The organism is Taylorella asinigenitalis MCE3, assembly GCF_000226625.1.
Lineage (GTDB): Bacteria > Pseudomonadota > Gammaproteobacteria > Burkholderiales > Burkholderiaceae_B > Taylorella > Taylorella asinigenitalis.
Map to the genome: position 1 here is coordinate 1,038,088 of NC_016043.1, position 461,373 is coordinate 1,499,460.

The following is a 461,373-nucleotide window of genomic DNA, read 5'->3' on the forward strand; positions in this document are numbered from 1 at the left end:
GGATGAGAATCACGACGGAAACCACGAAGTAGCATATGTACTTGTTCGTGAACTAAATTGTGGTGAAGGATACGATATTCGAAGTCATCTTTTTGAGCCTGATTAGGAAGTTCACCTTTAAGAAGCAAATAGCACACTTCTAAATAGTCACATTTGACAGCAAGTTCTTTTATCGGATAGCCTCTGTAATACAACTCCCCTTTCCCGCCATCAATGTATGTAATCTCAGATTCGCATGAAGCAGTCGAGACAAAACCAGGGTCATAAGTAAACATGCCTGTCTGAGCATATAGTTTGCGGATATCTATAACACTTGGACCAACCGAACCATCATAAATAGGTAGTTCAATGCTATCTTGACCATCAATACTCAATACGGCCTTTTTATCTGATGTTTTCATTTTATACTCCTCAGTATTTTGTGTAATATACCCCATTAAGATTGCATAAGTTTAACAAGCCTTTGGATTTCGAGGCTATCATAGGGGCTTTCAAGAACTTCAGTCCCTAACAAAACTTGCAAAAGGGTATTATCGTCTAGTTCAAAAAGAGTCATTAAATTTCGGGCATCGTCCTGAGTTAATGAACTCTCATATTGATCTAAAAATTTTGTGATTATCAGATCATTTTCTAGTAGTCCGCGACGCGACCTCCATCTAAGAAGATCGCGTTCACTATCGGATAACGTACCCATACTAAACAGTACGTCTCACAAGCATTTCTTTAATTTTGCTGATAGCTTTTGAGGGGTTTAACCCCTTAGGACAGACATCCACACAGTTCATAATTGTGTGGCAACGGAATAGTCGATATGGATCCTCTAAATTATCAAGGCGCTCTGACGTCGCCTGATCACGACTATCTGCAAGAAAGCGATAAGCTTGAAGCAGACCAGCAGGACCTACGAACTTATCAGGATTCCACCAAAATGATGGACATGATGTAGAACAACAAGCACAAAGAATACACTCATATAAACCATCTAATTCCTCACGTGCTTCTGGAGATTGCAAACGCTCTTTTTCAGGAGGATGATCCTCGTTGATTAAATATGGTTTTACTGAGTGATACTGATTAAAGAACGAAGTCATATCTACAATCAAATCACGAATTACAGGTAACCCTGGCAGAGGTCTTAAAACTATAGGCTCTTTTAAATCTCTAAGATTAGTAATACATGCAAGCCCGTTTTTACCGTTAATATTCATCGCATCTGAACCACATACACCCTCGCGACATGAGCGACGAATTGATAAGCTATCATCCACATCATTTTTGATGCGTACTAATGCATCAAGAAGCATCTTATCGTTTGGGCCAAGCTCTACATCAAGCTTTTGCATGTAAGGACGTTCGTCCTTATCTGGGTCATAGCGGTAAATTTCAAATTTAACAATGCGTTTAGTCATGATATCCAACTTAGAATGTACGAGGTTTAGGAGGGAATGAATCAACTGTCAATGGTTTCATATGCACAGGTTTATATTCAAGAGAATCTGTCTCAGAATACCAAAGTGTATGCTTCAACCAATTAATATCATCACGCTCTGGGAAGTCATTAAGAGCATGAGCTCCACGACTCTCGTCACGATTAGCTGCTGATTTAATAGTAGCTTTTGCAACTTCAATCATATTTTCGATTTCAAGAGCTTCTTGTCGTGCCATATTGAAGACTTTCGATTTATCTTTAAAATGAATTTGCTTAACTTGTTCTGCACATTCAGCAATTTCACGAACACCTTCGTTAAGTAGCTCCTTAGTACGGAATACACCACAGTGACTTTGCATAGTAGTGCGAATTTTATTTCCTACATCTTGGACTTTTAGGCCTGTAGAGCGGTTTTCAAGTGCGTTATAACGATCCATAGATTTTGTAACGCTCTCTTTATGAAGGTCCACATGAGCCTTCTGTTCATGCAATTTGTCGGCAATGATATGGTTTCCAGCTGCACGCCCAAACACAACTAAATCTAGAAGTGAATTTGTGCCTAAGCGATTTGCACCGTGGACGGAAACCGCAGAACATTCACCAATTGCATATAAACCGTTAACGATTTTTTCCTCTCCGTTTTTCCATTCAACTACTTGGCCATGATAATTTGCAGGAATACCACCCATTTGATAGTGAATAGTAGGAACAACAGGAATTGGTTCTTTAATTGGATCCACATTTGCGAATCGAATAGCAATCTCACGAATAGATGGAAGACGTTTTTTAATGACATCTTCACCTAAATGGTCTAGTTTAAGAGCGACGTGTGTTCCATCACCTACACCGCGGCCTTCTTTAATCTCTTGGTCCATAGAACGAGATACAAAATCGCGTGGCGCTAAATCTTTTAGAGTCGGAGCGTATCGTTCCATAAAACGCTCTCCGTCTTTATTTAAGAGAATGCCGCCCTCTCCGCGAACCCCTTCAGTAATAAGTACGCCCGCACCAGCAACGCCCGTAGGGTGAAACTGCCAAAATTCCATATCTTGGAGGGCAATGCCCGCGCGTGCAGCCATACCAAGCCCATCACCTGTATTAATAAATGCATTCGTAGATGCAGCCCAAATACGACCGGCTCCTCCTGTAGCTAAAACTGTACGTTTAGCTTCTAAAACGTATATATCCCCTGTCTCCATCTCTAAAGCTGTGACACCTAAGACATCTCCGTCATCATTGCGAATAAGATCAAGGGCCATCCATTCAACAAAAAAGTGAGTACGTGAGGCTACATTTCGTTGATATAAAGTATGAAGCAAGGCATGACCTGTACGGTCAGCTGCAGCACAGGCTCTTTGAACAGGTTTTTCACCAAAATTAGCTGTATGACCGCCAAATGGGCGTTGATAAATAGTACCGTCTGGGTTGCGATCAAAAGGCATTCCATAATGCTCTAATTCATAAACGGCTTCGGGAGCCTGACGACACATAAATTCAATAGCATCCTGATCTCCGAGCCAATCAGAACCCTTTACAGTATCGTACATATGCCAATACCAATTATCCTCAGACATATTTCCTAAAGAAGCACCAATACCACCTTGAGCTGCAACTGTATGAGAACGAGTTGGAAATACTTTTGAGAGCACAGCGACATTAAGACCTGCTTGAGCAAGTTGTAAGGAACAACGCATGCCTGAACCGCCTGCCCCTACTACCACAACATCAAATTTGCGACGAGGTAAAGAAGAAAGAACAGTAGACATTAAAGACTCCAAACGACAAATGAGAAATAAATAGACATGGCAATAAGCCAAAATATCGTAAATATAAATAGAATTAGACGAAGCTTCCAGCAATCGATATAGTCCATCCAAACATCACGAATTCCAATCCATGCGTGCCATGAAAGTGTGAAAAACACTAAAGTTACACAGATTTGACCAGCAGGGATACTCAAAACAGTAAAAGTGAAAAGGTGCAACCAATTCTCATAAGTTACTGGTGTAAATAACAATGTGAGGAGAAAGAAAACAGAATAAATTGCTAAAAGAGTAGCAGTTAAACGTTGAACAATAAATCCAATTGTTCCGTAATGAGCTCCTACTGCACGACGATTAGTACCAAATTGATCAGGCATTACAGAACTCCAAATAATTTAATTGCAAAAATAACAGTTAAAGCCAAACTCACAATAAACACAATTTTTGCACTTTTATTAGCTGAAACCTTATCCATACCAATATGTAAGTCAAGAATAAGGAAACGAATACCAGCACAAAGGTGGTGCATAAATCCCCATAATGCCACAATACAGACAACTCTAATTAAAAAACCTGAGAAACCTGTAGCCAAGCTATTAAACATAACAGGCCCAGCTAGACTGTTACGGAATAAATGAATAAGAATAGGAAGGCTTAGAAAAATTAAAACACCACTAACGCGGTGCAAAATCGATAAAATCGCAGGAAGCGGAAGCTTATAAGCCCTAGTAATTTTATCGAATTCAATGTTTCTAAACTCTCGGCGAGGCTTTTGAGTGACATCAGACATGAATTGATACCTATGATTAAATATAAAACTTGTAAGATTATAATATTTTTAATCAAACTTTTGAGATTGATTGCGGATTTTAGGGGATTAGGTAAGCTTGAGGAATTTGTTGGCTTATATTTCTATTGCTTTTTGATATTTCAAAAATAGGCGATTCTTATTCCTTTAATTAAAAAGGATTACAATTTCAAAGTTATTCTATAAAAATTGGAGTTATTAATGTCAAAACCTGCTATTCGTGTAGCCGTTACAGGTGCGGCTGGTCAAATTGGATATTCATTATTATTTAGAATTGCTGCTGGTGAAATGTTGGGTAAAGACCAACCCCTTATTCTTCAGCTTTTAGAAATTCCAGATGAGAAAGCTCAAAACGCACTTAAAGGCGTAATGATGGAACTCGACGATTGTGCCTTCCCATTACTTAAAGAAGTAACTGCACACAGTGATCCTAAGACAGCGTTTAAAGACGTGGACATTGCCATCCTAGTAGGGTCTCGTCCGAGAGGGCCTGGTATGGAGCGCAAAGATTTACTTCAAGCTAATGCACAAATTTTCACTTTACAAGGGGCAGCATTAAATGAAGTAGCTAGCCGTGACGTTAAGGTTTTAGTGGTAGGAAACCCAGCAAATACAAATGCGTATATTGCCATGAAATCAGCTCCCGATTTACCTGCGAAAAACTTCACATCTATGGTACGTTTGGACCATAATCGCGCATTGACACAAATGGCACGCAAAGCTGGTGTGGACATTGAAGATATTGATAAATTTGTGGTATGGGGTAATCACTCATCGACCATGTATCCTGATATTCGCTTTGCTGAAGCGGGTGGTGTTAAATTAAAAGAGAAAATCGGCGACGATAATTGGGTAGAAAATGATTTTATCCCGACAGTAGCTAAACGTGGTGCCGCTATCATAGCAGCTCGCGGTCTTTCATCTGCAGCTTCTGCGGCTAATGCAGCGATTAACCATATTCACGATTGGGTGTTAGGCACAAACGGAAAATGGGTTACTATGGGCGTTCCTTCTGATGGATTTTATGGTATTCCTGAGGGTATTGTGTATGGCTTCCCAGTTACGACTGAAGGCGGTGAATACAAAATTGTACAAGGCTTAGAGATTGATGAAGCTTCACGTGCACGCATGGATGCTACATTAGCCGAGCTTGAAGAAGAACGAGCAGGCGTGGCTGATTTGATTAAATAAATTATAGGATTTGGGTTTATTAATGCTCTAAGAGCATTAGGATATAATCGATTTTAAGCCCTGCATTAGTGGGGCTTTCTTGTTTTTATGAAACTTGAAAATTTAGTCACAGAGATAGATAAAAAGAAAGTGGATCTAGATGCAATGCGACCACTTGATGAAATCGAGCTTGAGCGTTTACATCGTGACTTTACGATTGAATATACTTATAACTCCAATGCTATCGAGGGAAACACGCTTACACTTCGTGAAACTGCATTGGTTCTTGAAGGGCTAACAATAGATTCAAAACCTCTGAAAGATCATTTGGAAGCTGTAGATCACCGTGAAGCTTTTGATTTTGTGTGTGAATTAGTAAAAGAAGGCTTTGAACTTGATGAAGGGATAATTAAAAAAGTCCATTCACTTGTGCTTGCACATAAGCGACAATTTAGTGGTATATATCGTAAACTTCCTGTGCGTATTTTGGGGTCAGAGTATGAGCCGCCCCAAGCATATTTGATTGAAACTAAGATGCAAGAATTACTTTTGGATTATAAGAAATCACAAGAGCATATCTTAAAAAAATTAGCAAAATTTCATGTTGATTTTGAATGCATCCATCCCTTTATCGATGGGAATGGGCGGACCGGACGCCTAATTGTAAATTTAGAATTGATGAAATCTGGATTCCCACCTATTGATATTAAATTTACAGATAGAGTGAAATACTATGATGCTTTTGAAAAGTTCCATACAAGCGGATCTTACGATTGCATGGAGCTTTTATTTGCACAATATTTAAATGAGAGGCTCGATTATTTCTTATCCCTAAGATCTTAGTATCTATTTAACATTACCCACGCAAATGTATTTGATCTCTAGATAGTCTTCGATACCATATTTTGAGCCTTCGCGTCCTAGACCTGACTGTTTTACTCCGCCAAACGGAGCCGCAGCGTTAGAAATCAATCCTGTGTTAACCCCAACAATGCCATACTCAAGTTTTTCAGATACCCGAATAGTTTGATTTAAATTTTCCGTATAGATGTAGGATGCAAGGCCGTAAATGGTGTCATTTGCTAGTTTTAAAGCTTCCTCTTCCGTTTCAAACTTAAATACGGGGGCAATGGGCCCGAATATCTCATCTGTAGAAAATCGCATTTCAGGGGTGGCGTTTTTGACTACAGTCGGCTCGAAAAATAATTCATTGTAAGAGCCACCTGTGGTCACCTGCGCACCCTTCTCTACCGCATCCTGCAAAAGCTCTTTGGAATGATCGACAGCATCTTGATTGATCATAGGACCGATGATGGAGTCTTCGGCGAGACCATTGCCAACTTTAAGATTTGCAACGGCATCAGCCAATTTATCGCAGAATTCATCATAAATTTTAGACTGCACATAGATGCGATTTGCACATACGCATGTCTGCCCTGCATTTCGGAATTTAGCGGCAACGGCACCTTCAACAGCAGCATCAACGTCAGCTTCGTTGAACACGATAAAAGGAGCATTTCCGCCCAATTCGAGGGAAATTTTCTTAATGGTCGAAGCGGATTGCTGCATCAATAAACGCCCTACTTCAGTAGAGCCCGTGAAGCTGAATTTGCGAACGATAGGGCTTTCAGTGAGCACCTTACCGATCTCGCTGGATTTTCCTGTGATCACATTGAACACGCCAGGCGGGATGCCGGCCTCGAGAGCGAGCGATGCCATAGCCAATGCAGAAAATGGAGTTTGAGATGCAGGACGTGAAACAAATGTACACCCTGCAGCAAGAGCTGGAGCCACTTTGCGGGCAATCATAGCATTCGGAAAATTCCAAGGAGTAATCGCAGCACACACACCAACAGGCTGCTTTATGACCACAATGCGTTTATCGCCGCTTGGAGCAGGAATAGTGTCACCATAGACACGCTTAGCCTCTTCCGCAAACCATTCGATGTATGCGGCCCCATACAAAATCTCGCCCTCAGCTTCTTTTAGCGGCTTGCCCTGCTCGATAGTGAGCAAACGTGCGAGATCCTCTTTATGTTCAATAATTAGGTCGTACCATTTACGTAGCAAATCTGAGCGTTCGTTCGCAGACATAGCAGACCATTGTGGCAATGCCCTCTGAGCCGCCTCCACAGCTTGTTCCGCCTCTTTTGCTCCCATTTTCGGAACTGTGCCAACTGTTTCACCTGTGGCTGGATTAGAGACTTCAATGGTTTCGCCGCTATAGGAGTCCATCCATTGATCGCCGATAAGTGCTTGCTGTTTGAATATTAATGGATTGAATTTCATGCTACCCTCTAAAATTTGAACCTTGATGTGCCGCCTCGTATATTTTACTAATATCGTGTGACACTCCCGCTCTCTTCGCAACGTACTTAGATGATGGCATTTTATTTACTAGCTTTTTGATCGCCCTGTATTGTGAGAATTTTCCGATAATTCGCTTCTAATTCTTCAAGCGTTTCTGTACCCGTGCGAATATCGAAATATTTCCCATCGTGTTCAATCAGTAATGTAGGATACGAACTTACACCCAACTCCCGAGCTTGATTAAAATCATTTTCAGGAATCGAAGTATCATTCCAATTTGCACGAATTTTTTCAATTATTTCTGTGGCAATGCCATAGTTCTCAAAAATCGCTTCATATGCATCAAAATCGCCTAAAGACCTGCCCTCGAGATACATAAGTTTTTGAATATCCCATCCTAATTCAACCCATTTTTCTGATGGGACCACTTCTCGCAATATACTAAACACTAGTCCTGGTTGATTAGAATTCAGAATGGTCGACCCTTCATCTAGCATTGAATTGTACGCATCGGAAAATGCCACACCATAAATCTGAGATACTTGAGCATTCGAATTTTTTATATAGTTATACTCGCTAATAGGCTTTATGCGGTCCCCCGTAACCAGACCCCCCGAAACCATCTTCAATTCAAGCTCAGGATGATTTCGCACAAATTTGGTAAGAACAGATTCAAACCCATAACACCAACCACAAATCGCATCCCACACATAAATTAACTTCATATTATCTCCCTATAACTATCTCTTATACTATAAGGGTTTAGTGGCTTATTTCAAGTTTTGGATGGCAATGGAAATTAAAAACGATTTAGATGCAGGATTAATCTTTGCAGATGTTGACAGCCTGCGTGCATTTATTAAATATACATTGGATGGCAATGTCATGGATATCCTCTCAACTCAGGTCCCCTCAGAGATCGGCGGACGGGGTGTAGCTGCTGAATTGACTAAATTTGCTTTGAATTTAGCTAGAAAAAATAATTGGGAAGTTCGACCTACTTGTGGGTATACAAAAGCTTATTTGAAGAGGTATGGGCGTTAGCTTGTTAGGGCGTGGCCAGGTATAGATTTTTTACTTTAATAATTAGCAAACGTAAACCAATAATAACGTAAAGGGTATAAATTTTACTGATTCAAATCTATAAACCATTTCTTGGCTTGGTCTCCAAGATATGGGCCATAAGCTACCAAATTATCAGCTTCTTCTAAACTGCATTGTTCCGAGTGACCTAAAATATTAATTTTTTCAGCTCGATTACCTATTTTTCTACTAAACAAAAAAAGGTTGCTTTCTTGTTCGCTTAATTTGAAATCAGATTCATGACCTATGATTCGCCATTCACCATCATCATGAAATTTTTTCTTATCCAATGCAGTATAGACATCGAGAATGAAATGTCTTCCAGCAATGGAGCTATTTAAAATCTCATCAACTGTTAAGTCATTTGGTTCAGTGTGAATTATGTTAAACGGTCTGAATACAAAACCTGCACCAGTTTTGGCAATTAGTTGGCCATACGAATATTTTGAACCGTCAGAATCTAATTCATAACAAATAATATCCCCAACTTTTATATTTCTTAGTGCTGTGCTTTTTTTTAATGACCATTCCCAAAGTTTAATATTTCTCATAAATACTCCAAACGTTTACTGGATTTGTTTCTTCAAATTAGAGTTTAGTTAGCCCATTGCTCGTTTTAAGGACATATTATGAGTTCAAAATATTGCAAAAATTCGCATTATGTTGGCAATGCTCGTTGTCATTGCCAAAGGAAATTAAACTCGTTTTTGTTTAAATAGTCTAAAAAATATATTAAGTATTAGGAAGAGATTTTTCTACTTCGAAACTTAACTTACCCAATTCAAAATCTAGAAAATGTTGAGATTCAAGCTCCTCAAGTTTGAAAGTAATTTTCTCAAAGTCGCTTAATGTTTTGACTGATAATGCCCAAAAAGTTGTGGACATCTTTTCTATCTCACAACCGCATTTTTCCATAATTCTGTAAATTACATCTATATCGACTGTCTTATTTAGATATACAACTCTAATAGTTGAATTATCGGAATGCTTAACAATGCTATAGAAATAATACACACCATCTTTAATTGTGTAGGAAACTATATCACCCAAGGATACTTCTTTAGTGTAAAAGGGTATGTTATCTATACGTAACAGACTATTGTCTAATTTTTTCCACCCATAAGCTCTCTTGTGCCCCAGGTGGATATCCATCTTCTACATCTAATTCAAAGAATAGGTTTTCGCTCATTTGAATTAGTAGAAATAGTACTCTTTCCTAACTTAAAAATTTTAATTAATAGTCAAGGTTTTGATGTTAGTGGGGGTCGATTTTAAACTGCCAAACATGTCATCTTTTGAGATTCAAGTAGTAATCATCGTAAGATTCCACGAATAAATCTTTAACTCTTTCGTGGTAAATTAAAACCTCTGAGAAAATTTCATCTTCAAAATCAGGTATTAATGTAAGATTGTGATTTGGAAAAACGTAAATTTCATCATCAACTAAAGGATTTTCGCTCTCAAGAAATTTAGTTAGATTATCAAAATTTATTTCCTGACCGTCGAGAATAAAACTTTTTAACGTCCCTAGCAGAAAGGGTGGCAATGTACTCCTCTCCTTCAAAATCCTCTAACTCATAAAGCACACCAGATGATTTTGCAGTATTTTTATAAAATTTGGATTTTGAGGTCCCCAAACATAAACCATTCAAACATCCATTTTTAATTTCTAAATTCATAATTTAAAAATTCCATAATTCACATTTTTTCTAATTTGCCTATTTTATGATGAAGTAGATAAATTTATCCCTTAAAAATAGAGAGATAGTCAGGGACACCGTTTATAACTTACTTATAAAATCACCGAATATCGGGATTTCTTTGCTCTTTTGAGATCTTTTATCGAATAGTCTTGAATTTGTAATTTTTAATCTCACATCTCTTCCCACAATCTAACTAGAATTACAACTTCGAAATTTGCTATTCAAAAAGCGATGGGGCTATTATAGAATGCCGATTTTGTTTGAAGGGGTAATTTTAAATTGCCGGGGACAATTGCCTAATGCATCAAGCTCAAACTGATTCTCTGATAATGGGTTTTTCGCTAAGGTGAGTCGCCCATTTAAGTCATAGTCATACTCACGAACTTCATCTGCACTAGAAGTCTTAGTCATACGACCCATAATGTCGTACTGGAAGTTTAAAGTTTGATCTACAAACGTAACACTATCTAAACGCCCTGTTAACTTATTGACCTGATAGCGCTTCTCTTTACCGTCAAACCCTCTTTCATAAACTAGCCTACTAAGCGGATCGTACTCAAAGAGGTATTTGTCATTGTTTTCATTAATATGCTTAGATAGCCTACCAAGCACATCGTACCTATAGCCAACTTCATGATTAAGGGCATCAACTCGTGTTTCAATTCGACCTACAGGGTTATTTTTATAACGTGTCTCACGAACAAGACCGTCAATGAACTTAAGTAGACGCCCTTCAGCATCATGCTCTAGATATACGGGGTGGATAAATTGTCCTCGAAACTAGCCTCAAAGTTTAATTTTGTAAAATTAATTCTTAGTCAATTTTTGCTCTGCTACCCGTAAAGCCTCTTTCAAAATTATAATGTCTCCTTTAGGTACCTTCCAGGGGGATTTCATTTTGGGATGCTCTAGACATCTATCTAAAGAATCAATGATAAGTTTTAATCGTTGATTATAGTCTCCATTGAGAAAAGAGTGATAATCAATTTTGAAACGAAACTCTAAATCTTGCTTTTTTATGCTTCGTCTAGTTATCTCAGGTAACTCCATAGATTCCATTACTGGTCCTTCCAACATAGCAATATATGCCCAGCACCAATCTTTATATTCATCCGAAAATTTTTTTTCTTCTAAGTAGAAATTTACATTTTTTTCAATTTCATTCGCAATCTTTATAAACTCTGACCCTACAGTATGCTCTGCTTCAGCAGATATCCATAATCTCATTTCATTAACTCCTAAAAACCATATCAAACTACCAATCAGATTTATTAAGTGGTGGACGGAATCCACCATGACAATTCTTGTAATTAAGAATTTCTTTATGTTGCCATTGATGCATATCCTTTTTAGACCCAGATGTGATTATTTCCATCCAAGCATTTTCATTCTCTAAGAAGGATTTAGAATATCGCTTCTTCGGATTTGTTGTTTCCCCAAATTTTAAAATCTCATCTGTATCTATATCTTTCAAAACATACCCATAAGTCTTTTTACTACATTGATGGCTATTTCCATGTTTAGAATTGGCTTTACTTTTAGGTTTAGGTCCAGGTTTTTTAGCAAATTTGCCATACTTGTTGAAGTATAGTTTTCTAGCAACTCCACCTACAACTACTTGTATAATTTTCCCATATACAAGCCCCCACGGATCAAACCACTCCACAGGGTTAGGTGCATACTGATAGAGGTTTATGCCACCCAATAAACCTATCGGGTCTTGAGATATAAATCTACCAATCTCTGTGTCATAGTAGCGGAAGGTATTGTAGTGAAGCTCACTTTCTGCATCAAAGTACTGACCTTGGAATCTATGATTGTTTATTACACCATCATCAGATACAGGAGCTGAGATTATCGTATCACCCCATGCCTTTGCTTGTGCTTCCCACACCACTTCTTGTTCTGAATTCATCAGAATCTGTGGAGTGCCTATCTGATCATTCACATAGTGATAGACGGCTGGACTACTACTGCCTGCCCCTCCAGAGCTTCCATAACCAAGCCCCACGGTAGCAGAATTCGTATACTGCACAAGTGGTACAAACTCTCCATCCTCATACAAGTACTGAACTTCCGAGCTTAGCTTTCTTGTCTCTGAGCCTGATTCTTTTCTAATCTGAGCCTGAACTGCTAACTGCTCTCCAATCCTTTCCTCAGACGCAATAGTTAAACCATCCCAGTCATAAAGCGTCTGCTCTAATACCTCTTTAGTCCTTACATCTACTACTCTCTTACCTATCCTTCTGCCAAACACATCATAGCGGTACTGAGTATCAAGCTTACTTCCTGCTGCTAGACCCAAACCTCTAAATGTTGTAGATTTCATTTGATTGAATCCATCCCAATCAAATGTCTGTATTCCCTTAGCACTCTCTTTTTTGATTAAATTACCTCTTTGGTCATAATCAAAGTGTGAGCCCGAGATGTGCCTTAGCAGATTGCCCATCACTTTAGATACATTTTTTGGCAATGTATTTTCAGTTTGATGTTGATATGTGCTTAAAGCAGTATGCTCTTTACTTAAGATATTGTGTGCTGGGTCAAAGCTAAAGGTCTCCTCTCCTAATGGTCCCTTAGCATTGATTAGTCTTCCTATCGGGTCATAACGGTAGCTAAGCTCACCTTTGCGACTATCTTTAATGTTGATTAACTGATTTGCTCCATCATATTGATAGTCTCGATTGAGTATGCTTTTCTTGACGTATTTGCCACTTTGAGTGTGTTGATTAGCTAGACGACCTGCTACATCATATGCTGTGGTCTGAAGCATATCCTGAGCCCAATGGCGTTTTACTTCACGGTGATTGTCATCTCGTTCATAGTCAACGATTCGCTCTTTATCAAGCAACATTCCATGAAGATGACCTGAACCATATCTTAAATAATCAACCTCTTTTCCATCTGGCCTTACTGTTTTGATAAGGTTAGATAGCTCATCGTATTCAAACCTCCATAGCTTGGTTACATGATGATCAAAGATGTCATACGAGTGGATCTCCCTTAACACATTACCTAATGCATCAAGCTCAAACTGATTCTCTGATAATGGGTTTTTCGCTAAGGTGAGTCGCCCATTTAAGTCATAGTCATACTCACGAACTTCATCTGCACTAGATGTCTTAGTCATACGACCCATAATGTCGTACTGGAAGTTTAAGGTCTGATCTACAAACGTAACACTATCTAAACGCCCTGTTAACTTATTGACCTGATAACGCTTCTCTTTACCGTCAAACCCTCTTTCATAAACCAGCCTACTAAGCGGATCGTACTCAAAGAGGTATTTGTCATTGTTTTCATTAATAAGCTTAGATAGCCTACCAAGCACATCGTATCTATAGCCTACTTCATGATTAAGGGCATCAACTCGTGTTTCAATTCGACCTGCAGGGTTATATTTATATCGTGTCTCACGATCAAGCCCGTCTATAAATTTGAGTAGACGACCTTCAGCATCATGCTCTAAATATACGGGGTTAATTTATGTTAAATTTACTTTGGCAAAGTTAAAGAACTGGGCTCAACACCCTTAGTACGAAATTGAAATATAAAATTTATAAACTTACCAAAATATGTCAACACCACAGCCATATTCTTTTCTGATGCAGTCAATCACTTCATTATAGGTATATCTTCTTTTATTTTTTACAGTAAGCTCAATAAGTTTAAATTTAACATCAAATTGTTCGTTATAACCAGTGGGTATAACAGGCTCCTTAGCCATATTAGTACTAAATAAATCGTTTTCAATCACTGGAACATCTAAACCTAACTTTTTTCGAACCTTAATGAGATTTATTAATTCCATTGGTACTAAACCGCTGTCCAAAAATTCTTCGTATCCCCTTTTTTCGCTCTGTTGCAACCCTATGCCATTTAAATGATAATCACACAATTCATTCCAATAATTGTTATTTAATTTTGACAAATCGTTCCAATTATCAATGATATTCTGATAAATACCGTAGCCAGAGCCATATTTAAGAACAAATTCTTTAGCAGGATTTTCTCCAATCCATTTTTCAATGAGAAAATGTACCAACTGAGTGCTTGGATAAACACTTTGCAACTTGAATTCCTTATTCGATAAATTACTTTCATTTGTTAAATATGATAAAGAAATATCAATTAATTTATAGATTAAATCCTTTCTTTCAACATAAAGGGAATATTCGAACGCCCCTTTAAGGTGATCAAGCCACACATCATTACTATGACCATAAGCCCAAAACACTGCGGTTCTTTCAAAAAATTTCCAGCAATCTTCATTACCTTGAAATAATAAATTTTTTGCTTTGGCATGAGTACAATCAGGAAGTCCCGACAAAGTTACCCACACAACATTAGAATAATTTTTTAGATTTTCATCTCTGGCGAAAAAATTATATTCATCAATAAAAAAAGAGTCACTATCCTCTGTACATATTGATTTATTATATTTATAAAGTTTAACTGCCTTTTCTATCTTTTTTTTCATCCCTTGCATTGTATTCTTATTGAACGTTCATCTATGTTTATTTGAACTAAAATGTTTCTCAATTTATTCTTTGCTTGTGCATCTCTAATATTTCTTAGAAGATTTTTCTGATAGTTTGGCATATTACCCCATCTACCATTTGTATTGCCCATCATTTTTCTTATATTGTTATTTGTCCAAGTGGACATATTGCTTTTACTTCGCCAATAACTTTGACTTGTTTTAACTTCAATAATATTTATGAATCCATCTGGCGTCATAGTAACAAGATCAAAACCATGTCCTGATGCATTTTGTATAGATCCTAATATCTTGTGTCCTTGCTTATTTAAGAATTTAGATGCTATTTTTTCTCCCCAGGGACCAATTGCACTCCACCCTAACGGGTCAACCCACTCTATAGGGTTAAGTACATACTGATAGAGGTTCAATCCACCCAACAATCCTATTGGATCTAGTGAAATGAACCTACCAATCTCAGGGTCATAGTAGCGGAAGGTATTATAGTGCAGTTCACTTTCTGCATCAAAGTACTGACCTTGGAATCTATGATTGTTTATTACACCATCATCAGATACAGGAGCTGAGATTATCGTATCACCCCATGCCTTTGCTTGTGCTTCCCACACCACTTCTTGTTCTGAATTCATCAGAATCTGTGGAGTGCCTATCTGATCATTCACATAGTGATAGACGGCTGGACTACTACTGCCTGCCCCTCCAGAGCTTCCATAACCAAGCCCCACGGTAGCAGAATTCGTATACTGCACAAGTGGTACAAACTCTCCATCCTCATACAAGTACTGAACTTCCGAGCTTAGCTTTCTTGTCTCTGAGCCTGATTCTTTTCTAATCTGAGCCTGAACTGCTAACTGCTCTCCAATCCTTTCCTCAGACGCAATAGTTAAACCATCCCAGTCATAAAGCGTCTGCTCTAATACCTCTTTAGTCCTTACATCTACTACTCTCTTACCTATCCTTCTGCCAAACACATCATAGCGGTACTGAGTATCAAGCTTACTTCCTGCTGCTAGACCCAAACCTCTAAATGTTGTAGATTTCATTTGATTGAATCCATCCCAATCAAATGTCTGTATTCCCTTAGCACTCTCTTTTTTGATTAAATTACCTCTTTGGTCATAATCAAAGTGTGAGCCCGAGATGTGCCTTAGCAGATTGCCCATCACTTTAGATACATTTTTTGGCAATGTATTTTCAGTTTGATGTTGATATGTGCTTAAAGCAGTATGCTCTTTACTTAAGATATTGTGTGCTGGGTCAAAGCTAAAGGTCTCCTCTCCTAATGGTCCCTTAGCATTGATTAGTCTTCCTATCGGGTCATAACGGTAGCTAAGCTCACCTTTGCGACTATCTTTAATGTTGATTAACTGATTTGCTCCATCATATTGATAGTCTCGATTGAGTATGCTTTTCTTGACGTATTTGCCACTTTGAGTGTGTTGATTAGCTAGACGACCTGCTACATCATATGCTGTGGTCTGAAGCATATCCTGAGCCCAATGGCGTTTTACTTCACGGTGATTGTCATCTCGTTCATAGTCAACGATTCGCTCTTTATCAAGCAACATTCCATGAAGATGACCTGATCCATATCTTAAATAATCAACCTCTTTTCCATCTGGCCTTACTGTTTTGATAAGGTTAGATAGCTCATCGTATTCAAATCTCCATAGCTTGGTAACATGATGATCAAAGATGTCATATGAGTGGATCTCCCTTAATACATTACCTAATGCATCAAGCTCAAACTGATTCTCTGATGTTGGGTTTTTCGCTAAGGTGAGTCGCCCATTTAAGTCATAGTCATACTCACGAACTTCATCTGCACTAGAAGTCTTAGTCATACGACCCATAATGTCGTACTGGAAGTTAAGGGTTTGATCTACAAACGTAACACTATCTAAACGCCCTGTTAACTTATTGACCTGATAACGCTTCTCTTTACCGTCAAACCCTCTTTCATAAACCAACCTACTAAGCGGATCGTACTCAAAGAAGTATTTGTCATTGTTTTCATTAATAAGCTTAGATAGCCTACCAAGCACATCGTATCTATAGCCTACTTCATGATTAAGGGCATCAACTCGTGTTTCAATTCGACCTGCAGGGTTATATTTATATCGTGTCTCACGATCAAGACCGTCAATGAACTTAAGTAGACGCCCTTCAGCATCATGCTCTAAGTATACTGGGTTGGTTCCACTTCTTTCTACTTTGCAGATATTGCTGTAATAGTCATAGAAATATTCTTCTGTCGTCCCGCAAGGCTCAGTCATTTTAACTAAACGACCTAAAAGATCATAGTCCCATTTAGTGGTTTTACCTGAGCAATCCCTAAAAGATGCCACCTCTCCAGTTGGATGGTATGTGATGTGTTTATTACCACCTTTAGCATCTTGTATACGAATCACTTGACCTTTAGTGTTGTACTGATACTTAGTGACATGACCCAAAGGATCTATCTCAGACTCTACCAATTTCAAATTGTTATATGTTCTATGCCACTCGTAACCCATTGGATCAATCAGTGTTATCAGATTATTATCTGAGTCATAGTCATATCTAATGCTAGTATTGTTTGGTTGTATAACTTCTACTAAGTTATCAAAAGAGTCGTAGACAAATTTACTTGTAGTCCCATCTTGATATGTAACCTGAGTGATATTGTTATATTTATCACGTTGATTGATTCGCTTAGTTCCATCGCAGTAATGAATCTGCATTAAATAATTGTCTTCATTAAAGAGATATTTTGTAGTTTGACCTAAAGCATCCGTCACATAAGTGGATAATTCTTTACGATCGTATCTTATATACAATGCCTCAGAACCATCATCTAAACTTTCATGGACACATCGACCTTGAGCACCATCAATCTCCCAAGCCAAGTTGACACCACGAGCAGTCTTATCTTCGTATCTGGTAATTAAGTGATTGGATTGATATTTGTATTTATTTGAAAGTGCAAACCTATCTGTAGCCGTTATTAAGTTACCATCGGCATCATAGGAATATTTAGCAAGTACAACTTCAACTTTGTTGCCTGTCTCTAAATCAGTTTCGTAGTAGTAAACCTCATCAAATCTATTCTGATCGTCGTATCTAAAATATATGTTATATAAATCATTTTCTAAATTAGATAAACGTGACTCATCATCATAATCAAGCTTCAGTAAGTTGTTCTGAGCATCAGTACATAGGTGCAATCTAAAAACTGAGCCTATTTTCTTAAATATTAATTTGTTGTCGTTTTTGTACCTGATTTGCAAAGTATCAGGATCAACTTGCGACCAGAATATTTCTTCATTCCTGTCATAGATTTCTTTATTTAAAGGTATTTGTTGTGGACAACGCACCAACCTTCCTTCAAAATTAACAAATACAGGAGTCTCTTTATGCAAATATATAAATTGCATATATGGCGTCATCCATCTTGGTCCTAATGGACTTAATACAGACTGCTGATCAAATGCATAGTTGTTTGATCGATACATCCTAGTCCAAGATATTTTCTTTATTCCTGGTAATGCAAAGTCAGTATGATAAAAACGCTCTTCACCTAATGAAAAGTCAATTGAATGCGGTGATGCAGCTTGAGCCACTGCTCCAGAAACAGCTTCCATACCAATATCAGTTATGCCATCTACAGCCATCCCTAAAATTGGAGCCAATGGATTCTTACTGGACGATAAACCTTTACATTCTTTACAATCTGCACCAGGTTTGTCAGAATCCTTATCTTTATTATTACCTTTCTTATTATCTCCACCACCATCTTTTTTATCGGATTTGCCTTTACCTGAACCACCCTTACCAGATCCACCGCCACTTCCAGCCCCAGAGAACCAAACTTTAAGACCTCTATTAAATCTCAATCCAACTAAATCAGTCGCTGCACTTCCATCTTTATTTTCTTTACCTATGAGTTGACCACTAACACCCGAAGCCCCAACACTAAAATATTGTTTGCTATTACTTTGAACAACTCCACTTAGATATAGAATATTAAGACCTAAATTCTGTGCCCCAACTGAACCTTTAACTCCCGTTACACTGATACTAGTTGGAACATTATTTACATGGTTAATTTTATTTTTTGCTGATATAAGTTCAAATTCAAATACTAGAGGTGCCTTATTCGTTATTGATGCTTCAGTCTGCATGGTATAACCTAAAAGTGCACTAACATCTACATTTGCTCCTGAGTCTATTTTCGTAGATGAACTCTTAGCTTCAATACCTAATTTTGGTGTCTTCCAAGATAGAGTTCCAGTGTTTAACTTTGACTTAGTATTTATATTAAATATTTCATCCACACCAACACTTTGAACCACATCTCCATTTACTTCTTCCTCATCTGAAGTTTCAGAATTTAAGTGATAACCAAGCATATTATGAGTAGCTACACCTGATACTGTACTAGTAAACGTACCCTTAATGGTTTCATCAACTCCGTCCAAATAGTCTTCTTTTAAATTACCTCCTATCTTCTCTGTTAGTTGAGTTTTAATCAGTCTCTCATGATCGCTCTCATACTTTCCTTCTTTACCACTTTTTAGGGTTATGTCTGAAGTACTATGTGTAGTATGAGAACGGAAACTTGATATTGAAGAAGTTACATTGCCATCAATTGTTTGTGTTTGCTTATCCTTAACGTGAGTATTCATATCACGTTCAGCTACAAAAGATAATAGTTCTTTGCCTGGACTATCCTCAAACATCATGCGGTTTGCATTGCTTGCATCACCATTTTTACTTCTTGTAAAAAATCCACTTTGAGTAGCATCATCTGGAAGGTTAACAGGAGGCATATTTTCATTGTTATAAACACGTCCAATTACCACAGGACGATCAGGCTGACCGTCTACAAAATCAACAACTACCTCTTCACCTACACGTGGAATTTGAACACCACCAAAACCAGATCCAGCCCATGGACTTGATACACGTACCCAGCAAGAACTATTCTCATCTTTCTTACCGTCCCTATCCCAGTGAAACTGTACTTTGATTCGACCATATTTATCTGTCCAAATCTCTTCGCCTGCAGGGCCTGTAACAACTGCCGTTTGAGGACCGCCCATCTTAGGTTCTTTATGAACCCTAGGTGCTCGATATTGGACATCGGCTGGGATAAGGAGAGCTGATGTCTCCAGGTTGAAGTTAACGTCATCTCCTGAAACGTAAGATTGAACTGATATGTCATACTCAGTCTTAACTACAAGATATTCCCCATCATCACCTGCGTATGGTGCTTGTTTTAGTTCTACCTTATATCCAGAGGAAATGTCTCTTAGCCGTGTGCGAGCCTCTGCATAGTCCTGAAGAGCTTGCAAAGATTCCAAATGCACTTTTGCATAATGCTCGGACTCATCAGCTGAAATATAACCACCAAATGGCTCGTAAATATCTAATTCTCTTCCTGGAGAATACTTACTACCTATGTTGCTTTCTCCAGATAAATCACCTCGAGGATTTTCAAAGTTATAGTCTTGTGTTGAATAAGAACTTGATGTGATTTGACCACCAGTTTGCCAATCAAACACATGTTGATCGTGAGCATAAGCCATTTTATCTTCATGATAAAAATAAGCTACTCCGTTTACAGGAAGTTTTGGATGAGTATCTTTAGAGTCCGTAAGTACTAAATAATGTTTTTTATCATCATGTCGGAACCAATAATAAATCCCCTCATGCTCTAATAGACGACTTATAAAAGAAAAATCTGTCTCGTTATACTGAACGCAGTAATTCCACTTCCTATAGTTTTCAAATAACTTATTCTCAATATTTACATCGTATTCTTCAAGAACCTTTTTGACCACATCCACCGCAGTCATCTCTTGGAATATGCGACTGTTGTTAGTCTGTGTGCTATACCATAAATGCGGAACTACTGTGAACTCGTAAATAAAGTATTTTCGTGAATCTTCAATTTTCTCACTTACCTTACGCACTGAGTTAATCATACCGTTTATGTACCTTACGGACTTCTCAGCATCTATTTCTATACTTACGTCTGTGCCTGGAAGTTGTGTTTGATCAATTGGCTTATCTTCAGCAACTGCCTGAACATGGTACTCAAATAAATTCGAAAGTTCGTCTTTACCCTTAAGAGATAAAAATCTTAGGCTATCGCCTAATACAGTTTTTAAATTAACGATACGATTCATGATAGTGGCCCTTTAGTATCGGATACTTGTGATGTATTTTGAGAATTGGTTCTAAATTGTTCTGACCATAGTTCAGCCTCAAATAAAGCCGCATCCTTTTCAATGGCTCCAGGAGCTGTCTTAAGATCAGATTGTTCTGTTAATGCTCGATGAAATCGTGTCTCACTAAGCTTCGCTTCATCGAAAGTTGATTCATTTAAATTAGAGTAAGAAAAATCCGTGTAATAGAGATTGCAATTGTTGAAACTGCACTTAATTGCACTGGCTTTTTTCCAATGCGTTAGCGATAAATCAGAATGGTCAAAATGTGATTTTTCAAAGTTAGCTTGAGCGAATACAGCTTGTTTTAAGTCTGCATTTTGAATCGAAAAGTTATGCCCATGAGCTTCAACAAATACTGAGAAAGGAGCTATACACTCATTCATAAGCACATTATTTAATTTACTACCCTTGAAAGAACATTGAGTTAGGTTAGCTTTAATAAATGAAGAATTAGTTAAATCACTATCTGTAAATGAGCACAATTTCAAATCAAAATTGTCAAAATTTGCACCTATGAGTTTTGATTTAGACCAGACTATATGATTGAGTTTGCAATTCTTTATCTTTATGGATCGACAATCCAAATCGTAAAAAATTGCTTTATACATTTGACAATTTTTAAAACTTACTTCCGACAAGTCTACATCTGCAAACAATGTTTCACTTAGGTCAGAATTTAAAAATGACACATAACTAAGTTTGCACTTTAGAATGGCACCCTTAGAAAAATATGAATTATGTACAGACAAACTTATTAACTTAGAGTTTGTCCACTTGACACTACAAAAATACGAATCCCTAATGAAGCAACTATCAACAATAGAATCATTAATAAATGCATCCAATACGTAACAATCCTCAAATGAACATCCAGTTAAATCACAAACATTAAAAGTGGTTTGACTTAATCGTACATCTATAAATTTCGTGTTTGAAAAATTAATATTATCAAACACTACCCCTGACAAGTCCCAATGCTTAAATACTCGATTGCTTAAATCCAATCCTTTTAAGGGCACACCATTATCTATCCACTCTTTAAGAAGTTTGTCATTAGGATGCATCAGACTCCCTCCCTTCAGTTGGCTCTAACTGTATAAACTCCATATAATTCTCATGTTCTATGCAGTCGTCCATAATAGTGGTGTGGCCCATTTCACATCTAAAAAAGTTAACGTGTGTAAAGTTGACTTCAGAGAATATGGAGTGAGTGAAAGTCCCTGACATCAAACTTGAATTTGTAAAATCAACTTTAGAAAATTTCGAGTGTCTAAAGAAAGAATCAGGCACTTCTATACCTGTCATATCAATATCCACAAAACTGGAATGAGAAAGCTCAGAGTTCTCAATTATTGCATTAGTAAAAAAGCAAGATCTAAAATTCTGTTTTCGTAAAGAACTATTTTTTATATAACAATCAGAAAAATCTATTTTATTTAGGGGATTCTCACTGATTACAGATAGGGCCTCAATCCACGAAGATTTAAAAGATGAATTTGCTATATCGGTAAGAGTGAAAGCAAAACGATAAAAATAATTTTTAAAAAAATTACAATTTTCTATATTGCATTCAGTATATGCACATCTTTGCCATTCACAATCGAGATATTCACAGTCTTTATAACTGCTTTGAATCGAAGAGAACCCATCGTGAACACAATCCTTGAACTTACAATTCAAAAAGGTTGATTGATGAACTAGCATCTCTTTGAAGGAACAAGATTCCAGATTACATTTGGTAAATGAGTATTCAAAGATAACTAATTTTTCAAACCTACAATTTTTAAAATAGGCCCCCTCAAATTTAGATTGATTAAAATTTGAAGTTAGAAATTCACAATCTTCGAATACAACGTTGTTAAGTTTGGCAAAAGAAAAAGCTGCCTCATTTAGTTTGCATTTAATAAATCTACACCCAGTTAAATTAGTGCCTTTAAAAATAGCAAACGAAAAATCAATATTCTTAAACTCAAGTCTTGATAAATCTGCTTCAGTTAGATGAATTGCCTCAACCGACTCGCCATTAGCAATCAAATCTATTAAACCATCTCTGGTTACCTTTCTAGCCAGTGAATTTACTAAAAATTCTCCTTGATCATATTGGGCAGTTAGGGACCACATTTTTTTCTTTAAATTATCAATACTTTGGTCACTATTCTCTTCAGAATACATCTCTTTTAATTTAGCTAGCTTTGTACTCTCGAGTTTTGGATTTTTTTTAATATTTTTTAAATCGTTAGTAGCAAAGTCATATAGTTCATTTGCCCTAGTTAGTTCATCAAATTCTTTATCCACACCTTTAGACAAAACATATCTTTTTCTTGCGGCTTTTACATTGTTAAAGTGTTTTCTTAGTTGTTCAACTCTTTCGTCTTGCCATTTTTGTTTTTCATTCAAGAACTTTAAATCTGATCTTGGTTGAGGACCAACTTCTTCAGGCAAATAATATGAACCGTCTAAACCAATTTCATTTATGTGTTCTCGAGTAATTTTTTTAATATAGTCTTGAAACTTTAGAAGCTTTTCAGTTAACTCTCCCACTTCCGCTGGTTCAGAATCAAAACCGATATGTTTTACATTTTCTGGTAACAAATCTTCATCCGAGAAAGCCTTAAGAGCAGATGTATAGTGATCCTCTCTCAAAGATATAAATTGCATGTAATGTTCAAGTGATTTAGGAGAATTTACCCATTCAAGAGATGCTAAAACGTGGACAATTTCTGTACCATCATCAAACCAACTAGGAAGGGATTCCTGAAAAATCAAAATATATTTTTCTAAATGTGGGACTAGCCAAAGAGTTTTAAGTTTAAGGGATACATCGGTAATCTCAACCTCATGCTCAGGTGTTTTCTGTAGTTTTACTAAACAACGTCCAGACCAGGCAGGAACTATACCTTTCCAAACTTCCTTTTCGGGATGCATATTGACAACAGAAAAGTTAGTATTATTTGGAAAGCAATCTAGATTTTTAAAAATTTGATCGTCTTGGGCCGCATTAAACATGGTTGGATCCATGTCAGGAAAGAAACCTGGGAAATCTCTTTTCTTCCACTCTTCACTATATGTGCCAACCTTACCGAATCTAACAGGCCAAACCATAGATTGGGGGCCAAAGTTGTAACTCTTATGTTCATCCCTTAGTTCGACAATTAACTGATTAGGATTTTCAAGATTAGGAAGTTTGATGGGTTCTTTAAAGTTTTCATCATTTTTTTTAATATACCCCTTACCCATAGGATTGTTCTCAAAGCCTTCTCCTCCATAGCTATTAGCCCAGGTTAAAGGTATTTCCTTGAACTCCTTAGGATTGGTAATATTTTTATCTATATATTCTCTATCACCGAAAACTCTAAGTTGTCGAACTAAATCGTTAACTCTAACAGTTAAATCAACCTTAGTTTTGTCATTAGAAAAATTTGTATATGCCTTACCAGAGACCAAAAACTCAGGGTTAACTTTAGGAATACCATATTCAATAATTCCACCTGAGTCCAACTCAGTATTAGCTAATTCCCATAATTTCTGTTCTGACTCAATTACTGGAACAAGCTCAGAAGCATCAACTAAAACTATGATGCTAAGACCTATCCTAGATTGGCCTCGCCACCTATAGGGTCTAACTTGAAGACTGAGAGGAAAGGGTTTGGATATTTTCATTTTAAATAATAACTTTTAAAGCCCTATGCTCTTTCTCTTTATATTCGTCAAAGTCAATACCGATTAAGTTTCCTGCTATTTCCTCTTTATCGTTAGTCTTTACAACACCTTTGAGGTTAAGACCTGCAGCACTTGCTTTAAGTAGTTGTTGGCTCATATCCTTAATAACAAAATTAAACTTGAAATCAGTGAAATCGTTATAGTAGAGGACCATCTTGTCTTCAAAACCAGTAACTTTAATTTTTAAGGAATCACCATTTTGTTTATGTTCACACGTAGAATCTAAAGTGTTCTGTACACTAATATGAGCCATCATTGCACCAGCTTCAGATTTAGTGTTTTGATTGATACCTAAAAATGGACCTATAGAACTGAATTTATAATCCCCAACGGTCATATCAACATTTTGTGCGGTTTGCTGCATATTTGAACCGTTAACAGTTACTGAGGTTTCTCCACCCACAGTTACATCCTCATCTATTTCATAACTATTAATACGACTTAAAGAAACAGTATCATTTCTTAAACCAGTTATATTTTGTTTTAATCCAGTTTTATACCCATGGATAGCAGGTTCTCCAGATACAGTAAAAGATTCTGTACCAATAGTTTTTTCTTTATTAGGACCTGTATAAGCTCTTTTTTGACGTTTATGTACAGTGTCTTTACTATCTCCAGAAACTTCTACTTTATGACCCTTATCGTGTTGATAAGTCGCTTTTCCAGTAACTTTTTTATTAACTAAACCACCATAACTCCATGTGTGAGCACCCACGATATTAGTTGCTGATGCACCACCGACATTGTGATTACTATCGTTTTTAACTTTAATATTCATTGCCTTTTGAGCAACCATCTTAAGAAGCTCTTGACCTAATGCATCTTCAAACAATAAGGAATTTGCTTGATCTGAAGTTCCGTCTTTTGTGCGTGTATGAAAACCACTTACTGTTGCATTGGCTGGTAATTCAACAGGCGGCATATTGTCTGCGTTATAAAGACGACCAACAATAACAGGTCTGTCAGGATGACCTCCTAAGAAATCAACTATTACCTCTTCATTTACACGCGGGATTTGCATACCTCCAAATCCACCACCTGCCCATGGACTTGATACACGAACCCAGCATGAACTATCACCATCTTCAATTAATGCTGAATCCCAATGGAATTTAACTTTAACTCTTCCATATTCATCGGTATGAATTGATTCCCCCTCAGGACCCATTACTACAGCTGTTTGAGGCCCATATGTGAAAGGAACTGGCGTAAGTTTGGGGTGGCGATACTGGGTCGATGCAGGAATCATTAAAACCTTAGATATTGCATAAGTTTTCTGACTTTCATTTGTAGCATAAGAAGCTTCAGAAAATTCGTAATCAATGTTCGTGATTAGGTACTTCTGGTTTTGTGATTTATTTGGATGTTTTTTTAAAGATATGGTGCTACCCACTGAAAGCATAGGGCTATTTGCTGTACCAAAATACTTTTTGCACTGAGATTCAAAAATTTCAACATTTATATCAGCGTATCTCTCACCTTCAGAAGTTTCTGTGTAATCCCCAATTGAATGATAAAACTCGAGATCAACTCCATGATTATTTTTAATAGATGAATCTTTCTCTACATACAAACTAGCATCGGGCTTATTTAGGTTGTAATCAACAGAACTAAATTTAGTAGGTGTGATGCTTATTTTAGGTTGCCATTCATAAAAATGTTCTTCAGTATGATCTAAACCAAGACCATGATCATAAAAGCTTAAGCTATCAAATGCATCTACTGGCTTATGAGAGTTTTTATTATCGGTGATAATTAGTTTATGCTTTCCATCACCATGTTCAAACCAATAGTACATGCCCTCATGTTCCATAAGTCTTGAAACAAATTCATAATCAGTCTCATCATATTGAACACAATATCCCCATTCTCGATAGCTTTCTTCAGTTTTAATTTCTATCTCAAATGGATAGTCTTCAAGTGTTTCTTTAATTACTTGAGGAATATTTTTCTTTTGAAAAATTTTGTAATGGTTAGTTTTTGTAGCAAGCCATAACCAAGGTCTAATAATAGCCTCGAAAATAAAATATCTTTCAGTAGTAGTTTCTTGACCTACACGTTTTGCTTGAGTAACCAAACCACTGAGGTATCTATTTTTATTTCCATTATTAACAATTATTGTTAATTCTTTACCTATAAGAGTTCGTGCATCGAAGTTTTTATCTTTGGAAACAAACTCTAATTTGAATTCATAAATAGATGATAAGGCTTCATTGCCACTCATTGATCTAAATAACAAGCTTTCTGAATCAAATGGACCGCTAATTTTGTATGTTCTACTCATATTTCTCTCCAGTTAAGCGGCCAAGATAGTGATATTCGGACAACTAGGTACCACCGTGAATCCTACAGTGTTAATGTTATTTTGAGGTCCACCACATCCCATTCGATTAGCAGGTGTACCAAAAACAAGTGTCGTATATGAATTCATCAAAACTCTTCTACTAGTAGCAGAAACTGTTTGAGAAATTAACCCCATTGCAACCCCTGGCAAATCACCAACCGTCACTGGTATCTGAGTAGCCATGTTGTGTGCGAAGACACTGTTAAACAGCACATTTATGGCTACAGGAATCGCAGCCATAGGAAAAGCCAAATCTGGGTATGGAATTGGTATTAGTGCCGGCGGAGTCTTACAAACATCAGGGAATGCAAAATCAAGTCCAACCATTTGATTAGTAGCAAACATAAAATTTCCTTAAACTATGGGTTTTTAAAAACCACACCTATAATTACATTTTTGACTATATTGCCGCTTGATTTATTGAAAGCTTTTTTAAGTTTTATTCCAGTAATATCGCCCTTAAGTTGTGAGTTTTCACATTGGTTAACTAAGCCTGCGATTTTTATACCTGATATACCTATTTTGTTTACTTGAGCAGCTTCGCTTAAACCTGTCACGGACAATCCTAAATTTATATCATTTGTACTTTGAACAGCTGCTGTATGCTTTAAAAGAGCAATATCAATTTTTTGAGAATAATCTTCATTTACACATTTAGAAGAGTGAGTAATAGCCAAACTCTTAACAGTTATATTCGAACCAGCTTTAGTTTCATGACTAGTCTTAGATGAAAAGGTAGTATCACCTTTTACATCTATAGCTGCTAATCCACCACTATGTATTTCAATTGGTCCACCACTTACAGATTTACTATAAACAGAACCCACTGTATAAGTTTCGCCACCTGAAACAGTTCTCTTAACAGTGCTTTTTGCACTGTGAGTGTAGTTAGTGTTCACAGTACGAATTCTGCCAGATCCATATGTGTATGAAGCTAAACCACCTACAACACTCTGAACAAACCCACGTCCCATATTTATCGTAGCGTTAGACCCGATTGAGTGAGAGCGTGGCCCCTCAACGATTTCATCAGATGTCCCGATAATAGTTCTCACCTGATTTGCTTCGTTGGTTTCAGTGGATGCATCTTTAAAAATGTTATCGTCGTAACCGCCCACAGATAAATCAGTTGTACCGCCGTGAGTACCCTGCTGTTCACCCGCTACACTGATATCTTCGTTGTTTTTAACCAATGTGTCCATGTCTTTCTGTGCTTGGAAACTTAGCTTCTCATCGCCTGGTTTATCTTCCATCAACATCTGATTGAAAGTAGACGAATCACCATATTTTGAACGAGTGACAGTACCGCTTTGCGTTGCATTTGCGGGGAATTCCAATGCTGGCATATTATTCGCATTGTACACACGGCCGATAACCATTGGTCTATCGATATGTGCCCCTACAAATCCCACAATAACTTCATCTCCGATACGTGGAATTTGAACGCCGCCAAATCCACCGCCTGCCCATGGGCTTGATACGCGAAGCCAGCACGAACTATTGTCATCTGACTTGCCCTCGCGGTCCCAGTGAAATTGAACTTTGATGCGCCCATATTTATCGGTATAAATTTCTTCGCCTTGAACACCGACAACTCTTGCTGTCATTGGTCCCTGAGCTTTAGGAATAGGTGTAATTTTCGGAGCCCTAAATTGAATCTCTTTTGGCAATGCATGTAGTTTTACGTGTATGTGGTGGAGTTCGGGAGCATTGCCACCAGAAGAAGCATACTGATTTTCATGCAGGGTAAACTCGGTACCTAAAATAATATAGGGATTCTTAGCATCCTGCACTCGGTCCACGGAAAAAGTAGAACCGCAACTCACTAGTGGATAATTCGTCTCAGCCTCTACAGTACGAGCTTTCCACGCTTCACTTTCAGCTGCAACCTTCACATATTTTTCGCCATGCTCAAGCTCAATGTAGCCTGGCAATGGATCGTAAATCTCCATCTTACGGCCGCTATTTTTATTAATTGAATGCGAAACATCTAGTTTTGCAGTCGATTTCTCGAAATCGTAATCGACCATGGAGTGCTCATTGCTATAAAGAGAATCAACATTCCCCCAAGCCGTAATGACAGGTCCATGTGATGGCAATGCCTGATCATCCGCGTGAAAAGTCAATTTAGAGACACCTGAGATATCTTTGTGGGCTGCACTGCTATCAGCAAAAATTAACTTATGCTCATCTTCACTATGATCAAAGTAATAATAAATTCCTTCGTACTCACATAGACGGCTTATAAAAGCGAAATCACTCTCTCCATACTGCACGCAATATGGCCATGTTCTATAGTTGTCCATAGTCTTGAATTCATGCTTGAATGGATATTTTTCCAGCACTTCCTCAATAATTTCGGGCACGGAAATCTTCTGGAAAATGCGATTGTTTTGAGTTTGCGTTGCCAGCCACAACCAAGGACGCAGTTGAAAGCGATAAACATGCTCACGCTTAGTAGTATCTAGGGGCTGTAGATACTGGGCACAAGTTACTAACCCATGAAAATATCTCTTGCCTTGAGTTATTTCAACAGTGATATCGATTATAGTTCCGAGAATTTTCTCTAAATCAAGATCACCTTTCTCCGAAACAAGATCTACAGTGTAATCAAACAATTCGGATAGCTTTTCAGTACCCGTTAGGGATTTAAACTTTAATTCGTCACCGAAAACGGTGTTAGCTACTAAATGACGTTCTGACATAATATAGGCCGATATAAAAAAGAGTCAGGTGAAAACGGTTTTGTTGTATATTCTTTCTCGACAACAAAAACACATGTCCGTAAAAATACTTACGCAGAAATTATAAGATGAAAATTTTAAGATTTTATTACAATCAAATTTATTTCAAATAAAATCAAGCATTTACCTGAAACAAAAAAACAATATGTAACAGATTTACCAGTAAAACAGTTGTTTGAATGAGCCTCGGGAGATAATAAATAAGCCCCTCTTGTGGAGGATTTAATTGAATGTCAGGAGGGTTGGTTAGGGGTTGCTATCCCATATGTATTTGCTCGCTATCAACCTTAACGAGTTCGCCTGCAGTGACCATAGTGTATTTGGAATGTACTCGTGCACTGTCTTCAGCTTGATAGTCTATAGTTCCTGCACGAGTTTGATCTATTTGCTCTGTTATACGTACAGTATTTCTACTCATTTGAGCCAGTCTATCAGTAATAATTTCATAAACTTTACCGACAAATCTAAAAATACTTATTGTTGATCTAAGCTCGCGACCAACATAATCCGCAGAATCAACAACAACCTCAGCTGAATTTGATTTCATCTGTAAATGGTCTGATTTTAGATCCACTTTTTTGCTTGCACGGAATGAAAGCTCCTCGGCCTGAACCGTCAAATTCCCAGGAATTTTTACTTTAGAGTTCGAAGATTCCATTTGTTTAATGATGGCAATGATATAGAGTTCATCACTATTTGGTCCGCTCACCAGTACTTGATCGCCCACAGACGGCTCAAGCAAACAACTAGCTGCCTTTTGACAAGGGAGGACACTTCCATCCAAAGAAATAGAGTAGGTTTGATTTTCTTCAGAATAATTAATGACCTCGCAAATAGAATGAATAGCCTCATTTTTAGAAACATGGGCTTTCTGAACACTCATTAATTTCTCTAAATCACTAACTACTTTAGTAAGTTGAGTTTGAACATCTGTGTTTAGTGTATCTTCTTGTTTCATTCGGTATGGTACAGGAATTTAATTGGAAATAAGTAGAGATTATAGTGGTATTAAATTACAGAAAAAATTCGATTGCAATATATTGAATAAATGTTAATTATCCATAAAACTTAAATTACCAGTAAGCCTATATTCTTTCAATTCTCTGTGGCCAATTCTTAAAATCTTAATAACTGCATTAATATCTAAATTAAAGTGATTTGAAAACCCAGTTAGTAAAATATTAAAAAACTTAGCTTTATTGATTCTCTCAAGGTCCTCAACTCCATTAACTCTGTCCTCTAAAAGTACTTTAATCGAATTTAATTCAATTCGCTGCTCTGGCCTAAAATGAAAATTATTTAATGCATATTTAATCATCTTAACCAATTTTTCATTTTCATTAAAATCATTAAATCCTTTTGTAAATATAGCACCAGAAAGATAATAAAGAATCAAGGCATCTGAATCACTCTCATCCCATTCAAAATAATCATTCTTCCATAGCTTTCCAGCAATCTTTAATACTTCCAAATCTCTTTCCCTAAGTGCATCCAAAAGAATATCAACGGTCAAATACTCCTTAGCTGATTTGTAGTCGTAGACCTTTGAACTGTAGCGTCTACTATTTTCATTAAAATTAACTTCTGAACTAACTGGTTTAGAATAAGATGTAGTAATTGGACCATCAAGATTTCTATCCAAATTTACCGTATCATTAGAATTAATACCATGGATCGATTGGAAATCATCATCTCTAGATGAAAACGCAGGAAGAGAATAATCAAATTGCGAATCTTCTTTTTTTAAATCATCAGAATGTGAGCAATTTAAATTGAAATTTTCTAAGGAAATAGTTTTCTTATAAAGATTAAGGCTTTTTACTAATTCAATAATTTCTATAATTTTTTCGTAGTCATCTTTATCAAATACAGCATATTCAATTTCGCCATCTTCATTTTTAATTAAATTTATACCCATATTTAACCTTAAGTATGATTTTTAGACTATTAACCCAAAAAAGGGCAGAAAAAAATCTGCCCTCATACACTAAACATAATTAAGACTTACTCTCAAGCTGAGCCTCTAACTGCTCTACTCTTTCACGAAGTTTATCAACCATGGCACGTTGAACATCAAATTCATCACGCGTAACTAAATCCATTTTACTGAAGGTCTGAGCCATAAAAGCTTTAACGTTTTTCTCAATATCAGCTGCAGGACTGTTTCTAATCAATTCTTGAATCTTTGATTGTATTTCATCAAAAAAATTCGTATTTTTCATATCTCTCTCCAATCTAAATTTAGAGCCGCCCGAGGGCGACCCAAGTTAAGCATTAAATGTGAATTGATCCGATTCCTCATCAAAATCCACTTTCACGGTATCTTTAGCGGTAAATTCGCCCTGCAAAATACGCTTAGATAAAGGATTTTCAATTAGCTGCTGTATCGCACGTTTTAGCGGACGAGCCCCAAACACTGGATCAAAGCCTGCTTCAGCAATTTTAGCAATTGCTTCATCCGAAATCTCAAGTTTCATTTCAAACTGCCCCAATCTCTGAGCTAATCGCTTAATTTGTATTTTGGCAATGTTTGCGATTTGATCTTGCTCAAGACCGTGGAACACCACTATTTCATCAATACGATTTAAAAACTCAGGTCTAAACGAATTTTTCAATTCATCCCAAACCACGTCCTTAATTTTCTCATATGGCTCTCCACTCATTTTCTGAATATGTTGAGAACCTATATTTGAAGTCATCACAATGACGGTATTTCTGAAGTCAACTGTGCGACCCTGCCCATCAGTCAAACGGCCATCATCCAAAACCTGAAGCAAAATATTGAACACATCAGGATGAGCTTTTTCGATTTCGTCCAGCAAAATTACACTATACGGCTTACGTCGTATGGCTTCAGTTAAATAACCACCCTCTTCATATCCAATATACCCTGGAGGTGCACCTATTAAGCGAGCCACAGTATGCTTCTCCATAAATTCGCTCATATCAATACGAACCATGTGATCATCGGAATCAAACAAGAAATTCGCCAAAGCCTTAGTCAGCTCAGTCTTACCTACACCTGTAGGACCTAAAAATAGGAATGATCCGTAAGGTTTACTTGGATCAGATAGACCAGCACGAGAACGCCTAATAGCATCAGACACTAAGCGAACAGCCTCATCCTGACCAACTACACGCTCGTGCAAACGATCTTCCATGGTCAATAATTTCGCCCTTTCACCTTGCATCATTTTCGCTACAGGAATACCTGTCGCACGTGATACAACTTCGGCAATTTCTTCAGTACCAACCTCTGTCCGAAGAAGCTGATTCTTCACTTCCCCTTTTTCTGCAGATTTTAAACGCAGCTCAAGGTCTGGCAATTTTCCATACTGCAACTCCGATAGCTTCTCATATTCGCCCTGACGCTGGTATTCAGCCATCTGAGCCTTAACCTTATCGATATCCTCACGAATGGACTGTACACCATGAACAGAAGATTTTTCAGCTTTCCAGATTTGCTCATAGTCATCGTATTCGCGTTGAAGCTTAGCTAGTTCCTCCTCGATTAACTGCAACCGACGTTTAGAAGCCTCGTCGTCCTCGCGGCGAACAGCCTCTCGCTCAATCTTAAGTTGAATAATGCGGCGGTCCAAACGATCCATCACTTCTGGCTTAGAATCAATCTCCATACGGATGCGTGCAGCCGCCTCATCAATCAAGTCAATAGCCTTATCGGGCAAAAATCTATCTGTTATATAACGATTACTTAATTCTGCCGCCGCAACTATAGCTGGGTCCGTAATTTCTACCCCATGATGAATTTCATATCTCTCCTTAAGTCAGCGTAAGATGGCAATGGTTGCCTCTACATCAGGCTCATCAATAAGCACCTTCTGAAATCGACGCTCCAAAGCCGCATCTTTTTCTATATATTTGCGATATTCATCTAAAGTGGTCGCCCCTATACAATGCAACTCTCCTCGTGACAATGCTGGTTTAAGCATATTTCCCGCATCGATGGCACCTTCTGCTCCACCAGCTCCGACCATAGTATGTATTTCATCGATAAATACAATATTATTTCCCTCATCTTGAGCGAGCTCTTTTAAAACTGCTTTTAAACGTTCCTCAAATTCACCCCTAAACTTAGCCCCAGCTAATAAGGAAGCCATATCTAAAGAAAGTACACGTTTACCACGTAAAGACTCAGGAACCTCATCATTCACGATTCTTTGAGCAAGCCCTTCAACAATTGCTGTTTTACCAACACCTGGCTCACCGATTAGAACAGGATTATTTTTACTACGACGTTGCAAAATTTGAATTGCCCGTCGAATTTCATCATCACGTCCAATTACTGGGTCTAACTTGCCCATACGAGCACGCTCAGTTAGGTCAGTAGTGTATTTTTTCAATGCCTGTCTTTGAGATTCTCCTTCTTGATCAGAGACAGTGCTATCCCCCCGTATCGCCTCAATAGCAGCCAGCAAAGCCTTTTTCTCTAAACCACAATCTTTTAAGATCGTACCAAGCTCACCCTTGTCCTCTGCCAATGCCACCAAGAACAACTCACTTGCGATAAAATTATCCCCTCTCTTAGATGACTCTTTATCGGTTTTCAAAAGAAGTTGATTTAAAGCACGACTAATTTGAATTTCGTCCGCACCCTCTACCTTTGGCAAATTATTCAATGCAAGGTTTAACTTAGTTTGCAACTGGTTTACGCGCACACCCGCCTGAGCAAGCAAGCTGGCAATGCCCGAGCCTTCATCAGCCAACATCGCAGAGAGCACATGATGACCCTCAATATACTGATTATCGTTACGAGAAGCTAGACTCTGAGCATCCGCAATTGATTGCTGAAACTTAGTAGTAAATTTTTCAAAACGCATAATAGCCTCATAAATTTTTCTATGATATGTATATATGGGAAATTATTTATATATCAAGAGTCTAAAATAACTATTTTGCCCATTTCATGACAACATGCGATTCTTCGGGGAACATACCCCCACTTACGGTTATTGATACTTGCGTAATTATGCATTACTTTACGTTGGCAATGTTCCTGCGACTGTATTCTCACGGTCATTGCCAACCAATTTGGAGTGAAGAAATCGGACGTGAATGGCGACGAAACGCAGCCTCAATTTGGAAAAAACCACAAGAATTTATTGATTCTGAATGGGATCGCTTTAATACTCTTTGCCCAGAGGCGAATTTAGGGGAAGTCGATAGCACCGAACAGATCTATTCCAAGGCATTAAGTTCGATAGATAAAAAAGATAGGCACGTCGCATTAGCCGCAATAATTGCACAAAAGCGATTTGGTTTAAATAACAGCGTTTTAATTACTTGGAATATGAGAGATTTTCATAGAACTTCACTTAAGCAAAGCCGAGTAATTTTAAACACCCCTGATGAATTGCTGACAGCCTACTATGATAAATATCCAGAATTAATCACAGAACTAGTCAAGAACGGAATTGATGAACGCAACTCTTTGGACCTACCTAAATTAACACGTGACCAGTTACTGAAGCGAGAGGGGTTAAACAGACTAAATCGAAGATTAAATTCCAATCTAAACAATTGATTTACGGTTTGTTCTTCTGATCCTTATCATTTTTAGGCTTGTTATGAGGAACTTCCTTCTGAGAATTTAAATTTGGCTTTTGCACATTTGAATTAGTCGGTTCAACTACCCTAACATACACTTCATCTTCGCTAATCATATTCATCTCTTGACGAGCAATATCCTCTAGTGCTTCTGTGCCTGAAGATAAATCTTCAATCTCGGCCTGCATAGCATTATTTCTAGCTGTCATAGCTGCAGTTTTATCCTTTTCTTCCTGCAGTTGCGTCTTTAATTCTTCTACTTTTTTATACCCTTTTTCTCCCATATATAAGGGGTACTGGATGGCAATGCATGCAAATATCAGTAAAAGAATTAATCGACGCATAAAATCTAAAGTCGCATATTAAAAGAGATTGTAAAAAGCCCCACGACCTGGATACTCAGCCACTTCAGATAGTTCCTCTTCGATGCGAAGCAACTGATTATATTTAGCCATACGATCAGAACGAGAAAGAGAACCTGTCTTTATTTGCATAGAATTTGTAGCCACAGCAATATCAGCAATTGTTGAATCTTCAGTCTCACCTGATCTATGAGATATAACAGCCGTATAACCCGCTTGTTTAGCCATTTCAATTGCAGCAAAAGTCTCTGTCAATGTGCCTATTTGATTTATCTTGATTAGGATCGAATTAGCAATGCCTTTTTGAATTCCTTCTTTAAGGATTTTGGTATTGGTGACAAACAAATCATCGCCTACAAGTTGAACACGATCACCTAGACGATCGGTAAGCATTTTCCAACCATCCCAATCGTTTTCAGCCATTCCATCTTCGATAGAAATAATTGGGTACTTATCGCACCATTGTTCTAGGATATCTACAAATTGCTCAGAATTTAAAGCAGTACCACCATTAGCGGAAAGTTTATAAACACCATCAGAGTAGAATTCAGAACTAGCACAATCCAATGCCAATGCAATATCTTCTCCTGCTTCATATCCAGCTTTTTTGATAGCCTCTAAGATAAGTTCAATAGCTTCTTCATGTGAGCTAAGGTCTGGTGCAAAGCCACCCTCATCACCTACAGCCGTAGACATACCAGAATCATTAATGATTTTCTTTAATGCGTGAAAAACCTCTGCTCCCATGCGAAGAGCCTCTTTGAATGATGCAGCTTTCACAGGCATAATCATAAATTCTTGAATATCTAAGGAATTGTTTGCGTGTGCACCCCCATTAATCACATTCATCATAGGCACGGGCATCTGCTTAGGACCGAAACCACCAAAATAACGATAAAGAGATTGCCCAGATTCTTCAGCAGCAGCACGTGCAACAGCCATACTTACAGCAAGCATAGCATTAGCCCCTATATTGCTTTTGTTTTCCGTACCATCCAAATCAAGAAGAGTGCGATCGATAAATGTTTGTTCCTGAGCGTCTAAACCCATAAGGGCTTCAGAAATTTCTCCATTGATATTTTCTACAGCCTTAAGAACACCTTTTCCTAAATAACGACTTTTATCCCCATCACGAAGTTCAATCGCCTCTCTTGAACCAGTCGATGCCCCTGATGGAACAGATGCTCGACCCATGGCACCTGACTCTAACAACACATCACATTCAACAGTTGGGTTTCCGCGTGAATCAAGGATCTCACGACCGATAATATCTACAATAGCACTCATTAAAAATCCTAGTAAAAAATTTAGATTATTTTAACAATATCAAACTTCAAAAGGCCCAAACGACTTAACTGTATTGTCTATAGCTTTGATACGTACTAAAAATTCTTTCAATCTATTCAGTGGCAATGCTGACGGCCCATCGCATTTGGCCTTATCTGGATCTGGATGAGCTTCTAAGAAAAGACCTGCAATACCTGTACTCATCCCTGCCATAGCCAAGTCAAGAACCTGTTCGCGTCTACCTCCTGAAGCGGAAGAACCAGGTTCACGTTTTTGAAGAGCATGCGTAACATCAAAAAACAGTGGTCTTCCTGATGTAAGTTTTTTCATAACTCCAAAACCAAGCATATCTACCACTAAGTTATCATAACCAAAGTTAGATCCACGTTCACAAATTATTAGATTGTCATTTCCTGATTCTTGAAATTTTTGAATAATATTTGGTACTTGCTCTGGGCTAAGAAATTGTGGTTTCTTGATATTAATTATTTTGCCAGTTTTAGCCATAGCCACAACTAAATCCGTTTGACGGGCAAGAAAAGCTGGTAACTGCAAAATATCAACATACTTAGCAACTTCTTTTGCTTGATAAGGCTCATGTATATCCGTAACGATAGGAACACCAAATTCGGTTTTTAATTTTTCAAAAATTTGTAAACCTTCATCTAAGCCAGGACCGCGATAACTATGAATTGAAGATCGGTTTGCCTTATCGAATGATGCTTTGAAAATGTATGGAATCTCAAGCTCTTGAGTAACCTCTAGAAAATGGGCACACGTAAACATTGCCAAATCGAGGGATTCAAGAACATTAAGTCCACCCATAAGAACAAATGGACTATCATTAGAAATTTTAAAATCGTTTAGTTGTATAGAGTAAGACATCACTTCTCAGAACTTGATTGATGCTTTAGTGCTGCTTGCAAAAAACTATTAAATAGCGGATGACCATTACGAGGCGTAGATGTAAATTCAGGGTGAAACTGCACACCCAAAAACCACGGATGACCGGGAATCTCCATAATTTCAGGTAAATTATCTTTAGGTGTAATAGCACTTATTACTAAGCCTGCAGACTCCAACTTCTCTATGTAATTCGTATTAACTTCATAACGATGACGATGACGCTCATTCACGATATCACCATAGATACTATGAGCTAATGTCCCTGGTTTTACAGGAACTTCCTGTGCCCCTTTACGCATAGTGCCACCAAGATTTGATTCCTGCGATCGCTGCTCTACTGAGCCATCTTTATTTGTCCACTCAGTAATTAAAGCCACTATAGGTTGAGGAGTATTAGGATCTAGTTCCGTACTTCCAGCTCCCTCAAGACCCGCAACATTACGTGCATATTCTATAGTAGCTAACTGCATCCCAAGACATATTCCAAGATATGGAACATTATTTTCTCGGGCAAACTTAATAGCGGCAATTTTTCCTTCAGTCCCTCTTTTACCAAAACCGCCTGGTACCAATATTGCATCTAAATCTTCTAAGATGCTAACGCCTGAATTCTCAATATCTTCAGAGTCAATATACTCGATAGCAACTTTAGTTTTATTTTTAATCCCTGCGTGGTTTAAGGCTTCGATTAGAGATTTGTATGATTCAGTAAGATCAACATATTTTCCAACCATTCCAATTCGTACTGTATGCTCAGGGTTTTGCAAATCATGCACTATTTTGTCCCAAACAGACAAATCAGCTGGAGCAGCGTCTATATCAAGAGCCTCACAAATAATATTATCTAGACCTTGGTCATGTAACATCTTAGGAATTTTATATATAGAGTCAGAATCCCAGACTGAAATTACTGCCTCTTGAGGCACATTGGAAAAAAGAGAAATTTTAGCCCGCTCATCTTCAGGTATAGGCCTATCAGCACGACATAATAAAGCATTTGGATAAATCCCAATTTCGCGTAATTTTTGTACGGAGTGTTGGGTAGGCTTGGTTTTAAGTTCGCCCGCAGATGCAATATAGGGAACAAGTGTCAAATGAATGAAAGCAGCACCTTTTCTGCCAAGACGGAGAGTCATTTGACGAACTGCTTCTAAGAATGGCAATGATTCAATATCACCTACAGTTCCACCTATTTCTACGATGGCAATGTCTGCACACCCATCATAAGCACATTTTGCACCACGCTCTATAAAATCCTGAATTTCATTTGTGATATGAGGAATAACCTGAACAGTTTTCCCAAGATAGTCTCCTCTACGTTCCTTGCGAAGAACAGACTCATAAATTTGACCTGTAGTAAAGTTATTCGATTTATGCATTTTTGCAGATATAAATCTTTCGTAATGACCTAAATCCAAATCCGTCTCAGCCCCATCTTCAGTTACAAACACCTCTCCGTGTTGAAGGGGACTCATGGTACCTGGGTCTACGTTTATGTACGGATCAAGTTTAAGCATCGTAACTTTAAGTCCCCTAGACTCAAGAATAGCAGCCAATGAAGCTGCAGCAATACCCTTTCCTAGGGATGATACAACACCACCCGTAACAAAAACATATTTAGTCATAGCTTTACCTTATGGGAAATAAAAATTATATCAATTTTCTTGTTTAGTAATTTGACCGTTTATTTCAAATTAATGTTAGCTAAATAGTTTAGTGATAATTTAAAAATCAATTAGATCTTTTTTGGCGTTTCAAATTAAATACTCATACTTTTATTATCTTTCTGGAATTATCATTAGAGTTCAAAAACGAATCTAGATGGATGGATAGATTGAAGTGGCTTAAATAATATGGGACTCCTTTTAAAAATTTTGCTATCACTCCCACTCCTTCTTAGGACAGATGGATTAAGTAATGTTTTTTCTCAAATAGTACATACTCAATGCAATTCAATCCCCTACTCAGGGGCAAACAGCAGTTGCTACTACTTTTACAACGAATTACTTGAAAATATATATACAGAAAAAATATCAACTTTTACAAATGACCCTAACTATGAATCTATAAAATTCTATAAAAACAACTTGGATATAGTTTGCAAATATAATGCTAATAACTATGCTAAAGATGGCTACGATGCAAACTGGTATGCATATGAAAACTGTTCTTTCACTAATAATTTGATTCTTTTAAAAAATATATTTATAAATTACAAAAAGGATCCCGATTCTACATTCAGCCCTAATTGCAATTCGTATAAAAATAAAGAAGATATTGCCAAAATACAATATTTGATAAATGCAGAAAAACTTCAAATTGCTGAGGATATAGGTTTTCTTAGGGATGAAGATAACAATGATGTTTATATTGATCAAGAATGGTATGAAACTTACAAATTAAGTCTTCAATATCTAGAAGATATTAAAAAGGATTTGAATAAATTCTATAAATTAGGATGTTTCAATTCCAATATTGAAACACTGATTAATATATTGAGGTATGCCTACAATGATAGTTTAGGGTTATTTTTACTGAACAACGATAAATTTGAAGATCTAGACGAAATAACCTCTCAGCTTTACTTCCCTTGTGACTCAAACTGTAAAAAATTTGATCCTGATATTTGGGTTAAGAATATGAATAATCCCAATATTTCCAAAAGTTGGGTCCAGTACAGCGAGCAATATTGCACCCTTCTAACTGATACATTAGATGGATTTGATGCTCAGGATAAATTAAAAAGTTGTACTTATTCAAAACTCTATCGTTTAAATAATTTTGATGATTATTTAAATCAATTTAAAACTGATGAAACTCTAATTTACACAATAAATAATTTACAGCCATTCATAAATTTAGATATCAGCTACTTTAAAAAGAAAGAAGAGGATTGGACTAATCCATTAAAAAATGCTGTCATAGAGTTTTCCGAACATTACTGCTTAAATAATTCAACTTGCGTAAATAAATTACTTAATATTTTTCTTGAAGACCTATTTGAAATACGCGTGCTTTATAGAAAACTCATTTTCAAAGAAATTGGTTTGAATGAAATCAAATACTAGTCCATTTATAAGAAGCTTGTAGATTTATAATTATGGTTTCTCGATTAGGTACGATTGCCATAGTTGACACCATGCGAAAAATAGCCGTTTCTCAATTGCCTTCAATAACATCCTTACGATGTTTTGAAACCGCCGCCCGACATTTAAGTTTTACGAGTGCCGCTAAGGAATTATTCATGACGCAAAGTGCTGTCGGAAAGCAGGTTGCATTGCTAGAAAGAGTTCTCGATTGTGAACTTTTTATAAGACATAAGCAACGCATTGAATTGACACCTATTGGTGAAAAATTTCTCTACGATACTCAAGATATTTTAAGAAAGATTGAGGATGCTGTTCTGAACGTACTCTCTCACGGGAATGCAGTTGCTACACTCAATATCATTGCCAACCCTACATTTTGTGCACGGTGGCTTGTAGTGCTATTAAAAGGTTTCGGGAAGGCTCATCCAAATATCCACCTAGAATTCCATGACCATTTAGGTGAATTAGATTCAAACATGATCAACGATATGGACTTGGGATTCTTGCATGGTGCAGGCGACTGGCCTGGCATGACCAGTATTAAACTTTTTGACTGTATGTTCGTACCTGTTTGTGCACCAGAAATAGAGACTACTGAGCTTAGTCAACCAGGTTGCTCTGATGGTGTGACTCTTATACAAACACGACTTAGTCCTCGTGCATGGAATGAATATTTCATATCCGCTAATGTCAAATGGGAAGGCTTATTTACTGGCCCACGATTCGATTCTTTTTATGATGCAATTCATGCTGCAATTTGTGGCTGTGGTGTAGCCCTAGTACCAGATGTATTAGTGCGTGAAGAGCTTTATAACGGTGACCTTAAACTAGCTTGGAACCATAAGCTCGATAAAAACTGGGCTTATTATATGGTTCACCCGTCAAATAAGACGGGTGTTCCTCATGTAAAAATTCTAATGGATTGGATATTAAATCGAGTTCAAAAAGATTAAGATACTATTTTTAATATTTGTCCTGCATGGTATAGTGCAATGCCTGCATCATACAATCCAGACCGCATGCCTCTCATTGAAATTTCACTCTCTTCCATTGTTTTAAATGGCAATGGTATCGCTTCTCGCCTATCTGTATCTAGATACTCAGCAAAACATTTACCCATCATAGTTCCAGTAGTAATGCCCCTACCGTTATAGGCTGTAGCAGTTACAATTCCTGGTGCGGGTTCAAATACTCTCATAATATGATCTTGTGTAAAACCAAAACGACCCGACCATCGATACTGCCACTTAGCTTTAGGTGCTAGTTCAGGATAATATTTTTTTAATACCGAATTTGCCCATGAGACGTAAAGCGATTCTTTTCCTTCATGAAAACCTACTGTCCCGAGCAAAACTCGATCATCTTTATCCCGTCGGAATGTTGAAAGGGCTAATCGAGTGTCCCATGAACCTGTGCGGTATGGCATAACTTTATCGGCCTCTGGATCTCCAGACATTGGTTCAGTTGCGATTTGATAATACCCAACAAAATAAATTGATTTAAGAATATCTGTCCACTCTCCCTCTGTATATGCGTTTGTTCCTATAATCACTTTATCCGCAGTCACAGAGTTAGTTTCTGTTTGAACCTGCCAAGCACCATCAGATTTAACAATAGATTTTACGGGAGTATGCTCATATATACGCACACCTAAGTTTTTCGCTGCCTTAGCTAAACCTGTTACATATGCGTAAGGATTAATTGTGCCAGCTCTTCGATCTAGAAGGGCTTTTTTAATGGCTTTAGTTCCGCAATACTCAAGACATTTTGAACCTGTTAAAACTTCACAATCAACTCCACGGCTTGAAAATTGTCGATATCGATTATCTACATCCGCCTCTCCCTCAGCATTATGCCCCATGTGAAGATTTCCAGCACGCACATCTTGAGCATCTATTCCAAGACGATCGATAGTTTTCCAAACTAGAGCTGGTGCGGCTCCCAAAGCTTCTGTAAGAATTTCGCCTTGAGTTTCTCCCAAATATTTATTTAAATCCTCTGGTGTAGCCCAAGTGCCTGCATTCACGTATCCTACGTTTCTTCCAGAACCACCGCTTCCAATAATCTTAGATTCAAGCAATACGACAGAATAACCCTTTTCAGCTAGATGAATTGCTGAAGATAAACCAGTATAACCACCACCTATCACACAGACTTGTGCCGACTCATCCGCAGTTAAAACTGGAAAGCTCTCGACAAGAGACGCATCAACTATCTCAGGCCATAAATTTTTATCTAAAACCATAATTAACCTAAATTACAAACCTTCCCATTTAGCAGGTTCACGGTGACGTGCCAAATCCTTATCTCTAACTTTAGGGAAGTAAATGCCCGTTAAAGCCCAAATGAATCCTATGATAGGACACAACCAGCAGAAGAATGCGTATGGTGCATACGCAAGAGTAGCGATTCCTAAGGTGCCAGCCACAAAACTTCCGCCCATATTCCACGGGATTAAAGGAGACAGCAAAGTACCACAGTCCTCGATTTGACGCGTAAGATTAGTTTTCTTATAGCCAAGCTCTTCAAACTTGTCTTTATACAAACGAGCTGGCAATACTAATGTAGTGAACACATCTCCGATTAAAGTTCCTGTACCAATAATAGTCGTATATGATGCCGCTGATAATGACACTCTATTAGTAATCCATTTTTCGATTTTCTTAAGAATCGCATTAAGACTACCGTAGTATTCAATACCACCGATAAACGACAATGCAAGAATCGTAAGCAATGTCACCCAAGCCATAGACATAACTCCACCCTTAGAAAGTAAGTTGTCTACTATCTCCATGCCTGTTGTACTTTTTACTCCATTTTGCAAAAGAGTAAATAGCTCTTGTAAGCTAACATCTTGAACAAAGATGGCAATAATACTGCCACTCGCCACCCCCAAAAATCCTGCAAATACGGCTGGTAATTTAGTGACAGCTGCCACAATAACCACTACTGCAGGAATTAAAGTTATAAGACCTAAATCATAATTTTTATCGAGAGTGGCTTGCATTTCCGTTATTAGAGACATATTTGCCCCAGAAGTATCATAAGTACTTCCAAGCCAAGCATATAGCCCTAATGAAATTAACAAACTTGGTATAGTTGTTGGAAATAAATTAGTAATGTGATCCCATAAATCAACTCCTGTAGCTGCAGGTGTAAGATTAGTCGTTTCTGAAAGAGGTGACATCTTATCTCCAAAAAATGCACCAGAAACAATTGCTCCACCAGTTACTTCAGGAGGTATATTAAGACCTGTACCAATACCCATCATAGCTAAACCAATGGTTCCCGTTGTACTCCATGATGAGCCAGTCGCCAAAGATATTGCCACACAAATTAATGTCAAAGAAACAAGAAAATTGGATGGAGTGAAAAATTCAAATCCATAGTAAAGTATGGTCGGTACGGTACCAGCAGCAATCCACACCGCAATAATCATCCCGATTATTAATAAGATCATGATTGCGGGCAAGCCCACGCGAACCACTTTTAGAAAGTGGTTCTCCATATCAATCCACTTACCCTTACGAACATAGATTAATAGCCCTGTAATAGCTAAACCAAATGCTAGTGGTATATGTGGGGTAAAATCCTTGAACACGAAAAACTGAATCATTAGTAATATCGTGGTCAATACGAGCGGAAGAATATCGATTAAAAAATTTCCGCTGCTAGGGAGGATCTCACTTTCTGGATCCGAGGCTTGAATTGGATTGTTTAAACTGCTCAATGCTTTCTCCTACGAGTTAGGTTGAGGGATTAAAACAGAAAATTAACCGAAGTTAATTCCCTGAGCTAAAGGTAATTCACGAGAATAATTAATGGTGTTGGTTTGTCTGCGCATATAAGCTTTCCACGCATCAGAACCAGATTCACGTCCACCACCAGTTTCCTTCTCGCCGCCAAAAGCACCGCCAATTTCAGCACCACTTGTACCGATATTTACGTTTGCAATGCCGCAGTCACTACCTGTGGCAGAAATGAAAGCCTCAGCTTCTCGAATATCATTAGAGAAAATGCATGAGGAGAGTCCTTGAGGCACACTATTTTGAAGTTCCACAGCATCTTCATATTCGCTATAAGGAATCACATATAGAATAGGTGCAAATGTTTCTGTTTTAACTACTTCGTTCTGCTCATTCATTTCAACAATAGCTGGCTCAACATAGTATGCATCTGGATATTTGTCTTCTAGGACGCGCTTACCACCAAAAACTTGACCACCAGACTCAGAGGCTTTTTTCAATATGTTTTGCATTTGATTGAAAATTTGCTCATCGATAAGAGGACCTACTAAGTTTCCTTCAAGCGGGTTTCCAATTGAGACAGATGAATAAACCTTTTTAAGTTTTTCAACTACTTCATCTCTAATACTTTCATGTACGATTAACCGACGCAAAGTAGTACATCTTTGACCTGCAGTTCCAACAGCAGAAAATAAAATTGCACGAATTGCTAAATCGAGATCCGCACTAGGAGTAAGAATCATCGCATTATTTCCGCCTAGCTCAAGAATGCTTCGTCCAAATCTTTCAGCAACTTTTGGTCCAACAATCTGACCCATACGAGTAGAACCTGTGGCACTAATAACAGGAATGCGTGGATCAGTTACTAACATATCACCTACTTTTGCATCTCCTATTACGACCTGAGAAAGATTTTCTGGAGCATCATCGCCGAACTCTTTTAAAGCTTTCTCAAACAATGCCTGACAAGCAAGAGCAGTAAGTGGAGTTTTTTCTGAAGGTTTCCAAATAATAGAGTCGCCGCATATCAAGGCAAGTGCTGCATTCCAGGACCATACAGCAACTGGAAAATTAAATGCAGAAATTATTCCAACAATACCTATAGGATGCCAAGTCTCACGCATATGATGCATGTTTCTCTCAGAGCTTATAGTTAAGCCATAAAGTTGACGAGATAGACCGACTGCAAAATCGCAAATATCAATCATCTCTTGAACTTCTCCCAATCCTTCTTGAGTGATTTTTCCAGCCTCAAGGGAAACTAATTTACCTAAATCTTCCTTATATTCACGAAGAACATTCCCCAATATACGCACCAATTCGCCTCGTCGAGGTGCAGGCACTTTTCTCCACTCTTTGAATGCTTGTTGAGATTTTTCGATAATACCATCGACCTCTTCAGGCGTGTTTATAACTACATTTCCGATATTTTTACCGTCAATAGGTGATCTTACGGCTAGTGAACCGCCCTGAAATTTACTCTCAGAAACGCCAAATTTCTTCATTAATTCGTTAATCATAGATGCCCCAATTTACAAAAGTACTCATAAATACTATTTTTATATTGTTTTTCGGTCAAACGAAAAATAGTCTAAACATAACTACTTTTTTTCTTAATTAGGGATAATCCTCAATAAATTTTTAATCTTATTCTTTTATAAAAAAGACTCAAAAGCAAAGGAGAGATATATGCAAATTTACGATGAAGACCAGACAGAAGAAGCATTGCCATATAAATATTTGATAGAGAAAATAGAAGATTTTTTTAAGACAGATGTTACTGTCCCACTTCGACATATTCATGAAATCATGGATGCACAAAAGACTCTAGGCTCATTTATTTTGATGCCTGCATGGATTGGGGGGCGCTGGATCGGACTTAAGACCGTAAGTGTTTTCCCTAGTAATAAAGAATTGGGTATGCCAGCCTTGCATTCAACTTATATGCTTTTTGATGGAGCAAATGGTAAACCGCACACCATTTTGGATGGCAATGTAATCACATCCAGGCGCACAGCTGCCGTCTCTGCACTTGCATGTAAATATCTCAGTCGCGAGAATTCTAAAAATCTTTTGCTTATCGGCTCTGGTCAGGTTGCTAGTCTTGTTCCAGAGGCCATAAAAGCCGTAAGACCTTTAGAAAAAGTAATGGTATGGAGCCCGACTCGCGAGAATGCGGAAAGATTGGCTTCTGATTTGCAAGACCTAGGATTCGATTCATTCTACGTTGATGATCTCAAAGAGGCATGTTCATATGCAGACATAATTAGCTGTGCGACATTATCTACAGAGCCCATCATAAAAGGGGCATGGTTAAAAGCAGGAACTCATTTAGACTTAATTGGCTCTTATACGCCTGATATGCGTGAGACGGATGATGCATGTTTTTCAGGCACATCTGTATTTATCGATACCGAAGAGGCATTAATGAAATCAGGTGATCTTCTAAATCCTATTGCTAGTGGAATTTTTAGCAAAGATCGTGTCAAAGCTACTATTTTTGATTTATGTAATGGCAAGCACTCAGGACGAGAATCCGATGATGAAATAACTGTTTTTAAAGCAGTTGGCAATGCTCTCGAAGACCTCGCCGCTGCTTGTTTAATTGTGGAGAGTGACTAGGATTTTCCCTAGTAAAAAATTTTTTATGTAAACGTAAACATTGCCACCCCATAGAGAAAATTTTTATGCATTCCAAAAAGTAACAACTAGATTATTTATTTTCGTTTGTAGTTTGTAGTGGGATGTTTTAGATTTCTAGGAGGTGGATTTTTAGGAAACCGTAAGTGAATATTCTATCTTGGTACTTTAATAAATCCTTTATGTTCAAAATGACCGCAGGCTTTGTGATAGGCATTGTACTGGGGTTTTTGTTGGGAGAAGATAGCAGTTTTCTCGCTCCACTTGGAAAACTTTTTCTTAATCTTCTTAAGATGATTGTGATTCCACTTGTAGTGCTATCGCTGATGGTCGCTGTAAATCACTCTAGTCCAAAAGAACTTGGGCGCATCGGAGCGAAGATATTTCCACTTTATTTATTGACAACTGCTGTAGCCATATTCGTGGGTATTGCGGTGGCTTATGTTACTAACCCAGGGGCGGGGTTGACATTGCCAGCGGATGCGGTTGTGAAGCCTCCGGATAATCCTAATTTTATCGACACGATTATCAATATGGTGCCTAGCAATATTTATATGGCATTTTCCGAAGGTGATATTTTAGCTGTCGTGTTTGTTGCGATTGTACTAGGCTTAGCAATTCTATTTATGCGACATTCAGATGATCCTAAGCAACGTGAGATGGGCGATTTGGTGTTTCGGATAACTGAAGCAGGAAATGAAGTGATTTCTAAAATCCTCTCGGGTATTTTGCAATATGCACCAATAGGTATTATAGGAATTACCGCGAATACAATAGGCTCTCAGGGGATGGATACCGTTGTAGCTTTAGGCATGTTTATATTGACGGCCTATATTGGTGTAGCTTCTATGGTTCTGCTTGTTTACCCTCTTATTTTGAAAGTATTCGGCGTTAATGTATTTGATTTCTACAGCAGGATAAAAGATGCGGTGTTCACTTCATTTGCTACAAGCTCGAGCTTGAGCACATTGCCAATTACTTTAAAAGCAGCCGAAAAAGCGGGTATTGGAGAGCGAGTTGCTAAGCTTACGCTCCCCATAGGTGCTACCGTAAATATGGACGGGACGGCTCTTAGATTTGGTATGGCCGTCATATTTGCCGCTGAGATTATGGGTATGTCCATATCTTTCGGAGATTTAGTGACCATAGTGGTTATAGGTACTATGGCAGCGATTGGGACTGCTGGTGTGCCTGGAGCCGGTCTAATTGGCATGTCTATAGTGTTTACGCAAGCAGGCTTGCCGCTTGAGATTGTTGCCCTTACTGCTGGGATTAATGCACTTGTAGATATGGTTTTCACATGCGGAAATGTGACCGGAGATCTCGTTGCTGCAAAAATAGTTGACCAGTCTGAGCGTAAAGCCGCTCTGAAAGCGGGTATTTACTATGACCACGGATATGATTAATTAAGAGGTATATATGAGCAGAAAAGGTATTAGTAAAGCTTTAGGGCTAATCCACCCCGTCACTCTTTCTCATGGAAAGAATGCGAAGGTATGGGACGTTGAGGGCAAAGAATATATTGATTTTGTAGGTGGAATTGGTGTGCTTAATTTTGGGCATTGCCACCCAAAAATTGTAGCTGCGATTCAAGAGCAGGCATCTAAACTTACGCATTATGCTTTCAATGCGGCTGAACATGAGCCATATAAAAAATTTGTAGAAGCTTTGACTGATTTTGTACCTATCAAAGGTGAACTCTCTGCGATGCTCACAAATTGTGGGGCTGAATCTACGGAAAATGCTTTGAAAATTGCACGCATTAAAACTGGGCGAAATGCAGTGATTGCTTTTGATGGTGGCTTTCACGGACGTACTCTTGCAACTGTAAATTTAAACGGTAAAGTTGCTCCTTATAAGCAAAAACTAGGACCGTTGCCAGGGCCTGTATACCATATTCCTTATCCTAGTAAGGACTCAGGGATCAGTAAGGACGAATCTGTTGCGGCCCTTAAACGGCTAATTGAAATTGAAGTAGACGTAAATGATATATGTGCCGTTATTGTGGAGCCCGTTATAGGTGAAGGTGGCTTTCAATGTTTGGATATGGAATTTGCAAAATACTTACGTGAATTTTGCACTGAACATGGAATAGTTTTGATTTTCGATGAGATTCAATCTGGCTTTGGGCGTACAGGAAAGCCGTTTGCATTTATGCATTTTGAAGTCGAACCAGATTTATTACTTTTAGCAAAAAGCATAGCTGGAGGATTGCCTTTAGGGGCTGTTGTGGGACGATCTGAATTTGTAGACTCTCCTCATGTTGGTAGTTTGGGAGGAACTTATTCGGGCAACCCAATCGCATGTTCTGCTGCCCTTCAAGTTTTGGAAATTATTCAAAGTGAAGAATTTAAAAATTCTACAAAGAATTACATTGATACATTAGAAACTAAGTTTAGTGAATGGAAATCATCAAATACTAATCCTTGGATATCTAAACTTACTGGTATTGGTGCCATGAGAGGGATTGAATTATCGCATCCAGAATATGGACCAGGTACTTCTTTGTTAGCCGAAATTCTTAAATTAGGACGTGAGCGTGGTCTTTTACTTATGCCTAGCGGAAAAGCAAAAAATATTATTCGTTTGCTTACTCCATTAACTATTGAACCTGAAGTTCTCAATGAAGGTCTTGAACTTCTTACACAAATTTTTGCTGATACAGCAAACTTTAAACCTTAACTTAAAAAAGGAAGTCTCGTATGTCTCAATTTGTATGTAAAGATGAAATCCGTTTGAAATTCTCACAAGCTATGTCTGATATGTACCAGACAGAGGTGCCACTTTTCGGAGATCTACTAAAACTAGTAAACGACGTAAATGGAAAAGTTTTAGAGGAAGATCCTGAATTGAAGCAAAAACTTCAAGAAACAGGAGAGCTAGAGCGTCTTGAGCAAACACGTCACGGAGCTATCCGTATCGGTAAAAAAGAAGAGCTACATACCATGCGACGTATTTTTGCTGTTATGGGAATGTACCCAGTTGCCTACTATGATTTAGCTCCAGCTGGTATTCCAGTACACTCTACTGCTTTCAGACCGATTGACCCTGAATCCTTGATTAAGTGTCCATTCCGTGTTTTCTGTTCTCTACTTCGTCTTGAATTAATCGAAGATGCTGATTTACGTAAACAAGCTGAAGAAATTCTAGCTAAACGTAATATATTCTCTCCAAGAGCAATAGAATTGGTAGAGAAGTTTGAGAAGGATGGTGGTCTTGAGCAAGCAGACGCAGATGAGTTTGTTAAAGAGGTTTTAGAGACTTTCCGCTGGCAGTCTGAAGCTGCAGTTTCTAAAGAAACCTATGATGCACTTCATAATCAACACAGACTAATAGCTGATATTGTTGCTTTCAAAGTTCCACATATCAATCACTTAACTCCACGTGCTCTTGATATTGACGCAGTTCAAAGGGGCATGTTCGAAAGGGGTATTCCAGCAAAAGATATCATCGAAGGTCCTCCACGTCGCAAATGCTTAATTCTTCTTCGTCAAACAAGCTTTAAAGCACTAAATGAAGATGTGCAATTTGTATATGGCGAAGAGCGTGTACCTGGAAGCCATACTGCACGATTTGGTGAAATTGAAAAACGCGGTGTAGCACTAACTCCAAAAGGTCGTAAATTATACGATGAGCTGCTCGCAAAAGTTTTAGATGAAACAGCTAATGTTGATATGTCTAAAGATGCTGAATCCTACTACGCAGTTCTTAAGAAATATTTTGATGAAATTCCTGATTGCTATGACCAGTTACATGAGCAGGGGCTTGCGTATTTCAGATACAAACTTGCTGATGATGCTACTTTAGATAAAGAAGTTACTGAGAATAACGCATCTGAGTTAGTTGCATCTGGAGTTCTAAAGCTAGAGCCAATCACATACGAAGATTTCCTTCCTGTTTCGGCAGCTGGTATCTTTAGATCAAATCTCGGTGGAGCTGAGAAACGTGAGTATGATGAAGCTTCAAACCGAGCATTGTTTGAACAGAATCTTGGTGAAAGCGTTTTAGATCCTTTTGAAATCTATAGCAAAATTCAAAAGGATTCAATCGATGCTTTGAATAAAAAAGCATAGTTAGTATTAAGTCAATTTGAATTCAATCTGGTGTCTAGACACCATACATTTGTAAAGCCCGAAAACGTTTGTTTTTGGGCTTTATCTTATTTATGTCATAGATATTCTATACACTTCAATTGAGTATGGGAGGGGCTATGGAAAATAAATTTAAAATTAACCAATCAGTTGGTATAAAGGGTGTAAACAACCCAAAAGATGTAAAAGAAATACAGTTACTGCTGCAACAAAATGGCTACTGCAACATTGGAATTGATGGGAAGGTAGGAAACAAAACAATTCAAGCAATAAAGGATTTTCAAGCAAAGAATAATATTAATACATCTGGCCTAATAGAACCAAACCAAACGATTTTAAATGAAACATCTCCTGAACCTAGATATATGCCAAAACAATACAACGACTCCCCTATTCCAGTAAAAAGCGGTCAATTTACTTTTGATCAGGAAGGAATTGACAGAAGAACAAGTGTGTTATTTTCAAGAGTTATTCACCAACCTACTATAGGATCAGGAGTAACAATAGGAAGGGGTTATGATATGAAGTATAGAACTCCTTGTGAAATTAGAAAGGATTTAGAAAGAGCAGGAATACCTTCTGAGCAGGCTAAACTAATTTCAAAAGCTGCACTAATGTCAGGAATTGAAGCAAAATTATTTGTAAAAAATAACAAACACAAAATCGGAGAAATATCTAATTTGCAACAAACAAATTTATTTAATTTAATCTACCCTTTATATATAAAAGAAACAAAAAGAATTTTCCTAAATAATATTCGAAACCTTTCTTTAGTTAAAGCAACCACTAACAATCTAAATAATACTAAATCCAATATACATGAAGAAATCTGGGATTTATTAGATGAAAATATAAAAGTTGTATTAATAGATATGAGGTATCAAGGAGTTCTTTACAGTAACTTTATGCGTGAATTTGTTAATTCAGATGAACGAAAAAAATATTTATATAGTTATTTAGAAAGACAATATATGGGGTCACACGAAAATAGATGGCTTAATAGGATGAATTTTTTAAAATAATATGAACTTTCTTTTTTCCGTATTGATCTCTTTAGTTATTTTTGGCTCTAACTCAGATTTAAGTATAGATATTTTATTTTCATCTATACACAACAAATGTAACATTCCATCCTGGTCTGGAGGATATGGTAATTGCATAAGAAATAATACGGTTTTCATTAACAAACTCTCAAATAAGTATATTGAAAATTTGTCAAATGAGCTAATTCGAAGAAACCTTCTTGCTTATAACAATTCTATTAACACTTTATGTAGGTATCATGCAAATTCAATAGCAATTCATGACTATCCAAGTAATGCTGATGCTTATGGGTCTTGCTTTATCAATAATAAAAAGGATTTTTATAAAACTCTCGTTAAGAAAGACCTCAATTCTTTAATAGATAAAAATTGTAATTCAGAAAAAAACAATATAGCTCTGTCCAAAATAAACTTTTTGATTATTAAAGCCAAGTACAAATTAAACTATTTAATTAGAAATGAAGACGAGCCTGTAGATTTGTATGATAATCAAATGTATAGATCTTATGAGTTAAATTTAGATGAACTAAAAAAAATGGAAAAGCAAATTGAAAATTTTTCTCAGGACGGATGCTTTGAATCGAACATAGATTCGATTTTAAAAGTTTTCAAAAATAATTATTCTGAAGTTTCTTATTATTTTATTCCAATCAATATTTACAGAAAATTAGACAATATAGCAGACCAAGCTCTATTAACGTGCGATTCTAATTGCCAACGTTTTGATTTTAATAAGTGGATTAAAAAATCCAAGACAAAGGACCTCTCAAAAGCATGGTTTAAATACAGCGAGCAATTTTGTACATTGCTAACCAGCACTCTTAATGAGCCTGATATTGTAGATTACAAAAAAAGTTGTCTTTATATTAAGGCTTATCAGCTAGAAAATTTCGATTATCAGTTATCAAAATTTCAAACTAATACTTTAGATTATTATTCCATCACCGATCTTGAATCACATATAGATATGGATACCAGCTATTTAATGAAAACTAAGAAGGATTGGACAAAACCTTTACATAAAGCCTTCAAACACTTCTCTAATATGTATTGCCATAATAAGGCAAGTATTTGTAAAAGCTTTTTTGAAATGATTTATCTTAAAGACTTAATTGAGATTCATGCACATCAAAGAAAAATCTTATTTCGTAAATTGGAGGTTAACCCTTTATTTTCCTTAGAAAAAACTACTAAATTTTCCTCAGTACAAATCCAAAATTAATTATTTAAGATAAGATGTACATCATTCTTAACTTTACTTTTTTGGTCTTAACGAGGTTCCTTAGCTGGGATACTACATCTCTCTTTCTTCAGAATTTAGCTTATCTTCAATGTAATATTACTTACGACAAAATTGATTGCTATCATACACATAATCGATTTTTAGAAAATTATTTATACAAAATTACAAATTCCAGAAACTCTATAGGTAAAAATATTCCCATAAAGGATATTCAAAATACTATATCTCAATTTTGTGGGTACTCATCAAGCAAAATATCTTTTATTGGATATGTATCAAATATTGAGTACAACGAAATATGCATATACAAAGAAACTTTAAATCTTGTTAACGATATTCATAAAATAAGTTCTAAAAAAATAGTCCCGAACAAGATATCAATTCAAAAAGAAAACCTTCGTAAAGTTGAATATCTACTTAAAGATTTCTCTATTGAAGATAACTTATTACTAAGCAGATTTGAAATTGAAAAAAATCCACTTGATTTAGATTATCGAGAAACTTTACGCTACTCATTAAGAACAGCCAAAAAAATTAGAGGCAATTTAACTATTTTTTTATCTAACCCCTATTTATTGAGAACCTCTACATCTTTTGTCAATGAACTTATTAAATTACATTCTGGAATACCCATTGAGTTCTTGTTGGGGTATGAAGATATATATCAAACTAAAGTAAAGCTAAACTTACAAAAGTGTGATTCAAACTGTGAACATTTTGATAAAAAAACATTGATTGAAAATTTAAAACCCCAAGAATCCTCAAATGCATGGCTTCAATACAGCGAACATTTTTGTTCATTACTTACAGCATCACCTAGTGACAAAGTAAACAGTGATTATGTGAAAAGTTGCCTATATACAAAACTTAACCAATTCGATAAATTCGAATCAGAATTAAAAGTCCACAATAATTATGAAGAGTACGATTACGCTATAAACAATCTTCATTTAATTATTAACAACGATACTAACTATCTAATGAAAGAAAATAGAGATTGGACAAAACCTTTGAATATTGCTTTCAAAGAATTCTCAAGTAAGTATTGCCAAAACAACGATAGAAACTGCATGAATATAATTCAGTTTATACACCTTAAAGACTTAATTGAGATTCACGCATATCAAAGCAAACTTATTTTTAAAGATTTGGGGATTGAACCCATAGAATCTGGATTAGATTAAGTTGTGCAAAATCCTCTGTCAACGAAAATTTAAAATTGACCCCTACATTCCTTAATTTAGGGTACTAATCCATTTTTATTTAATCTCGCTTGATATTTACCAAGTAACACTACTTCGTTCATTAAATGACCTATGAATTCATAAACTGGTGTAGCCATAAAATTTTATTTAAATCAAATCTCGGTGGAGCTGAGAAACGTGAGTATGATGAAGCTTCAAACCGAGCATTGTTTGAGCAGAATCTTGGTGAAAGCGTTTTAGATCCGTTTGAAATCTATAGCAAAATTCAAAAGGATTCAATCGATGCTTTGAATAAAAAAGCATAGTTAGTATTAGGTCAATTTGAATTTAATCTGGTGTCTAGACACCATACATTTGTAAAGCTCGAAAACGTTTGTTTTTGGGCTTTATCTTATTTATGTCATAGATATTCTATACACTTCAATTGAGTATGGGAGGGGCTGTGGACAATAAATTTAAAATTAACCAATCACTAACCAAATTATTGCAAATAACATATCAACTGAACCTAAATATCAGCCAAAACAATACAACGACTCCCCTATTCCAGTAAAAAGCGGACAATTTACTTTTGATCAGAAAGGAATTGACAGAAGAACAAGTGTGTTATTTTCATGAGTTATTCACCAACCTACTTTGGAATCTGGAGTAACAATTGGAAGGGGTTATGATATGAAGTATCAAGGAGTTCTTTGCAGTAACTTTATGCGTGAATTTGTTAATTCAGATGAAAGAAAAAAAAATCTATATAGTTATTTAAAAAGACAATATATGGGGTCACACGAAAATAGATGGCTTAATAGGATGAATTTTTTAAAATAATATGAACTTTCTTTTTTCAATCCTAATTTCCATATTTACTTTAAGCTCAAATCCTAACCTATCAATAGATATTTTATTTACATCTATTCACAACCTGTGCACAAACTCATATTGGTCTGGCAAATATGCGGAATGCATTTATAGAAATACCAACTTCATTAACAAACTCTCAAATAAGTATATTGAAAATTTGTCAAATGCGCTAATTCGAAGAAACCTTCTTGCTTATAACAATTCTATTAACACTTTATGTAGGTATCATGCAAATTCACATGCAATATTTGATTACCCAAGAAATGATGATGCCTATGCATATTGTTTCATTAATCTTTACAAAGGTTATCTTAAAACTGTAGTTAATATTGAGCAAAATTCGTTTTACGATAAAAATTGCAAAACAGATAAAAACAAATTGGCTCTACATAAAATTCGGTATCTAATTAAAAAGGCGAAAATTCTTTTATTTATCTTAAACAAAGATTCAAATGAAGCAGTAGATTTGTATGATAAACAAATGTATAGAACTTATGATTTATCTTTAGAACATCTTAAAAATTTAGAAAAACAGCTCGATGAATTTAATAATAATGGGTGTTTTAATTCAAATATCAGTTCAATTTTAAAAATTTTAGTTGATAATTTTTCTGAATATTCATTTTTATACATTCCCAGTAGCTTTTACAAAAAATTTAAATTTATGGCCGAGCAAGCCCTTTTGCATTGCGATTCTAATTGCAAACGTTTTGATTTTAATAAGTGGATTAAAAACTCCAAGACACAGGAACTCTCAAAAGCATGGTTTAAATACAGCGAGGAATTTTGTTCATTACTCACCAGCACTCTTAAGGAGCCTGATATTGTAGATTACAAAAAAAGTTGTCTTTATACTAAGGCTTATCAACTAGAAAATTTCGACTTTCTGTTATCCAAATTTCAAACAAATAATTTAGATTATTATTCCATCACCGATCTTGAATCACATATAGATATGGATACCAGCTACTTAATGAAAACTATGAAGGATTGGACAAAACCTTTAATCAATTCATTCGAACACTTCTCTACTATGTATTGCCATAATAAGGCAAGTGTTTGTAAAAGCTTCTTAGAAATGATTTATTTAAAAGACTTAATTGAGATTCACGCATATCAAAGTAAACTTATTTATAAAAACTTGGGGATTGAACCCATAGAATCTGGATTAGATTAAGTTGTGCAAAATCCTCCATTATTTTTAATATTTACAGTTAAAATAAATTAGAACTTAACTTAAGGAGAAGATATGTTTCCAGAATACCGCGACTTAATTAGTAAACTTAAAAATGAGGATGCACACTTCACTCGCTTATTCGACTTACACAATGAGCTAGATCATCAAGTTGAAGCACTTGAAGCTAATCCTATAACTCAAGGTCGTGAAGAGATTGACATACTTAAGAAAAAGAAACTTCAACTTAAAGACCAAATCTACGAATATCTTCGTAACGTTGCTCAAAAAGACTAATCTACAATTACTTACATATTACAAAGGCCTTCTTGCGATCAGGAAGGCTTTATTTTTTTAATTATCTATATATCAAATATTTCTTATTATCGTAATCAATTGGAATCGTAAAACATAGAGTATCCCCTTTCAACATAGATTCAGGTGGTTTCGGTAGTGGAGATGCTTTCCTAAAAAGCTTGCTAGCTGCTTGATTTAATGCCACATCTTTTAAAAATAATGAGAATCATTATACTTTAGAGTAACTATTGCTGATGGGATGCAGAAGTATTGCCACCTAAACAATAGATATTTTTAAATAAATAGAGGAAATATGAGTAATACTACAGATAAAGAAGCACACAAAATCAATAAATTAGAAACTTTCTTAATTGATTTAATCGATGGACAAAAAAGCGTAATCATCTCAAGTTTTGATGAAGGTTGCATCTCATCATACGCACCATTTATAAGACATGGAGACGAAATCTATGCGATATTGTCAAGCGTTGCTCCGCATTATCATTCAATCAAGAAAAACAAAAATCTCGTAAGCATTTTATTTATAGTTGATGAGCAAAAAGCTCATACTATATTTGCAAGAGTACGTGCCAGTTATAAAGTTGAAGTTAGCAATGCAGATGAATTGCGTGAGGACATTTTTAAAGAACTTAAAGAAAAATATGAAGATGATGCGGTTATAGAAATCATCGAAGAGCTTGCCGATTTTCACATACTAAAATTTAAGCTTAAAAAAGGGAGATTCGTTAGAGGGTTCGGTGCGGCCTATGAGACGGATGGATTAAAGGTAGTGGGTCCGTCAAAACCAGTAAATTTACACGGAACATCTGAAACTTAAAACATAAAGCTTAAAACCAAAAACCCTCCATATACATGGAGGGTTAAATTTTGGCTGCCCAAACTGGGTTCGAACCAGTGACCTGCGGATTAACAGTCCGTCGCTCTACCGACTGAGCTATTGGGCATCATTAAGGAGAACAATATGAATACTAAGGATGGCTGCCCAAACTGGGTTCGAACCAGTGACCTGCGGATTAACAGTCCGTCGCTCTACCGACTGAGCTATTGGGCATCAAAATTAGTAAAGAAGTGATTTTAACTAAAATAAACACCCATTACAAGCAAACGAGCAGTGATTTTAATCAAATTGTATTATTTATACACCCCTATACAATCAATCATTATACAGCTTCACGAGCTGCTTTACGTCTCTCATGCTCTTGCAAATGACGTTTACGCAGACGAATATTTTTAGGCGTAACCTCAACTAATTCATCATCATCAATAAACTCAACCGCATATTCCAAAGTTAATTTAATAGGCGGCACTAGTCGTACTGCTTCATCAGTACCAGAGGCACGAATATTAGTCAGTTGTTTTCCCTTGATTGGATTGACAACGAGATCATTGTCACGGCTATGAATACCAATAATCATACCCTCATACAAAGCTTCACCAGGAGAGACAAACATACGGCCCCTATCTTGCAATTTCCACAATGCGTAAGCCACAGCATCCCCGTTATCCTGACTAATCAATACACCATTGCGACGCTCACCGATAGAGCCTTCACGCACAGGAGCATAATCATCAAAAATATGGCTCATTAATCCGGTACCGCGGGTCATCGATAAGAAATCCCCCGTAAATCCAATCAACCCGCGTGCAGGAATACGATATTCCAATCGAGTACGTCCACGTCCATCTGACTCCATATTAAGAAGCTCACCTTTGCGACGGCCTAACTCCTCCATAACGCCCCCTTGATGCTCATCTTCAAGGTCAATGGTCAATAACTCCATAGGCTCATGTTTTACGCCGTCAATCTCCTTAAACACCACTCGAGGACGAGATACCGCAAGCTCATACCCCTCGCGACGCATATTTTCAAGCAAGATCGTAAGATGCAACTCTCCGCGACCATTTACCTCGAACACAGTGTCATCGTCCGTATCGTTTACACGCAAAGCCACATTCGACTTTAATTCTAGATTAAGGCGATCACGCAATTGACGTGAAGTGACAAATTTCCCCTCACGACCAGCAAGCGGAGAAGTATTTACCATAAAATTCATAGTAAGAGTAGGCTCATCTATTTTTAACATTGGCAATGCTTCCGGTGCACTCACATCACACAATGTGCACCCAATTCCTATCTCCTCGATACCGTTGATAAGCACGATATCCCCTGCTTCTGCAGAATCCACTTTCTCGCGCTCAAGACCTTTAAACTTAAGCACTTCATTAATGCGGCCGTTAAAAGATTCTCCGTCTTCTCCAAATTTAACAACCACGTTTTGTCCTGGCTTAACGCGACCGCGATTAATACGGCCAATCCCTATCTTGCCTACATAGCTGTTGTAATCTAAAGAGATAATTTGCATTTGGAATGGGCCATCAACATTATCGTTACGTTGTGGAACGTATTTAAGAATTGTCTCAAATAAAGGACGCATATCCCCGCTTCTTACATCCTCAGTTAATCCTGCATAACCATTAAGTCCCGAAGCATATACCACTGGGAAGTCTAGCTGCTCTTCAGTAGCACCTAATTTATCGAACAAATCAAAAGTCGTATTAAGCACATAATCAGGACGTGCACCAGGTCGGTCGATTTTATTTACAACCACGATAGGCTTAAGTCCCTGTGCCAATGCCTTTTTCGTAACAAATCTCGTCTGTGGCATCGGACCTTCAACCGAATCAACCAAAAGAAGTACACCATCAACCATTGAAAGCACACGCTCTACCTCACCACCAAAGTCCGCATGTCCTGGAGTGTCGATAATATTAATATGCGTGTCTTCATATTGCACAGCACAGTTTTTAGAGAGAATGGTAATGCCGCGCTCTTTCTCAATATCGTTTGAGTCCATCACCCTTTCTGCGACTTGTTGATTTTCGCGGAAAGTACCTGATTGTCTGAGTAATTGGTCCACAAGCGTAGTTTTACCGTGGTCCACGTGAGCGATAATTGCAATATTTCGAAGAGCTCTGCTCATAATTGTCCTTAAAATAAATTAATTAGTTTTAATACCAACCTCTGCGGGCAAATCGTCTAATGCAATTAATGCCCCCACAGGATGCTCAAGTTCCTGAAAATCAGCCAGTTTAATAGAATTCGCTATTTCAAAAGGCCCAACTGCTGTACGTCTTAAAGCACTCAAATGTGCATAACACCCCAAATCACGACCTATATCTTGTGCAAGGGTTCTTATATAAGTACCTTTACTAGCCTTCACATGCAAAATTAGAGTAGGATACTCGTATTTGATTAACTCAATATTAAATATCGTAACTTTCCGTGCTGCACGTTCGAGTTCAATTCCTTCGCGTGCATATTTGTACAATGGCTTCCCGTCTTTTTTGAGAGCCGAGTACATAGGTGGAATTTGCTCAATTTCTCCCATGTACTTTAGAAGTACGTCTTTTATATTTTCCAGTGTCGGTTTAATATCACAATTTTTTTGGGTGGCAATGCCCGTGCAATCTCCACTATCAGTCTCTACTCCTAGTGATAATGTTGCAAGGTAGGATTTATCTGCATCAAGCATAGTCGCACACAACTTCGTACCTCTTCCAAAGCAGCAAATCAATAGTCCCGTAGCAAATGGATCAAGAGTACCAGTATGACCCCCCTTTTTTGCATCTAAATGTCTGCGTGCTCGTTGAAGTGCGAAATTGCTCGATAACCCCTCGGGCTTATCAAGCAACAGAACGCCATCTATATCCTGACCTTTTCTGCGAGCCATGAGTGTAAACTTTTACTAGAGACCTCGAATTTTAGGAGGCTCAAACTCGTCGCCAATTGCGTATAATTCATCGTCCGAAGCTGCATTATTTGCTTTATCTATAAGCTTGCTCATCTCCATTACGTGCGAAAGCTGGTCATCGTGGAAAAATCGCAAAGTAGGCACAGTATGAATATGAAGCATTTTGTAGAGCAAGGAATGCAGATACCCAGCTTTATCATTTAAAGTATCTTGAGCATCCAATGGCTCAGCTCCAAGAACAGAAAAATACACTTTTGCATGAGCATAATCAGCCGACAAGTCAACGCGAGTCAAGGTTATTAGACCATGACGCGTACCCAATTCGCGTTGAATTAAGCTTGCAAGATCTTTTTGTATCTGGTCGGCAATGCGTATGTTTCTGCTCGGTCCAGTTTTAGTTTTATGTCTATTCACTTTTATTATAAGGTCCTTGCAATTTCACGAATTTCAAACACTTCAAGCTGATCACCAACAACGATATCGTTATTGTTTTTCAATGAAATACCGCAGTCGAAACCAGACTTAACTTCTTTTACATCGTCTTTAAAGCGTTTTAAAGATTCAAGATATCCCGTCCAAATAACAACATTATTTCTTAATTGACGAACTTGTGATTCGCGACGAACAAGACCCTCAGTAACCATACAACCAGCAACTTTACCGACTTTAGAAATTGTATAAACTTCACGAATTTCAACAAGACCGATAATCTCCTCTTTCTTATCTGGAGTAAGCATGCCAGAAAGAGCGCTTTTAACTTCATCAACCGCATCATAAATAATATTGTAGTAACGAATGTCAATGCCGTTGTTTTCGGCTAATTTTTTAGCCCCTTGATCTGCACGTACATTAAAGCCAATTATCACAGCCCCAGAAGCAGTTGCTAAGTTAACATCTGATTCAGAGATACCACCTACTGCAGCATGAACAACTTGAACACGAACTTCATCACCTGAGAGTTTCAAGAGTGACTGTACGAGAGCCTCTTGCGACCCCTGTACATCAGTTTTAATAATAAGTGACAATGTCTTCACGCCCTCATTATTTTGGAACATATTTTCAAGGTTTTGAGCTTGCTGACGTGCAAGTTTCACATCACGGAATTTACCCTGACGGAATAATGCAATCTCACGTGCTTTGCGTTCATCAAGAAGAACAAGCACATCATCACCTGCATCTGGAACCTCAGATAAGCCTTGGATTTCTACAGGATATGATGGACCGGCTTCATCAATTGTTCTATTGTTTTCGTCAAGCATTGCACGAACACGGCCAAAACTTGCACCCGCTAAGATTGCATCACCGCGATGTAAAGTACCGCTTTGAACCAATATCGTAGCAACTGGGCCTTTACCTTTATCCAATCGAGCTTCGATCACAATACCTTTTGCTGGAGAATCAACAGGAGCTTTTAATTCCAATATCTCAGCTTGGAGGAGAACGTTTTCTAATAGGTCCTCAATTCCTTCACCAGTTTTAGCCGAGACATGAACAAATGGAACATCACCACCATATTCTTCTGGAATAACTTCCTCAGCCACTAATTCTTGCTTAACTCGCTCAGGGTTCGCTTCTGGCTTATCGATTTTATTGATGGCAACAACCATAGGCACACCCGCTGCTTTTGCATGGCTTATAGCCTCTTTAGTTTGAGGCATAACCCCATCATCAGCTGCAACAACGATAATAACAATGTCGGTAGCCTGAGCACCACGTGCACGCATTGCAGTAAACGCCTCATGCCCTGGTGTATCTAAAAACGTAACCACATCACCTGATTTAGTTTTCACTCGATAAGCACCGATATGTTGAGTAATACCGCCAGCCTCACCAGATGCCACTCGAGTGCGACGAATATAGTCAAGCAAAGAAGTTTTACCGTGGTCCACATGACCCATTACAGTAACAACAGGTGCTCGAGTAGACATTTCGTAGTCGCGAGATTCATTTTCCGCATCCAAAAATGCCTCAGGGTCATCAAGCTTAGCTTGAATTGCAGTATGACCTAATTCCTCAACTACAATCATCGCCGTTTCTTGATCAAGCACCTGATTAATAGTAACCATCTGACCAAGCAACATAAGTTTTTTAATAACTTCAGCCGCTTTTACGGACATTTTGTGAGCCAAATCCGCTACTGTAATCGTCTCAGGCACATGAATTTCTCTAGCGATGAACTCCTGCACTTGTGGCTGTTTTACTTCGACATTTTTATTTTTCTGCCTCGAACGGCCACCGCCCGCTCTCCATGTATCTTCGCCAGAATCTGTATAGTTTCGCTTATCGTGTCTGTCGGTAGAACTTGGTTTTTTGCTAGGTCTTATGCCATCGCCCCAGTTCTTATCGGATTTATCGCCCCCCTTAGATGACTTAGATTTGCCACCCTTTTTCTTAGTTTCAGATTCATCATCTGAATCACTTTGCACTTGAGGCTTCGCTTGAACAGGAGTCGCACTAGGAGCACTTGTAGGAGGAGGTGCCGCTTTTTTAGCCGGTTTTGGATTGCGCATATAGTTAGTCAATGCTGCTGCTTCACTCTCGGCTTTCTTACGGGCATCCTCCCTCATTTTTTCCGCTTCCGCATCTGCCTCTGCGTTCGCTTTTGCTTCCTTATCCTTGGTAGCATCGTGAGACTTTTTAGGCTCAGCTTCACTCGCTTTTAAATCCTTAGTTGTAGCTGCTTTTTTAGGTTCAGGCTTAGGCTCATCTTTTTGTGGCAATGCGTGTGCTTTTGTCTCAACTTTTTCTGGTTCACCTTTAGGAGTTTCTTCAGATTTAACTGTAGGTTCAGCAGGTTCTTTAACCGTAGATGTCTCTACTTTCTTCTCTTTAGTCTCTGAAACCTTCTGTGCATTCTGCTCAAGCTTTTTATTAAGCTGTGCCGCTTCTTTTTGTGCAATTTCTTCTCTGCTTACTTTAGTATCTTTCTCTACTTTAGGCTCAACCTTAGGTTTTGAAGCAGTTTGAGCTGGTTTTTTTGGCTCAGCAGGCTTCGTAGCAACAGATTTAACAGCTTCTTGTTTTTTGGGTTCATTCAGAACAACCGTACGTCTTTTTCTCGTAGTGACTGAGACTGTAGAACCGTCAGCTTGCTTGATCTTTGAGTGCTCGTTGCGCTTTAAGGTCAATTTTTTCTTTGTGCTGTTTTCAGTTGTTTTAACTGTATCTTGGGTCATTCAAATACCTATAAAATTTATTCAAACCAATGTGCGCGTGCTTTCAAAATAATTTCCGAAGCCGACTTTTCATCAATATCTAATATCTCCAAAAGCTCATCCGTAGCCAGTTCCGCTAGGTCATCTCTATTGTTTATGCCATTTAAAACAAGTTTTGAAACCATATCTGCGTTTAAGCCCTCAATATCCATCAGACCTTCTGAAGATGCAACTCTTTCATCTCTTTCAGCAGCTGCAATCGATAAACTGTGACGAGCCCTATTTCTAAGTTCATGTACAAGATCTTCATCAAAGCCTTCAATTTCAAGTAACTCTTGTTCAGGTACATAAGCCACTTCTTCTAGACCCGTAAAGCCCTCTTGAATAAGGATTGAGGCAATCTCTTCATCGATATCTAGCTTCTCGGTAAACAGATTCATAATTCCTTTATCTTCTTCCTCTTGACGAGCCTGACTTTGCTCAGGAGTCATGATATTAATCTGCCATCCAGTTAACTCCGAAGCCAATCTTACATTTTGTCCGCGAGTACCAATAGCCTTAGCTAAATTATCCTCATCAACGACAACGTCCATCGTATGCTTTTCTTCATCAACGATAATCGAAGAAACATGAGCTGGTGACAATGCCGATATAACAAATTCAGCCGGCTCATCTGACCATAAAACAATATCAATTTGTTCTCCGTTTAATTCATGTCTTACAGCACCGACTCTTGATCCACGCATCCCAACGCATGTACCAATAGGATCAATACGCTTATCATATGCTTGAACAGCAATTTTCGCCCTTAAACCAGGGTCTCTAGCTGCCGCTTTGATTTCGAGTAAACCTTGTTCTATTTCAGGAACTTCGTACTCAAAAAGTTCTCTTAAAAATTCTGGGTCAATGCGAGATAGTTGAATAATTTGACCCTTCGTTTCTTTATCAATTTTCTGAACATAGGCCCTAACACGATCTCCAATACGGAAATTTTCTTTAGGAATCATCTCAGCTTTAGGAAGACGCGCCTCAAGCTTACCTATTTCAACAATTACATCACCCTTGTCTATTCGCTTAACAATTCCTGAAACAATAGTTTCGTTCTGGGCTACAAATTCATCTATAAGCTGTTTACGCTCAGAGTCACGGATTTTTTGTAGAATCACCTGTTTAGCAATTTGAGCTCCTATACGACCAAACTCTTGCGGCTCCAAAGGTTCCTCAATAAACTCTCCAACTTTAATATCTGGGTAGTCTTCAACCGCATCCGAGAAAATTTCTTGACGCTCAGGCTCTTGAATGCCATGCTCATCAGGTACCACTTCCCAACGACGAACCCCGACGTACTGACCAGTATCGCGATCAATCCTAACAACAACATCAGCCCCTTCCTTAAATTGCTTCTTCATAGCCGAGGCCAGAGCACCCTCAATAGCAGCAAAAATTTCTTCTACTGGAAGGTTCTTCTCGTGTGCAATTGCGTCTATAAAATGGATAGTTTCGCGACTCATTATTTTTTACCTTTGAAATTTAAAATTGGGTCTAATTTGGCTCTATCGATATCAGAGTAATTAAATTCAATAACCTTTTCCGCACCCTCTTGTGCAGGCTCAGTATTTTTATTTTTTTTAGATTTAGATGTTTTCTTTTCTTGATCTAATACCAATCGAAAGGGATTTTTTGAATCCTCAGTCAATTCGAGCATCCCTTTGAATATTTTTTTGTTGGCAATGGCATCGTGAAACTTCACCTCAACCCTTTGTCCACTAAATCTATAAAAATCATCCTCTTTTTTAAGTGGTCTATCGGTACCAGGAGATCCCACTTCTAGTCGAGCATAATCAATATCTTCTACTTCATAAAGGCGTGACAGGAGACGGGATACTTCCTCACAATCATCAATCGTGATACCCCTATCAATATCTATCGTAACTCTAAGCAAATTATGTGCTGCTCGTTCAATATCAACTAATTCGTAACCAAGCCCTTCAATAGGACCTAGGCTTATTTCAAATAAATCTTTCATAATTGAATAAAAAAAATGGGCTTTGAATTAGCCCATTTCTTTAAATATTGCTACTATCATAAGACTAAATTAAGTCTCAACTAATGAAATATTTTAACAATAATTGTCTGATTTAACAAGAAAATTAATGTTTTGATGAATAGCCATTACTTGACCTAGAACTGCGACTTCTTTTCTGACTAGGTGTAGCCCTACCAGTCAAGCCCCTTTGCGGTCCACCTGCACTTTTTCTGACCTGATGAATAGAAAAATTATGACTTGGATCCATTGATTTCTCAAACCCTGGTGGCAATGCATTGTTATGTGAAACAGGACCTCTTCTTCCTTTTTTCTCATAAGAATCAGGTTTTTTATTTAAACCCAAACACTCCATTAAGCCTAATACTTGTAGTGGCTCTAATTCTTCCCAACGCCCGCGTTTCAAATTTCTTGGAAGATGAACATCCCCAAATCGCGATCTGATTAGTCGACTTACAGTAAGGCCAAGAAATTCAAACATTCGGCGCACTTCACGATTTCTTCCTTCATTTATAGTGACGCGATACCATTTATTACTGCCCTCTCCACCAATAAAATCAATGGCTCCAAATTTGGCTAAACCATCTTCAAGTTGAATCCCATCTTGCAAAATTTTTATTTGCTCATCACTTATTTCGCCTAATATCCTAACGGCATACTCACGCTCATTCCCGTATCGAGGGTGCATAAGTCGATTAGCCAAATCACCTGAAGTCGTAAATATCAGTAATCCCTCAGTATTAATGTCCAATCTACCCACTGATACCCATTTTGCTGTTTTCATTTTAGGTAGACGTGCAAATACCGTAGACCTATTTTGAGGGTCATCTTGAGTGACTATTTCACCAGCTGGCTTATGGTAGAGAATAACTCTGGGCATTCGATTTGCCTTAGGTTTATTGATAAGTCTTCCATTAACCTTGACGATATCTTCATCCGAAATTCTTTGTCCAATATGAGCTGGTACACCATTTACGGATACGCGTCCTTGAATGATGAGTTCTTCCATATCTCTTCTTGAGCCCACCCCAGCATCAGCCAAAACTTTGTGCAACTTAGGTCGTGAGGAATTTTCTGCTACTTTAGCTAGCTTATTGATTTTTTTATCGAATTTTCTATGTCCCTCAGTCAAGAACTCAAAGACATTCTGATCTTCAAAATCATTACTATCCACATTATTGGTCTCTATTGAATTGCTATCCTCGCAACCAAGCTTTGGATTATGTTTAGATTTTGATCTAGTATTTGTTGTTTGTCTTCTGCGAAAGGGGCTGCGAAGCTTACGAGCACGCGATTCAGTAGAAGATGAAGTTTCTGCGTTTTGTGTCATAAAAAAAGGAATCTAATTAGATTCATGTAAATTCAATTGTGAATTATTAGTTTGGCTAGATGATGAGTCAATTAAATTTTCTAGACCCTCTTCGCCTAAAGAATCTATAGGAGGTAATTCAGTAAGAGACTTTAAACCTAAATCATCTAAAAATTGTTTAGTAGTACCTAAAAGTGAAGGTCTTCCTGGACCATCGCGATACCCGACCACGTCAATCCAACCACGCTCTTCCAAAGTTTTAATTATGTTAGAGGAGACTGTCACACCCCTTATATCCTCAATATCACCCCTAGTAACGGGCTGACGCCAAGCAATAATAGAGAGTGTTTCTAATACTGCCCTAGAGTATTTAGGAGGTTTTTCTGGATTGAGTCTCTCAAGGTACTTTTGCATCTCAGGTCTAGATTGAAATCTCCAACCTGACGATAACTCAACTAATTCTAACCCACTATCAGCCCACTTATCCTTAAGGCTTAAAAGATGTTGCTCAATATCCACATTACTAACTTCATCAGAGCTTAAAAATAAGTTCCGCAAATCACTAATTTTTAAAGGAGTGTTAGAACAAAGCAAACAAGCCTCTAAGATTTTAGAGATGGTATCGCTATGCATTAGTCTGAATCATATATGGGCTAAAAAATTAAGTACTAAGTGTATTTTAAAAAAATACATAATGTCAAAATATTAAATTATTTTTACAGAAAGTATTGAGTTAGTATTTTTTTTAAATTATAATCATCCTTTCTTGACGCGGGGTGGAGCAGCCTGGTAGCTCGTCGGGCTCATAACCCGAAGGTCGTAGGTTCAAATCCTGCCCCCGCAACCATTTTTCTTCTTTTAGAGTTTTATCTCTACCTCCCCAAATATATTATTCATAACTTCTCTCATATCTTTTTCAATTTCACACGTAAAAGCAAGTCTATTGCCATCTTTAGGATCATTAAATTCTAATTTGTATGCATGCAACATTTGCCTTAAGTTTGAGAAATTTTTAAGGTCTGGGCCGCCATAAAGAGAATCCCCTAATAGAGGATGATTAATAGATGAAAGATGTACTCTAATTTGATGTGTACGCCCTGTTTCGAGTTTGCACAATAATAGACTTAAGTTTTTTCCATCAAATTCCGCATGAGATAAAGTTGTGAAATGAGTGCGTGCCTCCTTAGGGGCTATAGGATTGCTTTGCTTAGTTGAAGCCATCTTTATTGGATTTCGTGGATCGCGACCAATATCGTCTGTAATTGAACCCGAATCTGAAGTGCAACCAGATACTATCGCAATATAACTTCGACCCATTGTTCTACTTTGAAGTTGTTTAACAAAATCAAGTTGGGCGGCTTCAGTCCGAGCTACAACCAAGATTCCAGATGTATCTTTATCAAGTCTATGAACTATGCCAGCTCGAGGTACATAACTTAATTCAGGAAATTTAAAAAGAAGACCATTCAATAATGTTCCTGACCAATTACCAGCTCCAGGATGAGTAACTAAGCCAGCAGGTTTTCCAATGACTATCCATTCTTGAGATTCTTCTAAAACTTGAAAATCAATTTGTTCTGGCTGAAAAGCTTTTGTGTGCTCATCTGGTTGAATACACACTTCAATTTCGTCTAATGGCCCAACAATCTGCCGAACTTTTGATTCATTGGGAGATTTACCATTAACGCTTACATGGCCACATTCAATCCAATCTTGAACTCTACTCCTAGAATAATCAGGCAATAATTTAGCGAGAATTTTGTCTAAACGATCAGCTTTTGTGCCAATTTCAAGAATAAATTTTTTTGTTTCAAGGGGTTCGTCTAACATATATTTGATCGAATATTAATTTATTGATTATATTTGTAGGTCTAGATAATGTTATTATTAAGCGATCTATTTTTAAGATTTGTGTAACTTAATTAAATGAAAAGAACTCTAAGAAACATTTTAATTCTATCCCTTACTACTATCATATCTGCATGCGGTATTTTTGGTCGCGAAATAGATGAAACTGCAGGTATCCCCGCAGATAAACTATACGACACTGCTCGTGAGCATGTTCGTGGTCGAAATTGGGATAGTGCAAGAAAATATTTAAATGCCATTGAAAACAGACATCCTTATAGTTCATATGCTCAACAAGCTATGATTGATCAAGCTTATGTTAACTGGAAGGATGAACAGCCAGAGAGAGCTATTGCAGTTATAGATAGATTCTTGCAAATATATCCAAGCCATCCTGGCACAGAGTATATGCTTTATTTGAAAGGGCTGATTACATTTACTCCTCCATCACATTTTTTAACTAGTTTTGCAGGTCAAAAGCCTAGTGAGCGTGATCCTCGTGGACTAAGACAATCTTATACTGCCTTTAAAGTGTTGGTAGATAATTATCCAAATAGCCGTTATGCGGCTGATGCTCGTCAAAGATTAGTGTGGTTAGTTACTACATTAGCTGAACATGAAACTAATGTAGCTAGATATTATTACGAGAAGAAAGCTTACGTTGCAGCTGTAAATCGTGCACAAGTTGTTCTTACAGAGTTCTCAGGTGTACCTTCAGCAGAACTTGCTTTATATATTCTTATGAAATCCTATGAAGCCCTAGGTTCTGAAGATCAAGCTGCTGACGCAAAAAGCGTTTTAGTTAAGAACTTTCCTAATAGTCGTTATTTGACTCATGGATTTAAAGGTGAAGGTGGGTTTATGAAATACCTATCACCTAGTAAATGGTTTAACTAAAACTTTCTATAAATTTAAGGGCCTCTTCGAGGTCCTTAATTCTTTTAAAATCTGGAAGAGAATTAAGTATTCTTTTTCCATATCCTTTTGTAATCAGCCTTTTATCCGCTATCACAACTAGACCACGATCCGTCTCTGTGCGTATTAAGCGGCCTACACCCTGTTTTAAATCTATGGCAGCTTGTGGAACCATATGATGCATAAATGAGCTTATTCCTTGATTTTCAAGATTTTCAATTCGTGCACTAACTAATGGGTCAGATGGAGAATCAAAAGGTAGCTTTTCTACAATTAAAAGTTGTAATTGCTCACCAGGAAAATCAACACCCTTCCAAAATGTAGATGTAGCAACTAAGATGGGAGAAGGAGTATTTAGAAATTTTCTAACTAAGCTAGATGTACTTTCTTGATATTGTTTAAGAATGGTTCTTTCTGGAAGTATATTTCTTAATTTTGCAGCAATAAATTCAACAGAATTTATACTTGTACACAAAATAAGTACACCACCTTTAACCTTACGTATTAATGGAAGTACGAAATTTACAAATTCATCTAGAAAAATTTCATCTTTAGGTTCAGGAAGATTGAGTGGAATTAATAAACCTGCATTTTCTTGATAGTTAAAGGGTGATGGTTCTATAAGTGAGTCATGCTTACCTAAACCCAATTGCTTAGAAATATAATCAAAATTTCCATCAACTGAAAGTGTGGCTGAGGTTAGGATCCAAGATAAATTTTTAGGCTTAATCTTTCCAAAAAAATCGACCAATAATGGTAGAGCATGTAATGTCACCCCAAATTTAGATATGGAGGCCCATTTTACATATTGTTGAATATTTTCTTTGGCTTGATCGACTGAATCATCTTTAGTAATTTCATCATGAATACAAATTCCTAATGTATTTTTAAGAGCTAAAATCTCCTCTGATATGCTTTTTAAAACTTCGTATTGGAGACTTAGGTCTTTAAGTAAACCACCCATAGTTTGAAGTAAATTATAAATTCCCTCCAAAACGGTAAAAGATAATGGCGAAACCTTTTTGAACTCCTCCATTTTTAATTTAGATGCATATTTTCTATTCGAATATTCCGATACCGATAAGCGAAGAGCTTTATATAGACTATCGTACTCATTAATTAAATTAGTAATATCAGAAAATTTGTGTCTCTCTGAACTTTTGATTTTTTGAAATTCAGGATTTCGAATATTTTGTAGTTCACCGAACAAGGATTCCACTGCTACATTAGAAAACCTATAACCCATATGATTAGTAATATCCTCTGGCAATGAGTGTGCTTCATCGAAAATAATATTCATATCTTTAGGGAGCACACCAATCTCATACTTTATTTTGCTATCCATATCAGATAATGTGAGGGCATGATTTACTACAACGATATCTGAAATAACAGCTCGTTCGCGTGCACGATAAACAAAGCATTCATCTCTATATAAACACTTCTCCTTAAGACAATTTTGTGTAGTAGACGTAACTTTAAGCCAGATAGTTGAATTTTCAGGAACATGAGGACATTCCGCAATATCGCCAGACTTAGTTTTCGATGCAAAAAATTTAATATGTTTTAAATAACTCGCATATTCTGCAGGGGCATCCTCCTCTATACCAGCATGCTCAAACAATTCACCTCTTTCGCTTAAGAAATTTCTATATCTATATAAGCATAGGTAATTGCTTCTACCTTTCAAAATACAGCTATTTATCTCCTCTCCAAGAGCTTCTTCAATCGCAGGTATATCCTTATAATAAATTTGCTCCTGAAGCGTTTTTGTCCCAGTTGAAATTATTGATTTATGATGCGATAGGATTATGGGCACAAGATACGCCCATGTCTTTCCTGTACCAGTACCAGATTCCGCAAGTAATGTACCCTTGTTTTTTAAGGCTTTATCTATGCTCTCTGATAGCTTGACTTGAGCATCGCGAACTTTGAAACCTTTTAATTTTTGTGGCAATACTTTTGTAAATATCTCTTTAATTCGCGACATAAATGATAATGATGGGCAAAAAATATATTTTAATTTAAGAACAAACTAGAAGATCCTTAAATCTAGTAGTGAAGCATGGACTTAAATAATTTCGCTGCATATGCCATCTTGTAGATAATAGTGAATTACTTAGTCTAAGGGTGCCTTTTCCGAATCTTTGATTTGTATCATCTAGGGTCTTCATAAGAGAGCTTCTCCTATCGAAGTTCTCTAAGTGTGCCGCAGTATCCCATAATGATAATTGATGACTAGTAGGTGCAGGAGTTATCTCACCTAAAGTTATGCCCGCTTTCTTGTAATTAAAACCCCTTCTATAAACTGATTTTAATAACTCTTGTGCTCTTGCATTTAATGTTAAGGTATCGTGCGTAGCTTCCACCAAACGCACCATCTTATAGCCCCCGTACTGTTTATCTTGCTCTCGATAACGATTTGTCTTAATAAAAACCGATATTTCTTTTGCGAAGCTATTTTGCTTTCTTAATTTACGGGCACCTTCAGCAATATGTTCAGATATGGCCGATTGCAACGGTTCAAGCTCGGTTATAAGTTCCCCAAAACTTCTACTACATACAATTTGTTTTCTATCTTGTAGTTCTTCCAAATCTGCACATGGTGTACCCTGTAATTCTAATTGTGTGCGCTCCATAACGACAGAAAAATGCTTACGTAGGAGCCTAGAGTCTGCATTAACTAAATCATAGACGGTATGGATACCCATAGTTTTAAGTTGCTTTGAAATGCGTCGTCCAATACCCCAAATTTCAGATACCTCCATAGACCTAAATGCCCTCTCTTTTAATGAGTCGGACCAATCAGTCCATACCACTACACCACCAAAAGCATCGGGGTATTTTTTAGCTAAGTGATTACAAAATTTAGCTAAAGTTTTTGTGGGGGCAATGCCTACGCAAGTCGGAATACCAACCCATCTAAAAACTCTGTCTTTTATCGTGTGTCCTATTTCTTTAAAAGATGAATATTTAACATCACAAGTATCTATAAAGGCAAAACACTCATCTATTGAATACACTTCAATATCGGGAACTACCGATGCGATTGTGTTCATCATGCGAGATGAAATATCTGCGTATAACTCGTAGTTGCTTGAAAAGGCATAAACTTCTTTTCTATCAACCAGGTCTCTAATCTGAAAAAAAGGCATGCCCATAGGAATGCCCAATGCTTTAGCTTCTCGAGTTCGCGCTACAACACAGCCATCCTGATTTGATAACACTACAACTGGTGATTCTCTTAAGTCAGGTCGGAAAATTCGCTCACAGGAGCAATAAAAACTATTTCCGTCTATCAAAGCAAACATAATTAACTGCGAAAATCCTTAATTACATGCATAATCACACCTACTATTCTTAATTGCTCCTGATCCTTAAACTTAATAGGCGTGTAAATACCACTGCGATTTTCTGGTCTTAGTTCCACAGATCCATCTGGAAGTATGCAAAGCCTTTTGATTGTGTACTCATTTCCGATATCAGCCATAACAATATCCATATGCTTAGCTGTCACAGATCTATCGATAATTAAAATATCATCCTTTGCGATACCAATATCAATCATAGAATCCCCACCACTTCTTACAGCGATAGTGGCCATAGGATTCTGAACTAAGTAGGTATTAAAATCCAAATAATCGGCCACATATGATTCTGCTGGCGATGGAAATCCGGCGGGTATTCTCTCAAGAGCTAGGGGGATAGATAATTCTAAAGCCGAACTCTCATCCCAAGAATCTGGAAATTGCTGCAGTTTCAAATTTTCAATTAAAGTATCAATTGTAGGTATCAAGCTTGCAGGAACTCTTTTAACGACCATAGCTTCACCAAGTACAGATTTGCGACCTGCTCCCTTACGAGAGCCGCCCCTAGAGCCTGTATCATGAACGAGTTTTAGTTTTGATTCCGACATATTCAAGATAATTTTTTTTGATTTCGTTACGAAATCATAATTTATATTTTCTTGACTGTCAATTGATAGTAAATACTTGAAAATTAAAGAATTGTTAACTTAGCGATAGCTAGTGACAATGTCTTTGTACCTTCTTTAAAAAACTGAATTTGAGCCTGTGCATTAGAACCTTCGCCAAAAAGCTTAAGAATTACACCCTCACCAAATCTAGGGTGACTTACGCTCATACCAATTCTATAGGGCGAATCGGATTTATAAGTTTTAATCGACTCTTTTCTAGAACCATACTCTTCAAACCCATCCATAGAGTATCTTGAATCAGCATATGATTTTGGTTTGCGTGAAATCCATTTAACGTGTTCGTCAGGAATTTCGTTAATAAACTCAGATTTCGTGGTCATAGTAGTCTGACCATATATTTGACGCATTTCAGTGAATAGTAAATATAAACGTTTGCGAGCACGAGTCATTGCTACATACATAAGGCGACGCTCTTCCTCGAGACCATTTAGTTCAGACAAACTATTCGCATGTGGAAATAGCCCCTGCTCCAATCCTGCAATAAATACAGCATCAAATTCAAGACCCTTGGAAGAATGCACTGTCATCAGCTGTACTGCATCAAGGCCGCGTTTAGATTGATTATCTCCCGCCTCTAAACTAGCTAAACTTAGAAACAATGCCAAAGGAGACATATTTTCCATATCCGCCCCCTCAATCAATTCAACTGACTTCAAGTAGGCGATATTTTCTTCATTACAAAAGACTTTAGCGGCATCAATAAGTTCAGATAAGTTCTCCAAACGTTCCTCACCATCGCGCTCACTTGAGTAGAACTCCGCAATACCCGACTCTTGAATAACTGCCTCAACCAACTCTGGCAATGTACTCTCTTTTGCAATTTCTTGTAGTTTCTTAATTAAATCTAAAAATCCATTTATTTTTTTAGCCGCTTCACCGTTAAGCCCACCAGCAGCCAATGCAAGACTACAACCAACCGCTTGTGCGACATCAGTTAATTTTTCAATAGTCCTATTTCCAATGCCACGAGCTGGAAAATTTACTACTCTTGAAAATGCATTATCGCTATCTAGATTATGAATTAATTGCAAATACGCAATTACGTGTTTTATCTCTTGTCGCTCATAAAAACGAAGGCCACCATAAACAATATATGGAACTCCCGCTCTAGCAAAGCTATGTTCAATGGCACGAGATTGTGCATTACTTCTGTATAGTATGGCTATTTGTGAATGGTCATACCCTTCTCTGAGTAGTGACTTAGTTTCATCTAAAATCCAAGAAGCCTCTTCATTTTGATCCATTAGACAATTGATTCGAATTAAATCACCGTCACCTTTATCTGACCAAAGATTTTTTCCAAGTCTATCTTTATTTTCTGAAATAAGTTTATTTGCGGCACTCAAAATATGATTATATGAACGATAATTTTGCTCAAGGCGTATCAAGTTTTCTTTCGCATACTGTTGCTCGAAATGCCGCATATTTCCTACATTTGCACCGCGGAAAGAGTAAATCGATTGATCATCATCTCCAACAGCAAAAATAGAAGATTCTTTTCCAGCTAACAAGCCAAGCCACTGATACTGAAGTTTATTGGTGTCCTGAAATTCATCGATTAATATATGCTTAAATCTTAAGTTGTAATGCTCTCTTATATTCTGATTATTTTTTAGCAACTCCACTGTTCGCAAAAGCAGCTCAGCAAAATCGACCACCCCTTCTTTATTACATTGATTCTCGTATGTTGTATATGCCTTAAGGACATCTTTTTCGAAATCATCAAATGCTTGAGCTTCACTAGCTCTAATACCAGCTTCCTTCAGATTATTAATAAAGTATTGAACTTCGCGAATAGGATAAACTTTCTCATCATCCATATTCAAACTTTTAAGAATTCTTTTAATCATGGATTTTTGATCGCCCATATCCATAATTTGGAATGCAGATGGCAAGCCCGCTTCCCTATGGTGCGTTCTTAATATTCGATGACTAATTCCATGAAAAGTACCAACCCACAACGTTCTTGGGCTTACAGGAAAATAATGACCAATCCTCTCAATCATCTCTTTAGCTGCTTTATTAGTAAAAGTTACAGCTAAAATTCTCTCAGGGGTGGCAATGCCTTGTTTTACAAGCCATGCAATTCTAGTAGTCAAAACTTTCGTTTTACCACTACCTGCTCCAGCTAATACTAAAAGATGTTGGGCATCACTGGTAACTGCAGATAATTGCTCTTTATTTAATGACTCTAAAACCGATTGCATTCCTACTCCACACGCTCTAATACGGCAGCGAAAAACCCATCCGTGCCATGCACATCTGGTCTAAGTATAAGCATATCCTTATGCGAATCAAGACCAGTGATTCTATCTCCTAAAACCTTTTCTGGATTTATTAATTTGAATTCAGGATTATTTGATAAAAACTTTTCAATTTGTTGTTGATTCTCTTGTGGCAATATACTGCATGTTGAGTAAATCAATCTTCCGCCTTTTTTAACGCATCTTGATGCTGCTTTTAATATTTTTTCTTGAAGTTCTATAAGCTCCTGTAAGTCTTTTGGAGTTTGTCTCCATTTAAGATCTGGATTTCTCCTAAGAGTACCTAATCCAGTACATGGGGCATCAACTAATACTTTATCCACCTTTCCAAAAAGTCGTTTTACACGCTCATCATTTTCTGACTTTATAGGTATGCAAGTTACGTTACTTAAACCACTTCGAGCGAGCCGAGGTTTAGCTTTTGCTAAGCGATTACTTGCCGTATCTAAGGCATACAATCTCCCATGAGAATGCATCAATGCCCCTAATAGCAAAGTTTTTCCGCCAGCACCAGCACAGAAGTCTACAACCCAATCACTTCTTTTTGGACTAACTAACTGGCAAAGTATCTGACTTCCCTCATCTTGCACTTCTATTAGACCGCTCTTGAATATATCCCATGTATTAAGAGATGGATTTGTTTTTATCCTTATACCCCAAGGCGAATATTTAGTTAATGAATAATCAATCTCATCGAGAAGTTCATCTCGTTTTATTATCTCAAGAATCTCCTCTCTACTAGCTTTCAAAGGATTTGCTCTTATATCTAATGGTGCTTTTTGATTAAGACTGTCGAGAAGATCTTCATAGTTTGGAAGTTGAGATACTTTATTAAACAACCACTCTGGAACACTATATTTCACTAAATCATTAAGAGAGGATTCATCAATATTTAGTACTCTATCAAACCACTGCTCCTGATCTTCCTTAAGCATGCTTTTTATTTCATCTGCACTATAAATTGAATTTAAACCCAGCAAGGCTAATCTTTGGTTCTCAGGCCCTACACCGCTTTGAGCATAGTTTCTATATTTTCTAAGATTACGTAATACATCGAATACAGCAGAGGCCACAATGCCACGATCTTTATGACCTAGTTTTTTATTATTTTTAAACCAGTTCGATAAAACAGAGTCTGCTGGATACTTGAATTTAAGAATTTCTTCAAGAACTTCAGCAATTTGAAAAACTCTTAGATAAGATAATTTTAGTTTCATATTTCTTCAGAATAAAACGTGGTTTTTATAGACTTTTTGTACTTCACTTCACCATCTTCATTAATCACATAGCCATCAGCTAAATACCCAACCACTGAAGGGTATATTACATGTTCAACCTTTAAAACTCTTGCAGCCAATGAATCCGCATCATCTTCAGGCTTAACGGGCACTACACCTTGAGCAATAATTGGACCATCATCTAAAAGTGAAGTTACAAAATGAACAGTACAACCATGAACTTTTACTCCTGCCTCGATAGCCCTCTCATGAGTATGCAGTCCAGGAAAACTTGGAAGAAGTGATGGATGTATATTAATGACCTTGCCCTCTAATGGTCTAACAAAAGAAGCATTTAACACTCTCATATAGCCCGCCAATAACACAAAATCTGGGTTAAATGATTTAACAATATCTAGGAGCTTTAGATCAAACTCTTCCCTATCGTATCCCTTATCCTGTGGCAATGGCACGTGCTCTACACGTACACCATTTTCCCTAGCCCAAGCGAGCCCTTCAGATTTAGCATTATGTGAGATAACAGCACAAATTTCTATATTTTTATTAATTTTTGCGTGATTCACTATCGCTTTCATATTTGAACCGCGACCAGAGATTAAAATAACAAAACGCATGAATGCTTAATCCTTAAATATAAAACATAAAATTTTAATCGCTCAGAAGTGTCTAATTCCATCAATTCCAAACATATTTTCAGAAATCTTAATGCCACATCTAATACAGCCCTCACAATCGGGAATTTTGATGGTGTACATTTTGGTCATCAAGCTATATTAAAACAAGTAACACAAGTTGCAAAAGATAGGTGTCTTATTCCCAGTGTTCTTACTTTCGAACCACATCCAAGAGAATACTTTGGAGTTATCGGTAATAGGCCCGAGCTAATACCTACTCGAATACAAAGTTTGAGAGATAAAGTTATATCTTTACTCAGTTGCGGGATAGAAAAAGTTTTTATACAAAGGTTTAATAAGATAACAGCTTCTATGGCACCTGAAGCTTTTATTGAAGAAATTTTAGTTAAAGGATTAAAAACTAAATATTTATACGTTGGAGAAGATTTTCGTTTTGGCTATAAAAGACAAGGCGACTTTAAGATGCTTAAGTCTTATAGCGAAAAATTTGGATTTGAAATCGAATTTATAGAAGACATTTTAGATAAAAATGAGGTTCGATATTCAAGCTCAGAATTAAGACAAGCACTTGCTTACGGGAACGTGGGCATTGCCAAAGAGATTATGGGGCGGCCCTATCAAGTCACAGCACGCGTTATACATGGCCGTAAACTTGGAACCGACATAGGTGTTCCTACTATGAATATGAGAGTGCCTCAGCGGTTTGCACTCAGATCAGGGATTTATGTGGTTGAAGTGAGAGGATTGAGTGCGGGGGCATTGCCAGCTGTGGCTAATTTAGGCATTCGCCCAACTGTAGATAGTTCGGGTGATGTATTACTAGAAGTTCACATTCTAGATAGAAACATTTTTTCTTACGGTAAAATTATTAACGTTTCATTCCTAGAATTTATCAGGGACGAGGAAAAATTCTCGTCCGTTGAAGCCATGGCCATTGCCATCCACCAAGATATAGAAAAAACAAAAAATTATTTTAAAAAATATGGAATATAAAGATACTTTACAACTACCAAAAACTGACTTCCCTATGCGCGGCAATCTCTCAAAAAGGGAGCCGCAATGGATTAAAGATTGGATGGATAATGGTGTCTATCTTGCTATCAGAAAAGCTAGTGCAGGCAGACCTAAATTTATTCTAAATGATGGACCTCCGTACGCTAATGGAGATATTCATATAGGGCATGCAGCAAACAAAATCCTTAAAGATATTATTCTGAAAAGCAAGTCTATGGCGGGTTTTGATGCACCATATATTCCAGGATGGGATTGTCATGGTATGCCTATTGAGATTCAAATCGAGAAAAAATTCGGAAAAAACCTTCCTACGGCTGAGGTGCAATCAAAAGCACGTGAGTATGCTGCAGAGCAGGTTCAAAGACAGATGGAGGGATTTCAAAGGCTTGGGGTTTTGGGTGATTGGGAAAATCCTTATCTAACCATGAATTATATTAATGAAGCAAACGAGATTCGTGCACTTGCTCGCATTATAGAAAATGGCTACGTATTTAGAGGCTTAAAACCCGTTAATTGGTGTTTTGATTGTCAGTCGGCATTGGCAGAGGCTGAGGTTGAGTATCAGGATAGAACAGACCCGACTATAGATGTTGCTTTTCCGTTTGCAGAAAAAGAAAAATTGGCGTCTGCGTTTGGGGTTGATTCAGTTGAAGATGGTGCGGTAGTGATATGGACTACTACTCCTTGGACAATCCCTTCAAATCAGGCTCTCAACGTAGGTCCTGAAACTGAATATGCCTTAGTGAAATTATCTAATGTTCGCGAAGGGACTGGGTCTTTACTGCTTTTAGCTAAGGAGAGAGTCGAAGCGTGTTTAGAGAATTGGGGGTTGGAAGGCGAGATTATTGCCACATGTAAGGGGGAAAAACTGGATGGTATTGCCTTTCATCATCCACTATATAAGGCAGACTCTCAGTATGACAGACTGTCCCCTATCTATGTGGCTGACTATGTAACTACAGACACAGGTACTGGTATTGTTCACTCTGCCCCTGCTTATGGTGTGGATGACTTTATTTCATGCAAATCACGTGGCTTAACTGATGAACAGATTATTAGTCCAGTTATGGCTGATGGTGTCTATTCATCGAAGCTTGCATTGTTTGGCGGATTAAGCATATGGGATGCGAATCCAAAAATTGTAGACACCTTGCGTGAACAAGGGGTTTTACTTAAAACATTGAAACTTCAACATAGCTATATGCATTGTTGGCGTCATAAAACTCCTGTTATCTACCGTGCTACAAGTCAGTGGTTTGCAGGTATGGATATTAAGCCTAAAGATGGATCTGCAACTTTACGAGAAAAAGCATTAAGAGCTGTCGAGGAAACCAATTTTTATCCTTCTTGGGGTCGAGCACGTTTACATGCCATGATTGCAAATAGGCCAGATTGGACGCTTTCACGTCAAAGACAGTGGGGTGTTCCTATGGCCTTTTTGGTACACAAGGAAACAGGAGAGCTTCACCCGCGAACTGTTGAGTTGCTTAACAAAGTTGCAGACTTAGTAGAAAAAGAAGGTATTGAGAAATGGCAGTCGGTGGAGGTAGCGGATTTATTGCCACCAGAAGAGGCTAAAGATTATATTAAAAATTCAGATACTTTAGATGTGTGGTTTGATTCTGGATCTACACATATCACAGTAAACGGCGGTAAGGATAATGATTTTAATGGCTCACACAAAGATGTGCTTTCATGGCCTGCGGATCTCTATCTTGAAGGCTCTGATCAGCATCGTGGGTGGTTTCATTCATCGCTTCTAACCTCTTCTATGATTTATGGTCGTGCACCATATAAATCTCTTCTCACTCATGGATTTGTTGTGGATGGACAGGGACGCAAGATGTCTAAATCTTTGGGAAATGTTATTGCTCCAAGACAAGTTGCAGATTCTTTAGGTGCTGAAATCATAAGGCTATGGACGGCATCTAATGACTATTCAGGTGAACTTACAATTTCCGATCAAATATTAAAGCGCGTTGTTGAAAGCTATCGTCGTATAAGAAATACGATTTGTTTCCTCTTAGGTAATTTACATGATTTTGATGCATCAAGGGATTTAATTTCTGTAGATGAAATGATGGAAGTTGACCAATATGCCGTTGCAGTTGCATCTAGATTAAAAGCTCAAATTTCTGCTTTGTATGAAAGATTTGAGTTTCACCCTGCAGTCGCTCGATTGCAAACTTATTGTTCTGAAGACTTGGGTTCTTTCTATTTAGATATTCTCAAAGACCGCTTGTATACATGTGCAGCTGAAAGTTTTGCTCGTCGTTCTGCTCAATCTGCTCTTTACCATATTACTATGAATATGATTAAGTTGATGGCACCAATACTATCATTTACAGCAGAAGAAGCGTGGAGTGAGATGTGCAAAACTTTCTTAAAAAACACAGACTCTAAGAGCGACTTAACTATATTCACTGAGATATTTGAGGTTCTTCCTGAAGTTACAGGTGCGGAAAAACTTTTAGAGAAATGGTCAAAAATTCTTGATATCAGGGATCTCTTAAATAAAGAACTCGAAAATAAGCGTGAGGCTGGTGAAATTGGCTCTTCATTACAAGCTGAGGTAGTAATTAAGGCTCCAAATGCAGAATATGAGTTACTTGCTTCATTAAAAGAAGATTTACGTTTTGTGTTTATGGTTTCTTATGTGACCCTAGAAAAATCAGAAAACGAAACTCTGGCCTTTGAAATAAAAACTTCAGAACATGAAAAATGCGAGCGTTGCTGGCATTATAGAGAAGATGTGGGTTCAAATTCCGAGCACCCAACTATATGTTCTAGATGCGTGAGCAATTTGTTTGAAGGTGGCGAATCAAGAAACTATGCCTGATACTTCAAAGCACAATATTTCTGAGCAAGCAAGAAAACTTAAGTTTTTATATGTTTTCTTAGTACTAGTTTTAATCATAGTTGACCAAATTACAAAATTCTATTTTGAGTCAACTTATGAGCTTGGGCAAAGAACGAATGTATTGCCATTTTTTGATTTTATTTTGGCACACAATAACGGAGCTGCTTTTAGTATGTTTTCCAATGCTAGTGGCTGGCAAAAATATATGTTTTTAGCTTTGGCCTTCGGAATTAGTGCCTGGCTTATTTATACTATTCGCAAAAATGTTCTCGATAAATTTGGATGCATTGCGATGAGCCTGATTATTGCAGGGGCCTTGGGAAATGCTATCGACAGAATTGTTTATGGATATGTGGTAGATTTCTTACTGTTTTACTGGGAGAGTTGGAATTTTTACTACCCCGCTTTTAATGTAGCGGATTCATGTATTACAGTTGGGGTAATCTTATTATTAATAAACGAGTTTTTTCTACATAAGAAATCACGAGAGTTAAATGAAGCTAGCAAATAAAAAGATTCTATTAGGTATGACTGGTGGCATTGCCTGTTATAAGGTAGCAGACCTATGTCGTAAGCTTAAGGCTCAAGGAGCGGATATTACTGTTGTTATGACAGAAGCGGCTCAAAGCTTTATTACGCCTACAACTATGCAAGCTTTAAGCGGAAACCCTGTGCATACCGAAATTCTTGACTCTAGCATGGCCGATTCAATGTCTCATATACACTTAAGTCGAGAGTGTGACTTAGTTTTGATTGCTCCATGCACCGCTAATTTTATGGCGAAGCTAGCTCACGGGATAGCAGATGATTTACTTAGCTCTTTGTGTTTGGCTAGTAACAAGGACATTGCCATAGTACCAAGCATGAATTCTTTTATGTGGGTGAACCCTGCTACTCAAAAAAATCACTTTGAAGTGCTCTCTAATGGCATTCATGTTTGGGGCCCAGATAGCGGCTCTCAAGCATGTGGTGAAACTGGTGTTGGGCGCATGATAGAGCCTGTAGATATATTGGACGAGGTAGTTGCATACTTTAAGCCTGATATCTTAGATGGAATGAAAATCTTGATTACATCGGGACCTACTCACGAAGAAATAGATCCTGTGCGATATATAGGGAATCGCTCATCTGGACAAACTGGATACGAGCTTGCAAAATCTGCTAGAGATTTTGGGGCTGAAGTTAAATTGATATCTGGACCTACGTGCCTAAGAGCACCTTATGGCATTGAGTTTGAAGAAGTGACTACCGCAAAAGAGATGCATACAAAAGTTATGCAAGTGGCTTCAGAATACGATATTTTCATTAGTGTGGCAGCGGTTGCGGACTGGTATTTGCCTAATCCAGCAAAACAAAAAATAAAAAAAGAAGTAGGTGTAGATACTTGGAGTCCAAACTGGGAATTTCACAAAAATCCAGATATTTTGGCTGAAGTTGCAGCACTTGAAGATGGCCCATGGTGTGTAGGTTTCGCTGCTGAGACGGAAAACCTCGAGCAATATGCAAAAGAAAAACTTGAGTCCAAAGGTGTTCCGCTATTGGTTGGTAATCTAGCCCAAAACGTGATGGGCAAAGAAACGACTACCCTACTATTATTCGATTCTAATGGCGTAGAAAAATTTGACACTCTTCCAAAAACAAAAGCGGCGGATGAGTTAATCATTGCCATCCATAAAAGATTTAGCAAAGATGCATGATTTCTTAATAGCGGCTCAGGAGTATATTTCTGCTCATAGAGAGTGGGCGGGATTTATCATTTTCCTATCTTGCATAGGAGAATCATTGCTTGTAATTGGACTTTTAATTCCAGCTACTGCTTTAATGCTGTTTACAGGTGGACTTATTGGTCTAGATATATTAAACCCTATTGAAATAGGATTATGGGGTATGGCTGGGGCCATTGTCGGCGATGCAATATCGTTTTATATTGGCCGATGGCTAGGATGGGATATAACGAAAAAGCCTCGACTTGCCAGATATAGGCCTATGTTTGTAAAAGCAAAATTATTATTTAGAAAATACGGGACAATGTCGGTATTTTTAGGTCGCTTTATGGGACCAATTCGCTCAACAATTCCTGCTATAGCTGGAGTGATGGGCTTATCGCAAAGTAAATTTCAAATAGCAAATATTTTATCTGCTATTGTGTGGGTCCCTGTGATGCTAGCACCTGGGTATTTCTCGGCTAAGGCTTCAAAACAAATTGTGGAAACAAGCGGTAGCAATATCGGGACATATCTTACTTATTTTTCTGTGTTTTTAGGTGTGGTCTTATTTCTTTTTTTAATATGGCCATCAAAAAAAGAGGCGAAATCTAAATCAAAAATCATTTATTCAAATCATAAAACTGAGGAGATCGAGGATGACATTAAAAAAGGTTGATATAGTAGTTTTGGATTCAAAAATTAAGAATCAGCTACCTAAATATGCGACTGCTGGCTCAGCTGGACTTGATTTAAGAGCTTGTATTGATGATCCTCTTACTATTGAACCAGGACAAACACATTTGATTCCCACAGGCATTGCCATCCATATAGCAGATCCAGATTATGCTGCTATGATTTTACCTAGATCAGGATTGGGCCATAAACATGGAATTGTTCTTGGAAATTTGGTTGGGCTTATCGACTCAGATTATCAAGGGCAGCTTATGGTTTCGATTTGGAATCGTGGAACTGAGACTTTCACATTAAATCCTCTAGATCGTATGGCACAATTAGTGATCGTTCCTGTACAACAGGTTGAATTTAATGTTGTTGATTCTTTTGAAGTTTCAGATAGGGCCAGTGGCGGATTTGGTAGCACTGGAGCTGCATAGAATAATGTAGTGTAGCTCAGTTATTGAGCTTTGGATCACGAATTGCAGCTTATCTGAGTATGATTTTGTCAAGAAAAATAAAACCTCATTTTCCGCTAAATGCGTACTCATGAGGTTTTTTAAATTTTCTAGTTGTAATTATGTAATTATCTTGGAGCGTAAACGAATTTACCTTCCTTAATTGTGCCCATTACAGCAGCTCTTGAGTCGAATCCTTGATGATCTTTTGGAGTAATATTCAAAACACCATTTGGGACTGTAAGCTCCTTAGTGTTTTGAATTTCATCCCTTAGTTTAGTTCTAAATTCAACGGAGCCAGGCTTTACTCCAGCCTCTAAAGCCCTTTTTATAGCTGAATCTAATACTAAATAAGCCCCATAAGCGTCACCCGCAAATTGCGTGGTAGTAAATTCACCATGTTTTTCCTCAAACTTTTTCGTAAATTCAAGGGCAACATCTTTAACTTCATTACTATCTGGCAATGTTCTAGCTACAACTCCAGGCCCTGTTGGGAAAAGAGTATTCTCCACTACTTTTCCTCCTATTTGAAGAAATTCTAAAGTGCCTATACCATGAGTTTGGTAAATTTGGCCTTTATATCCCCTCTCATAAAGAGCTCTTTGTGGCAATATTGCCGGAGTCCCTGCACCTGCAATTAAAATCGCCTCTGGATTTGATGCTATCAATTTTAGAACTTGAGCAGTCACCGATGTATCTGTTCTTTGGAACGCCTCTCTAGCAACTATCTCAATTTTTCCTTCGGCTCTTTTAGCAAACTCCTTATACCAATTTTCGCCATAGGCATCAGCATACCCAATAAATGCGATCTTCTTATAGCCTCTGTCAATCATATCTTTGACTAAAACATCAGCCATTAGACTATCGTTTTGTGGCATTTTAAACGCCCATTGCTTATTTGTATCGCTTTGAGGTTCGACAATCGTAGAATTAGCCGCAAGTGCAATCATAGGAGTTTTAGTTTCGGCAAGAGTCTCAAGGTAAGCGACTGCAGTAGCCGTTAAATTAGGTCCTACAATTACATCTACTTTATCTTCATAAATAAGCTTACGAACATTTTTTACTGAGCGACTAACATCCGATCCATCATCCAAGATAAGCCATCGAAGCGGCTCCCCAGCAATTGTCTTAGGCCACAAGTTGATGGCATTTTGTGATTGAATACCGATAGCCGCAGCTGGACCGGTACTAGACAAAACTACACCAACTGTAACCTCTGCAGACACTGTCAGAGGAGCTAGCATCACGGATGCGATGCCTATTTGCTTCAATAAAGACTTCATCCTTTCTCCTAAAAGGTTATTAAAAAATAAGATCCTCATCTTTATGAGAATCGCTTGAAAAAACAAATTTAAGTTTATCGAATTCATCTAAATCCACTGACACAGACCCACCCTCTGACAATGCTCCAAATAGGAGTTCATCAGCTATAGGTTTGCGAATATGTTCTTCGATAAATCTATACATCGGCCGAGCTCCCATAAATTTGTCGTAGCCCTCTTTTGCGACGTATTTTCTAACTTTATCAGAAAAAATAATAAATACGTTCTTTTCTTTCAGTTGATGCGAAAGTTCAAGGAAAAATTTATCCACCACCCTAAGAATAATTTCCTCACTCAGATGTTCAAATGGCACAATAGCATCTAGTCGATTTACGAATTCTGGTGTAAAAAATTTCTTAACTTCGGGTATTACATCTTTTGAATTTGGAGAATTAGTAAATCCCATTTGTGAAGTTAGTTTGTCCGCTCCTAAATTGCTGGTCATAACAATGATGCAATGCTTGAAATTTAATCGACGTCCTATACTATCTGTGGCAATGCCATTGTCCATTATCTGTAAAAGTAAATTAAAGATTGATGGATGTGATTTCTCAATTTCATCCAACAATAAAATGGAATAAGGATTTTTTAATATCTCTTTTGAGAGTAATCCCTGATCTTTATATCCAACATAGCCAGCTGTAGTACCAAGCAATTTAGTAATGCCCATCTCAGTGTTGTATTCCGACATATCAAATCTGATCAAATGAACGGTAAGTAGTTCTGATAGTTGTTTAACTAGCTCTGTTTTACCAACTCCAGTTGGACCAACAAATAAAAAACTCCCTATAGGACCATTCCTTTTGCCTAATCCAGATCGATTTAATTTAATAGCATCAACTACTTTGCTTATCGCTTGATTTTGTCCAAAAATTACGCAAGTAAGATCTTTATAAAGTGTTTTTAATTTATGCTTATCAGAAGTAGATAATTGAACCTCAGGGACTTTAACTAGGATAGACACCATCTTCTCTATATCACTGATTTCAACAAGTGATGCCTCAGGTTTATTAATTCTTACATAAGAACCAGCTAAATCCATTAGATCGAATGCTTTATCAGGGAAATGTTTGTCCGTAATGTACCTTTCTGCCAGTGTAACGCAAGCCTTAAGGGCCTCTTCTGTATATCTAAGCTTGAAAAAATCTGAATATTTATTCTGAGATCTTCTTAATATTTCCAGAGTTATTTCTGGATCGGGTTCATCAATATTAATCGTCTGGAACCGACGTTTTAGTGCAGGGTCTTTAGCTATAGAGTTTTCGTATTCTTCATGCGTAGTAGAGCCTATACAACGAATTTCACCAGCACTTAAGGCTGGCTTCATCATGTTTGCAGCATCGAGATTTTCATTATTAACAGAATTACCAGCTCCAACTATGGTATGTATTTCGTCTATAAATATTATGGAATTAGGAACTTGCTTGATTTCTTCAATAAGTCCTTTTAAGCGCATCTCGAATTCTCCCCTTAGTTTAGAACCCGCCAGCATGCCACCAATATCCACATTAAATACTGTCGATTCTTTTAGAAAATCTGGAACCTCACCTTTGAATATTCTATAGCCCAAACCTTCGACAATAGCAGTTTTTCCCACCCCAGCTTCACCAACCAATAGGGGGTTTCCTTTTTTTAGTCGTCCAAGACAATGAATAAGTTTTTCAATCTCTGTGTCCCGTCCGTAGGCGTCTGCGATTAATCCTTTCTCTGCAAGTTCATTAAGATTCACAGCAAATTTAGGGATTAATTCAAATTCTTCTTTGTCCTTATCTTTATAGTAGGAAATATCATCTAAATAAAGTCTGTCTTTTTTTGAAATCTTATTGGATTTAGATTTAGATTTTGATTTTGATGACTCCTCAGAAGGACGGGATGTATCCTCTTCTTTCGAATCATCTTGCAAGGGAATCCCTTTCAATAAATCCTCATACATATTTAAAGGCTCTAAAAAATCTGATACCTCTTTTGATTTAATTAAAACCTCAAAATAATGCAGATAAATTTCTTCATCTGTATCATCTCTAATTAACTTCTCTAATCTAGGAGAATTAAAGATGGCAATAATAACCTCGAGCTCCTTAGAAGGTGAAATTTCTTCATCTTTTTGACGTTGATATTCACCATCTTGCTTCAATCTTTCATGGATTTTATCGACAAGTCTATCTGACCCAAAACCTATTGCGTCGACAAACAACTTAATTATGTCTTTTCTGACAAGAGCTAATAACATATGCAATGTATTTACTTCAGGTGATTTAAGGACCATAGCCTCTGCGAATGTTTCTGAAAGTAACTTGTTTAACAAATTGTTTCCCATAATTGTCTTCTCTAATGAGCTTATTAGTAAAAGTGCTGATTGAACAAATTCTTAATTAATTCATAATAATCAGAATTTATAAACTTGTATGTAGGTATAGTATGTCTGAAAATTCAACCTCTAGTAATAGAGTTATCGGTACCGTAAAATGGTTCAATGATACAAAAGGTTTTGGATTTGTAACTCCTGAAGGCAGTAACGAAGATTTATTTATCCATTTTTCATCTATACAAATGGATGGATTTAAAACCTTAAAAGAAAATCAAAAGATTTCTTTTGAAATTACTGAAGGCCCTAAAGGCAAACAAGCTATCAATATTCAACCAGTTGTTTAATTATATATGACTCGCAAATTTCTAACATACTTCCTCTTCCTATCGATATTTGCGAGTCATTCCCCTATTATTCACTCTGAAGAAACCTCTAGAACCAATCAAGAAAAAATTTCTTCAGATAAAAAAATACTTAAAATTAATGATTCTGAACTTACTGTTGAAATAGCAGATAATCCAGGCTCTAGAGAGTTTGGTCTCATGCTTCGTAAAGAACTCGAAGAAAATTCTGGAATGCTATTTATTTTTGAAGAATCGCAAAAGCTTTGCTTTTGGATGAAAAATACACTGATTCCTCTAAGTATCGCTTATATGGATGAAGATTATAAAATAATTGATTTGCTTGACATGAAACCATTGGATTTAACTCCAATTTGTTCAAGCAAACCAGCAAAATACGCACTAGAGGTTAATAAAGGGTGGTTTGAAAAACAAGGGATTAAGACACAAGATAAAGCAGTCATTGAGAACTAATTTATCTTGTGTTATAAAACTATCTTTCATATTTTGATTTCTCGATAAATTCGATACCCTTTATAGAACTAGTTCTAAGAGCCTCGACAACCGCATCAATTGATTTTGTTCTTGGAAAAGTTTTTCTAAACACAATACCAACTTCACGATTTGTGGTTGTCTCTTGCAGTTTTACAAACTTAATATTCACCACATGACGGCCTTCTTGCACTGCACTATTTGGTATTAGGGTAATTCCAAGCCCAGCAGAGACCATGTGCAATATCGTGTGTAGAGAGGACCCTTCAAAGGATCTTAGGGCTCTTTCTTTGGGATTAGAATAATTAGCTTCTGGAAGTGATTTAATTATTTGGTCGCGCAAACAATGTCCAGCCCCTAGTAAAAGCATAGTCTCTCTTTGAACATCTTGTATAGAGATGCTTTCTTTTGAAGCCCACGGATGATTAGTATTTACAGCTAAGACAAAATCTTCTTTGTAAAGAGGCAAATATTCAAATTGAGATTCCTCAATAGGCTGAGTTATAGCCATAATTGCACAGTCAATTTCATTTGTTTTTAATTTATCAAATAAGTCTGTCGTAAAGTGCTCATGCAAAATAAGTGGCATTTGAGGTGCTATGGTACGAAGATTTCCGACTAACTTCGGAATAATGTATGGAGCCACTGTATAAATAATGCCTAATCTAAGTGGCCCAGTCAGTGGGTCCTGGCCTCTTCTAGCCGTATCATAAATATCCTCTGTGGCTTCGATTACTCTTTGAGCCTGATCGACAATTCTTTGACCAATAGGAGTTGTGGTAACCTCTCCACTTCCGCGCTCAAAAATAACAACATTGAGTTCGTTCTCAAGTTTTTTTATAGCAACTGATAGAGTCGGTTGGCTTACATTCATCGACTCCGCCGCTCGAGCATAATGCTTGGCCTTATATACGGCCAAAACATACTTTAATTCCATCAATTTCATAGAGGTTCTCCTATTAAGTTCTTAGAAGTTCGTCTCTGCCGAACGTCCATCTTTCTATATGCGCTTTAATTAAATCTGGATAATTTTTAATAAATTTTTTTGCTTCTTCTCTGGCAATGCTTAAGGTTTTATAATCAATCTCAATATGTGCGAACTTTAGCATTGCTATACCTGATTGCTTTTGACCCAAAATCTCTCCCGGCCCTCGAATTCGCAAATCTCTTTTTGCTATTTCAAAACCGTCGGTAGTCTCAAACATAGCACGAATTCTCTCTTTCCCTACGGCCGTCAATGGTTCCTGATACATCAAAATGCAAATCGAGGAGTTACAACCTCTTCCAACACGACCCCGAAGTTGATGCAATTGTGCTAAGCCGAATCTTTCTGCATGTTCGATAACCATAATTGAGGCATTAGGCACATCGACCCCAACTTCAATAACTGTAGTAGCCACAAGTATTTGGAGTTCATTTTTTTTAAACTTCTCCATAATCTCATTTTTTTCTTGTGGCTTAAGTTTTCCATGAACCAGCCCAGCTTTTAAATCTGGCAATAAACCCTTAATCCAATCATATGTGTCTACTGCTGTTTGAAGTTGCAAAGCTTCACTCTCTTCTACTAAAGGACAAACCCAGTAAGCTTGATGACCTTTCTTACATTGAGAAATTAAGAATGAGAGAATTTCTTCTCTTCTCTCGATTTTCACTAATTTAGTCACAATTGGTGTTCTGCCAGGAGGTAATTCATCTATAGTAGACACATCAATATCAGCAAGATAAGACATCGCTAATGTTCGTGGAATAGGAGTAGCACTCATACTTAGTTGATGAGGAACTAATTCACCCGATTCACCTTTTTTATTAAGCGTCAGTCTCTGCATCACACCAAATCTATGTTGCTCATCTACAATCAACAATCCAAGATTTGCAAAATCAACAGTATCCTGAATTAAAGCTTGCGTACCCACAACTAATTTTGCACTTGAATTAGTTATAGACTCATAGACCTCTTTTTTCTCCTTAGCCTTTAAACTACCATATAGCTTTGTAACGCTTATTCCTAAGGGCTCAAACCATTTACTTAGTTTTATGTAATGTTGTTCTGCAAGAATTTCAGTGGGAGCCATTATCGCAACTTGATAACCATTTGATATCACAAGAGAAGCTGCCAATGCTGCCACAATAGTTTTACCGCTTCCAACATCCCCCTGTAAAAGTCGATTCATAGGCTTAGATTTTTTTAAATCTTCCTTGATTTCTTCCAAAACTCTAATCTGTGCACTGGTTAGTTTTAAAGAAAATTCACGTAAAACCCCCTCATACAGAGACGTATCATCTAAAACAAGAGCAATAGCCTTTAGTTGTTCTCTTTTCTCACGTGCAATTTGAAGAGTTAATTGCTGAGCTAAAAGTTCATCAAAAACCAGTCGTAGCCAAGCTGGATGCGTTTTATTTTCTAAGGCCAGAGCATCTTGGATTTTTGGATTATGCAAAGTAAAAATAGTCTCTTTAAATGATGGAAGAGAATATTTAGTAAGGATTTCCTGTGGCAATGTATCCTTAAGCCCATCTACGGAATCCATATGCAAAATCACGTCTCTAATTTTTCTGCGTAAAACGTCTTGTGTTAGGCCCGCTGAACTAGGATAAATTGGAGTAAGTGTCTGTGGCAATGGATCCGTGACTTTTCCAATTTTTGGATGGGTAATCGTAAAACCCCACCTATCATTGCCCTTCACAGGTCCTCTAACTCTAACTTTAGGAGAAGTCTCCAAAAATTTAACTTGGTTAGGATAAAAATTAAGCCATCTTAGTTTTAGAAGTCCAGTTCCATCATCTAGAACAGCATTTAGGGACTTTCTAGGAGCATAAGTAACTTCCACATTATGTATTTGACCTTCAAACTGCATCATCGCATCAGTTTGCGCTTGAGAAACTTTATAAATCTTGGTTTCATCTTCATATCTCAAAGGAATATGCAAAGCAAAATCAATAGGTCTTAATAGACCTAGAGATTTAATCTTTTCATCTATGAGTGATTTTGAAGGTCTAACCATAGATTAAAAAACTGCTATAGCCTCTATCTCGATCTGTGCATTCTTAGGTAGGGATTTAATTTCTACTGTAGAGCGTGCTGGAAATGGTTCCTTAAAATAAGTTTTCATAATTTCGTTAACCTCTGAAAACTTAGATAAATCTGTAAGGAAAATAGTAAGTTTCACCACATTTTCAAATCCGCAGCCAGCTTCTTGAAGTACAGCTTTTATATTTTGAAACACTTGTTGAGCCTGCTCAGATGTATCAACTGATACAAGTTCATTGCTTTTAGGGTCTAAACCAATTTGTCCAGACAAGTATAGTGTTTTACCAGAATTCACTAGGACTCCTTGGGAATATGGACCTAATGCTTCTGGGGCATTCGATGATTTGATAGTTAACTTTTCCATGTATAACCTCTTTGGCAATTAGATAATTTTATATGAATGGTGCATTAATTTAATATTTTTAAACAATAAATTGACATATCTCATAAAACTAATTATTATTGCGATTGAAAATGATTCTTATTTACAAAAAAGGTATATTAAATATGAATATTAAGAATTTTCTTAAACCGTTAGTATTAGCTGTTTTACTAGGTGCTTCTGCTGCTCAAGCTAATGAAGTAGTAAATGTATACACAACCCGTGAACCAGGTCTTTTAAAACCGATTCTTGAAGCGTTCGAAAAAGATACAGGCATTAAAGCCGAAACTGTTTTCGTAAAAGACGGTTTGGCTGAACGCGTAGAGAGTGAAGGCGATAAATCTCCAGCTGACTTATTAATGGTTGTGGATATTTCACAACTAACAAATATAGTTGATCGCGGTCTAACTCAAGCAGTTGATTCAAAAGTGCTTACAGATATTATTCCAGCACAATATCGTGACCCTAACAACCATTGGTTTGCCCTATCTTTAAGATATCGTGTTCTTTATGTAAGCAAAGATATGCCTCTAGAGACCTTTAACTATGAAGATTTAGCTGATCCTAAATACAAAGGTCGTGTATGCATACGCTCTGGTAAACACCCATATAATGCAACACTATTTGGAGCTATGATTGCTCATAACGGTGTAGAAGCAACAGAGGAATTCTTAAAAGGCGTTAAAAACAATCTGGCACGTAAAGCTACCGGCGGTGACCGTAATGTTGCACGCGATATTCTAGGCGGAATTTGCGATTTAGGATTTGCTAATTCTTACTATGTAGGGAAAATGCATGCTGACCCTAAACAAAAAGAATGGGCTGAAGCTATTAAAGTTATTAAACCTACATTTAAGAAAACAGGCGGTACACACGCAAATATTTCAGGTGCAGCTGTAGCAAAATATGCACCAAACAAAGAAAATGCAGTCAAATTGCTTGAATACTTAGTAGGACCTAATGCTCAAGAAATGTATGCAAAAGTAAACTTTGAGCATCCAATTCGAGCTGGTGTAGCACCTGACCCTATTATTGCCGCATTTGGAGAATTTAAAGCGGATTCATTGCCACTAATAGAGGTACCTAAACACCGAAAAACAGCTACTGAAATAGTTGAAAAAATTGGTTTTGATAACTAATTAGGAATATGACTCCAATAACAGAGGGATGAATCTATCATCCCTTTGTTTTTTGTATACTTACGAAATGCCGAAGTTAAAAAGAAATAATTATCATTTAAAGTGGACATGGGTTGCATATGGTATAACCGCAGTGGTTTTATTGCCTATTGTCACACTACTACTGATTGCGCTGTTCGGCGACTTTAATAATTGGTCTCATTTATTGCGGTATTCATTGCCAAATACAGCTTTTAATACTGTAGCTCTTTTAATAGGAGTAGCAATTTTTGTAGGGGCTGTAGGGACGGGAGCTGCATGGCTTACGACTGCATTCGCATTTCCAACAAGAGGTGTATTAGTGTGGGCTATGTTATTGCCACTATCAGTACCGTCTTATATTATGGCATTTGCATACTTAGATTTAACTCATGCACTTGGTCCAATTCAAAGCACTATAAGAGAAATTTTAGGATATGCCTCTCCAAGAGAATTTAGGCTCCCAGATGTGCGTGATATGGGCATATTCGGAGCTGTTATTGTCTTAGGTCTGTCGCTTTATTCATATGTTTACCTAAGCGTAAGAGTAATGTTTATGAGCCAATCAGCAAATTTGATTGAAGCTGCTCGAACACTAGGATGTACACCATCCAAAGCATTCATTCGTGTCATGATTCCAATGGCACGACCAGCCATCGCTGTCGGAATAAGCTTGGCATTGCTTGAAACTCTGAATGATATTGGTGCATCGGAGTTTTTAGGAATTCAGACCATGACTGTATCAATTTATACGGAGTGGACTACTAAACACAATATGCAATCGGCTGCTCAAATTGCTATGCTTATGCTCGCTGTAGTAACCGTTTTATTGTATTTAGAGAGAATTAGTAGAAATCGTGAACGTTATTCAAACACTCAAAAATTAAAGCCGATTGAGCCTGTAAGACTGAAAGGAATGCGTGCAACCTTAGCCATAATATTTGGGTGGTTGCCTATATTCGTAGGATTTTTCTTTCCTGCATCCTATTTAATTTACGAATCATATATACGGATTGATAATTATGGTCATGTGTCCTCTGATCTGTTTGATGCAACATTTAATACTTTTATGTTAGCAACAATCGCTACAGTTATTACTGTTTTGCTAGGCTTGATAATTGCATGGGTGGTCAGAAATCCAAGATATAAATTTGGGAAAATTTTAGTTAGATTAGCAACCATTGGTTATGCTGTACCTGCTTCAGTTATTTCAATAGGCCTCATATACCCCTTAGGACATATTGATAACTATATAAGTTCAGTTATGGAATTTTTGCTTAACGCCCCACCTCAACTATATATAACAGGTAGTATTGCTGGCCTTGTGATTATTTATGTCATTCGCTTTTTATCTGTTAGTACTGGGGCATTGGAAGCAGGGCTTTCTAGAATTCCGCTCTCACTTGATGATGCTGCTAAATCCCTAGGAGTTAAACAAGGTAAAACCTTTATGAAAATTCATTTACCGCTCCTTAAACCAGCTTTAGGGGCTGCTGCATTACTAGTTTTTGTAGATTCTATGAAAGAACTATCAGCCACACTTCTGCTTAGACCTTTGAGTTTTGAAACTCTCTCAACATGGCTTTACGCAGAAGCTGCACGTGAAACTTATGAAGAAGGTGCAATTGCAGCTCTATTAATTGTTTTAGTAGGCATAATGCCTGTTATTTTTTTAGCACGCACTCAATTGAGGCATGCCATTAATCATCATGAAAAATCTCAATAACCCACAAATACTTCTTGAAGTACGCAATTTAAAACTTGGTTATGAAGTGGACAATAAATTTAAGACTATTGTTTCCGATTTAAACTTCGATCTAAAAGAAGGCGAAATTGCATGTTTACTTGGCCCTTCAGGTGGAGGGAAAACCACCGTTTTACGCTCCATCGCAGGCTTTGAGCCAGTTTACGAGGGTTCAATAAACGTTGGTGGAAAATGTTTTTCTCGCAAAGGTGAGATGGTCCCTCCTGAAAGACGTCAAATTGGAATGATGTTTCAGGATTATGCATTATTTCCACATCTAGATATAAAGAAAAATGTCTCTTTTGGTTTATACAAACTACCAAAAAGCGAATCCAAAGAAATTACTAAAGATATGCTAAATTTGGTTGGTCTTTCTGAGTATAAAGATAATTATCCTCATGAACTTAGTGGTGGACAGCAGCAAAGAGTTGCATTGGCACGTGCACTAGCTCCAAATCCAAAACTATTACTACTTGATGAACCATTTTCAAATCTTGATGTGGATACGCGTGAAAAGTTAGCCTTAGATGTTAGGAAAATTCTTAAGGATCAAGGAATGAGTGCAATTTTAGTCACCCATAATCAGGTAGAAGCTTTTGCATTTGCAGATAAGATTGGCATTATTAATGATGGAAAACTTGTGCAATGGGGAACACCAGAATCTTTTCTTCAAAGCACAGATGAAAAAATTAAAAGCTATATACGCAAAGATGTAGCTCAGGCCTACGACAGATAACCAAAAGCCCCAAATTTTTGGGGCTTTAACAAATTCATAAGTAAGTATACGAATTTTAAATTTTGAGTGATTGTTTATATTCAAAAATAATTTTTGTTATTTTTGTTATGAACAATTTTATAGACACCAATTTTATTGAGAAAGTTCGATTAAAAAGTATTGAATTACTTATAGAAGAAAAAAAGACTAATTCTACACCCTCTCCAATTGATGTAGAAAGAGTTGTTCTTAGGGCTATAAGGGCTGCTCTAGTCGAGTTAAAAACAGAATGTGAAATATATTATGAAGAAGGTAGCCATTCATTTCCAGACATAATTTGTGAATTTGAAGACCACTCACTGGGTATAGAAATTAAAAGTTCAATTAGACCCTTATCAGCTGATAAAAGATGGGTTACTTTGGGAAACAGTATATTAGGTTCCACGAGCAAGTTAGTAGATGACTTGTATTTACTATATATAAAATCAAATAAATTAGGAATTGATGCAAAAGTCAAAAGATTTGAAGATGTAGTTTCTAACATAGTTGTAACGCATAGTCCACGATTTAAAATTGATATGGACTTAGCACCAGAAAAATCATTCTTTGTGCAAAGTGGAATTAGTTATAGTTTTTTGCGCAGTTCAAATAATCCAATTGAAGAAATTACCAGGTATTTTAGAGATAGAGGAGAAACTGGTTGGTGGATATCTGAAAGTACTCCAGCTTTAATAAGAAATTGGAGTGAAATATCCCCATGTGAAAAAAGATCTATTATGGCCAAAGGGTTTGTTTTATTTCCTGAATTATTGAATAAAAATGATCACAAAAAATACAAAAATTTATCTGAATGGTTGGTAGCAAAATATAGCATTGTTGATTCCAATTTAAGAGATAGTTTTACTGCGGGAGGTAAGTCAACAATACGACTTAATGATGAATTAAGCTACTATTTACCACAAATTTACAAACAGTTTTTGAAGGTATATGACCTTTTTTTAAATACCATTAAAACCATAAATATAGAAGAATTAATCTCAATTTGGCAGGACTATGATATATATAATGATTCGTATCAAAATAGAATTAATTACTGGATGAATAAAGTGAAATCCTATATAAAAGATACACCTATTAACAATCCAGAATTAGAATTCCTTTACAATTTATTCTTCAAAGTAGATAGGCCATAAATCTTCAAGTCTTTTAGCAATGTGAAAACCCAACAAAGGTGGGACAGCATTACCTATAAGTTTATAAGCCTTAGACCCCGAAACTCCATTAATGCCTTTTTTTATAAACGCATAATTATCAGGAAAACTTTGAATTCTCGCACATTCACGGATGGTTAATCTTCTTTCAATCATGCCTTTATTGAGTTCATTGATATATTTACCACCGTTTAATTCAGACAATCTTCTAAATTCGATGTTTCCATGATGTTCTGATCTGATCGTAGGTGAAATCCCATCAAGGTTTATTTCTATTTGACCTTGTAGTTTTCTTCCTAAATACTTAGCCTTAGAATAAATTTTTTGATCTTCATCTTCTGTTTTATCAGGTTCAAGCAAACCATGAAGAACTTCAGAAACTTTGACATAAGGCTTAAGAATTGGATCTAACTGTTTTGAATGAGTAACTTGTGGGTAGGGATCTAAATCCATATTTTTTTCTAAATCCTCAAGTTTCGACAATATGCCATTTGCTAAAGATTTTTTATGAACACCTATAAAAATTACTCTTTCTCTACTTTGAGAAACACCATAATCTGCAGCCATTAAAACTCTTGAAGGAAATACTAAATAACCGCCATCTGATATGTTCCTAAAATCAGATTCAATTATTTTTTTTGCATCTCCAAGGCTAACCAATCCTTTAACATTTTCCGCAACAAATATCTTTGGCTTAGTAATGCGAATTACTTCTCTCATCCATATATATAAATTTCCTCGATTTTCTATACAAGGAGCATCAATAACAATACTTTGATTTGAGTGACTCTTTTTTGAATTAAAACCCAATCGTTTTCCAGATACAGAAAAGTCCTGACATGGAAAACCACCTGTTACAACGTCAATAGAGTCTGGGAAATTAATTAGTTCAGCATTGTGTGATTTAACAAGTTCAACAATACTAGCTACTTTAAATATAGAAGAGTCTCGGCGAAAATAGTTATCCCAAACTATTTTCGCATCTGGTTTGATGTCATTTGCGAAGACTGTCTCAAACCTAGTTCTAGGTAAAAGTATATGAGTCTTATCTAAATCTTTAATTTTCCAATGTGGGTTAACTAATTTGTTATATTGAGATTTTAGAATTGGAAATCCACCTTCAAATCCTAAATCTAATCCACCACAACCTGAAAAAAGAGAAAGTACTTTTAAATTTTTATTTTCAGTACTTCCCTTTAAAAAATCTTTAGTTTTAGAAGACTCATCTTTCATCAAATGAACTATAAAGAGTAATAAAGATCAAATTCAACAGGATGAGTAGTCATTCTGAGTCTATTGATTTCTTGCTCTTTTAAACCTATATAGGCATCAATCATCTCATTACTAAAGACACCGCCTTTAGTTAAGAATTCTCGATCAGCATCTAGTGCCTCAATAGCTTGTTCTAATGAAGCCGCCACTGTAGGTACTAATTTATCTTCTTCAGGTGGCAAATCATATAAATTCTTATCTGCTGGATCGCCTGGATGAATTTTGTTTTGAATACCATCAAGCCCAGCCATCAGAAGTGCAGCAAAAGCTAAATAAGGATTTGCTAATGGATCTGGGAATCTTGCTTCTATGCGACGCCCTTTTGGACTGCTTGAGTAAGGAATACGAATTGAAGCAGATCGGTTACGAGCTGAGTAAGCAAGTTTAACTGGAGCTTCAAAATGAGGTACAAGGCGTTTATAAGAATTTGTACCTGGATTAGTAATAGCATTTAAAGCACGTGCATGCTTAATAATGCCGCCAATATAATAAAGTGCAGTCTCTGATAAGCCACTATATCCATTTCCGTGGAAGAGATTTTCACCATTTTTCCAAATGGATTGATGAACATGCATACCGGAGCCATTATCCCCAACAATTGGTTTAGGCATAAATGTTGCTGTTTTACCGTATAGGTGTGCAACATTTTTTACCGTGTATTTAAGGATTTGATTCCAGTCAGCTCTTTGGACAAGAGTACTAAATTTAGTACCAATCTCTAATTGCCCTGAATTTCCAACTTCATGGTGATGAATTTCGACTGGCACGCCCTGCTCTTCAAGGACAGTACACATCTCTGAGCGAAGATCGCTAAAAGAATCGATAGGTGAAACAGGTACATAACCACCCTTAATTCGAGGTCTATGTCCTGGGTTTTTTCCCTCCATATCAAGAGCACTAGAACTGGCCGCTTCTTCAGAAGAAATCTTAACGTAACGGTTATACATATCATCATGCCAAGACACACCATCAAAAACAAAGAATTCAGGCTCAGGCCCAAAATAAGCTTGATCTCCAATGCCCGAAGATTGCAAATAATGCTCTGCACGTCTTGCAATCGAACGCGGATCGCGGTCATATCCTTGAAGATTTGTAGGGTCCACTACATCGCAAGTCATAACTAAAGTTGGGATTTCTCTAAATGGGTCGATCCTAGCTGACGTAGAGTCGGGCATAAGCAACATATCTGAAGCTTCAATCCCCTTCCATCCGGCAATCGATGAACCGTCAAATGGCTGACCAGATTCAAAACGATCTTCGTCTAGTTGATGTGATGGGATAGTGATATGGTGTTCCTGACCTAGAGTATCGGTAAACCTTAGATCAACAAATTTCACTTCCCTTTCGCTAATAAGATTTAGGATATCTTCTATAGAAAACATACACTTCTCCGTGAATAATCTCATATTGTTTCATTTTTTTTAAAGCAATTCAATTAAATTAAAAAAATTTCTTGTAGATTGTTTAAATAATTCCACCCCAATTCCGTGGCCCGTAATTCTGTTGGCAATTCACTCATAAGCCCCTTCTTTACAGCCTCTTCTAAAAGTGGCAATAACACCGCAATCGACACCCCACATCTTTCCTCAAAATAATGCGTAGGTACACCCTCCCGTAAGCGCAGAGCATTAAGCATAAATTCAAACGGAAGTTCATGCACACCCACAGAGCGTGACTCAATAATCTGAGCCCCCTTTTCCCCCTTCTCGCCCTTCTCGCCAGACAATACTTTCTCCATCCATCGCATCGGATGACGCTCACGCACCTCACGAACAATCCTATCGTGGAAACTTAATTTGCTATGAGCACCTGGACCAATACCCAAATAATCGCCAAATTCCCAATAGTTGCGATTATGGGAGCATTGCCACCCGTGTTTTGCGTAGGCTGATACCTCGTATCGCTTGAATCCATGGGCATCTGCAATATCAACCAATGCTTCTTCCATATTAATAATGTCATCGTCAGAGGGCATTCTGGGCGGCGGAAATTTTGCAAAAACAGTATTCGGCTCAAGAGTAAGTTGATACATTGATAAGTGCGTCGAATCAAGCTTTAGAGCCATCTGCAAGTCAGAGATACTATTCTCTACGCTCTGATTTGGCAATGCATACATCAAATCCAAATTAAAATTCTCAAAATGCTTATGTGCAATCTCGGCCGCACGTACAGCATCATCAGAATCGTGAATGCGACCAAGTGCCTTGAGATGCTCATTATTAAAGCTTTGCACGCCGATTGAGAGTCGATTTACCCCTGAAGAACGATACGAAGCAAACTTCTCGGACTCAAATGTAGCAGGATTCGCTTCCATCGTAATTTCAATATCGCTCGAAATATTAAGTAAATTTCGAAGTATTTGAAGAATGCGATCAATAGCGGCTACTGAGAGCAAGCTAGGAGTGCCACCCCCTATAAAAACGGAAATTATCGAGCGTCCCCAAATATGCGGAAGATTGTAGATAAGGTCCTCTTCAAGAGCTCTCAGAAATGCCTCTTCTGGGATACCTTCAGAGGGCCTTTCATGCGAATTAAAGTCGCAATATGGGCATTTGTGCACACACCAAGGGATATGAATATAAATCGATAATGGTGGCAATGTCCCCGTAAACCTCACATTAGATGATATTGTTTTCATGTAAAAGTTTAAATAGGTATTGCAGGGCTAATCCTCTATGACTAATGCGATTTTTTTGGGATAGTTCTAATTCTGCTGCTGTTTTTTGCAAAGAAGGCACATAAAAATATGGATCATAGCCAAAGCCTCCATTTCCGCGGGGTTCGAGAAGAACTTCTCCGTGCCATCGTGCAGAGGCAACTATGGGACTTGGGTCATTATTAGAATTTAGCCATACGATATAGCATACATAGTAGGCTGAACGATCATGTTTATCTTTTAGATTTTGCACTAGGAGCCTGTTGTTTGCTTCGTCTTGTTCTAGGCCCTCAATCGGAGGACTATATCTTGCTGATTTAACACCAGGGGCACCACCTAAAGAAGGAACCACGATTCCAGAGTCATCTGCGATTGATGGTAGACCAGTTTCTCGAGCAGCATGTCGTGCTTTTTGAAGTGCATTTTCAAGAAAAGTATCAAATGGTTCACTAGAGGGACCTACCCCTAAATCACCCTGTGATACGACTTCAAAACCCTGTAAAAGTTCTGCGAATTCTAGAAGTTTCCCTTTATTATTTGAGGCTAAAACTACTTTCATACTATGTCTTAATTGTGAATTCTTTAAGGCCTAAACAATCTAATTGAGCTTTTATCAATTGCTCGCACCCAAGTTCTGCAAGGTCTAATAGTTCATTAAATTTAGATCGCGAAAAGGTTTCACCTTCCGCCGTACCCTGAATTTCAACAAAAGTTTTATTCGAGGTCATGACCACATTTATATCAGACTCGCAGTTTGAATCTTCTGAATAATCTAAATCCAAATATGCTTTATCCCCAACAACACCAACCGAAGTGGCAACGATTTGTTGATGGATAGGGTTATAGCTGATTATGCCTTGTTCTACACAGTTTTGAATGGCATCATAAAGGGCAACCCATGCACCCGTTATACTCGCACATCTAGTTCCACCATCAGCTTGAATAACATCACAATCAAGATGTATGCTTATTTCTCCTAATGCTTTTAGGTCTATACATGCTCTTAAGCTTCGGCCTATTAGTCTTTGAATTTCTTGTGTGCGACCTGATTGTTTACCTTTTGCGGCTTCACGATCAGTTCTCTCCTGAGTAGCTCTAGGTAGCATTCCATATTCTGCGGTCACCCACCCTGTGCCTTTACCTTTAAGGAATGGAGGCACTTTCTGAAGAACACTTGCGTTACATAGAACATGAGTATTTCCCACTTTAATAAGAACTGAACCTTCCGCATACGGTGTGTAATTTCGAGTTATAGATATTTCGCGAATTTGGTTAAAAGCCCTGCCATTAGACCTATTGTTCAATGAATCTGACATATGCGTCCTATAGGATTGATTTAGTAAAATTAATTTTAACTAATATCTGGGATTAAAAATGATTTACAGTATGACTGGATTTGCTAGTAACGCAAGCGAAAATTCGACTTTTACTGTCGAAATGAAAAGCGTGAATAATAAATATCTAGACGTGAATTTAAAACTTCCCGAATCTATAAGACATTTAGAACTACAGATTCGCAAGAAAATAAGCAAAAGTTTATTACGCGGGAAAATCGACCTGCAGATAACTAGAAATAATAGTGTAAAAGATAGTAAAGCGGTTGTAAGCGAGGGCATTGCCACCCAAATAAATGATGCATATTTTCATATCAAGAATTTTATACCAAAGTTAGAGGCACCGAGCTTTAAAGAAGTTATTGAATTAAGTCAGACTTTTAAAAGCAAGGAAAGTGAAGAGCTAGAGGACGCAACCATTCTGAACCAAATAGATGAGATTTTGAGCCAATTTCTGCAGTCGCGTGCTCGTGAGGGGCAGCGGCTTGCAAACGTGATGCTTGAATATGTAGAAGAAATCGAAAAAATTCATGAGCAAATTAGGGCGAAGCTTCCTGAACTAACAAAAGAGATAAACGAAAAACTGACTGTTAAGATCCAAAATATTATGGAGGAGTTGAATCCTAAGGGACTCGAGGGGCTATCGAAGGAAGAGATAAATAGCCGCATTGCCCTTGAAGTCGCAACTATGCTTGTTAAGGGCAATATCAATGAAGAGCTCGATAGGATTACATCTCATAGCAAAGAAATTCGCTCTATACTCTCTGAAGATTCAGCTTTGAGGGCAAATCAAAGCAAGGGAAAGCGGCTTGATTTTATATATCAAGAGATGAATCGAGAAATAAATACTATAGGCTCCAAATCAAGCGACACTTCAATTACAAATCATGTGATTGATCTTAAAGTTCTTGTGGACCAATTAAGAGAGCAGTCCTTGAATCTTGAGTGATAAATGCGTGTTTAAGGCACGGGGCTTGGGGCTCTGGGCTTGGAGATTCGGCTTGCCCTCATGGTGCGGGGCACACTCTTTTCATCAATATGAATTAGGCCCATCTAAACCATAAGCAGTTTCTTTTAAGGCGTTTTCAAACTTAGTGATCTCTTTTACAAACGCAAGTCTTACAGTACCGATAGGACCTGCCCTTTGCTTACCGATAATAATCTCTGCGAATCCTTTTTCAAGGCTATCGGGATTGTATACCTCATCTCTATAAATAAACAATATAGTATCCGCATCCTGCTCAATAGCTCCAGATTCACGCAAATCTGACATGATGGGTCGCTTGTCAGCTCTATGTTCAAGACTACGATTAAGCTGTGACAATGCAATAATCGGACATTCAAGCTCACGTGCAAGTTGCTTAAGCGAGCGGCTAATTTCAGAAATTTCAGCCACCCGATTATCAGAGCGTTTGTTTGTACCAGACATAAGCTGCAGATAATCGACCATTATTAAACCTAAAGATCCTTCTCTAGCCTTAAGTCGACGAGCACGTGCACGTATATCGAGTGGATTAAGCACAGGAGATTCATCAATATAAATTTTTGCATCCCTCAATTTCTTGGCTGCTTCAGTAATATTAGGCCAATCACTATTACCTAAATTTCCTGTTCGTATTTTTATATGATCTATCCTAGCTAATGACCCAAGCATGCGTTGAACAAGTTGAGAAGCATCCATCTCCATACTAAAAACCGCAACTGGTTTTTTTTCATTTATGGCAATGCTCTCGACTATATTCATCGCTAATGAGGTTTTGCCCATAGCAGGTCTACCCGCTACTATTATTAATTGTCCAGGATGCAGTCCAGTAGTCATTCTGTCGAGATCCGTAAACCCTGTTTTAAGACCAGTGATAACAGATTTATCCTTGCGAGTGCTAAGGATTTCAACCTCGTCCAACACTGAGGCCATTACTTCATTAAGCTGTTTAAAATCAGATGTTTTATTACTAACATGCTGAGCAATATCTAATATTTTTGCTTCAGCATCAACCAATATAGTATTCGCATCTTTGCCTTGCGGATGATATGACTCATCAATAGTAGATTCTGAAGCTGAAATTAAATTCCTAAGTATTGATTTCTCTCTAACAATATCGGCGTATCTAACAGCATTTTGTGCAGATGGTGTATTAAAAGCAAGTTTTTGTAGATATTCAAATCCGCCAACCTGTTCATCTTTATCGGAGTTTTTTAATGCATTAAATACAGTGATAGAGTCTACTGGTCTATCAATAGAATGTAATTTTCTTATATGCTCCCAAATTATTCGGTGGTTACTGAAATAAAAATCATCATCCGTAATAATGGAAGACACTAAATCAAAAGCATCTTGATTAATAAGTAATGAGCCAATCAAAGATTGCTCTGCCTCTTCTGATTGGGGTGGGAGTTTTAAAGCTGTATCCTCAGTAATACTATCAGACTCTATTACAGGAGGACCACTGTACTCGGAATGCATAAATTGATGGGGGTAAAAAGTTTTATTTTATAGAAAAAAATCCCAAAGACTATAAACGCTTTGGGATTATTTGGTTGAAAAGTTTTATGTAAATTAAACCATCTCACCAATAACGTTTACGACAATAACCGCATCTACGTCAGCGTGTAAGTGTAAAGACACTTCATATTCACCCACGGCTTTAAGCGAACCTTGAGGTAGACGAACTTGCTGTTTAGTAACAGCAAAACCAGCTTCAGAAAGTGCAGAAGCGATATCCATAGAAGTAACTGATCCGAATAAACGTCCATCAACGCCAGCTTTTTGAGGCATTTCTAAACGATAGCCGTTTAATTTTTCGCCTAATGATTGTGCTTGAGCAAGACGTTCAGCTTGTTGTTTTTCAAGTTCAGCACGACGAGTTTCGAATTCAGCAATAGCCTCTTTTGTAGCTCTTCGAGCTTTATGTTGAGGGATTAAATAGTTACGTGCATAACCATCACGAACCTTAACTACCTCGCCTAAATCACCTAATTTACCGATTTTTTCTAAAAGAATAACTTGCATTTGAGGACTCCTTATTGGTGATTATCGGTGTATGGAAGCAAAGCTAAAAAACGAGCACGTTTGATAGCTGTGTCAAGTTGACGTTGGTAATTTGCTTTTGTACCAGTAAGACGTGCAGGAATAATTTTTCCTGTCTCTGTAATGAAATCTTTAAGTGTGTCGATATCTTTATAATCAATTTCATCAACGCCTGCAGCTGTGAAGCGGCAGAATTTACGGCGTTTAAATAAAGGGTTCTGCTGAGTAAATTTGCTGCGTTTTTCTTTACCTTTTTTCATGAAAGCCATGATATTTCCTTTCTCTTAAGAATGTAGTCCTAACTACATCCAATTAAATTTTCTTAAATGACTGAATCAGTAATCGAAGTTTGCTTGAATTTTTTCTAGTCTCACTCAAAAATCCAGTTACTTCCAATTTAGTTCCTATAGTAATTTTTGAAATCTCTTCAGCTAATGAATTACTAGCTTGAGCCATGATTTTGAAATTCAACTTTCTTTTACTATGCTTTAAATCTAATTCAGAACTGTGTTCTAAAATCAAATCTAAAATCGGAACTTGGGCTGGAGAATATCTAATCTCTGAAGCCTCAACAATCACTCCATCGAGGCGAACAATATTCAAGCGATTTCCCCAAACTACTCTTTTGTATCCTCTTCAGAATTAGAAACAGAATCAGAATTCGCATCCGAATCTGAATCTTCTACTGATTCCTGGTTATCTGAATCAGATTCTTCAGAAACATTACTTGGTTTAGGATTATTTCTCTCTTCAGCTGAAGCAGCTTTACGAGATTCTTCACGTTCAGTAGACTTCATCATAATAGATGGCTCAGTCACTGCAGCTTTTTGCTTAATAACAAGATGACGAAGGATCGCATCGTTATAACGGAAATTATTTTCTAGTTCATCAAGAGTTTCTTGATTACACTCTATATTTAAGCACACATAGTGAGCTTTAACTAATTTTTGAATTGGGTAAGCCAAAATACGACGACCCCAATCCTCTGAACGATGCACCTGTCCGCCATTAGACTTAATTAGTGTGGTGTAACGCTCAGTCATAGCTGGCACCTGTTCGCTTTGATCAGGGTGCACTATATATACGACTTCATAGTGACGCATAAAATTTATAACTCCTTTTTTGGATTAAAGCCCGTATAAATCATATGTACCCTACATAAATTTATATCGAGCAAAAGAAAAGCGTATATTTTAGTATAAATTATCGTTTTAAATCAATAGCTTTTTAAAATTTTGTAGCTTTTATAAATCGCCCGCATTTATAGACATTTGAGCGAAAGCAGAGTGGTTATGAATAGATTCGAAATTTTCAACTTGTATATCAAATCTTCCATTTCCCTGCATAGATTTTAGAGCTCGAGCCACATCTCGTATTAAATCTTCCACAAACTTAGGATTATCGTAAGAGTGCTCAGTAACGAATTTCTCGTCCGATCTCTTAAGCAATCCCCAAAGTGGGCTTGATGACTGCCCCTCTACAATAGCAATAACACTCTCCCACTTTTCGCATAAATCTCCGTACAAAGTTACCGTTATATGCGATCTTTGATTATGAGCCCCGTAATCAGAAATCTCCTTAGAACATGGACATAGGCTCATGACAGGGATTAAAATTTCAACAGATAAACCATATGAGTTTTTGGATTTTTCATAAGACACCCCCCACTTAACCGCATATTCCATCAAGCTTACAACCTTAGATATAGGTGCCTCTTTTTGCACAAAAAAAGTAAATTGCGTTTCAATAAATCCCCTATCAGCCTCAAGCAAATCCGTCATTTCGCTGCATAGAGTTTTAAATTCAGAAAGCGTAAACGTATGGTCCTTATACGTTTGTAGAAGATTTACAAACCTTGACATATGAGTGCCCTTTTTATTTTCTGGCAATGTCACCGCTAAAGACCATTCTCCTATAGTAGAGATACTCCCTTCTTGGCTCAATAATTTAAAGGGATATTTAATACGTCGTATACCTACTTTTTGTATAACTAAATTGCGTTCATCATCCCGATTTTGAACATCAGGAATAGCATTTTGCTCATCAACTATCATGAAATTTTTGATTCAAATTCTTTTATAGATTTTAGAATACCAGCTGCGTCAAGACCCGCCTCAATCATTAATTGCTTTTGATCGCCGTGATCTATAAAACGATCGGGAAGTCCTAGCTGAAGAAGTGGGATTTTACATGCTTTTGACGTAAGATACTCATTCACAGCACTTCCAGCCCCGCCTGATACAACACCCTCCTCGACAGTAACAAATGCCTTATGATTTGCAAGAAGATTATCGATTAAATCTGTATCTAGTGGTTTAACAAATCGCATATCAACCACGGTGTAAGTGTCGTTTACTTTAAGTGCCTCATGCACTAGCGGGCCAAAACATAAAACCGCTACTTCACTACCCTCTCTTTTAACTACACCTTTTCCAATACTAACTGTATCTAATGATTTTGCGACTTCACTGCCAATACCAGTTCCTCGTGGGTATCTAATGGCTGCTGGACCTTTATGCATATAGCAGCTTGATAAAAGCAAACGACATTCAGCCTCATCAGATGGAGTGGCAATGACTAAGTTAGGCAAACAACGCATAAATGCTATATCAAAAACTCCCGCATGAGTTGCTCCATCCGCACCCACTATCCCTGCTCTATCAACAGCAAATGTGACATCCAAATTTTGCAATACCACGTCGTGAATTAATTGGTCGTATGCTCTTTGAAGAAAAGTAGAATAAATAGCTACTACCGGCTTATATCCTAAACACGCTAATCCACCAGCAAATGTCACCGCATGCTGTTCTGCAATACCTACATCAAAATAACGCTCTGGGAAAAATTGCTCAAATTTTACGAGCCCACTACCTTCTCTCATAGCAGGTGTGATGGCTATAAGTTTAGAGTCAGCAGCTGCTTGATCACATACCCAATCGCTAAAAATATCAGAAAAATTTATAGCTTTTTTTGAGGGTTTTAAAATACCGATGGTCCTATCAAATTTACCTGGGCCATGATAGAGTATGGGGTCATTTTCAGCTAATTTATATCCGTAACCTTTTTTAGTTACCACATGTAAAAATTGAAGTCCGCCTAGTTCTTTTAGATTTCTTAGTGTGGGTAATAAAGCCCCTAAATCATGTCCATCAATAGGACCAGAGTAATTAAATCCAAATTCCTCAAACCATGTTGCAGGGCTAATTATTCCCTTAGCGTGACCCTTGAGTTTTCTAGCCAAATCTAGAACAGGACTAGGGAGACGCTCCAACATTGCTTTGCCGAAATCGTGAGCATCACGAGCTAAAGAACCAGATAATAGACGCGTTAAGTATTTGTTTAATGCTCCAACTGGCGGCGAAATAGACATATCGTTATCGTTTAAGATAACAATTAGATTAATACCCTCAACGGAAGAAGAATTATTCAGAGCCTCGAAGGCCATGCCCGCACTCATAGCCCCATCTCCTATCACTGCAATATGTTGACGCTCCTCATTATCTAAGTGGGAGGCTATAGCCATGCCCAAGGCTGCAGATATCGAAGTTGAAGAGTGGGCTGTTCCAAAAGCATCATATTCTGATTCATCACGTTTTGGAAATCCAGAGAGACCTTTTGCTTGTCGTAAGGTTGACATGCGATCTCGACGTCCAGTGAGAATCTTATGCGTATAGGCTTGATGTCCAACATCCCAAATCAATTTATCGTCTGGAGTATTAAAAATATAGTGTAAAGCAACAGTAAGTTCAACAGTACCAAGGTTAGAAGATAGATGACCACCAGTTTTAGAAACAGACTCTAAGATAAAATCCCGCAATTCAGAACACAACTCTGGCAATTGTTCTACGTCAAGTTTCCGTAGATCTTCCGGATAATTTATAGATTTTAGAATCGAGTCTGATGTGGTCATCTTCTTAGAAATTTCTCAAAATAATGTAGTGGGCTAAATCTTTAAGCCTGTCTGAATTTGGAATACTAGCGAGAGCCTCGATTGCTTTTTCATAAAGTTCAGTTGCATATTCTCTGGCTTTCGATAAACCCAAAATCGTTACATAAGTAGGTTTATTGTTCTGCTCGTCCTTTCCAGCAGTTTTTCCTAGTGTATCACTGTCTTGCGTTACATCTAAAATATCATCCACTACTTGGTAGGCAATGCCTATGTGCTCAGCATATTTATTTAGACTCTCACTGAAACCGTGTTTATCCCTAAATAGTGCAATAACCATAGTTAAACATGACTTAATAAGGGCACCAGTTTTTCTACTATGCATATCTTTCAAATCTTCTATTTTAAGAAGATTAGAAACATTTAATATATCTATAACTTGGCCTCCCACCATGCCCGAAGCACCTGTGGCATTAAGAAGCTCTAAAGAACAATTAACCTTTATTTCAGCTTCTATAGAAGAACTTAGAAGATGCTCATGAGCTAGTGGCTGTAGTGCATCAGCAGCCAACAATGCCATAGCTTCACCGTATTTAATATGACATGTTGGTCTACCGCGTCTTAGATCATCATCATCCATACAAGGCAAATCATCATGTACCAAGGAGTAAGCATGAATTAGTTCTATTGCACTAACTATATGCGATAAATAATCGCTTTCAGTCTCATCAATATCCTTTAGGTAAATTTCGGAAGTAGCATACACCAAAGCAGCTCTGAGTCTTTTTCCTGGTCCTAATGAAGCATACTTCATAACCTCTAAAAGTTCTGAAGGTACATCAGAGAGAGATGCAAATAATTTTTCTAGATTAGAATTTGAAATTTTAACGACTGATTCGAGCCATTCATCAAAATTCTTAATATCTTGAAGCTTGTTCATTCAATTGGAAAAGTGTTTTGTCCCAAAGGTTTTTTAGTGCCGTCCTCTTGCATCACGGTAATTTGAGCTTGAGCAGCATCGAGTTTAGATTTGCAAAAATTAGCAAGATCTAAACCTCTTTTATATTTATTCATCGAATCTTCTAAAGACAGTTTGTTGTTTTGCATATCAGAAACAATACTCTCAAGTTCACTGATAGCGTCTTCAAAATTGCTAGGAGTTTCAAATTCATTATTTGTCATAGCTGCCTCCAAGAAGTAAACGTATATTTTAATATAAAATACTATTTCATTTGGTCCACTCAACATGACCCTTGGTGATGAGTGGTTTTTAGTTTATTTAAATCGGGGGGAACCGAAATGTCCGTGAAGGAAACAAACTTTTCATCTGGCGAAACAACACTACCAGTAGCCGCTTACTTCGATGAAAATCACTTTGCTCTAGAAATGGAGCGAATCTTTAAAAATTCTTCAATATATGTTACTCATGAGAAAACAGTACCTGAATTAGGGGACTGGTATACATTGCCACAAGATAAAGCTGGGCGTGTTCTTGTACATAATGAAAGTGGCCCTCAACTACTTTCAAATGTTTGCAGACATCGTCAAGCATTAATGCTTGGAGGACGTGCGGGTAATGTTAGTGACCCTAACTTATCTCGTGGAAATCTTTCGGAAACGGGAGGAAATATTGTGTGCCCGCTTCATAGATGGACTTACGACTCTAAGGGCGAACAGATTGCTGCACCACATTTTCCAGAGAATCCCTGTAAGAACTTAACTCCTTTTAATCTTTCAAATTGTCATGGTCTTTTATTTGAAGGTGCACGGGATGCAGCCTCTGATATGAAGGCTTTATTTGAAACTGCGGAATTTGATTTCTCTGAATATGTGTTCGATAAGGCCATTGTCCATGAATGTAATTACAACTGGAAAACTTTTATTGAAGTTTATCTAGAAGACTACCATGTTGAGCCTTTTCACACAGGATTAGGAAAGTTTGTAAGCTGTTCGGATTTGAAGTGGGATTTTTCGGATTGGTATAGTTCTCAAAGAGTTGGAGTTCATCAGGCTCTAGCGAATCCTGGTAGCCCAACATATCTAAAGTGGCATGATGCACTTTTAAATTATCGTCAAGGTGAAACTCCTAATTTTGGTGCTGTATGGGTAACCTATTTCCCTACACATATGATTGAGCTTTACCCTCATGTTTTAGTTCTCTCTACCCTTTATCCACAAGGTCCTCAGAAAACTTTAAATGTTGTTGAATTCTATTATCCAGAAGAAATAGTAGCTTTTGAAAGAGAGTTTATTGAAGCACAGCAAGCTGCTTATATGGAAACGGCTATAGAAGACGATGAAATTGCTGAAAGAATGGATCAAGGACGTCTTTCTTTGATGAACAGAGGTGTGGATGAATACGGTCCATATCAATCACCATTTGAGGATGGTATGGAACATTTCCATGCTTGGTATCGAAAAATGATGAAATAAACATTTAAGGGCACCAATCACTGAGTGCCCTTTTTTTGCTTATAAAAAAAATTATCTCTCAATAATTTTTAGCTTGATAGGCTTAAGACCAAAACGCTCCAGTGCCTCATTAGACGGCAATAATCCTCCATCCACATATGCACTGCCTTCACCAATCATGGTCAATGTCATATGAGATAATGGAGCTAAATCTCCAGATGCACCTACAGAGCCCTTTTCAGTAATGTCAGGGATAATATCATTATTAATCAATGCCAAAAGACAATCTATAACCTCTCGACGTACACCCGATACACCTTGAGCAAGACTAGCTACTTTCATAACCATAATAAGCCGAACAACATCTTCAGGTAATGAAGGGCCAGTGCCAACCGAATGCGATAGAATCAGATTTCTTTGCAAAGTCTCTATATCAGTATCTTCAATTTTAATATTTGCTCTTAGAAACCTTTTTCAATTTGTATATACAATCAAAAATTTAACATAATTATTTAGTTGTTTAAAATCATTGCTCTTGGGTGAAACCCCAATCTTAGTTAATATTTTCAATGATAGAATTTAATCGTTTTAAATACGGAGTAACATTTTGACGCAAGATACATTGCCTGAATACAAAAAAATTAAAAACTATATAGTGGAACAAATTCATACTGGTGTTTGGCTAATGGATCAATTAATACCAAGCGAACATGAGTTAGCTCAATTGTTTAATGTATCGCGTATGACAGTTAATCGAGCCGTTACTGAACTTACGGCCGAAGGTGTATTAACGCGAAGACGTGGAGCTGGCACATATGTTACTCAGAAAAAATTTAGTAATGTTTTCGTTACTTTAAGAAATATTAGGGCTGACATTGAGGCTACTGGACGTTTTTATTCGGCGATATTGGTCCGCAAAGGTCGAATAGAGCATAAAAAGCTTCCTGAGGAAGCCATACATGTTTTTTTCGAATGTCAAAATTTATTTTGTATAGAGATGCTTCATATGGCTGATGGCATTCCAGTTCAATACGAAAGGCGTTTTGTCGACTTAAATTTAATTCCTTCATTTGAAGTGCAAGATTTCTTAACTATAAGTCCTAGTCAATATTTAATTAAGAATTCACCATTAGAAAATGGTCACTACAAAATAAATGCTTATCGTTGTCCTAGAGATATTGCTTTGCAACTCAAAATGAACGAGTCCGATCCAGCTTTAGTTCTCACCAGATATACGTACTCAAATGAAATGCCACTCACATATGTTGAGATGTGGCATAACGGAGATAAATTCTGTTTCGATGGTGATTTAAATTAATCTGATTTAGTAACCACAGGATTTTCTGGATACGATATCCACTCGCTCCAAGAACCTGCATACAAGCCACTTCCAGTTAATCCCGCCTCTTCCATGGCAAACAAATTTAAGCAGGCTGTAATACCCGAACCACATTGATGAACAATTTTTGATGGGTCTGGATTTATTTTTTTAAATAAATCCGCTAATTCACCCTTTTCTTTTAAAACGCCTAAGTCTTCTAGATTCAATTCCACAGAATGATTTAATGCACCAGGAATATGTCCAGCCACGGGATCCATAGGTTCATATTCACCCTTATATCTTCCCTTTACACGGGCATCAAGTAGATCAAATTTTTTGTCCGTAAGATTATTTTGTACCTCCTGCATAGTTACAAGACGAACTAGGGAGTCTCTAGGAGACCATTCCTCAACAGGTTTATAAGATTCAATATTTTGCGAAGTAGGATATCCCAATTCCACCCACGCATCATAACCGCCTGATAAAATCTTAACATTGCTCATGCCAAGCCATCTGAGCATCCACCACATATGTGTAGCGAACATTAATACACCATTATCGTAGGCTATAACTTCATCATCAAAAGCAATTCCATTTCTGGCTAAAAATTTTGCGAATTGATTCCTATCTGGCAATGGATGCCTACCCGAATGCTTTGTTTTAGGACCGCATAAATCAATTTCATGGTCAAAAAATATCGCTCCAGGAATATGGGATTTATCGTATACTTTACGTCCCCAAGAATGGTCATTTAAATCATGTCTAACGTCTAAAATCTTAACTGAATCTAACTTATCTTTTAGCTTTTCTGGGGATATCAAGTATGTCATTAGTGCTTCCTGTCGTGCATTCGTTGAGGATGAGGAGGATGATGGTGATGATGGTAATGTCTAACAATATACTTCCACCTAACTCTTAAAGCACGTGCTTGATCTATAACAACTACTAGCACGCCTGCGACAATAACAAGCAACATACCAACCCATGACAACAAGTCTGGTATGGTATTCCAAATAATAATTCCTAAGATAGCCGAGAATATAATTGTTGAGTATTGGAGAACAGCTGAAACTATTGGCGAACCAGCACCAAAGGCTTGAGTTAAGGCTAATTGACCCCCAAGACCAGACACCCCAACCAAAAGCAAAATCATCCAAGATCTAATATCTAAGGTTGCAAATTCATTATAGTCAACTGCAATTAAGCCAGTTAAACTCATCATAATGGAAAAATAAAATACGGTTCTCCAAACAGGTTCACCTGTCGCACCTAAAGACCTAACTTGCAACATAGCAAATGCTGCCAAAATCCCACTTCCCAAACCAAAAGCAGCTCCGAGATACTGATCATGGCCAATACTAGGCCTTAGTATTAATAAAATACCAAAAAAACCAACGACTAAAGAGCCTAATTTTCCCCAATTAGCATGTTTGTGCCAAGTAATTAAAACAAGATAGAGGCCTAAAAATAAAGATGAGGAATAGTTCAAACTGGTGCTAGTAGCAAGTGGCAATAAATTCAATGCATTGAAATTAAGCCACATCGACGTAGTTCCGAGTACATTCCTTTTTATATGTAAGCCAAGGTATTTAGTTTTAAGAGATTTGTGGGTAAGTATCACCCACACAAAAATGATAATAAATGAAGGCATTCCTCTGAACACAACAATCATAGGAGTACTCATACCAAAATCATAAGAGATTTTGATCGTTGCCCCCATAATAGCAAACATTATGCTCGCAAGTAACATCCAGAAAGACTGCATATTCTTGTAAATAATAAAAAAAATTCTATTTAGTATAATTTAATAGATTTTATTTCATCAAGACATTTCCACCCTCTACAGGATTTTTTAATGAAAAGCTTCCTTTTATTGGCTATTACTAACTTAGCTGTAGTAGCCCTACTAATGATTATGTTTTTTCTATTGTCACCATTTCTTGAACAATATGGAATCACATCAAACGAAACTGTTACATTAGGCATTTTTTCTCTAATCTTCGGTTTTACTGGTTCTTTCATTTCACTTCTTTTAAGTAAAACTGTTGCTAAAACCACTATGGGTTTACAGATGATTGACCCTAATGCTCCACGCAACGATGCAGAAAGATGGATCTTAAATACTACTTACAAATTAGCTGACGCAGCTAATGTAAAACGCCCTGAAGTTGGAATTTTCCAAGGTGCACCAAATGCATTTGCAACTGGTCCTAGCAAAAATAACTCATTGGTAGCCGTGTCTACAGGTCTTTTGCAAAGCATGAATAAAGATGAAGTTGAAGCAGTTATTGGCCACGAAATGTCTCATATTAAAAATGGGGATATGGTCACTATGACTCTTCTTCAAGGTGTATTAAACACATTTGTTATTTTCTTATCTCGTTTAATTGGCAGAGCAGTTGCTAGAGATAATCGCGGAGGTGGTTTTATGTACTTCGGCGTTTATTTTGTATTGCAGACCTTTCTCGGAGGCATTGCCACTTTAATTATCTGTTGGTACTCTCGTCGAAGAGAATTCAGGGCTGATAGTGGTTCTGCTGACTTACTTCAAAATAATCAGTCTATGATTGATGCTTTAAGTGTTTTAGGTGGCTTAAAAGATTCAGCAAAATTACCTAGTGGATTTGCTGCTTTCGGAATCTGTTTTGGGGGCGTATTATCTACACACCCTCCTATCGAAAAACGTATAGCTAGTCTTCAAAATTGGAGGGCGAATCCTAAAAACTTCGAAAGACCTCAGGTTACTCAAACTCAAGTTTCACAATCCAAAAATAAACCACAAAATAAAGACTTTGATAGGTCAGGATTTTTTAAATAAATAAAGGCCCACTCAATGGGCCTTTTTCAATTTACGTAAGGTGAAGGAAATTAATGTGCTTCATCCCAATTATCCCCTACACTTACTTCCGCTATTAACGGCACACTCAAATCGGCTACATCCTGCATTAATTGCGGTAATTTCTCTTTAATTAAATCGATTTCTGTTTCATGAGTTTCAATAATCAACTCATCGTGCACTTGCAAAATCAATCTTGATTTTAGATTTTCAGATTTAAGCCAATCATGTACAGCCACCATAGCCATTTTGATAATATCGGCCGCACTGCCTTGAACAGGTGCATTTATTGCTACTCTTTCTATAGCCGATCTTTGAGCACCTTTAGAGTTCTCAATGCCATGCAGATAGATACGTCTTCCATAGATCGTCTCTACAAATCCATCATTTAACGCTTTAAGTTTTATATTATCCATAAAGTGCTTTACGTTAGGGTAACGGTCGAAATAAGTCATGATATAGTTTTGAGCCGTCATGCGATCAATTCCGAGATTATTACTTAAAGCAAAAGCACCCATGCCATAAATCAATCCAAAATTAATAGCCTTAGCCGCTCTCCTTTGACTGTCCTGAACTTCCTCAATAGGTACACCAAAAACTTCAGATGCAGTAGATCTGTGAATATCCAAGCCTTTTTTAAATGCCTTTTTCATCCCGTCATCATCTGAGATATGAGCCATAAGTCGCAACTCTACTTGCGAATAATCTGCAGATACGAGTTTAAAACCATCTAGTGCGATAAAAGCCTGTCGCACCATACGTCCATCATCATTTCTAACAGGAATATTTTGTAAATTCGGGTCAAAAGAGGATAACCTTCCAGAAATCACAGTTGTTTGCGAGAACACAGTATGCACGCGGTTTGTCTTTTTTGATACCATAGTCGGCAACTTGTCCGTATATGTCGATTTAAGCTTAGACAAACTGCGATAATCAAGCAAATGTACAGCAATAGGGTGGTCCAGTGCTAGCTTTTGAAGCGTATCTTCATCGGTCGATCCAATATCTCTTTTTGTTTTACGTTGTGCTTCAAGTTTTAATTTATTAAATAAAATTTCACTTAACTGCTTTGGAGAATTAATATTAAATTCTTCACCAGCCAATTCATATATTTTTCCTTCCAGTTTCTTAAGACGTTCAGAAATACCTTCAGACTGATTAAGCAATTTTTTAGAGTCAATTCGTACACCAGCTCTTTCCATATCAAATAAAACTGGCAATACTTTCATCTCCAAATCATATATAAATTGCAAACCCTCTGATATATCTAATAGAGGTTTAATCACACTTAGCAAGTGAAAAGTAAAATCCGCATCCTCACATGCATACTGAGTCGCTTTATCCAACGGCACATAGTCAAAAGTTATGGCCTTAGCCCCTTTTCCACAAATATCCTCATAGCTATACCCCTTTCTGCTCAGATATTTCTCTGCCAAAGCCTCCAAACCTACTTTCTGATTTGTATCGATTACATAAGCCAATACCATAGTATCGTGCTTAATACCACGCAGCGATATACCTTCGTTTGCGAACACATGCATATCATATTTTGCATTTTGAAGAATCTTATTTTGCTTTTCTGACTCAAGCCACGGCCTCAAAGCATCTAAAACTTCAGCTTTATCAAGCTGCTTTATGCCAAGCTCATTTTGATGTGCCACGGGTATATACCAAGCCTTGCCGATCTCTGTTGATAGACTGATACCAACAAGCCTAGCTTGCATTTGATCTAGACTATTTGTCTCCGTATCAAGTGCAACTAAATCCGCCTTCTGAATATTTTCAATACACTCAGCTAATGCCTCTTTAGTATCTACTAACTTATAGTTTGTTTCTATATTTTCTATGGTGGCAATGCCCTCGCCTTCTACACCCATTTCATTTTCTTCATTAGAGAGCTCATCTATCCGCTCTAAGTCTTTTAAAAAAGTTTTAAAACCATATTGCGTATATATCTCTTTAAGAACAGCATAATCTTTATCTTTAGGTAGCAAATCATCCATCGATGAAACCCACTGACTAATATCGCAATCATTTTTGATGGTTACTAATTTTCTAGTCAATTCAAATTGCGGACTAGCTTCTTTTAAATTTTGAGCAACCTTACCTTTAAGTGAGTCAATATTTTGTAGAAGATTCTCTAATGTGCCATATTCTTGTAGCCATTTGCTTGCAGTTTTAGGGCCCACCTTATCTACGCCTGGAATATTATCAGAGCTATCACCCATAAGCATTAAATAATCAATTATTTGCTCAGGATAGACACCATACTTTTCCAAAACTCCGTTTCTATCTAGGATTTCCTCTTTTCCAGTAATAATTTCAACATTACTATTTACGAGTTGAGCGATATCCTTATCTCCAGTAGCGATTACTGTTTTAATCTGATTTTTTGTGGCGTAGTCCGCTAAGGTGGCAATGATATCGTCGGCCTCCACCCCCGATTGCATTATAATATTGCATCCTAGAGCATCTATAGCTTGATGAACTGACTCAATTTGATCTCTTAAGTCATCTGGCATAGCAGGTCGATGAGCTTTATATTCTTTATATAAGTCGTGCCTAAATGTTTTACCTGGTGCATCAAAAACGCATGCTATAAAATCAGGTTTAGTTATTATTTGCGTACGTTTCATCATATTAATTAAGCCAAAAATTGCTCCTGAAGGCTCACCATCAGGGCTACGCAAGTTTGGCATCGCGAAATGAGCTCTATACAAAAAACTAGAACCATCTACTAATAACAAGGTTTTCTTCATGGTCGAATTAAGATCTAAAACTATACAAGGTCAAATTACAGAGATTGCTGGTGAACTTCATGATGCAGCATCTCATCTAAAAAATGTAACTCAAGCACTAAGTATCTTTGGTAGTGCTCGCATAAAACAAGATGATCCACTTTATGCACTAACAACTGATATTAGCAGAAAGTTAGCTTCTGCTGGTTTTACTATTATCTCAGGTGGTGGACCTGGGATAATGGAAGCCGCTAACAGAGGTGCACATGAAGTTAATGGTCATAGTATCGGATTAAATATTAAATTACCGCATGAAACGACCAATAATCCATATCAATCTCAAAGCATTTATTTTAAATATTTTGTCTCTAGAAAAACCACTTTTTTTATGAATAGCTGGGCATACATTATTATGCCAGGCGGATTCGGCACTATGGATGAATTATTTGAAGCCTTAACTTTAGTGCAGACAGGCAAAGCAAATAAAGCACCCATTATTTTAGTTGGAAGTGAATTCTGGTCAGGATTATTAGATTTCATTAAAAATGGACAGCTTGCAAATGGTTATATTTCACCCAAAGATTTAGATCTAATTTCCGTTACGGATGATGCAGATGAAGTGCTTAAGATAGTTACTGAATATTATGCTAAAAACCATCAGAATCCACACTGTTTAGGACTCTGTTAATATGCCAGAACTTCCAGAAGTAGAAGTCACAAAACAAGATATGAACGATATGATTTTGGGAAGCGAGAATAGCCCAAAATCGAAGACAATTGCGTATGCATTGCCATATACAAAAGAGTTTTACTCTGCAAAAACAAATCCAAAAAATAACAAAAGAGATTTTATTGCTCAAATATTAGACTACGAAAACAGACGCAAGCTTTTATCTGATGCTCAGATTTTATCAATTGAAAGAATCGCCAAATTTATAATTATTAGCACAAATATTGGTTTGCATATTATTGTCCATCTAGGCATGTCAGCGACAATTTACCCAATCATTGCCACAGAAAACGATAAGGAACTGATTGCTTCGGGCAGAGGACTTGATTTTCTCTCATTGTTAAATACTTCTACAGACAGAGTATTTGCGAAACATCATCACACTGGATTTTTGCTCGAAGATGGTCGCATATTCTTATTTCACGATGTACGAAGATTTGGAGAATGGGCTATATTAAATGATCAAGAATTAGCAGACTTCAAGAATAGTTTTATATCCTCTTGGGATCCGCACTTATCTGACTTTGACCCCAAATCTCTTATAAATTTTATTCAGAATCATCCAATTCAATCGACAAAAAAATGGGTAAATTCGAAAATGAATTTACTAGCTTTTATAGGAAAGTCGGGAGCTATCAAGGGATGCGGAGCGATTTATTCTCGAGAGGTTATATATGAATCTGGCATCGAACCTAGCACACCAATTTGTTTATTAAAAAACAAAGATTGGACAAAGATTGCTAATGCTATGCGTGATGTACTTAGTGAATCAATTATGGACGGTGGGACTGCATTTAATACGAAAGAGAGTGATAAAGCAGATCTCGTGAGAGCTAGAGGTGATTTTGTAAGACCTAGCGGTGTCCTAAGCCGATATCAAGAGAAGCTTAAATCTTATAAAAAGAAACACTAAGCTTTAGGTTCTACAAATGGTTTTTTAGGATTGAAGATTTTAAATTTAGGTTTTTTCGCCTCTGATGGTCTACATCTAAGGTGTACATATTTTCCTCGACGGCCAGTATCTATAACAGTTCCACTATATTTTTTAGAACAAATATTCTTAAATTCTTCAATTTTCTTAGGACATCCATCACCTGAGGTGCAATTGTAGGTGAAGTGAACATCAGTCTCTTCATATATGGCACCAGAACATGCTGATAGCCCTATAATGGCAAAAGACAGAATCAAGAAATGCAAATTTCTCATAATGCGTTTAACTTCTCTAAATCAATATATGCATCCTTTTCTAAAAAAGGCTCGATATATTGCTTAACTTTCGATATATCAGTGGATTTTACTCTTTGAATAACCTCGATAAAGTTGTTTGGATGCATGGAGAAATTTCTTAATCCCAAACCAAGCAAAAGGCTAGTAAAAATTGAGTCTCCTGCCATCTCACCGCACATATGAACAGGTTTTTTAAATTTATCAGATGCATCGATAATCATTTTGATAAGTTTAACTACTGCAGGATGTGAAGGCTCAAATAAACTAGCCACAGAATCATTAATCCTATCAACTGCTAATGCATATTGAATTAAATCATTTGTACCAATAGACACAAAATCAAGCTCTTTAAGAAAAGGTGCAATAGCTATAGCCATGGCAGGAATTTCAACCATGGCACCAAGTTCAATCTTAGTTGAATTGGAGCGATTATCAAATTGAATAGAATCCTGACATTTCTCAAGCAAGGCCTTAACTTGCACAACTTGATCTACATGCGAAATCATAGGTAATAAGATACGCAAGCGACCGTGCCTAGAAGCTCTCACTAAAGCATTTAGTTGAGTAATAAAGATTTCAGAATTCAACAAACAATAACGAATAGCTCTCAAGCCAAGAGCAGGATTTACTTCTGTATTGGTGGCGTTCTTAAAGAGCTTATCATTTCCGATATCAAGAGTGCGGATAGTAACTGGCAATGGATACATAGTCTCTAGAACATGCTTATACGCCTCAAACTGCTCATCCTCAGTCGGTAGCTCATCCCTATTCATAAATAAGAATTCTGTTCTAAAGAGCCCTACTCCACGAGCTCCAGACTTGCTAGCAAACTCCACTTCAGAAGGATGCTTGATATTAGCCTCTAAATTTACAGCAACACCATCTTTAGTAAGTGGCACTTTCGGCACTGAAGCCATCAATTTATTTTGAGCTAAATTTTGTTCAGACTGCTTTTTCTTATATTGACTTAATATTTTGTGAGATGGATTTACTATGACTAGACCTTGATCTCCATCCACAATAAGCAAATCCATTGGATTTACAAGCTCTCTGACATTTTTCATCCCAACTACTGCAGGTAATCTCATACTTCTTGCGACAATGGAAGAATGAGATGTAGGTCCACCTAAATCCGATATAAAGGCTCCAAATTTTTGATCTCCAAGATCAAGCAAATCAGCTGGACTTATATCCGTAGCCACAAGAATAAAGCTGTCAGATTTATTAGAAATTTTAGGTAGATAACGTGCACTATTTCCAGATAGATGCGAAACAACTCTTTCAATCACTTGTTGAATATCGGATAGACGCTCTTTTAAATACGTATCTTCAATGGCTTCAAATTGTTTTTCTATTTTTTTGCCGTAACTAACTAGTGCCCACTGTGCATTGTATAAATTAGATTTAATTATTTCCTTAGTTTCCGAGCAAACAGAAGTGTCAGAAGCCAATAAACTATGTACTTCAAGAAGTGGTCCGATTTCTTTTGGTGCATCTGGTGGCAATGCATCCTTTAATGCACGCAATTCTTTAGATACCGCTTTTAGTGAATTTTCAAGGCGAATGCACTCGCTACTTATCTCTGACTCTGTAATATGTGAGAAATTTGATTCATTAAATTCAGAGCCTAAGAGCAAGGCTTTACCGATGGCAATGCCCTTGGATACTCCTTTACCGTAAAGTGCAATAACGGCAGTACTTCGCATATTTTATTTATCTCACTCTTCTTCGCCAAACTTAGAGTCAAACAACTCCTTTATAGCTTCTAAAGCCTCTTCTGAATCGTCACCATTTGCATTTAATATAACGGTTGAACCTTTTCCAGCTGCTAGCAACATAACGCCCATAATACTTTTTGCGTTAACTTTTTGATTGCCTTTAGATATGGATATTTCGCTTTTAAATTTAGATGCAAGCTGAGTTAATTTTGATGCGGCTCTTGCGTGCAATCCGAGTTTGTTAGATATAACTACTTCAACTTGTGTCATAACATAAACCTCAACTCTCAGCTTTATCGTTCACTTCCGAGTCAAGTTTCATACACTTTCTTCCCGAAAGAATTATCTTTTGTTTCAGCTCCTCAAATGGCAAAGAATGACTTCGTAATGCAGTCAACAAAATGCCCATATTAATGCCAGAAATCAAGTCTGATTGAACACCTTTTTTTTGTAATTTCTCTAAGACACTTTTAGAAATATTGTATGGAGTAGCACCTATTAAATCAGTAAGTACTAACACACTTTGCTTCTCTTCAATTGTGCCTAAGATTTCATCAAAAATTTGATTCGCTATCCTTTCAGGCTCTACATCTGCAACAATGTCATACCCAAGAAATTTTGTATTATTCTCTCCAATATGTTCTATAACCTCTAAATAGGCTTTATGCATAGGACTATGAACACAAAGAACAACGAATGTATCTGGTGAATTTGATATCATTTATTTAGCTTTTTTATTAGGGGCCACGACCATAACCATCTGTCTACCCTCAAATTTAGGCATTGATTCAACGGTAATTAAATCGCCTAAATCCTCTCTAACTCGCTCCAAAACCTTCATACCAAGGTCCTGATGTGTCATCTCACGACCCCTAAATCTTAAAGTAACTTTAGCTTTATCGCCGTCTTCAATAAATCTTTTGAGACTTCTAAGTTTTACTTGATAATCACCTTCGTCTGTTCCAGGTCTGAATTTAATTTCCTTAACCTGTACAATCTTTTGTTTTGATTTTGCTTCCTGAAGACGCTTTTGCTCTTGATATTTGAATTTTCCGTAGTCCATTAGTCGACAAACAGGAACTTCAGCGTTAGGTGCAATTTCAACTAGGTCAGTATCTTCTTCTTCGGCTTTAGCTAAAGCAGCTTTCAGTGGGACAATACCTAATTGCTCCCCATCTAAACCTATGAGACGCACTTCTTTGGCGTTAATTTCGCCATTAATGTTGTGGGTTTTTCCAGTAGCTATGTTAGAACTCCTATTAAATTAAACAGATGGTACGACAACATCTAATTTGTTATCGATTTCATTTTGAAGACGAGCTATAAACTCATCAACGGTTAAAACGCCTAAATCCACATTTCCTCTGGCTCTAACCGCAACACTTGATGTGCTACGCTCTTTTTCTCCAACCACAAGAATATAAGGAATTTTTTGCATAGAGTTTTCACGGATTTTTTTAGTTATTTTTTCGTTGCGTAAATCCACCTTAACTCTAAATTTTTCGTTTAATTTTGACTGAACATCGAGTGCATAATCATTAAATGCCTCAGAAATTGGGCATACCACTACTTGTTCAGGAGATAACCATGGAGGCATAGCACCTGCATGGTTTTCTATAAGCATACCGATAAATCTTTCAAGAGAGCCTAAAATAGCTCTATGTAACATCACAGGAGTTTTACGGGTATCATCCGCATCCACATACTCAGCACCCAAACGTGCAGGCATTGAGAAATCCACTTGAATAGTTCCACACTGCCAATGACGACCAATAGCATCTTTAAGTGTGTACTCAATCTTAGGTCCATAAAACGCACCCTCACCTGGAGAAATCTCAAATTCGCATCCAGAGCTGCGTAAACTTTCCATAAGAGCCTCTTCGGCTTTATCCCATATTTCGTCCGCACCGATTCTTTTTTCTGGTCTAGTTGCAATCTTATAAAGAACCTTATCGAATCCGAATTGTTTATAGACCTTTTGAAGAAGTGCCGTAAATGCAGAACACTCTTCCAAAAGCTGATCCTCCGTACAGAAAATATGGCCATCATCCTGAGTAAAGCCACGAACACGCATCATGCCATGTAATGAGCCTGAAGGTTCATTTCGGTGACACTGACCAAATTCACCATATCTTATTGGAAGTTCTCTATATGAGTGCAAAGTTGAATTAAAAATCTGAACATGACCAGGACAATTCATTGGTTTTAAGCCATACTCACGGTTTTCAGACTGAGTAGTAAACATGTTTTCTTTATAGTTATCCCAGTGTCCAGTTTTCTTCCATAAACTGAGATCAAGAATTTGAGGAGCCTTAATTTCTTGGTAACCATTTTCTATGTAAACCTTACGCATGAACTGCTCGACTTGCTGCCAAATGGTCCAGCCTTTTGGATGCCAAAAGATAAGCCCTGGTGCTTCATCTTGAAAATGGAATAAATCAAGTTCTTTACCTAATTTTCTATGGTCCCTTTTATCTGCTTCTTCAAGCATATTCAGATAATGAGCTTGATCCTCTTTAGAACTCCAAGCTGTACCATAAATTCTTTGAAGCATCTCATTATTAGAATCTCCCCTCCAATAAGCACCCGCAACTTTCATCAACTTAAATACCTTAAGCTTTCCTGTCGACGGTACATGAGGACCACGACATAAGTCAATGAATGAGCCTTGCTTGTAAAGACTAATAGTTTCACCTTGAGGAATAGAAGAAATAATCTCTGCTTTGTAGAGTTCACCCTCTTTTTTGAAAAACTCAACTGCATCATCCCTATCCCATTCTTCACGCACGACCGCGATGTCTTGCTTAGCAAGTTCATTCATGCGTTTTTCAATCTTTTCAAGATCATCAGGTGTAAATGGTCTCTTATAGGAGAAGTCATAATAAAAGCCATTATTTATAACTGGACCAATTGTTACTTGAGCATCTGGAAATAATTCTTTAACCGCATGAGCAAGTAAGTGAGCTGTTGAGTGACGAATAATATCTAAGCCAATATCATCTTTAGGTGTGATAATAGACAAGGAAACATCACGGTCAATAAGATAACTTGTATCTACCGTTGATTCAATACCTTCATTTGATCTCACAGTTGCTGCGATTGCAGCTTTAGCTAAACTAGGTGCAATTGAATGTGCAATCTGAGCTACGGTTTGTGGACTTTCGTAACTTCTAGAAGAACCGTCAGGAAGGGTTACTTGTATCATCTATAAAAATAAACCTAAAATAAAAAAGACGCATAAAAATGCATCATTAGTAAAGTTTCAATATAACTCTAAATTTTAGCACTAAATATAATACCTATATGAAAAAGAATATATCTTGGATTTATTTACTAATTTCAGCTGTAATTATCGTGTTCATTGCCACAGTATTAATTAGAGTACTAACGGCACCGAACACAGGTCCAAAAATAAAAAAAGAAGAGCCAAGTATTCCCGTCGTTAAAGCAACCCCTAAATCTGAAATTAAGTCTGATATTTCAAACATGCTTAACTTACCAAATACTACAGATAATCCTACGGCTACAGGCTCTATTACAGCTCAAACCCATGATACCCCTGATACTCCTGAAACCCAGCAGGTTGACACGAGTTCGGAGGCATCCTTCGATAATTTGCAATCTGATACAGCCGCTGAACAGATGGGAAATCCATCTGAAGAGGTAAACTCAGAGGACTATATTGGAGAACCAACAAATACTGTCTTTCCAGAACCTTTGGATGAAGCTGATTCCACATCAAATGATGAAAGCCCAAGGAATTCATTTCCGGAGCCTATCAATGAAGATCCCACTCAGCCTCAGCCAAGTGGGGAATTTCCAACACCTATTAATTAATAGATTGTGAAGCTGAACCAGAAGAAGTTTCGTTTTTAAGCGCTTCAGCCTTTAGTTTTGAGATTTGTTCTTCGGAAAGTGGCTTAGGTAGTCTTTCTAGAGCATGCTCTAGAACCTCATTTATCCACTTAACAGGAATAATCTCAAGACCATTTTTAACGTTATCTGGAATCTCAGCCAAGTCCTTCACGTTCTCTTGAGGAATTAAAACTTTTTTAATTCCCCCGCGAAGTGCGGCTAAAAGTTTCTCTTTCAAACCACCAATGGCAAGGACTTCTCCTCTTAGTGTAATCTCACCTGTCATAGCTACATCAGCTCTAACAGGAATACCTGAATAAGCAGACACAAGGGCAGTAGTCACAGCAATACCTGCCGATGGACCATCTTTAGGAGTAGCTCCATCTGGAACGTGAATATGCATATCTTTTTTCTCAAAAAGATTATCGAAAAAACCTAATTGGTATGCCCACGATCTAATCACAGTACGTGCCACACTCATAGATTCTTTCATCACATCACCTAACGAGCCTGTATGCTGAATTTGTCCTTTACCTTGAACAACAGCAACCTCAATAGATAGTAGATCTCCTCCGACCTCTGTCCAAGCCAGACCTGTAACTTGTCCAATACGGTTTTCTTTTTCGGCAAGGCCAAAAGTAAACTTACGTACTCCCAAATACTTATCAAGATTTTCGCTATCGACTACAGTCAATGTAGTTGCTACTTTCTTGGATGTCTCTTCTTCTTTTTGAACTACAGCCTTCACGACTTTACGACTAATTTTTCCTAATTCTCTCTCTAAAGAGCGTACACCTGCCTCGCGTGTATAGTATCTAACTATATCTATAATCGCCGAGTCATCGATTCTAAGCTCACCCTTTTTAATTCCATTATTTTTCATAAGTTTTGGAATTAAATGGTCTTTGGCAATGTGCAGTTTTTCGTCCTCTGTATACCCCGACAACCTAATTACTTCCATACGATCAAGTAATGGAGCAGGTATATTCATCGTGTTACTAGTAGCAACAAACAATACATCCGATAGGTCATAATCCACTTCAAGATAATGATCTTGGAAAGTGTTGTTTTGTTCAGGATCTAAAACTTCAAGCAATGCTGCAGCAGGGTCTCCGCGATAATCTTGACCGATTTTATCGATTTCATCGAGTAAAAATAGCGGATTTTTTACTCCAACCTTAGTCATATTTTGAATAATTTTTCCTGGCATAGCCCCGATATATGTACGTCTATGACCACGAATTTCTGATTCATCATGCATGCCACCTAAGGCCATACGCACATACTTACGGTTCGTAGCTCTTGCAATAGATTGACCAAGAGAAGTTTTACCCACTCCTGGGGGCCCAACCAAACATAGAATAGGCGCTTTAAGTTTATTACCGCGTTTTTGAACAGCCAGATACTCTACAATGCGCTCTTTAACTTTTTCAAGTCCGTAATAATCCGCATCTAAAGTTTCTTGTGCAAATGAAAGCTTAGTATTTACTTTAGATTTTTTCTTCCACGGCACAGCAACTACGGCATCAATATAACTTCTAATAACCGCAGCTTCAGCAGACATAGGGGCCATTTGTTTGAGTTTTTTAAGCTCCGATAGCACCTTCTCTTCTGTCTCTGGAGGCATGCCAGCATCTTTTATTTTTTTCTCTAAAGCCTCAAGATCCGCACCGTCTTCACCTTCCCCAAGTTCTTTTTGAATAGCCTTAATTTGCTCATTCAAGTAGTAATCGCGTTGACTTTTTTCCATCTGTTTTTTTACGCGATCTTGAATCTTTTTCTCTAATGAGATGATATCCATCTCGTACTCAAGATAGAAAAGCAGACTATTTAATCTATCGACTAAATCTTCTTTTTCTAAGAGACTTTGTTTCTTACTTTGGTTAATATGAAGTTGAGCACAAATGGTGTCTGCAAAACGAACTGGGTCTTCAATGCGTAGAATAGATTGAACAACATCAGGTTGAAGTCGTTTATTTATTTTTGCGAATTCCTCAAATTTTGTACCTACAGTACGCACAAGTGGTGAAACCTGATCTTCATCCGATATAGTAGTCTCAACGATACTACCAGTAGCCATGAAGTGATTCCCATCATCCTCGATAGAATCGATTAGAACTCTCTCAACACCCTCCACTAAAACTTTTATAGTTCCGTCAGGCAATTTAATTAATTGAAGAATATTAGCCACCACACCAAATTTGTTAATTTGGTCAAACTTAGGCTCGTCTACTTCAGGAGAGATCTGAACAGTAAGAATAACTTGATGTACATCTTTTTCGGCCATAGCCTTCTCGAGGGTGGCAATAGATCTTGCTCTACCCACGAATAAAGGCACAACCATATGAGGAAAAACTACGATATCACGTAGTGGCAATAATGGTAGATTTACCTGTTTTTTATCTAATGACATATACTTCCTCTAAATAAAGGGAGAGTCATCATTTGATAATTTCTGGCTCTCCACCTGAAACTGCTTCTTTGTTAAGGATAACCTTTTTTATATCCTTACGAGAAGGCATCTCATACATAATAGGCATAAGTACCGATTCAATTATGGATCTCAGTCCCCTAGCCCCAGTTTTACGCTTAATCGCTTTTTCTGCAATGATTTTTAATGCTTCATCTGTAACTTCAAGTTCAACATCTTCCATCGCAAATAAAGTCTGATACTGCTTAACTAAAGCGTTTTTAGGAACTGTAAGAATCTGTACTAGAGTCTCTACATCCAATTCCTGCAATGTAGTCACAACTGGTAGGCGACCAACAAGTTCAGGAATCAATCCAAATTTAATAATATCCTCGGGTTCGACCTGAGCAAATAATTCTCCCACACCTTTCTCGGTTTTATGAGAGACCGATGCATTAAAACCGATTCCTGATTTCTCAGTGCGATTTTGAATGATCTTCTCTAGTCCATCAAAAGCACCACCCACTATAAATAATATATTTGTAGTGTCAACTTGAATGAAATCCTGCCCTGGATGCTTACGACCCCCTTGCGGTGGTACAGCTGCAACCGTTCCTTCAATGAGTTTAAGCAAAGCTTGCTGTACACCCTCACCCGATACATCTCGAGTAATTGAAGGATTTTCAGACTTCCGAGCGATTTTATCTATCTCATCGATGTATATAATGGCTTGCTGTGCTTTTTCAATATCAAAATCACAGTTTTGTAACAGTTTCTGAATGATATGTTCTACATCTTCACCTACATATCCTGCCTCAGTCAATGTAGTCGCATCTGCCATCGCAAATGGTACATCTAATTGTCTTGCAATCGTTTGTGCAAGCAAAGTTTTCCCAGATCCCGTAGGTCCAATTAGCAAAATATTACTTTTACTTAATTCAACATCATCCGCTTTTGTGCCTGCATGCCTGATACGTTTATAGTGGTTATAAACTGCGACGGCCAATTGTTTTTTTGGAATTTCCTGCCCAATAACATAATTATCTAAAAAATCCTTAATTTCCGTAGGAGTTGGAAGCTTAACTGGTTCAGCATCCCCCTCAGCAGATTTTGATTGTTCATTGATTAGATTTGTACAATCACTTACGCACACATCACAGATAAATAAGCCAGATGGCCCAGCAATAAGCTGGTTAACCTCTTCTTTTTTTCGGGAGCAAAAAGAACAGCGTTGAGTTTTAGTAGATTTTGAAGTCATATATTATTTGGCAATGTCACTGCGTTTAGTAAATACTGTGTCAATAAGACCAAACTCTAGAGCCTCCTCTGGGCTCATGTAGTAATCTCGTTCAGTATGCTTACGAATGATTTCGATATCTTTATCGCAGTGTTTAGAAAGAATGCGGTTTAAACGTTCACGAAGATCAAGTATCTCTCTAGCCTGAATTTCAATATCCGTAGCTTGCCCTTTTGCCCCGCCTAATGGCTGGTGAATCATAATACGCGAATTAGGCAAACTATATCTCTTACCATCTGCACCTGCAGTCAGCAAAAGAGCACCCATACTTGCAGCAAGACCAGTACACATAGTAGACACATCAGGATTTACAAATTGCATAGTGTCATATATGGCAAGACCAGCATACACCCCACCACCAGGGGAATTAATATATAGGGAGATATCTTTTTCTGGGTTTTCCGACTCCAAAAAAAGCAATTGAGCAACGACAAGATTAGCTGTCTGCTCATTTACTTCACCGACCATGAAAATGATACGCTCTTTAAGAAGACGAGAATATATATCATATGCTCTCTCCCCTCTACCAGATTGCTCAATTACATGCGGAATATAGCCTAAACCATGAGGACGAACAGAATCGCCCCCATAAAATGACGTATAAAAATCGATGAATTTTGAGTTGTAATCAAAAGAACTCATTATTTCTGACCCATAAGTTCTTTGAAAGGAATCGACTCTTCTTTAACTTGTCCTTTAGATAGGAAATAATCCACAACATTATCTTCTAGAACAGAGTTCTCAATATTTGAACGAGCCTCGCGATTAGTTAAACAATAAGCAACGAATTCCTGAGGTTTTTCATAGTTTTTAGAAATCTCCTCGATTTTTGCCTTAACTTGTTCTTGAGTAGGCTGAATATCCTCGTTCTCTACGATATGAGCAACAATCAGACCAAGTTTTACACGTCTTTCAGATTCTTCTCTAAAATTTTCACCATCAATTGGCAATGTATCTGCATTAGGAGTTTTAGTTTGGGCTAATTGTTGACGTATTGTGGCAATGCGATCCTCAATCTCCATATCAACTAATGCTTTAGGCACTTCCATCTCAACTTTTGAAACTAATTCATCCCAAACAGATGTTTTTGTGCGAGCTAATGTGCGCGCATTAGTTTCACGTTCTAGATTAGACTTAATTTCTTCTTTAAGTTTTTCTACATTTCCGTCGGTCTGACCAAGGGATTTCGCAAATTCCTCATTAACCTCAGGAAGTACAGGCTCAGCAACTTCTTTCATAGTAAGAGTGAATTCTGCTGTCTTTCCTGCAACTTCTTTTCCGTGATAATCTTCTGGAAATGCTAGTGGAAATGTCTTCTCTTCCCCTGCCTTTAAGCCTTTTGCTGCTTCTTCAAATTCAGGAAGCATAGCACCAACACCTAAAACAAACGGAAAATCATCAGCTTTTCCGCCTTCAAATTCAGTGCCATCAATTCTTCCTACAAAATCGACTGTCACACGGTCTTGATCTTGAGACTCACGGTCAACTTTTGAGAATTTTGTACGTTGCTTGCGTAAAATTTCAATAGTATCGTTGATTTCAGAATCACCTAATTCAGTTTTAAACTTAGTGAAATTCATAGAGCTAATATCACCTAAGTTAACTTCAGGATATATCTCAAATTTAGCTAAAAATACTAAGTCCTCTTCTGAAGTTTCACCCTCTTTAGGTACAACTTCAGGCTTACCTGCAATACGTAAATCGTGCTCACGAACTGCTTTATCTAACTCTTTAGTAACTTCTTTATTTAAAGCATCATACCGAACACTAGGGCCATGGCTTTGTTCTATCATTTTAATAGGTGCTTTACCTGGTCTAAAGCCCTGAATTTTGGCTGTTTTAGCGATTTTTTTAAGTTCTGCTTGAGAAGCATCTTCCACAGCTTTTTGGCTAACACGAATTTCAATTTGACGTTTTAAGCCATCAAGTTTTTCAACTTTTGATTCATTATTGGTAGTCATGAATATACCCTAGATAAGTTATAAATTTTTTTGTTAACTTGTTATTTTACTTAAGATGGGAAATATTTAAAGTCGAAATAAAAAATTCACTAAATTCAATTGAAATTAATTCCGCCACCAACACTAGCACCAACACCGCTATTATTCGCTTTAACACTACCGCCTATTGAGCATGCACTAATAGATACACTTGTTAAGGCAATTAAAAGACTTGTAATAATAATTCTAATCATATGATTCTCCTAAAAAATTTATTATTCTATGTAAAAATATAGCTTAATTTAGCTTACTTATCTACTAACTTTGTGAGGTGTCTATGAATAATGATATCAATCAGTTTAACGATGAAGATAATTCTGAGCTTCAACTGAAGCAAGAATCAATTTTCTCAAACGGCATGTTTGTGCTTGTTTTAATTGCCTTTGGAATTATCGGGCTTCTTATTTCCTGGTCTGTTAGCTTTACAACTTTATTTTTTGGTATGTTAGGTACTGTGGTATCTGTTGGAACTTGTAGCTTCAGTAATAGCGATTTAGCTTTTTCCAAATCAAAATTACCTAGATTTAGAGATGAAAATTATGTTTACTTGGCTGCTAGAGCAGTTATAGGTGCAGTATCGGGTACAGCAATTGTTCTAATGACTATTCAACATGTACAAGTACACTGGTCACATTTAGCTGTAGTTTCTCTTTTTGGTGCATTTGCAGTTGATCAAATAGTCTTTAAGAGGATTTTCTCCAAATAATAAATGGAAAAAAACGATAAGGCCGCTAAATGGTCTAATTTTTTAGCAAATCGATTAGCCTCGAAAAGTACAGTTTTAGAGCATCTCCAAAAGGACCTTACCATTGATTATGGAAGGTCTTTACTTTCTTTTGTATTAAAAGAAGAAGGTTTGGATTTTAGTGAGGATATCGCAAATTTGGATCCCACTATTATTAAATCGGCTCTTAGAAGAGTTAGGGAAAGAATACTCCTAACGACAATAGTCGAGGACATTGCCAAAGAAATAAATACATCACAAGTAGTTCAAATGATGAGCTTGCTTGCAGACACAAGCATAAAAATAGCTTATCAAACTATTAATTCAAAACTTGCTGCTACATATGGATATCCAACCGATCCAGAGACAGGATTAGAATTGGCACCGATAATTATTGGGATGGGCAAGCTTGGTGGCTATGAGCTTAATGTATCATCCGATATAGACCTAGTTGTTTTGTATTCTGTTCAAGGAAATACAAACGGTCGCAAACCTATATCAAATCACGAGTTTTATCACAAACTTACTCAAAGAATAATGCATATTCTGTCAGATAGGGATGCGGATGGGTTTGTTTTTAGGACCGACTTAAGACTTAGACCAGACGGCGATGGGAGTCCATTGGCATGGAGTCTGGGGGCGTTTGAACATTATCTAATTACTCAGGGACGTGAGTGGGAGCGCTATGCATATCTTAAAGCACGTGCAATAAATTTAGATGATTCGGAACCGTCAAACATAGATGACTATGACTATTTTGAAGACCTTAGGACTTCATTTGTCTATAGAAAATATTTCGATTTTGATACGCTTAATTCGCTAAGAGATTTGCGGGAGCAAATTAAGGAAGATTGGGATAGAAAAACTGAATCTAAAATAAATGCCGCTTTTAATATCAAATTGGGTGATGGGGGTATTCGAGAAATTGAATTTATCACACAACTGATTCAGCTTATGAAAGGTGGAAGGCTCCCAAGTCTACAAGAGCGTGGAACGGTAAATGCTTTGAAGGCGATAAGTATTGCTGGTCTTATGGACTCAGAAGATGCTTCTCGTTTGATTGAAATATATTATTTTCATAGAAGACTGGAGCATATGTTGCAATACCGCGAAGATCAGCAAACTCATGATTTACCTGATGATCAAGAAATGCGTCGAAATTTAGCTGAAGCACTAGGTTATGAATTAGAAAAGTTTGAGGAGCTTTTAAAAGAAAATTGCGACTTTGTTTCTCAGAAATTTGAGGAAGTCTTCAATTTAGTCGGTTTGCAAAGCGATTCTTCACGAAATAATGCAGAGCTTGAGGTATCTAATGATTCTGAAGAATTGCAGATGCTTAAAAAAATCTGGGGAGAATTTAAAAACAAAAACAAAATAAAGCAGCTCAGTACTAGCAATATCAAACGTCTTGATGAATTGTTTGTTCACCTTACTAATAGTAGCCTTAAATCCAAAGATTATGTGAAAACTTTCAATCTTTTATGTGAGCTAATCGAGACCATTGCCCAAAGAAGCACATATATAACGTTGCTTCTTGAATATCCTGATGTAATAGATAGAGTAGCTAGAATTATGAGTACAAGTAGATTAGCAGCTCAAGTTCTTTTGACGCACCCTATTTTGCTAGATAGTCTACTTGATTGGAATGCATTAATGGAGCCGTTAGACTTTGATGCATTGAAAGAAAATTTAGATCGGGAAATGGCTGCAAGCGTAGATGCAAAAGGATATGCTGACATTGAGCGTCAAATGAATTTAGTTAGAGATGCGTTTAACATTGCCAACTTTCAACTTCTTGCTCAAGATTTAGAGGGTGCTTTTACAGTTGAAAAACTTGCAGATCACCTATCGTTATTAGCGGATATTTTGCTTGAGACCTGCTTAAAATGGTGCTGGGCGAATCTTCGCAAAGAAAATTGGCCCGAGAATCCAGAATTTGCGATTATTGGGTACGGTAAATTAGGTGGCAAAGAACTCGGATACTTCTCTGATTTAGATTTAGTTTTCATATTTGATAGCGAAGATCCAAATGCCTCTGAGATGTATAGTAAGTTAGGCCGACGTCTTATAAATTGGCTTACAGCGATGACTTCCTCAGGTCGTCTATACGAGGTCGATATGCGACTTAGGCCAGATGGCGATTCGGGTTTGCTGACTGTCACTATGGATAGTTTTAGAAAATATCAACTTGAAGATGCATGGGTATGGGAACATCAGGCTCTTAGCCGAGCTCGCTTTGTTGCTGGATCTCCTGCAATTGGCGAAGAATTTGAAAATCTGCGTCTAGAAATCTTAAGACGTAAACGTGATCAAATGGACACCAAGGGCGAGATACATAAAATGAAGGAGCGCATCTCTAAATCTCATCCTCCACCCAAATCTGGTCTTTTTAATATCAAGCATGGTAATGGTGGCATGATTGATATCGAATTTATCACTCAATATTTAGTTCTAAGTTATTCTCATAAACACGATATATTGACTAAAAACTTAGGTAATATAAATCTATTGCAGATTGCATCTGATTTAGAACTTATACCTTCTGAACTTGCCGCAAAATGTGCAAGCGCATATAGAACTTATCGTAAAATACAACATGAGTATAGGCTTCAAGAAAAATCGGTCGTGGAAGTGGATCCAAGTACATTAAATTCAGAGATTGAAGCCGTTAAACAATTAACTGATTTAGTATTAAATTAATCATCAATGAATACCGAAAAACCTTTTGTCACTCCTATTGAGAGACCCAAACTTTCATTGCCACAGGGAAAGAAAAAACTTTTGATGCACTCCTGTTGTGCTCCGTGTTCTGGTGAGATCATGGAAGCACTACTGGCTTCCGAAATAGATTATTCAATATATTTCTATAACCCTAATATCCACCCTCGTAAAGAATATGATATTCGTAAGAACGAAAATATTCGATTTGCTGAAAAGCATGGAATTGAATTTTTCGATGACGACTATGATCCAGAAAATTGGTATGCACGTACTAAAGGTATGGAGTGGGAGCCTGAGCGTGGCCCTCGTTGTACAGTATGCTTTGATATGCGATTTGAGAGAAGTGCAAAATTTGCCCACGACCATGGATTTGATTGTTTAACAAGTAGCCTAGGAATATCGCGATGGAAGGATATGAATCAAATCAACGGCTGCGGTCACAGAGCTGTCGAACCCTACCCTGATCTTGTGTATTGGGATTTCAATTGGCGTAAAGGTGGAGGCTCCGCTCGCATGGTTGAAATTAGCAAGCGAGAAGGCTTTTATCAGCAAGAATATTGTGGATGCAGTCATTCATTGAGAGATGCAAATCGATACCGTCTAAGTCAAGGACGCCCTAGGATTGAATTAGGTGTTAAATTTTACGGGAGGGATGAACATTGAAATTGATTAAAAACGTTTTTATTAGTGCCAGTTTATGTTTTGGTGTAGCTGCTAGTAGCTTTGCACAGGAAAATCAAAATGTGACTGTTAAATATAACTCCAATAAACTTATTTCAGCTTACATTACATACATTGTTGATGGCTCAAATTATAAGGTTTCAACAGCTATAAATATACCTTTATATAAAATGCGTTTTTCAACAGAAGGTAGTATCAAAAACGGAATTTTTGAACTTGAAACTTATAAAGATGTTAGAAACGGAAAGGTATATGCTGATGCGGTCGTGAAAAACGGTCAATTAACATACGGTAAAGCTAAAGAAACTAAAAATTCAGTGACTTTAGAATTACCAACATTCGATTTATTTTCCATTGCTTTTCAGCTCTCATATTTTGGAAAATTACCTGATAGTTTCCAATATACAAACGGTAAAAAAATCTATAAGATGGATCCATTAGTAATGAATGAGTCGTCTAAAATGGTTGACATAGACGGTGTTCAAGCCAAAGAAATCACATATAGTTTCCATGGAAACGATAAAAAGCAAATTGTAGTTAAAAAAATAGAAGGCCAAAAATATCCTAGCTATCTCTCATATGATAAAGATGGAGATAGATATAATTTTAAATTTGATAGAATTGTTCAAAATTGATGTCTTTTAGGGCAGAAAGTTTTGATTATTTTTTTAAAAATTTGTAAAATAATCCTGCGGTTAAAAATTGGTGACGTACTGCCTTAACGTACGGTTAAATTCATTGGTGACGTACTGCCTTAACGTACGGTTAAATTCTTTGGTGACGTACTGCCTTAACGTACGGTTAAAAAATTTTAACTGTAAGGGCAATCTTTTGGTTGCCCTTTTTATTGGGTAGATTTACTTCTTTTACTCTAAGCGATTTCATTTTAGTGATTCTTTTCTATTTAACAAATATCTAAATTATTTTTCCTAAGCTTCTCTAAAAACTATTCTCCCCAAAATTACAATATTTGGACGAAAAAAATTTAAATCTTTTGATTGTAGATGAATTCAAAAATTAAAATTATTAAAACGATGAGAAGTATTGTTTTAATAGCTATAACGAAAATTTAAAAAATCCAATAAAAGATAGGGGAAGAAGATAGAGTGATGTGCATTAAGGGTACACATTAGGTAGTAAATGTTTTGGTAGTCTTAGTTAAGATTTATAATCTTTAACCCATTTTCTAAATTCTTCTAATTTAAAATTATCGGGCATTTTTACAAATTCCCCTTCAACCCTATCTTTCATTTCTTCAAGATCATAGTTTCACCCATCGTTATCATGTTTTGAGTTTGTAGGATATATTGTTTTGTTTTTTTCTAGAAATGTTAATCTTTCAGTCATTCTTTTTTCTAAACTTTCAGTGAAATTTTTGAAATCTACAAATCCACTAATAGACAGATTGTGTTTATTGAATTCATATTCTAATAGATTGTTTAATTCCTCTTCACCGCTGTAGTATAGTTTGGGAACAATAACTCTTAATAAAGATTCAGAGAAATTCTCTGGGTACTTTTTGAAAAGAAAGTTTAAATCATATAGATCTCTAACTTTATCTCTACCAGTAAAAGCAGCGGTTTTCATGTGTATTAGTTCATCTATACCATAGACATTAACATTTCCATGTTTTTGGTACAAGTTAGGTAAATCTCTTAGTCTTTGAGTATTTCTTGCACTAACTTCAATTTTGAGAGGGTATGCACCTTCTTTGGATACAGCTCCATAATCTATCATTAATTTAAAAGCCGTCTCTGTGTTTGTTTTAAGTGTTACTTTCCAGTCTTTAAAATCTCGGTGATTTTTTAATTTATTCAAAAAGTTCATATTAGAAGTTTTACAATCTAAGTCAACATCTTCAGAGTATCTATCTAAGCCATAGTATAGATATAGAGCGGTTCCGCCTTTTAATACAAATTTATCACCTAAAAGAGGTAAGATTTCTTTGATAAGTTTTATTCTGTCATTTTGAGAATCAAGCATGGTTTTTTCCTCAAAATAAAGTTTTGTTAATTCATATCTCATGAATTGTTCAACATTTTTTGTTTTATTTATTATTTTCAAATAGTCATAAATCTCTTTGGCGTCTTTTTCATCAAGAAAATCGTATACACAATTTTTTAGCCCATAGCATTGATCTAAATACACAAGATCAGCAATTGCTCTAGCGAAAGAGGCAACATAGTATCGATTTTTTAGAAAGGGTATGTACCTAAGTTTAATCCCCTTAGTACCTAATGGCATACATTTATCTAAGGTATATAACTTAAAAGGCTTATCTTTTTGAAAATAATTTAGTGGATGCCAATCTGCTGTTAAACCCTTTTCATTTGTGATATTTAGGGCTTCCCATCCAGATATATATTGAAAAGTCTCTTTATTTTCCGAATTTAAAATGTTTTGCTCTACTTTCAGATATACACATATATAAATTGTAACAATCAATTAATGAGTTCACTTCTCATTATTATGATTGTATCCAATAATTTTCTCTAAGATCATATAAATCTTCACTAAGAATTTTTTCTTATATTACTATACCTTCATCTCATTTGTTACCATATTTAAGCTATGCTGTAAGGGTTATTAAGGGGGATTGAGAGGTAACAAAGGGAAACAATAAAATCATTTAAGCCATTGATTTTACTAGCAAATTTTCTTTCTAAAAGGTAATAAGAAGTTGTATAGGGAAGTATAGTGAAAAGAGGAAATGGGGTGGCTGATGGGGCTCGAACCCACGACACCTGGAATCACAATCCAGTGCTCTACCAACTGAACTACAGCCACCATAAAGCTTGAAAAATAAGATTTTAATGCTAATTAGGCAACAAAATCAATACTAACGATATGTTTTAGGCTAAAAATATAGTTTTGTTGTAAAAAAAATAATATAATAATCTTCTTTTATATCCCCGTAGCTCAACTGGATAGAGCACTCGCCTTCTAAGCGAGGGGTTGTGAGTTCGAGCCTCGCCGGGGGTGCCAGCTTGATTCTTTTTCACCTCATACAAATCAAAAAAATTTCTTTTATTCCATAACAAAATTATTACAGCCCATAATTAATTAGTTAAACTAGTGCATTAATTAAGTTAGACTTTTGTTTATGATAGATACTTCCAAATATCCTGTTTTTAAAGGCAGTCTTGTCGCTATGGTTACTCCGATGACTCCTTCGGGTGACATAGACAGGGATGCGTTTAAAAATCTTATTGACTGGCATGTCGAGGAAGGTTCAGATGCTTTGATTATTGTTGGTACTTCTGGAGAATCTCCAACCATCGATTTTAATGAGCATGTTGAGTTAGTTAGTCTTGCTGTAGATTACTCTGCGGGTCGTATACCCATAATTGCTGGGACAGGCGGTAACTCTACCAAAGAAGCTATTTTTCTCGCTAATCATGCTCATAAAGCTGGTGCATCTGCAGGCCTGTCAGTTGTTCCATACTACAACAAACCTACACAAGAAGGTTTGTTTCAGCACTACAAAGCAATCTCTGAAAACTCAGAACTTCCAATAATTTTATACAACGTACCAGGTAGAACTGTTATCGACATGAAAAATGATACGGTTCTTAGATTATCTGAGCTACAAAATATTATTGGACTTAAAGATGCTACTGGAGATATCTCACGGATAACTGAATTAGTTTCAAATAAACCAGAACATTTCCAAATCTATTCTGGGGATGATTTAACAGCTGCGGCTTTGATTCTATTAGGGGCTCAGGCAAATATTACAGTAACTGGAAACGTTGCACCTAAATTAATGCATGAATTATGCTTTGCTGCACTAGAGGGAAATATTTTAAAAGTTAGAGAAATCAACTCTAAGCTTGATGAACTAAATCATCTTCTTTTTAAAGAACCCAACCCTATTCCTGTTAAATATGCAGTTCATAAAATCGGGAAATCACAACTAGGCTATCGCCTTCCACTAACAAAAATTACTGATGGTCTAGCAGGAAAAATTGACCAATCATTAAAAAACTTAAATTTAATTTGAAGCAGGTTACATATGAATTTTAAAAATAAACATCTCATTTGCTCGGCTTTAGTTGCATCAGCTGTTATGGTTGGATGTAGTTCCACAGATGACATACTGCCTGAAAAAGAAGTTGATTATAAAAGTGCAGTTAGAGGGGATCCGTTGGCATTGCCACCTGATTTATCATCTGCAGCTATAACTCCCCAATATTCAACTAGAGATGGGCAGGCCTCAGCAATTAAATTTAATGAAGCATTAGCTAAGGAACAAGCAAACAAACGCAGCGGAAATGTAGTTCTCCCTCAACACGATAATATGCGTATCCTATCTAAGGGCACTACTCGTTGGTTGCAAGTGGATGCAGACCCTAACGAAGTTTATCCACTATTACTTTCTTTCTGGGGTGATTTAGGTTTTACTATTGATCAGGACCGTCCTGAAGTTGGTATTATTCGTACTGATTGGGCTGAGGACAGGGCCAAAATCCCTGATACTTTACTTAGAAGAACTTTGGGTTCTTTAATCGATAACGTTTACGATAGCGGCGAACGCGAACGCTTCACAACTAGAATTGAACGCATCAACGGCAGATCTGAAATTTTTATCTCAAATGAAAGAATGGAAGAGACTGCAATGGATCGAAATCAAGACACATTCAAATGGTTGCCAGCACCAGAGGATGAAAGTCTAAATGCACTAATGCTTGCTAGACTTATGAAGCACTTAGGAGCTAGCGATAATTTAGCTAAAACTGCTTATGATGGTATTGATTTCAAAAAATCTAAAAAACAACGTGAAGATGAACGCATTAAAAGAGCTAGAGAAAGAGAGCGTGAATACAAAGAGCAGTTAAAAACAGAGAAAGCTGCTGCAAAAGCTGCTAAAGCATCTGAAACCAATATCGTTACTGCCATGCCATCGGAAGCTCCTGTAGTAACTGGTAAACCTAAAGCTCAAATGCCTACTAAGTCAGAAAAAGTTGTTCAAATGGCCAACTCATCTAGACGAGTATCATTTGAGCCAGGCGACATTTCTCTTGAAATACCTAATAAAGGAACCAGTTTTGAAACTGTTCAACAAGCTTTAAACAAAGCTGGTTTTAATGTACAAAGCTCTAACAGAGCTAATAACTCTTTTGTAATTCTGTATCTTGATACTGATACGGGAGAAAAAAGGGAGGGATCAAATCCCATCAGTAGATTGTGGGGCGATAGAGGTAACCTAACCCCTCTTCCTTACACTGTGATGATTAACGATGAATCGACAAAAAGTGTAATAAGGGTTCTAAATCCTAAAGGTGAACCTGATCAAACTAATACAGCGAAACGTATTTTGACGGTAATTAACGATAATCTTTAATCCTAGCCTTGATTTAAGACTCCTCTGACAAAGAGGAGTCTTTTTTTTCTTATATAATCTATTGATACAAATTGTAAAAATGGGGTTTGGTATATGAGTGCATTACTTAGAAGCGGAGAGCTTAAAAATTATACGGCCTTGGGGCAGGATGGACAGCCTGTTTATACTGTGGCCTCTCAATTTCGTAATGCCGTCAAATTCAAATGTGGAGAAAAATATGCTGATTTTTTAGCAGTTCCACAAAGAAATGAAATTGGAAATGTTATCGATTGGTATGTACCATTTGAAAGCACCAGAGCGGATGGAACACATCAAATTATCCCATGGACTTCTGCTACAGAAGAAGAGCGTCAAACCGCTCTTGCTGAATTAGAAAGTTTCAAATTAAAGATGGAGCAATTGGGAAAAGATTTTGCTACATCTACAAGTAGTGATCAACAAATCTTCTCAAGACTTCTATATCTCCCAAATGGAGAAATGAAAGACCAACTCACTGCGATAAGATTTCCGAATAATGAACATATTTATCTTGTAGACGGAAAACCTGTTATTACTTTTTGGGGCTTTATAGATAAAAATAGAGCCCCTTATTCCGACCCATTTATACAACTTCATTCGAATTTTAAACCGGCTGAAAAACCGCCTACCGTGGCGGTCCCAGCGGCATTGCCACCTAAAAAGAGCGGATGGTTATGGTGGCTACTACTTTTACTATTACTTTTATTATTAGCAGGGGCTACATACTGGTTTTATTTCAAAGACCACGGCAAGAAAAATATAAGTGGTATCAATGTCCCTGATAAGATAGGAACTGTTGAAGCTCCTTTAAACAAAAATGTTCCAGCTAACAAAATCACAGGACAGGAAACGAAACCTACTCCAGATCACGCCCCTGCTCCCACTCCAGCTCCTGAGAAAGATCCCGTAAGTGAAAAAGAAACTAACAAAATTACTGGGATAGCGGAAACAAAAGAAGTTGTAGAGGAATGCAAAGACCCAATTACATACTACAAAGTTTCTGAAACTGTTTTAATGGATAAAGACGGTAAGTTTTTAACTATTAAACCAAGAGAGTGTGACATATTACTTCCATTTAAGGAAAATAATTATTATGTATCACGAAATGGTAAATGGTACATAGCAAATAGTGATACTGTAGTAACTGACACAGAGATTCTTAAGACTCTTGAAGGTGTAAATCTTCTTGATGGCACTGTTGTCGGGAAAGACGGTGTTGTTGTCGGGGAAGACGGCATAGCCGTAGGATCTGAAGGTGTTGTTGAAGGTGGTGTTGACGGCACTGGCACAGGCACTGGTACTGCTGAAGGCCTTGGATTAGGCGAAGGCGAAAAAGGTAAGGATAAGGGACCTGAAGGTGAAGGTGAGGCTAAGCCAGAGGATAATAATCCTGTTACTCCAATACCTGATCCAACTTTATCTGGGCAAGAAACTAACAAAGCTCCAGGCGAGGAAAACAAAAATGGTCCAGAAGGCAAGCCTGAAGCGGAAAACAATCAAGTTGATCCTGTTAAACCCCTCGACCCTAATTTGAACACTCAAAATAACAATACTGTTGTTCCACCAGTAGATCCAGTTGGTATGAATAACACCACAAATAACACTAACAATGCAACAGGGTCTACAGGTGATCCTAATGTTGCACAAAATCCTAACACTAAACCGTTGGCATTGACAGAGCAAAATATTAAATCAGGCGATATGAAATTCCTTAAAGGTAATTGGTCTTCAAATTCAGGCTTGCAGGATAATGCAACTGGACGCCCATTACGCCTTGCGTACAATTTCGACGACAAAGGAAATGGCACGGTTAAACTTAATCGCGGGGATGGAGTTTCATGTGAGACAGGTGTCACTTCAAGCACTGTTAACGGTAAGCTGGAGATTAATGCTATAGGTAACGCAAAATGTACCGACGGAAGCTCATACGAACTACCTAAAGTAACTTGCGATGCAGGTTCAAGCGGAAATGCTGATTGTAAGGGTTCCTATGGTGAAGGTAAGGCCTTCCCTATTCAAATAAAAACTAATTAACCAAATTCGAGGATATTATGCTGGCTGACATACACCCATTTGGAAAAGAAATTCCACTTATTATGAATAGTGGAATTCAGTTCATAGATTTTGGTTTAACCATAGATTGGAAAGACAAAAAGTGGAAAGAAAAGAATACAGGTTATTTTCTAGCCTCTTCTAATAATGACCCAATCCGTCGATTAGTTTTGGATAGAAGCGGTTCCGGATATTCAGACCCTGCCCTTCCAGGAAAAATCATTACTAATCCAGTTGATTTTAGTGTTGAGGAGTCTCTTAAATTATTCAATGGAATTTGGTTACCTATACCAATTCTGAGAAGTATGCCTCCTAACCGATTCGATAACGGTCCATTTAACTGGGCTAGGGCTAGAATCGTTGAACTTGCTCAACCTGATGAGGATGGTCATACACATCGAGTAATACTTGCCATTGATACAAAAATTTTTACTCATAGCTCAGACACCGCATATCTAGGGCCTATGGAAGATGATATTCGTGCAGGTTCTGTCTTCACATATGCATACCAATCAAATCATATTTCATGGTTCTTAGATCTAAAATGGGTGAAAGATTGGCTTGCTGAATTGTTTAGAGAACTTGCTCCAGAACCAGATAGGCTAAAAATTTATGAAGATGATATTGAGGAAGAGCTTAAAAATCATAGTCATGAAGCTCATTATCTGAACCTTTTAGCATTAATAGGTGAAGAACTCAATATTCCGAATTTCAAAATCATTGCCCACAATCGCAGTGATGTAAACCAAGGTATTGCCGTAGATCTTATCTTAGATGTAGGGAACTCTAGAAGCTGTGGAATTCTTGTTGAAGACCATGCACAAGAACAAGATAGCCTTAAAAAACGCTATGAATTATCAATTCGAGATTTATCGATGCCAGAGTTTGCTTATTCTGAACCTTTCGAGAGTAGAGTCGAATTTGCACAGGCCTTTTTCGGCAAAGAACACTATTCTGTTCAAAGTGGACGCAGAGATGCATTCCAATGGCCTAGTATTGTTCGTGTAGGTAAAGAGGCTAGTCGATTAGCTAGCCGTCGTAAAGGAAATGAAGGATCTACTGGATTATCAAGTCCAAAAAGATATTTATGGGATTTAACTCCATATGAACAAGCATGGAGATTTAACTCATCATATGTGGAGTCCGATAACGAACCATTTGCAACAGCCGCACCACTTTCAGGTTATATAAATGGTCAAGGTGAAGCTCTTTATGAGCTCTCAGACGATATTGATGAAGAGTTTGAACGTAAGATGCCAGTATTCCAACCACACTATTCTCGTGGTTCATTAATGACATTCTTATTATCCGAAGTCTTACTTCATGCTTTGATGCAAATAAACAGCCCAGCTCAAAGAGCGAAACTTGAGCATGCAAAATCTCCACGTTTCCTAAGGTCAATAATATTGACTGTTCCACCTGCGATGCCATCGCCAGAAATTAATAATTTCAAAAACTGTATGCATCAGGCTATAGGTTTAACTTGGAAAATGATGGGATGGGATAAGACGGATGACCCTGTGGATTTTGCATATAGATTTGATGAAAAATATTGGCCAACATTGCCAGAGGTAATTGTGCAATGGGATGAGGCGACTGCAAGTCAAGTTGTCTACTTATTTAATGAAACTCAAATCAATTATGGCGGGCGTGCAGAAAAATTTATAAGCGATATGGTGCGTCCCGATAAAACTTCAAATAAAAATGCTGTCACCATAGCAACTGTGGATATTGGTGGTGGTACTACAGATTTAGTGATTACTGACTTCACTTTAGACTATGGCAATGAGGAAGAAGACGGCCTACCTCAATCTTATGGTACCAATGTATTTATAAAACCTATCCAGAGATTTAGAGATGGGTTTAAGGTTGCTGGCGATGATATATTACTTGATATTATTCGGGATGTCGTGGTTGAATCTCTTAAGAAATACCTAATTTCAGAGGGTATAAAAAATTATGATTCATTGCTATCGGATCTTATTGGTGCTGGTGCAGATAGCGTTCAAATCAGGCTTTTGAGACAGCAACTAACTTTACAAATATTCCGTCCGATAGGACTTAAAGTTCTTCAAGCTTATGAACAATACGACCCATTAGAGCGTAAAAATAAATTGATGGGGGCTACATTTGGAAGTGTTCTTGAAGGATTTGAACCCCCTACTCAAAAAGTTCTTGATTTCGTAAATATACCTATCTCAAGAGAGTTGGGTAAAGATTTCAATATTCTTGATATTCCGTTGCAAGTTAATTTGCTTCAAATCCATAATAATTTCTTGCAAGGTCATTATGATATCTGCAAAACATTCCAGTCTTTATGTGAGATTATTTATTTCTACCAATGCGATGTATTGTTGTTAACTGGTAGACCTTCATTGCTGCCAGGTGTACAAGCATACTTTAAGAATCAGTTGCCATTGCCATCTAATAGAATTCTTCCATTACATGGTTATAAGACAGGTAATTGGTATCCGTTCCACAAACAAGGCAGAATCGATGACCCTAAAACAACTGCTACAGTTGGAGCTATGCTTTGCTTTTTGAGCAAAAATTCGAGAATTCCAAGTTTTTACTTTAGGTCGATGGCTCTGAAACCTTATTCAACTATTAAGAATCTTGGCCTTATCGATAATAACAATACTATTTCAAAAGAAAACGTTTACTACTCCGATATCAATCTCGATAAAGAGGATTATGAATTGCCAGACCAATCATTCCCAATTCGCGGTAAAACGCGTATTGGCTTTAGGCAGTTAAATACGGAACGTTGGGCAGCCTCCCCTCTTTATACGATAACTATCGAGAGCAATGAGTTACGTAATCAGATTGCAGAAGGACAAACTGTAAATGTGACTTTAAAACTAGATAAGAAAAATCGTCACAATAAACAAGTAGAAAATTTTGTAATTGATCAGGCATTTTTATCAAGTGGTCGTAAGACAAATGGATTAAAAATGACTTTGAATACGCTTTTAGATTCTGGTCTTAATGACTCGCAATATTGGTTGGACAGTGGGAGCCTTATAAATGAGTAAACTTTCTGAATCATGGGATAGTGTTTATGATGGGGCTAAAAAGGCCATCGATTGGGTTCAGGCTGCACGCAATGAAAGCCCACGCGTTGCCAGTGAGGCAAATAGTTTAATTGAAAGCTTAAGAAGACTTCGTGTTATGGCACGAAAACTTGGATACTCATCGGAGCATCCGGTTTCTGTGGGCCTTTTTGGATTGTCACAAGCTGGTAAATCATATTTGATTTCTTCTTTAGCTGCTGATGATCAAGGAAAGTTAACCACAACCTTCGATGGCCAAAAACTGGATTTTATGGATCATATTAATCCTACTGGTGGCGGTAAAGAGGCTACTGGGTTGGCTACAAGATTTACTAAGAGAGCTGATGTAGGAATTAAAGGTTATCCTATTGAACTAAGAATGTTTTCTGAAATTGAAATCGTAAAAATTCTTGTAAATGGCTTTTTTAACGATTTTGATGCCGATAAGCTTTTGTATCAACCAGATCAACAAATGATCAATAAGCTTGTAAAAGAGCTTACTCCTAAAGTTCAATCTGACTATGTTGCTGGTGTAGCCGAAGAAGATATTGTTGATTTACAGGACTACTGTAATAACAATTTTGCTCGTTCAGTTACTGTTTATAAGGCTAATTATTGGTCTAAGGCTGCTCAACTTGCTCCTCACCTAAGTATCGAAGATAGAGCAAAATTATTTTCAATTCTTTGGTATGGAGAAAAATTCCCTGAGCTAACTGAAACTTATATCTTGTTTGCGAAAATACTCTCTAGTTTGGGGCATCCTGAATTTGTTTATGCACCATTAGATGTTCTTGTACAAGAAACTGAAGACGGTAATTTAACTAAAGCTTCTAGTATTATGAACGTTAATATGGTTGAACGTTTAGGTAAACCTGAAGATAACTATAAAGTCGATGTTATACCAGTTAGCTGGAAGGGTGAACTTGGTCAACCAGTAAATATATCTTTAGCTCAGTTAGCCATTCTAACTACAGAATTAATTTTCCCTCTTGAAAATGAGCCTCGATGCGATGTTGTAAATAAGGTTGATTTACTAGATTTCCCTGGTTATCGCGGACGTATGAAAATAGTTACTTTTGACCAAGGAGATAATACCGTAGGTCAAGTTATTCTTCGCGGTAAAGTGGCATATCTATTTGAAAGTTATACAGATAGTCAGGAGATGAATATCTTGATTATGTGTACTCCAAGTGATGCTCAATTAGAGATTAATGATGTAGGGCCAGTTCTTGAAAATTGGATTGATAAAACCCAAGGTGAAACAGCTGAAATTCGTGGAAAAAGGCTTCCTTCCTTGCTCTGGGCTTTTACAAAATTCGATAAAAGAACAGAAGTTAGCATTAATACATCTGAAGAAAATCTAAAACAATCTTGGGGTGTAGATGGTTTGCTTAAACAAACTATATTAGAACGTTTTGGTCATTACAATTGGGTTAAGAATTGGTCTAGAGGAAAACCATTCGATAACGTATTTCTAGTAAGAAAACCTGGTTATTCAGGTGGATTTATTGAAACATCCGAAGGTCGAGATGTGAAATATATGGATTCTCAAATGCCTAAGATGGATATATTGAGATCGACATTCATTCAAAACCCAGATATTCAGAAATATGTCGCTAATCCAGAAGAAAAATGGGACGCCATGCTTAAGCTTAACGATGGCGGTATGGAGTATTTGAGTGAATATCTCGATAAAGTTTCTGACCCATCGTTGAAATTTAACCGTTTAACTGAGCAACTTAATCGCGAAATCGAAAATGTAGTTCGTCGTTTCGGTGCTTGGTATGAGGGCGAAGGCGACCGTGCTGTTGAAGATAAAAAACGGATAGCCAACGATATCTATGCTTTACTAAGACAGCAAGCTGGTATCTTAGGAGAATTCTTAGATAATTTAACACTCCCGCAGGAGACTATTCGTTCGCTTTATTTTGCGGTTGACTATCAAGATGTTGAAGATGGAGAGGATAAATCTTCGGGAAATACTGATTTCTCATTTGACGGTATGGAAGGTTTTAATCTATTTGATGATGCCCCTACTCCAGCTGCAAATACTGAAACTAAAAAATCAAATATCGCTTTATTTTCTCAGTCCGTATTCGATGGATGGGTTGAACATTTGCGTGGCTTAACATCTGATGAGAGTTTTTTGCGATATTTCAATCTATCGGTTCAAAACAAAAATATTATCGATAATTTCATAAGTGAATTAATTACTGCGGCCGTTCGGTTGCAGTTGCTTGAGAAGCTTAGTGATAAATTCCGTGAAACCGAGAGAGCAGGTCATAAACGCGAACAACTTGCTTCAAGACAAGTGACCAATGCTTACACTCATATTGCGGACTTTATTTCGTGGTTGGGATTCGGGGACATTGCCATCGCAGATAGGCCTTTGAGTAAGATAAGGCCTGGCAAATCCTTGTTTGAGCCGCCTGTATTCAAGACCACGCCAAATAACGATAAGATTCCGCTATTGTCTGAAACGCCTGAAAAATTTACTTTGATTTATTTGATGGACTGGTTTACAGCTCTAGCAGAAATTACCGTTGGCAATGCTGGACATAGGGCCGAACGTGAGATTTCGGCAGCATTAAATACTCTCCTTGGCCAGATTTTGAATCAATTTGAAGATGCTCGTATTGAAGACGCTGAAATCTAATATCAAAGAGGAATGAAGTGACATTTATAGTTTCACTAAAAGAAAACAGACCTGGGTTTGCTGATTTTGAAATTAAGAGATGGTCAGGGTCAACTGACTCACCACTTGAATTTACTATTAAACGCAATCAGGATGAAAGATATCTTGCAGGGCACGAAGAATGGAAAGTAGAGCCTGTATGGCATGCACTTGGATATTCTGAATTTAACGGCAATTTAGTAGGTACATTTGAACCTTGGGTTACGGACAGCCTTGTTCATACTGGCGGTCAGACTATGTTCATGATGTCACTTAGGGAATCTAGTGGCTCTTTTAGGGATGACGGTGTTGTTAGGATGGCTAGTAACATACTTGCATCTTCAGCAGCGGGTAATTTAAACAGAACTCAACTGAATAACCCCACACCACAATCTCCTTCAGCACAAGCACACACCCCTTATATTGAACCTGTGCCTGAACCTGAGCCAGTGATAGAGACATTTACAGATCCTGAACCTGTATCTGAGCCTATTGAAATTCCTGCGACTGATATGGAGGCGGGGGCATTGCCACCTGTAATGGAGCCCGTTATAGACCCTCAAAATGCGTCCAATATTGGGGGTGCGAACTTTCCTACTATAGAGGATGATTCATCAAAAAGAAGAACTAGTCCAATTGTTTGGATTATTTTAATGATATTGCTTATCGCTGCTATTGGAGCGGCTGTGTGGTGGTTTGTATTTAGGGAGGATCCAAAATCAGCTCCCACACCTAAGCCTAATCCTGTGCCCACACAAAATAATAATCAACCACCTGCACCTAAACCTACTCCTAAGCCCGAACCAAAACCAGAACCGAAGCCAACCCCTGCTCCTGCTCCAGCAGCTGCTCCTGCGGAATCGGCATGTACAGTTAAGAGCGGTTCAGATGTGATGGCATTTATTCAATCATGTCTCAAAACAAACCCAGACACGGATCAAATTTTAAAAATTATCAATGAAGCAAAAGCCGCAAAAGAATGTGATTTAGCACGAAGACTTTACGCAAACAAAGCTCAGAGTGGAAATAGTGTCATTGCATTTGCATATGCAAAAGAATATGACCCTAAAACAGCTGCTAGTGACGGATGCTTTAAGGAAGATAAGGGTACGGCTATTTATTGGTATGAGACTGGGCTCTCTGATGATCCTAATAATGCGGAGGCTAAAGCCCGTTTGCAGGAGTTACAAAAATGAAGAAATTTCTAAGCACTTTTTCACTTTCACTACTTTCTATTGCCTCTGTCTATGCGGCTGAGCCATTACTTCAAGACGGTAAAAAGACTTTATATCAAAGGGTGCTATCGACGCCAGAGTGTTCATTGACACAAACAATTGGGCAAAAAGGGAAAGCTGTACCTGCCTTTTCTCGATATTATATTTATGAGAGAAAGACCGAAAATAATACGGAATGGCTCAATGTAGGTGCCGATCCATATGGAAAAACTTTAGGGTGGCTTGATGCATCTTGCACAATTCCTTGGAATATGCAGATGACTTTGACATTTACAAATCCTGCAAATCGCGACAGACTTTTATTTTTTAAATCCAAGGAGGATTTAGATGCAGTGATGTCCTCTGATAAACCTGCAGAGGAATACGAAAAAATCAAGCAATCTCTCAATTCTGAAGGCAAGTCAGACAAGATAGTTTCTATTGAGCCTGCTGAGCCTGTAGATTTTCAAAAGAACTTCTATTTACTACCTATTCTGCAGGGTGAGGAAGTTATGAATAATGAGGGTTTCTATCAACGTGTGTTAGAAGTCGCATCTGTAAGCAAAAAGCCTGAAAAAGCAAATGAGCCCGAGCCAAAACCTGAGCCTAAGAGTGAACCTTCTAAATTAACGGAATTCAAAGCGGCTGTGGTGTTTGTAATCGACTCCACAATTTCGATGGACCCTTATATTAATAAAACTCGTGATGCCGTAAAACAGCTTTATACGCAGATTGAAAAAGAAGATTTACTTGATCAGGTGAAATTTGGTTTAGTAGCCTTTAGATCTAGTACGGAGGCGGTTCCAGGCCTTGAATACACTTCAAAAATGTATGTAAATCCTAATGAAGTGAAAGATGGAAAAGACTTTATGGATAAGGTTGCTAGCCTAAAACAAGCACAAGTTTCAAGTAAGGAATTTAGTGAGGATTCGTTTGCAGGTATTAATCAAGCACTAAGCGACATTAATTGGAATGATTTCGGTGCTCGTTATATAGTGCTTATTACTGATGCTGGTGCTATCGATGGCAATAATCCCCTATCCTCCACTGGACTTGGAGCTGAACAGTTACGTCAAGAAGCTCAGCACAAGGGCGTTGCCATCTATACTCTTCATCTAAAAACTCAAGCGGGTACTAAAAATCACCAAGAAGCGGAGTCGCAATATAGTGCATTGACATTTAATGACTATTTAAATAAATCTCTTTACTATCCAGTTAATGCAGGAGATGTTAATGAGTTTTCCACCAAGATTTCTCTTCTATCCAAAGCACTTACTGAACAAGTTAAAAAAGCTTATACAGGTGAGATGTCTGCAGGAAGTTCACTTGCGACTGAGACCAAAAAAGAAGAGCCTAAAGATAAGGAAAATGCGGCCATGCTTGAGGATTCCGAACTTCTCGGAAAAGCTATGCGTCTTGCATATTTAGGTCGTACAAATAATCAGAAAGCGCCGTCATTTTTCAAAGCATGGATAAGCGACAGAGACTTTGCCAAACCAGATATCCCTACTGCTGAAGTTCGCGTGCTCTTAAGTAAGGAGCAATTAAGTGACCTTAGTGAAGTAGTTAAGAAAATTTCGGATGCGGCTACTAGTGGGCTTATTGCACCTGACGATATGTTTAAGCAACTAAAATCTGTGGCTGCAGCTATGGGACAGGATCCTGAAAAAATTAAGGACAACAAATCTACTAAGATTGCAGACCTTGGTTTACTTGGAGAGTACTTGGATGGACTTCCATATAAAAGCCAAATCTCAAATATCGATGAAGAGACTTGGAAGAATATGGGAAGTCTTCAACAAGAAAAATTTATTATGGATCTTCAGAAAAAACTAAGACTATACGAAAAATATAATGCAGACTCGAGCCGCTGGATTCCACTAAATCCTGAGAGCGATCCAAAAGACTATGTGTATCCAGTGGTTCTAGATGCACTTCCATAAGTCATGCTTGAAATCAGCGAGCTACTTATAACTAGAGGTGAGGGATCTCAAGCATTTGAAATTGAGCTCCCTCATTTTGTAGCTAACTATGGAGAGGCCGTCGCATTGTGTGGCCAAAGCGGATGCGGTAAAAGTAGTATCTTAGAAGTTATTGGGCTTATTCTAAAACCAGATTCTTTAAAAACGTATAGTCTAGGAAGCGAGGATATTGCCACCCCGATACTAAATGCACAGCATACAAAACTAGCGAAATTAAGGGCACGGAATTTTGGATTTATGCTTCAGACAGGCGGTCTATTGCCCTATTTAACAAGCCTTGAAAATATTGCTTTATCTTGCAAAATAATCGGCGAAGAACTTGATGAGCCCTGGCTTTCCCCTATTATCGATAGGCTTGGGGCCAGTCATTTGCTATCAAAATATCCAAGTCAACTCTCCATAGGTGAAAGGCAAAGAGTATCGTTTCTAAGGTCAATAGCTCATAAGCCTCAAGTGCTATTAGCAGACGAACCTACAGCTGCACTAGACCCACACAAAGCGGATGAATTGTTCGATATTATTCTTGAGTCTGTGGCTGAACTTGAGATGTGTGCCATTATCGTAACGCATGATTGGAGTCATGTTGTGAAGCATGCATTGCCAAGCTATACGGCCGAGGTATATGAAAGTAGGTCTGTATTTTCTAAGGTTCAATTATGAGAATAGGCCTACTTTTAAACTTAGTTTTTAAGGATTTAAAACACGATTGGAAAGTATCATTCTTTGTAATATCTGCTCTGGTGGCTGTTATTGCTCCCCTACTTTTATTATTTAGTTTGAAATTTGGAATTGTAAATCAGCTTCAGTCGCAACTTTTAAACGACCCAAACAATCTTGAAATCAAGATTCATGGTGTAAAAAGCAATGTCTCAATAAATAAGAAATGGCTTGAAGAAAAACAAAATGATAAGCGCATTGGTTTTGTTATTCCCATGACGCGTTCACTGAATATGCAGGCTAACTTAAGAAAAGACAACAAACACTTTTATAACGATGTAGAGCTTATTCCAACAAAAGCCAACGACCCTCTTATTCCTAAAGAGATTCAATTAAGTACAGACACTGATTTGATTATAAACGAGATCATTGCCCAAAAACTTGATGCGAAAGTTGGTGATATTGTGGGCCTTTATTTTGGGCGAACCCTAGAGGGGCGAAACCAGATGGCCAATATCAAAATGAAAATTGTAGGGATTATTAAAGAGAGTTATTTAACAAGACCAGCGGCTTTTGTGGCATTGCCACTGTTAGAGGCTATAGAGGATTATCGAGACGGATTTAAGCTAAATAAATATATAGAAAAACCAAGCGACGGTTCGGAGCGCACCAAACCACGCGATCGATATGCGAAAGCAAGAATCTACGCAAAATCTTTGGACGATGTGGCTCCATTGGCCGCTGAACTGCGCAAAGAAGGCATTGATAGCCGCACTCAAGCTGACTCCATTGAAAGCGTGAAATCAATTGACCGAGTGCTCAATACTGTGTTTCTTATTATCGCACTCACTACAATCGTAGGCACGATTCTATCATTGTTCGGTTCATTTCTTGCAAACATAGAAAGAAAACGAAAGGATATCTCCCTATTAAGTCTCTATGGCTTTAATAGGCTCGGAATAAGATTTTTCATAGTACTTCAGGCCTTAATCTTAGCTACAACTGCATATATTTGTTCATATTTGTTATATATTGTAAGTAGTAACATTATGAATAGGGTACTAGGTCAAAACCTAGACGAGAGCACATTTGTGAGCCTGCTGCTACCTGAACATATTCTTACTGGGTATGGAGCGACGGTTGCTATATCCGTATTAGTGGCTCTAATTGGTGCTCAGCGAGCAGTTAAGATTCAACCATCGGAGAGTTTACGTGAAGCTTAATTTCCAAACGGTATTTGTTATATCAAGTTTTATTTTTGGCATGCAGTCTAATGCCACGGCTGCTTGGGATGCGAAATTCTTCGATCCAAAACCGAGCGATGACACTGTGTTTCTTCCTATGCCGTGCGATGGTTCGATGGCTTTTAGAATCGTGCATACAGATACAAAGAAACCGCTTGAGGACAAGCCCATTATTTTAGGTGATGATTCTTCTGAGCAAGGTTTTTCGGAACACGCAACGCCAAACTATATTTCTGGAAGCTTTCCAGATAAGGGCGGCGATCGCTATTTTTTAATGGGCAAATATGAAGTTTCACAGCTTCAGTACGATTCTATTATGAAAGGAATTGACGGCGAATGTCCTAAAGCAAATATGAAAGGTCGCCTTCCAGCTACTAATATTTCATGGTTTGAGGCCGTTCATTTCACAAAAAGATACTCTGAGTGGTTGCTAGCTAATCATCCCGATAAACTTCCGAAAGATGATGGAACTTCGGGCTTTGTACGCCTGCCTACTAACACTGAGTGGGAGTATGCGGCTCGTGGTGCAAATAATGTGAGCGAGTCGGAATTTCGCGAAAAAGTATACCCGCATCAAGAGTCTTTGCAGAAAACGGTTTGGTTTGCTGGGAGCTCATCTTCGAACGGGAAGTTGCAGTTAGGTGGTCTTCTTGAACCTAATCCTGTTGGTTTACATGATATCCTTGGCAATGCTTCCGAGTATGTTCTCGATTCTTTTCGAATGAACAAACTCGATCGCTATCACGGTCAAAGTGGTGGTATCACAATTAGAGGCGGAAGTTTTCTTACTCCTCAAGAGCAAATCTCTAGTGCCTTCCGTGTGGAAGCCCCTTATTACAATTCCTCTGGCACTGCCTATTCATCTAAAGAAGTAGGATTTAGGGTGGCTGTTGTAACCCCTATTGTTACTTCTAATAAACGTGTTCAAGAACTAAATAATGAGTGGCAAAAATTAGGAAAAGAGTCTAAAAACGGTGATAGCAAAATCGTCGATAATCTTACTGATATCACAAAAGCTCTTAACGATGAGAAACAAAAAGCTGAGCTTAAAAAATTAGAAGATGCATTAAGGGCCTCTAATCAAGCTAAAGACGAACAAAGAAATTCTGCGGTTCAATCCAATATTCAGCTAGGTGCCTTTCTTTGTGCAAACTCCTCAGATTTACAATCAGCTTATGATGAGAAAAAGGCAAGATATGAAACTCTTTGTCAGCCAGGTGATACCACTTTTGAGCAGGAATGCCCTGACCTTAAGGTGATTGCTGAAGAAGGGCTTAGAGCAAGAGATTTTGTAGTTCGATATTATGCGGACAACTTGGTAGCGACCGCAACAAACTACCCTTACGATTTAATTGAAAGTCAGATAGAACCCGTTATCTCCAAAATGCAAAAAAGACGTAGATCGAATCTCAATGAATATGTAAATGTTTATTGGAAACATCTTTCAACTTTTTACAAAGATGGCAAAGTTAAACGTGATGAATGGCTTAAAAATTGCACAGATATCAAATCTCAATAGGAAATTTGCTATTATTAATGTGTAACAAAAGGGGTGCTTATGAATAAGTTTCAAAAAATCGGTATATCTGTATTCTTTTCAACCGCCTTAATGGCTTGCCAAACTACTGGCACTGATCAATACGGAAAGAAAAAGGCTGATCCATTTAGCCAATCTGGTCAAATGGCTTGTGCTGTAGGTGGTATTATCGGTGGTGTAATCGGTTTACTGATTAACTCTTCTCACGACAATGACCCTGCACTCGGTTTAGCTGTAGGAGCATCATTAGGTTGTGGTGCAGGTGTTGGGGGTAACTATTTACTTGAACGTGAAAGAGTAAGCTATAGAAATCAAGAAGATGCCCTAGCTGCTGAAACTAGACGCTTAAAGCAAATCAATCAAATTTCAACGGAAATCGTTAGTCAAACACAAGCTACGATTAATAGTGATAGACGTAAAATTGATAAATTAAATCGTGATATTGCGGCTAAGAGGGCTTCTAGTGCACGTATAAGACAGGAAAAACGTGAATTAGACGCTAATATCCAAGAGATGGAATCTCTAGTTAAAACTTTAGAGAACGAAAGAACTGCATCTGTTCAGAACATTAGGCAAGCTAGAGCCGCTAAGTTAAATACTGCACAAGCTGATGCTCAAAGAAGAATTCTCGACGGCAAAATTGCTAAGCAAAAAAAACTCATTGCCATAGCTAGACGAAACCGTTCAGCTATTAAGGCTTAAGGATATCATATGAAGTTATATATCACTGCACCTATACTTTGTGCGGTTTTGGCTGCATGCCAGTCAAGCCCTCAAACTTGTGACCCAAATGTAGAAATGAACTTTTTCGATAAGCTTGGATGTTCTACAAGTGGCAGCTACGACAAACGTATTGAGCAGAAAGAAGCAAATCTTAATGCTGAACAGTATCGAAACAAACAGCTCAATTACAAAAAGTCTCAACTTGAGAGTAAACGTAAGGCCACTAGAGCACAGAGAAATGCTAAACAAAGAGAATCTAATCGCCTAAGTACATCCAACAAAAAGATGCAGGAAGATCTAAATAATAAAAAACGTGCACAATCTGCATTTAGAAATAGTAGAAGTGAAGATGGTACGGAAAGCATTGCCACACCTTCAGAGGACAATTCTTTAAAGGCAAAACGTTTGCAATTAGAAAAGCTAAGAAGATCAAATAAATTATAAATACTGAGGGATTAAATGCAGAGATTAACAAGAACCCCGTACAGTGAACATAACCAGGGCTCTATTGATTTATTTCTTAAATTTCAATCCCTTTATTCATTATTTAGAAGTTCATTGCCACCGAGCACCTTTACTATTCTTGCAGAACCAGTAGTAAAGGGGGACATGGTCGAATGGTATACGACGCTTGAGGGGCAAGCCTATGAGGTTCCAGAAAAGGATTTATCGCCTGAGATAGCAGCAAAGATCTCAAACAAGCTTACAGCTATCCGAGACTATCTTACTCACCTTAAATCCCAGGGGGAAATTTCACCTGAGGACTATGCATCTATAAATAGCCTGCTTGCCACAGCTCAATCAAGTAGCAAGAAAATCTATGTCATTAATAATGAACCTGTCCTTGTGGGATGGGTTGATGCGACACCAGTAGCGGCGGCACCGCCATTGGCACCTGTAGCGAGTAAACGTAGGAGCTTTGCGTGGCTTTGGTGGCTATTAATTTTACTTTTATTGATTGGTCTTGGATGGTGGCTTTGGGATAGATATATCCGCGGCACCGATAGGTTAAATCAATGGTTTGGAGATTGGTTTAACTGGGGATCCAAAACAGCCGTAGTTAAGAAAAATGACCCACCGCCTGCACCAAAAATTATTGACAATCGCCCTGCACCAGTTATAAAAATTAATATTCCAGATATTAATGTTCCTGAGCCTCCGAGGCCTAAGCCACCCCCTCCTCCACCACCAGAGCCAGCAATAGAGCCTATAGAACCTGCATTTGAACTTGACGATCCTTTGGCTGTAAAACCGCCACCGAGACCGCCTGAACCTGAACCTGAGCCTAAGCCAGAACCCAAACCTGAACCGAAACCAGAGCCTAAGCCCGCACCAAAACCTAAGGTTGTAAAAAAAGAGGAACCCGTTAAGAAAGTTGTCCAAAAACCTAAGGGGCCAGTATGTAGTAAGGAGCTTACACCACAAGAGCGTCCTCAGATGGTTATAGTGTTTGACAATTCCATGTCTATGCTTCAATCAATGGATGGTTCTATGGCTAATTTAGAGGCTCAATTACTCAACTCTATGCTTTCTGGCTTTGGAGCTCCAAGTAGCTTGATGAAACCTACAGGACCAACTAGAATTGAAACCGCAAAAAAAGCGGCAAATTCAATTATCAATAAAATCGACCCGTATATCGACATAGGATTTATTTCACTTGATAGATGCCCTTCAGCTACGAACCATGGAWTTTTTCCACCTTCTAGGAGATCACAACTTAAAAGCACCATTAATCGCATGAATACAAATAATAGTAGTGGTACTGTACTAGCAAACGGCATTCAAAAAGCGGCAAATATGGTGGATGGGGTTAATCGTGAAGCATTTATTTTGGTTCTAAGTGATGGTGCGAGTACGTGTGGACCAAATATTTGTAGTGTCGCTTCGAGCACAAAAAACAAAAAGCCTAAGCTTAAAATTAATGTTGTAGATATCGGAAGTACTGGAGCAGCGAATTGCTTAGCTACAATAACAGGCGGAAAAGTATTTAAAGCTATTAATGCTTCTCAGCTTACAAAAATGGTGAATGCCGCTGCCGCTCCGATGAAAGTAAGAGAAGTTTGTAAATAAAATTTTTTATAGGAAAAATATATGCCAAATTTAATTGAACAAACATTAAATGATTTAAAAAAATCAAGCCCAGCTCAGCCTGAGTTTTATCAAGCTGTAGAAGAAGTTGTAGAGTCGCTTGAACCCTTATTCCAAAAAGAAAAAAAATATCAAGAGCACAATATTTTGCAACGTATCGTTGAGCCAGAGCGTCAAATATTCTTTCGCGTATGCTGGGTAGACGATAAAGGCCAAGTTCAAGTAAATAAAGGCTTCCGTGTTCAATTTAATTCTGCTATTGGTCCATATAAAGGCGGGCTTCGTTTCCATCCAAGCGTAAACGCAGGTATTATTAAATTCTTAGGTTTTGAGCAAATCTTCAAAAATGCATTGACAGGCTTACCTATCGGTGGTGCAAAAGGTGGTTCGAACTTCGACCCTAAAGGTAAATCAGATAACGAAATTATGCGTTTCTGCCAATCATTTATGACTGAGCTATATCGTCATATTGGCGACACTATTGATATTCCTGCAGGTGATATTGGCGTCGGTGCTCGTGAGATTGGATATTTATATGGTCAGTATAAACGTCTAACTGGTTCTTATGAGGGTGTACTTACTGGTAAATCCTTGAATTGGGGCGGTTCTCTAGCACGCCCAGAAGCTACTGGATTTGGTTGCGTATATTTCGCTCAAAATATGCTTAAAGCTAAAGGCGATTCATTAGAAGGTAAAGTTGCTTTAGTTTCTGGTGCTGGAAATGTAGCAATGTTCACCATCAAAAAACTTATCGAGCTTGGTGCAAAACCAGTTACTTGCAGTGATTCACGCGGATTTATTTATCATGAAGCTGGTATTAATTTTGATACTTTAGCTGAGATTAAATCTAACGCAAATAACTCTCTAGAAGAGTATGCAAAACGCCATTCTGATGCTAAATATACTCCTCGCTCGTCTTATCCAGAAGGATATAACCCTCTTTGGAATACTAAGGCTGATATAGCTTTCCCATGTGCTACTCAAAATGAGATCAATGAAGAAGATGCAAAACATCTAATTAACAATGGAGTAAAACTAGTTTCTGAAGGTGCAAATATGCCATCTACTGCAGAGGCAGCTAAAGCATTCTTAGAAGCTAAATTGCTTTATGGTCCAGCTAAAGCGGCTAATGCAGGAGGTGTTGCTGTAAGCCAATTAGAGATGGCACAAAATGCTAGTATGAGTGTATGGACATTTGAAGAAGTCGATAATCGTCTTAAAAACATTATGTCTCATATCTTTACTCTTGCATCTCAAACTGCAGAGGAATTTGGTCAACCTGATAACCTAATTTTGGGAGCTAATATTGCTGGGTTTAGAAAAGTTGCGGATTCTATGATCCAACAAGGTGCCCTATAAACTGCACACCAATCCAACATACAATAGCGATCTAAGATAATTTAAATCGCATAAATTTTAGGCTCACTTTAGTGGGCCTTTTTTACGCCCGAAATTACAATTTGTTACCCCGCAAAAGCCACGAAAATCACATTGCATTAACAATATTATGAAATCATTTTCTAAACTAATTTTTGGATATGATTATGTATTTTCATAAATATTTGCTAGTTACATTATCCTTGCTAGGATTCTCAAATATAGTAGCTGCTCAGACTCAGGAAATAGAAGATATTGATGTAGAGGAGAGCATTGCCACCTTTCATTCATCGCCCTTACAAGCCAAAAAGCCATCGGACTCAATAGTAGAGAAAGAAGTCCTTAAAATGAGATCTGCCACTTTGGGCAATGCTCTTTCAAATCAGCCTGGCATTCACTCAAACGCATACGGAGGCGGTGCGAGCAGGCCCGTAATACGTGCTCAAGAAGGTGTGCGCATCAAGATCCTGAATAATAATATGGAAGTAATCGATGCATCAGCCATCTCTCCTGATCACGTAGTTGCTGCAGATACGCTTTTATCATCCCAAGTTGAAATTCTCCGTGGTACCCCCACCTTGCTCTACGCATCTGCATCGCCAGCTGGTGTGATCAATGTTATAGATAATAGTGTTCCGACTTCAATTCCTGCAAAAGGCTATGAAGGTGAGGCCATAGTTCGATATAACACCAATAATAATGAAAAAGTTGGCACCATAGGGGCGACATTTGCCATTGGAAAATTTCTCGCTCTTCGCTTAGAGGGTCTTAAAAGAAATGCGGGCAACTACAAAGTCCCATCCATGAAAATTAATGGAGCTGATACGACCACCATGCCCGATTCGTACAATAAATCGCAAGTCGCATCGCTTGGTCTTTCCTTTGTCTCAGATAAAGCCATGCTAGGCGTGGCATATCGGGATCGTCGCGATAAATATGGTATTCCAGGCCACAATCATGAATTTGATACATGTGCTGAGCACTTTATGACATGGGAAAAATATTGGCTTGGACCCTATCCTCATCTTATGGAAGATGAAGATATAATCGGCTTTCCGCACTTTGATAGGTGTCGGCGAGCACATTATCACGATGGTGTCTTGCATGAGCCTGGTAAGCCTGTGAATTTTGAAAATTATTCATCTGGTCCGTGGATCGATATGCATACGAAAAAATGGGATGTGCGAGGCGAGCTGAAGAATCCGTTCGCTGGAATTGAGAAAATCAATCTTTCCTATACATACTCAGATTATTTTCATGATGAAAAAGACCCTGGGGTTCAAAATGAGCAGACTAAGAATTTCGATGAGCTTATAAATTATGGCCATCCGACGGCGAACTTCAGTCACAAGGGGCACAATTTGCGTCTTGAATTCCATCACAAGCCTGTCGATGGGTTAAAAGGCGTATTTGGCATGCAATATCAGACTCTCGATAGCATCGCTCAAATCCCCTATCTGCCCACCGATCAGGTGAATGCATGGCTTTCAGGCGTGGATTTGAGTGAAGCCGATCCACGGCATTTATTGCCACCTCATAAACTAAAACAGATTAGTTTTTTTGGTCTGGAGCAGCTCCGCGTTGGCAATGTTCTCTTATCCGCCGGCTTTCGTTATGAGCGACAACATATCGATATAAATTACGATTTCGATATTTTAGAGAGACATAGAAAAGCGTTTGGCATAACTAAGCCGATAGCATTTGAACATAAGGACCCTGACTACTCTGCATATGATGAACATGCAATATCAATGTCTCTAGGGATGATATGGGATATAAACGATTATTTATCTCTGTCTGGCACGATTTCACACAATGAACGGCTTCCTTCGCCTATGGAGCTATATTTTCACGGCAAACATCTTGCCACCCACTCATTTGAACATGGAAATAAAAATCTAAAACCCGAAGCTTCAAACAATTTTGAATTAGGTCTTAGTTTTTATTCTGAACACTGGGAGGCGAATCTAAGTGCATACGTGAATAATTTCGAAAACTATATATTTAACGAAGACATTGCCAGAGATGAGACTTTATATATGCGGCGGTTTGCTCAATCGAAAGCTAGAATTTATGGGCTTGAGGGAAGCATTACGTTTCGCTTTAACGAAAATCACAAATTCACTGTTATGGGCGATGTTGTAAACGGTAAATTGAGTGGATTTTCGGATTTTAAAGGGGCGAAAATATATGGTCCTGAATACGAGTGCTATGACGAAGAGTGGGAGGAATGGACCTCTTGCTGGGATGTGATTGGCATAAATAAAATTGAGCGACCTGATAGAACACCGCCTCGTTTGCCGCCTGCTAGGTTGGGCTTGCGATGGGAGAGCAAGTTTAATAATGGCTGGGCATTCTCGATCGATTATTTGCATGTGTTCGATCAGGACAAAATTAGTGTATCGACTTTAGCGGATAGGTCGCATAGGGATGATATCGATACGCCTGAGGATGAGAGCTTAGTTAAATATGAGGTGCGTGAATTGCCGACTAAGGGATATGGCTTGCTTGGAGTGGGAGTTCAGTATGAGAAGAAATTCAAAGATATGACTTTCACGATGGATTTGCGAGGCGATAATCTTTTAAATCATAAAGTTCGGATACATAACTCTGCATTGCCATATGTCTCACAGATGGGAAGGAATTTTTCTTTAAACCTGGGACTGCGATTTTAGATAATGTGAAAAAAAGGGTGCCCCCCAAAAGACACCCTTTTCATTGATAGATTAGTGGAATTGGAAGCCTACAGCCGCTGCTACGCCAACACTTTTACCTGAGTTACCTGAAGCACTAGCTTTAATAATAACTCTTTGATTTGGTGTTAGGTACGAGAAGCCCACTGCATAACCATACTCGCCTGAATAAGTAGCACCGCCTATAGAAACTAGTCCTTTTCCTGGAATAGTTGATTGTGGCAATGTCCCCGCCGCTAACGCCTGAGCTACTCCAGCTTTTGTAGCTTTTGAGTTTTTAGCGATTGCGTTTTCGAGTTGTTTATCCTTCTCTTTTAGTTCTGTAATAGAATTTGAAATACTAGTATTAGACTGTTGGATTTGAGAGATTGTTTGCTCGATTTTAGTATCTCTTTTTTGAAGCTCTTTGATTAAATTATCTTGAGAGCCATCTTTTTCTTTCAATTTAGCGATTTCTTCGTCGTGAACTTTATCTTTTTCGTGCAAGGGTGTTAAATCAACTTCTGGGGGGTTGAGGAGGATTAGGGGGGTTGTGGGGGGTTGTGGGGGTTGTGGGGGTTGTGGGTCTGAACCTCCAGTAGCACTAACTAATTTTTTTYCTAAGGCTTTAAGTTGTGCGACATTAACAGCGTCTGTATCACTCGAACCCGCAGCTACGTGGGTGATTTGACGGGTTGCATTTTCATTTCCCACAGAGATTTCACCAAGGTTACCTTTGAAGGTATCTCGTACCTTACTTTCTGATACATCCAAATATTTTTCATTACCTAAATAAATATCTTCTGGGGCTGTAAGGACAACACTATTTGGATTTGTGGCTGTGCCAGTAATTCCGTATGTTCTTTTTGTTTCAGATCCAGTACCTAATGCTACAGATTTAAAGGTTTCAGATTTAGCTGAAGCACCAATTGCAACACCACCGTATGCGGCTTCAAGAACTTTACTGGTATATCCGACTGCCGTTCCCTTTGTAGAATTAGTTTCGTTAAGACTTCCAATCGATACGGAATATATACCATTTGCTGTGTTATCATAGCCAACAGCTGACGAATACTTTCCATAAGCAAAGTTATCATAACCTATTGCTGAAGCCCCCTCAAACTGAGCATTATTTTTATAACCAACTGCTGTAGTGTATTTTTCAACCGTATTATTTCGGAAACCTAAAGCAGTAGATTTCTCGCCATCTATAAAATTACTATAACCCAGTGCTGTACCAAATTTTGCTGTACCATCTGCTGTATTACTGTATCCAATAGCTATTGCATTTGTAGCACCTTTGTTTATTGTATTTGAATACCCCATAGCCGTAGATTTTTCCGCAAAAGCCTTGTTAAAAGCACCAAAGGCATTTGATAGCACAGCTTCAGCCTTATTATTAAATCCTACAGCAGAAGAACTTTCAGCTAACGCTTTATTTAAATAGCCAAAAGAGGATGAACCTTTCCCTTCAGCAGTATTTTCAACGCCTATAGCTGCAGAGTTTTCGCCATTAGTTACATTACTTTTCCCAACCGAGGCCGAAAATTTTCCATGAGCGCTGTTATTAAAACCTAAAGCAGAAGACATAAATCCAGTTGTACTATTTTGAGCCCCCAACGCAACTGAATAATCTCCATTACTGAAATTTAAATAACCTAGAGCTATAGAATTATATGCATTCGCATAAGAAGTCAATCCTATAGCTACAGATCTAAATTCCTTGGCTTTAGCATCCTGACCTATAGCAACTGAATTTTCTCCATCAGCTTTACTGTCCTTACCTATGGAAACGGCATTATCGCCCTCAGCAGTACTTCCTGGGCCATGTTCATAAGATCCAGTACCCCCCCCCGCAGCACTGCCTGCAAGCGTAATCAAAGCAGATGCGATAGCTAGGCTTATCGCATTAAATTTAATATTTTTCATAGCACTTAAAAATTGAATTGATTGAAAATTTGAAATTACAAAATTTTACAATTTATTAGATATATATACAATTCATTGAGGCAATTATTTTTTTAAACATAAAAAAGGGTGTCCCAAAAGACACCCTTTTTCTTCAAAATATGCTAGAAATAACTACTCTAAATCAGATTGATCGTTTTGCTGAACTACAGAATCCTTCCCTTCACTCTCTTCCGAATTAGATTCTTTTGCATTTGGGTCAACCAATCCTGGAATTCCACCAATAGCTTTAGCCGATAAACGAATACGTCCACGATCATCAGATTCAATGACCTTAACGTTAACCTTCTGTCCAATCGAAAGCACATCGTTAATATCCTTAATGCGGAAATTCGCAATTTCAGAGATATGCAATAGCCCGTCTTTTCCAGGCAAGATTTGAAGAACACCGCCAAAATCAAGCATCTTGATTACAGTACCCTCGTACACTTTCCCGATTTCTACCTCAGCTGTAAGCTCCTCGATACGTCTTTGAGCTTCTTGTGCCGCTTCCAAATCTGCGCTGGCAATGGTTATGTGTCCATCATCTGTAATTTCAATTTGGCATCCAGTTTCTTCTGTTAATGAACGAATAGTAGCCCCACCTTTACCGATAACGTCACGAACTTTTTCTGGATTAATAGTCATACTAATCATGCGAGGTGCAAAAGATGAGAGTTCCTCACGAGAACCTGAAATTGCTTCCCTCATTTTTCCAAGAATATGCATACGACCTTCACGTGCTTGAGCTAAGGCAACTTGCATAATCTCTTTGTTGATACCTTGGATTTTGATATCCATTTGTAAAGCTGTAATACCCTTTTCGGTACCCGCAACTTTAAAATCCATATCACCTAGATGATCCTCATCACCTAAAATATCAGTTAGAACTGCAAATTTATTTCCCTCTTTGATTAGACCCATCGCAACACCTGCAACATGGTCTTCTACTGGGACTCCTGCATCCATCATAGCCAATGAACCGCCGCACACAGAAGCCATAGAAGATGAGCCGTTTGATTCAGTAATTTCAGAAACTAAACGAATGGTATATTGGAAATCATCTTGATTTGGCAATGTAGCTACCAATGCCCTTTTCGCTAATCGGCCATGTCCAATTTCTCTACGTTTAGGACTACCGAAACGACCGACTTCACCTGTTGCAAATGGAGGCATATTATAGTGAAGCATAAAGTGTTCGCGAACTTCGCCCATAACAGAATCAACGATTTGTTCATCTTGTTTTGTGCCTAATGTAGCTACAACTAATGCTTGTGTTTCACCTCTAGTAAATAATGCACTACCATGAGTGCGTGGCAATACACCTAATCTTATAGATATAGGTCGTACACTACGTGTATCACGACCATCAATACGAGGTTCACCATTTAAGATTTGACCACGAACAATTGAAGCTTCTAAATCAAACAGTATATTATCGATTTCGACTTCATCTGGAGCATCAGTCTTAGCTTCCTCAGCCTTTTTAGCTAAAGATTCTTTAACTTGAGCAGAAACTTCTTTTAATTTATTTGAACGTAGTTGTTTTTCTCGAATTGAATAAGCCTCTTTTAAAGAAGCTTCCGCTTGTTCACGTACAGCAGAAATAAGTTCTTCATTTTTAGGAGCGGCAACCCAATCCCATTCAGGTTTACCAGCTTGTTTAACTAATTCATGAATAGCGTTGATAGCCAATTGAAGTTGTTCGTGCCCAAACACCACACCGCCGAGCATAACATCTTCTGATAGTTGTTTAGCCTCAGATTCAACCATAAGAACGGCTTGTTCAGTACCAGCAACTACTAAGTCCATTTGAGAATCTTTAATTTGAGATTCAGTTGGATTTAAAACATATTGACCATCGATATAACCTACGCGAGCTGCCCCTAGAGGTCCATTAAAAGGAACACCCGAAACAGCTAAAGCAGCAGAACTACCAATCATAGAGGCAATGTCTGGGTCAATCTCAGGATCAACAGATAAAACATGAACAATGACTTGAACCTCGTTATAAAATCCCTCTGGGAATAACGGTCTTAAAGGTCGATCGATAAGACGGGAAGTAAGAGTTTCTTTTTCTGTAGGTTTGCCCTCACGTTTGAAATAGCCTCCTGGAATACGACCAGCAGCATAGGCTTTTTCTACATAATCAACTGTAAGAGGGAAAAAATCCTGACCAGCTTTTGCTTCTTTAGCTGCAACTACAGTGGCTAAAACTACTGTACCACCCATAGTAACAACAACTGCACCTGAGGCTTGGCGAGCGATTTCGCCTGTTTCGATAGTGACATCATGGTCACCGTACTTGAAAGAAGTACTGAATTTATTAAACATAAATTTTCCTAAAAAATGCTCTCATCACGTTAATGCACCAAGACACTGTACATTTTGAAAGCGAACTAAAAATCTTCGTAATTTATTATTATATAGCACAAAAAAACCGCTCAACTGAGAGCGGTCTTTCAAAGCAAAAGCTTTATTACTTACGAATACCTAATTCTTTGATAAGTTCAGAATACGTAGATGGCTTGCGATTTTTTAAATAATCAAGAAGTTTACGACGACGGCTGACCATGCGAAGAAGACCACGACGAGAGTGGTGATCTTTAACGTGTTCTTTAAAGTGAGTATTTAACTCATTAATACGGGCTGTCAAAAGTGCAATTTGAACTTCTGGAGATCCAGTATCACCCTCAGTGCGTGAAAATTTTGAAATGATTTCTTTAGTATTAATATCTTGAACTGACATATAATTTCCTTATAATTACAAGCGCTTAGGCAAGAAATTATTTATAAAAATTTATCCTAAGCGTGAGATTAATTATGCTTTTTTAAGCGTTTACAAAATTAATCGATTATTTTACTATAAACATATAAGAAAACATAATTTTCTGGTGTTATTATGAACCTTAAACTTATTTCTAGCTTAATTGCAACAGTTGCATTGACTGCATGCACAACGTTTAGGGATATCCCACCAAACAGCAATATTACCGAAGTAAATAAAGTCTTAGGTAATCCTCAGCACTCTTGCCCTATCAGTTCCGATGGTTCTCAATATTATCTGTGGGGAAGTGCTTCAGCAGGTGATGTTGTAGGTGCACAAGTTAATGCAAGTGGTACAGTTGGACCATTCACTGAGGTACACACTGAGAAATCTTTTGCTAGATTAGATACTGGTACTTGGACTCAACAAGATGTTTTATGTTCTTTTGGACATCCCTATGAAATTGAAAGATTGGGGTTCGGCGAAAAGAGAGCTCTTATTTGGACCTATCGTTACGAGAAGGATGGCACTTGGCCAGCATTAATGCATGTATATTTTGGGGGAGATGAAACCAAAGTAACTCACAGACACTCAGGCCCTGATCCTATGTATGAACCCGATTGGGGTTGGCCATATCCATTTTGGGGATTTGGCGTCGGATTCGGATTTAGCTTCTAATAAAAAAGCGACCTATTTGGTCGCTTTCTTTTTAACTTAATTCACCTGATTTTCTTTTATCTAAGAAATCCTTAGTTTCTTTAACTACTACACCAGATAGAATAATTAAACCAATTAAGTTCGGTATAGCCATTAAGCCATTAAATGTGTCAGCTAAATTCCAAACTAAATCCAAACTTAAGACCGTACCCATCATTACAGTAGCTACATAAACAAGGCGATAAATATTTAAAGCACGCTCACCAAAAAGATAGGTTGCACATTTTTCACCGTAGTAACACCAACCCAATATTGTAGAGTACGCAAAGAAAACAAGACCGAATGTAACTAAAGCACCGCCAAGGCCAGGAAGCATAGCTTCGAAAGTTGATGTTGTTAAAGCAGCCCCAGTTTCTCCCCCAATAAACATATCACCCATAACCAATACAATACCAGTAATACTACATACTACTATCGTATCTAGGAATGTGCCTGTCATAGAAATCAATGCTTGACGTCCAGGATGGTCAGTTTTAGCTGCAGCAGCGGCAATAGGTGCAGAACCCATACCAGCTTCATTAGAAAATACACCGCGAGCAACACCATATCGAATTACTGCATATACCGCACCACCAGCTACAGCCTCTCCTGTAAACGCATCGGAGATAATGCTTTTTATAGCTGGTACAAGTAAATCTACATTGCTAAAAATAATAAACAATCCGCCTAAAACATATACCACAGCCATAATAGGCACGATAATAGAAGCCGCACGAGAGATAGACTTAATACCACCTAAAACCACAATTGCAGTGAGAACAGTAAGCACTACACCAGTAATCCAAGGATCAATATTTAAACTAGCCTGCACAGAAGCAGCTACAGAATTTGATTGCACAGAACTACCAATACCAAAAGAAGCCACTATCGCGAAAAATGCAAATAAAACAGCTAACCATTTCATTTTGCACCCTCTTTCAAGATAATACATAGGACCGCCGCTCATCTCGCCCTTTTCATTTACGATGCGGTACTTAACGGCCAAAATCGCCTCCGCATACTTAGTAGCAAGTCCGAATATCGCAGTCACCCACATCCAAAAAATAGCCCCAGGGCCGCCAAGCACAACTGCAGTAGCCACACCCGCAATATTACCAGTCCCGATAGTTGCGGATAATGCAGTCATAAGAGCACCAAAATGAGAAACATCTCCCTCATGCCCATCGCTTTCCTCCCTTGAAGTGAAGGCTTGTTTTAATGCAAATGGGAGAAGTCTGAATTGTAGAAAAGCCAGGCGAATCGTATAAAGAATACCTGTCCCTACCAAAAGTGTGAGCATAATAGGTCCCCACACAAACCCGCTTACTGTATTAATAAGCTGATTGAATTGTTCCATATGGACTCCAAAAAAACAATTACTAATTAATACCAAAAAATCTAGGGCTTGTAACTAATACAAAACCCTAATATTCAAATAAAAAACCCGACCAAATCAGGTCGGGTGTTATTTTATATTTGTGGCAATGCTTTCGCATCCCTCAATTTAATTTTTACTTTGATCAACCAATTTATTTTTCGCAATCCAAGGCATCATCGCACGAAGTTGAGCACCAACCTTCTCGATTTGGTGTTCAGAGTTGATTCTACGACGAGAGGATAAAGTAGGAGCTCCCGCAGCATTTTCAAGGATAAAATTCTTCGCATAGTCGCCTGACTGAATATCTTTGAGGCACTCACGCATTGCCACCTTGCTTTGTTCTGTAATAACTTTAGGACCAGTAACGTATTCACCATACTCAGCATTATTCGAAATTGAGTAATTCATATTTGCGATACCGCCTTCATAAATCAAATCGACGATAAGTTTTAATTCGTGAAGACATTCAAAATACGCCATCTCAGGGGCATAGCCAGCTTCAACCAAAGTCTCAAACCCAGCTTTAATAAGCTCTACTGCACCGCCGCAAAGAACAGCTTGCTCACCAAATAGGTCAGTTTCAGTTTCCTCTTTGAACGTAGTCTCAATAATGCCTACACGGCCACTACCTATAGCAGAAGCATAAGAGAGGGCAAGGTCGCGTGCTTTTCCTGACTCATCTTGATATACGGCGATAAGAGCTGGTACGCCCCCACCTTGCGTATATGTGCCACGAACTGTGTGTCCTGGAGCTTTAGGAGCAATCATTATTACGTCAATATCTTTCCGTGGAACAACTTGACCATAGTGAATATTGAATCCGTGAGCAAATGCTAATGTCGCACCCTCACGTAAATTTTCATGAATTTGTTTTTTATATACGTCGGCAATGCTCTCGTCTGGCAATAAAACCATAACTAAATCAGCAGATTTAACGGCATCAGCAACCTCAGCTACCTTAAGACCTGCATTCTCGGCCTTTTTCCAAGAAGCACCATTTTTACGCACACCAACAACAACATTTACTCCTGAATCGTGCAGATTCAATGCATGTGCGTGGCCTTGTGAACCATATCCAATTATGGCAACTTGTTTACCCTTAATTAAACTTAAGTCGCTATCTTTATCGTAAAAAACTTTCATATTTTCTCCTATTTATAATTTCAAAATTCGTTCTGCTCGTCCAACACCAGTAATGCCCGTTCTTACGGTTTCAAGTATGGCCGAATGATCCAGTGCTTTTAGAAAAGCATTATTTTTTTCTTGAGTTCCAGAGAGCTCAACGGTGTAAGATTTATCTGTCACGTCAACAATATGACCACGGAAAATCTGTGACAAACGCATAACTTCATCGCGCTCTTTCCCTACCGCACGCACCTTAACCAACATAAGCTCGCGTTCTACATATTCCGCATCTGTAAGGTCCACCACCTTTATTACATCAACTATGCGATGCAAATGCTTAGTTATCTGCTCAATTACATCTGCTGACCCCGTTGTAGTTATCGTAAGGCGCGAAACCGAATTATCTTCAGTCGGTGCTACAGTCAAAGTCTCAATGTTATAACCACGAGCTGAAAATAAGCCGACTACACGAGAGAGAGCACCAGGGGCATTTTCAAGCAAAATGGAAAGTATATGTTTCATTATGCCTCTCCTTTAATGCCTAATACTTCACGTGCATGTGTTGGATTTAAGAGCATCTCAGTAAGCCCTTTCCCTGCTTGAACCATAGGCCAAACATTCTCATCTCTATCGGTTATGAAATTTAAGAACACAAGCCTATCCTTGTATTTTCCAAAAGCCTCACGCATAGCAGGTTCCACATCAGCCTTAGTCTCAATTTGCATACCGACATGCCCATACGCCTCTACCAATTTCACAAAATCTGGCAATGATTCCATATACGATTGCGAGTATCGTTTCGAATACTCAAGCTCCTGCCACTGACGTACCATACCAAGATAGCGATTATTTAAGCATAGAATCTTCGGATTAAAACCATATTGCTTACAAGTAGCCAATTCCTGAATATTCATCTGAATTGAACCCTCTCCCGTGATGCATGCAACAGTCGCATCAGGCTTCGCTTTCAAAACACCCATCGCATATGGAAGACCAACACCCATGGTTCCCAAACCACCCGAATTTATCCAATGTCTCGGTTGATTAAAACGATAATGCTGAGCCGTCCACATCTGATGCTGTCCCACATCCGAAGTAATATACGCATCTCCGCCCGTCATTTTGCATAAAGTTTCAAGTACGTATTGTGGCTTTATAAGTTGCGATTCACGGTCATATGAGAGTGAGTCTTTAGAACGCCACTCCTCGATTTGCTTCCACCATTGCTCGTTATGAGTGCGATATTTTTCACTAAATCGTCCATCGCTAGCAAGCAATGCATTAAGCTCCAACAGCACCTCACGCACATCTCCAACAATAGGGACATCCGCTTTTACGCGCTTAGAAATTGAAGATGGATCTACATCGATATGAATTATTTTTCGTGGCAATGAATTGTAATTCCGGACATTTCCTATAATACGGTCATCCAAACGAGTGCCTACAGCAATTAGTAAATCACAATAATGCAAAGCCATATTCGCCTCATATGTGCCGTGCATTCCAGGCATTCCAAGATAATTTTTATTATCCGCACGCACTGCTCCAAGACCCATTAGTGTCAATGAACATGATGCATTTGTTAATTCCACAAGTTCCTTAAGCTCAGCCGAAGCATTAGATAGTATCGCCCCACCACCCGCTAAAATTATGGGTCTTTGGGCACTTGCAATTATCTGAGCCGCCTTCTTAATTTGGCCCGCATGCCCTTTCACTACTGGGTTATATGAACGAATCTTAACTTCACCCTCAGGTGGAGAAAATTTGCACGGTGTCATCGATACATCTTTTGGTATATCGATAAGCACTGGACCTGGCCTTCCTGTGCGAGCAATATGAAATGCTTTGCGCACAACATCCGCCAAATCTCGCACATCATTTACAAGAAAATTATGTTTAACACATGGTCGCGTAATACCTATAGCATCACACTCTTGAAATGCATCCTGACCAATAAATTTTGTGCCCACCTGCCCACTAATAACAACAAGTGGAATAGAATCCATATGTGCTGTGGCAATGCCCGTGACTGCATTCGTTAGTCCTGGACCGCTAGTAACAACACATACACCAACTTGATCAGTTACACGTGCATATGCGTCGGCCGCATGTACAGCTGCCTGTTCATGTCTTACTAATATATGTTCAAAGTGTTTTTGTTTTTGGATGGCGTCGTAGATATAGAGAACTGCACCACCAGGATATCCGAATACGTGCTTCACGCCTTGTTCTGCAAGGCACTCAACCAATATTTCTGCTCCGATAAGTTCCATAAGAAAATCCTTTCATTACTTGCTTTGCGGGCCAACTTACACCTCGTTGAATTAACGCAATCTTCATAGTGCTTAGGTACTCACAGAGCCCCTCCACAAATGAACATCTCGTATTCATCGAAGCATCGACCTACTCCGCAATGCGAAATACGCTGCTAAAGTACGAAATAGATAAGTACCCTAACAGCTTTTGACCGTTAGGTTACTGTCATAAGTTAATAAGTCTAATTGATGGCGATAAATTAATCAAGGTCAAACCGACCTTCTAAAATAAAAATTGCCCTCATCTGAGGCATCCGCATCAAATGCATACCCCTCAATATCAAAGCCCTGCATGCCTTCAGGCTTCACAATCTTATTATCGATAATAAATCGCGTCATAAGTCCGCGTGCCTTTTTCGCATTAAAGCTAATTATTTTGTACATATCACCACGAAGTTCTTGGAAGATACACTTCACGATACGAATCCCAGCCGCCTCTAAAGCTTTTGCATCCAAAGCTTTGAAATACTCATCTGATGCAAGATTTACAAGCACATTGGACCCAGACTCATGCACTAAATCGCACACTTGCTTAGTAAGTGACTCTTTCCAGAACTTGTATAAGTCAGACCCTGCAGCGTTTTTAAGTTTCGTACCCATCTCTAATCGATGTGGTTGAATTAAATCAAGCGGTCGCAATACACCATATAAGCCACTTAAAATGGCCACCCTTGTTTGAGCCCATTTTAATTTCCCTTGTGTCAATGCCCTCGCATCCAACCCTTCATACACATCACCGTTATAAGCCAATATCGCTTGTCTGGAATTCTCCAAAGTATGTTTTTTAGTCCATGTCTGATTGCGTTCAAAATTTAATTCCGCTAAAGCCTCACTAATGCCCATAAGCTTCATCAATTCTTTTTCCGAACACTTCTTCAAAATATCCATTAATTCTTTGGACTTCGCAAGATTCATAGGCTCAGTGAACGATTCCGTCTTAAGCGGCGAATCAAAATCAAGACTTTTCGCTGGTGACAATACAACTAACATAATTTTTCGCAGCCCATAAACGCACGCAACACTTCAGGAATTTCAATCTCGCCTTTCTCAGTTTGATAATTTTCCATAACCGCCACAAGAGCACGACCCACAGCAACTCCTGAGCCATTTAATGTATGAACAAATTCATTTTTGCCTGCTGAGTTTTTAAATCTCGCTTGAAGACGACGTGCTTGAAACGCCTCACAATTAGATACCGATGAAATCTCGCGGAAAGTATTTTGTGAAGGAATCCATACCTCTAAGTCATAAGTTTTTGCTGAGCTAAATCCCATATCTCCAGTACACAACTGCACAACTCTATATGGCAATGCCAACGCTTGCAATATCTTCTCTGCATGCCCAAGCATCTCTTCTAAAGCCTCATAAGATTTTTCTGGATGTGCAATTTGCACCATCTCAACTTTATCAAATTGATGCTGACGGATAATTCCTCTTGTATCACGACCACCGCTCCCAGCTTCAGACCTAAAGCATGGACTGTGAGCCGTCAATCGCATAGGCAAATCCGCTTCCGCAACAATCGAATTTTTTACTGTGCCAGTGAGTGTAATTTCACTTGTTGATATTAAATATAAATCTTCTTTCTGTTCAGCCACCTCTGAATCAGAATCCATGCCCTCACCACCTTTAGTGACCCAGAACATATCCTCCTTAAACTTAGGCAATTGACCAGTACCAAAAAGTGTAGAACTATTGACGATATACGGCGTATAGCATTCCGTATAGCCATGCTCAGCAGTATGCGTATTTAACATATATTGAGCTAGAGCTCTATGAAGACGTGCGATACCACCTTTCATAAAAGAAAAACGTGATCCCGTAAGCTTTATCGCACAATCAAAATCAAGTCCCAATGGCTCGCCCAAAGTTACGTGATCCTTAGGCTCAAAACCCAATGGCTCCACACCTACAGAAGAATCCACATAACCGCTACCAGGTAACCATCGCTTAAGCTCAACATTTTGCGATTCATCCGCCCCATCAGGCACAGACGCATGTGGCAGATTTGGAATCCCATGCAACATAGATTCAAGCGACTCTTTGATCCCACTTAATTTCGCTTCCAAAGCCTTTAATTTTTCAGGAATCTCCGCTGCTTGTTTCATTAAATCCGAAGCATCCTCGCCCTTAGATTTCGCCTGCCCTATTTGCTTAGCAATACCATTACGCGAGGCTTGCAATTGCTCAGTTTCAACCTGAACAGCCTTACGCTCCTCTTCCAATTGTTGAAAACGAGCCTCATCAAAACTCACACCTCTGCGTGCAAGCTGAGCCTTCACAAAATCCAAATCTTTGCGTAGTAATGCAATATCTAACATAATCTAAAACGTACGGATGAAAAATGACTATTTTAGTCTTTTTTTGTGGCAATGTTCCCGTGCTTCTCCACCCACTCACGGTCAAGCTCTCTTAGTTTTTCTAATTTTTGAGCAATCTGCGACTCAAGTCCCCGCATAACAGGTCGATACCAATTTTGCGTACGCATACCCTCTGGAAAATAATTCTCTCCTGCCGCATAGCCCTCAGGCTCATCATGTGCATATCTGTATGCAGAACCATAATTCATGTTTTTCATAAGCTTCGTAGGTGCATTGCGTAAATGTAATGGCACCGAACGACTCGTATCCTTAGCGACAAAAGCTTTCGCTTCATTAAAGGCTTTATATCCCGCATTAGATTTAGGGGCCACTGCAAGATAAATCACAGCCTGAGCCAATGCCAACTCGCCCTCAGGACTGCCAAGTCGTTCGAATGTAGCTGCCGCATCATTTGCAATTTGCATGGCACGCGGATCCGCAAGCCCAATGTCCTCCCAAGCCATACGCACAATGCGACGCGACAAATAGCTTACATCAACTCCACCATCAAGCATACGACAAAACCAATATAACGAGGCGTTCGGATCAGAGCCTCGCACAGATTTATGTAAGGCACTAATTTGATCATAAAAAACTTCGCCCCCCTTATCGAATCGCCTAGCATTTTGCGTTAAATACTTCTCAATATGCTCTTTTGTGGCAATGCTCACGCCCTCAACATCCGCCGCTTCAAACACGATCTCTAAATTATTTAAAAATCTACGTGCATCCCCATCAGACCACTGAATTAAAAGTTCCAGTGCCTCATCCTCAAGATTAAATGTCGCATTTTGCTCATTCAATAGTTTTAATGCCCTGGCATATAGTTGCTTTAAATCTTCAGATGTCAATGGCTCTAAGACATACACTCGTGCCCGTGAGAGCAAAGCCGAATTTACTTCAAATGAAGGATTCTCAGTGGTCGCACCTATAAATGTAAATAGCCCACTTTCAACATACGGTAAAAATGCATCTTGTTGTGATTTATTGAATCGATGAACTTCATCCACAAATAAAATGGTCTTTTGACCTAGATTTTGTGCTGCTTGAGCCGATGCAACCGCATCACGTATATCTTTAACGCCACCCAATACTGCAGAAATCGCTATAAAGTTTGCATCAAAACCATTAGCCATCAACCGAGCAAGAGTAGTTTTTCCGACCCCAGGAGGTCCCCAAAAAATCATAGAGTGGAGACGTCCAGATTTGAAAGCTGTGTATAGAGGTTTACCAACATCTAGCAGATGCCGTTGCCCTACAACCTCATCAAGGGTTTTCGGACGCAACCTTTCTGCTAGTGGCGAATTCATAGCTTAACTCGATCTACGTTTTTAGGTATGTTTTGAAGTTTAAAAGCTGAAGAACCTTTTGGATTCCCCTCTTTAAGAGAAGTGAATTTAATCGAGGTCATTTTATCGAATGAGTCGAGTATAAGAATTTCTACTGGTTTAGAGTCCACTAAATGTATATCAAGGTACTTCATACCTGAATCAGATTGTTTGGGTGTAGCACGCAACCAGCCTTCTTTTTCGGGTAGATTTGTAAGTTTAAAACTCTCTTCGATTTTAGAATTACCAAATAGAATCGAGGCAGGAGATGTACCGATGGCCTGCTTAACGTTACGTTCAGTAACTTGCAATAAATCTGGATCGTACTGATAAAGTTTTTTTCCATCAGACACTATTTGTTGTTCGAGCGGCTCTTTTACAATCCATAAGAATTTACCTGGGCGCTCGAAGATAAATTCACCCTTTTGCAAATCAGATGTTTTTAAAGTTTGCCCTTCTGCAGCACCCCATCCCATAACAACCTGAGCTTGTTCAAAAGTTCCAGAAGCCGACTGAACATTACTTATAAAATTTTTAAGCTGTGATCTAGGTGAAACTGAGATAGAGGTAAACACCAACTCCTCTCCTTGAGTTTGAGCAAATGAAGTTCCCATGTTTAATGTGAACCCAACCACACAAATCAATCCACTCAATAATTTACGCATATCATTCCTCCCCGTTAGGACCAGGTACAAGGACAGTTCGATTATTATTCGATTGCATAGGAGATACGATACCGCTTGATTCCATTTGTTCTAGTAAACGTGCGGCACGGTTGTACCCAATGCGAAGCTGTCTTTGAACAAAAGAGATTGATGCTTTCCTTGAGCTAATAACAATCTCTACAGCCCTATCATAGAGTTCATCCTTTTCACCGTCAATGCCATCAAAGCCCCCACCATTAAATCCGTCAGAGCTTGAAACACCTTCTATGATACCGTCTACATAATCAGGTTCACCTTGTTGTTTGAGAAAATCTACAACACGTGCAACCTCATCATCTGCAACAAACGCCCCATGAACACGAAGTGGAAGTCCAGAACCAGGTGGCAAATAAAGCATATCGCCTTGCCCTAAAAGTGACTCCGCCCCCATCTGATCGAGAATAGTGCGTGAATCAACTTTTGAAGACACTTGAAATGATATACGAGTTGGAATATTTGCTTTAATCAAACCCGTAATTACATCTACACTAGGTCTTTGAGTAGCTAATATTAAATGAATTCCCGCTGCACGAGCCTTTTGAGCAAGCCTTGCGATTAATTCCTCAATTTTCTTACCTGATTGCATCATTAAATCGGCAAGCTCATCAACGATAACCACAATCATTGGAAGAACCTCAAGCGGCTCTGGATCCTCTGGTGTCAATGTAAATGGATTCGTAAGCGGCTCGCCCTTAGCTTCAGCCTCTCGCACTTTATTGTTATACCCAGCTAAATTGCGAGTGCCTACTTTACTCATAAGCTTATAACGTCGCTCCATCTCAGACACACACCAATTAAGAGCATTTGCTGCATGAGACATATTTGTAATGACTGGAGCCAACAAATGCTGAATGCCTTCATACACACTCATCTCTAGCATCTTCGGATCAATCAAAATAAGCTTAACTTCGTCTGGTTTCGCTTTATAGAGAATCGATAAAATCATCGCATTAATGCCTACTGATTTACCCGAACCCGTAGTACCCGCAACAAGCAAGTGAGGCATCTTTGCAAGGTCCGCAACAATAGGGTTTCCTGCAATATCCTTACCTAATACAACAGTTAAGAGAGACGGACTTTTATGATAGACCTCAGACCCTATAATCTCGCAGATATTTACGTACTGCCTGCGTGGATTGGGTAACTCAATCCCCATCAAATTTTTACCTAATATAGTTTCGACCACACGAATACGCACAAGGCTTAAAGATCTAGCTAAGTCCTTAGACAGGTTTACAATTTGTGTGCCGCGAACACCAGTTGCAGGTTCGATTTCATATCTTGTGATTACAGGACCAGGCTGAGCGGCCACGACCTTAACATCTACACCGAAATCTTTTAATTTTTTCTCGATAAGCCGTGAAGTAAATTCAATAGTCTCATCTGTAACTGTCTCGACTTCTGCCGATGGAGGGTTAAGCAAATCAATAGATGGCAAATCCACTGATGATGAACCGTTTAAGAATAACCCCTGTTGAGAAACAGCTTTTTTCACTAAAATTTTTTGAGGTTTAATCGTAGGCTCATTAGGTGGCAATGCCCCCGCATTCATCCCACCCTTACTTAATTTCGGCTCTATACGAACTTCATCATCTATATCAGAGTCTGATTCGTTTTTAGTACTTAGAATGCTATCGATTGGGTCTGATTTAGTACTTGCGACTTCAGGCTCAGTTTCATCCTCAAACTCAGCTGTTGAGCGTCGGTTCGCAATTGCAGCCTCACCTGCTTTACGATCCGCATTTGCCTCACTGACTTCGGAAAAATACCCAAAAAGCCCTAAAAGACCTGCACCTACCCACTCAAAAATATCAAACCAAGAAAATTTTAAAGCTAAGGATATACCAATCAAAAACACAAATATCATAAAAATATTTGTTGGTATCACGCCTATAAAACTTTGCATTGCTGAGGCCAAACTTATGCCAATTACGCCCCCTGCTCCGCCAGGTAAATTAGAAGAAATATCATGAAACTGCGAGGCTTCAATAATCATGGCCGATATCATGACCATGGCAAAACCAATCCAAATCTCCCACTCCACACGTGGCAATACAAAATCTGGATCTAAAACTAATTTCTGATATGTACGACGGGTAAGGCTTAAACCACGCACCAGTAAAATCAATACGATGAACCACGATGAATAGCCCATCAAATACAAAATTCCTTGAGAAATATAGGCTCCAAAGTAGCCTAAATAATTATGAACATAATCGTTTGAACTAACTGTACTTAACCAACCAGGGTCAGCAGGTGACCATGAAAAAAGCATAAGTCCAAGTCCAAGACTTATGATCATAAAAATTAAACCCTTGATTTCGTTAAGCAACGACCCGAAGCGACTTTGAGGCTTTGGAGCCGGTGGAGATTTCTTAGAGAGTGCCATAATCTAATTTATAATAGTTTGCAAAATATTATAACTAATACAAAATTTATGGAGCACTTAAGAATGTCCGATTTCGTACATGAAAAAGTGGTTGTTTTAGGCTCAGGACCAGCTGGATATACGGCTGCACTATATGCCTCAAGAGCAAATTTAAAGCCCTTACTAATAACTGGACTTCAACAAGGAGGACAACTAACTACTACGACCGAAGTAGATAATTGGCCAGGAGAAGTAGAGGGCATTCAAGGACCAGAACTTATGGACAAAATGCTCAAACATGTTCAAAGGTTCGATACAAAAGTTTTATTTGATTCAGTTATCTCCTGTGATTTATCTGCACGCCCTTTTAAATTAAAAACAGATGGAGCAAGAGAGATAAGTTGCGATTCACTAATCATTGCCACAGGGGCGTCAGCTCGTTATTTAGGTCTAGAGAGCGAACAAGAATTTATGGGACGTGGCGTCTCAGCTTGTGCTACATGCGATGGATTTTTTTATCGCGGAAAAGATGTAGTCGTTGTAGGCGGCGGGAACTCGGCAGTAGAAGAGGCACTATATCTCTCTAATATTTGTAAAACCGTACATCTTATTCACCGACGCGATAAATTTAAAGCCGAACCTATTTTGATTGATAAATTAATGGCGAAAACTGGTGAAGAAGGAAATATAAAACTTCACTTACATAGCACTCTTAAAGAAGTAAAAGGAGATGCCCTTGGAGTTACTGGCGTGGAGTTGGAATCTACACTTGACTCTAGTAAAAAAGAGCTGGAGGTGAGTGGCGTGTTCATTGCCATAGGGCATACTCCAAATACAAAAATATTTGAGGGGCAGCTGGAGCTGAAAAACGGATATATCATGACACGCAAAGGTAACAAAATTTTCTCCACCATGACATCAGTGGAGGGTGTGTTTGCGGCTGGAGATGTGCAGGATGATATCTATAAGCAAGCGATAACTAGTGCAGGAACGGGATGTATGGCAGCTCTCGATGCACAGGCATGGTTGGAACAAAATGCCCTCTAATAAAAAACAAAGGCTTGGGCTTAAGGATTTAAAGGATTTTAAGGCCTTAAAATCTGCTCAAAGCGAGAACGAGAAAGTACAATCGCCTGACCCCAAGCCTATGTCCTCTACGAAAGAGCGATCGCAAACTACGAGCACCAAAAAAACAAACAAAGAGGGGCGAAGCGAAATATCCATGCAAGTGTCCCCTGAAAATGTTAAGTTTCAAGTTAATATTTCGCCAGAGGACAAGCTGCTATTTATTAAATCAATTAAAGGCGTCGTCAAACTAGAAAACGCAAATCGCCACGAAAGAAAACCTCAAGAAATAAAGCTCACAGAAGTATTCAAAAACAAACGACTTCAAGCAGAAGGACGGATTGAGAAACCTAAGAAATCCCTTAAAGATACAAAACCTCAGAAACAACGCAAGGACATTGCCAAAGTAGTGGACAATTACGGACATGATTTTTATCTTGCACCATCCATAGGACATGATGTAATCAAGAAATTAAAGCAAGGGCATTGGGCTATTGAATCGACCTTGGATTTACATGGATTCACGGAAGATGAGGCATACGAGCGGTTTGAGCGATTTATGAGTTCATGTAATATCCATAAGGTGCGTTGTTGCATGGTAATACACGGAAAAGGTTTAGGGTCAAAGGATGGTGTACCTGTATTAAAATCAGCAGTTATGTCTTGGTGTCGGGATAGACCAAGTGTTGTGGCTTTTGTGCCTGCTCCAGATAGTATTGGCGGCGATGGAGCACTCTTAATTCTAAATAAAATAACATGATAAATTTTCACTTCAATGCGGTTACAGGGCTTTTGATTGCTCTAGTTTTACTTGGGTATTTTGGGCATAACGTAGCGATTGCGATATCTGCACTCGTGCTGTTGATTGTGCAACAAACGGGGTTGGCGGCGGCATTGCCATGGATAAATAAAAATGGCATTAATCTAGGGATTATCATTTTAACAATAGGCGTATTGAGTCCATTAGTTTCAGGAAAAGTGGTACTTCCATCATTGAAAGAATTCTTGGATTGGAAAATCATCTCCGCCATTGCGGTAGGCGTTTTAGTCGCATGGTTTGGGGGTCGCGGGGTAACATTAATGAAGTTTCACCCTACCTTAATTACTGGACTAATCATAGGAACACTAATAGGTGTCGCTTTCTTTAGAGGCGTGCCAGTCGGGCCTCTTATCGCAGCAGGTATGCTTTCTCTTTTCGTATCAAGCTCTGAATAATTATGTCTTTATTTAACCCTACGGTCACTCAGGTTCGTGAATTTTTTGTTGGCACTTTTGGGCGCTACGAACGAAACGAGCCGCTTGATGCTATGGGCAAATTAGCGATTAAGTGGATTCTTATGCATCCCGAATATTTTGCGATTCTGCGCGACCCTAATGCAACGCATGCGGAATTTACGGTTGCGGCTGGGCAGACTAATCCTTTTCTTCATCTATCTATGCATTTATCGATTGAAGAGCAGCTATCCATCGATAGTCCTCGCGGTATTCGTGCAGTATTCGATAAGCTTGCCGCAAAAAAAGGCGAACATGAGGCCCACCACGTTATGATGGAGAGTTTGGGGCAGATTATTTGGGAGTCGCAACGTGCGGGCCGCCCCCCTGATCAAGAGCGATATTTGGAGCTTCTGACTTTGCGTTCTGAATAGCTACTGAGTGCCCAATATCGATGCACCGATATAACAAATCAAAATCAGCCAGCAAAGCATAATAGTCGCAATTATATAAGGCTTAAATCCAGCTTTTTTGAACATATCCTTCTGTATAGATAGCCCTAGGGCGAACATCGCAACGGTGAGTAGAAAATCGTCTATCAGAGCGATTGTTGGAGTAATAGTTTGCCTAATGTTTAGTGGCAATAACGATGCAACTATCACTACTACCAAAAACCAAATTGCGAATACTGGAATAGACTTGCGAATAGATGAAGCCCCTTCAGGAGAGCCAAAATACGCAGAATTCAATCCAAGCATAAGCAGGAATGGAACAAGCATAAGTACACGCAGCATTTTAATAATAACGGTGATTGAGCTTGCTTCCCCGCCTACAGAAAATCCAGCTGCAACTGCATGTGCTACCTCGTGCAAACTGCCGCCCATAAAAAATCCCATCTGGGCCTTTGTAAAACCTAATATGCCTGATTCGTAGACCAAAGGGTAAACAAACATACATGTGGTACCGAATACGACCACAGTAGCTACAGCAATACCAACTTTCTGACTACTTCCTTTAACAATACTTTCAGTGGCAAGAACAGCTGCAGCCCCACAGATAGCACTTCCTGAGCTAATGAGCGAAGCAGATTGCCTATCCAGACCCATTGCTCGCGAAGCGAAGAAGCCAACAAAAAAAGTACTAAATACGATAATAAATGCGTAGGCAATGCCTTCGTATCCCACAAGCATTATTTGATCAAGCGTTATCCTAAAACCATACAAAATGATTCCTAGACGAAGAGCCTCTCTAGTACACTTTGCGTAAACGCCGCTTAAAACAACGAGCTTAAGAATGCGGGGAACGATATTACCGACTAAGGCTCCAAGCAAAACTGCAATAATAAGAGGACTTAAATGTAAGGAGTTAAGCGGTGGTACATGGGACAGAATCATTGCAACTAAAGCCATACCTAAAACTATTAATGCCGCCCTGATTTTCAAATCCCTAGTCACTTCAAAACCCTCATATTTATAACTAAAAATTATAAGTATATAACTAATAAGAATATAAGTGGCGATGTTAAAATAATTTATTTATTTTCTCTCGACTCTCAAATGAAAAAAATTCATAAATATTTTGGCTTATTGTGCATGCAATTCTTATGTGTCTCGTCAGTTACAGCTCAAGAAAACACCACAAATTTGCAGTCCGATTTTCTTGCAAAATTGTATGTCGCTGTTCTTGAAAGCGGCGGCAAAGCTAAATCTACGGATGTTGTTTATGGAGCGGCCTCAAGTCGATTAAAAGATTCTTTGTTGAAACTTGAGAAATCAACACGCAACGGTAATTCTTGCGGTGTAAAAGAAAATATTATGTGGAATGCGGATAAGCCTGATTTCAATCAATCCATCACATTTAGTGAAATCACAAAAAATATTTTGCTCGCTAAAATCGGAGAGTCTGAGGTTGTGATTTGGGATGTGAATTGCTTAAGTTCTGGAGCATGCGAAATTAATGATGTGTATTTAGATGGTGACTCTTTGAATAAGAGCGTAAGCAAGAACTGCAAATAATTTTTTGCATATGATTAAGCCCACCTGTGACGGTGGGCTTTTTTGTATTTTGGGCTTATCGCAAGGGTCCAAAGGACCCTTACTACTACCAGCTATACTTAAGACCAATCTGACCTTTGATTCCAGAGCGATCTTTGCTGCCTACATTAGTCTGTACTCTTATATCACCATATAGGTTCAAAGACTTACTCATAGATGCTTGTCCTCCTAAGCCAATCTCTAAGAATGTGCGGTTGAATTTCTCTTCCACATTATCCTTACCGATTTTCACTTTCGGATTTGATGCTAAATCTGTGATTAAGTTAGCTGTCATATACACCGAGCTGCCTACTGCAGATGCTTTAGGGGCTAAGTCATATCCCATCCTTACACCAACTCTGCCTCTTAGGGCATTTGCATCCACTCCCTTGACTTCACGAGCTTTGTCTTTAAAGTCATCTAGGCTTAGATGTTGGTAGGCAAGCTGTGCTTGTGGCTCGATAAATCCACCTGCAGTACCAAGTGCAAACTTATGTCCAATCTCTGCCGATAGCAACGCACTCCAGCCACTTTGATCAGCCTTAATACCATTGCGTGCATTGTATTTGTTTTTAAGCTTACTCACTTGTCCTACTAAATCAAAGTACGAACCATTAGGGTTATAGCTTGTATGATAAACACCTAGGCTTAGGGCATCTGTTGTGATACCACCTGCTAACTTATCATCCACCACTATACCGTTTACTTTTCTCTCTTTATCATACGTATCCACATCTGTGTTTGTGTAGCCAAACATCACTCCTGTCTCGCTTCTTGCATTTAGACCTCTATACTTAGTCGCAAGGTCAAAGCCAAACTGCCATGAGGTAGATGTAGACTTAGAGGAGAACTGCTTAGAGCCTGTTAAATCAAGATCAGTGCCTCTGATTCGACCCCAAACCTTACCGCCTGCGTTTGTAGATTGAGATTGAGCTCCAATCCTCTCATTTAAGGTCCCAAGGTCTGCAAACCCTGTACTTAAATTAATGGTAGGCCCTTGCAAATATCCTGGAACTGATTGTGAGAACGTACCTTTAAGTTTTCACTTATAGTTATTACCCACTTTAACAAGCTGTATCTGTTCTGCTCCCTCAGTCTCTGCTGAACCTGTAAACACATTACCCTCATGATCTTGGTCTACGGTTACTAAAACTTCAGAGTATTTATCGTCCTCATAAGGAATAACATCACCGCGTACTACGCCGTTATTACCTACTTCTACTTTAGTAGAGCCAGAGGCTTTACCTTTTACATGAAGAGCATCAGTTACCAATTCATTTGGATTATTCCAGATGGTGTTCACTTTTAGCTTAGACCCCTCTTCTCCAACATAGTCTCCTTCAACTCTTAGAGTTGAACCTACATTATCTAGATTGTCTTTTTCACCACCAAGGAATATCGTTCCACCTGCTTTATTAGTGAAATTACCTCCCACCATATAATCAGATTTAGAACCAGGTCCTTGTGCTTGATCAGCTGCAAGTCCTTTGTCTTCAGCTCCTACGATAAATGAGCCATTGTTTTCGATATCACCTGCTATAGAGCCGACACCCGCAAAAGTAGAACCTGTACCTATAGCAAGTTTCTTAACCTTAAGGTCAATTGGAGTATCATTTGTGCCTGCAATTAGTGTACTGCCATCGGCTCCAACCAAGTCTCCACCAAAGTTTGGTAATGTCTCTGGTGTTAACTCTAAGCGACCATCAAAATTAAGAGTACCATTACCTTTAACTTTTGCATCGATTGTGCCATTAGCTGTTAAATTTAAAGTACCTGAGTTATTTGTATCAACTGTTGTTGAGCCAAGGTTTTTCTTCTCTTTAGCTGTAACGTCTGCACCATCTTCAATATCAAGCTCTGAAGTGGCTGTTAAACCAGAGTTATCGCCTGAGAGTTCTACAGTTTTATCAGCTTTAACTGATACCAAACCATCTCCAGAGAGATCATTATCGATATTACCGTCTGTATTGATTACAAAATTACCGTTTTGAGCAACTGCCACTGGACCATGGCCTGCACCATCTTCATGACCTATCTCATAGATGCCATGCTCACTGACAGTGATTTTGCTATTTAATTCATCTTGAGCACCTTCAGATTTAAGATGAGATTTCATAGCCTCCGTGCCTACGACTTCAAGCTCACTACCATCAAGCCCTTTAAGAGTGCCTTCTTTGGCAGTGCTTAGACCATCTGCACAATCACCATGAACCACAAGTTTGCCTGTTTTAAGGTCTACAGTAGAGTCTTTCTCAGCGTTTAAGCACCCAATATGAACTGGTTTAGTTGCATCTAATCCTTCTTTGATTTCAAACACAGCATCAGAATCAACATTTAAATTAGCTGTGTGTTTATCAGCAGAACCTAGAGCATTTTCTGAGCCTGCGATAAGTGTGCCACCTAAAACATTAGTATCGCCTGTAAACTCATTAGCAGAGTTTGCAATCTCTACTTTGTGAGTGTTAGGGTCATCATTGCCAGTGCCGATATCTAAACCGCCTTCTCCTGTAAGCTTAGCTGAAAGTGTATTTGCACCTTCAGCTGTATTTGCAGGGTCTGCTACCAAAGAGAGTTGTTGATCTTTTAGAAGTTTAAGTGATTTAAGAATATAGGAAGCATAAAGTCCTTTCTCAGTATCACCAACTCGCTCTTTTTGCAGGTGCGATGCAAGGTCGTATTCACCTTCAGCTACAGCTTCATTGTGTTGAACGATATTAAGTTTAGCTGGATTAGAGATGTTATTGCCGTCTTTATCGGTAAATACAACCTCTACATTTGACTCTTCTCCTTCTACTGTACCTGTTGCTTCGATTAGAAGTACTTTATTCTCTGCATCATCCTGAGTAAGAAGTGCTTTCTCATTTTCTGCTAGAGGATCAGATACAAACTCATCAGCGATTACTGATACCTTAGATTTATCACCTGCAGCTCTAAGAACAGGATCAACAACCGCTTGAACATTTAAGTTCTCAACTTTAAGCGAAGCTGGAACATTCTCTTTATATGCAATGATTGCGTTATTTAATTTAACTTCGCCACCATTTAGCGTTAATGAGCCAATCTCAACAGGTGCAGCTGGATCACCGAATTTAGGTACATCTGCTACCGCCCCTTTATTAAGAACTAAAGTAGCTCCAGAGTGAGTAGCCTTAACGTTTTGAGGATTAAGTTCAACTTTCGCGTTATTTATCTCATAAGAGCCATTAAACTCATCATACTTGCCGTTAAATGCAACTGACTGATTGTTTGCATCTACTGCGTATGTACCGTCTCCTTTAACCTTATCGGTTAATGAGACCTCAGCTGATGCTTCTGAGTTATCTCTGAGAAGCTTAGTACCTTCAGCTAAATTCCAGTTTCCTGTGAACTCATCTACTTTAGAGTCTTTAGTTAAAGAGATGTAAGAGGCATTTGTTAATGCAACTTCACCTTCTCCAGAGATTGTAGGTGTAGAGAGTATTTCAGGTTTACCTGATTCACCCTTAATGCCTTTAAGTTCAACTGTACCTTCAGCTACAGCCTCACCTGTACCAAATTGAGATAGTTTTGTGGCAATTAATTTAGTACCTTCAAGTACATTCCAAATTCCATCGAACTCAGTACTATCTTTAGTGAGTTCAACTTGTGCACCTTCAGAAGTCTCAACGCTACCAGAGCCTTTAATAGCAACCTTAAGCTTGCCAGCATCACCAGTCATGGTGCTTAGTTCAAGCTTACCAGTGTCGTTAGTATTAACTACTCCAGTACCAAGTGCATTTTGATTCTTAGCTTTTGCAATCGAATTATCTTTGATATCAACAGTGCCAGTGAGAGCAGAATTATCAGCCGCTAATTCAACATCTCCACCATCTACTACAAGAGATCCATCTCCGCTTACAACATTATCAAATACACCGCTTAATGCTTTAAGCGTAGCATTTCCTGATCCTGAGACGGTCACTTTACCATTGCCAATTGAATCAAGATTTTCAAGTACAAGCGATGTGTTATCTTGAGCTTCAACAGTGCCTGAGAATGCACTATTTGCTTTCTTGATAACTAGGCTAGAAGCGTGTTCTGCAGTATTAAGAACAATTTTCGATTTAGCAGAGCCGCTCAAAGCCCCTTCGCCTGCTATGCTACTAGAGGCTTCAGAAGCATTCGAGTGGTGTAGATTCAAAGTGCCATCGTTAAGCGTAACTTTAGAGCCTTCCTTCGCATCAAGTGCATCTGAGTGAGCCACCTTATTCGAATCGGTCGCAACTTCAGTACCATTCTCTAAAATGATTTTGCTTGTATGCGATTCTGCAGTACCAGTCGCATTATCTGAAGCGAGAGTAAGTTTGCCAGACTCTACATGCGTTGCACCTTTATAAGCATTTGTTATCTAACTGTGTAAGCTCTTGAATCTTGAGCAGAAGTTGAAGAAGTTATATTTGATTCTGAAACTAGTTTAGTATTTTCTTTAACTCCTACCTCATCTCCAGCCACTGAAGTTAACATGCCATCTACAACAGCTGCTTTAGCTCTAAGCCCAGATAAATTTAAGGTTGTTTCTCTACTAAGTAAGCCAGTTGCACCACCCGCAACTTTAAGTGCAATAGAGTCTTCACCAGTAGCATTTATTGTGGCATTACCTGTAATAACGTTAGATGATTTTTTAGATGCTTGATCCTTATCTGTAATCAATAATGCAACTGATCCATTACCTTTAGCCTCTAAAGTAGGTGGGGCTTTACCCTCTTCAGCAGTTCCGTTGTAAGAAGAACCTCCGTCTATACGGAACAAAGTGGAATTATTACCAACCGCTACTAAAGACGCAGAGCTATTATTTACAATGCTAGCTTGTGGACCATGTATAAAATATGAAACTTGTCTAGATCCATCCCCAACAATATTAACAGTCGCATGTTCACCTAAAATCACTTTTCCATTATTTCTAGCATGAATAGCAATTGTGTCATCACCATGTAACTCAACTTTACCGTCAATTTTTAGCGTTCCACCCTCTGCCCAAACACCATAATTAGGTAAGCCGCCATCCTGAGCAGAATTCACAATTATTTTTGAAGATTCAGTGTTTAAAAACTCGTTATCATACGAATGATTTTTAGAAGGTCTAAATGTTTTGACACCAATGTTATTAGAACCATTAACAATAATATTTGCTGTATTCTTGAGATAGTTCCCTGTATATCCCATAAAACTAATACCCATATTGTGCCTACCATTAGGGACATGACCATTAATTTCTATATTTTTACTGTTCAAAACCCTAATATTACTACCCTCTAGGAAGATACCAGTAGCTCCATCAGTTTTAGAATAAATTTTTATCTCACCATTATTTTCGAATGAATATTCGTCTTGATTTTTAATATCGTCGATTGATCCATCGCCATAGATAGTGACACCGCGATAAATTAAGTTTTGAGGATTGGTATGTACTCCAGCTTCATTAAAACCTATATGTATTTTGCCAGTATTTATATGTTTACCATTAGCATTAACAAACATTCCATGTAGAGGCGAAGAGCCGGTCCTTAGAACTGGTTTTGATAAGTCTAAGATACCTAGAAATATTTCACCTTCATTAGTAGTAGTACTTTGCGACTGTCCATAAATGCCTCTTGAGAGAGGAGTTAGTACGAAAAGTTTTCCTTTATTTATTGCTTTACCTGAGACTAATGCCATCATAAGCATTTGTCCAGATTGAGAGTCTATGATTTGAGTAGGCTCACTTAGTTGACCACCATAGATTTTTCCACTAGTATCATTAATTATGGTTCCACCAGATTTAGAGGTCATGCCCTGTGAAATATAAATAGTACCTCTGGTAAAAAATAATGTTCCTTTATTAATAGCTTTACTTCCATCTCCTAGGGCAGTCATAGCACCAAAAAATCCTTTGTCGAAATCAAGTCCGACAGGGACAGGGGCCTCATTCATTTCAGAATTACGTAGTATTGAACCCTCTTTCAATATGACTGTGCCACCATTGGATGCATGAAGTAATGATCTCTCACCCATTGGTATACTATATTCGTTATTTATTGGAGATAAAGCATCCTCATTTAATTCAACTATAATCTTTTTGGTCGTAAGAGCTTGATTAAATAATATGTTGTAGGCACCCTCTGATTTAATAGTATGGTCTTTAATTTTTTCAATGAGATAATCATTGTATTCTCTCAATGAATTTTGATCAGTTACATTGAATTCTTTTAAAGTTAAATTCCCATATTTAGGTGTAAATTTGCCCTTAAATTTTCTATAAGAAAATTTTCTATATTTTTCGTATATTGCAGAACCAGATGAAGGTTGATATGAATACCAGGAATCACCAAGTAAAAGCGTTAAAGGTTTGGTCAATTCTAATGATAAAACACTATCAACTCCATCAGCGACTAACAAATGAGAATCTTTAATCCCCATATTTAATCTTTCATCTGCGTTACCTCCGCTAATTTGAAGTTCAACCTTCCCTCCATCTTTAGCTGTAGCTATTCTTGATTTGACATAAAAAGGTTTATCAGCTGATTTATTTGGTAAAGAAATTGTATTTCTATAGTCGCCACTATTATTTGAGTTTCTTATTATAAGATTAGATGAATTATAAACTTTATAAGGTTTATCTTTATTTGTTTTTTCGTCAATCCCAACAACTGTAGTAGTAATTAAAGGAACTATAGTTATTGAGTCATCTAACCAAGAACCATCTTCCTGAATTAAATATTTTTTTAATTCCTCGTAAGACAAAGGATCTCCGTATCCTTCTCTTACTAAATCTGGATTTTGAGCTCTATAAAGCTCTTTCTCCTCGGAGCTTAAAGTTTTAATTATATTTTTGAAGACATCTAACCTATCCTTAGCACCAAAGCTTAAATTATCAACTATCGGATTACCGTTACTTTTATTTTCTATAATTCCAGTTAAACTACCACTTGCATTAATGGTTTCCCCTGCCCCCGCAACAATCGGTCCTTCGCCCGCATTATCACCCCAAGGTCCATTAGGATCAGTAGGAGCACCAGAGACTGTAGGATCAAATCTCAAAGTTGTCAAATCCACAGTAGTTGTCTGTGCAAGCACACCCATTGCCATTCCACTGAGGGCTAAAGAAGCAATTAATTTTTTTGTGCTAACATTCTTACAGTAACCTCGGGCAAATTCATTTACTGCAACCCATGAACCAAGTGTTTTGTTATATACAACCTTGAAAATTTTGTTCATAAAACCCTCAATTAGAAATTATTATTAAAAATAAAACTCTGCAATTTTAGGAAATTAAAATTACAAATATTGAAACATTGTAAGATTTTTTAATAGGTTCTATATAGAACTTATCTATGTGTAACAAAAATAAACCCACCGTTTCGGTGGGTCATAATGAAAATTCTAACTTATAGACTACTAAAAAAATCTTTTACTTTGTTTGTCCAATGCTTATTTTGAGGTGAATTTTTTCCCGAATTCTTCTCAATTGTCGCATCAAACTGACGTAGCAAATCTTTCTGCTCATCGCTTAAATTAACAGGCGTTTCGATATGAACATGACAGTAAAGATCACCAGGCACAGAAGAGCGTACACCTTGAATACCCTTACCTTTTAAGCGGAATACCTTACCTGATTGCGTACCTTCAGCAACAGTAATATTCGCTTTGCCCTGAAGAGTGGGCACTTCAAGAACGCCACCTAGAGCCGCTGTCACAAATGGCAATGGCACTTCGCAATGCAAATCATCCCCATCCCTCTCAAAAATTGGATGTTTCTTTATAGAAATCTCTACATACAAATCGCCTGATGGACCACCATTAATTCCAGGTTCACCATGACCATTTAAGCGAATACGCATACCATGATCGATACCTCGTGGTACATCCACAGATAGCGTTTTTTGTTTACGCACATGACCTGCACCACCGCATTTATCGCAAGGATCTTTAATAACTGTACCAGTACCTCCGCAAGCATGACATGTTTGTTGGAAACGCAATGGTCCTTGTCGAACTACGGTGGCACCTGTACCGTTACATGTAGGACAAGTAGTAGGTTTTGCACCATTTTTTCCGCCAGTTCCGAGACATGAACCACAAGTGTCGTAACCGTTAAATCGAATCTCTTTTGTATATCCAGAAGCAGCTTGCTCTAGGGTAATCTCTAAGCGATACCGTAAATCATTTCCGCGGAAAGACTGAGGCTGAGCACGGCCACCACCTCGAGAAGCACCACCAAAAATATCTCCGAATATGTCACCGAATATATCTCCAAAATCTGCACCAGCACCAAAGCCGCCACCGCCGCCCATACCATTAGGGTCGACTCCTGCATGGCCAAACGTATCATACGCTTGACGTTTTTTAGAGTCAGAAAGAGTCTCGTAAGCCTCTTTCACTTCTTTGAATCTTTCTTCAGCTTGTTTGTCATCGGGATTGCGATCTGGGTGATATTTCATAGCTAAGCGACGATAAGCTTTTTTTATCTCATCGTCGCTCGCACCCTTTGCAACTCCTAGAACTTCATAAAAGTCACGTTTAGCCATTGGGTATTACTTGCTTTCTGAATCCTCAGATTTAACTTCTGTAAAATCAGCGTCAACTACATTATCGTCTTGAGGAGCTGAATCCGCCTCAGCCGCACCAGCTGCACCTGCTGCTTGAGCTGCCGCTTGTTGAGCTTGCATATCTGCGTACATCTTCTCGCCTAATTTTTGAGATGATGTGAGAAGAGCTTGAGTTTTAGATTCAATTTCCTCTTTGTTATCGCCTTTAATAGCTTCTTCAAGATCTTTGATAGCTGACTCGATAGCTTCTTTTTCTGAAGCCTCAAGTTTATCGCCGTATTCAGTTAAAGATTTGCGAGTTGCATGAACTAAGCCATCAGCTTCATTACGCACTTTAACTAACTCCGCAATTTTCTTATCTGCTTCTTCATTATCTTGAGCATCTTTAACCATGCGTTCAATTTCTGCATCAGTCAAACCAGAGTTCGCAGTGATAGTGATTTTGTTTTCTTTTCCAGTGCCTTTATCTGTAGCTGACACATTCAAGATACCATTTGCGTCGATATCTAGAGTAACCTCAATCTGAGGAATACCGCGAGGAGCAGGTGGGATTCCTTCAAGATTAAATTCACCTAAAGCTTTGTTGTACTGAGCAATCTCACGTTCACCCTGGAACACTTTAATAGTTACTGCAGGTTGATTATCCTCCGCAGTTGAGAACACTTGAGTATGACGTGTAGGGATAGTGGTATTTTTCTGGATAAGCTTAGTCATCACACCACCCAATGTTTCAATACCTAAAGAAAGCGGAGTCACATCAAGAAGCAATACATCCTTACGATCTCCTGAAAGTACAGAACCTTGGATACCAGCACCTACCGCAACAGCTTCGTCTGGATTCACGTCTTTACGAGGAGCTTTACCGAAGAACTCTTGCACCTTCTCTTGAACTTTAGGCATGCGAGTCATACCGCCTACCAAAATTACATCGTCGATATCGCTAACTTTAATGCCCGCATCTTTAACCGCAATACGGCATGGCTCGATTGTACGTTCGATAAGATCTTCAACTAATGCCTCTAATTTCGCACGAGACAATTTCACATTCAAGTGTTTTGGACCTGAAGCATCCGCAGTAATATACGGAAGATTAATCTCAGTTTGAGTAGTAGATGAAAGTTCGATTTTCGCTTTCTCTGCAGCCTCTTTTAAACGTTGTAGAGCAAGCACATCTTTAGATAAATCTACGCCCTGATCTTTCTTAAATTCGCTAACAATATAGTCGATGATTCGTTGATCGAAGTCTTCACCGCCCAAGAAAGTATCACCGTTTGTAGATAGCACTTCAAACTGATTTGCTCCATCCACATCTGCAATTTCGATTATTGAAATATCGAATGTACCACCACCTAAGTCAAAAACTGCAATCTTACGGTCGCGAGATTCTTGCTTATCAAGACCGAAAGCAAGAGCTGCAGCTGTTGGCTCATTGATAATACGTAGTACATTTAAGCCAGCAATTTTACCTGCGTCTTTAGTAGCTTGGCGCTGACTGTCGTTGAAATATGCAGGCACAGTAATCACTGCATCTTTAACTTCCTCGCCCAAATAGTCTTCAGCAGTTTTTTTGATTTTGCGTAGGATGTCCGCTGATACTTGTTGTGGAGCTAATTTCTTACCGTTAGCTTCAACCCATGCATCGCCGTTTTCTGCTTCGACGATTTTATAAGGCATAAGATTAATATCTTTTTGAACTTCCTCATCCTTAAAACGACGTCCAATCAATCGCTTAACAGCAAAAATTGTGTTTTGAGGATTAGTTACAGCCTGACGCTTAGCAGGAGCACCCACAAGAATTTCTCCGTCTGCCGCATAGGCTACGATAGATGGAGTTGTACGTGCACCCTCAGAGTTTTCGATGACTTTAATTTGGCCGCCGTCCATAACTGAAACGCAGCTGTTAGTAGTTCCTAAGTCAATACCAATAATTTTAGACATATTGAAATCCTTTAAATAAATTCTTTATGATTTGTATGTATGGGTTGCATAAAAAATTTCAAGAAAAAATAGAAAATTTTCTTCCCTTAGGTGGCAATGGCCCCGCACCCCATCAATCTTTCCCTTTAACCTAACCAGCCGATACTATCACTAACGCAGGACGAACCACACGATCTGCTAATTTATACCCTTTTTGTAATACCTGAACGATACAGTCTTTCTCTACATCAGAGTCAGGGACAGATGAAATTGCTTGATGAAAATTAGGGTCAAACTTAGCTGAAGCTTCAGGAGCAATTTCTGTAAGATTATTTCTCTCTAAAGCTTGAGTTAATTGCTTATAAGTAAGATCCATGCCCTCTTTTAGACTTTCTAGACTTTGTTCTTCCGCACTTAAAGCAGCCTCTAGCGAATCTCTTACTGGCAATAACTCCGCCGCAAACCCCTCCAGTGCATATTTGCGAGCCTTAATAATCTCTTCATTTGAACGACGTCTAATATTTTCTACTTCAGCCATAGCACGCAAACTTTGATCTTGCATCTGCATAACTTGCTCTTGAAGCTCAGAAATCAATTTTTGTGGGTCTTCACTCTCAACAAAACCGTTATCCTGTTCTAATCCCTCTAATCCCTCATCCTCGATTTGATCCTGAATATCCTCTGAAGACTCATTATTTATTTCTTCATTAAGCTCAGAGTTATTCAAATCATTATCAGTATTTTGCATAAATACTCCAAAAAAATCCCTAGTTACTCAATGTATCTAGGGATGGTTTTGATTATTTCAAGTAATTCTTCAAAGAGTATTTTGGATTTTCCTATAGGCCGCCGCAAAACTAATATTTGTAAGCATAACGGATTCAGAGAAATTGCGTGCATCCTCAGGCACCGTATCTAATTTGTTTAGGTCAGTCGCTTTTCGAACAACAGTCGCAGATGGCAAATAAAATCTCTCAGGAATATCGTGGCTGTCGACCACACAGTTATGACGCAATACAGATTCATCCCCCACTACCGAGTTATAAACCACAGTATTAAAGCCCACAAACACACGGTTTCCAATAACACATGGCCCATGAATAATAGATCTGTGGGCAATGCTTGAGTGCTCTCCAATCACAACTGGTGCCCCATCCTTAGAATGAATTACTACCCCATCCTGAATATTAGAATAAGCACCGATTGTAATAGGCTCGATATCCCCATTTGCGTCTACCTCATCAGCACGAATAACGGCATATGGACCGATAAACACATTCGGCCCAACAATAACCCTACCACAGACAATAGCCGTCGGATCAACAAAAGCCGTCTCAGATACTTCAGGAAAATCTCCTCTAGGATTAAGTCTTAACATTTTGACTCCAATTACTAATATGGTCATTGATAATATTTGCTAGCCCCTGAGCCCAAAATTCATCACCATTAAGACATGGGATATAGCTAAATTTCTCGCCCCCATTTTCTGAAAATATTTCTCGCAATTCGCGGTCGATTTCATCTATTGTCTCTATGCAATCAGCCGCAAACCCAGGAGCAATAATATGCACATTTTTTACTTCCTGAGCTGGGTAAGAGCGTATAACCGATTCAGTAGCAGGCTCAATCCACTTTGCCCGACCAAATTTCGATTGAAATGCCAAATCTACTTGAGGCCCTCCCTGTGGCAATGCCCCCTTTATCAGCTCCACCGTCCGCACACATTGCTCATAATAAGGATCTCCCGCATCGATCATAGTTTGTGGCAGTCCATGAAAGCTGCATAGCAATCTGTCTGGCTTTCCATGCTCATCCCAATGCCTTAAGATCGACTTGACAATAGCCCCAATATACTCCTCTCTTTCGTAATAGCTTTTTATAAAGCGTATCTCGGGAAGGTTCCTAATTTTATTTAAAGCTCTAGATACTGCATCGTAAACAGACCCAGTAGTTGATCCCGAATACTGCGGATACAAAGGCACGAATAAAATTCTTTCAATTCCCTCATTACCGAACTTTTTGATTTCATCATTAATGGAGGGCGATCCGTATGTCATAGCCACCCCAACGGAAATGTTGCTTGATAAGAATTTTTTAATATTTTCCGCTAAATCCTGCGTATGATACAAAAGCGGAGCACCCCTCTCCTCAGACCAAATACTTTCATATTTAGGTACTAATTTTGGAGCTCTTAGTGGCAATATAAACGCATTCAATATCACTTTCCAAATAACTGGATTCACCTCTATTACGCGTCTATCAGATAAGAATTCTTTTAAATAGGCCCTGATTGCGGATGTTGTTGGTTTCTCTGGTGTACCTAAATTTATAAGAAGAACGCCTATGCGATTATTATGAGAATCTAATGAAGAATGCATATTAACCATTCAATGTATTTGATAATAATTTAGCCGTGATATCAACTATGGGTATAACCTTATCGTACGCCATGCGACTTGGACCTATCACGCCTAAAGACCCTATGATTTTACCATTTGATTTATAGGATGATGCGACTATAGATAAGTCCTGAAGTGGCATGTATGGCGACTCTCCGCCAATATAAATCTGCACTCCTTGAGAATGCGATACCAAATCCAGTATATGTGCAAGTTCCGATTTTTGCTCAAAAAGCGAAAATGTCTTCTTGAGTTTTGAGAGATCACTGACCAAATCTTCAGAATCGAGAAGTTTTCCCTGACCTGCGATTTTTATTTGACCACCCGAAGATGTCAATCCAGAATCTATAGCCGATTGCATTAGGGATGATATATCAAGTTTTAAGTCTTTCAGCTGATTTGTGATTTCGCTTCTAACTTGTGAAAGAGGCATGCCTGAATAATGTGTATTTAAAAATAAAGCCGCTTCATGCAATGATGAATCCGTAATTTCAGGGTTCACATTTAGTATCTTATTGAACACTTCACCTTCAGGTGACACTAAAATCATCAGAACCGTTCTGTCCGAGAGTCGCACAAATTCGATATGCCTAAAGTGCAATTCTCTATTTGGAATTACAACTACACCTGCAAAATGTGTAAGTTTTGAAAGAATGCCTGCCGCCGTTTCAATTAAATCTGGAACTGAATTTGCATTTGAAGTACTTAAAGCTTCTTCTATGATTGCATGGCTCTCACAAAAACTCGGTTTAGAAGTAAGCAAATTATTTACAAAATATGAATACCCTTTTGGTGTGGGTACCCGACCAGCAGATGTATGGGGGCTATGAATAAGGCCTAGACGTTCTAGATCCGACATAACGTTGCGTATAGTTGCTGATGACAAACTGAAATGAGTGGCCAAAAGCTTAGACCCAACAGGTTGACCCTTTTGAATATATTCTTGAATTAGTTTAGTAAGTAATTCTGAAGATCTGTCATCCATCTCAAACCCATTATGCCCTAGGATAAAAAAATCCTAGTACCAATTTTATACACTGCTTAATATATAATTCATTTAATCATATTTTGCTTATATAAGGTTGATCTATGCATTTTTCAACCATTGCTTTGGTTGGGCGTTATCAAGATTCAGGCATGGACGTGCCTTTGCGTGAATTGGCTAATCAGCTAATTGATGCGGGAATTGAAGTTATTATCGAAAAAGACACAGCTAAATATACTCGATTAAATGAGTATCACATTGGCTCTATGGACCAGATTGGTGCACTTGCAGATATGGCTATTGTTTTAGGGGGTGATGGCACAATGTTGGGAGCCGCTCGCTCACTTGCACCTTATCACGTGCCATTACTTGGCATAAATCATGGTCGTTTAGGATTTATAACAGATGTTCCAGTACATAAATCAAAAGCTGCAGTGCAGTCTGTTATTGAAGGAAAATTTACAGTTGAAAAAAGAGCCTTACTTGAAGGCTCGATAATTCGTGGGTCTGAGGAAATTCATGCAGGTATCGCACTAAATGACGTAGTATTAAATCGTGCTGGCATCGCAGGGATGATAGAGGTGTCCGTTGATTTCGATGGGGTTCATATGTATAGGCAGAGGGCCGACGGCATAATCATTTCCACCCCTACAGGATCTACTGCATATGCTCTATCTGCGGATGGACCAATTATGCACCCTAAAACAGATGCGTTTTTAGTCGTGCCCATTGCACCGCAGACACTATCGCATAGGCCTATTGTGCTCCCTACTAGTGGAGCGATAACTCTAACCGTATGCGATGCGAGCCATTCAGGGTTTGGAGCAAACGTGCACTTTGATATGCAAAGCTGGAATAATCTTCAAGTTAACGACAAAATCATGGTACGAAAATCCAAGAATCCAGCTCAGTTTATCCATCCAGTGGGATATAGCTATTTCTCAACTCTACGCAAAAAACTGCACTGGAATATCATGCCAGAAGGCCATGAGGAAGGCGAATGCTAGTTTCTCTGCATATTCGTGATTTTGTGATTGTAGAACGTGCAGATATTTCTTTTGAGGAAGGATTTACTGTATTCACGGGTGAAACTGGAGCTGGAAAATCTATTTTGATTGATGCTTTACTTCTAACACTAGGGCAAAGAGCGAGCTCATCTGTTGTACGCAGTGGCTGTGCAAAGGCTGATATAACCTCAGTTTTTACTGTTAGCGATAATGTAGGGCATTGGCTTAAAGAGCACGATTACGGGACAGACGAGTTAATTTTGCGACGCATTATTGATTCAAATTCAAATAGCAAAGCCTTTATAAATGGGGTGCCGTGTACATTGGCACTAATGAAGGAGATTGCTGAATTAGTGATTGATATTCATGGCCAGCACGCACATCAACTTTTATTACGCTCACAATCTCAACGCGATTTACTTGATGCACAGGGAGGTCATTTCTCATTAGTACGGGAAGTAGCTGATGCATGGAATAAATGGCAATCAGCAAAAAAACTACTAGATGAAGCAAAATCAAAAGCCGATAGTATTGATAGAGAAATTGCACAGGTTCAGTGGGAGCTTAGTGAGCTTCAAGAATTGCAGCCTGTTGAGGGCGAATGGGTTCTTATAAATGAAGAGCATACTAGGCTTTCAAATGCGAGTGAACTGATTGAAGGCGTTGCTCAAATCATTAATCTGCTTGATTCGGAAAACGATGGTGCTGTATGTGCCTATGGTTCTGGAGTTGGTGTTGGTGTAGTCGATGGCTTAGAACAAAGCGTCTCAATCTTAAATGATTTAGTTGAGAGCGATAAATCCTTGCGTGATATATTAGATTCATTGGAATCCGCAAGAATCGCTGCAGATGAGGCTCACAGTGAATTACGTCGTTACCTCAATAATGTTGAAAATGATCCCGCACAACTCGATTCAGTTGAAGCACGTCTTCGCAAATACTACGATTTATCGAAAAAATTTCGCTTTCAACCAGAGGATGCACTTGAGCATAAACAGCGGTTAGAAGCACGATTGGCTGATCTTGAAGTGTCTGTTGATATTGATGGGCTTGAGACTCAAGTTCAGGATTGCGAGAGTAACTATATGTCCATTGCCAGTAAACTAAGCGAAGCAAGAAAAGCCACTGCAGCGACTCTTGGGGCAGAAGTTAGTAAGGCTATGCAAACACTAGCGATGGAGGGAGGACGATTTGAGATAGCGACGGAAGCATTGCCACAAGCGAATGCTCATGGATTGGAATCTGTTCAATTTTTAGTCGCAGGTCATGCGGGGACCGAAGTTATGCCATTATCGAAAGTCGCATCTGGAGGGGAATTAGCACGAATATCGCTTGCAATTTCGGTTATTGCCAGCCGTGCGCAACAAGTGCCTACTCTTATATTTGATGAAGTTGACTCTGGGATTGGGGGCGGCGTTGCAGAAATAGTAGGCAAACTTTTGCGTAAACTTTCAGGCGACCATCAGGTTTTGTGCGTCACACATTTGCCTCAGGTAGCGGCATGTGCTCATCATCATTTTGAGGTCAATAAAGAGAGCCGAGAAAGCGGAACCATCTCAACGATACGCGAATTGGATGAAACGCAAAGAGTGGACGAAATCGCTCGTATGCTTGGAGGCGTGAAAATCACGGCGACTACTAAAGCACATGCGAAGGAGCTCATAGAGACAAGTTCTGAAGAGTGAGGGATTTAGATCTATGAGTGGGATTTGCTTAGGAGAATAAGCTCTAAGCAAGGGCCTAAGCCTTGGACCTGAGATTGGAACAAAGCAAGGGCTTATAAATCAGAAGCGATAACGTCCTGCATATCGAATAAGCCAGTGTCCTTGCTCTCAAGAAATAGAGCCGCCTTAAACGCCCCTTCAGCATAATGCTCACGGCTCGAAGACTTATGCGTGATTTCAATAACCTCGCCTTCACCGCAAAACATAACCTTATGTTCACCGACAATAGAGCCGCCTCGTACCACAGAAAAGCCAATATGCCCATCCTTACGAGCCCCAACCTGACCGTGGCGCGTCCAATCGGCCACATCCGCAAGATTCACGTCCAATGTGTCAGCTATAGCCTCACCCATCATAATAGCCGTGCCTGAAGGAGAATCGACCTTATGCTTATGATGAGCTTCGAAAATCTCTATATCATAATTTTTTAATAGCTTAGCCGCTTCTTGCAAAAGCTTAACCGTCACATTAACGCCGAAACTCATGTTCGAAGCCATCACAATAGCGATTTTCTGAGCCGCTTGCTCGATTCGATGCTTCTGCTCAGCAGTAAAACCCGTGGTGCCAATGACCATTTTCGTACCCAGCTCTTCGCACAAAGGCAGGTAATGCATAGAAGCTTCGGGTCTAGTAAAGTCAATAAGACAATCAGCCGCACGAAGGCCTTCGAGCAACTGCTCATCCGTCATACCTTGATCAAGAAGAGAGACAATTTCAAGTCTCGCAATTTGAGTGGCTGCCTCTTGAAGCATGCGCCCCATACGGCCAGAGGCCCCTGAGATAGAAATCTTCATAAATTAGTTGGCTGGAACTTCAGGTGCGGCTTCAGGCTTAACACCACCAGTTTGTTGAATTTTAAAAGTCGCAGGCTGCGATTGTGGCAATGGATCCGCCTTCCAATCCACCAATCTATCGTTACTGTCAAACCAAAGGCTTAAATCCCGTTTAATCATAGACCCAAATCCTGATTTAAATGTGTAACGATAATCCCAGCGATTAGCCCTAAAGATATCTTTTGAAACAGGATTTCCTAATGCGAAGACCACTTGTTCTTTGGTCATTCCTTTTTGAAGTAAATCTAACTGCTCCTGAGTTACCCAGTTACCTTGTTGAATTGGAGCCTTGTACGGAAATCCCCATCGACCACCACTACATCCAGCAACAAATGACACTAGCAGAATTGAAAATGCGATCTTAGGTAAATTCGATTTTTTCATAGTTATTGTAAGAAGATTTCGTAAACATTAATTATAAAGTGTTTTATCGAAAACGGTTATAATGAAACCCAATAATATATTTGGGGATTTGCATGAGCGACTATCAAGAATTGCAAAATAAAGGCCTGAAAGCCACTTACCCTAGACTTAAAATTCTTGACCTTTTTAGAAATTCAGAAACGCGTCACTTAACTGCGGAAGATGTATTTCGACTACTTTCTGCGGAAAATGTGGATATCGGTTTAGCAACCATATATCGTGTTTTGACACAGTTCGAACATGCTGGTTTGCTTATGCGTAACCAGTTTGATAGCACAAAATCTGTGTTCGAACTAAACGATAACGAGCATCACGATCACATGGTATGCGTCTCTTGCGGAAGAGTCGAAGAATTTGTAGATGAAACTATGGAAGCGGCTCAGAATAAAGTTGCGGACCACTATGGTTTTGAACTACTAGATCACACCATGACTATTTACGGTGTTTGCCCGAATTGCCGAACTAAATAATTCTCGGCTCTGGTTCGATTTTAATTCCAAATTTTTTATAAATATCCGCACTTATGGCATCTGATAATTCCAAAATATCGGATGCCGTAGCCCCACCTTTATTTACCAAAACTAGTGCATGATTCTCGTGAACTGCAGCAGGCGTTCCTAGGCTTTTCCCCTTCCAACCCGCAGCTTCAATAAGCCATGCGACAGCCACCTTGTATGTATTCTCATTAATAGGATAGGCTTTAATTTCAGGAAAATCCTTAATTATCGCTTCAAATTTTTCGCGGTCCACATAAGGATTGAGAAAGAAACTACCAGCATTGCCACAGAAAGCAGGGTCAGGAAGTTTCTGAGTACGTATATCAATCACAGCATTCATAATCGCCCGTGCATCAGACGTTTCACTTATACCTACATACTTCAGCAAATCCGCATAATTTATATCTGGTCTCCACTCCTTCGGGATGGCAATGCCCACGTGACTTATCATCGGCTTATATCCATGAGCCTTAAAGTAACTCTCCCTATAAGAGAACTGGCACTCATCCTTAGAAAAAATTTTGTGAACTCCAGTCTCTAAATCGACAGTTTCAACAGATTCAATAAATGCAGACACATCTTTTCCATAAGCACCTATATTCTGAACTGGGGCCGCTCCAACTGTACCTGGAATAAGTGCGAGATTTTCAAGACCAGGCATATCATGAGCGATTGTATACAAGACAAGTTTGTGCCATAACTCACCTGCTCCTATACGTAAACGATAATGTTCATCTGTGTGCTCTAGGTGTTCAATTCCAGATAGATGATTGATTATTACAAGCCCATTTATTTGCTCTCTTAAAATGACATTACTACCACTTCCTATTATGTAATAAGGCAAGTTGAGTTCTTTAATAGTATTAATGAGTGAAGGAATTTGTTCCTCTGATTCTAAGTAGCCGCCGTAGGCCGCTTTTGATTGAAGTTTAAAAGTATTGTGAGTGGTTAAATCAAAGTTTTTTTGTGGTAAAAACGTCATATTATTTTAATAAAGGGAATTTGTCTTGACGTGAAAGAAAGTAATCATTATAATTTATTTCTTTTGTAGACGGTAGAGATACTGCTTTACAAACTACTTCTAAATGCAAAGCTCTTTGCGTTTATGATGCGGGAATAGCTCAGTTGGTAGAGCGCAACCTTGCCAAGGTTGAGGTCGCGAGTTCGAGACTCGTTTCCCGCTCCATTTAAACTTTTCCATATGCTTTATATATTCGTTAATTCTTAAAATAGAGATCATAAAGTAATAGCCTCTTTTAAAACAGTTTCCTTGAATTTTGTCGGTAGTGAATTCTCCTCTATTACATCAAAATTTTGACCGAAGAATTCTTCGAGGTCAGCACATAACCCACCTAAATCCAATAACGTAGTTCCTGGAGAAGTGCTTACTAAAAAATCAATATCACTGTCCTCAGTATCCTCCCCGCGAGCAACTGAACCGAATACTCTTAAATTACTTAATTTATTTCGTTTGGAAAAACGAAATAAAATTTCATTCCTATGTTTTTTTAAAAGTTCTGAGGGTCTCATGGTATAACGTAAAAATAAGTATATTGTCATTGTAACTTAGCTTGAATACCAAGCTAATAAAACTGGCTTAGCCTAATATGAGTGGGAGTTATTCAACATGACTACCGAACACATTGAACATCAAATCTACAGATCAAAAATAGAACATGAATTTGGTCAAGGTAATAAATCCAAGGCAGAAGTAAGAACATTTTGGGTCATGGTTATAACATTTGTGACCATGTTCGGAGAAATTTTTGCAGGTATATGGACGGGGTCTATGGCCCTGCTAGCAGACGGAATACATATGGGTGGTCATGCTCTAGCTCTAGGTCTTGCATTTGCAGGCTATTATTTATCAAGACGTTATGCAAGAGACAGACGACTAAGTTTCGGAAGTGGAAAAATTAATGAACTAGTTGCTTATTCCACCTCTCTTTTATTATTGATTACGGCCGCTTTAATTACTTATGAATCTTTATATAGGCTATTTAATCAAAATGAGATTAAGGCTCAAGAAGCATTAATTGTTGCTGTACTAGGTCTTATCATAAATTTAGTCTCTTTTGTGATTCTTAAGGGTAGCAACGATTTTGAAGAAATCGAACATGGGCATTCCCATAGCCACAGCCATGATCATATTCATGAACATGATATTGAATATGAAGCAAAAAGCGAAGCAGCGATGGCGTTGCCAGAGAGAAAAGATAACAATCTTCAAGCAGCCGTTTTACATGTACTCACAGACGCAGCAACTTCAGTAGCGGCCATTATAGGCATCCTTGCCGCATGGGGATGGGGTTGGACGTGGCTTGACCCGCTTATCGCATTGATAGCTAGTGTTTTAATAGGCAAATGGACCATTGGTCTCATGAAGCAAACAAGCAAAGTATTACTTGATGCCACTGCGCCTGGGTCAGTTGAAGAGACTATACGTAAAAAACTTGAAAGTGCAAGCGATACAGAGGTCATCGATTTGCATGTCTGGTCAATTGGTCAAGGATGCTGGACCATGATTGCATCTGTAATCCACCACGGTTCTATGACTCCTCAAGACTATAAATCACTACTAAAAGGCATGAAAAACCTGCATCATCCAGTGATAGAAGTTCAACATTGTAAGCACGAGATTATTTAATTATTAACAAATTTAATTAAGGTGATTTAGAATGAGACAACTCCTAGGATTATTGGCCACTTTAATTTGTTTGACACCACCATCTTATGCAGATTCAAATGTTAAATCTGCTATACAACGCGTTCACATAACACAAAGCGAAACTTCAAAAAAATTATCCGATAACTCAACATGCTCACCTGAATGCCCTGTAGTTGAAGTATATTTTTTAGAAACTAACTTGCCTGAGATTGATGCAAAAATTAATCTTGATATTCTGGAACTTCTAATTTCATTTGATTCAGATAATGCCCTACCTCCTGAGAAATACTCTCCAGAGACCGCAGATGCAATTATTAGAGGTGTGTTTAAAAAATTAGTAGCCCATGATAAAAGCAATTCGATGAATTTTGCTGGTGCTAGTGAGATAAAAATTGAGCCTAAATATGAGCATTATTGGGATGAAGACGAAAATAATAGACTCTTAGATTTTTACACTGAATATAGTTACTTTCTGCTTGGTTCGCCTCAACCAAGCACTGGTATCTTTATGTATACATATGACATTAAGAAAGGATTTATTATCTTAGCCGATTTGGTTGGACAGAAAAATGTTCAAAAAGTTAAGGATTTAGCTTATAGAGAATATGTTCGAATGAATAAAGAGAAAGGAATTCAAGAACCCTTTTTAGATAAGCAACACTTCTACCTATCTAACAATTTTATGATTACTGCTGATGAACTAAGATTTGTTTACGACCCTGGTTCAATCAATTCTATTGCAAAGGGCAGTCAAACAATAATGGTTCCACGTAAGTTAATACAACCGCTGCTTGAAAAAGGATATAAAAATCAGAGGCGGGATTGAGTTAGGGATAGAATATTAAAACTAATTTTACGCAGTTTTAAACAAGTTAAATAAATCTGATTTGTAAATTTAGTTTTATCCTATTTTCTCCTGATTCTTCATATACAAAACCAAATTTATGTCTGGTAGTTGAAGGAGTTTCAAATTTTGTATTATTAAGAAGATAATCCTCAAATTCATTCCTATTTCTTTGGTGGTAAAGTAACATATCACCATTTGATTTAATAATCAAAAATCCTCCGCTTGCTTCATCTTTTCCATCCCAAGGTGTGGAAGGTTTCATACCAAGAGCGATTGATCTTAAAAAACTTTTGAATTTAAATTCGTAGGATTTAATATTTAATAGATTAAGGGGATTTAGTTGAGTTAATTTTTCAACAACACTTTTGCATGATCTAGTTCTATGACAGTAATATTGGATGAGAGCTGTGGCTAATAATTCATCAAATTGATTGTCTATAAATTGTAGATTCGCTAGAAAAGTAGGATTTTCAGTTGATATGTACTCTAGATTGCTGGAAACACAATCAAGAGATTCATGCAAAGTATGAAACTTTTTTACTAAGTAATTTCCTCTGACCCTAAATATAAAATTTGTTGACTTGCTAGCATTCAAAAGTGATGAGGAATGTCCTAGCTGAGATTTGATTGAAAAGGCTACTTTATAAATATTTGAAGTGAAAATATCCTTCAAGTGAAGAATAATATCGGATTTATCTCTTGATGGAGCTTTGAGGGAGGTGATACCAATCCTAGAAAGAAATGACTCAGTTTTTGGTATTAAAAAACTAGTTTTTTGTGCTTTCAATAGTTCATTTAATAGATAATAGTATTCTTCGGAAAATTCTGCTTTCGAAATCTTTAACTTAAATTTTCCATTTAAATATATATCTATTTGATCATTTATCTTAAATAGAAAATTACCCAACTTATCTTTTCTTTCTAAACCTACAACTGGTGATGACTCTATACTTTGCTTTTCAAATTTAAAGTCTGTTGCATGTAAAACATTGCTCGATAGAATATAGAATAAAGCTAACACCTCAGACCATTCACCTTTATTACCTACTAGTGCCATTCTTACTATCCTTCAAAGCATCTTTAATTCTTAGGGCAATTGCTTTAACTACAGGGACAGTAACGGAATTTCCAAGTTGTTTATATAAATGCGTATCAGCAATAGGTAATTTGAATGTTTCTGGAAAGCCCTGTAGTCTAGCCCATTCTCTCGGTGTCATTCTTCTAACAAACTCTTTATTTATTTCTCCCTTGATATTTGTTTTAGGTGTGAAATCTTTAAGTCTGTTATCTACTATTAAATTGCGTTCCCTTCCCATACCACCGCATACAATTGCTCCCGCAATAGATTCAGGATCTCGAATTTCATACCCAAATCCATTACCTTTTAATGCATGTCTCTCTTTATGTTTTTTTAGAGTGCTTAGATAGGTTTCAGAAAGATAATATTTATTTGAAACTTCTGTTTTTTCAAGAATATCTTTCAATTTAACAGAATCATTAATTCCTTCAGGAAAATCAAATCTGCGAATCCCTAGATTTTCCCTGAAAGCAACTATATATATTCGTTCCCTGTTTTGAGGAACTCCGAAATTTTTACTATTTAAGACTTGAAAAAATACTTCATAACCTAATTCTTTAAGCACATTAAGAATTATTTTAAAGGTCGTCCCTTTATCATGATTCACTAAATTTTTAACATTTTCAGCGAATACAACTTTCGGTTTATGAAACTTAATTATTCTCGCAACATCAAAAAACAACGTCCCTCTAGCATCATCAAAACCCATTTTTCTGCCAGCAGCTGAAAAAGCTTGGCATGGAAAACCTGCAAGTAAAAAGTCGTGAGCAGGAATATCAGCTTCTACTTCTTTGGTTACGTCACCGTGAATAATCTTTTTACTAGAAAAATTTGAAACATAAGTTTTTACTGCATTGGAATCAATTTCACTTGCGTAAACAGTTTTGAGTTTTTCACCAAAAGCCTGTTCAAATCCCAGTCTAATACCACCAATTCCAGCGAATAAATCAATAGAAGAATACACAAAATTTCCTTAAGTCCCATTAGTTATATTTTAATAATAAAATAAGATATCTAAAGAGCATGGATAAATCCGTCCACTCTAACTAAATAGGAGATGTTATGTCCTGTCATTGTCAAACCTCTATACTCCCTGATGGTGCAAAATTCGGAATATTTATTGAAGCAGACCTAAAAACGGAGGATTACGAAGGCATTGCCAACGCATGTTCTAAACTTCAATCAATTGAAGATGATCTTAAAAATAAATTTCCAAACGATATGCTAGGCATGTCTGTTGGGTTTGGTGCGAAGCTATGGAACAAGTACGCTCAAACCATAGACGGTCGCCGTGAGGGGCATGAAATCAAGCCATTCGAGGGATATGGCCACGGCATGGCACCTGCAACTCAGCATGATTTATTAATTCATATCCAATCTATGCGAAATGATATCAATCTTGATTTAGCGACTAAGGTTTGGGCTTTACTAAGGCCTTATTTTGAGCCTAAAGATGAGACCCATGGGTACCGCATGCTTGAAGATCGTGGGCACGATGGATTTGTGGATGGCACAGAAAATCCGAAAGATGAGGATGCTGTAAAGGCGGCTGTTATTGCTCAAGAATTCTGTGATGCGGGTGGCAGCTATGTTTTGATTCAAAAATATATCCATGATATGGACAAATGGAACGCACTTAGTGTTCAAACACAAGAGGCTTCTGTGGGTCGCAAAAAGGATTCTGATGAGGAACTCGATAAATCTGTGAGGCTTCCTGATTCGCATTTAGGTCGCACTGATATTGCTGAAAATGGTATAGATCTTAAGATCCTAAGACGTAGCCTTCCTTATGGAGATATCACTGGTGATCGTGGACTAATTTTCTGTGGATACTGTGCTACATTGCATAATCTAGATCAGCAACTAAAAAGCATGTTTGGGGATTTGGACGGGAAGATTGATCTTTTAGTACACCATTTCTCAAAGCCAGTAACAGGATCGTTTTACTTCGTGCCGAATCAAGAAAGGTTGCACACCTTGCGTGTTCAAAATTAATGGAGGCGCGAAGCGGAGTCGAACCGCTCTAAACGGATTTGCAATCCGCTGCATAACCGCTTTGCTATCGCGCCACAAGTTAAAGCCTATTATTATAACGAATATATTAGTTTATTCAAATAAAAAACGAGCCATTAAGACTCGTTTTTTTGTTTCTATTAGGTGGCAATGCTTAGCCGAATCGTCCAGTAATATAGTCTTGAGTCGCTTGCTCTTTAGGTGTGTGGAAGATTTGTTCTGTTTCACCAAATTCAATCAATTCACCTAAGTACATATAAGCAGTGTAATCAGAGCAACGTGCAGCTTGTTGCATGTTGTGAGTTACAATCGCTACTGTATAGTCTTTCTTAAGTTCAGTAATCAGCTCCTCAATCTTAACTGTAGAGATTGGGTCAAGAGCAGAACATGGTTCGTCAAGAAGAATAACTTCAGGCTTAACAGCAACACCGCGTGCAATACAAAGACGTTGTTGTTGACCACCAGATAAACCCGCACCGCTTTGATCAAGTTTATCTTTAACTTCGTTCCAAAGAGCAGCTTTAACTAAAGCCCACTCTACGCGCTCGTCCATTTCACGTTTAGATAATTTTTCGAACAATCTAACACCGAAAGCCACATTATCGTAGATACTCATTGGGAATGGAGTTGGTTTTTGGAAAACCATACCAACTTTTGCACGAATAATTGAAATATCAGTTTTAGTATTCAGGAGGTTTTCACCGTCCATAATGATTTCACCTGTTGCGCGTTGACCAGGATATAGTTCAAACATGCGGTTAAAGGTGCGCAAAAGAGTTGATTTACCGCATCCTGATGGACCAATAAATGCTGTAACGCAGTTGCGGGGTATACGCATATTCACATTTTTAATTGCGTGAAACGAACCATAATAAAAGTCTAAGTTATTAACTTCTATTTTTGTATCAGCTGGAGAAATTAGTTCATAAGTAGAGTTCATTTAAATTTCCTAAAAATTAAATCTGCGTATTATTTTTTAAAGATGCTACGAGCTAAGATATTTATACCAAGAACGAACAACGTAATTACGGTAGCACCAGCCCAAGCTAAGGCGTTCCAATCTTCATAAGGGCTATCTGCGTATTGGTAAATTGTAACTGGAAGGTTAGCCATAGGTTGACTCATATCTAAAGAACCGAATTGGTTGTTTAGAGCCGTAAATAGTAATGGTGCTGTTTCACCTAGAATACGTGCAATAGCAAGAAGAACGCCAGTAATAATACCTGCGATAGCTGCACGATAACAAATCTTAGTAATCATTTTCCATTTAGGGCATCCAAGAGCTACAGCCGCTTCACGTAAACTATTTGGAATAAGTAAAAGCATATTATCCGTAGTTCTTACAACTACTGGAATCAAAATAATAGCCAATGCTACTGCACCCGCCCAACCTGAATAATGACCTTGTTGAGCAACGATAAGGGCATAAATAAATAGACCAATTACGATTGATGGAGCTGATAAAAGCACGTCGTTAAGGAACCTAGTAGTTGGTGCTAACCACCCTCTTTGGCCATATTCAGCAAGGTAAGTCCCTGCAAGAACCCCAATTGGTGTACCGACTATAGTAGCTACGGTAGTCATTAAGAATGATCCAAGAATGGCATTTCGTAAGCCGCCACCGCCGCCAGGACCAGAAGTTGGCTCAGTGAATAATTCTAGATTAATAGCTGCAGCACCTTCAACTATTAGAACCCAGATAATCCAAAACAACCAAAACAAACCGAAGGCCAACGCAATAAATGAAAGCGTAAGCATAACTATATTTGTAAGTCTACGTTTTTTGAATAAAGGGTTTTTTACGCTAATGGCACTGTTAGCTAATTTTGGTGCCATATTATTTGGAGTTTGTGTAACTGTATTCATTTTCATGCCACCTAATTAAGATTTTTTACCTTCTTTACGTTCCATTCTTGAAACCATCCAACGAGATAGAGCTAGTACTACTGTTGTAATCAAGAATAGAATTAAACCAAGCTCAATAAGAGCAGATTTTTGAATACCATAGGCTTCATTAAATCCGTTTGCAATCGCTGAGGCGATTGATGTCGCAGAGTCATAAACGCTCTCTGGCAGATTAAAGGAGTTACCGATAACAAGAGTAACGGCCATTGTTTCACCAAGTGCTCGACCAAGACCTAACATGATACCACCCACTACACCATTTTTAGTGTAAGGAAGAACTACTTTCCACATAACTTCCCATGTTGTAGATCCTAATCCATAAGCAGATTCTTTGTGCATTGGAGGGACAACTTCAAATACGTCACGCATAATAGAAGCAATATATGGAATAACCATAATTGCAAGAATCAGACTGGCTGTAAATAAACCGATACCCATCGGGGCACCTTGGAATAGGAAACCAATAAGTGGCAATTCTCCAAAAGTGTCGATAATTAAGGGTTGAACATTTCTGGCATACCATGGGGCAAAAATAAATAAACCCCACATACCATAAATAATTGATGGAATCGCAGCTAACATCTCAACGGCAGTACCCAATGGTCTACGTAACCAAAGAGGTGCTAGTTCAGTTAGGAACATTGCGATACCAAAAGAGACAGGTATAGCGATAATTAAAGCAATAAAAGATGTAACTAATGTACCAACGATAGGAGCTACAGCACCGTAAACGTCGTTAATCGGATCCCAATCATTAGTCCATAAAAAAGAAAAGCCCCATTTCATAATGGTTTCACGGCTTTCCCAAATCAGAGATAAAAGAATAGCGGCCAACAGAATAAACACAAAAAAAGCCATAAAACGCGTAGCGTTGGCAAATAATGCATCTAGGAATACACCGCGACTTTGAGTATTGTTAGCGTCTTTTGATTGCATGATAACTTTAATAGTTGAGTAAAGAAAAACATGGCAGTCTAATAGACCGCCATGTTACTAATCTAAGGTCATAAGACTATGTCTAATTACCAAATAGATTTACCGTCAGCAGTTTTAAGCTGAGCTTTCCATTCTTCACGGATTGCATTAGTAACTGAATCTGGAAGTGGAACATAGTCTAAATCAGATGCAGTTTTAGCACCTTTAGTCCAAGCATAATCGAAGAATTGAAGAGCTGTTTTAACTTCTTCAGGTTTTTCTACATTTTTGTGAACTAAGATGAAAGTAGCTGAAGTCATAGGCCAGCTATCAGCACCTGGTTCGTTTGTAAGAACAACGCCCATACCAGGAGTACCTTTCCAGTCAGCATTAGCTGCAGCTGCTGCGAAAGTAGATTGTTCTGGTTGAACTACTTTACCTTCAGCGTTTTTCATAGCAGCCCAAGCTAAACCATTTTGTTTAGCATAAGCGTATTCAACATAACCAATAGAGAAAGGGATTTTAGATACTAAACCAGCAACGCCACCGTTACCTTTACCGCCTTGACCAGTAGGCCATTTAACAGATTTACCTTCGCCTACTGAGTTTTTCCAATCAGCAGAAACTTTAGAAAGGTAGTTAGTGAAACCGAAAGAAGTACCAGAAGAGTCAGAACGGTGAACTACGATGATATCAGCGTCTGGAAGAGAAGTGTTACCATTAAGTTCTTTGATCTTAGGGTCATTCCATTTTTTAATTTTACCCATGTAGATATCAGCTAGAACTTCACCAGTTAAGACTAGTTGACCTGGTTTTAGACCAGTGATATTAACAACAGCAACAGTACCACCAACTACTGAAGGGAATTGGAAAAGACCGTTTTCGTTAAGTTTTTCTGCACTTAATGGGTCGTCTGAACCAGCGAAATTAACAGTTTTACCGATGATAGCTTTTTGACCACCACCAGAACCGATTGATTGATAATTGATTTTGTGGCCAGTTTCTTTTTCGAAATCAGAAGCCCATTTAGAATAAACTGGGTAGGGGAATGATGCCCCTGCACCAGTTACTTCAACTGCTTGAACAGCGAATGATGCAGTGCTAAGAGCAACTGCAACAGTAATACCTTTTAAAGCGTGTTTTAACATAGTAAGTCCTCAAACTAGGATAAATCCATATAATAGAAAGAAAGTATCAGGGCAGTCCCTGACTTGTGCTTAATGTTAAGTTTCAAATATGACGTGAATATGACATTTGTGTAAATTCTTAAATTACAAGTAATTGTGTTTAAGGTAAAATGTTGCAACTTTTTTTGGACTATCATTTATGAACTCTGCTTCCCTTCTGGCTGCTGTTGATTTAGGCTCTAATAGTTTTAGACTTTCAGTTGGCAGAGTAGTTGAACTTAGCAATGGTATAAGACAAATCTACTCTATAGATCGCCTTAAGGAAACTGTTAGACTTGCTGCTGGTTTGAATGAAAATCTCGTACTCGATGACATTGCCATCTCTAGAGCTGAAGCCGTTCTTAAGATGTTTGGAGAAAGGATAAAAGATTTTCCACCCCAAAATGTTAGGGCTGTGGCTACGAACACATTCCGAGTAGCAAAAAACGCTAACAAATTGTTACAAGTATCAGAGGCGGCACTAGGCTTTCCTATCGAAGTGATATCAGGCCAAGAAGAAGCAAGGCTTATATTTTCCGGAGTAGCACATGAATTGCCACCATCTAAAGAAAATAGGCTTGTAATAGATATAGGTGGCGGATCTACAGAGTTCATTATCGGAAAAGGCTTAGAGCCACAAATTATGACTTCACTCCATATGGGGTGTGTGAGCTTTTCAAAAGCTTTTTTCCCTAAACGAGAACTTAGCGAAAAGGCATTTGCACAAGCGGAACTTGCGGCATCAAAAGAAATTGAGGTGATTCGCAAATCCTATACAAGCATTGGGTGGAAGCAAGCATTTGGATCATCTGGCACGGCAAAGGCTTTAGTGGCTGTTCTTGAGGATACTGGGTATTCTGAAAAAGGTATCACTCTTGAGGGCATGTTAAAGCTGCGTAAAACGATGATTAAGTACGGTATGAATTATTCCTCTCATGTGCTTGGACTAAAAACCGATAGGACGGAAGTATTGCCAGCAGGGCTTTCTATCATGATTGCTATTTTTAAGTCATTGGGTATCAAACAAATGCATCAAGGCGAAGGGGCACTGCGAGTCGGTGTGTTATACGATATGCTCGGCCGTCAAGCTGATACTGATAAGCGCGATGAAACGGTAGACTTGTTTATGCATCGTTATCATATAGATAAAAGGCAAGCGTATAGAGTTGAGTCTCTCGCACTCAATCTCTTCGATGATATGGGAGAAGGATCTGAAGAGGATCGAAAATACCTGACTTGGGCTGCGAAACTTCATGAAATTGGCCTAAGTATTTCTCAATCTTCATATCATAAACACACGGCATATGTCTTGGAAAATGCGGATTTGCCAGGGTTTTCAAAGGATGAGCAAAAAAATCTTGCTCTGATTTCTCTAATGCATCATGGGTCTTTGAATAAAGTCGATCTAGATACTTTAGATGCAAGTAAGATTCGTGCAATTCTAAGTCTACGATTGGCCGTGCTATTCTCAAGAAGTCGTCAGGATCTAGGTCTTCGTGAGATACAGCTGACTCATAAGAAAGAAAAATCCTTCGTATTGGAGGTTCCGAAGGATTGGATTAGCAATCACCCTCTGACTAAATACAGCCTTAATCTTGAGGCAGATCAGTGGATGAATGCAGGATACAATTTGAAAATCAAGGGTTATTAATCTATTTTTTAAAAGATGGATTAAGCAGACACCTCTTTTGAGAACTGATCAAACTGTTTATAGTACCTTTTGTCCATAGCTTCCTTATCGATGATAATCGGAAAGTCGCATGAATTAAAGCTCTCATCGAATGTAGGTTTTCCGCAAATATAGGCACCCACTTTGATATAACCTTTAATAAGTGAATGAAATTTTGTTTGATTATCTTGATTCTCTGGCAATGATTCCAATTTCTCTATCGGATATGGATTTAGCGGAATTACTTCGGCCCTCTCAGGATGCTTTTCCATCTCTGATTTTGCATATCTCCAAACTTCAGCAGCTTGGAAACCGCCATCAGCTAAGCTAACACTTGCACAACCTAACATATAACGTGCTTGATAAAACTCCATATATTTTGCAAGACCAGCCCAAAGCAGCATGATTACAGAACCTGATCGATAATCAGTGTGTGTGCAAGAACGGCCACACTCAGCTAGAAGAGGTCGAATATTATTAAGACTATCGATATTAAATTCTCCCTCGGAATAATATCTTCCCGCTTTAACTGCATTTTTAGGGCTCAAAGTCCTATAAGTGCCCACTACTTTTTTCTTATCGTTATCGATAACCATTAGATGGTCGCAAAAATCATCAAAATAATCGATATCAATATCGTCTCGTTCAAATTTAACGCCCAATTCTGAAGAGTAAATTTCATGCCTTAATTTTTGTAGGGCTTTCACCTCTTCAGGTTCAGTGGCAATGCTTAACGTAAAGCTAGGTTCTCTGGATGTTGCTTGCGTTGTTAGTAGTTCACGCATATTATTATTTCCTTAAAATCTAATTACTCAATTCTACAGCAGCTAATTCATCAACTGCAGATTGAGCTACTTTTTTATCTTCAGCCTCGACCATAATTCTAAGTTTAGGCTCTGTGCCCGATGGTCTTATGAGCACTCTTCCCTTATTACCTAACTGAGCTTTGATTTCTTCCACTTTAGTAAGAAGCGATTTATTAGATTGCCAATCAAAGCCCTTTTCGCATGGAACGCTCACCATGACTTGAGGATACATATTTAAATCTGCAATCCAGTCCTTGAGTGTAGAATTATGCCTAACAGTACCTCTCAAAACCTGAAGTGCCGATATAATCCCATCTCCTGTGGAATGTTGATCAAGACATAAAATATGCCCTGAGCTCTCTCCACCTATCTTCCAGCCTTTGTCGAGAAGCTCTTGCATAACATATCGGTCGCCCACTTTTGCTCTAATTAGAGGGATTCCTAATTCATTTAGTCGCTTCTCTAAACCATAATTGGTCATAAGTGTACCAACTAATCCGTCAAGGGCATAAATTTCATTACGACCCATACGTTCGTAACGAGATAGTCTGTCCTTAACTATGGCATACAACAAATGATCACCATTATATATTGTGCCTTCATTATCACACATTACTATTCGATCTGCGTCACCATCGAGGGCAATGCCGAGATCTGCCTCGTGCTTAATTACTTCTTGTGCTATTGATTCTGGGTGAAGTGCCCCCATTGCATCGTTGATATTTAGCCCATCAGGCTTATCTCCTATGGATATGACATCGGCCCCAAGTTCTTGAAAAACTGGTGCGGCAATGCGATAGGCGGCTCCATGTGCTGCATCTACAACAATTTTAAGCCCGCGCAAATCCAAATCACCCGCAAACGTACTTTTGCAAAACTCGATATATCGACCAGAAGCGTCATTTATCCTGCGAGCCTTGCCAATTTGATCAGATCCTACACATCCAAGCGGCTCATCGATTAAATTTTCAATCTGCAGCTCAACATCATCCGGAAGTTTTGTACCCTCTCCAGAAAAGAATTTAATACCATTATCGTAGAAAGGATTGTGAGAAGCACTAATAACTATACCTGCATCCAAACGAAAAGCTTTAGTCAAATAAGCAACCGCAGGAGTGGGTATTGGTCCAGCAAGCAATACATCGATTCCAGCCGCTGACAATCCAGCCTCTAGGGCTGATTCCAACATATAGCCTGAAACGCGCGTGTCTTTTCCGATAAGGACACTCGGGCGCTTTGTGTTCTTATGCTCTTTAGTTAGAACCTTTCCTGCAGCATAACCAAGCCTTAAAGCAAATTCGGCGTTGATAACATCACCGCCTACTTCACCCCTAACACCATCAGTACCAAAATATCTTCTACTCATTTTCTTCTATGCTGATTAATCTTGTCTCTAATCATCATGGCCTGCTTAGTTTCAAGTACATCGTGTACGCGAATAATGTTCGCACCTAAATCAAGCCCAACCATAGCACCATAGACACTGACAACCACCCTATCTCGTGGAGGGATATCAAGAAGAGAGCCAAACATCATTTTGCGAGAAATGCCGAGTAGCAATGCATATCCCAAATCTTTAAATTCATCTAGATTAGAGAGAATATCGTAATTTTGATCAATTGTTTTACCGAACCCACATCCAGGATCAATGCAAATTCTATTGGTGGCAATGCCCTTGCTTTCTGCTTCCTTGGCTCTTCTTAAGAGATATTCCTTCAAAAATGCAACCACATCACCTTGATAGTCTGGTGGATTTAGCTGCATAGTTTTAGGCTCCCCATGCATGTGCATAATACAAACACCTGCTTTAGGAAATTTAGAGACTACATCAATTGCCCCAGGCTTTTCTAGACCATTTATGTCATTTATCATGTCTACACCAGCCTCTAGAACAATCTTCATAACTTCGGGTTTGAAAGTGTCCACAGAAATAGGTACACCCGCATTTTTTAAACCCTCGATTACAGGCAATATACGTGCCACTTCATCTTCCGCACTTACAGGATCGGAACCTGGACGGGTAGATTCCCCACCGATATCAATAATATCGGCCCCGTCTCGAATTAATTTAAGTCCGTGTTCAATTGCAGTATCTGTAGTAGCATGAAAGCCACCATCTGAAAACGAATCAGGGGTAACATTGACGATACCCATGATTCGCGGAGATTCATTAAGGTCGATTTCATATCGACCGCATAAAAAAGGAGACACCATTCTAAACTGGTTTAGCTGATTCTTTTGGAGGAACTACACCACCAGCAGATGGAGGAGGCGAAGCATCACCTGTCACATCATAAGGGGCTGCAGGGTCTTTAGGAGGAGAAGGCTCTTTTCCGTCCATAATTTCTTTGATTTGGTCTGCATCAATTGATTCCCATTCAAGCAGAGCCTTAGCCATAACTTCGATTTTCTCGCGATTAGATTCAATAATATCGCGGGCAACTTTATATTGCTCATCGATAATTTTGCGAATCTCTTTATCGACTTGTTGCATGGTAGCTTCCGACACATGAGTCGTTTTAGTTACGCTTCGACCTAGGAACACTTCGTTTTCGTTTTCTGCGTAAACCATAGGACCTAGAGAATCAGTCATACCATAACGAGTAACAATATCTCTGGCAATGCTTGTGGCTCTCTCAAAGTCATTTGAAGCACCAGTAGTCATCTGATTCATAAAGACTTCTTCTGCGATACGGCCACCAAATAGCACGGCAATCATATTTAGTAGACGCTCTTTATCCATACTATATCTATCTTCCTCTGGAAGTTGCATGGTTACACCTAAAGCACGACCACGAGGAATAATAGTGACTTTATGAACTGGGTCTGTTTTCGGTAGTACATAAGCTACTACTGCATGACCAGATTCATGATAAGCTGTATTTTTACGCTCCTCTTCTGGCATAACCATAGATTTACGTTCCGCACCCATAATGATTTTATCTTTAGCTCTTTCAAAATCGAGCATATCAACTGTGCGACCATTTCTACGAGCAGCAAAAAGTGCCGCTTCGTTTACTAGATTAGCTAAATCCGCACCCGAAAACCCGGGTGTACCGCGTGCAAGAATGGAGGCATCCACATTTGGTGCAAGCGGAACTTTACGCATGTGAACTTTTAAAATTTGAGTACGTCCACGGACATCAGGAAGATTAACAACAACCTGCCTATCAAAACGTCCTGGTCTAAGTAATGCAGGGTCTAGTACATCTGGACGGTTAGTAGCTGCAATAACGATAACAGACTGACCAGATTCAAAGCCGTCCATTTCAACTAACATTTGGTTTAGAGTTTGTTCACGTTCATCATTTCCGCCACCAAGACCTGCACCGCGCTGACGACCAACAGCATCAATTTCATCAATAAAAATAATGCAAGGAGCGTGTTTTTTTGCGTTTTCGAACATATCACGCACACGAGAAGCACCTACACCCACAAACATCTCTACAAAATCAGAACCTGAGATAGTAAAAAATGGGACCTTAGCTTCACCTGCGATTGCTTTAGCCAACAGTGTTTTACCTGTTCCTGGAGGGCCTACCATAAGCACACCTCTAGGAATACGTCCTCCAAGCCTTTGGAATCTAGAAGGATCTTTTAAGAATTCAACAATTTCCTGAACATCTTCTTTTGCTTCGTCCACTCCAGCAACATCCGCAAAAGTAATATTGTTATTTTTTTCGTCCAGCATACGTGCACGGGATTTACCGAAGCTGAATGCCCCACCTTTTCCGCCACCTTGCATCTGGCGCATGAAAAATATCCATACACCAATAAGCAAAATCATAGGGAACCATGATATTAATGCACTTAATAAAAATGATGGTTTTTCAGGAGGTCGAGCAGAAACTCGAACACCGTTTTCCATAAGATCACTAACCATCCAAATATCGCTAGGACTTGTTAGTTCGTACTGACGACCATCAGACTGAGTAACATTTAGGGTGTTACCTTGAATGACAACAGATTGAATTTTACCGTTCTTAGCGTCTTCCATAAACTGGCTGTAAGAAACAGCAGAAGCATAAGGACCGCGATCATCGTACTGACGAAATACGGTAAATAGAACAATAATGAATATCGCCCATAAAGCGAATTTAGAAAATGAATTATTCAAAATTTATCCTCTATAGATTGTAATTCTTATAGAAAGAACTAATTATTCTACACCATACCACTTGGATATGAGGGTAAAAGTATATTTATTCAAGATTAGCACAATATTAAGGAATTTTATTTTGCTTTTAATCTTTTACCGACTATAAAAGTTTCTGATGATTTATCGCGTGAAGCCTTAGGCTTTATTTCAACTACTCTTACAAAATTTTTCTTAAATAATTCAACAAGTTGAGAGAATCCGCTTCCGTGAAAGGCCTTAACTATAAGTGCCCCTTCGGGTTTTAGATGATTTGTAGCAAAATCAACTGCCAACTCAACCACATGCTCAATTCGTGCAGAGTCAGCAGAACTTATTCCAGATAAGTTAGGGGCCATATCCGAAATAACGAGATCAACCTGTTGATGACCTACTTTTTCTTCTAGTTGTTCTAAAACCTCATCATCTCTAAAATCGCCTTGAATAAACTCAACCCCTTCGATATGTTCCATTGGTAGTAAATCAAGTGCGATAACCCTTCCATCAATCTCGCCTTTATGCAACAGTCTTTCTCTAGCCACTTGAGACCAACTACCTGGAGAAGAACCTAAGTCGACTATAATGTCTCCTCTTCGCATAAGCTTCTCAGTGTCTAAAATTTCAATAAGTTTGAAAGCGGCACGAGCCCTGTATCCCTTTTGTTGAGCCAATTTAACGTAGGGATCATTTATATGTTGATGAATCCAATTTTTAGAAAATTTATTTTTAGCCATGAATATTGAATCAAAAAATCAAAAACTTTCTTCTAAAGAAAAAAGTTTATTAAGATCAAGTGCCCATAGTTTAAAGCCAGTGGTTATGATTGGGGATAACGGTTTAACAGAATCTGTTTTACAGGAAATCGATCACAATTTAAACGCACACGGACTTATTAAGATTAAAGTTGCAGGGGACGATAGATCTTACAGAATCGAACTTGCAGATCAGATAATTAAAAACCTCAACTGCGAAATCATCTCCCATGTAGGTAAGATTTTAACTATTTATAGAGAAAACGATATCTACAGATCACTTATAAAACAAAGTAAACCACGTCAAGCTAGCGAAAGACTTCCTAATGAAGCTTATATAACTAAAAAGCAAGCTGCCGCAGGTAAAAGGGCAGGCCCAACTAGCTCAACTACACTAAACAAGGGCGGAAAAGCTAAAGCAAAACCTATTTCAAAAGCAGGTAAACCCGCACCTAGGACAGCTGATTCTAAAACTAGTAAACCTAAAGAATCTGTTCGTAAGCCATCAATCCCAAGAAGAAAAGGAAGTTCACTCACACTTAGGGCGGGTCGTAGAAATAAGGATTAAATATACTCTACACTTAGTATTTCATATTCTTTTTCGCCTGAAGGTACATTGATTTTAATCGTGTCACCTTCATGCTTACCGATTAGACCGCGGGCTACAGGACTAGATATTGAAATAGTATTTAGTTTTATATCTGCTTCAGCATCACCCACTAATTGGTATCTTACATGCTCGCCACTATCAAGATCCTCAAGCTCTACAGTTGCACCAAAGACAATCTTATCTCCTGCCTCTAAAGTTGACGGTTCGATAATTTGAGAATTAGATAAAACGCCCTCTAATTCCTTAATCCTTGCTTCGATAAAGCCCTGTCTTTCACGAGCAGCATCATATTCAGCATTTTCGCTAAGATCGCCTTGTGCTCTAGCCTCAGCTATGGCTTGAATAACAGCTGGTCGCTCAACCGTTTTTAATTTTTGTAATTCTTCAGTAAGTCTAATCGATCCTGCTTTAGTCAATGGTAGTGTAGCCATAATCCCTCTAAGAAAAATTAAAGACGCCCTACTGACTCGTAGAGCGTCCAAACATTTAGTAATTATAATTAAGAAAAATAAAATTACAAGTTAGATTAGGTTTTCGGTATTTCCTTTGATTTTAAATTTAATAGGGCATAAAGAATAATAGCCGTAAAAGTGGCCGTACCAATACCCTCTAATTTAAAGCCTCCAAATTCAATTGCAAAATTTCCTGCACCCATAATTAGCGTTACAGCAGCGACTATAAGATTTTTATTATCGGAGAAATCTACTCGATTGATAACCCATATCCTAGCCCCTGAGATGGCAATGAGCCCGAATACGACCATCGAAACTCCTCCCAATACAGGACCAGGGATACTATTTATCAAAGCACCAAATTTTGGTGAAAATCCAAGCAATACAGCAAATGCAGCAGCTACCAAAAATAAAAGAGTGGAGTAAATTTTTGTGACCGCCATAACACCAATATTTTCAGCATAAGTTGTGACACCAGTGCCACCCAATGAGCCAGAAATCATGGTAGCCACACCGTCCCCCATAAAAGCACGACCTAGATATTTATCAAGATCCTGACCAGTCATGGCACTAACAGCCCTAATATGGCCCAAATTCTCAACTACTAAAATCACAGCAACTGGCAATATTACTGTTATCGCAGAAAACTTAAATTCAGGTGCTGTTAAAGTTGGCAATCCAAACCAAGGGGCATTATTCAAAGCTGTAAAGTCTATAGGAATCCCAAATCCAAATATATTAGTTAATAAAAAATAGACTAGATATGAACATATAAGACCTAGTAGAATTAATAATCTTTGAGCGGTACCACGTGTAAATACTGCAACAAAACCAACGCTTAGTACCGTAAGCATTGCCATCATGGCATCAAAAGAGCTTCCAGAAGCCATGGCACTCTTAGCCGCGATAGGGGCTAAATTTAAGCCTATAACCGCAACGATAGCACCTGTAACAACAGGAGGCATAAGTTTATCAATCCAACGAGTAGCACTGCCATTTTTAGAGGCATATGAGACTAAAAGACCAAATAATGCATAGACTAAGCCGCACATTATTATGCCACCCAATGCAACGCCAATATTTGGATTAGGGCCTGATCCTGCTGCGTAGCCCGTTACAGAGACAACGCCTCCAATAAAGGCAAAACTAGAGCCTAAATAGCTAGGAACACGACCACCTACAAAAATAAAGAAGATAAAAGTACCTAATCCAGACATTAAAACAGCCAGATTTACATCAAATCCCATAAGCAAAGGGGCTAAAACCGTGGCACCGAACATTGCAACTACGTGTTGTGCACCCATTAGAAGAGATTGAAGGGGAGGTAAATATTCGTGCGGAGCGACTACCTGCCCCGCTTGGATTGAAGTAACTTTTTTAAACTGTGGGAAATAAGACATTTTAAAAAATAAAAAAGGGAGGTAAACCCTCCCATTTTGAAGTATTACTGCTTAGACTGCAAGTAATTTTGAAGACCCATCTCGTCGATAAGCCGTAATTGCTGCTCTAGCCAGTGAGCATGGTCTTCCTCAGTATCTTGCAACTGATCTACCAAAATATCACGAGAAACAAAGTCGCGTTCTTCCTCGCATATTACGATTCCTTTCTTTAGGTCCTCACGAACTTTTAGCTCTAGGGCTAGGTCGTTCTTAAGCATGCTTACAACATCAGAGCCGACGTTAATTTTCTCAACCTGCATGTTTGGAATGCCTTCAAGAAGAAGTACACGACGAATCAATGCGTCTGCGTGTTGCGTCTCTTCTTCCATCTCATGATTAAGACGCTCATACAATTTTGAATATCCCCATTCATCATACATACGAGAATGTATGAAATATTGATCGCGGGCACCAAGTTCGCCAGATATTAAATGGTTAAAGTATTCGATAACTTTTTGGCTTCCCTTCATGGATTGCTCCTTAGTTTCTATTAATAATGATAGTTTATTGTAGGGCTAAACCACGAAGAATCAATGGTTAAGCCCTTTTTCAGCTCATTTGGTAAATCTGAATTACTCTCAATTGCATTCTAGTTAGCAGCCTGATTCGATTCATGAATAGATTGTAAGGGATAAACACGAATGCCCTTTTCTAATCTCAAGTATTTCAAACCCTCTACAGCAGCCGAGGCTTCTGCGATTGTCGTATAAGCCGTAACTCTAGCAGAAAGTGCATTTGTCCTAATGGAGCGAGAATCGTTGATAGCATTTCGCTTTTCTTCAACCGTATTGATAACTAGATTCAATTCTCCATTTTTAAGCATATCCACGATATGAGGACGCCCTTCCGTAACCTTATTTACAACCTGAACCGGAATGCCTGCTTCATAAATTGCACTTGCAGTTCCTCGGGTTGCACATATTTTGAAACCAAGATCTAGCAATCCTTTGGCAATAGGTATGATTTTCGGCTTATCGGAATCTTTAACGCTCAAGAATACAAGCCCCGCTTTAGGTAAATCGATTCCTGCGGCGATTTGTGATTTCACAAATGCTTCGCCGAATGTCTCACCGACTCCCATAACCTCGCCAGTAGATTTCATCTCAGGTCCTAAAATGGTATCGACTCCTGGGAATTTTGCAAAAGGAAATACTGCCTCTTTTACACAATAAAGCTTAGGCGATTTCTCTTCTGTTACACCGAGATCTTTCAGAGATTTTCCGGCCATTACACGTGCTGCAATCTTCGCTACTGGCAATCCTGTAGCTTTTGAGACAAATGGAACTGTTCTAGAGGCCCTTGGATTAACTTCAAGAACATATACTTCATTAGCTTGAATTGCAAATTGAACATTCATAAGACCGCGAACATTTAATGCTTTGGCCATAAGTCGCGTTTGACGTTTAATTTCTTCGATCATCTCTTTAGTTAAAGAGTGCGGTGGAAGACTGCAAGCCGAATCTCCCGAATGAACGCCAGCTTGCTCAATATGCTCCATAACTCCAGCTACATAAACATCAGTACCATCACAAATACAATCAACATCAATCTCAATTGCATCATTCAAATAACGATCTAGCAACACAGGAGAGTCATTGGATACCTTAACAGCCGCCGTCATATACCGCTCAAGGTCCATCTGGTCATGCACAATTTCCATCGCACGACCGCCTAAAACATACGAAGGACGCACTACAAGCGGATACCCAATCTCATTTGCCAGTGTCAATGCTTCCTCTTCAGTTCTCGCAGTTCGATTCGGAGGCTGTTTCAAATTAAGTTTCTGTAAAAGTTTTTGGAATCTCTCGCGGTCTTCTGCAATATCAATCGATTCTGGGCTGGTTCCAAGAATCGGTACCCCATTTAGCTCTAAATCGCTTGCAAGTTTAAGTGGCGTTTGACCTCCATATTGCACAATAACACCCACTGGTTTTTCAACTTCCACAATCTCAAGCACATCTTCCAAAGTCAATGGCTCAAAATAAAGCCTATCTGCCGTATCGTAGTCTGTGGACACCGTCTCAGGATTACAGTTGACCATAATGGTTTCATATCCATCGCTTTTGAGCGATAAAGCCGCATGTACACAACAATAGTCAAATTCTATCCCTTGTCCAATGCGATTTGGTCCGCCCCCTAACACCATAATTTTCTTTTTGTTAGTTGGCAATGCTTCCGATTCCTCTTCATATGTGGAATACATATAAGCTGTCTTAGTATCAAACTCAGCTGCACATGTATCAACACGTTTATAAACTGGTCGCACTCCTTGTTGAATTCTTATCTTACGAATCTCAGATTCTGAAGTATCTAATAGATAGGCTAATCGTCTATCCGAGAACCCCTCACGTTTAAGTAATCGCATAATTTCCGCATCGATATCACCTAAAGTTTTTTGCTCTAATGCAAGTTCGATATCAACGATTTCTTTGATTTGCTCTAAGAACCATAAATCTATTTTCGTAAGTCTATGCACATCTTCAATAGAGAAGCCACGATCAAAAGCATCCGCCACAAACCAAATACGTTCTGGTCCAGGCTCAGCGAGTTCAACTTGAAGTTTTTCAAGATCCACAGTTTTTAAATTTAGCCCATCAACACCAACTTCAAGACCACGCAATGCTTTTTGGAATGATTCTTTGAAAGTGCGACCAATGGCCATAACTTCACCAACTGATTTCATTTGAGTAGTTAAACGTGAATCAGCTTGTGGGAATTTTTCAAATGCAAATCTAGGAATTTTGGTAACTACATAATCCAGTGTCGGTTCAAATGAAGCAGGAGTTGCACCCCCCGTTATTTCATTTGATAATTCATCAAGAGTATATCCAACAGCAAGACGTGATGCCACTTTTGCAATAGGGAATCCTGTTGCTTTCGATGCCAATGCAGATGAGCGTGATACACGAGGATTCATCTCAATAACAATCATGCGACCATTTTCTGGATTGACGGCAAATTGCACATTCGATCCACCAGTATCCACGCCAATCTCGCGTAAAACAGCTATCGATGCATCGCGCATGATTTGATATTCTTTATCTGTCAATGTCTGAGCTGGTGCTACCGTAATCGAATCCCCAGTATGCACACCCATAGGGTCCAAATTTTCTATTGAACAAATAATGATGCAGTTATCAGCCTTATCGCGAATAACCTCCATCTCGAATTCTTTCCACCCTAAGAGAGACTCTTCAATTAGCAATTCATTCGTAGGAGATGCTTCCAATCCACGTGTACAAATTACTTCAAACTCTTCTGGATTGTAGGCAATGCCCCCGCCCGTGCCCCCAAGAGTAAAACTTGGGCGGATTACTACAGGGAATCCCGCTGTCCCAATCTCTTCAGCTATGCGTCGCTGAACTTCCCACGCTTCTTCCATACTGTGGGCAATGCCTGATTTAGCCGACTCTAGTCCAATAGAAGACATAGCTTCTTTAAACTTCATCCTATCTTCAGCTTTCTCAATAGCTTGTGCATTTGCCCCTATTAGCTCAACTCCATGTTTCTCTAATACACCTTTTTTGGACAGCTCCAAAGCACAATTGAGTGCAGTTTGGCCACCCATAGTTGGCAGAATCGCATCAGGCTTTTCTATCTCGATTACTTTTTCTAAAGACTTCCACGTAATCGGCTCTATATAAATTACATCGGCCGTATCTGGGTCCGTCATAATAGTCGCAGGATTACTATTTACAAGAATAGTTCTATAACCATCCGCCTTTAATGCCTTGCAGGCCTGAGCTCCAGAATAATCGAATTCACATGCTTGTCCAATAACGATTGGACCTGCCCCAATAATCAAAATACTTTTGAGATCTGTACGTTTAGGCATAATTATTACTTAGCCTCCATGAGGCCGATAAATTTGTCGAAAAGTGGGAGAGTATCGTGAGGTCCAGGACTTGCTTCTGGGTGCCCTTGAAAGCAAAATGCTGGTCTATCGGTAAGTTCAAATCCTTGTAAACTGCCGTCAAATAAAGATATATGAGTAACCTTAGTATTTGGTGGCAATGTCTCCGCATCCACCGCAAATCCGTGATTTTGCGAGGTAATAAATACACTATCGGTCTGCAGATCTTTTACTGGATGGTTTGCTCCATGATGTCCAGCTTTCATCTTCAGAGTTTTAGCTCCCAATGCCAAACCCATAATCTGATGGCCCAAACATATCCCAAATAATGGAACTTTCTTATCTAAAATTACCCTTGCCGTCTCAATAGCATATTCAACAGCTTGTGGATCACCAGGACCATTAGCCAGAAACACCCCATCTGGATTTAAGGCCAATACATCTTCTGCTTTTGTTGTCGAAGGCACTAACGTAACCTTACAACCCCTTTCATGCAAAAGACGCAAGATGTTATATTTAATTCCAAAGTCATAAGCCACAACATGAAACTTGCTTGGAACATCGCTTGAATAGCCATTCTTCAAAGACCAAGCCCCTTGAGTCCAGTCAATGTTTTCTTTGACCGATGCTTCAGACGCTAGATCTTGGCCAACCATTCCAGGATAGTTTTTAGCTAACTCAACAGCCTTTTCTTCATCCTCGCCCACGAAAATGCAGGCTCCTTGAGCACCCTTTTCTCTAAGTATGCGAGTGAGTTTTCTAGTATCGATCTCAGAGATAGCAACAATGCCGTTTTCCTTTAAATACTCTGGCAATGATTTCTCAGCCCTAAAAGATGACACTACTTTTGGACAATTTCTAATAACAAGCCCAGCCGCCCTAATCACGTCAGACTCTATGTCTTCGCTGTTAATGCCTGTATTTCCGATATGGGGATAAGTAAGAGTGATAATTTGCTGTGAATAGCTTGGATCAGTAAGGATTTCTTGATATCCCGTCATACTGGTATTAAAAACAATTTCACCTGTGGTATGACCATCAGCTCCAATTGAAATGCCCTTAAAAACAGTACCATCAGCCAGTGCAAGAATAGCACTAGGGAATTCTTTTTCTCCCTTAGTTAAAAGTGCGTGAAGCATTGTGCAATTCCGAAAAAAAATACTTTTAATTATAACGTTTGAGACTATTTCTTTCTATCGTTTAAAGCCCATGCAATAGTGGCAGCATCAACATATTCAAGCTCACTGCCACTTGGTACACCCCTAGCAATTCGTGATGTATTAATACCCATCTCAGTCAGAAATGTCTTAATAAAATGAGCTGTAGTCTCACCTTCAGCCGTAAAGTTGGTGGCAATGATTACCTCTCTTACATCCGAGTCCTTAACTCTTTCAATTAAATGTTCAAAGTTAAGCCCTTGTGCACCTTTAGATGACATAGGAGATATCCTGCCCATCAAAACAAAATATAGCCCATTAAATCCATGGCTCTCTTCAATGCGAACCAAATCCGCAGGAGTCTCAACCACGCATAAAAGAGACGCATCTCTTTTGCTTGATGCACAAATATCACATATATCCGTGCTAGAGAAATTATTGCATTTGTGGCAATGTTTAAGTGTCTGCAAAGCCCTTTGAAGATTTATAGCAAGATACTCTGCCCCGCTCCTATCGTGCTGTAATAGGTGATAAGCCAGTCTCCTAGCGGTTCTAACACCAATACCTGGTAAATTCGCAATTGAATCTACAAGTGCTTGGAGTGGCTCAGGTTCTCGAGTCATAAATTAGAATGGAAGTTTCATTCCACCAGGAAGAGTTAAACCGCCTGTCACAGCTTCCATCTTCTCTTTTGAAGTCTCCTCTGCTTTACGATGTGCATCGTTAAGAGCTGCAGCAATCAAATCCTCCAAAAATTCTTTATCTTCTTCAAGGACAGAATCATCGATGGAGACACGTTTTACTTCATGATTGCAAGTCATAGAAACTGTAACTAGATTTCCGCCAGCAACTCCTTCAACTACTGTGTTGCTAAGCTCCTCTTGTGTTTGTTTCATCTTATCTTGCATCTGCTGAGCTTGCTTCATCAAGCCAGCAATCTTACCTTTCATCATAATGTTAGTCCTTTAAATTTTTATCGGCTATTGTAACTGAATTAGGTATAAGTTTAGCTTGGCAATGCTCTTTTAAATCATTAATAAAATCATTGCTTTCTATTTTTTTCATAACTTCAGCCATCCTAGCGTTGTGTTCTTCATTTTGCTTATTATGCAAAGTGATTTTGACATCCCCAGCCTCAAAATATATTTGTATTTTTCGTCCGAAATAATCACCTAGAAATTTTTCTAATTTAGTTTTATGTTTATCTAATATAACTTCTTGAATATCCGATTTCAGGTAGATTACATCACCCTCAGTTTTTAAAAATTCAGAGTTGATTGCTATTTGGTGACTAAAACCTGTCTCGCTATATGTATTAACTAATTCCGTCCAGGTGTTCTCGTTCAAATCCTCAAAAGCTACGGCTAGCTGTGGACTTTTTTTTTACCCTCTGGCTCAAGCTGAGGATTAGATTCAGTAGATTCTTGTTTTGGAAGTATTGATCCGCCATCTGCTAGCGAAATCATACGCAAGCATGCCATCATAAAACCCGAATATTCATCTGGAGAAAATCCTAGTTCCTTCCTACTATGGATGGCAATGCTATAGAAAAGCTGCAATAAATCTGGATCTGCACTCTTAGCTATTTCTTTTATCTCTTCAAATAACAAATCCTCTTCACTAACAGTATTAGGGATTTTTTGCTCGATTGCGATTTTAGATATAAGTACAGCTAAATCTTCTAGTGCTTGTGAAAATGAAAACCCTTTAGCTGCAAGTTCATCAGTTACTTCTTTTAAACCAGAAGCATCTGCTGATAGTAAATTTTTTAATAACCTAGCTAAGAAGGTGTGATCAATAGAGCCAAGCATGCTTCTAACAGAACTAAGTGTTATGTTATTTGATGAAAATGCTATCGCTTGGTCTGTTATCGATAATGCATCCCTCATAGAGCCAGCTGCAGCCTGAGCCAATAATCTTAATGCAGGTCTTTCATACGAGACTGATTCCTCACCAAGCACATATTCAAGATGAGAAACAATCTGCTCAGGAGCCATATTTTTCAAATTAAACTGCAAACAACGGGACACTACAGTGATAGGTATTTTTTGTGGATCAGTTGTCGCTAAAATAAACTTTACATGTGGAGGAGGCTCTTCTAAAGTTTTAAGCATGGCATTAAAAGCCGTGCCCGAAAGCATATGCACCTCGTCTATGGTATAGACCTTAAATCTTCCTACTGATGGGGCGTATACTGCTTGCTCAATAAGTGCCGTCATATCTTCAACTCCGCGGTTTGAAGCGGCATCAAATTCCATATAATCTACAAATCTACCCTCATCAATTTGTCTACATGCCTGACAAACACCGCAAGGTTTAGAAGTAATACCTGTTTCACAATTTAAGGATTTAGCTAAGATGCGTGCTAATGTAGTTTTCCCTACCCCGCGGGTTCCAGTAAACAACCATGCGTGATGAAGACGCTCAGTATCCAAAGCGTGCGATAAGGCTTTAACTACATGGTCTTGACCTACAAGACTTGAAAAGTCTTTAGGGCGCCATTTGCGAGCAAGAACTAAATAGCTCATCGATGATCCTAAAAAGAAGAGTGAGCCTGACTTCGGCACTAGATCTGCACAGCTGTGGCTGCTTCGTTCCCGACCTGACCAGATTCACTGCCGACCCATGCGAAGGGGCCCACCGCTACGAATTTTAACACAACGGTAATAATCAAATATCTATAAAATCACACGTATGCAAAATGAAAAGTTTCTTAACTACTGGTCTATTATCAAAGGATTTTAGATATTCTGCGTATTGATTTAATTGAGACGTATAGATTCTAATCATGCGTTTTATAAAATCCTCAATCTCCTCTTCCTCATGTGGCAAATTAGTTTTAAAGTCCACCAATAGCCAATGATCTCCATTATCCACGACTACATCAAAACGTTTTTCAGTGGCGATTTCATCATACAAAGACCACTCCTGAATAGCATTTGCATGGGTGAGAAGCCAATGTGCATTTTCATCTTCATAAGCTTTGCATAAAAGTTTAATAACACGTGTAGTTGCACGAGTGAGAGCGACATTAGGTAATCCCAATGCAAATAAATGATTTTGCACTAGACCTCGAGAATTTTTTATTTTTTCTAAAGTCCAGCCTTCAAGCCTGTCTTTACCCATCCTTTCAAGCCACATATGCACAACATGGCCGACACAAGCCATAAATTGATCATCAAACTGCCATGCTTTAGTTTCTCTTACCGCTAAGTTGGCAATGGACGAGCTTTCTGCAGTAGGTGCCTTTAATTCCTCAAAACTAAGCCTTCGGATTTGGGAATTATCAATATTTTCAATTTTGCCCTCTTCTTTTTGGTCCTCTGATTCCTCTTCACTTTCATTTTTATAAATTTCAGCTCTAATTTCCATATCAGTTATAAGATCAAGCATACCTGCAACTGAATTTTTAACTGCCTCATTCTTATCATTCGTAATGTTTAAAAATAAATGCAATTTTTTCTTGGCTCTTGTACATGCAACATAGATAAGTCGCATAGTTTCATAAGCTTCTCTTTCTTTATTTCTTATTGAGATTAGCTCATATAAATCATCTTTTATTCCAGTAGCTTTTTCAGTAATGTAGCTTACTAAGAAATTAGATCCTTCGTTTTCAAACTCTATAAGACTGGATTTAGAGTTTTGTGCTTTTTTATTAAGGCCAAATAAAAACACTTCTTCAAATTCAAGCCCTTTGGCTGCATGCATGGTCATAACTTCAACTACAGGCCCTTGAACTATGTCTTGAGCATAGAGTTTAGATAACTTTCTTTCGAAATCTTCAAGTTTGAAATCTCCATAAGGTGCAGCACTTTCCAATAACTCAAACACTCTTTTTATATTTGCTTGTTGAGTTGCACTAGAATAAATTTTATTTCCACCTAGATCTTCCCAAACAGAACCAACAAAATGCGGGAAAGCTATATCCGTAAAATTCAGTTGATTACGAAGCAAGTTATCACTCACATAAAATAATCGAGCAAATTCATCTTCTTCAATTGAAGCTTTAAAATTTTTATCTAAAAGAACCTCTCTGATAGCCTCAGGAGGTGACATTTTTTTTCTAGACTCGAAGATTTTCGTTAATGTATTAAGAGAAAGACCGCATAGAGGAGACCTTAAAGTAGACAACCAAGCTAATCTGTCTCCCTTGTGACTAAGTGCTCTTATACATTGAACAAGGTCCATAATCTCTTCAGTATTTCCTAGAGGAACCATTTCAATAGCTTTCACGGGTATTCCAGCATCATTTAATTGCTTAACCAAATCTTCTAGATGGCTTCTAGATCTAACCAAGATTCCCACTGGCTTAGATGAATCAGAATTTTCACTCAGAGCCCTTCTTACCTGATCAACCATTTGCTTATAGCAACTATCCATATCTCTTTGGTATACGTACGAAAGAACACTTTGATCTGGTGACTCATCTTTAAAAGCTTCGGACGGTGTAAATGATATAGCTCCCATGTCCGAATTATCCAGAATTGGAAATTTATCTGAGAAAGTTTTGTTTACCCAATCGATAATATTTTTATTTGATCTGAAATTTACGCTCAAACTTAGAAACTCAAGAGGCACTTCACCTACTACACCGTTTTGTTCCTGCAATGATTTTCCATTGTTAATCTTAGCTTTTCTTGCGTATTCAATAAAGATACCAACTTCAGCTTGACGGAATCTATAAATAGATTGCATTGGGTCGCCGACTAAAAAAATTGTCCGACCGTCGTCACGTTGCCACCCAGAACAGATTTTTTCTAACAATTGCTTTTGCATTAAATTGGTATCCTGAAACTCATCAATAAGCACATGCTGTATGTCATTATCGATTTTGAGAAGCAGGTCTGTAGGGTCATCTGCCTCACCAAGAGCTTTTAAAGCTCTAAAAGCAGATTCAGTAAAGTCTATTTTTGAGTGTTTTGCAAAAACCACTTCGAGTTTTTCTAATGCAAATTCCAAAGTCGCAAAGAAAATTTCGTAATTATGAATCAGACTTGTAAACCTATCTGGTAGGTAACATACATTTAAAAGTGCCCTAACAAGATTTGTATTATTTTTATTTTGAGAAAGCAACTCTTTAAAGGGTTCGAAGTACTTACTTTTGGTATCAATATTAGGAGCCCTAGCGGCTTGACTTCTTACTTTGCCCTCATTCGTTAAAAAATATTCCCTCACTTTTTTCCAAAATGGAATATGTTCTAATGAGAAACCTGGAACAAAGTCTGGATCGTTAGCTTTCAAAAAACCTTTATGAATTGATAATACTTCTAAATAATTTGCTCGAATCAATGGCCATATAATTAATTTCAAGTCTTCATGATTAATTTGTCTTGATAAATCTTTCAGATAGCCATTTGCGATATTCTCGTAGGACTCCTGAAAAACCTGTTGCGATGGCACTTTACGTTTAATAACATCCTGCCAATTCTGGCGCTTATTAAGCATCTCAACTATAAGGTTTCTAAAGATATCAAATCGCATATCCAAATGCTTAAGAACTTCTTGTAAGAAGGGATACGAGTCGTATTCTTCAAGCATTAAATCAACAGCTTCCATAAAAAGGTCTACTGAATCATCCGTAACATCGATTCCAGACCCAACACCAGAAATCAGAGGAGTATTTCTTACTAGACTATTTGTAAAAGAATCAATTGTGCGAATCCTTAGACGATCAATATTTTCTAAGAGCTTCCAATTTTTTTCTTTATCTCTTATTACAACATCATTAGCTAGTTTCCACGACAATTTTTGAAATTCAGATTCTGGCTCAGGATTGCTGTAGGCAATGAGTTTGTGCCTCACCCTCTCAAGCATTTCGGATGCTGCTTTTTTTGTAAATGTAATTGCTAATATTTGCTCAGGTTTTTCTACAATTGATAGAAGTGACAAGATTCTTAAAGATAAAATCTCAGTTTTTCCAGAACCTGCAGGTGCCTGAACAATAAATGATTTTTGTGGATTTAATGCAAGGTCTCTTTGCTTTTGATCTGGTGAAATTTTATTCGTCATTTTGAACCTCGTTTTCATTTTGGTCAAAGAGTCGAAGGAAAGGTTTTATCTCACAATACTCCATATCTTTTAAGTCTAAATATGAGTTAGGCGCATGACCTTCTTCAATTTCTTCGAGCAATGAATCTATCTTTGTCCGCCAAGTTTGTAGTGTATTAATCCAATCTTCTGAATTTAAAGGCTGCATATCAACTGCATCAGAAGAATTTTCAAAAAGAGTTTCATCACCTAAAACACCAGCATAAGTTTTACTTATTTTTTTGTTACTTATGCGCCCTTGATGTAGAAAAACATTCAAAACACCTATTACATTATTTGATATCTCATCTTCAATTAAAGATGCATAAAAAGGCAGTTGGCTCTTTTTCATACGCTCTCTATCAATCCAATATTTTTTTAGATTGCTTGACGTTGTTGGATTTGATGTTTTGTAATCGATTATTAAATATTTATCGCCAACCTTATCTACTCTATCTACTTTAAAATTTACATCCATATACCCTTTAGAATATTGCTCATTTTTTTCTAAATGAACAATTTCAAACGGCACTCTACACATCAACTCAGACTTTAGAAAATATAAAATCACTTTTTTTGCAGACTGCTCGATAGATTCACGTATAACAGAAGAATCAATATGAGCAAGAATTTCATTTGAAGCACGTCTTATAAATTTATCGATATCTTCTTCTAAATTTTCAATCTGTGCCAATGAATTTGAGGACCTATGTTCTTTATAAAAAATTTCCAGAATTTTGTGTAGATAATTACCTCTAACTAATGAGTCGTAATCATCTTTTGGATAGGGTTTTAAATCCTCAACATGCAATCTATATTTTGCATAGTACCAAAGAGGATTTAATGACTGTAATTCCACCATATTAGACCCACCACGCCTTATATCATCGTCAAATGGAAGACCTTGCCTATCGTCTAATAATTGCATAATAGCTTTTTCACGAGCTTGTATTTCAATTGGTGCAAGCTCTTTTTCGTCTTCTAAAAATGGTTGCAATAAAGGGCTCGGAAATAGTTTCTGTTTATCATTTTGTTCCGAATAGCTTAAAACAATATCACTCGAAGTATGGAGAATACCGTTAAAAATTTGCTCCGATAGCTCCCAAGTGCTGTCCCATGTGGTTAAATCGACTCCTGCCCTAATTTGTGCATATAGTGGAATTAAAGGATTGTGACTTGGACTTTGTGGCAATGTTTTGCTTTGCAATCCACACACCCACACATGGTCCCATCTTCCACCTTCAACTTCATATGGGCCTATAACATCAAGCTTAGAATTAGCATCTCTTTGAAATTGAAAAACAGTTTCAGTAAGACTTTGTTTTAATAAACTAACTGCCTCATGTGCATCAATTTCAGGTAGCATATGATGCATGGCACTTAAGGAATTAAGTACTGTCTCAAGGGCCTTGCATAATTGGTAGTTATGGCTATTTATTGGTGCATCTGATGGAAATTCAAATTCAGTTAATGTAATCCTGAAAGCATCTGCCCAATGGCTTATATCTTTGTTTCCAGCATTAATCCAGTCATCATTTTCACGCAACAGAATTTCTGTTTTTAAATGGAAATTTTTATAAAAAATCTCTGACAAATCTTTGTTTGAAATATATCTACCAGTTCGTTTTCTTAATTCAAAATCTATATGAGCTAATTTCTCCCTTTCTTTCTCTGTGAAACCAAATTCAGCTTTAAGGAGAGCATTGCCAACTAAAAGGAGGGGGATTTTGGGTTTATGTAAATTAAGAATAAGTTCAAACCAATAGATAATCGATTTAATTAAACTCCATTCAATTAGAGGGCGTCCTAAGGAGATATGCCAATTCTTCAAGCCATTAAGTTCTCTTTGCAAAAGTAAAAGATTTGACTGCAACTCAGGCACAACTATGGCCACTTTCTTATTTGGGTCAGCATCGAGCAATTTAGAAGCCCAATCGACAGCATACTTAATTTCAGTCTCTATATCCTTAGCCTTAAACAATGAGACTTCAGAAGCACGAGGTCTTTGGGTATATAAAACTCGTACCGTTGAACCTTTTTGCTCACATACTTTCAAAATACTTTGCATGTAGGGAGTGATTTTATAAAAACCATGCAAAACTATATGTTTAGGTACTTTTAAGATGCCGTTTTGAATATTTTCTAGGACTTTTTCGTTAAGTTTAACTGAATCCCAGAACTCATTTTTCTTTAAATTTTTAAGATACTTTTCTCTCCACTTAGAGAATAGTTCATACTCAGGTGTACGTTCAAAACCATCTACTTTTATAGACCAATCGCACAATAATTTATGAGCATTTGCAGCCAATCTTGCGGCTTTAGTTTGAGATAGCATTGGTAGAACGAAGCGATCTTCATCACTTTCAATTTTTCTATTCTCTCCAAAATTACTACTTTCGTACCAATTTTTAATAAATGACTCAGTGTCATTTAAATTTTTATTATTTTTGGGTTTGTGCTCATCAGGATTTTTCATGCTCGGTTTATCCAAAGCCATATTCCAATAATAATTCTCTGCAATATCGTTCAAGACAACAGGCATATTGGGAAATTGGAACTGCAGATCAGGTACAAAATTCCTAATCCATCTTTTGAATGAAAACGCACTAGGCAGTTCAAATACTTTTCTCTCTGAATCTGTTTTTTTTAGATGTGAAATTAACTGCCTTCTTACATCAAAAGTTAGTCGATTGCTTGCTGTCAATATCAATATGTCTTGGGTTGGAATATTATTAAGATCATCTAAAGTGCATGAGTCAAAGTCTGAAAGAGGCATAGGACACCATTGTCAAAGTATTTCACTAATTATAGTCTGCTAAAATTTAACGAAATCTATGTTAATTTTTTATGAATAACGAGCAGCTAAAACACTTAAGAGCTTGTGCTAGTCAAGTCCAAAAAAACAAAAATTGGACCACTATTATTAAGTTTTTATCAAATGTCAGTCCAAATGAAATCGTAAATTTATGCGATGAACTTTTGGCTTTGAGGGCTGGAAATTTAAAATCACCTAGCTACGTTCCATCTAAAGCTGCACTTGAAGCGGCTATTGGTTGTGAAGTGGATTTTCCAACTAACGACAAAATTACTGATGGATATGCAATCCGTTATCCTGGATTTACTTACAACCCTGACTTACCAGGTCCTAAAGACGGACTAATTTGGTCTGCCCAAGAACAGTTTGTATACAAACTTAGGCAAGCTGGGGAATTAGAAGTAGGTAAATTTATAAAGAAAATGGAGGAACAAGCAGCGATTCCTACATGGGATTTGAGCGTTAAAGTAGGAACTAGAGAGGATTATCAAAGTACAATTACCTTTCGTTATACACGTTCATCTGCAGCTTCTCAAATGAGCATATTCTAAATATGAATTCTAGAATTCATCCTCTGATAAACAAAACATTTTATTTAGGCATAATCGTATTTTTTGTGTTCGGTTGTGCATTAGCAAATGGCTACTCAGTTTCATATGTACTACTAGTTTTAGCAAGCCTTTTTTTAATATTTAAGCTTCGAAAACTAGATAGCTTTTATTCTATGTCTCGTTGGGACTGGGCGTTATTTTTATCCTTAGCAATTATGGTGTTCATATCATATGCCGTGAGCATTTATTATGGAGAGTCGGGACGTTTTTATGATCGCCCAAGCAAAATTCTTTTAGGATTATTATTTGTTTATTGTCTAAGATTTATCCATTTTGAAAAATGGATATTTGTTCTCTGCGTTCAATTGGGTGCAATAGTATTTGGAGCATTTGCACTTCAAGATATTTTTATGTTTCATTTTGTACGCGCAAACGGGGATATGCTTGAAATTCATTTCGGTAATTTCGCTTTAGTTTGGGGGCTTGCGTCTCTGATAACACTTTTTTATCTTAATGAACTTAAGCCAAAGAGCTTATATATTCTATTAGGGGTTTTTGGCTTTCTACTGGGATTGATTGCTTCAATTCTCTCAGGATCAAGAGGTGGATGGATTTATTTACCCATCGGACTTTTATTAGTTTCATTAATTTGTATTAGACCTTTTAAAAGGTCAATATTCTTTCTATTTACAACCTCAAGCATATTAATAATTGCACTTTTTACTTTTTATCAATTAAATACAAATTTCCAAACAAGAGTTGATTTAATGGTCAATACAGTATTTACCAAAGCCACCAACCCTTCAACTTTGGATACTTCAATTTTGTCTAGATTAGAAATGTGGCGCTTATCGGCTGATATGATTGAGCAAAAGCCCTTAACTGGTTGGGGGGAAGTTGGATACTTGGAAAAGATGAAATCTGATTACTCTAAAGGGCTTGTTTCATCTAATGTATATCTCCATAGACATCCACATAATGAATATATAAATGAGTTTGTAAAACGAGGCATTTTTGGCTTACTAGCACTAATTGCTGTTTATTTTGTAAGTTTTACTTATTTCTTAAAAAGAGCTATAGGAAAACATAATCCTTCTATTACATTACCCGCATCAATAGGTGTAATTTTTGTTTCGGGATATATAGTATTTGGATTAACTCAAGCGGTATTTAGCCACAATGAAGGAACTATGTATTGGATATTGGGTTTGGGAATTTTATGGGCTCTTACAAGAAACGCAGAAAATTCCCTTACGAAGACAAATTCCAGTTATTGATTAACCAAATTTGTATCCGCTTACTGTAACTCCGCCCATAGCAGACTGCTCATAATAATTTAATTGAGCTTCATCGGAACCAGCAGCACCTACTGCAACCATTAAAGGAATCAAATGATCCTCTAGAGGATGACAGACTCTCGCACTAGGTGCCATCTCCCAATTTATTAAAGACTGTTTGCGTTGTTCATAAGTCTTACCGATAAGCGAGTCTTGAAGCCATGCATCAAATTCTTCGGATGGTTGGGAACCCTCAGGATTAAATAAATGCATATTATGAAATGTCAGTCCACTGCCTATAATTAATACACCCTCTCCTCTTAGTGGCTTGAGAGCCTCACCAAGAGCCAAATGATAATTAGGATCGAAAGATGCCTCAATTGACAATTGAACCACAGGAATCTGAGCCTCTGGAAATGCAACCGCCAAAGGAACAAAAGCCCCATGATCTAAACCTCGTTCCGAATCAAAAGAAGTTTCAAAACCATATGATTTAAGATGAGAATTTAAGGTTTTAGCAAACTGAGGATGACCAGGTGCATTGTAATGAATGGAATATGTGTATGGCGGAAATCCGTAATAGTCATAAAGCATAGGAGGACGAGGATTATTCATAATGCCCAACCCACCTCTAGTAATCCAGTGGGCTGAAATCATCAAAATAACCTTAGGCTGAAATTCAAGCAAACTTGGAATATTATGTAGAGAGGTTCTTAACTTTGAGTAAGACTGCTCCCATTGTTGAATCCACGGCCAAGGGCCACCACCATGGGATATGAAAAATACTGGTTGCATAACTAATTACGAAATTACATTTTGTTATAAATTACACACATTATAAAACGATATTTTTACAACATTAATTGGGGCTTATCGTAGTTGTAATTTTCTTATATATTTGGAAATAAACAGAAATTTTTATTTCGTCATATAATTTAAATTTTGTGAGGGAATTAAACTATCACCCTTTATTTTAATAAAGTTGCATATTTAAGACACTATTGGAGGATAGAGCGGATGGCCACCCCGGCCAGAATCGAACCAGCATCTAATCCTTAGGAGGGATTTGTTCTATCCATTGAACTACGGGGTGTAAACTCTAAATTATAACAAAGAGGCTTTTTTTCTATGCCCTTGGGTGATGTTTTTGATGTAATGATTTAAGTCTCTCACGAGCGACATGAGTATAAATCTGAGTAGTAGAAATATCTACGTGTCCTAATAGCATCTGCACAACCCTCAAATCAGCCCCATGGTTTAGAAGATGTGTAGCAAAAGCATGTCTTAGTACATGTGGTGAGAGTGGAATTTTTATGCTTGTAAATTTGGCATATTTCTTAATAATCTGCCAGAAAGCTTGCCTAGTCATAGCCTGACCATATTTATTTAGAAAAACAAAATTATTTTTCTTTTGATGTTCAAGCTGCGGCCTTCCTTCCTCTAAGTATTTCTTTACATGAATTTCTGCCTCCTCCCCTATTGGAACAAGCCTATCTTTAGCTCCTTTTCCCATAGTCACTCGAACAACACCCGCATCTAAACTTAATTCATTTGTTTTGATGGCAATGAGTTCGCTTACTCTCATCCCCGTTGCATACAAGACTTCAAGCATCGCTTTATCTCTAAGACCTGAGGCAGTTTTAGTGTCGGGGGCGTTCAAAAGCTCCTCTACCTGAGCTTCGCTAATTGATTTAGGCAATCTCTGCGGGACTTTTCTAGTCACAAGTCCTAAACATGGATCTTTATTAATTAGATTTTGCCGAATTGCCCATGCGTAGAATTTTCTTACAGTGGCTAATTTTCTATTGATAGTTGTAGGTTTAGATTCAACACTCAGTTTTTGCAACCAGTCGTTCAGATTGTTTGCACTTAATTCAAGTAAATTTGAATTTTTACTAATTTCAGCAGAAAATTTGTCTAGGGAATTTAAATCTAGACGATAGGAATTTAAGGTATTTTTAGAGAGACCCTCTTCTAACCATAATGAGTCTACAAATCTATCAATCCATAACTTATTTTCTTCTGACATAATTTTAAGCAAATAATAAAATTACTTATGATTTCAAATTTCTTAATTTATTTTACTTATTAGATGAACACTTCCGATACTTTTGAAATTCAATTACCTCAAGAAAAGGACACTCTTCTATTAGGTCAAAACTTAGCGAAGGCCGTCGATTCTCTTATATACAAGAAGAATAATGAACCCGTAAGTATTGAACCTAATTTTAAAATTTATTTAAGTGGGGAATTAGGTTCGGGCAAAACATCATTAGCAAGGGAATTTCTTAGGACATTTGGGGTCACTGGTCGAATAAAGAGTCCAACATATACCCTGCTTGAAACTTATAAAGTTTCTAGATTATACTTATATCACTTTGATTTTTATAGATTTAATGATCCATTGGAATGGTTTGAGGCTGGTTTTAATGACACCTTAAGCTCACCAGGAATTTCTATAATTGAGTGGCCTGAGATGGCAAAGGAAACATTGCCACAACCTGATTTGAATATAACTTTATACTATGAGGGAGAGGGTCGAATTGCAAAAATCAATGCATTTTCAGATAGAGGAGTTGCATGTCTATCAATGATGAGCAAAATATACAAAAAGTGAACAATAGGCGCCGCATTGTTACAGCAGGTGCTGCCGCTTTGTTTTTGCCCGTTATTTCAAAAATTTCTAAAGCGGCTAATGCACCTATAGTCGATTTAAATAATTCTAATGAGCAGCTTAAATTCACTCCTTTAGGACGTCCCTTAAGCGGGGATTCTATACCGATTCCAAAGGCTCCACCTAGCACGAAGCCTACGTCACCCCCTGCCGTAAATAAAGATCCTAAGGATTTACCAGTCCAAAAGCCTGCTAGTCAAGCTGCTACAACAAATTCTGGAACTACTTCTCAAATCTTAGCGGTTAGAACTTGGCCAGCTGATGAATATACTAGGGTAACTCTAGAGCTAAATTCTCCAATTAAGCATGAGCACTTTACATTAAATGGCCCAGATAGATTGGTTGTAGACCTTGATGGTCTTCAAATGAATGCTGCATTGAATTCTCTAATTTCAAAAATTAAACCAAACGACCCTTATATTTCTCAGGTACGTGTAGCCCAAAATAGATCAAATGTTGTAAGAATTGTTATTGACTTAAAAGAGCCTATAGTTCCACAAGTTTTTACCTTAAAGCCTGTAGGAAATTACAAATATCGACTTGTATTAGACCTTTATCCAAAAGTAGCTAAAGATCCGCTTATGGCTTTGGCACAGAAGTCTGACTCTAGCGATCCATTATCAAATATTATTAGTCAACTTCAAAATACGAAGCCTGATGTTGAAGTACCTAAAGTTGCGGGTCAAGTTGCACAGAAAAATCCACGCATTGAAAATTTACCCATTAAAGGTTCTACTTTAGACCATCAACCTCAAGTAACCATTAAAAAGAATTCGCAAAAACGTCCTATTCTAATTGCTATAGACCCTGGACATGGCGGTGAAGACCCTGGAGCAATTGGAGCACGTGGTACTCGAGAAAAAGATGTAGTTCTATCTATCGGTAGAAGATTGCGAGATATATTAAATTCTAGGTCAGATACTAGAGCCTATATGACTCGCGATGCTGATTTCTTTGTTCCATTGCATGTGCGCGTTCAAAAAGCTAGACGCGTCAAAGCGGATGTATTTGTTTCTATACACGCAGATGCATTCACTAATAGGACAGCTCGTGGAACTTCAGTATTCGCCCTCTCACGTAAAGGGGCATCTAGTGCGGCTGCTAGATGGTTAGCCAAAAAAGAGAATGCCGCAGATTTGATTGGTGGTCTTGACATTAGTTCTCATGATAGGACTACTGCTAGTGTATTGCTTGACCTATCAACAACAGCCCAAATTAATGATTCTCTTAAAATTGGACATCGTGTCTTAAACTCACTTTCTAAAGTAAATGGTTTAAAAAGCAGACGTGTTGAACAAGCTGGTTTTGCTGTTCTAAAGGCACCAGATATTCCTTCTATTCTTATTGAAGTAGCATTTATATCAAATCTTCAAGAGGAAAGTTTTTTAATGAATTCAAAAAATCATCCAACTGTAGCAAAAGCTATTGTTAGAGGGTTAGATGATTATTTTGACACAAATCCTCCACTTGCTTATAAATCCTAATTTATGTCGATTCGTAGACAAATACATCTTCTTCCTGATAGATTAATCAGTCAGATTGCAGCTGGGGAAGTGATTGAAAGACCTTCCTCGGTTGTTAAGGAACTGATAGAAAATTCTGTCGATGCAGGCTCAACAGAGATTGAAATACGACTTGACGGGGGTGGTATTAGAAGAATTTATATTAGAGATAATGGATCTGGCATACCGAAAGATGAATTACCTTTAGCTGTTACTCGTCATGCCACTAGCAAAATTCGCGAACTTAGTGAACTTGAGCAAGTTAAGTCCATGGGGTTTAGGGGTGAAGCTTTAGCCTCAATTGCATCAGTTGCAAGACTGAAAGTTATATCACGAATACCAGAATCAAAAAACGCTTGGCAAATTGATGGTGCCTCACTAGAAATCTCGGCTGCTAGCGGCTCACAAGGTACCACTGTTGAAGTTAATCAAATATTTGATGAAATACCTGCTCGCAGAAAATTTTTAAAAACTGAGGCGACAGAATTTACTCACTGCATTGATATCATAAAAAAAATAGCGATAGCTAATCCAGAAATCACTTTTAGAGTTTTTCTCAACGACAAAATATATTCACAATGGAATGCATCCCAATTTATTCATCGCATTAAAGATGTTGTGGGAGCCGATTTTCTAACTAGCGTTTTTAAAGTTGATGAAAGCACTTCTTTGTGCACTCTAAGAGGGTTAATTATTAAACCTTCTGAAGCTAAGTCAAGAACAGATAAACAATATCTTTTTGTAAATGGCAGATTTGTGAGAGATAGGTCATTGGCACATGCCGTAAAAAGTGCATATAGCGATGTATTACATGGAGATAGACAGCCCTCATATATCTTATTTTTAGATATTGATCCTGGAATGGTAGACGTTAATGTGCATCCAGCAAAAAATGAAGTTCGTTTTAGAGATCAGTCAGCCATATATTCGTTTGTTCAAAATACTCTTAAAAACACATTGGCTAAATCCTATGGTACTCAAGAGGAAATAATTAAAAATGAACAGCCGCACCGCACGGCTTATAAAGCACAATCATTGCCAACGCAAAAAGGGTTCGACTTAAGAAGCTTAGAATCATATGCGCCCTTGTTTGTAAGTGAGCCTAATGAGCTGCCAAAAAGCTCACCAAAAGAGGAAGATGACTTGCCTATGGGTTTTGCGATAGGTCAACTTCATGGTGTTTATATTCTTGCACAAAATAAAAACGGATTAATTATCGTTGATATGCACGCTGCACATGAAAGAATTGTGTACGAAAAACTTAAAGATTCGGCCTCACAGGGGGGTGTAACCGTGCAGGAGTTATTGATTCCAATATCAGTAAATATTCCAGAAAAACAGCTTATATTATTGGAGGAGTATTCTGATTTTTTAAATGAATTGGGATTGCATTTGCGTCAAACAAGTCCCAATTCTGTGGCTGTTACGGGAGTTCCAAGTATCATTAGCCGTGCAAATATTTCCGCATTAGTTCAAGATGTGTTCGAAGACCTTGAGAAATACGGAAGTTCCTCTATTCTAGAAGAACAAAGAAATGAGATTCTTGGAACAATGGCTTGTCATAATGCATTTAGGGCAAACGATAGCATTTCCATCACAGAGATGAATTCTATTTTAAGGCAAATGGAATCAACCGAAAGAGCCGATTTATGCAATCATGGTAGACCTACATGGTACGCATGGTCGATGCAAGATTTGGATAAACTTTTTATGCGTGGCAAATAATGCGTGTGGCTTGTATCGTTGGGCCCACTGCGTCTGGAAAGTCTGAATCCGCTCTTTATATAGCAAAAAAATATCCAATTGAAATTATCGTTATGGATTCAGCGACTATATATCGAGGCATGAATATTGGAACGGCTAAACCAACTAAAGAGGAGATGCATTGTCCACATCATTTGATTGATATTCGTGATCCATCTGAAGCTTATAACGCTTCTGATTTTAGAAATGATGCTTTAAGACTTATCGATGAAATAACTTCTAGAAATCATATTCCCCTAATCGTAGGTGGAACCATGATGTATTACAAAATTTTAAGAGAGGGACTACATGAACTTCCCCACTCTGACCCTGAAGTTAGGGCAAGAATTGATGCACAAGCTCAAGAGTACGGATGGCCAGAAATTCATAAAGCCTTAAAAGCGGTAGACCCTGTTACTGCCGCAAGATTAGCTCCTAACGACAGTCAAAGAATTTCGCGTGCATATGAAATTTTTTTAATTTCTGGAAAACCGATGTCTGAGTTTTTAGCAAGCAAAAAAAACAATGACTGCGAACACGAATTTTGCACAATAAGTTTAGAAACCGATAATAGAGAACTTCTACATCAAAAGATACGCGAGCGATTTTTAAAAATGATGGAGATGGGATTTTTAGAAGAAGTTCAGGGACTATTCAACAGAGGAGATTTAACGGAGGCATTGCCATCGATAAGATGTGTTGGATATAGTCAATTATGGGCATACATTCAGGGTCAAATTAGTCTTGAAGAAGCGATTGAAAAAGGAATTGCAGCTACGCGACAACTAGCAAAACGCCAATTTACATGGTTAAGAAGTATAGAAGATAGGACTAGAATCGATTGTTTTAGCCCCCAAAAAAACAAGCTTGTTTTGGAGGCTTTTGAAAACTGCTTAAGCGTAAAAAACTCTAGGGGCTAAGCCAGTATTTGCGACTATCTGACCAATTTCATGCACAACTTCACCACTATCTGAGAGCATTGTTTTTAAAGCCTGTGCATCTTTAGGGTCAACAACAATAACAAAACCTATGCCACAGTTAAAGACACGGTGCATCTCGCTTTCTTCGACATTACCCTGTGATTGAAGCCAGTTGAAAATCTCTGGTTTGGTCCAAGAATTTTTATTAATTTGAGCTGCAATATTATTTTTCAAAATACGCGGAATATTTTCAGTAAGTCCACCACCTGTTATATGAGCCATACCCTTGATTGAATCGCCAAATTTTTTGATGGCTTCAAGCACTGGCTTAACGTATATTCTGGTTGGAGCCATAACATAATCAGCGAATTTTTTAGATGGATTTTCTCCAAATGGCATATCTGGTTTAGCACCTGTGAGATCAATAATTTTACGAATCAATGAATAGCCATTTGAGTGAGGTCCACTTGAGCCAAGACCCAGGATAATATCACCTTCTTTAATTGATTCACCTGTGATAATCTTGCTTTTCTCTACGATACCAACTGCGAATCCTGCTAGGTCATACTCACCTTCAGGATACATCCCAGGCATTTCGGCTGTTTCACCGCCTATCAAGGCACAACCTGAAATCTTACATCCAGTACCCACACCACCTACTACAGATGCGGCAATGTCCACGCTTAATTTTCCGCAAGCAAAATAATCAAGAAAATATAAAGGCTCGGCCCCTTGCACAAGTATGTCATTAACGCTCATAGCAACAAGGTCAATTCCAACAGTATCATGTCTGTGCCATTCGAAAGCTAATCTTAGTTTTGTACCAACACCGTCTGTTCCTGACACTAGAACTGGTTCTTTATATCCTGAAGGAATTTGAAAAAGCCCACCGAACCCACCTATTCCTGATAAGACTCCATCTCTATTTGTTTTAGCTGCAATAGGCTTGATACGTTGCACTAAAGACTCTCCAGCGTCTATATCAACGCCTGCTTCACGATATGTTAAGGGGGTTTTAGAGTTTGACATGGAAAAGTCCCGATAGAGTAAAATATGAATGGCAATATTTTATATTAAAAAGTCATCTACAGAAATTCTATGTCTAATCAAATGCTTATAAATCAGGTTTTAACAAAACCGCAACTATCATTTGATAATTTCAATCCAACATCAAACGAAGAACTTATAAATATATTAAATAAACGATTTCCTCCAGTTATTTATATTTGGGGTTTTGAATCAAGCGGAAAAACACATTTACTAAAAGCTCTTCAAAATAAATATGGCGGAATTTATTTTGATTCGAAGTCATTTCCAAAAAATTCTATGGATCTGAATACTGAAGAGAAAAATTATTTCTTAGATGATATTCATGAATTTTCTGCTGAGCAATATGATGCACTTTTTTATCTTTTTACTAAGCTGCAAATTTCGGGGACGGAGAGTAGCGACGTAAGCATTGCCATCTGTAGTAATAAGCCCCCAAAGCAGCTTGAAATTAGAGAAGACCTTAGAAATAGATTCGGATGGGGGCTTGTTTATGAACTGCAAACATTATCAGATGAATCCCTTAGGGTGGCAATGATTCAAAGAGCTCGTGAAATGGGATGGGACTTGCCAAATGATGTTATCAAATGGCTTTACTCTTATTGTTCGCGTGATTTGAAATTTCTATTCAATCTGATTGATAGTTTAGATATGTTGTCTCTTTCTGAGAGAAGAACTATAACGATTCCATTTGTTAAAGATGTAATTAGCCGATTAGAATCATCTAGGCTATAATTTTCTTTTTATTCTAATTGTTATCTATGTCGTCAATTTCAGCAAAGGTCGCTAATTTCTTCGGTTTTAATCAATCGAAGCTTAAAAAAGTGCCTAAATCCGTGCATGGAATTGACCGTCGATTAGTCTCTAGAAACGCCATCAAAGTGTGTGAAGTTCTTAGAAGTCACGGGCACACCGCCTTTATTGTCGGGGGAGCCGTACGTGACTTAATGCTAGGACAGGTTCCAAAAGACTTTGATGTAACCACAGATGCAACGCCCTTAGAAATAAAACCACTGTTTCGAAGGGCGTTAATCATTGGCAAAAGATTTAAATTGGTTCATGTGATGTTTGGTCCTGAGATTATTGAGACCTCTACTTTCCGTGCATCTGGTGAATTGCCTGAAGACTCTGATGGCCGAATTCTATCGGATAATAATTATGGAACGATTGAGACGGATGCAGAGCGCCGCGATTTCACAATTAATGCGATGTACTACGACCCGATTGATGAAATAGTGTATGACTATCATAACGGGTTTAGAGATATTAAAAATCTTCAGATACGCATGATAGGTGAGCCAGAGAAGCGTTACCGTGAGGATCCAGTTCGTATGTTGAGGGCTATCAGATTTGCGGGGAAATTAGGCGCAAACATTGCCACATCAACTTATGAACCGATAAGTCGACTCTCTCACCTTATAAGCAATGTACCTGATTCGCGTATATTTGATGAGACATTCAAATTACTAACTTGCGGTGACTCACTATATTGCATTCGAGAGCTGCGAAAATTGAAATTGGATAAAGGGACTTTGCCACTATTAGATAAGGTTTTGGCCTTAGAGAATAGTGAAAAATTTCTGCAAATTGCTTTTGAGCGCACGGACCAGAGGGTGCGGCTTAATAAGAGTATTAATCCGAGCTATTTATATGCAGCGATATTATGGCCTCTAGTTAAATCTCATTTTGATACTCTCACAAAAGAGAATAAGCAGAATATGTTCTTCGCACTTCAAGAATCGATTTCTGAAGTATTAGAGGAACAATTAAGCAAGCTACAAATTCAAAAACGACACCTAGGGCCGATTCGAGAGATTTGGATTATGCAATATCGTCTCGATAATCAAAAACCCAAGTCCTTTAAAGGCGTAATGTCGAGTCCATATTTTAGGGCCGCATGTGAATTTATGCAGCTTAGAGCCGCATCAAATCAGACTGACAGCGTTAAAGCTCAATGGTGGATGGACCTTGCAAATGCTTCACAGGAAGAGCAAAAGTCCATGATTGACAAATTTATACAAAGCACACGAAATCAGCCTGGCTCAGGACGTAAACCTCGTCGACGCAAGAAAAAATCCAATGTCATAATAGTGACTGAGAATCTACAGAGTGCATAAGGTTTTTATAGGTCTGGGAGCGAATCTAGGCGATGAGCTTTCGTATATCAATAAGGCGATATCAAAGCTTGTAGAATGCGATGATATCGAGCTTTTAGCAACTTCAAGTGTTTATAAAACAAGTCCTGTAGAAAGCGACGGTGAAGACTATCTTAATGCCGTTATTCAAATAAATACCTCACTAGATCCATTTGAATTGCTTTCGATTATGCAAAAAATAGAGTTGGACCTAGGCCGTCAAAGACCCTATAAAAACGCACCCCGTACAATCGATTTAGATATATTGTTGTTTGATGATATGCAAATAAAGGGCGATAGACTCACAATACCGCATCCTCGTATCACACAAAGAGCTTTTGTTTTAGTGCCTCTAAGAGAACTCAATCCAGATTTAGAAATTGGAGGACAATCGCTTGAGACTTGGATTGCAAATCTGCCATGTGATCAAAAAATCGAGAAGACAACTTACTCTTTAAATCCATAAACTTTACGACCATAGAACATATTGGCCCTATACCATCCCTCTTTAGAGCCGCAATCAAAGTGAAGATTAGTGATGGGTAAAGCCCTGACTTGCTTACTTTTCAGTAGCCTCCCAATACCGTCTGTAAGTTGGATTTCCCCGTTTTTTCCTGGCTGCGTCTGACGCAAACTCTCGAAAATATCAGGCTCTAGCACATAACGTCCCAAAATAGCCATATTTGATGGAGCAAGGCTTGGATTGGGCTTCTCAATAATATCACTTAAAACATAGCTTCCTGTCTCGCTATCTAAAATGCCCTCGATAACACCGTAATTTTGAATTATGTCCCGCTCCACCTCATGGGTGGCAATGACCGTGCTTCTCGTCTCAAAATAGGTATTAATCAATTTTTGTAACGCAGAAGGCTCCTGTTCTTCACAATAAAACAAATCATCCACTAACAAAACCGCAAACGGCTCATCCCCAATTGCAGGTCTAGCTTGAAGAACCGCATGCCCTAGGCCTATCGGTGCATGTTGGCGAATAAAAATACAATTCACATTTGAAGGAACAATTTCCTCTACCATGCGAAGCAAATCCTCTTTTCCCTCTTCCCTAAGCTTTGATTCGAGCAATAGATTTCTATCAAAATAATCTTCGATACTTTGTCGATTACCGCCCACAATAAAAATCAAATCCTCGATACCCGCATCCACGGCCTCTTTTACAGCGTAATGCAAAAGTGGCTTGTCGATTATTGGTAGCATCTCCTTTGGCAATGCTTTCGTTATAGGCAAAAACCGTGTCCCATACCCAAACACGGGAAAAACTGCTTTTTTTATCTGTGTAGACGGTTTGCTCATATTGTTAAGGTTTTATAATTGGACAACTCATGTTCAGCAATGATTATGGATAATTCAAAAAATATTACCACAACAAAATTTCGCACAGTTTGGGATGAATTTGCTAATCAAGTGCATTCTATAAAATTCACACCAGAGCCTGATGAACATGAAATTGGAAATTTAACTCTCGATTTTACTTTTCAAAAGAAATCTTCAAAAACTGTTGAGCTATTTGAGAATCTTCTTAACCTAAGAGATTTTCACAGTAAACGAAAGAAAATTTTTGAACCAGTTTTAGGGAATCCATCTAATCATCTTTTTGAAAGAAATAACTACGATGGCTTCTTTGAAAGATACCAAAAAGAATTTTCACATATAGATAGAATTAAGACCGTTATACATATAGGTATCGGTGGCAATGAATGGGGAACTAAGCTTCTTGTTGATGCTTTCAAAAATCCACTAAGCCCAGAAATAATATTTCTATCTTCCTTTGACCCTAACTTAAATGGTCATCTACTCCAAAGACTTGACGCAGAGTCAACATTAGTTGTCGTAGTCTCAAGAACCTTAAAAACAAAGGAAGTTATATCAAATCTTAATCAGGTAAAAGAATGGCTTAAAAAAGAAAAACCCATAGATACGTTCAAAAACATAATTGGAATTTCTGAAAATAATGAATTACTAGATGAACTTGAAATTCCTATCGAAAATAAGTTTGTACCAGATGGTATATTAGGTAGATTTTCTCTTTGGACTATGTATAGTTTGACGGCTGCAATAGCATGCGGAGCAGATGCCTACAGCGAATTTATTAAGGGCGCACAAATAATAGATAAGCATTTCAGGAAGCAAGAGACGCCCTCAAATATACCAATACTTATGGCCATGCACTCCATAATAAATCAAAATATTTTTGAGCATAAAAGCACAAACATTGCCATCTATGACCCTAAGTTAAAGTACTTAAATCCATATCTACAGCAACTTAAAATGGAATCGCTCGGAAAATCTGTAACAATCTCAGGTGATGCTGTGGAGCTGACTACCGAGGGCGTTGTGTGGGGCTTGAACTGTACACAAGCACATCATACTTATTTTCAATGGCTTCATCAGGGAATGCACCCAACTAGCGTAGATTTTATTGCAAATGAGAGTTTGACTGATTTGTTCGAAGAATATAAATATCAAAGAGAACTTTTATATTTTGGCAATGCTTGTGCAAACCCTCCACCCTCTCAAAAATTAAAAGGAACAACCCCTTCAAATTCAATTAAATACAAAGAGCTTACACCAAGAGTCTTAGGTTCAATCATAGCTTTGTATGAACATGAGACATTCGTAAAATCAGTTATATGGGATATAAATCCATATGACCAATGGGGTGTGGATTGGGGGAAACAATCAAATAAAGGGGCTTAGATAGCCCCTTATTTTTACTCTTTTGATGGTGTGAAAGTCCTAGGCCTTAGAAGTTCGGGCTTTAAGAACGGCTTAGATCCAGTATTAGAATGGTTACCTAATACTTTTCCATCCAATTCATTTGCATATTGCGTGTGTTTATGGAATGTTTTAAAGAATTTTTCTTGAGTCTCTTTCACATCACCTGTGTAACGGGGGTCTTGTGGTCTCTCTTGTGAATTAACGAATTGTGCAATATCCCACGCATCTTGTTCGCTTACTGATCCACCATGACCAAACGGCATGTTATATCTAATAAACGTAGCTAATGTGAAATTACGAACAATTCCCGAACCCCAGTTATAGGAATTATCCCCCCACAATGCAGGGAAAACAACGTGGTCTCCTTGAACAACCCCCTGTCCATCTTCTCCATGGCAAACAGAGCAATTTTTTATGTACTTATCCTTACCTCTAGCAATTGTAGGCTTCTCTTGAGGGTCCTGCATTTTAGGAAATCCACGACCATATATCTTAACCCCTGGATACATAGGCACACCCTTAGCTAACCACTGATGATATGCGGCTATAGCAACCATATCATCGCTACCATACTCGGGTGATTTTCCATTCATAGAAAAAGAGAAACAGCCAACTATACGCTCTTCAAAATTATTTACGTGACCATTTTTTCCTCTAAAATCTGGCAATGTAACTATAGCTGGCCAAACTGGACCTGCGAACGGCCTACGTCCCTCAGCCATGTGACAGCTCGAACAGTTCATATTATTAAAAACGTTTTTACCGCGAAGCTGCTGTGTGTTTACAAAAAGATCTCTACCTCTTTTAATAACTTCTTTAAGTTTTGGATTTAAATCACTAGCCTCTAAATCTTCCATGGTTGGAGGAATATGTACAAATTCATCATCTTTTGGTTCTGGAAAACCAGGAAGCATTTTTTTAAGATAATCTCTTTCTTCTTGAGTGAGATCGGCACCCATTTTAGAAATCTTTTGTGCCAAGACATTTGTAAAAGATACACTCATAAAAATACTCAGAGTAACTGTCAGAATCTTTTTAATCATCTTATTTCTCCCCTCTTTTAGCTGGTTGTGAAGCAAGCCAAGCTGCGACTGCATTGATATCATCCTCTTCTAAATAACTAGCTATAGTTTTCATTAGATGTAGAGTATCGTTATTTCTTTTACCGTCCTTCCAAGATTTAATCTGGGCTTTTATGTATTCAGATGATTGACCGTTTATATTAGGGAAAGTTGAACCTACTCCATAGGCATCAAGCCCATGACAGCCCATACAGGGTGGAATATTTCTGTCCCAATCCCCTTCGTAGACTAATTTTTTTCCTTTAGCTAACAATGATTCATCAATATTTTTAGTATCTTTAATAACTGGCAATGATGCTATGTAATTAAAAACATCCTCTGCTTTTGCGTCGTCCAATATGCCTGCCATCGGAGACATAATTATGCTTTCACGAGAATTGTTTTTGAATGATTCGATTTGATGTTTTAAATAATCTTTATTTAAAACAGTCAAACGAGGTCTGACCTCGTCTTCAGAGACAACAATGCCCTGAAAGTTTTCGCCATGACAGGCCACACAAACTTGAGCAACTTGTTTTCCTCTTTGTATAGAGGCTTCAAGATCCGCATCAGTCTTAGTTTGAGCAATGATAGAATTAGATGCGACCAACATAAACATACTTAATGTTAGTGTTTTCATAATATTTTTTTTCATAAAAATACCCCCTAGATTCATATCTATAGAGAACATTTTAGAGAAAAACTATGAAAATTTATTTAGGGGATATACTAAAGGGAGTGAAATGGTCGGGACAGTAGGATTCGAACCTACGACCCTCTGGTCCCAAACCAGATGCGCTACCAGACTGCGCTATGCCCCGACAAGACTCACTATTTAAAGTGGCGGAAGCTGTGAGATTCGAACTCACGGAGGGCTACAAACCCTCGCCGGTTTTCAAGACCGGTGCATTCAACCGCTCTGCCAAGCTTCCAAAATAAAGAAAAAAAGTATAAGGTATCAAATCAAGAAACTCAATATACCATCTCTTTGGTGCACTCGGCCGGAATCGAACCGGCACGGACGTAAATGTCCGAGAGATTTTAAGTCTCTTGTGTCTACCTATTTCACCACGAGTGCCTAGGAAATAGTGAAGTTAATAAGTATAGCATAGGGTTTATTTTTGTTTAACGAAAATAATTAAAGTTTATATATTTAAGCTAGAAGTGTAACCTTAATACCACTAATTGTTTTCTAGTCTACAATATAGAAGATTCAAAACAGGTTTGATTATGCCCGAATTACATCCCGCTCCTATTAAGCAGAAATTTTGTACACAATGTGGTAGTGAGTTAACACATATGATTCCTCCTGGAGATAATCGTGAACGTGATGTCTGCTTAAATTGTGGAGCAGTTCACTATAGAAATCCTCTTGTAGTGGCTGGTACATTAACAATATATGAGGGGAAAGTTCTTCTATGTAAAAGAGGTATCGAGCCTAGATATGGAAAGTGGACATTGCCAGCAGGATTTCTTGAACTTAAAGAGGGATCTACAGAAGGAGCAATTCGAGAAACCATGGAAGAAGCTTCAGCTAAAGTTAATATCAAGGGACTGTTTACGGTTATAGATGTCCCATATGTAAGTCAAGTACATATTATGTATTTAGCGGACTTGCTTGATATTGATTTTAATCCTTGCGAAGAAACCCTTGAAATTGGTTTTTTTGATCAAGATGAAATTCCATGGGATGAACTTGCTTTTGGCACCATTTATACAACTTTAAAACACTATTTCTTACCTGAAACTCAAAATGCCTTAGCAAGCGGACAAATACCTACGGCTAAGTTCTCGATTGAATCCAATAATATTATTTCTTAACTATGAGCTTTAATCCATACCACTACGTCCGTAGATTCTTATTCAATATGAACGCAGAAGATGCTCATGTATGGACTTTGAATCAGCTTAAGAAATATTCAAACAATCCAATACTTAGACGATTTCTGCAAAAATCATTTCCACCGCTTGAAACTGAGTTTATGGGTTTGAAGGTTAAAAATCCTGTAGGCTTAGCTGCTGGTCTTGATAAAAATGGGGATTATATTGATGTTTTAGCAGGGCTTGGTTTCGGTTTTCTTGAAATCGGCACGGTGACACCAAGAGCACAACCAGGCAATCCAAGACCTAGGTTATATCGCATTCCAGAGCATAGTGCTTTAATTAACAGGATGGGTTTTAATAATAATGGTTTGGATGCATTTATTCAAAACGTTAAACAAAGCTCATTTCAAAAAAACGGTGGAATTTTAGGTTTAAATATCGGTAAAAATGCTGACACACCTATTGAAGAAGCAACGCAAGATTATTTAATTGGATTAGAAGGAGTATATCCTTATGCAGATTATGTAAGCATAAACATTTCCTCCCCTAATACAAAAAATTTACGGGACTTACAAAACTCAAGTTCCTTAGAAGATTTACTTAAAACTCTTCACGAAAAACGCCTTGAATTGCAAAAAAACTATCACCGTTATGTACCAATTGCTCTAAAAATAGCTCCAGACCTAGAGGATGAGCAAATTGATGAGATTGCAGCTCTAATAACAGAGCATCATATTGAGGGAGTCATTGCCACAAATACTACAATTTCGCGCCAGTCAATAGCTAATCACGAACTTGCATCGCAAACTGGAGGCTTATCTGGACCTATGCTTCATCAAATGTCATTGCGTGTAATCAGAAGACTAAGAGAAAAACTATCAAGCAATAAAGCGATTATTGGAGTGGGTGGAATTCAATCTGGCGATGCCGCTAAGGAGACAATTGCTGCTGGGGCAAATGCAATTCAAATATACACTGGCTTAATTTATCACGGACCACAATTAGTGGAAGAGTGTTTGAACGCTTTAAGAAAATGATATTTACTTCACCACTTAAGCCAAATGCAAATGAATTAGCCGAAACCATAAAATCATTTGATGCTATTGTTGTTTGTTACTGTGCTCAATGGTGTAGAACTTGCGTTGAATTCTATGATGCCTTTAAAAAACTAAGCCAAGAACGCAAAGAGCTATTTTTATGGGTTGACATTGAAGAGGATCCAGAGCTTTTGGACGACTTGGATGTAGAGGATTTTCCCACGATACTTATCCAAAAAAATGGCTCAAATATATTTTATGGAACGATGCTTCCCCACATTCTACATCTTAAGAGGATGCTCGAAAACGACCAAGGACATACGAATTCAGGCCCGTCAGATATAAAAATGCTTGTGCAAGAGTTACTTTCTTCTTAGTAAAGCTGGCACATTTTTGTTATAGAGTTTAGGTTTTTTGGAATTAAATTCTTGCGTTGATAACGGAGCTTCCTCTTCTTCATAGGGCTTATAGAAGAATTTATTTTTATTAAATTCCTCTTTAATTGATTGCAAGTTTCCCCTGTTGTTACTTGAAAAATTTATCTTAAACATATCAGGAATGCTAAGTTTTGTACTTCTAAATTTCGTTCCAATCAAGGTTTCAATTTCATGCAAACTTTCTTTCTCATCGCTTGAATACATTGAGATGGCAATGCCCTTTCTTCCAGCCCTTCCTGTCCTTCCTATGCGGTGTACATAATCTTCAGATGTCGGTGGGAGCTCATAATTAATCACGGCATCCACATCACTAATATCAAGTCCACGTGCAGCAACATCAGTAGCTACTAGAATATTGCATTTCGAACTTTTAAATAAATTCAAAGCTTTTGTTCTCTCGCTTTGCGTTTTATCTCCATGAAGAGATTGAGCCGATAAGTCTAAATTATTTAAATATCGCTCAAGATTTTTACAGGTTATTTTTCTGTTTGAGAAAATAATTACATTATTAAAATTACGTGAGGCAAGAAGATAGAGCAGAGCTGCATTTTTTTCCGCTTCACTCACACTAAAAATCTCTTGCGTAATCGTAGAAGCTGTCGAATTATTTGATGCAACTGTTATCTCAACTGGATCATGCAAAAACTTTTGAGCAAGCGAGCGAATGTTATCGCTAAATGTCGCTGAATATAATAGACTTTGCCTTCTGCTTGGAAGTTGAGCAAGAATCTTTAATAGGTCGAGCATAAAACCCATATCCAACATCCTATCAGCCTCATCCAAAATCAGAAATTCAACTTGATTCAAATTAATAGTTCTCTGCTCAACATGATCAAGTAGCCTGCCAGGAGTGGCTATAACAATATCAGCACCTCGCATAAGCTCATGCTTTTGTGCATTAAAATCCACGCCTCCGTAAATAAGAGAAGTTCTTAGCGGCAAACCATCTGCATATGCAATGACATTTTTAGAAATTTGCTCCGCTAACTCTCGCGTCGGTGTCAGTACAAGCATGCGTACAGGATGCTTTGCGGGAGATGTGCTGAAGCTTGCCTTTGGGATCATTCTATTTAAAAGTGGCAATGTAAATGCCGCTGTCTTCCCTGTCCCTGTCTGTGCAGCACCCATCACATCACGCCCTTCTAATATTGGTGGAAATGATAAGGCCTGTATCGGGGTGGCATGCAGATAGCCTGTATTTGAAATGTTTTCTAGGATTTTTGAGTGAAAACCAAATTCTTTAAATTCTTTTTTATCCATTTCTAACGTCCTTTGGACGATCTATTAAGCCAAATGGCTAATGCGGCCACAAAGCCAAATGATTCAATAATAGCAGCAGGCAACCACATAATTAAGCCTCCTAGTGCTTGGTCTTCAAGTGGTGTCACTGGCAATGCCCTGCCACACAAATCAAATAATGGAAATAAATCTCTCTCTGAACTACTTATCCATACACCTGCAATAATCTGTGGCACCATAGAAATTATTGGTGAAATTACTCTAGATAAATGACTCATTGATGCAAGAGGCTTTGATCTTCTATCCAGAATCATATGCCAGTATAAAAAACCACTCACGACAACTGACCAGTTCATGATTCGATACCACATCTGATCAAGCATTGAATAAAACTGTATTGAAGGTACTAACCAGATAAGAACTAAAAATACAAACATGAATGGTATAAAGTATTTATTAGTTCCGAGTTTATATAAGACACCACCTAATTTGGAGTCCCAAAATTTTGATATTTTCTTTCTTATTGATGATGGCAAACCAGCTTTAAACACTGAAAGCGGGTAAGATCCCATAATAATTATTGGTGCTAAATGGTGTAATACTACGTGTTGAGCTCTATGTACAAAAAACACTCTTTCTGCGTAGTAATCAAGGTGCGTATGAATTGCTAGATACAACAAAACAAAACCAAACCAAAATAGTGCTTTTCTTATTAAATTTACTTTTACTTTTGATTGGCCTCTAAGAAATAGAAGTGCTGCTAAAAAGAAAAGCACTAGTAACGTAGGAGAAAACTCCCAAGGCGTTAACCAATGCAATATACTTAAATTCATATTTCTACCAAAAAAAACTTCCTTATTTTATATGAAAATCGGTCACTGGGAATTAAGTAATAATATTTTTGTTGCCCCAATGGCAGGCGTTACGGATAGGCCTTTTAGGAGACTTTGCAAAAAGCTTGGAGCTGGTTATGCAGTCTCTGAGATGGCAGCTAGTAACCCTAAACTTTGGGACAGCATTAAAACTTCTCGCAGACTTGACCACAAAGGTGAAGTTGAACCAATATGCGTTCAGCTTATCGGTGCAGATCCAAAAATGATGGCACAAGCTGCGATTTTTAATATATCAAAAGGTGCCCAAATTATTGATATAAATTTAGGTTGTCCCGCAAAAAAAGTTTGTAATGTTGCTTGTGGATCCGCATTAATGCGAGATGTTATGAGGATTGAAGAAATATTAAAATCTGTTATTAATGTATGTAAGCCACTTGATATACCTGTTACTGTTAAAACTAGAACAGGATGGGATGCGGATAATTTGAATGCACTTGAGATTGCTATGCTCTCTGAATCATTAGGTGTAAGTGCTATAACAATACATGGAAGAACACGGGCTCAGCTTTATACTGGAGAAGCTGAATATGAGACAGTCAAAAAAATAAAAGAGAATATTTCAATTCCTGTAATCGCTAATGGAGATATAGATTCGCCAATAAAAGCTAAATACGTTCTAGACTATACTGGTGCCGATGGTATTATGATAGGTAGAGCTGCTCAAGGTAACCCTTGGATTTTTAACGAAATTTATCATTTCGTAAATTATCATAAAATTATTCCTCAACCCACATTTAGTCAAATGCAAGAGGTTATACTTGAACATCTTGAAGAGCACTATGAATTTTACGGTGAAACCACTGGAGTTAGAACAGCTAGAAAACATCTATCATGGTATTTAGCTCCATTTACTCAAGCACGAGAATTCGTTAAGTCTCTACTTCTTATAGAAGATACTAAATCTCAGTTTAAAGCTGTAGATCAATGGTTCAATAAACAAATAAATAAATAATTAATTAACTAAATAAAATGACTGAAAGTATTAACTCTATTCAGAAATCTCTAAACCAAAATTTGGACAGATATTTTGCAGCCCTTGAAGGCAATGATCCAAACAATGTATGGCAGATGGTCATGAGCTGCGTTGAAAAATCTTTATTAGTAAAGATTATGGAAAAGACAAATGGAAATCAATCCAAAGCCTCCCAAATTCTTGGTATTAATAGAAGCACATTAAGAAAAAAATTACTCTCTTATAACTTAATTCAAAATTAATTTATGGCTATTAAAACTGCTCTAATTTCTGTATCAGATAAGTCTGGTATCGTTGAGTTTGCTCAATCACTCCACTCTCGCGGCATAAAAATTTTATCAACTGGTGGGACAGCTAAATTATTGGCTCAGTCTGGTATACCAGTGACTGAAGTTTCAGAGCACACAGGGTCTCCTGAAATATTAGAAGGTCGTGTAAAAACCTTGCATCCTAAAATTCATGGTGGACTTTTAGGAAGAAGGGATAAAGACGAGCACATTGCCACCATGAAGGCAAATGGTATTGATCCAATAGATCTTTTAGTAGTGAATCTGTATCCATTTAAAGATGCTACATCAGATCCGAATTGTACTTTCGAAAATGCTATCGAGAATATTGATATAGGCGGTCCTGCGATGTTGAGGGCTGCCGCAAAAAATCTCGGCAATCAAGCTGGGGGCGTTACTGTAATAATCGACCCACGAGATTACGACGAAGTTTTAAAACAAATTGATGAAAGAGGTGATACAAGCTATGGTTTAAGACTTAAACTAGCTTCTAAAGTATATGCACACACATCGGCTTATGATGGGATGATTGCCCAGTATTTAACTAGTTTAGAGGATGAAGAGCCTGCAGCAGATACAGCTCCACAAAAAATGGAGTGGCCTTCAACATTATCAATTCAAGCTCAAATTGGCCAAATCTTACGTTACGGAGAAAATCCACACCAAAAGGCAGCATTTTATAAAGATACAAATGCTACGCTAAGCGGCTTACTGTCAGCATTTAATCAATTGCAGGGTAAGGAACTTTCATATAACAATATTGCAGATTCTGATGCAGCTTGGGAGTGTGTTAGACAATTTGATGCACCTGCTTGCGTTATTGTTAAACACGCAAATCCATGCGGAGTTGCAATAGGTGCAAGTGCATTGGAAGCTTATCAAAAGGCTTTTAAAACTGATTCGACATCGGCATTTGGTGGGATTATCGCTTTTAATTGTCCAGTAGACCTTTCCGTTGCTCAAGAGGTAAGTAAACAATTTATGGAAGTTTTATTGGCTCCAGATTATCATCCAGAAGCCTTGGAATTTCTTAAAGCTAAGAAAAATGTTCGCGTGTTGCGTTTGCCTTTAGGTCATGCACAAAACCCATTCAATGTACTGCGTGTTGGGGGAGGATGGTTAGTTCAAACTCCAGATACCTCTAAAGAATCTGAATCTGAGTTTAGAGTTGTAACGAAAAAACAGCCTTCTGAGCAGCAAATGAAAGACCTATTATTTGCATGGAAGATTGCAAAATTCGTTAAATCTAATGCCATCGTTTTTTGTGCTGACGGCATGACTATGGGTGTTGGAGCTGGTCAAATGAGTCGCCTAGATTCTGCAAGAATCGCTTCTATCAAGGCTGAGGCAAATGGTCTTGATCTCAAAGGAACAGCGGCTGCATCGGATGCGTTTTTCCCATTTAGAGATGCACTTGATGTTATCGTATCTCAAGGTGCGGATTGCATTATCCAACCAGGCGGAAGCATTAGAGACGAGGAAGTGATTGCTGCGGCTGATGAACATGGCATTGCCATGGTATTCACTGGAATGCGTCACTTTAGACACTAAAAAGAGGACCTAGTGCGTATATTAGGTGTGGACCCAGGGCTACGGTTAACTGGATACGGTGTAATCGAAACTGCTCAAAATGGGCAGCTTCAGTATGTCGCAAGCGGGACCATTGCCATCCCAACAGATTTGCCGTTGTATAAGCGCCTTCTACATATTATGGAGGGCGTCAAGGAAGTAATCAATCACTACAACCCAAAATCTTCTTGTATTGAGGAGGTTGTCGTGAATAAAAACGGCAAGACTACCCTATTGCTAGGACAAGCACGTGGGGCGGCCCTTGTGTCTCTAGCTAGTGTGGGATTGGAAGTTTATGAGTACCCAGCTCTTCAGATAAAAAAATCCGTTAGCGGAAATGGGAGAGCACCTAAAGAACAGGTCCGACAGATGGTCAAATACATATTGAATTTAGGTGCGATGCCGCCATTGGACGCTGCGGATGCATTGGCATGTGCTATAACTCATGCACATATGTTACCTACTCTCGATATACTTAAAGAAATGAACTTGGACTCAAGTCATACTGCAAGGATGAGGGGTGGTAGGATCAAATATAAGTAGGTTTTATGATTAGTCGTTTGAAAGGAAAATTAATCTCGAAATTTCCGCCAACTGTTTGCATTGATTTAGGCGGTATTGCCTATGATGTAGACGTTTCGATGACTACATTCTATGAACTTCCTGATATTGGTCAGGAGGTGACTCTTTATACGCATCTTGCAGTGAGAGAGGATGCTCATACTTTATATGGTTTTATTTCTGAAGAGGAAAGAGCAACTTTTAGGGCCTTAGTCAAAGTAAATGGTATTGGATTTAAAAGTGCTTTGGGCATTCTCTCAGGGATGACCCCAGATGCACTCTATAGTGCTATTGAGTCTGAAGATTCATCTCAACTTGAAAGAGTTCCAGGCATCGGAAAGAAAACAGCAGCACGAATATTGCTTGAGCTAAAAGGAAAAATGCCTGAGTTAGGTAGCAGCTCAGATAAATCTTCAAACTCAAAAAATCATAACGATATACTTGCAGCTTTACTAAATCTTGGCTATTCAGATAAACAAGCTAAACAGGCTATAAGTGCATTGCCTAAGGATATAGATGCTACTGAAGGTGTGCGTATAGCATTGCGTTCTATGGATAAGTAATTAATGAAAAAGTTTTTTGACTTTCTGCGATTCTTATGCGTATTACTACTAGCATCGGCTCTGTTAGCTGGATTTTTTCAAATTATTAGTCGCTTTATCTTAATTAAACCATCGGTATGGACAGAGAGTTGGATTAGATTTTCAATAATTTGGCTTGTGTTTACTGCATTGCCACTGACTTTTGAAGATGGAAAAATGCTCAGGCTGGATGTGCTTAAGTTGACATTGCCACAGGCATTACATAAACATGTATCTACTGTGGCTATGACCATTAGTCTTGTTTTTCTTGTGGCATTAAGTGTTTTAGGCTACGAGGTGTTTTTAAGAAGCAGAGAGCAAATGCTTGCCGGCTTAGATATTTCTATATCTTGGGCCTATCTAGCAATTCCTGTCGGATCTGCTATGTCAGCTTTGACCATATTAATCAATCTTCTATCAAAAAGAATCAAGGTGATGTAATGCATTTGATGTTTATCACCATGATTATTTTCTTTGTGTTTACTGTTCCTATTGCGGTAAGCATTGGATTTGCTACGCTTTTCGGCTTAAAAATTGCTGATTTAAGTCCTCTAGTTTTAGTTCAAAATTATTACGCTTCTTTGGATAGCTTTCCGCTCGCAACGATCCCCTTTTTTATTCTAACTGGTCAAATCATGCTTAGATCGGGGGTTTCAGAAAGACTTATAGATTTTTCAAAATGCCTGTTTGGTAGTTTAAGAGGCGGGCTTGCATGCACTTGCATATTTACAAGCATGATATTTGCAGCGATTGCAGGTTCAGGTGTGGCTACGACTTTTGCAGTAGGTTCAATTTTGATTCCTGCACTTGTCAAGCGTGGATATTCCAATGAATTTGCTACATCGCTTCAAGCTACGGCTTCAGAATTAGGTGTAATAATTCCACCTTCTGTGCCTATGATTCTTTATGCTGTATCTACTAAAACTAATGTAGTGGATTTATTCAGTGCTGGATTTATTCCAGGAATTTTTATTGCATTTGTTTTATGCGTATATGCAATTTTTTATGCCTCTAAAAACAAAATCGATATTGCTCAATTAGACGACAAAAGAGATTTGCTCGCATCCTTTAAACGAGCCTTTTTAGCTCTATTATTGCCAGTGATTGTACTAGGCGGCATATACGGAGGCATTTTTACACCTACTGAGGCATCTATAATTTCAGTAATTTATTCTATCCTAATCGCAGGCATTTACGGCACACTTAACAAAGAGCTGATTTCTAAATCCTTTATAAACAGTACTATATCAACCTCTGTAATTTTATTTTTAATCGCAAATGCATCTGTTCTAAGTTTTATTTTGAATTTCTCAGGAGTTCCTCAATTTTTAGGGACATGGATTGCAGATAATTTTCAGTACAAAATACAGTTTTTACTAGCTTTAAACGTGCTTTTGTTTGTTATTGGAATGTTCGTCGAAACTTCAGCATCCATCGTGGTGTTAGGACCTCTTCTTCTTCCTGTAGCTATAAAATTCGGAATCGACCCAGTTCATTTTGGTTTAATTATTGTGGTCAATCTTGCTTTAGGTATGATTACTCCTCCATTTGGGGTTAATTTATTTGCGGCATGTACAGTATCAAACCTACCGATAGAGAGAGTTATAAAATCACTTATACCTTTTGTTTTGCTATCATTTATAGTTGTACTATTTATTACATATGTACCTATTTAAATAGAGAGTTCTATGCCTATAATCCCAGATAATATTCAATCACCTGCTAATCGAGGTATTGTTCAAAATGAGATGGTGGATTCGAAAGAAGAGTCTTTCGAAAAGGCTTTGCGTCCTAAAACATTAGCTGATTACAAGGGACAGGATAAGGTCTGTGAGCAGCTTGAGATTTTTATTAAAGCCGCAAAAAATAGAAATGAAGCTCTTGATCATGTATTACTCTTCGGACCGCCAGGACTCGGAAAAACGACGCTAGCCCATATCATTGCCAACGAAATGGGCACCAAGATGCGACAAACTTCTGGCCCTGTGTTAGAGAAACCAGGAGATCTAGCTGCTATTCTTACAAACTTAAACAAAAACGATGTATTGTTTATTGACGAAATTCACAGACTATCTCCAGTAGTCGAAGAAATTTTGTATCCTGCACTAGAAGATTTTCAGATTGATATTATGATAGGAGATGGCCCTGCGGCTCGTAGTATAAAAATAGATTTACAACCTTTCACTTTAGTGGGAGCAACTACTAGAGCTGGTATGCTTACAAATCCATTAAGAAATAGATTTGGCATTATCTCAAGACTTGAGTTTTATTCAACAGATCATTTAACTCATATAGTCAAAAGAAGTGCCGGTTTGCTTGGAGCAAATATCGAACAAAAGGGTGCATATGAAATCGCAAGAAGATCGCGTGGAACGCCTCGTATTGCCAATAGATTACTTAGACGCGTTCGTGATTTTGCAGATGTTCGAAACAATGGTCTTATATCTGACCAAATTGCATCCGATGCATTGGGTATGCTTGAGGTTGACCCTATTGGTTTAGATAATATGGATAGACGTTTATTAGAAGCTATTTTGCTTAAGTTTCAAGGTGGACCAGTTGGAGTAGATAATCTAGCTGCTGCCATCGGAGAGGAAAGCCACACCATTGAAGAAATAATCGAACCATATTTAATACAACATGGATTTATTCAAAGAACTCCTCGTGGAAGAGTGGCAACTATTCATGCCTGGAATCATTTTAATTTGACACCACCAGCAAATCGCCAAGATGAACAGCTGTCTATTTTGAATATAGATTAGGAATATGTAGACCCACTTCACCCTTAAGAAGTGGCTTACTTTTTTTTGTTAGTGCAAGCGTGCAATATCCTTCAATATCAAAGATAACGTATTCGTAAATAAGCAAATTACGCATAATACGGGACCATTGTATTTCACTAAGATCCTTGCCGATTCCGAACGTACTCAGTTTTTCATGTCCATTTTGCAAAATACGTCCATCATTTAATTTGCCCAACAATATAGAAATGATATATCCACAACCAAACCTCTGTTTATGATTATGTTCAAGCCAAAAAATTGTAGACATAAGCATTTGAGCATATCGAGTGCAATCTACCAAATGAGAGGATTCTTTTTTGGATGGTGTTGGCATTTGACCTTTTGTCTCTCCAAAGTAACTCATTAGTTGCTCACTGATATCTAACTTTGTTTCGCACACTCCAAGCATAGAAAAAAGTTTTTGCATCATTCTTTCTTTTTGCTCTATCGGTGCAAAAGATGCATAAATAAACTTATAGTGCTGAATCACATCGCTAAGACCATATGCAAGCCAAGCAGTTGCTGGTTTGCCGTCACGCCCTGCTCGGCCCGTTTCCTGAAGATAATGCTCAACAGAACGAGGCATTTCTATATGTGCAACAAAACGCACATCAGGCTTATCAATCCCCATTCCAAAAGCAACGGTCGCAACTACCACTAGCGAATTTGAATGCATAAATTCTTCTTCTATTGACTTGCGTTCCTCTGCTTCCAATCCTGCATGATAAGCTTGCGCATTAATCCCATTTTTTTTTAAATAGGTGGCAATTCTCTCGCATTTCATCCTAGTTAAGCAATAAACGATGCCAGGTTCATTCTTGTGATTATTATTTATAAATTCGAGTAGCTGCTTATTTGGAACTGATCTTTCCACAATTTGGTATCTTATATTTTCTCTTTTAATGCTCGATATATATATTTGTGGACTACGCAGACCAAGCTTTTGAACAATTTCTTTGCGTGTTGCTGGTGTAGCTGTTGCAGTTAATGCAATCATAGGTATATTTGGCCATCTTGATTTAAGCTCATGCAATCCTAAATACTCTGGCCTAAAATCATGACCCCATTGGGATACACAATGAGCCTCATCAATTGCGAAAAGTGAAGCATTTTTCTTTGAAAGAATCGAAAGAAATTTTAAGGTCAGTACTTTTTCTGGAGAGAGATAAAGTATATCTATATCACCATTTATCCACTGATTTTCTAGATTATCTAATTCCTGCTTATTTGAGTTTGCATTAACGGTTACTGCTCGAACACCACGACTTTTTAAAAATTCGACTTGGTTATTCATTAATGCAATAAGTGGAGAGATCACTACAGCATTGCCACCGAGGGCAATAGCTGGAATTTGATAGCAAAGTGATTTTCCGCCAGAAGTAGGCATTACAACCAGACTGTCATGCCCTTCAATTGTGTGCTTGATTATTTGCTCTTGTTTGTTTTTGAACTCGGAGAATCCGAAAACACTCGTAAGTAAATCGTGGGCTACAGTCATATAAAAATAAGGATTAAAATATTTGCTAACTATTGTACATAAGATAGGTTTTGACATGCATATAGGCATTGCTGGAGCAGGGTTAGTTGGACGATTGCTCGCATTTTTATTGACTCGCGAAGGGCATGATATCACTATCTTCGATGTGGCTGATAGTGAGACTGATCCACGTGCTGCAGGATTTACGGCTGCTGGTATGCTTAGCCATATAGCTGAAATCGAAAGCGGTGATACGATTATTTTGGATCTTGGTTTGCGTTCCTTAGAATTATGGAAAGCTATCGTGCCTGCTTTGAGTTTACCCGTTGAATTGCACTATGAGGGAGGTCTGATACTGGCTCATCATGGGGATTATGGTGTAGCGAATAGGCTTGTATCATTGTTGCAGAAAAAGGCTCCGGCGGCCCAGGCACCATTGCCACTTACTATGGAAGAATTAAGCAATCTTGAACCAGATGTTCACGGAGTCTCACATGCATGGATGCTACAAAACGAGGGGCATATCCATACGCGGCAGGCGATGCAGGCTTTATATGCATCTTGTATGAATATTTATTGGCGGTGGCAGACGCCTGTGAAATCATTGTCACCGCATACGATTCACACTGTTCGCGGTGATTCGTACGAATTTGATTGGGTGTTTGATGCGAGGGGCGTTGGTGCTAGAGAGGTAAAAAATCCTAATGCTCATACCATTTCATGTAATAATGTGCGTGGCGTTCGAGGCGAAGTGATGTGGTTGCAGATGCCTGGTTTAAGGCTGTCTCGGCCGATTCGATTGATTCATCCACGTTATCGTGTATATATTGTGCATAGGAAGCCCGATATACTTTTTGTTGGAGCAAGTGAGATTGAGTCTGAAGACAGAAGCCCTATATCAGTACGCAGTATGGTGGAGTTATTGACGGCGGCCCACAGTGTATTGCCAGATATATCTGAGGCACGAATTATTCATACTGAAACGAATTTACGTCCTGCGACTTTAGATAATTTACCTAGAATTGAACATGAGCATGGTTTAACTAGGGTTAATGGGCTTTTTAGACATGGATGGCTTATAGCTCCAGCTGTCGTTGAAGATTCTCTAAGACCATTACTGGGCGATAATTATAGTGTTATGAACACGCTTGCAAAATAATATGACTATAAAAATATTCTTAAACAATGAGATTCGAAATATTGATGAAGGCACTTCTTTAGAAGCATTTTTAGAACAAGAAATTTTTTCAAAATCTGAAGAAGAAATTTCACTCGCAAGTGCAGTGAATTCGAATTTCATACCGAAATCTCAACGAAGCATCTACATATTGCAAGAGCTTGATCAAGTGAGTACATTTACTCCAATTACAGGGGGTTGAAATGGGCGAATATACGATTGGCGGAAAAACTTTAAAGAGCCGTTTTTTTCTAGGCACTGCACAATATCCTTCTCCAAAAATATTGCTTGATTCTTTGGCTGCTTCGGAAGCTGAAGTAATTACCGTCTCTCTTAAAAGACAAATGGGCGACGGTACATCTATGAAAAATGAACAATCTCTATATTTTGACGCCTTAAAACAGAGTGGGGCGGCCTTATTGCCAAACACTGCAGGATGCAAAACAGCCCATGATGCAATAAATGTGGCTTTAATGGCCCGCGAAGTTTTCGAAACTAATTGGATTAAGCTAGAGGTAATTGGGGATGATTATACGCTGCAACCCGATATGTTCGAATTAGTAAAAGCAGCTGAGAAGCTTATTCAAGAAGGATTTGAAGTATTTCCATATTGCACTGATGATCTGGTTACTTGCCAGAGATTACTTGATGCTGGATGCAAAGTCTTAATGCCATGGGGTGCTCCAATTGGTTCAGGTCAAGGCTTAATAAACACTTTTGCTCTACGTATATTGCGAGCTAGATTACCTGATGCTTTTTTAGTGATTGATGCAGGAATTGGATCTCCAAAAGATGCCGCTCATGCTATGGAACTTGGGTTTGATGCGGTGCTTTTAAATTCAGCCGTATCGCAATCGCATGATCCAGTTAAGATGGCTAAAGCCTTCAAATTAGCGATAGAGGCTGGTAGATTGGGTTATGAGGCTGGTGTTATGTCTCAACAGGATATGGCTAATCCAAGCACTCAGGTTAGTGGTAGGCCTTTTAGTTTGTAGGATCAAGCTAAGAGATGTGACGTGACGGAAGCGTAGTGTGAATTGATTTAGAAACTTTTTTCAAACTGATACTTCTGATCAGATGAAAAAATTAACTTCTTGCGCAGTATATTCTTAAATTCTTTTTGAGAAGTCATACAGTTAAACCAAAAGCCATCTTTAAAAGTGATTTGAAAAATTAATGATTTTCTATATGTTCTAGTCAGCGGCATACAAAAACCTATCAAGAAACCAGGTATTGCGCCAACGCATGCTCCTATAAGACCACTACCAAGCCTATCTAATAAAGAAGGCATATATAAACTACCTGTTTCGTTAATGCTTTCTATATCATCATATGTATATTTATAGTCCCTCTGAAACCCAGAACGACGAATATGCACAAATATAATATAATCAGTGAAGGTTATACTACCCCTATCTTCTGGAGTACCAATATCGTAATTATCATAATCGACAATAATAGCATTTACGATATCATCATAATCATACTTTTTCCACATGACACACCCCCTTAACCCTATACGTAAATACTACTTTATAACGAGCCCTTCGTCAAAAAAATCGATATCCTCTTTTTTATCAAAAAACGTCATGAAATCAAGGGGTTTCATAGCTTTTGTACTTACTGTATTAGCCATGGTTGAGGCTATTATGGCATGGTTTTAGGATTAAAAGTTTCACGTTAATGATCTACTCATTACCGAAAATTCTTTTGAACGTAGAAATAAAGGGGGAGATTGAATTCAAAGAGGAATAAGTGGTGGGTTGGCCGGGATTCGAACCCGGGACCAACGGATTAAAAGTCCGCTGCTCTACCGACTGAGCTACCAACCCTTGCAAAATTAAATATCCACTTAAATTTGCAAATAAAAGAAAATTATTATAAATATATCAATCTATCATGTCAATAGTCTCTTGTGGCTCAAAATGTACGTTTCGAGGAAAGAACAAATTGTAGAGACGAAGCTTTTTAAGCAAATTCAATAATTTAGGATGTCTTACAAGCCAGATATGAAGAATAAAACCACTCAAAGTTTGATAGTTTGGTGTGATGCGATAAATTGTCTCGCAGTTTAAATTTGTTGTGTTTACGCCATCAGCGTTTTCGGTATAAAAATATTTAAATCTCTTTTCTTTGGCAACCTCTAGATAGGATGGTTCAAAGTAACCGTGGGGCCAAGCTAAATGCTCACAATTAATTCCTAATTTATTATCGATAATGCTATTACTTAGTTCAAGCTCTTTTTCTAACATAGCCAAACGGCCCTCAGAATTAAGCTGCTGGTCCCATCTTGTTGGGGAATGCCCATTACTCTCAACAGATATAAGTCCCGTGTCTCTCAAGTAACCAAGTTCATCCCAGTTCATCATTACAATTTCAGGATGCCCTGAGTTAATTATGGCCTTACATTTTTCATTGGGTGGGCAATACGGAAGTATCTCATCAGACTGATAAGTTGTTCTTGCTTCACCATCTCGAATAAAGCTCGTATATACAAAAAAATTTGCCTTAGTTTTAAATTTGTCGAGTATAGGAAATGCATAAACAAAATTGTCCAAAAACCCATGATCGAATGTAATCATAATGGATTTTTTGGGTAGAGCTTTTCCTTGCAAAAATTCGGCAAATTCAGAAGAAGAAATTGTATTGAAACCTCTTCTTTTAAGATATCTCATTTGTTTTGCAAACACGCTCGGTGGGCAATTCTCTTCCCCACCATTTGGTGTGACATGGGTATACCTAAGAACAGGTATAACTTTAGCCTTTCTCATAAGAAGAGTTTAACGAGCTGGAGAAATGCGGACTTCAGCACCGCGTCTTTTTATAACTAGTCCTTGCGATGGAAGTATCTTAAGACCTTCAAACCCTTTTATATAACTCGAACCCTGCATCTGCATAATTCGAATCTTGTTGCGGATTACTTGAGGACTATGAACAGGCATACCAAATAACCAAACTTCATCAAGAACCTTAGCTGAATTAAAATCAGCCAAACGCTTAAGCTCAGGCCCAAGGCATAGCATATGACCATCGCGCCCAAAAAGAGGAATCGAGTCATTAGGACAATGATATGAGAGCAGTTGACCACCTTCATATTTAATACCAGTATTTACGTCCCACCAAGATTCACCCTCAGGCAAATAAATCTCAACTTTTTCAGAATCATCAAAAATTGGAGCTACCAACAAAGATGATCCAAACATAAATTGATTTTTAAAATCATGAGAATATTCGTCATCTGGAAATGCTATCTGCATAATGCGTTGTACAGGAAGACCTGTTCTAGCGGAATCTTCAATAATTCCAAGATATGTTGGAAGAAGCCTGTAGTACCAACTAATAAGAGTTTTGGCCTTATCCTGAATTTCCTTAGAAAAATTAATAGGAAGATATTCATCCTCTGCAATAAATGCAAATCCACCACTAAATAATGAGTAGGCAACCGCTCTTAAAAATAAATTCTCGTTTTGGGTTGTGCATTTAATTCTAAACTTATGAGCTTCAGTAACGACACCACTTACTTGGGTGGCAATGTGCTCTCTATGCACGTCCAAAAGATCTTTAAAACTAGAAATCTCTCTATCTATACTTAGACCCAATGATCTAGAGCTATTTGCAATTAGATTTTGTCTTTCAATAAAAACTTCACTAGGAGATTTGTTTTTAGCTTGAGCCTGAGCAAGAGAATGTTCTAGGAGAACAAAGTAAGAAGAAGGCAAATCTGGCAATGCATAATCATCACAAGAATAAGATAATGAAGCATCAAGCCCATTTAATATCTGTTGAACTCTATCCTGCCAAAATTTATATGCATCTTTATTATGCAAATTAAGTACAACATACTCATTGGATTCAAAATTAAAACTAACTATCTCACCATCTTCAGATTTCAAAAGCCATGATTTAGATTTCAAATGTTTAAATAAATCAGAGCCTTTTAAAAAAGCTGGAAAAGCTGGTAATGATAGGTGCTTTTTGTTTCTATCTAACACAGATTTAAGCTGATTAGACCTACCCACTCTCTCTTCATCTAAATCAAAATTTGGTTTATCTTCTTCAAAAACAAATACAGAAGGACAAGAAAGTTTTAAGGTATCTATACCATAACCTTCTTCTATTAATTTTCGACTATAGTTAATAAATTCATTCAAAGAAGAATATTTTGTTTGGACCAACCAATGCCCAGAACTCAGAAGCGGTGACCCATAAGCCCTACCAATCAGGGAATTGAATTGATTAAATAATTCCTCTATATTCCCTAAAAATACAAACAAATCCAGCTGATCTTCAGAAAATAAAATTTTGAATTCATCTTTAAAACTATAGCTCACATTATGAGCTGAGGCAGCATAAATTCCCCAACCACTAGTACTCCATGCGTATGGTAAGCTACCTTCAGAAATCTCGGTGCATTCTATATCAGGTCTTAGATAGCCGAGACCATAAATATCGTCCTCTTTAGTATCAAGACTAAGACCCCATCTACCATCATCATAGGAAAGGGCTTCTGCCCCAGATGACAATACCAATTTTCCATCTTTAAAAAATTTAAAACATAAAGGACTAGAACTAATTTCTAAGCAGTAGTTCTGATAAGTCAAACTCCAACTTTTTCCTAATTTAATCGTTTTAAATTCAATCTCTGCAGTCGTATATAAATCAGAGATAAGCAACTCAGGACCTACAGATTTAATTTCTGATTCCTTGGATTTAATGGGCGTGATTCTTAACCTAAAAGCCCCGAACGCAGAAACTTCAATTCTAAAATTGAATGTTTTGGAGACTTTGAACTCACAGAATTCTACGGGGCCGCTAATAGATGATGAACTTAATTCTAAATGCTTAATTGTAGTCACAGGCTTGAATTCTTAAAATGGTAGTCCTATATTTTAAACCAAACGACCCTATCACGTACTCTCAGGGGCCATTATTTTCAATAAATCCCTAGTAAGAGGAGCAGGTTCACCCGCAATTTCTGTGGCAATAATTTCCGCCCCTAAGCTAGCCCAAGTCATACCATGAGAGGCATAAGCACAAGCTAAAAAAACATTTGTTCCCTTAAGACGCCCAATAATAGGCGTTCTTCCATTGATTACAGCCCTTATACAAGCATGTCCTTTTAATCCCTGATTCTCGATAAGTTCATCCGCAGTAAATTCAAAATCCACGGGAATTTTTGAGAGTATAGCCTTCTCCCCTTCAGCCGTTAATTGCGGATTCATCTCACCGTGTTTATATGTAGATCCCATAACACAATATCCGCCCATTTGAGGTAAGAAATATCCCAAGCCCCCAATTATGCATTTGGGGCCACCATTGACCATCTGACTCGGTACACGAAGCGTCTCGCCACTAAGTGCATGCAAAGTTTCAAATTTTGGTACCGATGGCGTGCGATGACCAGATTTCAAGATTGTGAAATCAAGTCCACTTGATGCTAGAAGTTTAGGCGTATCTATTGCGGTGGCAATGACCACGTATTCATACTCTGGTGAGTTAAAGTCATCATTGCCACATAATATATACTTTCCCTCCGATGAAGGCTTCACTGCAGTTATGTATTGTGCTTGCGTTGATATATTTTCCCGCTCCAGTAATGCATTAATCATCTTAAGCGGTGAGATTTGCATTCCATAGGGTAGAAATACAGCATCCTTTTTTATATGAAATCCAGAAATCTCAGACGCCTCCTGAGCTGTGACTCTGCGAATCCAGTCCTTAGGGAAATTCAATATTTCAACAGCCTCAGCAAGCGATTTTGCATACCCTTTGTCCCGATCAACCTCAAGCGTGCCACATGGGAAAATTTGATGGTCAAAAAAACATTGCCACCTAGCGTAAGCCCTTAAAACACCAGCACGAGATATGCGAGATTTAGGGCTATCATCGGCCGTAATTACGGGAGTTATTGCACCTGCAGATGTCTCTAGGGCTTCACCTACAGGCATATGTGCGAATTTAGGGTCATATATATCGACTTTATGACCACGAGAAGCTAGCTCGTTGGCAATGCTTGTGCCTGCTATCCCTGCTCCGATAATGGCAACAGAACTAGGTTTCGCAACAGGTATAATTTGCGGGCGATGCGGATTGGATATTTTGTAAAGCTTATGTGAGTTGGGGATCTCTTCGCTTGATATGATTTTGTACTGTTTTGCATGAACTAAATCTTGGACTTCTTCGAGACCATCGTAAGTAGCAAGAAGTGCCTCAGGAGATGCCACTCTAAGAGCTTGGCTTTGCAAAGAGTCAGCCACAATGATATCGATTTGAGCGGAAATTTTCGACCAAGAATCAATACCAAAGACGATATGAAATACTAACTTATAGTCAATAATATCTATGCGATGGATGCCCTCCATCAATAAAGGCCACTTAAAAGGCAATTTCTTAATCTCGGATTCGGGATTGCATTCATAATTAGGTTCAAAAAAACCACTTTTTGTTGGTGGAAACACAATAAAATGAAGCGATTTTCCAAAACTAAAGTTAAAATTTGTGACTTTTTTAACTTTCTCTATAAGGGCAATCGAAATTTCCTGCCAATTTGTGGATTCAATAGCAATGACAGTTGGACCATTTTTATTGAGCAAAAAATTTATAATTTCGTCGACGAATTTTGAGGCACATTCAAACATGCGGTTATTCCGAGAGGTGCTATAATTCAAGCTGTTTTGAGAGCATTAGCAATATTTTACTATGGACTTTTCAAATCCAAATCCACAAAACGCTGAGGCTTTAGACCCATCCAAATCCAAAAGGCTGGATACGGAGGAGGCACAGCTCGCTCTCGAGCACGTCAAATTGCTTATACGCAAGCATTATCTTGTAGAAAATCTCGTTCATAATCAGGAAAGCGATCCAGACAATCGAAAAGAACTTGTAGAGAACTTAGTTAAAAAGCAGCATGACGTTGAACTACAGAATTTTCTAAATCCTCTTCATCCTGTAGATATTGCTTATATTCTTGACTCATTGCCACATAACGATAGGTTGCATGTCTGGAATCTTGTACATGCGATGCATGATGGCGAGGTGCTCCTTGAAGTAAGCGATAGGGTCAGAGAGGATCTCATTGCCAGCATGAATCATGAGGATTTGCTGGCGGCCGCAGAAAATCTTGATACCGACGAACTTGCCGATTTAGCCCCAGATCTACCGCCTTCAGTAGTCGCTGAGGTTCAGAAAGGGCTTACCGATAAAGAGCGCAGTCAATTGGTTGCCGCCCTAGGCTATCAGGAAGGCACTGTAGGTGCGATTATGGACTTCGAGATGTTACGTGTGCGTGAGGACGTAACGCTTGAAGTAGTTTTGAGATACCTGCGACAATTAAAATCATTGCCAGACCATACAGATAAGCTTTTCGTAATTGATAACGAAGAGCATTTGCTTGGCGTACTATCGATATCGGATTTGCTTCTTAATCAGCCTACTGAGATTGTGAAAAACGTTATGCGCACAAATGTATTTTCTTTAAATCCTGAAGAAGATGATACTGTGGCTACGTCTGCATTTGAGCGCTATGACTTAGTTTCGGCACCTGTTCTCGATAGCGAAAATCGCCTGATTGCACGTGTCACAATTAACGATGTCCTCGATGTAATTCAGGAAGATTCGCAAGAGATGCAACTTGCTTCGGCTGGTCTATCGGAAGAGGATACTTTCTCATCTGTTGGTCAGGCTGTCGGAAACAGAACGCCTTGGCTATTGCTAAATCTATGCACCGCATCCATTGCCACATTTATTGCATCTATGTTTGAAGACACAGTAAGCAAGATTGTGATACTAGCATTTCTTATGTCAATTGTGGCTGGGATCGGAGGGAATTCTGGAAATCAAACATTGACCATTGTTATTCGAGCTCTATCGATGGGTCGTATTCAATCTAAGCATATGTTTAGGCTTATTCGACGCGAAGCTTTGGTGACACTTTTGGTCGGACTTTTGGGCAGCATTATCGCCTCTGGTTTTGCGTGGTTTATATCTGGCTCCTATCAAATAGCACTAGTTATGGTCGTTGCTATGGTTTTGAATATGTTGATTGGTGCCTGTCTTGGCGTGATTATACCTATGGTACGCGATAAGTTAAACAAGGATCCTGCGATGGGTTCTTCTGTGCTTTTGACTTTCTTTACCGATGCATTGGGATTCTTTATCTTCTTAGGATTAGCAAGCATCTTCTTGTTATAAAAAAACCCTAGCTTATGAATCATAACTAGGGTCTTGCTTAACTTAAGATAATTTTCCGTGGCAATGCTTATATTTCTTTCCGCTTCCACATGGACACGGATCATTTCTTCCTACATTGGCGAATTTTTTCTTTTTCTCTGCTTCTGACTGAGCATTATCCTCTGCCAATGCTTCATCCTGATCTGCGTGATGATAATTCATGTGTTCAGCTTGACTTCTCGCAGCTTCTATCTGCTGAGCTTCAGCCTCATCCACTTCCTCAGGTGATTGGATTTGTACTGTAAGCAAGATTCTAGTTACTTCATTACGTACACGCTCAAGCATATATTTAAATAATTGGAATGCCTCACGTTTATATTCTTGCTTAGGATCTTTCTGAGCATACCCTCTTAAGTGAATACCTTGCCGCAAATGGTCAAGTGCCGCTAGATGCTCTCTCCAGCAAGTATCTAAGCGGTTTAAGATAATAGAACGCTCAAATTGATTCCACGATTCATCACCCACTAAAGCAATTTTTTCTTCGTAAATTTGATTTGCCTTATCAAGCACAAGCTGAAGAATATCATCATCGTCTAAATCGTCGTTTTTCTCCATCTCCGATTTAATATCAAGTTCAATCCCCCATTGAGAATCAAGACTTGCTTGAAGAGAATCGATATCCCACTGCTCTTCTACGGAATCCTCTGGAACATAGATACGAACAAATTCTGCCAATGCATTTGTCCTAAGTTCGTCGACCATATCCCTAATTGATTCTTCTTCGAGAACTTCGTTTCTTTGACCATATAGAACTCGTCTTTGGTCATTTGCTACGTTATCGAATTCAAGTAAGTGTTTACGGATATCGAAATTACGTCCCTCAACTTTTCTTTGAGCCGACTCAATAGATCTAGTTACCATCTTCGCTTCGATAGGCTCACCTGGAGTTCCTAATCGTTCCATAAGATTACGTACGCGACCGCCTGCAAAGATGCGCAGCAAATTATCGTCCAATGATAAATAGAATCGAGATGATCCCTTATCCCCTTGACGACCAGCACGACCACGCAATTGATTATCGATACGACGCGATTCATGTCGTTCAGTACCAATAATTCTTAAGCCGCCAGCTGCTTTAACTTGCTCGTTTTCCTGCTTCCAAGCATCTCTTTCTTTTTCGATTTGGGCTTGTTTTTGCTCTTCAGAGAGACTTTCATTATTTTGGATTGCAGATATTTTTTTGGCAATGTTGCCGCCTAATACGATATCGGTCCCACGTCCCGCCATATTAGTAGCAATCGTAATTTTTCCTGGTTTTCCTGCTTCAGCAATAATATCAGCTTCTCTTGCATGCTGTTTAGCATTTAATACATCATGTGGAAGACCAGCTTTTTGTAATAAGGAGGATAAATATTCTGAGCTTTCGATGCTTGTAGTACCAACCAAAACTGGTTGTTTTCTTTCATAGCAGTCTTTTATATCTCTAATAATTGCATCGTATTTTTCTTGTGCAGATAGGAAAATTTGATCATTTTGATCATCCCTAATCATAGGCAGATTCGTAGGGATAATAACTGTTTCTAAGCCATATATTTCTTGAAATTCATATGCCTCGGTATCTGCTGTACCAGTCATTCCAGCAAGCTTACTGTACATACGGAAATAGTTCTGGAATGTAATCGATGCCATGGTTTGATTTTCATTTTGAATCTCAACACCCTCTTTTGCTTCTACGGCTTGATGCAAACCATCCGACCATCGACGACCTGTCATAAACCTGCCAGTAAATTCGTCGACAATAACGACCTCACCATCTTTTACGACATAGTGTTGATCTTTATGGAAAAGATTATGTGCACGTAGTGCTGCCATCAGGTGATGCATCAACGTGATATAACGAGGGTCATATAATGATTCACCCTCAGGAAGAATACCAAGTTGCGTTAATACATCTTCCGCATGTTCATGTCCGATTTCAGACAAATAGATTTGCTGAGATTTTTCATCCACCCAGTAGTCGCCCTCTGGTTCGGGCTCTTGCGGCTTAGGCTCCTCTAACATTCGTGTAAGTTTAGGAGGAACCTCATTCATTTGAATATATAAACTAGTATTATCCTCAGCTTGACCAGAAATAATTAAAGGGGTTCGAGCCTCGTCAATCAAGATGGAGTCAACTTCGTCGACGATTGCATAATTAAGTTTTCGCTGTCTTTTATCAGATAAGTGGTACTCCATATTATCGCGTAGATAATCGAATCCATATTCATTATTTGTACCGTATGTGATATCTGCCCTATAAGCTTCGTATTTTTCTTTAGGGTCTTGATCTGGAACTACAACCCCAACACTCATACCCAAAAAGTCATATAAAGGTTTATTAGTTTCTGCATCACGTGTAGCTAAGTAATCGTTCACCGTAACGACATGAACACCCTCACCAGTTAATGCATTCAAATAAACTGGCAATGTAGACATCAATGTCTTACCTTCGCCCGTACGCATCTCAGCGATTTTGCCGTTATGTAAAACAATCCCACCAATAAGCTGCACATCAAAATGTCGCATACCTAATGTACGCACAGATGCTTCACGAACAACAGCAAAAGCCTCTGATAATAACGAATCCAGACTAGCCCCTTCCTCAATTCTCTTTTTAAATTCAGAAGTTTTGGCTTTAAGTTCTTCATCAGATAGAGCTTGCATTGAAGGCTCTAAACCATTAATTTTGCTTACGATTTTTTTGTATTGTTTAAGAAGGCGATCGTTTCTTGAGCCTACTAGCTTTTTAAGAATAGATATCATTATGCGAAATTAGTAAATACACTTTTTGTGTATATGGGGTCAATAATTCATTTATAAAGAGAGATTTTACCCGAAATTGGTATAGTGATAGAAACTGAGGCTAATTTCTTTTAGAGCCTATAGAGGAATTTTTCATCCTGCCTTGAGCAGAAACTTTTTTTATACCTACAGTGTTATAAACGTTTTTAGTAATTTCGTTATTGATTGTAAGGTCATGACCTATAAACTCAATAGGGTCTAGAGGAACATTGTTAACTCTAACTTCAAAATGCAAATGAGAGCCTGTAGATCCTCCAGTATTTCCTATTGCGGCAATAACTTGTTTAGGTGTTACGATTTCACCTACCTCAACATAAGCCGTTGATAAATGAGCATATCTTGTAGTTATGTTATTTCCGTGGTCTATATCAATAGTAATACCATAGCCAGCTTTAGGACCTACATGACTAACATATCCTGCACTTGGTGCAATAATAGGTGTACCTACAGGTCCAGCTAAGTCAATTCCTGAATGTAACTTTAACTCACCTGTTATAGGATGCATACGCATACCGAAGCCTGAGGTGACTCGCGTGGTGGACAATGAAACTGGGATAATTGAAGGAATTCTTTGGATATTAGCTAAATCAACCTGAGTAAAAAATTCCATAACCTTCAACTTATCTTCTTGCAGACTTATTTTTTTTAATAGTTTATCGAGCTGTCTTCCAATTTGTTCTGCTGATTCCCTTGGTTCCTTAATAGCTTCATTAGAATCAAATGAATTATCGTTTTTCCTACCAGCAGCATCTAAATTAATATTCTCTAGTCCTTCTTGACGAGCAATCCTCTGACTGAGGAATTCAATTTTGGCCATCCTAACTTTCATATCAGCTAGTTGGTTAGTTAGTTCATTTAAAGTGAAGGCAACTAAATCAAGATCGTTAGTTTGTTTTTCTTTTTCAACAATTGTTCTTGTTTCTACAATCTCATCAATGCCAAACTTTCTTTCTAGAAGTACACCTGAAAATACAGCAATTATGAGAGATGCGAAAACCAAGCTAAGCTGTATAATTTGCTTAACTTGATGTTTTTTTCGTCTAGGAGATTTGAATCTCTTTTTAACCTCTGACATTACAATGCACCAATTTAGAAAAAGAAGAAGTCTTCGAGTAAAAGGGCTTAGACAAACTTGTGATGAAACTCTAAGTATTGAAAATCAATTACTTACTCGAGCACTGAATAACGGAAAAATCGAAACAGATATTTATCAAATCGTTTGTGAGGATTTTATTGAAAAGTGCAGAGTAGTTCAACTAGTTGATGGCGATTTAGTAATAATTACTCCCAATAGTGCCATTCAAAGCAAACTAAAACAAGTGACCCCAACTCTTGTGAAAGAGCTTAGAATTAAGGGTTATAAGATAAGTACCGTAACTCTAAAAATTACTAAAAGATAAGTTTTAAATTGTTACAAACGAACCTTTTATAGAATGCACAATATCACTATCTTTGGACATTGGTTCTTCAAAAGTGACCAATTCAAAATTTTCAGGATTTTCTAATACTGAACGAACCAATTTATTATTTAATCCATGTCCAGATTTATGTGCGGTATATTTTGCTAAAAGTGCGTGCCCAAACAAATATAAATCACCTATAGCATCTAAAATTTTATGTTTTACAAATTCATCTTCGTATCTAAGACCTTCGGAATTTAGAATACGATACTCATCCATAACAATGGCATTATCCAGACTACCACCTCGGGCTAAACCAATGCTTCTAAGCATTTCTACTTCGTTAGCGAATCCAAAGGTTCTAGCCCTCGCTATTTGATCGATATACGAATCTTTAGAAAAGTCTATCTCAGAAAAGCTGGTAGTCGAATTTATAGCTGGATGCTCAAAATCAATTGAAAAGGCAACGCAAAACCCATCATATGGTTCAATTCTAGCCCACTTACGAGACTCTCCCTCACCGTCAGAAACTTCAACTGTTTTTAAAATGCGAATAAATTTTTTAGGTGCATCTTGTTCAACAATACCCGCATCTCTAATTAAGTAAACAAAGGTCACAGAACTTCCATCCATAATTGGAATTTCTTCAGCATCTACATCTACATGCAGATTATCTATGCCTAAACCTGCAAGGGCACTCATTAGATGCTCTACTGTTGAAATTCTATACTTACCATTTTGGAGTACAGAAGCCATACGCGTGTCACCCACCAAATTAGCCTGAGCAGGAAAATCTAAAACTACGGGTGTATCCACCCTATGAAACACAATTCCTGTATCAGGTTGAGCAGGCCGGAGGGTAAGATTTACCCTGCTGCCTGAATGTACCCCAACCCCTGTGGCTGTTACAACTTTTGAAATTGTTCTTTGTTTAATCATAGGTGTATTTGAGAACTTTTCTTAATGATAACTGATTAAATAGAAAATAAAAATGCTACACACTTTAAGTGTAGCATTTAAAATTTCTAACAATTTCTAGAATCAATTAATTGTTTTGGCGACGTAAATAAGCTGGTACATCGCGATTATCGCTAGTAGTGCTTAGAGGATTTGCAATTCTTGAGCCTCTTCTAATTGAAATCGAAGTAGTTGAATTTGGATTCTCAGGTCTAAACAATGCAATACCATCTGTACCTGTTCCAGAGACTTGAGTAACTTGATTAAGAGCACTCTCATCATCCTCGTCTTTAACAACTTGAAGATTAGGTTTTGAGCCTAAGCCAGTAGCGATAACAGTCACACGTAAACGATCTCCCATACTAGCATCATAATTTACGCCATTAATGATAGTGGCATCTTCAGAAACCATCTCGCTTACTAAATTATTGATTTTTGAAACCTCAGCACGAGTTGGATTAGCCGCAGTGATATTAACGATTACACCAAACGCACCACGAATATCAACGTCTTCAAGTAAATTGCTAGAGATAGCTTGATTAATAGCGTCCTCAGCACGATTTTCTCCGCGAGCCTCAGCCGTACCCAACATAGCCTTTCCGAACTCACTCATAATAGTAAGAACGTCTTGGAAGTCAACATTGATATAACCGCCGCTATTGATAATTTCGGCGATACCTGCACAAGCGTTATAAAGCACTTTATCCGCTTCTTTTAGACAATCTTCAAATGGAAGATTACCATCAAGAGTTTCTTCTAATTTTTCGTTAAGAACTACGATAATTGAACGTGCATGCTCAGAAAGCTCCTTAACTCCCTCAACTGCAACTTGCATACGTTTTTTACCTTCAAATTTAAAAGGCTTAGTTACGATGGCAATGGTCAAGATACCTAATTCGTTTGCTATTTCAGCAATACATGGAGCACCTCCAGTTCCAGTACCACCGCCCATACCAGCTGTGATAAATAGAATTTTTGCTCCTTCAATAGCTTTCTTAATTTCTTCTTTTGATTTCTCGGTTGCTTCTTTCCCTGCATCTGGGCGAGCACCAGCACCAAGACCTGTAGTACCTAGAGCAATTTTAGTAGGTGCAAGAGATTGCTCTAATGCCTGACGATCGGTATTTGCTACGATAAAATCAACTCCCGCAATGCCAGATTGAATCATATGATTCACGGCATTACATCCAGCTCCACCGATGCCTAAAACTTTAATTAATTGATTACCTGGTTGGCTATTCTCGGAAATACCAAAACCCAAAGTATTATTTGAAGATGCGACAGACATAGACGCACCCTCGGAAACGCTAAATCCCAATTCTGACATAATCAGCCCCTAATTATGAAACCTAAAACCCCAGTCATATTTAGGAAATCGTCTCAAAGAGAAATCCAGTGCGTGACTCCTCGATATTATCTTTGAACCGACTCCGCGGTAATTAAAAAATTACCTTAACCCTTAGAATTTATTATATAAAATTAAGGTGTTGTACGCCAAAAGAAATCTCTAATTTTTGATAAAAGATTTTGTCCTCTTGAACCATTTACAACGTCACGATTATTTCTTGATTGAAGCAACAAACCCATAACCGTCGTATACTCAGGTCTACACACAATATCAGACAAACTGCCATGATAAAGTGGCCTTCCCGTACGCACTGGTTTACCGAAAATATCTTCCGCTACTAAGTTAATTCCTGTTAGATTTGCGGAACCTCCTGTAATAACTACTGAGTTAGGAGACAATCCATCTTGCTCTAAATCTTGAAGAATCTCTACAAAGATTACTTCCAATCTCGAATAAATAATATCCCCAATAATGCCATGTTCAATAATTCGAGGTTGACGATCTTCCTCTCCAAATGGCGATAGCTCAACTTGATCTTGAGGTCCTACTAGATCCCTTTTAGCAATCCCTTTTTCGATTTTTAAATCTTCTGCTTCTGGAACGGGAATATATAAAACTTGAGATAGGTCGTTTGTAATTCTGTGCCCCCCCTCTTCGTACACTTTAGAGTACTTGATATAACCGTCCTTATAAAAAGCAATATCAGTAGTACCAGAACCCATATCGATATACAAAACACCCTGACGTTTCTCATCAGATGTCAAACATATCGAACTTCCTGCAAGGGCATTTAATGTTAAATCTCTAGGCTCAAGCCCGCAGCGACGAACACATTTAAGAATGTTCTGGCACGCAGTTTCTTCGGACAAAATAATGTGAACCTTTACGTCTAATCGTACTCCAGACATACCAATTGGCTCTTCAATACCTTGTTGACGATCAATAATATATTGCTGTCTAAGAACATGAAGAATTCGTAAATCATTTGAATATTGAATTGATCTAGCAGTATCGATAACTCTTTCTACATCGTAAGCAGAGACTTCCTTATCGCGTATAGCGACCATACCAGTTGAATTAATGCTTTGAATGTGAGCTCCACTGATACCTACAATAGCTTCACGAATTCTGCAATCAGCCATTAATTCAGCCTCTTCCAGAGCTTTTTGTATTGCTTTAACTGTGGTATCAATATTTACTACGATACCGTTTCTAATACCACCACCCGTAGGAGCTTGACCTGTTCCTATAACATCGAATTTGCCTGGCTCGTCCAGGGCTTCAGCCACAACAGCAACTACCTTAGTCGTCCCGATATCGATTGCAACTAATAACTCTTTTTTAGATTCACGACTCATTTTTTATCTGTCTCTTCAGGAATAATTTCAGGTGTAAACGTAATTGCAAAACCCTTAGTATATCTAAAATCTATTTTGCTAATTTTTCTATCCTCAATTCTATCTAATAACATGGGCCAAGTGCTAACAAATCTTTTAACATTTTGAGCAAAGTTAATGGCCTGCTGTTGTCCACCATAGGGGTCGACTAGCTCAGCTCCACCATCTCGTCCCAATACTAATTCAATTCCATTATCTAATACAACACGCCAAGCATAGCGATCGCTTAAATACATCTCTTTAATCGACATATTTAGCGGCGAAATTAATGTTGCTAATTCGCCTGAGCGTTGAACAACAAGTTTCTCGGATCCGTCGGGTCCATAATACTGTGGGTAGGCAATGTCTTCGGGTAGTTCGTCCCTATTTCCGCTAAAAAGCTCACCCCATGTATTTATAAGCATGTCTTCATTCCACTTAGCATAAGCTTCGTGCTCTTCAATCGTGAGAACTAGCTTATTAGGCCATACGCGATTAATTTCAACATTTCTTACCCAAGGCAGATTCTCAACTTTTTCTTTTAAGAAATTAAGGTCCGCGGTAAAAAAATTGCCGTCTATACCAGCATTTATCGTACTTTGAATAGATGCTGGAGAGATATGATTTAGGGCATTGCCCTTACTTGGCAACAAACTTACTTGTGAAATATTGAAATAAGGCCTATTGATTAAATAATACCCACCTCCCACAATAAGTGCAAACACACTTATGGTCATAATCAAGTTAGCAAGAAAATTAAGTAGTCGCGTAAAACCTAACATCTTACCCCTTACATACAGACTTAATTTTTAGACTAGCTGATTTCAAAATTTCCTCACAAATATCCGCATATTCCATGCCCTGAGCCTTTGCCGCTAATGGCACTAATGAATGAGAGGTCATACCTGGTGAAGTATTTATTTCTAAAATCCATGGCTTATTTCGCCCATCTAACATAACATCCACTCTAGACCATCCCTCACATTCAAGAGCATCATAAGCCTTAATACATATGTCTTGAATTTCTTCTGTAAGTTTTGGATCTATTTGTGCTGGACTTATGTACTTTGTATCGTCTCGATTGTATTTTTGGTCGTAGTCATAATTTCCGTCTGGAGTAATTATCTCTACTAGTGGCAATGCCTTCGTATTCGGCTGCTTTCCTAGTATTGCAACAGTTAACTCTCTTCCTTCAATACATTTTTCAACCAATAGCTCACCATCATATTGCCCTGACTCATTGAAGGCAGATTCCAACATTTCGTCTGATTCTACCTTCACCAAGCCAATAGTTGAACCTTCTTGTGGTGGCTTAACGATAATGGGATATCCTAAGCTTACGGCAGCTTTTTTAAGTTCCTCGTAACTTTTTACGACCATATAGTCTGGAGTGGGCAAGCCTTCATCTATAAAAATTTTCTTGCTTATGATTTTATTCATACCAATAGAAGAACTCATCACACCTGGGCCAGTGTATGGAACTTTAAGTAATTCTAAAAGTCCCTGAATACAACCGTCTTCACCATATCTACCATGCAAAGCGATAAACGCCACATCATAGGCTTTTATATTTTCAATAGCTTGGGTGGCAATATCGAATAGTTCCACATCATAGCCACGAGATACGAGTGCATCGAAAACGCCTCTGCCAGACATTAGAGAGACTTCTCTTTCTGCTGAGGTACCACCATACAAAACAACAACTCTAGGCTTTTTGATCATAAGCATTTCCTAATTTGTGTGGAACCTTACTAATAGACCCTGCACCCGAGCATATAACGATATCTCCGTCCTTAACTATATTTAAAATTGCTTCAGGCATATCATTTAAATCTTCAACAAACACAGGCTCAACCTGACCAGAAGCACTAATAGCATTAGCTAAGGCACGACCATCTGCTCCCACAATAAGCGCCTCTCCAGCTGGATAAACTTCCGCAAGGACAAGAACATCTGTTTTACATAAAACTTTTACAAAATCCTCAAAGCAATCACGTGTTCTAGTGTATCGATGTGGCTGAAACGCAAACACTAGTCTTCTGTCTGGCCAAGCCCCACGAGCTGCCGCAATGGTCGCTTCCATCTCAACAGGATGATGTCCATAATCATCGATAACAGTGAATTTACCACCACCATTTTTTTCAGGCACCTCAAAATCGCCTATCTGAGTAAACCTTCTTGATACACCATTAAATTCTGAAAGTGCTTTTTCGATATCAGAATCAGCAACACCTACCTCTGTGCCTACCGCAATGGCAGCCAAAGCATTCAAAACATTGTGTTTTCCAGGAATATTGAGAGAAACATGCAATTGTGGCAATGTTTTCCCTTGATATGTCCGCAATACTTCAAACTCCATACGAGTGCCATTGTTCTTCACATTGATTGCACGAAAATTAGCTTCTTCGTTGAACCCGTAGGTAGTTATAGAGCAAGAGATAAAAGGCAGTATGCTTCGAACATTTTCATCGTCTGTGCAAACGATAGCCGATCCATAAAATGGCAGTCTTTGAGAAAATTCTACAAACGCACCTCTTAGCTTTGCGACATCATGAGCATAAGTATCCATATGATCAGCATCGATATTTGTAATGATGGCAATGATAGGTAGTAAATATAAGAATGATGCATCTGACTCATCAGCCTCTACAACTATATAATCTCCAGTGCCTAATTTTGCATTTGCACCTGCGGAATTTAAACGTCCACCAATAACAAAAGTAGGATCAAAACCACCCGTAGCCAATACACTTGCGACTAAGGAAGTAGTCGTTGTTTTACCGTGAGTACCAGCAACAGCAATTCCACTTTTTAGTCGCATCAACTCTGCAAGCATTATGGCACGTGGCACAACAGGTATTCGCAATGCTCTTGCTTTTAAAACTTCTGGATTGCCTTGTGAAACAGCAGTAGATACAACGATTGCATCAGCTCCGTTGAGATTATCTGCACTATGTCCCTCATAAATAGTGGCACCGAGCTTCTCAAGCCTATCTGTAGTTGAACTTAGACTTAGATCAGAACCTGAAATTTTGTAGCCTAAATTTAGCAACACCTCAGCAATGCCACTCATTCCAGAGCCGCCGATTCCAACAAAATGAAGGTGTTTAATTTTATGTTTCATTACTATTTACCAATTCTTCACAAATATCTGCACATCTAGAAGCAGCATTATTAGTTTTGCCGATTTCTTCTGCTCTAATAGCAATAGTTTTAAGCTCTTCTCTATCTTTTGATAGTATAAAATCCCTTAAACTTTCGGCTGTTAATTCTTTTTGAACTAAAAGATATCCAGCTTGCTGATCAGATAAAAATTTTGCATTTGCAGTTTGATGGTCATCAATTGCATGTGGCAATGGGACGAAAGCGGCCGCTACTCCTACTACACAAACCTCAGCTACTGTCATAGCACCTGATCTACAAATCAATAAATCCGCATTGCCAAGTTTGGTACCCATATCATTTATAAACGATAAGCACTCGGCCTCAACTCCAAGAGCTGAATATTTTTGTATAAGAGAATCAATATTTTTTTCACCAGCTTGATGCACAATATTGGGTCTTTTCTCTTTTGGAATTAAAGATATGGCCTCGGGGATAATTTCATTTAGTGGCCCCGCCCCTTGACTTCCACCAACAATTAATAGATTTAATTTTCCAGATCTACCACTATATCTAAGACTACTAGGCACGATCTGTTTAAGTGTTTCTCTAACAGGATTACCAACATACTCTCCATCGCTAAATACCTTTGGGAATCCAGATAAGATTCGGGCCGCAAATTTAGCAATTTGTTTATTTGCAGTGCCAGCAACTGCATTTGCCTCATGGATAACAACAGGAATCCCCATAAATTTAGCCATTAAAGCACCAGGGAATGATACATACCCACCCATACCCATGACTACAGATACTTTACTTTTTTTCAAAGCCTCTTTAGCCTTTAAACAAGCACTAAGAAGCTTAAATGGCATAGAAAGCAAACCGCCTATCCCCTTGCCTCGAAGAGAAGTAAATTCCATATGGTGGAATTCATAGCCAGTTGGAGGAACCATTTTTCCTTCCATTTTGTTTTTATTGCCAAGCCAATGGATTTCCCAACCTCTCTTAGCAAGCTCAGCTGCAATAGCCAATCCTGGCGTGATATGGCCACCTGTTCCTCCTGCCATAATCATAATTGCTTTACGCATGACTAGCTCCAAAACCTAAAGGTTTTTGTCCCCTCATTAAGCAACGATTTTCATAATCAACGCGTAATAACAACCCGAAAGCTATAAGGCTTATAAGAATAGAAGATCCTCCATAGCTTATAAATGGCAATGTCAAACCTTTTGTCGGAAATACTCCAAAACAAACTCCTAGATTAACTATTGCTTGAACACCAAACCAAACCACTACACCTTGAGCCACTAGTCCATTGAATAAGCGATCCATAGCAATCGCTTGCCTTCCGATATTAAGACCTTTGCGAAGCAAAATAACGAAGAGCATGATTACCAAAAAGATCCCGATAAATCCAAGTTCTTCCCCCACAACTGCCATAATAAAATCAGTATGAGCCTCAGGTAAATAGTGAAGCTTCTCTATGCTTAAACCAAGACCCTCACCAAAGAATCCACCTCTACCAACAGCAATAAGTGAGTGTGTTAATTGATACCCAGTGTTCTGTGCATGCTCTTGACTAAATGGATCTAGATAAGCAAAGAATCTTTGCAAACGCCATGGAGCTGTCAAAATGGCAAGAGCAACTAAAAATACTGCCGATATAAATAAAACTAAAAACAGCATAAAACCTAGACCACCAAGAAGCAGTATCGACATTACAATAGCGACAACTACCATAGTCGCACCGAGATCAGGTTCTCTAATTAATAAAAAGCATATAACTCCTAGATATACGATTATGGGCAAGAAACCCTTTATCCCATGAATGCTCTTTTGTTTACGAACAGTGTAAGCGGATGTGAACACGATCATTGCCAACTTAGAGAATTCAGACGGCTGAAAATTAAACGGGCCTATTGGTATCCAACGAAACGCATAATTAACCTCGCGACCTATACCTGGAATCAACACTGCGATAAGAAGCAATACGCAAAGCAAATAAATCCAAAACGCCTTCGAGTCCCAAAATTTCATAGGAATCAAGAAGGTAAATGACATTGCAAAAAGGCCAATCAATATAAAGATAAGCTGTCTAGTGAAAAAATAATATCGGCCTGCATTTACATATTTTGGACCATCTCCAAGAGCTATCGAAGATGAGAACACCATAATTAAACCGACCATTAATAATGCACCCAAAATGCATATCAATGAGAGATCGATTTCACGCATCGATGTTCTAGGATTACGACCCCCAAGAGTATCTACATAGGCGTTCATGCCATTTCACCTTTTGTGCGAGCCAACTCTTCAACGGCATCCGCAAATTTAACGCCCCTTTCATGATAATTTTTAAACATATCAGTGCTCGCACAAGCTGGTGACAATAACACCAAATCCCCTGCCTGTGCCAATGCAAAGGCTTCATGCACGGCCTGCTCAATTGATTGAACTTCCTTAACTGGCACAGAATTCGCAAATAGACCATCCTTAACATGAAACGAAGATTTAAGTAAATCCTTGTGCTTCCCGAGCAAAACTAGGCCTCTCAAACCATCTGGAACACGTTTTTGTAAAGACTCATTCAAAGGCGTAAAGTCCTGGCCTTTACCCTCGCCTCCAAGAATGACAACTAAATTTCGATACATGCCATCAATTGCAGCTACAGTAGCACCAACATTTGTTCCTTTGCTGTCGTCGATAAAAATTACACCATTTATATCACGTACATATGTGCATCTATGTGGCTGAGCCTCGTAGTCTCTTAGTGCCGCTAGTAGCGGTTCCAGCGGCAATCCTACCGACTGACAAAGCTGAATAGCTGCCATAGCATTTAGCACATTGTGATGACCACGAATTTTCATGGCATCTACAGGCATAAGATTTTTTTGTGTCGTGCAAAACCACTTCATGCCGTTTACTTCATTTACGCCTATTTCATTTTCTTTTTGTGGCAATGCCTCCGTATATATCCACGCTTTATTTAACCCATATTCTTTTGCTTGTTCATCGCTTGCAATTATCTGTTCAGAGAAATCAAAAATTTTTAATTTGCTCTCTGTATAAGCCTGCATGCTACCGTGCCAATCGATATGGTCCTGTGTGATATTTAAAATTGTGGAAGCATCTAGTTTTAGCTCAGATGTATAAAAAAGTTGAGCACTTGATAATTCAAGGGCAATTGCATCTGGCCATTTATTTTGCTGCTCAAATTCAGATATGACTGTAAGTGCTGATGGGCTAATATTTCCCGCAGCTACTGCTTTTAGACCTGAGTATTCACACATCAAACGAACCATTGATGTAACGGTCGTTTTGCCGTTTGTACCTGTAATTCCAATAATTTTTATAGGGGTTGAATTAGCTTTATTATGCTCAAGAATGGCATGCATAAAAAGATCAATTTCACTAATTATTTTTATATTGTTTGTACTTGCGAAATCACTTATAGATTTCATAAGTTGAGATTCGGGTGATAAACCTGGGCTAACAACAATAAAGTCAAAATCTGACTGAATAAAATCTTTGAAATTTTCAGGGCTCAAATTGAATTTGATATTTTGTTGTGGCAAACCCAGATTAATTAAATTTTCATGATTAGGGTGCTGCTCTCTAGTATCGAAACAATAGACTTCATGTCCATGTGTGTTTAACCATTTGGCACAGGCAAAACCAGTTTCACCCATGCCTAAAACCAAAAACTTTTGCTTACCGTTAATCATGATTATTACCTAAGTTTCAATGTAGAAAGACCTATTAATACTAGGACTATTGTGATTATCCAAAAGCGAACTACAACTTGAGTTTCTTTCCAACCACCTAATTCAAAGTGATGATGAAGAGGTGCCATTTTTAAAAATCTTCGACCCTCCCCATATCTTTTCTTAGTGTATCTAAACCATGAAACTTGCATGATTACAGATAGAGTTTCTGCAACAAATACTCCACCCATTACAAAAAACACAATTTCCTGTCTTGAAATTACGGCAATGGTTCCTAACATACCCCCTAAAGCTAAGGCTCCAACATCTCCCATAAATACTTGAGCTGGATAGGTGTTAAACCATAAAAAAGCCAAACCTGCACCACCTAAAGCGGAGCAGAGTACCAACATTTCTGAAGCACCTGGAATATATGGGAAAAGAAAATAGCTTGAGTAGTCAACTCGACCCACTACATACGCAAATAAACCAAGAGCACCACCCACCATTACAGTTGGCATAATCGCTAAGCCATCAAGGCCATCGGTTAAATTTACAGCATTACTTGCACCTACAATTACCATCCATGTTAAGGCAGCAAACCCAAAAACACCTAATGGATAGCTAACATTCTTGAAAAATGGAACTATAAGATCGGCCCTAGTTGGCAATCCCATTGTAAAACCGCTCATAACCCAGTCTTTGAACAATGGCCAAAGCTCAGTATTTGCAGGCACTGAGACGGCAAAGCTTAAATAAATCGCAGCAATCAATCCAACTATAGATTGCCACATAAATTTTTCTCTTGATTTCATGCCCTCTGGATCACGATAGACGATTTTCTTATAATCATCCGCCCAACCAATTGCTCCGAAACCTAGGGTAACCAGAAGCACAACCCAAACAAAACGATTAGTCAAATCAGCCCATAATAAAGTACTGATGGCAATGGATATTAGTATCAATACTCCACCCATAGTTGGAGTCCCATTTTTTGCTAAATGTTCTTTTGGACCATATGCTCTAACTGCCTGTCCGACTTTTAATTCAGTAAGTTTTCTAATAACCCAAGGTCCAAAAATAAGCCCCAGAAAAATTGCTGTTAAACAAGCAAATACGGCCCTAAAAGTAATATAGTCAAATATCTTTAGAAAAGTATATTTGTCTGCAAAGGAGATGAAAAATGCGTACAACATGATTGTTTGTTAATCCTTCGTTAGAGCCTCGAGAACCCTCTCCATCTTCATGAATCTGGAACCCTTGATAATAATTGACTTAGAGTTAAGAGATTTTAATTTTTCAATTAAATCCTCAATATTTGAGAAATGAGCGTGAACATTGCCAAAGGAATTTTGTGCATGTGCAGAAGCCTCACCAATAGAAAGCAAATGTTCAATACCAGAAGCCTTAGCGTATCGACCGATTTCGCTATGCATTTGAAGGCTATCTTCTCCAACCTCACCCATATCCCCCAAAACCAGAGTTCTAGGAGCTGGCAATGTTTTTAAGATATTTATAGCCGCTATAACGGAATCAGGATTGGCGTTATAAGTATCGTCCACAACAATTACACCATCTTTAAGAATATGTTTTTGAAGTCTACCTTTTACAGGCTGGAAATTTTTTAAACCATTTTCAATAGCTTTTAAATCTACTTGAGCTGCTACTGCGGCGGCTATGGCAGCAAGTGCATTCTGAATATTATGTTCACCCAAAATAGATAAATTAATATCGAGATGACCTCTATCTAAATCGACTTTAAAAGATGTTCCGTTCTCATCGATATTAATATCCTTAGCTTTGATTACTCCTGCATCTCCAAATGTTATAGACTTGCAATGTTTTGATTGAGAAGTCCAAATATTTTTATAAGCCGTATCGTTTGGATATATTGCAACTCCATTAGAATCAAGTTCCTCAAAAACACTACCATTTTCTCTAGCAACAGCTTCAACAGTTTTCATAAATTCTTGGTGTTCTCTTTGAGCGTTGGTAACGAGTGCGATAGTAGGCTTAACTAAATTAGCTAGATATGAAATCTCTCCAGGATGATTCATACCCAATTCTAAGACAGCGATTTTATGAGTGGACTGCAGACTCAATAAGCTTTTAGGGACACCAATATGATTGTTTAAATTTCCCTGAGTTGCAAAGAAAGATTGTTCTCCAAATTGCTCTTTGAGAATTGAAGCTATCATCTCCTTACATGTGGTTTTCCCATTACTACCACAAACAGCAATAATTGGAATATTAAATTGCGATCTCCAAGCTTTAGAAATAATTCCAAGAGCCTCGGTAGTGTCATCAACAATATATTGTTTCACTGAGGCATCCGTAACTTTGTGATCAACAATAGCTCCCATGCAATTTAGAGAATTAACAAAATCATGCCCATCGAATACATCGCCCTTCAAAGCTAGAAAGATTTCATTTTGCTGTAAGGTTCTTGAATCGGTATTGATTTTAAATCCTGCTTTTAAAAGTAAAGCTATACTCGCCCAATGTGCATCATTAAACTTATGCTTGACGCCTTGTATTTCTTGATAATTCTCGTGACCTTTTCCAGCAATCAAAATTACATCTTCGTTTTTTGCGTTAAGAATTGCATGAAGTATGCTGTATGCCCTATCTGTATGCGAGAAAGCATACCTATCCATACCAAGTAATGTCTCATTAATAATGGAGCATGGATCCTCAGTTCTAGGATTATCGCTAGTTATATAAACAATTTCAGAATTCTTTGAGGCAACTTCCGCCATAATTGGGCGTTTTGTTTTATCTCTATCACCACCACATCCAAACACACATATAAGATTACCTTTACGTGCATCAGTCGTAGATCTTAGAGCTGTCAATGCATTTAATAGTGCATCTGGTGTATGAGAATAATCTACAACAACCAAAGGTAAATTTGAACGATCAGCTTTGCTAGCTTGGTGAATTTTTACTACTTCAAGACGACCTGAAACTGGCTTTATTGTCGCAATAATTTCTACAATTTTTTCGACACTAAAATCTAAACAATTCAGCACCCCAGCTAGCACTAATAAATTCGATATATTGTGGGCTCCGACTAAGCGAGTTATAACCTGACAAGACCCCTCAGGCATTTTGATATGAAATGATAAGCCATAATCATGAAACTCCTGATCTGAAGCCTGTATCTGAGCTCTTGGATTAAGTTTTACACTATATCCGATATTTGATTTAGCAAGGCTAGAATCGAAGATTCTCCGTCCTGCTTCATCATCTAAATTTATAATCGCATGCTCTAATAATTCATTTCTAAAAAGCTGTGTCTTAGCTTCCTCATACTCTTTCATGGACTTATGATAGTCCAAATGATCTAAAGATAAGTTAGTAAAGCAAGCAATTTTAATTTGAACATTGTCTAATCGGCCCTGTTCAATACCTATAGATGATGCCTCTATGGAGACTACTTCAATATCTCGCTTTACAAGTTGAGCAAGAATTCTATGTACACTTAATACATCAGGAGTAGTCAACTGACCACCCAAATTTTCTCCAGATGGCAAAATAGTACCTAATGTTCCGATAGTTGCACATGGGATATTACTAGCATTTAAGGCTTGAGCAATCCAATGAGCACATGATGTTTTACCATTTGTGCCCGTAATTGCAATTACTGCGATTTTCGAAGAAGGGCTACCGTACCACGCATCTGCAATTAGTCCCAATTTCTGACGAAGATTCGGAACAACTAAATGTGGCAATGCTAACGTTTCGCTCCCTTCATTACCCTCAAGCAAAATTGCTGAAGCTCCATTGTTTATCGCATCATTAACATAGGCATACCCGTCGCCTTTATACCCTTTACAAGCGACAAAGACATCCCCTTTTTGGATGTCTCTGCTATCAAGTCGTAGATCTGCATCAGGTTCTACGTGCTCCTTCAGCCAATTTAAAATTTCATTCATCTATTATCCTTGGTTTGGAGATTTAGTTTGCTTGGCTTCCAGAGTATTTAATATTGCATCTGGAGGTATACCTAAATAAAGCAGAGTATTTTCAGTAATTTCTGCATTGACTGGACCAGCAGTTACCGTTCCGTAATATCCATCTTTTTTAGGTTTATCTATAGTTACAGCAACTACTATCTTTGGATTTGATATCGGGGCAATGCTTACAAATGAGCCCCTGTGCAAATCAGATGAATACCTGCCTTTTACTATTTGCCTTGCAGTACCAGATTTACCTCCAATTCTATATCCATTTACTTGAGCTTGTATTTTCGTACCTTGTGGGCCTGCAGCCTCCTCAAGCATATTTCTTACATCACGTGCAACTTGTGGAGAATAAACTTGGACGGAGTGTTTCATATTAGAATTTTTAATTAATGACAATGGAACCATATCTCCATCTCTCGCAAACGCTGTATACGCTTGTGCAACTTGCACCAATGATACTGACAGACCGTAGCCATAAGACATAGTTGCTTTTTCGATTGGTTTCCAGGTTTTCCATGGTCTTACACGTCCAGAAGATACCCCAGGAAATGCTAATGATGGCGTTTGCCCGAACCCTAAAGCAGTAAACACTGTCCACATTTGTTCTGATTGGAGCTTGTCGGATAACATTGCCATCCCGATATTACTAGATCTACGCAAAAGGCCTGTTAAATCAAGATTCCCATTTCTCTTAGAAACGTCTGTAATGGTAGCTCCATGATATTTCCAAGAACCATTTCCTGTATTGAATATTGTTTTTTTAGTAGCAACTTTTGCATCTAAAGCTAAACCAACTACGAATGGTTTAATAATTGAACCTGGCTCGAAAATATCCGTTACTACTCGATTGCGTAATGCCGAACCCTTACGAGATTTCTTATCGTTAGGGTCGTAAGTTGGGATGCTAATCATAGCCAATATTTCGCCTGTATCAACATCAGCAACAATGGCAGCACCTGATTCTGCATTATGTTTTTTTATGGCTTTCTGAAGAGCTGTAGCAGCTATATATTGGACACGCGTATCAATTGTTAAATTAATATTTTGACCGTGTTTTGCTGGCAAACTATCTGTTGAATTTACGTCTTCAATAACTTCACCCAAACGATTTCTAATCACTACACGTGATCCATCCTGTCCTTCAAGTACTTTATTGAATTGACGCTCTAATCCCTCAATCCCATTATCTTCGATATTTGTAAACCCAACAACATGGGCCATCAATGAGCCTTGCGGGTAATAGCGTTTACTCTCAGAGTCAATATTAACGCCTTTAATTTTGAGTGTGCGAATTTCATCGGAGACCGCCAAATCCACTTGTCTTTTAAGGAAAAGAAAATTTCGTTTTGAATTATTTTTTAATTTGGCAATAAGACTCTTTTCATCATATCCCAGAATTTTTGCTAAAGCCTTAATTTTTTGTGAGGGAGCTTTTAGCACCTCTTCAGGAACCACCCATACACTACTTGCTGGAACGCTTGTAGCTAAGAATTCACCATTTCTATCGATAATACGACCACGTTTTGCCTTTAACGGAAAACGAGCTTCATAGCGGTTATCACCTTCCTGACGTAAGAAATCGTTATTCCATGTTTGTTGATATAGAGCTCGCCCACCCACAATGGCAAAGGCAATTACCATAACAATGAAAATCAAATTAGTTCTGTTAAATAGGTTTTTCTTACCGCGACAAACGTCGTATGAGCGTACAACATTACTGTACGTTCTATTACTCCGTCTGTTGTTTCTAGAAAAATACTTCATTTCAGCCCCTATTGTTCAGGATTTTCTTGAGTTTCATTTCCTGGCAAATTTATATAAATAATTTCATCCAGTTCCGGAGTTTTGAGCTTTAGTTTCTCTTTAATCTGCTTATCAACATTCATGGTTGAAGACAAATTAGCTCTCTCTAACTGTAAATAGCTCCAAACTTCATTCAATTTTTGCTGTGCATTTTGTACGCGCACGATATCGTTATAAACAAGCCTTTGCTCATACCGAACAATTACAAGTTGCATAGCACTGTAAATAAAAAAACTCACTAGCATCAGAACAAAAATAATGACTCTCATTTCTAGTTGTCCGTTCTCTCAGCCACCCTAAGAATTGCAGACCTCGATCTTGGGTTACTTGCAATTTCTGCTTCAGTAGCAGTAAGTTTTCCTAAACTTTTTAGACTCCCCTTAGGCATATCAATCTCCCTAATAGGCAATCTTGCAAATTCCGAGGCAGGATTAGATTCTTTAGCAATAAACTGTTTTACTATCCTATCCTCAAGTGAATGAAAGCTAATCACCGATAAGCGTCCACCCACTTTTAATAAATCTATAGCTGTCGCGAGGCTGCGTGACAGCTCCTCAAGTTCCTCATTGATGTAAATCCGTATAGCTTGAAAGGTCCTTGTGGCCGGATGCTGCCCCTTTTCACGAGTCCTGACGTTGGCTGAGACGAGCTCGGCCAATTCGTGCGTTGTCCGTATTGGGTTGGATTCGCGGCGACTTGCAATCGCCTTTGCAATCTTGAGAGCAAACCGTTCTTCGCCATATTCTTTAATCACCTTTGCTAAAAGTTCTACATCTGCACTGTTGATCCACTCCGCAGCTGTCTGACCCTTAGAATTATCCATACGCATATCTAATGGGCCGTCTCGCATAAAAGAAAATCCACGAGTACCATCATCGATTTGGGGAGATGAAATCCCTAAATCCATTGTGATGCCGTCAACCTTTTGAATTCCAAAATCACTCAAAGATTTCTGCATACTTGAAAAGGCTCCGTGTACAACTTCAACACGCTCATCCTCTTCTTTTAATTGTTTAGCCGCTTCAATAGCCTGTGGATCCCTATCAAATACAAAAAGCTTTGAATCTCTACCCAACAAACTTAGAAGATAGCGACTATGGCCGCCACGACCAAAAGTTCCATCCACAAAAACACCGCTTGTTTTAAATTTGCCTTCTAACGACCCTCTAAAGAGGGAGTTCTTATTATGAAATTCAGGATGCACTAAAGCATTAATCGTTTCATATAAAAGAACTGTTACGTGCCCAAACTCCATCACAGAATAAAGTTATCAAGGGTGCTTAAGTCAATAGCTTCTATGTCAGCTTCTTGTTGTTTTGCAAATTTCTCCGCATCCCACAACTCGAAGTGGCTGCCCATGCCTACCAGTACGACTTCTTTCACGATATCCGCAACGTCACGCAGTTCCGGCGCAATTAAAACTCGTCCTGATCCATCAATCGCAACGTCCTGAGCATTACCTAGTAAAAGGCGTTGTAAATTTCGATGCGAAGATGGGAGGTTCATAATGATCTTTCTTTTGGATTCCCATTCTGACCTGGGGTAAATCAGTAAACCACCATCAAGGTTTCGAGTAATGGTGAGTTCGCCTCGGAAATCCGTACTCAATACGTCACGATAACGGGCTGGAACTGTCATCCTCCCCTTGTTATCTAACGATAAAGCACTGTTACCTTGAAAAATCACTTTTGTCCCACTTTTTGACACTATTTCCTACTTATTCCCACTTTAATATATTTTCTTTATCTTTTCAACAAGAAAAACATAAAATTTCATTAAAAAATAAAGGCTTATGGATAATTCTTTAAGGAAGATTTCGTACAAGCATAAAAATCAAGTACTTATAACTAATTCTAAAAGTTATTTATAAAGTTGTTTAGGAGGGGTATTGATGTTTGGGAGAATTATCTGTAGTAAAAATGAAGCAGGTCTATAAGCCGGATTCTGTAAACGTGTGTCGACAATCATTCATCTAGACTGATTATTGCTAATCAGCTCAAGCCTTCTACCCGCATACTCGGACGGGTCGCCCTTAACGCATGCTTCTTGAAGTTGCTCCAGATAGAGGTTACCGCGTTTCACTCTATATTGTTGCCCGAAGGCGCCATACGGAAGTAGCCGTATCAGTGCAGCATTGCTGCCCACAACATAGCCTCGTCTCTGTGGCCCTATTCCTCACTTTGCAGTGGACGGCTGTTAGCCGCTATCCTACCCTAAGGAGTCCGGACTTTCCTCGAATTTAATCGCGATTGTCCAACCTGCTTCATATGCAATTTTAGCAATACGGTAACTAACAATTAACAAAAAACTGAAAGTGATAAAATTTACTAAATTCTTACTTACATAGGAGACAGTATGACTAAGAAAAAAAATGCTAATAAACAAGAATTTCCCGAAAAATTCCCTTCTGAAAAACACCCATATCTTAAAGAGTGTCCAGTAACTAAACTTACTACACAGTTTGGTAAACCTGTCGCAAACAATCAAGACAGTAAAACTGCTGGGGCACGTGGTCCTTTGTTATCTGAGGACGTATGGTTACACGAGAAATTAGGGAATTTCGTTCGTGAAGTCATCCCTGAAAGACGTATGCATGCTAAAGGTTCGGGTGCTCATGGTGTCTTTACCGTAACTAACGATATTACCAAATATACCTGTGCAAAGCTCTTTAGTAAAGTAGGTAAAAAAACTGATATTTTTGTACGTTTCTCTACTGTAGCAGGTGAACGCGGTGCAGCTGATGCAGAGCGTGATATTCGCGGTTTTGCTATGAAATTCTATACAGAAGAGGGAAATTGGGATTTAGTAGGAAACAATACACCAGTTTTCTTTTTCAGAGATCCTCGTAAATTCCCAGACTTAAATAAAGCTGTAAAACGCGATCCTCACACTAATCTTCGTAGTCCTGCTTATAACTGGGATTTCTGGACATTATTGCCAGAGGCATTCCATCAAGTGACTATTTTGATGTCTGACAGAGGTATCCCAAAATCTTATCGCCATATGCATGGATTTGGATCTCATACATATAGTTTTATTAACGATAAAAAAGAAAGATTCTGGGTTAAGTTCCATATGAGAACTCAACAAGGCATCGAAAACCTTACTGATGATGAAGCCGAAAAACTTATCGGTAAAGACCGCGAAAGTCATCAACGTGATTTATGGAATGCTATCGATAAAGGCGATTTCCCTAAATGGACTATGTATGTTCAGATCATGCCTGAAAAAGAGGCAGAGGAAGTTCCTTATCACCCATTTGACCTCACTAAAGTTTGGCCAAAAGGCGATTATCCATTAATTGAGGTTGGTGAATTCGAACTAAATCGCAATCCAGATAACTATTTCTTAGATGTTGAGCAAGCTGCATTTGCACCTAGTAACTTAGTTCCTGGTATTAGCGTATCTCCTGACCGCATGCTTCAATCTCGTCTATTTAACTACTCTGATGCTCAAAGATATAGACTTGGCGTGAACTATCATCAAATTCCAGTTAATAAACCTATTTGCCCAATAATGAGCAATCATAGGGACGGGGCTTTACGTGTGGATGATAATTTCGGATCATTGCCACACTATGAGCCAAATAGCTTTAATCAATGGCAGGAACAAATTGAGTATGAAGAACCACCTTTGAAAATCAATGGTGATGCGGCTCATTGGAACTTCCGTGAAGATGATGATGACTATTTCAGTCAACCACGTGCCTTGTTTGAATTGATGAACGATGAACAAAAGCAAGCCCTATTCGATAATACTGCAGGTAATCTTGGAGATGCCCCTGACTTTATTAAAGAAAGGCATATTGCTAATTGTGAGCGTTGCCATCCAGACTATGCTAAAGGTGTGCGTGAAGCTATTAAAAAAGCATCTATGCACGAGAAGAAACGTAACGTTTAATTTAGATACTTATTTATGCTAACTTTTCAGCAATTAATTCTTACGCTTCAAGCATATTGGAGCGAACACGGATGCACCCTACTCCAACCGATTGATCTTGAGGTTGGGGCTGGGACCTCTCATACTGCTACTCTCTTAAGGGCTATAGGGCCAGAACCATGGAATGCAGCCTATGTTCAGCCTTCTCGTAGACCTAAGGATGGGAGATATGGAGAAAATCCTAATCGCCTGCAGCATTACTATCAGTATCAGGTTGTTCTTAAACCCGCTCCACCTGAAATTCTTGAGCTTTATATAGGCTCTTTAAAAGCATTAGGTATTGAGCCTTTAGAACACGATATTAGGTTTGTTGAAGATGATTGGGAAAATCCAACACTTGGAGCGTGGGGATTAGGCTGGGAAGTTTGGCTCAATGGCATGGAAGTCACTCAATTCACCTATTTTCAACAAGTTGGCGGCCTAGATTGTGAGGCGACAACTGGTGAAATTACATATGGGTTAGAGCGCATTGCCATGTATTTGCAAAATGTACAAAGTGTCTATGATTTAGTGTGGACTTTAAACAGGGATGGTGAACCTGTGTATTACAGAGATATTTTTCACCAAAACGAAGTTGAGCAATCGACATACAATTTTGAATATTCCGATATTCCAACTTTATTTCAACATTTTAGAGACTACGAGCAACAGGCGAAAGTACTAGTGGAATTAGAGAATCCGTTGGCATTGCCAGCATATGAACAAGTTTTAAAAGCGGCTCACACATTTAATTTACTAGATGCACGCGGTGCAATTAGTGTTACTGAAAGGGCTGCTTACATTGGACGTATAAGAAACTTAACTAAGCTTGTTGCTCAGTGCTATTACGAATCTCGTGAAAGACTTGGATTTCCTATGCTTAAAAAGGAAGCGTTGAATGTCTAAAGAATCATTATTGGTAGAAATTTTTACTGAGGAACTCCCTCCAAAAGCACTTAGGAATCTAAGCGAAGTTTTTGCTAAAGAGATAGTACGAGGCCTGATTAAAACTAATCTTCTTGAGGGTGTCAGCAGTGATTTAGAGGCACAAAGTAAATACACCCCGTATGCAACTCCAAGGCGATTAGCCGTTATTGTGAAAGATGTTCTTGATGTGGGTCCCGAGCAAACATTCACTGAAAAACTTATGCCCGTTAAGGTTGGTTTAGACTCTGAAGGAAACGCCACACCCGCATTAGTTAAAAAGCTAGAATCCAAGGGATTATCAGGCATTCCTGTTAGTGAATTAAAAATTGAATCTGACGGCAAACAAGACTACCTGTTTGTATCAGGCATCAATGCTGGACGCTCTCTAAAAGCTGACCTTCAGGCTATTTTGGATCATGCAATCGAGAGCTTACCAATTCCTAAAATGATGCGATACCAATTAGCTGACGGAAAAACATCTGTCAGATTTGTAAGGCCAGTTCACGGGCTTGTAGCTATGCATGGCTCGGCCGTGATTGATACTAATGCATTTGGTATAAATTCAACCAATGTCTCTCATGGTCACCGATTCATGGGTAGATACAGTTTTGAGATTAATTCTGCTGATACATACGAAAAGCAACTTCTCGAAGAAGGCATGGTAGTTACAAACTATAATGAACGCAAGAGTTACATTAGCTCCAAATTAGAGAGTATGTCTTCTGAACTTGGCCTCAATATAGGGGCTGGTGAGGAGGTTGAGAATCTAATCGAAGAAGTAACTTCATTAGTGGAATATCCTGAAATCTACGTTGGTGAATTTGAAGAAAAATATCTAGAAGTTCCATCCGAATGTTTGATTCTAACTATGCGTTTGAATCAGAAGTACTTCCCTCTTTTTAAATCTAATGGGAACTTAAGCAACAAATTTTTGATTGTCTCAAATATGAAAGTAGCTGACCCTAGCAATATTATTGAAGGCAATCAAAGAGTGGTACGACCAAGACTAGCTGATGCGGAATTTTTCTTTGAGACAGATAAGAAAACTTCTCTAGAGCAGATGCTTGAGCCTCTTAAAAACGTTGTTTATCACAATAAGATTGGTACACAATTTGAAAGAGTAGCTAGACTTCAAAAGATAGCCGATTACATTGCCTCCCAATTAAGTTCTAATCCTGAACTTGCTATACGTGCAGCTTTGCTTGCGAAAGCAGATTTAAGTTCAAATATGGTAGGAGAGTTTCCTGAATTACAAGGAATTATGGGTTCTCACTATGCAAAACTTCAAGGTGAACCTGAAAGCGTATCTGAGGCTATAGCAGACCAATATAAAATTAGATTCGATAAGGAATTTACGGAAGAATCGGCCATCTCTATATCCTTATATATAGCCGATAGAGTAGAGACTTTGATTGGTATATGGGGTATTGGATTAGCACCTACTGGTGAGCGTGACCCATATGGTTTAAGACGAGCTGCATTAGGGATTATTAGTGCATTTGAAGCTTTAACTAACACAGATAAATCCTCATCTCTTTCATTAAGAGAAATACTCTTATTTACCCAATCTTTATTTGATGATATCCCTCAGACAACAGCCTACGAGGTTGAAGATTTTATTTACGATAGATTAAAGAATCAGTTATATAACAGTTACAGTAAGCCATTAGTCGATTCAGTTTTAGCTAATCGCGGACCTATAACTGAAGTTATTCCAAAAATCGAAGCCGTTAAAGAGTTTTCTGCAGCTCCAGAAGCCGAAAGCTTATCCGCTGCAAATAAACGCATAGGGAATATTCTTAAGAAAATCGATTACGTTATCCCGCAAATAGATACCAATATTTTTGCAGCACCTGCAGAAATTGATTTATACAAAGATTTTCATGAAATTAAGGATAATTTAAAAGAAGCATTTGAGGCACAAAGGTATAAAGAAGTGTTTTTGATGTTATCTAAACTTAAGACACCAGTTGATAAGTTTTTTGAGGAAGTGATGGTTATGGACGAGAATATTGCCACCAGAAATAATAGGCTAGCCTTGCTTACAGAGCTTCACGAGCATATGAATCTTGTGGCTGATATCTCATTGTTGGCTAGTTAATCATGAAATTAATAGTTCTAGACAGAGATGGTGTAATTAACGTTGAGAGCGACAATTACATCAGATCTGTGGATGAATTTATTGTTATAGAAGGCTCCGACCAAGCCATCGCAAAATTAAATCATAATGGTTATAAGGTTGTAGTTGCGACAAACCAATCAGGATTGGGTCGTGGATATTTTGATATTCATGATTTACATGCTATGCATGAAAAATTACTAAATCAGTTAAAGCCCCTTGGCGGTTATGTGGACGCATTTTTCTTTTGCCCTCATACCCCCGAAGATGAATGCATGTGCAGAAAGCCTCAGCCAGGATTGTTTTCTGAGATAATTGATCGCTTTAAATTCGACATAACAGAGCAACCGTATTTTGCTGTCGGAGATTCATTAAGGGACTTGAAAGCAGCATCTAATGCAGGATTTGAGCCCATATTAGTAAAAACTGGCAATGGTGTCCAAACTCTCAATTCAAATGAATTTATGGAATTTCAGGATGAAATTGGATATGAAATTCCAGTATTTGATAATCTTCTCTCTTTTGTTGAAAGCTATTTGCTAGCCGATAACTAGGCATGAAAAAAGCTACCTTTAAATTCCTTCTAGCAATATCGACTATCTTTTTCGGTTCGATAAGCTTAATCATAATGGCCTTTCCACTTAAATTTAAGTGGTCTTTTATTAGGTATTGGCCCAAATTAACCATATGGCTTGCTAAGCATATTTTAGGGATTAAATACGAAATTAAGGGAAAAGAAAACATAGTTCCTAGCGCATCCATATATATGGCTAAACATCAATCAGAATGGGAGACGTTTTTTCTTCCCACCCTTTTTGATAGGCCCTCATGTTATGTGCTTAAAAAAGAGTTATTAAAAATTCCTTTTATGGGTTGGGGGTTGAGAAGTGCTGGACATATACCTATAAACAGAGAGATCCCTCGGCTAGCGATGAAAGAAATTATTTCTGAGGGTAAAAATAGACTTAAGCAAGACGCAAATGTAATTATTTTCCCAGAAGGTACACGAACACCTGTAGGATCAAATAAACCATATAAGAGAGGCGGATCCATTTTAGCAACAGTAACGGGGAAAGGGGCCGTACCCATTGCCATCAACTCAGGTCATATTTGGCCTAAGGACTCCAAGAATATTAAGTCTGGAACGATAACTGTTTCAATCGGGCCACTGATTCCAAGTGAGGGATTATCCTCGGATGAGCATCTTGCATTAATTGAAAAGTGGATTGAAAATGAAATGCTTATTTTGAATCCTGAACACTATGCCTCAGCAACTTAGCCTTCTTCCCGAAAATCAAATTTTATTTGCTTTAAACGATCAAATAATAAGCATTAATTTAGAACGAAAACAAAGAAAGCGACTTGTTCTTAAGGTGACACCTGAAGGTGTTTGTGTAAGTGCTCCACTTAATGCGAGCAATGAGATAATCAGGCAATTCATTGAATCAAATAAAGATTGGCTCGCTCGAAAATATAAAGATTTAATGCCCCTTTTAAGGCCAAAAAATGAATGGACGCATGGAGGGAAATTTTTATATTTAGGTGAATATGTTTCTATTGATTGTTCGGAGGGGGTGTTTAGTCCTGTTTTAAATGGGAAAGTCCTAAAAATACCGTCCACAAATGACTCTTTAAAAGTGAGAGATTACTGTGTCTCATGGCTATATCTAATGGCTTTAGATATTCTAAATAAACGAACTCAGTTTTACGTTTCAAAAACTCAAAATTCATTTATGCAAATTAAGTTGAGCAAATCAACAGCCACATGGGGGAGATGTTCAAGCAAAAAAGAGATTCAACTTAATTGGAGATTAATTCATCTTCCGATAAAACTTATAGATTACGTCATTGTCCACGAACTAGCACACTTAAAGCACCTAGATCATAGTAGAAAATTTTGGACAGAGGTTCAGAGGACATTACCTAACTATGAGGAATTGGATAAGGAAATGAAAAGGTATTCTATTAATTCTCTGAAATAAAGTCAGATAATTTTATAAATTCACCTACTGATAAGTCTTCAGCCCTTTTGGTGGGGTCTATGTTAAGAAAATCCCAATCAATTTCATATGATTTTAGAACTCCTCTTAACATTTTTCTCCTCTGTGAAAAAGCCTGCAACACCAAGTCAGAAAAGGTTTTATAAGATTTTGGTTTATCTCTTGAGATATCCAAAGGAATCATTCTAACTACGGCGGAATCAACCTTAGGTGGAGGTGAAAATGCTTTAGGTGGAACGTCCATAATTGAGTACATTTTGTACCGCTCCTGAAGCATGACCGATAAGCGTCCATAGTCAGATGTTCCTGGTATTGCGACCATTCTATCCACCACTTCTTTTTGCAGCATAAAATGCTGGTCAATTACTCCAGATGCAAACTGCATCAGATGAAAAAGTATTGGACTCGAAATGTTATATGGAAGGTTTCCTACTATTCTTAATGGCGTAGGAAAAACAGAAAAATCTACATCCAAGACATCGGACTCAACTACAGTCAAATTATCTGCATCGTAATTTGATCTAAGTCTTTGAGCTAAATCCCTATCTATCTCTATCACATATAAATGATTGAGTTCTTTAAGCAAGACATCTGTTAGAGCTGATAATCCAGGTCCAATTTCGACAATATGATCATCTGGATGTATAGAGAGTTTGCGTACGATTTCCTCAGGCACACTCTGGTCAGTTAGAAAGTGCTGACCAAAGCGCTTGCGTGCTTGATGTACCATGAATTACAGACCAGATTTGTAACCTGTAAGTCTATTTTCGATATAAGATTGGGATCTTAATTGGTTTAACCAATCTTCTAAAATACTAGCTGATTGCTGTTGATATAGCATTTCATATGCTAGGTCTTTTCTAATTTCAGCCTTACGATCAAGATTGCGTCTTTCTAAAACCTCAATCAGATGCCATCCAAATTTAGTTCTAATAGGTTCGCTAACTTGATTAAGTGGTAGGTTGAATGCTGCTTGCTCAAATGCAGGATCGGCAGTACCTCTCATTATCCAGCTAATATCTCCGCCTACAGGTGCAGAGGTGTCATCGGAATATTTTTCGGCTAGTTCACTAAATTCAGCACCCGCTTGTAGCTGTTTTTGAATATCTAAAATTTTCTCATATGCTTTTTGAACGTCCACGACTGGATTGAAAGCCACAAGTATATGTCTAACATGAGATTCTTCTACTTGAACAGGACCCTCTTGCTTAGCTGCTTTCTCTTTTTCCGTCAATTGTGGTTGCGGTGGATCTGGTAATCTAACATTAACTGTTTTAACCCTCTGATCAACTAAACCACGTCGTTCAACGACTTTAAGAATATGGAAACCATTAGCGGCTTTGAAAACACCAGTAGTATGACCATCTCTTACGTTTTTCGTAGCATTTACGAATAAAGTAGGCCAGTCTTCATTCATACGAATGCCAAGCTTACCGCCATTAGCTGCTGCAGGTCCATCAGAATATTGCCTTGCTATATCATCAAATTTTTGACCACGTCTGATTTTGCTTAATGCTTCATCAGCCTTAGCCTTAGCCGCAGCAACTACATCAGGAGATGCACCTTCTGGGACACGAATATAAATATGTTGGAGGGCTATGGCTTTTGGCACAAAATATTGTTCCACTACCTGTCTTTTTTCAAAACGTGGTTCGAATTTAACTGGTGCTTTATATCCTTTTGGTAATCCAGTAGGATTTTGAGCTAAATAAGCTTCTATATCGTGAGGGGTAATGTTGATTCGATCACGAACAACAGCCACCTTCAAATCCTCAATCTTTATTTGCTGGCGAATGTTTTTAATATAGTCATCCCAAACAATATTGTATTGAGATGAAGCCTGTTTCATCTGCTCAGGTGTTAAACCATTTTGAGCAGCAATGTTTTGTATAGCTTGTGCAACCCTTTGATCACTTACCTTAATACCCAAGTTGTCAGCATATGAGTTTAATAATTTCTCGTCTATTAAGGACTGTAAAACTGCTTCATCAGGCAGGCTCTGACCAGAAATTCTTAAGGAATTAAGTCTAGAGGCAAAATCTGCCATAGTAATTACTTCATCATCAACTACTGCAAGAATCTGCTCTGTAGCATTAGGGCTTAAGCCATGCTTTATTTGGCTCGATGGAACTTTGTTTGTGGGCTTATTATTAATTTGTGTATTTTGAGCTATAGCTAAAGCACTTGATATAGCCAATGAAAACGTAATTATTTTTTTTGTAAAAGACATTATTCGTACCTTTCAAACGGAGATATCTCAGGGGATGGTGTAACTATTTTTCTATACCCTGGAATACTTGATCTAAGAAGTCCAAGTGGATCAGGACCAACCGATCCTAGTCCATTTAATTCTAACTGAAAATATATAGCTGTATTAGATTTTGCTGCCGAAACTGCATAACGTTGTAACACTAATCTACTAGAGAAACAACAATTATCCTTATATTCGAGGCCTAGAATTGATTGAGTAGTTCTACTTTCCCTTATCGAATAGTCCCAACGTCCAACGGCAAAAACTTTTTTACTTAAAGGCCATTGAGCGGCAATACTTATATTTTCCTTTCCCTTAAGCTGGTAAATATCCCTTAGACGCTTCCCTTTTTCATTGTAGTAGAAAGGGTCTTTTTGATATCTATACGTAAGCGATAAGTTTGCAAGTCGCTTTGGAAACCAGTTTATGGACAAGTATGTTTGCGATGATGTTAATTTGTTTTCCGAGTCTAACTGCCATCCTGCTTGAATTTTTAGAGTATCCGTAAGTGAGGTGGCAATGTTTGCGAGTATCTCCGATTTTTTTAATTTTCGAAGTCGCTGATTATTAGATATAGAAACTTTCTGCTTCGTAAAATAGAACTTTTGGGCTAATTGAACAGATAACCTCTCCTTACCCGAACCTTCATCAAACCATCGAGATGTCAATCCAACTGTTAAGTTATTTGCGTTGTTAATCCTATCCCAGCCACCTGAAAAAATATTTTCTGAATATGCAGTAGCAAAATTTAAATATGTTATAGATGTATCAAAAATTGGTATATCAGATTGGTCTTTGTAAGGAATATGAACATAGTAAAGTCTTGGTTCTAGAGTTTGATATTTTGGCTTACCAAACAGACTAGTCTTTCTCTCGAATATCATCCCCGCATCAACCGAGTAGATAGGTAAGATTCTGGAAATGCTGTCGATTTGCCTTCCTGATTGGGCATAATAGTTCACCCCTTTCCCATCATAATTTGTATGCCAATTGGTGTGATAATGAGATAAATGAAGCCCTATCGATGGCTTGATATACCAACCAGCTCGCTCTATAGGATACGTAACTTTTGTGTAAGAACTTAATCTAGATCCGTCTGGTGCCAATGGATGATGTGGCCAAACAATATTTTTTTGAAATTTAAAATTAATATAAGATAGTTTCGTGCTGATATCAAACCCACCGATATCATACCAATTCCCTTCAATCTTCAATTCTGGAAGTCGTTCGTATGTATAGTAATAAATATGTTTGTCAGAGTTTTCTGATGTTAAATCATGCAAAGACTGATATTTAGTAACCCCTAAAAAGCCCTTAATTGTAGAGTTATTAGTAAAATTTAAACTTAAATTTTTAGGTAAAAATGTTTTACTTTCTTGGTAATTTTGAAGATTACTTAGATCCCTAAAATAATCCGAATCCGAAGCAGCTCTAATATTACCGCTAAGTGAAAAATCAAACCCTAAAAAAGAACCTAGTTTATGAGTATGGGATAAACTAATAGCCCATCGACTGTCCTTTCGCTCTGAATCCCTAGGTAGATAACTAAGATTATAGACACCTGAGTAATTTGGTTTTAAATATCTAAACTCCGTCCCTAATTGAAACCCTCTTTTAGAAAAATATTGTGGATATAGTGTTAAATCTATATTTGGAGAAATATTCCAAAAGTATGGAATAGTAAAGCCCAAACCGCTTCTGGAAGTAGATGACAGGGTTGGAGTAAGAAAACCTGACCTTCTCTCTTTACGAAGTGGAAATGTCAGATATGGTGACCACAATACAGGAAAATCTTTAATATAAAGAGATCCATTTTTTGCTTCAATTTTATTTTCGTCTTTATATACATCAATTTGCGAGGCTTTTATATACCAAAATTTGGAATCGCAATTACATAAAGAAAAAATAGTTTTACCTAATTGCAGATGATTTTCGTCTAAAAGTTCTGCCCTATCCGAAGTACCCGACCCCCCGTTGCTAAGACGATATTCGACTTCTTCGGAAACTCCTGTCTTCTTGTTTACATTGTATTTTAGTGATGGGGTGGCAATGAAATTGCCGTCATTCAGTAGCCTAACATTCCCCAAAGCATGAACTTCTCCAGATTTTAAGTTATATTTTATGGAGTCTGCTTTTACTATTGAGTCTACTCTTCTGACTTGTGCATCACCTTTTAATTGCACGATATTTGAATTTTTAGAGTAAACAACCGAGTCACTTATAGTAAAGGTGGAGTTATCTTCACTTTTTAACTTTGTTTCATTAAGCATCTCAGATAGCTGAAGCCCATAAATGCCTTGTTCAACGCCAAACAATTTGCCTGATACCAATACAAAGAAAGGGAAAGCAAACTTGGACATTTGTAAAAAATACTTAAACACTGGCTACCAATAACAAAGTTAAAAAATACTAAAATAGTAAAACTTCAAATTATAAATTAGATTGTATGGCAATAACCCTAGACTCACGACTTGAAACAATAAGAGAATGGTTACATAAATTTCAAACTAAATATCATCTTGACCTATCATCAATGCGACCAGCCTCAAGCGACGCAAGTTTTAGAAGATACTTTAGGGTTGATGGTTTAAATAGTTCCTATATTGTTATGGATGCACCTCAAGAAAAAGAAAACTGTGAACCATTTGTAGACATTGCCACAAGATTAAATAAAGTTAATGTAAACGTTCCAGATATTCTAGAAAGGGACAGTGACCTAGGTTTTATGTTACTTAGTGATTTGGGTGAGAGTAACTTCTTTCATATTTTAAAAACTGGGATTTCCGATAAAGAAGTACAAAACATGTATTTGAAAGCTTTGAAAGAGCTTATAAAAATGCAAAAGGCGGATACGGAAGCATTGCCACAATATAGTAAGGAAAAAATGATTGAGGAACTTAATCTATTTCCTGAATGGTATGTTCAAAAACACTCAAAATTTGAATTGAATGAGAGCCAAAAAGAAACTCTAAAAAATATATTTGAACTTGTTTGTGAGCGAACTTCTCAAGAGCCGAAGGTATTTGTACACCGCGATTTCCACTCACCAAATATTATGTACACAAGCGAACAAAACGCTCCAGGTATTATTGATTTTCAAGATGCTGTGGTTGGCCCTATTAGCTATGATTTGGTCTCTCTTGTTATGGATGCAAGAACGACATGGGATGAACCTCAGCAAATCGATTGGGCTATTCGGTATTGGGAATTAGCTAAAGACGCAGGACTGCCTGTACCAGAGGATTTTGCAATCTTTCATGAAAACTACGAATGGATGGGATTGCAGCGAAATCTAAGGATTCTAGGCGTGTTTGCAAGACTATCTATTCGTGATGGGAAGCATCATTACTTGGACCATATCCCTAGAGTTAAAAAATATGTGCATCAAGTTGCTGCAAGGTATTCTCAGCTAAGACCAATCTCTAATTTATTAAACGAAATCGATAAGATTCAAACTGGTTTCGGGTATACGTTTTAGGAATCCTATGAAAGCAATGATTCTATGTGCTGGAAGAGGCAAAAGAATGCGACCTCTTACAGATTACACACCTAAACCATTGTTGAAGGTAGGTGCAAGAAGCTTGGTCGAATGGCATCTACAAAGACTTTCGCAAAGTGGGTTCGTGGATATCGTTATAAATTATGCTTGGCTTGGTGAACAATTTCCATTGGCATTAGGCGACGGTAGTAAATGGGGTTTAAAAATTCACTACTCGCCTGAACCCGAAGGCGGGCTGGAGACAGCCGGGGGCATTGCCAACGCAATGGATTTGCTTGGAGATGAACCAATCCTAGTTATCAATGGGGATATTTGGTGCGATTGGGACCCTAAGCTTGCCCAGAAATATAAATCAGAGTTAGAGAATAGAAATAAAGATGCTTTTCTTTTATTAGTCGATAACCCTGAGCATAATTTAAAAGGTGATTTTGCTATAGACAATGATGTTAAAATTTCCAACGTAAATGCTAGTGGGACATTCATGCTAACCTTTGCTGGAATTGGTGTTTATAATCCATCAATTTTTAAAAATATCACTAAAGGTGATTTTGTTAAATTAGCCCCGCTTTTAAGAGAATATATGGTTCAAGATAGAGTAATTGGGACTCATTTTAAAGGTCGATGGTTTGATATCGGCACCCCTGAAAGACTTGAACAAATTGAAAAAATTATCGGTAATTTGAATGAGAAAACCATCGAATAAACAAGTTCTGTTCACACCAACTTATGGTGTGCGTAAATCGCGTAGATCAAAATCTTTTCTTCCATTTTTTGTTGGTCTTTTGGTTGGTGTTGGTGGCTATTGGTTTGTACAGACTAATTATTTACCTAATGAATCAGCTGAAATTGATACAAAAGAACTCACCAAACAGATAGAGGTCCTTAGGTATGAAAAAGAGGCTTTAGTCAGCCAGGTTCATCAAGCTCAAGCCGATGCCCTAGTTCTAAAAGCAAAAATTGAAGAGGCCGAAAATAAAAGATTACAAGCTGAGGAATCAAGCAAAAATTTAAATCCCATTATTCCTGTGGCTGAAGAAGGTAATAATGACTCTATAGAAGCACTATTGAAGACTCTTCCAGAAGATACTAGTTCATCACCTATTGGTATTAGATTGGCTGAATTCAGTGGTTTTAAAGGAAGGTTAAACTATAAGTTGATTCTATCCGAGAAAGATAAATCAATTACAGAAAGACCTATAAGAATTGAAATTCTTACTAGGGGCAAATATATGAACGGTAACAATGGTTTCGAGAACATAAAGTCAATCGAAGCTGTATCGGGTCAGTATACAAATATTCAAAATTCAGCTGAACTAACTAAACGCACTCTTACTCCACATAAAGTAGAGCTTAAGTTATACGATAAGTCTACGAACAAATTAATAACTAAAAGAGAATATGAAGTTGTGCAACAAAGCCCCGAAGCAAATTCTAATTCAGAAAATAATAACTAGATTTCAATTACGAATTATTTCTTATCTTCTTAATGTTCATTAATTTTGTTTATAGTTTATAGATAAGATAAAATACAGGGGGTTTTATGAATAAGCCACTTACTAAAGTGATGATTGTCGATGACGATCCAGATTTAAGACAATTACTAGCTCAATATCTCAACCGTCATGGTTATGACACTCTTTTAGTACCAGACGGAAATGACTTAGCTGATCGTATTATAAGGTTTGCCCCTGATTTAATTGTTTTAGACCGTATGCTACCTAGCGGTGATGGTGTTGATTTTTGTAGAAATCTTCGTGATCAACATGAGGATATCCCTATTATTCTTCTTACGGCTAGGGATGAAACTGCTGATCGAGTTTTAGGTCTTGAATCCGGGGCAGATGATTATATCGGTAAACCTTTTGACCCTCGTGAACTGCTTGCTCGAATTGAGACAGTTCTTCGTCGTAAAAAAGGTGCTTCTACATTAATTAAAGAAACTCCAATACATTTTGGACCGTTTACTTTTGATCCTATAAAGCGTCAGCTACTAAAAGGCGATGAAGTTGTTAAACTTACAGGTGGAGAAATTAATCTTCTTGAGGCTTTTGTTCAAAACCCAAGTAAACCACTCTCACGTGAAAAGCTTCTAGCTTTATCTAGAAACGACGATGAGGGCGAAAGAAATGATAGAGCTATCGATATTGCGATTTTAAGACTTCGCCGAGCTCTTGAAGATGATCCTAAGGATCCTAGATGGATTCAAACTGTTTGGGGCGTTGGTTATAGATTTTCTCCTAAGGCCTAGTTTTTTAATTAAGTGAATTTGGGCTGAGTTTTCAGCCCTTTTTTAAATGAAGCTAAAACTATTCTCTTTAAGTATTCGTGCACAAATTATATTTATGACCTTTGCCACAATTATATTGGTGCAGACGGCCATATTTTATGCAGTAAATTACTTAAAGGGTGGTTTTATTGAGCAAATAGTCACTACTCAAGTATCGAACTCAATTAATGTTATAAGAACTTCTGTATTGCTTCTACCACCTAGCAGAAGAGCTGAATTTGTAAGACACGCATCTAATGGAAAATGGTCTCTTTGGACTAGAGAACTTCCGCAAGAGACACAGATACTTTGTAATAGCAAACTTGAGTGCAGAATAATACCAAACCCAACTGATCAATTTGGTACTAATAGGTCTCCACGTCCTAATATGCTTGAGAAAGTTTTTCCAAATCTAGGAGAGTTTAATTTTTTCTTTGATGATTCACATCAAAATAGAGATCACTATCTCTCACACTCAAGGGATTCTTCAGATTCGAATACTCTAACACCTTTAGATAAAATCCCTCTTAATTTTAGACAAGATTTAGTTAAACTAATTAAGGCTATCAACGCATCACTTGATGACGGCACCCGAGTTGGTCTTTCTCAAAGCGGAAATGTTCCAATTTTATATATTTCTCTTCAACCACAAATAAATCCCTTTAACAATACGCTTATTAAAGAATGGTTGGTTATACCGATTGAGGATATTGAACCACCAAACATAAGCCTTGTTTATATGTTATGGATTGGATTAACCAGCATTCTGCTATTAGGCTCTGGGTGGTATGCATGGAGAATTACAGCACCTCTTACTAAGCTTACTCATGCAGCTGATCGTTTAGGAAAAGGGGAATCAACAAAAGTTGTACCTACAGGTCCATTAGAAATTAAGCTTTTAGGACTACATTTCAACAAAATGGTACAAGCTCTTGATCAAGCTAAGACAGTTCAGCACACTATGCTAGCTGGGCTGCCGCATGATTTAAAAGGTCCACTAGCTCGTATGAGATTGCGTATCGAAATGCTTGAAAATGAACCTTTACGAAAAGGGATGCTAAATGATGTTCAAGAAATGCAAAGCATTATCGAGCAATTTATAACTTATGTACGAGGAGCCGATCCGAGTCGATATAGTTTTATTGATTTAAACATTAATCAGTGGATTGATGAACGCGTAAATGCTTGGCATGAGACTTCTCATGATATTGTTTTAGGAGAGATGCCAAAAGAACCTTTAATGGTTAAAGGTGATACTCTTGCTCTTGCTAGATTAATAGATAACCTTATATCAAATTCTCTTAAACACGGCGCACCACCTGTAGAAATATCTCTCAAACGAGAAGGAAAAAAGGCCGTTATTCATGTTCTAGACCACGGTCAGGGCATACCTGAAGAGAGAAGGGAGGAAGCTGTACAAGCCTTCTCAAGACTTGATTCTGCACGCACAAAGACTGGTAGTGTTGGTCTTGGATTAGCACTAGTAAATGCTATCGTTAATGCACATAAAGGTGAACTTGAACTTGCTGAAGCTCCTCAAGGCGGTTTGCTAGTAAAAATTTATTTGCCCCTTATATAATATGTAGTTAACTTTTTAATTAAGCATTTAGTATGTCTATTCAAGAAGAGGCTTTGGCCCCTAACTTTCTTAAAAATCTCATCGAATCAAATCTAAAAGACAATTTAAACAAAGATAAGAGATGGTCTGGAAAGCCTGGTCCTGCCTCTGTTCAGGCTGATGCACCTTTTGACAAAGCTAAAATTAGAACTCGATTCCCACCAGAGCCTAACGGTTATCTACATATAGGTCATGCTAAAAGTATTATTATCAACTTCGGTCTAGCCGAAGAATATGATGGTGAATGTCATTTACGTTTTGATGATACCAACCCAGAAAAAGAAGATACTGAGTATGTTGAAGCCATTAAAGATGCCGTTCAATGGCTAGGATACGATTGGATAGAAGACGGTCGTAGTAATCTTTATTATGCTAGCGACTACTTTGAATATTTTTATGAGTTTGCAGTTGCACTAATCAAAAATGGAGACGCTTATATCGATGAGCAAACTCCTGATGAAATGAGGCGAACTCGAGGAACTTTAACTGAGCCAGGCCTTGATTCTCCTTGGAGAAACCGCCCTATTGAAGAGTCTCTCGATTTATTTGAACGCATGAAAAATGGAGAATTTGAAGACGGAACCTATGCTTTACGTGCAAAAGTTGATATGGCTTCTCCAAATATTAATATGCGTGATCCTGTTATATATCGCATAAAACATGCACATCATCATAGGACTGGGGATAAATGGTGTATATATCCCATGTATACATTTGCTCATCCTATCGAGGATGCACTTGAATGTATTACTCATAGTTTCTGCACCCTGGAATTTGAGGATCAAAGGCCTTTTTACGAATGGCTGCTTGAAAAGCTAGCTTCCTTAGGAAAATTCCTTCGCCCTCTTCCTAAACAAACTGAATTTTCACGCCTTAACGTACAACACGTAGTAACAAGTAAACGTAAACTACTTAATCTGGTTGAAAGTGGTATTGTGGATGGATGGGATGACCCAAGAATGCCTACAATTGCGGGTTTACGAAGAAGGGGTTACACGCCCAACAGCATCCACCTTTTTATAAAAAGATTAGGTGTTTCTAAATCAGATTCATTTATAGACTACAAGCTTTTAGAGCAAGCACTAAGGGATGATCTCGATCCTATTGCTCCAAGAGCTGTAGCCGTATTAGACCCAATTAAATTGGTGATTACAAATGTGGAGGATGATTTTCAAGAGCATTGCCACGCACCAATTAATCCGCACAATCCAGAAGCAGGTAAGCGAGAATTTTTGCTTACAAAAGAGCTATGGATAGAGCGTGACGACTTTATGGAAGAGCCGCCGAAAAAGTATTTTAGGCTTTTTGTGGGAAACAAAGTACGCTTGAAATATGGCTATATAGTTGAATGTACAGGATTTAAGAAGGATGCGGACGGGCGTGTGTATGAAGTTTATGTAGAATTAATTCCAAACACAAAAAGTGGAACTCCAGGTTCAGATTCTGTAAAAGTCAAGGGCAATATCACATGGGTTAGTACGAAATATGCAATTCCAGCTCAGATAAACCTATACGATAGGCTATTTACCGAGGCCTCGCCAGATAGTGGTACAAAGGACTATATGGATTACATTAATCCGAACTCACTTAAAGTCGTTAATGGATGGTTGGAACCGGGGGTTGAAATATTGCCAGGAAATAGGTGGCAGTTTGAGCGATTAGGATACTTTGTAGCTGACCCGAGTTCAACCCCTGAAAAAGGTATAATTAATCGCAGTGTAACTCTGAAGGATTCATGGGTTGGCTGATAGGGTGATATATGGCTGTTGATACTCGCATATTAGAATTTAAAAACGTAAATTTACTTACTCTACGCTTAATTTTAAGAAGCACCGATTTTTTAAGTATTGAGCAGAATTTAAATGATTTTTTATCTGGGCCTAATGGTCAGCTTCTTCATGGCGAAAACTTAGTTGTAGACGCCTTTGCTCTATTTCAACCAATCTCATGGTCTAAGCTTGTTAATCTTCTAGCTAGATATAAAATCAGTGTCATAGGTATTTATTCTAATAAAGCACTGATTAGTAGTATTGAAGAAGCTGGTTTTAAATTTATTGAACTACCAAATATTAAGGAATCAGGAGCTTCTAAAGCTAAGGCTGCAGAAATTCAAAAGCAACCACAAGCTTCTACTTCTGCTCAATCCACAACAGAAAATAAACCTCAGACAGAAGTCTCAAAAGCCTCGACAGCACCAGTTCAAAACCTTGTCATTGAGAGACAACTCCGTTCAGGAGAAAGAATTTATGCTGAAGGTGGTGACCTTATAATCATGGGTGATGTAAGTGCTGGTGCAGAAATTATCGCTGACGGAAATATTCACGTATATGGTCATCTTAACGGACGTGCTGTTGCAGGCGCCAAAGGCGATATAAACGCAAAAATATTTACAACTAGACTTAATCCAAGTCTTGTTGCAATTGCAGGGTTCTACAGGCTATTTGATGGTGATTTTAAGTCTGATGCACTAGATAAACCTGCTGTAGTGAGCTTACTAGGCGAAACTCTTCAGTTCACGCCCCTTCGCATGTAAATTAGGTTAAGATTAAGTAATCAAAAATTAATAAGAGGATACTTTAATGACACGTGTAATCGTTGTAACTTCTGGTAAAGGTGGTGTTGGTAAAACAACAACCAGTGCTAGCTTCTCCACTGGTCTAGCTTTGCGTGGACATAAAACTGCTGTAATTGACTTCGATGTCGGTCTACGCAATCTAGATTTAATTATGGGCTGTGAAAGACGTGTTGTATACGATTTCATTAATGTCATTCAAGGTGATGCAACTTTATCTCAAGCCTTGATTAAAGATAAGAAAGTTGAAAACCTTTATGTGCTTGCAGCTTCTCAAACGCGAGATAAAGATGCATTGACTAAAGAAGGTGTAGAAAAAGTCATTAATGAATTAAAAGAACAAGGATTTGAATATATTGTTTGCGATTCACCTGCAGGTATCGAAACAGGTGCAAATCTAGCGATGTATTTTGCTGATGATGCCTTAGTTGTAAGTAATCCAGAAATTTCATCTCTTCGCGACTCAGATCGTATGATTGGGATTCTGCAATCAAAATCTTTGAGAGCGGAAAATGGTCTTGAGCCAATTAACACATATCTTGTAGTTACTCGATACAATCCTGAACGAGTTACTCAAGGAGATATGTTCTCTTTAAATGATATTAAGGAATTTTTAAATATTCCTATCAAAGGTGTTATACCTGAATCTAAAGATATTCTTGATGCATCAAATACTGGTGTCCCTGTTATTCTTTCCGAAAATAGTGATAGTGGTCAGGCCTACTCTGACCTTGTAGATCGTTACTTGGGTAAAGAATTACCTTTCCGATTTACCGACTATCAAAAACCTGGCTTCTTTAAGAAATTATTCGGAGGGTAGGACATGGCATTATTTGATTATTTTTTCGGTCAAAAGAAAAGAAGTACTGATGTAGGTAAAGAGCGTCTGAAATTAATTCTAGTTCGCGACAGAGCCGCTACTGCTGAAGAGGGTTCTAAGGTTGATTTCCTTCCTCAACTTCAAAAAGAGCTAATAGAAGTAATCTCTAAATATATTAAAGTTAACCCTGAGGATATCAAAGTCAATTTAGACAGTCAGGATTCTCTTGATGTATTAGAAGTTAAGATTGAGATGAATCCAGATTCACTTAAAAAATAATAAATCTTGGATGGATAAAAAAAGTGCAACCTGCGAATTGGGTTGCACTTTTAATATGTAAAAAAATTTAGTTTAATTTAAATTCAACTTCAAACTCTTGAGGTTTTTTCTTAAATAAAAATTCACCGTTTCTTACTGACATCATCACATCAACACGACAACGTATTGCATCAAATACTGTAGTCTCATTTAGCACGATAAAGTTAGCCGCTTTACCCTCCTCTAATCCATAAGACTCATCAAGATACATACATTTAGCACCGTTATAAGTGATTAAGTCAAATGCATTCTCGAGTTGTTCAGGACCTGCGTAATGAGTTAAATGGACTCCATTATCTAGTAGATTCATCATATTACCATTACCGATCGGATACCATGGGTCATTGATCGAGTCCTGAGCAAATGCGACATTAATACCCATTTCCATAAATTCCTTAACTCGAGTTAATCCACGACGTTTAGGATAGGAGTCTTGACGTCCTTGCAAATAAGCATTCTCTGTAGGTGGAGAAATAAAGTTCATTTTACTTTTCTTAAATAAATCAAACATGCGATAAGCATATGCATTATCCGCAGAGCCAAATGAACAGGTATGACTTGCCGTAGTCTTAGCTCCATAATCTTCCAAATAAACTAAAGCATTTAGAAGTTCTACAAAGCGAGACATTGGGTCATCATTTTCGTCGCAGTGAACGTCGATTAATCGATCGTATTTAAGGCCTAACTCAACGATATCATGCACAGATTTTTCACCAAATTCTCGAGCAGGTTCATAGTGAGGAATACCACCTACTACATCTGCACCCATTTTAAGGGCTTCTTCAACAAGGTCACGTCCACCTTTGTATGTGTACATACCGTTTTGAGGGAAAGCTACCACTTGAATATCAACGATATCTTTCAACTCTTCTTTAAGCTCCATAATAGCCTTAAACCCAACAAACTTAGGGTCTGTGACGTCAGTTTGAGCACGAATAAATTGAACCCCCTGAGATACTTCGTCTTCAATGCCACGACGTGCAAGTGCTTTAACGCTCTCTGTGGTCATGGTAGCTTTGTATTTAGGCCAATTCTCAATAGCCTCATACAAAGTACCCGACTTAGCCCCCACACTTGCCATCTCACCTAATGTATAAACGTAGTCTAAGTGTAGATGAGGATCTACATATGGTGGCAATACCAACTTGCCCTCAAGATCAATCACTTCGTCTGCCTCAGGCAAATTGCTCCCAATAGCTTTAAACTTTCCGTCCTCAATAAGTATTTCTGATGCATTAGGTTGTTTATAAATTGTTGCGTTAATAAACTTCTTACTCATATTAATCTCCTCGGTTAATAAAATTATGTAAGTGAAGATAGGTTAGAGGTAAACCTAGCCTACTTCTCGCCTAAGGTACCTATAGAAAGGTAAGAGATGATTGTTGCAGGAATTAATAATCCTACAGCCAACAAAACTACAGCCATAATCCCAGATTTAGTCAATATGTAACCTCCTACTGAAGTAGCTAGTAGGATTGAGAAATTAAACATACTACTTTGGACACTGGTGGCAATTGCTTTGGCACTCGAGCTGTGTTTAGCTACTGCCGTTTGCAGCATAGTAACTAGTGGACCGAAAGAGATACCCCACAAAAAGAAGGCTAAATAGCTAATAACAGTGCTCGTAGGGAATAATTTAATAGCCCCTAATCCAACAGCTCCTAACAAAAACATCAAAGCAGTGAAATTCCTCAGAGCTCTGTCGGTATATCTCATAGCCAACATTACAGAGATGAACGAGCCTACCCCAAAGAGCAATAAAGCCATTTCAATACCACCTGGGAAGCTCATAAAATCAACTATTTGAGTGATATAGGTATATGCAGCATAGTGTGCCATAACCCCAAGTAAAGTTAAAAGTAAAATATTTAGGACATGCTTATTTTTTAATAATGCAATAGGGTTGTTGGCTTTAGTAACCTTTTCCCCAGGAACTGAAGGTAAGAAGAAAAAGGCCAAAACCATAATAGCTACTATGATTGAACCTAAGGCATAAAATTCAACACGCCAACCCCAGGTATTACCTATCCAAGTCATAAATGGCATACCTAGACTAACACCCAAAGTATTGCCCGCCATAATAATCGCTATGGCCATGCCATGCTGATTTTCGTTAACAATCCGCATACCGTAAGCAGTAATCATAGCCCACAAAATTCCTGCAGCTGCACCCCCAATTAGACGCATGGCTAAGCTTAAATAATAAGAATTTGAAAATCCGACTGCAATATTTGATAATGCAAAACCAAATAAAAGCCATAACAAAAGAGACTTACGATTGAATCTCATAGTTGCTGTCACAAGAGGAATGGCCACAATCGCACTAGCAAGAGCATACACTCCCACCATTTGTCCAGCACTGTAGATTGAAATTCCTAGCCCATTGCTTATATGATTTAAAACGCCAGACGGCACCATCTCAGACAAGATGGCAATAAATGTGACGCTAGACATTAAAATCAAAACAAAGATAGTTGAAGCTTTAAGTTTAGAATCGGTTGAAGGGATAGCTGCTGATGGAGCATTATTCTGGTTCATGTAATACTCTCCTATGCGGTAGACAATTAGATTTAGAAAAGCTAGATGTAACAAAACGTTAAATTTTGAGTCAAAACTTAACTCTATCTAATTCAATGGTAGCTTACAAAATCAAATAGGTCAAATCGGAAAGCTCTTAATAATTTTTAACCTATTCACAATCACCAGAATATGCCTTAAAAACTCGTAATTATTTCAAAGCCTTGTATCGTAATCTCTTAGGTTGCACACCAGCTTCACCTAGTCGACGTTTTTTATCCGCCTCATATTCTTGATAATTTCCATCAAAAAATACAACTTGCGAATCGCCCTCAAACGCAAGTATATGGGTGGCAATGCGATCGAGAAACCACCTATCATGACTGATAACCATAATGCATCCAGCAAACTCGAGCAATGCATCTTCAAGTGCACGAAGAGTCTCAACATCGAGGTCATTTGATGGTTCATCGAGTAAGAGAACATTGCCACCTTTAATGAGGGTTTTAGCCATATGCAGGCGTCCACGCTCACCTCCCGACAAAGTTCCCACTTGCTTATTTTGATCGGATCCTTTGAAATTAAAGCGACCTAGATAAGCACGAGATGGCATCTCAAATTTACCCACTGTTAGCAAATCAGCTCCGTCAGAGACATACTCAAAAACAGATTTCGAATCAGCAAGACCATCACGTGATTGATCTACAAAACTCATGTTCACGGTTTTACCAATTTTTATCTCTCCTGAATCAGGCTGCTCAACGCCAGCAATCATGCGGAACAAGGTGGATTTACCTGCACCATTAGGCCCTATAATCCCAACAATTGCACCAGGAGGCACTTTGAAGCTTAAGTTATCAATAAGTAAACGATCGCCGTATGCTTTGGAAACATTATTAAATTCTATAACTTCATTTCCCAGACGTTCTGCTACAGGAATAAAGATTTCCTGTGTCTCATTTCGCTTTTGATAATCATATGATGAGAGTTCTTCAAATCGTGCAATCCGTGCTTTTGACTTAGCTTGGCGACCCTTAGGATTTTGGCGCACCCACTCAAGTTCTTTTTGAATAGTGCGTTGACGTGCAGACTCTTGTGCTTCCTCTTGTTTTAAGCGATTTTCTTTCTGTTCTAGCCATGAACTATAGTTCCCTTTCCATGGAATACCATGTCCACGATCGAGTTCAAGAATCCACTCAGCGGCATTATCCAAGAAATAGCGATCGTGTGTAACGGCAACAACTGTGCCTGGAAATTTTTGCAGATATTGCTCCAGCCAATCCACACTCTCCGCATCTAAGTGGTTGGTTGGCTCGTCCAATAAAAGCATATCGGGCTTAGACAAAAGCAAAGCACATAAAGCCACGCGCCGCTTCTCGCCCCCAGATAAATTCCCAATCTTCGCATCCCATGGCGGCAGACGTAATGCATCAGCCGCTATCTCCATCTGATGCTCGATATCATCAGCCCCTGAGCTTGCGGCCGCAGATATTATGGCCTCCAGCTCAGCCTGTTCTGCCGCCAGTTTATCGAAATCAGCATCAGGAGCCGCATACTCCTGATACACCTCCTCCAATCGTTTTCTAGCCGCAAAGACCGCACCCAAGCCCTGCTCCACAGCCTCTCTCACCGTATGCTCTGGGTTAAGCTGCGGCTCTTGAGGAAGATAACCAATATTAAGATCCGCCATAGGTATAGCTTCACCCTCGATCTCTTTATCAACACCTGCCATAATTTTCAGAAGCGTCGATTTACCAGAGCCATTCAGCCCAAGCACTCCTATCTTCGCACCTGGAAAGAAAGATAGCGAAATATCACGCAAAATTTGCTTTTTCGGAGGGACAATTTTCCCTACTCTATTCATTGTGAATACGTACTGAGCCATGCTAAACCCCTGTAATAAAATACCGTTATTTTAAGCTATAACATATAATGAAAATCTACGATAAAGGTAATTAATTTCTACGAGGCAGCCATGAAAAAATTCTCTTCTAATGATTTGCGTTTGCTCGAAAAAGCCTGCGATGCCCTAAGCGGCGAGCTTGGAAAAGTTGTGCTTGCTGAGATTGATGAAACCGAAGAAGGGTACGAATGGGTTGCTTTTGCAATTCCACTTGAAACTACGGATAATCCTGATGAATATGACACTGTTATGCAGATTGGCGGTCCCGATGCACGCCTTATAGGCAGTTCTTCTTTTAATAAAGAGTTTACCGAGTCTCCGTACGCAGCAGCTTTTATCTCAGGAATTCAGATTGGCGAACCCCCTTTACGTTACACGCGTATTGATGCTTCGGGTGATGAAGTAGATTGGTCTAACGATTTAGATGGCTTATTGCCCTATGATTTTATTGTGGCAATGACTCCGCCTTCAAACGAGGAAGATGATATAGAAGAATGGGTGGATATCTCTAAAATTAAGGATGCCGTCGAGAACCCAACAAATTTAATTTCGCACCTTAATGTGAATAAAAAATGTGATTAAAAAAATGGCTCTCAAATAAGAGAGCCACTTTCACGAAAACCTAAAACAAAATTAAGCTTTCTTAACTTTTTCAAGCATTTTAAAAGTACCTTTTGGAGATCCCACAAAAAGTCTTTTAAGAGCCTTACCTAGGCAACGACGCTCTAGAGTGTTACGGCGATTGCGTTTAATTTCTGCCATGATTCCAAAAACCCTTATTTAAATTTTCTGATAAAACGATTATTTTAAGCTAAATTTAGCTTTTTAATCAAGCGTTTGCGTGATTAGACATCATAAGTGCAAGGTCAAATGCAACACGAAGAGAGCTCTCATCAGCCACACCCTGACCCGCAATATCATACGCAGTTCCATGATCTACGCTTGTACGCACAAAAGGCAGACCAGCCGTTACATTCACACCTTTATCAAGCCCCAAATATTTCACAGGAATCAAAGCTTGGTCATGATACATCGCAACAACAATATCAAACTCCCCTTTACGTGCTCGCATAAATATAGTGTCAGCAGGGTACGGACCATTTACATCAATACCCTCAGCCCGACATTCCTCTATCGCAGGTGAAATTATTCGAATTTCTTCCGTCCCGAATTGCCCTTCTTCCCCTGCATGAGGATTAAGCCCCGCCACAGCTATGCGTGGTGTGGCAATGCCCATCTGGGGCCCAACCACAGCCGCATTCATAATCGCACATCGGACCGCCTCACGAGTAATCAGCTTAGGCACATCAGCCAATGCCACATGCGCCGTCACAAGTATCGTGCGTAGCTCATCATTCAAAAGCATCATACTTACATGCTTTCCATCAATGTCACCATCGCAATCGATCGGATCCGAAGAACCGCCTACAGCCCGCCTCACAGCATATTCATCCAAAACATCGGTATGACCAGGATAGTGAACACCTGCAAGTTTCCATGCATGCTTATTGATAGGAGTAGTCACAACGGCCCCAATCTTATTTTGAATCGCATATTCGATGGCTTTACGGAACGATTGATAACTAACATGGCCGGCGAATGCGGAGGCATTGCCAAAGGAAAAATCTCCTTGCATCTCTAGGTCACACTGCACAACACAAATCTCAGGGTGGCAATGCTCCTGCACTTCATCAAGCTCCTTTATTTCCACGAATTTCACATCATATCCAAGTCGGGCAGCGGACATTTCAAGACATTTCATATCCCCGAACACGACGGCTTTATGCGGGAGCGCCTGTCTAAAAAGCTTTATAATTATCTCTGGTCCGATACCTGCAGGATCGCCCATCGTAATGCCTAACGGCGGTATACGTTCACTACTCATTTTCCTACTCTATGACTTCAAAAATATCAATTTTCGGTGCCAAACAAAATCATTTAAAAAATCTCGACGTACAGATAAATACAGGAGAAATCACCGTTATTACGGGTGTATCTGGATCGGGGAAAAGCTCCCTCGCCTTTGATACATTATACGCAGAAGGACAGAGGAAGTATGTAGAGACATTTTCACCGTATGCGAGGCAGTTTTTAGATCGCATGGATAAGCCACAGGTGGAGCGGATTGAGGGGATATTGCCAGCGATTGCTATAAATCAGACAAATCCAGTGCGAAATTCGCGAAGCTCTGTTGGGACTATGACAGAGCTAAATGACTTAATCAAGCTTTTATATCACCATGCTGGGAGATTGCATTGCCGCTGCTGTGGGCGAGCAGTAGAGCGATTTAACGCAGAATCTATTCTTAAAGAGCTTGCAAAAAATGTTCGTAATGAAGACTCGAAATTAGTGGTTACTTTCGCAGTAAAAATTCCCAAAAATTTTACTCAAGAAGAAATAGAGCAATTTCTATCCCAACAAGGCTATGGTCGCATTCAACGAGAGCAAGAACCTAAAGGCGATGATAAGGAGAAGACCCTTTTTGTTATTCAGGATCGTTTCAAACTCTCGCGAGTCGCAAAATCGCGTGTTTATGAGGCGATTGAGACGGCATCACGTTTTGGAAACGGAAAGATTTTTATATTCGAGATGTTCTCGAGTGAGGATGGTACAGACTACGAATTAATACATCCCTTTAGCGATCAGTTGCGTTGCGACCATTGCAATATCACTTACTCTGAAGTGACACCTTCTCACTTTTCATTTAATTCTCCTGCAGGTGCATGCGAAACTTGTCGCGGCTTTGGTCGCACGATGGGCATTGACTATAACCTTGTAATTCCTGATTCCAATAAAACTCTTGCAAAAGGTGCTGTTAAGCCATTCCAAACCGCAACTGGAAAAGAGTGTCAGCGCGACCTTATGAAATATGCGTCTAAGGCTAAAGTTCGCACTGATGTGCCATGGAGAGATTTAAGCTCTGCAGAACGAGCGTGGGTTATAAAAGGCGACCCCGACTTTGCTTTCACGGCAAAAGACTGGAAAAACAAATGGTATGGTATTGCCGCATTTTTTAAGTATCTTGAATCGCGCTCTTACAAAATGCATGTACGCGTATTGCTTTCAAAATATAGAGCTTACACAAAATGTCATGCCTGCATGGGCTCACGCCTTAAACCTGATTCAACTTTATGGCGTATTGGCCAACAGCAATCCTCCGCCCTAAAACATTATGATCGATTTATGCCCATTGAAGCTAAGTGGACGCAAAAGCAATTGAATGATATGCCAGGACTTTGTATTCATGATCTTATGCGTATATCGATTGAGGATTTGGAGAAATTTTTTGAAGCCGAGACTTTTGACGCACCTGAACTTAAGATAGTTGTCGATGAGATTAAGGTTCGCGTGCGGTATTTAAATCGAGTGGGACTTTCATATCTTTCACTAGATCGACAGAGTCGCACATTGTCAGGTGGCGAAGTGCAACGCATAAACCTTACAACAGCTCTTGGGACATCCCTTACGAATACGCTTTTTGTGCTCGATGAGCCCTCCATTGGCCTCCATCCACACGATACAAATCAAATTATAGATGTAATGCAAGGCCTTAAAAAAAGTGGCAATACTCTCGTAGTCGTCGAACATGACCCTCAAATCATGTTCTCTGCTGATCGAGTGTTGGATATGGGCCCAGGTCCAGGCGAACGTGGTGGAGAGATTGTATTCGATGGCTCTCCTGAGGAACTTCGTTCATCAGATTCTCTTACAGGAAAATATTTAGGTAATCTGCTGCGTGTAGAATCTCCAAAACCGATGAAGGTTCTGAAAAACACTCCACGACTGGTCCTTAGCGGTGCAAGATCAAATAATTTAAAAAATTTAGATGTGGAATTCCCACTAAATCGACTTGTTTGTGTGACAGGTGTTTCGGGTTCGGGGAAATCCACATTGATTCAAAATGTTCTCTATCCAGCAATTATGGAGTATTTCAATAAACCCACTTCTGAAGCTGGAGAATATGATTCATTACTAGGTACAGAGATGATTTCGGATGTAGTGATGGTCGATCAGTCGCCCATTGCCAAAACAACGCGATCTAATCCAGCCAGTCATGTTGGTGCCTACGATGTTATACGCAAAATTTTTGCTGATACTGAAATCGCTAAAGTGCGAGGCTATACAACAGGCACATTTAGTTTTAATAGTGGTGATGGTAGATGCCCAACTTGCCAAGGGACGGGTTATGAATATGTTGAGATGCAGTTTTTGTCAGATGTCTATTTAAAATGCCCCGACTGCAATGGCTCGCGTTTTAAACCTGAGATTCTTGAAAATTATGTTGAACATTTAGGTCGGCGAGCAAATATCGCTGATGTGCTCGAAATGACTGTGCATGAAGCTCTTGAGTTCTTTAAGGGCATGAGAGAGATAAGCTCACGCCTTCAGCCATTGGTTGATGTAGGGCTTGATTATTTGGCCCTTGGTCAGCCCGTACCAACGCTTTCTGGAGGTGAATCTCAACGATTAAAACTTGCTGGACATCTAGTAAAAGCTTCTCGTAGCAAGACCAGTTCTAAAGGCACATTGTTTTTATTCGATGAGCCTACAACTGGGCTGCATTTTCATGATATTTCTAAATTAATGTCTGCGTTTCGAAAGCTACTTGAAGCGGGTCACTCGATAATATTGATTGAACATAATCTCGATGTAATCCGTGCTTCCGATTGGATAATAGATCTTGGGCCTGGTGGCGGACTCAATGGTGGTCAAATTGTTGCAACTGGTTCGCCTGAAGATATACAAAAAAACAAATCCTCTTTAACTGGCAATGCTCTCGTACAATACGAAAAGTCTCTTGCTCAAAAATCTCCTAAAGCTTTATTCGATAAATCAAAAAACCTTAAATATAAATTTGAATCTGCACCAAAAGAAATTTCGATTCAAAACGCTTATGAACATAATTTGAAAAATGTGTCGGTAAAAATTCCGCACAATAAATTTACTGTTATCACTGGGGTTTCAGGTTCAGGAAAATCAACTCTTGCTTTCGATATTCTATTTAATGAGGGTCAACGCAGGTATCTAGAGTCTTTAAACGCGTATGCACGCTCGTTCGTGCAACCTGCAAGCAAGCCCGATGTTGATGCAATATACGGTATCCCTCCTACTGTAGCCATCGAACAAAGAACAAGCCGAGGTGGCAGAAAATCCACCGTCGGAACTATGACCGAAATCCATCACTTCTTGCGACTTTTATATCAAAAATTAGGAACGCAGTATTGTCCTTCCTGCGATGTTCCTGTAGAAGCCTTTAGTAAAGAGCAAATCGAAGATATGGTTTGGCGAGAATTTAAAAACAAAAATGTCAGCTTTCTTGCAACTTTAGTTTCCAAACGTAAGGGCTACTACACTGACCTTGCAAAATGGGCTAAAAAAGCTGGCTTTGAAACGCTGAGAGTTGATGGAGTTGATACACCTGTAAGTCTATGGCCAAGACTTGATCGTTATATTGACCACACGATTGAGCTCCCAGTATTTAGTGGAAAATTAAGTAGCAAGTCAGTTATGAATGATGCTTTAGAACTTGCCTATGAACATGGTAAGGGTGCGTTTAGTGTTTTAAATTCCAAAGGGGAGCAAAAGTATTTTTCAACCAAACGTGCTTGTCCTGTGTGTAGTAGTGCGTTTCCAGAACCAGATCCACGCATGTTCTCCTATAACTCCTCACAAGGTTGGTGTCCTGATTGTATGGGCACTGGTTTGATAAATGAAAAAGAAGTTGATGAATTAGAGAATAATGAATCTTTAGAGATAGATATAGCGCAAAATGCGGATAATGGATATCTCGGATCTTGTCGAACATGTAATGGGACAAGACTCAATAGCATTGCCAGAGCATTTAGATGGAAAGAGAAATCTATAACTGAAATAAGCCAATTATCAGTAGACAAGGCCAGCGACTTTTTTGCTGCAATAGAACTTGATAAACGAGAGCAGACGATTGGCCGCGATATCCTTCGAGAGATTAATTCTCGTCTTAATTTTATGCAGTCCGTGGGATTAGATTATTTGTCACTGGATCGTTCGGCACCGACACTATCGGGCGGAGAGGCCCAACGCATAAGGCTAGCAGCTCAGCTGGGGTCAAATCTACAAGGAGTTTGTTATGTTCTAGATGAACCAACGATTGGACTTCACCCGCGCGATAATCGCATTCTTTTGCAATCACTTAAAAAACTAGAGGGAAATGGGAATACTCTCGTAGTTGTCGAACATGACGATGACACCATTCGATCAGCGGAACATATTATCGATGTGGGACCTGGTGCGGGCGTTTGTGGAGGTCGGATTATCGCTCAAGGAACATATGATGATATTGTAAAAAACAAAAATTCTGTGACGGGCAAATATTTGGCTGAGCCCTTAAAGCATTCATTTAAGAGCCGCATAAAGTCTGAATCTTCAACAGATATGATAACTATGCATTCGGCTAATTTGCATAATATAAAAGATATTGATGTACAGGTACCTGTGGGTTGTCTAACAGTAGTGACGGGAGTTTCTGGTTCGGGAAAATCAACACTTGCACGTGATATTCTTTTAACGAATGTAAAGGAGGCCATTGCCAACCAAAAGAGTCCAAAAAATATCGAATGGGAAAATGTGCATCATATCGATGGATGGGAAAAAATTACACGCGTTCTTGAGGTGGATCAGACCCCAATTGGAAAAACGCCGCGGTCATGTCCTGCAACGTACGTTGGTTTTTGGGACGATATACGTAAACTTTTTGCACAAACGACTGAAGCGAAAATGCGAGGTTGGACGGCATCGCGATTTTCATTTAATACGGGCAAAGGGCGTTGCCTGATATGTGAAGGGCAAGGCATGCGTACGGTTGAGATGAATTTTTTACCTGACGTTAAGGTGCAGTGCGAAGCTTGTAATGGTATGCGTTTTAATTCAGATACGTTGCAAGTAAAAGTACGAGACAAGAGCATTGGCGATATTCTAAAAATGGATATTGATGAGGCTGTTCCTTTTTTCGAAAATCATCCTAAGGTATTGCGTCCTTTAAAACTGCTTCAAGATGTAGGGCTAGGTTACTTAACTTTGGGGCAACCCTCGCCTACATTGTCAGGGGGAGAAGCTCAACGCATTAAGTTAGTGTCTGAGCTTATAAAAGCTCGCATGGATGAAGGGGTTACTAAGACTGGGCGTGCATCTGTACGAGCTCACACTCTTTATATTTTGGACGAACCAACAGTTGGCCTATCAATGGCTGATGTTGAAAAATTAATAGATGTACTACATAGGCTTGTGGATAGTTCTAATACTGTAGTTGTGATTGAACATAATTTGGATGTAATGGCTGAGGCGGATTGGATTATTGATATGGGCCCTGAGGGCGGGGATCGCGGCGGTAAGCTTGTATATAGTGGGACACCTTCAAAAATGCTACGCACTAAAGGGCATACAGCAAGAGTTTTAAAAGAACTCAAAAGAGCTTAAATTATGATATTGTGCTTGGTGATTATATGATTTAGTGCTAACTGTGCTAATGCAAATCCCATCGTACCTGTAACCGTAACCAATGAACCATAACCAGCACATGATAATCCTTGAGGAGTGTTTGGTCCGTCAGATGGGTTGCTCCACAAGCTAGGCATCATCGCCTTTTGCTTAAACCATACTGTTGTTATGCCCATGGGTTGGGATCTATAAAACTCACTACTTGATGGATACCCATGTTCTTTTCTTAAAAGATCTCTAACTCGTTTAAGTAGATTATCATTTTGAACTTGTGCAAGGTCACTTGTATGAATCGAAAAAATATCCGTTTTTCCGCCAGCTCCGCCAGCCATAATTAAATGTAAGTCTTGATCCGCACAAGTCAAAGCAATAGCCACTTTTGCTCGCGCATCATCTATACAGTCAATAAAAATATCAGGCTTATAGGTAGTTGTTATATCTTTAACATTCTCTGATGTCACAAAATTATCAACAAGAACTACTTCGCAATCTTGTTGAATCAATGTTATACGATCTTTAAGGGCTGATATCTTAGACATACCTAATGTGGTATCTAAAGCATGTACTTGCCTATTAATATTTGATTCGGCTACATGGTCCATATCTACCATAACTATACGCCCAATTCCCGACCGAGCTAGCGCTTCTACGCACCAGGAACCTACTCCCCCTACCCCAGCAATTAAAACACTAGTATTTTTAAAGGCTTCTAATCCTTTATGACCATATATTCTTTCAATGCTTGTTAGTCTTCTGGGAGTTGGTTTATTTAACATATATAACCTTGAATAACTGATATAGAATTTTACAACGTGAGCATTGCCATAGATTAAAATTATTTTATATATTGGAGGGGACAATTATGTCTATAGCTGATTTAAGAGAAAATTACGATAAATACTCTCTAGATGAAAGTGAAATTTCTAGAAATCCATTTGAGCAGTTTTCAAAGTGGTTTGAAGATGCAAAAAATGAGGGCGGATTAGAGCCTAATGCGATGACTGTTTCAACCGTTAGTGCTCAAGGGGAACCGAGTGCTCGTGTATGTTTGCTTAAAGGATTTAGTGAACAAGGGTTTGTATTTTTTACGAATTATCTTTCTCGTAAAGGGCATGAATTGTCACGCAACCCCTATTGCTGCTTATTGTTTTTTTGGATGCATCAGCAAAGACAAGTGCGTATAAACGGAATGGTAGAGCAAATAAGTGAAACTGAATCGACTGAATATTTTGAGTCTAGGCCTCATGGATCCAAAATTGGGGCATGGGCTTCGGAGCAAAGTCAGGTGGTTACTAAAGAGATTTTGCAATCTCGATTTGCCCAATATGCAGAAAAATATCCAGAGTCTGTGCCCAAACCTCCGCATTGGGGTGGATATATCGTCATACCACATCAAATCGAATTTTGGCAGGGTCGTCCATCAAGATTGCACGACCGTATAACATTTATTCGTGAACAGGATGGTAGTTGGATTATGCATAGATTGGCCCCTTGATGATTGGGTAAAAAAAGCCCGCTTGGAGCGGGCCATAAGGGGGATTAACTAATTTATCTTAGGCTTTAGGAGCTTCTTTTTTATCTTCAGCTTTAGGCTCTTCTTTTTTCTCTTCAGCTTTAGGCTCTTCTTTTTTCATGACATCAGCTTTTGCAATTTCAGCCCATGGATTAGGACGTGGAGTAGCATCGCTTGATGGAGGGATAATAGGAAGTTTCATATCAGGTTGATCACCAGTCAATGTTTTTAAGAATGCCACAATATTAGCGTTTTCTTCTTCAGTGAATTTTTTACCTAATTGCAAACGACCCATAATTTCTACAGCTTCTTTAAGAGTATTAGCTGCACCGTCATGGAAGTACGGATATGTTAATTCAACATTACGAAGTGTAGGGACTTTAAACATCATACGATCGATATCTTCACCAGTAACACCAGCACGACCAGCAGATTCATTATCTGTAACATAGATATCCACTACACCCATTTTTTGATAAGTAGAACCACCTACTGCTGCACCATTATGGCAAGCTACACAACCAGCATCTCTGAAAGTTAAATAACCTTTAAGTTCTTGATCAGTGATAGCATCATCTTTACCTTGCAACCATTGGTCAAAACGAGAGTTTGGAGTAACTAAAGTATCCTCAAATGCTGCAATTGCTTGAGTAACTTGGTCGATATCGATTTTTTCTTTACCGTATACTTTTTTGAACTCTTCAACATATTGAGGGATTGAGTTTAAAAGTCCAACAGCTAAGTCGTGAGTAAACGCCATTTCACCTGGGTTAGCAATAGGACCACCAGCTTGCTCTTTAAGGTCTTTTGCACGACCGTCCCAGAATTGAACAAAGTTAAGAGTTGAGTTTAATACTGTAGGTGCGTTAATAGGACCTTGCTGCCATTTGTCACCGATAGATGTTTGAAGATTATCAGTACCACCCATAGATAGGTTGTGACAAGAGTTACAAGAAATAAATCCAGAACGAGATAAACGAGGATCGAAATATAATTTAGCTCCTAAATCAACTTCAGCTTGATTTTCGATTTTTGCTGGTTTGATTGGTTCAATTAATTCATTATCTGGTTTGTATCTCTCAGCAGCCATTGCAGTTGAAGCAAAAGCTGCGGCCATACAGGTAATTAACAACTTAGAAGCTAATTTCATATATTCCTCCTTTAGTATTTATAAGTAATATATGTAATATTAGCAATTTTCTGTTAAATTATTGTTGATTTATGTCAAATCTTTGTAATTAAATGTATATATTTAGTATGCGGCTAAAGCACGACTTAGTCTATCTCTAACCCCGTCCCATTCTATATCTTGCGGTAACTTCTCGATTATTATTAAATCATAATTTTGTAACTCAATGTTTCTCAAAACATCGTAAATTATCGAAGCATATTTTTTTGCATCTGAAGGCATAGAAATTATGTTTAATTTAGATTCTTTTATATCAGATTTTTTTTGATTTGAATACTGTAAAAACGCTATTTTCTTATCTCTAATTTCTTTAAGGAAACTCTGATCATTAAGTTTATCTTCCGCATATATAGGCACTTTAGGAGCATAGTGCGATTTCAAACTTCCAGAAACAACAGGTGCAGATTCATCTTTATCTTTAGGATAGATACCAATAATTTTTTGAATATCTTTTTTAGAAATATGCCCAGGTCTTAATAATACAGGCCCTATATCTTCTCTTGAAAGGTCCAAAATTGTAGATTCAATTCCAATTTCTGAACTATCTCCTTCAAGAAAAAATAAATCCTTTTGATTTGGAAATTCAGAAAGTACATGCTCATTTTTAGTAGGTGAAACATGACCGAAAATATTAGCTGAAGGTGCCACTATTCCAGAATTAGTTTTAAGAGTCGCAAACTCCTTCAATAAAGCTTGAGCGACAGTGTGATTAGGAGATCTTATAGCTACTGTATCCTGCCCTCCAGTAATAAAATCAGGAACGATATCAGTTTTTTTAAAAACTAGTGTTAATGGGCCAGGCCAAAAAGCCTCAATTAATTTTCTTGCGTGAATAGGAATTTTTTTTGCCCAAAAATCTAAATCAGCATCTTTGTGAACATGAACAATCAAGGGATGATTTTTAGGCCTTCCTTTAGTCGAATAAATCTTGGATACAGCTTCCTCGTTAAGTGCATCAGCACCGAGACCGTAGACGGTTTCGGTGGGCATTGCCACCAAACCACCAGCAAGAAGATGTCTAGCAGCTGCTTTTATATTCGATTCTGAACTAAACATTAAAGTTTTAGGATTTCAATGATTTTCTTAGCGGTTTCACGCACTTTATGCGAGTCTTTAAGCATAACAGTCACATGCCCCATTTTTCTACCAGGACGTGCCTCTTTTTTTCCATAAAGATGCAAATTGACTCCAGGCATTTTAAGAATCTCAGCCCATGAAGGCTCAATAGGTTCACCATTTTCATCAGAATTCACAAACCATGCATCGCCCAATATATTTAACATAATTACAGGCTGGATAAGGTTAGTGTCACCTAAAGGCAGATCTCCAAGAATTCTTGCTTGTTGCTCAAATTGACTGCAACTGCAGGCCTCGATAGAAAAATGTCCACTATTGTGCGGTCTAGGGGCAATTTCATTAACGCAAATAGTGCCGTCCTCGAGCCAGAACATCTCAACGCAAAGGACTCCGACATAATTTAATTTTTTTGCAATTTCGGTGGCAATGCTATTTACTTCATCTTTTATTGAATCTGAAAAAGAGTGCAACCCTATTTCAGACATATGCAGTATTCCGTTTTTATGCGTGTTTACGGAGATTGGGTATGTCTTGATTTCGCCATTTTTATTTCTGGCAAGGACTACCGAGATTTCCATTTTAAGATTTAATTTTTTTTCGAAAACACAAGGTTTTTTTCCTAATGTTTCAAAAGCATTTTTCAATTCATCGAAATTCGATGCAGGGATTTGGCCCTTACCGTCATAACCAAGTGAAGCTATTTTTAAAATACCTGGATATAAACCAGTAAAATTCTCTTGGATTAAATCTTCATCGCTCTTAATAGAAGCGTATGGGGCTAGGCCTATATCAAGTGATTTAACAAATGATTTTTCTTTAATGCGATCTTGTACGATTTCAACTGCATTTGCACTTGGGGAAACTAGTTTTACCCCCTCTAAATTTGATAAATATCTAAGGGTGTCCGATGGAACATTTTCAAATTCCGTGCTTATATATTGAGTAAGAGATGCAAAATTATCTAAAGATTCATGTTCTTCATAAGGTGCAAATATCTCGTACTCTGCCACAGAGCCTGCCGGACTATCAAGCTCAGGACTATAGACTACGACCTCAAATCCCAATCGTTGAGCGGCCTGCGTAAACATGCGTCCTAACTGACCGCCACCTAATATACCAAGGCGTTTAGCGTTCATAAAGGAAGCTCCATTGCTCTTGCTTTCTCTGTTTGTTCTTTTCTGTATTTGATAAGCTTTTCTCTAAGAGATAAGTCATGCATCGCAAGATTAGCAATAGCATGTAGAGCCGCATTTATAGCACCTGAATCACCTATTGCAAATGTGGCAACGGGTACGCCTTTAGGCATCTGAACTATTGATAAAAGTGAATCCTCGCCCCTCAAATATTTTGATGGAACTGGTACGCCAAACACTGGAATATCCGTCAAAGCAGCTAACATACCAGGTAAGTGGGCTGCACCACCTGCACCTGCAATAATAGCCCGAAAACCATTTTCGTAAGCACTCGCACCAAAGTCAGCCATATCTAAAGGCATACGATGTGCTGAGATCACTTTAGCTTCGAAAGGGACTTCAAATTCACGCAAAATTTGTACGGCGTTTTGCATAATATCCCAATCGCTGTTGCTGCCCATGACAACGGCAACTTTTGCTTCAGTTTTCATATAAATTCCTAAAGATAAGTCCTAAAGATAAGGATTTTTTCCTGTAAATCGATCAAGAACTTCTTTATATTTTTGAGAAGTTTTCTCAATTACATCTTTAGGCAAACGTGGAGCTGGCGGTTTTTTATCCCAATCTTGAGATTCAAGCCAATCACGTACAAATTGCTTATCGAATGATGGCGGGTTAGTACCTTCTTTGTATTGATCTGCAGGCCAGAAACGGGAAGAGTCTGGTGTCAATACTTCGTCCATCAAGTGCAATGTACCTTGTTCATCAAGCCCAAACTCAAATTTAGTATCTGCAATGATTAAACCTTTTAATTTTGCAATTTGACTAGCAGCTTTATAAAGATCAATTGAGGCTTCACGAATATCTTCTGCAATATCATCACCTACCAATTTAGCCATATAGTCAAAACCGATATTTTCATCATGTTTACCTGGTTCCGCTTTAGCAGCTGGAGTAAATATAGGTTCATTTAATTCAGAAGCTAGATCAAGACCCTTAGGTAAATGAATACCGCAGATTGCACCGTTTTCTTGATAATCCTTCCAACCTGATCCAATAATATACCCTCTAACAACCGCTTCTACTAACACAGGCTTCAGTTTCTTCACTACCATTGCACGACCAGCGACTTGATCAATTTCATCTGCCGCAACAACCTCTTCAGGAAGAATGCCTGTCGCATGATTAGGCATAATACCGCCAAGCTTCTCCAACCAGAATTCTGTCAATGAAGTAAGCACCATGCCCTTATTAGGAATAGGATCATCTAACACAACATCAAAAGCAGATATGCGGTCTGTGGCAACGATAAGTAATTTATCGTCATCCACTGCATACATATCTCTGACTTTTCCCCTGCTAACTAGAGGTAATGATTTAATTGAAGATTCATACATAGCCATATTAGTTCACCTTTTGTACAAGTTCGCCACTTGCATATTTTTGAGCCATTGTTGATAGTTCGACAGGCTTGATTTTAGATGCATTTCCCGCTGTACCGAAAGCTTCGTAGCGAGAGATACATAATTGCTTCGCAGCTTCACGAGCAGGCTTATTAAATTCACGAGGGTCAAATTTAGAAGGATTCTCGTGTAGAAACTTACGAACAGCCGCTGTCATAGCCAGCCTTATATCTGTATCAATATTTACTTTACGGACACCGTATTTAATCGCCTCTTGTATTTCTTCAACAGGCACACCGTAAGTCTCCCTCATATCGCCGCCATACATACGGATTTGCTCGAGATATTCCTGCGGAACACTTGAAGATCCATGCATCACAATATGCGTGTTAGGAAGGCGTGCATTAATCTCTTTGATTCGCTGTATCGATAGAATGTCGCCCGTAGGTTTGCGTGTAAATTTATAAGCCCCATGGCTAGTACCAATGGCAATAGCAAGTGCATCTACTTGTGTTTCTCTTACGAATTCAGCAGCTTGTTCAGGGTCCGTCAATAGCTGGTCTCTAGTTAATGTACCCTCAGCTCCATGGCCATCTTCTTTATCGCCTTTCATAGTTTCAAGAGATCCTAGGACACCTAGCTCGCCCTCAACTGAAACGCCTATCGCATGAGCCATTTGAACGACTTCACGCGTAGTTTGCACATTATATTCATAGGTGGCAATGGTCTTGCCGTCAGGCATCAAGGATCCGTCCATCATCACACTAGTAAATCCAAGGTTAATAGCCCCTCTGCAAACATCTGGGGATTGTCCATGGTCTTGGTGCATAACGATAGGAATATCAGGATATGCCTCAACTGCGGCTTGTATTAAATGCTTTAAAAAAGGCTCACCTGCATATTTACGAGCCCCAGCTGAAGCTTGCATAATCACAGGACTATCAGTTTCCCTAGCAGCTTCCATAATAGCTTGGACCTGCTCAAGATTATTTACGTTAAAGGCAGGAATGCCATATCCAAATTCGGCGGCATGATCAAGAAGTTGTCTTAATGAAACTAATGCCATAAAAATCTCCTAAAGTTATTTAAGTCTGCGGTTTGCAAGACAAGGAACTAACTCTCTGACCTTATTAATCCTATCAGAGTTTATTTCACTAACATATACGCCTTCAGCCTCTCCACATCCTCCAATTATAAAACCCAGTGGGTCAATAATCATGCTAAGACCCACACCCTTAGGACGTGTTTGGCCACTAGCTAATACATAAGACGTATTCTCGATTGCCCTGGCTCTAAGCAATGTCTCCCAATGTGTTTCTTTAAAGGCTCCAGCAATCCAGTTTGCACTTACCGTAAGTACATTTGCCCCTAAATCTATAAGAGCCCTAGCTAATTCTGGAAATCTTAAATCATAGCAATTTATAAGACCAATTTTGAAATCTTTGATTTGAAAAAGTCCAAACTGTGAACCATCATCTCTTAGAGTAGCAGGTTTTACTTTATCTGATTCTTTAAAAGAAAATGCATCATAGACATGAATCTTTGAATAATCTACAAGAACATCTCCAGCCGAGTTAATAGCCAACAAATGGTTTTCAATTCGTGGATCGTCTTTTAAAGCTACTTCAGGACTGCTATCCATAAGCACGCCAACAATGACATACATATTAAATTCGCGTGCAAACTCCATCATATTACGAATAAAACCAGGAGTCTCTTCACGGGCTAATTTCTTTAAGATATCAAGCTCTGAAGCAAATGAACACATAGATGCCTCTGGCAATACAATTAGTTCAGCACCCTGAGCTGAAGCTTGCTCAAACAAAGTTCGTATCTTAGTTAAATTTAAATTGATATTATTTGTCGCAGGAAATTGTGCAACTGCAACTTTTAGTGTGCTCATAAAGTATTATTTCGTTCTATAAGAATGTCTACAGCAGGAAGACCCTTTCCTTCTAAAAATTCAAGAAACGCCCCACCCCCAGTTGAAATATAGTCTATACCTTCATTTATATTAAATTGAGATATAGCAGCAAGAGTATCCCCGCCCCCTGCAATTGAAAACGCATCAGACTTAGCTATAGCTTGTGCAACTTGCTTAGTACCATTTGAGAATGCTGGAAACTCGAAAACACCAATTGGTCCATTCCATACAATAGTGCCTGCCTTGCTTATGATTTCGCAAAGATTATCTATGCTTTTTTGCCCGATATCCATAATCATATCGCCGTCGGAAACATCAGTTGTAGCCTTTTTAGTGGCAATGGTATCGATTGCAAAATCCTGACCCACAACAACATCAACAGGAATTGGTACAGACGCTGAACGCTCTTTAAGATTCTCCATAATCGATTTCGCTTTATCGACTTGATCAGGTTCAGACAAAGAATTACCTATATTTAAACCGCATGCAAGCATAAAAGTATTTGCTATGCCACCACCAACTATTAGCTGATCCACTTTATGTGACAATGATTCCAAAACCGACAATTTTGTAGATACTTTGGATCCCCCTACAACAGCCAAAAGTGGCCGTTTCGGATTTTCTAAAGCTTTATCCAAAGCCTCAAGTTCAGCTTGTAAAAGCGGACCCGCGCAAGCAATATCAACATATTTCGCAATACCATGGGTTGAAGCTTGTGCCCTATGTGCAGTTCCGAATGCATCATTTACGAAAATATCGCAAAGCTTAGCCATTTTTTTAGCTAGATTGTCATCATTTGATTGTTCGCCTACATTAATACGGCAATTTTCAAGTAAGACCACCTGACCTGGTTCTACTTCAACACCATCTAGCCAATCTTTAACTAGCCTTACTTCCTGACCTAGAAGATTCGATATATGTTTTGCAATGGGATTAAGAGAGATATCTTCTGACCATGCCCCCTCAACGGGTCTTCCAAGATGTGATGTAACCATAACAGCCGCACCTGCATCTAAAGCCATTTTTATGCCTGGCAATGAAGCCCTAATTCTTGTATCTTCCGTAATATTTCTAGATTCATCTAAGGGAACATTAAGATCAGAACGAAAAAATACCCTCTTTCCTTTTAGAAGTCCTTGCTCAATAAGCTCTTTTAAAGTTAGTACGTTTAGTGACATAAATTATTTAGCTTGCATCATTGCTACAGTAGTATCTAACATACGATTTGAGAATCCCCACTCATTGTCGTACCAGGCAGAAACTTTGACCAATTTGGAACCCGACATTTTTGTGAGTGTTGAATCATAAATGCTTGAACATGATGTGTGATTAAAGTCAGAGGATACAAGTAACTCATCGTTAAAAGCTAGTATACCCTTTAGATACCCTTCTGATGCGTCTTTCAACACTTTATTGATTTCTTCTACAGACGTTTCTCTACTTGGTACTAAGACTAAATCAACTATAGAAACATTTATGGTAGGAACGCGTATAGCATATCCATCTAATTTACCCTGCAATTCAGGAATAACTAGACCTAGAGCCGAGGCTGCACCTGTTTTCGTAGGAATCATATTCATAGATGCACTACGAGCACGCCTTATATCTTTATGATTTACGTCAGTTAAAACTTGATCATTTGTATATGCGTGAATTGTGGTCATTAATCCTGAATCAATACCAATTGCATCTTGAATAGGTTTTACTAAAGGGGCTAAACAATTGGTTGTACAAGACGCATTTGAAACTACAGTATGCTCAGCTTTTAAGATATCTTGATTGACTCCATAAACGACAGTAGCATCCACATCTTTGCCGCCAGGGGCAGAAATTAAAACCTTTTTTGCTCCTTGTTCTATATGAGCAGAGGCTTTTTCTTTTGATGTAAATGCACCAGTACATTCTAAAACTACATCAATATCCATATCAGCCCAGGGAAGATTTTTTATATCGCGTGTACTAAATAACTTAATGCGATCCCCGTCTACTACAAGATGATCTCCATCAAGGCTAACTTGAGAGTCAAATCGTCCATGTGCAGTGTCCCATTTTGTAAGATGACGGTTTACTTCCGCATCTCCCATTGCATTAATAGCGACAATCTCAATATCATGCTTTTTTGCGTACTCATAGTGAGCTCTAAGTGCCATACGACCAATACGGCCATATCCATTTATGGCGACACGAATTGACATTCTTACTCCTTAATAGAATTAATAACTAGTTGAACTAATTTATCAGACGTAATACCAAAGTAATTAAACAAATCGTTTGCAGGGGCGGATTCTCCAAATGTATCAATGCCTACAACCGCTCCATCTTGACCAACGTATTTGTACCACGGAACAGTTGAACCCGCTTCTACTGCAAATTTAGGCACATTTCTTGGAAGCACTTCTGATTTGTATTCATTTGATTGACGGTCGAACACGGAGGTTGATGGCATAGACACAATGGAAACTGCGATGCCCTCATCCTTAAGTTTCATTTGGGCGTCCATTGCTATTTGTACCTCAGACCCTGTAGCTATAAGAATAGCCTTAGGATTAACTACGGCCCTTAGAACATAGCCTCCTTTCTCAATGTCTTTTAGACAAATCTCGTCTCTGGCAATAAAAGGTAGATTTTGTCGTGACAACAGCAATGCACTAGGCCCATTTCTCTTGACTGCCGCCCTCCAAGCAACCGCCGTCTCAGTAGTATCACAGGGTCTCCAGACCTCCAAATTAGGTATTAATCTCAGACTCCATGCATGCTCGATAGATTGATGAGTAGGGCCATCCTCACCTAAACCAATAGAATCATGCGTAAACACATGAACTACTTTTTGTTTCATCAATGCCGACATTCGAATGCCGTTTCGCGAATAATCTGAAAAAGTCAGAAAAGTTCCGCCAAACGGCAAATATCCACCATGTAGAGAAATACCATTCATTATGGCAGCCATACCAAATTCTCTAACTCCATAATTAATATGTCGACCAAAAGAGATATTACCAGTACCAGAACGAACGGGCACTGCATCTTGCCAAATGGTTAAATTTGATGAAGTTAAATCTGCCGAACCCCCTAACAATTCTGGCAATACTTCTGCTAATTTTGCTATTGTGTCTTGTGATGATTTACGAGTTGCTAGTGTTTTTTGATCTTGAATTACTTGCTCTAAATAGGTTTGAAATTTTTCTTCAAAATCTAATGGCAATTGTCCTGACATTCTTCGTTCATATTCTGCAGCTAAATCTGGATATTGAACTTTATAACTTGCCCATACTGAATCCCAAACAGCTTGCTGCCCTGCACCTTTAGTAATATGATTCCACGAATCAAGAACATCTTTAGGAACTTCAAAATCCCCCCACTCAATTCCCAAAGCCTTGCGTGCTTGAATAACTTCTTCAGTCCCAAGCGGTGCTCCATGAGCTTTAGATGAACCCTGAACTTTTGGAGACCCTTTACCGATAACTGTTTTACAAATGATAAGTGTAGGTCCAGTGTCTAATTGACGAGAAAAATCCTTAGCTTGATTAATGGCCTCATCGATAGCATCAATATCATGACCATCAACTTCTAATACCTGCCAACCATAAGCTTCAAATCGCTTTGATGTATCATCGCTAAACCAGGGATTAATTTGACCATCAATCGAGATACCATTGCTGTCATAAAGCACAATTAATTTATTTAGCTTAAGCGTGCCTGCCAATGAAAACACCTCATGCGACACCCCTTCCATTAGACACCCATCACCTGCAAATGCATACGTAAAGTGATCGACTATCTTATGCTCTTCTCTATTAAATTCCTGAGATAATAGTGCCTCTGACAATGCAAATCCTACTGCATTTCCGATACCTTGTCCCAATGGACCCGTTGTAGTCTCTACCCCAGGAGTTATGCCATACTCAGGATGACCGGGAGTCTTAGAATGTAGCTGCCTAAAATCTTTAATGTCATCAATGGTCACACCATAGCCTGTTAAATAAAGCAAGGAATAGATGAGCATAGAGGCATGACCATTGGATAAAACAAACCTGTCTCTGTCATACCATTTCGGATTTAGTGGATTGTGTTTAAGATTTCTGTGCCAAAGCGCAACGGCCATTTCAGCCATACCCATAGGGGCTCCAGGATGCCCAGAATTCGCTTTTTGGACTGCGTCCATAGTTAGTGATCGTATTGCGTTTGCAAGTTTAGAATCAGGAACTTGAGGGTTAATCATGTATTTTCTTGTCTTATGAGTCCAAAATAATGCGTATAATTTTAACACTTGGAAAAATATAACTACTCTTAATGCTAACACCCCGTTTTTTTTGTCCATTGCCTCTTGAAATTGGCTCTCAGTCTAAGCTTCCGAAAGAAATTTCAACTCATGCAGGTCGCTCCCTTAGACTTAAGGAAGGTACAAAAATATCTCTTTTTGATGGCAATAATCTCGAATTCCACGGTCCCATTGCCTTCATAAATGGCGATGCCTTTTTCACACCAGAGTATAAGTTTGAAATTTCAAGGGAGTTAAGTATTAAATTAGGCTTAGCTCAAGCTTTATCGACTGCTGATAAGATGGATTTTGTTATTGAAAAAGCCGTGGAATTGGGTGTAAGTGAATTTTACCCAATCATTGCCAAACGCTCAGTATTAAAAATCAGTCCGGATAGATTAAATAAAAAAATGGACCACTGGAGAAAAATCATTATCTCAGCTTCAGAGCAATGTGGTAGAAACATACTAATGAAAATTAATGAACCGCAGTCTATAGAGAATTTTTTAAAATCCTCTAGTGGATGCAAATGTTTTGTAGCCGAACCCGATTCTCTAAATACACTTATTTCGGAAAGTTCAGTCAATGATATTCAAAGCTCGATAATTTGCATCGGCCCCGAGGGAGGTTGGGATAGGACAGAAATAGATCTTTTTTCTAAATCTAATTCGAAATTAATTAATCTAGGGGAAAGGATTTTAAGGACAGAGACAGCGGGCCTTATGGCTATAAGTGCGTGGCTAGCACTTATTCAGAGTCGTCTTCAGTAAAATTACCTGCGTATCTCTCAGGCTCAACACCAGGTTCTGGGGCACTATGTTGGCCCGCATGGTCAATAAAGAAAATAAAGGTCTTATTAATTTTTTTTGCGTAGCTGCAAGTCTCTTTTAATATCTTAATAATCTGCTTAGTATCTGAAGATAGTTCTGGGTCACCAGTATGAAGTTGAGTAAACCATAATACATACCCTATTTCTTGCTCATCTAAAGTTTCAGTTAAGCAATCTGCCAGTGCATCCAAATCTTTTCCGAAGAAAACTGGATAATCTACCGATTTAGATATCGCTCTTAAAATAGCCGAAAGATTTCTTGCCCTCGAACAATCACATTCATAACAGGACAAGCCCGCATTTGAAGCAGCCTCAAAGATTTCATCCTTAGATTCTAAATAGCTAGCTGGGAGCTCTGCCGATTTAGACATAACCTTAGAGAAATCAACTTTTTTTACCATTTATAGCCTCGAGAACTGCTGAAATTTGTAATTTCGAAATTAAATAGCAAGATAAGCCTTATGTCAATAGCTTTAAAGCATTCTGTTACGAATTTCGCAAAATTCATCTTCATATTGAAATATTCCCTGAGGATCAATAATTTCCTTCAACTCCATTAAATCTATGGGATTTATCTTGAATTCTTGCTCCTCATCCTCGCTGGTTACTATATTTTTAGGGGAAATCTTTTTAGGTGGCAATGCCTTTATATAAAATCTCTGCCCCCAGATATATGAACCCCTTTGACCTAAAAACACTCTGCAAAGATTTATATCGGATATATTTTTAAATAGACTATCAAATCGCAATTCATCAGGCCAAACTGGACTAACTAATAATTCTGTTACTTCAAAAGTTTGTGAAATTTTAAATAATTCGGGGATGCTTTTATTAAGTAATGCATTTCCTAAAGCAATATTAGAATTCAAACCAAATCCGCCTAAGCGAGCTGTCATTGCGTTAGAAAAAATAGTATCAATCTCCATTAGTCCAGATGTGATTGAATAATATGGTCTAGAGTCGTGAAATGAAGGTTCATTAAACCACTGGCTTAGATTAAGTTCAGGTGGAACAAACTCAAACTGGTTAAAGCCTTTTTCAAATAAATCACCACAAAGACAAGTGAAATCTGCAACACATACACCCTCTGAAACAAAATCTGGAGTGGAATTGTTATTTACTTTAACCAACAAAATAGGCCTACCAGACACAGAATCAATATCTACCAATTTGTCGTATAAAAAAGCCACTTGGTGATCAGCACAAATAGAGATTAATGTTTGAGCTAGATTAGGATTTTTGATTTCTATGCATGCAATTTGAAGTTCAGTGTCTATTAATTTAATGTCCGAAAATGTAAGTCTCTGAACTCTATGTAAAAACATTTCCCAATTTGTTTTGGGAACAATTCCTTTCTTACCGAATTTAAAAAAATCCCTTCTGCGCATGATTTCAATTAATATAGAGAAATCTAAAAGTTACTAAGTATAAATATGAAATATAAAGATTTACGCGATTTTTTAAATCAACTTGAAAAACGAAATGCGTTAAAGAATATTAACACCACAGTTTCTACAAATCTTGAAATAACAGAAATCAGTGATAGGTGTTTACGCAATGGTGGTCCCGCACTTATTTTTCATAATGCAGCACATAATTCTAAACCAGCAAAAATGCCTATTCTTACAAATTTATTTGGCACCCCTGAAAGAGTAGCTTGGGGTATGGGTGCTGAGGATCTTTCTGCGTTGCGTGATGTTGGCATTCTTTTGTCTGATTTAAGAGAACCTCAGGCTCCTAGCGGTTTGAAAGATGCTTTTAGCAAAGTGTCTATGTTGAAATCTGCTTTATGGGATATGCAAGCTAAGAAAATTTCAAAGCCTGAATGTCAGCAAATCGTTCTTGAGGGCGATGAAGTTGATCTTGAGAGCCTTCCAATTCAAACATGTTGGCCAGGTGATATTGCACCCCTTATTACCTGGGGATTAGTCATTACTAAAGGTCCTCGTGCAAAACGGCAAAATATTGGCATTTATAGGCAGCAACTTTTAGGCCGTAATAAACTGATTATGAGATGGATGGACCACAGAGGTGGTGCTTTAGATTTTCGTGATTTTAGAATCGCCAATCCTGGACAACCATTTCCAATAAGTGTGGCTTTAGGTGCGGACCCAGCAACTATTCTTGCTGCTGTTACGCCAATCCCAGATAGCCTATCAGAATATCAATTTGCAGGCCTTTTAAGAGGCTCAAGAACTGAACTTTCAAAATCAATTGGAAATGATCTACAAGTCCCAGCAAGTGCTGAGATTGTATTGGAAGGTCATATATTGCCAACTTCTCATCCTAATGCTTGCGAAGAGTATGTTTTAGATGGCTATGACTATGAAATGGCACTTGAAGGACCTTATGGAGATCACACTGGTTACTATAACGAGCAAGAATGGTTTCCTGTCTTTACTGTGGATAGAATCACTATGCGTGAAAATCCAATCTATCACAGCACATACACAGGTAAACCACCTGATGAACCCGCTGTATTAGGATTAGCTCTAAATGAGGTGTTTATTCCATTGCTCCAGAAAACTTTTCCAGAAATTATTGATTTCTACCTCCCACCAGAGGGATGTAGTTATCGTGTTGCTGTCGTATCGATTAGAAAACAATATGCTGGCCATGCTAAAAGGGTAATGTTCGGGATATGGAGTGTTTTAAGGCAATTTATGTACACGAAATTTATTATTGTGGTAGATGAGGATGTAGATACTAGGGACTGGAAAGAAGTAATCTGGGCTGTTAGTACACGTATGGACCCAGTAAGAGATGCTGTAATGGTTGAAAACACTCCGATTGACTATCTTGATTTTGCCTCCCCTGTTTCTGGATTAGGTGGCAAACTAGGAATTGACGCCACTAATAAATGGCCAGGAGAAACCGATAGAGAATGGGGAAGACCGATTATTATGGATGAATCGGTGAAAAAGAAAATTGATAAATTGTGGCCAGAAATCTTTGACTAAAATAAATATGGCTCCTAATAGGAGCCATATATAGTAGTTTATTTAAAGCGTTTAGAGATAAACCAAGATGCAACACCAAGTGCAACTGTTCTTAGAAGACGATTTTTAGTTTTAGCTAAATTTAGTAGACCTTTAGCTATTCCAACACTTATACGTGGATTTCTACCTAACCAAGAAAACGCACCTGAAGCATCTGGAAGAGCTGAGGAAACTAAATTTCTACCACGTGCCATTACATAGTCTGCAATAACTTCAGGATCAAGATTATCTCTTAATTTATAAAACCCATTAACTACTTGACGACGATCGATATTAGCCTGAACTGCTAATGCTTCGAGTTTGGCTTTATTATCCATTTATCTTTCCTCCGTCTGAAGTCAGAATATCCATAGATGTTGGAAATTCAGGATGATCCTTAAAATATTCCACATCTTCTTTTAATGTTTTAATCGTGTACTCAAAAGTTGGAGCTTTAATTAAAGCACTAACTCTATTAATTGCAATATAAGCTATCACAAAATATAGAATAGGTAACAAGCAAACTACCCAATTACGATATTCAGTCTCCCAAGTAAGGAGAATTATCGCAAAAGATAGGAGAGTAAGACCTAATAATGCAAAAATTAAAGATGCAACTCCCCAAACCAATGCTTGAGTCACCTGTGCTCTTGCTTGAGTAAGTTCAACACCAAAAATCTTACCCCTAGTTTCGGTGTAAGTTATGAAGCTATTAATTAGCTGAGCGATAGTTTGACGTAAATGCATAATTTTGATTTTGATAGAGTAAAAAGCAGATGGGTTTCCCCACCTGCTTAGGGGAAAATTAATGTGAGGTACCAACGAATTATTTGCGGCCGATGATAATACCTAAAAGAAGAGCAGCAACACCAACAGTACCTACTGCACGCCAAGGATTATCTTGAACGTAGTCATCAGTTTTCTTAACTGCATCACGAGTAGTATCAACAACTTTTTGTTTGCCTTCTTCAAATGCAGATTGAGCATTAGAAAGAAGATCTTTAACTTTCATACGAATTTCCTCAGCTTTTTTTCCAGTTTCTTTAGTTGCTTCTTTAAGTAAACCTTCAGCATCAGCTACAGTTTTACGTAGAGCATCTAACATTTCTTCTTCAGTTTTGCTTGCGTCATTTTTAGTTGACATAGTATTCTCCCAATAGTTTTTGGCTGTGATTAGCCCGTAAAGTCTAATGATAAACCTTCAAGTAGTGAAAAATTATTACAATGCGAGGTTAAATGTTACAGAATATGACAAGTAATAGACAAAAAATTACTCAATCTTCTTTTTGACGAGTTCCAAATATTCTATCCCCAGCATCTCCTAATCCTGGAATAATATATCCGTGCTCATTAAGCTTCTCATCAATAGATGCAGTAAAGATATCAATATCAGGGTGTTTGCTAATAACTCGTTCAATACCTTCAGGAGCACTAACAAGAGTTAATACACGAATTTCTCTACAACCCATAGCCTTAAGCATATCAATAGCAGCTATTAATGTGCCACCAGTAGCTAACATAGGGTCAATTATTAAAGCGAATCTCTGGTCTAAATCACCTACTAATTTTTTAAGGTAGGTGGCAGCTTCTAGAGTTTCTTCATTTCTTGCTATGCCAATGGCTGAAACTTTAGCGCTTGGTATAAGACTTAATACGCCATTAAGCATACCAATACCAGCTCTTAAAATAGGCACAACTGTTACTTTCTTACCTGCTAATTTTTTAGTACTTACAGGACCACACCACCCTGAGACTTCACAATCTTCTAAAAGGCAGTCTCTTGTAGCTTCATAAGTTAGCAAAATGGCTATTTCTTCTGCAAGCTCACGAAAACTCTTAGTATCTAAATCTACATTACGCATAAGTCCAATTTTGTGCTGAACTAAAGGGTGCTTAATTTCATGAACTGCCATGTAAAATTCCTCTAAAAATTTGCGTTATTTTATCACGAGCAATCCATTCATCTAATTTATAATTTAGGATTCATTAGGGTTAAAAATGTATAAAAATGTCTATAAAAAGGAGGATTTTTTCTACGAACTTCCTCCAGAAAGAATTGCTCAAAGACCTACAAAACATAGAACTGAAAGTAGATTGCTCCACGTTAAGCCAGATGGAACGTGGGCCGACTTGGCATTTCCACAAATAAAAAGCTTATTAAGAATAAACGACCTTCTAATTTTTAATAATACTCGTGTAATTAAGGCCAGATTATTTGGTCAAAAGTCAACAGGCGGAAAAATTGAGTGTTTGATAGAAAGAGTTGTAAGCCCAAATCGAGCCGTTGTTCATTTGCGATTTAGCAAAAGACCACAAAATGGATCTAATTTGCTATTTGGAGAAGGTGTGCAAGCACTAGTAGTTGAGCAAGATTCAGATGAATTTACATTGGAATTTTCAGAACCAGTGATGGAAGTGTTAGAGAGGATAGGACAGTTACCATTGCCACCATATATAAAGCATAATCCAGATGAATTTGATTATGAGCGGTATCAAACTGTATATGCTTCTAGAGAAGGAGCTATTGCTGCACCAACAGCCGGTTTGCACTTCGATGATAAGCTTTTAGAAGAAATTAAGTCACTTGGAGTTCAAGAGACTATGGTCACATTGCATGTTGGTTCTGGTACTTTTAAGCCAGTGATTACTAGTGACCTAAATGACCATGTGATGCATTCTGAGTGGTTTGAAGTTACGTCTGAGACGTGCGATGCTATTGCTGAATGCAGGAAATCAGGAGGTCGTGTAATTGCAGTAGGTACTACAAGTGTGAGAGCGATTGAGTCTGCAGCTGCATTGGCTGGAATGACCGAAGAAGGTGCTCCTAAGCCATTCACAGGTGATACAAAATTATTTATTACTCCTGGTTATGAACCTCTTGTGATTGATGGGATGATTACTAATTTTCATTTGCCAGAATCAACATTGCTTATGTTAGTTGCAAGCTGGATGGGTTTTGAAACCATGCACAAAGTTTATAAGCATGCTGTTGAAGCAGAATACAGATTTTTCAGTTATGGCGATGCCATGTATATCGAACCTAATTTCTAATAATTATGCTTGAATCAAAATTTAAATTTGAAGTTTTAAAAACACAAGGCAAAGCTAGAAGAGCAACCATGACTTTAAACCATGGTGCTGTTCAGACACCTATGTTTATGCCTGTTGGCACTTATGGATGTGTTAAAGCCATGCTTCCAAGTGATTTAAAGGAAGTGGGCTCTCAAGTTATATTGGGAAATACTTTTCATCTATGGCTTAGACCAGGTACTGAAGTAATTGAAAAACATGGCGGCTTGCATGGATTTATGAATTGGGATCAGCCTATTTTGACGGATTCAGGTGGGTTTCAAGTATTTAGTCTCTCAGACTTAAGAAGCAAAATATATGAGGAAGGCGTTAAATTTTCATCTCCAATTGACGGAGCAAAATTATTCCTTACTCCAGAAGAGTCTATGAGAATTCAAAAGTCATTGAATTCTGATATTGTTATGGTGTTCGATGAGTGTACCCCCTATTTAATTAAAGATAGACCAGCTACTCACGAGGAGGCTGCTAAATCTATGCGTATGTCCCTAAGATGGGCTAAAAGATCTAAAACTGCTTTTGAAGAGCTACGAAACCCAAATGCTTTGTTTGGTATTGTGCAAGGTGGAATGTATGATGATTTAAGGATTGAATCCCTTCACGGTCTAAAAGAAATAGGATTTCATGGATACGCCATAGGGGGCTTGTCCGTGGGGGAACCCAAAGAAGAAATGAACCGCATTATTGAATTTTTAGCACATCAGCTACCTGAAGATGCACCTAGATATTTGATGGGTGTTGGGACTCCTGAGGATTTAGTCTATGGTGTTGCACATGGGATAGATATGTTTGATTGCGTTATGCCTACAAGAAACGCAAGAAATGGAACATTGTTCACTAGATACGGGGATCTAAAAATTCGCAACGCACGTTACAAAGATGATATGCGACCGGTCGACCCGTCATTGCCACCTAATACAAGTAGTAAATTTAGTCGTGCATATCTTCATCATCTACAAAAAACAAACGAAATAAGCGGATCTCGTCTAAATACAATTCATAATTTAATGTTTTATTTACATATTATGAAAGAGATGCGAGAAGCCATAGAATTAGGCTCTTTTACAGAGTGGGTGGCTAAATTCCACGAAGACCGAGCTAGGGGCATTGAATAATTACAAAAAGGCTACAATATACGGTTAACGATATAAAAAATAACGGAGAATTTAATGTTTAACGACTTACTGATTGCTACTTTTAATCAAGCGGCAGCACCTGCAAACCAATCACTGGCAGGCACTATTACAGGCCTACTTCCAATGATTTTGATGTTTGGTGTGTTGTGGTTTTTACTTGTTAGACCTCAAATGAAACGTCAAAAAGAACACCGCAAAATGGTTGAGTCTCTAGCTGTAGGACATGAAGTAATTACTACTGGTGGTATTTTAGGAAAAGTAACCCACATTACCGACAACTATATCACTTTAGATATAAGCAAAGGTGAGCAACCTGCAGAAATTCTTCTTCAACGTGTAGCTGTAGCTGCAGTTTTACCTAAAGGCACTATCAAAGATCTATAAGAATGAATCGTTACCCTCTTTGGAAATATTTAATTGTCCTATTTGCATTATTGTTTGGCCTCACGTATACATTGCCAAATATATTTGGACAAACAGTAGCTGTACAAATTTCAAGTACTAATGTAACTAAGAAAGTTGACCAAAACTTACTTAACTTCGCTGAGCAAACTCTAAAGCAAGCGAATATTCCGTTTGAGAATTCTGTTATTCAAGCTAATGGCCCTAACAACAATACTATTAGGATAAGATTTAACAGTCCAAATGAGCAGATTCAAGCTAGGGGCGTTTTAGAGAAGGCTTTAAATCCGAACCCAGAAGAACCTAACTATGTTGTAGCCCTTAATTTATTGTCAGCGACTCCAACTTGGCTCACTTCATTAGGGGCTAATCCTATGGCATTAGGTCTAGATTTGCGAGGCGGTGTGCATTTCCTACTTCAAGTGGACATGAAGGGTGCATTGAATTCTAGATACAACTCATTGACTACGGAATTGCGCACCTTTCTTAGAGACGGAAAGGTTTCATTTGAATCTATCCAATTAGAGGGAACTGAGATTAAAGCGGTATTTTCTTCTGAAGAACAGGCCGCAAAGGCTCAAAGTATTATTCGAAAAAGACTACCTGAGTTAACTTCTGAACTATCAGAAACGGGCGGTAAATTTGTATTAGTTAATTCAATATCCCCAACTGAAATTGATAGAGTACAGGATACGGCTTTAAAACAAAATATCGTTACCCTACATAATAGGATTAATGAGCTTGGCGTAGCAGAGCCTATTATTCAACAACAAGGAAATGATCGTATTGTTGTACAACTTCCTGGTGTGCAGGATATCGCAAAGGCAAAAGATATATTAGGTAGGACCGCAACTTTGGAGTTGCGTTTAGTAGATGATAGCCCTAACGCGCTAGCCTCTCTCTCATCTGGAGTAGTGCCATTTGGTTTAGAGAGATTCAAAGACAGCGACGGGAGGGATATTCTACTGCGTCGTCAAGTTATTCTTACTGGAGAAAACTTAGAAGATGCTCAATCGGGTAGAGATCCTCAAAAACAAATCCCAACAGTAAATCTTACTTTAGATAGCAAGGGCTCTCGTATTTTTAGAGATGTAACTCGAGACAATATCAATAAAAGAATGGCCATTGTATTATTCGAAAAAGGCAAGGGTCAAGTTGTAACCGCCCCTGTTATTCGAGACGAAATACCTAATGGTCAAGTTCAGATTTCAGGGAATATGACTCCGACCGAAGCAGCTGATATTGCATTACTACTTAGAGCTGGTTCTTTGGCAGCTCCCATGAGCATTATTGAAGAGAGGACTATCGGCCCTAGTTTAGGTGAAGAAAATATTAGAAAAGGCTTCCGCTCAACTTGGGTTGGATTTTTGATTATCGCTGTTTTTATGATTATGTATTATCGTTTAATCGGTGTGTTTTCTACGATAGGGCTAGCGTTTAACGTACTTTTACTGATTGCAGTACTTTCATTGATACAAGCGACATTGACATTGCCAGGTATTGCAGCGATTGCCCTCACCTTAGGTATGGCCATTGACGCCAACGTGCTAATTAATGAGAGGATTCGTGAGGAACTTCGTGAAGGAGCAAACCCTCAACAGGCTATAAATATAGGTTTTGAAAAAGCATGGGGTACGATATTTGACTCTAACATTACGTCTCTAATCGTGGGTCTAGCATTATTAGCATTTAGCGGCCCAGGCCCAATTCGTGGATTTGCAGTTGTGCACGTATTAGGTATTTTGACTTCCATGTTCTCTGCTGTTGTAGGAGTTAGAGCACTTGTTAATCTTTGGTATGGACGCAAGAAAAAACTCAAAAGCATTTCCATCGGTACTGTATGGAAACCTAAAAATAATAAAGAATTAAAGGCATAGGGGACAAATATGGAATTTTTCAAAATACATAAAACCATCCCTTTTATGAAGCATGCACTGATTCTAAATATAATCAGTCTGGTTTTATTTTTGCTGGCAGTTTTCTTTATTGCTACTAGGGGTTTTAACCTTTCTATTGAATTTACGGGTGGTACTCTCGTTGAAGCGAAATACGATAAGCCTGCCGATCTAGAAGGTATTCGTAAATCAATCGGAGGATTGTATTCCGACTTTCAAGTTCAGAACTTTGGTTCTGCTGAAGATGTATTAATTCGCTTACCTATTGTTGAAGGAAAAAATACCACTCAACAAAGTCAGGAAATATTATCTGCTCTTAAATCTCAAGATCCTAGTGTTTCTTTGACTCGGGTAGAGTTTGTAGGTCCTCAAATCGGTAATGAACTTTATACAAATGGGTTACTAGCATTTTTCTTTGTAATTGTTGGTATATGCGTATATTTGGCATTTCGATTCGAATGGAAATTCTCTATTTCTGGTGTTGTGGCAAATGTTCATGATGTCATAATAATCCTTGGGTTTTTTGCATTCTTCCAGTGGGAATTTTCTCTTACTGTACTAGCTGCAATTCTCGCAGTGTTGGGTTACTCAGTGAACGAATCTGTAGTTGTTATGGATAGGATACGTGAGAATTTCCGAAAGCAAAGAAAAGCTTCAGTAGTTGAGATTATTAATAGTTCTATTACTCAAACCATATCAAGAACTATAATTACTCACGGATCTACTCAGATTATGGTACTTTCTATGTTCTTCTTGGGTGGTCCGTCCCTACACTACTTTTCACTGGCCTTAACCATAGGTATTTGGTTTGGTATTTATTCTTCTATTTTCGTAGCAGCAGCTGTCGCTATGTGGCTAGGTATCAAAAGAGAAGACATGGTTAAACCTGTTAAGAAACAAACTGACGAACAATTAGTACCCTAACTGATGCAAGAAGTTAATTTAAAACGGTCAACTAAAGCAGAATCGGCTAATCAATTTATTGAAGAAAAGCCGATTCATTTTCCTGCTCACGCTAAAAAACTATACATTAAGACTTTTGGCTGCCAGATGAATGAGTACGATTCAGAAAAGATGGCCGACGTTTTAAATGCAGAAAAAGGTTTGGAACTAACCGACAATCCTGAAGAAGCAGATGTTATCTTGCTTAATACATGTTCTATTAGAGAGAAGGCACAGGAGAAGGTTTTTTCTGATTTAGGTCGTATAAATTTACTGAAAAAGAAAAAACCCGATTTACTTATCGGTGTGGGAGGATGTGTTGCAAGCCAAGAAGGTGCCACTATTCTTCAAAGAGCCCCTTATGTGGATATAGTTTTCGGACCACAAACTCTTCACAGATTACCTGAACTGATTGAGCAAAAAGAGTCAACTGGACGTGCACAAGTTGACGTGTCATTTCCAGAAATAGAAAAATTTGATCATTTACCCCCTGCCCGTGTAAATGGTCCGACTGCTTATGTATCTATTATGGAGGGCTGCAGTAAATATTGTTCATACTGTGTTGTTCCATATACTCGGGGTGAAGAAATCTCAAGACCGCTTGAGGATGTTTTAGTAGAAGTAGCGGATTTAGCCGATCAAGGCGTAAAAGAAATCAATCTTCTTGGTCAAAACGTTAATGCTTATCGCGGAAGTGTCGGAGAGCAAGGAGAAATCGCTGATTTTGCGATGCTTTTAGAACTTATACATGAAATTCCAGGTGTTGAAAGAATACGTTATATTACATCTCATCCCAAAGAGATGACTAAACGCTTAATTGAAGCACACGGGAAGCTTCCAAAACTTGTTCCATTTCTTCATTTACCAGTTCAAGCTGGTAGTGATAGAGTTTTGGCTGCCATGAAACGTGGATATACTTCTCTTGAATATAAATCAGTTGTTAGAAATCTCTATAAAGTCAGACCTGATTTAACTCTATCATCTGATTTTATTGTTGGATTCCCTGGAGAAACCGAGGAAGATTTTGAAGCTACTCTCAAATTGATTAAAGATTTAAATATAGATACTTCATTCTCATTTATTTACTCACGAAGACCGGGCACACCCGCAGCAGATTTACCTGATGATACCCCTTATGAAGTTAAGTTAGAGAGACTTCAAAGACTACAAGCCCTTGTAAATAAACAAGCTAGAGCATTTAGCGAAAAAATGCTTGGAACTAATCAAAAAGTATTGGTTGAAGGATTCTCAAAAAGAGACTCTGAAGAATTAATGGGACGTACTGAAAATAATAGAATTGTTAACTTCAAAGGACCCGATTCACTAGTTGGCCAAATGGTCACAGTTAAAATTACTGATATATACACCAATTCTCTTAGAGGGGAGTTTGTTTAAATTATGAGTAAAAGCATTAATATTACTCTTGAGGGGGACAATACTCATTTAGCCAATTTTCTTGGCCCTCTTGATGAGAATTTAATGCAAATAGGTGCCGCTTTTAATGCAAAAGTTGCACGCTCAGGTAATCGAGTAATCGTAACTGGAGACTTTGCTGATGAATGCAAAAAGGTTGTCGAAAAATTCTTCCGTCTTGCACGTCATAAGCCATTAGATCTAGAAGAAGTTCAATTGGGTCTTGTTGAAGAGATAACCTCAAACCCAAACATACCTGTTAGTGATAGTCATTTTTCAAATTATTATGAAGAAGAATTAGATGATACTTCCACAGAACTTTCTATCACCGATGAAAATGAACTTTATTTTCTAAGAACTAGRAAAAAAGACCTTAAACCTAGAACACCTAGACAAAAAGAATATATCCATAAAATTTTGCATAATGATATTAGCTTTGGTGTTGGGCCTGCAGGTACAGGAAAAACATGGCTTGCAGTGGCTTGTGCCGTCGATGCTTTGGAAAGAGATCAAGTCGAGAGAATTATTCTAACAAGACCAGCGGTTGAAGCAGGTGAAAGATTAGGATTTCTTCCGGGCGATTTAGCAAGCAAGGTAGACCCTTACCTAAGACCTTTGTATGACGCCCTATATGACTTAATGGGATTTGATAAAGTTCAAAAACTTTTCGAAAAGCAAATTATAGAAATTGCACCTCTTGCATATATGCGAGGAAGAACATTAAATCGAGCTTTCGTAATTTTGGATGAGGCTCAGAATACATTGCCAGAACAGATGAAGATGTTTTTGACTCGCATTGGATTTGGAAGTAAAGCAGTAATTACGGGCGATCCGAGTCAAGTCGACTTGCAGCGAGGTCAAAGAAGCGGTCTAACCCATGCATTGGGCGTTCTTAAAAAAGTGGAAGGCATTACTTTTACTCATTTTACGAGCCGTGATGTTGTGCGACATCATTTAGTTGCTAGAATCGTGGAGGCATATGCATATCACGAAAAATATAAATCTGACAAATAGCCATGCTTAATCTATCTGTACAGTATGTCGTGCCATTTGAGGAATTAAAACGTCAAACCATTCGTTCATGGGTATTAAAAGCTCTTAAAAAAGCTCACGAATATTTTGAATTTGAATCGGCCCAAATTAATTTAAGATTTGTAGATGCATTAGAAGCTCAAGAATTAAATAAGACCTATCGGTCTAAAGATTACGTACCCAATATACTTACCTTTGACTATGGAGTCGATGCACTAGATGTTCTAAGAGCTGATATTGTGATATGCAAGGAGGTGTTATTGCGTGAAGCTTTAGAGCAAGGCAAAACAACAACACAGCACGCATGCCATTTGGTGATTCATGGTGTTTTACACGCATGTGGCTTTGACCATATAGATGAACAGATGGCAATGCAAATGGAAACCCTCGAATCTGAGTTAGTCATGTCGTTTGGATTCCCTCATCCATATAATTAGATTGCTAAAAATATCCAGTTTTCCCCCATTGTCACTAAATTTAGGTTATTCTTAAACTTCCTTTAACTCGACGTCAAAGAGATGTCAACTGAACCATATCCGTCGCACAGACGACCACAAAAAAAAATTCACCGTTCTTTCGGTAAACGCCTAGTACAAAAACTCAAAGGCTTATTCAGTCTTCAACACGAACCAGAAGATAGAGAAGACATTCACGAAATCCTAAATCAGGCCCATAAACATTCTATTATCGACGAGCACACCCTTAAGATGATGCTTGGCTCTTTTTCATTTTCTGAAAAAATGGCCAACGATATTATGGTCTCTAGGTCGAAGATGGACGTGATTGATATAAACAGATCATTGCCAGATATAGTGCGATATATAAATGAAACTTCGCACTCGAGATTTCCTGTCTTTGATGGGGAGCGGGATAATATTATCGGCATACTTCTAGCAAAAGATGTTCTTCGTTATTTCAATACCAAAAATCAAGTAATTCGAGGACTTGTTAGACCTGCACTATTTGTTCCTGAAACCATACTTCTTAGTAAGCTTCTTCAAGAATTTAAATCGACAAGGAATCACATTGCCATCGTAGTTGATGAATACGGTACAATCACTGGCCTTGTAACTATGGAAGATGTGCTTGAACAAATTGTCGGCGATATCGAAGACGAATACGACGAGGAAGCTGAACAAACTATATTTTCAGAGACGGAGCATAGCTGGCGCGTGAAGGGCATAAGCGAAATTCGTCATTTGAATGATGTATTGGGCTGCGATTTACCTGAAGATAATTATGAAACTTTGGGTGGTTTGCTCGCTTCTGAACTTGATGAAATTCCAAAGAGAAATGACACTTATCAATATAAGGATTTGAAATTTAAAGTTCTTAAAGCTGATGAGAAGCAAGCTTTGTGGATTCATGTACGTCGAGTTCCAATTGTTCATGACTCAGAAAATGAATTATTAGCTAACTAATGAAATTAATTATTCTATTTTTTTTGGGAGCTCTGCATGCACAGAGCTTTTCTGCTGGTCTACTACCTGAATTTGCACTTGGACCGATTCAGCTAATAACTTTCACCCTAGCTGTAATACTTATTTTTTATGGCCCGAAAAGAAATTATCTTAAAACATTCGCTTTTTCGCTTGCCTACTTTTCCTTCGGACTTTATTGGATATATAACAGTGTCCACGGTTTTGGATACATTTATCCTGCGGTAGCTTGGGCAATAGTAATATTATTTGCAGCATTCCTCTCTTTATTTCCAGTTCTTGCAATATTCATATATCGCAAAATTGGATACCGTAATTTCACAGGATTTTTAGCTCCAATAATTTTCGCTTCATCCTGGACAGTAGCAGAATTAATAAGAGGATATTTGCTCACTGGTTTTCCGTGGCTTAATTTAGCTTATGCTCATGCACAAAGCCCGATAGGAGCATGGGCCCCTATTTTTGGCTCATATGGAATGAGCTTTATAGCCTCCCTACTTTCTGCTTTTATCGCTCAGTGGGCCTTACGCAAAGAGATTAAAAAAGAGGTGCGATTTGCTCAATTTGGTATTATTTCGATTCTTTTGTCTTGCATTATTCTCAATACAATCCAATGGTCTAAACCATACGGCAACTTAGTTTCTGTAAGACTTGTGCAAAGTAATATTGTCCAAGATATTAAATACAATCCACTAAATCTTGAGACTATTATTAATCATAATCTAGAGTTAGCGATGTTGCCTGCTGGCTCTCAAAACCAACCTCCTGAGATTGTGTTATTTTCAGAAAGCATAATCCCCACTGCTCATAAAAATCTGCCTCCAACATTTTGGATAAAGCTGCTTTCTATAGCCAACCAAACTGAAGCCCAATATATTGTTGGATTAAATTACGAAGTAGATAACCCTAATGCAAATTCTGATTCTACCTATCCATTTAAATTGCATAATAGTTTGGTGCTAGTAAATAAAGACACCGAACTTCTATCTTTATACGAAACAAATAACCCTGCTAATTTAGCAAGATATGATAAAAAACATTTAGTGCCATTTGGTGAGGTTGTTCCAAGTTATGTTCGTTGGTTTGTGAATATGATTGGACTACCGTTTATTGATTTCAGTCCAGGTTCTTACCGTCAGAATAATTTTGTGATTAATGGTCAGTCTATTGCCGCTAATATCTGCTACGAAGATATTTTCGGTCAGGAGTTATTAGCCTCACTTTTTGATAAAAACGGAAATCCAGGTGCCACAATTCTCTATAACGCAAGTAATCTAATGTGGTTTGGAAATAGTTCCGCCCTAGGCCAGCATCTTGAAATGTCTAAAGTTAGAGCTAGAGAAACAGCTAGACCTATCGTAAGAGCGACTAATACAGGAGCTACTGCCCATATAGACCACAATGGTAAAGTACTAGCTTCTCTGCCATATGAAACTACAGGTGTTTTAGATGTCTTAGTGCAAGGTAGAACAGGATTCACCATTTATTCTCGCATTGGTGACTGGGGAATTTTTATAGTTGTTATTGGATTATTGTTATTGGGTTTCTTTTACAGAAAAACTACAAAACAAGTTTAATTGAGTCAAATTCTTTACAAGATATTTGAATTAATGCTAATATAGCTTTCTTTAGTTCTTGGTCCCCTTCGTCTAGAGGCCTAGGACACCACCCTTTCACGGTGGGTACAGGGGTTCGAATCCCCTAGGGGACGCCACTACCTGGAGCGGTAGTTCAGTTGGTTAGAATACCGGCCTGTCACGCCGGGGGTCGCGGGTTCGAGCCCCGTCCGCTCCGCCATTTATTCATATAAAAGCTAGTATCAATCGCATACTAGCTTTTATCTTATGTATAACATAAGCTCACATTAGAAGCTAAACATCATCCCCAAACTTCCTCCAAATCCTCCCTTAGAATCGCCTGAAACAGATGCCTTTCCTACCCATGCCTCATCGCCTGACATAGCTGATACTCCTAAAGAGTAGCCAAATGCTCCTCGATATGTTGCTACACCTAAACCCACACCGATTTGATCGGGAGTCCATGCCTGTGGCAATGATGCTGTGGCCATCGCTGAAGCCGACCCAGCTCTTGATTCCTTTTTCAAAGCCTCTAAGTCTTCGCTCAATTTTTTCGTTGATGCAGAAAATTTCTTATCTAAATTAGAAAATATCCGAGAAGATTCAGCTTTTAATTGACCAAGATTTACGGCATCAGTATTATCCACTGCGTCGGCAACGTTTTGGACTCTATTTCCGCCCATACTGACTTCAGTAGCACTTGAAACCTTAAATTCTTTGCTTACAGCTATTCCGCCATTTGCCGTAACTTTTCCTTCAAACGTAGGTGCCTTCAAGCTTTCAATAAGGTTTCCTATTTTATCGTTGGTCGCTTTGATGGAACTTGTATTTTTTGCTATAGCTTCCTTATTTGTGGCAATGCCCTCGAGATTTTTCGCTACTTTTGTATCCGTCGCCTTTATCGCATCAGCATTAGTTTTAACTTTAATACCCAAGTCTTTAACGTCACTCACTGCTTTTTCGACTTTAGCACCCATTTTTTCTACAGCTGAAGTGTTTTTAGTAAGATTGGTTTTTAAGTCTGCTATCTTATCGTTACTTTTATCGATTTCGAAGTTTAGCTTTTTAATTCCATCTTCATTTTTTCCTACTTTTGTGCTTATATTTGATAATTCTGTTTTAGACTCTTTTAGCGAATCACTAGCCGTATCCAATTTAGTTTTAACTTTAGTTACAGTGTCATTTGTTTTTTCTAAATCTTTTATGAGATCAGCTAATTTATCCTCATGTTCAGCCACTGTGGCACTCAATTCACTAGTGGTTGCTGAGATCTCACCTCCAGATATCGCTCCAGATTCAGCTGCTGAAGACCTAACTTTACCTAATGCAATTATTGTTTTTGTGGGTGCATCAGAAGTTGCACCTTCTCTTTCCTCATAAAAATTTGCCAATTTGCAAGATGAAAAATTAGGCTTCTGGTTTCTTGCACTAATTTCTGAATCTGTGCAATCGTAATAAAATGTTATCTGAGGTTTATCTATTTCATGCACAGTTGTGAATAGACCTGCATGCCCAATGGTTGGGGTAAAAGCAAATAGAGTTATTGATAAAGTTGTTTTAAGTTTAAAAAATTTCATGATGACTCCTTGAAAAAAATCAGTTTTAATTCTAGGAATCGGTCCAAAGTATTAGTAGATATTGTGCAAACATTTATCCATTGGGAAATTTACTTACGCAAAAGGTTTTATCTATATAAATTCTGAATATTCCCCCATTTTTATATAACTCTGTAAAATAAGTTTTAGGTTTAAATAAAATTAAAAACAACACTTAGTCAATGAATACAAATTCAAAATCATCTCCAGTTCCAGTTTTGGAAGTTAAAAATCTTAGCGTTGATTTTGTAAGTAGTGAACGTACGGTACATGCCGTAAAAGATTTATCTTTTTCGCTCTTTAAAGGTCAAACTTTAGCAATTGTTGGTGAATCCGGTTCAGGAAAATCCGTGACATCACTAGCTATCATGCGATTGGTAGAGAATGGCGGAGGTGAAATATCTTCAGGTCAGATTTTATTTACCCCAAACGGTAAAAAGACTGTTGATTTAGCTAAATTATCAGCAAAAGAGTTAAGAAAAATCCGTGGTGCTGATATAGCCATGATTTTCCAAGAACCAATGACATCTTTGAATCCAGTGTTTACTGTTGGTGAACAGATTTCGGAATCCATTAGGCTTCATCAAGGTTTGTCTCATTCAGCTGCTATGGCTGAAGCACTTCGCATGCTAGACCAAGTTAGGATACCCGAGGCTAAAAGCATAATTAAACGTTACCCACATCAACTCTCAGGTGGAATGCGTCAAAGAGTTATGATTGCAATGGGGCTGGCTTGTAAACCATCGCTTCTAATAGCCGATGAACCTACAACGGCCTTGGACGTAACTATTCAAGCCCAAATCCTTCAACTTATTCGTGAACTACAAAAAGAGATGCACATGGGTGTAATCTTCATTACTCACGATATGGGTGTAGTGGCTGAAGTAGCGGACCGAGTACTGGTTATGTATAAAGGTCAGAAAGTAGAGGAAAACATTGCCACAGAAATATTTCATTCGCCCCAGCATGCGTACACTAAAGCTCTTCTCTCAGCCGTACCAAAATTAGGGTCTATGTCTGGAAAAGAACTTCCAGAAAGATTTGACTTACTGACCATGGAAGATGATTTAACAGATGAGGTAACTGAAACGCTTCAACCTAAGCCATTAGAGCCACTCTACGATAAGCCCCCTATCCTAGAAGTTAAAAATTTAAAAACACATTTTGATATAAGCGGTGGGTTTTTAGGTCTAGAAAAAAAACGTGTTCATGCAGTCGAAAAAATTAATTTTTCATTGTATGAGCAAGAAACTTTGGCCATAGTTGGTGAATCTGGATGCGGCAAATCAACCACTGGTCGCTCATTGCTTAGATTAATACAAGCTCAAAGTGGTGAAATCCTTTTTAAAGGACAGGATATAAATAAACTCTCCAAACAGGAGATGCAAAAAATCCGCAGAGACATTCAGTTTATTTTTCAAGACCCTTACGCATCCTTGGATCCTCGACAAACCGTTGGATACTCCATTATGGAGCCCCTGCTAATTCACAAAGTAGCTCAAGGAAAAGAAGCTAATGAGCGAGTTGAGTGGCTTTTAGAAAAAGTTGGATTGCCAGGAGATATGGCTCAGCGATATCCGCATGAATTCTCTGGAGGTCAAAGACAAAGGATATGCATTGCTAGAGCATTAGCTTTAAATCCAAAAATCGTTATTGCTGATGAATCTGTTTCAGCACTCGATGTTTCAATACAAGCTCAGATAGTCAATTTATTGATGGACCTTCAACAAGAATTTGGTATTTCTTATCTATTTATTTCACACGATATGGCTGTTGTTGAGCGAATAAGTCACAGAATTGCTGTTATGTACTTGGGCCAAATCGTAGAATTAGGTTCGAGAAAAGCTATATTTGAGAATCCACATCACCCATATACAAAGAAATTAATCGATGCAGTTCCTATTGCAGACCCAACAAGACGCAATCTTGATCGTGAGCTTCTAACAGGTGAAATTCCAAGCCCAATCCGAAAATTAGGCGACGATCCTATTGTGGAACCTCTTTTTCAATTATCTGAAAATCATTTCGTAGCAAGGCATCCGATTGGTGTCTATAAATAATTCGTTAAAACCAAGGAGTAATAAATGAATACTTTTGCAAAAAAAACTTTGGCAATGAGCTTGCTTCTTAGCGGCCTTGCACTTTCATCAACTGCGAATGCAACTAAAGATGTTGTAATTGCAATTCCTTATGGTTTAAGTGCTCTAGACCCATACAATACCAACTCTACATTAGCTCAAGCAGTAGGCAAAGGCTGGTACGAAGGACTCTTTGAATTTGACAAGGATTTAAATATCCAACCTCTTCTAGCTACAGAGTATAAAGCTAGTGAAGACGGCTTGGTGTATACATTTAAACTTCGCGAGGGAGTTAAGTTCCACGATGGTACTGATTTCAATGCGGAGGCAGTAAAAGTTAATTTTGAACGTGTGCTAGATAAATCTAATGCTCTTGCACGATATAACCAATTTAACAAAATTAAATCAGTTGAAGCCCTTAGTCCATATGAAGTAAAAATTACTTTATCGGAGCCGTTCTCTGCTTTTATCAATAATTTAGCACACCCTTCAGCTATGATTATTTCTCCAAAAGCAATTGAGAAATACGGTAAAGATATTAATTTCCACCCTACAGGTACTGGTCCTTTCCAATTCGTAGAATGGAAGCCTGGCGAAACTGTAAAAATGAAACGTAATGATAGCTACTGGAGCAAAGAAAACTTAGCAAAAGTAGACACTATTACTTTCCGCGTAATTACAGATAACAATACTAGAGCGGCTGTTATGAAAACAGGCGAAGCTCACTTTACTAACCCTGTACCATACGAACAAATTGATGTTTTAAAAAGCAACGATAAGCTTGATATTGTAGTTTCACCATCAATTATCGCAAGATATATGTCTATTAATGTGCTTGAAAAACCTTTTGACAATATTAAAGTTCGTCAAGCTCTTAACTACGCTATCAATAAGGAAGCCTTAATCAAAGTTGCTTATAACGGATATGCTGAAGTCGCAACTGGTGTAGTCCCACCACTTGTTGAATTCTCAAAACAATTCAAAGCATACGAATATGACCCTAAAAAAGCACGCGAACTACTTAAGGAAGCGGGATATCCAAATGGTTTTGAGACTGTTTTATGGTCTGGGTATAACGATGGTACATCTGTAAAAGCTATTCAATTCCTTCAACAACAATTAAGGCAAGTTGGAATTAAAGCTAAAGTTGAATCTCTTGAATCTGGTCAACGTGTAGCTAAAGTACAGAAAGTACAAAAACCTGAGGATGCTGGCGTTAGGCTTTATTACATTGGCTGGTCGGCCTCTACTGGTGAAGCTAACTGGGCACTAGCTCCATTGCTTAAAGGAGATGCTTGGCCTCCAGTATTCTCTAATACTTCCTACTACAAAAACGATAAAGTTGATGAAAATCTAGAAGCAGCTCTAAAAACTACCGATAAAGATGAGAAAAGCAAACTATATGCTGAAGCTCAAGAAATCATTTGGAAGGAGGCACCTTGGGTCTTCCTAAACGTAAGTAAATTAGTATCTGCTAAAAGTAAACAATTAGACGGCGTATATATTATGCCTGACGGTTCATATTACTTTAAACAAGTAGATTTAAAACAATAATTTATTAGCTGTACCTGTGGGGTAAGAATCTTACCCCACAATTAATTCATTAAATTATGCTTTCATACTTTATAAAAAGAACTATCGGAATGATACCAACGCTTTTATTGATATGCGTTTGTGTATTTTTGTTCGTCCATATGCTTCCAGGCGATCCAGCAGTACTTGCAGCAGGCCCAGAAGCCGATGCAGAAACAATTCAAATAATTCGAGAAAACCTCGGACTTAATCTTCCGCTTTGGGAGCAGTTCATAAACTATATGGGCAATATTTTACAAGGAGACCTTGGTCAGACACTTAGAACCAAACGTCCCGTTTTTGATGAAATTGCCATTAGATTTATGCCTACTATGTTATTAACTATTACAAGCATGGCGTGGTCTGTAATTTTCGGTTTGGTGATAGGAGTTGTATCTGCAATTTGGCGCAACACTTGGCCCGATCGACTATTTATGACACTAGCAGTATCTGGTATTTCCCTTCCTGCATTTGCATTCGGAATGCTCCTAATTCAAGTATTTGCTGTGTGGTTGGGATGGTTGCCATCTGTTGGGGCTGATAGTTGGAGACACTACATATTGCCATCTATAACCTTAGGAGTCTCTGTTGCCGCTGTTATGGCTAGATTTACAAGAGCTTCTTTTGTTGAAGTTATTCATGAAGATTTTGTTAGAACCGCACGTGCTAAGGGTTTAAGCGAAAAAGTAGTAATGCTTAAACATAGTTTAAGAAATGCCTTAATTCCCGTAGTAACTATGATGGGTTTGCAATTTGGATTTCTTTTAGGAGGTTCAATTGTGGTAGAAACAGTATTTGGATGGCCAGGTATGGGAAGCCTACTTATCGACTCTGTAAATGCTCGTGATTACCCGATGATTCAAGGATTAGTTCTTTTGTTCTCCTTTGAATTCATAGTAATCAACTTAATAGTTGATTTGATGTACGGTGTAATTAACCCAACAATTCGCTATAAGTAGTAGGTATGGAAAATAATTTAAAAAACAAAAATATTAGAACTCCAATGAGCGAGTTCAAAAGAAAATTTAAAAAACAGACCTTTGCCATAATTGCTGGAATCTTTATTCTTTTTCTTATTGTTATCGCAATCTTTGCCCCATGGATTGTTCCATTTGACCCTGAAAATTTCTTTGACTACGATAAGTTAAATCAACCTCCATCATGGGAACATTGGATGGGTGTAGATTCCTTAGGTAGGGATATTCTTAGCAGAATAATTATGGGAACTAGAATTTCCTTAGCTGCGGGTTTTGTATCTGTGGCTTTAGGTATGGTTGTTGGAACTATTTTGGGACTACTTGCTGGGTATTATGAGGGTTGGATAGATAGAATCGTTATGCGTCTATCAGATGTTTTGTTAGCGTTTCCTGGTATATTGCTTGCAATTGGTGTGATCGCAGTTTTAGGTCCTAGCATGATTAATGTGATTATTGCAGTAGCTGTTTTTAGTGTTCCAACATTTGCACGTTTAGTTAGAGGCAATACCCTATCACTTAAAAATATGACTTATGTGGAAGCCGCTAAAAGTATTGGTGCTTCGGATTTTACAATTTTATTTAAGCATATATTGCCAGGCACTATTTCTCCTATAGTTATCTACGCAACTATGCGTATAGGTACATCAATAATAACTGCGGCATCGCTTTCATTTATTGGTATGGGTGCACAACCTCCTACTCCAGAATGGGGGGCAATGCTTAACGAAGCACGCTCCGATATGGTATTGGCACCGCATGTGGCTCTTTTTCCATCACTAGCTATTTTCCTTACAGTTTTAGCTTTCAATATATTGGGTGATGGTTTAAGAGATGCTTTAGATCCTAAACTTAAGACTTAATATGATTAACACAGAGGCTCTTCTAATTCCTAATATAGCACCAAGAGTTGGGTCTCTTGAGAGCGGTGCAATGGATAATATCTGCGATATTGATGGTATTACTGTCGGTCACTTCACTTTACATGAAGATAAACCGCATTGCATCAGAAGTGGTGTCACAGTAATAAATCCAAATAAAGATAAAAATTTATTTATCGATAAAATCCCTGCAGCTGTAAGTGTGATAAATGGCTTTGGAAAAAGTTATGGCCTTATCCAATTAGAAGAACTTGGCACAATTGAAACTCCTATAGCTTTAACAAATACTTTTAGTGTCCCCATAGTAGCCCAAGCACAAATTAAAAGAGCTATCGAAATTAACTCTGAAATTGGACGTTCACTTCCAACAGTTAATTCCTTAGTCTTAGAATGTAACGATGGTTTTTTGAACGATATTCAAGCACTTGCTATAAATGAAGAACACTATTTGAAGGCCCTCTCCAATTGCAAAACACATATTGAGCAAGGTGCTGTGGGTGCAGGCCATGGAATGAAATGCTTCGGTTTCAAAGGGGGTATAGGCTCAGCTTCAAGAATAAGTGCTGGCTTACATAAATATACTGTCGGGGCCTTAGTTTTATCTAATTTTGGAGCCTTACCTAATTTAAGAATTGCTGGTCTAGAACTCGGAAAAAAATTCGTTTCCCATAATGTTAGAGGTTCCGAAGAAGCCATTATCCATGATTCCCATGATAAAGGGTCGATAATTATTATTATTGCTACCGACGCACCACTTGATTCCCGTCAACTTAAGAGATTAAGTTTGAGAGCCGCAGCAGGTCTAGCTCGTACTGGTTCTAATTTTGGTCACGGAAGTGGAGATATTTGCGTAGCATTCTCTAATGCTTATTCACTGAAGCAATCAGATTCAATGGATATGAACGAGAGCATTGCCACAGTAAACGAAGGTCAGATTAATTATTTGTTTGATGCGGCGGCGGAAGCCACGGAGCAAGCCATTATCAATTCACTTTGGTTTGCAAAATCCACTAAAGGCCGCGATGGCAATGAATGTCGTAACCTTCATGAAGTAATTATGGAAAATTCTTCTATATTGGGATTATTATGAAATTATTGATTAGTGCGGATATTGAAGGGGTAGCTGGAGTTGTGGACCCCGAACAGTGTAGGACTGGAACGAGTGCATGGGAGCGTGCCCGCGTGTGGTTTACAGAAGAAGTGAACGCCGCTGCAAGAGGAGCGTTTGATGCTGGCGCGAAGGAAGTAATAGTTGCCGACTCTCATGCGACTTTTAGAAATATATTGCCAGATTTAATCGATGAACGCATCTACTTGATTACTGGTAAACCTAGACTCTATAGCATGGTAGCAGGCGTTGAAACTGGAGTAGATGCAGTGGCATTTATAGGGCATCATTCGCAAGCCCGTGGCCGTGGTGTTTTAGCCCATACAATCAATGGATTTTCTTTCTCGCAAATTCGTGTTAACGGCAGGGCCTATGGAGAACCAGGTTTGTACGGGCTCTTGGCTGGAGAAGTTGATGTACCTGTGATTTTCGGCAGTGGCGATCAAATTCTAGAAGCGGAAAATAAAGAATTTTTCCCTGAAGCCGTATGGGTTCATACAAAAGAGGCTTTAGGCACATTTGTCGCAAAATCTAAAAGCACTACAAGAGCACAATACGAAATTTTTAAGGGCATGCGAAGTGCAGTTGAAAAATTCATGACTAATCGTGATTTGTATGAACCCTTTAAAATTCCTAGCCCATACGAATGTGAACTAGCATGTCATAAGCCTGAAATGGTGGATATCTTCACGATATTGCCAGGAACAGAAAGATTAGATTCCTTAACTCTAAAATTTAAGACAGAATCTATATTAGATTTAATACGCACTATAAATACATTTTCACTAATGTCCAGTGCTTTGAGGTAATTATTATGAGAGGTCCAGTGATAGCCATTCATGGTGGGGCAGGTGCTATATCTAAAAGCAAAATCACAGATGAGATAGAACACAAATATAGAGCGTCCCTAAAAGAGATTATTGATGCCGGAGCTGATGCCCTTAGAGATGGTGCGAGTGCTATAGATGTAGTTGCACTAGCTGTAAGCATGTTTGAAGATAATCCTATGTTTAACGCTGGCAAAGGGGCCGTATTCACGCACAATGCCACTCACGAACTGGATGCATCCATTATGTGCGGTGAAACATTAAGATGTGGCGCCGTCGCAGGCATTGCCACCATAAAAAATCCAATTTATGCTGCCAAATGTGTAATGGAAAAAAGCAAGCATGTAATGCTAATCTCAAAAGGGGCTGAAGATTTTTTGCGTGCTCAGGGATTTGAGGCTGTGCCAAACGATTATTTCAGCACAGATATACGACGCGAACAGCTTGAGATTGCCTTAAAGAGCGATTCTCAAGAGGCCTTGCTCGATCATGATTCGGACCATCAAGCCTCTCCAATAGATGAAAAAAATAAAATGGGTACAGTAGGTGCTGTCGCACTCGATGCTCACGGAAATCTTGCAGCCGCAACTTCTACAGGCGGTATGACAAATAAGATGGCTGGTCGTGTAGGCGATTCGCCTATTATTGGTGCAGGCTGTTATGCGAACAACAATACCTGTGCCGTCTCTACAACAGGGCATGGAGAGCATTTCATAAGATCTGTTGTAGCTTACGATATTTCTGCTTTGATGGACTATAAGGGGCTATCTTTAGAAGATGCCTGCGATGAGGTCGTATATAAAAAACTGCCTTTAATTGATGGATCTGGCGGACTAATTGCTATCGATAAAGATGGCAATGCTTACCTCCCTTTCAACTCCGCTGGAATGTACAGGGGTTTAGGATATGCAACTGGATCGAGAGAAGTGGCTATTTATAAAGGTGAGGCTATTTAACTTTCTCTAAGCCCTGATTTGCAAGCTTATCAGCTCTATCATTATTAGGGTCACCGCTGTGACCCTTTATCCATGCCCATGTTGGCTTAATCAAATCAACTAAGTCCAAAAGCTGCATCCATAAATCCTTGTTTTTTACAGGAGATTTTGAAGCAGTTTTCCATCCATTTTTCTGCCAATTCTCCAGCCATTTTTGAGTGAAAGCGTTCATGACATATTGAGAATCGACTGTAATCTTTATCTTAGAAAAGTCATTAAGACACTCTTTTACATATTTTAGACTCTCTATGACAGCCATCAACTCCATGCGATTATTCGTAGTGTCCTGTTCGCCGCCACATAGTTCAATTTCACGCCCATCGCAAAAAATTAGTGCTCCCCAACCGCCAGGACCTGGATTTCCCTTGCAAGCTCCATCGGTCCATATTTCTATATTTTTAGACATTATTATTTTCCTTACTCAACACAGGTACACCATTTTTAATTGATGAAGTTTTTGAAAATGCCAACCCCACCGCAGCTCCTGCCAATGATGAGCGTTTTAATACAAGAGCATAACTAGGGATAAAAATTCTTGAAAACATAACACCTTTTTTGGTTTGATTTGTTATTTCCTTGGACTCAAATTCAAATTCTGCACTCCATATCTTAATTTGCTGTGCAGATAACTTTCTTTTCTTTGGCAATGGACACGCACGCATCTTTTTGCTTATTTTGCTCAATGGATTTGTTTTTAGACCTAAGATAACGATCAAGCCATGTGGGTTAAGATGAGCAGAAATTAATTTAAGAGTATCTTTGGGATAATCAAGCAATTCCAATGTATGTGGCAATATGATTAAATCTGCCTCAGAAAATTTGTTTAGATCCTCAAACGAAATAATGGCTTTATTTTGCGTTCTAGCATTCGTTAAATAATTATGTTTAGGCAATCCAATCTGTATGGATTGATATCCGAAAGTGTTGGTCAAGAGTCCCTCTATAGCACTTAATTCCCATTTGATAAGTGAGGCACCTTCATTAAAAAGCCAGTTTGAAAAACTATTGGTTAAATTATCCATACACTAAATAATTAGTTGAAATTACAGGAAATTATTTCGTAACATATAAACATTAAAATTCACGATTTACGCAATCTAATTCCTATGCCTAAGATCACCTTCGTTCGTGCATTCCAAGATAACTATATCTGGATGATTTTACACGAGGGTCATATATGTGTTGTTGACCCAGGTGATAGCAAGCCAGTTATTGATTACATAGAACAAAATGGACTTATTTTAGATGCCATTTTAGTTACTCATCATCATAACGACCATGTCGGTGGAATTAAAGAGTTGGTGGAACATTTTAGCCATACGCAAAATTCCTCTGTAAAAGTTTTTGGGCCTGAAAATCCAAAACTTGATTTCGTAAATATAAAAGTTAAAAACGGTGATTCGATTAAATTATTGGATTCACTTTATATAAGTGTTTTTGAGAGTCCAGGTCACACATTAGACCATTTGCTTTATTATTCAGAATCAAAAATACTTACGGATAATTTTGACATATCTCCTTTTGTTTTCACTGGTGATACGTTATTCTTATTGGGTTGCGGAAAAATATTTGAGGGTGATTCTAAAAATATGTTCCAAAGCCTTGAAATATTTAAACAAATGAGTAAGAATACTCTTGTATTCTGTGCTCATGAGTATACGCTTAGTAATGCTGCATGGGCTTCTGAGGTTGATCCTAAAAATTCAGAACTTCAGAACCTTATTGCAAAATATGAGTCTATGATCTCTCACGGCTTACCTACTGTGCCAGATAAGTTAGATTCACAATTTAAATATAACCCTTTTTTAAGGTTGAGCGATCCAGTAATTATTAGCTCTGCTCAATCGTATTCAGGTGAAGTTCTTGATTCACCCGAAAAAGTTTTAAAAGTGCTTAGACAGTGGAAGAATAATTTTTAGGTTTATTATGAGAGTTAAGAGTTTTATTGCCATTTGTGCAACCGTTATACTTAGTGCTTGTGCATCTAACGGATCGAACGTTAGTAGCACAGGTTCATCTAATTACAAAAATAAATCTGTAGTCGACTACGATGTTAGAGTTTCTCACCTATCTGTGTGGGACAGAATTACAGATGGCTTTAAAATGCCTAACTTAGATGGAGATCCTCTAGTTCAAAAATGGATTGATTACTACGCAAATAGGCCTGAATATATCGAGAGGATGGCAGAAAGATCTTCTAAATATCTCTACCACATAGTAGAAGAAGTCGAAGCACATAAATTCCCTACTGAATTAGCTCTCTTACCTTTTGTTGAAAGTGCATTTGTCTCTACAGCTAAATCTTCCGCTAAAGCAGCTGGTCTATGGCAGTTCATTCCAAGCACTGGCAGAAATTACAATTTGTCTCAAGACTTTTGGACAGATCACCGCCTAAATCCAATTCATTCCACTCGAGCTGCTATGGATTATCTAGGCTACTTATATGATTTCCAATCAAATGATTGGCATTTAGCTTTAGCTTCTTATAACTGGGGTGAAGGTGCTGTCGCTCGTGCACGCATTAAAAACGAAAACGCTGGTTTAAGTAGTGATTATCTATCTCTTAATATGCCAGATGAAACAAGAAATTATGTTCCTAAACTATTAGCTATTAAAGAGATAATTTCTAATCCTCAAAAATACGATATCCGACTACCTTTTATTCCTAACACTCCATATTTCCAAAAAGTGGAAGTCGCAGAGGATATGGACGTTGAAGTAGTTGCTAAGTTGGCTGGTATGTCTCTTGAAGAGTTTAAGGAGTTAAATCCAGCTACTAAACGACCAGTATTTCTAGCTTCTAAAGGTGATTTTATCCTGTTGCCTGTTGAGAGGATTCAAACTTATGAAGAAAATCTTGCTTCTTATAAGGGAAATTTAGCTTCTTGGGGTGGATACGATCCTCTTCAAGGTGAGACTTTACAATCTATTGCTCATAAATTAAAAATTTCACTTGCTAAACTTAAAAAATTAAATGGCTTAGGCTCTAAACAAAATTCTATTGCTAGAACACTTCTAATCCCTACAAATATTAATGTTGAGAACTTTAAAGAAGATATCAATATTAAGGGGCAGTTTGTTTCAGATCAGCCTATCTTAGTGAAAAACGAATCTAAGTTCACTAAACCTGTTCAGGCTAAATTTAAAGGCAAAACTAAACTTGTTAGCACTAACAAGGCCTCTAAACTTAAAGCCCAAAGAGCCACATTTAAAACGACTTCAAACAAAAAGGCTAAAGTTCGTCAAATTAACTATACAGTTAAATCTGGTGAGACTATGTATTCAATCGCCAAAAAGCATGGAACTACAGTTTCTAATTTGAAAAAATTAAATGGTGGCAGGTCTTCGCTTAGGTCTGGACAAAAAATTAGAATTAAATGACGTTGCTTATAAACATTTCATGTAATAAATAAACTTAGCAAATCGATACTCTTAACAATGTCATAACATAAAAGGTGCTAAGATTAACAAATGCGATAAATCTTAACAGACGCATTTTTAATAATAAGGACTTTTTATGAACTTCGACATAAACCAACTTTTTAAGGGTTCTGTACGCAATTTAGTGCTGGATCAATTGATAAAATCTGTTGGCCTACCTGAAGGGAAGGCCAATGGTCTATTAGATCGTATAGTTTCAGTTGTTATTGGTGGTATTTCAAAAAAATCAAACTCAAAAGAAGGTGTTGATCAACTCCTAGAAATGATTAAAGGAGTTGACAGTAATACACAACAACTTTATTCTACTGGCGCATCAAATGCAGAACTAGGTTTTGACTCAATTAAACAAAAAGGGCTTACCTATTTAAATGGTCTTTTTGGTAGCGATTTAGATGGCGTTGTTGACCAAGTTTCCAGAGAGGAAGGTGTTACTCAGATTCAAGCCAAAGACTCACTTTCTGCCACTATCCCTGCAATATTCTCTAGTTTAAAAAACAATTTAGGTAGTAATTTTAGTCTATCTAACTTAGGTTCTTTAGCTGGTGTTGCGGGCATGGCAGGTGTTGCTTCTGCAGCTGGTTCCCAAGTTTTAAATAAAGTTAAGGGTTCTGAAATTAAAGAGGCTCCTAAATCCTCTCAAGTTACACCTAATCCTACACCTAAACCTGCACCTTCTGAAGAAACGGTTAATGCTGCTAGGATGGCTGGAGTTCATCAACCTCAATATACAAAAACCACAGAATCACGCCCAGTGGAAGAACCTAAGAAAAGCGGAATTTGGAAGTGGCTAATTATCCTTGCTTTAATACTAATTGCTTTACTTTTATTCCGAAGCTGCGGTAAAGACGAAGAAGCTCCTATCACTCAAAATGAACCTACTAATACTGAATCAACTCCAGTAACAAATGAGCAAACTACTGACTCAGAACCTAAAGTTGTTGAAGGACTAGGTAATTTTTCTTGGGATTTTGAAGATAAAAAATTGATTCTAGATGGTGATTTGGATACAGCTGAATCTAAAGCAAATCTTTTAGATGCATTTAAAGGAATCGCTGGTACAGTACCAGTGGAAGACGATCTAGATATAGATAAAGAAGCTGGAAAACTTGAATTTACTGATTTTGCTGCTCTTGCAACAGCCTTAAAAGGCTTTGTTGGTGTTGATGGTAAATTTGACGGAAGAGAACTTAAATTATCTGGAACACTAAATTCCGAAGAATCCAAAACGGAATTATTGACTAAACTGAAAAAAGCTTTAGGCGATAATTTTGAAATTAAAGCAGATGATATAGATATCAAAGCTGACGAACTTAACGAAGATAAGGACAATAAAGAATCTGATGAACCTGTAGAAGCAAAAATTTCTAAAGATTTAGGAGATATTAATTGGGCCGTTGATTCAGAAAAAGTAGTAGTCTCAGGTGAAGTTCCTAATGAAGAAACTAAAGCTAAGGTTTTAGATGCATTTAAAGTTATTGCAGGCAACCGACCTTTAGAGGATAAATTAGAAGTAGATGCTGATGTTGGTCAGTTTCAGTTTGACGCATTTGATGCTCTAGCAGATATTCTTAAAAATTATCCAACTATTGACGGTGAATTCGATGAAGGTGAACTAGTTCTTGATGGCACATTAAATTCAGAAGAATCCAAAACTAAACTTACAAGTGAACTGCAATCAGTATTAGATGACGCTTTTAAAGTAAAAGTTGATGATATCGATATAGATGCACCAGAAGCTGTAGATGGTTTTGGTGATTTAGAATGGGCTTATGATGGCGAATATCTGAAAGTTGATGGTACGGCTAGTGCATCAGATAAAGTTAAAATTCTTAAAGCTTTTAACTCTATCAAAGGTACAGCTACACTTAAAGATGAAGTTGATGTTGAAAATAATATTTCTAACATGAACCTAGATTCTTTAGATGCATTTATAAAAGTAGTTGAAGACTTTCCTAACGTTAAAGGCCATTTCGATGGATTCCAATTAGATCTTGATGGTCATGTTATATCTGAAGAAAGAAAAGCTGAATTAGTTTCTAAACTGCAAGAAGCTCTTGGTGCTAATTTTAAAATCGATGCTGACAGCGTTGAAATTGATGCACCAGATGTAGTGAAATCTGAACAACCTGTTTCTGATACATTCCCTTCTCCAACTGCACCAGCAGAGGATAAATTTCCAGCTCCTACTGAAGAGAAACCAGCTACACCTGAAGCTCCTGTGGCTCCTGTAACTGAAGCTCCTGCTGCTACAGAACCTACTCCAGCTTCTAATGCAACTTCATCTGATATTCCTGAGGAGCCAGTGGAAGTACTTGATATAAACGAAATGTCCAAAGACAAGCTTGATCTTAATATTAAGTTTAATACTGCATCCTCAGAGATCATGCCTGTGTATAACAATCGTTTAGATGCATTTGCGAAATTCCTAATCGACAACAATCGTACAGGTGAAGTTGCTGGTTTCACTGATAGTAAAGGTGATGATGAGAGCAATAAAAAACTTTCTGCAGAAAGAGCTAAAGCCGTTCGTGATTATTTAATCGCAAAAGGTGTACCAGAAGCTAATATTGTGGCTGTTGGTTATGGAGAAGCTAACCCAATCGCCGATAACAATACACCAGAAGGTCGTCGTGCAAACCGTCGCATTGAATTTAATGTTAAAGACATTAACGAAAATAAAGATGGTATTGGCGAGATGATTAAGAAAACTAACGAAGAGGCTAAAGAAAAAGTTAATGATGCTGTAGAAGCTTCCAAAGAAACATTTAAAGAAGCAAAAGAGGATGTTTCAAGAGCTTCAGTAGTTGCTGGCGAAAAAATTAAAAACGCCGCTACTTCTGTAGGTGAAGCTGTGGATAATGCGGCCCACAAAACAGAAGATGTAATTCAAGACATTAAAGAACAAATGGGCGGACAACCTTCAGAAACAGCTCCTGCTCCAGAGCCTGCACCAGCACAATAATAATCTAAGCCTTTAGCAACTATATGCAAATAACCCGAGACGCAAGCCTCGGGTTTTTTTATTTTAAGTGCACAAATTTTATTTTTATAATCTTTTGGCGGATCAGGGGGGATTCGAACCCCCGATACGTTTGACCGTATGCACGCTTTCCAAGCGTGTGCCTTAAGCCACTCGGCCACCGATCCAAAATAAGCTGACTATTTTAACTAAAAAATTAAAATGGTGCTTGCATCATTCTTTGAACATATCTTGCAATAGTATCGATTTCAATGTTCACTTCATCGCCAGCTTTTAAATATTGTAGAGTTGTGTTCTTAAAGGTGTGAGGAATCAGATTCAAACTTATGATTGTTCCTTCAGGAATCATATCCTCCGAATGAGGATCCTCTGGTGAAAACACGTCATTAACATCATTAACGGTCATGCTTACACCATCTACAGCTACCGAACCCTTGTAAGCCATAAAACTTGCTAAATCTTCAGGAATTAAAATCTCAATTTTATGAGATTCGCCCTCTTGCGTAACTCCTACTACACGAGCCACACCGTCCACATGCCCAGACAACAAATGGCCATCTACCGTGTCCCCAAGTTTCATGGCACACTCGAGATTTACGTACCCCTCTTTATCAAGTCCCGAAGTTTTTGATAGACTTTCAGCCGAAACATCCACCTCAAATCCTGAATCACTTTTTTGAACTACGGTCATGCATGCCCCGTTAATAGCTATAGAATCGCCTTCCTTGATATTTGAAATATCCAAATCTCCTTTGGCAATGCTTAGGCGTACTCCTTTTTCAAGTTTTGAAACCGATTCAATTTTGCCCACTGCTTGAATTATGCCTGTAAACATCTAACCATCTCCTTTAATGAATTTAGTAATGCCTTCCAACGGACAGAGTTCCTAATCCTTAGACGAACATTATTACTAATTTTAGTCAAATCGAACATTTCCAAATAGTCATGCTCTGGAATTGATTCTAACGGTGAAATATTAAAAGGTGCATTACAATCCCCTAAAATCATAGGTGCAAAATACCATAGATACTCATCTATAAGCCCAGCCTCGTAAAGTGAGGTATTTAAACCACTACCTGCCTCTACATGAATCTCATTAATTTCGTTGGCAATGCCCACCTTTTCTATCAATTCCCGCAAATTCAACAAACCATTTGAGTCCGTATCAATTCCAATCAAATCAATATTATTTGGCAACACACCCCTATCATAAGCAAAATTTGATAAAGCGGAGGCATTGCCACAGATAATAATTTTTGGATTTGAAAATATATTGAGATTCGGATTATCCAAGGTCCTAAAATCGCTATCCATAATAGCTACAAGCGGCTCTCTAGGCGTCTCAACGTAACGCACATTCATTCTAGGATTGTCGGCCAAAACCGTACCTACTCCTGTAAAAATAATACTTGCACGAGACCGCCACTTGTGACCGTCGTGTCTAGACTGCTCATTGGTAATCCACTTGGATTTTCCGTTAGCAAGAGAAATACGGCCATCGAGCGAACTTGCGATCTTAGTGCGAATCCACGGGCGACCTAAAAGCATGCGAGAGAAAAAACCGACATTAAGCTCGAGAACTTCCTCCATAAGATATCCCACATGCACATCGATTCCGTGAGAGCGGAGGGATGAGATGCCATTGCCACCGACCAAGGGGTTAGGGTCTGGCAATGCGACCGCAACCTCTCGTATCCCGCTTCGAATCAAAGCATCCACGCATGGAGGCGTGCGACCGTGGTGGCTACAAGGTTCAAGCGTAACATAAAGCGTAGAGTCTTTTAGTAGTGACCCAAGCCCTCTTTTCTCCACATCTTGCAAAGCCTCAATCTCCGCATGATTTGAACCAGCCACTTGCGTTGCACCTTGGCCAATAATCTTATCTCCATGCACAATAACGCATCCAACGCATGGATTTGGGTCAGGCAAATGGCGATTTTTTAAAGAAAGTTCGTAGGCCAGCCGCATGAAATGCGTATGTCTATCTTTCATCACTTGAGAGCTCTTGAATTGTTGTAACAAATTGGGCAATATCCTCGAAACTCTGATATACAGAGGCGAATCGAACATATGCTACTTGGTCTAACTCGCGTAGTTCTTTCATAACTACCTGACCGACCTCATATGAGGAAACTTCCTTATGTGGATGGTTTAAAAAAAACTCGAGGATGCGGGATACTGCACAATCCACTTGATCTCTTGAGACAGGACGCTTGCGTAAAGCTATGTTCATACTGGATCGCACTTTGTCGATATCAAACTCCATGCGTAAGCCATTTTTTTTAACTACCGTTGGCAATGCTAACTCGATTCTCTCATATGTTGTGTATCGCTTATCACATTGCAAACAACGCCGTCTGCGTTTGATGGCGAGACCATCCTCGGATGATCTCGAGTCTAAAACTTGACTCTCTCCATGAGAGCAGAACGGGCATTTCATCGATTATTTGTAAACTGGGAATTTGCTAGTCAAAGCTAAAACTTTTTCGCGAACAGCTGAAATGTTTGCTTCATCATCTGGATTATCCAAAACATCAGCTATCAGATTCGCAGTTTGCTCAATTTCCGCTTCTTTAAAGCCTCTTGTAGTCATAGCTGGTGTACCAAGCCTTATTCCACTAGTGACAAACGGTGTCTCAGGATCGTTTGGAATAGAGTTTTTATTGCAAGTGATAAATGCATCACCCAAAACTTTTTCTGCATGTTTACCAGTGATGCCTTTTGAGCGAAGGTCAACAAGCATTACATGGCTTTCAGTGCGACCAGAGACAATGCGTAAACCACGTTTTTGCAATGTCTTCGCAAGAATATCAGCATTTTTAATAATTTGCTCTGCATATTGTTTAAATTCAGGTTCTAAAGCCTCTTTAAATGCAACCGCTTTTCCGGCAATAACATGCATCAGTGGACCGCCTTGAATACCAGGGAAAATTGCAGAGTTTATCATCTTCGCATGTTGCTCTTTCATCATAATGACGCCACCACGAGGGCCTCTTAGAGATTTATGCGTAGTTGAAGTTACAAAATCGGCATGTGGAACAGGATTAGGGTATTGTCCCCCAACAACCAACCCTGAATAGTGGGCAATGTCCACCATGAAATAAGCACCCACTTCCTTAGCGATTTTTGCAATTCTTTCAAAATCAATGCGAAGAGAATATGCCGACGCACCAGCAACAATTAGTTTTGGATTATTTTCTTTCGCTAATTGTTCAAGTTTTTCATAATCAATCGCTTCATTTTCATCCAAACCATATGGAATAAAATTGTAAAGCTTACCAGATAGGTTAACTGGGGAGCCGTGAGTTAAGTGCCCTCCTTCATTAAGATTCATACCAAGAACAGTATCGCCTGGTTTTAATACGGCAAAATATACAGCCTGATTAGCTTGAGAGCCAGAATTAGGTTGCACATTAGCCGCTTCAGCTCCGAATAATTTTTTTAATCGTTCAATAGCCAACTGTTCAACTATATCTACGTATTCACAGCCGCCATAATAGCGTTTTCCAGGATACCCCTCTGCGTATTTATTTGTGAGTTGAGAACCTTGAGCTTGCATAACAGCTGGGCTTGTGTAGTTTTCGGAGGCAATGAGCTCGATATGCTCCTCCTGACGTTGCTCTTCTTTCTTAATGGCATCGTAGAGTTCTGAGTCAACTTTATCTAAAGTAAGATTTATATCAAACATGATTTTCCTAAATTATTTAATGGTAATGCGTGCGAATTTTCTTTTTCCAATCTGGACCACATAGGTACCAGATTTTAAAACTAAGCTTTTGTCTTCTACTTTTGAGCCGTCCACCTTTACTCCGCCCTGAACGATATTTCGCGAAGCTTCAGAACCAGAACTAGCCAAACCCGATTCTCTAAGAACCGCAACAATGCCCAATTCTGGGCCATTCAAACTTATCTCAGGTATATCTTCAGGTATTTGACCATCTCTAAATCGAGATTCAAAATCTGCCAATGCTTTAGCTGCAGCTTCATCATTATGAAAACGTGTAATAATTTCTTGAGCCAGTGCAACTTTAATATTCCGTGGGTTTACTCCCTGCTCAACATCACGTTTTAGTTGAGCAATCTCCTCTAAGGATTTTGATGAGATTAATTCATAATAATTCCACATCAAAGTATCGGAAATAGACATGATTTTTCCAAACATGCTATCAGGAGTTTCAGTGATTCCGATATAGTTATTTTTAGATTTGGACATCTTCTCAACTCCGTCCAAACCAACCAATAGAGGCATGGTTAAAACAGTTTGTTGCTCTTGTCCATATTCTTTTTGAAGTTCACGACCAACAAGTAAATTAAACTTCTGATCTGTACCTCCAAGTTCCATATCCGACTCAAGAGCCACAGAATCATATCCTTGCATAAGAGGATACAAAAGCTCATGCATAGATATAGGCACACCACCTTTAAAACGCTTAGTAAAGTCATCACGTTCCATAATCCTAGCGACGGTATATTTAGATGCCAATTGAATTAGCCCGCGAGTTCCTAGCGCATCACACCATTTTGAGTTGTAGGAAATAATAGTTCTCGAGGGGTCCAAGACTTTAGATGCTTGTTCATAATAAGTTTGAGCATTCTCTTCAATCTGCTCACGTGTTAATGGCGGTCTAGTCGCATTTCTCCCACTCGGATCACCGATGGTTGCTGTGAAATCGCCGATTAAAAATATAACTTCATGGCCCATATCCTGCAGTTGTCGCATTTTGGTTAATACAACCGTATGCCCCAAGTGCAAATCAGGTGCTGTTGGGTCAAGCCCTAGTTTTATTCTTAGAGGAGTTCCAGTGTCGTGACTTTTTTGAAGTTTTTGCAAAAACTCGGATTCTACTAATATTTCTTCCGTTCCGCGTCTCACAATATCCATTTGACGAGCAACTTCAGTACTTATTTTTATTTCTTCTGTCATGAGAGGTACTTAGACCGTGTGATAATACAATGATTTGTAATTATATAATTCAATAAATAAATTTTTAGGTTCTCTATGGCAATGCATCAGTATTTTATCGGTTTAATGTCGGGCACTAGCACCGATGGAGTTGATGGAGTAGTTTGTAAAATAAGCAGTCCAGAGGATTTAGAGTTTCTTGGACACGCCTATATTCCTTTTAATGATTCACTTAGAGAACGAATCCTAAAATTAAATACACCTAGCTTTGATGAAATAAATTCTATGCATTTAGTCGGCATGGAGCTTATCAAGGCATATGAGAAATGTGTACAAAAGCTTTTAACTGAACATAATTTACAAGCAGAACAAATTCGAGCAATTGGGGCTCATGGACAAACTGTAAGACACAACCCGAAAATCGGACTTACCCTTCAAATTAATAACCCTGCACTTTTAGCTGAGAAAACTCATATCGATGTAGTGTCTGATTTTCGAAATGCTGATATTGCTGCTGGTGGCGAAGGGGCTCCATTAGTACCAGCATTTCATAAGCATTTTTTTAAATCGAGAATACCCGTAGCAGTCCTTAATTTAGGAGGATTCGCAAATATATCTGTCATTGAGGAAAATAGTGTCGTGGGATTTGATATAGGGCCATGTAATGCATTGATGGATTTATGGATTCAAATGCATAAAGGGCAGTGTTTTGATAAAGAAGGAAAATGGGGTGGAAGTGGGCATTGCCACAATGGGTTGCTAAATAAATTATACACACACCCATTTTTTAGTTTGCTTCCACCAAAGTCAACGGGAAGAGATGATTTTAATATTTATTGGTTGAATGAAAATTTAACGAATTTTAAGGATTTAGAGCCTGTAGATATTATGGCCACACTTAGGGAGCTAACTGTTCACTCGATTCTTGAATGTACCGAAAAACTAGATAGTAGTATTAAAACCATATATGTTTGTGGCGGGGGCGTATTTAACAAAGCCCTGATGGATGGGCTTAATCAAAACGCCGATAGACAATTTATTAGTGTTGAAGAAATGGGTATAAATCCTATGACAGTTGAAGCCCTAGCTTTTGCTTGGCTTGCCTATTTAAACGTAAATAGAATCTCCTTAGATTTAAGAGAAATAACTAGAGCCCAAAGACCTAAAATCTTGGGTTCTCTATATCCCTACTAAATACTGAATGATGAACCACACCCACAAGTTGTAGTGGCATTAGGATTTCTAATCACAAATTGAGAGCCTTCAATATCCTCTTTATAGTCTATCTCTGCACCCACAAGATATTGAAAACTCATTGGATCTACTAAAAGTGATACACCATTATTAGTAACTGTGGTATCGTCTTCGGCCATATTCTCGTCGAAAATAAATCCATATTGGAATCCTGAACACCCACCACCTTGAATGAAAACTCTTAGTTTTAGATCAGGATTACCCTCTTCATCTATTAATTCTTTAACCTTTGCGGCAGCTGCATCAGTAAAAACTAATAAAGACGGTTCCTGTAAGTCTACAGTTTGTACACCAGACATAATATCTCCTTTAAAGCAAAACAGATTTGCTTGCACGCACTTGATTTCCTTCAAGCACTTTTACGTAAATTTCATGTGGCTCAAATCCAGCTGGCAATACCAAATCACCAGTACTTTGCTGCCAACGAACAAAATCTACAGATAAAATTGAATGCGATCTTGCATTATTAAGTATCTTAGAAGCAACTTTTGGATTTGCTGGAATAGCCAGTTTATTATCCTCAGTAATACGAGCAGGTATTAGATCAACCATAATAGTTTTACCGTTAAGCATACCGACTGCCTGAAATTTAAGCATACCTTTAAAATTTGTCTCTTCATTGACCTTTCTGCTTAATAAAATTTTATAGCTAATTAAATCACCAGAGCGCTTTACATCTAAACTTCGTATGGTTACTAAACCCATAGGACCCGATGGCAATAATTGCTCATAGAATTCGATATCCCTTGATAAATCACTAACCTCAGCTAATAGTCTGTCGTTTTCTATGCGAAATCTTTGAATCGTTGAATTGCTAACAAAAAGCTTTCCTTTTAGATTCTTAATAGAATTTTGAAGTTCCTCATAATCAGATTTCATATTCAAACGGGCATTTCGTAGAATTTTTTCAAATTCCACGCGTAAAACCATCTTCTCTTTCTTGAGATTGAGATTATCGTAGTAATGCACAGCTGCACCGCCAACGATAACACCGAAAACGAAAAGTAAACTTCTGATAAGCATAAGAAATATTATAAATCGTTATGTCAATAAAAAACCCACATTCATAATCGTAGAAATGTGGGCTTTGATTTGATGTATCAATAAGCAAAAATTAACGCTTACTAAATTGCTTACGACGACGTGCTTTGCGAAGACCAACTTTCTTACGTTCAACTTCACGTGCATCACGAGTTACGAAACCAGCTTTAGAAAGCGAAGGTTTCAAAGTTTCATCATAATCGATAAGAGCTCTAGTAATACCATGCCGAACAGCACCTGCTTGACCAGACTCGCCGCCACCATGAACATTTACTTGAATATCGAAATTCTCAATCATCTCAACTAACTCAAGTGGTTGACGAACAACCATTTGACCAGTTTTACGCTGAAAATATGAATCAACGTCTTTACCGTTAATTACTATATTTCCAGAACCTTTTTTCATAAAAACACGAGCTACCGAAGTTTTACGACGGCCAGTGCCATAATTCCATTCACCAATCATACTCTAGCTCCTAGATATCCAATTGCTTAGGTTGCTGAGCAGCATGAGGGTGCTCACTACCTGCGTAGATCTTAAGTTTTTTGATCATAGCGTAGCCAAGTGGGCCTTTAGGTAACATACCTTTAACTGCTTTTTGAATAGCACGGCCTGGGTGACGCTCTTGTAATTTACGGAAATTAGTTTCATAAATTCCGCCAGGATATCCTGTATGACGGAAGTATTTTTTATCTTCAAATTTACTACCCGTAACAACTATGTCCTGTGCGTTGATGATTACGATGTAATCACCTGTATCTACGTGAGGTGTGAATTCTGGCTTATGCTTACCACGCAAGCGGCGTGCAACTTCGCTGGCTACACGACCAAGGACTTTACCTTTTGCGTCTATAACAAACCATTCACGGCTCACTTCCTGCGGTTTAGCCACGAAAGTTTTCATGATGGATCCTTAAAAATTATTAATAAAAACTTCTATACACACTAGAAAAAACTAGCTTCGCCATGCTGTTATTCTTTATTTCTCTCTTCAGCAGTACGAAATTATGGTTAGAAGTAAATTTTGTATTATAAGCTAAATATTTGATTTTCAATAATGATTATTTAAAAAATATTAGTAAATGTAGTTTAATCACCAGCAACAGACATTTTTTCTATAAGAATCGACCCAGAAGTTTTGGACCCTTTTGTATAACTGTCTGAACCAATAGACACAATAGACTTAAATATATCTTTTAAGTTACCTGCTATTGTTATCTCAGTAACCGGGTACTGGATTACACCATTTTCAACCCAATAACCAAAAGCACCTCTGGAATATTGGCCAGTTACATAATTTATCCCATGGCCCATCAGTTCTGTCACCAATAAACCTGTACCCATTTCACGTAACATGCCTTCAAAATCTGGACTCTCAGTAGACGAATGAATAGACATATTATGGGAACCACCTGCATTACCCGTTGTGGACATACCTAATTTTCTAGCTGAATAGGTAGATAAAAGATAGCCTTTTAATACTCCATCTACCACTAAATCTCTTTTTTGAGTACTCACACCCTCTTGATCAAACGAGCCACTACCGTAAGCTTGCTTTATAAAAGGATCGTCAACTACCTTAATATGATCAGACATAACTTTTTCGTTTAAGGCACCTTTCAAGAAACTCATATCTCGATATAGTGCACCTCCACTAATAGCTTGAGATAAAGCTCCTAAAAGAGTCACAGCTATAGGAGCTTCAAAGAGAACGGGATATTCACCTGATTTAATGCGGCGTGCTCCAAGTCTTGAAATAGTACGTTTAGCAGCATATTCACCTATTGCTTGTGGGCTAGATAATTTGCGTGGATTTCTGTGGCTTTCATACCAATAGCCACGTTGCATTTTTTTACCCTTGCCAGCAATGACAGATAATCCCAAAGAATGGCTTGTATGCTTATATCCTCCAAGAAATCCATTTGATGAGCCAAGTAAAAAAGATGAACACCCAGTTTGAACTGAAGCCCCATCAGAATTAGTAATTTGATCACTAAAATCCAATGCAAAGCTTTCAAGCTCTATGGCAATGTTCCCGGCACTCTCCGCATCAAGACTCCAATCATGGTACAGATCCAAATCAAGAATCTCAGTTGCATATTCTTCTGGTTTAGGCAGACCAGCAAAAGGGTCTTCTGCGGTATATTTTGCTATATCCCAAGCATGCCCTACTGTGCTTTCAATTGATTCTTCGGTTAGCAAGGCTGTAGCTGCAGATGCACGCGCCTTTCCGTTAAATACTGTAATTGATAGCCCCCTATCATGCATCTCCTCTACAGTTTCAATGCTTTTATTTCGAGCGGCTACAGTAAGACCATGAGATTCAGAAATTTCTGCGATAGCTTCAGATGCCCCTTTTTTTGTGGCAATGTCTAAGGCAAATTTCACAAAGTATTCAAAATCAGATTTGTTTTTCATAACTAAGGAGGAGTGCTAATTAATATAATAGTTAAGAATTTTAATCAATTTAAGATATGAATGAAAATCAAGAAGAATTTGCTGAGGATATGTTTGAAGGTCCCAGCAAATCACAAGTTAAAAGAGAATTGCTAGCGATCACAGAGTTAGGACGCGAGATCATTGCCCTCCCAATAGAAAAAATAAAAAAACTAGATTTAGATGAAGAAATTTTGGAGCAAATTAAGATTGCCCAGAAAATCAAAGCTACTACTGAGGGCAGAAGAAGGCAGTCCGCCTATGTAGGAAAGCTTTTACGAAACGCAGATATTGAAGCCATAAAGCAAAAACTTTATGAATGGGAAAACGGCAGTAAAGCCATTACAGCCCAAATGCACATGTACGAAAATTTGCGTGATAGGCTTATTGAGAGCGATGATCATTTAACTAATTTGCTAGATTCTGTTCCCGTGATAGATATTCAGCAACTTAGAAACTTAATTCGAGCTGCACGCAAAGAAAAAATACAAAACTCTCAATTACAAGAGGGGAAAGAGCCTCAAAAAAAGGCATACCGTGCACTATTTCAATTTCTTAAAACGCTTCCTTTAAGTGAGAGTGCAGATGAATGATTTCATAGAGTTAAATCCACAAGGTGAAACTAAATACAGTGTTATATGGCTCCATGGCCTAGGGGCTGATGCCACTGACTTTGTTCCATTGGTTCCTCAATTAGATTTGCCAGAAGGCTCAGGTATTAAATTTATTTTTCCTAATGCCCCTACTCAGCCAGTAACCATAAATGGTGGCATTGAAATGACCGCTTGGTACGACATACTAAGCTTGGATCGCATGGGTGCTGGCTCTGATAGAAAGGGAATCGAGAAATCTCAAGCATTAATAACTTCATTGATTGAGCGTGAGATTGAAGCTGGTGTTGAACCTGAAAAAATATTTTTAGCTGGTTTTTCGCAAGGTTGTGTAATGGCACTTCATACAGCATTAAGATACCCCAAAAAACTAGCTGGTATTATTGGCTTATCTGGATACATAGCCTTAAGTGAATCATTGGAAACTGAAGCTCATAAAAATAATAAAGATATTCCTATTTTCTTAGCTCATGGCACTCGAGACGATATTGTAAATATTAGTTTTGCTGAAGATAGCAAAAAACTTCTTGAGTCTTTGGGATATAAGGTTCAGTGGCATACATACCCTATGGGGCACGAAGTGTGTCTACCCGAAATTAAAGATATCAAAGAATTTATATTAAATAACTTGGAATAAACATGTCAGACGGACAAATTATTAAAACTAGGTTCGCACCATCACCTACTGGATTTCTGCATCTAGGAGGGGCTAGAACCGCTATATTTAGTTGGGCATTTGCAAAACACAATAATGGAAAATTTGTATTACGTATCGAAGATACAGATTTAGAGCGCTCCACTCCTGAAGCGGTACAAGCAATCCTTGATGGTATGGATTGGCTTGGTATTGATTATGACGAAGGCCCTTACTATCAGACGAAACGGTTTGAGCGATATAAGGAAGTAGTTCAGGATCTAATTAATAGTGGTCACGCTTACTACTGCTATAGCACCCCTGAAGAAGTTGAGAAAATGCGTGAAGAGGCTCGGGCTAAAGGACTTAAACCAAAATATGATGGAACTTGGAGGCCTGAGGAAGGGAAAACATTGCCACCAAAACCTGAAGGGCTTGAGCCAGTAGTTAGATTAAAGAATCCTCTAACTGGGCATGTCGTATGGAAAGATATGTTTAAAGGAGAGATTTCAATTTCTAATGAGGAACTTGATGACTTAATCATTGCCAGAAAGGATGGGACTCCTACTTATAATTTTTGCGTAGTCGTTGATGATTACGATATGGGTATCACTCATGTAATTCGCGGAGACGACCATGTAAATAACACCCCAAGACAAATTAATATCCTAAAAGCCATGGGAGCTTTGATTCCTGAATATGGACATGTTCCAATGATTTTAGATCAGGACGGCAAAAAACTATCTAAACGATATAACGCCGTTAGTGTTATGGAATACAAAAAGCTAGGCTATTTACCCGAAGCTCTATTTAATTATCTAGTGCGATTGGGATGGAGCCACGGTGATGATGAGATTTTTTCTAAACAAGATGTAATCAATTGGTTTGATATCGACCATTTAAGTAAATCTGCTTCTCAATGGGATATTGCAAAATTAAATTGGGTTAATTCTCAATATATTAAAAATACACCCACAGAAGATTTAGTTTCTATGGTTAAACCGTTTATTGAAGAGCTTGGTGGATCTACTGATTTTTCAAATATCAATGAGATTATCGAACTAAACAAAGATAGGTCACAAACTTTGGTTGAGCTTGCTAAAGAGAGTCTTTTATTTTGCAAACAGGACTACTCGATTGCTGATGATTTACGTGAAAAACATATGGACGAAAAATCAATTGCGAACATTAGGTCATTTGTAGAATCAGCTAAACAAATAAAAGATAGCGATTGGAATTCAGATAATCTTGCAAAATTAATTAAACAAAAATTAGATGAGCTGCAAATCAAAATGCCAGCTTTAGGCATTCCTATGCGCGTAATGCTTTTTGGACAAAAACATACTCCCGCACTTGAATTAGTTCTCTCAATTTTGGGTAAAAACGAAGTTTTAAATCGTTTGAATAAGTATATATAGCTTATGTTTTGTTGGATTTATGCAAAATTTTTTAATTTTTTTTTGCATTTAAATTCAATGGGTTTAGGAGAAAAAAATATTTCTCTAAAACCCATTTTTTTTGCTGTACGCAAAAAATTAGTTTAAGCTTAAACTAATTATAAATTCTAATTTTTTTTAGAAAAAGTTGCTGTTTGTAAATTTTATATTCAATTTCATGTCAAAAAATTAGGGTTTCCCATTTATTTTTGCTGTATTTCACATATTTTATATGTACACATACTTAGGTGATAGTTTAAGCTTAAACTAATTTAAAATCGCATTTCATTTGTATGAAAAATGCTTATTTTCATTAACTTAGAGACGATTTGCAAAAACATTGCCAACAAATAAATAGTGTATTTTTTCAGTATTTGCATTAATCTATTACATGTAACAGAGCGACTGTTATGAATATTTGAGATGCGTCTCATAATCATGAAGTGGGGGTTATTTCAAATATTCAATCATTTTGCATGAATCAATCAACACAAAAGGAGTTGGATATGGCATCAGAAACTAAAGAAACTGTTGCAAAAAAACCGGCGGCAAAACGTGCGACTACAGCTAAAAAAGCTGTTAAACCAATCGCTACTGTTACCGCTAAAAAAACTACAGCTAAAAAACCTGTAGCTTCTAAAGTAGCTAAAGCGGCTGCGCCTAAAAAACCAGCGGCTAAAAAACCTGCTACTAGAACTGCTGCTTCTAAAACTACAGCTACTAAAACAGCTGCAAAAAAACCTGTAGCTAAAAAAGCAACTACTAGCAAATCTGTTGCAGCTAAAAAACCTGCTACTAGAACCGCTGCTTCTAAAACTACAGCTACTAAAACAGCTGCAAAAAAACCTGTAGCTAAAAAAGCAACTGCTAGCAAATCTGTTGCGGCTAAAAAACCTGCTACTAGAACTGCTGCTTCTAAAACTACAGCTACTAAAACAGCTGCAAAAAAACCTGTAGCTAAAAAAGCAACTGCAAGCAAATCTGTTACAGCTAAAAAACCTGCTACTAGAACTGCTGCTTCTAAGACTACTGCTACTAAAACTACTGCAAAAAAACCTGTAGCTAAAAAAGCAACTACTAGCAAATCTGTTGCGGCTAAAAAACCAGCAGTAAAAAAAGCAGCTCCTAAAAAAGCTGTAGCTAAGGCAGAGGAAAAAAAAGTAGATCTTAAGGAAGAAGACAAAAAAGCTGAATCTGTGCTTGATGCTTCTAAAAAAGAAGAAAAGAAGTCTGAATCAAAAAAAGAATCAGGCAAAAAAAAAGCACAAAAGAAGCAAAAAAAGTAACTAGTACTCTTAAATCACCTAATAGTTGGCCATTTCCAACAGGATCTAGCCGTCCTTAAAGTGTGATATTTTTATCTAGGCTGAATTTCGATTCAGCCTTTTTTGTATTAAACTTTTTTTATTTAAGCATCTGCAATGACCGAAACACTTATATTTCTTATTAAAACGGTGGCTAGTATTTTTTGTGCTCTTTTATTTATTAGAGCCTGGCTATTTTATTTGAAGGTTCCTGCTTTTAACGACTATTCAAGATTTATATATAAGCTTACAGATTTTGCAGTTAAGCCAACGCAAAAAATACTTCCCCCTGGGGACAAAATTGATTGGGCTAGCATGATACTAGCTTTTATTGTTTGTGTTGCAATGGCATTTATAGTGACCACTCTTTGGATTTCTTCCATAGAAATTCCATATAAGGGGCATTCAAGTGCGATGTTTATTGATATCGGCCATGTTTTATTATTTGGCCTAAGTTATTATTTGCAGAATTTCCTATCCATAATATTGTGGGTTGGTATCGTTTATGCGATTACATCATGGTTGGCCCCTCAATCCGCACTTATGCCTTTTCTAAGATCGATGATGGAGCCTATGCTTATACCCATTAGAAACAAACTTCCTGAATCTCTCAAACAAAGTCCAGTGGACTTGTCATTATTCGTTTTATTGATTGTGGTTCTTCTACTTCAGGTTTTAGTGGGAAATATTATTTAATCTCCCGATCGATATCATAAACTGATTTTAAGAGACTATTAACGGTCTCTTTTTTATGCCAGTAATTTTGAGGGCCCTCAACAGCAATCTTTAGTGCACCCATAATATTAGCAAGGCTTGCACTCTCAACCCAAGACCAACCATTAGATAAACCATATAATAGACCGCCTCTATGAGCATCACCGCATCCAGTAGGGTCCTTTACTGCTTCAGGTGCAAAAGTAGTAATTTCATGCATTTTAGAATCATGATAAAGTCTGCTACCCCTTGCTCCCATAGTAACGACCACGGCATCAAGCAAGTTGGCAATGTCCCTCATATCCATACCTAGCCTTTGTTCTACTACAGAAGCTTCATATTCATTAAGTGTCAATGCATCCGACAAATCAATCATAGTTTTTAATTCAGTAGCATCAAACAATGGCATCGCTTGCCCTAAATCGAATATAAATTTCACACCAAGTTCATGCAATTTTCTAGCATGTTCAAACATACCCGCTTTAGAGTCTGGAGCAACAATGGCCCAATCACAAAATGCATTCTCAATAGCATTTGTATGGGAAAATTCCATAGCTCCTGGATGAAATGCACTTATCTGATTTCCATCTAAATCAGTAGTTATATGGCATTGAGCTGTAAATGATTCTGGAATTTGCTTTATGAATTGGGTGGCAATGCCCAGTTGTCTCATCCGTTCAATATAGTCATCTGAGTCTTTACCGACTGTCGCTACTGGAGCAGCATAGCCGCCGAGCATATTAAGGGCATACGCAATATTTCCTGCACATCCACCATATTCTTTTCGCATGGTCGGCACAAAAAAGGACACACTCAAAGACTTTATATTTTCAGGAAGTAGATGGTCCTTAAAATGACCATCAAACTTAGTAATAGTGTCAAAGGCCACGGAACCACATATTAAAACAGGTTTTTTATTTCCCATATTATTTTGAAATTGATAATTTAAATTTTGTTATTGCGGGAGCTGGAGCTGCAAATTTAATTTGAATATGCTTTTGCGATTTTGACGTAAATGCTTCTTTATCTTGTGCTAAGAGATAATCCTGTGGTCTCAAAATTTTGCTATAGAGAATGGCATCTTGGTCATTTTGCAACTCTAGAAATAGCGGTGGCCATGCTATGTCATATTCGCTTTCATTTACAAGAATTGATTGTAGTTCATATGTAACCGTTTTATTAGTTGCATCTTCTTGAAGAACTTGTAAAAACTTATCTGTAATATTAACTTCAGATGCATCTTTTAAAAGATCAAGCTTACATCCTAGTACATCGCACATTTGCTGTACATATGGTCTAGATACTGGCAATGCCGACACAATCGCATTCCTGAAGAAAAAAATTGCTTGAAAAATTAAAAGCAACAATAAAAGTAGGCTGATAAACCCAGTTAAAAATGATCCGCCTTTTCTAGAATCTTCATACTCCTCATAAGCCTCATCTTCGTTCTCGTACTCGTCAGATGCGTAATCATCTGGATCAAGTACTAGCGGTCTCTCCACCCTCTTTTCAGTGATATAGTGCGAGTCATCTGTTGAGGCGGTTCTTGAGTATTCAGCTTCAGTATTCCTATTTGTGCGGATAATAAAATCATTTAAGCCACGCTCAGAACTTGGTTCATATCGAATTTGTGTAGTTTGATCTCTAGGTGGCAATGTCTCTGCAACCTCGTGTTCAGTTTTAATCGGCTCAGTAGGCTGTTCAACATTATTTTTTTGAATAGAAATTATTTTTACAGCTGGTACTTTAGCTGGAATATTTTGGGGAGCTGTACGAATAGGTTCTTCTAACTCATCATCTTCTGTAAGTAAAGGAAAATCATCTTCGATTAAGTTATCGATGGCATTAAAAACTTCCCTACAATGGCCGCATCTAACACGACCCTGTTTAAAGTCTAATTGTTCCTGCGTAACCTTTAATATCGAATGACAGTTAGTACACTGAGTTCGCATTTTTAACTCCACTTAAACAAACCCAACCATCCTTAGCCTTCCATATGGATAGCTGTATAAATTCAGAATAAACCTCGATTAGTTCTTCAGCTTGCCTCTCTAAAATACCTGAAAGCACAACACTACCTCCATTCTTTAAACGAGCAACAAGCATAGGTGCCAATAATTTCAAGGGATTAGAAAGTATATTTGCTACAACAATATCGTACTGGCCTTCAGGAAATTCATTAGGGTCAAAAAATTTAATTTCCGTATCATTATTTGAGGCGTTGAATTTAGCTGTTTCTACAGCCTGCTCATCGATATCAACCCCTACAACTGGAGAAGCTCCTAGTTTATAAGCAATTATTGCAAGGATACCGCTTCCACAACCATAATCAAGTAATGATTTATCCTCTACATTATTTGAATAAATCCATTCTGCACACAAACTAGTAGTGGGGTGACTGCCCGTGCCAAAAGCCAAACCCGGATCTAGATTAATAATAGTTGCTTCATCTAAATCTGCAGATTTAGTTCCATCCTTATGCCAACTTGGCAATATCCATAATTTTTCAGCCAATTGAATAGGAGGAAACTGAGATTGTGTCAATGGCACCCAATCTAAATCTGGAACTTTTTGGATTTTAAAAGAGAAATTTGTACTAAATTTTTCATTTAAAGTATTAACGATTTCTTCGCATTCTGTTTTGTCTTCAAACAGGGCTAGCAAATTATTTTGATTCCAAGTTTGAATATTGGAATCAGTACTTTCTTCACCATGTTGAGGAGGTTCCCCAAAAATTGGGTTCTCTGAAGGCGTGTCCACATCTGCATCAAGCAAGGATACAGACAATGCACCTAAATCTAACAAATAGTCAGAAACCTCGTCGGCAAGTTCTTCGGATGAATGGATAACAAGTTCAATCATATAAGCACCAAATTAGAGCCTATATTATAAGAAACCCCGAAAATTTCGGGGCTCTTTGCTTATTTCAATTCAGATAATCGTTTTTCAAGATAATGGATTGTGGTGCCACCTTCTTTAAACTTAGGATCTTGCACTAACTGTCTGTGTAAAGGAATATTAGTCTTAATTCCCTCTACTACCATCTCAGATAAGGCAATACCCATTCGTTTTAGAGCTTGTTCTCTGGTGGAACCGTAGGTAATTAATTTACCTATCATCGAATCATAATTTGGTGGAACCTTATAACCTGCAAATGCGTGAGAGTCTAATCTCACCCCTGGTCCACCTGGTACATGCCAAGTTGTAACCAATCCAGGAGAAGGAATAAATGTAAATGGATCTTCAGCATTTATGCGACATTCAAATGCGTGACCTAATAACTTAATATCCTTTTGTTTATATGGAAATGGCTCTCCCGCCGCAATCAAAATTTGAGCTTGAACTAAGTCTATTCCAGTAATGCATTCAGTGACTGTATGCTCTACTTGAATCCTAGTATTCATCTCGATGAAATAGAACTCACCTTTTTCATATAAGAATTCAAAAGTACCCGCACCACGGTATTTCATGTTTTTGCAGGCTTTGACGCAACGCTCACCAATTTTTTCCACTAATGATCTATCAATACCAGGAGCAGGAGCTTCTTCAATAACTTTTTGATGTCTGCGTTGCATTGAGCAGTCACGCTCCCATAGCCAAACAGCTTGTCCTAGACCGTCCCCAAGAACTTGAATTTCAATATGCCTTGGGTTTTCAAGGAATTTTTCCATGTAAACTTCGGCATTTCCGAATGCGGCAAGAGCTTCGGTTTTGGTAGTTTGAACTGCACTTAAAAGAGCTGCTTCTGTATGTACAACACGCATACCGCGACCACCGCCTCCACCAGCAGCTTTAATAATTACGGGATAACCCACTTTATTTGCGAGACGTAAAATTTCTTGAGGGTCATTTGGCAATGCTCCCTCTGACCCAGGCACTACTGGTACTCCAGCTTTGATCATAGCTTGCTTAGCAGAAACTTTATCTCCCATGACTCTAATTGATTCAGGATTCGGCCCAATAAAAACGAAACCACTGTGCTCTACACGCTCAGCAAAATCAGGGTTTTCTGAAAGAAAGCCATAACCTGGGTGGATAGCTTCTGCATCAGTAACTTCAGCTGCTGCAATGATAGATGGCATTTGAAGATAACTTTGTTGGGGTGCTGCGGGTCCAATGCATACCGACTCATCGGCTAGTTTTACGTACATGGCCTCGCGATCTGCCTCTGAGTGAACTACAACTGTTTTAATTCCTAACTCTCGGCAAGCTCTTTGAATTCTAAGTGCAATTTCCCCACGATTGGCAATAAGGATTTTTTGAAACATAAATGTCCTAAAAATGTCGTGATAATTTAGCCAATAACAAATAATGGCTGACCATACTCAATTGGTTCTGCATTTTCGACTAGAATTTCTTTAATTACTCCAGACTTATCTGCCTCGATTTCATTAAGTAATTTCATAGCTTCGATAATGCATAAAGTATCACCCTCTTTGACTGACATACCTACTTCAACAAATGGAGGTGCACTAGGATTAGGTGCTCTATAGAAAGTGCCTACCATAGGAGCTTTAACTATATGACCAGAAATTTCGCGTTTAGTTTCCCCAGCGGATTCAGAACTAGCTGCAGGAACAGGTGCAGTTTGAGCAGATTGTTGTATAGGTGCAGGTGGCGGTGCGTATGCTTGAACTTGAGGCTGTGGAGTATAAGCAACAGGCGTTTGTTTTACAATACGAACTTTGCTGTCGGCACCTTCAGTAACTTCAAGTTCAGAAATATCAGACTCAGCAACTAAGTCTATAAGTGTTTTTAACTTTCTTAAGTCCATAGAATCGCCTTAAAAAAACTGTAATATAAATTTAGAAAATAAGGTAATTTTAAAGACAATTTGATGAAAATGTCTACATTTTTGTAACTAATAGGGCAAAAATGTGTTTATAAAGTGCAATGCTTCATTAGATAGTAGATAATATAAGGTTAAATATTTTTCCTCTTAAATTGATAATGCATATACATATTCTTGGTATTGGTGGTACCTTCATGGGCGGACTTGCACTTATAGCTAGATCTGCAGGTCATAAAGTAACTGGTTGTGATATGGGCGTATATCCACCTATGAGTGAGCAACTGAAAGAACAAGGTATAGAATTTACAGATGGATTCCAAGAGGATCAAATAAATCTAAATCCTGATCTATATATTGTAGGAAACGTAGTCACTCGCGGAAATCCATTAATGGAGGCTATTTTAGAGAAAGGATTGCCTTATACATCTGGCCCGCAATGGCTTGGAGATCATATACTTCGAGAACAGTATGTTTTAGCTGTATCAGGCACTCATGGAAAAACTACTAGTTCCTCAATGCTTACACATATACTGCAATGTGCTGGATTAGAGCCTAATTTTTTAATTGGCGGAATTGCAAAAGACTTCAATATTTCCGCCCGTTTTACCCCCGATTCTAAGTACTTTGTAATTGAAGCGGATGAATACGATACGGCATTTTTCGACAAGCGATCAAAGTTCGTACACTATCACGCAAACATTGCCATCATAAACAATATTGAATATGACCACGCAGACATTTTTCCTGATTTAAAGGCAATTGAAAACCAATTCCATAATTTTGTACGCATTTTACCAAGAAATGGCACACTTATCGTTCCAAGCAAGGACGAAACTGTAGCAAGAATTTTAACTAGAGGCCTATATTGTGACAAAGTTGAAGTTGGTCCTGATGGAGCATGGTCTTATTCAAATGTCTCTGACTCTACTGAATCATTTGATATTCTTAGAAATGGAGAAAAAATCGGATCTATAAAATGGAAACTTACTGGAATACACAATATTAAAAACGCACTCTCTTGCATAGCTGCAGCTGATATTATTGGAATTGAACCTGATAAAGCATGTGAATATTTAAGTAAATTTTCTGGCATAAAAAGACGAATGGAAGTTTTAGGTAATCCTAAAAACATTACCATTTATGATGATTTTGCTCATCATCCGAGTGCCATTGCCACAACCATTGATGGGCTAAGAAAGAAAGTTGGTGATGCGAGAATTATTGCTGTATTAGAGCCTAGGTCGAATACTATGAAATTGGGGACCATGGCGAAATTATTGCCACAAGCTCTTATTAACGCAGACGAAATTTATATTTATGGTGAACTTAATGGCAAACATGCTCTTGGCTGGACACCTGAAGAAATATTCGGTCCCAAAACCAATGTTCATATTTTCCATAATATTGAAGAATTAAAATCTGCAATCCTTAATGTGGCCGTACCAAATGACCATATTGTGATTATGAGTAATGGAAGTTTCCAGGGGCTTCATAGAAAACTACTTTCTGAATTAGAAAAGAATTAATAAATGCATTTAGTATACGAAGAGGCAGGTAAATTAAAGGTCGGTAGCATTTCTAAAGACGCACCAGCTACATATCAGGTCACTACTACTTCAGGAAAGGTAGTTAAGGTAAAAAAGCAGAATGTGCTCTTTGAATTTGATGATATTGACCCTAAAAGCCTTCAAGAATCCGAATTGCCTAAAATTGATATGCCTGCTCATGAACTATGGGAGTTGATACCTCAAGAAGGCATTGATTTTGAAAATCTAGTTGAACTTTGTGCAGACGAAGGAAACAATAATACTAAATTCAAATATTCTCTTTTAGAATTTATAAGAAATAATCCCATATATTTTCAAAAAAAAACTAAGACTTTTTTTGTGCCCGCTCCTAAAGAACAGATAGAGTCCGCATTACTTGCAAACGAAAAGAAAAGGAAACAAGAGGAGCTTTTGAATTCATATGTAGATGGATTGTATAAGAAGGCATTGCCACAAGAAATAAATAAAGATCCACAAATTTTCTTAAATAAAAACAAAAGTCCACTATTTTATAAAGCACTTGAAATTTATCTCAAAGAGACCAATAAAAATTTGAATTCTTTGATGATGGAGTTGGGTTTATTTGATAGCGAACTAGATCTGCATAACTATCTAATATTAGATAAATATCCTGATTTAAAAAGAAGTCACACATTTGGGCTGGATGTAAAGATTCCTGACACTAAAACTTTAAGCTCATATAAGCTTGAAAAGGCTACAGTTAGTGCATATTCGGTAGATGATGAAAACACTACTGAGATTGATGATGCATTTAGTATCGAGCATATTGATGGCGATATTTACGCATTAAGCATTCATATTGCTGCACCTGGTTTGGTTTACGATAAAGGAAATTGGCTACACAAAATTGCGGCTAATAGAATGTCCACTTTCTATTCTCCAACCGATAAATTTACTATGCTACCTGATGAAGTTGTGAATTCTTTCTCTTTGGTTGAGGGTATAGAGAAACCAGCCGTCTCTCTATATTTGAAAGTAAATATAGAGACGGGTGAGGTTTTGGAGCATACAAATAAAGTTGAGTTACTTGAAGTGAAAGAAAATCTTTCTCTTAATAAATTCGACGATATCATTACTGAGGAGTTTTTAAACTCTGACTCTAATGGAGAATTTAGTAAATATAGGGACATATTTAAACCTTTGCTTTCTTTTGCTAAGGCTCGTAGCAAGATTAGAGAGGCATATAGGGGCTATCCTGAGACTCAAAGAAATGAATACTTCTTTAATATTAGTGAGGATTCAAGTAAGGTATCTATAATCCCTCGTAACAGAACCTCACCGCTAAACTTTATTGTTGCTGAACTGATGATTCTATGTAATTACACATGGGCAGAGGATTTAAGCAAAGCGAGAATACCAGCAATATTTAGAGGATATAGTTATGGACGAACAACTCATGGTTTAAGCCCAGCCCCACACGCTTTAATTGGGGTAGATAAATATGCATGGTTAACCTCACCTCTCAGGAGATTTGTTGATTTAGTAAATCAGGCCCAATTAATTGCATATATAAATGGAGGTATGGCTGCTAAATTGATTTCTCCTTTCAAACCTAAAGATGATGAATTGCATAAATTAATTGCTGCATTTGATGATACGTACTCAAATTACAATATTTTCCAAACAAATTTAGAAAAATACTGGTGTTTGCGATATATCATTCAAGAGAACATTACTGAAGTCAAAGCAACTGCTATAAGAGATAATATAGTTAGATTTGATGATTTACCTTTTGTATGTGAACTAGAAAAATCCTATGCTTTTGAAAGAGGAGAACCTCTTAATTTCAAAATAAATTCCGTGGATTTGGCCGCCCTAACCTTAGATTTAAATTTATTATGAAGTCAGCCATAAAGCTACTATCTAAAGAAATTTATAAAACATGTGCACTAGTTATCTTAGTGCTCCTAGGACTGTTTACATTTTTTGAAACGATTGAAGAGTTTGACAAATTAAACGAAATTTATACTCTTTGGGTGATGCTTGCATTGCAGGCTTTTCAGCTTCCTACTAGACTTTATGACATTCTCCCGATTGGGCTACTTATTGGTGCCGTTGTAGCCTTAGCAAATCTTGCACAGAGAAACGAGCTTGTAATATTAAGAGTTTCTGGACTAAGTAGCAGAAAACTTTTATTAATGCTCTGGTGGATTACAGTACCTATAGTTATTTTTGCGACCTTACTTTCAGAAGTTATTACTCCTTGGGCCGATCAAAGAGTTAGTGCGATAAATATGGCTGTATTAGGTAAAAAAAGCAATCAATTGGATTCAGGTTACTGGTTTAGGGAGCCTTCTTCTAAAGATACCTATAGGGTGATTAATCTTCAAAACTTAATAGATAATAAAACTGTTGAAGGCATAAAGGTATATGAGTATTCAATTGTAGATAATCAATTCAAAAGACTACTCATAGCTGAAAAAGGTGAACTAGCAAACAAAGAATTAAAACTATTTAAAGTTATTCAAACAGATAGTCTTATAAATATGGATAAAGTTCTGAATACAGAACATGACCCAGTTATTAAAGGTTCTAATTCACAAAAAATGGATATGGTTTCATTGCCAACATCATTAACTGAAAGCCGGCTATTGGCTTCAGAACTAAAACCTGATCGCATGTCTACTTTGAAATTGCTGGATTACTTAGATTATCTTGAAGAGAATAATTTAGAAAAAAATAGGCATGTTGTGGCATTGTGGAGAAAGCTAAGCTATCCATTTGCATTGATTGTTATGATTACCTTGGCCACTCCTCTAGGATTTGTACAGAATCGCAAAGGTGGGGTTGGGGCTAAAATATTTATTGGAATATTAATTGGTATTGTTTTCTTTATGGTAAATCAGCTGTCACTAAATATGGGTATGCTAAGTAATTTACCACCATGGATTACGGCCTTATTGCCAAACATAATAGCTATGGTTTTGGCCATGGGAGCCTTATATCTAATTGAAAGAAAACCTAAACCTAAACCTCCAATTTTATCGACATGACTAAATCTAAGAATAAAAAATCTGTGTGGGCTATAGGGGACGTTCAAGGGTGTTATGACCCCCTTAAGAAACTGCTCGACTCAAAAGAAATCAAACATGATGAAAATTCTGAAATTTGGTTTGCTGGGGATATTATTAACAGAGGACCAAAATCTTTAAAAACTATTCGCCATATCATGTCTATGGGCGATAGTGCCAAAACAGTTTTAGGAAATCATGATTTGCATCTTCTAGCATGTTATGCAGGATTTAGAAGAGAAAATAAAACCGATACAATCAATGAAATTCTTAGTGCTCCCGACGTAAAAGATATTATTAATTGGCTACGATCTAGACCTCTAGCACATTATGATCAAGGGCATCTATTGGTGCATGCGGGAGTATTGCCAAAGTGGGACTTAGAAAAAACACTAAGCCTTGCAAAAGAAGTTGAAGAAGCTTTGCAATCAAAAAATTGGAAAAAATATCTCGAAAAGATGTACGGCAATGAACCAAATAGATGGACAGAATCGCTAAAGGGTTCACGCAGACGCAGGGTTATTATTAATTCTTTTACACGTATGCGTATGTGCTTTCCAGACGGATCTATGGAATTTGGATCTAAAGAAGCTCCTTCAAATTCAAAACAGTTTAATTTAGTTCCTTGGTTTGAAGTAGCCGACCGCAAATGCAAAGACACAACCATAATCTTCGGCCACTGGTCCACTCTTGGACTTATGGTCAAGAAACATCTGATAGCATTAGATACTGGATGTGTATGGGGCGGGAAATTATCAGCTATTAGGCTATCAGATAGATTATTGGTTCAGGTTGACGGGGATAATCGCAAACCCAAAAGAAAAATTTAATTATCTTGAGGATGTTTGAGGTGCTGCTACTTCATTTAGTAGTTGCTGATATACGAAATCCGTAAGTTCCTGTCTTGAAAGCTCGCCTTTATCGGGCATCTGCATCATTGGAAGATACTTCACGGTAACGCCTACCTTTCTACTACTTAGCAAAATCCAAAGATTTTTTATCATGCTTTGATCGCCTACAAATGCGACTCGTCCACTTCTCTCTCCTTTATATGTAAAAAGAAGGGCAACTGGCTGAACAGGGATCTCCATCTTAATAGCCACATCGAATAAACCGCTATATAGTGGCAATACTGTGAAACCCTCAGTTGTGGTACCTTCTGGAAATAGCCCAATACTATCTCCTCTTGAGAAAGTTTCCGCCATCTTATCGTTGATATCTCTAAGTCCTTGACGAGAACTGCGATCAATATATATCGTACCAACAGCAGAAACCATCCAACCTACGATAGGCCAGTCTTGAATCTCCATTTTGGCAATAAATCTGTTTATCCTTCTGCAATTTAATAGGAAAATATCAATCCACGATACATGATTAGCCACGAGCAAAACTGGACCATCCAATACTGGTGTGCCTTTATATTGAATCTTAATTCCAGTTGATTTAACTAGAGCTATAGATAGCCTACGAATAACTTCATCACGTCGTTTTCGATTTAGAACTTTATAGCCTAAAACCAAAAACACCATGCCCGTTAGAATAATAAGCGCTAGAAATGTAAATCTAGCAATAAATCTCAGAAGTGGCAATAAACTACTCCCTCTCAAAAACTAATTTACCTCCAACAAAAGTTTTAAGCACTTTTGCAGGAAGAGGATAATTTAGGAAGGGAGTATGATAATTTAAGCTAGTCAAAGTGTCACTACTTGGTGTCCATTCTGTCTCTATATCCACGCATATTAAATTAGCCTCGGCCCCCTCTTTTATAGTACCGATACCAGAATTTTTAGAAATTACATCTCCTGGTTTATTGCTAACTAATTGAATTGCATCAAGTAAAGAGACATTATTTTGCTTAGCCCACTTAATAATTGCACTTAATAAAATCTCAAAACCCACAGCTCCAGGGCTTGCTTCTGCAAATGGAACCTGCTTATGGTCACTACTTACGGATAAATGATTTGAGCTAATTGCATCGATAGTTCCATCAATTAAGCCCTGTGTTATCGCATCTCTATCCCTTTGAGATCGTAGAGGTGGATTAAGCCTAAAATGAGTATCAAAAAAGGCAATGTCTTGATCGATAAAGTGAAGATTATTGATTGAAACATCGCACGTTATGGGCAAATTTTGTTTTTTTGCTTCCCTAACAATATTAATACCCTCTGCACTAGTTAGATTGGAAATGTGCAAGGTGGTCATAGTACTCTTTTGTAGGGCAAATAAAGTATTTAGGGCAATAGTTTCCGCCTGAACTGGTACACCTGGCAATCCTAAACGTGAAGAATAAGCACCACTAGCCATTACACCTGAGTCAGTCAAATTTGGTTCTGATGCTTGTAGCCACAAAGCCAATTGATGCGTTCTTGCATACCGCATGGCTCTATTAAGGGTAGATAGATTAATGAGCGGCTTATTTGATTGCGAAAATCCAATACATCCTGAATTTTTTAAAGTTGACATAGGTGCAAGAACTTCTCCCTTCATGCCTAAGGTAAGAGCACCTAGGGGATATACTTTCGATAAACCGAGATCTGATGCGTTTCTTAGTAAGGTGTCTACCAGTCCTGGCTCATCTAATATTGGGTGCGTATCTGGAGATAATACAATGCTTGTAATCCCTCCAGCGACTGCCGCTCCGAGTTCACGTTTGAGATCGGAATAAAGATCATTTCCATGTTTTAGATGTGAACATAGGTCTACTAAACCAGGCATAACAACTTTGTTCTTTAAATCGATAACTTGAACATCGCTTATATTTTCGTATTTGGCGTCTTTCGCTATTTTTGTGATTTTTCCATCATCAATTTCTATGGTGGCAATGCCGTCGTATCCCTCCATCGGCTCTAGTAATCGAGCATTAGTTAATACATACTTCATTTTGCACCCCCAAGAATTTTCATAACAGCCATACGTACCGCAATACCGAAAGTTACTTGATCCAATATTACAGCCTGCGGTCCATCTGCAATTCTTGAATCAATTTCTACACCTCGATTCATAGGGCCAGGATGCATAACAATTGCATCATCCTTAGCTAATTTGAGTTTTTTAGCTGTCAGTCCATACGTTTGATAGTATTCATGAGCTGATGGCAATAAAGCTCCGCTCATCCTTTCATTTTGAAGACGCAACATAATTATTACATCAACGTCTCTAAGCCCCTCTTCCATATTTGTAAAAACTTTAACGCCAAGTTTATCGATTGCGGTTGGTAGAAGTGTCAGTGGCCCAATCACTCTAATCTCGGCGGCACCAAGAGTGGTCAAAGCATGTATATCCGAACGAGCTACACGCGAGTGCATAATATCACCAACTATAGCCACCGTAAGATTAGAAAAATCTTTTTTATAGTGACGAATAGTGTACATATCAAGTAAGCCTTGGGTTGGGTGAGCATGCCAACCATCTCCTGCATTTACTACATGTACATGGTCCTTAGTATGGTTGGCAATAAGATATGGTGCTCCACTAGCATTATGTCTAACTACAAAAATATCAGCTTGCATAGCTGATAAGTTGTCGATAGTGTCTAGGAGCGATTCTCCCTTAGCAGTTGAGGATGAGGAAATATTCAGATTGAACACATCAGCTGAAAGTCTTTTAGCGGCTATTTCGAAGGTAGTACGTGTCCTTGTAGAATTTTCGAAAAAAAGATTGAATACATTCTTGCCGTGAAGATACGGATATTTTTTGCTTTCCTGAGCTGCAGCTGTTGCAAACTCCTTAGCTGTATCAAGAATGTGATAGATAATATCTTTGGGCAACCCTTCTGTAGACAATAAGTGAATAAGTTCACCATTCTTATTTAATTGTGGGTTATACATTTAACTATTCCTGTTTATGGGCATTAGAAACTAGATTATGGTTATATTGAGGATTAAAAAATCTCTCAAGTATAACGGCTGCTGCATAATGATCCTCATCTGGTCCGCAGTGACAGATTTCCTGAGCTTCGATACTACTAAATCTTTCATCTATTAGTTCTACGGGAAGATTAAATCTACCCTTAAGTTGATTTGCAAATTTTCTTGCTAATCTACTGGCCTCTTGTTCTTGACCATTTAGAGTAATAGGTAAGCCGACCACTAATAAGTCTGGATTCCATTCGGAAATAAACTTCGCAACACCTGCGAATCGAGCAACTATCGTATCATTTTTAATAATACCAAGCGGTCTAGCACTCTTAGTAACTGAATTACCTAAAGCAACTCCAATTTTTTTCATTCCATAATCAAAAGCTAGAATCGTCATATCTTTTGAAATTGGCTTACTTTGAGAAGAATTAGGCATTGCCGCTGCCACCGTGAAGATCATGAGGCTCAATTCCTATAAGTTCAAACGCTTTACGATACCTATCTTCAATTGGTACTTCAAACATAAGAGATAAATCACTCTTTAGCGTTATCCAATAATTAGAGACTATTTCTTCTTCTAGTTGATTCGGAGCCCAACTGCTATAACCGTTAAAAACAACAATTCTTTTAGGATTAATTCCCTTAGAGAAATCTTGCAGGACTTCAGGACCATCAAGCATTTCAGGAATGGCATCGCCTTCAGTAACCACCAATATATGATCAAGGCCCAGTGGCCCGCCAGTTAGGATTTTAGATTCAGGAAATTTTTCCTGAATCTTGCTCCAGCTATCACTTGGGATTTCTTTAACGTTAGCGTCGTCAATATCGGGATTCATAGGGTCGACAAATTCCGACAAATCGTGAGGGCTCGGTTTATTAATCACTACTCCCAATGCCCCATCATCATCATGTTTCAAAATATAAACAACAGAATTATCGAACACGGAATTGCCCGTAGATGGCATGGATACCAAATAGTATCCAGAGAGAATGAGCTTATTAAGGGTCATTTCAAATTACATAGGAATTTCTTGGAAATCGTCCTTTGTTCCACCGCAATCAGGACAAGTCCAATTAGCAGGAACATCCTCCCACTTAGTACCTGGTGGAATTCCAGACTCTGGATCACCAAGTTCTTCATCATAGATATGACCACAAATGATGCACATATATGTCTTCATAAGCTATCCTAGAGTTAAAATTCAATTTTACAAAAAATTTTAATCAATCATATTTTTATGACTATACCAAAAGGACTTTACGGAATAACCCCTGATTGGGATAATTTTGATAAAGTTATTGAAGCCGTTAGGGTGGCTTGCGAAGCTGGCTTACCGATATTGCAATTTCGTAGAAAAAAAGAAGAGCCTTATAAATTAAGATTAGAGCAATGCAAAAGAATCAGGGACATTTGCCTTAGGGAAAATACTTTATTTATAGTCAATGACAGTATTCAATTAGCAATGGATTCTCAGGCAGATGGAGTGCATTTAGGGCGTGAAGATATTGTTTACAGGGACATTGCCACCACATATGCTTTAGAGAGGGGAAATTTTGTTATTGGGTATAGTTGCTATAACAGCTTAGATATGGCACGGGATGCGGTTAAAAATGGTGCCTCATATATAGCTTTTGGGGCTATGTACCCATCTCCCACAAAGCCAAATGCTGTAAAAGCCGACACGAATCTTATAAAAGAAGCAAAAAAAGAATTTGTTGATATTCCTATAGTTTGCATTGGTGGTATAACATTGCAAAATGCTTTGCCTTTAATTGAAGCAGGGGCAGATAATGTGGCGGTAATTACAGGGTTGTTTGAAAGCGAGGACATTGCCAAAGCGGTAAGGGAATTTAAGAATTTATTTGAACATTGGAAATGATATGACTACTAACGAAGCTATTTTTGAACGCGCACAAAAAACGATTCCGGGGGGCGTGAATTCTCCTGTTCGTGCATTTAAGTCTGTGGGCGGAACTCCGAAATTTATTAAGAAAGCCCTAGGCGGATATATGTGGGATATAGAGGGTAAAAAATATGTTGACTATATCGGCTCATGGGGGCCTGCTATTGCGGGTCATGCAAATCCTGAAGTCCTTGAGGCTGTGCACAAAGCAGTAGCAAATGGTTTGTCTTTTGGGGCTCCAACTGAGGCGGAAGTTCTGCTTGCTGAGCGTATCTGCGAATTATTGCCTAGCATTGAACAAGTGCGATTAGTGAGTTCTGGAACTGAAGCAACCATGAGTGCTATTAGACTGGCTCGTGGCTTCACTGGTCGCAACAAAATTTTAAAATTTGAGGGTTGCTATCATGGTCACTCAGATAGCTTGCTTGTTAAATCAGGGTCAGGATTATTGACTTTTGGAAATCCTTCATCGGCGGGCGTTCCAGAAGAGTTTGTTTCTCATACTATCGTTATTGAATATAACAATATCGAGGCTGTACGCGAATGTTTTTCTAAATATGGTTCTGATATCGCATGCGTTATCGTAGAGCCTGTTGCAGGAAATATGAATTTAGTTAAACCTACAAAAGAATTTCTACAAACTTTACGTGATGTTTGCGATGAATATGAGTCTGTGCTTATTTTCGATGAAGTTATGACAGGATTTAGAGTAGGTCTTGACTGTGCTCAGGGGCATTTTGGAATCAAGCCTGATATGACCACTTTAGCTAAGGTTATCGGGGGTGGCATGCCTATTGGGGCTTTTGGTGGTCGCCGCAATATTATGAGCAAAATTGCACCTCTAGGACCAGTTTATCAAGCAGGGACATTGTCAGGAAATCCTGTGGCTGTAGCTGCGGGTTTAAAAACTCTTGAAATTATCTCAAGACCAGGGTTTTATGATGGACTTAAGTCTTATAACGAGAAATTCACGAGGGGTTTGAGTGATATTGCCACAAAAAAAGGAGTTAAATTCTGCACTGACTTTATAGGTGGCATGTTTGGGTTATACTTCTTGGAGTCTGTGCCTAAGAGCTTCCCAGATGTTCAAAAATCAGACACGGATGCATTCAACATTTTCTTCCATAAATTACTAGAAAATGGCGTGCATATTGCGCCGTCAGCTTATGAAGCTGGCTTTATCTCTGCCTCACATGATGAGGACAGCCTAAAAATAACATTGACAGCAGCTGAAGCGGCATTTGAGGCCGTGGCTGCACATAAAGGGTCTTAATGAACGACAGTAATTTTGCCGATCTAGGCATTGAGCAGATACTTCTTAAATCTTTAGAGAGGATTGATTTTCGTAATCCAACGGAGGTACAAGTTAAGTCTATTCCACTTGCACTTGAGGGTAAGGACTTAATTGTTTCTGCTCAAACTGGAAGCGGTAAAACTGCGGCTTTTATGCTTCCATCTATTCAAAGACTTTTGCATGAACTTGAAACACGGCCACAAACTGAGGAAATATCTAAAGCTAAATCTTCGCGACGTAAAAGAGGTAAGTCAACGGCGAATCCCCCTAAATACGGTGTACAAATTTTAGTCCTTACACCTACTCGAGAACTTGCTATGCAAGTTGCGGATGCGACGAAAGAATTTATTTACGGATTTAAAGGCGTGCACATTGCCACCCTAGTAGGGGGGATGGCCTATGGACCGCAAATAAACTCACTCTCACGCGAGGTAGAGATTATTGTAGCTACGCCTGGAAGGCTTTTGGATCATATTAAAGCTGGTCGCGTAAAATTGCACAATCTTAAGGTGCTTATTTTAGATGAAGCTGACCGCATGCTCGATATGGGTTTTATTCATGATATTAAAAATGTGGTTGCTGAAACTCCAGATGAAAAGCAGACATTGCTTTTTTCTGCGACATTTGAAGGAAATACCGTTAAGCTTGCAAAAGAGATGCTTAAATCACCTGAGAGGATTGTGGTATCTGACCATAAGGAGAAGCATCAAAATATCGAGCAATTCCTTTTTTATGCAGACACTGTGGGCCATAAATTTAAATTGCTTGAGGCTTTGCTGCGTGATCCAGATGTTGATCAAACAATTGTTTTTACTAAAACTAAACGTGGGGCTTGCGATTTAGCGAAACGTCTAAAAGATTTGGATTTTAAAGCGGGCGAGTTGCACGGCGATATGAATCAGGGTCAGAGAAACCGCACTATTCAAGCTCTTCAAAAAGGCCGAATTAAGGTGCTAGTAGCTACAGATGTGGCCGCACGCGGTATCGATATACAGGGCATAAGCCATGTTGTGAATTATGACTTGCCTATGCAAGCGGAAGATTATGTGCATCGCATTGGTAGGACTGGGCGTGCAGGAAGAGATGGGCGTGCATATACATTGGCACTTTTATCTGAACGTAGGGCGGTTCGATTTATCGAGAATTATATTTCTCGTGAACTCGATATCGCCGTGATACCTGGTTTGGAGCCTGTTGGTCGTGGAGCTATCAAGAAGAAAGGTTCGGCTGGAGCTAGCGGAACGGGACGTGCAGGCGGTCGTGCGGGAGGCCGTGCGAGTGTTGCAGGCGGTCGTGCGGGAGGACGTGCGGGCAGCGGTGCAAGCGGTAGTCGCAAAAAAACAAGTGATGCTAAAGCCAGTGGAGCTCGCAAGACTTCTAGCACTTCTCATACAAGCGATTCTCGCAAGTATAAAAGGAATGAGGATGAGCGTGTTTCCTCGAACAAAAGACGTTCAAAATCCGAGAACTCTCTAAATGACAGCAAACGCACAAAACCTACAAGTAAAACTAAGACTGAAAGTAATTCTAAGGTCTCTGCCTCGAATAAACCTAGAACAAAAGGCGGCGACAGAAGCTCAACAGGAGGCCCTAAATTTTCAGAATGGGAACGAGGTGCTCGCAGTAATAAACCTAAACACATCAAGAGAAGACAATCAAAAAAATAGATGAAAAATCTACCCAAGCCTTCCGAAGAAGCCCTTGAAATTAGCTCTAAGCTCGATAAACATATACGCGAAAAATTTTCTAATCAAGAGGTCATAGAATTTGACAAATGGTTGAGCGAAGTGCTGTATGCACCTAAACTTGGATACTATACAAATGCATTGCCAATTTTTGGGGCAAAAGGGGATTTTATAACCGCCCCGGAAATAAGCCCCTTTTTCGGACGATGCATGTGGAATCAAGTGCTACAAATTCTTGAGCAGTGTGAATCAAAATGCGTATTGGAGTTTGGAGCTGGCTCGGGAGCTATGGCTAAGCAAATTCTTGAGGCTTCGGCTAGCGACAAAATTAAATACTTTATACTTGAACTATCTGCGGATTTAAAATCTCTACAAAAAGAGACACTCGCTGAATTTTTAGATGATATCGTTTGGCTTGATACCTTGCCCGATAAATTTGAAGGCTGCATAATCGCTAATGAAGTACTTGACTCAATACCTCCTAAAATTTTCGAATACTCTGATGCTGAAGGCTTACTCGAGATAGGAGTGCGTGCCACTAAAGTAGGATATGAGTTTGATAGAGTGGGCATTGCCACCCAAAAGGATATTGCACAGCGAATTCCACAAATCGACGGCTATAGAAGCGAAGTAAATTTACAAGCAGAAGCGTGGATTGCGTCTCTAGCAGGGCTTCTTACAAGAGGTGGGGTTTTATTAATCGACTATGGATTTGCAAGAAGCGAGTTCTACCATCCGCAAAGAAATGAAGGCACAATAATGTGCCATTTTAAACATCATACGCATCCCGACCCTTTGATAAATCTAGGCATTCAAGATATCACATCACATGTTGATTTCACTGCTATTGCAGATGCGGGCATTGATGCGGGTCTCGAGCTTTGGGGGTATACAAATCAAGCGAGTTTCCTTATTTCATGCGGTTTGGAGCAAGAGTTAAACAAGGCACAGAATTTAAATCATGCTCAGAAGGCAGGCATAAATACTCTTATATCGGAAGCTGAAATGGGCGAGCTTTTTAAAGTAATGCTTTTCTCAAAAAATTTGGATTGGCCAGATGCTCCCGTTGGATTTACGCTTTCAGATCGTCGATATAGTCTTGGATAATTTGCAATCGAGAATTTTGCACGTGCTCCTTGATCTGAAGCGGCGAAAGATTGATCAAATCCGCTGTAGGCACTGTTATTACAAGCTTGATAATTTCAGCCCACTGTGCGTGGCTTAAAGGCCCCTCATTTTCCAAAAGAAGATTTACTACTTCAAGAAGTGCCAAAAATTTACTTGGTTTTCTTAGACCATCGACTATAGTAATTGCCTCTAAAATCTGTTGTGGCTGTAGTTGAATATCTTTCAAAATCTCATATAAAAGTGGCAATGATTTTGCATACTCTCTATATTCTCGAGGAACGGCAAATTGAGGTGCTATAAAATCTGGAAAATAGCTCGTAAAAACGCAGTATTGACGAATCAAATCAAAACCCTCATTTCTACCTCTATCTAGGTAATCCCCTTTCTGTGGTACTTGCATGTTTGGAAAAAGTATTTTTATTGCACCTACTTTTTCCATAATTTGAAAAAACTTGCTTGGAACATTTTCAATCAATGCACGTGAAAGTTCCCTCCATACACGCTCTTGAACAAGTGCATCAATTTCACCCTCTTCTACCATCTTGCGACACAGATCTATAGTCTCCTGTGCAACAGAGAATTGATCAAAACGTGCTAAAAATCGGCCTAAGCGCAATATCCGTACAGGGTCTTCAGAAAATGAATCACTTACATGTCGAAATACTCGATCCTGCAAGTCTTTATATCCGTTAAAAGGGTCAATTAAATTACCCTCTCTATCTACGGCCATTGCATTTATTGTGAAATCGCGGCGCCGCAAATCTTCTTCTAAACTAACGTCACCAGTGAAAAAACTAAACCCGTGATAGCCTTTTGAAATTTTTCTTTCTGTTCTTGCAAGTGCATATTCCTCACCTGAAATAGGATGAATAAATACTGGAAAGTCTGCACCCACTGGCTTGAATCTTCGCGATTCCATCTCATCTGGTGTGGCACTTACTACTACCCAATCCCTATCTTTAATTTTCAGTCCTAGCAAACTGTCCCTAACGGCACCGCCCACACAATAGACTTCTAACCCTTTGGTTAAGGAGTCACCGGTAAATCTTAATGAATCAATTTGCATAATACGTTGAAATAATTGAGTAGCAATTAATATAATATAAATGTAATAAATTATATAGGCTCTACATTTGAAAGATTTAACCCGCAAAGATTTACTCTTCATCAGGGATTCTAAAAGCCTTGAGGAACTGGCGGAATCTAGTGAGGCTGTTTGTGCAGTCCTACTAGATTTTATTAAATCCAAATTCCCGAATCCTTGTGTGATAGCGGCTTATTGGGCTATTAACTCTGAATTAAATTTAAAAAAATTGCTCAATCAACTTCACGTTGAAAAATACAAAATTCTATTGCCAGTAGTAACAAAATCAAATCAACCCTTATCTTTTGCTTTATGGACACCCGACACATTTTTCGAATACAACAAATTTGGTATCAGTGAGCCTATAAGTCCGCTTGTTGACACGGAACCAGAAATAGTTTTAGTTCCAATGATTGGATTTACGCAAGATAAACATAGAATCGGCTATGGTGGCGGATATTATGATAGGACTCTTGGTCGATGGCTAAAAAAGGGTATAAAACCTATGAAAGTAGGAGTAGCTTGGTCTGATTGCGAGATTGATAAGGAATCAAAGTTAAACATAGAATCGCATGATATAGCCATGGATTTTATTGCCACAGAGAAGGAAATAAAATAAAGCGGCCCTTATAAGGACCGCTTTGATTTTCAACAACACTTAAATCCGCCTTTCCCGCCATAACGAGCATCTTGTCGCTCGCGGAAAAACTCTTTATATGTCATAGGAGTTTTATCTGGATGGTTGCGTTCCATATGCTTAAGATAAGTATCATAGTCGGGCACACCCACCATCAGGCGTGCCGTCTGCCCTAAATACTTAGCTGTATCTTTAAGTGAAAACATCATATTTAGCCCCTACACTTTAGTTGCTTCCAATGGCAGTGGCTCGTATGGAATCTCAGCTGAATGAGGCTCTTTGCGTTTAAGAGCTTGAAGGCTTGATTTCACAGCAAACACTGCGATAGAAACTACAACTAACATGAAAAATGCTGTCAAGAATCCATCCAATCTATTGTTGAAAATAACTTGTTCAACTTGCTCTACAGATTTGAAAGTTCCTGATGCAACAAAGGGAACATCGATAAATTTCTCTTTAAGGGAGTTTGCAAGTGCGAAAAAACCAACTTTTGGATTATCCGAGAACACCTTAATCCAGCCCGCATAAAGAGTAAATATCATAAGCGCAATGCTTGGGAAAATAGCAATCCATGCAAACTTCTCTTTTTTCATTTTGAAAAGTACTACTGTGCATAACAATAATGCAATAGCTGCTAGCATTTGGTTAGCAATTCCAAATAAAGGCCATAGAGTATTAATACCTCCTAATGGATCGACCACACCTTGATATAAGAAATAGCCCCAAGCAATAACAACTAATGCAGTAGCAAATAAGTTCGCTGGCAATGAATCCGTTCTTTTTAAACCTGGACTTACTAAACCTAATAAATCCTGAAGCATAAATCTTGCAGAGCGAGTACCCGCATCTACAGCTGTCAAGATAAATAGGGCTTCAAACAAAATAGCAAAGTGATACCAGAACGACATAGAGCCTAAGAATGACAATGCTTCATGCAAAATCATAGCCATGCCCACAGCAAGTGTAGGAGCACCGCCAGCACGAGAAATAATAGTTGATTCACCAACATCTGATGCATATTGTTGAATAGTCTCAGGCGTAATCAAGAAGCCTATATTGGTCACGGTATTTGCTGCTGCAGCCGCTAAATCAGCACTTCCTTCGGGATTTAAAAATGCTACAGGGCTATTCATTACAAAATAAACACCAGGGTCAATAATGGAAGCAGAAATCAAGGCCATGATAGCTACAAAAGATTCCATCAACATACCACCATAACCAATTAGACGTGCATGCGATTCGTTTTGAAGCATTTTAGGTGTTGTTCCCGAAGAGATAAGTGCATGGAATCCGGAAACAGCTCCACACGCAATTGTAATAAACAAGAATGGGAACAAATCGCCCTTCCACACAGGACCTGTACCATCCACAAACTGTGTCAACGATGGCATCTGCATTTCTGGTCTAACAAGAACAATACCAATTGCTAGTGCAACAATAGCACCGATTTTCAAGAATGTTGATAAGTAATCGCGAGGAGCTAGTAGCAACCAAACAGGAAGTACCGCAGCTACGAACCCATACACTACAAGAATATAAGTTAAAGTTTTACCATCATAATCAAAATACTTAGCTAGATCTGGATTGGCTGCGACATCACCGCCCCAAATAATTCCTAAAATCAAAAGAACCATACCAATTATGGATACTTCTAATACGCGACCTGGGCGAATATATCGTAAATACACCCCCATAAATACTGCAAGCGGAATCGTATAAATAACTGTGAATGTACCCCAAGGGCTATGTGTCAACGCTTTCACCACAATCATAGCTAATACAGCAAGAATAATGACCATGATCATAAAGCAAGCTACCAGGGCGATTATGCCAGGAATACGACCCATCTCCGAGCGGCAAAGCTCACCAAGAGATCGACCATCTCTACGTGTAGAGATAAAAAGAACCATAAAGTCCTGAACTGCCCCTGCGAAAACTACGCCCGCAAGAATCCAAAGCATACCAGGAAGATACCCCATTTGAGCTGCAAGCACTGGTCCTACTAGCGGCCCTGCTCCTGCAATCGCAGCAAAGTGGTGACCAAATAAAACCGCCTTATTCGTAGGAACATAATCCAGCCCATCGTTATGTCTCCAAGCTGGAGTATTTCGCGTAGGATCTAATCCCAAAGCATTGCGTGCGATATAGAGACTGTAGTATCGATAACCAATAAGATAAACGCAGATTGCGGCTATAAGTACCCATATTGCGTTAATAGATTCACCTCTTTGCGTAACCGCTATATAGCCCAACAAGAAGGCCCCGAGCACGGCTACACCAAACCAAAGAATGTGATTTATTATGCTATTTGAACTAGATTTGGTATGCATAGTTAAACCTCATAAGATATTTTCCACTAATTATAGATATAAGGTTTAAGTTGTCTATATTTATATATAAGGAATACCCTAATTATTTACTATGTTTTAGGTCCTCTGTTGCATTTTTACTTAAAGCTATAAATCTATAAAACCCATGAACAAATTTGCTGAATGGCATTGTGATAAACAGAGTCAAAATTACGCTCAGATGCACAGCTAGCAAAGTTGGCAATGCTTCCGTTTCCCTCAATAGCATAAGTATTAAACCAGTTACTGCTGCAAGAAACAAAAGACCTATAAAAGCGTAATCCATACCTAGTTGCCTAATATCCCTAATCTCTGGATTTGCTTTTAATTTCAAAACAAACAATCCTGCCGTACCTATTGCTAGCAATACACCGCCTGAGGTACCAAGCAATTTAGGAATGCTTACAAAATCATAGGGTGCATGCATATTAAAGAAATAATGCAAAATAGTCCCTGATGCAGTCGCCGCAAAGCAAAGCATAAAGCCATAGAATGTTGCATGGTGAAAATAACGTCTCCACGGAGAAATATCGTCTTCTGGATAGGTACATCCAGTTTTTATATTTCCATGCAAATATTTAAGACTAAATGCCTCATGAGCAGCCCTCTTTAAAGCTGGCAATGAAAATATTCTCTCATCTGCTTCACAAATATGATTTCTAAATCGAACACAACTCTTAATAATGGAAACAATCATCCATATAAATGCACAACCAAAAAGAATAACAAGTGCATTATGAGATATGTAGTTATAAAAGTTATGAGGGTCCGCATAATTTGCAGTGTCTCTTGGGATTATTAGCAGGAACATAGTTAAAACAAGCACAAGCAATATTGAGCTTATAAGTCCATGCTTAACAAAAAGAGAAGATAAAAATTTTGGTGTCGCAAATTCTTCGTACGAACTAGTGCGCACCATAGCAAGCTGCTTAGGAATATTTACACCATATTCATGAGGAGGCGCAAACTGACAAGCATACAGACATTCACTACAGTTATGACATAAGTTGGCTAAATAATTTATATCTGACTCAGCAAAACTAAGACGCTTTTCCATTGCAGGAAATACAGCACAAAACCCCTCACAATACCTACAGGAGTTGCAAATGCCAATCGACTTTTTCGTACGCTCCATCAACTCTGCGTGCGTAATAATTGGTATCTCTTTAATTGTTGACTGCATATTGTGCCGCTCCTTTCCCTGCAATTCTCCCAAACACAGTGCCAATGGCCATCCCAAAGCCCGCAACATATCCTTGCGAGAGAATATTTCCTGCCATTATTTCCCCTGCCGCAAATAAATTTTTAGCTAAGCTACCATCGGCCATATGAACCTGAGCATCTTTATTGACCTTCACGCCCATATAAGTAAAAGTAATCCCTGTGGCCAATGGATATGCATAATATGGGCCTGTATCAAGCTTCTGAGCCCAATGCGTTTTATTTATTTCTAAGCCTTCTGTGCGACAATCGTCTAAGATAGTATTGTTAAATGTGCCTGGTCGGACGGCCTCGTTATATTTATGTACGGTATCCATAGCTTTATCCACTGGGAGGCCAAGCGTTACAAATAATTGTGGCAATGTTTCCGCTTTTATAGACGGAAATACTGAAGGCATAAATTTCCCTATAATTTTCTGATCGATAATGCTGTAAGCGACTTGGTCTGGTTGTTTTGCTACAAGACGACCCCAGATTGCATAACGTTTTGGCCAAAAATCTTCACCCTCATCATAAAACCTATCACCATTTTTATTTAAGACTATACCGAGCGACACGCAATCAACACGTGTCACAATTCCACCGTCATACAAAGGCGACCTAGCATCAATAGCAACGGCGTGACCTTGAGTTGGATCACCTATTAATTGTGCCCCTACTCTTTCTAATTCCTTAATCATGCGGCCTTGATTAAATCGCGTGCCACGAATTAAGAAATTGCGTGCCGCAGGCCCCCATGCCTCTTCCAACCACTCACGATTGGATTCAAATCCTCCACTTGCTATGACATAAGCTTTGGCTTTAAATTTATCTTCTTGCCCATCTTTTTGAATGCTTACTGACTCGCAATATCCATCAACTACATTTAGTCTTATGGCCTCAGTCTCATAAAAAATCTCAACACCTAGTTTCTCAATTTCCTTGAAATACGCATTAACTAAGGCTTTCCCGCCACCAAGAAAAAATGCATTAGTACGACCAAGTTGCAAAGTACCTCCTAACGAAGGCTGAAAACGAACTCCATGCTCCTTCATCCATTTAGTACAGGTGACAGTAGAACGAATCACAAAACGTGCCATTTCCTCATTAGTTTGACCTTTTGTGACCCGATATACATCATCAAAAAACTCATCTTCCGAATATTTATCAGTAAGCACATCAGTGGGTTCATCGTGCATACTACGAATATTTCTCGTATGACTACTATTTCCCCCTCTCCACTCTTTAGGAGCCGACTCAAGGATGGCAATGTTTCTGGCTCCATGCTCATAGGCTGAAATTGCTGAGCAAAGGGCAGCATTGCCAGCTCCTATGACTAATACGTCATATATTTTTGTGCTTTGATTCATAAAATTTATTCAGAAAATTAAACAGTGGATTTGCTAATAAAAGTACAGCAACAAGTCTTACGATTTGGAAGGCCACAACGACTGGAGCTCCAAGTTTTAAATCTTTTGCTGTGACTGCAATTTCTGCCAGACCGCCTGGACTTAAGCCTAAAACAAGTGTCTCTAATTCATATTGTGATGGAAAACTCATTAAATAAGCGACTAAGGTCATCACTAACATATAGAAGATAATTACCGTAAACATTGCCACAATAAATTTAGGAGCTTGTTTGAAAAAATGTGGGCCATAGTTACTTCCTAAAGCCCACCCTAAGAGTATTTGACCGAGTCTTTGAACTTCAACTGGAACGTAACTAATATGAATTTCATGGCTTGTAAGAACCGCCGTAAATAACATAGTACCTACCAGCCAAGCATTGGGAAACCTTATTTTCTGCAGTAAAAAACCAGCAACTATCGCACAAGCAAAAAGCAAAAAGAAATTCCAATCTATATCTGTTATTGAAATCTTTACTGGCAAATTTGAACCCATATCAATGAGATTACCATGAATTCCAAGATACTGATAAATAAACGGTATCGAGACAACCACAATTAAAATTCTAAGGCTGTGTGCTGATGCAATTAATGGCAAATTTGCATTTGCTTTTCTATCCGCAATCACCACCATCTCACTAGCACCACCAACAGTAGAAGCAAAATATGCCGTCGTGAAATTTTGATGCGAAAATTTATATAAAAACCATGCACCAGCGATGCTTAAAAAAACCGTCGATACACTGCCAGCAATGATATAGAGGGATTGATCTATTAAAACTTCATTAACTTGAGGAGAAAAATATAGCCCAATAGAAACACCGACAATAAGTTGACCAGTCTTTCGATAGTTCTTATGGGCACCATTATTCACCCCTAGTATGCGACAAATAGCGGTAAATATTAATGCTCCTAACATCCAAGGAATTGGCATGCCAAAAGCATTTGCTATAAAAGCTCCCGCTAAAGCAATACCAAAACCCAATGCATATTGTTTAATCATATTAATTTGCTGGTGCGTTCCTTCCACCAATAACTTTCTTCAATATCGGCGGGATAACGATTACAGCAATCGCTAAAATCCACAGTACTATCGTAATAGTACTTGAGAATAATATCGAAATATCGCCCTGTGAAATAGACATAGCTCTTCGTAAGTTTTGTTCCATTAATTCTCCCAAAACCACACCTAATACCATTGGGGCTAAAGGAACATCAAATTTACGTAAGAAGTAGCCTATTAATCCAATAATAACAACAGCTACTAAATCAAACGTAGTGGAATTTAAAGCATACACCCCAACAAAACTTACAGCCAGAATTCCTGGAACTAGTAGCCATGAAGGTGTTCTAAGCATAGCTGAAAATACTCTTACTAATGGAATATTCATAATAAGAAGAATTAAGTTAGCTAAAAACAAAGAAGCAATAAGACCCCAAACTAATTCAGGGGATGTTTCAAATAGGATTGGGCCAGGAGTAATGTTATAAAGTGTGAGTGCACCCATCATAACCGCAGTAGTACCTGAACCTGGCACTCCCAAAGTAAGCATAGGAATAAATGATCCTGTTGCAGCAGCATTATTAGCTGCCTCTGGTGCACACAGCCCCCTTAAATCTCCTTCACCGAAGCATGCTTTTGGATCGCGTCCAGAAATAAGTTTTTTCTCGTTTGCATATGCGACAGCTGATGCTACTGATGCACCTGCACCAGGTAAAACGCCAATGAAGAATCCAGTAACTGAGCTTCTTAGGGTAGTCCATGTAGTTTTAGCAAGTTCTGAAAGATTAAATAATTTTCTGTCTGATCGAGGAACTTCAACTGAATCACCTTTTAAAAGGTTCTCAAGCATTTGAAGCATTTCTGAGACAGCAAACAAACCAATCACAACAACTACGAAATCCATACCATCATCAAGATTAGGAATTTCAAATGTATATCTATAGACACCTGAGGTCGGGTCTACACCAATGGTTGATATAGATAAACCTATTAGAGCTGAAATCATGCCCTTTATGGGTCTGTCTCCTAATAAACTGGTTAATGCTGAAAATGCAAAAACCATAAGAACAAAATATTCTGCAGGTCCAAAAGCAGAAGCCCAATTTGCTAGAAGTGGAGCCAAAAGAACAATGCCTAATATGGCAATGATCGATCCTACAAACGATGCCCATGCCGATAAAGATAGGGCAACACTTGCTAACCCTTTGCGGGCTAGTGGATAACCATCTATAGTCGTCATAACTGCAGCGGCTTCTCCTGGAACATTAATAAGAATAGAAGAAATCCTGCCACCATATTCCGCACCCACATAAACTGCTGCCAATAAAATTAATGAAGTCTCTGGAGGAAGATTCATAGTGTAGGCAATGGGTATTAACATCGCTACACCGTTAATTGGACCTAATCCAGGAAGAAGCCCGACCACAGTACCTATAAAAGCACCAATTGCAGCCACTAATACATTTGTAAATGAGAGGGCAACTGACATGCCCAATCCCAAATAATGCAATACATCACTCATATCAATCCCTCCAATAAACCTGTAGGGAGAACTACATCTAAAGTTAAATCAAACAGCAAATATAGAACTATAGACATGCCTATACCACCAAATAAGGAATGAAGCCAGCTGCCTCCAAAAAGTTTTCCTACTAAGGTGACCATAATTAAAGTAGAAATAAGAAATCCTAAAGGCTGAAATGCGAAGGCATAGAAAAATAATATTGCGATCATAGATATGATTCTGACTGAACTGCCCTTAGGATTTCGAGGAACGGGATTACCACCTTTGATAATCAAAATAACTCCACATAGAGCCAAAAAACCTGATAGTAAAAGTGGAAATACTTTCGGTCCTAACGGTTCATAAGAGAATTCAGAATTCATACCATATCCGTGGTATGCCATAAATGCCGCTAAGACTATGGCAAAAATACCAAGAACCCTATCATTTAATGTCATATCAATCTCTATAAAAATAAGAGGCAATCACAAAGAATGCGATTGCCTCGGGTAAAACAAAATAAACAATTATTTTTTAATTAATCCAAAAGAATCAGCTAGCTCTTTGTAGTAGGCTGTGCGTTCTTTAACAAATTTATCTAATTCAGCACCAGTTTTCTCGAATGGGAATAATCCTTGAGACTCTTGAATTTTTTTGAATTCAGGAGTTTTGTAAAGTGCTTGGAATTTTTCTTCCCAATATTTGAATTGCTCGTCAGTTACTTTAGGTGGAAGATAGAAACCACGGATAACTGGCCACTGAATATCGTATCCTTGCTCTTTTGCTGTAGGAATGTTGCTTAAGCGGCCTTCCATGCGTTTATCTGCAAACACAGCAAGAATTTTTAAAGGTGCACCGCCATCAATAAGAGTAGAAGCCTCCGCTAAACCAGATAACAACACATCCACGTGTTTGCCTTGTAGTGCGGTAGCTGCCTCACCACCACCTTCAAATGCAACAAATCTCATATTTTTATAATCTACACCAGCTTGTTTAGCTGTAAGTGCGGCTGTCATCCAATCTTGACCACCTATGGTAGCACCTGCAGCGAAAACAACTGTTTTAGGATCTGCTTTAAGGGCATTGATAAGGTCACCTAAATTTTGAAATTTAGAATCTTTATTAACGATAATTGCCCCATAATCTGTACCGACAGTAGCTAGCCAACGTACATCTTCTACTGTGTAGCGGCCAAACTTACCTTGTGCGATATTTAAAAGAGAGCCGCCAGAGAATGCTACGAATGCATTATTGTCGTCAGCTCTTTTAGAGATAATATTGTTGTAGGCCACAGCCCCTACGCCACCTGGCATGTACACTGTACGAATCTGCTTATCGATAAGTTTTGTTTGTGCAAAACCATTTACTGCAACACGACAGGTTAAATCAAAGCCGCCACCAGGTTTTGCTGGAGCCACGCACTCTGGTCTTTTAGGTTCTACATCAGCCGCTTGAGTCGATGCTATAGTGCCCAAACCAAGAGAAGCTACAAACAAAGAGTTAAGAATTTTTAATGACAGTTTCATACAGTCTCCAAATACTTTTATATGATTTAATCTGATTGTAAGACTTAAAACAAAAGTGTCACTTAGGGAAAACCTTATTAAGAAATTAGATTATTCATGTACAAAGCAAATAAAAAAGGCGACATTCCAAAGGAAAGTCGGCCCAAAAACAAAATTAAAAATTAATAACGATAATGTTCGGCTTTATAAGGGCCATCAACACTAACACCAATATAATCTGCTTGTTTTTCTGTAAGCTTAGTTAAATTAGCCCCTAATTTTTTCAAATGAAGTCTAGCAACTTTTTCGTCTAAATGTTTAGGCAATACACTGACAGAACCTTTTTTGTAATTTTCTCCCTTAGTGAAAAGCTCGATCTGGGCAATTGTCTGATTTGTAAATGATGCAGACATAACAAATGATGGATGCCCTGTAGCACAACCTAAGTTAACAAGTCTACCCTTAGCTAAAAGAATAATTCGTTTACCGTCAGGGAAAATTACATGGTCAACTTGAGGTTTAATCTCCTCCCACTGAAAATCTGCTAAAGATTCGACATCAATCTCGTTATCGAAGTGTCCAATATTGCAAACTATGGCTTCATTTTTCATAGCCTCAAGATGTTTGCGTTGGATAACATGATAATTCCCTGTTGCGGTAACAAAAATATCAGCTTTGTCGGCCACATCATCGATTGTAACTACTCGATACCCTTCCATAGCCGCTTGCAAAGCACATATTGGGTCAATTTCACATACCCAAACTTGAGCACGCAAGGCTGCTAAAGCTTGAGCACAACCTTTGCCAACATCCCCAAAGCCTACAACCACCGCAGTTTTACCTGCAATCATGACATCAGTTGCCCTCTTTATGCCATCAACCAAGGATTCACGACAACCATATAAATTATCGAATTTAGATTTAGTGACAGAATCATTCACATTAATTGCAGGAAACTCAAGCTCCCCTTTTGCACTCATCTGATAAAGCCTATGCACACCTGTTGTGGTTTCTTCAGTAACTCCCTTGATGTGCTTAATTCGTTTCGAATACCAGTTTGGATCTTCCTTGAGCTTTGTCTTTATGGCCGCAAATAGGACCTTTTCCTCTTCACTTGTTGGGTTGGCAATGCTTTCGGGATTTGTCTCCGCCTTTGTTCCAAGATGAAGTAGTAGTGTTGCATCTCCTCCATCGTCCAAAATCATATTCGCAGGGCCTTGTTCTTGAGGCCAATTGAAGATTTCGTGGGTATAACTCCAATATTCTTCAAGTGATTCGCCTTTTACAGCAAACACAGGGATTCCACGTTTAGCTATAGCAGCCGCCGCATGATCTTGAGTAGAGAAAATATTGCACGAAGCCCAACGCACCTCCGCACCGAGTTCAACAAGTGTTTCAATCAAAACGGCAGTTTGAATGGTCATATGCAAACTACCCGCAATCCTAGCACCCTTTAGAGGTTTAGAAGCAGCATATTCCTCACGAGTAGCCATAAGACCAGGCATCTCGTGTTCAGCAATTGAAATTTCTTTCCGACCCCAGTCGGCCAAGCCAATATCAGCAATTTTGTAATTTGTACTCATTAAGGTCCCCAAAATTAAAGTGCAGATTTTAGAAGTTGTACCTTATCGGTAGCCTCCCATGAGAACTCAGGCTCTGCACGTCCAAAATGTCCATATGCAGCAGATTTACTATATATAGGCCTTAGTAGATCGAGCATTTGAACTATTCCACGTGGACGTAAATCAAAATTTTCACGAACTAATTTTGCGATTTCCACATCTGGAATAATACCTGTGCCCTCTGTATATACAGTAATATTTATTGGTTCTGCAATACCTATTGCATAACTCACCTGAATTTGACACTGACGAGCCAACCCAGCAGCAACAATATTTTTTGCGACATAACGGGCCGCATAAGCAGCAGAGCGATCTACTTTAGACGGATCTTTTCCAGAAAAAGCACCACCACCATGAGGGCAAGCCCCTCCATAAGTATCTACAATAATTTTTCTACCAGTTAGACCGCAGTCCCCTTGTGGACCACCAATAACAAATTTACCAGTAGGATTAACAAAAAATTTAGTTTTAGGAGTAAGTAATCCATCATCAAATGATGGCTTGATGATCTCCTCAATTACTGCTTCTTTAATTGTAGATTGAGAGATCTCTGGATGATGTTGAGTAGAGAGTACCACTGTATCTACTTCTACAGGTTTACCATCAACATATCTAAAAGTCACCTGAGATTTAGCATCTGGTCGCAGCCAGTTTAAAACACCGCTTTTTCTTAACTCGCTTTGACGTTGAACAAGTCGATGTGCAAACCAGATTGGAGCAGGCATAAGATCTACGGTCTCATCGCACGCATAGCCGAACATAAGGCCTTGATCACCCGCACCTTGATTAAGAATCTCTTCCTCTGAGCGGTCCACGCCTTGAGCGATGTCTGGAGATTGCTTATCGTAAGCCACCAACACGGAGCAGCCCTTATAATCAAGACCATAATCGATATTATCGTAGCCAATTCTCTTAATAGTATCTCTGGCAATGTCTATGTAGCTTACATTCGCTGTGCTTGATATTTCACCTGCAAGTATTACAAGGCCAGTATTGCAAAGAGTCTCAGCAGCAACACGTGCATTAGGATCTTGCTCTAAGATGGCATCTAATATGGCATCAGAGATTTGGTCGGCGATTTTATCGGGATGGCCTTCAGAAACAGATTCAGAAGTAAATAGAAAATCAGAAGTCATAATTGCGTCCTTATAAAATATAGACGCCAAGTAGCAAAAATATGCTGTGACGCTTTAGCGGATTAGAAAGCCCCGCAATTTGTCATTAACTCGGCATTAAAATGAAGTTTGAAATTATAACTCTAATGTCATAAAAACGAAAAATTTTTCATGTCAAAAAATATAGAAAATTCTTTCAAATACATACTGTACGAAAAAATCTTTAAACTGATAGCGGATTTGAGCCATGGTCAAAGATTGAAACTCGGGGGAGTACTCACAAGCATTGCCAAACCACTAGCAAAAAAAAGGATTCACATTGCACGAAGAAATTTGGAGCTATGTTTTCCTGAAGCGACAAAAGAACAAATTGAGGGATGGCTGAAACGTCACTTTCGTATGGTTGTCCAATCTTATGTGGATAGGGCTTTGCTATGGTATGGCAGTGAGCAAAAAATAAACGAAACAGTTGAACTTCAAGGGTTAGAGAAATTCAGGGCTGCTATAGACGGTGGTTCTCCAGTTATGCTTATCGGTCCGCACCTAATTGGCCTTGATGCTGCGGCTACAATTCTAACCTCAAAGCAACCTAAAGGTGCAACTATGTATGGTCGTCAATCCGACCCCGTTATGGATGCGATAGTTAGAAAGGGTCGGGCTCGTTTCAATGATGTGCAACTTTTAAGCCGACAAGATGGAGTGCGGCAATTATTAAAACTCATAAGAAACCAATATCCACTTTATTATTTGCCAGATATGGATTTTGGTCCCAAGGACTCAATTTTTGTCCCATTTTTTGGAGTACCAGCCGCAACTTTAACTAGCACGGTGCAATTAGTTCGATCATTTGATATGACAGTGTTTTGTGCATTGTCACAGCTCGATATAAAAACAGGAATTTATAAAGTGGAGGTATTGCCACTAAATAAAAATGATTTTACTAGTGGCTCTATTGAGGAGGCTACAGCTCGATTTAATTCTATGCTTGAGGTTTGGATATTGAAAGACCCAGCTCAATATTACTGGGTGCACAAAAGATTTAAAACGCGTCCAAATGGGGAAGCAAGTGTTTATTGAGTTATACCGTACTGCTTGCGATAAGCTTGGACAGCCTCTTCGTATTTTTTGAATTCGTCTGACTCACTAATCACGTCCATAATATCGTTTAGATTTGCAATACTCACAACAGGAAAGCCGTAGACTTGCTGCACTCTTTCAACTGAAGAATTTACAGAAAAGTTGCTGTCATAGCCAGAGCGTTCCATACGATCAAGTGCAATCAAAACACCCACAGGTTTTGCATAAGAGGCTTGAATTATATCTACGGATTCTTTAACCGAAGTTCCGGCAGTAATAACATCGTCGATTATGATTACATTGCCACTTAAAGGGGCACCCACAAGTGAACCACCTTCACCATGGTCCTTCGCTTCTTTTCGATTAAAACAGAAAGGAATCGGTTTAGACAATTTTTGACTCAGAGCAATGGCAGTGGACGCAGCAAGAGGAATGCCCTTATAAGCTGGCCCAAAAATCATGTCAAATTCTATTCCAGAATCAATCAGAGCATCCGCATAAAAATTTGCTAATTTATAGAGGGATTCTCCATTATTAAAAAGCCCTGCATTGAAAAAGTATGGGCTATTGCGTCCGGATTTAGTGAGAAAATCACCAAATTTAAGCACTCCTTCATCGAGTGCAAACTTCACAAAATCCTTACTAAGCGACATAATTGCTCCAAACAAAATTTTAGTAAACTGAATTTTAACCTTTAGAGAGGGAATTTTTGTGCTTAGAATTACAAGTTTAAATGTAAATGGCCTAAGATCGGCTTTTAACAAAGGTCTTGAATCATGGCTATCGTCGACAAGACCTAATATCGTGTGCCTTCAGGAAATAAAGATTAGTGCGGCCGATGTGAGTGATGCATTGCGTGAGCCTCTGGCTTATAGAAGCGAATTTAATCATGCGATTAAAAAGGGGTATAGTGGTGTCGGGTTATATATGGACAAAGCATTGCCACAAGCAGAATTTAAGCATGGGATTGAAAATGAGGAGTTCGATCCTGAGGGACGTGTGTTGGCAGCACGATTTTCAAATCTTACTGTCGTGAGTGCCTATCTTCCTTCGGGCTCAAGCAGTGAGGAGAGACAGCAAGCGAAATTTAGATTTTTGGACTCATTTGGTCCATGGATTGATGCCATGATGAGAGATTATCGTGAAACTGGTCACGAATATGTGATATGCGGCGACTGGAATATGGCTCATAAGGAAATAGATCTAAAAAATTGGAAGGGGAATTTAAAGAACTCTGGCTTCACTCCTGAAGAGCGAGAATGGATGAATAATTTATTTGAACAACGCGGGTTTGTGGATGTGTTTCGCTTGCTATGCCCTGATGCGGATCAATATACGTGGTGGAGTAATCGCGGGCAAGCCTGGGCCAAAAATGTTGGGTGGAGAATTGACTACCAGATAAGTACGCCAGGCATTGCCACCAGAGCGAAGCGTGCGGAAATATATAAGGAGCAACGGTTTTCCGACCATGCTCCTTTGACAATAGACTACGATTTTGAGATCGAGAATTAATTAAACTTACAGTGAGTTAATCTTCTTTTTTCATCGTGCCAGTTTTCTCATAATTGTCGTGCCAGCTTAATGCTTCAGACAATATATGAGGCGTGTGGCGCGGGCGATTTTGGGCCTTCGCACGATTGAAATAGTCCCAAAGCTGTGCTTTGTAATCAGGGTGAGCACATTTCTCGATAATTTGTTCAGCTCTTTGAGATGGATTTAAGCCGCGTAAATCCGCTAAGCCCTGCTCTGTCACAATAATTTGCGTATCATGTTCTGTGTGGTCATGATGCGAAACCATAGGGACAATCGCAGATATAGCCCCGTCTTTTGCTATCGATGGGCGCACAAAAATGGATACAAAGCTGTTGCGTGTGAAATCTCCCGAACCGCCGATACCATTCATCATGCCGCTGCCCATAATATGAGTTGAATTAACGTTACCGTAGATATCAGCTTCGATCATTCCATTGATGGCAATAATCCCGAGGCGTCGTATCAATTCTGGGTGATTACTAATTTCTTGTGTTCTTAGAATGATTTTGTCGCGGTAAAAATCGATATTATCGTTAAATTCTTTTAAACCCTCAGGGCTTAGGGACAAGGCTGTAGCTGAGACACTTGATAGTTTTCCAGACTTGATAAGCTGAAGCATACCGTCCTGAATTACCTCTGTATATGAGGTTAAGTTTTCAAAATGTCCATGTTGAAGACCTGCAATTACAGCATTTGATACATCCCCTACTCCTGATTGCAGTGGCAATAAATTTTTAGGAAATCTCCCTTTAGCAACTTCATCATCGAAAAATTTTAGAATGTGATTTGCGATAGCTTTTGCTACATCGTTAGGTTCGCTAAATTTATTTACCCTGTCGTAGTCATTAGTTTCGACGATACCAATGATTTTTTCTTTTGGACAAACATAATGTGGCACACCAATTCGTTGATCTGGTTCAGTAAGCATAATTGGCTTACGATGAGGAGGAATCGCCGTTCCATAATAAATATCGTGCATACCATCAAGTTTTTCTGTAAGGGCATAATTCACTTCAAGAATCACGTGGTCAGCCTGATCAATCCAAGTTTTATTATTACCCACAGAACCTGCAGGAACTAAGGTTCCGTCCTCATTGATTGCTGAAACCTCAATCACTGCGATATTTAATTTTCCTAGGAATCCAAACCAAGCTTGTTGTGCGACATGCGATAAGTGAATATCCATATAAGCCATTTCACCAGAATTAATTTTCTGTCTACAAACTGGGTCTGATTGATAAGGAAGTCGCATATTAATGCCATCTACTTCCGCAAGCACACCATCGAGCTCAGGTGCTGTAGAAGCCCCTGTCCAAACATTGATCTTAAATTTAGTTCCAGAATCATTAATCTCTCGAATGCGTTTAGCCAATGCTGCAGGAATTCTTTTTGGGTACCCTGAACCTGTGAACCCACTCATACCTACAGTTGAACCCGCAGGGATTAGTTCGGCCGCCTTCTCTGCTGACATAACCTTGGAATGAAGTTGCTTGCAGCGAATGCGTGATAAAGATTCAAATGAGTCGTTACTTGTAGTCATGGTTTCCTCACAATAATTTAGATGGGCTAGTCAAGAGAGATAGCCTTGATTCTATTTCTTTGAAAATATAATAGCACTAATCCTGGTAGGGCTATAAAGCTTGTGACCACAAAGAACTGGGCCCATCCAAAGTATTCCACTAATGGTGGCGTTAACGGTCCAGCTAAAAACACCCTACCTACCGAAGATAATGCAGTCAATAAGGCAAACTGCGTCGCCGTAAATTTAATATTACATAGCCCCATAATAAGAACTACAAAAGCCGCTGTACCCATACCCCCAGTCAAATTCTCAAGTCCAACAGCTAAAGCCATGATTGGAAGATTAGTTCCTGAGACTGCCACTAATGCATAAGCTAAATTAGATATTGCTTGCAAAATACCAAAACCCATCAATGAACGGTAGAGTCCAAGCTTGTTTAACAATGCTCCACCTAACAAAGCCCCGAAAATAGAGGTCAAAACTGCAAGAATTTTATTTACCCATCCAACAGTTTCCGCTGCAAAACCCGCACCTCTGATTAGGAAGGTCGTAGACAATGCCCCCGCAAAAGAGTCTCCAAGCTTATATAAAACAATAAGCAGTAAGATGGCAATGGCCTCCTTCCTAGAGAAAAATTCTACTAGAGGGTTAATAAAAGCTTCCGCAAGATTTCTAGGCGGAGCAATATCCTTGACCTCGGGTGCCATCGCTGAAAGGCCCGCAAATATAAACATGAGAACACCCATAAGCTGATATGTCGCATGCCAACCCAACCATCGCTCAGCTATAACAATTGCTAAACCGCCCGAGATAATCATCCCAATGCGATAGCCTAAAGTTCTAATAGCCGCTCCGTGGGCTTTTTCGGTCGAATCAAGCACTTCTGTACTATATGCATCAAATGCAATATCCTGAGTAGCAGAAAGAAAAGCCACGACTGTCGCTATAAGTGCAATGTATTTGAGTTGATCGCCTGGATCAAAAAATCCCATAGCAATAAGACATAACCCGAGAAGAACCTGAGTAAGTGCCATCCATCCACGACGTCTACCAAAAAGTGGCGGAGCATATCGATCGATAAATGGTGCCCATAAAAATTTAAAGGTATAAGCCGTACCAACTAAAGTTAAAAATCCAATTGATTTAAGACTGACACCTTCAACTGTAGCCCAAGCTTGAAGAGTGCCGCCCGTTAAGGCTAATGGCAAGCCACTGGCTATACCCAAGAATAAAAGTGGCAATACCCTCGGATTCAAATAGTTTTTAAAATTCGCTCTTGTGCTGGTTTTCTCATCCATTTCTCTCAACGGTGTCTGTTCTTGAGAATTATTGGTAATATTATTCATGATGGATCTTTATTAAGTTTCAAAATAGTATAGAGCCAAACTACTTCTCCAACCCCGTAAAAGTGATATCTCAGTATTATCCTTATATGTCACCCTTTGAACAATTTTAAGTCCAAGTTTTGAAGCTAATCTCTCAAAATCGCCTAAGGTGCACAAATGAATGTTTGGGGTGTTGTACCACTCATAAGGCATCTGACCTGTAACTGGCATGCGTCCTTTAAGAATTGACCACCAGTGAGACCAGTGACCAAAATTTGGAAACGATACTATTCCTCTTTTAGCTACACGTGCCATTTCAAGCAAAATAGCCTCTGTATTTTTCATAGATTGAAGTGTTTGTGAGAGTATTGCTATATCGAACTGTTTATCGTAGAAAAGCTCTAGACCCCCTTCAAGATTTTGTTGTACAACTTGAACTCCCTTTGAAACCGCACAAGCAAAGTTAGTATCATTTAATTCAACACCCAATCCAACGGCCCGCTTAGTTTCTTGCAAATAATGCAATAAAGCACCATCACCGCAACCTAAGTCTAAAACACGCTCACCGTCATTAACCCATGAAGCGATTTGTTTTAAATCTTGGCGAACGAGAGTTGGTTTATGTATTGATTCCCCCCGCATTTTTGAAATTTCTTCATAAATATTATCGAAATAATTATGAACAACTTGGTGGTATTTTGGATCATTAAGTAAGAAGGCATCATGTCCATGCGGTGCATCTATTTCCGCATAAGTGACTGGTTTTCCTGTCTTTAAAAGTCCCTTAACTAAAATACGCGTATTCTCTGGGGGAAATCTCCAATCAGTTGTAAATGAGATGGTCAAAAACTTGGCTTTTACTTTTGAGAGAGCTGCTTCAAGACTACCATTGCCATGTGTTTTAGCAGGGTCAAAATAATCCAATGCTTTTGTAGTTAATAGATATGAATTCGCATCGAAATACTTACTGAATTTTTCTCCTTGATATCTTAGGTAAGATTCAACCTGAAATTCGATATCATAGTCGTAGTTGTAATTTTCCTGTTTGCGAAGCTCGCGTCCAAACTTCTCAGTCATATCATCATTTGATAAATATGTAATATGACCTATCATGCGTGCAACGGAAAGTCCGTTCTTTGGCCTAGAATCGTGTTCTAGATATTGACCTTCAAAAAAWTCGGGGTCTGTAATTATGGACCTTCGTGCCACCTCATTAAACGCAATGTTTTGAGCAGAAAGTCCTGTTGTGCTGGCAATGACCACGCAGTGCTCCACTCTATCTGGATGCATTATCGCCCAAGTGAGTGCTTGCATACCTCCGAGAGAACCTCCCATAACCGCAGCAAATTTTTTTATACCGAGTCGATCAGCTACTCTCGATTGTGCATTAACCCAATCTTCAACTGTTAAGATTGGAAATGAAGATCCCCAGACTTTACCAGTTTTAGGATTAATACTTTTAGGCCCAGTTGAACCAAAACAAGAACCTATATTATTAATACCTATAACAAAAAATTTATCAGTGTCTACAGGTTTCCCAGAACCAACCATATTATCCCACCAACCAATATCATCTGGATTATCTGAATATACTCCAGCGACATGATGAGAGGCATTTAATGCATGGCAAATTAGGACGGCATTTGAAGCAGACTCGTTTAACTTGCCATATGTTTCAATGGCAAGCGTAAATGAGTCTAAGGATTGTCCGCTTGATAACTCTAATGGATCCTCAAAGTTAAGATACTCAGGTTTAGAAACCAAATTAGAGTTTTTAAGCATTATGGATTTACAGGTTCAACCTTTTCGGAAGTAGATTCTTTAATGGCATCAATTTTATCGCCAGCAGCATCTTTCATAGCATCGTATTTTTCTTTGGCTGTATCGACGACTTCTTCAGTTTTTTCAGCTGCTTTATCTTTGATTTCCTCAGTTTTTTCAGCTGCTTTGTCTGCTACTTCTTCTGTTCTTTCGACAGCTTTGTCTTTGATATCCTCAGCCTTTTCAGCTGCTTTATCAGCTACTTCTTCAGTATTCTCAACTACTTTATCTTTGATTTCCTCAGTTTTTTCAGCTGCTTTGTCTGCTACTTCTTCTGTTTTTTCTACAGCTTTGTCTTTTATTTCCTCAACCTTTTCAGCAGTAGACTTTTCGCCATCAGTTGCGGCTGGAGCTGATGTTGCGGGCTCTGCTGGCTTAGGTTCTTCCGCAGGCTTAGGTTTTTCCGCAGGCTTAGCTTCTTCCGCAGGTTTTGCGTCTTCGGCTGGAGCTGCACCTTCATCTGGTTTTGCTTCTTCTGCTGGAGCTTGTATTGCGTTTTCTGCAGGTTTAGCTTCTTCCGCAGGTTTAGCATCTTCGGCTGGAGCTGCACCTTCATCTGGTTTTGCTTCTTCTGCTGGAGCTGCTGCAGCAGGCTCTTCCCAATTTGCACCAGCTTGGTTTGCCATATAAACTACGCCACGCTTAACTTCATCATCTGTTAATTTAGCGTCACCGCCTTTAGCTGGCATTAGATTAAAGCCGCCAATAGCGTGAGTGAATAATTCATCTTGTCCTTTGGCAATGCGAGGTCCCCAGGCAGCTGCATCCGCAAACTTAGGTGCACCAGAGAGCCCCGCATCATGACAGGAAAAACAGATACGTTTATATACGCCTTCCCCATTTAAAGGTTCTCTATTTGCATCATCAGCTGCTACAACTTCCACTAAATTATATCGAGCGATTGGTGCAATCCGATCCTCGATAGCTTCGGTGGTCATAAGAGCAGGATCGGTACCACCACCATTTAAGGCACGTATAAGAATTATGATTAAAATTATTGGTATAGCAATAACAAACAACAATAACTTGAACGTTTGACTTGATTTGTTGGAGTGGTTCGTACTCATACAATATCCCAGTGGAACTAAAAATAAAATTATAATAGATTATGCACAAACAGTGACTAACACACCGTAGTTCAATGGATAGAATTAGAGTTTCCGAAGCTCTCGATGCAGGTTCGATTCCCGCCGGTGTGGCCATTCAATAAGGCTGAATAAGTGGGCTATTACTCCCACCTATAAGTATCAAGAAGTTTTTCGCTTTTAGATACCGCAACAACGCCAGACAAATCCCCTACAACATTCATCGATGTGCGACCCATATCAAGAAGTGCATCAATACCTAATATCATGCCATAAGCTACGGATGCGGGCGTGCCTGCGTCAACTTCAATTCCAACCGAGTCCAGTACCATTAAAAGCATAATAGCTCCCGCTCCTGGAACACCTGCAGTACCAACAGATGCTAAAACAGCTGTTATAACAATAGTGAGCTGTTGTGATAAATCTAAATCAAAACCTATTGAGTTGGCAATGAACATGGCACATACGCCTAAGTAAATAGTGGTGCCGTCCATATTGATGGTCGCACCTACTGGTAAACCAAATCCATAGATACTTTTTGGAACTCCCATATTTTCCGCAGCTTCAATTGAAACGGGAAGAGTTGCACCAGATGAGCGTGTAACGAAAGCAGTAATCATCGGATTTCGCACTTTATTTAGAAATTTGACTGGGCTTAACCCCATTAGCAGACATATACCAAAATATACAATTACTACTTGCAAAATAAGTCCGATATAAACACTGGCTGTTACGCTTAGAAGTGGACCAAATCCAGCAGCTCCATGTTTTGAGAACACAATAAAAATCAAGGCAAATACGCCAAATGGTGCATATTGCATAATCCATGACACAATGCGGAACATTATGTGGCTTACACCATCTATAAATTCATATACCGTTAGCGAAGACTTACTGAGCAATTCATCCTTACTATCTTTGCCATAAGCAAGTGCGATTCCAAAAAGTAAACAAAAGAAGATAATTGAAAGAACATTTCCCTTTGCAAATGCCTCCATAGGATTTGTAGGAATTATGTTAAGAAAAATTGAACTTAGAGATGGCGATTTTGCTTCTATAGTTTTTCCCTCTGCACCTGCAAATTCTAGACCAGTACCAGGTTCAAGAATCATGCCAGATAACAAACCTATAACTATCGCAAATAGTGAAGTAATAAGATAGAAAATAACTACTTTTCCGCCTACTCGGCTTAGATGCGAAGGAGATATCGTACTAGCCCCCACAATTAAGGTACATGCAATTACAGGTACCATATTCATCTTGAGCAAACGAATAAATATGTCCCCAAATGGCTTTAGAAATGCAGCCATATCTGCATTATTTTGAAAAACGATCCCAGCAATTGCTCCTAGGATCAACCCTATAAGAATTTTATATAGTAAATTGAACCTGAAATAAGCAGAAAAAAAACCTTTGATAGCTGACATAAATTAGGCCCCATACATAATTTTTAAAAACTATTATGCCATTAAATCAATCCATCAAGCAGTCCACATAATAATGGATTTCCCCATTAGGTAAAACCTCAGAGCCCAAACCATGCACCATGGTTTCAAAACCTGGAAACTCTACATTAAATTCGCAAACGAATTTTAAGTATTGAACAATGGTTTTGTTGAATCTTTCACCAGGAATTAAAAGCGGAATTCCTGGCGGATATGGAGTAAGAAGCACAGCCGTAACACGACCTTCCAAATCATCAATATTTACTCTTTCTATCTCGCGACGCGTCATTTTGTTATGAGCGTCCTTAGGTTTCATAGCCGATTCCATGTCACTTAAATACACCTCTGTCGTGATTCGTGCCAGGTCTCGTTTGCGATAGGCTTCGTGCAGTTCTTGGCAAAGATCACGCAATCCATAAGCCTCGTATTTCGGATACTGCTTAATAAAATCTGGCATACTTCTCCAAAGAGGCTGATTCTTATCGTAATCATCCTTAAATTGCTGAAGCGATGTAAGCAATGTGTTCCATCGACCCTTTGTAATTCCAATTGTGAACATGATAAAGAAACTATACAGACCCGTTTTTTCAACAACAATGCCATGCTCAGTTAAATATTTACTTACTAAGCTGGCAGGTATCCCTGTTTCATCGAATGTTCCATCGATTTCAAGACCTGGAGTAACAATAGTAGTCTTGATAGGATCCAACATAGTAAAACCATCAGTGATATTAGAGAATCCATGCCACTCTGCATCTGGCTCTAAAAGCCAATCTCCTTGCCATCCAATATCTTCTTGCACAAGTCTAGGAGGACCCCATACCTTAAACCACCAATCGTCTTTTCCAAATTCAGAAGCTACCTTGCGCATTGCTCTGCGAAAATCCATAGACTCACGCAAACTCTCTTCAACTAATGCAGTACCACCCGGAGGCTCCATCATTGCTGCTGCCACATCACATGAGGCAATGATTGCGTATTGAGGAGAAGTAGATGTATGCATCAAGAAAGCTTCATTAAAAATATTGCGATCTAATTTTCTTGACTCAGAGTCCTGAACAATAATTTGCGATGCTTGAGAAATACCAGCCAGCATTTTGTGCGTCGAGTGAGTCGCATAAATTATGGACTCCTTACTACGAGGTCGCCCTCGCCCTATAGCATGCATATTTTCATAGAACTCATGGAAAGCTGCGTGTGGAAGCCACGCCTCATCAAAATGAAGATTTTCCATGGTGTCTCCAAGTTTTTCTTTAATCATTTCAACGTTATATAAAATTCCGTCATATGTACCCTGCGTTAATGTAAGGATACGTGGCTTTTTCTTAAGCTCTTCAGAAATGAATGGATTATCAGCGATTTTCTTTTTAATATTTTCAGGTTCAAATTCAGACAATGGTATTGGCCCGATAATGCCAAGATTATTTCGAGTAGGTTTAAGAAATACTGGAATCGCTCCCGTCATGGTAATTGCGTGGAGAATAGACTTATGACAGTTGCGATCCACAACAACGATATCGTTCTCGGCAACATTGCCATGCCAAACGATTTTATTTGATGTGGAAGTGCCATTAGTTACAAAATAGCAATGGTCTGCATTGAATATACGAGCTGCATTTATTTCTGATTTGGCAATGGGCCCGGTATGGTCAAGCAGTTGTCCTAATTCCTCGACCGCATTACAAACATCCGCACGAAGCATGTTTTCGCCAAAAAATTGATGGAACATCTGGCCAACAGGGCTTTTAAGGAATGCAACACCACCAGAATGCCCAGGACAATGCCACGAATACGAGCCATCATGAGCATAATTCACTAATTCACGGAAAAAAGGAGGTGCCAATGTATCCAAATAGCTCTTCGCTTCATGCACAATATGACGTGCCACGAATTCTGGAGTATCCTCGAACATATGAATAAAGCCATGCAACTCTTTCAAAATATCATTCGGGATATGCTCGGAGGTGCGGGTTTCGCCATGCAAATATATAGGAATATCCTCATTTCTAAATCGCAATTCGTTAATAAACGAACGCAAATTTCTAATGGCTTCTGCTACGTCTTGAGGAGAATCACTTTCAAACTCCTCATCGTCTATCGATAGAATAAATGCGGACGCCCTACTTTGCTGCTGAACAAAGGAGGTTAAATCTCCATAACTAGTTGCTGGCAATACCTCAAAACCCTCAGCCTCAATCGCATCAGCCAATGCCCTAATTCCAAATCCAGAAGCACTATCAGATCGAAAGTCCTCATCTATAATCACTATTGGAAAACGAAATTTCATAGCACCTCCAAAAATTAGGTAAAAAAAAGGACTGATCGAAATCAGCCCATTAATTTTAAAGAATTTACAGATATTTTAAAGTATCTTTTTTACTTAATATGTAAGCAGGAATAATGCTTACTATTAGCCCAAGTATTACTGTTCCGATGGCAATGTAAATTGGTAATTCATAGAAATCAACTGGCATAAACACAGCTGTTCTATCCTTCGTTAAATTACTAACCATAGCAAATGCAAGCATACCTATGATATATCCCAAAATGCCACCGATTACTATAATCACGCCGTTTTGAATAAGCCCAAGTTTTAATAACTGGCCTCTAGATGCACCAAGTGTTTGAAGAACTGCACGCTCTCTCATACGTGTCAAACTTGATAGATACATAGTTAAAAGAACAAGTGCTAATGCAGTAATTATCAAGAATCCGCCAACGTAATACCAGAACTTCTCACCTTGTCCCATAAGAGAGAACAATTGAATAATATTCTGAGCTGGGAAGATCAATTGTGCATCACGGTTAGATTGGAATTCTTGGGCAAGCTTCATCGCCTCACCATAACCTGCTGGCTGAACAAGAATAGCAGTTACTTCACCAGTTGTTGCCGCATGGTTTCCGTCGTTAACGTATATAGGATTAGCGTTATTAGCTGCTGGCTTGTCTAAAGCCATTTCGCCTTCATGATCGTGGTCGTGGCCTTCATGCCCTGCTTCACCAGCGTGATCATGGTCATGGTCATGGCCTCCATCATCGTGGTCATGACCCTCGTGTTCGTGATCATGTGCCGCTTCACCATCGTGATCGTGGTCATGGTCATGGTCGTGTCCCTCGTGGTCATGACCTTCGTGCCCTTCATGCTCATGGTCATGTCCCTCGTGGTCATGGCCTTCATGGTCATGTCCTTCACCATCGTGATCGTGGTCATGGTCATGGTCGTGTCCCTCGTGGTCATGGCCTTCATGGTCATGTCCTTCACCATCGTGATCATGTGCCGCTTCACCTTCGTGATCATGGTCATGATCATGGCCCTCGTGGTCGTGATCGTGGTGATGGTGAGCGTGAGCCTCCCAAATAGATCTTATGTCCGTTAAGATGGCTTGATCGTAAGGTCCATCAACTTCGTTGATAATACCCACTACCGTGTATAAATTATCGTGTGAATGCGAAGAGTGCTCAGAAAACCCATGAATAGTTTTAAATGTATCACCTATTTTTATACCAGTTAACTCAACGACTCCACTTCCTACCACTGCTTCAAATGGTTTATCCCATATTCTTCCTTCTTTAAGAGTAAACCATTTATCTCCACCCTTTTTTGGTGCGTATTCAAATATTTCAGTTGAGGTACCAACTAATCTAAATCCTCTATAGTTATCGCCAAAACCAAGAGGTATGGCCATATTTACTAATTTATTTTCTTTTAAATCTGTCAGAATTTTTTGAGGAATATTCCCGATTGGACGATCTTGCAAAAACACTGTGTTCAAAAGCAGTTGATTGATACCACCTTTTGCACCAACTACTTGTGGAAATGGTTCAGTTGCCTTCACCAACCCACCATGAATCCCTTGATTTAGAGAAACGAAAAACACTGAAGCTGCAATTGAGAGTGCAATCAGAATAATAAGAAGAATAGATTGAAATGGCTTATGCAAAAGCTCTTTAATACTGATTTTACTAAGCATCATGCACCCCGTGAGCTAGACTGATTTCTTTATTAAAGCGAGCCCTAACCTCTGGATCGTGAGTAGATATAAGAAGCGTCGCACCGTTTGAATTTGCGTAATTTATAAGCATATCCATAATGTTGTTGGAAGTTTCTTTATCCAAACTAGCACTAGGTTCGTCAGCCAAAATTAATTTAGGTTTCTTAATTAAGGATCTGGCAATGGCTAAGCGTTGCTGCTGCCCTTGAGATAATTGCTCAGGTTTTTTGTGCCCCATATTTCCAAGACCCATATTTTTTAGCATCTCTTTGACTTCGTGTCTTAGAGTGTCGTTAATATCAAGTCCAGCAAAATATGCACCACTCAAAATATTATCGAATGCATTTAAGGATGGCAATAAACTTAAAGTCTGAAGAACATAGCCAATATTTTTTCCGCGCCAATCTGCAAGAAATTGAGGGGATTGATCATTTAACAAAACACCATCAACTGAAACTTTTCCTGAAGTAGGCTTGGTTAATCCTGACAAAATGTGAAGAAGTGTTGATTTTCCTGAACCGCTAGGACCAACTAAAGCCCACTGTTCAGCATCCCCAATCTCGAGTTTTGGTAATGTGAGAGCACGAATTACCCCCTGCCCGTCAGGGTATTCCTTTATTAAGTCGCTAATTGAGATCATGATACTTTATATCAAAAATTAAGACGCCTTAATATATCAAATAGTTATGAAGTTTAAGTTAAATTTTCATTCCCTTATTTTTTTAGCTCTAATTCGCACTTGAGAAACAAATCCTGTTTCAACATCTACTTCACTACCAATCTCTAAGGTTCCTTCTACTGTAATTGGTCTATCAAATGGCAATGCAACTACTGGTTTATCCAACTTTACAACAATAATATTATCTGGCCAGTCTGCATCAGTTGAACAGAATGGGCAAATAGCCATAGGTTCTTCAGCTAGTACGAAAAAATTAATAGTAGGTGTCAGTGGAGGAGCCATAAATCCTAGCATTTTAACCTGCTGACCCTTAAGTGAATTAAGCTTATTAGAAAATTGCAAACCTCTGCTAGTGACGTTGTACATTTCTTTATAACTCAATGGAACAGGATCTGCCCTAACAGAAGAAAAACAAATAGAAAAAATTAGCAATAGGAAGCTTAAAAATTTGGATTTCATAGAAGTTCTACACAATTAAATCACAGACATTTTAGCTTACTGATATTACAAGAATAAAAGACCAAGAAACCTAAGTCTCTTGGTCTTAAACAATAAATAATAACGTTTAGTTACTAACTATTATTGAGCTGGTTTTTCTTCAGCTTTCTTTTCTGATTTAGTTTCTTCAGCTTTAACTTCAGTAGCAGCTTTACCGTTAGAAGCTTGTGCTTTTTCAGATACAGCATCGATACCTAGAGCACGCATAATACCGAAGAAGATTTCTGTATTTTCAATGTGACCTCTGAAGTAGTCAGATCCTGGACCACCAGCCATAACAATAATATCGTCTGCAGAGTGAACTTCTTGAGTTTCTTTATCGCTAGGTAGGTTACCTTCGATTAAACGAGCACCTTCAGGAGCACGAGCTGGATTTGCCTTGATAGATTGTTTACCATCAGCATCCTTAGCAGCTAAAGCTGGAGGTGTAGGTTTAGTTTGGAAACGATAGTTTTCGTAGTGGTCTGGGAAGTTAGCGTATTGAATAGCCAATGTAATTTCCGGATTAGGATCTTCAGGGAATCCGTCACCGTCAGCATCTACAAAGCCAGGGAATTTGGATTCTGCATAAGTACGTACAGCTTCACGACCTTTTCTGCCGTCAGCTTCAGTGTATGTACCAGTGATTGAAATACCGTGACCATGGTCAGCAATAACTACGATTAGAGTATCATCACCGTTTTCTTTAGACCAGTTTTTAGCAAATTCAACTGCTTTATCTAATTCGATAGCATCGTAAATCGCACGTTGCCAATCCATAGTGTGAAGTTGTTTATCTACAGAAGCACCCTCAACCATTAAATAGAAACCATTAGGGTTTTTAGAAACGATATCGATTGCTTTTTTAGTCATTTCAACTAGGTTAGGTTGATCATCAAAACCTTTAGTTACTTCTTTATTAGGGATATGTTCACGATCCATGTAAACATCCATATGGTTAGAAGCGAAAAGACCTAATAAAGGTTTGTCATTAGAAGCGGCATTCATTTCTGCACGGTTACCAGCGAAGGTGAAACCTTTAGCTTCGAATTCCTTAATTACATCAGTTTCGTCTTTACGTTTAGAACCAGCTTGCGCTTTAGGAACGAAATAACGAATACCACCACCAAGTATTACGTCTGGACGATGATGATCAGCAATAAAGTCATGAGCGATATAGTCTTGGTCACCACGACGACGAGTGTGAGCAGTCACAGCAGCTGGAGTAGCGTCAGTTACAGAAGAAGTAGTTACGATACCAATAGACATACCTCTTGTACGTTTTACGATTTCTGAAATAGTTTCAACTTTAGGATCATCAAGAGTGTCTGGAGTGCGGTTTTCGTATACACCCATTGCATTAACTACTGATTTGTGACCAGTGTTGTACGCAGAAGCAGAGTTAGCTGAGTCAGTTACGATAGAATCATAACCCGATGTTGATACGATAGCAGCATCAGGAAGTGATTCCATTGCTAAACGGTTGTTGTAACGACCTTCGTAAATACCTTTAGAAAGAATGCGAGCAGCTTGTTTAGCTTGAAGGCTCATGCCGTCACCAACAAAAAGAATAACGTTTTTAGCTTTTTTATCTGCAACGTCGCCCACAACAGACCACATAACTTTACGAGTTTTTTCGCCAGAAGCAGTTTTAGCTTTAACTACTAGTTCGATATCACCAACACTGGCAATTGAAACATTTTCTGCACGGAAAGAAACATACTTTTTACCGTCTTTAGTAGCATTTTCGATGCGTTTTAAATCGCCACCGAAGATATCTTTGAATGATTTACCGTTTAAAGTAACTTCAACAGACTCTGCTGTCTCATCTAACACTTCAACTTCAAAGTCAAAACGTTGACCTTTTAAGAATTTAGCTTGATCGATAGGCATAATAGCAATGCCAGTTTTTTCAACACTGTTTTCCATACGTGTTTTAACAATGTCAAACGCTTTTTGATCTACTGGCACAATGTCAGTAATTTTTGCAGTAGCTACTGCACCCATGCACAAACCAGCTAAAACGCTAGTTGCAAGCACAGATTTCATCCATTTCTTTTGCATGTCTTACTTCCTCTTGGAAAAAAAATTAACTCCCAAATTGATTTGGGAAAAACCTGCAGAAATGATAATGATGAAAAGTTAAAGAAAAGTTAAAGTCAAAAAATATAATGTAACTAATTGCAACAAAACAACATTCGTTATTAACAAAATCAATAAGTTATAAAATTGAATTATGGATTATGACAAGTCTTAAATATATACTTTTATGACAGAATCGTAATATTAAAAGTTTAATAATTTGTATCTTTCTTGTAATTGATCGTTTATACGAACCAGATTAGTCAAGTGATTACAAGAAAATTTTTCCATAATATTTGACCTGTATACCTCTATACTTCGAACCGAAAGATTCACCTCTTTAGCCATATCCTTATTTGAGGAACCACCAACCATTAGCGAATAAATCTTTTTTTCTTTGGCATTTAAATCATGATAAATCTGTAGGTTTAACCAATCCCTGTATGAGTCAAGAGAACATTGCCACGCTGTCTTAATACATTCGTTCAAAATTTCAGCATCTACAGGTTTTTGCAAAAAATCTACCACACCATTTTTTAAGAGTTTTACAGCAGTATTAACTTCCCCATGGCCAGTTAACACAATTATTCCTAAACAGGACTGAACGGAACATAAATGTTCTACTAAATGCTCTCCGTTAATATGGGGCATACGTAAATCAGTAACCAAAACCGCTTTCGTGTGTGGATCTACGCAATTTACAAACTCCCGAGGATCGGACCAAATTTTATGTTTATAACCATACGATCCCATAAGAAATGAACATGCTCGCAAAACCGATTGCTCATCATCCACAATATGCACAAAAATATCAGACAACGCAATCTCCCCACAAGAGTAAGAGCATGGCACCGATAATATTGCCACCTAGATCTAATTGATTTTCTATCTCTAATTTCATATCCATACTTTGAGCTAATTTTTCACAAATCACTAACCCAATCCCAAGCCCATCCTCTCGTGAAGTTCTAAATGGAACAAAAGGGAAAGCAAGTTGTTCATCACTAAATCCAGGGCCATTATCAAGGATAGTTAGTGCATTTGCGTCACAATTAATTGAAATTTCAGAAGCTTTGGCCTGATAACTATTAATTATGCCATTTAGAATAATTTGCTTAAGTTTCAATGGATCGCATCTAACAAAAAGATTTTCCTGACATTTAATTTTAATTTCTATATTCCTACTTAAAAAAGTAAGCTTCCTTATCTCCTCGAGCAAAATGCTTATATTCACATTTTGAAGCTCTTCTTCGTTTGGACGTCGACCCCACTGACGCACATTTTCAATTATTTTTTTAGAGCCTTTTATCTCTTCAAGTATGGCTTCTAAAGCATCAATTGCATCTTCATTTCGCAAGGTGTCATCTGAGGCCCGCAGCTTCAAACCCTCAGCATAATAAGAGATAGTACTAAGTGGCTGATTAAGCTCATGTCCGATTCCAGACACCATTTCGCCTAACATACTCACTCTATCTGCATGATGAACGAGTCGCTCCGTATCATATAGGTCTTGATATATAGCTTTAATGCGTCTACTTCTTTTGCGTGCAAGCCAAACAGCAAAAATATTATTTAAAACAATAAATACGGTGGCAATGAAAGCGATTCTCCATAAGTACTTATTATTTCTATAATTATTTTCGATATTTTCCCAAAAACTTAATTGCTGTGGATGTTTTCCAAGCTTATTTAATACACTCTCCACCCCTGTTATTGACTGAGGCGGAAGCCATTTTGGAAGCATTGGATCACCACTTTCACTTAACACTTCAACAGCCACCTTTTTTGTTATATCAATAGGTGTATGTGGCAATGAAGCCAAGACCCAATTCGCATTAAATGAAATGTTCCCTAAACAATTTTTTTTGAATCTATGCTTGGGCTCTAAGAGACGAATAGAATCCGCATCTATCTTCTTTTCATCCACAAGTCGTTCGTATAAGCAAAGCGGAGCTATAGCGGCATCAACATCTTTATGCAGTAAAGACTCTATGGTTGAAGATACGGGATAATCCGTAAACGTTAAATGCAAGTCGGACTCCAAAACACCATGACTTTCTAAGACTGCTAAACCGCCTATAAATCCTCCGAACACATTTTCTGCTACAGCTGATATTTTTTTATTTTTCAAATCTGATAGACGCATAATTGGACTATCCATGCGAACCCAAATGGCTGACCCTACATTATCACCACCTATTGGCAATGCTTGTGATATCTCCTGCAAGCTTGCTACCCAAGTCATTTCAGTCAGACCAGAAGAGAGAAGGATTTGCGTAGGTTGAGCAATAAGAAAATCTATTGACTTACTTTCGATACTTTTTTGAAAATCTCTTATTTTGAGAGTCTTTATTTCAAATTTCTCTTCTGGCAATTGCTTAGAGAGCCACTCTGCCCATGGTTTCCAATTTTCCAATGTCTTTTTTGAATCATAAGGACTTTGAATCCCAACATTCCAAGTTTTTGCTATTGCTGATGAACAGAATAAACAGAGGAGGAAGATTGCTCGAAAAAGGGGAAACATTGATTTAAATCAACAAGATAAACAGATTGTGGGTTACCACATTTTCAAATGATTTTAGCACGCACATAATAATCAAGGGACACTCCTATAAGAGATCAATCATGAGAAAATTTGTCGTTTTCATTTCCACAATAGTTATAGTAGGAATTCTTTTTTACGCAGCTTCTTTTCTTCTAACCTCTCTAAGAAAAGACTCTGTAAAAGATATTACGAATTTTAGCGAAGAGCAAATCAAAAGAGGCGAATATATTGCGAAATCCTCTGACTGCTATGCCTGTCATACCGTACCTGGTAGTAAGGAGTTTGCAGGGGGACTTGCTATGCAAACTCCAGTTGGAGCCATTTATTCCACTAATATCACTCCTGATAAAGAGACTGGTATAGGTTCTTATACTTACGAAGATTTTTATAACGCAGTAAAAAATGGTGTAGGCAAGCATGGGCAAGCACTTTACCCTGCAATGCCATACCCTTCATACACAATTCTTAAAGATGAAGACGTTGAAGCACTATATGCTTACTTTATGAAGGCCGTAAAACATGAATCTAAAAAGAACCAAGACTCTACTCTACCATTTTGGATGTCTACGAGATGGCCAGTTGCTTATTGGCAAGCATTATTTGCTCCTAAGAGAGATTTTGTGCCACCTCAAAACGCTGATGAAATTATCGCTCGAGGGGCATATTTAGTGGAAGGATCTGGACACTGTGGTGCCTGTCATACTCCACGTGGATTTGCTTATCAAGAAAATGCATATTCTCTAGCAGATGGGGATGAATATCTATCTGGTGCTGTGGTAGATGGTTGGAGAGCTAAAAGTCTTCGAGGCGAAGGTAATGGTTTAGGTGAGTGGTCGGCAGATGACCTTCACACATTCTTAAAATCAGGAAGAACTGATAGCAATTTTGCGTTTGGTGCGATGAGTGATGTTGTTCAACATAGCTTGCAATTTATGACTGATGAAGATTTGAAGGCCATGGCTATGTATTTAAAAACATTGCCACCTACAAAAGGTAGAGCAGAAAAACGTGAAACCAAGGCAGATAAGACTACAAATGCATTGCTCTCAGGCACTGACCTATCAAGAGGCGGCTTACTTTATATGGAATTTTGTATGACTTGTCATAGAGCTGACGGAGACGGTGTGAAACGCATTTTCCCAGCACTAAACAATAACACCGCAGTGGTTGCTACAAATCCAGAATCTGTAATTCAACTAATGCTTGAGGGTAGCCACAGTGCACACACAAAACATGATGTAATGAGTTTTGCGATGCCTAAATTCGATTATTTAAGCGATGCGGATATTGCAATTTTAGTTAACTATATTCGTAATTCATGGACGAATGTAGCACCTAAAACCTCCACCGAAAAAGTTTCTGAAATGAGGGCGTTTATTAAGAACAAAGCACCTCATTACGTAGGAGAATAATATGAAATTATCATTTATTTCAAAAGTAAGTTTCTCAGTTGCTATTGCTTTAACATTAATGGCTTGCGGTAAAAAAGATGTAGCTGAAACTCCTGCAAGAAAAGATAATATCACCATTAAATTAGGCGATAAGATTGTCTCAGAAGATTATCAAATTCCTCGCTTGGCTGATGCCGTGAACCACCCAAATGCGGACCTAATTATCTATGGATCTCGATTATTAAATGAGACTAAAAGGTTGCTGCCAGATAACGTAGGGGCAAACATGAATTGCAATAGCTGCCATATCGGAAGCGGTAAAGAGAAATTAGGTGCTCACTATTTTAATAGTTATTACAGATATCCTAAAGTAATGCCTCGTGCAGGTAAAGAGGTTGATATAGTAGCTAGGATTAATGGCTGTTTCCAAAGGTCTATGAACGGTAAGCCTATAGATCCTGAGTCTCGTGAGATGAAAGCTATGATTGCTTACTATCACTGGCTTGTTGAAGATATTCCACCTAAGGCGGTTGTGCAAGTTGATATCGGCGGGAAAATTAATAGTAATCTAGTGCCTGATATTGAAAACGGTAAGAAAATATACGCCGCTCAATGTGCAACTTGTCACGGAGCCGATGGAGCAGGTCTAAACGACGATAAAGGTCATATGGTGTTCCCACCTCTTTGGGGAGACGGTTCATTTAATATTGGAGCTGGAATGGCGAGAACCTATAAAGCAGCTGCTTTTGTTCGCGATAACATGCCTATGTCTGTCCAAAAAACAGGTATGTGGGGTCAGGGACATGTATTAAGCGACCAAGAGGCCGTGGACGTGTCTGAATATTTCACGCATATGCCGAGACCAGATTTCGCTAAGAAAGTGAATGACTGGCCTAACGGCAAAAAACCAAAAGACGCCCGATACTAAAGATTACCTCCTTGTTTGATGGGCTCGCATTTTGCGAGCTCTTTTTTATTTAGGAGGTTCGATATTTGAAGCCTTTACATCGACTTTAACTGGTTCATCATTTGAGGCCTTAGCATCAACTTTAGTTGTTGCATCAGTCGGAATTTTATCTGCAGCCTTATCTTGCTCTTCTAGCAAATGTTCATATTTTTCGTCTGTCAAAATCTTCATAAAAGCAACTAATGCATCTACCTTCCTATCGGTCAAGGCCTGTGCTTTTAAGTCATCAAGATTAACTGTTTCTTCGTAATCCGTAGGGCCCCATTCCTTACCAGTTTCAGGATTTATTTTTCTATCTGGATTATTGTATTTATCATAAAAAAGAACGACAGTTCTGAGATCCTTAAATACACCGTTATGCATATATGGCCCAGTTACGGCAACATTTCTAAGTGTTGGCGTTTTAAATTTACCCGCCTGTTTAGGGTCGCCATTAACTAAAGGATTTTTCTGAAGGCCTGCATCCTTGTAATCATCTTTAAATTTCAAAAATTTAATCAAATCTGGATTTGTCGGCACGCCAATATTGTGGTATTCAAAAGAAGTAAATGGCTCTTCAGGGCTATCCTCTGTTCTGAGTGCATGGCATGTTTTGCAGTTTACATTGTTATTGGAGAAAAACAGAGTTCGACCAAGGTCCTCAAGAGTTGTTAATTCATATTCACCCCTTAAATATTTATCATATTTAGAAGTGAAAGGTTGAAATTCCTCTGTGTGCTCATAAGCTTGAATCGCATCTCCCATGGCCGCATAAGCTTTTTCGATATCGTCCCAAATATCAGCACCATAGATTTTTTTGAAATTCTCTTCATAAAAAGGATTTTCTTTCAGACGATCGATGATTGTTTTCTTATCGGGCATCATCATCTCTACTTGATTTAACGGTGGATCTCCAGCCTGCTTAGCCATATCCTTCGCACGCCCATCCCAAAACACACCGCCCTTGTATGTTTTACGTTTTTCATCATAGCTAAATGGCAAATGATAACGCCCATACATAGCCGTAGGAGCATTCCTATCGCCAAAGTGCGAGCCATCCGCCCCAGTAGATACCATCTTGTATATCGGGCTATCTCGTCCATCTGTATAGGCCCTTCCTGGCTCATGACAAGATGCACAATTCATGGTTCTATTTCGCGACAGTGCCGTGTCATTGAAAAGCACCTGCCCCATTTGTTCTTTTAAAGCCTTTAAATCCTCTGTAGGCTTCTCTTGTGCTGTGGCAATGCTCCCGCCCACACCCACACAAAGCAACATTAAAAATACTTTAGATTTTTTTACTAATTGATTTCGCATGATTTTTCTCGATATCAAATGCCTCCGCAAACGGAGTTAATAACATACTTACTACAGAATAGTTGTAGTGAGTTTTTTGAAATGGAAATCCAAATCGCTTTTGTCTGACCGCATCTTTAGATGAAATAAATGAGCCAAACATCCAATCCCACAAAGCAATGTAACTGCCATAGTTCTTAAGAGCGTATTTGCTGTAGTGATGAACTTGATGCATGGCAGGAGAGACGAAAAAATGCTCTAGCCATTTTGGATAGGAAAGATATAAATGAGAGTGTCTAAGGTGCGTGCCTAAAAGAGAGAAGATGAATACGAAGGCATTGCCACCTAAGATAGACCACATATTAAGTTTAGGCCCGAAAATAGCCAAAAACACACCTGTAACGACTCCAGCCACCAAAGAATAACGCAAACCAAACAAGAAATTTTCAACTGGATGCACGCGATAAAACGTAAGCGGATTCATGATTTCCGCACTATGATGCACCTTGTGAAAATGCCACAGAAATTTGTTCTCATGCATCAAACGGTGCACCCAATAACGAGAGAAATCACTAATCACAAACAGCACCGCAGCATATAAAACACTTACAGAAGCATATGAAATTTCAGGCGGCGGACCCATATATGGAAAGAGCAATTCGAAGATAAAAAGTGCAACTTCCTTAGCCGACAGTAGCAAAGGGGCTATCAGAAGCAGCTTAATAAAACTAATCGCAAAGAAGTACTTTAAGTCAAGAATTGTACTTGGATGTGTGAGATGATTTTTTGTCTCGCTAAGAATAAATTTAAGACTCCACCCATTCCTACGAGCCACAACTGCAGTATAAATTGCGGCAATCAAAGCCGAGCTAGCAAGATATAGCCAGAAGAGCCTTTGCGTAGAGTCAAAAATAAAATTAGTCTCCATCTGCGTCCATTACCTTAGCTACAACTGGGAGAGCAGATATCAAACTGATATAGTAAAACTTGTAGAGATCGTTTGATAGATCGTAAATTGGTTTGATATTTTCTGGCTTAAAGAGCATTGCATCACTGGTAATTGGTTCAAGTTTTGCTAGTACTTTATCCAGTGTTTTATTAATATCGTCTCCCACTTTTTGTGCTTTAAATTTTTGCAATATGTGATAGAGATTTTTGTGTTTTGCCTTTGAGTCGACCATCTCTTTTTGAGCTTTATATATGGACTTAAGTGAGAGAAAGTTTAAATATGCATAAGGCGTTTCGGACCTTTCTAATCCTGGTTTTCCTGAATATTTTTTAGTCAAACCCGCAGGATCCCCAATCCTCCACTCTTTAGTTGAAAATATACTAGTCGCAAGTGCGTTTACTAAAGCCGCCAATGATTTATCAGGTTCAGAAAGATACTCATCTCTTGCTTGTTCGTAGCCTTCTTTAATTTCAGCTACACGTTTGCAGATATTTTTGGCCATGACCTGAGCAAATTCTATATCTCGTTTATCTAGGATTAAATCTCTATATATCACGTACTCCAGACTATTTAGACTTTTAGTCGAATTTTTAAACAGTGCCTTTTCCGCTGGACTCCCACTATCGAGTGCATGTTGAATTACATCGTATAGATTCTCTTTTCCGTAATGAAAATTATCGATAAATTGCGGATGATCTAGATAGTCCTCATTTAAATCGCCCAAGATATAGTTAACTTGCACAGCCCTCCAGCTGTTATGAAATTTAAGAAACGCATCCTTTATGCCCGACTTTTCAGGGTTTGACGATTGCATATCGATCTGTTTTCTTAATGCATTGCAATCCTCAGTGGCAATGTGCACGTTCTTCTTAATTATGTTGTCATATATGCTTTCTAATTCAGGCTTAAAGTCTGGATTTTTTTCTGCTGTGGCAATGCCCACTATCATCATCGACCCCACAATCGCAGAGATTAATTTAGTTTTAAAATTCATATTAAACCTACAAAGAATTTAAATATTTAAGTAAAGCCTCGCGGTCCTCTTCAGACAAACTCAAAAAACCTTCTTTTGCTTTCTGAGCCTGTCCACCGTGCCAAGCAATAGCCTCAATTAAGGTTTCTGCCCTGCCATCATGCAAATAGCCAAGACCTAACTCTGCTTTAGTATAGTTTCTCCAAAGCGGAGCAGTTCTCCATTGAGATACTGAAGCCTCGAATTCTGGCCTTTTATCACTAAGCCCCTCACCCATATCATGCAATAAGAAATCTGAAAATGGCTCAAATGTCACTCCATCCTTAGTTGTGAGGCTAGGCTTATGACAAAAAACACATTGCAACTCAATAAACACCTTTTTGCCCCGCTCACTTAATTTAAGTTCTTCCTTTGTGAGTTCTTTTTTGGGTGGCAATGGCAAGTTGGCCACATAAAATGCTATTGATTCCAACCTATGAGTCGGCAAATCATAGTCTGGCAAATGCATCTCAAATTTAAGTCTGCGTCCGCGAGGAGCCTCTACGCACTCCTTTTGAAATTGAGTACAGGATTCGTTTTCGATAACAATATTTGTAAGCCCCATATCATTTAGGGCCGCATCTCCCGATTGAACAAGAATAAATGGTTGAGACGCTTTCCATCCAAATTTACCTATGGCAAAAGTTTTATTCACTGGGTCATAGACTTTATTAGCTTTACCCGCCATTTCAGGGTCCGCTTCCGTTTGTAATTTAGATTCTTCAGCGAAATATTCTTCTGGCAAATTTTCTATGTACTTTAATCCAATCAAAGGAGGGGTAATGCGGATAGAAATTCCAGTTTTCGAATCCAATGGCCCATAGCCCATTTGATGAGTACCAATCTCCCACTGAGATAATTTAACTTGTGTACCATCTGAGCTTGGCTCATTAAAACTCTTTTTGCTTAATTTGACTTTTCCTTCAAGCGGCACAGTCCCAATACTTTTTGAGGAAAGTTGATGCCCATAAACTGGGTCTGGCAATGCAATTTGCTCTGTTTTTCGCTTAAAGTGATCTTCAAATTGAGCTAATCTAACGACATAAAGACCATGAACAAAAGAATCTGTAATTAATGGTGATTTTTGTTTTTTGGCAATGTGGCAGGAAGCACATGTATTTGAGCTAAATAATGGGCCTAAACCATCTCTAGCTGTAGTTGAACTAGGAGCTGCCACCCATGGAATATGAAAAAAGGATCTTCCTTCTGTAAACGAGTCTTCTTCCTCGTCAGTAAATTTGGCTTGCTCCGCCGCCAGCAATGACGGCGAAACAAGTAAGTTACAACTTAAACTAAATAATAATTTAGTTAACTTTAGTTTCTTCAGCATCAGTTACATCAGCTTCTGTTAAATCAATATGCAATGACTTAGCAACCACAATCATTTGATCTCCAAGGCGACGCATTTGATTTTTCATACTAACGAGATTTTTGTTATGAACTTCATTTTGAGGCAAGATTTGATAATCAAAATGCATTTCTTTATCAGCAACTTCATTCATAACGCTAATGCGTCTTTGAATATCCGCAATTAATTTATCAATCTTAGCTTTATTCTCTTTTCCTAAAGAGTCATAGAACGACACTCCAGAAGATTTACCATTGGTTTGACCTTTTAGAAGATCTAACCAACCTCTAAAATTCTGGTCAATGTCACGATGTGTATTATCCGCAAAGCATGAATGCTCATCTTCTTCTGATGGAGTAAGTACAGCGACTGCAATCCTCTCATTTGCTAATTCAGACTTAATAAATACACCTAAACCTGAAAGTATTTGTTTTATAGCCTCATCAGTTTTAATATTTTTAGAAGCCTCATCACCTTTTAATTGACCTAAAAGTGCTTGGCGATATAAACCTTTAGCACCATCTCTTTCAGTAGACCAAGCATCAACAAGAGTTTGAAGGTCACTAACTAATTTTTCTGCAGTAGCATTTAAATAATCCTTACGTCGCTCTTTAAATTTATCTTCTGTGTAATCAGTAAGCGGACGTTGACCTGCAGTTAATGGACCAGAAGTAATTTTGTCTTCTACGATGCTGTTATAGTCTTGATCTTGACCCCATAAAAGGAATTCAATTGCGTGCCATCCAGTGGCAACGTTAGCTTCTCCTCCATTTTCGTTTAGTTCAGTGAGAACCTCTGGAGTAATTTTAGTGATATCAACTTCTTTTACATCATCCCCTGTTGGTTTGAATTTACCTGTCGAATCAATGATATTCCCGCTTGTGCGATTGCCTTTCGCATCGATTGTGTAGTCAATCATAAATTCGTCTAAAGGCCATGCATTAATTTGAGATTCTAGATTGCCGTATGTTTCAGCAACCCAACCCTCTTCTGCGTCGATAGGGCCATTTGATAGACGCAATGCTTCAGTAAGTCCATAGCTTTCACGTGCTTTTAGCCATGTATCCTTAGCTGCTTTTAGAGTTTCTTCAGTTGGATTTGCTGTGAATTCTTTGAGAGCTTGTTGATGTGTTTTAGCGTCTTTTAAGGAATCTGAATAATATTTGAGGGCAATATTTGCGTAGTTTTCAAGTGCGGCTTGTTCATCAATATGAACATGGTCAAATTTTTTATGCTCTTTATCATGGTCATGTTTATGCTCATGTTTGTGTTCATGTTTGTGGTCATGTTTGTGTTCATGTTTGTGTTCATGTTTATGATCGTGCTTGTGATCATCAGCTAAAACATAAGTTGATGCTGTGGCCATACTGAGTCCCACAACTAGACTTGAAAAGATTTTATTGAATTTTAAGGACATAATAACCCCAACTAGTAAATGAAAATAGTAATAAGAATCATTATTATATACCCAAACATAAAATGTAACAATTAGTTAGCGGAAACATTGCCACCTTTAGATTAAGCACAGGATACAATGGGCTAGGGGCGTTACAATATGTAAATCAATTTGCAAGGAGAAAACTATGAAAAATATCCTGATTTGTTCTCTAATTGGAATTGGTCTTGCGGCTTGTGTGACTACGCAAGATGATTCACTGTCTCAATACGAAAGGGAGCATTTTTCTACTGAAAAGAATCCAGGGCTCCAAACAGTCCCTCATAAGGATCTTGACACAATTCCTAAGGGATATACTGAGCGTCAAATTCGCATAGCAATCGGTAATCCTAAGGCAAGATTCGTAAAAAATAATGGTCGTACAGTCATTCTAGAATATTTCAAAGAGGAACACGAAGGTTTACCGCACCTCATTCATCACTGTATGATTTTGAGAGATGGATATTATAGAGAAAGCATGACTTCCAAATTCTCTTGCAACCGAGTCAACTAGTTATTTTTCCAGGGTGGATAAATTTAGCCACCCTCATCTTCTCTTATAACCGCATGGATAGTCATTCTTACATATGTATTTATAAATATATAACAGATATGAAATATTTTGTATCTACACTTAGATAAATCATTTAAAGGAGAAATTTATGAGAAACAAATTTATTGCCACCTATTTAAATATCGCAATTTCTACATTAGCATTTGGAGTTGCACACGCTCAAAGCACAGGTGTTAATTCAGTAAATTTACTAAGTGCAATGGAAATTAAGACTGGTACTGTTTTTGATAAAACTGAGTTTGGCGGTATCTCTGGATTAGATATGGCTAAAGACGGTACATATTGGGCTATATCAGATGATAGAGGCGGGGCAAAAGGCACTCCACGTTTCTACAATATCAAAATTGATTTTGATCAAAACTCTATAAAAGGCGTCACTTTCAACAAAGTTCGCAATATGAAAACACCGAACGGAACTAGTTTCCCTAAAGATTCTAAAACAGTGGATCCTGAGGCAATTAGAGTTGCACCAAACGGTAATTTATACTGGGCATCAGAAGGAAACTGGGACCAAGATGCAGCTAAGAGATATCAACCATTTGTGCGTGAGATGAAAACTGATGGAACTCATGTACGTGAACTCAATATCCCACCTTCTTACAACTACTACGATAATTTGAAATCAGGAGTAAGAAACAATAACTCATTTGAGGCATTAGCTGTAACCCCAGATGGTTCAGTTTATGTAGCAACTGAGGGTGGCCTATATCAAGATGGTGGCCCTGCATCTTTGGATAAAGGCTCTAGAATTCGCGTAACTAAACTTAATCCTACTACAAACGCACCTGAAGCTCAGTATGTATATGAATTGCCTAAGATTCCAACAGCTTCACCTACTGGTGGCTTTGCGGATAACGGTTTGACTGAGTTGCTTGCAATTTCTAATAATGAATTCTTGGCTTTAGAGCGTTCATATGCTGATGGCGTGGGCAATACTATTCGTATCGTCAAAGCTACTATTACTGGCGACAGTACTAACGTTAGAAATATTAACGCTTTAGAAGGTGCATCATATAATCCTATGAAACGCGAAGTGCTTCTAGAAATGGCAGGTCAATATAGAGGCGTAAAAATGGATAACATGGAAGCGATGAGCTGGGGCAAAGCATTGCCAAATGGGAATCGCTCTTTGATAGTAGTTTCAGATAATAATTTCAGCGACAAACAAAGAACTTTGTTTATGGTGTTTGAAGTTAAGTAATACTTTCTATCTATTTCATTTATTTAGATGAACCCGTCTGTAAGGCGGGTTTTTATTTTTGAATCCACTTCAATCATTAAAGAAACTATGTAGATTTATAGATTTACTACACTATAGAGTTTAGGGGTAAAAAAGAGGGTAATGATTAGGGAAATGTATGTAGTAATGGGATATTTATAAAAAACTAATAACCGCTTAAATACACGCTTTCAGAGGAGGTATTGGTGCCGGCTACAAGAATCGAACTCGTGACCTTCTGATTACAAATCAGCTGCTCTACCTGCTGAGCTAAGCCGGCCTACAAAAGAAAAACATTATAATTGCTAAATTTATTCAATGTCAATATTCTAAGGTCTCTTTTTACACAATTTGTAGCAAATAAATCGAACCAAAGTAAACTAATATTGCACAGAAATATAATCGAGTTAGTGCTGCTAACTGGGATAAAACATGAAATATTATTTGATGGCTTGGAATAAATTTTTTCAATTCACAGGTCGATCAAGAAGGTCAGAATACTTCTGGTTTGTCGTAATTAATTTAGTCATTATTATCGGTATAGCTCTTATTTCTGTTGTTTTTGGACCCGCAGCCTATGAAGTGGGATTAGGACTGCTAGGTCTTTACTCAATACTCATTTTATTTCCTTCGCTCTCACTTATGGCCAGAAGGTTTCACGATATGAATCTAAGTGCTTGGTTTATATTACCTTTTTTATTGATCAGTGCTTTTATACAGGCTCAAGTAAATTCAGGACTGGAACCAGGTACATTAACTAGAGCGGCAGCTATTGTTCAGTTACTTATACAAATAACATTATGCTTTTTTGCAGGGACTCCAGGTCCTAATAAATACGGCCCAGATCCTAAGGGTATAACTGCACCAATGCCTCAAACTAAGCAAAAACAAAGAGAAGAAACAGTTGAGGTGGCATTACCGGAAGGGAAAGAACCAACGCCAACTAAAATTCCAGATGACCCATTCAAAGGGTACGATGGATAAGAAAATTAATCGATAATTTTAAAACCACCAAAATCCTTAGATTCTGAGCCAGCCTCTTTTTCGGATTTTGTATTTGATGACATATCTTTTTCTGAATTCATAGAATCATTAGACTCTTCAAACTCAGTAACCTCAAACATCAGGCCTTCTTGAGTTTGCTTAGAATAGAAAGCAGCCACTCTAGCAAGTGGAAATGAGACTTCCATGGGCTGTCCACTAAAGCGAGCCATGAAAGAAATCCAATCATTCCCGATAAGCAAATCTTTAACGGACTCGTAGCCTACATTAAAGGTTATAAGCCCATCTTGAACAAACTGCTTAGGGACATTACAGTTCTTATCGGTATGAACGAGAATATAAGGGTCGTAGCCCATATCAGTGCACCACTCATGCAATGCACGAACCACATACCCTTTTGCAGTTGAAGGAAACATTAGCGACGCATCACTTTTTCAGATGGTGTCAATGCTTCAATAAATGCAGGCCTAGAGAAGATACGCTCTGCATATTTTTGAATCGGAGCAGCGGCTTTAGGAAGTTCGATACCGTAGTGATCAAGCCTCCAAAGCAAAGGAGAAATAGCCACATCAAGCATAGAAAATTCATCTCCAAGCATATATTTATTTTTAGACATTACTTGAGAGATTTGAGTAAGTCTATCTCGAATAATATTACGAGCTTCTTTTAACTCTTCCTCATTATTTTTCTTACTGCGATCCTCTAGGATAGATACATAAGAAAATAATTCACGCTCAAAGTTAAAAAGAAACAACCTAGTTCTAGCTCTCATAATAGGCTCACCTGGCATCAATTGAGGATGCGGAAAGCGTTCATCGATATACTCGTTTATGATATTAGACTCATATAGAACTAGGTCTCTTTCAACTAAGATTGGCAATGTGCCATAAGGATTCATGAGTGCAATATCTTCTGGCTTATTGAACAAATCTATATCCTTAACCTCAAAATCCATGCCTTTTTCATAAAGCACAAAACGGCATCTTTGAGAGAAAGGACAAGTATTTCCAGAAAATAAAACGATCATAAGTTACCTCTAAATTTATTGTTATTTTACGTGCTTCCAGTAAGCTTTATTTAGCTGCCATGCAAACACAAAGAAGATAGCTAAGAATAGCATAACCCACAAACCTAAAGTTTTACGGAACTCTTGATGAGGTTCAGACATCCAACCTAAAAAGGCTGTTAAATCTGCCACATCTTTATCGAACTCAGCTTGTTTTTCTGGGTTAAGGTATTTAATTTCTTGGTGACTTGAAGCTACACCTTTGTAGTCTGGCAATACCTTATCGCTCACCTGTTTACGATATCCGTGTTCATCAATCACAGAAACCACTTCGTGCCATTCAGTACCACCACCTTCTTTAGCTTGCTCAACAATATCAGTGATAGTAACTTCTACAGGACTCATCTGTTCCCAGAATGGATTAGGCATTGCTGAGTTAGGGAACACGATATTGTTCCACCCAGTAGCACGAGATTTATCGCGGTAGAAGGTTCTAAGATATGTGTAAATATAATCTGTGCCTGGCTGACCTAAGTTTGCAGATTTTGCACGAGCCATTACAGATAAGTCAGGAGGAGTCACACCGAACCATAGTTTCGCATCCTTACGGTCCATAGCGATGGTCATCTTATCGCCTACTTTTTTACCTGTAAATAATAGATTTTCTTCGATCTGTTTTTCTGTCAAACCAAGCTCTTGAAGATGACTATAGCGCACTAAATTTGCACTATGACAGTTCATACAGTAATTTACGAATAGCTTAGCTCCATTTTGCAAAGAAGCTTTATCGCGTAAATTTATTGGAGCTTCATCCCAATGAACCCCACCTTCAGAAGCGAAAGAAGTACCACTAACTGAAGCAACTAATAAAAGTAATGAAACTAGAAATTTTTTAAACATCTTGTATATCCTCTTTATTAGTGCGGTTTATAAGTGATTCTTTCTGGAACTTGCTTAAATGGTCCAATTCGGCTCCAAATAGGCATAAAGAAGAAGAAAGCTAGATAAATAACAGTACCAACTTGGCTGATAATGTTAATTAAATCATCAGGAGATTTAGTACCGCAAACTCCAAGAACGATAAAATTAATGCAGAAAATAGCATATAGAAGCTTATGCCAACCAGGACGGTAACGAATAGATTTTACTGGTGACTGATCTAGCCATGGCAAGAAGCCAAGCATAACAACGGTACCACCCATAACAATCACGCCCCAGAATTTCGCATCAAAAACACGAAGTAGGATGGCAATGCCCACGAGCACTACAAACCAAATAATTTTCCACAAACCTTTGATATTTTTACTTAGTAAAATTCCAAGAGCAAAAATAACAGCAAATCCAGCTAACACCCATGTAAAGTCATCGGTAGTTGCACGCAACATAGAATAGAAAGGCGTGAAGTACCAAACGGGTGCAATATGTGGTGGTGTTTGTAGTGGATCAGCTGGTAAGAAATTATTGGATTCTAAGAAATATCCACCCATAGTTGGTGCAAAGAACATAATGGCAGCAAAAACTAATAGGAACACAGCCACTCCCAAAATATCATGAACTGTATAGTATGGGTGGAATGGGATACCGTCTAGAGGAATACCATTTTTGTCTTTGTAGTTTTTAATTTCAACTCCATCGGGGTTATTAGAACCAACCTCATGAAGAGCAATAATATGAGCTGCTACTAAGCCGATTAAAACTAGCGGAATTGCTACAACGTGAAATGCAAAGAATCTGTTTAATGTCGCATCTGACACAACAAAATCACCGCGAATCCAAACAGATAAAGTCTCACCAACGAAAGGAATAGCAGAGAAGAGGTTAACAATCACCTGTGCACCCCAGAATGACATCTGTCCCCAAGGTAATAGATAGCCAAAAAATGCTTCAGCCATCAAGCAAAGGAAAATCATAACACCGAAGATCCAAACTAGTTCACGTGGTTTACGATATGAACCGTAGAACATACCTCTTAGCATATGAAGGTATACAACCACAAAGAACATAGACGCACCTGTGGAGTGCATATAGCGAATAATCCAACCATATGGCACTTCACGCATAATATATTCGACTGATGCAAAAGCTTCATTTGCATCTGGTTTGTAATGCATAACCATAAAAATACCAGTCACAATCTGTATAACTAGTACTAGGATTGCAAGAGAACCGAAGAAGTACCAAAAATTGAAGTTTTTAGGTGCATAGTACTTAGCCATGTGGTCATTCCACAGGCTTGTAAGAGGAAATCTACGATCAACCCAACCTAAAAATCCTGTCGTTTCTACAACTTTATCTTTAGCCATTATTTAACTCCTGATTATAGATTAGGCCGCAGCTTCTTGGCCGATTAATATATGAGTATCGTCCACGAAGTAGTAAGGCGGAACTAGAAGATTATCTGGAGCTGGTTGATTTTTAAATACACGTCCAGCCAAGTCAAAATGAGAACCATGACAAGGGCATAGATAACCACCCTTCCAGTCTGAAGACATGCCTTCAGCATTTCCGTCTTTAAGACGCGAAGATGGTGAACAACCTAAGTGAGTACAGATACCGACGCAAACAAACCACTGATCTTTGCGAGAACGATATTGATTTTTTGCATATTCTGGAGTGTATCCAGGTCTTTCTGATTTAGGGTCTGCTACTAAATCCTCAGTAGCCTTCAATGACTCAATCATTTCAGGAGTGCGATGAAGAATCCAAACAGGTTTACCCTGCCACTCCACTGCAATCATAGTACCTGGTGCGATTTGGCTTATATCAACTTCAACTGGAGCCCCTGCAGCCCTTGCTCTGTCCGAAGGAGTCATAGAGGCAACAAATGGAACAAGCGTAGCCAATGTAGCTACGCCTCCGATCGCACAGGCTGTCCCTAATAACATACGTCGAGAAGGGTCATCTGGCAATTGCTCAGGAAATGACAAGCTCTCGCTTTGAACTAAATTGTGTGAATCTTGACTCATTGTATATCCTTATTGGTATTGCCAAGTTTAAAAATTATTCCGCCCCAATTATAACCCTATGAGATTGCATATTACAAAAAAATTCGTTTATGATAATAACCTTTTTCATGACATCGTATCGGAGGGAATTATGTCGTTTTTTAAGGAATTTAGGGAATTCGCTATAAAAGGTAATATGGTGGATTTGGCCGTAGGTGTAATCATCGGGGCCGCATTCGGCAAAATCATTGACTCTTTAGTTAAAGATATTATCATGCCCTTAATCAGCTTTATCTTAGGTGGTGATGTTGATTTCTCTCACAAATTTTTAATTCTTTCTAAGCCAGATAACTATACTGGACCAGAGACATTAGCTGCACTTCAAGAAGCAGGAGCAAACGTTTTAAGCTGGGGTAGCTTTTTAACTGTAGTTATAAATTTCTTACTAATGGCATTCGTAGTGTTTATGCTTGTAAGAACAATCAATAAAATTAAATCAAGAGTTTATGAAGAGGAAGCAGCAGCACCAGCAGCAGACCCTGCAGAGGTTGTGCTTTTAAGAGAAATTCGTGACGAATTAAAAACAAGAAAAATTTAATTAAATCGGATTATTAAGTTCCACATACTCAATCTCAAGCTGAGGGAATTGATCTTTTAGTGCTGATCCCAAAGCTTGAACACCATACCTTTCAGTTGCATGATGACCTGCAGCTATAAACCCCACACCAGATTCCAAAGCTTCGTGATAGCATTTTTCAGATGCTTCCCCAGTGATATAAACATCCGCTCCCTGATCAATCGCATCCTTAAAGTATCCTTGAGCACCACCAGTGCACCAAGCGATACGGTGGATAGGTGCGGAGGCATTGCCAACTAAAAGCGGGGTTCTATCGAGCTTTTGTTCAATCAATGCACACAAATCACCTAGAGTTTTAATTTGCTGTGCAGGACGGCCAAACCAAATTAAGCCATACTTCCCGTAGGTCTCAGGTTTGAGCTCACCCTCCCTCTCTATCATATTTACTTGAAAATCAAGAACGCGTGCAAGCTGTGCATTATTTCCATACTCAATATGTGCATCGAGCGGCAAATGATATCCGAACACATTCAGATTGCCTTTTATTGCGGTGGCAATGCGTTTGTACTTAATATCAACAATTTGTAAATCTTCATTTTTCCAAAACCATCCATGATGTACAATTATTGCATCCGCATTTTTTTGAATGGCTTGCTGTATCAAAGCTTCTGAAGCTGTAACCCCTAGTACAATTTTGTTTATTTTTGATTTCCCTTGAAGCTGTAGTCCATTAGGGGCATAATCATTAAACATATTGGGTTTAAGAGTGCAATCTAGCCACTCTTGAAGTTCTTGTAATTTGATACCGCTCATTATTACACCTATGAGATTAATTTGGACTATTTTTGCAAATCTTTGTGCTATTTGTCTATTAGTTTTATGCGTGTTAGGTATTCTAAAGCCTGACTACATAAGGGGTTATTTTACTCAGACTAACCCGCATTTGTCAGAACCTCAAAGACCGACGGCCACCGTAAAAATTCAACAGCTTGAAGCTCCAAAGGCTAATCTTGGCCTTCAATATAAGCCTAGTGGAGAGGTCAAACATACATTGACAACCACTATCATTACATCTTATGCGGATGCTGTAGCCTTAGCTTCTCCATCCGTAGTTAGCATATACACAACCAAAATCATTGCCTCCCCATTTAAGGGGCTTCGAGATGTGCCATCACTGCGCCCGTTCATTATCGAACAATACAACAAAAAGCTAAATGAACCGACAGATTTAGGTTCTGGTGTGATTGCAAATGCAGAAGGGTACATTCTCACAAATTACCACGTAGTCGAAGCGGCGGATTCTATCGAGGTAGCACTTTACGATGGGCGAAAATTTAAGGCTAAATTCATAGGTGCTGATCCAGATACTGATTTAGCTGTAATTAAGATTGATGTACCAGATTTAGTCCCAATTACTTATGAAAACTCTCAATCTCTTAATGTGGGAGATGTTGTTCTTGCTATAGGTAACCCTTTTGGCGTAGGACAGACTACGACTATGGGCATTGTTTCTGCTATTGGAAGATCTGGTCTTGGGATAAATACATACGAGAATTTTATCCAGACGGACGCATCGATTAACCCAGGGAATTCGGGTGGTGCACTGATTAATGTTAACGGTAAATTAGTTGGTATAAATACTGCGATTTATGCGGATGACGACTATGGAGGTTCATTAGGAATTGGATTTGCGACTCCAGCGGACACTGCTTTAAAAATCCTAAATCAGATAATTACCGATGGCCGTGTTACTAGAGGTTGGCTCGGAATTGAAGCACAGTTAGTAACAAGCGAAGTTGCGAAAACTCTTAAACTCTCCGACACTACGGGAGTCGTAATCGTATCAATAGCAAAAAATAGCCCTGCAGAAAAAGCACATCTAAAAAACGGTGATGTAATCACAGAATTCAATGGCGAAAAAGTAATTAGTGTAGACCATCTGATGATTGATATCGCAGCTCAAAAACCAGGTACCGCCATCAAATTAAAAATCTACCGGAATGGTCATTCTGAAGATTTGGAAATAGTTTTAGAGTCGCGTGAATAGAACATTGCCACCCTAAGGCCTATCTCAAATAATAATATCAATGGAACGGCCATCAAGACCTGACTTATTATGTCAGGAGGCGTCAAAATAGCCGCTACTATAAAGGAACCAACAATCACATAGCTCCTAGCTTGCTTTAATTTTTCTACACTAGCTATACCACTAAAGACTAATAATATAACGACAACTGGCACCTCAAATGTAATTCCAAACGCTAGAAACATAGTGGTCACAAAATCAATATACGCTTCAATATCAGGGGCAAACTGAATGCTGTCAGGGGCTACTGATATTATGAATCGAAATACAAGACGAAACACAAAAAAATAACAAAAACACATGCCTACGATAAAAAGCAGGTAGCTTCCTACCATAAGTGGCAATGCCAATGATTTCTCCCGTCTATATAACCCTGGAGCTACAAATGCCCATGCCTGATACAAAATATAAGGCATTGCAATTACTATTGCAGCAAAAAGCGTGGTCTTAAGTGGCACAATAAAAGGTGTTATTACTCCTAAAGAGATCATACGATCTCCCGCTGGCAAACTTGCTATTAGTGGATGAGCGAGCAAATCATAAATTTCATTAGGCCCTGGATAAATGCATAGGACTAAAAACACTACCACTAGTGCAGCGATTGATTTCAAGAGTCTAGATCGTAATTCTATTAAATGCGGAAGTAAGCCGCCCTCTTCAACTTCAGCCATTATCTTTATT

At 38.3% G+C, this 461,373-nt stretch carries 404 protein-coding genes, 17 tRNA genes, 2 other RNA genes and 5 pseudogenes (2 of these 428 cut by a window edge); 167 read left to right on the forward strand and 261 right to left on the reverse strand.

What is annotated here, in order from left to right; genetic code table 11:
• The 6 genes in view from gltA to sdhC are tightly spaced (at most 35 nt apart) and all read right to left on the reverse strand, a layout consistent with a single transcriptional unit that may run on beyond the window.
• On the reverse strand, nucleotides 1-401 hold the 5' end (the start) of the coding sequence (gltA, locus tag TASI_RS04970; protein ID WP_014111672.1) for a citrate synthase. Its footprint begins 910 nt before the window's first position; 401 of the gene's 1,311 nt are visible here — the first part of the coding sequence; the start codon lies at nucleotides 399-401; its stop codon lies beyond the left edge, outside the window.
• A 35-nt stretch (nucleotides 402-436) separates the two neighbouring features.
• The gene (locus TASI_RS04975; protein WP_014111673.1) at nucleotides 437-694 is read right to left on the reverse strand and encodes an FAD assembly factor SdhE; all 258 of its coding nucleotides are present in this window, start codon (nucleotides 692-694) and stop codon (nucleotides 437-439) included.
• A 1-nt stretch (nucleotide 695) separates the two neighbouring features.
• On the reverse strand, nucleotides 696-1,412 hold the full coding sequence (locus TASI_RS04980; protein WP_028884243.1) for a succinate dehydrogenase iron-sulfur subunit: 717 nt from the start codon (nucleotides 1,410-1,412) through the stop codon (nucleotides 696-698).
• A 7-nt stretch (nucleotides 1,413-1,419) separates the two neighbouring features.
• Nucleotides 1,420-3,195: a succinate dehydrogenase flavoprotein subunit gene (sdhA, locus tag TASI_RS04985; RefSeq protein WP_014111675.1), complete on the reverse strand. Its 1,776-nt coding sequence runs from the start codon at nucleotides 3,193-3,195 to the stop codon at nucleotides 1,420-1,422.
• The gene (gene sdhD, locus TASI_RS04990; RefSeq protein WP_014111676.1) at nucleotides 3,195-3,569 is read right to left on the reverse strand and encodes a succinate dehydrogenase, hydrophobic membrane anchor protein; all 375 of its coding nucleotides are present in this window, start codon (nucleotides 3,567-3,569) and stop codon (nucleotides 3,195-3,197) included. The genes sdhA and sdhD overlap by 1 nt, the downstream gene beginning before the upstream one ends.
• A complete protein-coding gene (sdhC, locus tag TASI_RS04995) occupies nucleotides 3,569-3,982 on the reverse strand; it encodes a succinate dehydrogenase, cytochrome b556 subunit (RefSeq protein ID WP_014111677.1) in 414 nt (137 codons plus the stop codon). The genes sdhD and sdhC overlap by 1 nt, the downstream gene beginning before the upstream one ends.
• 219 nt (nucleotides 3,983-4,201) lie before the next feature.
• On the opposite strand from sdhC, the gene TASI_RS05000 reads away from it, so the two are divergent.
• Together TASI_RS05000 and TASI_RS05005 are read left to right on the forward strand one after the other, a co-directional pair.
• Nucleotides 4,202-5,191: a malate dehydrogenase gene (locus tag TASI_RS05000; RefSeq protein ID WP_014111678.1), complete on the forward strand. Its 990-nt coding sequence runs from the start codon at nucleotides 4,202-4,204 to the stop codon at nucleotides 5,189-5,191.
• Between the two features lie 87 nt (nucleotides 5,192-5,278).
• Nucleotides 5,279-6,013 (forward strand): Fic family protein, encoded by a 735-nt coding sequence (locus TASI_RS05005; protein ID WP_014111679.1) that lies wholly within the window; start codon nucleotides 5,279-5,281, stop codon nucleotides 6,011-6,013.
• A gap of 3 nt (nucleotides 6,014-6,016) precedes the next feature.
• Here the strand turns inward: TASI_RS05005 and TASI_RS05010 are convergent, their stop codons facing one another.
• Nucleotides 6,017-7,459 carry an NAD-dependent succinate-semialdehyde dehydrogenase gene (locus TASI_RS05010; protein WP_014111680.1) on the reverse strand — a complete coding sequence of 481 codons (1,443 nt, stop codon included), beginning with the start codon at nucleotides 7,457-7,459 and terminating at the stop codon, nucleotides 6,017-6,019.
• A gap of 101 nt (nucleotides 7,460-7,560) precedes the next feature.
• On the reverse strand, nucleotides 7,561-8,205 hold the full coding sequence (locus tag TASI_RS05015) for a DsbA family protein (RefSeq protein WP_014111681.1): 645 nt from the start codon (nucleotides 8,203-8,205) through the stop codon (nucleotides 7,561-7,563).
• A 67-nt stretch (nucleotides 8,206-8,272) separates the two neighbouring features.
• Here TASI_RS05015 and TASI_RS05020 point away from each other — a divergent pair, with 67 nt between their 5' ends.
• Nucleotides 8,273-8,524: a GNAT family N-acetyltransferase gene (locus TASI_RS05020; RefSeq protein WP_228359732.1), complete on the forward strand. Its 252-nt coding sequence runs from the start codon at nucleotides 8,273-8,275 to the stop codon at nucleotides 8,522-8,524.
• An 83-nt stretch (nucleotides 8,525-8,607) separates the two neighbouring features.
• Here TASI_RS05020 and TASI_RS05025 read toward each other — a convergent pair whose 3' ends face one another.
• From TASI_RS05025 to clpB, 17 genes and pseudogenes are all read right to left on the reverse strand, one after another.
• Nucleotides 8,608-9,114 carry an Imm26 family immunity protein gene (locus TASI_RS05025; protein ID WP_014111684.1) on the reverse strand — a complete coding sequence of 169 codons (507 nt, stop codon included), beginning with the start codon at nucleotides 9,112-9,114 and terminating at the stop codon, nucleotides 8,608-8,610.
• 181 nt (nucleotides 9,115-9,295) lie between these two features.
• Nucleotides 9,296-9,613, reverse strand: coding sequence for a DUF4265 domain-containing protein (locus TASI_RS05030; RefSeq protein WP_014111685.1), 318 nt, complete (start codon nucleotides 9,611-9,613; stop codon nucleotides 9,296-9,298).
• 431 nt (nucleotides 9,614-10,044) lie between these two features.
• Nucleotides 10,045-10,242: a hypothetical protein gene (locus TASI_RS07875; protein WP_014111686.1), complete on the reverse strand. Its 198-nt coding sequence runs from the start codon at nucleotides 10,240-10,242 to the stop codon at nucleotides 10,045-10,047.
• A 303-nt stretch (nucleotides 10,243-10,545) separates the two neighbouring features.
• Nucleotides 10,546-10,878: pseudogene (locus TASI_RS05040) on the reverse strand (RHS repeat-associated core domain-containing protein); the annotation flags it as partial.
• Between the two features lie 195 nt (nucleotides 10,879-11,073).
• Nucleotides 11,074-11,493: an Imm44 family immunity protein gene (locus TASI_RS05045; protein ID WP_014111688.1), complete on the reverse strand. Its 420-nt coding sequence runs from the start codon at nucleotides 11,491-11,493 to the stop codon at nucleotides 11,074-11,076.
• Nucleotides 11,494-11,521: 28 nt separating this feature from the next.
• Nucleotides 11,522-13,699: an RHS repeat-associated core domain-containing protein gene (locus TASI_RS05050; RefSeq protein ID WP_476718176.1), complete on the reverse strand. Its 2,178-nt coding sequence runs from the start codon at nucleotides 13,697-13,699 to the stop codon at nucleotides 11,522-11,524.
• Nucleotides 13,700-13,831: 132 nt separating this feature from the next.
• On the reverse strand, nucleotides 13,832-14,755 hold the full coding sequence (locus TASI_RS05055; protein ID WP_014111690.1) for a hypothetical protein: 924 nt from the start codon (nucleotides 14,753-14,755) through the stop codon (nucleotides 13,832-13,834).
• Nucleotides 14,743-20,940 (reverse strand): type VI secretion system tip protein TssI/VgrG, encoded by a 6,198-nt coding sequence (gene tssI / locus TASI_RS07805; protein ID WP_014111691.1) that lies wholly within the window; start codon nucleotides 20,938-20,940, stop codon nucleotides 14,743-14,745. Before tssI ends, TASI_RS05055 begins: the two co-directional genes overlap by 13 nt.
• A complete protein-coding gene (locus TASI_RS05065) occupies nucleotides 20,937-22,046 on the reverse strand; it encodes a pentapeptide repeat-containing protein (protein ID WP_014111692.1) in 1,110 nt (369 codons plus the stop codon). Before TASI_RS05065 ends, tssI begins: the two co-directional genes overlap by 4 nt.
• Nucleotides 22,036-24,642 (reverse strand): DUF2169 family type VI secretion system accessory protein, encoded by a 2,607-nt coding sequence (locus TASI_RS05070; RefSeq protein ID WP_014111693.1) that lies wholly within the window; start codon nucleotides 24,640-24,642, stop codon nucleotides 22,036-22,038. Before TASI_RS05070 ends, TASI_RS05065 begins: the two co-directional genes overlap by 11 nt.
• Before the next feature lies 1 nt (nucleotide 24,643).
• Entirely contained in the window at nucleotides 24,644-26,986 is a 2,343-nt protein-coding gene (locus tag TASI_RS05075; protein WP_014111694.1) for a type VI secretion system Vgr family protein, read from the reverse strand.
• Nucleotides 26,987-26,998: 12 nt separating this feature from the next.
• On the reverse strand, nucleotides 26,999-27,391 hold the full coding sequence (locus tag TASI_RS05080; RefSeq protein WP_014111695.1) for a DUF4150 domain-containing protein: 393 nt from the start codon (nucleotides 27,389-27,391) through the stop codon (nucleotides 26,999-27,001).
• Between the two features lie 14 nt (nucleotides 27,392-27,405).
• On the reverse strand, nucleotides 27,406-29,751 hold the full coding sequence (locus TASI_RS05085; RefSeq protein ID WP_014111696.1) for a type VI secretion system Vgr family protein: 2,346 nt from the start codon (nucleotides 29,749-29,751) through the stop codon (nucleotides 27,406-27,408).
• A gap of 295 nt (nucleotides 29,752-30,046) precedes the next feature.
• Nucleotides 30,047-30,748: a DUF3540 domain-containing protein gene (locus TASI_RS05090; RefSeq protein WP_014111697.1), complete on the reverse strand. Its 702-nt coding sequence runs from the start codon at nucleotides 30,746-30,748 to the stop codon at nucleotides 30,047-30,049.
• A 93-nt stretch (nucleotides 30,749-30,841) separates the two neighbouring features.
• Nucleotides 30,842-31,708: a hypothetical protein gene (locus tag TASI_RS05095; RefSeq protein ID WP_014111698.1), complete on the reverse strand. Its 867-nt coding sequence runs from the start codon at nucleotides 31,706-31,708 to the stop codon at nucleotides 30,842-30,844.
• Between the two features lie 79 nt (nucleotides 31,709-31,787).
• Nucleotides 31,788-32,012, reverse strand: coding sequence for an accessory factor UbiK family protein (locus tag TASI_RS05100; RefSeq protein ID WP_014111699.1), 225 nt, complete (start codon nucleotides 32,010-32,012; stop codon nucleotides 31,788-31,790).
• Between the two features lie 45 nt (nucleotides 32,013-32,057).
• Nucleotides 32,058-34,628, reverse strand: a pseudogene (gene clpB / locus TASI_RS05105) (ATP-dependent chaperone ClpB).
• Nucleotides 34,629-34,777: 149 nt separating this feature from the next.
• On the opposite strand from clpB, the gene TASI_RS05110 reads away from it, so the two are divergent.
• Nucleotides 34,778-35,332, forward strand: coding sequence for a hypothetical protein (locus tag TASI_RS05110; protein WP_266105239.1), 555 nt, complete (start codon nucleotides 34,778-34,780; stop codon nucleotides 35,330-35,332).
• A 1-nt stretch (nucleotide 35,333) separates the two neighbouring features.
• On the opposite strand, the gene ftsB is transcribed toward TASI_RS05110, so the two are convergent.
• From ftsB to TASI_RS05130, 4 genes are read right to left on the reverse strand one after another with little or no spacing between them, the layout of a single operon-like run.
• Nucleotides 35,334-35,699 (reverse strand): cell division protein FtsB, encoded by a 366-nt coding sequence (gene ftsB / locus TASI_RS05115; RefSeq protein WP_014111701.1) that lies wholly within the window; start codon nucleotides 35,697-35,699, stop codon nucleotides 35,334-35,336.
• Nucleotides 35,700-35,717: 18 nt separating this feature from the next.
• The gene (eno, locus tag TASI_RS05120) at nucleotides 35,718-37,004 is read right to left on the reverse strand and encodes a phosphopyruvate hydratase (RefSeq protein WP_014111702.1); all 1,287 of its coding nucleotides are present in this window, start codon (nucleotides 37,002-37,004) and stop codon (nucleotides 35,718-35,720) included.
• A 39-nt stretch (nucleotides 37,005-37,043) separates the two neighbouring features.
• Nucleotides 37,044-37,889 (reverse strand): 3-deoxy-8-phosphooctulonate synthase, encoded by an 846-nt coding sequence (gene kdsA / locus TASI_RS05125; RefSeq protein WP_014111703.1) that lies wholly within the window; start codon nucleotides 37,887-37,889, stop codon nucleotides 37,044-37,046.
• A complete protein-coding gene (locus TASI_RS05130) occupies nucleotides 37,889-39,535 on the reverse strand; it encodes a CTP synthase (protein WP_014111704.1) in 1,647 nt (548 codons plus the stop codon). The genes kdsA and TASI_RS05130 overlap by 1 nt, the downstream gene beginning before the upstream one ends.
• Before the next feature lie 228 nt (nucleotides 39,536-39,763).
• Here TASI_RS05130 and TASI_RS05135 point away from each other — a divergent pair, with 228 nt between their 5' ends.
• Both TASI_RS05135 and TASI_RS05140 read left to right on the forward strand, forming a co-directional pair.
• Nucleotides 39,764-40,978 (forward strand): hypothetical protein, encoded by a 1,215-nt coding sequence (locus TASI_RS05135; protein WP_014111705.1) that lies wholly within the window; start codon nucleotides 39,764-39,766, stop codon nucleotides 40,976-40,978.
• Nucleotides 40,979-41,010: 32 nt separating this feature from the next.
• Nucleotides 41,011-41,952 (forward strand): LysR substrate-binding domain-containing protein, encoded by a 942-nt coding sequence (locus TASI_RS05140; RefSeq protein WP_044978083.1) that lies wholly within the window; start codon nucleotides 41,011-41,013, stop codon nucleotides 41,950-41,952.
• Here TASI_RS05140 and amaA read toward each other — a convergent pair.
• Genes amaA through amaB form a run of 3 tightly spaced genes read right to left on the reverse strand, consistent with a single transcriptional unit; the run spans nucleotide 41,949 to nucleotide 46,265 of the window.
• The gene (amaA, locus tag TASI_RS05145; protein WP_014111707.1) at nucleotides 41,949-43,244 is read right to left on the reverse strand and encodes an L-pipecolate oxidase; all 1,296 of its coding nucleotides are present in this window, start codon (nucleotides 43,242-43,244) and stop codon (nucleotides 41,949-41,951) included. The two genes, TASI_RS05140 and amaA, sit on opposite strands and share 4 nt — an antisense overlap.
• A gap of 12 nt (nucleotides 43,245-43,256) precedes the next feature.
• Nucleotides 43,257-44,729 carry a Na+/H+ antiporter NhaC gene (gene nhaC, locus TASI_RS05150; RefSeq protein WP_014111708.1) on the reverse strand — a complete coding sequence of 491 codons (1,473 nt, stop codon included), beginning with the start codon at nucleotides 44,727-44,729 and terminating at the stop codon, nucleotides 43,257-43,259.
• Between the two features lie 42 nt (nucleotides 44,730-44,771).
• A complete protein-coding gene (gene amaB / locus TASI_RS05155) occupies nucleotides 44,772-46,265 on the reverse strand; it encodes an L-piperidine-6-carboxylate dehydrogenase (protein ID WP_014111709.1) in 1,494 nt (497 codons plus the stop codon).
• Between the two features lie 169 nt (nucleotides 46,266-46,434).
• On the opposite strand from amaB, the gene lhpI reads away from it, so the two are divergent.
• The 11 genes from lhpI to TASI_RS05210 all read left to right on the forward strand — a co-directional run bounded on the left by lhpI (nucleotide 46,435) and on the right by TASI_RS05210 (nucleotide 57,293).
• A complete protein-coding gene (lhpI, locus tag TASI_RS05160; RefSeq protein ID WP_014111710.1) occupies nucleotides 46,435-47,367 on the forward strand; it encodes a bifunctional Delta(1)-pyrroline-2-carboxylate/Delta(1)-piperideine-2-carboxylate reductase in 933 nt (310 codons plus the stop codon).
• A gap of 200 nt (nucleotides 47,368-47,567) precedes the next feature.
• Entirely contained in the window at nucleotides 47,568-48,791 is a 1,224-nt protein-coding gene (locus tag TASI_RS05165) for a dicarboxylate/amino acid:cation symporter (RefSeq protein ID WP_044978281.1), read from the forward strand.
• A 13-nt stretch (nucleotides 48,792-48,804) separates the two neighbouring features.
• Nucleotides 48,805-50,067, forward strand: a complete 1,263-nt coding sequence (locus tag TASI_RS05170; RefSeq protein ID WP_014111712.1) for a 2-aminoadipate transaminase — start codon at nucleotides 48,805-48,807, stop codon at nucleotides 50,065-50,067.
• A gap of 20 nt (nucleotides 50,068-50,087) precedes the next feature.
• On the forward strand, nucleotides 50,088-51,458 hold the full coding sequence (gene hglS, locus TASI_RS05175) for a 2-oxoadipate dioxygenase/decarboxylase HglS (RefSeq protein ID WP_014111713.1): 1,371 nt from the start codon (nucleotides 50,088-50,090) through the stop codon (nucleotides 51,456-51,458).
• Between the two features lie 137 nt (nucleotides 51,459-51,595).
• Nucleotides 51,596-52,498, forward strand: a complete 903-nt coding sequence (locus tag TASI_RS05180) for a peptidoglycan-binding protein (RefSeq protein WP_014111714.1) — start codon at nucleotides 51,596-51,598, stop codon at nucleotides 52,496-52,498.
• 1 nt (nucleotide 52,499) lies between these two features.
• On the forward strand, nucleotides 52,500-53,741 hold the full coding sequence (locus tag TASI_RS05185) for a hypothetical protein (protein ID WP_014111715.1): 1,242 nt from the start codon (nucleotides 52,500-52,502) through the stop codon (nucleotides 53,739-53,741).
• Nucleotides 53,742-53,755: 14 nt separating this feature from the next.
• A complete protein-coding gene (locus TASI_RS05190) occupies nucleotides 53,756-54,946 on the forward strand; it encodes a hypothetical protein (RefSeq protein WP_014111716.1) in 1,191 nt (396 codons plus the stop codon).
• Nucleotides 54,947-55,071: 125 nt separating this feature from the next.
• Nucleotides 55,072-55,272 carry a hypothetical protein gene (locus TASI_RS05195; RefSeq protein WP_014111717.1) on the forward strand — a complete coding sequence of 67 codons (201 nt, stop codon included), beginning with the start codon at nucleotides 55,072-55,074 and terminating at the stop codon, nucleotides 55,270-55,272.
• Nucleotides 55,273-55,639: 367 nt separating this feature from the next.
• On the forward strand, nucleotides 55,640-55,789 hold the full coding sequence (locus TASI_RS08000; RefSeq protein WP_014111718.1) for a hypothetical protein: 150 nt from the start codon (nucleotides 55,640-55,642) through the stop codon (nucleotides 55,787-55,789).
• 1 nt (nucleotide 55,790) lies between these two features.
• Nucleotides 55,791-56,999 (forward strand): hypothetical protein, encoded by a 1,209-nt coding sequence (locus TASI_RS05205; RefSeq protein WP_014111719.1) that lies wholly within the window; start codon nucleotides 55,791-55,793, stop codon nucleotides 56,997-56,999.
• 72 nt (nucleotides 57,000-57,071) lie between these two features.
• Nucleotides 57,072-57,293 carry an HP1242/YdcH family protein gene (locus TASI_RS05210; protein WP_014111720.1) on the forward strand — a complete coding sequence of 74 codons (222 nt, stop codon included), beginning with the start codon at nucleotides 57,072-57,074 and terminating at the stop codon, nucleotides 57,291-57,293.
• Nucleotides 57,294-57,354: 61 nt separating this feature from the next.
• On the opposite strand, the gene TASI_RS07880 is transcribed toward TASI_RS05210, so the two are convergent.
• Nucleotides 57,355-57,498: an energy transducer TonB gene (locus TASI_RS07880; RefSeq protein WP_014111721.1), complete on the reverse strand. Its 144-nt coding sequence runs from the start codon at nucleotides 57,496-57,498 to the stop codon at nucleotides 57,355-57,357.
• Nucleotides 57,499-57,606: 108 nt separating this feature from the next.
• Here TASI_RS07880 and TASI_RS05215 point away from each other — a divergent pair, with 108 nt between their 5' ends.
• The gene (locus tag TASI_RS05215; protein ID WP_014111722.1) at nucleotides 57,607-58,131 is read left to right on the forward strand and encodes a pyridoxamine 5'-phosphate oxidase family protein; all 525 of its coding nucleotides are present in this window, start codon (nucleotides 57,607-57,609) and stop codon (nucleotides 58,129-58,131) included.
• A gap of 51 nt (nucleotides 58,132-58,182) precedes the next feature.
• Here TASI_RS05215 and TASI_RS05220 read toward each other — a convergent pair.
• The 10 genes from TASI_RS05220 to scpB form a co-directional block, all read right to left on the reverse strand.
• Nucleotides 58,183-58,258: transfer RNA gene (locus tag TASI_RS05220), tRNA-Asn, on the reverse strand.
• Nucleotides 58,259-58,289: 31 nt separating this feature from the next.
• Nucleotides 58,290-58,365 (reverse strand) — tRNA-Asn (locus TASI_RS05225).
• A gap of 109 nt (nucleotides 58,366-58,474) precedes the next feature.
• Nucleotides 58,475-60,295 (reverse strand): translational GTPase TypA, encoded by a 1,821-nt coding sequence (typA, locus tag TASI_RS05230; RefSeq protein ID WP_014111723.1) that lies wholly within the window; start codon nucleotides 60,293-60,295, stop codon nucleotides 58,475-58,477.
• An 18-nt stretch (nucleotides 60,296-60,313) separates the two neighbouring features.
• Complete coding sequence (gene truB / locus TASI_RS05235; RefSeq protein WP_014111724.1) at nucleotides 60,314-61,045, reverse strand: tRNA pseudouridine(55) synthase TruB; 732 nt, start codon at nucleotides 61,043-61,045, stop codon at nucleotides 60,314-60,316.
• A 15-nt stretch (nucleotides 61,046-61,060) separates the two neighbouring features.
• Nucleotides 61,061-61,480 (reverse strand): 30S ribosome-binding factor RbfA, encoded by a 420-nt coding sequence (gene rbfA / locus TASI_RS05240; RefSeq protein WP_014111725.1) that lies wholly within the window; start codon nucleotides 61,478-61,480, stop codon nucleotides 61,061-61,063.
• Nucleotides 61,481-61,485: 5 nt separating this feature from the next.
• The gene (gene infB, locus TASI_RS05245; protein WP_014111726.1) at nucleotides 61,486-64,242 is read right to left on the reverse strand and encodes a translation initiation factor IF-2; all 2,757 of its coding nucleotides are present in this window, start codon (nucleotides 64,240-64,242) and stop codon (nucleotides 61,486-61,488) included.
• A gap of 17 nt (nucleotides 64,243-64,259) precedes the next feature.
• Complete coding sequence (gene nusA / locus TASI_RS05250) at nucleotides 64,260-65,732, reverse strand: transcription termination factor NusA (protein ID WP_014111727.1); 1,473 nt, start codon at nucleotides 65,730-65,732, stop codon at nucleotides 64,260-64,262.
• A complete protein-coding gene (rimP, locus tag TASI_RS05255) occupies nucleotides 65,732-66,247 on the reverse strand; it encodes a ribosome maturation factor RimP (protein WP_014111728.1) in 516 nt (171 codons plus the stop codon). Before rimP ends, nusA begins: the two co-directional genes overlap by 1 nt.
• A gap of 124 nt (nucleotides 66,248-66,371) precedes the next feature.
• Nucleotides 66,372-67,595 carry a 23S rRNA pseudouridine(2605) synthase RluB gene (gene rluB, locus TASI_RS05260; RefSeq protein ID WP_014111729.1) on the reverse strand — a complete coding sequence of 408 codons (1,224 nt, stop codon included), beginning with the start codon at nucleotides 67,593-67,595 and terminating at the stop codon, nucleotides 66,372-66,374.
• Nucleotides 67,596-67,607: 12 nt separating this feature from the next.
• Nucleotides 67,608-68,207: an SMC-Scp complex subunit ScpB gene (gene scpB, locus TASI_RS05265; protein ID WP_014111730.1), complete on the reverse strand. Its 600-nt coding sequence runs from the start codon at nucleotides 68,205-68,207 to the stop codon at nucleotides 67,608-67,610.
• Between the two features lie 137 nt (nucleotides 68,208-68,344).
• On the opposite strand from scpB, the gene TASI_RS05270 reads away from it, so the two are divergent.
• A tRNA-Met gene (locus TASI_RS05270) sits at nucleotides 68,345-68,421 on the forward strand.
• 11 nt (nucleotides 68,422-68,432) lie between these two features.
• On the opposite strand, the gene TASI_RS05275 is transcribed toward TASI_RS05270, so the two are convergent.
• Nucleotides 68,433-69,404 carry an RluA family pseudouridine synthase gene (locus TASI_RS05275; RefSeq protein ID WP_014111731.1) on the reverse strand — a complete coding sequence of 324 codons (972 nt, stop codon included), beginning with the start codon at nucleotides 69,402-69,404 and terminating at the stop codon, nucleotides 68,433-68,435.
• A gap of 96 nt (nucleotides 69,405-69,500) precedes the next feature.
• On the opposite strand from TASI_RS05275, the gene TASI_RS05280 reads away from it, so the two are divergent.
• Nucleotides 69,501-70,319, forward strand: coding sequence for an outer membrane protein assembly factor BamD (locus TASI_RS05280; protein ID WP_014111732.1), 819 nt, complete (start codon nucleotides 69,501-69,503; stop codon nucleotides 70,317-70,319).
• On the opposite strand, the gene TASI_RS05285 is transcribed toward TASI_RS05280, so the two are convergent.
• The 6 genes from TASI_RS05285 to purN all read right to left on the reverse strand — a co-directional run bounded on the left by TASI_RS05285 (nucleotide 70,312) and on the right by purN (nucleotide 78,450).
• Nucleotides 70,312-72,327, reverse strand: coding sequence for an ATP-dependent DNA helicase (locus TASI_RS05285; protein ID WP_014111733.1), 2,016 nt, complete (start codon nucleotides 72,325-72,327; stop codon nucleotides 70,312-70,314). The two genes, TASI_RS05280 and TASI_RS05285, sit on opposite strands and share 8 nt — an antisense overlap.
• Before the next feature lie 34 nt (nucleotides 72,328-72,361).
• Nucleotides 72,362-73,648: a Y-family DNA polymerase gene (locus TASI_RS05290; RefSeq protein WP_014111734.1), complete on the reverse strand. Its 1,287-nt coding sequence runs from the start codon at nucleotides 73,646-73,648 to the stop codon at nucleotides 72,362-72,364.
• Between the two features lie 2 nt (nucleotides 73,649-73,650).
• Nucleotides 73,651-74,253: a LexA family protein gene (locus TASI_RS05295; RefSeq protein WP_014111735.1), complete on the reverse strand. Its 603-nt coding sequence runs from the start codon at nucleotides 74,251-74,253 to the stop codon at nucleotides 73,651-73,653.
• 83 nt (nucleotides 74,254-74,336) lie between these two features.
• Nucleotides 74,337-76,541, reverse strand: a complete 2,205-nt coding sequence (locus TASI_RS05300) for a UvrD-helicase domain-containing protein (protein WP_014111736.1) — start codon at nucleotides 76,539-76,541, stop codon at nucleotides 74,337-74,339.
• Nucleotides 76,542-76,543: 2 nt separating this feature from the next.
• The gene (locus TASI_RS05305) at nucleotides 76,544-77,815 is read right to left on the reverse strand and encodes an RsmB/NOP family class I SAM-dependent RNA methyltransferase (RefSeq protein ID WP_014111737.1); all 1,272 of its coding nucleotides are present in this window, start codon (nucleotides 77,813-77,815) and stop codon (nucleotides 76,544-76,546) included.
• Nucleotides 77,812-78,450, reverse strand: a complete 639-nt coding sequence (gene purN / locus TASI_RS05310; RefSeq protein WP_014111738.1) for a phosphoribosylglycinamide formyltransferase — start codon at nucleotides 78,448-78,450, stop codon at nucleotides 77,812-77,814. Before purN ends, TASI_RS05305 begins: the two co-directional genes overlap by 4 nt.
• Before the next feature lie 48 nt (nucleotides 78,451-78,498).
• On the opposite strand from purN, the gene TASI_RS05315 reads away from it, so the two are divergent.
• The 6 genes from TASI_RS05315 to dut are packed head-to-tail and all read left to right on the forward strand — an operon-like array spanning nucleotide 78,499 to nucleotide 85,163.
• Nucleotides 78,499-79,464, forward strand: a complete 966-nt coding sequence (locus TASI_RS05315; protein WP_014111739.1) for a bifunctional riboflavin kinase/FAD synthetase — start codon at nucleotides 78,499-78,501, stop codon at nucleotides 79,462-79,464.
• The gene (gene ileS, locus TASI_RS05320; RefSeq protein WP_014111740.1) at nucleotides 79,454-82,324 is read left to right on the forward strand and encodes an isoleucine--tRNA ligase; all 2,871 of its coding nucleotides are present in this window, start codon (nucleotides 79,454-79,456) and stop codon (nucleotides 82,322-82,324) included. Before TASI_RS05315 ends, ileS begins: the two co-directional genes overlap by 11 nt.
• The gene (gene lspA, locus TASI_RS05325; RefSeq protein ID WP_014111741.1) at nucleotides 82,317-82,856 is read left to right on the forward strand and encodes a signal peptidase II; all 540 of its coding nucleotides are present in this window, start codon (nucleotides 82,317-82,319) and stop codon (nucleotides 82,854-82,856) included. Before ileS ends, lspA begins: the two co-directional genes overlap by 8 nt.
• Complete coding sequence (gene coaBC, locus TASI_RS05330; RefSeq protein WP_044978087.1) at nucleotides 82,840-84,042, forward strand: bifunctional phosphopantothenoylcysteine decarboxylase/phosphopantothenate--cysteine ligase CoaBC; 1,203 nt, start codon at nucleotides 82,840-82,842, stop codon at nucleotides 84,040-84,042. Before lspA ends, coaBC begins: the two co-directional genes overlap by 17 nt.
• On the forward strand, nucleotides 84,035-84,727 hold the full coding sequence (locus tag TASI_RS05335) for a DedA family protein (protein WP_014111743.1): 693 nt from the start codon (nucleotides 84,035-84,037) through the stop codon (nucleotides 84,725-84,727). The genes coaBC and TASI_RS05335 overlap by 8 nt, the downstream gene beginning before the upstream one ends.
• Nucleotides 84,708-85,163 carry a dUTP diphosphatase gene (gene dut, locus TASI_RS05340; RefSeq protein WP_014111744.1) on the forward strand — a complete coding sequence of 152 codons (456 nt, stop codon included), beginning with the start codon at nucleotides 84,708-84,710 and terminating at the stop codon, nucleotides 85,161-85,163. Before TASI_RS05335 ends, dut begins: the two co-directional genes overlap by 20 nt.
• A gap of 146 nt (nucleotides 85,164-85,309) precedes the next feature.
• Here the strand turns inward: dut and TASI_RS05345 are convergent, their stop codons facing one another.
• Together TASI_RS05345 and TASI_RS05350 are read right to left on the reverse strand one after the other, a co-directional pair.
• Nucleotides 85,310-86,464, reverse strand: coding sequence for an ABC transporter substrate-binding protein (locus TASI_RS05345; RefSeq protein WP_014111745.1), 1,155 nt, complete (start codon nucleotides 86,462-86,464; stop codon nucleotides 85,310-85,312).
• Between the two features lie 19 nt (nucleotides 86,465-86,483).
• The gene (locus TASI_RS05350; protein WP_044978089.1) at nucleotides 86,484-88,820 is read right to left on the reverse strand and encodes an AAA family ATPase; all 2,337 of its coding nucleotides are present in this window, start codon (nucleotides 88,818-88,820) and stop codon (nucleotides 86,484-86,486) included.
• Between the two features lie 101 nt (nucleotides 88,821-88,921).
• Here TASI_RS05350 and TASI_RS05355 point away from each other — a divergent pair, with 101 nt between their 5' ends.
• The gene (locus TASI_RS05355; protein WP_014111747.1) at nucleotides 88,922-89,155 is read left to right on the forward strand and encodes a cold-shock protein; all 234 of its coding nucleotides are present in this window, start codon (nucleotides 88,922-88,924) and stop codon (nucleotides 89,153-89,155) included.
• Between the two features lie 6 nt (nucleotides 89,156-89,161).
• Nucleotides 89,162-89,626 carry a DUF192 domain-containing protein gene (locus TASI_RS05360; RefSeq protein WP_028884561.1) on the forward strand — a complete coding sequence of 155 codons (465 nt, stop codon included), beginning with the start codon at nucleotides 89,162-89,164 and terminating at the stop codon, nucleotides 89,624-89,626.
• Between the two features lie 19 nt (nucleotides 89,627-89,645).
• Here the strand turns inward: TASI_RS05360 and TASI_RS05365 are convergent, their stop codons facing one another.
• From TASI_RS05365 to TASI_RS05375, 3 genes are read right to left on the reverse strand one after another with little or no spacing between them, the layout of a single operon-like run.
• On the reverse strand, nucleotides 89,646-90,590 hold the full coding sequence (locus TASI_RS05365) for a LysR substrate-binding domain-containing protein (protein ID WP_014111749.1): 945 nt from the start codon (nucleotides 90,588-90,590) through the stop codon (nucleotides 89,646-89,648).
• Nucleotides 90,591-90,603: 13 nt separating this feature from the next.
• Nucleotides 90,604-92,646, reverse strand: coding sequence for an ATP-dependent DNA helicase RecG (gene recG, locus TASI_RS05370; RefSeq protein WP_014111750.1), 2,043 nt, complete (start codon nucleotides 92,644-92,646; stop codon nucleotides 90,604-90,606).
• A gap of 3 nt (nucleotides 92,647-92,649) precedes the next feature.
• On the reverse strand, nucleotides 92,650-93,036 hold the full coding sequence (locus TASI_RS05375; RefSeq protein WP_028884558.1) for a RidA family protein: 387 nt from the start codon (nucleotides 93,034-93,036) through the stop codon (nucleotides 92,650-92,652).
• A 143-nt stretch (nucleotides 93,037-93,179) separates the two neighbouring features.
• Here TASI_RS05375 and TASI_RS05380 point away from each other — a divergent pair, with 143 nt between their 5' ends.
• The 4 genes from TASI_RS05380 (at nucleotide 93,180) to TASI_RS05395 (ending at nucleotide 97,863) form a co-directional block, all read left to right on the forward strand.
• On the forward strand, nucleotides 93,180-94,193 hold the full coding sequence (locus tag TASI_RS05380) for an extracellular solute-binding protein (RefSeq protein WP_014111752.1): 1,014 nt from the start codon (nucleotides 93,180-93,182) through the stop codon (nucleotides 94,191-94,193).
• A gap of 67 nt (nucleotides 94,194-94,260) precedes the next feature.
• A complete protein-coding gene (locus tag TASI_RS05385) occupies nucleotides 94,261-95,937 on the forward strand; it encodes an ABC transporter permease (RefSeq protein WP_144312779.1) in 1,677 nt (558 codons plus the stop codon).
• Nucleotides 95,921-96,691, forward strand: coding sequence for an ABC transporter ATP-binding protein (locus TASI_RS05390; protein WP_014111754.1), 771 nt, complete (start codon nucleotides 95,921-95,923; stop codon nucleotides 96,689-96,691). Before TASI_RS05385 ends, TASI_RS05390 begins: the two co-directional genes overlap by 17 nt.
• 107 nt (nucleotides 96,692-96,798) lie before the next feature.
• Nucleotides 96,799-97,863, forward strand: a complete 1,065-nt coding sequence (locus TASI_RS05395) for a hypothetical protein (protein ID WP_144312780.1) — start codon at nucleotides 96,799-96,801, stop codon at nucleotides 97,861-97,863.
• Here TASI_RS05395 and TASI_RS05400 read toward each other — a convergent pair.
• Genes TASI_RS05400 through rph form a run of 5 tightly spaced genes read right to left on the reverse strand, consistent with a single transcriptional unit; the run spans nucleotide 97,837 to nucleotide 103,125 of the window.
• The gene (locus tag TASI_RS05400) at nucleotides 97,837-99,114 is read right to left on the reverse strand and encodes a DNA cytosine methyltransferase (RefSeq protein WP_014111756.1); all 1,278 of its coding nucleotides are present in this window, start codon (nucleotides 99,112-99,114) and stop codon (nucleotides 97,837-97,839) included. The two genes, TASI_RS05395 and TASI_RS05400, sit on opposite strands and share 27 nt — an antisense overlap.
• 8 nt (nucleotides 99,115-99,122) lie before the next feature.
• The gene (gene glnA / locus TASI_RS05405) at nucleotides 99,123-100,535 is read right to left on the reverse strand and encodes a type I glutamate--ammonia ligase (protein ID WP_014111757.1); all 1,413 of its coding nucleotides are present in this window, start codon (nucleotides 100,533-100,535) and stop codon (nucleotides 99,123-99,125) included.
• A 53-nt stretch (nucleotides 100,536-100,588) separates the two neighbouring features.
• Nucleotides 100,589-101,791, reverse strand: a complete 1,203-nt coding sequence (gene hemW / locus TASI_RS05410) for a radical SAM family heme chaperone HemW (protein ID WP_014111758.1) — start codon at nucleotides 101,789-101,791, stop codon at nucleotides 100,589-100,591.
• On the reverse strand, nucleotides 101,772-102,368 hold the full coding sequence (gene rdgB / locus TASI_RS05415) for an RdgB/HAM1 family non-canonical purine NTP pyrophosphatase (protein ID WP_014111759.1): 597 nt from the start codon (nucleotides 102,366-102,368) through the stop codon (nucleotides 101,772-101,774). Before rdgB ends, hemW begins: the two co-directional genes overlap by 20 nt.
• 1 nt (nucleotide 102,369) lies before the next feature.
• On the reverse strand, nucleotides 102,370-103,125 hold the full coding sequence (gene rph, locus TASI_RS05420) for a ribonuclease PH (protein ID WP_014111760.1): 756 nt from the start codon (nucleotides 103,123-103,125) through the stop codon (nucleotides 102,370-102,372).
• A 58-nt stretch (nucleotides 103,126-103,183) separates the two neighbouring features.
• Here rph and TASI_RS05425 point away from each other — a divergent pair, with 58 nt between their 5' ends.
• Entirely contained in the window at nucleotides 103,184-104,092 is a 909-nt protein-coding gene (locus TASI_RS05425) for a YicC/YloC family endoribonuclease (protein ID WP_014111761.1), read from the forward strand.
• A gap of 84 nt (nucleotides 104,093-104,176) precedes the next feature.
• On the opposite strand, the gene dnaB is transcribed toward TASI_RS05425, so the two are convergent.
• The 9 genes and pseudogenes from dnaB to xseB all read right to left on the reverse strand — a co-directional run bounded on the left by dnaB (nucleotide 104,177) and on the right by xseB (nucleotide 111,239).
• The gene (gene dnaB, locus TASI_RS05430) at nucleotides 104,177-105,607 is read right to left on the reverse strand and encodes a replicative DNA helicase (protein WP_014111762.1); all 1,431 of its coding nucleotides are present in this window, start codon (nucleotides 105,605-105,607) and stop codon (nucleotides 104,177-104,179) included.
• Between the two features lie 93 nt (nucleotides 105,608-105,700).
• Nucleotides 105,701-106,153 carry a 50S ribosomal protein L9 gene (rplI, locus tag TASI_RS05435; RefSeq protein ID WP_014111763.1) on the reverse strand — a complete coding sequence of 151 codons (453 nt, stop codon included), beginning with the start codon at nucleotides 106,151-106,153 and terminating at the stop codon, nucleotides 105,701-105,703.
• An 11-nt stretch (nucleotides 106,154-106,164) separates the two neighbouring features.
• Nucleotides 106,165-106,440, reverse strand: a complete 276-nt coding sequence (rpsR, locus tag TASI_RS05440; RefSeq protein WP_013521272.1) for a 30S ribosomal protein S18 — start codon at nucleotides 106,438-106,440, stop codon at nucleotides 106,165-106,167.
• 43 nt (nucleotides 106,441-106,483) lie between these two features.
• Nucleotides 106,484-106,774 (reverse strand): primosomal replication protein N, encoded by a 291-nt coding sequence (priB, locus tag TASI_RS05445; RefSeq protein ID WP_014111764.1) that lies wholly within the window; start codon nucleotides 106,772-106,774, stop codon nucleotides 106,484-106,486.
• A 152-nt stretch (nucleotides 106,775-106,926) separates the two neighbouring features.
• A pseudogene (gene rpsF / locus TASI_RS05450) lies at nucleotides 106,927-107,274 on the reverse strand (30S ribosomal protein S6); the annotation flags it as partial.
• Nucleotides 107,275-107,415: 141 nt separating this feature from the next.
• On the reverse strand, nucleotides 107,416-108,225 hold the full coding sequence (folE2, locus tag TASI_RS05455) for a GTP cyclohydrolase FolE2 (protein WP_014111766.1): 810 nt from the start codon (nucleotides 108,223-108,225) through the stop codon (nucleotides 107,416-107,418).
• On the reverse strand, nucleotides 108,222-110,081 hold the full coding sequence (gene dxs, locus TASI_RS05460) for a 1-deoxy-D-xylulose-5-phosphate synthase (RefSeq protein ID WP_014111767.1): 1,860 nt from the start codon (nucleotides 110,079-110,081) through the stop codon (nucleotides 108,222-108,224). Before dxs ends, folE2 begins: the two co-directional genes overlap by 4 nt.
• Before the next feature lie 4 nt (nucleotides 110,082-110,085).
• Nucleotides 110,086-110,997, reverse strand: a complete 912-nt coding sequence (locus TASI_RS05465; protein ID WP_014111768.1) for a polyprenyl synthetase family protein — start codon at nucleotides 110,995-110,997, stop codon at nucleotides 110,086-110,088.
• Nucleotides 110,994-111,239, reverse strand: coding sequence for an exodeoxyribonuclease VII small subunit (gene xseB / locus TASI_RS05470; protein WP_014111769.1), 246 nt, complete (start codon nucleotides 111,237-111,239; stop codon nucleotides 110,994-110,996). The genes TASI_RS05465 and xseB overlap by 4 nt, the downstream gene beginning before the upstream one ends.
• Before the next feature lie 117 nt (nucleotides 111,240-111,356).
• On the opposite strand from xseB, the gene TASI_RS05475 reads away from it, so the two are divergent.
• The gene (locus TASI_RS05475) at nucleotides 111,357-112,490 is read left to right on the forward strand and encodes an aromatic ring-hydroxylating oxygenase subunit alpha (RefSeq protein WP_014111770.1); all 1,134 of its coding nucleotides are present in this window, start codon (nucleotides 111,357-111,359) and stop codon (nucleotides 112,488-112,490) included.
• A 51-nt stretch (nucleotides 112,491-112,541) separates the two neighbouring features.
• On the opposite strand, the gene TASI_RS05480 is transcribed toward TASI_RS05475, so the two are convergent.
• Nucleotides 112,542-112,892: an aromatic amino acid lyase gene (locus TASI_RS05480; RefSeq protein WP_028884544.1), complete on the reverse strand. Its 351-nt coding sequence runs from the start codon at nucleotides 112,890-112,892 to the stop codon at nucleotides 112,542-112,544.
• A gap of 184 nt (nucleotides 112,893-113,076) precedes the next feature.
• Between TASI_RS05480 and TASI_RS05485 the strand changes: the two genes are divergently transcribed.
• Nucleotides 113,077-113,787, forward strand: a complete 711-nt coding sequence (locus tag TASI_RS05485) for a UTRA domain-containing protein (protein WP_014111772.1) — start codon at nucleotides 113,077-113,079, stop codon at nucleotides 113,785-113,787.
• On the opposite strand, the gene TASI_RS05490 is transcribed toward TASI_RS05485, so the two are convergent.
• Nucleotides 113,784-114,620, reverse strand: coding sequence for a sulfurtransferase (locus TASI_RS05490; protein WP_014111773.1), 837 nt, complete (start codon nucleotides 114,618-114,620; stop codon nucleotides 113,784-113,786). The genes TASI_RS05485 and TASI_RS05490 overlap by 4 nt on opposite strands.
• Nucleotides 114,620-115,555 (reverse strand): DMT family transporter, encoded by a 936-nt coding sequence (locus tag TASI_RS05495; RefSeq protein WP_228359734.1) that lies wholly within the window; start codon nucleotides 115,553-115,555, stop codon nucleotides 114,620-114,622. The genes TASI_RS05490 and TASI_RS05495 overlap by 1 nt, the downstream gene beginning before the upstream one ends.
• 90 nt (nucleotides 115,556-115,645) lie before the next feature.
• On the opposite strand from TASI_RS05495, the gene htpX reads away from it, so the two are divergent.
• Nucleotides 115,646-116,608, forward strand: a complete 963-nt coding sequence (htpX, locus tag TASI_RS05500) for a protease HtpX (protein ID WP_014111775.1) — start codon at nucleotides 115,646-115,648, stop codon at nucleotides 116,606-116,608.
• 50 nt (nucleotides 116,609-116,658) lie between these two features.
• Here htpX and polA read toward each other — a convergent pair whose 3' ends face one another.
• Nucleotides 116,659-119,385, reverse strand: a complete 2,727-nt coding sequence (gene polA, locus TASI_RS05505) for a DNA polymerase I (RefSeq protein ID WP_044978092.1) — start codon at nucleotides 119,383-119,385, stop codon at nucleotides 116,659-116,661.
• Here polA and TASI_RS05510 point away from each other — a divergent pair.
• On the forward strand, nucleotides 119,384-120,052 hold the full coding sequence (locus TASI_RS05510; protein ID WP_014111777.1) for an LOG family protein: 669 nt from the start codon (nucleotides 119,384-119,386) through the stop codon (nucleotides 120,050-120,052). The two genes, polA and TASI_RS05510, sit on opposite strands and share 2 nt — an antisense overlap.
• A gap of 1 nt (nucleotide 120,053) precedes the next feature.
• A complete protein-coding gene (locus TASI_RS05515) occupies nucleotides 120,054-121,007 on the forward strand; it encodes a DNA-formamidopyrimidine glycosylase family protein (RefSeq protein ID WP_014111778.1) in 954 nt (317 codons plus the stop codon).
• Here the strand turns inward: TASI_RS05515 and TASI_RS05520 are convergent.
• From TASI_RS05520 to thrS, 6 genes are read right to left on the reverse strand one after another with little or no spacing between them, the layout of a single operon-like run.
• A complete protein-coding gene (locus TASI_RS05520) occupies nucleotides 121,004-121,300 on the reverse strand; it encodes a hypothetical protein (protein WP_014111779.1) in 297 nt (98 codons plus the stop codon). The genes TASI_RS05515 and TASI_RS05520 overlap by 4 nt on opposite strands.
• Complete coding sequence (gene ptsP, locus TASI_RS05525) at nucleotides 121,297-123,027, reverse strand: phosphoenolpyruvate--protein phosphotransferase (RefSeq protein WP_014111780.1); 1,731 nt, start codon at nucleotides 123,025-123,027, stop codon at nucleotides 121,297-121,299. Before ptsP ends, TASI_RS05520 begins: the two co-directional genes overlap by 4 nt.
• A gap of 12 nt (nucleotides 123,028-123,039) precedes the next feature.
• Nucleotides 123,040-123,309, reverse strand: a complete 270-nt coding sequence (locus tag TASI_RS05530) for an HPr family phosphocarrier protein (protein WP_014111781.1) — start codon at nucleotides 123,307-123,309, stop codon at nucleotides 123,040-123,042.
• 10 nt (nucleotides 123,310-123,319) lie between these two features.
• The gene (locus TASI_RS05535; protein ID WP_014111782.1) at nucleotides 123,320-123,760 is read right to left on the reverse strand and encodes a PTS sugar transporter subunit IIA; all 441 of its coding nucleotides are present in this window, start codon (nucleotides 123,758-123,760) and stop codon (nucleotides 123,320-123,322) included.
• Nucleotides 123,761-124,285, reverse strand: a complete 525-nt coding sequence (gene infC / locus TASI_RS05540) for a translation initiation factor IF-3 (protein WP_081462462.1) — start codon at nucleotides 124,283-124,285, stop codon at nucleotides 123,761-123,763.
• A gap of 18 nt (nucleotides 124,286-124,303) precedes the next feature.
• Nucleotides 124,304-126,244, reverse strand: coding sequence for a threonine--tRNA ligase (thrS, locus tag TASI_RS05545; protein WP_014111784.1), 1,941 nt, complete (start codon nucleotides 126,242-126,244; stop codon nucleotides 124,304-124,306).
• A 98-nt stretch (nucleotides 126,245-126,342) separates the two neighbouring features.
• Here thrS and TASI_RS05550 point away from each other — a divergent pair, with 98 nt between their 5' ends.
• Complete coding sequence (locus TASI_RS05550) at nucleotides 126,343-126,876, forward strand: hypothetical protein (protein WP_014111785.1); 534 nt, start codon at nucleotides 126,343-126,345, stop codon at nucleotides 126,874-126,876.
• On the opposite strand, the gene lon is transcribed toward TASI_RS05550, so the two are convergent.
• The 5 genes from lon to TASI_RS07950 all read right to left on the reverse strand — a co-directional run bounded on the left by lon (nucleotide 126,869) and on the right by TASI_RS07950 (nucleotide 132,795).
• Entirely contained in the window at nucleotides 126,869-129,307 is a 2,439-nt protein-coding gene (lon, locus tag TASI_RS05555) for an endopeptidase La (RefSeq protein WP_014111786.1), read from the reverse strand. The genes TASI_RS05550 and lon overlap by 8 nt on opposite strands.
• A 28-nt stretch (nucleotides 129,308-129,335) precedes the next feature.
• The gene (gene clpX / locus TASI_RS05560) at nucleotides 129,336-130,562 is read right to left on the reverse strand and encodes an ATP-dependent Clp protease ATP-binding subunit ClpX (protein WP_014111787.1); all 1,227 of its coding nucleotides are present in this window, start codon (nucleotides 130,560-130,562) and stop codon (nucleotides 129,336-129,338) included.
• A gap of 3 nt (nucleotides 130,563-130,565) precedes the next feature.
• Nucleotides 130,566-131,243 (reverse strand): ATP-dependent Clp endopeptidase proteolytic subunit ClpP, encoded by a 678-nt coding sequence (gene clpP, locus TASI_RS05565; protein ID WP_014111788.1) that lies wholly within the window; start codon nucleotides 131,241-131,243, stop codon nucleotides 130,566-130,568.
• Nucleotides 131,243-132,562: a trigger factor gene (gene tig, locus TASI_RS05570; protein WP_014111789.1), complete on the reverse strand. Its 1,320-nt coding sequence runs from the start codon at nucleotides 132,560-132,562 to the stop codon at nucleotides 131,243-131,245. The genes clpP and tig overlap by 1 nt, the downstream gene beginning before the upstream one ends.
• A 95-nt stretch (nucleotides 132,563-132,657) precedes the next feature.
• A complete protein-coding gene (locus tag TASI_RS07950) occupies nucleotides 132,658-132,795 on the reverse strand; it encodes a hypothetical protein (RefSeq protein WP_014111790.1) in 138 nt (45 codons plus the stop codon).
• 83 nt (nucleotides 132,796-132,878) lie between these two features.
• Here TASI_RS07950 and TASI_RS05575 point away from each other — a divergent pair, with 83 nt between their 5' ends.
• From TASI_RS05575 to TASI_RS05590, 4 genes are read left to right on the forward strand one after another with little or no spacing between them, the layout of a single operon-like run.
• Nucleotides 132,879-133,307, forward strand: coding sequence for a hypothetical protein (locus TASI_RS05575; RefSeq protein ID WP_014111791.1), 429 nt, complete (start codon nucleotides 132,879-132,881; stop codon nucleotides 133,305-133,307).
• Between the two features lie 3 nt (nucleotides 133,308-133,310).
• Entirely contained in the window at nucleotides 133,311-136,025 is a 2,715-nt protein-coding gene (gene glnE / locus TASI_RS05580; RefSeq protein ID WP_014111792.1) for a bifunctional [glutamate--ammonia ligase]-adenylyl-L-tyrosine phosphorylase/[glutamate--ammonia-ligase] adenylyltransferase, read from the forward strand.
• Nucleotides 136,026-136,031: 6 nt separating this feature from the next.
• On the forward strand, nucleotides 136,032-136,709 hold the full coding sequence (locus TASI_RS05585; protein ID WP_014111793.1) for an epoxyqueuosine reductase QueH: 678 nt from the start codon (nucleotides 136,032-136,034) through the stop codon (nucleotides 136,707-136,709).
• On the forward strand, nucleotides 136,706-137,362 hold the full coding sequence (locus TASI_RS05590; protein WP_014111794.1) for a hypothetical protein: 657 nt from the start codon (nucleotides 136,706-136,708) through the stop codon (nucleotides 137,360-137,362). The genes TASI_RS05585 and TASI_RS05590 overlap by 4 nt, the downstream gene beginning before the upstream one ends.
• Before the next feature lie 634 nt (nucleotides 137,363-137,996).
• On the opposite strand, the gene TASI_RS08005 is transcribed toward TASI_RS05590, so the two are convergent.
• Nucleotides 137,997-139,172, reverse strand: coding sequence for a nucleotidyl transferase AbiEii/AbiGii toxin family protein (locus TASI_RS08005; protein WP_014111795.1), 1,176 nt, complete (start codon nucleotides 139,170-139,172; stop codon nucleotides 137,997-137,999).
• A gap of 266 nt (nucleotides 139,173-139,438) precedes the next feature.
• A tRNA-His gene (locus TASI_RS05605) sits at nucleotides 139,439-139,514 on the reverse strand.
• A gap of 121 nt (nucleotides 139,515-139,635) precedes the next feature.
• Here TASI_RS05605 and TASI_RS05610 point away from each other — a divergent pair.
• The 16 genes from TASI_RS05610 to TASI_RS05685 all read left to right on the forward strand — a co-directional run bounded on the left by TASI_RS05610 (nucleotide 139,636) and on the right by TASI_RS05685 (nucleotide 163,365).
• Nucleotides 139,636-139,712: transfer RNA gene (locus tag TASI_RS05610), tRNA-Arg, on the forward strand.
• 118 nt (nucleotides 139,713-139,830) lie between these two features.
• Complete coding sequence (gene dapA, locus TASI_RS05615) at nucleotides 139,831-140,730, forward strand: 4-hydroxy-tetrahydrodipicolinate synthase (protein WP_044978094.1); 900 nt, start codon at nucleotides 139,831-139,833, stop codon at nucleotides 140,728-140,730.
• A gap of 12 nt (nucleotides 140,731-140,742) precedes the next feature.
• Nucleotides 140,743-142,071 carry an outer membrane protein assembly factor BamC gene (gene bamC, locus TASI_RS05620; protein WP_014111797.1) on the forward strand — a complete coding sequence of 443 codons (1,329 nt, stop codon included), beginning with the start codon at nucleotides 140,743-140,745 and terminating at the stop codon, nucleotides 142,069-142,071.
• A gap of 93 nt (nucleotides 142,072-142,164) precedes the next feature.
• Nucleotides 142,165-144,123 carry an SrfA family protein gene (locus tag TASI_RS05625; protein ID WP_014111798.1) on the forward strand — a complete coding sequence of 653 codons (1,959 nt, stop codon included), beginning with the start codon at nucleotides 142,165-142,167 and terminating at the stop codon, nucleotides 144,121-144,123.
• Nucleotides 144,124-144,140: 17 nt separating this feature from the next.
• Nucleotides 144,141-147,176, forward strand: a complete 3,036-nt coding sequence (locus TASI_RS05630; protein WP_014111799.1) for a virulence factor SrfB — start codon at nucleotides 144,141-144,143, stop codon at nucleotides 147,174-147,176.
• Nucleotides 147,169-149,850 (forward strand): putative virulence factor, encoded by a 2,682-nt coding sequence (locus tag TASI_RS05635; RefSeq protein WP_014111800.1) that lies wholly within the window; start codon nucleotides 147,169-147,171, stop codon nucleotides 149,848-149,850. The genes TASI_RS05630 and TASI_RS05635 overlap by 8 nt, the downstream gene beginning before the upstream one ends.
• A gap of 17 nt (nucleotides 149,851-149,867) precedes the next feature.
• Nucleotides 149,868-151,064, forward strand: coding sequence for a hypothetical protein (locus tag TASI_RS07955; RefSeq protein WP_014111801.1), 1,197 nt, complete (start codon nucleotides 149,868-149,870; stop codon nucleotides 151,062-151,064).
• A complete protein-coding gene (locus TASI_RS05645; RefSeq protein ID WP_014111802.1) occupies nucleotides 151,061-153,025 on the forward strand; it encodes a vWA domain-containing protein in 1,965 nt (654 codons plus the stop codon). The genes TASI_RS07955 and TASI_RS05645 overlap by 4 nt, the downstream gene beginning before the upstream one ends.
• A 3-nt stretch (nucleotides 153,026-153,028) precedes the next feature.
• Nucleotides 153,029-153,724: an ABC transporter ATP-binding protein gene (locus TASI_RS05650; protein WP_014111803.1), complete on the forward strand. Its 696-nt coding sequence runs from the start codon at nucleotides 153,029-153,031 to the stop codon at nucleotides 153,722-153,724.
• On the forward strand, nucleotides 153,721-154,944 hold the full coding sequence (locus tag TASI_RS05655) for an ABC transporter permease (RefSeq protein WP_014111804.1): 1,224 nt from the start codon (nucleotides 153,721-153,723) through the stop codon (nucleotides 154,942-154,944). Before TASI_RS05650 ends, TASI_RS05655 begins: the two co-directional genes overlap by 4 nt.
• A 40-nt stretch (nucleotides 154,945-154,984) precedes the next feature.
• Nucleotides 154,985-156,484, forward strand: a complete 1,500-nt coding sequence (locus tag TASI_RS05660) for a formylglycine-generating enzyme family protein (protein WP_014111805.1) — start codon at nucleotides 154,985-154,987, stop codon at nucleotides 156,482-156,484.
• Between the two features lie 39 nt (nucleotides 156,485-156,523).
• Complete coding sequence (locus tag TASI_RS05665; RefSeq protein ID WP_014111806.1) at nucleotides 156,524-157,204, forward strand: hypothetical protein; 681 nt, start codon at nucleotides 156,524-156,526, stop codon at nucleotides 157,202-157,204.
• 9 nt (nucleotides 157,205-157,213) lie between these two features.
• Nucleotides 157,214-157,669: a hypothetical protein gene (locus TASI_RS05670; RefSeq protein ID WP_014111807.1), complete on the forward strand. Its 456-nt coding sequence runs from the start codon at nucleotides 157,214-157,216 to the stop codon at nucleotides 157,667-157,669.
• Nucleotides 157,670-157,684: 15 nt separating this feature from the next.
• Nucleotides 157,685-159,295, forward strand: coding sequence for a vWA domain-containing protein (locus TASI_RS08070; protein ID WP_044978100.1), 1,611 nt, complete (start codon nucleotides 157,685-157,687; stop codon nucleotides 159,293-159,295).
• Between the two features lie 21 nt (nucleotides 159,296-159,316).
• Nucleotides 159,317-160,672 carry an NADP-specific glutamate dehydrogenase gene (gene gdhA, locus TASI_RS05680; protein ID WP_014111809.1) on the forward strand — a complete coding sequence of 452 codons (1,356 nt, stop codon included), beginning with the start codon at nucleotides 159,317-159,319 and terminating at the stop codon, nucleotides 160,670-160,672.
• A 185-nt stretch (nucleotides 160,673-160,857) separates the two neighbouring features.
• Nucleotides 160,858-163,365, forward strand: coding sequence for a TonB-dependent receptor (locus TASI_RS05685; protein WP_014111810.1), 2,508 nt, complete (start codon nucleotides 160,858-160,860; stop codon nucleotides 163,363-163,365).
• Nucleotides 163,366-163,416: 51 nt separating this feature from the next.
• Here the strand turns inward: TASI_RS05685 and TASI_RS05690 are convergent, their stop codons facing one another.
• The 3 genes from TASI_RS05690 to rpsO form a co-directional block, all read right to left on the reverse strand.
• The gene (locus TASI_RS05690) at nucleotides 163,417-165,291 is read right to left on the reverse strand and encodes a YadA-like family protein (RefSeq protein ID WP_014111811.1); all 1,875 of its coding nucleotides are present in this window, start codon (nucleotides 165,289-165,291) and stop codon (nucleotides 163,417-163,419) included.
• 153 nt (nucleotides 165,292-165,444) lie between these two features.
• A complete protein-coding gene (gene pnp / locus TASI_RS05695; protein ID WP_014111812.1) occupies nucleotides 165,445-167,643 on the reverse strand; it encodes a polyribonucleotide nucleotidyltransferase in 2,199 nt (732 codons plus the stop codon).
• A 145-nt stretch (nucleotides 167,644-167,788) separates the two neighbouring features.
• Entirely contained in the window at nucleotides 167,789-168,058 is a 270-nt protein-coding gene (gene rpsO / locus TASI_RS05700) for a 30S ribosomal protein S15 (protein ID WP_014111813.1), read from the reverse strand.
• A gap of 153 nt (nucleotides 168,059-168,211) precedes the next feature.
• Here rpsO and TASI_RS05705 point away from each other — a divergent pair, with 153 nt between their 5' ends.
• The gene (locus TASI_RS05705) at nucleotides 168,212-168,754 is read left to right on the forward strand and encodes a hypothetical protein (RefSeq protein WP_014111814.1); all 543 of its coding nucleotides are present in this window, start codon (nucleotides 168,212-168,214) and stop codon (nucleotides 168,752-168,754) included.
• A gap of 31 nt (nucleotides 168,755-168,785) precedes the next feature.
• On the opposite strand, the gene TASI_RS05710 is transcribed toward TASI_RS05705, so the two are convergent.
• From TASI_RS05710 to TASI_RS05750, 9 genes are all read right to left on the reverse strand, one after another.
• Nucleotides 168,786-170,129: an alanine/glycine:cation symporter family protein gene (locus tag TASI_RS05710; protein WP_014111815.1), complete on the reverse strand. Its 1,344-nt coding sequence runs from the start codon at nucleotides 170,127-170,129 to the stop codon at nucleotides 168,786-168,788.
• A gap of 147 nt (nucleotides 170,130-170,276) precedes the next feature.
• Nucleotides 170,277-171,293 carry a ketol-acid reductoisomerase gene (gene ilvC, locus TASI_RS05715; protein ID WP_014111816.1) on the reverse strand — a complete coding sequence of 339 codons (1,017 nt, stop codon included), beginning with the start codon at nucleotides 171,291-171,293 and terminating at the stop codon, nucleotides 170,277-170,279.
• Between the two features lie 12 nt (nucleotides 171,294-171,305).
• On the reverse strand, nucleotides 171,306-171,797 hold the full coding sequence (ilvN, locus tag TASI_RS05720) for an acetolactate synthase small subunit (protein ID WP_014111817.1): 492 nt from the start codon (nucleotides 171,795-171,797) through the stop codon (nucleotides 171,306-171,308).
• Nucleotides 171,797-173,548: a biosynthetic-type acetolactate synthase large subunit gene (ilvB, locus tag TASI_RS05725; RefSeq protein ID WP_014111818.1), complete on the reverse strand. Its 1,752-nt coding sequence runs from the start codon at nucleotides 173,546-173,548 to the stop codon at nucleotides 171,797-171,799. The genes ilvN and ilvB overlap by 1 nt, the downstream gene beginning before the upstream one ends.
• 252 nt (nucleotides 173,549-173,800) lie before the next feature.
• Entirely contained in the window at nucleotides 173,801-174,580 is a 780-nt protein-coding gene (gene yaaA, locus TASI_RS05730) for a peroxide stress protein YaaA (protein WP_014111819.1), read from the reverse strand.
• Nucleotides 174,574-175,911, reverse strand: a complete 1,338-nt coding sequence (gene serS, locus TASI_RS05735; RefSeq protein WP_014111820.1) for a serine--tRNA ligase — start codon at nucleotides 175,909-175,911, stop codon at nucleotides 174,574-174,576. The genes yaaA and serS overlap by 7 nt, the downstream gene beginning before the upstream one ends.
• A gap of 32 nt (nucleotides 175,912-175,943) precedes the next feature.
• Nucleotides 175,944-177,260, reverse strand: a complete 1,317-nt coding sequence (locus TASI_RS05740; protein WP_044978106.1) for a replication-associated recombination protein A — start codon at nucleotides 177,258-177,260, stop codon at nucleotides 175,944-175,946.
• Nucleotides 177,257-177,943 carry an outer membrane lipoprotein periplasmic chaperone LolA gene (lolA, locus tag TASI_RS05745; protein ID WP_014111822.1) on the reverse strand — a complete coding sequence of 229 codons (687 nt, stop codon included), beginning with the start codon at nucleotides 177,941-177,943 and terminating at the stop codon, nucleotides 177,257-177,259. Before lolA ends, TASI_RS05740 begins: the two co-directional genes overlap by 4 nt.
• A 1-nt stretch (nucleotide 177,944) precedes the next feature.
• Nucleotides 177,945-180,371: a DNA translocase FtsK gene (locus TASI_RS05750; RefSeq protein ID WP_044978108.1), complete on the reverse strand. Its 2,427-nt coding sequence runs from the start codon at nucleotides 180,369-180,371 to the stop codon at nucleotides 177,945-177,947.
• A 63-nt stretch (nucleotides 180,372-180,434) separates the two neighbouring features.
• On the opposite strand from TASI_RS05750, the gene trxB reads away from it, so the two are divergent.
• Genes trxB through TASI_RS05770 form a run of 4 tightly spaced genes read left to right on the forward strand, consistent with a single transcriptional unit; the run spans nucleotide 180,435 to nucleotide 183,061 of the window.
• Nucleotides 180,435-181,397, forward strand: coding sequence for a thioredoxin-disulfide reductase (gene trxB, locus TASI_RS05755; protein ID WP_014111824.1), 963 nt, complete (start codon nucleotides 180,435-180,437; stop codon nucleotides 181,395-181,397).
• Entirely contained in the window at nucleotides 181,387-182,175 is a 789-nt protein-coding gene (locus tag TASI_RS05760) for a Smr/MutS family protein (protein ID WP_014111825.1), read from the forward strand. The genes trxB and TASI_RS05760 overlap by 11 nt, the downstream gene beginning before the upstream one ends.
• Complete coding sequence (locus TASI_RS05765; protein WP_014111826.1) at nucleotides 182,172-182,630, forward strand: DUF441 domain-containing protein; 459 nt, start codon at nucleotides 182,172-182,174, stop codon at nucleotides 182,628-182,630. The genes TASI_RS05760 and TASI_RS05765 overlap by 4 nt, the downstream gene beginning before the upstream one ends.
• A gap of 2 nt (nucleotides 182,631-182,632) precedes the next feature.
• On the forward strand, nucleotides 182,633-183,061 hold the full coding sequence (locus TASI_RS05770) for a DUF1841 family protein (protein WP_014111827.1): 429 nt from the start codon (nucleotides 182,633-182,635) through the stop codon (nucleotides 183,059-183,061).
• Here the strand turns inward: TASI_RS05770 and TASI_RS05775 are convergent, their stop codons facing one another.
• Nucleotides 183,062-184,081 carry a YeiH family protein gene (locus TASI_RS05775; protein ID WP_014111828.1) on the reverse strand — a complete coding sequence of 340 codons (1,020 nt, stop codon included), beginning with the start codon at nucleotides 184,079-184,081 and terminating at the stop codon, nucleotides 183,062-183,064.
• Between the two features lie 102 nt (nucleotides 184,082-184,183).
• Here TASI_RS05775 and TASI_RS05780 point away from each other — a divergent pair, with 102 nt between their 5' ends.
• Nucleotides 184,184-184,642 (forward strand): hypothetical protein, encoded by a 459-nt coding sequence (locus TASI_RS05780; protein WP_014111829.1) that lies wholly within the window; start codon nucleotides 184,184-184,186, stop codon nucleotides 184,640-184,642.
• Nucleotides 184,643-184,727: 85 nt separating this feature from the next.
• On the opposite strand, the gene TASI_RS08020 is transcribed toward TASI_RS05780, so the two are convergent.
• The 9 genes from TASI_RS08020 to hrcA all read right to left on the reverse strand — a co-directional run bounded on the left by TASI_RS08020 (nucleotide 184,728) and on the right by hrcA (nucleotide 198,504).
• Nucleotides 184,728-185,663: an autotransporter outer membrane beta-barrel domain-containing protein gene (locus TASI_RS08020; RefSeq protein WP_228359735.1), complete on the reverse strand. Its 936-nt coding sequence runs from the start codon at nucleotides 185,661-185,663 to the stop codon at nucleotides 184,728-184,730.
• Nucleotides 185,664-185,702: 39 nt separating this feature from the next.
• Entirely contained in the window at nucleotides 185,703-188,882 is a 3,180-nt protein-coding gene (locus TASI_RS08025) for a hypothetical protein (RefSeq protein WP_228359736.1), read from the reverse strand.
• 140 nt (nucleotides 188,883-189,022) lie between these two features.
• Nucleotides 189,023-191,872 (reverse strand): ESPR domain-containing protein, encoded by a 2,850-nt coding sequence (locus tag TASI_RS08030; protein WP_014111831.1) that lies wholly within the window; start codon nucleotides 191,870-191,872, stop codon nucleotides 189,023-189,025.
• A 170-nt stretch (nucleotides 191,873-192,042) separates the two neighbouring features.
• The gene (gene dnaJ, locus TASI_RS05790) at nucleotides 192,043-193,182 is read right to left on the reverse strand and encodes a molecular chaperone DnaJ (protein ID WP_014111832.1); all 1,140 of its coding nucleotides are present in this window, start codon (nucleotides 193,180-193,182) and stop codon (nucleotides 192,043-192,045) included.
• Nucleotides 193,183-193,188: 6 nt separating this feature from the next.
• Nucleotides 193,189-195,141 carry a molecular chaperone DnaK gene (gene dnaK / locus TASI_RS05795; RefSeq protein ID WP_014111833.1) on the reverse strand — a complete coding sequence of 651 codons (1,953 nt, stop codon included), beginning with the start codon at nucleotides 195,139-195,141 and terminating at the stop codon, nucleotides 193,189-193,191.
• Between the two features lie 130 nt (nucleotides 195,142-195,271).
• Complete coding sequence (grpE, locus tag TASI_RS05800) at nucleotides 195,272-195,868, reverse strand: nucleotide exchange factor GrpE (protein ID WP_014111834.1); 597 nt, start codon at nucleotides 195,866-195,868, stop codon at nucleotides 195,272-195,274.
• Nucleotides 195,869-195,937: 69 nt separating this feature from the next.
• Nucleotides 195,938-196,498, reverse strand: coding sequence for an LbetaH domain-containing protein (locus TASI_RS05805; RefSeq protein ID WP_014111835.1), 561 nt, complete (start codon nucleotides 196,496-196,498; stop codon nucleotides 195,938-195,940).
• Entirely contained in the window at nucleotides 196,485-197,498 is a 1,014-nt protein-coding gene (hemH, locus tag TASI_RS05810; RefSeq protein ID WP_014111836.1) for a ferrochelatase, read from the reverse strand. Before hemH ends, TASI_RS05805 begins: the two co-directional genes overlap by 14 nt.
• A gap of 1 nt (nucleotide 197,499) precedes the next feature.
• Complete coding sequence (hrcA, locus tag TASI_RS05815) at nucleotides 197,500-198,504, reverse strand: heat-inducible transcriptional repressor HrcA (RefSeq protein ID WP_014111837.1); 1,005 nt, start codon at nucleotides 198,502-198,504, stop codon at nucleotides 197,500-197,502.
• A gap of 104 nt (nucleotides 198,505-198,608) precedes the next feature.
• Here hrcA and TASI_RS05820 point away from each other — a divergent pair, with 104 nt between their 5' ends.
• Both TASI_RS05820 and recN read left to right on the forward strand, forming a co-directional pair.
• The gene (locus TASI_RS05820) at nucleotides 198,609-199,511 is read left to right on the forward strand and encodes an NAD kinase (RefSeq protein ID WP_014111838.1); all 903 of its coding nucleotides are present in this window, start codon (nucleotides 198,609-198,611) and stop codon (nucleotides 199,509-199,511) included.
• Nucleotides 199,505-201,196 (forward strand): DNA repair protein RecN, encoded by a 1,692-nt coding sequence (gene recN, locus TASI_RS05825; protein ID WP_014111839.1) that lies wholly within the window; start codon nucleotides 199,505-199,507, stop codon nucleotides 201,194-201,196. Before TASI_RS05820 ends, recN begins: the two co-directional genes overlap by 7 nt.
• Before the next feature lie 92 nt (nucleotides 201,197-201,288).
• Here recN and dapB read toward each other — a convergent pair whose 3' ends face one another.
• Nucleotides 201,289-202,029 (reverse strand): 4-hydroxy-tetrahydrodipicolinate reductase, encoded by a 741-nt coding sequence (gene dapB / locus TASI_RS05830; protein ID WP_014111840.1) that lies wholly within the window; start codon nucleotides 202,027-202,029, stop codon nucleotides 201,289-201,291.
• Between the two features lie 3 nt (nucleotides 202,030-202,032).
• Nucleotides 202,033-202,452 carry an outer membrane protein assembly factor BamE gene (locus TASI_RS05835; protein WP_014111841.1) on the reverse strand — a complete coding sequence of 140 codons (420 nt, stop codon included), beginning with the start codon at nucleotides 202,450-202,452 and terminating at the stop codon, nucleotides 202,033-202,035.
• Nucleotides 202,453-202,544: 92 nt separating this feature from the next.
• On the opposite strand from TASI_RS05835, the gene fur reads away from it, so the two are divergent.
• Entirely contained in the window at nucleotides 202,545-202,961 is a 417-nt protein-coding gene (fur, locus tag TASI_RS05840) for a ferric iron uptake transcriptional regulator (RefSeq protein ID WP_014111842.1), read from the forward strand.
• Here fur and murB read toward each other — a convergent pair.
• Complete coding sequence (murB, locus tag TASI_RS05845; RefSeq protein WP_014111843.1) at nucleotides 202,954-203,970, reverse strand: UDP-N-acetylmuramate dehydrogenase; 1,017 nt, start codon at nucleotides 203,968-203,970, stop codon at nucleotides 202,954-202,956. The genes fur and murB overlap by 8 nt on opposite strands.
• Before the next feature lie 128 nt (nucleotides 203,971-204,098).
• Between murB and TASI_RS05850 the strand changes: the two genes are divergently transcribed.
• A tRNA-Gly gene (locus TASI_RS05850) sits at nucleotides 204,099-204,174 on the forward strand.
• 50 nt (nucleotides 204,175-204,224) lie between these two features.
• Here TASI_RS05850 and TASI_RS05855 read toward each other — a convergent pair.
• A complete protein-coding gene (locus tag TASI_RS05855) occupies nucleotides 204,225-204,518 on the reverse strand; it encodes a nucleotidyltransferase family protein (RefSeq protein ID WP_014111844.1) in 294 nt (97 codons plus the stop codon).
• 97 nt (nucleotides 204,519-204,615) lie between these two features.
• On the opposite strand from TASI_RS05855, the gene dmeF reads away from it, so the two are divergent.
• Nucleotides 204,616-205,635: a CDF family Co(II)/Ni(II) efflux transporter DmeF gene (gene dmeF / locus TASI_RS05860; RefSeq protein WP_014111845.1), complete on the forward strand. Its 1,020-nt coding sequence runs from the start codon at nucleotides 204,616-204,618 to the stop codon at nucleotides 205,633-205,635.
• A gap of 31 nt (nucleotides 205,636-205,666) precedes the next feature.
• Nucleotides 205,667-206,482: an RsiV family protein gene (locus TASI_RS05865; protein ID WP_014111846.1), complete on the forward strand. Its 816-nt coding sequence runs from the start codon at nucleotides 205,667-205,669 to the stop codon at nucleotides 206,480-206,482.
• Between the two features lie 46 nt (nucleotides 206,483-206,528).
• On the opposite strand, the gene TASI_RS05870 is transcribed toward TASI_RS05865, so the two are convergent.
• Together TASI_RS05870 and TASI_RS05875 are read right to left on the reverse strand one after the other, a co-directional pair.
• On the reverse strand, nucleotides 206,529-207,560 hold the full coding sequence (locus TASI_RS05870) for an HpaII family restriction endonuclease (RefSeq protein WP_014111847.1): 1,032 nt from the start codon (nucleotides 207,558-207,560) through the stop codon (nucleotides 206,529-206,531).
• Entirely contained in the window at nucleotides 207,544-208,545 is a 1,002-nt protein-coding gene (locus TASI_RS05875; RefSeq protein ID WP_014111848.1) for a DNA cytosine methyltransferase, read from the reverse strand. Before TASI_RS05875 ends, TASI_RS05870 begins: the two co-directional genes overlap by 17 nt.
• A gap of 98 nt (nucleotides 208,546-208,643) precedes the next feature.
• On the opposite strand from TASI_RS05875, the gene TASI_RS05880 reads away from it, so the two are divergent.
• On the forward strand, nucleotides 208,644-209,576 hold the full coding sequence (locus tag TASI_RS05880) for a Dyp-type peroxidase (protein ID WP_014111849.1): 933 nt from the start codon (nucleotides 208,644-208,646) through the stop codon (nucleotides 209,574-209,576).
• Here TASI_RS05880 and TASI_RS05885 read toward each other — a convergent pair.
• The 5 genes from TASI_RS05885 to pstS all read right to left on the reverse strand — a co-directional run bounded on the left by TASI_RS05885 (nucleotide 209,577) and on the right by pstS (nucleotide 213,562).
• Nucleotides 209,577-209,650: transfer RNA gene (locus TASI_RS05885), tRNA-Cys, on the reverse strand.
• A gap of 98 nt (nucleotides 209,651-209,748) precedes the next feature.
• Nucleotides 209,749-210,534: a phosphate ABC transporter ATP-binding protein PstB gene (gene pstB, locus TASI_RS05890; protein ID WP_014111850.1), complete on the reverse strand. Its 786-nt coding sequence runs from the start codon at nucleotides 210,532-210,534 to the stop codon at nucleotides 209,749-209,751.
• A gap of 29 nt (nucleotides 210,535-210,563) precedes the next feature.
• Nucleotides 210,564-211,460 carry a phosphate ABC transporter permease PstA gene (gene pstA / locus TASI_RS05895; RefSeq protein ID WP_014111851.1) on the reverse strand — a complete coding sequence of 299 codons (897 nt, stop codon included), beginning with the start codon at nucleotides 211,458-211,460 and terminating at the stop codon, nucleotides 210,564-210,566.
• A 15-nt stretch (nucleotides 211,461-211,475) separates the two neighbouring features.
• Nucleotides 211,476-212,435: a phosphate ABC transporter permease subunit PstC gene (gene pstC, locus TASI_RS05900; RefSeq protein WP_014111852.1), complete on the reverse strand. Its 960-nt coding sequence runs from the start codon at nucleotides 212,433-212,435 to the stop codon at nucleotides 211,476-211,478.
• 86 nt (nucleotides 212,436-212,521) lie between these two features.
• Complete coding sequence (gene pstS / locus TASI_RS05905; RefSeq protein WP_014111853.1) at nucleotides 212,522-213,562, reverse strand: phosphate ABC transporter substrate-binding protein PstS; 1,041 nt, start codon at nucleotides 213,560-213,562, stop codon at nucleotides 212,522-212,524.
• Between the two features lie 178 nt (nucleotides 213,563-213,740).
• On the opposite strand from pstS, the gene TASI_RS05910 reads away from it, so the two are divergent.
• Entirely contained in the window at nucleotides 213,741-215,231 is a 1,491-nt protein-coding gene (locus tag TASI_RS05910; protein WP_014111854.1) for a Ppx/GppA phosphatase family protein, read from the forward strand.
• A 20-nt stretch (nucleotides 215,232-215,251) separates the two neighbouring features.
• On the opposite strand, the gene TASI_RS05915 is transcribed toward TASI_RS05910, so the two are convergent.
• The 5 genes from TASI_RS05915 to TASI_RS05935 form a co-directional block, all read right to left on the reverse strand.
• Nucleotides 215,252-216,034, reverse strand: a complete 783-nt coding sequence (locus tag TASI_RS05915; protein ID WP_014111855.1) for a GNAT family N-acetyltransferase — start codon at nucleotides 216,032-216,034, stop codon at nucleotides 215,252-215,254.
• Nucleotides 216,035-216,053: 19 nt separating this feature from the next.
• On the reverse strand, nucleotides 216,054-217,421 hold the full coding sequence (gene glmM / locus TASI_RS05920) for a phosphoglucosamine mutase (protein ID WP_014111856.1): 1,368 nt from the start codon (nucleotides 217,419-217,421) through the stop codon (nucleotides 216,054-216,056).
• Nucleotides 217,418-218,269: a dihydropteroate synthase gene (gene folP, locus TASI_RS05925; protein ID WP_014111857.1), complete on the reverse strand. Its 852-nt coding sequence runs from the start codon at nucleotides 218,267-218,269 to the stop codon at nucleotides 217,418-217,420. Before folP ends, glmM begins: the two co-directional genes overlap by 4 nt.
• A 1-nt stretch (nucleotide 218,270) precedes the next feature.
• Nucleotides 218,271-220,172, reverse strand: a complete 1,902-nt coding sequence (gene ftsH / locus TASI_RS05930) for an ATP-dependent zinc metalloprotease FtsH (RefSeq protein WP_014111858.1) — start codon at nucleotides 220,170-220,172, stop codon at nucleotides 218,271-218,273.
• 116 nt (nucleotides 220,173-220,288) lie between these two features.
• Nucleotides 220,289-220,924, reverse strand: coding sequence for an RlmE family RNA methyltransferase (locus TASI_RS05935; RefSeq protein ID WP_014111859.1), 636 nt, complete (start codon nucleotides 220,922-220,924; stop codon nucleotides 220,289-220,291).
• On the opposite strand from TASI_RS05935, the gene yhbY reads away from it, so the two are divergent.
• A complete protein-coding gene (gene yhbY / locus TASI_RS05940; protein ID WP_014111860.1) occupies nucleotides 220,923-221,510 on the forward strand; it encodes a ribosome assembly RNA-binding protein YhbY in 588 nt (195 codons plus the stop codon). The genes TASI_RS05935 and yhbY overlap by 2 nt on opposite strands.
• On the opposite strand, the gene greA is transcribed toward yhbY, so the two are convergent.
• From greA to TASI_RS05995, 12 genes and pseudogenes are all read right to left on the reverse strand, one after another.
• Nucleotides 221,507-221,983: a transcription elongation factor GreA gene (greA, locus tag TASI_RS05945; RefSeq protein ID WP_014111861.1), complete on the reverse strand. Its 477-nt coding sequence runs from the start codon at nucleotides 221,981-221,983 to the stop codon at nucleotides 221,507-221,509. The genes yhbY and greA overlap by 4 nt on opposite strands.
• 95 nt (nucleotides 221,984-222,078) lie before the next feature.
• On the reverse strand, nucleotides 222,079-223,404 hold the full coding sequence (locus TASI_RS05950; protein WP_014111862.1) for a solute carrier family 23 protein: 1,326 nt from the start codon (nucleotides 223,402-223,404) through the stop codon (nucleotides 222,079-222,081).
• A 44-nt stretch (nucleotides 223,405-223,448) separates the two neighbouring features.
• Nucleotides 223,449-223,913, reverse strand: a complete 465-nt coding sequence (gene bfr, locus TASI_RS05955; protein ID WP_014111863.1) for a bacterioferritin — start codon at nucleotides 223,911-223,913, stop codon at nucleotides 223,449-223,451.
• 119 nt (nucleotides 223,914-224,032) lie between these two features.
• Nucleotides 224,033-227,278 (reverse strand): carbamoyl-phosphate synthase large subunit, encoded by a 3,246-nt coding sequence (gene carB, locus TASI_RS05960; RefSeq protein WP_014111864.1) that lies wholly within the window; start codon nucleotides 227,276-227,278, stop codon nucleotides 224,033-224,035.
• Between the two features lie 5 nt (nucleotides 227,279-227,283).
• Nucleotides 227,284-228,435: a glutamine-hydrolyzing carbamoyl-phosphate synthase small subunit gene (gene carA / locus TASI_RS05965; protein ID WP_014111865.1), complete on the reverse strand. Its 1,152-nt coding sequence runs from the start codon at nucleotides 228,433-228,435 to the stop codon at nucleotides 227,284-227,286.
• Between the two features lie 44 nt (nucleotides 228,436-228,479).
• Nucleotides 228,480-229,076, reverse strand: a complete 597-nt coding sequence (recR, locus tag TASI_RS05970) for a recombination mediator RecR (RefSeq protein WP_014111866.1) — start codon at nucleotides 229,074-229,076, stop codon at nucleotides 228,480-228,482.
• Nucleotides 229,077-229,079: 3 nt separating this feature from the next.
• Nucleotides 229,080-229,406, reverse strand: coding sequence for a YbaB/EbfC family nucleoid-associated protein (locus TASI_RS05975; RefSeq protein WP_028884071.1), 327 nt, complete (start codon nucleotides 229,404-229,406; stop codon nucleotides 229,080-229,082).
• A 4-nt stretch (nucleotides 229,407-229,410) separates the two neighbouring features.
• On the reverse strand, nucleotides 229,411-229,800 hold the full coding sequence (locus TASI_RS05980) for a DNA polymerase III subunit gamma/tau C-terminal domain-containing protein (RefSeq protein ID WP_014111868.1): 390 nt from the start codon (nucleotides 229,798-229,800) through the stop codon (nucleotides 229,411-229,413).
• Between the two features lie 107 nt (nucleotides 229,801-229,907).
• Nucleotides 229,908-230,981: pseudogene (gene dnaX, locus TASI_RS05985) on the reverse strand (DNA polymerase III subunit gamma/tau); the annotation flags it as partial.
• 16 nt (nucleotides 230,982-230,997) lie between these two features.
• Nucleotides 230,998-231,095, reverse strand: an RNA gene (gene ffs / locus TASI_RS07815) — signal recognition particle sRNA small type.
• A gap of 28 nt (nucleotides 231,096-231,123) precedes the next feature.
• Nucleotides 231,124-234,462 (reverse strand): UvrD-helicase domain-containing protein, encoded by a 3,339-nt coding sequence (locus tag TASI_RS05990; RefSeq protein ID WP_014111870.1) that lies wholly within the window; start codon nucleotides 234,460-234,462, stop codon nucleotides 231,124-231,126.
• On the reverse strand, nucleotides 234,452-237,256 hold the full coding sequence (locus tag TASI_RS05995) for a PD-(D/E)XK nuclease family protein (RefSeq protein ID WP_014111871.1): 2,805 nt from the start codon (nucleotides 237,254-237,256) through the stop codon (nucleotides 234,452-234,454). Before TASI_RS05995 ends, TASI_RS05990 begins: the two co-directional genes overlap by 11 nt.
• Before the next feature lie 71 nt (nucleotides 237,257-237,327).
• Here TASI_RS05995 and TASI_RS06000 point away from each other — a divergent pair, with 71 nt between their 5' ends.
• Both TASI_RS06000 and TASI_RS06005 read left to right on the forward strand, forming a co-directional pair.
• Nucleotides 237,328-237,846, forward strand: coding sequence for a hypothetical protein (locus TASI_RS06000; RefSeq protein WP_014111872.1), 519 nt, complete (start codon nucleotides 237,328-237,330; stop codon nucleotides 237,844-237,846).
• A 2-nt stretch (nucleotides 237,847-237,848) separates the two neighbouring features.
• Entirely contained in the window at nucleotides 237,849-239,123 is a 1,275-nt protein-coding gene (locus TASI_RS06005) for an O-antigen ligase family protein (RefSeq protein ID WP_014111873.1), read from the forward strand.
• Here the strand turns inward: TASI_RS06005 and TASI_RS06010 are convergent, their stop codons facing one another.
• The 3 genes from TASI_RS06010 to xerD form a co-directional block, all read right to left on the reverse strand.
• On the reverse strand, nucleotides 239,124-239,918 hold the full coding sequence (locus TASI_RS06010; protein WP_014111874.1) for a DODA-type extradiol aromatic ring-opening family dioxygenase: 795 nt from the start codon (nucleotides 239,916-239,918) through the stop codon (nucleotides 239,124-239,126).
• Nucleotides 239,919-240,141: 223 nt separating this feature from the next.
• Nucleotides 240,142-240,216 (reverse strand) — tRNA-Arg (locus TASI_RS06015).
• A 33-nt stretch (nucleotides 240,217-240,249) separates the two neighbouring features.
• Nucleotides 240,250-241,152 carry a site-specific tyrosine recombinase XerD gene (gene xerD, locus TASI_RS06020; RefSeq protein WP_014111875.1) on the reverse strand — a complete coding sequence of 301 codons (903 nt, stop codon included), beginning with the start codon at nucleotides 241,150-241,152 and terminating at the stop codon, nucleotides 240,250-240,252.
• A 63-nt stretch (nucleotides 241,153-241,215) separates the two neighbouring features.
• Between xerD and tsaE the strand changes: the two genes are divergently transcribed.
• Genes tsaE through miaA form a run of 4 tightly spaced genes read left to right on the forward strand, consistent with a single transcriptional unit; the run spans nucleotide 241,216 to nucleotide 245,962 of the window.
• On the forward strand, nucleotides 241,216-241,740 hold the full coding sequence (gene tsaE, locus TASI_RS06025) for a tRNA (adenosine(37)-N6)-threonylcarbamoyltransferase complex ATPase subunit type 1 TsaE (protein ID WP_014111876.1): 525 nt from the start codon (nucleotides 241,216-241,218) through the stop codon (nucleotides 241,738-241,740).
• The gene (locus TASI_RS06030; RefSeq protein WP_014111877.1) at nucleotides 241,704-243,281 is read left to right on the forward strand and encodes an N-acetylmuramoyl-L-alanine amidase; all 1,578 of its coding nucleotides are present in this window, start codon (nucleotides 241,704-241,706) and stop codon (nucleotides 243,279-243,281) included. Before tsaE ends, TASI_RS06030 begins: the two co-directional genes overlap by 37 nt.
• 3 nt (nucleotides 243,282-243,284) lie before the next feature.
• Nucleotides 243,285-245,024, forward strand: coding sequence for a DNA mismatch repair endonuclease MutL (gene mutL, locus TASI_RS06035; protein WP_014111878.1), 1,740 nt, complete (start codon nucleotides 243,285-243,287; stop codon nucleotides 245,022-245,024).
• A complete protein-coding gene (miaA, locus tag TASI_RS06040; protein WP_014111879.1) occupies nucleotides 245,024-245,962 on the forward strand; it encodes a tRNA (adenosine(37)-N6)-dimethylallyltransferase MiaA in 939 nt (312 codons plus the stop codon). Before mutL ends, miaA begins: the two co-directional genes overlap by 1 nt.
• Here the strand turns inward: miaA and purM are convergent.
• A complete protein-coding gene (gene purM, locus TASI_RS06045; protein ID WP_014111880.1) occupies nucleotides 245,936-246,991 on the reverse strand; it encodes a phosphoribosylformylglycinamidine cyclo-ligase in 1,056 nt (351 codons plus the stop codon). The genes miaA and purM overlap by 27 nt on opposite strands.
• 69 nt (nucleotides 246,992-247,060) lie before the next feature.
• Between purM and TASI_RS06050 the strand changes: the two genes are divergently transcribed.
• Genes TASI_RS06050 through folK form a run of 3 tightly spaced genes read left to right on the forward strand, consistent with a single transcriptional unit; the run spans nucleotide 247,061 to nucleotide 249,610 of the window.
• Nucleotides 247,061-247,744, forward strand: coding sequence for an HdaA/DnaA family protein (locus tag TASI_RS06050; protein WP_014111881.1), 684 nt, complete (start codon nucleotides 247,061-247,063; stop codon nucleotides 247,742-247,744).
• 26 nt (nucleotides 247,745-247,770) lie between these two features.
• Nucleotides 247,771-249,126 (forward strand): polynucleotide adenylyltransferase PcnB, encoded by a 1,356-nt coding sequence (gene pcnB, locus TASI_RS06055; protein ID WP_014111882.1) that lies wholly within the window; start codon nucleotides 247,771-247,773, stop codon nucleotides 249,124-249,126.
• Nucleotides 249,119-249,610: a 2-amino-4-hydroxy-6-hydroxymethyldihydropteridine diphosphokinase gene (gene folK, locus TASI_RS06060; protein ID WP_014111883.1), complete on the forward strand. Its 492-nt coding sequence runs from the start codon at nucleotides 249,119-249,121 to the stop codon at nucleotides 249,608-249,610. The genes pcnB and folK overlap by 8 nt, the downstream gene beginning before the upstream one ends.
• On the opposite strand, the gene galU is transcribed toward folK, so the two are convergent.
• A complete protein-coding gene (galU, locus tag TASI_RS06065; RefSeq protein ID WP_044978116.1) occupies nucleotides 249,592-250,452 on the reverse strand; it encodes a UTP--glucose-1-phosphate uridylyltransferase GalU in 861 nt (286 codons plus the stop codon). The genes folK and galU overlap by 19 nt on opposite strands.
• 45 nt (nucleotides 250,453-250,497) lie before the next feature.
• Here galU and TASI_RS06070 point away from each other — a divergent pair, with 45 nt between their 5' ends.
• The gene (locus tag TASI_RS06070; RefSeq protein ID WP_014111885.1) at nucleotides 250,498-251,856 is read left to right on the forward strand and encodes a glucose-6-phosphate isomerase; all 1,359 of its coding nucleotides are present in this window, start codon (nucleotides 250,498-250,500) and stop codon (nucleotides 251,854-251,856) included.
• 14 nt (nucleotides 251,857-251,870) lie between these two features.
• On the opposite strand, the gene TASI_RS06075 is transcribed toward TASI_RS06070, so the two are convergent.
• The 5 genes from TASI_RS06075 to TASI_RS06095 all read right to left on the reverse strand — a co-directional run bounded on the left by TASI_RS06075 (nucleotide 251,871) and on the right by TASI_RS06095 (nucleotide 254,016).
• Nucleotides 251,871-252,920, reverse strand: a complete 1,050-nt coding sequence (locus tag TASI_RS06075; RefSeq protein WP_044978118.1) for a c-type cytochrome — start codon at nucleotides 252,918-252,920, stop codon at nucleotides 251,871-251,873.
• Nucleotide 252,921: 1 nt separating this feature from the next.
• Nucleotides 252,922-253,593 carry a c-type cytochrome gene (locus TASI_RS06080; protein WP_014111887.1) on the reverse strand — a complete coding sequence of 224 codons (672 nt, stop codon included), beginning with the start codon at nucleotides 253,591-253,593 and terminating at the stop codon, nucleotides 252,922-252,924.
• Nucleotides 253,594-253,682: 89 nt separating this feature from the next.
• Nucleotides 253,683-253,759 (reverse strand) — tRNA-Pro (locus TASI_RS06085).
• Nucleotides 253,760-253,779: 20 nt separating this feature from the next.
• Nucleotides 253,780-253,870 (reverse strand) — tRNA-Ser (locus tag TASI_RS06090).
• A 57-nt stretch (nucleotides 253,871-253,927) separates the two neighbouring features.
• Nucleotides 253,928-254,016, reverse strand: a tRNA-Leu gene (locus TASI_RS06095).
• 152 nt (nucleotides 254,017-254,168) lie between these two features.
• Between TASI_RS06095 and TASI_RS06100 the strand changes: the two genes are divergently transcribed.
• Genes TASI_RS06100 through TASI_RS06110 form a run of 3 tightly spaced genes read left to right on the forward strand, consistent with a single transcriptional unit; the run spans nucleotide 254,169 to nucleotide 256,176 of the window.
• Nucleotides 254,169-254,759, forward strand: a complete 591-nt coding sequence (locus tag TASI_RS06100) for an NUDIX hydrolase (RefSeq protein ID WP_044978121.1) — start codon at nucleotides 254,169-254,171, stop codon at nucleotides 254,757-254,759.
• A 47-nt stretch (nucleotides 254,760-254,806) separates the two neighbouring features.
• The gene (locus TASI_RS06105; protein ID WP_014111889.1) at nucleotides 254,807-255,799 is read left to right on the forward strand and encodes a quinone-dependent dihydroorotate dehydrogenase; all 993 of its coding nucleotides are present in this window, start codon (nucleotides 254,807-254,809) and stop codon (nucleotides 255,797-255,799) included.
• The gene (locus TASI_RS06110) at nucleotides 255,796-256,176 is read left to right on the forward strand and encodes a thioredoxin family protein (RefSeq protein WP_014111890.1); all 381 of its coding nucleotides are present in this window, start codon (nucleotides 255,796-255,798) and stop codon (nucleotides 256,174-256,176) included. The genes TASI_RS06105 and TASI_RS06110 overlap by 4 nt, the downstream gene beginning before the upstream one ends.
• Here the strand turns inward: TASI_RS06110 and TASI_RS06115 are convergent.
• Nucleotides 256,162-257,496 (reverse strand): DEAD/DEAH box helicase, encoded by a 1,335-nt coding sequence (locus tag TASI_RS06115; RefSeq protein WP_014111891.1) that lies wholly within the window; start codon nucleotides 257,494-257,496, stop codon nucleotides 256,162-256,164. The genes TASI_RS06110 and TASI_RS06115 overlap by 15 nt on opposite strands.
• 2 nt (nucleotides 257,497-257,498) lie before the next feature.
• The gene (locus tag TASI_RS06120; protein ID WP_014111892.1) at nucleotides 257,499-258,308 is read right to left on the reverse strand and encodes a cytochrome c oxidase assembly protein; all 810 of its coding nucleotides are present in this window, start codon (nucleotides 258,306-258,308) and stop codon (nucleotides 257,499-257,501) included.
• A gap of 31 nt (nucleotides 258,309-258,339) precedes the next feature.
• On the opposite strand from TASI_RS06120, the gene dusB reads away from it, so the two are divergent.
• The 8 genes from dusB to ruvB are packed head-to-tail and all read left to right on the forward strand — an operon-like array spanning nucleotide 258,340 to nucleotide 265,101.
• A complete protein-coding gene (gene dusB / locus TASI_RS06125) occupies nucleotides 258,340-259,320 on the forward strand; it encodes a tRNA dihydrouridine synthase DusB (RefSeq protein ID WP_014111893.1) in 981 nt (326 codons plus the stop codon).
• A 17-nt stretch (nucleotides 259,321-259,337) separates the two neighbouring features.
• Entirely contained in the window at nucleotides 259,338-259,583 is a 246-nt protein-coding gene (locus TASI_RS06130) for a helix-turn-helix domain-containing protein (protein ID WP_014111894.1), read from the forward strand.
• 3 nt (nucleotides 259,584-259,586) lie between these two features.
• Entirely contained in the window at nucleotides 259,587-261,179 is a 1,593-nt protein-coding gene (gene purH, locus TASI_RS06135) for a bifunctional phosphoribosylaminoimidazolecarboxamide formyltransferase/IMP cyclohydrolase (protein ID WP_014111895.1), read from the forward strand.
• Between the two features lie 12 nt (nucleotides 261,180-261,191).
• Nucleotides 261,192-261,740 (forward strand): crossover junction endodeoxyribonuclease RuvC, encoded by a 549-nt coding sequence (gene ruvC, locus TASI_RS06140; RefSeq protein WP_014111896.1) that lies wholly within the window; start codon nucleotides 261,192-261,194, stop codon nucleotides 261,738-261,740.
• A gap of 5 nt (nucleotides 261,741-261,745) precedes the next feature.
• Entirely contained in the window at nucleotides 261,746-262,321 is a 576-nt protein-coding gene (gene ruvA / locus TASI_RS06145; protein ID WP_014111897.1) for a Holliday junction branch migration protein RuvA, read from the forward strand.
• Nucleotides 262,322-262,324: 3 nt separating this feature from the next.
• Complete coding sequence (locus TASI_RS06150; RefSeq protein WP_014111898.1) at nucleotides 262,325-262,780, forward strand: TRAP transporter small permease; 456 nt, start codon at nucleotides 262,325-262,327, stop codon at nucleotides 262,778-262,780.
• On the forward strand, nucleotides 262,780-264,015 hold the full coding sequence (locus TASI_RS06155; RefSeq protein WP_014111899.1) for a TRAP transporter large permease: 1,236 nt from the start codon (nucleotides 262,780-262,782) through the stop codon (nucleotides 264,013-264,015). The genes TASI_RS06150 and TASI_RS06155 overlap by 1 nt, the downstream gene beginning before the upstream one ends.
• Nucleotides 264,016-264,027: 12 nt before the next feature.
• Nucleotides 264,028-265,101 carry a Holliday junction branch migration DNA helicase RuvB gene (gene ruvB / locus TASI_RS06160; protein ID WP_014111900.1) on the forward strand — a complete coding sequence of 358 codons (1,074 nt, stop codon included), beginning with the start codon at nucleotides 264,028-264,030 and terminating at the stop codon, nucleotides 265,099-265,101.
• Here ruvB and TASI_RS06165 read toward each other — a convergent pair.
• Nucleotides 265,082-266,620: a RecQ family ATP-dependent DNA helicase gene (locus tag TASI_RS06165; RefSeq protein WP_044978292.1), complete on the reverse strand. Its 1,539-nt coding sequence runs from the start codon at nucleotides 266,618-266,620 to the stop codon at nucleotides 265,082-265,084. The two genes, ruvB and TASI_RS06165, sit on opposite strands and share 20 nt — an antisense overlap.
• 55 nt (nucleotides 266,621-266,675) lie before the next feature.
• Here TASI_RS06165 and TASI_RS06170 point away from each other — a divergent pair, with 55 nt between their 5' ends.
• Genes TASI_RS06170 through TASI_RS06180 form a run of 3 tightly spaced genes read left to right on the forward strand, consistent with a single transcriptional unit; the run spans nucleotide 266,676 to nucleotide 268,771 of the window.
• Complete coding sequence (locus TASI_RS06170; protein WP_014111902.1) at nucleotides 266,676-267,758, forward strand: FAD-dependent oxidoreductase; 1,083 nt, start codon at nucleotides 266,676-266,678, stop codon at nucleotides 267,756-267,758.
• A gap of 1 nt (nucleotide 267,759) precedes the next feature.
• Nucleotides 267,760-267,978 carry a sulfur carrier protein ThiS gene (thiS, locus tag TASI_RS06175; RefSeq protein WP_014111903.1) on the forward strand — a complete coding sequence of 73 codons (219 nt, stop codon included), beginning with the start codon at nucleotides 267,760-267,762 and terminating at the stop codon, nucleotides 267,976-267,978.
• Between the two features lies 1 nt (nucleotide 267,979).
• Nucleotides 267,980-268,771: a thiazole synthase gene (locus TASI_RS06180; RefSeq protein WP_014111904.1), complete on the forward strand. Its 792-nt coding sequence runs from the start codon at nucleotides 267,980-267,982 to the stop codon at nucleotides 268,769-268,771.
• Nucleotides 268,772-268,818: 47 nt separating this feature from the next.
• Here the strand turns inward: TASI_RS06180 and TASI_RS06185 are convergent, their stop codons facing one another.
• The 5 genes from TASI_RS06185 to TASI_RS06205 all read right to left on the reverse strand — a co-directional run bounded on the left by TASI_RS06185 (nucleotide 268,819) and on the right by TASI_RS06205 (nucleotide 274,414).
• Nucleotides 268,819-269,274, reverse strand: a complete 456-nt coding sequence (locus TASI_RS06185; RefSeq protein ID WP_044978123.1) for a hypothetical protein — start codon at nucleotides 269,272-269,274, stop codon at nucleotides 268,819-268,821.
• 258 nt (nucleotides 269,275-269,532) lie between these two features.
• A tRNA-Lys gene (locus TASI_RS06190) sits at nucleotides 269,533-269,608 on the reverse strand.
• 57 nt (nucleotides 269,609-269,665) lie between these two features.
• Nucleotides 269,666-270,547 carry a polysaccharide deacetylase family protein gene (locus TASI_RS06195; protein WP_014111905.1) on the reverse strand — a complete coding sequence of 294 codons (882 nt, stop codon included), beginning with the start codon at nucleotides 270,545-270,547 and terminating at the stop codon, nucleotides 269,666-269,668.
• A gap of 9 nt (nucleotides 270,548-270,556) precedes the next feature.
• Nucleotides 270,557-272,632: a TIM-barrel domain-containing protein gene (locus TASI_RS06200; protein WP_044978125.1), complete on the reverse strand. Its 2,076-nt coding sequence runs from the start codon at nucleotides 272,630-272,632 to the stop codon at nucleotides 270,557-270,559.
• Between the two features lie 51 nt (nucleotides 272,633-272,683).
• A complete protein-coding gene (locus tag TASI_RS06205) occupies nucleotides 272,684-274,414 on the reverse strand; it encodes an FAD-dependent oxidoreductase (RefSeq protein ID WP_014111908.1) in 1,731 nt (576 codons plus the stop codon).
• Nucleotides 274,415-274,475: 61 nt separating this feature from the next.
• On the opposite strand from TASI_RS06205, the gene mgtE reads away from it, so the two are divergent.
• A complete protein-coding gene (gene mgtE / locus TASI_RS06210) occupies nucleotides 274,476-275,966 on the forward strand; it encodes a magnesium transporter (protein ID WP_014111909.1) in 1,491 nt (496 codons plus the stop codon).
• Nucleotides 275,967-276,008: 42 nt separating this feature from the next.
• Here mgtE and secA read toward each other — a convergent pair whose 3' ends face one another.
• On the reverse strand, nucleotides 276,009-278,747 hold the full coding sequence (gene secA / locus TASI_RS06215; RefSeq protein ID WP_014111910.1) for a preprotein translocase subunit SecA: 2,739 nt from the start codon (nucleotides 278,745-278,747) through the stop codon (nucleotides 276,009-276,011).
• A 100-nt stretch (nucleotides 278,748-278,847) separates the two neighbouring features.
• On the reverse strand, nucleotides 278,848-279,861 hold the full coding sequence (locus TASI_RS06220) for a M23 family metallopeptidase (RefSeq protein ID WP_014111911.1): 1,014 nt from the start codon (nucleotides 279,859-279,861) through the stop codon (nucleotides 278,848-278,850).
• Nucleotides 279,862-279,865: 4 nt separating this feature from the next.
• On the opposite strand from TASI_RS06220, the gene TASI_RS06225 reads away from it, so the two are divergent.
• Nucleotides 279,866-280,186 carry a DciA family protein gene (locus TASI_RS06225; RefSeq protein WP_014111912.1) on the forward strand — a complete coding sequence of 107 codons (321 nt, stop codon included), beginning with the start codon at nucleotides 279,866-279,868 and terminating at the stop codon, nucleotides 280,184-280,186.
• Nucleotides 280,187-280,189: 3 nt separating this feature from the next.
• Here TASI_RS06225 and lpxC read toward each other — a convergent pair whose 3' ends face one another.
• The 16 genes from lpxC to rnpB all read right to left on the reverse strand — a co-directional run bounded on the left by lpxC (nucleotide 280,190) and on the right by rnpB (nucleotide 298,709).
• Entirely contained in the window at nucleotides 280,190-281,125 is a 936-nt protein-coding gene (gene lpxC / locus TASI_RS06230; protein ID WP_014111913.1) for a UDP-3-O-acyl-N-acetylglucosamine deacetylase, read from the reverse strand.
• A 106-nt stretch (nucleotides 281,126-281,231) separates the two neighbouring features.
• Nucleotides 281,232-282,470, reverse strand: a complete 1,239-nt coding sequence (gene ftsZ / locus TASI_RS06235) for a cell division protein FtsZ (RefSeq protein ID WP_014111914.1) — start codon at nucleotides 282,468-282,470, stop codon at nucleotides 281,232-281,234.
• A 152-nt stretch (nucleotides 282,471-282,622) separates the two neighbouring features.
• Complete coding sequence (gene ftsA, locus TASI_RS06240; protein WP_014111915.1) at nucleotides 282,623-283,849, reverse strand: cell division protein FtsA; 1,227 nt, start codon at nucleotides 283,847-283,849, stop codon at nucleotides 282,623-282,625.
• Nucleotides 283,846-284,649, reverse strand: coding sequence for a cell division protein FtsQ/DivIB (locus TASI_RS06245; protein WP_014111916.1), 804 nt, complete (start codon nucleotides 284,647-284,649; stop codon nucleotides 283,846-283,848). Before TASI_RS06245 ends, ftsA begins: the two co-directional genes overlap by 4 nt.
• A 1-nt stretch (nucleotide 284,650) precedes the next feature.
• Nucleotides 284,651-285,595, reverse strand: coding sequence for a D-alanine--D-alanine ligase (locus tag TASI_RS06250; protein ID WP_420804475.1), 945 nt, complete (start codon nucleotides 285,593-285,595; stop codon nucleotides 284,651-284,653).
• Nucleotides 285,573-286,991, reverse strand: a complete 1,419-nt coding sequence (murC, locus tag TASI_RS06255; RefSeq protein ID WP_014111918.1) for a UDP-N-acetylmuramate--L-alanine ligase — start codon at nucleotides 286,989-286,991, stop codon at nucleotides 285,573-285,575. Before murC ends, TASI_RS06250 begins: the two co-directional genes overlap by 23 nt.
• Nucleotides 286,981-288,057, reverse strand: a complete 1,077-nt coding sequence (gene murG / locus TASI_RS06260; protein ID WP_014111919.1) for an undecaprenyldiphospho-muramoylpentapeptide beta-N-acetylglucosaminyltransferase — start codon at nucleotides 288,055-288,057, stop codon at nucleotides 286,981-286,983. The genes murC and murG overlap by 11 nt, the downstream gene beginning before the upstream one ends.
• Nucleotides 288,050-289,252 carry a putative lipid II flippase FtsW gene (gene ftsW, locus TASI_RS06265; RefSeq protein WP_014111920.1) on the reverse strand — a complete coding sequence of 401 codons (1,203 nt, stop codon included), beginning with the start codon at nucleotides 289,250-289,252 and terminating at the stop codon, nucleotides 288,050-288,052. Before ftsW ends, murG begins: the two co-directional genes overlap by 8 nt.
• The gene (murD, locus tag TASI_RS06270) at nucleotides 289,249-290,694 is read right to left on the reverse strand and encodes a UDP-N-acetylmuramoyl-L-alanine--D-glutamate ligase (RefSeq protein ID WP_014111921.1); all 1,446 of its coding nucleotides are present in this window, start codon (nucleotides 290,692-290,694) and stop codon (nucleotides 289,249-289,251) included. Before murD ends, ftsW begins: the two co-directional genes overlap by 4 nt.
• A 5-nt stretch (nucleotides 290,695-290,699) precedes the next feature.
• Complete coding sequence (gene mraY / locus TASI_RS06275) at nucleotides 290,700-291,869, reverse strand: phospho-N-acetylmuramoyl-pentapeptide-transferase (protein ID WP_014111922.1); 1,170 nt, start codon at nucleotides 291,867-291,869, stop codon at nucleotides 290,700-290,702.
• 9 nt (nucleotides 291,870-291,878) lie between these two features.
• Complete coding sequence (gene murF, locus TASI_RS06280; RefSeq protein ID WP_014111923.1) at nucleotides 291,879-294,611, reverse strand: bifunctional UDP-N-acetylmuramoyl-L-alanyl-D-glutamate--2,6-diaminopimelate ligase MurE/UDP-N-acetylmuramoyl-tripeptide--D-alanyl-D-alanine ligase MurF; 2,733 nt, start codon at nucleotides 294,609-294,611, stop codon at nucleotides 291,879-291,881.
• A gap of 3 nt (nucleotides 294,612-294,614) precedes the next feature.
• On the reverse strand, nucleotides 294,615-296,405 hold the full coding sequence (locus TASI_RS06285) for a peptidoglycan D,D-transpeptidase FtsI family protein (protein ID WP_044978127.1): 1,791 nt from the start codon (nucleotides 296,403-296,405) through the stop codon (nucleotides 294,615-294,617).
• Nucleotides 296,406-296,413: 8 nt separating this feature from the next.
• Complete coding sequence (gene ftsL / locus TASI_RS06290; protein WP_014111925.1) at nucleotides 296,414-296,659, reverse strand: cell division protein FtsL; 246 nt, start codon at nucleotides 296,657-296,659, stop codon at nucleotides 296,414-296,416.
• Nucleotides 296,660-296,715: 56 nt separating this feature from the next.
• Complete coding sequence (gene rsmH / locus TASI_RS06295; RefSeq protein ID WP_014111926.1) at nucleotides 296,716-297,699, reverse strand: 16S rRNA (cytosine(1402)-N(4))-methyltransferase RsmH; 984 nt, start codon at nucleotides 297,697-297,699, stop codon at nucleotides 296,716-296,718.
• Nucleotides 297,699-298,127: a division/cell wall cluster transcriptional repressor MraZ gene (gene mraZ, locus TASI_RS06300; RefSeq protein ID WP_044971065.1), complete on the reverse strand. Its 429-nt coding sequence runs from the start codon at nucleotides 298,125-298,127 to the stop codon at nucleotides 297,699-297,701. The genes rsmH and mraZ overlap by 1 nt, the downstream gene beginning before the upstream one ends.
• Before the next feature lie 234 nt (nucleotides 298,128-298,361).
• Nucleotides 298,362-298,709, reverse strand: an RNA gene (gene rnpB, locus TASI_RS07760) — RNase P RNA component class A.
• A gap of 90 nt (nucleotides 298,710-298,799) precedes the next feature.
• Here rnpB and TASI_RS06305 point away from each other — a divergent pair.
• From TASI_RS06305 to TASI_RS06330, 6 genes are read left to right on the forward strand one after another with little or no spacing between them, the layout of a single operon-like run.
• Nucleotides 298,800-300,344 carry a catalase gene (locus tag TASI_RS06305; protein ID WP_014111929.1) on the forward strand — a complete coding sequence of 515 codons (1,545 nt, stop codon included), beginning with the start codon at nucleotides 298,800-298,802 and terminating at the stop codon, nucleotides 300,342-300,344.
• A gap of 15 nt (nucleotides 300,345-300,359) precedes the next feature.
• Nucleotides 300,360-301,268, forward strand: coding sequence for a glycine--tRNA ligase subunit alpha (gene glyQ, locus TASI_RS06310; protein ID WP_014111930.1), 909 nt, complete (start codon nucleotides 300,360-300,362; stop codon nucleotides 301,266-301,268).
• Nucleotides 301,261-303,390 carry a glycine--tRNA ligase subunit beta gene (gene glyS, locus TASI_RS06315; protein WP_014111931.1) on the forward strand — a complete coding sequence of 710 codons (2,130 nt, stop codon included), beginning with the start codon at nucleotides 301,261-301,263 and terminating at the stop codon, nucleotides 303,388-303,390. Before glyQ ends, glyS begins: the two co-directional genes overlap by 8 nt.
• A gap of 2 nt (nucleotides 303,391-303,392) precedes the next feature.
• Entirely contained in the window at nucleotides 303,393-303,962 is a 570-nt protein-coding gene (gene gmhB, locus TASI_RS06320; protein WP_014111932.1) for a D-glycero-beta-D-manno-heptose 1,7-bisphosphate 7-phosphatase, read from the forward strand.
• 2 nt (nucleotides 303,963-303,964) lie between these two features.
• Nucleotides 303,965-304,687: a lysophospholipid acyltransferase family protein gene (locus tag TASI_RS06325; RefSeq protein WP_014111933.1), complete on the forward strand. Its 723-nt coding sequence runs from the start codon at nucleotides 303,965-303,967 to the stop codon at nucleotides 304,685-304,687.
• Nucleotides 304,671-305,390: a M48 family metallopeptidase gene (locus TASI_RS06330; RefSeq protein ID WP_014111934.1), complete on the forward strand. Its 720-nt coding sequence runs from the start codon at nucleotides 304,671-304,673 to the stop codon at nucleotides 305,388-305,390. Before TASI_RS06325 ends, TASI_RS06330 begins: the two co-directional genes overlap by 17 nt.
• Here TASI_RS06330 and rsmA read toward each other — a convergent pair.
• The 3 genes from rsmA to TASI_RS06345 are packed head-to-tail and all read right to left on the reverse strand — an operon-like array spanning nucleotide 305,374 to nucleotide 310,019.
• Nucleotides 305,374-306,138 carry a 16S rRNA (adenine(1518)-N(6)/adenine(1519)-N(6))-dimethyltransferase RsmA gene (gene rsmA, locus TASI_RS06335; RefSeq protein WP_014111935.1) on the reverse strand — a complete coding sequence of 255 codons (765 nt, stop codon included), beginning with the start codon at nucleotides 306,136-306,138 and terminating at the stop codon, nucleotides 305,374-305,376. The two genes, TASI_RS06330 and rsmA, sit on opposite strands and share 17 nt — an antisense overlap.
• Nucleotides 306,139-306,141: 3 nt before the next feature.
• Entirely contained in the window at nucleotides 306,142-307,638 is a 1,497-nt protein-coding gene (locus tag TASI_RS06340) for a peptidylprolyl isomerase (RefSeq protein ID WP_014111936.1), read from the reverse strand.
• A complete protein-coding gene (locus TASI_RS06345; protein WP_014111937.1) occupies nucleotides 307,638-310,019 on the reverse strand; it encodes an LPS-assembly protein LptD in 2,382 nt (793 codons plus the stop codon). The genes TASI_RS06340 and TASI_RS06345 overlap by 1 nt, the downstream gene beginning before the upstream one ends.
• Before the next feature lie 86 nt (nucleotides 310,020-310,105).
• Between TASI_RS06345 and TASI_RS06350 the strand changes: the two genes are divergently transcribed.
• The 9 genes from TASI_RS06350 to minE all read left to right on the forward strand — a co-directional run bounded on the left by TASI_RS06350 (nucleotide 310,106) and on the right by minE (nucleotide 318,713).
• On the forward strand, nucleotides 310,106-311,137 hold the full coding sequence (locus TASI_RS06350) for an aminoglycoside phosphotransferase family protein (RefSeq protein ID WP_014111938.1): 1,032 nt from the start codon (nucleotides 310,106-310,108) through the stop codon (nucleotides 311,135-311,137).
• Nucleotides 311,138-311,144: 7 nt separating this feature from the next.
• Complete coding sequence (gene murU / locus TASI_RS06355) at nucleotides 311,145-311,861, forward strand: N-acetylmuramate alpha-1-phosphate uridylyltransferase MurU (RefSeq protein ID WP_014111939.1); 717 nt, start codon at nucleotides 311,145-311,147, stop codon at nucleotides 311,859-311,861.
• The gene (locus tag TASI_RS06360; protein ID WP_014111940.1) at nucleotides 311,842-312,612 is read left to right on the forward strand and encodes a hypothetical protein; all 771 of its coding nucleotides are present in this window, start codon (nucleotides 311,842-311,844) and stop codon (nucleotides 312,610-312,612) included. Before murU ends, TASI_RS06360 begins: the two co-directional genes overlap by 20 nt.
• A gap of 86 nt (nucleotides 312,613-312,698) precedes the next feature.
• The gene (locus TASI_RS06365; RefSeq protein WP_014111941.1) at nucleotides 312,699-313,406 is read left to right on the forward strand and encodes a response regulator; all 708 of its coding nucleotides are present in this window, start codon (nucleotides 312,699-312,701) and stop codon (nucleotides 313,404-313,406) included.
• Nucleotides 313,407-313,452: 46 nt separating this feature from the next.
• Nucleotides 313,453-315,003, forward strand: coding sequence for an ATP-binding protein (locus TASI_RS06370; RefSeq protein ID WP_044978130.1), 1,551 nt, complete (start codon nucleotides 313,453-313,455; stop codon nucleotides 315,001-315,003).
• A 32-nt stretch (nucleotides 315,004-315,035) separates the two neighbouring features.
• Nucleotides 315,036-316,790: a glutamine--tRNA ligase/YqeY domain fusion protein gene (locus TASI_RS06375; protein ID WP_014111943.1), complete on the forward strand. Its 1,755-nt coding sequence runs from the start codon at nucleotides 315,036-315,038 to the stop codon at nucleotides 316,788-316,790.
• Nucleotides 316,791-316,801: 11 nt separating this feature from the next.
• The gene (gene minC / locus TASI_RS06380) at nucleotides 316,802-317,575 is read left to right on the forward strand and encodes a septum site-determining protein MinC (protein ID WP_014111944.1); all 774 of its coding nucleotides are present in this window, start codon (nucleotides 316,802-316,804) and stop codon (nucleotides 317,573-317,575) included.
• A gap of 46 nt (nucleotides 317,576-317,621) precedes the next feature.
• A complete protein-coding gene (gene minD, locus TASI_RS06385; protein WP_014111945.1) occupies nucleotides 317,622-318,434 on the forward strand; it encodes a septum site-determining protein MinD in 813 nt (270 codons plus the stop codon).
• 3 nt (nucleotides 318,435-318,437) lie between these two features.
• Nucleotides 318,438-318,713, forward strand: coding sequence for a cell division topological specificity factor MinE (minE, locus tag TASI_RS06390; protein ID WP_014111946.1), 276 nt, complete (start codon nucleotides 318,438-318,440; stop codon nucleotides 318,711-318,713).
• A 67-nt stretch (nucleotides 318,714-318,780) separates the two neighbouring features.
• Here minE and TASI_RS06395 read toward each other — a convergent pair whose 3' ends face one another.
• The 3 genes from TASI_RS06395 to ettA form a co-directional block, all read right to left on the reverse strand.
• The gene (locus TASI_RS06395; RefSeq protein ID WP_014111947.1) at nucleotides 318,781-320,031 is read right to left on the reverse strand and encodes an amidohydrolase family protein; all 1,251 of its coding nucleotides are present in this window, start codon (nucleotides 320,029-320,031) and stop codon (nucleotides 318,781-318,783) included.
• Nucleotides 320,032-320,090: 59 nt separating this feature from the next.
• On the reverse strand, nucleotides 320,091-321,290 hold the full coding sequence (locus TASI_RS06400; RefSeq protein WP_014111948.1) for an MFS transporter: 1,200 nt from the start codon (nucleotides 321,288-321,290) through the stop codon (nucleotides 320,091-320,093).
• A gap of 190 nt (nucleotides 321,291-321,480) precedes the next feature.
• The gene (gene ettA, locus TASI_RS06405; RefSeq protein WP_014111949.1) at nucleotides 321,481-323,154 is read right to left on the reverse strand and encodes an energy-dependent translational throttle protein EttA; all 1,674 of its coding nucleotides are present in this window, start codon (nucleotides 323,152-323,154) and stop codon (nucleotides 321,481-321,483) included.
• Between the two features lie 90 nt (nucleotides 323,155-323,244).
• Here ettA and TASI_RS06410 point away from each other — a divergent pair, with 90 nt between their 5' ends.
• Nucleotides 323,245-323,754 carry a hypothetical protein gene (locus TASI_RS06410; protein ID WP_014111950.1) on the forward strand — a complete coding sequence of 170 codons (510 nt, stop codon included), beginning with the start codon at nucleotides 323,245-323,247 and terminating at the stop codon, nucleotides 323,752-323,754.
• Nucleotides 323,755-323,805: 51 nt separating this feature from the next.
• Here TASI_RS06410 and TASI_RS08075 read toward each other — a convergent pair whose 3' ends face one another.
• Together TASI_RS08075 and pdxA are read right to left on the reverse strand one after the other, a co-directional pair.
• Entirely contained in the window at nucleotides 323,806-323,934 is a 129-nt protein-coding gene (locus TASI_RS08075) for a hypothetical protein (RefSeq protein WP_014111951.1), read from the reverse strand.
• Nucleotides 323,935-324,001: 67 nt separating this feature from the next.
• Nucleotides 324,002-325,057 carry a 4-hydroxythreonine-4-phosphate dehydrogenase PdxA gene (gene pdxA, locus TASI_RS06415; RefSeq protein WP_044978132.1) on the reverse strand — a complete coding sequence of 352 codons (1,056 nt, stop codon included), beginning with the start codon at nucleotides 325,055-325,057 and terminating at the stop codon, nucleotides 324,002-324,004.
• Nucleotides 325,058-325,068: 11 nt separating this feature from the next.
• Here pdxA and uvrA point away from each other — a divergent pair, with 11 nt between their 5' ends.
• On the forward strand, nucleotides 325,069-330,627 hold the full coding sequence (gene uvrA, locus TASI_RS06420) for an excinuclease ABC subunit UvrA (RefSeq protein ID WP_044978135.1): 5,559 nt from the start codon (nucleotides 325,069-325,071) through the stop codon (nucleotides 330,625-330,627).
• On the opposite strand, the gene TASI_RS06425 is transcribed toward uvrA, so the two are convergent.
• Nucleotides 330,624-331,424: a tRNA threonylcarbamoyladenosine dehydratase gene (locus TASI_RS06425; protein WP_014111954.1), complete on the reverse strand. Its 801-nt coding sequence runs from the start codon at nucleotides 331,422-331,424 to the stop codon at nucleotides 330,624-330,626. The two genes, uvrA and TASI_RS06425, sit on opposite strands and share 4 nt — an antisense overlap.
• Before the next feature lie 86 nt (nucleotides 331,425-331,510).
• On the opposite strand from TASI_RS06425, the gene pdxH reads away from it, so the two are divergent.
• A complete protein-coding gene (gene pdxH / locus TASI_RS06430) occupies nucleotides 331,511-332,143 on the forward strand; it encodes a pyridoxamine 5'-phosphate oxidase (RefSeq protein ID WP_014111955.1) in 633 nt (210 codons plus the stop codon).
• Between the two features lie 58 nt (nucleotides 332,144-332,201).
• Here pdxH and TASI_RS06435 read toward each other — a convergent pair whose 3' ends face one another.
• The 10 genes from TASI_RS06435 to tkt form a co-directional block, all read right to left on the reverse strand.
• Complete coding sequence (locus TASI_RS06435; RefSeq protein ID WP_014111956.1) at nucleotides 332,202-333,311, reverse strand: cytochrome-c peroxidase; 1,110 nt, start codon at nucleotides 333,309-333,311, stop codon at nucleotides 332,202-332,204.
• Nucleotides 333,312-333,413: 102 nt separating this feature from the next.
• A complete protein-coding gene (locus TASI_RS06440) occupies nucleotides 333,414-334,406 on the reverse strand; it encodes an L-threonylcarbamoyladenylate synthase (RefSeq protein ID WP_014111957.1) in 993 nt (330 codons plus the stop codon).
• The gene (locus tag TASI_RS06445) at nucleotides 334,406-335,563 is read right to left on the reverse strand and encodes a 5-(carboxyamino)imidazole ribonucleotide synthase (RefSeq protein WP_014111958.1); all 1,158 of its coding nucleotides are present in this window, start codon (nucleotides 335,561-335,563) and stop codon (nucleotides 334,406-334,408) included. The genes TASI_RS06440 and TASI_RS06445 overlap by 1 nt, the downstream gene beginning before the upstream one ends.
• Complete coding sequence (purE, locus tag TASI_RS06450) at nucleotides 335,560-336,051, reverse strand: 5-(carboxyamino)imidazole ribonucleotide mutase (RefSeq protein ID WP_014111959.1); 492 nt, start codon at nucleotides 336,049-336,051, stop codon at nucleotides 335,560-335,562. The genes TASI_RS06445 and purE overlap by 4 nt, the downstream gene beginning before the upstream one ends.
• Before the next feature lie 21 nt (nucleotides 336,052-336,072).
• A complete protein-coding gene (locus TASI_RS06455) occupies nucleotides 336,073-336,963 on the reverse strand; it encodes a phosphoribosylaminoimidazolesuccinocarboxamide synthase (protein WP_014111960.1) in 891 nt (296 codons plus the stop codon).
• Nucleotide 336,964: 1 nt separating this feature from the next.
• The gene (gene fba, locus TASI_RS06460; protein WP_014111961.1) at nucleotides 336,965-338,029 is read right to left on the reverse strand and encodes a class II fructose-bisphosphate aldolase; all 1,065 of its coding nucleotides are present in this window, start codon (nucleotides 338,027-338,029) and stop codon (nucleotides 336,965-336,967) included.
• 15 nt (nucleotides 338,030-338,044) lie between these two features.
• The gene (locus tag TASI_RS06465) at nucleotides 338,045-338,866 is read right to left on the reverse strand and encodes a carbon-nitrogen hydrolase family protein (protein WP_014111962.1); all 822 of its coding nucleotides are present in this window, start codon (nucleotides 338,864-338,866) and stop codon (nucleotides 338,045-338,047) included.
• Entirely contained in the window at nucleotides 338,863-340,065 is a 1,203-nt protein-coding gene (locus tag TASI_RS06470; protein WP_014111963.1) for a phosphoglycerate kinase, read from the reverse strand. Before TASI_RS06470 ends, TASI_RS06465 begins: the two co-directional genes overlap by 4 nt.
• Before the next feature lie 3 nt (nucleotides 340,066-340,068).
• The gene (gene gap, locus TASI_RS06475) at nucleotides 340,069-341,082 is read right to left on the reverse strand and encodes a type I glyceraldehyde-3-phosphate dehydrogenase (RefSeq protein WP_014111964.1); all 1,014 of its coding nucleotides are present in this window, start codon (nucleotides 341,080-341,082) and stop codon (nucleotides 340,069-340,071) included.
• A 2-nt stretch (nucleotides 341,083-341,084) separates the two neighbouring features.
• The gene (gene tkt, locus TASI_RS06480; RefSeq protein ID WP_014111965.1) at nucleotides 341,085-343,106 is read right to left on the reverse strand and encodes a transketolase; all 2,022 of its coding nucleotides are present in this window, start codon (nucleotides 343,104-343,106) and stop codon (nucleotides 341,085-341,087) included.
• 71 nt (nucleotides 343,107-343,177) lie between these two features.
• Between tkt and TASI_RS06485 the strand changes: the two genes are divergently transcribed.
• Entirely contained in the window at nucleotides 343,178-343,915 is a 738-nt protein-coding gene (locus TASI_RS06485) for a 16S rRNA (uracil(1498)-N(3))-methyltransferase (RefSeq protein WP_044978137.1), read from the forward strand.
• On the opposite strand, the gene TASI_RS06490 is transcribed toward TASI_RS06485, so the two are convergent.
• Entirely contained in the window at nucleotides 343,893-344,375 is a 483-nt protein-coding gene (locus TASI_RS06490; protein WP_014111967.1) for a barstar family protein, read from the reverse strand. The genes TASI_RS06485 and TASI_RS06490 overlap by 23 nt on opposite strands.
• Before the next feature lie 72 nt (nucleotides 344,376-344,447).
• Nucleotides 344,448-345,299, reverse strand: a complete 852-nt coding sequence (locus TASI_RS06495; protein WP_228359737.1) for a hypothetical protein — start codon at nucleotides 345,297-345,299, stop codon at nucleotides 344,448-344,450.
• A gap of 108 nt (nucleotides 345,300-345,407) precedes the next feature.
• Here TASI_RS06495 and ubiD point away from each other — a divergent pair, with 108 nt between their 5' ends.
• Nucleotides 345,408-346,934 (forward strand): 4-hydroxy-3-polyprenylbenzoate decarboxylase, encoded by a 1,527-nt coding sequence (gene ubiD, locus TASI_RS06500; protein ID WP_014111969.1) that lies wholly within the window; start codon nucleotides 345,408-345,410, stop codon nucleotides 346,932-346,934.
• 38 nt (nucleotides 346,935-346,972) lie between these two features.
• Here ubiD and TASI_RS06505 read toward each other — a convergent pair whose 3' ends face one another.
• From TASI_RS06505 to upp, 4 genes are all read right to left on the reverse strand, one after another.
• Nucleotides 346,973-347,290 carry a hypothetical protein gene (locus tag TASI_RS06505; RefSeq protein ID WP_014111970.1) on the reverse strand — a complete coding sequence of 106 codons (318 nt, stop codon included), beginning with the start codon at nucleotides 347,288-347,290 and terminating at the stop codon, nucleotides 346,973-346,975.
• Nucleotides 347,283-347,699: a phage holin family protein gene (locus TASI_RS06510; RefSeq protein WP_014111971.1), complete on the reverse strand. Its 417-nt coding sequence runs from the start codon at nucleotides 347,697-347,699 to the stop codon at nucleotides 347,283-347,285. The genes TASI_RS06505 and TASI_RS06510 overlap by 8 nt, the downstream gene beginning before the upstream one ends.
• A 79-nt stretch (nucleotides 347,700-347,778) precedes the next feature.
• Nucleotides 347,779-348,096, reverse strand: a complete 318-nt coding sequence (locus TASI_RS06515) for an ElaB/YgaM/YqjD family protein (protein ID WP_014111972.1) — start codon at nucleotides 348,094-348,096, stop codon at nucleotides 347,779-347,781.
• Between the two features lie 130 nt (nucleotides 348,097-348,226).
• A complete protein-coding gene (upp, locus tag TASI_RS06520) occupies nucleotides 348,227-348,865 on the reverse strand; it encodes a uracil phosphoribosyltransferase (protein WP_014111973.1) in 639 nt (212 codons plus the stop codon).
• An 85-nt stretch (nucleotides 348,866-348,950) separates the two neighbouring features.
• Here upp and queA point away from each other — a divergent pair, with 85 nt between their 5' ends.
• The 12 genes from queA to TASI_RS06580 all read left to right on the forward strand — a co-directional run bounded on the left by queA (nucleotide 348,951) and on the right by TASI_RS06580 (nucleotide 360,095).
• Complete coding sequence (gene queA / locus TASI_RS06525; RefSeq protein ID WP_014111974.1) at nucleotides 348,951-350,003, forward strand: tRNA preQ1(34) S-adenosylmethionine ribosyltransferase-isomerase QueA; 1,053 nt, start codon at nucleotides 348,951-348,953, stop codon at nucleotides 350,001-350,003.
• 5 nt (nucleotides 350,004-350,008) lie between these two features.
• The gene (gene tgt, locus TASI_RS06530) at nucleotides 350,009-351,154 is read left to right on the forward strand and encodes a tRNA guanosine(34) transglycosylase Tgt (protein WP_014111975.1); all 1,146 of its coding nucleotides are present in this window, start codon (nucleotides 350,009-350,011) and stop codon (nucleotides 351,152-351,154) included.
• Nucleotides 351,155-351,208: 54 nt separating this feature from the next.
• Nucleotides 351,209-351,559, forward strand: coding sequence for a preprotein translocase subunit YajC (gene yajC, locus TASI_RS06535; protein ID WP_014111976.1), 351 nt, complete (start codon nucleotides 351,209-351,211; stop codon nucleotides 351,557-351,559).
• A 2-nt stretch (nucleotides 351,560-351,561) separates the two neighbouring features.
• Nucleotides 351,562-353,454 carry a protein translocase subunit SecD gene (secD, locus tag TASI_RS06540; RefSeq protein ID WP_014111977.1) on the forward strand — a complete coding sequence of 631 codons (1,893 nt, stop codon included), beginning with the start codon at nucleotides 351,562-351,564 and terminating at the stop codon, nucleotides 353,452-353,454.
• A 9-nt stretch (nucleotides 353,455-353,463) separates the two neighbouring features.
• On the forward strand, nucleotides 353,464-354,396 hold the full coding sequence (secF, locus tag TASI_RS06545; RefSeq protein ID WP_014111978.1) for a protein translocase subunit SecF: 933 nt from the start codon (nucleotides 353,464-353,466) through the stop codon (nucleotides 354,394-354,396).
• Nucleotides 354,397-354,399: 3 nt separating this feature from the next.
• The gene (gene miaB / locus TASI_RS06550; RefSeq protein ID WP_014111979.1) at nucleotides 354,400-355,809 is read left to right on the forward strand and encodes a tRNA (N6-isopentenyl adenosine(37)-C2)-methylthiotransferase MiaB; all 1,410 of its coding nucleotides are present in this window, start codon (nucleotides 354,400-354,402) and stop codon (nucleotides 355,807-355,809) included.
• A gap of 3 nt (nucleotides 355,810-355,812) precedes the next feature.
• Nucleotides 355,813-356,841, forward strand: coding sequence for a PhoH family protein (locus tag TASI_RS06555; RefSeq protein WP_014111980.1), 1,029 nt, complete (start codon nucleotides 355,813-355,815; stop codon nucleotides 356,839-356,841).
• Nucleotides 356,842-356,843: 2 nt separating this feature from the next.
• Nucleotides 356,844-357,296: an rRNA maturation RNase YbeY gene (gene ybeY, locus TASI_RS06560; RefSeq protein ID WP_014111981.1), complete on the forward strand. Its 453-nt coding sequence runs from the start codon at nucleotides 356,844-356,846 to the stop codon at nucleotides 357,294-357,296.
• Nucleotides 357,297-357,377: 81 nt separating this feature from the next.
• Entirely contained in the window at nucleotides 357,378-358,280 is a 903-nt protein-coding gene (locus TASI_RS06565; RefSeq protein WP_014111982.1) for an HlyC/CorC family transporter, read from the forward strand.
• The gene (gene lnt / locus TASI_RS06570; RefSeq protein ID WP_014111983.1) at nucleotides 358,280-359,875 is read left to right on the forward strand and encodes an apolipoprotein N-acyltransferase; all 1,596 of its coding nucleotides are present in this window, start codon (nucleotides 358,280-358,282) and stop codon (nucleotides 359,873-359,875) included. The genes TASI_RS06565 and lnt overlap by 1 nt, the downstream gene beginning before the upstream one ends.
• Before the next feature lie 61 nt (nucleotides 359,876-359,936).
• A tRNA-Glu gene (locus tag TASI_RS06575) sits at nucleotides 359,937-360,012 on the forward strand.
• 6 nt (nucleotides 360,013-360,018) lie between these two features.
• Nucleotides 360,019-360,095 (forward strand) — tRNA-Asp (locus TASI_RS06580).
• A gap of 67 nt (nucleotides 360,096-360,162) precedes the next feature.
• Here the strand turns inward: TASI_RS06580 and TASI_RS06585 are convergent.
• Nucleotides 360,163-361,452: a YadA-like family protein gene (locus TASI_RS06585; protein ID WP_014111984.1), complete on the reverse strand. Its 1,290-nt coding sequence runs from the start codon at nucleotides 361,450-361,452 to the stop codon at nucleotides 360,163-360,165.
• Between the two features lie 200 nt (nucleotides 361,453-361,652).
• On the opposite strand from TASI_RS06585, the gene TASI_RS06590 reads away from it, so the two are divergent.
• From TASI_RS06590 to TASI_RS06620, 7 genes are read left to right on the forward strand one after another with little or no spacing between them, the layout of a single operon-like run.
• Nucleotides 361,653-363,530 (forward strand): dipeptide ABC transporter ATP-binding protein, encoded by a 1,878-nt coding sequence (locus TASI_RS06590; protein ID WP_014111985.1) that lies wholly within the window; start codon nucleotides 361,653-361,655, stop codon nucleotides 363,528-363,530.
• Between the two features lie 24 nt (nucleotides 363,531-363,554).
• The gene (gene gsiB, locus TASI_RS06595) at nucleotides 363,555-365,102 is read left to right on the forward strand and encodes a glutathione ABC transporter substrate-binding protein GsiB (protein ID WP_014111986.1); all 1,548 of its coding nucleotides are present in this window, start codon (nucleotides 363,555-363,557) and stop codon (nucleotides 365,100-365,102) included.
• Nucleotides 365,103-365,158: 56 nt separating this feature from the next.
• Nucleotides 365,159-366,079: a glutathione ABC transporter permease GsiC gene (gsiC, locus tag TASI_RS06600; RefSeq protein WP_044978140.1), complete on the forward strand. Its 921-nt coding sequence runs from the start codon at nucleotides 365,159-365,161 to the stop codon at nucleotides 366,077-366,079.
• 5 nt (nucleotides 366,080-366,084) lie between these two features.
• Nucleotides 366,085-366,957, forward strand: coding sequence for a glutathione ABC transporter permease GsiD (gene gsiD / locus TASI_RS06605; protein WP_014111988.1), 873 nt, complete (start codon nucleotides 366,085-366,087; stop codon nucleotides 366,955-366,957).
• Nucleotide 366,958: 1 nt separating this feature from the next.
• Entirely contained in the window at nucleotides 366,959-368,065 is a 1,107-nt protein-coding gene (locus TASI_RS06610) for a DmpA family aminopeptidase (RefSeq protein ID WP_014111989.1), read from the forward strand.
• Nucleotides 368,062-368,892 carry a M55 family metallopeptidase gene (locus TASI_RS06615; protein WP_014111990.1) on the forward strand — a complete coding sequence of 277 codons (831 nt, stop codon included), beginning with the start codon at nucleotides 368,062-368,064 and terminating at the stop codon, nucleotides 368,890-368,892. Before TASI_RS06610 ends, TASI_RS06615 begins: the two co-directional genes overlap by 4 nt.
• Nucleotides 368,893-368,897: 5 nt before the next feature.
• Nucleotides 368,898-369,866 carry an isoaspartyl peptidase/L-asparaginase family protein gene (locus tag TASI_RS06620; protein ID WP_014111991.1) on the forward strand — a complete coding sequence of 323 codons (969 nt, stop codon included), beginning with the start codon at nucleotides 368,898-368,900 and terminating at the stop codon, nucleotides 369,864-369,866.
• Here the strand turns inward: TASI_RS06620 and rnhA are convergent.
• Both rnhA and TASI_RS06630 read right to left on the reverse strand, forming a co-directional pair.
• On the reverse strand, nucleotides 369,859-370,311 hold the full coding sequence (gene rnhA / locus TASI_RS06625) for a ribonuclease HI (RefSeq protein WP_014111992.1): 453 nt from the start codon (nucleotides 370,309-370,311) through the stop codon (nucleotides 369,859-369,861). The two genes, TASI_RS06620 and rnhA, sit on opposite strands and share 8 nt — an antisense overlap.
• On the reverse strand, nucleotides 370,304-370,927 hold the full coding sequence (locus tag TASI_RS06630; protein ID WP_014111993.1) for a class I SAM-dependent methyltransferase: 624 nt from the start codon (nucleotides 370,925-370,927) through the stop codon (nucleotides 370,304-370,306). Before TASI_RS06630 ends, rnhA begins: the two co-directional genes overlap by 8 nt.
• An 84-nt stretch (nucleotides 370,928-371,011) precedes the next feature.
• On the opposite strand from TASI_RS06630, the gene gloB reads away from it, so the two are divergent.
• From gloB to TASI_RS06645, 3 genes are all read left to right on the forward strand, one after another.
• Entirely contained in the window at nucleotides 371,012-371,824 is an 813-nt protein-coding gene (gloB, locus tag TASI_RS06635) for a hydroxyacylglutathione hydrolase (protein WP_014111994.1), read from the forward strand.
• Nucleotides 371,825-371,831: 7 nt separating this feature from the next.
• A complete protein-coding gene (locus TASI_RS06640) occupies nucleotides 371,832-373,286 on the forward strand; it encodes a transglycosylase SLT domain-containing protein (RefSeq protein WP_014111995.1) in 1,455 nt (484 codons plus the stop codon).
• 136 nt (nucleotides 373,287-373,422) lie between these two features.
• The gene (locus tag TASI_RS06645; RefSeq protein ID WP_014111996.1) at nucleotides 373,423-376,308 is read left to right on the forward strand and encodes an OmpA family protein; all 2,886 of its coding nucleotides are present in this window, start codon (nucleotides 373,423-373,425) and stop codon (nucleotides 376,306-376,308) included.
• Between the two features lie 95 nt (nucleotides 376,309-376,403).
• Here the strand turns inward: TASI_RS06645 and TASI_RS06650 are convergent.
• The 6 genes from TASI_RS06650 to tyrS form a co-directional block, all read right to left on the reverse strand.
• A tRNA-Ser gene (locus tag TASI_RS06650) sits at nucleotides 376,404-376,493 on the reverse strand.
• Nucleotides 376,494-376,522: 29 nt separating this feature from the next.
• Nucleotides 376,523-377,161 (reverse strand): riboflavin synthase, encoded by a 639-nt coding sequence (locus TASI_RS06655; RefSeq protein ID WP_014111997.1) that lies wholly within the window; start codon nucleotides 377,159-377,161, stop codon nucleotides 376,523-376,525.
• Nucleotides 377,146-378,318 (reverse strand): bifunctional diaminohydroxyphosphoribosylaminopyrimidine deaminase/5-amino-6-(5-phosphoribosylamino)uracil reductase RibD, encoded by a 1,173-nt coding sequence (gene ribD / locus TASI_RS06660; protein ID WP_014111998.1) that lies wholly within the window; start codon nucleotides 378,316-378,318, stop codon nucleotides 377,146-377,148. The genes TASI_RS06655 and ribD overlap by 16 nt, the downstream gene beginning before the upstream one ends.
• Entirely contained in the window at nucleotides 378,308-378,766 is a 459-nt protein-coding gene (gene nrdR, locus TASI_RS06665) for a transcriptional regulator NrdR (protein ID WP_028883966.1), read from the reverse strand. Before nrdR ends, ribD begins: the two co-directional genes overlap by 11 nt.
• 3 nt (nucleotides 378,767-378,769) lie before the next feature.
• The gene (gene glyA, locus TASI_RS06670; RefSeq protein WP_014112001.1) at nucleotides 378,770-380,014 is read right to left on the reverse strand and encodes a serine hydroxymethyltransferase; all 1,245 of its coding nucleotides are present in this window, start codon (nucleotides 380,012-380,014) and stop codon (nucleotides 378,770-378,772) included.
• A gap of 12 nt (nucleotides 380,015-380,026) precedes the next feature.
• Entirely contained in the window at nucleotides 380,027-381,250 is a 1,224-nt protein-coding gene (gene tyrS / locus TASI_RS06675; RefSeq protein WP_014112002.1) for a tyrosine--tRNA ligase, read from the reverse strand.
• An 81-nt stretch (nucleotides 381,251-381,331) separates the two neighbouring features.
• Here tyrS and TASI_RS06680 point away from each other — a divergent pair, with 81 nt between their 5' ends.
• A complete protein-coding gene (locus TASI_RS06680) occupies nucleotides 381,332-382,423 on the forward strand; it encodes an anhydro-N-acetylmuramic acid kinase (protein ID WP_228359738.1) in 1,092 nt (363 codons plus the stop codon).
• On the opposite strand, the gene erpA is transcribed toward TASI_RS06680, so the two are convergent.
• The 5 genes from erpA to pmbA form a co-directional block, all read right to left on the reverse strand.
• Complete coding sequence (gene erpA, locus TASI_RS06685; protein ID WP_014112004.1) at nucleotides 382,420-382,782, reverse strand: iron-sulfur cluster insertion protein ErpA; 363 nt, start codon at nucleotides 382,780-382,782, stop codon at nucleotides 382,420-382,422. The genes TASI_RS06680 and erpA overlap by 4 nt on opposite strands.
• 10 nt (nucleotides 382,783-382,792) lie before the next feature.
• Entirely contained in the window at nucleotides 382,793-383,506 is a 714-nt protein-coding gene (locus TASI_RS06690) for a DUF6776 family protein (RefSeq protein ID WP_014112005.1), read from the reverse strand.
• 91 nt (nucleotides 383,507-383,597) lie between these two features.
• Entirely contained in the window at nucleotides 383,598-383,990 is a 393-nt protein-coding gene (rpsI, locus tag TASI_RS06695) for a 30S ribosomal protein S9 (RefSeq protein WP_014112006.1), read from the reverse strand.
• A gap of 10 nt (nucleotides 383,991-384,000) precedes the next feature.
• Nucleotides 384,001-384,429 carry a 50S ribosomal protein L13 gene (gene rplM, locus TASI_RS06700; protein ID WP_014112007.1) on the reverse strand — a complete coding sequence of 143 codons (429 nt, stop codon included), beginning with the start codon at nucleotides 384,427-384,429 and terminating at the stop codon, nucleotides 384,001-384,003.
• A 185-nt stretch (nucleotides 384,430-384,614) separates the two neighbouring features.
• A complete protein-coding gene (gene pmbA / locus TASI_RS06705) occupies nucleotides 384,615-385,943 on the reverse strand; it encodes a metalloprotease PmbA (RefSeq protein ID WP_014112008.1) in 1,329 nt (442 codons plus the stop codon).
• A 56-nt stretch (nucleotides 385,944-385,999) separates the two neighbouring features.
• On the opposite strand from pmbA, the gene yjgA reads away from it, so the two are divergent.
• The 5 genes from yjgA (at nucleotide 386,000) to TASI_RS06730 (ending at nucleotide 390,642) form a co-directional block, all read left to right on the forward strand.
• Entirely contained in the window at nucleotides 386,000-386,554 is a 555-nt protein-coding gene (gene yjgA, locus TASI_RS06710; protein ID WP_014112009.1) for a ribosome biogenesis factor YjgA, read from the forward strand.
• The gene (locus TASI_RS06715; protein ID WP_014112010.1) at nucleotides 386,547-387,209 is read left to right on the forward strand and encodes an alpha/beta hydrolase; all 663 of its coding nucleotides are present in this window, start codon (nucleotides 386,547-386,549) and stop codon (nucleotides 387,207-387,209) included. The genes yjgA and TASI_RS06715 overlap by 8 nt, the downstream gene beginning before the upstream one ends.
• Before the next feature lie 2 nt (nucleotides 387,210-387,211).
• Nucleotides 387,212-388,624, forward strand: coding sequence for a glutamate--tRNA ligase (gene gltX / locus TASI_RS06720; RefSeq protein ID WP_014112011.1), 1,413 nt, complete (start codon nucleotides 387,212-387,214; stop codon nucleotides 388,622-388,624).
• Between the two features lie 524 nt (nucleotides 388,625-389,148).
• Nucleotides 389,149-389,928 carry a histone H1-like repetitive region-containing protein gene (locus TASI_RS06725; RefSeq protein WP_014112013.1) on the forward strand — a complete coding sequence of 260 codons (780 nt, stop codon included), beginning with the start codon at nucleotides 389,149-389,151 and terminating at the stop codon, nucleotides 389,926-389,928.
• Between the two features lie 135 nt (nucleotides 389,929-390,063).
• Nucleotides 390,064-390,642: a YggT family protein gene (locus tag TASI_RS06730; RefSeq protein ID WP_014112014.1), complete on the forward strand. Its 579-nt coding sequence runs from the start codon at nucleotides 390,064-390,066 to the stop codon at nucleotides 390,640-390,642.
• On the opposite strand, the gene TASI_RS06735 is transcribed toward TASI_RS06730, so the two are convergent.
• From TASI_RS06735 to accB, 5 genes are read right to left on the reverse strand one after another with little or no spacing between them, the layout of a single operon-like run.
• Nucleotides 390,635-391,585, reverse strand: coding sequence for a carbohydrate kinase family protein (locus TASI_RS06735; RefSeq protein WP_014112015.1), 951 nt, complete (start codon nucleotides 391,583-391,585; stop codon nucleotides 390,635-390,637). The two genes, TASI_RS06730 and TASI_RS06735, sit on opposite strands and share 8 nt — an antisense overlap.
• Nucleotide 391,586: 1 nt before the next feature.
• Nucleotides 391,587-392,612, reverse strand: a complete 1,026-nt coding sequence (locus tag TASI_RS06740; protein ID WP_014112016.1) for a zinc-ribbon and DUF3426 domain-containing protein — start codon at nucleotides 392,610-392,612, stop codon at nucleotides 391,587-391,589.
• Nucleotides 392,593-393,522, reverse strand: a complete 930-nt coding sequence (gene prmA, locus TASI_RS06745; RefSeq protein WP_014112017.1) for a 50S ribosomal protein L11 methyltransferase — start codon at nucleotides 393,520-393,522, stop codon at nucleotides 392,593-392,595. The genes TASI_RS06740 and prmA overlap by 20 nt, the downstream gene beginning before the upstream one ends.
• Before the next feature lie 59 nt (nucleotides 393,523-393,581).
• Entirely contained in the window at nucleotides 393,582-394,928 is a 1,347-nt protein-coding gene (accC, locus tag TASI_RS06750) for an acetyl-CoA carboxylase biotin carboxylase subunit (RefSeq protein ID WP_014112018.1), read from the reverse strand.
• Between the two features lie 26 nt (nucleotides 394,929-394,954).
• The gene (gene accB / locus TASI_RS06755) at nucleotides 394,955-395,434 is read right to left on the reverse strand and encodes an acetyl-CoA carboxylase biotin carboxyl carrier protein (RefSeq protein ID WP_014112019.1); all 480 of its coding nucleotides are present in this window, start codon (nucleotides 395,432-395,434) and stop codon (nucleotides 394,955-394,957) included.
• Nucleotides 395,435-395,610: 176 nt separating this feature from the next.
• Here accB and mpl point away from each other — a divergent pair, with 176 nt between their 5' ends.
• Genes mpl through TASI_RS06775 form a run of 4 tightly spaced genes read left to right on the forward strand, consistent with a single transcriptional unit; the run spans nucleotide 395,611 to nucleotide 400,861 of the window.
• On the forward strand, nucleotides 395,611-396,978 hold the full coding sequence (gene mpl, locus TASI_RS06760) for a UDP-N-acetylmuramate:L-alanyl-gamma-D-glutamyl-meso-diaminopimelate ligase (RefSeq protein WP_044978143.1): 1,368 nt from the start codon (nucleotides 395,611-395,613) through the stop codon (nucleotides 396,976-396,978).
• 3 nt (nucleotides 396,979-396,981) lie between these two features.
• Nucleotides 396,982-398,862 carry a ribonuclease catalytic domain-containing protein gene (locus tag TASI_RS06765; protein ID WP_014112021.1) on the forward strand — a complete coding sequence of 627 codons (1,881 nt, stop codon included), beginning with the start codon at nucleotides 396,982-396,984 and terminating at the stop codon, nucleotides 398,860-398,862.
• The gene (gene lptG, locus TASI_RS06770) at nucleotides 398,859-400,013 is read left to right on the forward strand and encodes an LPS export ABC transporter permease LptG (protein ID WP_014112022.1); all 1,155 of its coding nucleotides are present in this window, start codon (nucleotides 398,859-398,861) and stop codon (nucleotides 400,011-400,013) included. Before TASI_RS06765 ends, lptG begins: the two co-directional genes overlap by 4 nt.
• Nucleotides 400,010-400,861 carry a symmetrical bis(5'-nucleosyl)-tetraphosphatase gene (locus tag TASI_RS06775; RefSeq protein ID WP_014112023.1) on the forward strand — a complete coding sequence of 284 codons (852 nt, stop codon included), beginning with the start codon at nucleotides 400,010-400,012 and terminating at the stop codon, nucleotides 400,859-400,861. The genes lptG and TASI_RS06775 overlap by 4 nt, the downstream gene beginning before the upstream one ends.
• Here the strand turns inward: TASI_RS06775 and TASI_RS06780 are convergent, their stop codons facing one another.
• The 6 genes from TASI_RS06780 to TASI_RS06805 are packed head-to-tail and all read right to left on the reverse strand — an operon-like array spanning nucleotide 400,862 to nucleotide 405,069.
• The gene (locus TASI_RS06780) at nucleotides 400,862-401,638 is read right to left on the reverse strand and encodes a lysophospholipid acyltransferase family protein (RefSeq protein WP_228359739.1); all 777 of its coding nucleotides are present in this window, start codon (nucleotides 401,636-401,638) and stop codon (nucleotides 400,862-400,864) included.
• Nucleotides 401,625-402,911, reverse strand: coding sequence for a dihydroorotase (locus TASI_RS06785; protein ID WP_014112025.1), 1,287 nt, complete (start codon nucleotides 402,909-402,911; stop codon nucleotides 401,625-401,627). The genes TASI_RS06780 and TASI_RS06785 overlap by 14 nt, the downstream gene beginning before the upstream one ends.
• Entirely contained in the window at nucleotides 402,908-403,858 is a 951-nt protein-coding gene (locus TASI_RS06790; RefSeq protein ID WP_014112026.1) for an aspartate carbamoyltransferase catalytic subunit, read from the reverse strand. The genes TASI_RS06785 and TASI_RS06790 overlap by 4 nt, the downstream gene beginning before the upstream one ends.
• Nucleotides 403,859-403,862: 4 nt before the next feature.
• A complete protein-coding gene (gene ruvX / locus TASI_RS06795) occupies nucleotides 403,863-404,324 on the reverse strand; it encodes a Holliday junction resolvase RuvX (RefSeq protein WP_044978145.1) in 462 nt (153 codons plus the stop codon).
• Entirely contained in the window at nucleotides 404,317-404,898 is a 582-nt protein-coding gene (locus TASI_RS06800; protein WP_044978147.1) for a YqgE/AlgH family protein, read from the reverse strand. Before TASI_RS06800 ends, ruvX begins: the two co-directional genes overlap by 8 nt.
• A 6-nt stretch (nucleotides 404,899-404,904) precedes the next feature.
• A complete protein-coding gene (locus TASI_RS06805) occupies nucleotides 404,905-405,069 on the reverse strand; it encodes a rubredoxin (RefSeq protein ID WP_014112029.1) in 165 nt (54 codons plus the stop codon).
• 57 nt (nucleotides 405,070-405,126) lie between these two features.
• Here TASI_RS06805 and thiE point away from each other — a divergent pair, with 57 nt between their 5' ends.
• The 4 genes from thiE to TASI_RS06825 are packed head-to-tail and all read left to right on the forward strand — an operon-like array spanning nucleotide 405,127 to nucleotide 409,878.
• Entirely contained in the window at nucleotides 405,127-405,768 is a 642-nt protein-coding gene (gene thiE, locus TASI_RS06810; RefSeq protein ID WP_014112030.1) for a thiamine phosphate synthase, read from the forward strand.
• Between the two features lies 1 nt (nucleotide 405,769).
• On the forward strand, nucleotides 405,770-407,065 hold the full coding sequence (gene hemL / locus TASI_RS06815) for a glutamate-1-semialdehyde 2,1-aminomutase (RefSeq protein WP_014112031.1): 1,296 nt from the start codon (nucleotides 405,770-405,772) through the stop codon (nucleotides 407,063-407,065).
• Complete coding sequence (locus tag TASI_RS06820; RefSeq protein WP_014112032.1) at nucleotides 407,065-408,753, forward strand: DEAD/DEAH box helicase; 1,689 nt, start codon at nucleotides 407,065-407,067, stop codon at nucleotides 408,751-408,753. Before hemL ends, TASI_RS06820 begins: the two co-directional genes overlap by 1 nt.
• Entirely contained in the window at nucleotides 408,754-409,878 is a 1,125-nt protein-coding gene (locus tag TASI_RS06825; RefSeq protein ID WP_014112033.1) for a class I SAM-dependent methyltransferase, read from the forward strand.
• On the opposite strand, the gene TASI_RS06830 is transcribed toward TASI_RS06825, so the two are convergent.
• Nucleotides 409,844-410,965: a tRNA nucleotidyltransferase/poly(A) polymerase-related protein gene (locus tag TASI_RS06830; protein ID WP_044978294.1), complete on the reverse strand. Its 1,122-nt coding sequence runs from the start codon at nucleotides 410,963-410,965 to the stop codon at nucleotides 409,844-409,846. The two genes, TASI_RS06825 and TASI_RS06830, sit on opposite strands and share 35 nt — an antisense overlap.
• Nucleotides 410,966-411,032: 67 nt before the next feature.
• On the opposite strand from TASI_RS06830, the gene TASI_RS06835 reads away from it, so the two are divergent.
• Nucleotides 411,033-411,602 (forward strand): 5-formyltetrahydrofolate cyclo-ligase, encoded by a 570-nt coding sequence (locus TASI_RS06835; protein ID WP_014112035.1) that lies wholly within the window; start codon nucleotides 411,033-411,035, stop codon nucleotides 411,600-411,602.
• Nucleotides 411,603-411,631: 29 nt separating this feature from the next.
• On the opposite strand, the gene TASI_RS06840 is transcribed toward TASI_RS06835, so the two are convergent.
• The 10 genes from TASI_RS06840 to metK all read right to left on the reverse strand — a co-directional run bounded on the left by TASI_RS06840 (nucleotide 411,632) and on the right by metK (nucleotide 423,347).
• Nucleotides 411,632-411,829: a YbdD/YjiX family protein gene (locus tag TASI_RS06840; protein WP_014112036.1), complete on the reverse strand. Its 198-nt coding sequence runs from the start codon at nucleotides 411,827-411,829 to the stop codon at nucleotides 411,632-411,634.
• A gap of 9 nt (nucleotides 411,830-411,838) precedes the next feature.
• Nucleotides 411,839-413,950, reverse strand: a complete 2,112-nt coding sequence (gene cstA, locus TASI_RS06845) for a pyruvate/proton symporter CstA (protein ID WP_014112037.1) — start codon at nucleotides 413,948-413,950, stop codon at nucleotides 411,839-411,841.
• Between the two features lie 82 nt (nucleotides 413,951-414,032).
• Nucleotides 414,033-415,151, reverse strand: a complete 1,119-nt coding sequence (gene tcuB, locus TASI_RS06850; protein WP_044978149.1) for a tricarballylate utilization 4Fe-4S protein TcuB — start codon at nucleotides 415,149-415,151, stop codon at nucleotides 414,033-414,035.
• The gene (gene tcuA, locus TASI_RS06855; protein ID WP_014112039.1) at nucleotides 415,135-416,538 is read right to left on the reverse strand and encodes an FAD-dependent tricarballylate dehydrogenase TcuA; all 1,404 of its coding nucleotides are present in this window, start codon (nucleotides 416,536-416,538) and stop codon (nucleotides 415,135-415,137) included. The genes tcuB and tcuA overlap by 17 nt, the downstream gene beginning before the upstream one ends.
• Complete coding sequence (locus TASI_RS06860) at nucleotides 416,513-417,577, reverse strand: AbrB family transcriptional regulator (RefSeq protein WP_014112040.1); 1,065 nt, start codon at nucleotides 417,575-417,577, stop codon at nucleotides 416,513-416,515. Before TASI_RS06860 ends, tcuA begins: the two co-directional genes overlap by 26 nt.
• 1 nt (nucleotide 417,578) lies before the next feature.
• Nucleotides 417,579-419,099, reverse strand: a complete 1,521-nt coding sequence (locus TASI_RS06865; RefSeq protein WP_014112041.1) for a tripartite tricarboxylate transporter permease — start codon at nucleotides 419,097-419,099, stop codon at nucleotides 417,579-417,581.
• The gene (locus TASI_RS06870) at nucleotides 419,096-419,539 is read right to left on the reverse strand and encodes a tripartite tricarboxylate transporter TctB family protein (protein ID WP_014112042.1); all 444 of its coding nucleotides are present in this window, start codon (nucleotides 419,537-419,539) and stop codon (nucleotides 419,096-419,098) included. Before TASI_RS06870 ends, TASI_RS06865 begins: the two co-directional genes overlap by 4 nt.
• Before the next feature lie 69 nt (nucleotides 419,540-419,608).
• Nucleotides 419,609-420,607 (reverse strand): Bug family tripartite tricarboxylate transporter substrate binding protein, encoded by a 999-nt coding sequence (locus TASI_RS06875; RefSeq protein ID WP_014112043.1) that lies wholly within the window; start codon nucleotides 420,605-420,607, stop codon nucleotides 419,609-419,611.
• A gap of 161 nt (nucleotides 420,608-420,768) precedes the next feature.
• A complete protein-coding gene (gene ahcY / locus TASI_RS06880; protein WP_014112044.1) occupies nucleotides 420,769-422,169 on the reverse strand; it encodes an adenosylhomocysteinase in 1,401 nt (466 codons plus the stop codon).
• A gap of 14 nt (nucleotides 422,170-422,183) precedes the next feature.
• Nucleotides 422,184-423,347, reverse strand: a complete 1,164-nt coding sequence (metK, locus tag TASI_RS06885) for a methionine adenosyltransferase (RefSeq protein ID WP_144312792.1) — start codon at nucleotides 423,345-423,347, stop codon at nucleotides 422,184-422,186.
• A 147-nt stretch (nucleotides 423,348-423,494) separates the two neighbouring features.
• On the opposite strand from metK, the gene TASI_RS06890 reads away from it, so the two are divergent.
• Nucleotides 423,495-424,400, forward strand: coding sequence for a lysophospholipid acyltransferase family protein (locus TASI_RS06890; protein WP_014112046.1), 906 nt, complete (start codon nucleotides 423,495-423,497; stop codon nucleotides 424,398-424,400).
• Here the strand turns inward: TASI_RS06890 and pyrE are convergent.
• Nucleotides 424,394-425,053 carry an orotate phosphoribosyltransferase gene (gene pyrE / locus TASI_RS06895; protein ID WP_014112047.1) on the reverse strand — a complete coding sequence of 220 codons (660 nt, stop codon included), beginning with the start codon at nucleotides 425,051-425,053 and terminating at the stop codon, nucleotides 424,394-424,396. The two genes, TASI_RS06890 and pyrE, sit on opposite strands and share 7 nt — an antisense overlap.
• A gap of 58 nt (nucleotides 425,054-425,111) precedes the next feature.
• Here pyrE and TASI_RS06900 point away from each other — a divergent pair, with 58 nt between their 5' ends.
• A complete protein-coding gene (locus tag TASI_RS06900) occupies nucleotides 425,112-425,912 on the forward strand; it encodes an exodeoxyribonuclease III (RefSeq protein WP_014112048.1) in 801 nt (266 codons plus the stop codon).
• A 16-nt stretch (nucleotides 425,913-425,928) separates the two neighbouring features.
• On the opposite strand, the gene TASI_RS06905 is transcribed toward TASI_RS06900, so the two are convergent.
• From TASI_RS06905 to TASI_RS06920, 5 genes and pseudogenes are all read right to left on the reverse strand, one after another.
• Nucleotides 425,929-427,473, reverse strand: coding sequence for an acetyl-CoA hydrolase/transferase family protein (locus TASI_RS06905; RefSeq protein WP_014112049.1), 1,545 nt, complete (start codon nucleotides 427,471-427,473; stop codon nucleotides 425,929-425,931).
• A gap of 26 nt (nucleotides 427,474-427,499) precedes the next feature.
• Nucleotides 427,500-428,753 (reverse strand): AmpG family muropeptide MFS transporter, encoded by a 1,254-nt coding sequence (locus TASI_RS06910; RefSeq protein ID WP_044978296.1) that lies wholly within the window; start codon nucleotides 428,751-428,753, stop codon nucleotides 427,500-427,502.
• Nucleotides 428,754-428,813: 60 nt separating this feature from the next.
• The gene (gene metW / locus TASI_RS08095; RefSeq protein ID WP_338056682.1) at nucleotides 428,814-429,422 is read right to left on the reverse strand and encodes a methionine biosynthesis protein MetW; all 609 of its coding nucleotides are present in this window, start codon (nucleotides 429,420-429,422) and stop codon (nucleotides 428,814-428,816) included.
• A gap of 6 nt (nucleotides 429,423-429,428) precedes the next feature.
• Nucleotides 429,429-430,562 (reverse strand): annotated as a pseudogene (gene metX / locus TASI_RS08100) (homoserine O-succinyltransferase MetX); the annotation flags it as partial.
• Nucleotides 430,562-431,668, reverse strand: coding sequence for a c-type cytochrome (locus TASI_RS06920; RefSeq protein ID WP_044978152.1), 1,107 nt, complete (start codon nucleotides 431,666-431,668; stop codon nucleotides 430,562-430,564). The gene TASI_RS06920 and the pseudogene metX, both read right to left, overlap by 1 nt.
• Before the next feature lie 60 nt (nucleotides 431,669-431,728).
• Here TASI_RS06920 and TASI_RS06925 point away from each other — a divergent pair.
• Nucleotides 431,729-431,803, forward strand: a tRNA-Arg gene (locus TASI_RS06925).
• 26 nt (nucleotides 431,804-431,829) lie between these two features.
• On the opposite strand, the gene TASI_RS06930 is transcribed toward TASI_RS06925, so the two are convergent.
• From TASI_RS06930 to TASI_RS06965, 8 genes are all read right to left on the reverse strand, one after another.
• Nucleotides 431,830-433,113 carry a dicarboxylate/amino acid:cation symporter gene (locus TASI_RS06930; protein WP_014112053.1) on the reverse strand — a complete coding sequence of 428 codons (1,284 nt, stop codon included), beginning with the start codon at nucleotides 433,111-433,113 and terminating at the stop codon, nucleotides 431,830-431,832.
• 46 nt (nucleotides 433,114-433,159) lie between these two features.
• Entirely contained in the window at nucleotides 433,160-435,418 is a 2,259-nt protein-coding gene (locus TASI_RS06935) for an arginine/lysine/ornithine decarboxylase (protein ID WP_014112054.1), read from the reverse strand.
• A 64-nt stretch (nucleotides 435,419-435,482) separates the two neighbouring features.
• Entirely contained in the window at nucleotides 435,483-437,105 is a 1,623-nt protein-coding gene (locus TASI_RS06940; protein WP_228359740.1) for an FtsX-like permease family protein, read from the reverse strand.
• The gene (locus tag TASI_RS06945; RefSeq protein WP_014112056.1) at nucleotides 437,095-437,763 is read right to left on the reverse strand and encodes an ABC transporter ATP-binding protein; all 669 of its coding nucleotides are present in this window, start codon (nucleotides 437,761-437,763) and stop codon (nucleotides 437,095-437,097) included. Before TASI_RS06945 ends, TASI_RS06940 begins: the two co-directional genes overlap by 11 nt.
• A gap of 66 nt (nucleotides 437,764-437,829) precedes the next feature.
• Nucleotides 437,830-438,261 carry a hypothetical protein gene (locus tag TASI_RS06950; RefSeq protein WP_028884392.1) on the reverse strand — a complete coding sequence of 144 codons (432 nt, stop codon included), beginning with the start codon at nucleotides 438,259-438,261 and terminating at the stop codon, nucleotides 437,830-437,832.
• Nucleotides 438,262-438,381: 120 nt separating this feature from the next.
• Complete coding sequence (locus TASI_RS06955) at nucleotides 438,382-440,343, reverse strand: alkaline phosphatase (protein WP_014112058.1); 1,962 nt, start codon at nucleotides 440,341-440,343, stop codon at nucleotides 438,382-438,384.
• Nucleotides 440,344-440,565: 222 nt separating this feature from the next.
• Entirely contained in the window at nucleotides 440,566-441,180 is a 615-nt protein-coding gene (locus TASI_RS06960; protein WP_228359741.1) for a response regulator transcription factor, read from the reverse strand.
• A complete protein-coding gene (locus TASI_RS06965; protein ID WP_014112060.1) occupies nucleotides 441,173-442,777 on the reverse strand; it encodes a sensor histidine kinase in 1,605 nt (534 codons plus the stop codon). Before TASI_RS06965 ends, TASI_RS06960 begins: the two co-directional genes overlap by 8 nt.
• Before the next feature lie 209 nt (nucleotides 442,778-442,986).
• On the opposite strand from TASI_RS06965, the gene TASI_RS06970 reads away from it, so the two are divergent.
• The gene (locus TASI_RS06970; protein ID WP_014112061.1) at nucleotides 442,987-444,318 is read left to right on the forward strand and encodes a cytochrome c; all 1,332 of its coding nucleotides are present in this window, start codon (nucleotides 442,987-442,989) and stop codon (nucleotides 444,316-444,318) included.
• Nucleotide 444,319: 1 nt separating this feature from the next.
• Nucleotides 444,320-445,225, forward strand: a complete 906-nt coding sequence (locus TASI_RS06975) for a c-type cytochrome (protein WP_014112062.1) — start codon at nucleotides 444,320-444,322, stop codon at nucleotides 445,223-445,225.
• A 45-nt stretch (nucleotides 445,226-445,270) separates the two neighbouring features.
• Here the strand turns inward: TASI_RS06975 and TASI_RS06980 are convergent, their stop codons facing one another.
• From TASI_RS06980 to TASI_RS07000, 5 genes are read right to left on the reverse strand one after another with little or no spacing between them, the layout of a single operon-like run.
• Nucleotides 445,271-446,560, reverse strand: coding sequence for a cytochrome-c peroxidase (locus tag TASI_RS06980; RefSeq protein ID WP_044978156.1), 1,290 nt, complete (start codon nucleotides 446,558-446,560; stop codon nucleotides 445,271-445,273).
• Complete coding sequence (locus tag TASI_RS06985) at nucleotides 446,532-447,467, reverse strand: sterol desaturase family protein (RefSeq protein WP_014112064.1); 936 nt, start codon at nucleotides 447,465-447,467, stop codon at nucleotides 446,532-446,534. The genes TASI_RS06980 and TASI_RS06985 overlap by 29 nt, the downstream gene beginning before the upstream one ends.
• Nucleotides 447,457-448,482 (reverse strand): imelysin family protein, encoded by a 1,026-nt coding sequence (locus TASI_RS06990; protein WP_014112065.1) that lies wholly within the window; start codon nucleotides 448,480-448,482, stop codon nucleotides 447,457-447,459. The genes TASI_RS06985 and TASI_RS06990 overlap by 11 nt, the downstream gene beginning before the upstream one ends.
• A gap of 7 nt (nucleotides 448,483-448,489) precedes the next feature.
• The gene (locus TASI_RS06995; protein ID WP_044978158.1) at nucleotides 448,490-449,830 is read right to left on the reverse strand and encodes a di-heme oxidoredictase family protein; all 1,341 of its coding nucleotides are present in this window, start codon (nucleotides 449,828-449,830) and stop codon (nucleotides 448,490-448,492) included.
• Nucleotides 449,805-451,265, reverse strand: coding sequence for an imelysin family protein (locus tag TASI_RS07000; RefSeq protein WP_044978160.1), 1,461 nt, complete (start codon nucleotides 451,263-451,265; stop codon nucleotides 449,805-449,807). The genes TASI_RS06995 and TASI_RS07000 overlap by 26 nt, the downstream gene beginning before the upstream one ends.
• Before the next feature lie 166 nt (nucleotides 451,266-451,431).
• Here TASI_RS07000 and TASI_RS07005 point away from each other — a divergent pair, with 166 nt between their 5' ends.
• A complete protein-coding gene (locus TASI_RS07005; protein ID WP_028884382.1) occupies nucleotides 451,432-451,797 on the forward strand; it encodes a hypothetical protein in 366 nt (121 codons plus the stop codon).
• Nucleotides 451,798-451,945: 148 nt separating this feature from the next.
• On the forward strand, nucleotides 451,946-453,058 hold the full coding sequence (locus tag TASI_RS07010; RefSeq protein ID WP_014112068.1) for an esterase-like activity of phytase family protein: 1,113 nt from the start codon (nucleotides 451,946-451,948) through the stop codon (nucleotides 453,056-453,058).
• Nucleotides 453,059-453,280: 222 nt separating this feature from the next.
• Here the strand turns inward: TASI_RS07010 and TASI_RS07015 are convergent.
• Nucleotides 453,281-453,356, reverse strand: a tRNA-Thr gene (locus TASI_RS07015).
• A 152-nt stretch (nucleotides 453,357-453,508) separates the two neighbouring features.
• Between TASI_RS07015 and TASI_RS07020 the strand changes: the two genes are divergently transcribed.
• Nucleotides 453,509-454,060: a DUF805 domain-containing protein gene (locus TASI_RS07020; RefSeq protein WP_014112069.1), complete on the forward strand. Its 552-nt coding sequence runs from the start codon at nucleotides 453,509-453,511 to the stop codon at nucleotides 454,058-454,060.
• A gap of 5 nt (nucleotides 454,061-454,065) precedes the next feature.
• On the opposite strand, the gene TASI_RS07025 is transcribed toward TASI_RS07020, so the two are convergent.
• Genes TASI_RS07025 through petA form a run of 5 tightly spaced genes read right to left on the reverse strand, consistent with a single transcriptional unit; the run spans nucleotide 454,066 to nucleotide 458,050 of the window.
• Nucleotides 454,066-454,494, reverse strand: coding sequence for a stringent starvation protein B (locus TASI_RS07025; RefSeq protein WP_014112070.1), 429 nt, complete (start codon nucleotides 454,492-454,494; stop codon nucleotides 454,066-454,068).
• Nucleotides 454,494-455,105 (reverse strand): glutathione S-transferase N-terminal domain-containing protein, encoded by a 612-nt coding sequence (locus TASI_RS07030; RefSeq protein WP_014112071.1) that lies wholly within the window; start codon nucleotides 455,103-455,105, stop codon nucleotides 454,494-454,496. Before TASI_RS07030 ends, TASI_RS07025 begins: the two co-directional genes overlap by 1 nt.
• 21 nt (nucleotides 455,106-455,126) lie before the next feature.
• Nucleotides 455,127-455,984, reverse strand: a complete 858-nt coding sequence (locus tag TASI_RS07035) for a cytochrome c1 (protein WP_014112072.1) — start codon at nucleotides 455,982-455,984, stop codon at nucleotides 455,127-455,129.
• A gap of 17 nt (nucleotides 455,985-456,001) precedes the next feature.
• Nucleotides 456,002-457,387 (reverse strand): cytochrome b, encoded by a 1,386-nt coding sequence (locus TASI_RS07040; protein WP_014112073.1) that lies wholly within the window; start codon nucleotides 457,385-457,387, stop codon nucleotides 456,002-456,004.
• A 21-nt stretch (nucleotides 457,388-457,408) separates the two neighbouring features.
• A complete protein-coding gene (petA, locus tag TASI_RS07045; protein ID WP_014112074.1) occupies nucleotides 457,409-458,050 on the reverse strand; it encodes a ubiquinol-cytochrome c reductase iron-sulfur subunit in 642 nt (213 codons plus the stop codon).
• Between the two features lie 130 nt (nucleotides 458,051-458,180).
• Here petA and mscL point away from each other — a divergent pair, with 130 nt between their 5' ends.
• A complete protein-coding gene (gene mscL, locus TASI_RS07050; protein ID WP_014112075.1) occupies nucleotides 458,181-458,627 on the forward strand; it encodes a large conductance mechanosensitive channel protein MscL in 447 nt (148 codons plus the stop codon).
• On the opposite strand, the gene TASI_RS07055 is transcribed toward mscL, so the two are convergent.
• Nucleotides 458,628-459,419, reverse strand: coding sequence for a Nif3-like dinuclear metal center hexameric protein (locus TASI_RS07055; RefSeq protein ID WP_014112076.1), 792 nt, complete (start codon nucleotides 459,417-459,419; stop codon nucleotides 458,628-458,630).
• 10 nt (nucleotides 459,420-459,429) lie between these two features.
• On the opposite strand from TASI_RS07055, the gene TASI_RS07060 reads away from it, so the two are divergent.
• Nucleotides 459,430-460,653: a S1C family serine protease gene (locus TASI_RS07060; RefSeq protein WP_044978163.1), complete on the forward strand. Its 1,224-nt coding sequence runs from the start codon at nucleotides 459,430-459,432 to the stop codon at nucleotides 460,651-460,653.
• Here TASI_RS07060 and tatC read toward each other — a convergent pair.
• Together tatC and tatB are read right to left on the reverse strand one after the other, a co-directional pair.
• Entirely contained in the window at nucleotides 460,611-461,363 is a 753-nt protein-coding gene (tatC, locus tag TASI_RS07065) for a twin-arginine translocase subunit TatC (protein ID WP_014112078.1), read from the reverse strand. The two genes, TASI_RS07060 and tatC, sit on opposite strands and share 43 nt — an antisense overlap.
• Nucleotides 461,356-461,373 carry the 3' portion of a Sec-independent protein translocase protein TatB gene (tatB, locus tag TASI_RS07070; protein ID WP_014112079.1) on the reverse strand. The gene runs 339 nt beyond the window's last position, so only the last 18 of its 357 coding nucleotides appear in the window; the start codon falls outside the window, past its right edge — the gene reads right to left on this strand; its stop codon occupies nucleotides 461,356-461,358. Before tatB ends, tatC begins: the two co-directional genes overlap by 8 nt.

Coding starts and splice junctions, on each gene's coding strand:
- TASI_RS06220 (WP_014111911.1), bottom strand. CDS start 279,861: ATGTCAGAGGTTAAAAAGAGATTCAAATCTCCTAGACGAAAAAAACAT.
- pdxA (WP_044978132.1), bottom strand. CDS start 325,057: ATGAGTAGTGAACGTATACCGCCGTTAGGCATTACGATGGGCGATCCT.
- TASI_RS06785 (WP_014112025.1), bottom strand. CDS start 402,911: ATGAAGTATGTATTAACTAATGCTCGATTACTAGAGCCGATGGAGGGA.
- TASI_RS05305 (WP_014111737.1), bottom strand. CDS start 77,815: ATGAAACTAAAATTATCTTATCTAAGAGTTTTTCAAATTGCTGAAGTT.
- TASI_RS05110 (WP_266105239.1), top strand. CDS start 34,778: ATGCATTACTTTACGTTGGCAATGTTCCTGCGACTGTATTCTCACGGT.
- lhpI (WP_014111710.1), top strand. CDS start 46,435: ATGCAAATTTACGATGAAGACCAGACAGAAGAAGCATTGCCATATAAA.
- TASI_RS05760 (WP_014111825.1), top strand. CDS start 181,387: ATGCCCTCTAATAAAAAACAAAGGCTTGGGCTTAAGGATTTAAAGGAT.
- TASI_RS06370 (WP_044978130.1), top strand. CDS start 313,453: ATGAAGCTAAAACTATTCTCTTTAAGTATTCGTGCACAAATTATATTT.
- TASI_RS06225 (WP_014111912.1), top strand. CDS start 279,866: ATGCACCAATTTAGAAAAAGAAGAAGTCTTCGAGTAAAAGGGCTTAGA.
- amaA (WP_014111707.1), bottom strand. CDS start 43,244: ATGGTTTTAGATAAAAATTTATGGCCTGAGATAGTTGATGCGTCTCTT.
- lnt (WP_014111983.1), top strand. CDS start 358,280: ATGAAATTAATTATTCTATTTTTTTTGGGAGCTCTGCATGCACAGAGC.
- lon (WP_014111786.1), bottom strand. CDS start 129,307: ATGTCATTAGATAAAAAACAGGTAAATCTACCATTATTGCCACTACGT.
- secF (WP_014111978.1), top strand. CDS start 353,464: ATGGAATTTTTCAAAATACATAAAACCATCCCTTTTATGAAGCATGCA.
- TASI_RS05995 (WP_014111871.1), bottom strand. CDS start 237,256: ATGCCTCTTTCAGACTTTGACTCATGCACTTTAGATGATCTTAATAAT.
- TASI_RS05490 (WP_014111773.1), bottom strand. CDS start 114,620: ATGACATACTTGATATCCCCAGAAAAGCTAAAAGATAAGTTAGATTCA.
- TASI_RS06730 (WP_014112014.1), top strand. CDS start 390,064: ATGACCGAAACACTTATATTTCTTATTAAAACGGTGGCTAGTATTTTT.
- tig (WP_014111789.1), bottom strand. CDS start 132,562: ATGACTACCAATAATGAATCAAAAGTTGAAAAACTTGATGGCTTAAAA.
- dmeF (WP_014111845.1), top strand. CDS start 204,616: ATGACTACCGAACACATTGAACATCAAATCTACAGATCAAAAATAGAA.
- prmA (WP_014112017.1), bottom strand. CDS start 393,522: ATGATTGAACTTGTTATCCATTCATCCGAAGAACTTGCCGACGAGGTT.
- glmM (WP_014111856.1), bottom strand. CDS start 217,421: ATGAGTAGAAGATATTTTGGTACTGATGGTGTTAGGGGTGAAGTAGGC.
- rsmH (WP_014111926.1), bottom strand. CDS start 297,699: ATGGAGTTTGGGCACGTAACAGTTCTTTTATATGAAACGATTAATGCT.
- TASI_RS06030 (WP_014111877.1), top strand. CDS start 241,704: ATGTCTATCAATGATGAGCAAAATATACAAAAAGTGAACAATAGGCGC.
- TASI_RS06395 (WP_014111947.1), bottom strand. CDS start 320,031: ATGAGTAAGAAGTTTATTAACGCAACAATTTATAAACAACCTAATGCA.
- TASI_RS06155 (WP_014111899.1), top strand. CDS start 262,780: ATGCATTTGATGTTTATCACCATGATTATTTTCTTTGTGTTTACTGTT.
- folP (WP_014111857.1), bottom strand. CDS start 218,269: ATGGTGTCTCCTTTTTTATGCGGTCGATATGAAATCGACCTTAATGAA.
- TASI_RS05865 (WP_014111846.1), top strand. CDS start 205,667: ATGAGACAACTCCTAGGATTATTGGCCACTTTAATTTGTTTGACACCA.
- typA (WP_014111723.1), bottom strand. CDS start 60,295: ATGAGCAGAGCTCTTCGAAATATTGCAATTATCGCTCACGTGGACCAC.
- TASI_RS05055 (WP_014111690.1), bottom strand. CDS start 14,755: ATGCAAGGGATGAAAAAAAAGATAGAAAAGGCAGTTAAACTTTATAAA.
- TASI_RS05835 (WP_014111841.1), bottom strand. CDS start 202,452: ATGAAAAAATCGAATTTACCTAAGATCGCATTTTCAATTCTGCTAGTG.
- metW (WP_338056682.1), bottom strand. CDS start 429,422: ATGCGGGGGGAATCAATACATAAACCAACTCTCGTTCGCCAAGATTTA.
- pcnB (WP_014111882.1), top strand. CDS start 247,771: ATGTCGTCAATTTCAGCAAAGGTCGCTAATTTCTTCGGTTTTAATCAA.
- TASI_RS06185 (WP_044978123.1), bottom strand. CDS start 269,274: ATGTGGAAAAAGTATGATTATGATGATATCGTAAATGCTATTATTGTC.
- gdhA (WP_014111809.1), top strand. CDS start 159,317: ATGCCAAATTTAATTGAACAAACATTAAATGATTTAAAAAAATCAAGC.
- pstC (WP_014111852.1), bottom strand. CDS start 212,435: ATGCAATCAAAAGACGCTAACAATACTCAAAGTCGCGGTGTATTCCTA.
- dapA (WP_044978094.1), top strand. CDS start 139,831: ATGATAGATACTTCCAAATATCCTGTTTTTAAAGGCAGTCTTGTCGCT.
- TASI_RS05975 (WP_028884071.1), bottom strand. CDS start 229,406: ATGATGAAAGGTAAGATTGCTGGCTTGATGAAGCAAGCTCAGCAGATG.
- gsiB (WP_014111986.1), top strand. CDS start 363,555: ATGAATACTTTTGCAAAAAAAACTTTGGCAATGAGCTTGCTTCTTAGC.
- TASI_RS06170 (WP_014111902.1), top strand. CDS start 266,676: ATGCATATAGGCATTGCTGGAGCAGGGTTAGTTGGACGATTGCTCGCA.
- rsmA (WP_014111935.1), bottom strand. CDS start 306,138: ATGGTACATCAAGCACGCAAGCGCTTTGGTCAGCACTTTCTAACTGAC.
- TASI_RS06640 (WP_014111995.1), top strand. CDS start 371,832: ATGAGAGTTAAGAGTTTTATTGCCATTTGTGCAACCGTTATACTTAGT.
- TASI_RS05770 (WP_014111827.1), top strand. CDS start 182,633: ATGTCTTTATTTAACCCTACGGTCACTCAGGTTCGTGAATTTTTTGTT.
- tatC (WP_014112078.1), bottom strand. CDS start 461,363: ATGGCTGAAGTTGAAGAGGGCGGCTTACTTCCGCATTTAATAGAATTA.
- rdgB (WP_014111759.1), bottom strand. CDS start 102,368: ATGAAAGTAGTTTTAGCCTCAAATAATAAAGGGAAACTTCTAGAATTC.
- TASI_RS05625 (WP_014111798.1), top strand. CDS start 142,165: ATGAGTGCATTACTTAGAAGCGGAGAGCTTAAAAATTATACGGCCTTG.
- mraY (WP_014111922.1), bottom strand. CDS start 291,869: ATGTTGTACGCATTTTTCATCTCCTTTGCAGACAAATATACTTTTCTA.
- TASI_RS05915 (WP_014111855.1), bottom strand. CDS start 216,034: ATGCGTGAACTACTAACAACGCAAGCAACATCCAGAGAACCTAGCTTT.
- pdxH (WP_014111955.1), top strand. CDS start 331,511: ATGTCTATAGCTGATTTAAGAGAAAATTACGATAAATACTCTCTAGAT.
- TASI_RS06250 (WP_420804475.1), bottom strand. CDS start 285,595: ATGCTTATGATCAAAAAGCCTAGAGTTGTTGTTTTGTATGGTGGTACC.
- TASI_RS05820 (WP_014111838.1), top strand. CDS start 198,609: ATGCATTTTTCAACCATTGCTTTGGTTGGGCGTTATCAAGATTCAGGC.
- eno (WP_014111702.1), bottom strand. CDS start 37,004: ATGAGTGCTATTGTAGATATTATCGGTCGTGAGATCCTTGATTCACGC.
- thiE (WP_014112030.1), top strand. CDS start 405,127: ATGACTATACCAAAAGGACTTTACGGAATAACCCCTGATTGGGATAAT.
- tssI (WP_014111691.1), bottom strand. CDS start 20,940: ATGAATCGTATCGTTAATTTAAAAACTGTATTAGGCGATAGCCTAAGA.
- TASI_RS06870 (WP_014112042.1), bottom strand. CDS start 419,539: ATGACATTAAATGATAGGGTTCTTGGTATTTTTGCCATAGTCTTAGCG.
- TASI_RS05295 (WP_014111735.1), bottom strand. CDS start 74,253: ATGTCGGAATCAAAACTAAAACTCGTTCATGATACAGGCTCTAGGGGC.
- TASI_RS05355 (WP_014111747.1), top strand. CDS start 88,922: ATGTCTGAAAATTCAACCTCTAGTAATAGAGTTATCGGTACCGTAAAA.
- TASI_RS06735 (WP_014112015.1), bottom strand. CDS start 391,585: ATGGGAAATAAAAAACCTGTTTTAATATGTGGTTCCGTGGCCTTTGAC.
- TASI_RS06510 (WP_014111971.1), bottom strand. CDS start 347,699: ATGCATTTACGTCAAACTATCGCTCAGCTAATTAATAGCTTCATAACT.
- TASI_RS06345 (WP_014111937.1), bottom strand. CDS start 310,019: ATGTCCAAGTTTGCTTTCCCTTTCTTTGTATTGGTATCAGGCAAATTG.
- ftsW (WP_014111920.1), bottom strand. CDS start 289,252: ATGAACGCCTATGTAGATACTCTTGGGGGTCGTAATCCTAGAACATCG.
- recG (WP_014111750.1), bottom strand. CDS start 92,646: ATGGTTAGACCTTCAAAATCACTCATAGATGAAAAGATTAAATCTCTA.
- TASI_RS05185 (WP_014111715.1), top strand. CDS start 52,500: ATGAACTTTCTTTTTTCCGTATTGATCTCTTTAGTTATTTTTGGCTCT.
- mgtE (WP_014111909.1), top strand. CDS start 274,476: ATGGACTTTTCAAATCCAAATCCACAAAACGCTGAGGCTTTAGACCCA.
- glnE (WP_014111792.1), top strand. CDS start 133,311: ATGGAAAAAAACGATAAGGCCGCTAAATGGTCTAATTTTTTAGCAAAT.
- TASI_RS05990 (WP_014111870.1), bottom strand. CDS start 234,462: ATGACGAATAAAATTTCACCAGATCAAAAGCAAAGAGACCTTGCATTA.
- TASI_RS06995 (WP_044978158.1), bottom strand. CDS start 449,830: ATGCTGAAGAAACTAAAGTTAACTAAATTATTATTTAGTTTAAGTTGT.
- miaB (WP_014111979.1), top strand. CDS start 354,400: ATGCAAGAAGTTAATTTAAAACGGTCAACTAAAGCAGAATCGGCTAAT.
- rpsI (WP_014112006.1), bottom strand. CDS start 383,990: ATGATTGGTGAATGGAATTATGGCACTGGCCGTCGTAAAACTTCGGTA.
- rnhA (WP_014111992.1), bottom strand. CDS start 370,311: ATGTCTAAAAATATAGAAATATGGACCGATGGAGCTTGCAAGGGAAAT.
- hemW (WP_014111758.1), bottom strand. CDS start 101,791: ATGAAAACAATATCATCTAATGTGAGGTTTACGGGGACATTGCCACCA.
- rpsO (WP_014111813.1), bottom strand. CDS start 168,058: ATGTCAGTTCAAGATATTAATACTAAAGAAATCATTTCAAAATTTTCA.
- purM (WP_014111880.1), bottom strand. CDS start 246,991: ATGTCAAACTCTAAAACCCCCTTAACATATCGTGAAGCAGGCGTTGAT.
- TASI_RS06940 (WP_228359740.1), bottom strand. CDS start 437,105: ATGATGCTTAGTAAAATCAGTATTAAAGAGCTTTTGCATAAGCCATTT.
- tkt (WP_014111965.1), bottom strand. CDS start 343,106: ATGATTAACCCTCAAGTTCCTGATTCTAAACTTGCAAACGCAATACGA.
- TASI_RS05530 (WP_014111781.1), bottom strand. CDS start 123,309: ATGACACAAGTTGAAGTAGTTATATCTAACAAACTCGGATTGCACGCA.
- TASI_RS05215 (WP_014111722.1), top strand. CDS start 57,607: ATGAGTAATACTACAGATAAAGAAGCACACAAAATCAATAAATTAGAA.
- TASI_RS05515 (WP_014111778.1), top strand. CDS start 120,054: ATGCCAGAACTTCCAGAAGTAGAAGTCACAAAACAAGATATGAACGAT.
- TASI_RS06490 (WP_014111967.1), bottom strand. CDS start 344,375: ATGGTAAAAAAAGTTGATTTCTCTAAGGTTATGTCTAAATCGGCAGAG.
- TASI_RS07025 (WP_014112070.1), bottom strand. CDS start 454,494: ATGTTTCCTTCAACTGCAAAAGGGTATGTGGTTCGTGCATTGCATGAG.
- TASI_RS05935 (WP_014111859.1), bottom strand. CDS start 220,924: ATGGCTAAAAATAAATTTTCTAAAAATTGGATTCATCAACATATAAAT.
- tcuA (WP_014112039.1), bottom strand. CDS start 416,538: ATGAATCAAAGCACAAAAATATATGACGTATTAGTCATAGGAGCTGGC.
- TASI_RS05520 (WP_014111779.1), bottom strand. CDS start 121,300: ATGAGAAATTTGCATTTCTTGATTCTGTCTTTTGCCATTATAGGGCTA.
- TASI_RS06410 (WP_014111950.1), top strand. CDS start 323,245: ATGAAAAAATTCTCTTCTAATGATTTGCGTTTGCTCGAAAAAGCCTGC.
- nrdR (WP_028883966.1), bottom strand. CDS start 378,766: ATGAAATGCCCGTTCTGCTCTCATGGAGAGAGTCAAGTTTTAGACTCG.
- miaA (WP_014111879.1), top strand. CDS start 245,024: ATGCGTGTGGCTTGTATCGTTGGGCCCACTGCGTCTGGAAAGTCTGAA.
- dapB (WP_014111840.1), bottom strand. CDS start 202,029: ATGAAGATTTCTATCTCAGGGGCCTCTGGCCGTATGGGGCGCATGCTT.
- TASI_RS05655 (WP_014111804.1), top strand. CDS start 153,721: ATGAGAATAGGCCTACTTTTAAACTTAGTTTTTAAGGATTTAAAACAC.
- TASI_RS05575 (WP_014111791.1), top strand. CDS start 132,879: ATGAATAATGATATCAATCAGTTTAACGATGAAGATAATTCTGAGCTT.
- tyrS (WP_014112002.1), bottom strand. CDS start 381,250: ATGACAGAAGAAATAAAAATAAGTACTGAAGTTGCTCGTCAAATGGAT.
- TASI_RS06005 (WP_014111873.1), top strand. CDS start 237,849: ATGAATTCTAGAATTCATCCTCTGATAAACAAAACATTTTATTTAGGC.
- hemH (WP_014111836.1), bottom strand. CDS start 197,498: ATGCATTCTTCATTAGATTCTCATAATAATCGCATAGGCGTTCTTCTT.
- TASI_RS06325 (WP_014111933.1), top strand. CDS start 303,965: ATGAAAAAAGCTACCTTTAAATTCCTTCTAGCAATATCGACTATCTTT.
- TASI_RS07060 (WP_044978163.1), top strand. CDS start 459,430: ATGAGATTAATTTGGACTATTTTTGCAAATCTTTGTGCTATTTGTCTA.
- ybeY (WP_014111981.1), top strand. CDS start 356,844: ATGCTTAATCTATCTGTACAGTATGTCGTGCCATTTGAGGAATTAAAA.
- recN (WP_014111839.1), top strand. CDS start 199,505: ATGCTAGTTTCTCTGCATATTCGTGATTTTGTGATTGTAGAACGTGCA.
- gltX (WP_014112011.1), top strand. CDS start 387,212: ATGTCAGACGGACAAATTATTAAAACTAGGTTCGCACCATCACCTACT.
- gmhB (WP_014111932.1), top strand. CDS start 303,393: ATGAAATTAATAGTTCTAGACAGAGATGGTGTAATTAACGTTGAGAGC.
- TASI_RS07010 (WP_014112068.1), top strand. CDS start 451,946: ATGAGAAACAAATTTATTGCCACCTATTTAAATATCGCAATTTCTACA.
- ftsZ (WP_014111914.1), bottom strand. CDS start 282,470: ATGTCAGAATTGGGATTTAGCGTTTCCGAGGGTGCGTCTATGTCTGTC.
- TASI_RS05880 (WP_014111849.1), top strand. CDS start 208,644: ATGTCCTGTCATTGTCAAACCTCTATACTCCCTGATGGTGCAAAATTC.
- hemL (WP_014112031.1), top strand. CDS start 405,770: ATGACTACTAACGAAGCTATTTTTGAACGCGCACAAAAAACGATTCCG.
- lptG (WP_014112022.1), top strand. CDS start 398,859: ATGAAGTCAGCCATAAAGCTACTATCTAAAGAAATTTATAAAACATGT.
- TASI_RS06865 (WP_014112041.1), bottom strand. CDS start 419,099: ATGAGTGATGTATTGCATTATTTGGGATTGGGCATGTCAGTTGCCCTC.
- mpl (WP_044978143.1), top strand. CDS start 395,611: ATGCATATACATATTCTTGGTATTGGTGGTACCTTCATGGGCGGACTT.
- TASI_RS05950 (WP_014111862.1), bottom strand. CDS start 223,404: ATGTCTTATTTCCCACAGTTTAAAAAAGTTACTTCAATCCAAGCGGGG.
- TASI_RS06110 (WP_014111890.1), top strand. CDS start 255,796: ATGATATTTACTTCACCACTTAAGCCAAATGCAAATGAATTAGCCGAA.
- ribD (WP_014111998.1), bottom strand. CDS start 378,318: ATGAAAGATAGACATACGCATTTCATGCGGCTGGCCTACGAACTTTCT.
- cstA (WP_014112037.1), bottom strand. CDS start 413,950: ATGCATACCAAATCTAGTTCAAATAGCATAATAAATCACATTCTTTGG.
- TASI_RS06465 (WP_014111962.1), bottom strand. CDS start 338,866: ATGAGCACACTAAAAGTTGCAGTTGCACAATTTCCTGCGACAAATAAT.
- TASI_RS05365 (WP_014111749.1), bottom strand. CDS start 90,590: ATGAAATTGATGGAATTAAAGTATGTTTTGGCCGTATATAAGGCCAAG.
- TASI_RS06905 (WP_014112049.1), bottom strand. CDS start 427,473: ATGACTACAAGTAACGACTCATTTGAATCTTTATCACGCATTCGCTGC.
- TASI_RS06950 (WP_028884392.1), bottom strand. CDS start 438,261: ATGAAATCCAAATTTTTAAGCTTCCTATTGCTAATTTTTTCTATTTGT.
- ftsB (WP_014111701.1), bottom strand. CDS start 35,699: ATGCGTCGATTAATTCTTTTACTGATATTTGCATGCATTGCCATCCAG.
- TASI_RS05550 (WP_014111785.1), top strand. CDS start 126,343: ATGAAAAAGAATATATCTTGGATTTATTTACTAATTTCAGCTGTAATT.
- rplM (WP_014112007.1), bottom strand. CDS start 384,429: ATGAAAACTTTCGTGGCTAAACCGCAGGAAGTGAGCCGTGAATGGTTT.
- dnaJ (WP_014111832.1), bottom strand. CDS start 193,182: ATGGCTAAACGTGACTTTTATGAAGTTCTAGGAGTTGCAAAGGGTGCG.
- glyA (WP_014112001.1), bottom strand. CDS start 380,014: ATGTTTGATATAAATCTTACTTTAGATAAAGTTGACTCAGAACTCTAC.
- amaB (WP_014111709.1), bottom strand. CDS start 46,265: ATGATTAACGAATTAATGAAGAAATTTGGCGTTTCTGAGAGTAAATTT.
- ahcY (WP_014112044.1), bottom strand. CDS start 422,169: ATGAGTACAAATTACAAAATTGCTGATATTGGCTTGGCCGACTGGGGT.
- gloB (WP_014111994.1), top strand. CDS start 371,012: ATGCCTAAGATCACCTTCGTTCGTGCATTCCAAGATAACTATATCTGG.
- TASI_RS08075 (WP_014111951.1), bottom strand. CDS start 323,934: ATGGCAGAAATTAAACGCAATCGCCGTAACACTCTAGAGCGTCGTTGC.
- TASI_RS04975 (WP_014111673.1), bottom strand. CDS start 694: ATGGGTACGTTATCCGATAGTGAACGCGATCTTCTTAGATGGAGGTCG.
- carA (WP_014111865.1), bottom strand. CDS start 228,435: ATGCTTCACGCACTTTTAACTAAGGGAGAAAAAGAATTCCCTAGTGCT.
- TASI_RS05425 (WP_014111761.1), top strand. CDS start 103,184: ATGATTTACAGTATGACTGGATTTGCTAGTAACGCAAGCGAAAATTCG.
- ftsA (WP_014111915.1), bottom strand. CDS start 283,849: ATGAGTCGTGAATCTAAAAAAGAGTTATTAGTTGCAATCGATATCGGG.
- htpX (WP_014111775.1), top strand. CDS start 115,646: ATGAAAAGCTTCCTTTTATTGGCTATTACTAACTTAGCTGTAGTAGCC.
- ilvC (WP_014111816.1), bottom strand. CDS start 171,293: ATGAAAGTTTTTTACGATAAAGATAGCGACTTAAGTTTAATTAAGGGT.
- TASI_RS05375 (WP_028884558.1), bottom strand. CDS start 93,036: ATGGAAAAGTTAACTATCAAATCATCGAATGCCCCAGAAGCATTAGGT.
- TASI_RS06790 (WP_014112026.1), bottom strand. CDS start 403,858: ATGTATAACCCACAATTAAATAAGAATGGTGAACTTATTCACTTATTG.
- TASI_RS06830 (WP_044978294.1), bottom strand. CDS start 410,965: ATGCAAATTGATTCATTAAGATTTACCGGTGACTCCTTAACCAAAGGG.
- TASI_RS05095 (WP_014111698.1), bottom strand. CDS start 31,708: ATGGGTATAAATTTAATTAAAAATGAAGATGGCGAAATTGAATATGCT.
- TASI_RS06610 (WP_014111989.1), top strand. CDS start 366,959: ATGATTAACACAGAGGCTCTTCTAATTCCTAATATAGCACCAAGAGTT.
- TASI_RS06440 (WP_014111957.1), bottom strand. CDS start 334,406: ATGTTTAGTTCAGAATCGAATATAAAAGCAGCTGCTAGACATCTTCTT.
- erpA (WP_014112004.1), bottom strand. CDS start 382,782: ATGTCTGGTGTACAAACTGTAGACTTACAGGAACCGTCTTTATTAGTT.
- TASI_RS06400 (WP_014111948.1), bottom strand. CDS start 321,290: ATGAACCAGAATAATGCTCCATCAGCAGCTATCCCTTCAACCGATTCT.
- minE (WP_014111946.1), top strand. CDS start 318,438: ATGGCATTATTTGATTATTTTTTCGGTCAAAAGAAAAGAAGTACTGAT.
- yjgA (WP_014112009.1), top strand. CDS start 386,000: ATGAATGAAAATCAAGAAGAATTTGCTGAGGATATGTTTGAAGGTCCC.
- TASI_RS05630 (WP_014111799.1), top strand. CDS start 144,141: ATGCTGGCTGACATACACCCATTTGGAAAAGAAATTCCACTTATTATG.
- TASI_RS07950 (WP_014111790.1), bottom strand. CDS start 132,795: ATGATTAGAATTATTATTACAAGTCTTTTAATTGCCTTAACAAGTGTA.
- TASI_RS06715 (WP_014112010.1), top strand. CDS start 386,547: ATGAATGATTTCATAGAGTTAAATCCACAAGGTGAAACTAAATACAGT.
- TASI_RS06515 (WP_014111972.1), bottom strand. CDS start 348,096: ATGTCAACTAAAAATGACGCAAGCAAAACTGAAGAAGAAATGTTAGAT.
- kdsA (WP_014111703.1), bottom strand. CDS start 37,889: ATGTCTTACTCTATACAACTAAACGATTTTAAAATTTCTAATGATAGT.
- xseB (WP_014111769.1), bottom strand. CDS start 111,239: ATGACAAATAATGAATTTGAAACTCCTAGCAATTTTGAAGACGCTATC.
- gap (WP_014111964.1), bottom strand. CDS start 341,082: ATGTCAATTCGTGTCGCCATAAATGGATATGGCCGTATTGGTCGTATG.
- nusA (WP_014111727.1), bottom strand. CDS start 65,732: ATGAGTCGCGAAACTATCCATTTTATAGACGCAATTGCACACGAGAAG.
- ileS (WP_014111740.1), top strand. CDS start 79,454: ATGGAATATAAAGATACTTTACAACTACCAAAAACTGACTTCCCTATG.
- ilvB (WP_014111818.1), bottom strand. CDS start 173,548: ATGGAACTTATCGGAGCAGAAATATTGGTTGAGTGCCTTGCAGAACAA.
- TASI_RS06485 (WP_044978137.1), top strand. CDS start 343,178: ATGCTAACACCCCGTTTTTTTTGTCCATTGCCTCTTGAAATTGGCTCT.
- hglS (WP_014111713.1), top strand. CDS start 50,088: ATGTCTCAATTTGTATGTAAAGATGAAATCCGTTTGAAATTCTCACAA.
- mutL (WP_014111878.1), top strand. CDS start 243,285: ATGTCGATTCGTAGACAAATACATCTTCTTCCTGATAGATTAATCAGT.
- TASI_RS07040 (WP_014112073.1), bottom strand. CDS start 457,387: ATGGCTAAAGATAAAGTTGTAGAAACGACAGGATTTTTAGGTTGGGTT.
- TASI_RS05650 (WP_014111803.1), top strand. CDS start 153,029: ATGCTTGAAATCAGCGAGCTACTTATAACTAGAGGTGAGGGATCTCAA.
- TASI_RS05205 (WP_014111719.1), top strand. CDS start 55,791: ATGAACTTTCTTTTTTCAATCCTAATTTCCATATTTACTTTAAGCTCA.
- TASI_RS06105 (WP_014111889.1), top strand. CDS start 254,807: ATGAACGCAGAAGATGCTCATGTATGGACTTTGAATCAGCTTAAGAAA.
- rluB (WP_014111729.1), bottom strand. CDS start 67,595: ATGACACAAAACGCAGAAACTTCATCTTCTACTGAATCGCGTGCTCGT.
- TASI_RS06590 (WP_014111985.1), top strand. CDS start 361,653: ATGAATACAAATTCAAAATCATCTCCAGTTCCAGTTTTGGAAGTTAAA.
- sdhA (WP_014111675.1), bottom strand. CDS start 3,195: ATGTCTACTGTTCTTTCTTCTTTACCTCGTCGCAAATTTGATGTTGTG.
- TASI_RS05645 (WP_014111802.1), top strand. CDS start 151,061: ATGAAGAAATTTCTAAGCACTTTTTCACTTTCACTACTTTCTATTGCC.
- TASI_RS05400 (WP_014111756.1), bottom strand. CDS start 99,114: ATGAAAGATGAGTCTTCTAAAACTAAAGATTTTTTAAAGGGAAGTACT.
- TASI_RS06455 (WP_014111960.1), bottom strand. CDS start 336,963: ATGGCTATGTATGAATCTTCAATTAAATCATTACCTCTAGTTAGCAGG.
- TASI_RS05740 (WP_044978106.1), bottom strand. CDS start 177,260: ATGAATTCGCCACTAGCAGAAAGGTTGCGTCCGAAAACCCTTGATGAG.
- TASI_RS06340 (WP_014111936.1), bottom strand. CDS start 307,638: ATGTCTTTTACAAAAAAAATAATTACGTTTTCATTGGCTATATCAAGT.
- fba (WP_014111961.1), bottom strand. CDS start 338,029: ATGGCATTAGTTTCATTAAGACAACTTCTTGATCATGCCGCCGAATTT.
- TASI_RS06945 (WP_014112056.1), bottom strand. CDS start 437,763: ATGATCTCAATTAGCGACTTAATAAAGGAATACCCTGACGGGCAGGGG.
- thiS (WP_014111903.1), top strand. CDS start 267,760: ATGACTATAAAAATATTCTTAAACAATGAGATTCGAAATATTGATGAA.
- TASI_RS05100 (WP_014111699.1), bottom strand. CDS start 32,012: ATGAAAAATACGAATTTTTTTGATGAAATACAATCAAAGATTCAAGAA.
- murG (WP_014111919.1), bottom strand. CDS start 288,057: ATGCGTAAAGCAATTATGATTATGGCAGGAGGAACAGGTGGCCATATC.
- TASI_RS05670 (WP_014111807.1), top strand. CDS start 157,214: ATGAAGTTATATATCACTGCACCTATACTTTGTGCGGTTTTGGCTGCA.
- petA (WP_014112074.1), bottom strand. CDS start 458,050: ATGAGTCAAGATTCACACAATTTAGTTCAAAGCGAGAGCTTGTCATTT.
- minC (WP_014111944.1), top strand. CDS start 316,802: ATGGCTGTTGATACTCGCATATTAGAATTTAAAAACGTAAATTTACTT.
- rimP (WP_014111728.1), bottom strand. CDS start 66,247: ATGAAAGATTTATTTGAAATAAGCCTAGGTCCTATTGAAGGGCTTGGT.
- TASI_RS05075 (WP_014111694.1), bottom strand. CDS start 26,986: ATGAGTAGAACATACAAAATTAGCGGTCCATTTGATTCAGAAAGCTTG.
- TASI_RS06930 (WP_014112053.1), bottom strand. CDS start 433,113: ATGTCAGCTATCAAAGGTTTTTTTTCTGCTTATTTCAGGTTCAATTTA.
- grpE (WP_014111834.1), bottom strand. CDS start 195,868: ATGCAAAATACTGATAATGATTTGAATAACTCTGAGCTTAATGAAGAA.
- TASI_RS05465 (WP_014111768.1), bottom strand. CDS start 110,997: ATGAACAAGCTTCAAGATATTAAGAATTTTGATGAATGGCTCGAATCA.
- greA (WP_014111861.1), bottom strand. CDS start 221,983: ATGGCTACACTACCATTGACTAAAGCAGGATCGATTAGACTTACTGAA.
- ftsL (WP_014111925.1), bottom strand. CDS start 296,659: ATGCAACTTGTAATTGTTCGGTATGAGCAAAGGCTTGTTTATAACGAT.
- TASI_RS06615 (WP_014111990.1), top strand. CDS start 368,062: ATGAAATTATTGATTAGTGCGGATATTGAAGGGGTAGCTGGAGTTGTG.
- TASI_RS06495 (WP_228359737.1), bottom strand. CDS start 345,299: ATGTTTTTACATAGAGTTCAGAGACTTACATTTTCGGACATTAAATTA.
- yajC (WP_014111976.1), top strand. CDS start 351,209: ATGTTTAACGACTTACTGATTGCTACTTTTAATCAAGCGGCAGCACCT.
- TASI_RS07000 (WP_044978160.1), bottom strand. CDS start 451,265: ATGTCCTTAAAATTCAATAAAATCTTTTCAAGTCTAGTTGTGGGACTC.
- TASI_RS05475 (WP_014111770.1), top strand. CDS start 111,357: ATGTCCGTGAAGGAAACAAACTTTTCATCTGGCGAAACAACACTACCA.
- accB (WP_014112019.1), bottom strand. CDS start 395,434: ATGGACTTAAGAAAGTTAAAAACACTTATAGACTTAGTTGCTGAGTCT.
- TASI_RS08000 (WP_014111718.1), top strand. CDS start 55,640: ATGAAGTATCAAGGAGTTCTTTGCAGTAACTTTATGCGTGAATTTGTT.
- TASI_RS05395 (WP_144312780.1), top strand. CDS start 96,799: ATGAACAATTTTATAGACACCAATTTTATTGAGAAAGTTCGATTAAAA.
- yaaA (WP_014111819.1), bottom strand. CDS start 174,580: ATGTTAGTTGTATTGTCACCAGCGAAAAGTCTTGATTTTGATTCGCCG.
- TASI_RS06050 (WP_014111881.1), top strand. CDS start 247,061: ATGTCTAATCAAATGCTTATAAATCAGGTTTTAACAAAACCGCAACTA.
- tcuB (WP_044978149.1), bottom strand. CDS start 415,151: ATGCAGTCAACAATTAAAGAGATACCAATTATTACGCACGCAGAGTTG.
- pstA (WP_014111851.1), bottom strand. CDS start 211,460: ATGAATACAGTTACACAAACTCCAAATAATATGGCACCAAAATTAGCT.
- TASI_RS05090 (WP_014111697.1), bottom strand. CDS start 30,748: ATGAAACAAGAAGATACACTAAACACAGATGTTCAAACTCAACTTACT.
- TASI_RS07030 (WP_014112071.1), bottom strand. CDS start 455,105: ATGATCGTTTTATTTTCTGGAAATACTTGTCCTTTCTCTCAAAGATGC.
- dusB (WP_014111893.1), top strand. CDS start 258,340: ATGAAAATCGGTCACTGGGAATTAAGTAATAATATTTTTGTTGCCCCA.
- murC (WP_014111918.1), bottom strand. CDS start 286,991: ATGAAACATAAAATTAAACACCTTCATTTTGTTGGAATCGGCGGCTCT.
- purH (WP_014111895.1), top strand. CDS start 259,587: ATGGCTATTAAAACTGCTCTAATTTCTGTATCAGATAAGTCTGGTATC.
- TASI_RS05080 (WP_014111695.1), bottom strand. CDS start 27,391: ATGTTTGCTACTAATCAAATGGTTGGACTTGATTTTGCATTCCCTGAT.
- rplI (WP_014111763.1), bottom strand. CDS start 106,153: ATGCAAGTTATTCTTTTAGAAAAAATCGGTAAATTAGGTGATTTAGGC.
- TASI_RS06505 (WP_014111970.1), bottom strand. CDS start 347,290: ATGGATAATAAAGCCAAACTCGAAGCATTAGCAGTTCAGGCTAATATC.
- TASI_RS05165 (WP_044978281.1), top strand. CDS start 47,568: ATGTTCAAAATGACCGCAGGCTTTGTGATAGGCATTGTACTGGGGTTT.
- TASI_RS05135 (WP_014111705.1), top strand. CDS start 39,764: ATGGGACTCCTTTTAAAAATTTTGCTATCACTCCCACTCCTTCTTAGG.
- lpxC (WP_014111913.1), bottom strand. CDS start 281,125: ATGATTAAACAAAGAACAATTTCAAAAGTTGTAACAGCCACAGGGGTT.
- murB (WP_014111843.1), bottom strand. CDS start 203,970: ATGACGTTTTTACCACAAAAAAACTTTGATTTAACCACTCACAATACT.
- ptsP (WP_014111780.1), bottom strand. CDS start 123,027: ATGCGAAGTACTGCCGTTATTGCACTTTACGGTAAAGGAGTATCCAAG.
- TASI_RS05025 (WP_014111684.1), bottom strand. CDS start 9,114: ATGAGAAATATTAAACTTTGGGAATGGTCATTAAAAAAAAGCACAGCA.
- ilvN (WP_014111817.1), bottom strand. CDS start 171,797: ATGAAACATATACTTTCCATTTTGCTTGAAAATGCCCCTGGTGCTCTC.
- TASI_RS06070 (WP_014111885.1), top strand. CDS start 250,498: ATGGATAATTCAAAAAATATTACCACAACAAAATTTCGCACAGTTTGG.
- sdhD (WP_014111676.1), bottom strand. CDS start 3,569: ATGCCTGATCAATTTGGTACTAATCGTCGTGCAGTAGGAGCTCATTAC.
- mscL (WP_014112075.1), top strand. CDS start 458,181: ATGTCGTTTTTTAAGGAATTTAGGGAATTCGCTATAAAAGGTAATATG.
- TASI_RS06150 (WP_014111898.1), top strand. CDS start 262,325: ATGAAAAAGTTTTTTGACTTTCTGCGATTCTTATGCGTATTACTACTA.
- accC (WP_014112018.1), bottom strand. CDS start 394,928: ATGTTTCAAAAAATCCTTATTGCCAATCGTGGGGAAATTGCACTTAGA.
- TASI_RS05510 (WP_014111777.1), top strand. CDS start 119,384: ATGGTCGAATTAAGATCTAAAACTATACAAGGTCAAATTACAGAGATT.
- lolA (WP_014111822.1), bottom strand. CDS start 177,943: ATGCGTAAATTATTGAGTGGATTGATTTGTGTGGTTGGGTTCACATTA.
- fur (WP_014111842.1), top strand. CDS start 202,545: ATGAGCGACTATCAAGAATTGCAAAATAAAGGCCTGAAAGCCACTTAC.
- TASI_RS06860 (WP_014112040.1), bottom strand. CDS start 417,577: ATGATTAAACAATATGCATTGGGTTTTGGTATTGCTTTAGCGGGAGCT.
- ruvA (WP_014111897.1), top strand. CDS start 261,746: ATGATTAGTCGTTTGAAAGGAAAATTAATCTCGAAATTTCCGCCAACT.
- gsiD (WP_014111988.1), top strand. CDS start 366,085: ATGGAAAATAATTTAAAAAACAAAAATATTAGAACTCCAATGAGCGAG.
- clpX (WP_014111787.1), bottom strand. CDS start 130,562: ATGACTTCAAAATCTACTAAAACTCAACGCTGTTCTTTTTGCTCCCGA.
- tsaE (WP_014111876.1), top strand. CDS start 241,216: ATGAACACTTCCGATACTTTTGAAATTCAATTACCTCAAGAAAAGGAC.
- serS (WP_014111820.1), bottom strand. CDS start 175,911: ATGTTAGATATTGCATTACTACGCAAAGATTTGGATTTTGTGAAGGCT.
- TASI_RS06690 (WP_014112005.1), bottom strand. CDS start 383,506: ATGCTTATCAGAAGTTTACTTTTCGTTTTCGGTGTTATCGTTGGCGGT.
- TASI_RS06100 (WP_044978121.1), top strand. CDS start 254,169: ATGCCCGAATTACATCCCGCTCCTATTAAGCAGAAATTTTGTACACAA.
- TASI_RS05345 (WP_014111745.1), bottom strand. CDS start 86,464: ATGAAGTCTTTATTGAAGCAAATAGGCATCGCATCCGTGATGCTAGCT.
- polA (WP_044978092.1), bottom strand. CDS start 119,385: ATGAAGAAAACCTTGTTATTAGTAGATGGTTCTAGTTTTTTGTATAGA.
- TASI_RS05385 (WP_144312779.1), top strand. CDS start 94,261: ATGCCGAAGTTAAAAAGAAATAATTATCATTTAAAGTGGACATGGGTT.
- pstB (WP_014111850.1), bottom strand. CDS start 210,534: ATGAACTCTACTTATGAACTAATTTCTCCAGCTGATACAAAAATAGAA.
- TASI_RS05140 (WP_044978083.1), top strand. CDS start 41,011: ATGGTTTCTCGATTAGGTACGATTGCCATAGTTGACACCATGCGAAAA.
- sdhC (WP_014111677.1), bottom strand. CDS start 3,982: ATGTCTGATGTCACTCAAAAGCCTCGCCGAGAGTTTAGAAACATTGAA.
- murU (WP_014111939.1), top strand. CDS start 311,145: ATGAAAGCAATGATTCTATGTGCTGGAAGAGGCAAAAGAATGCGACCT.
- pnp (WP_014111812.1), bottom strand. CDS start 167,643: ATGTTTAATAAATTCAGTACTTCTTTCAAGTACGGTGACCATGATGTC.
- TASI_RS05285 (WP_014111733.1), bottom strand. CDS start 72,327: ATGTCGCGAATTAAAGAGATATTTACAAAAGTATTGCCACAAAAATTA.
- TASI_RS05665 (WP_014111806.1), top strand. CDS start 156,524: ATGAATAAGTTTCAAAAAATCGGTATATCTGTATTCTTTTCAACCGCC.
- TASI_RS06765 (WP_014112021.1), top strand. CDS start 396,982: ATGCATTTAGTATACGAAGAGGCAGGTAAATTAAAGGTCGGTAGCATT.
- TASI_RS05495 (WP_228359734.1), bottom strand. CDS start 115,555: ATGCAGTCTTTCTGGATGTTACTTGCGAGCATAATGTTTGCTATTATG.
- TASI_RS06565 (WP_014111982.1), top strand. CDS start 357,378: ATGTCAACTGAACCATATCCGTCGCACAGACGACCACAAAAAAAAATT.
- TASI_RS05070 (WP_014111693.1), bottom strand. CDS start 24,642: ATGAAAATATCCAAACCCTTTCCTCTCAGTCTTCAAGTTAGACCCTAT.
- TASI_RS05280 (WP_014111732.1), top strand. CDS start 69,501: ATGAAAAGAACTCTAAGAAACATTTTAATTCTATCCCTTACTACTATC.
- TASI_RS06985 (WP_014112064.1), bottom strand. CDS start 447,467: ATGGAGACTAATTTTATTTTTGACTCTACGCAAAGGCTCTTCTGGCTA.
- dxs (WP_014111767.1), bottom strand. CDS start 110,081: ATGACCACATCAGACTCGATTCTAAAATCTATAAATTATCCGGAAGAT.
- TASI_RS05805 (WP_014111835.1), bottom strand. CDS start 196,498: ATGTTAAGACTTAATCCTAGAGGAGATTTTCCTGAAGTATCTGAGACG.
- secD (WP_014111977.1), top strand. CDS start 351,562: ATGAATCGTTACCCTCTTTGGAAATATTTAATTGTCCTATTTGCATTA.
- TASI_RS05635 (WP_014111800.1), top strand. CDS start 147,169: ATGAGTAAACTTTCTGAATCATGGGATAGTGTTTATGATGGGGCTAAA.
- TASI_RS06800 (WP_044978147.1), bottom strand. CDS start 404,898: ATGACCCTTAATAAGCTCATTCTCTCTGGATACTATTTGGTATCCATG.
- pyrE (WP_014112047.1), bottom strand. CDS start 425,053: ATGTCGCTTAGTAAGGATTTTGTGAAGTTTGCACTCGATGAAGGAGTG.
- TASI_RS05085 (WP_014111696.1), bottom strand. CDS start 29,751: ATGTCAGAACGTCATTTAGTAGCTAACACCGTTTTCGGTGACGAATTA.
- TASI_RS06305 (WP_014111929.1), top strand. CDS start 298,800: ATGACTAAGAAAAAAAATGCTAATAAACAAGAATTTCCCGAAAAATTC.
- TASI_RS06180 (WP_014111904.1), top strand. CDS start 267,980: ATGGGCGAATATACGATTGGCGGAAAAACTTTAAAGAGCCGTTTTTTT.
- TASI_RS05045 (WP_014111688.1), bottom strand. CDS start 11,493: ATGAGATTATGGATATCTGCTGAAGCAGAGCATACTGTAGGGTCAGAG.
- TASI_RS06820 (WP_014112032.1), top strand. CDS start 407,065: ATGAACGACAGTAATTTTGCCGATCTAGGCATTGAGCAGATACTTCTT.
- TASI_RS05010 (WP_014111680.1), bottom strand. CDS start 7,459: ATGAAATTCAATCCATTAATATTCAAACAGCAAGCACTTATCGGCGAT.
- TASI_RS05195 (WP_014111717.1), top strand. CDS start 55,072: ATGACCTATGAATTCATAAACTGGTGTAGCCATAAAATTTTATTTAAA.
- TASI_RS06910 (WP_044978296.1), bottom strand. CDS start 428,753: ATGGATGAGAAAACCAGCACAAGAGCGAATTTTAAAAACTATTTGAAT.
- glnA (WP_014111757.1), bottom strand. CDS start 100,535: ATGTTTTCTATAGAAGATATCCTAAATCTTATTAGCGAAAGGGAAGTG.
- rpsR (WP_013521272.1), bottom strand. CDS start 106,440: ATGGCTTTCATGAAAAAAGGTAAAGAAAAACGCAGCAAATTTACTCAG.
- TASI_RS05750 (WP_044978108.1), bottom strand. CDS start 180,371: ATGGCACTCTCTAAGAAATCTCCACCGGCTCCAAAGCCTCAAAGTCGC.
- TASI_RS06920 (WP_044978152.1), bottom strand. CDS start 431,668: ATGAGTACGAACCACTCCAACAAATCAAGTCAAACGTTCAAGTTATTG.
- TASI_RS05390 (WP_014111754.1), top strand. CDS start 95,921: ATGAAAAATCTCAATAACCCACAAATACTTCTTGAAGTACGCAATTTA.
- TASI_RS05765 (WP_014111826.1), top strand. CDS start 182,172: ATGATAAATTTTCACTTCAATGCGGTTACAGGGCTTTTGATTGCTCTA.
- recR (WP_014111866.1), bottom strand. CDS start 229,076: ATGACTCGAGAACCTGAGCCACTCCAAGCACTTGTAGATTCAATTGCG.
- secA (WP_014111910.1), bottom strand. CDS start 278,747: ATGATATCTATTCTTAAAAAGCTAGTAGGCTCAAGAAACGATCGCCTT.
- TASI_RS06080 (WP_014111887.1), bottom strand. CDS start 253,593: ATGAAAAAAAATATTATGAAAACACTAACATTAAGTATGTTTATGTTG.
- xerD (WP_014111875.1), bottom strand. CDS start 241,152: ATGTCAGAAGAAAATAAGTTATGGATTGATAGATTTGTAGACTCATTA.
- upp (WP_014111973.1), bottom strand. CDS start 348,865: ATGGCAGTTCATGAAATTAAGCACCCTTTAGTTCAGCACAAAATTGGA.
- dnaB (WP_014111762.1), bottom strand. CDS start 105,607: ATGCATTCCGAGTACAGTGGTCCTCCTGTAATAGAGTCTGATAGTATT.
- TASI_RS06195 (WP_014111905.1), bottom strand. CDS start 270,547: ATGAGAAAGGCTAAAGTTATACCTGTTCTTAGGTATACCCATGTCACA.
- TASI_RS06165 (WP_044978292.1), bottom strand. CDS start 266,620: ATGACTGTAGCCCACGATTTACTTACGAGTGTTTTCGGATTCTCCGAG.
- TASI_RS06350 (WP_014111938.1), top strand. CDS start 310,106: ATGGCAATAACCCTAGACTCACGACTTGAAACAATAAGAGAATGGTTA.
- ubiD (WP_014111969.1), top strand. CDS start 345,408: ATGAAATATAAAGATTTACGCGATTTTTTAAATCAACTTGAAAAACGA.
- TASI_RS05910 (WP_014111854.1), top strand. CDS start 213,741: ATGAACTCTGCTTCCCTTCTGGCTGCTGTTGATTTAGGCTCTAATAGT.
- TASI_RS05360 (WP_028884561.1), top strand. CDS start 89,162: ATGACTCGCAAATTTCTAACATACTTCCTCTTCCTATCGATATTTGCG.
- TASI_RS06980 (WP_044978156.1), bottom strand. CDS start 446,560: ATGCGAAATCAATTAGTAAAAAAATCTAAAGTATTTTTAATGTTGCTT.
- murF (WP_014111923.1), bottom strand. CDS start 294,611: ATGAATGAAATTTTAAATTGGCTGAAGGAGCACGTAGAACCTGATGCA.
- ruvB (WP_014111900.1), top strand. CDS start 264,028: ATGCCTATAATCCCAGATAATATTCAATCACCTGCTAATCGAGGTATT.
- scpB (WP_014111730.1), bottom strand. CDS start 68,207: ATGCATAGCGATACCATCTCTAAAATCTTAGAGGCTTGTTTGCTTTGT.
- TASI_RS06935 (WP_014112054.1), bottom strand. CDS start 435,418: ATGAAATTTCGTTTTCCAATAGTGATTATAGATGAGGACTTTCGATCT.
- pstS (WP_014111853.1), bottom strand. CDS start 213,562: ATGTTAAAACACGCTTTAAAAGGTATTACTGTTGCAGTTGCTCTTAGC.
- TASI_RS06115 (WP_014111891.1), bottom strand. CDS start 257,496: ATGGATAAAAAAGAATTTAAAGAATTTGGTTTTCACTCAAAAATCCTA.
- TASI_RS05535 (WP_014111782.1), bottom strand. CDS start 123,760: ATGATATCAAATTCACCAGATACATTCGTTGTTCTTTGTGTTCATAGT.
- TASI_RS05180 (WP_014111714.1), top strand. CDS start 51,596: ATGGAAAATAAATTTAAAATTAACCAATCAGTTGGTATAAAGGGTGTA.
- TASI_RS05300 (WP_014111736.1), bottom strand. CDS start 76,541: ATGCAATCGGTTTTAGAGTCATTAAATAAAGAGCAATTATCTGCAGTT.
- TASI_RS06875 (WP_014112043.1), bottom strand. CDS start 420,607: ATGAAACTGTCATTAAAAATTCTTAACTCTTTGTTTGTAGCTTCTCTT.
- dnaK (WP_014111833.1), bottom strand. CDS start 195,141: ATGTCTAAAATTATTGGTATTGACTTAGGAACTACTAACAGCTGCGTT.
- TASI_RS06620 (WP_014111991.1), top strand. CDS start 368,898: ATGAGAGGTCCAGTGATAGCCATTCATGGTGGGGCAGGTGCTATATCT.
- TASI_RS05685 (WP_014111810.1), top strand. CDS start 160,858: ATGTATTTTCATAAATATTTGCTAGTTACATTATCCTTGCTAGGATTC.
- TASI_RS06775 (WP_014112023.1), top strand. CDS start 400,010: ATGACTAAATCTAAGAATAAAAAATCTGTGTGGGCTATAGGGGACGTT.
- pmbA (WP_014112008.1), bottom strand. CDS start 385,943: ATGAAAAACAAATCTGATTTTGAATACTTTGTGAAATTTGCCTTAGAC.
- clpP (WP_014111788.1), bottom strand. CDS start 131,243: ATGAGTTCTTTTGATTACAACTCAAAATTCATCGATTTTTATACGTCA.
- infB (WP_014111726.1), bottom strand. CDS start 64,242: ATGACCCAAGATACAGTTAAAACAACTGAAAACAGCACAAAGAAAAAA.
- TASI_RS06825 (WP_014112033.1), top strand. CDS start 408,754: ATGAAAAATCTACCCAAGCCTTCCGAAGAAGCCCTTGAAATTAGCTCT.
- TASI_RS05015 (WP_014111681.1), bottom strand. CDS start 8,205: ATGAAGTTAATTTATGTGTGGGATGCGATTTGTGGTTGGTGTTATGGG.
- TASI_RS06245 (WP_014111916.1), bottom strand. CDS start 284,649: ATGTTAGGTTTTACGCGACTACTTAATTTTCTTGCTAACTTGATTATG.
- TASI_RS06470 (WP_014111963.1), bottom strand. CDS start 340,065: ATGTCACTAAACGTACTAACTTTAAAAGAGCTTATTGAGCAAGGACTT.
- hrcA (WP_014111837.1), bottom strand. CDS start 198,504: ATGGATGACAGATCTTCAGAATTACTTACTAAACTAATTCAAGAATAT.
- TASI_RS06205 (WP_014111908.1), bottom strand. CDS start 274,414: ATGTTTGAATGTGCCTCAAAATTCGTCGACGAAATTATAAATTTTTTG.
- TASI_RS06330 (WP_014111934.1), top strand. CDS start 304,671: ATGCCTCAGCAACTTAGCCTTCTTCCCGAAAATCAAATTTTATTTGCT.
- TASI_RS06445 (WP_014111958.1), bottom strand. CDS start 335,563: ATGAACGCTAAACGCCTTGGTATATTAGGTGGCGGTCAGTTAGGACGC.
- TASI_RS05000 (WP_014111678.1), top strand. CDS start 4,202: ATGTCAAAACCTGCTATTCGTGTAGCCGTTACAGGTGCGGCTGGTCAA.
- TASI_RS06990 (WP_014112065.1), bottom strand. CDS start 448,482: ATGAATTTTAAAACTAAATTAATCTCTGCGATTGTGGGGTCGATGATG.
- TASI_RS06805 (WP_014112029.1), bottom strand. CDS start 405,069: ATGAAGACATATATGTGCATCATTTGTGGTCATATCTATGATGAAGAA.
- TASI_RS05870 (WP_014111847.1), bottom strand. CDS start 207,560: ATGGCACTAGTAGGTAATAAAGGTGAATGGTCTGAGGTGTTAGCTTTA.
- ruvX (WP_044978145.1), bottom strand. CDS start 404,324: ATGCCTAATTCTTCTCAAAGTAAGCCAATTTCAAAAGATATGACGATT.
- thrS (WP_014111784.1), bottom strand. CDS start 126,244: ATGATACAAGTAACCCTTCCTGACGGTTCTTCTAGAAGTTACGAAAGT.
- TASI_RS07875 (WP_014111686.1), bottom strand. CDS start 10,242: ATGAATTTAGAAATTAAAAATGGATGTTTGAATGGTTTATGTTTGGGG.
- TASI_RS06010 (WP_014111874.1), bottom strand. CDS start 239,918: ATGCAACCAGTATTTTTCATATCCCATGGTGGTGGCCCTTGGCCGTGG.
- truB (WP_014111724.1), bottom strand. CDS start 61,045: ATGGCTCGCAGAAAAGGTCAGGATATAGATGGCGTTCTGTTGCTTGAT.
- TASI_RS06970 (WP_014112061.1), top strand. CDS start 442,987: ATGAGAAAATTTGTCGTTTTCATTTCCACAATAGTTATAGTAGGAATT.
- TASI_RS07055 (WP_014112076.1), bottom strand. CDS start 459,419: ATGAGCGGTATCAAATTACAAGAACTTCAAGAGTGGCTAGATTGCACT.
- TASI_RS05065 (WP_014111692.1), bottom strand. CDS start 22,046: ATGCATCCTAATGACAAACTTCTTAAAGAGTGGATAGATAATGGTGTG.
- lspA (WP_014111741.1), top strand. CDS start 82,317: ATGCCTGATACTTCAAAGCACAATATTTCTGAGCAAGCAAGAAAACTT.
- carB (WP_014111864.1), bottom strand. CDS start 227,278: ATGCCTAAACGTACAGATCTCAAAAGTATTTTGATTATTGGGGCAGGT.
- rph (WP_014111760.1), bottom strand. CDS start 103,125: ATGTCAGATTCATTGAACAATAGGTCTAATGGCAGGGCTTTTAACCAA.
- TASI_RS06890 (WP_014112046.1), top strand. CDS start 423,495: ATGTCAAAAAATATAGAAAATTCTTTCAAATACATACTGTACGAAAAA.
- TASI_RS05335 (WP_014111743.1), top strand. CDS start 84,035: ATGCATGATTTCTTAATAGCGGCTCAGGAGTATATTTCTGCTCATAGA.
- TASI_RS06840 (WP_014112036.1), bottom strand. CDS start 411,829: ATGATGTTTTCACTTAAAGATACAGCTAAGTATTTAGGGCAGACGGCA.
- TASI_RS05660 (WP_014111805.1), top strand. CDS start 154,985: ATGCAGTCTAATGCCACGGCTGCTTGGGATGCGAAATTCTTCGATCCA.
- dut (WP_014111744.1), top strand. CDS start 84,708: ATGACATTAAAAAAGGTTGATATAGTAGTTTTGGATTCAAAAATTAAG.
- yhbY (WP_014111860.1), top strand. CDS start 220,923: ATGAATATTGAATCAAAAAATCAAAAACTTTCTTCTAAAGAAAAAAGT.
- trxB (WP_014111824.1), top strand. CDS start 180,435: ATGTCCGATTTCGTACATGAAAAAGTGGTTGTTTTAGGCTCAGGACCA.
- TASI_RS08030 (WP_014111831.1), bottom strand. CDS start 191,872: ATGAACAAAATTTTCAAGGTTGTATATAACAAAACACTTGGTTCATGG.
- TASI_RS05380 (WP_014111752.1), top strand. CDS start 93,180: ATGAATATTAAGAATTTTCTTAAACCGTTAGTATTAGCTGTTTTACTA.
- TASI_RS06120 (WP_014111892.1), bottom strand. CDS start 258,308: ATGAATTTAAGTATATTGCATTGGTTAACGCCTTGGGAGTTTTCTCCT.
- TASI_RS05705 (WP_014111814.1), top strand. CDS start 168,212: ATGAACCTTAAACTTATTTCTAGCTTAATTGCAACAGTTGCATTGACT.
- galU (WP_044978116.1), bottom strand. CDS start 250,452: ATGAGCAAACCGTCTACACAGATAAAAAAAGCAGTTTTTCCCGTGTTT.
- TASI_RS05130 (WP_014111704.1), bottom strand. CDS start 39,535: ATGACTAAATATGTTTTTGTTACGGGTGGTGTTGTATCATCCCTAGGA.
- folE2 (WP_014111766.1), bottom strand. CDS start 108,225: ATGATAGTTGATGAGCAAAATGCTATTCCTGATGTTCAAAATCGGGAT.
- TASI_RS05020 (WP_228359732.1), top strand. CDS start 8,273: ATGGAAATTAAAAACGATTTAGATGCAGGATTAATCTTTGCAGATGTT.
- TASI_RS06955 (WP_014112058.1), bottom strand. CDS start 440,343: ATGCAAAAGAAATGGATGAAATCTGTGCTTGCAACTAGCGTTTTAGCT.
- glyQ (WP_014111930.1), top strand. CDS start 300,360: ATGCTAACTTTTCAGCAATTAATTCTTACGCTTCAAGCATATTGGAGC.
- TASI_RS05005 (WP_014111679.1), top strand. CDS start 5,279: ATGAAACTTGAAAATTTAGTCACAGAGATAGATAAAAAGAAAGTGGAT.
- TASI_RS05780 (WP_014111829.1), top strand. CDS start 184,184: ATGAAAAAAATTCATAAATATTTTGGCTTATTGTGCATGCAATTCTTA.
- murD (WP_014111921.1), bottom strand. CDS start 290,694: ATGATTAACGGTAAGCAAAAGTTTTTGGTTTTAGGCATGGGTGAAACT.
- TASI_RS06130 (WP_014111894.1), top strand. CDS start 259,338: ATGACTGAAAGTATTAACTCTATTCAGAAATCTCTAAACCAAAATTTG.
- TASI_RS06375 (WP_014111943.1), top strand. CDS start 315,036: ATGTCTATTCAAGAAGAGGCTTTGGCCCCTAACTTTCTTAAAAATCTC.
- bamC (WP_014111797.1), top strand. CDS start 140,743: ATGAATTTTAAAAATAAACATCTCATTTGCTCGGCTTTAGTTGCATCA.
- TASI_RS06725 (WP_014112013.1), top strand. CDS start 389,149: ATGGCATCAGAAACTAAAGAAACTGTTGCAAAAAAACCGGCGGCAAAA.
- TASI_RS06360 (WP_014111940.1), top strand. CDS start 311,842: ATGAGAAAACCATCGAATAAACAAGTTCTGTTCACACCAACTTATGGT.
- TASI_RS05275 (WP_014111731.1), bottom strand. CDS start 69,404: ATGTTAGACGAACCCCTTGAAACAAAAAAATTTATTCTTGAAATTGGC.
- TASI_RS05710 (WP_014111815.1), bottom strand. CDS start 170,129: ATGGAACAATTCAATCAGCTTATTAATACAGTAAGCGGGTTTGTGTGG.
- TASI_RS05210 (WP_014111720.1), top strand. CDS start 57,072: ATGTTTCCAGAATACCGCGACTTAATTAGTAAACTTAAAAATGAGGAT.
- queA (WP_014111974.1), top strand. CDS start 348,951: ATGTATAAAAATGTCTATAAAAAGGAGGATTTTTTCTACGAACTTCCT.
- bfr (WP_014111863.1), bottom strand. CDS start 223,913: ATGAAGGGAAGCCAAAAAGTTATCGAATACTTTAACCATTTAATATCT.
- minD (WP_014111945.1), top strand. CDS start 317,622: ATGACACGTGTAATCGTTGTAACTTCTGGTAAAGGTGGTGTTGGTAAA.
- uvrA (WP_044978135.1), top strand. CDS start 325,069: ATGACTTCAAAAATATCAATTTTCGGTGCCAAACAAAATCATTTAAAA.
- TASI_RS06425 (WP_014111954.1), bottom strand. CDS start 331,424: ATGTTAAATAAACCAACTCCCAGAAGACTAACAAGCATTGAAAGAATA.
- TASI_RS06435 (WP_014111956.1), bottom strand. CDS start 333,311: ATGAAATTAGCTTCTAAGTTGTTAATTACCTGTATGGCCGCAGCTTTT.
- coaBC (WP_044978087.1), top strand. CDS start 82,840: ATGAAGCTAGCAAATAAAAAGATTCTATTAGGTATGACTGGTGGCATT.
- TASI_RS06655 (WP_014111997.1), bottom strand. CDS start 377,161: ATGTTTACAGGCATAATTCAAGCAGTGGGCAAAATTGAATCGGTTTCA.
- gsiC (WP_044978140.1), top strand. CDS start 365,159: ATGCTTTCATACTTTATAAAAAGAACTATCGGAATGATACCAACGCTT.
- TASI_RS07035 (WP_014112072.1), bottom strand. CDS start 455,984: ATGTTTAAAAAATTTCTAGTTTCATTACTTTTATTAGTTGCTTCAGTT.
- glyS (WP_014111931.1), top strand. CDS start 301,261: ATGTCTAAAGAATCATTATTGGTAGAAATTTTTACTGAGGAACTCCCT.
- TASI_RS06680 (WP_228359738.1), top strand. CDS start 381,332: ATGCATCAGTATTTTATCGGTTTAATGTCGGGCACTAGCACCGATGGA.
- TASI_RS05190 (WP_014111716.1), top strand. CDS start 53,756: ATGTACATCATTCTTAACTTTACTTTTTTGGTCTTAACGAGGTTCCTT.
- TASI_RS06585 (WP_014111984.1), bottom strand. CDS start 361,452: ATGAAATTTTTTAAACTTAAAACAACTTTATCAATAACTCTATTTGCT.
- purN (WP_014111738.1), bottom strand. CDS start 78,450: ATGCGTTTTGTTATTTTAATCTCTGGTCGCGGTTCAAATATGAAAGCG.
- TASI_RS06285 (WP_044978127.1), bottom strand. CDS start 296,405: ATGAAGTATTTTTCTAGAAACAACAGACGGAGTAATAGAACGTACAGT.
- ettA (WP_014111949.1), bottom strand. CDS start 323,154: ATGGCTCAGTACGTATTCACAATGAATAGAGTAGGGAAAATTGTCCCT.
- TASI_RS06630 (WP_014111993.1), bottom strand. CDS start 370,927: ATGGATAATTTAACCAATAGTTTTTCAAACTGGCTTTTTAATGAAGGT.
- TASI_RS05585 (WP_014111793.1), top strand. CDS start 136,032: ATGAATACCGAAAAACCTTTTGTCACTCCTATTGAGAGACCCAAACTT.
- TASI_RS05170 (WP_014111712.1), top strand. CDS start 48,805: ATGAGCAGAAAAGGTATTAGTAAAGCTTTAGGGCTAATCCACCCCGTC.
- TASI_RS06075 (WP_044978118.1), bottom strand. CDS start 252,920: ATGATTAAAAAGATTCTGACAGTTACTCTGAGTATTTTTATGAGTGTA.
- TASI_RS06740 (WP_014112016.1), bottom strand. CDS start 392,612: ATGCGAACTCAGTGTACTAACTGTCATTCGATATTAAAGGTTACGCAG.
- TASI_RS06645 (WP_014111996.1), top strand. CDS start 373,423: ATGAACTTCGACATAAACCAACTTTTTAAGGGTTCTGTACGCAATTTA.
- TASI_RS05290 (WP_014111734.1), bottom strand. CDS start 73,648: ATGTTTGCTTTGATAGACGGAAATAGTTTTTATTGCTCCTGTGAGCGA.
- TASI_RS06975 (WP_014112062.1), top strand. CDS start 444,320: ATGAAATTATCATTTATTTCAAAAGTAAGTTTCTCAGTTGCTATTGCT.
- TASI_RS06365 (WP_014111941.1), top strand. CDS start 312,699: ATGAATAAGCCACTTACTAAAGTGATGATTGTCGATGACGATCCAGAT.
- TASI_RS06000 (WP_014111872.1), top strand. CDS start 237,328: ATGAATAACGAGCAGCTAAAACACTTAAGAGCTTGTGCTAGTCAAGTC.
- TASI_RS07005 (WP_028884382.1), top strand. CDS start 451,432: ATGAAAAATATCCTGATTTGTTCTCTAATTGGAATTGGTCTTGCGGCT.
- TASI_RS07020 (WP_014112069.1), top strand. CDS start 453,509: ATGAAATATTATTTGATGGCTTGGAATAAATTTTTTCAATTCACAGGT.
- tgt (WP_014111975.1), top strand. CDS start 350,009: ATGCTTGAATCAAAATTTAAATTTGAAGTTTTAAAAACACAAGGCAAA.
- purE (WP_014111959.1), bottom strand. CDS start 336,051: ATGAAAACTGAAGCAAAAGTTGCCGTTGTCATGGGCAGCAACAGCGAT.
- TASI_RS05350 (WP_044978089.1), bottom strand. CDS start 88,820: ATGGGAAACAATTTGTTAAACAAGTTACTTTCAGAAACATTCGCAGAG.
- TASI_RS05855 (WP_014111844.1), bottom strand. CDS start 204,518: ATGAGACCCTCAGAACTTTTAAAAAAACATAGGAATGAAATTTTATTT.